Origin of the sequence: Chromohalobacter sp. 11-W, from assembly GCF_029889905.1 — a bacterium.
Lineage (GTDB): Bacteria > Pseudomonadota > Gammaproteobacteria > Pseudomonadales > Halomonadaceae > Chromohalobacter.
This window is the reverse complement of record NZ_JARANZ010000002.1, coordinates 112,321-466,534: the sequence shown is the minus strand read 5'-3', so window position 1 is coordinate 466,534 and position 354,214 is coordinate 112,321. Positions and strand designations below refer to the sequence as shown.

Sequence of the window (354,214 nt, the reverse complement as noted above, 5' to 3'; positions counted from 1 at the left end):
GGAGATGCAGTCAAGCGTGTAGGTGAACGGGGCGCTGACACGCTCCTCGCCCACCAGGCGATGCGGCAGCAGCGACGCCCCGGCAATGTCCAACGTCAGCAGCCGCTGCGACGGCGACAGGTCGATATCGAAGGTGTCCAGTAAACTGTCCAGCGTTGTTAAATCTGCCATGACTTTACCTCGTTGGCTCTTTCACTAGATGCGGCATCGACTCAGCGCAGGTCATATGCGAACTCGCCTTGGTCATTAAGGCTGACGGTCAGCTTCTCTATCGCCTCGCCAGTGGCCATGCGGTCTAGCACCTGGGCGGCGATAGTGGGCATCAGGCTGCCAGCGAGGATGTTGTCGATATTGCGCGCGCCGCTATCACTGTCGGTGCAGCGTTCGGCGACGGCATCGATGATCGCTGGGTCGTACTCGAAGTCGGCGCGGTGGTTGTACTCGAAGCGATTTTTGATCCGGTCGAGCTTGAGCCGAACGATGTTGTTCAGAATCTCTTTTTGTACCGGGTAGTAGGGAATGATGTTCAGACGCCCCAGGAAGGCGGGCTTGAATACCGCGTTGAGTCGATCGCGCAGGCTATCGACTATGGTTTCGGGGGCGGGGAGCGTGTCCGTGCCCAGGCATTGCTGCATGATGTCATCGGTGCCGACGTTGGACGTGAGCAGGATCACGGTATTGCGAAAGTTGATCTCGCGGCCTTCGCCGTCGTCCAGCACGCCCTTGTCGAACACCTGGAAGAACAGCTCCAGTACGTCCGGATGCGCTTTCTCGACCTCATCCAGCAGCACCACGCTGTAGGGCTTGCGTCGCACGGCCTCGGTCAGCACACCGCCTTCGCCATAGCCGACATAGCCGGGAGGTGAACCCTTGAGACTGGAGACGGTGTGCGCTTCCTGATATTCGGACATATTGATGGTGATGACGTTGCGCTCGCCGCCGTAGAGCGTGTCGGCCAGCGACAGCGCGGTCTCGGTCTTGCCGACGCCGCTGGGGCCAAGCAATAGGAATACGCCGATCGGCTTATTGGGGTCTTCCATCCGCGCACGCGAGATGGTGATGCGCTTGCCGATTTCGGCGAGTGCATGGTCCTGCCCCAGTACGCGCTCGCCAAGCAGTGCGGGCAACTGCTGCACGGTGGCGATCTCGTCGCGCATCATCTTGCCCAGCGGAATGCCGGTCCAGTTGGAGATTACCTCGGCGATCACGTTGCCGTCGACATGGCCGTGCACCAGCGAGTGCTCGCCCTGTACCTCGGCGAGTTCGCGGCGGATGTCGCCGATTTGACGGCTCAGCGCATCGGCGTTTCCCTCCTGCTTGCCGGCCTCGATGGTTTCTCGTTCTGTTTCCAGTTCTTTGAGACGCGTCACGATCTCCTGCTCACGCTCCCAGCGCGCGCTCAGGTCATCGATCTCGCTCTGGGTCGCGGAAAGCTGTTCGTCGAGCGCGGCGAGCGTTTCGGTGTGGTCGGTGCCTTCACGCTGTTCGCGTTTGAGAACGGCGATCTCGCTTTCGAGATTGTCGACGCGGTGATGTGCGTCCTCGAGTGCCGCCGGCTGCGAGGACTGCGCCAGGGCGACACGCGCGCAGGCGGTGTCGAGCACGCTGACCGCCTTGTCCGGCAACTGGCGGCCGGTGATGTAGCGATGCGATAGACGTACGGCCTGAACGATGGCGTCATCGAGAATGGTGACCTTGTGGTGATCCTGCATGCGCTCGTTCAAGCCACGCAGCATATTGATGGCCACCGGTTCGGCCGGTTCTTCGACCTTGACCACTTGGAAGCGGCGGGCCAGCGCCGCGTCCTTTTCGAAGTACTTCTTGTACTCGGCCCAGGTGGTGGCGGCGATGGTGCGTAGTTCGCCGCGTGCCAGCGCTGGCTTGAGCAGGTTGGCGGCATCGCCTTGGCCGGCTTGAGCGCCGCTGCCGATCAGCGTGTGGGCTTCGTCGATGAACAAGATGATTGGATGCAGACTGCGCTTGGTTTCCTCGATCACGTTCTTGAGACGGCTCTCGAACTCGCCCTTGACGCCAGCCCCGGCCTGGAGAAGGCCGAGATCGAGCGTGCGCAGTTCGACGTTCTTGAGCGGTGGCGGCACATCGCCGTCGATGATGCGCAGCGCCAGCCCCTCGACGACGGCTGTTTTCCCGACGCCGGCTTCACCGGTGAGAATCGGGTTGTTCTGGCGTCGGCGGGTGAGGATATCCACCATCTGGCGGACTTCCTCCTCGCGGCCGAGCACTGGGTCGATGCGACCGGCGCGGGCGTTGCCAGTCAGGTCGAGGGTGTACTGATCCAGGGCCGGCGTCTTGCTCTTGCCGTTACGTCCACCGCTACGTTCGGCATCCGTTGACGGGCCATTGGCTTGATCGCCAGCGTTCGCGTCTTCGCCGAGCGGACGCACGTGCTGATCTTCGCTACTGCCGCTGATCAGGTCATTGAGATGTGCCTGGAGATCGTCGACGTTGATGCGTTCGAGTTCACGGGCGCCATCGAGCAGCACGCGACGCAGTTCGTCGTCCTTTAGCAGGGCCAGCAGCAGGTGGCCGCTGCGCACCTGAGCCTCGCCCTGGTCGATCGAGGCGATCACCCAGGCACGCTCGATCAACCGGGTAATGCGTGGTGACAGCGCAGGCGTGCGGGTATTGCCGGTCTTGAAGGTCGACACCGTTTCTTCGAGTTGCGTCGCGAGACGCTCGAGCGACACGTCGTAATGACGCGTTACGCGCAGGAAATCGTTATCGTCGCTGTCCAGAAGCTTGAGAAGCAGGTGTTCGATGTCGACATCGTACTGGCGCTCGGCCAGGCAGAGAGCCGCCGCGCCTTCGGTGGCCTCGCGGCTAGGATCGTTGAGTTTGTCGAAGAGGGATTTGAGACTCACGCCGTGGCTCCATCAAAGGGAATGTCGAAGAGTGCATGGCCGTGGGAGTCGGCCGGTCGGTCGCTTGGGTTGAGCCAACCCAGGCGTCCTAGAACGGGATTGCCACCCGCCCCCAGCTGGGGAGCAGGGATGCAGTCCTTGTCGAGGATGAGTTCGATCTCGAAGTCGAGCTCGATGCCCGCATAGAAGCGCACCAGTTTCAGCAATTTCTGGTGGTCTTCGGTCTCTGGCAGCAACGAGCGGTAGGCGTCCAGGTCGAGTGGGCCAAAGGAAATCCGGAATGCCGATTGGTAGTCGCGCACCCGCGTTCCTGCGATGGCACTTTCGCCGAGCTTGGCATTGGCCTGACCGAGTCGGGTGTACTGTTCCGGGGCCAAGTTTATCCAGCGACCGGTGAAGGGCTTTACGCGGCAGGGAAACTGGAAAGTGTATTCCAGAATCGCCTCGAGATTGCCGGCATTGCGAGGGCGTTGGCTCCAGAGCCCGGAAAACCAACTGAAAAGGTTACGCCGCAGCGACGTCGCGTCGTCATCGCGGTCGAGCGCTTTTTCCATGGTCGTGGGCGTGAAGCCCACCAGGTGCAGTAGCCAGTCTTCGAAGTCGGCGCTGCCCTTGCGCTCGTATTCGATATGGAAGCGATACTTCTGCCACGCCTCGTAGAACAGGGCCGTCATGCGGTGCGAGAAAACGTCCATGAACGCGTGGGCGGCGTCATCACGCTTTTCCATGTGCCGGTTGATCAGCAACTCAGTATAGGGGCGCGGCAGTACGCCGGACGGACCGACCAGGCCCATGAACGTGACCTGAATCTCGCTCAATGGTTCGCCGTTGGCGGCGCGAGTCTTGTCGCTCTCGAATGTCAGATCGCTGATCTCGCTGGGCGGGAAATTCAGCGACAGCAGCGAACGAAAGCGCAGTGGATCCTGGTGTGGCCGGTTCTCCGGATCGATGCGTCCGTTGCGGCTATAGTGCAAACGCAGCAGGCGCACGAGCTGAAAGAACCCGAATCGCCAGGGCTCGGCGCGCGCTTGGTCGATCAGACCAGGGGCTGAGTACCGGTTCTCGGTTGCCATTGGGCGACTCGCTGTTCGCGCTGACGAGAGCGCAGGGTAAGTTGAGTGAAACTGTTGAGGCTGCAGTACTGACCGAAGAAGTGATCCAGCACCATACCGAACAGGTAAATACCGCTGCCAGTGAACTGGCTCTCGTCGAGTTCCAGGGTAATGCCGGTGCCTCGTACGAAAGCGGGGCGCGGGTGACCGATGCGGGTCATCACCGGTTCACTGGAAATCGAGACGATGCCGTTGATCTGTTTGCGGATCGCTGAGGCCTGACGGTAGTTATAAAGCGAGAGCAGTTCCATCAGTGCTTCACGGCCATTCGATACCAGCGACATATGATTGAGAGAAAGGTGCGAGATCAGCCGCCAGATCACGCCCTTGCCCATGGGCGGACGAGCCGGTGGCGTCGGTTTGCGCAGACAGCGGATCTGCTGCACGACCTGCTCGCGCTCAAGGGTGAAATCTCCCTGGGGATGACCGAAGGTCATCAGTTGAGGGAGGTCGCGATTGCTGCAGGTCAGTTTGAGGCTCAGGGTATCGCTGCTGGCATTCAGCATTTCGAGCTCGCGGTCGACCACGCGCAGGCGTAGCTCCGTGCCTGGATCGCGAGCGTTCTCCGAGGCTACTCGGCGTGCGATCCAATAGCTCTGACGGGTTTGCTTTTCGCTATTACGTGGCTCGAAGAATGGCAGGCACGGGGCGACTTCATCCTGCGTCGCGGTGCGCACGACACGAGTGACCTCGTCGATCGACACGATTTCGGTGGAGCGTGCATGGCGGACGTCCGGGACGACCGGATACTCGTGACGCGTGTGGCTGAGCTTGATCGGCTCGGCCTGTTGCGGGAACAGGTTGACCACAGGCGTGCAGCCTAGCCGGAAATTATGGCGCCCCACGGTCTGTGCCAGCCGAGCAAGGCGCTCGTGCTGGTCATAGTCCCCGAACAGGAAGTGAACCTGGACCTGCGTTACCGGCTTGCCGGCAAGGGGGCGCGCCAAGCCGTTCAGGTCGAAGAACAGGAATTTCTCGGGAAAGGTGAAATATTCATGGAGCAGCCGGTACCCGAGAAACGAGCGTTCCGAATAATCGATCAACCCCTCGTCGTGGCTGAAGCCGACCGGTGTGATGGCATCCGGCGCCAGCCCAATCTCACGCCTTTGACCGTTATCGACGAAGCTCACCGAGACCCGCGTCACGTTGTTGAACAGCAGTTCGTAGAGCGGGTGCATCAGGCTGCCTTCACCGTCGAGAAAGATGCGCAGCCGGTCCATGTCCAGTTTGCCGAAATCGGTATTGCCGAGGCTTTCCAGTGACAATGTCAGCTTGGCGACGTTGTCATTGCCGTGCGGATTGAACGACGAGCGCTCGAGGCGAGTCATCTCGGCACCGCTGAGTACCACCGGCCAGACATCCACCGGATAGCAGGTGCGGAAACGGCAGAAAGTGTCCTCCACTGGTCTGGAATGCAGCGCAGTGTGTCGAGGCAAGTGGTAGACACCGGTCAAGGACGTCTGGGCACCGGGGTCGAACTCGACGATCGACAGCGACGGCGTTGGACGTAGGTAATGTGGATAGAGTACATCGAGGAAGGATTCGACGATCTCAGGGAAGTCGTCGTCGAGTTTCTTGTGCACACGAGCACTGAGAAACGCGAACGACTCGATCATGCGCTCGGCATGCGGATCTTCGCAGTCATCTCCCTCGAGCAGAAGGCGCGAGGCGATCTTGGGATACCGTTGAGCGAACTCCTGGCCTAGAAAGCGCAGGTGCGAGAGTTCCTTCTCATAGTAGGGGAGCAGGTCGTCGAGCATCAGATCAGGTTCTGCACCTTGTATTGACGGGTGTTGACTTGCAGTACGGCATCGAAGGCGACGCGCTGGCTCGCCTCGCTCAGAGAGAGCACCGCTTCGATACGAAACTGCAGGATACGATCGTGACTGTCCTGATTGAGCAACTGGACGTGCACGCTATTGAAGCGTTTATCACCTTGCTCGATGGTGCGCTCCAACTGACGTTGGATCAGCCGACGGTCCTCGGTACTGCGAACGCCGCGGCTGATGAAGTCCGGTAGTCCGTAGTCGAGTAGTGTGCCCTGCAGCGTTGGCCATCCATCCAGTTCCTCAGCTACCAGTTCACGTCTCGTGTTGACCAGCAGTTCTAGATCGCGCACCACCGATTGCTTGTAATCCCCCAAGGAACAGCGATGGCCGGGCTGCACTTCGCTCGAGTGCTGTGGCTCATCATCGAGCAGGCGGTCGAGCAGGGTGGGTATCATCTGCAACGGTTCGCTCATGACCACTCCTTGGCATATCGGCGGCGTCATTGACGTCTAGCGGGCTGGCAAGCAGGCACCGGGAGAGTCGGACCCTGGTGCCTGCGATGCTGACGCGAGCTTCAGGAGCCGCGAGTCGACTGCGGCAATTCGGACACCAAGCGCAGTGACGCGGTCAGCTCGTCTAGCTGATAGTGCGGACGCAGGAAGGTGACCGCCTTGTATGAACCAGGCTTGCCGGGCACCTCGGCGACTTCCACACGGGCTTCGCGCAACGGGTATTGGGCCTTGGCTTCCTGGCCGGCGTTGTCGTCCAACAGTACGTATTGCGACAGCCATTCGTTGAGGTAGTCCTCGACGTTCTGGCGAGAGGCGAAACTGCCGACCTTGTCGCGCATGATGGCCTTCATGAAGTGAGCGATGCGCGAGGTGGCGAAGATGTACTGCAACTGCGAGGAAAGGCGCGCATTGGCATTGGCCACATCGGTGTTGTACTGCTTCGGCAACTGGGCCGACTGGGTGCCGAAGAAAGCGGCGTAGTCGGTACCCTTGCAGTGCACCAGTGGAATGAAGCCCAGGTCGGACAGCTCTTTCTCGCGACGGTCTGTGATCGAGATCTCGGTGGGGCACTTGAGGGCCACTTCGCCGTCGTCGGTCTGGAAGGTATGGGTCGGCAGGTCCTCGACCAGGCCGCCGCCTTCGACACCGCGAATCGCGACGCACCAGCCGTATTTGGAAAACGCATCGGTAACGCGGGCGCCCATGGTGTAGGCGGCGTTCATCCATAGGTATTTGTGGTGATCGCGTCCGTCGACGTTCTCGGTGAAGTTGAATTCTTCTACCGGGGTGGTGTCCTCACCATAGGGCAGGCGACCCAGAACGTGCGGTAGTGTCAAACCGACGTAGCGGGCATCCTCGGAATTGCGGAAGGACTTCCACTTGGCATATTCGACCGTATCGAAGATTTTGGCCAGATCCCGCGGGCCGGTCATGTCGGTGAACGAGTCCCAGCCGAACAGTTCCGGCGAAGCCGAGGAGATGAACGGCGCGTGCGCGGCGGCCGCGACATGGGAAACCTGTTCCAGAAGATACATGTCCTGCGGGTGGCGGCCGAATTCGTAGTCGCCGATCATCATGCCGTAGGGTGCGCCACCGAAGGTGCCGTACTCTTCTTCGTAGACCTTCTTGAATAACGCGCTCTGGTCGAACTCGGACGCTGACTTGAGGTCCTTGACCAGGTCTTTCTTGGACGCATTCAACATGTGGATTTTCATGTTGGTGCTGGTCTCGGACTGATCGGTCAGATACTTGAGGCCGCGCCAGGACGATTCGAGCTGCTGGAATTCGCTGGCATGCATCACTTCATTGAGCTGGTCCGACAGCAGTGAATCGATTTCGGCGATACGCGAGTCGAGGACGGCGATCAGGTCCTTGCTCGGGGTGACTTCTCCCTCCAGCACTTGATTGACCAGTTCGTCGATCAGGTCACGAGTGCGAGTGCGCTCGGTTTCCGAACGTGCTACGCGGCTTTCCGAAATGATGCTGTCCAGCAATGACGTCTCCGGCGCGAAGACTTCCTGGGTATCGGTCTGCGATGTCTTGTCGGTTTGATTGTCGGCCATGAGAACCCCCGTTATTCCTTTTCGTTCTGCGGCTTCGCAGCAGCTTCTCGACCCAGCTCTTCGCCCAGGGTCTGGAGCTTGTCCGTGTTCTGAAGAACGTCCATCAACAGTTCTTCGAGCTTGTCGTTGCCGCCCATCTTGTTGCGCAGGTCTGCCAGCTTGTTGCGAACCTCGAGCAGCTTGCGCAACGGCTCGACCTGGCGCACGACCTCCTGGGGCTCGAAATCTTCCATGCGTTTGAAGTTGAGCTCCACCGGAAGCTGCGAGCCGTCGTTGGCCAATGTGTTGTCGACGCGGTAGCTCAGCCGCGGCTTGATGCCTTTCATGACGCTATCGAAGTTGTCACGGTCGATGTTGACGAACTTGCGGTCCTTCAGGCGTGGCAAGGGCTCGAGCGGGTTGCCTGAATAGTCGCCCATGACGCCGACCACGAACGGCAGTTCCTTTTTCTCGATGCTGTCGCCGATTTCAACGTCATAGGTGAGGTGCACGCGAGGTGCCCTTACGCGGGAGAGCTTGTGCTGAGTGCTTTCGTTCTTGGCCATGCAAAGATCCTCTTTCGATATGGCGATAGCGTTGTGGTGGTTGGGTGCCTGTCACCCGGCTAGCGAGACGATGCTTCGCTGAGTACCCGAATCAATTGTTCACGAAGGTCATCTTGCATCGCGTCGATGGCGTCCTCGGCGATAAGCTCTTCAAAGCTGTCGTTGCCGGCGATTTCGGTGCTGTGCCGAATGATCTCGTCCGCCGGGAGGGCAGAGGTGACCGGTGAGCCGATAACGCAAAACGGCAGGTTGCCGAAATCGTCTAGTTGCTGGAAACCCACAGGAAAACGTAACCCCTTGAATAGGCGGCCTAACCCAGGGGCACGGCTGAAACAGTGGAAAAGCATCAAGTAGTGCACCACGAAGCGATGCAGCTCCGAGCCGCTGCGATTGGGGTCGTGTATCACCTGGCGAAATCGAGTGAGGTCGAAAGAGGCATATCCCACCACCCAGCGAACTGGGCTGGTGACGCGTACTTTGCTGCCATCAGGCAGGGCGTGATCGTATTCCAGGGGGAACAGCTCGGGCGTCGAGTTGATGATGTTGAGCGGTACCTCGAGCTCGTTGATCAAATTGAAAGGGCGCTGTGCCGCATGTTCATCGAATAGCGTGCGGAATTCCTTGAAATGGTGCTGAGTTTCTCGGCCACTCCCCTTTGGTGCACCTTGCAGATATTCGCCAAACAGCGGTTGCGGCCGCACGAGTGACGCCAGTGTGGTCAGGTAGTCGGCCGCCTGTGCCTTGAGCAAGTCGGATACGGCCCGGGTCTGCTTACGGGAGCGTATGAAGCTATCTATATCGAAAGACTGCGTCATGATCGATTCCTGAGGCGAGCGCGTTAGCTAGAGCCCTATCCGATAAAAACGTTGACGGCACATTTTCGGTTGCCGCTTTGAAGCTTGGTGCCATGCTGTACACATCCGCATGCCGTTAAACGGTGACCTGGTTCGCAACTGCATTGGATGTGTTGCAGGCGTTTCAGTGATGCACTATTAGCGATGTAGGTTATCTCTTACAAATAAGCCAGAATCGGTTTGTGCGTTACTCTAGCATAAGTTGTTGCTTATCCGTTACCGTCTTCAAAACACAGTTATTCTGTGGTACTTGCTGACAGCGTCAGATTCGGTGTCATGCGTTGAAGCATGATGTCTTGATCGTTGTCGTCGGTAAGTGGCGCGCCTCGTGCGCCCAATGGCTGTAAATCACCGTTTTTCTGGGGAACGTAGACATGGGCTGTGCCGACTTCCGGGTGCAATACGTAGATTTTGCGTTCGAAATCACTAACATCCCGACTTTTCGCCCATTTCCCCCAGCTCGTATCGACACGTTCGCCGCCAGGTGCATCGATCCGAGTTTCGTGCAAGTAGAAGCTGCGGGGTTCTCCGGTGATGGCGTTACGCTTTAACACGAGTGTCGTGTCAATACCACTACAATCATCGCAGGGCAAGGTCCCTTCGAACTTCTCGGTAGAGGGTACATAGTCTACCTGTGTTTGAGGAGTGCCAGCGCACGCGGCAAGCGTAAGAGAAATGAGTATTGGCAGGTGCCAGCGCATGGATGTTGTCATCGTGTATCTCATTGTGTAAATAAATGTTACAACATAAGTAAATGTTAAATTTGGTACTTATTATAACGTCTAAACCTGTTAAGGTGTCGCCCGATTGGGGTTGGCTTGAATATTTTTCTTGTAATGGCTCGTGCCATCAGCCGCTACAGCCCTTCCATTGGCTAAGCAAAAGAGTGAATGAGACGGCAATGACAGCGTCCATACGCAACTGGGGAATGCTACTACTAATGATCTCGATCGCAGGGTGTGGCGTGGCTGATCGGGTTGGTAATCGCTTCGCGGGTACCTGGGCAGGCGACCTGTTCGGCAATGAGGAGCGGGTGCGCGTCACCGTCGATGCCGACGAGATGGTGAATCCGGACGTAGATCACGATCCGCTTTCCGTGGTAGTTCGAATTTATCAACTGTCCGAGCAGGGAGCCTTCGCTATGGCCTCGCCGCGTGCGCTATGGAGTGATGGCAAGAGTGTGCTCGGCAGCAGCCTGGTGTCTCAACGTGAGATCACACTCATGCCGAACCAGAAGAAAGTCGATACCTCGGTGCTGGATCCCAAAGCTCAGTTCGTCGGTGTGGCGGCGTTTTATCGCAATACCGTTGATGGAAGATGGAATGTCGTTTTTGACGCCGACGAGCTCCGCAGCGATGGCTTGCTGAGCGCTTCCGAGGGTATTCGTCTTCACTTGGTCGACAGCCGTATCGAGATCGAAAGAGGCCAGAACCTGCTTGATGAGTAGCGTGTTGGGTATTGAGAGCTAGTGAGCCGCGTGTCGTCGGCTCTTGCAGGATTACCATCGAAAGATTCGGGGCAGGGACGTGAGCAAATACAATCGCATTATGTGGTCGGAGGGAATGTTCCTCCTTCCGCAGCATTTTCAGTACCAAGATGAGTTTCACCAGCGGCAGTTGACCGAGTTGCGCCATGCCCAGCATCCCTTTCAGTGGGGGGTGCAGGAGCTTGCCATCGACGATGGTGCGCTTGATCGAGGTACGCTGCGCCTGACACGTCTCAAACTGGTGTTTCCCGATGGTTCCATGATCGATGCGCCACAGCACGACCCCTTACCGCCGGGGCGCAGTCTGGACGATCTGGCACGCAATGGTGAGGTCAAGATTTATGCGGCATTGCGCGCTTTAGAGCCTCAGTCACCAAGCTATCTCTATAATGATGCGCCTCGCCATGGGGGGCGCCGCTTCGTGCAGCGCTTCGAAACGCGCCCCGATCTCAATGAAGGAGCGGTCGAAAACGAGCTGGGAACACTGGAGCTCAACGTGACCCTGCTCATGGAGGGGGATAGCCTGGATGGCTTCACTCACTGTCCGATAGCATTGCTCAAGCGCAATGCCGCAGGTGGATTTAGTCTCGACGGTGACGAGTTCATGCCCCCCGCGCTGCATATCGATGCGGTTTCACTGCCATTTGACATCGCCAATCGGTTGATTGGGATGCTCCAGGCGCGTAGTGAGGCGCTTTCGGGACGTCGCAGGGAACGTGCGGATCAGGTGGCGGAATTCGGCTCCAGCGATGTCACACTTTTCTGGCTGCTGCAGACCATTAATCGCGCGTATCCACAACTGGCCCATCTGTTGTCACACCCTAGGTTCCACCCCGAGATGCTCTATCGTTTCTTGGCGGAGCTGGCTGCCAGTTTGATGACATTCTCGATGTCTCACCGGCTGGCGGACATTCCGGAATATGACCATCGTGATCCGGCCCCGGCGTTACGCGGACTGGAAAGCATCTTGCGCGAGTTACTCGAGGTCGTGGTACCCAATCAATATATCCCGATCCCGCTTGAGCAGACGCGTTCTTCCTACTATATCGGGCGGCTCAACGATGAGCGTCTCAAGGACGCCGACTTCTATATCAGCGTGCATGCCGACATGCCCGGGGCGAGGATTCTCGAGTTGGTACCCAGGGCATTCAAGGTAGGTTCACCCGAAGATATCGAGGTGGTGGTCAATACCGCCATGCCGGGTGGCACGTTGACCCATGCCTCGCGCCTGCCCAGCGCGATCCCGGTACGATTGGACAACCACTATTTCGCGCTCGAGCCCCACGGCGCCGTCTATGAACGAATGATGGAGGCGCAGGCGATTGCCTTTTACGTGCCCAGTGGGTTCAAGAATCTCAGCATTGAATTGATGGCGGTGATGAAATGACCGAGGCCTTTGCTCACTCTTCCGATATTGCCGAGTCCCGCACCCTCAAGACGCTGTCGCGCGATTTCATCTCCATGGTGTTGATGGTGCGTCGGGGGCAGCAGGCCGATAGCGTTGAGCGCTTTCTCGAGCGTGTGGACCAGTGGTTGCGCGAGTTCGAGGAGAAGGCACGGGCCGAGAACTATAGCGCTGATGCGGTTCAGGATGCCCAGTATGCGCTGTGCGCCTTCCTCGATGAGAGTGTGCTCAAGGGCGGCGCGGGTAATATTCGCGAACATGTCGAGCTGCATCCGTTCCAGTACCGCTATTTTGGGATGCACCTCGCGGGGGAAGGGTTCTTCGACCGCCTGGAAAGTCTGCGTGGTGATGTACGTGCCAATCTGGATGTGCTCGAGGTTTATCACCTCTGTCTGGCACTGGGTTTCGAAGGGAAGTACAGCCTGGAGAATCGTGACCAGTTGAAGTACCTGGCCAGCACGCTGGGCCGAGACATCGCACGCTACCGCAAGAGCGCGGCCGACAGCCGCGAGAGCTGGAAATTGCCGGATCAGGTCGGTCAGTTGCTGCGTTATGAAATTCCACTCTGGGTATACCTGCTAGGCATCGCCATGGCCTGCCTGATCGTCTATGGCAGCTTGAGCTGGTGGCTCGGCAGCGAGACCGATGCGTTGATCGCGCAAATCCAGCAGCTTTTCAACACTCACCACTAAGAAGCGAGCGACGAGATGCGTTTTCTACGATTTTTGCGCTCGCTCAAGGGCTTCTGGCCGCTCTCCATCGTTCTCTGGTTGGCTGGGCTGGCACTCTGCGTATTGCTATTACCGCTGCTGACGAGCGAGCGCGAGCTGATCTTCATTGCCATGTCGCTGGTGACGGCAGCATGGCTGTTGGTGGTCGTGCTGCGCCAATACCATCGTATTCGCGCCGAGCGCAACATCGAAAACTTGGTAGAACTCGAGGTGCATCGTGAAGCCGCCGAGAACGAACCCGGCGATTATCAGGTGCTCAGTGAGCGGCTCAAGCATGCCATGGCGATGCAGCGTGCAGCGCGCTCGGTCGATGGCGGCAAGGCTTCTCTCTACGAGCTACCGTGGTATTTGGTCGTGGGCATGTCGGCCTCGGGCAAGACCTCGTTGCTGACCCGCTCGTCGCTTTCGGCGACCATGGCCGGTGGCGGTAACCTGTCGGCCGTCAGTGGCACCCAGCACTGTGACTGGTACTTCAGCCGTGAAGCCGTGATGATCGACACGGCCGGTCGCTATCTGGTCGAGGATCGCCCCGCGAGCGAGTTTGCCGACTTCCTCAAGACCCTGCGCAAGCAGCGGCGCAAGCCCGCGATCAACGGGTTGGTGCTGGTGGTCAGCTTGCCGGAGTTGCTCGAACAGTCGCGCCAGGCAGCGCACGCCCTGGCTGAGCAGCTGGTGACGAGGGTGACGGAGTATCGCAGCTGTCTGGGCATCAATCCGCCGGTCTATCTTTTCTTCAGCAAGGCCGACCTGTTGCCCGGCTTCACGCGCACCTTCGAGGCGCTGGATGCCGCCGAGCGCCAGGCGCCTTGGGGACTGACGTTCTCGCTCGATGAAGTGCGTCGCCAGGGAGTGACAAGTGCATTCCAGCAGCGCTTCCCGGGGCTGGTCAGTACGCTGCGTGCGCGGGTCGACGCGCGCATGGTGGAAGAGGGAGCCGATGCCGACAGCGAACTGCTGCGCTTTCCCGATTACTTTGCCGAGCTATTCGGGGTACTCAGCGATTTCCTCGAGCAGTTCGATATCCAGAGCAACACTGATCAGGCGCCGGTGCTGCGCGGTCTCTATTTCACCAGCGCCTTGCAGAGCGGTCCGGCACTGCCGGCGCTGCTCGACGAGCAGACTCGTGATACCTTCGCGCTGGCGCCGAGTGCTGAGCCTGACAATACGGCGCATCGCGGAGAGCGCAGCTACTTCATTACCGACACGTTCCGGAACGTCATCTTTCCAGACCGCAACCTGAGCCTTTACTACTCCCGGGACGGTGACCGGCGCTCGCTGCCGACCTTTATGATCGGTACCGTCGGCGCTCTGGGAGTGGCGGCCATCGCCGCTCAGGGCTGGTCGGCCTACAACAATAAGCAGTGGCTCGATCATCTCCAGAATGAGGTGTCGGCGCTCACCGCCGGTAACAGCACCGGATACCTGGCACCGCAGGAACGACTTGAACTGCTCGACGATCTCGAGCGGCAATTGGCGGCGATCGAACGGCATCGCGAGACCGGCGTGCCGTTGCGACTCGATCTGGGGCTCTATCAGGGCGATGCGTTGCGTGCGCCACTCAAGCAGGCATGGTCCGCACTGTTCGAACGCGATGTGCTGGAGCCGCTCTCCATGCGGCTTGCAAGCCAGCTCCGTTCTCTTCGAGCGTTCGGCAACGGCGACGACGAGCTCGGCACACGCGGGGAAACGGATGAGGCTGCATCCGCATCGCCGACCGAACCGTCGGCGACGAGCACTGCTTCCGCTGCCGTCGGCGAGGGGGGCCGCCAGATTGGTGCCGATGCCATGGATCGCATGCAGGAGCGTTCCACATCGCGCCCGACGCTTGGCAGTGTGCCGACCAGCGCCTCCGAACTCGGCAGCCGTACGCGCAGCGAGTTGCGCTCGCGCACGACCGACAGTGCCCGGGATGCCTGGTATTCCGCGCGCAGCAGTGCAGAGACTTCGCTCGAGGAGGGGTTGCGCGACCGCACCAGTGCATTGGGAACGACGGTCGGAAACGCCGAAGGTGAGGAAGCGTCTCTGACTCTCTCTGGCGAGCAGGGGCCGTCGCTCTCCGAGGAGATGTTGACCAAGCTTACACAGCGGGGCATCGAGCAGCTGATCGAGAGCTACTCGTCGCTGAAGCTTTATCTGATTCTCACCGACCCCACGTCTCACCGCGACCAGGGCGATTTCGTTGCCTCGGCGCTGCCTCGGCTGTGGGCCGATTACGTCGACCGCCGTGACCTGGCGACCTCTCGCGATAGCATCATGGACAACGCCGCGCTCTACGTGCACTACCTGCAGCAGGGCACGGCACCCGCTTTGGCGCGTGACGAGGCGCTGGTCGCCGATAGCCGTGATCGGCTCAACGCCTTCCTTATCGACAGCAGCCTCGTTGACCGGGCGTACCTGCGCTACCAGCTCGAAGTCGAGAAACGCTTTGATCCTCTGACTCTGTCGCGCATGGCGCCGGACATGGAGGGGCGTCTGTTCTACACCAGTCGCGCAGTGCCGGCGTTCTACACCCAGCGGGTCTGGCACGAGTATCTACGGCCGGCGATCATCGAAACCGTGTCCGGCGATCTGCGGCGCGAATCGGACTGGGTGCTCGACGACGAGAATGTGGATGATGCGGTGCAATCGAAGGCACGTTTCGTCAGCCAACTGATGACGCGCTACAAGCGTGACTACGCCATCGCCTGGGAACGCTTCCTCGATGACACTCATGTCGCCGACTTCGACACCCTGGACCAGGCCAGTGTCCGCCTGGCGCAGCTCAGCGATCTGCAGGGCTCGCCCCTTCGTCAGGTACTGGAGGCGGTCAAGGCCAATACGGGCTGGGATGACCCCAAGGCGTCCGCAGAAGAGGGAGATGCCGGCGGCAAGGCGCAGGATCAAAGCTTCTGGGGACGCGTGATGAGCGTCTTCGACGGCAGCGATGGCAATGGGCCGGCGGTGGACCCGACAACGTTGCCGCGTATCAACGATGGCGCGCTGGCGCGTCACTTTCGTCCGGTGACGCGCATGTTATCCGTGGACGAGGCAACGGGAAGCGACAACTCCGTCCTCAATCAATATCTGCTGGACCTGCGACAGCTCAAGGCACGCGTGGATAACGTGCGCAGTGCCCAGAACGTGGGGCGCAGCAGCAAGTCACTGATCATGGCGACGCTCGGCGGCCAGCCAACCGAGATCAACGGCCTGCGCAACTTCGTGGCGTCGCGCGTGGACACCTCGCGGGCTCCCTTGGTGCAGGCGATGGAGCCACTTTTCAGCGAGCCGGTGGAAGATACCTGGAAAGCGCTGAACGAACCGGCTCGCGATCAACTCAACGCCGCCTGGGACGACAAGATCGTCACGCCCTGGGACCAGATGATTGCCGGGCGCTACCCGGTCAGCGATTCGATCAACGAAGCATCCGTGCGCGACATGGAATACTTCATCGATCCCGACGAGGGCGTGATGGCGCGGTTTCGACAGGATGAGATCGGCGATCTCGCGGGTTCCGGAAGCGGTCAGCGCTCATCGATGGTGGATCCGCGCATGCTTTCGAGCATCGACGATGCCACGGCGCTGGGACGGGTCATCGACAGCCTCTCGGACTTGCAGAACGGCTTCGAATTGCAGATGAACCCCACCGCCGGGCTGACCGACATCATTCTGACCATCGATGGACAGCGTCTGCACTATCGCAATAACACCCAGTCCTGGGAGCGGCTGATCTGGCCTGGCAACGGCGAGTCCTTCGGGGCTCGCATGGATATCGTCAGTCGCGATGGACAGCGTCATACCGTCTTCGACTATCCCAACCGCTGGGGCTTTCTGCGCATGATCGAAAGCGCTCATGTCACATCCATCGACAACGCGCGCCAGCGTTTCAGTTGGCGTACCTACATGGGCACTGTCAGCTTCGGCGTGCGCAACTTTGGCGGTGTGAAGATCTCCGACCTGAAGCGGATAAAAACGCTGCGGATACCGCAGGTGAGCGGTCAATGAAGGGCATGACCAGGTAATGAGAAGGAAGTCGGCATGATCGGCTGCTTTGGCAAGATCCCCGCGAAGGCCGATTTCGTGGGGGTGAACGCCGCCGGCGTTGTTATTCAGGAGCTCGATCAATGGTTGCAGAATGCGCTACTGCAGTTTCTCGACCACGACGACTGGAAGCGTCGCTTCGATGCCTTGCCAGTCTGCTTCTTCAATTATCACGCGCGCAACGGCAGCGACGTAAGCGGGGCGATGATCAGCTCGTCGGATGCCTCGGGACGGCGCTATCCGTTCTTCATCTTTCAAATGTTGAAGGCGGAAGGGCGACCCGGAGTACTGCCGTACATCCATACCCTGGGCGAGATCTTTTCTGGGCAGGCCCGCGACATCCTGACCGACTCGGTTCACGGCCAGTCACCGATCGACCCAGTCGAGGCCATTCAGGAATTGCGGGTTCTCAACGACCAGGACTTGGTGCTCTATCAACGTATTCATCAGCGCTTTCTGCACGACTACAGCTTCGAGGATGTCGCCAAGGCGCTGGAGTGGGGGTGGCCCGAGTTCGTCAGCGGCGCCTGCCTGCACCGGCTGCACTACGCCTTGACCCGCTGGCAAGCGGGCAGCACGCAGGCGGTGATGCTGCCGCTGCCAGCGGAGCGAGGGCTCAAGCGCCCGGTCGCCGATCTCTGGCAACAGTGGCTGGGTGCCGCCTGTCCCAGCGGCACGCCCGTGATGAGCCTGCTGGTGGACGACTTCATGCGGCCGCGACTGCTTCTGATGCCGGTATGGCAGAGCGCCGAGCAATTCTTCGAAGTGCTGTCGAATCCGGAGGACAGACGTCTGTGTATCGACGTGCTGTCGCCCTTCGCGGAAGACGAGCCGCACCCCGGTACCTTGCCGCTCCCGGACACCCGGTTGAGTCTGGCCGATTTCATGGACCGTTTCCCGTGCGACGCACGATAGACGGCCGAGCTTGAGCAGATCGTATTGATGAAAATTTTCAAATTCGCTTATATAAAGTACGCGTTCTTCAAGTATCAGCCATATATTCTGGGGCTGCTCTTCTTCGCGACCATCTTCGTGGTGTGGTGGCTGGGAGTGGTGCTGGGCTTTTCGTCGCTGGCCAGCCTGCTATGCGGAATCGTGCTCTTTCTGTTGGCCTCGGCGTTCTATGTGTTGCTGCTCTACCGTGGCGTGGGGCAGAAGCGCAATCTCGAGCATTTGCTCCGGGAGGATGCTGACGCGGCGGTACTCGATGCCAGCCCGCAGGATCGAGAAGAGATCAGCCTGCTGCGCGAACGCCTGCTGAAGACCATCGAGCGTCTCAAGAAGAGCGGCAAGAGCAAGGGCAAGCGGGGTAACGACGCGCTTTACGCGCTGCCCTGGTACATGATCGTGGGGCAGCCCGCGGCCGGCAAGAGCACCATGGTCTACGAGTCGGGGCTCAACTTTCCCTTCGCCGAGCGCGAGAACGCCCGCGTTGCCGGTATGGGCGGGACGCGTCACTGCGACTGGTTCTTCAGCTCCGATGCCATTCTGCTGGATACCGCCGGGCGTTACATGAACAGCGAAGAGGAGGCCGGTAAATGGAAGGGGTTCCTGTCGCTGCTCAAAGAACATCGTCGCCACTGTCCGCTCAATGGCCTGATCGTCGCGGTCAATATCAGCGATGTGGTGCAGGCCAGTGACACCCAGCGCAACAATCTCGCCCGGCGTCTGCGTGAAAGGATTCAGGAAGCGCGAGACCATCTGGAAGCGCGGTTGCCGATCTATCTGGTGTTTACCAAATGCGACCTGATCGAGGGCTTCACTACCTTTTTCGAGCATCTCGACCCACAGCGGCAGAGCGACGTGCTCGGTCATACCTTTGCGCATCAGCAGCCCAGTGATGTCAACTGGGGCGTTCAGTTCGATGCCGCACTAAATAATCTGTGTCGCCACTGGTTGCAGGTCGGTGACGACGAGATCGTGCAGCGCGATGTCGTCGAGACCCGGCGCGATGTCGCCGCATTCCGGTTTCCACTCGAACTCGCCGCGCTGCGCGATCCTCTGACGCGTTTCGTCGATGCGCTGACCAATGCCAACCCTTACCAGAGTGCGCCGCTGCTGCGTGGTTTCTATTTCGTCAGCGCACTGCAGGAAGGCGATGCCATCGAGGGAGAGCACGCCAGTCGCGTCGGTCGTCACTTCGCGCTGGCGAAGCCTGAAGGGCTGTCGGGCGAGCGCGTCAACCATGCTTTTTTCATCTCCAACCTGTTCCGTCAGGTCATCATCGCCGATCAGCACCTGGCCGGGCTCTACTCCAGCGACGTGCGGGGGCGGCGACGCAAGTTGCGCTGGACGTTGGCTGCCGCTGCGCTGGGGGCCATCGTCTGCACGTTCTGGGTCACGTCCGCCGTGCGCAATCATGGCGAGATCGAGGCGATGTCGCACACCTTCGCCGAGGCCGTGGCCGAGGATGATGAGCGGGAGGCTCACTATGCGCGCTGGCATAGCCTCGATGCGCTGCGCGACTGGGGCAGCCACTACTATCAGCGGCACCATGATGGGGGCGTGCCCTGGTCGATGGGCTGGGGGCTGTATCAGGGCGACGAGATCGAGCCGGCGATCCGCAAGACGTATTTCGACCGTCTACAATCCGTGATGCTCGAACCGGTCGAGCAGAACCTGACCCGCTCGCTGTTCACGCTGACTACCATCGGCGTCTACCGGCGTACCGCCGATGAGTTGCATGCGGTGGACGGGCCGGACACCGTGGCACCCTATGCCCGCCCGCGCGACAACAGCGCGGAGTCCCTGGCCAAGTTCGGGCGCAATACGCTCGATACCTACCTGATGCTGTCGGACATGGATCGTGCCGACATCGACAGTGACGTGTTGCGCAACCGCCTGCCGGCCTTCTGGTACCCGGCGATCCAGCGCCAGACCGGGGCCGAGATAGATGAGGGGCGGGCCGACTATCGCTACGCCGGTCGTCAGGTCGATTTCTACAGCCAACAGATTCACGCCTCTGACGTGCCACGCATCACCTCCAATGCGTTCCTTATCTCGAGCAGTCGCAACTACATCGACAGCCTGCTGGAGCAAACGTTGACCAGTACGGAGACCATCGTACTCGAGTCCGACACCTTGTTTGCCTTCGGCCGTGGCGACTACGCCGGCTTGCAGCAGGCGGGCCAGCAGGAGCTGGACAAGTTGGCCGAACGTCTACTCAACACCCAGGACCTGGGGCAGATCCTGATCACCGGTCATGCCGATCCCATCGGTAACGAGGCTACCAATCAGCAGCTTTCTCTGCAGCGCGCGATGACGGTTCGTCAGTACCTGATCGGGAAGGGCGTGCCGGCCGGCCTCATCGAAGCCAAGGGGGCGGGGAGTGAACGGCCGCTGGTCACCTGTGACAACGATCAGCCACGGGCGCAGTTGATCGAATGTCTGGCTCCGAATCGTCGTGTGGAGATCGAGGTGCGAAAGCAGCAGTGATCAGAGTGCTTGAATTTTTAATGAAGACTTTAAAAATTAACATGCCATAATATAATTTATGTTAGGTAGAAATGAGAAACATAAACAGGAAGCGCCACGTGAAGTGAGGGTGTCCACTCAATAAGCGTTTTGCGTCTTCTGAAAGTGGTACTGAAACGCTTTTTATCGAGAAATGCGGCGTTGAGCGTCATGTATTCAGGTCGTCTCTTTGAGCGCAAAAGCGGCTTGAGTAGGGGATGGTTGCCTTGGTCGGCAACTGAAAATGGGCCACGGGTCACGTTCGCTGGAACGGGATCTTTTCGAACGTGATGGTGGCCTGACGTGTGTGAGTGAAAAGGAGCAATGAGAAAATGGCTTTTGATGCGTACTTGAAAATCGATGGTATTCCCGGCGAGAGCCTGGATGACAAGCATCCGGACTGGATCGAGCTGAAGAGCTTTGATTTCGGGGCCAGCCAGGCAACGTCCGCTACCGCCAGTTCGTCCGGTGGCGCCTCCGCAGAGCGTGTGAATCTTAGCGAGTTTCGCGTCCAGAAATTCGTTGACAAGGCTTCTGCCAAGCTTTTCGAATCCTGCTGTAAAGGTCAGCACATCAAGGAAGTCGTGCTGCATGTCAACCGTGCTGGTGGCGATAAAATTCGCTACATGGAGATTAAGCTGGAAGAGGTGATCGTGTCCTCCACTGAGATGGAAGGAACTTCCACTTCCACCAGCTTTGAGCAGAGCGAAAACGAAGATCGCCATGATCTGCCCTTCGAGACAGTCAAGTTCAACTACGCGCGGATCAAGATCACTTACACCCAGCAGAAACGTTCCGATGGCCAGGGCGGCGGTAATGTTGCCGGTGGCTGGGATCGTACCCGCAACAAAGTATATTCCTAAGTTGCGGCGCCCACGCCCTGTGGGTAGTTGAGTGACATACCCACCTCCGGTGCCGGGGGTGGGTCTGTCTTTTTTGAATTCGGTGGTCTTCATGCAAGCGAAGCGTCACGGGGATGTTGCGTTGAGTGACCCAGTTGGACGAAGCATGGGGCTTTGTCCCACTGCGTGAGTCATCGCTAAACGCACCCGTTGGCTCGAGAATGTTGAAGTCCCTAACGGTACATAAAGAGGGCGAGAAACGTCATGGAGCAACTCGGTGAACTCTCTGTCGACGCATTGCTTAAGCCTATTGATGGCAGTAGTCATGCTGGAGGCGAGGACCTATCTTTCTCGCTCCTCTTCGATGAAATTAAAGAGGCACGTCGCGCCGACCCGACTTACTTACCCCAGGGGGAGTGGCAGGCCGAGCTGAAGCAATCCGATTGGGGCCAGGTCGTCAACCTGGCCAGTGACGCATTGGTGACGCAGAGCAAGGATCTGCAACTGGTGGGGTGGCTATGTGAAGGGCTGGCTCACCGTGAAGGATTCAAGGGGATCGACTTCGGTCTGACACTGGCAGCGCGTTTGCTCGATGAATTCTGGGAAACGCTCTACCCCGAGCTTGATGAAGATGATCTCGATGAGCGCACGGCGCGCTTGAGTTGGCTAGGCGATACTTTGATCGGTGTGGTTAGGACACTGCCATTGATGGCAGAAGAAGGATACGGGCTGGCCGATTATGATGAATCGCGTCAGGTCGAAAATCAGGCTCGCAACGATCCTGAAGCGATGGAAAACGCACTGAGCGATGGCAAGATCAATGACGAAATCTTTCAGCGCTCAGTAGTGTTGACCGGTACTGAGTTCTTTCAAAGTCGCCATGCGGATATAGTGGCTACGCTGACGGCGTTGGGGCAATTGGAGAGTATCGGCGAGCAGCGCTTCGGGCGTGATGCACCAAATTTTTCCGGGCTCGAGAAAGTGCTTGTTCAGTGTCGCGATCTCACTGAAAGGCTACTTCGCGAGCGTGGGGTCAGCGTTTCCTCGAAAGACGAAGCAATTGCCACGGAGGTGGAGGATACGACATCGGAACGGGTAGAACCCAGTGTCGCACTGCCGGCTCAGGTATCCGGTACGTTGCGGACTGTTCCAAATAGCCGTGAAGAAGCCTTCGAGATGCTTAACGGGGTTGCCCGCTACTTCAAGGATCGCGAGCCCCACAGCCCCGTCCCGTATCTGATCGAACGCGCCGTGAAGTGGGGACGCATGCCACTGGAAGAATGGCTTAAGGACGTGATCAAGGATCACGGAGTGATCGACAATATCCGCGATACCTTGGGTACTCAGTCTAGGGACGATGACTATTGACCATGAAACGTTCTTCGATCTTCGATCGTCTTCATCAGCGCGCACAGCCTTGCGAGTCGGCCGTCGAAACGACGTTGAGGCGCACTGACTATGATCCGGATTGTCTTCGACTGATCGATGGCGTGGCGCTGACAGCGGCTGGGCTCATCTGTGCTGGGAGTATTCCCGACGAGCACACGCCTGAACTTTCTTCATCGCTTTGTGGCCCTGATGGTTTCCAGCTTCTGGTGCACCAGGTGGCCGATGTCGCGCCTTTGCATGCACCTCGGTTGCAGAGGTGCGAATACAAGGCCTTGCGAGTTCACGAGTTGATACAGACGCTTTTGACCGAGGCGTTGGTGATGCTGGAGGCGCTTCCCGAAGATGCTTTCTTCGATGTCATCGTAACATCACCGCTTAAGTCTCCAGAGGCTATCGATATCGTTCTTGCATCTCTTCGTGGCGCCATCGACGAGACACGATATGCCTCGGTATTGGGCGCGCTTCGGCATGAAGGGGGAGGAGACCCGCATGCCAGTCTGACCGTCGGAAACGACGGGGGCATGCCCTATGTACTGTGGATCAGTGCTGACTCACTGCTCAATGCTGAAGACGCGACCTCGTTGCAACATCACCGCGCTTCGGGACGTACTGCGAAAGGTGCTGGCCTTTGTCCTGGAGAGGCAGTTGCGTCGCTGCTGATCCAGCGATGCCTACCGGAAGTGCAGGACGCTATGGCGGGCTGGTGTGTTGAGAAAGGTCTCACCACCGAACATCAGGCACGATCGAGCCGGCGAGATCATGCCAAACGCCAGACGCTGCTGGAACATTTGTCTCAGGCGTGGCCATTGCCGGCTGAGTCACCACCAACACTCGAGAGTGGCGCGCCCTCGCATGTGGTCATCGATGCCATGGGGCTGCCCGGCAGGGCGGTAGAAGTGGGCAGTGCGGTGATAGAGCGCTGGCCGGAAATCGACATGATCGAAGACGGGGTGGGTATCGACCAACTTTGTGGCTGGCCTGGTGAGGCATTGTCGGCGCTGAGTTGGGTGCTGGCGCTGGCACCGCTATCGCCTTCGGATAGCGCCTTGATTATTGGGGTAGCGCCAGAAACCGTTTCACGAACATGGATATTACGATCCTGCGCGGCCGAGCACGAGCAGGTGGCCCATCATTCGTGACCGCTGTCGGCATTATGCGAAGAGATCAAGGTGGCGCCACAGGCAGTCTTGTGACCGTGTAGGGCGACCGGTTTGCCATTGACCTTCATGGTCGGGTGGCCTTCCACGATGGCGTTAGTGCCGCCATGTCCATCTTTTGGGCAGGTGACTTTGTCGCCCACGCAGGCAACAGGTGTGCCGTCGATCAAGTAGTTGCTTTGTGCGGTGATGACTTTGCCACCGTGGCTGGTAGCGTCACCGAGTACAACGATGCCTTTCATCGATTGGGGCTTCCTGACAAAGGGAAAAGTAAGCCAGACAGTATGGCCTTATTAACGAGCGTTAATTTAGCCATTGTTCAGGGTTCGTTACAAGTGCCGCGACGACCCCGAGGCCCGCCAGCCATGGCAGCAACCGGCCACGCTATGGAAAGTCGTAGCCGGTGTGCTGCTGTTACTTTTGTTGCTCTCGTGGTGGCTGGGGTAACACCTTCGGGTATGTCGGGGCGTCGTCAGGCGTCATCCAGCTTCTGCTTGAGCAGGCTATTGACCTGCTGCGGATTGGCGGTGCCGCGAGAAGCCTTCATGACTTGTCCCACGAAGTAGCCGATCATCTTTCCGCGTTTGGCTTCATCGGCTTCACGGTACTGGGCGACCTGAACCGGACTGTCGGCGATGACCTGATCGATCATGCCCTCGATGGCGCCCGTGTCGGTGACCTGCTTGAGGCCGCGTGCGTCGATGATGGCATCAGCGCTGTCGGCCTCGCCGTCCCAAAGCGCCTGGAAGACTTGCTTGGCGGCTTTGCCGCTAATGGTGTCGTCCATCACGCGTTGGATGAGGCCGCCGAGCTGTTCGGCCGTGACCGGGCTATCGCCAATCTCCAGGCTTTCGCGATTGAGATTGGCCGAGAGCTCGCCTTGTACCCAGTTGGCGGCTTGCTTGGCATCGCCACAGGTTTCTTTGACGGCTTCGAAGTACTCGGCCATGGCGCGGCTTGAAGCCAGCACGCCGGCATCGTAGGCGGAAAGGCCCAACTGGTTTTCGAAGCGGTGACGCTTTTCACTGGGCAGCTCGGGCATGAGTGCGCGCTGATGATCGACATAGGCGCTGTCGAGGGTGACCGGCAGCAGATCGGGGCAGGGGAAGTAACGGTAATCGTTGGCTTCCTCTTTGGTACGCATGCCGCGTGTCTCGTCGCGTTCGGGGTCGAACAGGCGGGTTTCCTGAATGACCTCGCCGCCATCCTCGATGAGTTCGATCTGACGCTCGACCTCGAAGGCAATGGCCTTTTCGACGAAGCGGAACGAGTTGACGTTCTTGATCTCCGCGCGGGTGCCGAATGCCGCCTGGCCCTTGGGGCGTACCGAAACGTTGACGTCACAGCGCATCGATCCCTCCGCCATGTTGCCGTCGGAGATGCCGAGATAGGTAACGATGGCGTGAATCGCACGAATATAGGCGACCGCTTCCTTGGCCGAACGCATATCGGGCTCGGAAACGATCTCCAGAAGCGGCGTGCCGGCGCGATTGAGATCGATGCCGGTCATGCCGTGATAGTCCTCGTGGAGCGACTTTCCGGCATCTTCTTCGAGATGGGCGTGATGAATACGGATCGTGCGCGCTGATCCGTCGTCGAGTGTGATTTCGACATTACCGGGGCCGACGATAGGTTGCGCCATCTGGCTTGTCTGATACCCCTTGGGTAGGTCGGGGTAGAAGTAGTTCTTGCGCTCGAACAACGAGGTCTCGGGGATCTCGGCATCAATGGCGAGGCCGAACTTCACCGCCATGGCGACGGCGTTTTCATTGAGTACCGGCAGCACGCCGGGCATGCCGAGGTCCACGGCGCAGGCCTGGGTATTGGGCTCGGCGCCGAAGGCGGTGGACGCGCCGGAGAAGATCTTGGACTGGGTGGCGAGCTGAACGTGGACCTCGAGCCCGATCACGGTTTCCCACTGCATCATGCCATCTCCTTGCCGAATGCCGGACGCTTGAGGTGCCAGTCGGTGGCCTGCTGGAATTGATGCGCCACGCCGAGCAGCTGGGCCTCGGCGAAGTGCGGAGCCAGCACCTGGAGGCCTACGGGGCGGTTACCGGCAAAGCCGGCCGGAACGCTGATGCCCGGAATACCGGCCAGGTTGACGGCGATGGTGTAGATATCCTGCAGGTACATCGAGACCGGGTCTTTCTGCGCGCCGAGGTCGAAGGCCGGCGTGGGGGCGGTCGGCCCCATGAGCACGTCGACTTCGTCGAAGGCGTCGAGAAAGTCCTGGCGGATCAGGCGGCGCACTTGCTGTGCCTTGAGGTAGTAAGCGTCGAAGAACCCTTCAGAAAGCGTGTGCGTGCCGATCAGGATGCGCCGCTTGACCTCTTCGCCGAAGCCTTCGGCCCGCGTGCGCTTGTAGAGGTCCTCGAGGTCGGTCGGATCCTCGCAGCGGTGGCCGAAGCGCACGCCGTCATAACGCGACAGGTTGGACGATGCCTCCGCCGGTGCGATGACGTAGTAGGCGGGAATCGCCAGGTGCGTGTGCGGCAGGCTGACTTCGCAGACCTTGGCGCCGAGCGACTCGTAGACCTTGATCGCTTCACGCACGGCGGTTTCGACCTCGGGATCGAGCCCGTCACCGAAATATTCTTTGGGTAGCCCGATCTTGAGGCCGGCCAGCGAGGTGTCGAGCTCGGCGGAGTAGTCGGGCACCACGCGTGCCACGCTGGTGGAATCGCGAACGTCGTGGCCGGCGATGGTTTCGAGCAGCAGGGCACAGTCGGCGGCGGTGCGTGCCATGGGACCGCCCTGATCGAGGCTCGACGCGTAGGCCACCATGCCATAGCGCGACACGCGTCCGTAGGTGGGCTTCAGGCCGGTAATGCCGCAAAAGGCGGCCGGTTGCCGAATCGAGCCGCCGGTATCGGTGCCGAGCGCTGCCGGTACCAGGCCCGCGGCGACGGCCGCGGCGCTACCGCCTGAGGAACCGCCGGGCACGGCGCTCAAGTCCCAGGGGTTCTTGACCGGGCCGTAGAAGCTGTTCTCATTGGACGAGCCCATGGCGAACTCGTCCATGTTGGTCTTTCCAAGGTTGATCGTGCCGGCCTGACGTAGTTTTTCGACCACCGTGGCATCGTAGGGAGAGACGAAGTCGTCGAGCATCTTCGAGCCGCAGCTGGTACGCACGCCCTGGGTGCAGAAGATGTCCTTGAGGGCGAGCGGCAAACCTGCGAGAGGGCCGGCGTCGCCGGCTTCGCGTGCACGGTCGGCGGCATCGGCGTTGGCCAGTGCCTGCTCGGCGGTCACGGTAATGAAGCTGTTGAGCTCGCCATCGAGGTGCTCGATGCGTTCGAGTGCCGTCTGGCACAGCTCACGGCTGGAGAACTCGCCTGCTTGAAGACCGGCGGCAAGCTCCGTGAGGGTCTTGTCATGCATGGAAGAATATGACTCCTGATTCGAATCCTGACGAGGATGCTTCACTCGACGACGCGCGGGACGAGGTAAAGACCGTCGGTGACGGCGGGTGCACAAGCCTGGAAGCGTTCTCGCTGACTATGCTCGGTCACCTCGTCGGGACGTAGGCGCTGGGTGGCATCCAGCGGATGCGCCAATGGGGTGATGTCTTGAGTGTCGACGGCCTGAAGTTGGTCGACCATCTTCAGGATGCGGCTCAAGTCGTCGACATAGCCGGTTGCTTCGTCCTCACTCAAGCCGACGCGGGCCAAGTGAGCGGCACGGAGAACGTCTGCATGTTCGATCGCCATATCGTTTGCCTTTTATGGATACTGCGCGGCGCATGTCATCGCCGCGCCAATGAAGGTCTGACGCCGGGGATAACCCCAGAATTTACCATATCTGGCGAGCGCTGACAGGCCTTTGCTTGCCGCGCCATCCCCGCGATGGTACCGTTTGCGTCCGCACAGGGTTCCGGTCTGGACTAGGTGAAAGACTTCCATGTTTAAACGTTTACGGGGGCTTTTCTCGAGCGATCTGTCGATCGACTTGGGAACCGCCAACACACTGATTTACGTGCGCGGTCGCGGTATCGTGCTCGACGAGCCGTCGGTCGTGGCTATCCGCCAGTCTGGCAATATGCGCACCGTCGCGTCCGTGGGGATCGATGCTAAGCGCATGCTAGGTCGTACCCCTGGCAACATTACCGCGATCCGTCCCATGAAGGACGGTGTCATCGCTGATTTTACCGTCACTGAGCAGATGCTCCAGCACTTCATTCGTAAGGTGCATCAAAGTACATTCTTGACGCCGAGCCCGCGTGTCTTGGTCTGTGTGCCGTGCATGTCGACCCAGGTCGAGCGGCGCGCCATCAAGGAATCGGCGGAAGGTGCCGGCGCGCGTGAGGTTTTCCTCATCGAAGAGCCCATGGCCGCGGCCATCGGTGCCGGCCTGCCGGTCGAGGAGGCGACGGGGTCAATGGTCGTCGATATCGGTGGCGGGACCTCCGAGATCGCGATCATCTCGCTCAACGGCGTGGTGTATTCCGAATCGATTCGCGTCGGGGGCGATCGCTTCGATGAGGCGATTACGGCGTATGTGCGCCGTCATTACGGTAGCCTGATCGGCGAGGCGACCGCCGAGCGTATCAAGGAAGAAATCGGGTGTGCCTATCCCGGCGGCGAGCTGCGTGAAATCGATGTGCGCGGTCGCAATCTGGCGGAAGGCATTCCGCGTAGCTTTACGCTCAATTCGCACGAGATTCTCGACGCCTTGCAGGACCCACTCTCGTCCATCGTCGCGGCGGTCAAGAGCGCCTTGGAGCAATCGCCTCCCGAACTGGCGTCGGACATCGCCGAACGTGGCGTGGTGTTGACCGGCGGTGGTGCGTTGCTGCGTGACATCGACAAGCTGATCGCCGAAGAGACGGGCTTGCCGGTGATCGTTGCCGAGGACTCGTTGACATGTGTGGCCCGTGGCGGCGGCAAGGCGCTGGAAATGATCGACCAGCGGACCTTCGAGTTGCTGTCCAGCGATTGACGCACGCGGGCGCTTGCCATGTTAGCGCCGATACGCTTGCCTGGAAGCCACACGCATCGCGAGTGGCTTCAGGCGTGTGTCCGGTCGTTATGAGTCTTGCGCCCTGTCTGCGGAGGAAGGCTTATTAAACCTCTGTTTTCGCATGGCCCGGTGCCTAGCTATCGTATGTTGCTATGTGCGGTGGCTGCTTTTTCGTTGATGTTCGCGGAGCATCGCCTGCCTTTCATGGACGATGTGCGCTCGCAACTGACCACGGTGGTGGCGCCCGTGCAATGGGCGGTGAGTTGGCCCAGTGAAGGGTTGTCCTGGGCGGCACTGGTCTTTTCGGATCAGCGTGCTCTGGTGGATGAAAACCAGCGTTTGCGCCAGCAGTTGCTGACGCTATCGCATCGTGTGCAGCGCATGGCGAACTTGACGGCGGAAAACGTGCGTCTGCGAGAGTTACTGCATGCCGCGCCGCGTGATGAGGCGCCATATATCACGGCTGAGTTATTGTCGCTGGATTCCGACCCTTTCACCCAGCAGATGGTGATCGGGCGAGGGCGACGTGATGGTGTCTATGTAGGCCAACCGGTAATGGATGCCTCCGGCCTGATCGGGCAGGTCATCGCCGTATCCGCCTATACGAGCCGTGTATTGATGGTGAGTGACGCCAACAATGCAGTGCCGATTCAGATCAATCGCAGCGGGCAGCGTTTCATCGTCCAGGGCTCCGGCAATCTCGATACTCTGAATGTTCTCAATGTGCCGGCGACCGCTGATATCAAGGAAGGTGACTTGCTCACGACGTCGGGCTTGGGCGGGCGTTTTCCTGAGGGCTACCCTGTCGCGGAGATCACGCAGGTCGATAGGGATGGCCAGCATTCTTTCGCGAATGTCGAGGCACGACCGCTTGCGCAACCCGAACGCTCTCGGCATTTCTTGCTGCTTTTTCCCTCACCTGCAGCGGCGGCCGTTACCAGCGATGTCAATATCGAGGCCGCCTTGCACTTGATGGATGGTGGGACGGGAAAAATGCCCAGCGAGCTTGAGGAGGCGCGCTAATGATGCGCTTGCCAGGACTTCTCATGATCTGGTTCACCCTGCTGGTGAGCTTGTGCTTGCAGGTCATGCCGCTGCCCGATGCATGGTTGATGTGGCGTCCCAATTGGCTTGGTCTGGCATTGGCTTATTGGTGCATTGCTGCCCCCCAGCGCGTCGGCGTCCTCCATGGTTTCGTGCTCGGCTTGCTGCTGGATCTGATCGAGGGCACGCCCTTGGGCCAGAACGCCTTGACGTTGTCGATGCTTACCTATTTGTGTCTCTTGCTCTATCAACGCCTGCGTGCCTATTCCATTTGGCAACAGGCCGTTCTGCTGTTTGTGTTGCTGGGCTTGATTCAATTGGTCGAGCAATGGCTGCGCACGATCTTCGGCCCCGTCTCTATCCATCTGGCATTCTTGCTGCCCGCGCTCGTAGGCGCTGCCTTGTGGCCGTGGTTGTTCACCATGATGCAAGTACTGCGTCGCCGCTTGAAAATCGTCTGACTCTGCTACCTCGATGCGCGTGGCCTCTGCCACCCAAACCGTGAGGAAAAGCGCATGTCCACACACCAGGGGGCGTCGTTGCGCCTGGCGTCGGCTTCGCCGCGTCGCCGTGAGTTATTGGCGTCGATCGGCGTCAAGCTCGAAATAGTACCGACCGATATCGATGAGACACCGCAGTCAGGGGAATTGCCTGCCGCTTATGTGGAGCGCCTGGCACGAGACAAGGCGCAGGCCGGTGCGGTGGGCACGTCGTTACCCACACTGGGGTCCGACACAGCCGTGGTGTTGGGGCAGCGTATCCTGGGCAAACCGCGTGATCGCGAAGATGCAGTCGCCATGCTCACAGCGTTGTCGGGCACCACACATGAGGTGATGACGGGCGTCGCGGTGACGGGGCCGTGCGGCATGTTGTCGACCTGCGTGACGACTCGAGTGACACTGCGCCTGCTCGAAACGCACGAGATCGAGGCCTACTGGCGTAGTGGTGAGCCCGTCGACAAGGCCGGCGCCTATGCCATTCAAGGCTTGGCGGCGATCTTCGTTGAGCGCATTGAAGGCAGTCACTCCGCAGTGGTCGGGTTACCCCTTTTCGAGACTGCCAAGTTATTGACGCGCCAAGGTGTCTCGCTGTGGGGCCAGCGCTTGGCTGTGCCATAATGCCGACAGATTATCTGGTTAGGGGCAACGCATGAGCGGCGAGGTACTGATCAATTTGACGCCCATGGAGACACGCGTCGCCGTGGTCGAGAACGGTGTCTTGCAAGAAGCCTTCATCGAACGCAGCCGTCGGCGTGGCATCGTGGGCAATATCTATAAGGGCAAGGTGGTGCGTGTATTGCCTGGCATGCAGGCCGCCTTCGTTGATATTGGGCTCGAGCGAGCGGCCTTCATTCATGTCAACGAAGTCGTTGCACCCAATGCGAGCATCGATGAGCACACCACGATCTCGCACTTGCTCCAGGAAGGTCAGTCGTTAGTCGTGCAGGTCACCAAGGATCCCATCGCATCGAAAGGGGCGCGTTTGACCACGCACCTGTCGGTGCCGTCGCGCTATCTGGTCTACATGCCCGACTCGCCGCATACGGGTGTCTCCCAGCGTATCGAGGATGAGAGCGAACGCGAGCGGCTCAAGACGTTGATCGAAGCCTCCCAGGCGGCAATGCAAGATGAAGCGCCGGGGGGCGTGATCATCCGCACGGCGGCCGAGGGAGTGGGGCAGGAAGAGCTGGCGACCGACATGCATTTCTTGTTGCGGCTCTGGCGCAAGGTCGATGAACGTCGCCACAGCGCCACGCCACCGGCCCTTCTTTACGATGATCTGCCGTTATTCATCCGCACGTTGCGCGACGTGTTGCGCGCCGATATCGAGCGCGTACGCATCGACTCGCGCGAAAACTACGCCAAGCTCAAGGAGTTCGCCAAGGAATTCATGCCCGATGTCGAGTCGAGCATCGAGTACTATCCCGGTGAGCGCCCGCTGTTCGATCTTTACAGCGTCGAGGACGAGATCCAGAAAGCCCTGGGCCGTAAGGTGCAGCTCAAGTCGGGCGGGTATCTGGTGATCGACCAGACCGAGGCGATGACCACCATCGACGTCAATACCGGTGGTTACGTGGGGCATCGCAATCTTGAGGAAACCATCTTCAAGACCAACCTCGAGGCGGCCACGGCGATTGCGCGTCAACTTCGGCTACGCAATCTGGGTGGCATTATCATCATCGATTTCATCGACATGGAAGAGCTCGAGCACCAGCGTCAAGTCCTGCGTGTTCTCGAGAAGGCGCTGGAACGCGACCACGCCAAGAACAAGCTGACCGGCGTGACCGAGCTCGGCTTGGTGCAGGTGACGCGCAAGCGTACCCGCGAAAGCCTCGAGCAGACCCTGTGCGAGCCTTGCTTGACGTGCCAGGGACGCGGAACGCTCAAGACACCGGAGACCGTGTGCTACGAGATATTTCGGGAAATCCTGCGCGAGGAGCGTGCCTACAGCCCGGAAACCTACATGGTCTTGGCTTCTCAGGGCGTGGTCGATCGCCTGCTCGACGAGGAATCGACGGCGGTGGCGGACCTGGAAGCCTTTATCGGCAAGACGATCCGCTTCCAGGTCGAAGCCCACTATTCCCAGGAGCAGTACGACATCGTGCTGATGTGAGCCCATGAATGCGTTGCGAGGAGGGTGGCGCTGGGCGCTCACGGTCGTGGCAGTAGTACTGAGCATCATTGTGCTGGTGCTGCTGGCGTTGCGCGGCTTGGCAACACAGGCCGATGCGTTTCGCGACGATATCGAAGCCCAGCTTTCCGAACGTTTCAGCGCCGATGCCGAGCTCGAGCATATCGGCGCCGCTTGGCATGGTTGGGACCCGTCGGCGACGCTTTCGGGAATGACCTTGCGTGCTAAAGCACCCCAGGCGCCGCCTTTGCTCAGCCTCGAGAGCGCGCATGCGCGTCTCGATACTCTGGCGTCGCTGCGCGCGGGGTACCCCGTTTTCGAAAGGGCCGAGGTCGAACAAGCGACGCTGCATCTCTATCAGCGTGCCGAAGGGGGATGGGGCTGGCCTTCGGCGGAAGTGCCTGATGAGGTTCAGGCACCGGGCCGCTTCCGCCTCGCCGATATCGACCGTTGGGTCGGCGCTCTTCTGCGTCAGCGTGTCGCCATTCATGACGTGCGCGTGGTCCTGCATGGGCGACAGAATGATGTCACGCTCGTGGCACCGCGCGTGCTGATGGCGGGCGGCGATTCACAGGCCCACCTCGAAGGCCAGATGCATGTCGACGGCCAGCCGGAGGCGGCCTTGAGTGCGGTGCTCGAGGTGCTGCCCGGGCGTCATGGGCTGGGTGCCTTCAATGCCGCCTTGCAAGTTGACGTCAATGCCCAAGGGTTGCGTGCCTTGGGACAGGTGTTGACCGCTCAGCAACGCTACACTCTGAAAACAGTAGAAGGCGACGCCCGGCTATGGGCCCGTTGGCATGATGCCCGTCTCGAGGATGCTCGCCTGCGCTTGTCGCTACCCAGGCTGAATATCACGCGGCGTGATGGCCCGCCGCTGGCGTTCGAGGATATCGGCGTGCGTGCCCAGGCGTTGCGGGATGATGATGGCGGCTGGGATATCTGGGCCAATGGGTTAGGCGCCAAGCGCGACGGCGACGGCCACGAAGGCTCCCCTTTGCCCGAGCGATTACAGGCGCGCGTTGAAGGCGCCGACTGGTGGCTGCGCAGCAGTGGTTTTTCCCTGGATGCGTTGGCCGCCTGGGGCGGCATGCTGCCATTATCCGATGAGCACGCACGAATGCTCGAGCAGATGGCCCCAAAGGGGCAAGTCGCCGGCCTCGAAGTCGGGCGTCATGACGGCCGCTGGTTTTCACGCACGGCATTGACGGGGGCACGCGTGTCGGCTTGGGATGGCATTCCCGGTGGCGGACCATTCAGCGCCTGGGTGACCACCGAAAACGCTTCGGGAAGCGTACAATTTCGTGATGAGTCGAGCATGGCGCTCGCGTTCCCCGACGTCTATGCCCAACCGATCGAGGTGGATGCCGCGAGCGGGCGTATTGACTGGCAGCGTGACGGTAACGCCTTCGACATCGAGAGCAAGGCGTTGCAAGCCAACTGGCGTGGGGCCGAGGTGAATGGCACCTTTGCGGTCCACCTGCCACTGGCTGAGGACGTACCCGGGCATCTCGATCTTGACTTGGCGTTTTCCGATGCCGATGCGATCGATACACCGCTGCTCGACTGGCTCCCCACCCAAGCCATGGACGAAGAATTGCTCGATTGGCTGTCGCAGGTCAGTGGGCGCGTTGCTCAGGGCAGTCTGTCCTTGTCGCAGACGCTGACCGAACGCGAGGCGCCCGAGGGAGAGTTATTCGTCAATCCCGACGATCGCCTGCAGCTACAGTTGGATGTCGAGCAGGGCCGTCTGCCTTATGATCCCGAATGGCCAGCGCTGGAAAACGTTGCCGGCCATTTGGATATCGACAACCAGACCCTGGTTGCGCAGGTGGATCACGCTTCCAGCATGGGTCTGGAAACGCGTGACGCCCGCGTCTTGATGGTCGGCAATACGTTGGGTGTGCGCGGGCCGGTCACAGGGTCCAGCCAGGCCTTGCTGGATTATCTCGCCGAAGCGCCGCTGGAAGGGCTCAGCGAAACCTTCGCCGATTGGCAGAGTGAAGGCCACGTCGAGGCCGATCTCGACATGACGATTCCACTGGCAATTCCTGAAGCGATGAAGGCCGATATCCAGGGGCGCGTCGAGGCCTCGCAACTGTATCTCGGCATGTTGCGCCTTCCGCTCCAGAATGTTGAGGGGGATATGCGTTATCGACACCTCAAGGATCAGGACCTGCTGACCGGTGACGTGAGTGCACGGGCGTTGGGAGGCAACATGAAGGGCACGCTGGATATGGGCGGTGATGGCTTCACCTTCACGGGCCGTGCCAGCGCCGAGGGGCTGTTGAGCTGGGCGCGCCTAGCGCCGCAGCCCGCGCTTGCCGAGGGCACGCTACCGTATCGCGCACGGGTTACCTTCGATGACGAGGACAACGCGAGCGTGCGCGTCACCAGCGATCTCAAGGGTCTGGCCCTGCGCCTGCCGGCCCCCTTTGGCAAGACCGTCGACGACACAACGCCGCTGGAAGTCAGCGCGGATGTGGCCTCGGGTAGCGGCCGAGTTCGAGTGTCGGACTGGGGGCGCTTACGCTGGCGTACGCAAGGCGAACGCTTACAAGGCCAGGCATGGTTGGAAAATTGGCCGGAAGCGCCTCAGTGGCCACAGCAGGATGGTTGGACCGTGAACTGGCAGCCGCCTCGCTTGGATCCCCAACAATGGATCTCGCTGCTGCGCGAACGCGATCTCAATCGGCAAGTCACTGCGCAACCCAAGGGCGTGCCGGACGACACATCGAGTGGCACCGGCGAAGACGTCTCGAGCGGTCTGCGGCGTATCGCCGTCTCGACGCCATGTGTCGTTCTCGATGAACAATGTCGGGGAGCGTTACAAGCCGATGCCACCCCGCTCGAGGAAGGATGGCAACTGACACTGGCGGGCCCGGTGGCGGCGGGAGAAGCGCAGTGGCGGCCAGAGACGCCGCGTCCGTTGGATATTAACCTCGCGCGACTCGATCTCGATACCTTGTGGCCTGCCGAGAGTGCCACCCAAGGCGACGGCCAGGTGAGGCTCATCGATGAAATCGCCACACCGCCGGACCCCGTCGCGCTTCCGGATGGCGTGGAAGGCTGGCCCGATGGGCGCTTGCATGTCGGCGAGCTGCGCCATGACGGACAAACCTTCGGTCCGCTCGATGCCGATTGGCAGACTTCTTCACAGCGTTTGGATATCAAGCCGTTGTCGCTGGTGGTCAACGGCGTGACGGCGAGCGGCGAGCTGGCTTGGGAAACCGCGGGGCAAGCAGGTAGCCTGACGCGCGCGCGGTTGGCCCTGAAGGGCAGCAATCTCGGCGACGCCCTGGTTCGCCTGGGACAGCCCGAAGTGGTCAATAGCGAAAGCGTTGACCTGAATGCGCGCTTGGCATGGCCTGGCGCGCCATGGCAATTTGCAGTGGAACGCTCGCAGGGTAGCGTGTCGCTGGCATTGACCAATGGCCGTTTCCGGCAGGTCGACTCGGGCCCTGCCAAACTGGTGGGGCTGCTCAACCTAGATAATATCTTCCGTCGGCTGACGTTGGATTTCTCCGATATTACCCAGGAAGGGACGGCTTTCAATAGCGTGAATGGCGAGGCGACGCTGTTCGACGGCAAGCTCGTGACTCGAGGCCCGGTTGAAATCGACGGTTCGGCTACCCATTTTACCTTGCAAGGCGAAGTCGATCTCGTGCAGCGTACACTGAATCAGCGACTGGGTATCACCGTGCCGGTGAGCCAGAATTTGCCGCTCGCGGCCGTGCTCGTTGGCGCACCGCAAGTAGGCGTGGGATTGTACCTTGCCCACAAGCTTTTCGGCGGCTGGCTCGATAAGGCAACGCAGATACATTACCGCGTGCACGGCCCATGGTCGTCGCCGCAACTGACACTGGAAAGCGCCCGATGAACGCACTCAACGATAGCGCCTTGAATCAGGCGACCTCATTGCTCCTCGCGCCGGGCGGTCTCGACCTGGCGGCGCTAGATACCGGCCTGAGTCATGCCATGGGGCCGGGCATCGACTATGCCGATTTATATTTTCAACGTACCTGGCAAGAAAGCTGGATCCTCGAGGATGGCGACGTCAAGGAGGCCGGCTACAGCATCGATGGTGGCGTCGGCGTACGCACCCTGACCGGGGAAAAGACCGGCTTCGCCTACTCCAATCAGATCAGCGCCGATGCGCTGGCCGATACCGGACGTATCGCAGCAGGCATTGCGCGAAGCGGCCAACGCTTGCCACCTCAGGCGGTTCAGGCCGCCATGCCCACGCGCCGCTATGCCGATGTCGATCCTCTGGCGGGGCTATCCGCTGAGGATAAAATCGCCATGCTCAAGACGGCGGATCGCGTGGCCCGCGCCGCCGACCCATGCATTACGCAGGTCAGTGCCTCGCTGTCGGGCGTCTATGAAGTGGTAATGGTGCGCGCCAGCGATGGCACGCTAGCAGCCGATATTCGCCCCTTGGTGCGGTTCAACGTCAGCGTCATCGCTGTGCGTGACGGGCGTCGTGAGCGCGGTAGTGCCGGCGGTGGCGGTCGTTACTCGATGGCGCGCTTGCGCGACGAGAATGTGGCGGAACGCTTCGCCAAGGAAGCGGTGCGTCAGGCAAAGGTCAATCTGGAGGCGGTCGATGCGCCGGCCGGCCAGATGCCGGTGGTGTTGGGCAACGGCTGGCCCGGTATTCTGCTTCACGAGGCGGTGGGGCACGGTCTCGAAGGGGACTTTAACCGCAAAGGCAGCTCGGCTTTCGCGGGGCGTATCGGCGAGCGTGTGGCCGCGCCGGGTGTTACGGTCGTCGACGACGGGACGCTATCCGACCGGCGCGGATCGCTGAGCGTGGATGACGAGGGTACGCCGAGCCAGCGCAACACGCTTATCGAGGACGGTATCCTCAAGGGTTACATGCAGGACAAGCTCAACGCACGCCTGATGGGCATGGCGCCCACCGGCAATGCGCGTCGCGAGTCCTATGCACACGTCACCATGCCGCGCATGACCAATACCTGCATGCTGGCTGGCCAGGATGATCCCGAGGATATCGTCAAGAGCGTCAAGCGGGGCATCTATGCGGTGAGCTTTGGTGGTGGCCAGGTCGATATCACGTCGGGACGTTTCGTGTTCTCTGCCTCCGAGGCTTATTTGATCGAGGACGGCAAGATCACCGCACCGGTCAAGGGCGCGACCTTGATCGGCAACGGGCCGGAGGTGATGCAACAGGTATCGATGATCGGTCACGATCTCGAGCTGGATACCGGTATTGGTGTCTGCGGCAAGGAAGGTCAGGGGGTGCCGGTCGGCGTGGGCCAGCCGACACTCAAGATCGATGAACTCACCGTGGGCGGAACGCAGTCATAAAGCTCGAAGCGGAAAGAGCGCCGCTACGCGGCCGGAAGCTTGAAGAAAATTCCTGGCTTCGAGCGGCGAAGCTGGGGCTTCTAGCTTAGAGGCCGGCGGTTTCGCGGATCAGTTTGAACAGTTTGCGAGCATTCGTCGGCGGTTTCTCGCGCTGGCGTTCGCTTTTGGCGTTGCGGGTGAGTTGCCGCAGCGTCTGGCGGTCGACCTCGGGGTATTCGGCGATGAAGGCCTCCAGCGCGTCTGCGCTGTCGTCCTCGATGAGCCGGTCGCGCCAGTGCTCGAGACGATGAAAGGCGTTATCGCGGTGTAAGCTTTCCTGCTCGATGGCGTCGAACGTGGCCTGGATGGCCGTAAGGTCTTCGCGGCGCATGACCTTGCCCACGTATTGCATGTGGCGACGCCGGCCTTCGTGGGAGCGGATACGCGAGGTTTCCTCGACCGCGAAGCGCATGTCGTCGGAAAGCGGTAGGCGTGCGCGTTCGGCATCGCTCATGGCGATGATGCGCTCACCCAGCGCTTGCAGGGCTTTCATCTCGTTCTTGCGCTGGGTCTTGCTGGGGCGTCCCGCCTCTTCATCGTGCGGGTCGGGGAGGTCGATCGACATTGCATTACCATCATGCTTCGGGGATGACCGTGCAGTATATCAGGCTTCCTCGACAATCCTACCGAGCCCTTGAGCAATGTCTCGGGCCTTATGAGTACAGGAGTAGACCATGAGCCAGGCCTTCGATGCCGTAGAGCAGCAAGCACGCTTGGAGGCACGCGTCGCGCAGGCCTTGGAATTGGCCAAGCGATTGGGCGCCGATGCGTGCGAAGTGGGCGCCAGCGTGGACCAGGGGATCGAGGTCGGTGTACGCCTGGGCGACGTGGAAAACGTCGAACTATCCCGCGATCAGGGTATCGCGGTGACCGTGTATGTGGGGCAGCGCAAGGGCAGCGTATCGACATCCGACGCGAGCGATGAATCCTTGCGTGCGGCGGTCGAGAAAGCGTTGGATATCGCGCGCTATACGGCGGAAGACCCGGCCTCGGGCTTGGCCGAGGCGGCGCTGATGGCGACGGAATTGCCGGATCTCGGTGTTCATTACCCTTGGCCGTTGAGCACCGACGATGCCATCGAACTGGCGCTTGCTTGCGAGTCCGCCGGTCGCGGGGTCGAGGGTATCGCCAATTCCGAGGGGGCGAGCCTTTCCAGTGGTGAAGGCGTGCGCGTTTACGGCAATAGCCATGGGTTTCTGGGTAGCCAGCGCGGAAGCCGCCACTCGCTGTCGTGCATGTTGATCGCCGGTCAGGGGTCGGACATGCAACGCGATTACGACTATACCTCGGTACGCAATCCGGCGGACTTGGAGTCGCCCGAGGTGGTGGGGCGGCGTGCCGCCGAGAAGACGTTGGCCCGGTTGGGGGCGACCTCACCAGCGACGGGACGGATGCCGGTGCTCTTTGCACCCGAGCTTGCCAGCGGGTTGGTGGGCAGTTTCATGGGCGCCATCGCCGGGGGCGCCTTGTACCGCGAGGCATCCTTCCTGTGCGGTCAGTTGGGTGAGATGATCTTCCCCGAGTGGTTCACTCTGCGCGAACGGCCTCGCGAATATGGCGCCATGGCGAGCACGGCCTTCGATAACGATGGCGTTGCCACGCGCGATAACGTATTCCTCGACCAGGGGCGCTTGGCGAGTTACATGCTCTCGACGTATAGCGCGCGGCGCCTGGGAATGACCACGACCGGCAATGCCGGCGGTGCACGCAACCTGCGTATCGACGCGCCTCTCGTCTCGCGGGATGAATTGCTCGCGCAGATGGGGCGTGGCGTACTCGTTACCGAGTTGATGGGACAGGGTGTCAATGGCGTGACCGGTGATTATTCACGCGGTGCGTCGGGTTTCTGGGTCGAGGATGGCAAGATTCAGCATCCCGTGGAGGAGTTCACCATTGCCGGCAACTTGCGCGATATGTTCGCCAATCTTCAAGGCGTGGGCAGCGATACCGATACGCGGGGCAGCGTGCATACCGGCAGTTGGTTGATCGGTGACATGACGGTAGCGGGCGAGTAAAACGCTCGGCGACGCGGTGCCTCGGCACCGCGTCTCAGTAGAGCGCCGCGGCCAGTCCCAGAAACGCGACGAAGCCGACCACATCGGTGATCGTCGTCAAGAGCACGCCTCCCGAGAGCGCTGGATCGATCTTCAGGCGCTTGAGTAGTACGGGAATAACGGTGCCGGCCAGCGCGGCGACGGTCAGGTTGATGACCATCGCCAAGGCGATGATGCCGCCGAGCTTGTAGTCGTCGAAGCGCACGATGGCGACCAGGGCTACGATCACGGCCCATAGCACTCCGTTCATCATCCCCGAAAGCATTTCGCGGACCAGCAGCCACTGCACGTTGGCGCCGCCGACGTGTCCCAGAGCAATCCCACGAATCAGCACCGTCAGCGTCTGCGACCCGGCGATACCCCCCATGCTGGAGACGATGGGCATCAAGACGGCCAGCGCGGTGATTTGCTGAATGGTCGATTCGAAGATGCCGATAGCGAACGATACGATGGTCGCCGCGATCAGGTTGATGCCCAGCCACACGGCGCGTCGACGCCCGGTGCGCCACGCCGGCGCGAAGGTGTCCTCGTCCTCGTCGAGGCCGGCCATGCTCATGACCTGGTGCTCGGCATCCTCACGAATGACGTCGACCACGTCGTCGATGGTGATACGGCCCAGCAGGGCGCCGTCGGTGCTCACCACCGGCGCCGAAATCAGATCGAATTTCTCGAACAGGCTGGCGACTTCGGTGTCCGCGGCCGTGGCCTGCACCGAGGCAAAGTCGGTGTTCATGACCTCGCGGACCAAGATCGAAGGATCGGACACCAACAGCAAATTGAGCGGTAGCGTGCCGATCAGTTCGTCGCGGCGGGTGACGACGAGCAGCGTATCGGTGGAGTCGGGCAGTTTCTCGTGTCGGCGTAGATAACGCAGCACCACGTCCAGGGTGATATCCGGGCGAATGGTGATGGTATCGGTGTTCATCAAGCCGCCAGCGGTGTCCTCGGGATAGGACAGCACGGTCTCGATTCGCTGGCGTTCCTGCGCCTCCATGGCTTGCAGGACTTCGTGAATGACCGTGTTGGGCAAGCGTTGCAGCAAGTCGGCGAGGTCGTCGACATCGAGCCCTTCGGTCGCCGAGACGAGCTGTTCGGCATCCATGCGGCTCAAGAACTCGCTCTGGATATCGTCGCCCAGGTATTGCAGTACATCGCCTTGCAAGTCGGGTTCGACTAGCTCCCAAAGCACATTGCGCTCACGCGGCGGCGTCGACTCGAGCAGATGCGCGACGTCGACCGGTGCCAAGCCACGATTGAGCATGCGGCGCGCCTGGTCCAACGCACCGCTTTCCAAGGCCTCGCTGAGGCGGTCCAGCCGGGGCTGTAATTGCTTGTGATTGGGGCTCATGGGGAATCGGCATCCTTTGTCGATTCTAGGGCGAGGCACTATTCTAACATTGCTTTGGTAAGGCGCGAACACTGTTCGCTAATCAAACATCTTCCTCGAAGCGTGCCTCGAACAAGGCAGTGAGGGCCTTGAGTACCTCGTCGGCATCTTCGCCCTCGGCTTGAATGTCGAGTTCGGTTCCGCAGGGGGCTGCCAGCATGAGCAGTGACATGATATTGGTGGCATCCGCCTCACGCTGGCCATGGAAGACGCAGACGCGCGCCGCGTAGGGTTGGCAGCATTGCACGAGCTTGGTCGCGGCGCGCGCGTGGAGGCCGCGCTTGTTGATGAGTTGCAGCCTACGACGCGGCATCGCTGTTCTCCGGTAACGCTGCTTGCACGCCCAGTTCGCGATGGCGTAGACGGACGCCACTCATTTGCGTCGCAAAATACCGAGCCAGCCCTTCGATCAGGTATACCGAGCGGTGCTGGCCACCGGTGCAGCCGATCGCGACGGTCAAATAACTGCGATTGCTGGCAACATAGGCGGGCAGCCAGCGCTCCAGCCACTGACGTATATCGTCGGCCATGGCGTGCACGTCGGGGTAAGCTTCGAGAAACGTGACGATCTGTGAGTCGCGACCGTCGAAACCGCGCAGTTGGGGGTCCCAGTAAGGGTTGGGCAGGCAGCGAGCATCGAACACCATGTCGGCATCCAGCGGGACGCCGCGTTTGTAACCGAACGACTCGAACGTCAAGGTTAGATGTCGACCGCTATGACGGGCTACCTGCTCGGCGATGCGTCCACGCAGCTCATGTACCGATAAGTTGGAGGTATCGATGACCAAATCGGCGATATCGCGGATCGACGACAGATAGGTCTGCTCCTGTTCGATGGCCTCGGCGAGCGTCATTTCACTGGTTCGCGTCAACGGATGACGACGGCGCGTCGCCGAGTAGCGTTCCAGTAGTATGCGCGAGTCAGCGGTCAAATAAACGACCTGACACTGAATGCCTCGGGCGCGGATCTCTTCGAGCAGCACCGGAAAGCGCCGCAGGGCTTCGGGAAGATTGCGCGCGTCGATACTAACCGCGATATGCGTGCGTGACGGCGGACCTTCACGCAGCTCATCGATCAGGGGCGCCATGAGGCTGGCCGGCAGGTTGTCGATCGCGTAGTAGCCGAGATCCTCGAGTGCTTGCAAGGCAATCGATTTGCCGGAGCCGGAACGGCCGCTGATGATCACGAGCTGCATGGGCGCCCCTTGTGTTGCGCGAATATCAGTTTACGCGGATGTCAGTTTGCGCTGTTATCGTGCTGGCGGATCGCCTCGATCAGAGTATCGTAGAGCTGCCGCTGGGTCTGTGCCTGGCGCAGCTTGGTCCGGATGGCGCTATCGTTCATGATGGCGGCAACCTGAGCCAGCAACGATAGATGGGCATCGTCGGCTTCTTCTGGTACCAGCAGGACGAAGATCAGATCGACGGGGTCGCCATCGGTGGCATCGAAGTCGATGGGCTCCTGCAGGCGTAGAAAGCCGGCAATCGGCTCCTTGCAATGTGGATTGCGCGCATGCGGAATAGCGACACCATTGCCGATACCGGTGCTGCCCAATCGTTCACGGCCGATGAGGCGTCCGAAGACTTCCTGGCTATCGAGGCTGGGTGTGTTCTGGGCGATGAAGGTGCTGAAAAATTCCAGCACGCGCTTCTTACTCCCCCCGGCCACGCCGAAGAGTGCGCGCTCGGGGGGTAGGATGCTTTCCAATATCATGGCGAATTAACGGGCACCGGCGCCCTGAGCGCGTGCCTGCACCTTTTCCTTGTGTTTGACGAGCTGACGGTCGAGCTTGTCGGTTAGGGCGTCGATAGCGGCGTACATGTCGTCGCTTTGTGTATCGGCGTGCAGGTCCGCGCCTGCGGCATGAAGCGTGCATGCAGCCAGGTGACGTTCCTTTTCGATGGATAACGTGACCTGGACGGTGGTGATGTTGTCATAGTGACGTTCCAGACGCGCGAGCTTTTCATTGACGTAGTCGCGTAGAGCATCGGTCAATTCGATGTGATGACCGGTGATATTGGCTTGCATGGCACGCTCCTATTCCATCGGTTGGCACTTCGATTGTAACCCTTTTTAGAGCGCTGCATAGCCCTAGAAAGCGCTGGATAACGATGGCCGCGGCGAGTCTACGCAGCGTGGCCGATACGTGCAATCCGCCCGCGTTCAGGCGAGTCGCTTACGCTCGCTGGAAGAGGGGATGCCCATGGCTTCGCGGTACTTGGCGACAGTGCGTCGTGCGACCGGAATGCCGTCCTGAGCTAGCAGGTCGACGAGCTTGCTGTCGGATAGAGGCTTGCGTGGTGGCTCGTCACCAATCAATTTCTTCAAGCGTGCACGAATCGCCGTGCTGGAATGGGCGTCGGTTTCGCCTTGCCCGCCAACGTGGCTGGAAAAGAAATACTTGAGCTCAAAGACGCCGCGTGGGGTATGGATGAATTTCTGCGTGGTCACGCGGGAGATGGTCGACTCGTGCATGTCCACTGCATCGGCTATATCCGCCAGAATCAACGGCTTCATGGCTTCCTCGCCGCGCTCCAGGAAATCTAGCTGGCGCGCCATGATCTCCTGGCCCACTCGCAGCAAGGTGTCGTTACGGCTCGAAAGGCTCTTGAGCAGCCATTTGGCTTCTTGCAGGTGTTGCTTGAGGAAGGTGTTGTCGTCGCTCTTGTCCGCGCGCTTGATGAGGGCGGCATAATCCGGCTGGATGCGGACGCGGGGCAAAGCCTCGGGATTGAGCTCGATGCGCCAATCTTGCCGGATGCGTCGTGCGACGAGGTCGGGGATGACGTAATCGTTGCTGCTGTCCTCGAAGGCAAGGCCAGGGCGCGGGTCGAGTGACCGAATGAGGGCGATGATGTGATCGAGTTCTGCCTCGTCGAGGCGCAACCGTCGCTTGAGCAACTTGCGATCGTTGCTGGCGAGCGCTTCCAGGAACTGGCGTACCAGACGCTTGGCCTGAGTTAGTAGTGGCATGTCTTCGGGCAGGGCGCCGAGTTGCAGCAACAGGCACTCGCGCAGGTCGCGGGCGCCGACGCCGGTGGGATCGAACTGCTGTACACGCATCATGACGTGTTCGACATCGCCCACCTTGAGCCCCGAAAGGCCTTGGCCGCGCAAGCCATCGACCAGTCCCTCGAGGGGCAGGGTGAGATAGCCGTCGGGCCCCACAGCGTCGATCAGGCTTTCGGCAATAGCCTGTTCGCGCGGTGTCATATCGGCCATGGCGAGTTGCCAGGCCAGATGGTCGTGAAGGCTGGTATGCGCGGTGTTGCGCTCTATATCGGGACCTTCCTCGCTGCCGCCGCCGCCCGATAGTGAGGGACCTGAATCCTGGTAAGTGTCACTCCATTCGCTATCCAGCGGCAGGTTCTCAGGGATGTCGTTCGTCCAGTCATCCTCTTGCTGCGTCTCGCTGACCTCGCGCTCTTCGAAGTCCTCTTCGAGCTCCAGCATGGGGTTGGAGTCCAGCGCTTGCTGGATCTCCTGTCGCAAATCCAGCGTTGAAAGCTGCAAGAGCTGAATGGCTTGCTGTAACTGGGGCGTCATCGTCAGCTGTGTGCCGACGCGAAGCTGCAAGGTAGGTTTCATGGACATGGAAAATCGATCGTCGCTTCCTGAAACGGTGCCCGTAAGTTATCTCGCGACGACGCCACTTGCAAGAATATAAGCAACAATCATGCCATTTATATAAGCGTGCGGCGGTTCCAGTGGCTTGCGTTTACAGTCGGAACTCATGGCCGAGGTAGACATCACGTACTTTTTGATTGGCGAGTATGGCGTCGGCATGACCTTCGGCAATGATCTGTCCGTTTCCGACGATGTAGGCGTTGTCACAAATATCGAGGGTTTCGCGGACGTTGTGGTCGGTGATCAAGACGCCGATATCACGGTCGCGCAATTGGCGGATGATGCTCTTTATCTCGCCAACGGAGATCGGGTCGACCCCGGCGAAGGGCTCGTCGAGAAGAATGAAGGCGGGCTCGGTGGCCAGGGCGCGGGCGATTTCAACGCGACGACGCTCGCCCCCGGACAGGCTCATGCCGGGGTTGTCCCGTATGTGAGTGACGTGAAACTCTTCTAGGAGGCGTTCGAGTTGCGCCTTGCGTGCGGCCTTGTCGAGATCGCGGCGCGTCTCGAGAATCGCCATGATGTTATCGGCGACCGAGAGCTTGCGAAAGATCGATGCTTCCTGGGGAAGATAGCCGATACCGGCGCGGGCGCGCTCGTGCATGGCCGCATGCGACAGGTTGCGTTCGTCGATGTGTACGCTACCGGCATCGGCGCCTACCAGCCCGACAATCATGTAGAACGAGGTAGTCTTGCCGGCGCCATTAGGGCCTAGCAAGCCGACGATGCTGCCCTGACGTATGGTCAGGCTGATGTCATGCACCACGCGGCGGCCCTTGTAGCTCTTGGCGAGGTTGGCGGCACTCAGGGTCTTCATGGGCGTCGGGTCCTACCTAATGGGGGGAGTGAATCACGAAACACGCCACTACTCGCTGTCGCGGGGCGTCAGCGTCATGCGAACGCGCTGCTTGCCATCGCCGTCATCGTCGGAGCGTGCCTGTACCTGGCGACGATCGAGAAAGTATTCGACATAGGCGCCATTGAAGGTATCTCGGGCCTTGTGAAGCTCGGCGTTGTCGATGAGTTCCACGCGACGCTCGGCGGCATGATAGATCACCGTATCGCCCCAGCCCTTGGCCACCGGCTCGTCCGGCGCGGGCTTTTGTTCGAGATAAGCGCGTTCGCCACCGCCGCCATGAGCGGTGACCGTGGAGACTTCACCCTGCGCGTTGCGTTCGATTTCCACGCGCGCGGCCGTCAGTTGCATGCTGCCTTGTTGCATATCGACGTCGCCGGTGTAGACCGCGGTGCCGGCGTTATCGTCGAGATCGAGCTGATCGGCGGCGATCTCGATAGGCTGGCTGGCATCGCTTTCCAGTGCTAGCGCCGTGTGACTGGCGAGCCCTAGCGCGGCGCATGCCAGCGCCGTCGTCAATGGTCGTGTCCTCATGATTCGTCCTCGGCAAGCTGTGGGTGGTGGCCTCGCACATCACCGCTCAGACGCGCTTGATCGGTGTCGATCCAGGCATCGAAGCGATTGCCGCGCACGCGCTGCTCATGCTGCCGCAACACGGCCTCGGTGTCACTCCAGGCGTGGCCTTCGCTGGATTGGTAGTACAGCACGTCGGTGTCGAGGCGCCAGCCCTGCTCGGGTTGTACGAGCTGGGCGTTTCCGGTCAGGGTGAGTAAATCGCGTTGCGGCCCCAGGCTTCCCTTGTCACCGGCGATGTCCCACTTGCGTCCCGCCTCGTCACGGATCTTGGCCTTAGGTGAGTCGGCGCGAATGATGTCGTCGACAGGGGTATGCACGAGGCGCGGCGATTTAAGCGTTTGATGGGGAATGCCTTGCGCGTTGAAGCGCGTCATGGTGACGCCTTCGAGGTAGTAATCGGGCTCGCCCGCGTCATCGCTAGGGACGGGGCCCGGGGAAGAAGAGTCGCGTTGCTCGACGATGGCTAGGCCGATACCCAGGACTATCAGTACTAGCAATAGTCCCAGTCGTGCCCATTTGCGAGAAGACAGAAAAGTCGGCATGACGCGATTCATCCTTGGCCATCGAGATAGGGCGCGAGACAAGCATCCCACCGTCCCTGGCAGCTCAGCAAGGCGTCGCAGATTTCGCGCACCGCGCCTTGGCCGCCCGAGCGCGAGGGGACCCAGTCGGCGTGTGCACGGACGTAATCCGGGGCGTTGTTCACACTCAGGCCGAGCCCGGCGGCGCGAATCGCGGCCAGGTCAGGCAAGTCGTCGCCACAGTAGGCGACGGCGTTCAGCGGTAGGCCGAGCTGTGCGCACAAGGCGGTCAGCGCCACTAGTTTGTCCTCGCGACCTTGTGCGACGTGGGCGATGCCAAGCGCCTCGGCGCGCCGGCTAACCATGGGCGACTCACGCCCGGTGATCAATGCCACGGCGACGCCATTTTGTTGCAGCAGTTTGATGCCGAGGCCGTCGAGGATGTTGAAGCTCTTGGTTTCCTGGCCATCGCTTTGAAAGTGCAGCGTGCCGTCAGTGAGTACGCCGTCCACGTCCAAGGCCAAGAGCCGGACGTGACGTGCCTTGTCGCGCCAATCGTTGGAATATGTCATGGGGCTCCTCAAATGACGCCGCTGACCAATAGGTCGTGCATGTGCAGCGCGCCGACCGGTCGTCCGTCGTCGTCGACCACGGCGAGTGCCGTGATGCGGTTGTCTTCCATGATCTTGACGGCCTCGGCGGCGAGTAGTTCCGGTCGGATCGTCTTGCCACCGTGGGTCATGACGTCATCGACGCGCAGACGGCGCAGGTCGTCGTGGTGGTCGAGAGTGCGCCGCAGGTCGCCATCCGTATAAATGCCGGCTAGATGCCCGGCTTCATCAACTACGCAGGTAAAGCCTAGGCCCTGACGGGTGATTTCCAGCAGGGCGTCGCGTAGCGGGCTGCCCAGCGTGACACAGGGCAGGCGCTCGCCATGATGCATGAGGTCTTCGACCCTGAGCAGGAGGCGTCGGCCTAGACTGCCGCCGGGGTGTGACAGGGCGAAGTCCTCGGCGGTGAATCCGCGCGCCTCCAGTAGGGCTACCGCCAGGGCATCGCCCATGGCCAGCGCGGCGGTTGTCGAGGTGGTTGGCGCGAGGTCGAGGGGGCAGGCCTCGCGGGCCACGGCGGTATCCAAATGTGCTTCGGCGTGACGCGATAGGGTCGAACCGGCGCGCCCGGTCATGCTGACCAGAGGGGCGCCCATGCGTTTGAGTAGCGGTAGTAGCGCCGTGACTTCAGCCGTCTCCCCCGAATTGGAAAGGGCAAGGACGACGTCACGCGGCGTGATCATGCCCATGTCGCCGTGGCTGGCCTCGCCAGGGTGGACGAAGAAAGCTGGCGTGCCGGTGCTGGCCAGCGTCGCCGCGATCTTGCGAGCGACATGCCCGGATTTGCCCATGCCGGTGACGACGACGCGCCCTTCGCAGGCTAGCAGCAGTCGACAGGCGTGGTCGAAGGCTTCGTCGAGGCGTTCGATCAAAGCGGCGATGGCTTGAGATTCGAGTGTCAGCGTGCGTCGCGCGCTGGCTCGATAATCGTAATTGGTAACAGTGTTCATGATGGTGATTGTTGCCCTTCGCGGCCTTGGGCTCAAGCATCGCTGACTCCCGGGGGAGTGGCGAGCGAATTGGGGCGCTCATTAAACGCACTCGCCGAGAGTGTTGCAAGGTGAGGCTGGCGGTGATCGCTCGAGTTAGGATACGATGTTCGATAATTATCGAGACGTGGATGAGCCTTACGTGACTGACACGACCCTGGTCGACGTCGAGGGTTTGCATTTCTCGCGGGGCGAGAATGACATCTTTCGAGGCGTCGATCTGCGTATTCCTAAAGGCAAGATTACCGCGGTCATGGGCCCTAGCGGCACGGGCAAGACGACGCTGCTCAAGTTGATCGGCGGTCAGCTAGTGCCGGATGCGGGACGTGTGTGTATCGACGGAGAGGATGTGCATGGTTTGTCTCGCCGCGCGTTGTTTCGGATGCGGCGGCGCATGGGCATGTTGTTCCAGAGTGGCGCGCTGTTTTCGGATCTGAGCGTTTTCGAGAACGTTGCCTTTCCTTTGCGTGTGCATACCGACCTGCCGGAAGCCATGGTGCGCGATATCGTGCTGATGAAGCTGCAGTCGGTAGGCCTGCGTGGTGCGCGCAACTTGTCGCCGGCGGAGTTGTCCGGTGGTATGGCCAGGCGCGTGGCGCTAGCGCGTGCGGTGGCGCTCGACCCTGAATTGGTGCTCTATGACGAGCCTTTCGTCGGCCAAGACCCGATCTCAATGGGCGTGCTAGTGCAACTGATCAAGACGGTCAATCAAGCCCTGGGGCTGACTGCGGTCATTGTCTCGCACGATATCAAGGAGACGCTTTCTATCGCCGATTACGTGTATATCATCGCCGACGGCCAGGTCATGGCCCATGGCACCCCGCAAACGCTGGATGTCAATCGCGACGCGCGCGTCAAGCAATTCGTGCATGGCGAGCCCGATGGTCCGGTGCCGTTTCATTACCCGGCACCCGATTTTTATCGCGATATCCTGGCCACCAAGGGAGAGCGTTCATGATGCGTCCTATCGCGTCGCTTGGACGAAGTACGCTCGATGCACTGAGCGCCTTGGGTCGGGCGGCGATGTTCCTGGCTCAGTCGGCGGTGGGCATTCCTTCTCGCGAAGGGTGGCATCTGTGGCTGCGTCAGATGCATTTCATTGGTGTCATGTCGTTGGCGATCGTGCTGGTGTCGGGACTATTCATCGGTATGGTGCTGGGCCTGCAGGGCTACACCATACTGGTCGGTTTCGGCGCGGAGGATGCGCTGGGGCAGATGGTGGCGCTGTCGCTGTTGCGTGAACTTGCGCCGGTGGTGGCGGCCTTGCTGTTCGCGGGGCGCGCCGGTTCGGCGCTGACGGCCGAGATCGGGCTTATGAAAGCGACCGAACAGTTGACCAGTATGGAAATGATCGGGGTCGATCCGCTGCGGCGCATCGTGGCACCACGTCTCTGGGCGGGGTTTATCTCGATGCCGTTGCTGACAGTGGGCTTCAGCGTGGTCGGCATCTGGGGTGGCTACCTGGTCGGCGTGCAGTGGCTGGGTGTGTTCGATGGCTCCTATTGGAGCAATATGCAAAGCAGTGTCGCGTTCGTCGACGATATTCTCAACGGCATGCTCAAGAGCGTGGTGTTCGGTCTCGTCGTTACATGGATTGCGGTGTTTCAGGGATATGACCTGATCCCGACGTCGGAAGGCATCTCGCGGGCGACGACCCGCACGGTGGTCTATTCGTCCCTGGCGGTGCTCGGATTGGATTTCGTGCTGACCGCGCTGATGTTTGGAGAACTTGGATGAAGCGCAGCAAGATGATGGAGTTCGGCGTGGGGTTGTTCGTCCTGGCCGGAATTCTGGGCATGGTGTTTCTTGGCTTGCGCGTCAGTGGCATCAGCCTTGGCGTACCGCAAGATACTTTCACGCTGCAGGCGAATTTCGCCAACATCGGCGGGCTCAAGTCGGGCTCCAGGGTTGCCATGGCAGGCGTGACCATCGGGCGCGTCAGTGATGTCGCGCTAGACACCGAATGGCTCGATGCCCGGGTGACGATGGAGCTCGACGAGGATCTGGAGGGCAAGATCTCGCGGGACAGTACGGCGTCGATTCTCACCTCGGGGTTATTGGGTGAGCAATATGTCGGCCTGAGCGTGGGGGGCGACCCCGAGATGCTCGAAGAAGGCGACACCATCCGCGATACACAGCAAGCGCTGGTGCTGGAGCAATTGATTCAGCAGTTCGTGTCGAACATGACAAACGATTGAGCCAAGGAGGTTCCCATGACATCAAGGCAATTCACTCCCCGGCGCTTCAGTCTTTGCGCACTACTGCTCTCGGTCCTATGGTGCGTGGCATTGACAGCGCAGGCCCAGCAAGCGCCCCAGCAACTGATCGAAGACAACGTGGCCGCGTTGATGCAAAAGCTGGATGGACGCAAGGATTATTACGCCGAGCATGAAGGAGAGCTTGAGTCGTTGGTCGACGATAGCCTCGACGACGTGGCCGATTTTCGCTATATCGGCGCCAGCGTCATGGGTCGGTATTTCAGTAATGCCTCGCCGGAGCAGCGCTCACGTTTCGTCGAGACGTTTCGTAAGACGCTGATCGAGACGTATGCCAAGGGGTTGGTGACGTTCGATTATCGCGACATCCGGGTGCTCGATAATGATAGCAAGCGTCGTTATGAGGATCAGGCCAGCGTCGATATGGAAGTGGTCTCCACCAATGGCGATGTCTATCCCGTGGTGTACACGTTGCATAAGCGCGACGGCGAGTGGCGGGTGATCAATGTCATCGTCAATGGCATCAATCTGGGGCTGACGTTCCGCAATCAGTTCGATCAGGCCATGCGCGACAATAATCGCGATATCGATGCGGTCATCGATGGCTGGGCGCCTGACGTCGCCACCGATGAGCTCGAAAAAGGCGGCGACGACGACCAATGAATGTCCTGCTCGAGCGTGACGATGCCCGGCTTGAGGTACGTGACGAGCGTATTCTGAAAGTCGACGGCGAGGCGGATTTCGACACTGCCGCCTCGTTGGCAGCCAAGGGGCGGGAATGGCTGCAAAGCTTACCGCGCGATGTCGATGTCGAGTTCGACCTGACCGGCGTGAGCTGTGCCAGCAGTGCCGTGCTCAGCGTCCTGCTCGAATGGCTGCGTTGCGCGCAGTCGCACGGCGTGCATATCGTCCATGTGGCCTTGTCGCACCCTTTGGCGCGGTTGACGGCCATGGCGGGATTGGATCCCTTGCTTCCCATTGATGAGTCACGGGTGGCTTCGGCAACGTCATGACAACGCGGAGCGTCGCCTCCCGGGTTCTGCGTGCAAGCGGGCGTCGCCAACGGCGCCCGTTTTCTTTATCATGCCTGTTTGAAATCCCGACTCAATTACCGCACTCGTGCGTGTCACGCGCGCCGTGCCGTAGCACAGGAGCCATCGCCTTATGCAACCCAGCGACGTCAAGGCCCTACTCGAATCGCGTATCGACGACTGCCAGTTTCATATTCAAGGTGAAGGCTGCAATTTCCAGGTGGTCGCCGTCGGTGACGTTTTCGAGGGGTTATCGCCGGTCAAGCGCCAGCAGCTGATTTATTCGGCGTTGTCAGATGAAATCGCCAGTGGCGCTCTACATGCCATCAGTATCAAGACCTACACCCCGTCTCAGTGGGAGCAAGCCCCTGAAAACGCGGGCGTCTAAGCACGGAATTTCATGGACAAATTGATCATTACCGGTAATGGGCCGCTCGACGGGGAAGTGTGGGCGAGTGGCGCCAAGAACTCCGCCTTGCCGATTCTGGCGGCGACCCTGTTGGCCGATGAGCCGGTGACTATCGGCAACCTGCCACATTTGCAGGATATCACCACCACGCTGGAGCTATTGGGGCGCATGGGCGTCGAGCCGGTGATGGGCGACAAGATGAGCATTCAGCTTGATGGCTCTCAGGTAACGCATTGCCATGCGCCCTATGAACTGGTCAAGAAGATGCGCGCTTCGATTCTCGTGCTCGGCCCCTTGCTGGCTCACTTCGGTACGGCCGATGTGTCCTTGCCGGGCGGCTGCGCGATCGGGTCTCGCCCCGTCGACTTGCATCTGCGCGGTCTCGAAGCGATGGGCGCCGAGATCCATGTCGATGGTGGTTACGTGCAGGCGCGTTGTGCCGGCCGCCTCAAGGGCGCCACGATCTTCTTCGACACCGTGACCGTAACCGGCACCGAAAACCTGCTGATGGCTGCTACCTTGGCCGAGGGGACGACGGTACTCGAGAATGCCGCGCGTGAGCCGGAAGTGGTGGATCTCGCCGAGTGCCTGATCGCCATGGGCGCTCGGATTCGTGGCCACGGCACGGATACGATCGTGATCGAGGGCGTGCCGCGCCTACATGGGTGTCATTACGATGTCATGCCGGATCGCATCGAAACGGGCACCTTCTTGGTGGCGGCCGCAGCGACCAGTGGTCGCGTCCGGGTACGTAACACCCGTGCCGATACGCTGGAGGCCGTGCTTGCCAAGCTCGATGAAGCCGGAGCCCGCGTTGAGGTGGGCGATGGCTGGCTGGAGCTCGATATGCGTGGACGGCGTCCACGGGCGGTCAATGTGCGCACTGCGCCTTACCCCGCGTTTCCCACCGACATGCAGGCCCAATTCGTTGCGCTCAACTGTGTCGCCGAAGGCTCGGGCACCGTCGTCGAGACGATCTTCGAAAACCGCTTCATGCATGTGCAGGAACTCAATCGCATGGGGGCGCGGATCGCGCTGGAAGGTAACGCCGCGGTGATCACGGGCGTCGAACATCTCTCCGGTGCGCCGGTGATGGCCACTGACTTGCGGGCGTCGGCGAGCCTGGTCATTGCGGCCATGATGGCGGAAGGCGAAACGCAGGTGGATCGCATTTATCATATCGATCGCGGCTACGAATGCATCGAGGAGAAGCTGCAATTGCTCGGTGCCAAGATTCGCCGCGTACCCGGTTGATCGTCGGTTTCATTCTCCCGTTCCGTCATGGTGGCGGAACGCCAAGTTCAATAGACGTGCCAACATCATGTCAAAGCAACTGATTCTGGCCCTATCCAAAGGGCGCATACTGGAAGAAACGCTCCCGCTGTTGGCTGACGCGGGCGTAGAGCCGGCGGAAGACTTCGGCAAGAGCCGCAAGTTGCTGTTCGATACCAATCTTCCCGATGTCAAATTGGTCGTGATTCGTGCCGTCGATGTGCCGACGTACGTGCAGCTCGGTGCCGCCGATGTCGGTGTGGCGGGCAAGGACACCTTGCTCGAGCATGGGGCCGAAGGGCTGTATGAGCCTCTGGATCTGGAAATATCGCGCTGCAAGTTGATGACGGCCGGTGTGGTCGGGGCGCAGCCAACCCATGCGCGGCGGCGGGTGGCCACCAAGTTCGTCAATGTGGCGCGTCGTTACTATGCCCGACAGGGGATTCAGGCCGAGGTAATCAAGCTCTACGGGGCCATGGAGTTGGCGCCTTTGATGAATCTGGCCGATGAGATCGTCGATATCGTCGATACCGGTAACACCTTGCGCGCCAATGGCATGGAGCCGCGCGAATTGATCGACGAGGTTAGTTCGCGGCTGGTGGTCAACAAGGCCTCGATGACCATGAAGCATGATCGGCTCAAGCCGCTGATCGAGCGCCTGGGGCGCGCGGTCGAGTCGCGGCGCGGTGAGACGCAGGCGTAAGAACACGAGAGGGCGAGATGACTGACAATGCCATGAATGTGGCGCGTCTGAGCACCACACAAGACGATTTCGATACACGTCTGACAGCGTTGCTGGAGTGGGAAGGTGTCTCCGACAAGCAGGTGGTCGAACGCGTCGAGGAGATCATCGATGCTGTGCGCTCGCGAGGCGATGCCGCAGTGATCGAATACACCAATCGCCTGGATCGCATGCAGGCGCGTGACATGAGTGAGTTGACGCTGGATGCGGCACGGTTGCGCGAGGCCTATGAGGGCCTGCCGGATGCACAGCGTGAGGCACTGGCACACGCTGCCGAGCGCATTCGCCTCTATCATCAACGTCAGAAGCCTGAGTCCTGGCAGTACACCGAGGCCGATGGCAGTGTGCTGGGCCAGAAGGTCACGCCGCTGGACCGTGCGGGCATCTATGTGCCGGGTGGTAAGGCCGCGTACCCGTCCTCGGTACTGATGAATGCCATTCCCGCGCATGTTGCCGGGGTGCGCGAAATCGTCATGGTGGTGCCGACGCCTGACGGGGTGCTCAATGACCTCGTGCTGGCGGCCGCGCATCTGGCGGGTGTCGATCATGTCTTTACCGTGGGAGGCGCCCAGGCCGTGGCGGCTCTAGCATATGGTACTCAGAGCATTCCCCGCGTGGATAAGGTCGTCGGGCCGGGCAATATCTACGTGGCCACGGCCAAGCGCGCGGTGTTCGGTCAGGTAGGGATCGACATGATCGCGGGGCCTTCCGAGATTCTGGTCGTGACCGATGGTGAGACCGACCCCGAATGGCTGGCCATGGACCTGTTCTCACAGGCCGAGCACGACGAGGATGCTCAGGCGATTCTCGTGGGCTGGGACGTAGCCCATCTCGATGCGGTGCACGCCGCCATCGAACGTTTGCTGCCTACCATGGAGCGCGAGGCGATCATCCGCGAGTCGCTGGCGTCACGCGGTGCCTTGATCCAGTGCCGTGATCGCGATGAGGCGCTGACGATCATCAACCGCATTGCGCCGGAGCACCTTGAGCTATCGGTTGACGACCCTGAAGCGATGGCGGAAGGCGTACGTCACGCCGGCGCCATCTTCATGGGGCGTTACACGGCGGAAGCGCTGGGCGATTACTGCGCCGGTCCCAACCACGTGTTGCCGACCTCAGGCACTGCGCGTTTCTCCTCGCCCTTGGGCGTTTACGATTTCCAGAAACGTTCGTCGCTGATTCATTGCTCGCCGGAAGGCGCGGCCACTCTGGGGCGTACTGCCTCGGTGCTGGCGCGAGGAGAGTCGCTGACGGCGCATGCGCGTTCGGCGGAGAATCGTCTCCCGGAGAATCGTCTCCCGGAGAATCGTCTCGGCGACACCTGACGACGATTGGCATCCTAAGGGCAGTTATCGCATGCCCCCACCGGTGCGCCGGTGGGGGCATGCTGCGTTAGGATTATTGCGCCTCTGACTCCGACGCTACGGGGCGTTCGCCAGCCGTCAGTGTGATCTCGCGTTTCTCTCCATCACGCACGATGGTAATGGGGAGCTTTGTGCCGGGAGATATCTCGGCGATATCGGCCATGGCCTCGCGGGCATCGATGATGGGCTCGCCGTCGATGGACATGAGCACGTCACCCGGTTGCAGGTCAGCCTTGTCACCTGGGCCGTCGGGTACGACGCTGGCGATGACCACGCCGGTCAACGTCTTGAGGCCGAATGACGACGCTAGATCGGGCGTCATCGCCTGAACATCGATGCCCAGCCAGCCACGGATGACACGGCCATGGGCGACGATCTGGTCGAGTACTTGGTGCGCCAGGTTGGCGGGAATGGCGAAGCCGATGCCTTGTGACCCTCCTGAGCGTGAAAAGATCGCGGTATTGATCCCCACGAGTGCCCCCTCCGCATTGACCAGTGCTCCGCCGGAGTTACCAGGATTGATGGCGGCATCGGTCTGGATGAAGTCTTCGTAAGCGTTCAAACCGAGATGGTTACGGCCTGTGGCACTGATGATGCCCATGGTGACGGTTTGGCCGACGCCAAAGGGGTTGCCGATGGCGAGGCCGACATCGCCGATGGCGACTTGCTCGGAGTCACTGAGCTGGATGACGGGGAGATTTTCGCTGGGAATCTTGAGCACTGCCAAGTCGCTCTCGGGGTCGGTGCCCACGACCTTGGCAAGTGTCTCGCGGCCGTCGCGCAGGGCGACCTGAATCTCATCGGCATCGCGTATGACATGATTGTTAGTCAGTACGTACCCTTCGGCGCTGACGATGACGCCCGAGCCCAGGCTAGAGAGCATGCGCTGACGTTGCGGCATGTCCTTGCCGAAGAATTGCTGGAAAAAAGGGTCGGACATCAGCGGGTGCTCGCTACGCTCGACCATGCGCGACGAATAAATATTGACGACGGCGGGGGCCGCCTTGTTCACAGCACTGGCATAGCTCGCGGGGCCTTGAGACCTGTTCAGGGGTGCGGCCTCGACGACCTCCGGCGCGCGCTCGGCGGTATCGGTGCGTTCTGCGATGGCGCGCACGGCGCTGGTATCGGGCACTGGCGTGGCGGCATCGTCGGCGCTGCGCTCGCCCATTAGCTGGGGGAAAGCGTTGAGTAGCACGATGGCGAGCAGGATGCCACTGATGATGGGCCAGACGAGCGACATCAGTGAGCGACGCATGTAAGGTTCCTTGTCGGCGAGCGGGCAGTCGCTGCCCCGTGGGGCAGCCGTTACAATGGCGCCGAGTGTAACATTGCATCCCTAAGCTGTCTGGAGCCGCCCATGAGTGCTCGACAAGAATTGATCGCCGCGATTGAGTCCGAATTGCAGTGCGGCGACTTCAAGGACTACACCCTCAATGGCCTGCAAGTGGAAGGGCGTGACACGGTGACGCGCGTGATGAGCGGTGTCACCGCCAACCAAGCGTTGCTCGATGAAGCCGTGGCCTGGAAGGCGGATGTGGTGCTCGTCCATCATGGTTATTTTTGGAAGAACGAACCGGTAGCGGTCACGGGGATGAAGCGCCGCCGTCTGGCCACGTTGATGACACATGATATCAATCTGTTGGCGTATCACCTGCCGTTGGATGCGCATGCGACGTTGGGTAATAACGTGCAGCTTGCCAAGCGTCTCGACCTCACGCCGTCAGGCTGTCTCGACGGTGCGCTCGGGCAGGGTCTCCTGTGGTACGGAAATACGTCGTCGTCGATGGATCATGCCGCGTTCGCGGCGCATCTCGAGCGACAATTGGGGCGTGAGCCCTTGGTCATAGCGGGACACGCTCGGTCGATCGAGCGTGTCGCGTGGTGTACGGGCGGCGCACAGGATATGCTGCCGCTGGCGGCCGAGGCGGGTGTCGATGCCTTCATTTCGGGAGAAATTTCCGAGCGCACCACGCATATGGCACGTGAAATGGGGGTGACCTATGTGGCGGCCGGCCATCACGCCACTGAGCGTGATGGCGTCAGGGCGCTGGGGGATTGGCTGGCGTCACGTTTCGATATCACGCATCGTTTCGTGGATATCGACAACCCTGCCTGAGTGGTTCCGAAACAAGAAGGCGCCGAGCGTTTGAAACGGTCGGCGCCTAAGCGTTGTAGCAAGCCTGAGTGGTGTCCAACAAGGATGCCTGAGCGTCTAATCTCAGTAGCGCGGCGGCGTCTCTTCTTCGGTGGCGCGCTGCCTGCGCGGCTCAAGGCCATAGTTTTCCGAGAGCGTGCCCTGGGCGCCCTCAGCGTAGTCGCGTGGCATCTGGGGTGGATCGGCATCTTCTTCTTGCGTCTCACCCTCTTGGCGCGGATGCAGGCGGCGCTTGAGCTGCAAATCGTCGACGAGGCGGTCGGCACCTTGAGATAGTTGCTGCTCAAGCTCATGGCTTTGACGCTGAATGCTGTTGACCAGCTCAGAAGCCTTGGCGAAATGGTCGTTCAGTGAATCCTTGACTTGACTGAGTTCCAGCTCCGCCTCTGCCAGTCGTTGGCGAACCTTCTGATTGCGGGCCACGTTGGCGTTCAGCAGATGGTAGCCGAGGGCACCGATGCCAATGCCTGCCAGAAAGCACGCGATGGCCAGGATCCAGTCGATGTTGCTCTCGTTCACAATGCTCTCCTTGATCGTCACGGGGCATGCGGTTGCGATGCGTTGGCATACCAGGCATGGCTATTATATCGGTGTCTTGGCGCGGCGGGTCAAACCCGAAAGTGCGGCACCATGCCGCGTGTGTCCATGCAAGTATCGTGATGACGCGTATAATGACAGCTTTCATCATTCAGTCGAGGTGTGTTTCGCCCCCATGAGTGCCACCATGCCCCCGTCCGCGGAAGCACGTACGCCCCTGGAAAAATATCGCCAGGACTTGCAGCGCGACGATTTCGAGTACGATCCCGATCAGGAAGAGGCCGTTAAACACTTGCAGCGGCTCTATGACGAGTTGGTAAATGCGCCACGCCAATCGTCGAGCGCACCATCGGCAAGTGACGATGGCCTCAAGTCCAAGGTCGCCAAGCTCTTCGGCAAGAAGTCCGCGCCTTCTCCCTTCGAGGCACCGCCGGCGGTTTTGGGGCTGTATTTCTGGGGAGGCGTGGGACGAGGCAAGACGTATTTGGTGGATACGTTCTACGAGACCTTGCCGTTCGCCGACAAGATGCGTACGCATTTTCACCGCTTCATGCAGCGTGTGCATAATGAATTGACGCATTACAAGGGGGAGAGAAATCCGCTGACGCTGATTGCGGGCAAGTTTGCCTCTGAGGCCAGGGTGATCTGTCTCGATGAATTCTTCGTCAAAGACATTACCGATGCGATGATTCTCGCCAATCTGCTTGAGGCGTTGTTCGCACAGGGTGTGGTGTTGGTGACGACTTCCAATATCGTGCCCGACGACCTCTACAAGAATGGTCTGCAGCGTGCGCGTTTCATTCCTGCTATCGACTTGCTCAAGCGTCACTGCGAAGTGGTCAATGTCGACTCGGGGGTCGATTACCGCTTGCGGGCGTTGGAACAAGTGAAGATCTTCTATCACCCGTGGGGTGAGGCCGCTGACCGTGCGCTGGGCGAAAGCTTCCATGCCATTGCGGGTGCCGAAGGCGAGAGGGATGCTGAGATCGACGTTAACCATCGTGTTCTGCAGCCTCGTCGTCTGCATGAAGATGTCGTATGGTTCGAGTTCGAGACGCTATGCGATGGTCCGCGGAGCCAGAACGACTACATCGAGTTGTCCCGCGAGTTTCATACGGTCCTCGTCTCCAATGTGCCCCAGATGAGCGGGGCCACGGAAGACCTGGCGCGGCGATTCATCAATCTGGTCGACGAGTTCTATGATCGCGGGGTCAAGCTGCTGATTTCCGCCGAGGTTGCCATTGAGTCGCTCTACACTCATGGCCAGTTGGAGTTCGAGTTCGAGCGGACCCTGTCTCGCCTGCAGGAAATGCAGTCCAAGGAATATCTGGCATTGCCTCACAAGCCGTGAGGGTTGCCGTGAAGCGCGAAATCGTGCTTTATGGCCGGAGCGGCGTCGTGTACAATGCGCGCTCGCTCTAACGTTGTCCGTCTTTCGGGACGCGGCAACCAAGAAAAATAGGGATTGGCTGCTCACGCCCTTTACACGCGTGACGTCCACACAAGCAATTGGTGATTCACCCATGAAGACGTTCAGTGCTAAGCCACAGTCCGTCACACGCGACTGGTATGTCGTCGATGCGACTGACAAGACGCTCGGCCGCCTGGCCACCGAAATCGCTCGCCGCTTGCGCGGCAAGCACAAGCCGGAATACACGCCGCACGTCGACACTGGCGATTACATCGTCGTCGTCAATGCCGAGAAGGTGCGCGTGACTGGCAACAAGGCGCAAGCCAAGAATTACTACCGTCATACCGGGTATCCGGGCGGTCTGCGCTCCATGTCCTTCGAGAAATTGATCGATCACGCGCCTGAGCGCGTTATCGAAAGTGCGGTCAAGGGCATGCTGCCGAAGGGGCCATTGGGCCGCGCCATGTACTCCAAGCTCAAGGTGTATGCTGGTGCCGAGCATCCGCACGCCGCGCAGCAGCCGCTTGAACTGAACCTCTAAGGGATTCTTCGCCATGACACAGCAGTATTACGGTACCGGGCGCCGCAAGACTTCCACGGCTCGGGTGTTTCTGAAGCCGGGCACCGGCAAAATCGCCGTCAACAACCGTGACTTGCACGACTATTTCGGTCGTGTCACCGGTGAGATGGTCGTCCGTCAGCCGTTCGAGTTGACTGAAACCACTGGCCAGTTCGACGTCTATGTCACCGTGAGCGGTGGCGGCGGCTCTGCGCAGGCGGGTGCGATTCGTCACGGCATTACGCGTGCCTTGCTCGCCTACAACGAGGACTTCCGTCGTCCGCTGCGTGATGCAGGCTACGTGACGCGTGATGCCCGCCAGGTCGAGCGTAAGAAGATCGGTCTGCGCAAGGCGCGTCGTCGTCCGCAGTTCTCCAAGCGTTAAGACGCAGCGCTTCGCACCCATCGGTGCGCGCTACGCAAAGGCCCGGACCTGTCGTCCGGGCCTTTTTGTGTGACGCACTCGATAGGGGCGCTTGTATGGGTGCATGACCTTATCTACCCTCCCGGCATGCTCAATGAGTGGCGGCGGGTGGCATTCGTGCCCCCTATTAACGTGTTATCATCTGGGTTCGAACTGAAGCGAGGAATGTTTCATGGGTGTAGTGGCCAAGCGGTCGTCGATGACCTTTTATTCTGGTAGCGATGATCATTATAGCCATCGCGTGCGTATCGTGTTGGCGGAAAAGGGGGTGGCCGTCGATGTCATCGAGGTCAACGATGACAATAGCCCTGAAGAGCTTGCCGATCTCAACCCGTACAACAGCGTGCCTACCCTGTTGGATCGTGATCTGGTGCTTTACGAGTCCAAGGTCATGATGGAATACCTGGACGAGCGTTTTCCCCATCCGCCGCTGTTGCCGGTCTATCCCGTGGCGCGTGCGCAGAGCCGTTTGTGGATGCATCGCATCGAACGCGAGTGGTGCCCGCTGGTCGAAACGATCCAGCAGGGCAGCAAGAAAGATGCCGAGAAGGCGCGCAAGGAGTTGCGCGAAAGCATCACGGGTATTTCACCGATCTTCGAAGACATGCCGTTTTTCATGAGCGACGAGTTTTCGTTGGCAGATTGCTGCATCGCACCGATTCTCTGGCGGCTGCCGTCGCTGGGCGTCGAGCTGCCGGAAAAGCAAGTCCAGCCGCTGGTGAGCTACATGGAGCGCCTCTTCAGTCGTGATGCCTTCAAGGCTTCCCTGCTGGAGGCAGAGAAGGAAATGCGCACTTAGCGTTGCCATGCATGAGTGTGCAGCGCTGATGAACCGTCGCCGCGAACCGAAAGAGGAAGTTGTCTATGCTTTCCAGTCGCCCTTACTTGGCCCGCGCACTCTATGAGTGGTTGCTGGACAACGGACATACACCGTATATCGTTGTCGATGCCGAGCGTGAAGGTGTAAACGTACCCCGTCAGTCTGTGCAAAACGGGCAGATCGTCCTCAATATTGCGCCTTCCGCGGTACGTGATTTGTATATCGAGAATGCCGCCGTGACCTTCGGCGCGCGCTTTGCAGGCCAGCCGATGGATGTCATCGTGCCCATGGAAGCATTGATCGCGCTTTACGCGCGTGAGAATGGGGTCGGCATGGTCTTCGGCCACGAGCCGGTCATGCCGGAAGCCGAAGCGAGCGAGGGTGGCGACACTCCGCCCGAAGACGATGGCGACCGTCCTGCGCTGGAAAGCGTCGAGGCGCGTGACGATGAAGAAGCCAGTGAAACCGAGAGCGAAAGTGACGACGCCCCGCGTAGCAAGGGGCGCCCGTCACTGCGTGTCGTGAAGTAAAAGCAGGGTCTTCGACCCTGCTCGGTGCTCAATCGAGATATTCGAAGACTTTGACGATCCTCTGAATGCCACCCACTTGTGAAGCGATGTTGGTCACGATGTCTGCTTCTCGGTGGGTCACCATACCCATCAGATAGACCGTGCTGTTTTCGGTGATTACCCGAATTCGGCTGCCGTCGATGCGCTCGTCGGTCGCGAGGTTTGCCTTGATCCTTCCGGTGATCCAGGTATCCGTCATACGCTGGCCGATGGGGGAGTTGGCGGCGACTTCCAGTTCGTTGTGAACGCGGCGCACCTGCCGGGCTTGTTCGGCTACGTTACCGGCTTTTTGCTTGAGTTCGTCGCTCGCCACCTGGCCGGTGAGAAGCACCATGCCGTTGTAGCTGTCGATATTGAGATGCGCGTCGCGAAAGCGCGCGTCGGTGCTGACAAGATTGTCGGAAATCTTGTCCTGGATGCTTTCGTCTTCCACCTTCATGCCGGGGGTGCGCTTGCCGTAGTTTTCACCGCCCTGGCTGTCGGTGGAAGGCGAGGCACAGCCGGCCAGCGCTAGCGTGATGCCAAGGAGGAGCGGGAGAATAACCTGTCGTGTCATGACGAATTCCTTAGTCGGTGCTGCCAAACAGTTGTTGATCGATGAGATCGCAGAGGCAATGTATCGCGAGTAAATGCACTTCCTGAATGCGCGCCGTAGAGGTCGAGGGGACGCGGATTTCGCAGTCGTCCTGACCAAGCAGTGATGCCATGTCGCCGCCATCACGCCCCGTCAATGCCACGATATGCATGTCGCGATCATGTGCGGCCTGAATGGCTTGTACTACGTTGGCTGAGTTACCGCTTGTAGAGATTGCCAGCAATACGTCGCCGGGCTGACCCAGGGCGCGTATCTGTTTGGAGAAAATCTCGTTATAGCTGTAATCATTGGCGATCGAGGTGAGTGTCGAGGTGTCGGTGGTCAGAGCCAGTGCCGGCAGGCTGGGACGCTCGCGCTCGAAGCGGTTGAGAAGCTCGGAAGAGAAGTGCTGACTGTCGCCGGCACTACCGCCATTGCCACAGGCGAGAATCTTGCCTTCGTTGACGAGGCATTGAACCATCATCTGGCTGGCAACTTCGATGAAGGCCGGCAGGACCTCGCTGGCATAGGTCTTGGCATCGATGCTGGCGTTGAAGTGGCCGAGTATACGTGATTGGAAATCCATGGATAGAGGCCTTGCTTGGGTCAAAAGGCGTCGAATGCCGAACGAATCCACTCGAACGACACGTTGGGTGGCGTGCCGGTGACGCCTACGACGTCGAAACGACACATACATGATAGCCCGTTGCGATGGAGATAAAAACGTGCCGCGCTGACCAGGCGACGCTGCTTGGCGGCGGTCACGGTCTCGAGGGGATGGCCATGGCTGGTGTGGGTGCGGTGCCTCACTTCGATGAATACCAGAGTCTCGCCGTCGCGCATGACGAGATCGATCTCGCCGCGTCTGGCGTGTTGGTTGGTATCCACCAACTGCAAGCCATGGGTGGTCAGCCAGTCGGCGGTGCGGCGCTCCATGTCGAGGCCGCGCCGCCGAGGGTCATGGGTCGAGCGTGACATTGCCGATATCCAGGTCGGACCCGCCGGTCAGTAGCGGCGCGGGCACGCCGGACTGGAACTGGGCCCAGGGCAGTGTGCGCTGGATCCGTCCGTCATCGCGTGCCTGAAGCGTTCCGGTTGCACCGAAGACTTCCAGTGAGTGCAGTGCCTGCATCAGTGGTAGACGCCGTGCTAGTTCGTAGGCGTCGACGCCCATAGCATTGAGCTTGAGCAAGCTAGGGTCGTCCTGCGCGTTGAGTTCGCGATAGGTGGAGTAAAACGGCAACGCTTCTTCGCCGCCGGTCGCAGCATCCGGTATCAGCCAGGGGATGTCCATGAACATCACGTCGTTGAGGTCATGGTCGGCACGCGGTTGGGGTTGGCCGCCATAGACTTGAGACGTCGCGTACACAGGGAGGTCGCTTGCGTAGTAATAGTCCAGCGTGGGCGGCACTTGGCGCGCATAGCTAGGCAGCGCCACGAGGAAGAGCATGTCGATATCCTCGTTTCCACTGCGCTTGCCATCGGCATTCAGCAAGCGTTTGGTCGCCTCGCTGACGGAGCCCTTGGGATCATAGTGCACGACGGCATCGAGCTCGCCTTCGCGGTCTTCCCAGTTCGTGCGGAAGGCCTTGAATACGCGTTCGCCCCATGCGTTGTCGGGGATCAGCGCGGCTGCCCCGTGATGACCATCCATGCGTGCGCGCTTAGCGACCTGGCGCGCCTCGTCCTCGGCCGATAGTCCGTATTGGAAAAGCTCGTCCGCTTGATTGCGGTCGTGTTCGCCGTAGTTGAGGGCCAGCGTCGGCAGGGCGACGTTGTCGCGCAGCTCGAGTTGCGATACCAAGTCCTTGTCGAGCGGTCCGAGCACGACCTGTGCGCCGTCCATGGTGGCTTGTGCGTAAAGGGCCTCGAGATTTCCTGCGCTACTGTCGTAGTACGTCAGTTGTGGTGTCTGTTCGCCCTGGTTAAGGGCGTCCATGTGGCGTGCCTCGATGCCTTTCTTGATCGCTTGGGCCACGTTGGTCAGCGGGCCGGACTCGGGGAGGAAGATGGCAATGTGCTTGACGTCGTTGCCGCGCAGATCTTTCAGTGCGGAGAGGTCACTAGGCAAGCGGCGGGCGGCGGGATGGTTGGAGTAATTCGAGCGCCAATCGGCCAGTGCATCGGTGAGGCGGGACATGTCACCGCCACTTTGGCGATATAGCCGTGCGAGCTCGACCCAGCCTTGGGTGAGGGTGTCGTCTCGCGCCTCCATGCGGTCGAGTGCGGTCTCGCTCAGCCGCGACAGTGGCGTCCAGATGTCGTCGTTGAGTTCGAAAGGTGCTCCGTCGCGTTGCAACTCGATCAGGGACTCCGCTGCCGCGCGCGACTCGCCCACTAGGGTCAGGGCCAGGCCGCGACGATGGCGTAATGTCTGCTGTGCATCGCGTGGCATGTCGTCGATGTCGCCGAGTATCTGAGTGGCCGCCAGCGCGCCTCGGCCATCTTCCTTGCGCAGGCTGAGATCGGAGATCAGAAGGGCGCGATCGATGCGATCCTCGCGCGTTAGTCGAGATACATCGAGGTCTCGGGCAATGTCCAGCGCCTGCTCGTCATTGCCTTGCCGTGATAGGATGTGGGCCGCTTGAAGCCTGCTCTGTGCTGCCTGCGTGGCGGGTTGGCCTTGGGCCTTGTCGAGCAGTTCGCTAGCGCTGAGGCCTTGCGTGGCGGGGCGTGTATCGCTGGGCCCCGGGCCGCTGGCGCACCCCGCGAGTAGTAGGGCGATCAAGGCGAGCCCGAACAGGCTGCGCAACGATTTGGGCATGGTGTCATTCCTTTATGGCGGTGTGACTCGGACGGTTCCCTGTTCCGGATTATGTCTGACGCATCTAAGCCTGGCGCCGACCGCATGCTCCACTGGCGCGTGGCGCTCTGGCGACATGACACGACGCAAGTTATCCAATAGAGCGTCGCAACCGGGATATTAACGAATGAGCGAAGGATGTGAAGGGTCATTGTACGTGGTCGCCACGCCGATTGGGAATCTCGAGGATCTGAGCCCGCGCGCGGCCCGTCTGCTCGGTGAGGTGTCCTGGGTGGCTGCAGAGGATACGCGGCACAGCGCACGCTTGTTGCGTCATCTGGGAATCGACAAACCATTGGTTTCGTTGCATGAGCACAATGAAGCATCGCGGGTGACGGCGCTGCGCGATGCGCTGTCCTCCGGACAGGATGTGGCATTGATCAGCGATGCAGGGACGCCGCTGATATCCGATCCTGGCTTCGTGGTGGTGCGGGAACTGCGTGCTAGCGGCCATCGGGTCATCCCGGTGCCCGGTGCCTGTGCACTGATCGCGGCGTTGTCGGCGGCCGGTTTGGCGACGGATCGCTTTCTATTCGAGGGGTTTCTGCCCGCCAAGGGCGGTGCGCGACGTCAGCGTCTGACGGCAGCGCTGGAGCGCGAAGAAACCCTGGTCTATTACGAATCGCCGCATCGCATTCAGGCGACGCTTCAGGACATCGCGGTGCTATTCGGCTCACGGCGCGTGGTCTTGGCGCGTGAGTTGACCAAGACGTTCGAAACCTTTCTCGACGCCGATGCCGAGACATTGCTGGCGCACATGCGTGAAGACCCCAACCAAGCGCGCGGTGAATTCGTGATTATGGTGGCGGGCGCCGAGCCTCGTGACGATGAGACACAAGCCTTGGTCGAAGGCGAAGCATGGCTTGCAGCGATGCTCGCCGAAGGCGTCGGCGTCAAGGCGGCGGCGACGGTCGTGGCCAGCCGTCTGGGGGGGCGCAAGAAATATTGGTACCAATGTGCACAGGCCCTCAAGGACAGCGATGCATAACAATGTGCCCTTGCGGGGTTTAGGCGCTTGAGGGGCCTGCGAGGGGCTGTTATTCTTGCGCGCTTGGGAGCCGGCCGGACAGTCGCCGCCGCGTATTGCGCGGGGGAGGAAAGTCCGGGCTCCATAGGGCAGGGTGCCAGGTAACCCCTGGGCGGCGTGAGTCGACGGAAAGTGCAGCAGAGAGTAGACCGCCTAAGCGGGCTTTGGCCCGCCGGTAAGGGTGAAAGGGTGCGGTAAGAGCGCACCGCGCGCCTGGTAACAGTGCGTGGCAAGGTAAACCCCACCCGGAGCAAGACCAAATAGGAACCCAAAGGCGTGGCCCGCGCTGGGTTCGGGTAGGTTGCTTGAGGGTCGTGGTGACGCGGCCCCTAGAGGAATGGCTGTCCTCGACAGAACCCGGCTTATAGGCTGGCTCCCATTCGAATTTCAGATCTCCGGGTCTGTGCGCGTCATGCCGCGACGTCTGCCTTCGGGCGGCCCGATACAGCGGCGGCAGGCCCCAACGCCCGAGTGATTCATGCAGCATCGTGACAATCCCGAGAAGGACCCGCTTTCCGATACGCCGAGTGCTGTCGATGGTCGGGCGGCTGATTACCGACACGCGAGTGTGCTGCTCGACGGTGCGGTAGAGGCACTGATCACCGACCCCGACGGCTGCTATCTGGATGGTACCTTCGGTCGCGGTGGGCACTCCCGCGCGATCCTCGAGCGTCTATCTCCCCAAGGACGCCTGCTGGCCATCGATCGCGACCCGGCGGCGCTTGCCGAAGGCGCCACGCTAGATGACCCGCGTTTTTCTCTTCAATACGGCCGCTTCGCCGAGCTGGACACCATCGCCCACGACCACGCGTTGCACGGTCGTTTAGGGGGCGTGTTGTTGGATGTCGGCGTTTCATCGCCACAGCTTGACGATCCTTCGCGTGGCTTCAGTTTCTTGCGCGATGGCCCGCTCGACATGCGTATGGACCCCACTCAGGGAGAAAGTGCCGCCGATTGGCTGGCCCGCGTCCCCGAGCGCGAAATGAGCGATGTCTTCAAACGTTATGGCGAGGAGCGCTTCGCGCGCCGCATTGCCAAAGCGATCATCGCGCGCCGTGCCGAGCGACCCATCACGCATACCGAAGACCTGGCGGAACTCGTCAAGGCCGCGCATCCGGCCTGGGAAAAAGGCAAACATCCTGCGACGCGGGTGTTTCAGGCGATTCGCATTCATATCAATGGCGAGCTCGAGCAGCTCGAGGCCGCGCTCGCCGCGGCACTCGAGGCACTGGCGCCGGGTGGGCGTTTAGTGGTGATCAGTTTTCATTCCCTGGAGGATCGGCTGGTCAAACGCTTCATTCGCGACCAGGCACGTGGCGATACGCATCTGCCACGCGACTTCCCGATTCGCGATACCCAACTGAATCGACGCCTGGCCATGGTCGGCAAGGCGAGTCGTCCCGGGGAGTGCGAGGTGGCCCTCAATCCTCGTGCGCGTAGTGCCGTGATGCGCGTGGCCCGGAAACTCGACTGAGGTTCGTGATGGCGGCTCAAGGACGAAACACCGCGCTCAAGATAGGCTGGCCTTTCGCCAGTCGCTTGCGTTGGCGCCATATCATCTTGCTGGTGCTGATTGGCGTGATGCTGATCAGCTCGTTGGCGTCCATCGCCAGTACCCATATGACGCGTGTGCAGTATGCGCGTTTTCAAGAGCTTGAAAGCGAGCGTGATAGCTTGCAGACCGTCTGGGGGCGGCTGCTTCTCGAGGAGAGTACCTGGTCGGCGCCGGCGCGGATCGAGGACATGGCCGTTAAGCGCCTGGATATGCGCGTGCCTGACGTCGATGATGTCGAGGTGATTCGTCCATGAGTCGCGAGCGTCGATCCACCACGGGGCGTCGTTCGCCGAATAACGGCCCCATGGGCCGTGGGCGCTACCTTTTTTTGCTGGGCATCGTCATCATCGGTCTGGGCGCCTTGGTCAGCCGCATTGCCTATCTCAACGTCATCGATCGAGACTTTCTGCAGAATCAGGGCGATGCACGCACGCTGCGTGTCGAGCCCATCAATGCGCACCGAGGGATGATCTCCGATCGTAATGGCGATCCGCTGGCGATCTCTACGCCGGTGGTCACGCTATGGGCCAACCCCCAAGAGCTACCTTCCGACCCGATCCAACTGGCGACGCTCGCGCGCGCCTTGAAGATGGATCCCGATACGCTCGAGGCGCGTGTCGAGCGTTATTCCGAGCATGAGTTCATGTATCTGCGGCGGCGCTTGACACCGGAAGCGGCAAAGCCTGCCCGAAATCTCGATATACCGGGCGTTTATGCCAAGGATGAGTACAAGCGTTATTACCCCTCCGGCGATGTCGCCGCGCAACTCGTGGGTGTCACCAATGTCGACGACCATGGTCAGGAAGGCTTGGAACTGGCCTACGACGACTATCTCAGTGGCCAGCCTGGCAAGCGTCGTGTGCTCAAGGATCGCAAGGGTCGTCTGGTGCGCGATTTACACTTGCTCAAGGATGCCAAGCCGGGGGGCGATCTGACGCTATCGATCGACCTGCGCTTGCAGTACATGGCGTACCGTGAATTGCAGAAATCCGTCGACGAGCATGATGCCGACGGTGGCTCCTTGGTAATGATGGATGCGCGCAGCGGCGAAGTCCTGGCGATGGCCAATCTCCCGTCCTATAACCCCAATAATCGCACTTCGATCGACATCAATGGTTTGCGCAACCAAGCGGTGACCGACGCTATCGAACCAGGGTCGGTCATGAAGCCGTTGGCGATGTCGGCGGCGCTGGCGACGGACAAGATCGATCCCGATACGGTCATCGACACCTCGCCCGGATGGATGGTCATTGATGGGTATACGATCAGCGACTTTCGCAATTACGGCAAGCTTACTCCCGGGGGGATTCTGCTGCATTCGTCCAATATCGGTATGTCCCATATCGCCTTGCAGCTGGACAAGGGCACTATCTGGAAGCAATACCAGAGGCTGGGGCTAGGTCAGCCCCCGGGGACCGGTTTTCCGGGCGAAGGTGGCGGCAGTCTACCGTCCTTAACCGGCCTGTCGCGCAGTGCCCAGGCCACCATGGCCTATGGCTATGGTCTCTCGCTGACGCCACTGCAGCTTGCCAGTGCGTACACGGCGATCGCCAATGACGGTCGACGCCTGCATCCCTCGTTGCTGAAGCGCACATCGGCGCCTATCGGAGATCAGGTCATGTCGCCGAAGATTGCGCATGAGTTACTGGGCATGATGGAGAAGATCGTGCAGCCCGATGCCGGTGGCTCGCGTGCGATGGTGGAAGGGTACCGCATCGCGGGCAAGACGGGTACGGTTCGCAAGGTGACTGCGGGGGGCTATCAGCAAAAAGCCTACCGCGGCCTATTTGCGGGTATTGCGCCGGTTTCCGATCCGCGCATCGTGACGGTGGTGATGATCGACAATCCCAAGGGAGACGAGTATTACGGTGGTCTGGTGGCGGCACCGGTCTTTGGCCGTGTGGTGGGCAAGGCGCTGCGTCTTCTCGATGTGCCCCCCGATAAACAGGAGACTTCCGAGTGATGGAAATCGATACGCAACGTTTGGCGGATGCCCTGGCGTTGCTCTGGCCATCGCATGCCACGCCCGCGCTGCTCGATGAGTGGTGTCCTGCGTTATCCACTTGCGGGGTGACGCTCGACAGTCGCGAAGCGGGCTCCGGCGTGCTGTTCGTGGCCGTGGCGGGGGCGCATGCCGATGGGCGTGCTTTTATCGGTCAGGCGCTGGCGTCCGGCGCGGACGCGGTGCTCTGCGATGCGGACACGATGCCGGAAGATATCCCCGCACAGGATGCGCGCGTACTTGGCGTGCCAGGCTTGCGCGGGCGCCTCGGTGAGCTCGGGCGTTATCTGTTCGGTGTCCCCAAAACACTGGAACTGATTGGCGTGACCGGCACTAATGGCAAGAGTTCGGTCACCCATTATATGGCCGCGCTGTCGGAATCGCTGGGTACGAAGACGGCGGTGATCGGCACCTTGGGCATTGGACGTCCGGGACAACTCGAGCCCGCCGCGTTGACGACGCCGGGGCCGCTGGCACTTCAAGCATCATTGGGGAATCTGAGTGCGCAGGGTATCGAGCGCGTCGCCATGGAGGTCTCGTCGCATGCGCTGGAGCAAGGGCGCGTGGTCGGGTGCCGATTCCATGCCGCAGTGTTCACCAATATCAGCCGTGATCATCTCGATTATCACGGCAGCATGGCCGCCTACGCAGCGGCCAAGGCACGCCTATTCAAGCATCGTGAGTTGTCGCTGGCGGTGGTCAACGGCGATGATCGCTTGGCGCCATTGATGCTGGCCGGTCTTCCAAAGGGCGTGCGCGTGCTCGCCACGGGGAGCGATGAAGCCACTACTTTACGTGTCATCGACTGGTTTCCGCATGCGCTCGGGCAGCGTGCCTTGATCGCAACGCCTGAGGGTGAGCGTGAATTGGAGCTGTCGCTGCTGGGGCGTTTCAATCTCGACAACGTGCTCTTGGCGATGACGACACTCTACGGTCTGGGAAGCGACTTGGCGGTGTTGTTCGATGCCGCCGCTCAGCTTGCGCCGGTACCGGGGCGCATGCAGCGCCTGGTCGCGGATGATGCGCCCACTGTGGTGGTCGACTACGCGCATACGCCGGAGGCGCTTCATAACGCACTCGATGCGTTACGCGCGCATGTGCCCGCCCAAGAAGGGGCCAAGCTATGGTGCGTTTTTGGGTGCGGCGGTGATCGCGATCGCGGTAAGCGCCCGCTGATGGCGCAAGCCGCTGAGGCGCTGGCCGACCGCCTGGTGGTCACCGACGACAACCCGCGTGGCGAGCCGGCGGCGTCGATTCGTGACGAGGTCGTGGCGGGGCTCTCGAGTACGGGCCAGGCTCGCACGCAATGCGTCGCGGGACGTGGCGAGGCGATCGAGCGTACCTTGCAGGAGGCCGGCGCGGACGACATCGTGCTGATCGCTGGCAAAGGCCACGAAACCTATCAAGATATCGACGGGCGACGTTATCCGTTCAGCGATGTCGAGGTGGTGCAGGCCGCACTCGAGCGACGTCGGGAGCATGAGGCATGAGCGCGACGACGCTATGCGATATCGCCGGCTGGCTGAGAGTGTCTCCTCCCGTGGTAGACGCCGAGGCGGTGCGGGTGGTGAGCGATACGCGTCGAATCGCACCGGGCGATGTCTTCTTGGCCTTGGTCGGCGAGCGCTTCGATGGCCATGATTTTTTGGAAGAGGCGCGCGCCAAGGGCGCAACGGGGGCGATCGTATCGCGGCCCGTGGCGACCTCCTTGCCCCAGATCGAAGTCGCCGACACGCGCTTGGCGCTGGGTATGCTGGGGCGCGTTCGGCGGCGCGCTTGGTCGGGTGAACTGGTGGCGGTCACCGGTAACAGCGGTAAGACCACGGTCAAGGAAATGCTCGCGGCGATTCTGTCCCGTTCGCAGCCCACCCTCGCCACGCAGGGCAACCTCAACAATGATATCGGCGTGCCACAGACATTACTGGCGTTATCGCCAACGTATCGCCGCGCGGTCATTGAGGTGGGGGCCAATCACTTGGGGGAAATCGCCTGGACGACGGCGTTGGCGCGTCCCGATGTAGCGGTGATCACCAATGTTACGGGCGCGCACATCGGTGAGTTCGGTGGTCTCGGCCAGATCGCCCAGGCCAAGGCGGAAATTCTCCAGGGGTTGCCGGCTTCGGGTGCAGCCGTGCTCAATCGCGACGACCGGTTTTATCCACTGTGGCGGGAACTGGCTGGCGAAGCCGATGTGCTCGATTTCGGACTCGATGCCACGGCACGAGTGCGTGCCCAGGCTCTGGCCTGTGACGACGCCGGGCGTTATGCTTTCACGCTATCCGTGGATGGCGAGCCCTTGGGCCGGATCCAGTTGGCTTTATTGGGGCGCCACAATGTGCTCAACGCGCTGGCCAGTGCGGCGGCGGCGTGGGCACTTGGCGTCTCACGCGAGGATATCGTCGCCGGGCTCGAAGCCTGCGAGGCAATGTCGGGCCGCATGGCGTGTGTGCCGGGGCTGCGTGGCGCGCATCTACTGGATGATACCTACAATGCCAACCCCGGTGCGGTTCACGCCGCCCTGGCGGTATTGGCCGATATGCCCGCGCCCCGCTGGTGCTTCCTGGGCGCCATGGGGGAGCTGGGCCGCGATAGCGAGCGCTTGCATGCCGACTTGGGCCGTGCCGCGCGGGAACTGAAGATCGACTTTCTCGGCACGTTCGGTGCCGATGCTCGCCCTGCGGTGGCGGCATTCGGCGATTCGGCGTGTCATTTCGATGATTGGGCGACGCTTGTGCGTTATGCCCACGACCATCTTCCCTCTGGGGCCAGTGTGCTGGTCAAGGGGTCGCGCAGTGCCGGCATGGAGCGCTTGATTGCCGAACTGCGTACGGATGCACCAAGGTGAACGCGACTCATGCTGCTTTTCCTGGCTGACTTATTGGCGAATTTTCAAAGCGCCTTCAACGTTTTCAACTACCTGACCCTGCGCGTGATCCTGGGAACGCTGACCGCTCTCATGCTCTGCCTATGGTTGGGGCCTCAGGTCATCAAGCGTCTGGTCGAGCGTCAGATCGGCCAAGCGGTGCGCGACGATGGACCGCAGTCGCATCTTTCCAAGGCCGGCACGCCGACCATGGGTGGCGCGATGATCCTCATTGCCATCGCTATCAGCACCCTGCTCTGGGGAGATCTGACCAACCACTACGTTTGGCTGGTGCTAGCCGTGACGCTGGGTTTTGGCGCCATTGGCTGGGTCGACGATTACCGCAAGGTCGTGGAGAAGAACCCGCGCGGCTTGCCGGCACGCTGGAAATACTTCTGGCAGTCGGCCATCGGGCTCGGGGCGGCGGTGGTGTTGTATCTGACGGCTGCCAGCCCCGTCGAGGTCAGTCTGATCGTCCCGTTGTTCAAGGACATCGTGGTGCCGCTGGGGCTGTTCTACATCGTCTTGACCTATTTGGTCATCGTCGGCAGCTCCAATGCGGTCAATCTCACCGATGGTCTCGATGGTCTGGCGATCATGCCCACGGTGCTCGTTGCCATGGGGTTGGCGATCTTCGCCTATGCGAGCGGTAATACCGTCTTCGCGCAATATCTGCATATTCCCCTGGTGCCGGGTGCCGGCGAGTTGGCCGTGTTCTGCGGCACCATCGCGGGGGCAGGGCTGGGCTTCTTGTGGTTCAACACCTATCCCGCTCAAGTGTTCATGGGCGATGTCGGGGCATTGGCCCTGGGGGCGGCGTTGGGCGTGGTCGCAGTCATCGTGCGTCAGGAAATCGTGCTGTTCATCATGGGCGGCGTTTTCGTGATGGAAACGGTCTCGGTCATGCTGCAGGTAGGGTCCTACAAGCTCACGGGGCGACGTATCTTTCGCATGGCCCCGTTGCATCACCATTTCGAGCTCAAGGGCTGGCCTGAACCGCGCGTGATCGTGCGTTTCTGGATTATCACGGTCGTGCTGGTCTTGCTGGGACTGGCCACGTTGAAGATTCGCTGACATGGCCAAGGTGCCCCCTGGATATACGCTAATCATCGGGCTGGGTGTCTCCGGCCAAGCGATCGCGCGGCATCTGGCCCGTCAGGGAGTGCCGTTCATGGTCGCCGATACGCGCGAGATGCCCACGGGCCTGGAGACTTTTCGTGCAGCCTATCCAGACGTGGACGTGGTGTGTGGTCCGCTACAAGCGCTGGATATGCGCGAGGCACGTGAAATCGTGGTCAGTCCGGGGGTCGATTTGCGCACACCGGGGCTCGCCGAGTACGCGAATGCCGAAGATGAAGGCCCGCACGTGGTCGGCGAGATTGCGCTTTTCGTGCGTGCGTGTCGTGCGCCGATAGCCGCGATCACCGGCTCCAATGCCAAGTCGACGGTGACCACACTGCTCGGTGAGATGGCACGGGAAGCAGGCCATCGCGTCGCGGTCGGGGGAAATCTCGGCACCCCGGCGCTCGACTTGCTTGCCGAAGCGCCGGACGCCGAACTGTTCGTGCTCGAACTCTCAAGCTTTCAGCTGGAAACCACGGCATGGCTGAGCGCCGAAACGGCGGCATTTCTCAATCTTTGCGAGGATCACCTGGACCGCCACGGCGACATGCATGGCTACCGGGCGGCGAAGCAGCGTGTCTTTCGCGGCGCGCGGCATGCCGTCGTCAATGCTGACGATGCCACCACATGGCCTGACACTGATGTGCGCAAAGTAGCACGATTCACCACTCAAGTTCCTTCTGGCGGCGATTGGGGCATCGCCGAGCATGCTGGGGAATCTTGGCTCGTGCATGGCGACACGCCTCTGATGTCGACGCGTCGTGTGCGCATGCCCGGGCGGCACAATCATGCCAATGCCCTGGCGGCTCTGGCGATGGGGACACAATTGGGGCTGTCGCTGACGGCCATGCGTGGTGTGCTCGAGCGTTTCCCTGGCTTGCCGCACCGAGGCGAGCTGGTTGTCGAGCGCGATGGCGTGCGCTGGATCAATGACTCCAAGGGCACCAACGTGGGCGCGACATTGGCGGCGATTGATGGGGTCGGGCCGGTGCTCGAGGGCCGCCTGATTCTACTGGCGGGTGGCGACGGCAAGGGCGCGGATTTCACGCCACTGGTGGAGCCGCTGATGCGCTATGCGCGCGAGGTAGTGGTGTTTGGGCGCGATGCTCCGCGCCTCGAGCATGTCATGTCCGGGCGCGTTCCGGTTACCCGTGTCGCCGACCTCGACGCGGCCATGCGGCGGGCGCAGACCATTGCATGCGCCGGTGATGCCATCATGCTGTCGCCCGCGTGCGCAAGTCTCGACCAATTTTCCGATTACACGGCGCGTGGTGACGCCTTCCGACAGTGGCTGACGCAGGGCGGAGCGACGATATGTTAGCGCGTTGGGAAAAACGACTTTCCACCCGGGGACAAGTCACCGACGGGTGGTTGCTGCTGGCGACATTCTCGTTGTTGGTGGTGGGCTGGATAATGGTGACTTCGGCGTCGTCTGAGATCGCGACGAGCCTTACCGGCAACCCTTATTATTTCAGTATTCGCCATGGCGTTTTCGTGCTTTGCTCGATTTTTTTCGGGCTCGTGGCGCTGTGCATACCGCTCGAGCGTTGGCGTTCCTGGGGACCGGGTCTGCTGTTGTTGGGTACCGTGCTTCTTATCGCGGTTCTTCTCATCGGGCACGAAGTCAATGGCAGCAAACGTTGGATTCCCTTGGGCATTGCCAACATTCAAGCCTCTGAAGTCGCCAAGTTGTGCCTGATCGTTTACTTCGCCGATTACTTGCAACGTTACTTACCCGAAGTGCGTCGTTACTGGGGAGCCTTCTTGCGCCCGTTCGTGGTGCTCGGGGTGTACGTGGCGCTGTTGATATTCGAGCCGGATTACGGGGCCGTCGTGGTGATCGGCAGTTGCATGATGGGCATGCTGCTGATGTCGGGAGCCCCATTGGGCCGTTTTGGGCTCGTCATGATCGTGGTCGTGGTTGCCGGTGGCTTGCTGGCCGTGGCCGAGCCCTATCGCCTGGAGCGCATTACCAGCTTCGCCAACCCCTGGGCCGATCAGTACTCCAGTGGCTATCAATTGACGCAAGCATTGATCGCTTTCGGGCGTGGACACTGGCTGGGGCTAGGGCTGGGAAACAGTGTCCAGAAGTTGTTTTATCTACCCGAGGCGCATACCGATTTCGTGTTTGCGGTGTTGGCCGAGGAGTTGGGGCTGATCGGGGCCGTGGGCGTCGTCTGCCTTTTCGCGCTGCTTGTCTTCCGCGGGCTTCGCATCGGACGCAAGGCCGAATTGCGAGGCTGGGCTTTTTCCGCTTACCTGTGCTACGGCATCTCGCTGGTGTTCGGGGCGCAGGCATTCATCAATATCGCCGTCAGCACCGGCATGTTGCCCACCAAAGGGCTGACTTTACCGCTATTGAGCTATGGGGGCTCTAGCTTGGCAGTTAGCTGTGTCATGGTCGCCTTGTTACTGCGCGTCGATGCCGAAATACGAGCCAAGACGCGCGCCACTCAAGCGGCACGCCAAGCGAAGAAGCAAGAACGAGGAGAGCGCTAGTGCCTCATCAGCAAGTGTCCCGTGTTCTGATCATGGCCGGTGGGACCGGTGGTCATGTGGTACCCGCGCTATCGCTGGCCAAGGCGCTGCGCGCGCGCGGTGTCGCGGTGGAATGGTTGGGCAGCCCTCGGGGAATCGAAAACCAATTGGTGCCAGCGGCGGATATTACCTTGCACCGCGTGCAAGTGTCCGGCCTGCGTGGCAATGGGATCGCCGGGTGGCTATTGGCCCCATGGCGTCTGGCCAAAGCCATCTGGCAGGCACGTCAGGTGATTGCCATATTCGACCCGCAACTGGTCGTCGGGCTGGGCGGCTTCGCCAGCGGCCCCGGCGGGCTGGCCGCCTGGTTGATGCGGCGACGCTTGATCATTCATGAACAAAACGCCTTGGCTGGGATGACCAATCGCTATCTAGCGCGTCTGGCGGATCGCGTCTATGCCGCATTTCCCGGCGCGTTCGGCGAACGCCAGGCGGAAGTGGTGGGAAATCCCGTGCGCGATGACATCGCCACGCTGGGCGAGACACCGCGCGATGTCGAGACGCTTCGCGCGCGCCCCTTGCGATTGCTGGTCTTGGGCGGCTCGTTGGGCGCACAGGCACTGAATGCCAATGTGCCCCGGGCCGTGGCGGAATTGCCGGCGGCTCGTCGTCCCGAGGTGCGACATCAAGCGGGGCGCGACAAGGAAGCCACGACGCAAGCGGAATACGCCGCGGTAGACGTCAGCGCCGAGGTCAGTGCCTTCATCGACGATATGGCAGCGGCCTATGAGTGGGCGGATCTGATTGTCTGCCGTGCCGGAGCCTCGACGATCGCCGAGCTTGCCGCGGCGGCCAAGCCCTCGGTGTTGGTACCGTTTCCGCATGCCGTCGATGATCACCAGACACTCAATGCGCGGCAGTTGGTCGATGCCGGCGCCGCGCGTTTGATGCCGCAGGAACAACTATCGGCGGCGAGTCTCGCCGAGACGTTGGCGGCACTTCTCGAACCTGAGACCTTGGCCACCATGGCGATCGCGGCACGCTCCGAGGCGCGCTTGGAAGCGGTCGAGCGCCTGGTGGCAGGGTGCATGGAGGCAAATATTGACAGCGCATAACGTTTCCGGCCCAACCCGCCCGAACCGCACCGGATTGGGCATGCGCCGCATTCATAATATCCATTTCGTGGGTATCGGCGGTGCCGGCATGTGCGGCATCGCAGAAGTGCTGGCCAATCAGGGCTATACGGTCAGCGGCAGCGACCTGCGTGAGTCACCGGTCACGCGGCATCTTCGCGACTGCGGCATTCGCGTGTGCATCGGGCACGTCGATGAGCACGCCCAGGGAGCCGATGTCCTGGTCGTCTCCACGGCCGTCGACACCGAGAATCCGGAAATTCGCTGGGCGCGCGAGCATCGCATCCCCGTCGTCCGGCGTGCGGAAATGCTTGCTGAATTGATGCGTTTTCGTCATGGCATCGCCGTGGCGGGTACGCATGGCAAGACCACCACGACCAGCCTGACCTCGACGTTGCTCGGCGAGGGTGGGCTCGACCCGACCTTCGTGATTGGCGGCAAGCTGACCAGTGCCGGTGCCAACGCGCGTCTGGGCGAGGGCGATTATCTGGTGGCCGAGGCCGACGAGTCGGATGCCTCGTTCCTGCACTTGCAGCCGATGGTCTCGATCGTCACCAATATCGATGCCGACCATATGGCGACCTACGGAGGCGACTTCACGCGGCTCAAGGATACCTTCCTGGAATTCTTGCATAACCTGCCTTTCTACGGGCTGGCGGTGCTGTGCCTCGACGATGACAACGTGCGTGGCTTGATCCCGCGTCTCCAGCGTCAGTTCGTCACCTACGGTTTCGCCGAGGATGCCGATTACCGGTTGTGTGACTTCGTCCAGCGCGGTGGCGTGGTGCATTTTACCGCCGAGCGCCCGCCTGGCATGGCGCCGCTCGAGATTCAGTTGGGCATGCCGGGGCGCCATAATGCCCTCAATGCGCTAGCGGCGATTGCCGTGGCCAGTGACGCGGGGGTCGACGATGCGGCTATTCAGCGCGGTCTGGCACACTTTGCCGGTGTGGGGCGGCGTTTCCAGGTGCATGGGCAGTTCCCGGCACCGGCTGCCGAAGGCGAGGTCATGTTGGTCGACGATTACGGCCATCATCCGCGTGAGGTTGAAATGGTCATCGACGCGGTGCGTGCGGGCTGGCCCGAGCGTCGCCTGGTCATGCTGTACCAGCCGCATCGCTATTCGCGTACGCGAGATCTATACGAGGATTTCGTGCGTGTGCTCTCGGGCGTGGATACGCTGTTGCTGCTGGATGTCTACAGCGCTGGAGAAGCCTCCATTCCGGGAGCGGAGGGCCGCACATTGGCCGGGTCGATTCGTCAACGTGGCCAGGTCGATCCATTGTTCGTCGAAAGCAAGCAGGAACTGCCTGCGCTCTTGTCACGCGTGCTGCGCCCCGACGATATCCTGATCACCCAGGGCGCTGGTGATATCGGTGGGATTTCGTTGCGTCTAGCCGGTTGTCGGTTACATCTGGATGGGATGGAATTATGAATGACAGCGTGACGAACGAGGGTGCGAAGCGTCTACATCCGGGGCGCATCGTCGTGGTATACGGTGGCCGCTCTGCCGAACGTGAAGTGTCGCTGCTCAGTGGCCGCGCGATCCTGACATCGCTCAAGCGTAGCGGTGTCGACGCCCGTGGGTTCGATTTCGCCGGTGGTGGGTTGAGTGGGTTGGAAGCACTTGCGCCGGAATGTGTCTTCATCGCCATGCATGGCCGGGACGGTGAGGATGGCTCTTTGCAGGGTGCCCTGGAGTTGCTGGATATCCCCTATACGGGCAGCGGTGTACTGGCCTCTGCGCTGGGGATGGACAAGGAACGCACCAAACAGTTCTGGCGTGCCCATGGCCTGCCCACGCCGGAAAGCGTCATGCTGGAGGACATGGTCGATTGGGACGCGGTCATCGAGACCCTCGGGTTGCCTTTGATCGTAAAACCGGTGCATGAAGGCTCGACCATCGGGATCAGCATCGTCGATACACGGGAAGCGTTGATCGCGGCGCATGCCGAGGCGGCACGCTTCGATCATGCCATCATGGCCGAGCGTTTTGTGCAGGGCGAGGAATATACCGTGTCGCTACTTGGCGACGAGGTATTGCCGGCGATTCGCGTCGAGGTGCCTAGTGGCTTTTACGATTACGAGGCCAAGTATCATTCCGACACCACGCGTTATCTATTGCCGTGCGGTCTCGAGGCCGACGATGAACGAGCGCTGGGCGAGCTGTGCCGCCGCGCGTTCGAGGTGATCGGCGGCAGCGGCTGGGGACGTGTCGATGTCATGCGCGACGCGCAGGGACGCTTTTGGCTACTCGAGGTCAACACGGTGCCGGGCATGACCGATCATAGTCTGGTGCCGCAAGCGGCAGCGCATGCCGGCCTCGACTTCGATGCGCTGGTGTTGCGGATTCTCGACACCACGACCGACGAGTGACGCGGTAATGAAGGAGGCCGGTTTGCGCGGTGCCTTGTTAGGCTTGATCTTGTTGGCCGTTTTGCTCGGTGCGGGCGGGCGTACGTTGTGGCTCTGGCTCGACCGGCCCATCGAGCGGGTCTCCATCGGCGGTGATCTGCATTACGTCTCGGCGACCTACTTGCAGCGCAATCTCGCGCCCTTGGTCAGCGGTGAAACCTGGCTATCCATCGATCTCGACCAAGTGCGTGACAAGGCTCGCAATATCGCCTGGCTGTCGGAGGTTAAAGTCTCGCGCGAATGGCCGAATGCCTTACGCTTCGAGCTTTTCGAACAAGCACCGGTCGCACACTGGAACGATGACAAGCTGCTCAATACGCATGGCGAGCCTTTTTCACCGGGGCCGGTCGATGACTTTGATAAACCTTTGCCCGATCTAGCGGGCCCCGAGGGCACTGGGCCTGAAGTATTGGCGTACCTTGACTCGTTGCTACGCCGTCTGGAGACCTTGGACTTGCTTGTGACGCAATTACGATTGGAAGATCGTGGTGCTTGGCGTTTTCAGGTGAATGACAGTGTATGGGTTATCCTGGGACGTACCGATCTCGAATCTCGCCTGGCGCGTTTTACTGCGGCTTGGCAACGGCAGTTGGGAACGCAGGCGTCGCAAATTCGCTACATCGATTTACGCTATCCCAATGGTGTTTCCGTCGCTTGGCATGGACAGACAGAAATAGATGCGACAGAGTAACGGCGCAGTTGCCTTTTTCGGCGCCAGGCCACGAAATCCGGGCGGTGGGGGTTTCCCTTTTCGAAAAAATCACCGTATTCTGAGGCCGGTTTCATTTGTTGGGTGGTGATGTAAAGTCACATGTTACTATAATTGGCCCAGCGCGTTTTTATAGATCGATAAATTTCAAACCCAGTGCAGTTCGAGGAGTGACCCCGACCTATGGCAGGACAATCCAATGCTTCCAACATGGTGGTCGGGCTGGATATCGGAACGTCCAAGGTAGTGGCTATCGTCGGCCAGCCTTCCGATGATGGAAGCATCGAGATCGCAGGTATCGGCTCGCACCCCTCGCGCGGTATGAAAAAAGGGGTCGTCATCAATATCGAGTCGACCGTGCAGTCGATTCAGCGTGCCGTCGAGGAAGCTGAGTTGATGGCGGGTTGCGATATTCACTCGGTGTATGTTGGCGTGGCGGGTAGTCATATCAGCTCGATGAATTCCGACGGCGTCGTGGCCATCAAAGAGCGGGAAGTAACACCCTCGGATATCGATCGTGTCATCGACTCGGCTCGCGCACGTGCTATTTCTGAAGGACAGCGTATTCTTCATGTGTTGCCGCAAGAATTCGCCATCGACAATCAGGAAGGCATCCGTGAGCCGATGGGGATGTCCGGTGTACGTCTCGAGGCACGGGTTCACCTGGTCACGGCGGCATTGAATGCCGTTCAGAACATCGAAAAATGCGTGCGTCGCTGCGGCCTGGAAGTCGATGACATCATTCTGGAGCAGTTGGCCTCCAGTTATGCGGTATTGACGGAGGACGAGCGCGAGTTGGGCGTGTGCATGGTGGATATTGGCGGCGGTACCACTGATATCGCCGTGTTTACCGAGGGGGCCATACGTCATACGGCGGTGATTCCCATCGCGGGTGACCAGGTCACCAATGACATCGCTATGGCATTGCGCACGCCGACGCAGTACGCGGAAGACATCAAGGTCAAATACGCTTGCGCGCTAACCCAGCTCGCGAGTAGCGACGAAATGATCAAGGTTCCCAGCGTGGGAGACAGACCGGCGCGCGATCTTTCTCGCCAGGCGTTGGCCGAAGTAGTCGAACCTCGCTATGAAGAATTGTTTACATTGGTACGCGAAGAATTGCGGCGTAGCGGCTACGAAGATCTCGTGGCGGCCGGAGTGGTTCTAACCGGCGGTACGTCGCGCATGGAGGGTGTCGTCGAGCTAGCCGAAGAAATCTTTCACATGCCCGTGCGCATTGCTTATCCCCAAAACGTTCGCGGCCTCGCCGATGTCGTTCGTAACCCGATTTATTCGACGGGAGTGGGTTTGCTACTCTACGGTATGAATGATGCCAAACGTAATGCCGTCGTGTCGGCTCAGCCCCGTAGAGAAGAGGCTCATACCCGACGTGGACAAAGGCAAGAACGCTCGGGGTTGGAAAGGATCAAAGGTTGGTTCAAAGGAAATTTCTGAGAGGGCCGCACAAGTAGCGGCCACAGGAGACGGGGCTTATGTTCGAACTGGTAGATAACGCACCTTCTAGCAGCGCGGTTATCAAGGTGATTGGCGTCGGTGGTGGCGGTGGCAATGCCGTCAACCACATGGTCGAAAGCAACATCGAAGGCGTTGAGTTCATCTGTGCCAATACCGACGCTCAGGCGCTCAAGCGCGTCGCTGCCAAGACCGTTCTTCAGCTCGGCAGCGAAATCACCAAGGGGCTAGGGGCTGGAGCCAGTCCCGAGGTTGGTCGTCAAGCGGCAACGGAAGACCGTGAACGGATCGCCGAGCTGCTGCAAGGCGCCGACATGGTGTTCATCACGGCCGGCATGGGCGGTGGTACCGGGACCGGCGGCGCGCCTATCGTGGCACAGGTCGCCAAGGAACTGGGTATCCTGACCGTGGCGGTGGTGACGCGCCCGTTCCCCTTCGAGGGGCCCAAGCGCATGCGGGCTGCCGAAGAGGGCATGGAGGCGCTGTCCGAGTATGTCGACTCGCTGATTACCATTCCCAATGAGAAGCTGCTCGCAGTGCTTGGCAAGAACGCCAGCCTGCTGTCGGCATTCAGTGCCGCCAACGACGTACTGTTGGGCGCGGTCCAGGGGATTGCCGAGCTGATTACCAGTCCTGGCATCATCAACGTCGACTTTGCCGACGTGCGCACCGTGATGTCCGAGATGGGTATGGCAATGATGGGGACTGGCGCGGCCACTGGCGAGAATCGTGCGCGTGAAGCCGCCGAAAAGGCCATCCGCAGCCCCTTGCTGGAAGACATCGACCTGCATGGCGCGCGCGGCATCTTGGTCAACATCACGGCGGGCCCGGACCTTTCCATCGGTGAGTTCAACGATGTCGGGGCTACCGTGCAGGAGTTCGCTTCTCAGGACGCGACGATCGTGGTGGGGACTTCCATCGATATGGAGTTGTCCGACGAGTTGCGCGTCACCGTGGTGGCAGCGGGCCTAGAAGGCCTCAAGGAAAAGGCGACAGTCGCTACACCGCAGCGTGAGACAGTTGCGGCGGCACGCAGTGCCGAATCGCCCGATTATCGCAAGCTGCAGCAGCCAACGGTCATGCGTCAGCAGGCTGCGAAGGAGCAGGATGAGTCGGCTAAGTCCCGGCAGGAGTCGCGCCGTAAGTCGCAAGAGCTCGACGACTACCTGGATATCCCGGCGTTCTTGCGCCGTCAGGCCGATTGATCGGACGACATGCTGGGCGCATAGGCGTGGCCAGGCGACATTTTTTTGTTGAAACGTTTGTTCGGTGTTATAGTGAACAGCGTTTCATAACGATTTCCAAGCTTGGCTTACGCCCATGATTAGACAACGTACATTAAAGAATACCATCCGTGCCACTGGTGTGGGTTTGCACTCAGGTGAAAAGGTTTACCTGACGCTGCGCCCCGCGCCGGTCAATACTGGCGTCGTCTTCGTACGTACCGATCTCGATCCAGTGGTGCAGATCGCCGCCAACGCCGAATACGTGACCGACACGACGCTTTGTACCGCGCTTTCGCGTGACGGCGTCAAGGTGGCGACGGTAGAGCACCTGATGTCGGCATTTGCCGGCTTGGGGATCGACAATGTCTTCGTCGAGCTCAGTGCCCCGGAAGTGCCCATCATGGATGGTAGCGCTGGGCCGTTCGTCTTCTTGATTCAGTCCGCGGGCATCGCTGAACAAGGGGCGGCCAAGAAGTTCATCCGCATCAAGCGTGAGATCGTGGTTGAAGAGGACGATAAAGAAGCGCGCTTCTTACCGCATAACGGTTTTAAAGTCGCGTTCGCCATCGACTTCGACCATCCGGTTTTTGCGCACCAGAAACAGACGGCGAGCGTCGACTTCTCGACGACTTCGTTCGTGAAGGAAGTTTCCCGCGCACGTACTTTCGGGTTCATGCGTGATCTAGAGTTCCTGCGCGCCCAGAATCTGGCGCTCGGCGGAAGTCTGGATAATGCCATCGTTGTCGATGATTACCGTATCGTGAACGAAGGTGGTTTGCGCTACGAAGATGAGTTCGTCAAGCACAAGGTGCTCGACGCCATTGGCGATTTGTATCAGTTGGGGCATAGCCTCATCGGTGAATTTCGTGGCGTCAAATCCGGCCATGGCTTGAATAACAAGCTATGTCGCGCCTTGATGGCCCAGCAGGATGCCTGGGAAATCGTGACCTTTGAAGACGAGACGCAAGCAGCGCCTATCTCGTACGCGGCGCCAGCATTGGCTTGATAGCCGCACCGCTTGTAAGGCTAAGCGTAAGACCAAGCTTTTATTGACGCCGACCGGTAGGTCGGCGTTTTTTATGGGGCGTGACGCGGACGCGACTTTTTAAGCGTCGTCCGGGGCATGAGACGCCAGGCGCGTCAGCGCTTTTTTTAGCTTGGGGTCCGCGGTGTCGTCTGCGCATGCCTTGAGGTGATGCGCGGCTTCGGTTGAAAGTGCGCGTGCCTGAAAAGCGGGCGCCTTGAGAGGGTGTACAGGGCGGACCTTGAAGTTGAGCGCGAGTACGGCTTCGAATTCGGGGAGTTGACGCAGCAGTGTGAGGAGGCGTTGGCGCTCGTAGCGTAGCCACGTCAGCCATACGGCGCCATCGGTAATGAGCGTCAGAGCGCCTTCCCGATAGCCACCGACATAGACATGCTCGGCGATTTCGGCGGGAAGCCCGGCACGCAGGTGCTGTTGGGCCCGCTGCAGCAGCTTCGCCATACGTACCACCGATCCCAATTCGCCGGATCCGTCGATGAGATGGTGGATGGACTGGGCTCGGAAACGCTTAGCCTTTATACTCATGGGCTTGCCCGCGCGAAGGAAAGCAGAATGTCTGCGCAATCTACCATGAGCCGGAGCTCGTCGATAGCATGACCAGCGCTACGCACCATAGCTCAACGTCGCCGCGTCGCGTTCGCACGCGCCATCGTGCGCAATGGTGGCTTGCCGGTCTGTTGGTCGGGTGCCTGTTACCGGCAGGGTTGATGCACCCCGACGCGCTACGTATCGCCGAGCGGTTGACGCAGATCTGTCTGATGGCGCCGGAAGCCATTCGTGCCCAATCGCGTCGTGTGGAGCGACGCAAGCGCTTGTTGGGCACTAGACGACGTCGCCCACCGTCTCCTCGCCTGTGGCGCTTGCCGCAGCGTTTCTATCATGTGTTGAGCGTGGGATTGGATGTCCTCTCGCGCCGAGGTCCACCACACAGTGTCTTATTCCGAGATATCGGGCGATTAATCGCCTGATATTGATGCTGGCGCCGCGTCGATGCGGTGGCCGATATGACGTTTTAGGCACTTTTGAATTTCAGGATCTCACATGCTCAATACTATCGTTCGTAAGCTGGTTGGCTCGAAGAACGAGCGCGAAGTCAAGCGCATGCGCAAGGCCTCCGAGGCCATCAACGTGTTGGAACCCACGTTCGAGTCTCTCGAGGATGCCGCGCTGACGGCAAAGACCAGCGAATTCCGCACGCGCCTGGAGTCAGGCGAATCCATCGACAAGATACTTCCCGAAGCTTTCGCCGTCGTGCGCGAGGCGAGTAAGCGCGTAATGGGAATGCGTCACTTCGATGTGCAGATGGTCGGCGGGATGACGCTTCACGAAGGGCGCATCGCCGAGATGAAAACCGGCGAGGGCAAGACCCTGGTCGGTACTCTGTCGGTCTATCTCAATGCGTTGCCGGGCAAGGGCGTGCACGTGGTGACGGTCAACGATTATCTGGCCAGCCGCGATGCCGAGTGGATGCGTCCTCTCTATGAGTTTCTCGATCTCAGCGTAGGCACGATCTACTCCGGCCAGGCCTCACCCCAGAAGCGTGAAGCCTACGCCTGCGATATCACGTACGGAACCAACAACGAATTTGGGTTCGACTATCTGCGTGACAATATGGCGTTTTCGCTGGATGACAAGGTCCAGCGTGCGCTGCACTACGCGATCATCGATGAAGTCGACTCGATTCTCATCGACGAGGCGCGCACGCCGCTGATCATTTCCGGCCCGGTCGAAGAAAACGTCGAGCTCTACCGGCGTATCAACCAGCTTTCCTTGGGGCTTGAGGAGTGCAGCGACGAAGAGGACCCGACCAGCGGGGACTTCATCCTCGATGAGAAACAAAAGCAGGTGGAGCTTACGGAAACCGGTCACCAGAAGCTGGAAGGGATACTGAGAGAGACGGAGCTTCTGGGTGCGGACGACTCGTTGTACTCGGCCCAGAATCTGGGACTTCTACAGCATGTGCATTCGGCGTTGCGTGCGCGTCATCTCTATCATCGCGACGTCGATTATATCGTCAACAACGATGAAGTGGTCATCGTCGATGAGCACACCGGGCGCAGCATGCCGGGTCGCCGCTGGTCCGAGGGTCTGCACCAAGCGGTCGAGGCCAAGGAAGGCGTGACAATTCAGAAAGAGAGTCAAACACTGGCCTCGACGACCTTCCAGAATTACTTCCGTCTGTATGACAAGCTGTCGGGGATGACGGGGACCGCCGATACCGAGGCGTTCGAGTTCCGTCAGATTTATGGGCTGGATGTCATGGTGATTCCCACCAACCGCCCATTGGTGCGTGTGGACCACAACGATTTGGTCTACATGAGCGGTGAAGAGAAATTCGAAGCCATCATCGATGACGTCAAGACGCAACGCGAAGCGGGGCGTCCCATCTTGGTGGGCACGGCGTCGATCGAAACCTCGGAATATCTCGCCCAACTGATGCAGAAGTATCAGATACCGCACAATGTGCTTAACGCCAAGCAACACCAGAGTGAAGCGGAAATCATCGCCCAGGCGGGGCAGCCCGGTGCCGTGACCATCGCCACCAATATGGCTGGGCGTGGTACCGACATCGTGCTGGGCGGCAACTGGGAAGCCGAAGCGGCGGCTCTCGATAATCCTTCCGACGAGCAGGTCGCAGCCCTCAAGGCCGCATGGCAGGAACGCCACGATGCTGTGCTGGCTGCGGGCGGTCTCCATGTGATTGGTTCTGAGCGCCACGAATCGCGCCGCATCGACAATCAGCTGCGCGGGCGCTCCGGTCGTCAGGGCGATCCAGGGTCGACACGCTTCTTCCTCTCATTGGAAGACAACCTCATGCGGTTGTTCGGCTCCGATCGCGTGCAGCGGTTGATGGGTGCCCTGGGACTGGAGCGTGGCGAGGCGATCGAACACAAGATGGTGTCCAACGCCGTCGAGCGTGCCCAGAAAAAGGTCGAGGGCCGCAACTTCGATATCCGCAAGCAGCTGCTGGAATACGACGACGTTTCCAACGACCAGCGCCGTGTTGTCTATCAGCAGCGCAATGAAGTGCTTGTCACCGATGATCTCTCGTCCAATATCGCCGAGATTCGTGAGCAAGTATTGTCCGAGGCCATTACCAGTTATGTGCCGGCGCAGAGCCTGCCCGAACAGTGGGATCTTGCCGGGTTGCAGGACTATCTCAAGCAGGAGTTCAACCTCGACGTGCCCTTGGTGCAATGGGCAGAAGAGGATCAACACTTCCATGAAGACCTGCTGCGTGAACGTCTGCATGACCAGCACCGCGGTCTCTTTGCCAGCAAGGCCGAGGCAGTCGGACCGGAGCTGATGCGCCGCTTCGAAAAGCAGGTCATGTTGCAAGTGCTCGATACGCGCTGGAAGGAACACCTGCAACACATGGATCATCTGCGCCGCGGGATCCATCTGCGTGGTTATGCACAGAAGAATCCCAAGCAGGAATACAAGCGTGAAGCCTTTGAGCTCTTCCAGACGCTGCTGGCCAACATCAAGCACGATGTCATTCGCATCCTGAGTCATGTGCAAGTGCGGCGTCAGGAAGAGGTCGATGAGCTGGAGCGTGAGCGGCGTGCCACGCTGGAGCGCGAACGTGCGGTCAGCCAGCCAGTGCATGAAGACGCCGTGGCCTCGGCTGAGGCGGTAGCCGCCGAAGGCGAGGAGCGTACTGGCGACGAGGAGGACGCACAGCCGGTACGCCGTGAAGGCCCTAAGGTGGGCCGTAACGACCCGTGTCCTTGCGGTTCCGGCAAGAAATACAAGCATTGCCATGGCAAGTTGAACTGAGTTCAAGGCAAACGTGGCGTGAGGAGAGACGACATGGCGGTGGGGGAAGCGAGTTTTCCGGCGATGCCGGCCATCGAAGGCATTCGCCTGGGCACGGCGATGGCAGGCATCAAGGCAGCGGGGCGCCGTGACCTGGTAGTGATCGAGTTGCCCGAGGCAACGACTCTAGCGGCGGCGTTTACGCGCAACGCTTTTTGCGCGGCGCCGGTGCATGTGGCGCGACGCCATCTCGAGACGGAAAAGCCGCGTTATCTGCTGATCAATACCGGTAACGCCAATGCCGGTACGGGTGAGCAGGGCATGCACGATGCTGAGAAGAGTTGCCAGGCGCTGGGCGAGCTGGCGGGTGTCGCCGCGCAGTCCGTCTTGCCGTTTTCGACCGGTGTGATCGGCGAGCCGCTGCCCGTAAAGCGGCTATGCGATGCGTTGCCGGAGGCGCTTGCCGCGTTGTCGGCGGATAGCTGGCAGACGGCGGCCGAAGGCATTCTGACGACGGATACGCGAGCCAAAGGGGCCACCGCGTGTCTCGAGATCGATGGCCAGCCGGTAACAATCAATGGCATCGCCAAGGGCTCGGGCATGATCAAGCCCGATATGGCCACGATGCTGAGCTTCGTCTTCACCGATGCCGCCATCGACGACGCGCGCCTGCAAGTATTGCTGCGGCGGGCCGTCGATGATTCCTTCAACTGCATCACTGTGGATTCGGATACCTCGACCAACGATGCCTGTACATTGGCTGCCACCGGACGCGGTGCTCGCATCGATACTGATGAGCACGAGTCGCGCTTTGCTGCGGCGTTGACCGAGGTACTGGTAGAATTGGCGCAGGCCATCATCCGTGATGCCGAAGGTGCGACCAAGTTCGTTACCCTTGAGGTCGAAGGGGCAGCGGATCGGCAGGAAGCGTTGGACGTTGCCTTTACCGTGGCGCATTCGCCGTTGGTGAAAACGGCGCTTTATGCCAGTGACGCCAATTGGGGACGCATTTTGGCGGCGGTCGGGCGTGCTCCGGTACCCGATCTGGATGTGTCGCGTATCGCTATCGACCTCGGTGAGGTGGCGCTCGTCGAGCGAGGCGGTCGCGCGGCTTCGTATACCGAGGAGGCGGGAAGCGCGGTCATGGCCGAGTCCGAGATTACGATTCGTATCCATCTTGGACGCGGAGATACCGCGGCGACGGTCTGGACGTCGGACTTGTCACACGATTATGTCTCCATCAATGCCGACTACCGTAGTTGAGTGCGAGTCGTAAAACGGCTAGCCGAGTGCGGATGGCAGCAGCGATAAGCGGGCCGTCTTCGGTCCGCGGATCATGAACAGTCAGTCAAGGTGAAATGACCAACATGGTGAAGAGAAGGGTACACGTAGCGGCGGCTGCCATCATTCGCGAGGATGGTCATGTGCTGCTGGCACGCCGTCCCTCGATCGTCGATCAGGGTGGGCTATGGGAATTCCCCGGGGGCAAGCTGGCACCCTACGAAACCGGTTTCGAAGCGCTCAGGCGTGAGCTTCGTGAAGAGCTAGGCATTGAGATCCTGCGCGCTCAACCACTCATTCGCGTTCACCATGAATATGCCGACAAACGCATTTTGCTCGATGTCTGGCAGGTACATGAGTTCGAGGGCGAGCCCTTTGGGCGCGAGGGCCAGGCGGTGCGCTGGGTACCACAGAACGAGCTGCACAATTACCCGTTCCCGGAAGCCAACCACCCGATCTTGCGCGCGGTGTGCCTGCCGCACGAGTACTTGATCAGTGACGAAGAAGCCGATGACACGGTATTTCTCGACAAGCTCGAGCGCGCCTTGCGTGATGAAGACGTGCGCCTGGTGCAACTGCGGGCCAAAACGTTGGATGATAGCGCGTACCTAAAGCGTGCCGAGCAAGCGCTGGCGCTCTGCCGGCGTTACGAGGCGCGCTTGATTCTCAACGGCGATCCAGCACTGCTCGACGATATCGATGCCGATGGCATCCATCTTCCCAGTCGTGCCTTGATGGCACTCAAGCATCGCCCCATTGCCCATGACAAGTGGCTAGGGGCGTCGACCCACGATCCTCGCCAACTCGAGCAGGCCGCCGAGATTGGCTGCGATTTCGTGACCTTTTCGCCGCTGCGCGTGACGCCGAGCCATCCCGATACCGCGCCGGTCGGCTGGCATGACTTCCAGCAGCTAGTGGAAACCGCAGGCATGCCGGTCTATGCGCTAGGGGGAGTCACGCGAGACGATATCGACCAGGCGCGTGCAGTGGGCGCGCAGGGGATTGCGACGATTCGCGATCTCTGGAAATAGCACTCTCGTCGCGACAGCGCGGTATCGCATACCAACGGCTCGCCATTTTGGCGGGCCGTTGGCGTTTACGTCTTATTGGCGTGGTTCGCCGCGCTCCAGATCGTCGATCAAGCGGTCGAGATCGGTTTCGTCCATGGCGGGCTCGCCCGCGATACGGTGGGATTCATCGGCCCAGGCGCCAAGGTCGAGTAAGCGGCAGCGCTTCGTGCAGAAGGGGCGATACGGGTTGTCGGTTGTCCAGGCGACCTTGGTGCGACACTGCGGACAGGCGACTTCAAGGGGGCGGTCTTGGGATGTCTCCGTCATGCTAAAGCGAGTACTCCTGATGGGTGCCATCGAATAGTTGCCGGTAACGCGCGTCGAGCTTGGCGACCTGCGCTTTCAGCGCCGTCATGTCACCATTATTCTCGATCACGTCGTCGGCAAGCGCCAACCGCTCTTGGCGGGGCATCTGTGCCGCGAGGATAGCATGCGCCTGGGTTTCGCTCACTTCATCGCGTGCTTGGGTGCGCGCGACCTGAAGCGTTTCGGGAACATCGACGACCAGGCGGCGGTCGACCAGCGAGACTTGATCCGTCTCGAACAGCAGCGGCGACACGAGCAGCCCATAGGGGGCGGCGCCCTGGCGTATCGCCTCGAGACGCTCGCATAATCGCTGACGGATGCGTGGATGTGTGACGCTTTCCAGCCACTGGCGCTCGCCATCATCGGCGAAGACGATGTCGCGCAAGGCGCGGCGCTGCAATTCGCCGTGTGCGTCGAGCAGCGAGTTTCCGTAACGTGCCACGATTGCGTCCAGCGCGGGTTCACCGGGCGCGACGATATCGCGTGCCACGAGGTCGGCATCGACCCAGGGAATCCCCAATTCGGCGAACATGGCGGCGGCGGTGGACTTGCCCGATGCGATGCCACCGGTCACGCCGATGATAGGGGCGACGGATGTCATGACAAATTCCTCATAAGCCGGTCCAGGCGCGTAGTGGTGCACCGAAGAGTACCGCGATCCATCCGGCGAGTGCGAGAAAGGGACCAAAGGGTAGTGGCATGCCGCGCAAACGCGGCAGCGAGAGCTGCAACAATATCCCGATGATCGCCCCCAACCCGGCGGAGAGCATCAGTAGCATCGGCAGCATCGTCCAGCCGAGCCAAGCGCCCAGCGCCGCTAACAGCTTGAAGTCACCATAGCCCATTCCTTCCTTCTTGGTCAGCCACTTGAAGAGCCAGTAGAAGCTCCATAACAGCACATAGCCGGCCATTGCGCCGACGACGGCATTCTCGAGCATATAGGGCTGAAAGAAGAGCTGATAAAGCAGGCCGGCCCAGAGCAATGGCAGCGTGATGATATCGGGGAGCAACTGGGTGCGCAGATCGATGACCGCCAGCACCAGCAACGCCAGGCATAGTCCGCTCCAGGCCAGCGCCGCCCAGGTGGCGCCATGCACGATGATGACGCTCGCCATCAACAGACCCGCCATCAGTTCGATCAGCGGATACTGCACGCTGATGCGCGTCTGGCAGTGCGCGCAGCGACCACGGCGCTTGAGCCAACCAACGAGGGGCAGGTTGTCGTGCCAGGCGATTGTCTGGCGGCAGCTCGGACATTGCGAGCGTGGCGTGCACAGGTTGTAGCGCGCGACCTCTTCCTCGGGAAGCGCCAGCGCATCGCGTGCTTCTTGGCGCCATTGCTGCATCAGCATCACCGGCAAACGTACGATGACGACATTGAGAAAACTGCCCAGCAAGGTACCGAGGACGAACGCCATTGCGGCCAGCCACGGTAAAGGGATATCGGCGAGCAACGTGCCACTCCTGAAACGAACGCGCCCGGCGAAATGCCGGGGCGGATAAATTGGGAAACGCGGTAGCGTCCTAGATTGCCGAACCCATCTCGAAGATCGGTAGATACATCGACACCACGAGACCGCCGACCAGAACGCCCAACACCACGATGATGAAGGGTTCGAGCAACGATGTCAGGGCGTCGACCTTGGTGTCGACGTCTTCCTCGTAGAAGTCCGCCACCTTGTTGAGCATCGCGTCCAACGCGCCGGACTCTTCGCCGACCCCGATCATCTGCACGGCCAAGTTGGGAAAGCGCCCGGTGGCGCGCATGGCGAAGTTGAGTTGCTGGCCACTGGCGACGTGTTCACGCACCTCGTTGATGGCGCGCTGGTAGAGGCGGTTGCCAGTCGAGCCGGCCGCAGTATGCAGTGATTCTACCAAGGGCACCCCGGCGCTGAAGGTCGTCGCCAGAGTTCGCGAAAAACGCGCCACCGACGACTTGTCGAGGATATCGCCGATGACCGGCAGGCGCAGCATCAGCCCATCAATGCGATAGGCGAAGCGCGGGGAACGCCGTATGCCGAGACGTATCAGCAAGCCGGCAGCGATGAAGGCGCCAAGCAAGTGCGGCCAATAGGCCTGGACCCATTCCGAGAGATGGATGGTCAATTGCGTGAAGGCAGGCAGGTCGGCGCCGAAGCCGCGAAACAAGCTCTCGAATTGTGGCACGACCTTGATCAGCAGCAGGGCGGTCACCCCCATGCCTACGAGCACGACGGCGGCAGGATAATAAAGCGCCTTGCGCACGCGGGACCGCAGCGAGTCGATCTTCTCCTTGTAGCTGGCGACACGCTCCAGCATGCGATCCAGCGAGCCGGATTGCTCGCCGGCTTCGACCATGTTGACGAACATGCGATCGAAATGTTGCGGATGCTGCGAGAGCGCTTCGGAAAAGCTGGCGCCGGCCGAGACCTCATTCATCAGTGTCTCGATGAGGTGATGCATGGCGGGGCGTTTAAGGCTCTCCGATACTACGCTGAACGCCTGCAGCAAGGGAATGCCGGCACGGATCATGGTCGCCATCTGGCGCGCGAACAGGGTGATGTCCTGCGGGCGAATGCGACCCAGCCCGAAAGGGCTGCGCACGCGCTGAATCCGTTTGACGAGGATGTTCTGACGCCCGAGTTCCTGGCGCACGCCCATTTCATCCGCGGCGACCAGTTCACCTTGAATGGTTTCACCGCGGGAGTTCTTGCCCTTCCACCGCCAGCGGTGCAGGACGACGCGCCGAGGCGCCTTGCTGCGTGTCGCTACCGCCATGTCGTTGCCCTCATGTCACTTGACCGGATCGCTCATTCCAGCACCACGCGATTGATTTCCTCGAGGCTGGTAATCCCCGCGAGTACTTTGCTCAGACCGCTGCGCCGCAGATCGGGATGGCCTTCTTGACGGGCCAGTTCGCCGAGTTCCAATGAATTGCCGTCGGCCATGATCAGTTTGCTCATGGCCTCGCTGACGGGGAGTACTTCATAGAGACCGACGCGCCCTTTGTAGCCGTGGGTGCATTGCGTACAGCCCGTGGCGCGATAGCAGGTCGCGGTCTCGATTTCTTGTGTCGTGAAGCCTGCGTCGAGGAAGAGTTCCCGAGGCAGCTCGACGGATGTCTTGCAATGAGGACACAACTGACGCACCAAGCGCTGGGCGACGATCAAGGTCACCGAGCTTGCAATGTTGTAGGCCGCCACGCCCATGTTGCGCAGTCGCGTCAGGGTTTCCGCCGCCGAGTTGGTGTGCAGCGTCGACAGCACCAAGTGGCCGGTCTGCGCGGCCTTGACGGAGATCTCTGCGGTTTCCAGGTCGCGGACCTCGCCGACCATCACGACATCGGGGTCCTGGCGCAGGAAAGCGCGCAGTGCGCTGGCGAAATCCAGCCCGATCTTGGGCAGCACATTGACCTGGTTGATGCCGTCCAGCTTGAGCTCTACGGGGTCCTCGGCGGTGGCGATGTTGCGCGCGTCGGTATTGAGGATGTTGAGCCCGGTATACAGGGTCACGGTCTTGCCGCTGCCGGTAGGGCCGGTGGCGAGTATCATCCCCTGCGGCTGGGCGAGCGCGTGTTCGAACAGCGCCTTTTGCGATTCACTGAAGCCCAGCGCATCGATGCCCAGGCGCGTAGCGCCAGCATCCAGCAAGCGCAGCACGATTTTCTCGCCGTGTACCGTGGGTAGCGTGCTGACGCGAAAGTCGATGGTGCGCGAGGCCGAGACACGCAGCTTGATGGCGCCATCCTGCGGCAAACGCCGCTCGGAGATATCCAGACGCGACATGACCTTGAGGCGTGCCGAAAGGCGGGCGCGCAGATTGAACGGCGGCCGCGCGACCTCGACCAGGATGCCATCGATGCGAAAGCGGATGCGGAAGGCTGACTCATACGGCTCGAAGTGGATATCCGAAGCACCTCGCCGCGCGGCATCAAGCATCATCTTGTGCACAAAGCGGACCACTGGGGCATCGTCGTCATCGGTGTCGAGCCCTTCGTTGAGAGGCTCGACGTCGTCGAGATCGAGTGTCTCGAGCGCCTCGCTGGCATCGTCGAGGGCTTCGAGCATGCCGTGCGTCTCGCGCTGGACGAGATAACGCTCGATGGCCGGCTGCAACTGATCGGTAGCTACCAGCACGCCCTCGGCGGTGAGTCCGGTGGTGAACTGCAGTTCATCGAGTTTTGCCAGCGTCGAGGGGTAGGGGATCGCGACACTGATATGACGCTCGCCACGCGCTAGCGGCAGTACGCCGAGGCGGCGGATCAGTGTGTCGGACAGCCCCTCGCCGATGGGCAGGCGCTCGGTACTGATGGCTTCCAGGTCGACGAACGGCAGGCCATATTCCCATGCGGCACTCTGGGTGGCCTCTCGTGCGGAAACCCAGCGCTGCTCGATGACGTATTCGAGCACCGACTGATGCGTATCGTGCACGGCCTCCATGGCATGCCGCGCCTTGGATTCCTCGATCAGGCCTTCCGTGACCAAGCGTGCGGCGAGCCCTTTCAAAAGCGACGAGCCGGGGGCGGCAGGAGACGACGATGAAGACGAATGCATAAGCGTTTCGACACCAAAAGGAGTGACCAGGTGGGGCGGCCGATACCCCGTGACTTCTCGCATCCTACCCCATGCATGACCGTCATGGTGACCCTTGGCATGAGATATCTCGTCAATTAGCGTGTTTGTATATGATCGGCTGATGTTAGGTAAACTTTAACCTCGATCATCTTGCCAGCATGAGAAGTGTAATTTAACGTAACATGCTAGATGGCTGTCTCGCAGAGAGCCGGCAGGGCGTCAACGTCTCGCTGGCGCGCCCGCAACGCGCTATCATCCGCCCGCGTCGGGCTCGCCACACAGGCGAATAACAGGGCATTCAACGGGATCACAGGAGAATTCAATGGAACGACAACAACGCGGTTTCACGCTGATCGAACTAATGATCGTCGTCGCGATCATCGGCATCCTCGCCGCCATCGCCATACCGCAGTACCAGAACTACGTCGCACGCTCGCAATTCGCCGAAGCGCATTCACTGCTGGGCGGCGCCAAGATTTCCATTCAGGAGCGTGTCGATCAAGGAAAGGCCTATGGGGGGGATGCGCCTGCTCTTGGTATTCGTACCGATGGTGAATATGGTGAAATTACCGATCCGACGTGGACTGGTACTGGTGCCGCTAGCGCGACGTACACGTTTGGTGAAGGGGATACTTCGGCTAACTCAAACCTTGAAGACCAAACTGTCACTTATACGTATGCCGAAGATGAAGGTGACGATATGCGCTCATGGAGCTGCACGACAACCGTTCCTGAGGAATATGTATCTAATTGTACATACGAAGCTGCTCCTACAGGCGGGTAAAACACGCTGTAAGTAAGCATTCGAGATGAAAAAGGCCGGCATTCGCCGGCCTTTTTAGTATCTCGATTTCGGATTGTCTCTGAGGCCCTTCGTTCTTTTTCCTTCTCTCTTATCTCTTAAACCTTCCAACTTCCCGCTTCAGTACAACGCCTTCCCTTCGTCGACGACTTCCTTTAGCACTTCCAGAAACAGCCGGTCGGCTTCCGAGTGCTCGTTGGGGTCTTCGGGAATATGCACGCTGGTATTGTCCGAGATTTCGTTGGCGATGGTGGCCCACATCTGCCGGTTATCGCCGTCGTCGGTGTAATGGGCGCGGGCGATGGTGAGCGATTGCTCGAGAATCGCCGGATCTTGCAGCAGTTTCTTGATGAATTCACGCAGCTCGTTGATGATTCGAACTTTCTGCATTTCGGACGCGGAACTCATGGGCTCTCTCCATGTGGCCATGTGGCCGGGTGGCTCATGCGGGATCGCGTGCCGTGCGTTCACGGCGTCGCGCATCGACTCGCAGGACGATGTCGCGGACGATAGCATATCGTCGCGGTGGACGGCAGTAGGCCGCCGTGGCGAATGGGCGGTCGCAAGGTGCGCGAGTAGAGAAACGCCCGCGCACCCTTTATAGTAGCGCCCGATTATAATGACGCGCCGTTTATCGTGCCTGGGTGAATCATGGGACGTCGCGACGCGGAGGCCGAGGAGGAAGGCAGGTGGCGGTGATACACCCACGCATCAAGCGCAGCCTGGTGGTGTCCGCGCCGGTAGTCAGGATTCTGGCGGTATTGCTTTGCGTGCTGGCGATCTTGATGATCGTCCCCCTCGGCGTGCTGACCCTGGAGGGTGACCCCGACCGCATTGCGTTCGCGCTGTCGATCGCCATCGTCGCGGGTGCCGCCTGCCTCATGTGGTTCGCCACGCACGGCATCGAGATCCTGCTGCGCCCGCGCCAGATGTTCATCCTTACTACCTTGAGCTGGGTGCTGGTGAGTGCCGGGGCGAGCCTGCCGTTGATTTTGGGGGCGCCGCAGTTGTCCTTCGCCGATGCCGTCTTCGAGTCGGTCTCGGCGATCACTACCACCGGATCGACGGTGCTGGTGGGCATCGACGGTCTCTCCGATGGCCTTAAATTGTGGCGCGGCTTGATGCAGTGGTTGGGCGGCATCGGCATCATCGTCATGGCGATCGCTATCCTGCCGTTTCTCAAGGTGGGTGGCATGCGCTTGTTCCAAACCGAGTCGTCGGACTGGTCCGACAAGGTGCTGCCACGCGCCGGCGGTATCGCCAAGGCGAGTGGCGCGATCTACTTGGGCGGGACCTTGCTGGCAATGCTGACGTACTACCTGGCGGGCATGACGCCGTTGGATGCCGTCGTGCATGCCATGAGTTCCATGGCTACTGGGGGGTTTGCCAACTCGGATGCCTCCTTCGGGATCTATCATGATCGTCCGCTGATTCTGTGGCTGGCCTCCTTCTTCATGCTGTGCGGCGCGCTGCCATTCGTGCTGTTTATTCGCGCGCTGCGCGATACGCCGCATGTTCTGTGGCGGGACCAGCAGGTGCGGGGGTTAATGGGGCTGTTAGCGGTGGTGATCCTGGGGTTGACCGTGTATCGCGTCGCCGGGGGTGTGCCGTTCTTCGAGGCGCTGACGCAAGTCGCCTTCAATGTCATTTCGGTGGTCACCACCACCGGCTATGCCTCCGACGACTATACTCAGTGGGGGCCGCTGGTCGTCGCTGCGTTCTTTTATCTGACCTTCGTCGGTGGCTGTAGCGGGTCCACGAGTGGCGGCATGAAAATATTCCGCTTTCAGATCGGTGCCATCATGCTGTTCACCCAATTGCGCCATCTCGTGCATGCCCAGGGGGTCTTCGCGCAACGCTATAATGGCAACCCACTGAGCGACGAGGTCGTGCGCGGGGTCATCGCTTTTTCCTTCTTCTTCTTCCTGACGATTGCAGGTCTGGCGCTGGGGCTAGCGCTGCTGGGGTTGGATCTGGTGACCGCACTATCAGGGGCGGCCACCGCCGTCTCCAACGTCGGCCCCGGCCTGGGACCGGTCATCGGACCGGCGGGGAACTTCTCGTCGCTGCCCGACGCCGCCAAGTGGCTTCTGAGCCTGGGCATGTTGATGGGGCGCCTGGAAATCCTCACCGTGCTGGTACTGTTGACGCCCACGTTCTGGCGGAAGTGACGCGTCAGGCGTCTTCCTCGACATATCCGGCGCGGTTGAGAATGGGATTGGCGTATTGACGCAGCCACCAATGACGGAGGTGGTCGGGCACGGTGGCCAGGCGTGCTTCGAAGCGTGAACGGTCGGCATCGGTAACCTCGCTCAGATCGACCAGATCCGGCGCCAGCCCCGTGGCCTCGAGCGCGAGTTGATGGCTGGGGAACATATGGTAGTGAGCCAGTACCTGGCGATCGATTTCCTCGGTGACGGCTTCCGGGGTCGCGAACTCGCTCCCCAGAGGTGTGCCGAAAGTCAGGCGGATGCGGCCCTTGTGACCTGTAATGCCGGCGACGATGGACTGAATATCCTCGAATTCGACCTTGTCGTAACGGCCTTCCGTATGACGGGCGTACAGCTCGCGTGCCTTCTGGAGATCGCAGGGATCGTATTCGTAGCTGATGGATACCGGCACGAGGCGCAGCTCGGATACCGCGGCACCGATATCGGCCTCGCCGCCGTCCATGCGCTGGGCCATGCCCAGCATCTTGACGATGGCAGTATCGGCGCGGTCGATGCCGTCCTTGGCGCGTCCTTCGCGCTCGGCGATCCAGATCGAATGGTTATCGGCGGTGATCGAATGACGGATATAGCGCGATAACGTCTGATACGCCTGCAGCATCGCCCGCTTGCCCTTGGCCGAGCGCGGCACGATGAAACTCTTGTTGAGACGCATCAGGTCATTGACGAATGGCTTCTGCAGTAGATTGTCGCCAATCGCGATGCGCACGGTATTGCGACCTTTCTGGTAGAGCGCGTAATTGACGAACGCCGGGTCCATGGCGATATCGCGATGATTGCCGATGAACAGATAGGCCTTGTCGGCGTCGAGGTGCTCGAGCCCTTCGATCTCGAAGGCATCCGTGGTAGTGGCGATCATTCGCGCCATGTAGCGGGCGATGCGTTGCTGAAAGGCGGCGACGCTCTCGATGTTGCGCATTTCGTGTTGTAGTCCCAGGCGCGCGATGAAACGCGCCACGGGCGGCGCGTAACGCGCCAGCCGGGGGAGGCGAAAGTGCGTGATCGCGTCGAGCAGCTCGTCGCAGTGAGCCAGGCGGTCGAGTACCGCCGCCACCTCGTCGTCATGATAGGGACGAATGGCGTCGAAATCTTGGGGAGCGGACTGGGGAGTCGATGCGTGCGTCATGATGTGGGCGCTGTCGGGTCGGCTTCGCCGCCCAGCCAGTCGATGAGTTGTTCGATGAATCCAGAGAGCACTTGGGCCATGAGAGCGAAGTCCGTTTCCAGGCGTAGCGTGGGGTCGTCATCGTCTTCTTGTTGAGCGGCTTCGTCGAGCAAGGCGTCGGCGAAGCGCAGCGATTTGAGCGTCAGGTCATCGTGCAGGACCAGCGATAGCTGATCCTCGACATCCAGTGCCAAGCGGCTAGCCTGACGCCCACTGGCGAGCACACTTTGCACTTCTTCGCCGTCGAGGTCGATGCCTCGGGCACGCCACACGCCATCGTCGCCATTGGCGTCCTTGAGTTCGACCTGATCGCCTAGCTGCAGCCCTTCGGGGCGCGAGGCGATATCCTCGAGCCAGGCGGTCATGCTGCGCGAGGGCAGTTGGCGCACGGCCAGCGGCGTGACTTTCAACGAGCCCAACGACTGACGCAGCAGATCGAGAGCATCCTCGGCGCGGGCGCGGCTGGCGCAATTGACGGCGATGAGGCCGCGACGAGTATCCCACCATATATCAATGCGTTGGCTACGCGTGAAGGCACGTGGCAGAAATTCTTCCACGACCTGTTCCTTGAGTGCCTGGCGCTCGCGGCGTGGCAATGGACCGCCTTCGGCGGCCTCGCGCTCGGCGGCGCGTTCTTCTACTTCTTCGCGTACCACCGAGGCCGGTAGCAGGCGCTCCTGGCGCAGCAATGACAGCAGGCGATGCCCCTGGATCTCATGGACGAGCTGTTGGCCGTTTCGTCCCGCGGGGCGTTGCCAGCCGAGGCGCTTGCCTTCACTAGGCGACACCGGACGAAAGGCGAAGGCCTCCAGGGCCGATTCGAGTGCCTCGAGCGCGATGGGCGTCGTGTCGTGCAGGCGATAGAGATGCAAGTGCTTGAACCACATGAGCCTATTCCGTCACAAAGGGGCTCATTATGGCGAAACGCCAAGGCGGGTGCCACTCCCCCAATCGGATGCGCTTGTCAGCGGCATATAAGGAGGCGTGTTTTTCGTGCGCTCGTGCGGAGAGCGCGATTGCATTGACCAAGCCTGCCGCATCGCCATGTGAAATGGTATGATGGCGTGATTCGGGCCCCCTTGAGGTTGGGCCCGCCATCGAAGCTCAATGATTGCTGTGACGGCCATTGGCGTCGAGCGCTGAAGAGTGGCCTGCGGGGCTTCGTGCTCCGTGAGGCCGCTGTTCGTTTCATTCAGTGCCATGACCGATGGTATGGCGCGGTGCAAAGGATTGAACGACCCATGGGTGAGATCGCCAGAGAAATTCTGCCAGTCAATATCGAGGACGAGCTTAAACAGTCGTATCTCGATTACGCCATGAGCGTGATCATCGGCCGTGCGTTGCCGGATGTACGGGATGGCCTCAAGCCCGTGCACCGGCGCGTATTGTTCGCCATGCATGAACTCAGTAATGACTGGAACAAAGCCTACAAGAAATCGGCCCGTGTCGTGGGTGACGTGATCGGTAAATATCACCCGCACGGGGATAGCGCGGTCTACGACACCATCGTGCGTATGGCGCAGACATTCTCGATGCGCTATGTGCTGGTCGATGGCCAGGGTAACTTCGGTTCCATCGACGGCGACAGCGCGGCGGCCATGCGTTACACCGAGGTGCGCATGGCACGCCTCGCCCATGAGCTCCTCGCTGACCTGGAAAAAGATACCGTCGACTGGGTCGACAACTACGATGGCACCGAACGCATTCCCGAGGTGCTGCCGACCAAGGTTCCTAATCTGCTGGTCAACGGGGCCTCGGGCATTGCTGTGGGCATGGCGACCAATATCCCGCCGCATAACATGCGCGAGGTGATCGATGGCTGCCTGGCGCTGATCGACGATTATACGCTCAGCATCGACGATCTCATGGCGTATATTCCGGCTCCCGATTTCCCCACCGGCGGGATCATCAACGGGCGCGCGGGGATTCTCGATGCCTACCGCACCGGGCGTGGGCGTATCTATGTGCGGGCTTGTCATACTATCGAGCACAACGATAAGACCGGGCGCGATCACATCATCGTCACCGAACTGCCGTATCAGGTGAACAAGGCGCGCTTGATCGAGAAGATCGCCGAGCTGGTCAAGGACAAGCGTATCGACGGCATCGCCGAGTTGCGCGACGAGTCCGACAAGGAAGGCCTGCGCGTGGTGATCGAGGTCAAACGCGGCGAGTCCGGCGAAGTAGTCGTCAATAACCTGTTCGCGCATACCCAGTTGCAGACCGTCTTCGGCATCAACATGGTGGCGCTGGATAACGGTCAGCCGAAGATCCTCAATCTCAAGGAGATTCTCGAGGCATTCATTCGTCACCGTCGCGAGGTGGTGACGCGGCGCACGCTGTTCGAGCTCAAGAAGGCACGCGACCGTGGCCATATTCTCGAAGGTCTGGCCGTGGCGATTTCCAACATCGACGATGTGATCGAGCTCATCAAGGCGTCGCCCTCGGCCACTGAAGCCAAGGAAAAGCTGGTCGCACGGGCCTGGCAACCGGGGCAGGTAACCGGCATGCTCGAGCGCGCCGGGGCGACGTCCTGCAAGCCGGAAGATCTCGACGAAGGTTACGGGCTCGCCGACAACGAGCGTGAATATCGACTGTCGCCGGCCCAGGCGCAGGCCATTCTTGAATTGCGCCTGCATCGCCTGACCGGGCTCGAAACCGAGAAGCTTCTCGACGAGTATCTGTCGATCCTCAAGCGTATTGCCGAGCTCAACGAGATTCTCGCCTCGCCGGAGCGCCTGCTGGAGGTCATTCGCGAGGAGCTTGGCGCGATTCGCGATCAGTACGGCGACGACCGCAAGACCGAGATCCAGGCCAGTCATCTGGACCTGACCATCGAGGATCTGATCAACGAAGAAGACATGGTGGTCACCATCTCGCGCAGCGGCTATGCCAAGACGCAGCCGCTTTCCGACTACCAGGCCCAGCGGCGTGGCGGACGCGGCAAGTCGGCGACCACCATGAAAGACGAGGACATCATCGAGCACCTGTTGGTGGCCTCGACGCATGACACCATGCTGCTGTTCTCCAACCGCGGTAAGGTCTACTGGCTCAAAGTTTACGAGATGCCTAATGCCAGCCGTGGTTCGCGCGGCAAGCCGCTGGTCAACATGCTGCCATTGGATGATGGTGAGTCGATCAACGCCATCCTGCCGGTACGCGAATATCGCGATGACTGCTACATCTTCTTCGCTACTGCCAAGGGGACTGTCAAGCGGACCTCGCTGGAGCAATTCTCGCGGCCGCGCAGCGTGGGTTTGATCGCCATCGACCTCGAAGAGGACGACCGCTTGGTCGGCGCCGCGATCACCTCCGGCAACGACCACGCCATGCTGTTCTCGTCCAACGGCAAGGCCATTCGCTTCGAGGAAGGCAAAGCACGCGCCATGGGACGCACCGCCCGCGGTGTACGTGGTATGCGTCTGCAAGGCGACGCCGAGGTGATCAGCTTGATCATTCCGCAGTCGTTGACCATCGATGCCGAAGCCGACGACACCGATGTCGTGGCCGAGGAAGCCCCGGTCCAGAGCGTCAGTGAAGATCAGGTCTATATCCTGACCGCCTCCGAGAATGGCTATGGCAAACGCACGCGTCTCGATGAGTTCCCGTTGCGTGGGCGCGGCGGCCAAGGGGTGATCGCCATGCAGACCTCGCGGCGCAACGGCGCCTTGGTGGCGGCGATTCAGGTCCGCGACAGCGATGAAATGATGCTGATTACCGACAAGGGCACGTTGGTGCGCACGCGGGTCGAGGAAATTTCGGTCAGCTCGCGCAATACGCAAGGGGTTACTCTGATTCGCACCGGTGAAGGCGAGCATCTTGTCGCCACGGTGCGGGTCGATGAGCCGGCCGAAGAGCCAGCGCCCGATGAAGAAGAAGGGGCGGTGGTCGACGAGGTGACGCCCACACCGGATGACGACGAGGCGCCACAAGGCGATTGAGTCTCAATGCGGCCGCTCCTTCGGAGTGGTCGCTTTACGTTTGGAATCACGCTGATGACACGCAAGTTCAACTTCTGTGCCGGTCCAGCGGCACTTCCCGATCCCGTGCTCGAGCGCGCCCGTGACGAATTGCTCGACTATCAGGGCCATGGCTTGTCGGTCATGGAAATGAGCCACCGCAGCGATGCCTTCGCGGAGATCGCGGCGCGTGCCGAGCGCGACCTGCGCGCGCTGCTGGCCGTGCCCGACAATTATCGCATCCTGTTCATGCAGGGCGGCGCCTCGAGCCAGTTCGCGATGGTGCCCTATAACCTGTTGGGCACGGGCGGGACGCCGAACTATCTGTACACTGGTATCTGGGGCAAGAAGGCGATTGCCGAGGCGCGTCATCTTGCGGGCGCGCATGTGGCGGCCTCCAGCGAGGCCAATGGGTTGACGGCGGTGCCGCGCCCCGAGGACATCGTGTTGTCGCCGGATGCCGCCTATCTGCATTACACGGCCAATGAAACCATCGGTGGCCTGGCATTCGACTACATTCCCGAGGTCGGCGACGTGCCGCTGGTATGCGATATGTCCTCGTCGATTCTTTCAGGGCCGCTGGATGTGTCCCGCTTCGGCGTCATCTATGCCGGGGCGCAGAAGAATATCGGCCCGGCGGGGCTGACCTTGGTCATCGTGCGTGACGACCTGCTCGAGCGCGCCTTGCCGAACACACCGACCATGTTCAACTATCGGGTCATGGCCGAGAACGGCTCGATGTTCAATACGCCACCGACCTATGCCTGGTATCTGGCGGGGCTGGTCTTCGACTGGTTACGCCACGACATGGGTGGGCTCGAGGCGATGGACCGACTCAGCGCGCGTAAGTCCGAAAAACTGTATGCAGCCATCGATGCCAGCGACTTCTATTCCAGCCCCATCGCCATGCCTAATCGTTCGCGCATGAACGTGCCGTTCGTGCTGGCCGATGAGTCGCTCAACGGTGCGTTCTTGAATGATGCCGAGGCGGCGGGGCTTTTGAATCTCAAGGGCCACCGCAGTGTAGGCGGCATGCGAGCCAGCCTCTACAACGCGGTGCCGGAAGCGGCAGTGGACGCGCTGGTCGATTTCATGCAGGAGTTCGAACGACGCCATGGCTGATCACGACATGTTCGATAACAATACCCCTATCACGCCGGCCGATCTGCCGGCACTGCGCGAGCGAATCGATACGCTGGATAGCGAGATTCTCAAGCTGATCAGCGAGCGCGCGCATTGCGCACAGCAAGTAGCGCAGGTGAAAACCGACAGTGATCCGCAGGCGACGTTTTACCGTCCCGAGCGCGAGGCCCAGGTACTGCGTCGTATCATGGCGCTCAACAAGGGCCCCCTCGACGACGAGGAAATGGCACGCTTGTTCCGCGAGATCATGTCGGCGTGCCTGGCGCTGGAGCGGCCGGTCAAGGTGGCCTACCTCGGTCCCGAGGGCACGTTCACTCAGCAGGCGGCGCTCAAGCATTTCGGCGACAGCGCGGTGAGCCTGCCGATGGCTGCCATCGATGAGGTCTTTCGCGAGGTCGAAGCGGGGGCTGCGCATTTTGGCGTGGTGCCGGTGGAAAACTCCACCGAGGGAATCGTCAATAGCACCTTGGATACCTTCATGGATGCCAGCCTGCGCATCTGTGGCGAGGTAGTGCTGCGCATTCACCATCATCTACTGGTGTCCAGCAATACGCGCCGTGACAAGGTTTCGCGCATTTATTCGCATCCCCAGTCCCTGGCGCAGTGCCGCAAGTGGCTGGACGCGCATTATCCCAATGCCGAGCGGGTGCCGGTATCGTCCAATGCCGAGGCGGCGCGCCTGATCAAGAGTGAATGGCACAGCGCTGCGATTGCCGGCGACATGGCCGCCAAGCGTTACGAGCTCGAGAAGGTCGCCGAGAAGATCGAGGACCGTCCCGATAACTCGACGCGCTTTTTGATCATCGGGCACCAGGACACGCCGATCTCCGAGGATGACAAAACCTCCATCGTCGTGGCCATGCGCAACCAGCCCGGGGCGCTGCACGATCTGCTCGAGCCGTTTCACCGCCACAAGATCGATCTGACACGCGTCGAGACACGGCCGTCACGCACCGGGGTCTGGAATTACGTGTTCTTCATCGACTTCAAGGGCCATCGCGACGATCCGCAGGTCGCGGCGGTGCTGGAAGAGATTACGTTGCGTGCTGCCGAGCTCAAGGTGTTGGGGTCCTATCCCGTGGGTGTGTTGTAAATGTCGGAGCGGTCCTGTGCGCCGACCGAGCGCGCTATTCTCATCATTGGCTTGGGCCTGATCGGCGGTTCGCTGGCGGCGGCCTTGAAGGAAGCGGGTTTTGCGGGGCGTATTCTGGCCTGTGATCGTGACGCCGACGAAGTAGCGCGCGGTATCGATATGGGGCTGATCGATGCCGGCAGCACCGAGCTGGCGCCTTTGATAGCCGAAAGCAGCTTGATCGTGCTGGCGGTACCGGTATTGGCGATGGAGGCTGTGCTACGCGAATTGGCGCCGCATCTAGGCGAACAGGTGATTACCGATGTCGGCAGTACCAAAGGTGCCATCGAGGCGGCGGTCGAGCGGGTCTTTGGTGACATGCCGTCGCGCTTCGTGCCGGGGCATCCGATCGCGGGATCCGAAAAAAGCGGCGTGGCAGCGTCCGATCCCGCGCTTTATCGCCGCCACAAGGTGATACTGACGCCGCGCGCCGATACCGATCCCGACGCCTTGGCCCGGGTGCGAGTGCTATGGGCGGCTTGTGGGGCGGAGCTTTTGGAAATGGACGTGGCGCGCCACGACCAGGTCTTGGCGCGCACTAGCCACCTCCCGCATTTGTTGGCGTTTTCGTTGGTCGACACCCTGGCGCGTCAGGACGAGCGCCTGGAAATCTTTCGCTATGCGGCGGGGGGATTTCGTGACTTTACGCGCATCGCCGGTAGCGATCCGGTCATGTGGCGCGATATCTTCAGTGCCAACCGCGAGGCGGTGCTTGGCGCACTGGATGAGTTCGAAGCGGGCGTCGCCCGTTTGCGCCGTGCCGTGACCGATAATGATGGCGATGCCATGCTGGCGGTATTCGATCGTGCCAGCCATGCGCGGCAGTATTTCGATACGCTTTTGAACCAGACGAGTTATCAAGCGATGGAACAACGCAATATCCGTTACCGCGTGACTCCCGGTGGCAATGTGCGCGGTCGGATCCGCGTGCCGGGGGACAAATCGATCTCGCACCGCTCGATCATGCTCGGTGCGCTTGCCGAGGGCGTGACCGAAGTGCATGGTTTCCTCGAAGGCGAGGACAGCCTGGCGACGCTGCAGGCGTTTCGTGAAATGGGCGTGGCCATCGAAGGTCCACACCAGGGGCGTGTGACCATCCATGGCGTCGGCCTGCATGGCCTGAAGGCGCCTGCCGGCCCTCTTTATGTGGGCAATTCGGGCACTGCCATGCGCCTGTTCGCGGGCTTGCTGGCCGGGCAGGCCTTCGATACCGAGTTGACCGGCGATGTGTCCCTCAACAAGCGGCCGATGGGCCGGGTGGCCGATCCGCTGCGCGAGATGGGCGCGGTGATCGAAACCGCTGACGGTGGTCGACCGCCGCTGACGATTCGCGGTGGCCAAGCGCTTCGCGGCATCCGCTATGACATGCCGATGGCCAGCGCCCAGGTGAAATCCTGTCTCTTGTTGGCGGGACTCTATGCCGAGGGTGAAACACGGGTGCGCGAGCCGGCACCGACTCGCGATCATACCGAGCGTATGCTCAACGGCTTCGGTTACGCGGTGCAGCGCGACGCTGACGAAGCCTGGCTACAGGGCGGGGGGCGCTTAACGGCGTCGCCTATCGACGTGCCGTCGGATATCTCGTCGGCGGCGTTCTATCTGGTGGCGGCGGCCATCACGCCGGGCTCGGATCTGCTCCTGGAGCATGTGGGAACCAATCCGACCCGTATCGGCGTCATCAATATCCTCAAGGCCATGGGCGCCGATCTGGAATTGCTCAATCCTCGGGAAGTCGGTGGTGAGCCGGTCGCCGATATTCGCGTTCGTCATGCGCCGCTCAAGGGCATCGATATCCCTGTGGATCAGGTGCCGTTGGCCATCGACGAGTTTCCCGTGCTGTTCATCGCTGCGGCCAATGCCGAAGGCGTGACACGCCTGCGTGGCGCGGAAGAGTTACGCGTCAAGGAGTCCGATCGCATCCAGGCAATGGCCGATGGTTTGGCGATCCTAGGCGTTGAGAATACCGTCCATTCCGATGGCATCGACATCGTCGGTCGCGCCGACGCCAGCGATACGCCTGTCGCGCATTATCGCGGCGGGCATGTCGATAGCCTGGGCGATCATCGCATCGCCATGGCCTTCGCCATTGCCGCCCTGCGTGCCGAGGGCGAGATCGTGATCGATGACTGCGCCAATGTGGCCACATCGTTCCCGGGGTTCGTTGACCTGGCGCGTCGCGTGGGGCTGTCGCTCGAAGAGCAGGAGGCGTCATGAGCTTGTCGCATAGCGAAGTGCCCGTACTGACCGTCGACGGGCCGGGCGGCGCAGGCAAGGGGACGGTCAGTCGCTTGATCGCCGAGCGTCTGGGCTGGCACTTGTTGGACTCCGGCGCGCTGTATCGCCTCACCGCGCTGGCAGCCCTCAAGCATGGCTTGGCGCTGGACGATGAAGCTGCGTTGGCGGCTTGTGCCGAAACCTTGGATGTCCGCTTCGTGGCGTGCGATGGCGAAACGCGTATCGAGTTGGAAGGCCGTGACGTGAGTGGCGATATTCGCACCGAAAAGGTCGGCGACGTTGCCTCGCAAGTGGCGTCGTTGCCCCGGGTGCGTGATGCGCTTTTGACACGCCAGCGCGACTTTCGCGACATGCCAGGGCTAGTGGCGGATGGACGGGATATGGGCACGGTGGTATTCCCCCAGGCGCCCCTGAAAGTCTACCTGACGGCCTCGGCGGAAGAGCGGGCGCGAAGACGCCATGAACAGTTGCTGAATGCCGGTCGGGATGCTAATCTAACGAGTCTTCTAGAGGAAATTAAGGCTCGTGACGCGCGCGACATGCAGCGTGCGGTGGCGCCACTCAAGCCGGCAGACGATGCCGTTTTGTTGGATAGCACGAGCCTTGCGATACCGGACGTGGTGGAGTGTATCGAAAGGCTGCTCAGTGCACGTGGGCTCGGCCTCCCGAACTGAGTAGCTGGGGTGAAACGGGCACCCATCCGGAGACCCTGGTCAGACGTCATGACGTGCGCGGGCGATAACCGAGAGCCTTCGCAGGTCGAACCAGCGCCAACGTTCCCAGGGATATGTAGGAAAGGCCCGCGCTTGCTGGTGGTGCGGAGAATGAGCGGCCTGGCCGCTATTAACGTTGATCACGTAGGAACAACATGAGCGAAAGCTTTGCTGAACTGTTCGAACAGTCTCTCCAGGACATCAATATGGAACCCGGTGCCATCGTCATGGCAACCGTGGTCGACATCGAGGGTGACTGGATTACCGTCAACGCGGGTCTGAAGTCCGAGGGGCAAATCCCCGTGGCACAGTTCCGTGATGACAACGGCGAATTGACCATCTCCGTGGGCGATGAAGTCAAGGTTGCCCTGGAAGCCGTCGAAGACGGTTTCGGCGAGACGCGTCTGTCTCGCGAAAAGGCCAAGCGTGCCGAGGCCTGGAAAGAGCTGGAAGCGGCCTTCGAGAAGGACGAAATCGTCAAGGGCGTGATCAACGGCAAGGTCAAGGGCGGCTTTACGGTCGATGTCTCTTCCATCCGCGCTTTCCTGCCCGGTTCTCTCGTCGACGTCCGTCCGGTACGCGATACTGCTCACCTCGAGCACAAAGAGTTGGACTTCAAGGTCATCAAGCTCGATCCCAAGCGTAATAACGTCGTGGTCTCGCGCCGTGCCGTTCTCGAAGCCGAGAACAGCGCCGAGCGTGAAGCGCTTCTGTCGACGCTTCAGGAAGGTCAGCAGATCGACGGTATCGTCAAGAACCTCACCGACTACGGTGCGTTCGTCGATCTGGGTGGCGTCGATGGCCTGCTGCACATCACCGATATGGCGTGGAAGCGCATCAAGCATCCCAGCGAGATCGTTGCCGTTGGTGATGAGGTCAACGTCAAGGTGCTCAAGTTCGATCGCGAGCGCAACCGTGTGTCTCTCGGCTTGAAGCAGCTGGGCGAAGATCCGTGGGTCAACATCAAGGATCGTTATCCGGAAAACACCCGCGTCAATGCCCGCGTCACCAATCTGACCGATTACGGCTGCTTTGCCGAGCTCGAGGAAGGTGTCGAAGGCTTGGTTCACGTCTCGGAAATGGACTGGACCAACAAGAACATCCATCCCTCGAAAGTCGTCCAGGTCGGCGATGACGTGGAAGTCATGGTGCTGGATATCGACGAAGAACGTCGTCGTATCTCCTTGGGTATCAAGCAGTGCACCACCAATCCGTGGGAAGACTTCAGCGCGCGCTATAACAAGGGCGATCGCGTCTCCGGCACCATCAAGTCGATCACCGATTTCGGTATCTTCATCGGCTTGGAAGGTGGCATCGACGGTCTGGTCCACTTGTCCGATATTTCTTGGAGCGAAACCGGCGAAGAAGCCGTGCGCAAGTTCAAGAAGGGCGACGAAGCCGAAGCGGTCATTCTCTCGATCGATCCGGAACGTGAGCGTATCTCGCTCGGCATCAAGCAGCTCGAAACCGATCCGGTCTCCGAGTACTTGGCCGTCAACGACAAGGGTGCCATCGTCACCGGTCGCGTTGTCGAAGTCGATGCGAAGGAAGCGCACGTCGAGTTGGCCACTGATGTCGTGGCGGTACTCAAGGCCTCCGAGATCAGCCCCGATCGCGTCGAAGATGCACGCAACGTGCTCAACGAAGGCGATAGCGTCGAAGCCAAGATCGTCGGTGTCGATCGCAAGAACCGCGCGATCAACCTGTCTGTCAAAGCGAAGGATCAGGTCGATACACGCCGTGCGATGGGCAAACTGCGGGATCAGGAAGCTGAGCCGGAGTCATCAGGCCCGACTACTATCGGTGATTTGATCAAGCAGCAGATGGGCGGCGAATAAACCGCGTTGCCGCCGCGTCTTCGGCGCGGCGGCAAGTGCTTTATTGAGCCGTACGAAAAACCGCGCCTTAAGAGGCGCGGTTTTTTTGTGTCCGCCAGACGGTCATTCCCGGGGTTGGCTGGCTTTTGCCTCAGTCATCGCGTTTGGTGCCGGCTTTTTCCAATGTCGTCAAGACACCGCGCAGGATGGAGAGCTCCTTGCTCGTGGGTTGAGCACGGGAGAACAGTGCGCGTAGATGATCCTCAGTGCGCGCATGAGGCTGAGTCAGGAACCCCGAGGACGACAGGGCTTGGTGCAGGTGAGCTTCGAAGTGAGCCATCTGCTCGCGCGTCGGCAAGGTGGGCTGCTTGGACTTGGGCTGAGCGGCGCTGGGTGTTTGGTGGCGCCAAGCACGGCGTACTTCGTAGGCGAGTATCTGCACGGCTTGTGCCAGATTGAGGACACCGTAATCGGGGTTGGCGGGGATGCTGACCTGATGCGTGCAATGCCGAATTTCATCGTTGGTCAGGCCGAAGCGCTCGCGCCCGAATACCAGGGCCACCGGGGCTTCATGCGCATACTCGACCATGTGCGCGGCCATGGGCTCGGGATCGTCGAAATGGGGTAGAGGGAGGCTGCGCAGACGGGCGCTGGCGCCGACGACCTGGACGCAATCGCCGACGGCTTGTGAAATGTGCCCGACGACGCGTGCGTTGTCGAGAACATCGGTTGCCCCAGCGGCTAGCCGAGTGGCCTCTTCGTCGGGAAAGCAGCGGGGATTGACCAACACCAGGTCGCTCAGGCCCATGGTTTTCATGGCGCGTGCGGCCTGGCCAATGTTGCCGGGGTGGAAGGTCTGAACGAGTACGATACGAATATTGGAGAGCATAAAACATCGCGATACAGTCGAAGGCAGGGCGATAGTGTACTTGGGCTACGGGCTACGGGCTACGGGCTACGGGCTACGGGCTACGGGCTACGGGCTACGGGCTACGACTGAGCTATGCCCTGACCTGACATGAAAAACCCCCACCGGTTGCCCGGCAGGGGTTCGAGTCACGGGACAGCGCCCGGGAGTCAGTAGGCAGCGATTACATCATGCCGCCCATGCCTCCCATGCCTCCCATGTCCGGTGCGCCACCGCCGGCTTCCTTCTCGTCCGGGTCGTCGGCGATCATGGCTTCGGTGGTGATCATCAAGCCAGCCACGGAGCCTGCGGATTGCATCGCGCTACGCGTGACCTTGGCAGGATCGAGAACGCCCATTTCGAACAGGTCGCCATACTCACCGGTCTGTGCGTTGTAACCGTAGTTACCTTCACCGGCCTTGACCTGATTGACGATGATGGACGCTTCCTGGCCTGCGTTAGTCACGATCTGACGCAGCGGCGACTCCATGGCACGCAAGGCAATGGCAATGCCGTGGGTCTGGTCTTCGTTCTCACCCTTGAGGTTGGCGAGGTTGCCAAGAATGCGTACCAGTGCGGTACCGCCGCCAGGCACGACGCCTTCTTCGACGGCGGCACGTGTGGAGTGCAGCGCATCTTCGACGCGGGCCTTCTTCTCCTTCATCTCGAACTCGGTCGCGGCACCCACACGGATGACGGCGACACCACCAGCCAACTTGGCGACTCGCTCCTGGAGCTTCTCGCGGTCGTAGTCGGAGCTGGTGTCTTCGATCTGAGCACGGATCTGGCCGACGCGTGCTTCGATGTCGGACTCGACACCGGAACCATCGATGATGGTGGTGTTTTCCTTGGACATGGTGACGCGCTTGGCGCTACCCAGGTGATCCAGGTTGGCTTGCTCGAGCGTCAGGCCGACTTCCTCGGAAATCACGGTGCCACCGGTAAGGATGGCGATGTCCTGCAGCATGGCCTTGCGACGGTCGCCGAAGCCGGGTGCCTTCGTCGCTGCGACCTTGACGATGCCGCGCATGGTGTTGACCACCAGTGTCGCCAGCGCTTCGCCTTCGATGTCCTCGGCGATGATGCCCAACGGCTTGCCGGACTTGGCAACCGCTTCCAGCACCGGCAGCAATTCGCGGATGTTGGAGATCTTCTTGTCGACCATCAGCAGGTACGGATCTTCCAGTTCCACCATCATGGTGTCCTGGTTGGTCACGAAGTAGGGCGACAGGTAACCACGATCGAACTGCATGCCTTCGACGACTTCCAGCTCATCTTCGAAGCCACGGCCTTCGTCGACGGTGATGACGCCTTCCTTGCCGACTTTCTGCATGGCGTCGGCGATGATCTCGCCGATACGCTTGTCGCCATTCGCGGAAATGGTACCCACCTGGGCGATGGCCTTGGCATCGGTGCATGGCACGGAAAGCGACTGGATTTCCTTGACGGCAGCATCGACGGCCTGGTCGATACCACGCTTGAGATCCATCGGGTTCATGCCCGCTGTCACGCCTTTCATGCCTTCAGTGACGATAGACTGGGCGAGAACGGTTGCGGTAGTGGTGCCATCACCGGCCACATCAGAGGTCTTGGAAGCAACTTCCTTGACCATCTGTGCACCCATGTTCTCGAACTTGTCCTTGAGCTCGATTTCCTTGGCGACGGAAACCCCGTCCTTGGTCACGGTCGGTGAACCGAAGGATTTTTCCAGAACGACGTTACGTCCTTTGGGTCCGAGGGTGACCTTGACGGCGTCGGCCAGGATATTAACACCGCGCGCCATGCGCTTGCGGGCATCATCGGAGAATTTGATCTGTTTAGCTGCCATTTCTAGCTCTTCCCATTAATGGCGCGATCAAGTCGCGCAAACGTGAAACGAAAATATGACTGGTGAGCGTTGTGAATTACTCGGCAACGGCCAGAATATCGCTTTCGCTCATGATCAGGACTTCTTCGCCGTCGATTTTCTCTTTCTCGACGCCAAAACCATCCTTGAAAATCACCGTGTCACCCACCTTGACGTCCAGCGGGCGCACTTCGCCATTCTCGAGAATACGACCGTTGCCGACAGCAAGGATTTCACCGCGGGTCGGTTTCTCCTGAGCGTTACCCGGAAGCACGATGCCGCCAGCGGTCTTTTGCTCTTCTTCCATGCGACGGACGACGACGCGATCGTGCAAAGGACGGATTTTCATTGCTCACGTTCTCCTGATGGTTCTATGGATCATAGGATAATCCCGTTGAGCCAAGCTCAAGGGTGAAGGCAGTGCCTTCTGTTTATAAGGCCGACGCATCAAGGCGTTACGGCCGAATCATCTGTTAGGGGCTTGATTGGGTCGACGTATCCACTTTCAAGGGCCCTTCATGAATTTTTTCAATGCCGGGAATCATCCTTCCCTATGTAGTCACCCTCAATCGGCTGCTCGTCATTCGCCTGGCTGTTTTGCGAGGCCTTGTTGTGTGAAGTCTTGTCCGTGCGCCGTGTGTGTTCGTGCCAATCACTATCCGCATTTTTTTCCTGCGTCGCGCCACCGGAGCCCATGGTAAAAATTCGGCCGCGCCATCCACCGCGCTGCAGTCCTCGGCCTAGCAAGCGGCGGCTACTCGGGATGAGACAAAGTAGCCCCAAGCCGTCCGACAGGAAGCCGGGGGCGACCAGCAAGGCCCCGCCGAAAATCAAGGCGGCCCCAGTAATCAACTCGTCTGAGGGGATTTCTCCCTGAGCGAACCGGGCCTGGGCGCGTTGTAGCGTCTGCACCCCTTCGCGGCGAATCAGATGGAGGCCCAGGGCCCCGGACAGCAGGACCAATGCCAGCGTCGGAAGCAGACCGATCTGCCCCCCGATCGCGAACAGCACTACGAAATCGAGTAGCCCGAAAAGCGTAATGAAAAGTAACAGTGGCATGGCGGCTCCGTGTGATCTCGACTTTCCAGTAGATGGTGGCATGAGTGTGAATTGCAAGGGAAACGGCGCGGTGATGCAAGCGCGCTGTGATTGCTTCGTGGAGACGCCATGCATCGCATGCTAAGCTCTTCATGTTGCGGTGCACAAAAAGAGCCGCGAGGTTCTGGCTCATAACTTGAACGCGGGAGGTATCGCCATGCAACTGGATGGGGCAGTAGTAGGTATAACGGGAGGCGCCCGAGGTCTGGGGCTGGCGATGGCGGCTGAACTCGGAGCGCGGGGCGCGCGTATTGCATTGTTCGACCAGCAAGAAGAGGTTTTGAGCGCTGCGGTTACTTCATTGGCGGAGCGTCACATCTCCGCGTATGCCTTCCTGGTCGACGTGACCGATGAAGACGCCGTGACCCGCGCATTCGCGCAACAACGTGAATCGCTGGGTCCGCTTGCTGTGTTGGTCAATAATGCGGGCGTCACCCACGATGGGCTGCTGGTGAAAGGCAGCGAGGGGCATATCGAGAAACGCATGACGTTAGATCAGTGGCGACAGGTCATCGACGTCAACCTGACGGGCGTCTTCCTATGCGGGCGTGAAGGTGCGACGCAGATGGTGGAGGCAGGCCAGGGCGGAGTCATCATCAATGTCTCGAGTATCTCGCGATCTGGCAACATGGGGCAGGGCAATTACAGTGCCTCCAAGGCGGGAGTGGCGGCGCTGACGGTTACCTGGGCGAAGGAACTGGCACGCCAAGGGATCCGAGTGGCGGCGGTGGCACCCGGGTTCATCGAAACCGAGATGACGGCGTCCATGCGCGCCGAAGTACTCGAGAAAATCAGCAAGGGCATTCCCTTGGGACATCTGGGGCAGCCGGATGATATCGCCTCGAGCGTGCGTTATATCGTGGAAAACGACTATTTCACGGGGCGGGTGCTGGAATGCGATGGTGGTCTGAGGATCTAATGGCTCGTCAACGTTTCAGACGGCACTTGATGCCGGCTGCAAAGACGCTCGCCGGGTGCCTCCCGTGCGAGCGTCGATAGGGTGGTTCAGAACGTGACACGGTCGTTCAGGTCTTCCACCGTTCCTTCGCCGATGCCCTTGACGCGGGTCAGGGCGTCGAGCGAGGCGAAAGGTCCATTCGCGTTGCGATCCTCGATGATCGCCTGTGCCTTGACGTCGCCGATGCCTGGCAGTTGGGTCAATGTTTCGGCAGAGGCTTGATTGATGTCGATAGGCGCCGAGGCGTCTTCCTGGGCGACCGCGAGGGTGGTGACGCTCAACGCCAGCGTCAGTAGGGCACAGCTCAGCAGCTTCTTCATACAACCGCTCCTTTAGTCATGTCTTATTGAGTGACTTCACCATACCCAGATTTTCATGGTTGAAATGTCATCTTTTAATGACGTTATTTGTAAGCTAATGGCTACAAAATTAGTTCACCCTTATTAATAAGCGGCCGGGCGGGATGCTCACCAGGCGCTAGGTGGCGAAGTGGGGACGGCGGTATAATGTTGCCGTTGCCGCTACCCTATTATTTGCAGGAGACATCATGCCGCGCCCCGACACGCCTTTGATCATCGCTCTCGACTACCCTGATCTTGACCAGGCGCTTGTCATGGCCGACCGGTTGGACCCCGCGCGCTGCCGGGTCAAGGTCGGCAAGGAGCTATTCACGCGCAGTGGCCCGCAGATACTCGAGGCACTGCATGCTCGTGGCTTCGAGGTATTTCTGGATCTCAAGTTTCACGATATTCCCAATACGGTGGCGGGCGCCGTCGAGGCGGCGGCGGATCATGGCGTGTGGATGGTCAACGTCCACGCGGGTGGCGGGCGTCGCATGATGGAAGCGGCCAGAGAACGGCTCGAGAAGCGCCAGCTCACCACGCATCTGATAGCGGTGACGGTGCTCACCAGTATGACGCGTGAGGATCTCGCCGAGATTGGCATCGATGACGATCCATTGTCTCAGGTCGAGCGTTTGGCGGCACTCTCGCAACGCAGCGGGATGGATGGAGTGGTGTGTTCAGCGCAGGAAGCGACGGCGTTGCGCGCACTATGTGGCGATACTTTCTTGAAGGTCACGCCGGGTATACGCCCCAGCGCTTCGAATGGCGACGATCAACGTCGTACGTTGACGCCGGCACGGGCGTTGGCGGCGGGGAGCACGCATCTGGTGATCGGCCGGCCGGTGACGCAAGCCTTGGATCCGATGGCGGCATTGGCCGATATCGAGCACGAGATCGGCCGCTAGCGGCTATTCGCCTTCAAGTCCAGTGATTGGCTTGGTGGTCCCCCAGCTTTGGCAGCGCGGGCATTGCCAATGCAATTGGGCGCTGCCGAAACCGCAGCGATGGCAGCGGTGGCGGGGGCGTGCCGCGAGTAGTTTCTGGGTGTGCTGTTTGAGCAGCAGCAGGCGCTCGCGGTCGCCATGGTCCTCGCCGATTAGGTAGAGGTCCATGAGATAATCGACGCCACGCAAGCTTGGGTGCGCTTGCAGCTGCTCACTGATGAGTTCGATGGCCGCTTCCTGGCTATCCGTGCGCAGGCGGGACGCCGCTAGCATGATCACCACGCTGGTGTAGTGCGTCTCTTGCAGTTTCGCTTCCAGGAAGGCACACCAGCCCGCTTCGTCCTGAAGACGTCGATACGCCTCGTGCAAGGGGTCGAGTATGACGGGAAGGAATCCGGGGTCCTGCTCGGGGATACGGGTGAGATGACGAATGACCGCCTTGTAATGTCCTGTGTCTCGTTCGAGTTCGGCGAGTAGCCATGTGGCTCGGACACAGCGTTCATCGATCGATAGGGCTTGGCGCAGACGCTTGCGAGCCACGCTGGGGCTTGCATTGTGCCGATCTCGCTGGGCGAGCTCGCAAAGCCAGTGAGCGGCGGCGCGTTTGATATCGGCATCTTGGCGGATGAGCTGCGGCGTGGCGACATCCAGCGCTTGCTGCCACTCTTTCTCACGTTGGAGCAGATCGACCAGCAAGCGTTTGGCAGCGTCGCGCAGTCCCTCGTCGGGGGTGTCCTTCACCAGTGTTTGCAGCAGGCGTTCGGCGCGATCGAGCAATCCCAGGTTCAGGAAATCCCGCGACAATTCCAGTTGCACGAGCCCGCCTTGATAAGGGGTCAGCGTCGGGCGCGCTAATAGGTTTTGATGGATCTTGACGGCGCGGTCGGCTTCGCCGCGCGAACGGAACAGGTTGCCTAGCGCAATGTGCGTTTCGATGGTGTCGCTGTTGACCTCGAGCGCTTGCACAAACGTCTCGATGGCCTGATCCGGCTGCTCGTTGAGCAGATGGTTGAGGCCAATGAAGTAGTCTCTGGGCAACGACACTTCGGGGGATAGGCGTTCGCGAGCGCGCCGGCGCTCGCGACGTCCGAGCCACCAGCCGATGGCAATCGCCGCGACCAATAGGCCAAGCAGCAGCGGATCAAGCATTCAGGGCGCTTCCTTGAACTCCTGGGTGCGTAGCCGATCCAGTTCCTTGCGCTGCTGTTGATTGTGGCGTTGGGCACGCGTCAGGAGCGTGCGCAGCCGCAGATAGATACCGGTCATGGCCAGCATGCCGAGAATCACGCCACAGGCCAGCGATATCAGCAACCAAAGAGACAGCGAGGCGGGTGGCAGTTCGACCCATATCAAGTCGAGCGGCATCGCTTGTTGGTTATTGACGGCAAACAGGATGCCGAGCAACAGGACGACCAGCAAGATGAGGGCCAGCACGACACCTTTAAACCAACGCATGGGCAGGTTCCTTTTGCATGGAGGTATGGCGCCCTGGGGCTTCAGTAGCCGAGTGCACGGCTAGCGTTGACCTGTTCGCGCAATTCCTTGCCAGGCTTGAAATGCGGCACGAACTTGCCCTGCAGGTCGACGGGGTCGCCGGTTTTGGGGTTGCGTCCGGTCCGGGGCTCCCGAAAGTGTAGGGAGAAGCTACCGAACCCGCGAATTTCGACACGCCCACCGCTGGAAAGCGAGTGGGTAATGTCTTCGAGGATGATCTTGACCGCTGCCTCGACCTCTTTGGCCGACAGCTCGGGCTGCCGAATGGCAATCTGTTCAATCAACTCGGACTTGGTCATCGAATGTCTCCAAGCGACTTTGCCGCTTCGCTGCACATGGCAATAAAGCGACCACGGTATTGTTGTGAATTCAGCATACTGCTCAAACCTTGATAAAACAACGCACTAGCACATTGCAAGTCAATATTAGCCGGTTTTGAGCCAGGAGTGGAAACGATGTGTCTCGCCAAGACCTCGGGTATACTCGTCGTCTATTCATGTCATGACATCGCTTGGGAGTCTCCATGCAGGACGATGTAACCATCAAACGGCTTTACTGGCACTCGCGGCGTGGCATGTGGGAGCTGGATCTACTGCTGATCCCGTTTCTCGAACATTGCTACCCTCAGCTCGATGAGGCCGACAAGGCCCTTTATCAGGCGCTGATCGATCAGGAAGACCAGGATCTCTTCATCTGGCTGATGCGCCGAGAGTGGCCCGCCGACGCCGAGTTGCGGCGCATCGTCCAAATGATCGTCGATTATGCCGAAACCACTTCCAACAATCAGTATCGTACCCTCTAGGCTCGACTTGGCACTTCATGCCCTCGTCTGGGGGGTAGTGAATGGCTTGGCGCTCATGCTGGGCCCCTGGTGGCTGACCTCGGCGGTATCGCTTAGCGGTGCGGCACTGTTGGGCTACTGGTGGCGTGGCCAGCGGCGCTGGGAATTGCGGGAGCGTCTCGATGGGGAACACGCCATGTGGCAATGGCGTGAGGCCTCAGGGCAGTGGCAGAACGCTGCGCCGAGACCACTGCGTATCGGCGCGTGGCTGATCGGGTTGCGTATCGGACGCCGCGTGATTTGGCTGTGGCCGGATAGCGCGGCGCCCATCTCGCGTCGCCTGTTGCGTATACGGCTGTTGGAGGCGATGCCGGCGGGACGGCACTGACGCACACCGGGGCTGACGTCAGCGTGCGTCATCCTCGGTGCGTTCCGGGTCGCTCCGCGGGGTATCCAGTGGCATCGCCAGGCGATCGCGAATCAGGGTGTGACGCGAAGCGCGGCGACGCAAACGGGCGCTGGGCAGTCGGTCGAGTGTCTGCAAGGTGTCGATGAGTGCCTGCGTGAGGCGTGCCAGCTCACGGTTGAGCCACAGGTAACCGCTCGGGCTGAACAAGGCGCGGTCGTTTTCGCCGCGTGCCTCCAGGGCGGCTTGTGCGTGGCGTTGCAAGTCGAAGGCAACCACTGTGATGTCGATGGCTTGCCCCGTGCGCACCTGAAACGCCAAGCTGCCGAGCGCACGCGCCAGTCGGTGCTGTTCGTCACGCAACCCATCGAGTTCGGCGATGATGTCGTGACCGGCCCGCGTGGCCCAGTGAGTTTCCAGGAGCAGCTCGATCGTCGACAGCATGCGTCGTTCCAGCGACAGAATGCGTTCCAGGTCGTCGCGATGCAGGCGGCGCTCGCTGTGGATGGCATCCACCAGGCCGCGTTGCTTGACCAGTTGATCCGTCGTGCTCTTCAGCAACTGGCGCGTATCGACATCGTCATGCTGCGTCGCATTGGTATGCGCATGATACAGGCGTGCCAGCTTGTCGAGGTTGTCGGCGAGCAGGAAGCGCAAGAGGTCGGTGGCTTTCTGGGGCAGAATGAACAAGGTCGCGAGGATGCCGATGCTCGTCCCGATCAGCACGTCGAAGGCGCGCCACAGGGCGATCCCCAAATCCTGGTGGCCGTCACCCACCACCATCAGCAAGGTCACGCCGAACATCAGCGCGCTATAGCCATAGCGCGTGGCGAACGTGGTGTGTGTGGCGACCGCGATGCCAATCAAGGTCCAGGCCGGCACCACCCATGGTGCCGGTGCGGGAATCAGCACCAGCAGGATGCCCCAGATCGCTCCCAGCACTGTGCCCAGAAGGCGTTGTCCGCCTTTGTCGATAACGCCGCCGATATGCGGCAGATTGCCCATCACCATCATCGTGCTGACCAGCGCCCAACTGCCATGCGGGATCTGCAGGGTCAGGATGACGGCGAAGGTGATCGCCAACGCGAGCGAGGTACGCAGGACGTGCAGTCGATGGCGGTAGCGGTAGATGAAGTACGGATCGCGCAGACGAGTGGGCGACATCACTGTCATGACGCTCCGTGTTGGTGCCCGGTGGATGCTTTAGCTTTAGCGCGCGCCAATGTGGCCGCATGCACCATGCTGGCCGCCCACAGCACGAGTAGCAGCAGCAACCAGATGAAGCCTAGCCAGCGAATGGGGATCATCATCAGCGCCATCAGAGCGATGAATCCGCCCAACCATAGCGCGGCCCAGCCCCAGCGACGCAGGAACACGTGGCCGAGCCCGGGGAGCAAGAAAGCCAATAAGAGCGTGATGAAGAGGCGGTGGCGCATGGAATCTCCGTTCGTCGTGGTCCGGGCCTTCATGATGGCGTGTCATGATACAACGCCTCGAGTGTCGGCGCGGTGCGTCGTTGGCGCTTGGCGGCGACCAGCAGCGGCCCCAGTATGGCCTCGCGCTCGGTCGGTCGGCCGGCGAGGACATCTTGCAGCATCGAGGCACGGTTATTGGCCGTGGCCGCGATGACCTCCCAGATGAGCGTATGCCAGCCCGCTAGTGGCGGGGTGATGCTTTCACCTTCGAGCAAGGGGCCGATCTCGTCGATGATGGTGTCGACCATGCGGCGAAAAGGCTGATCGCGCAACTGGCCGTTACGAATCCGGTAGCGGGCTACGAGTGGGTTGATCGCGGCATTGATGGCGAGCTTGTGCCACAGGCGCTGGACGATCGCAGCATCGTGATGGGCGCTGAACCCTGCCTGGTTGAGCCAATATACGCTGTCACGCGCCAGGGTAGGCCAAGCGTTGTGGATATCGCCGACCCAGGTGGTCCCCGTTCCGGCATGCACGACACCGGCGTCGCCCTCGACATAGGCGCCTTCGGTGGTGCTCGCGCAGAGCACCGGGCCGGCCCAGGTCTCCGTTAACCGAGGCTGTATGCTGAAGCCATTCTGTAGCGACAGCAGAGGTGTTTGGGGAGCGACATGGGCTGCGAGTTCTTCGACGGCCGACAGGGTGGCATGGCTTTTGGTGGCGAGCACGACGAGTGCAGGGCGAGCGTGGGTGTGCAATGCCTGGGTGGCGAGCGTGGTGCGTGCCACATCCACTTCATGAGTCGCGTCGGAAGGGGCGTGATAGCGGAGTGGGCTGTCAGCGGCACGGCGGCCGATCAAGTGTAGCGACAGCGTGGTCGTCAAGCGGGCGGCGAAGAGTCGCCCCAGCGCGCCGGCGCCGAGAATCCACCATGTGGGCGATGAGTCCATCAAGTCTCGCCCTTTTTCGTGGTGGATTTGCGTGACGAAGTGCGCTTCTTGGTACGCCGTCGCGCGGTGTTTGACTTGCCGCGTGCCGGCCGTGAGGGCTCGGCGCCGCCCGGCGTGGCCAGCGCCTGGCGCATGCGCTCGGCGTCCGCCTGACTCAGCAGTTGGTGAACATCGCCCACCAGCGTGTCGAGGAACGCAGTGGCGTCGGCGTTGCCTTCGGCGATTTCGGCTAGGCGCTGCTCCCAGAGGGCCGTGCGCTCGGGGCGCGTGGCGGTGTCCGGTAAGGCCTGAATCAACGCGCGCCCGGTCCGTGTGGCACGCAGTGCGCCTTGTTGGCGAATCACGTAGCCGCGCGTGATGAGTGTCTCCAGAATGCCGGCGCGTGTCGCCTCGGTCCCCAGACCGTCGGTGTCGCGCAGGGTACGACGCACCGTGTCATCGTCGACGTAGCGGGCGATGTTCATCATCGCCTTGATCAGGCTGGCGTCGGAGAACGGCTCCGGCGGGCGCGTCTGACGATCCTCCACGGCGCACGCCTGGACCCGAGCGGTTTCGCCTTCGCGCAACCCGGGCAACGCCGGTGCTTCATCACGCGTCGTGAATAGCGGTTTCCACCCGCGTACGAGTATCTCTTGGCCCTGGGCGCGAAAGCACTCCCCGAGGATCGAGAACTCGGCTTTGACGTCGCGCGTTTCCAGCGGTGGGTAGAATTGCGCCAGGACATTGCGGGCGATCAGCCGGAAGACGTTGGCCTCATCATTGGATAAGCGGGCCGCGTCGAAAGGGCGCCCGGTGGGCGCTAGCGCATGGTGGGCGCCGACCTGCTTGTCGTTCCAGGCGCGTGAGCGGCGGCTGAAATCCGCGCCCCGCAGCCAACCGGCGAGGGTGTCGTCGTTGGCACAGGCGGTAGAGAGTGTCTGCTTGGCCGCGGTGAAATGGCCTTCGGGCAGGTAGCGACAATCCGAGCGTGGGTAGGTGATGAGCTGATGACGCTCGTAGAGCGCCTGGCAGATATCCAGCACCCGTTTGGCCGGAAGTTTGTAACGGCGCGCAGCATCGACCTGTAACGCCGACAGCGAATATGGCAATGGGGCCGTCTGGGACTTCTTCTTGCTTTGCAGGGTGCTTAGATGCCCCTCGGCGTTGGGTAGGCGCGCCGCCAACGCCTCGGCCGGCTCGCGCGCCAACAGTCGCCCCTGGTCGTCGAGCGAATGCGGCGGCTGGGGCTGCCACCAGGCACGTAGCGTACCGTGCTCGACGCACAGATCCGCCCACAGCGTATAAAACGGGCGCGAGACGAAACGCTCGATCTCCAGGTCACGGCGCACGATGAGTCCTAATACGGGCGTCTGCACACGTCCCACCGAGAGTACGCCCGAGTAACCGGCTTGGCGGCCGGTCAAGGTCCAGGCGCGTGACAGGTTGATGCCATACAGCCAATCGGCGCGTGAGCGTGCCTCGGCAGCCTCGAAGAGCGATTGATAGCGCGCGTTGTCCTCGAGGCGTTGCAGTGCCTGCTGCACGGCGGGGCGGTTGAGGTCGCTGATCAACAGTCGCGCCATCGGGCCGCGCCAGCCGAGGCGTTCGATGACCTGTTGCACCAGCAATTGCCCCTCGCGGTCCGGATCGCCGGCATGCACCACGCTATCGGCACGCTTGAGGAGTTTGTGAATCACGGCCAACTGCGCCCGGGCTTTGGCGCGCGGTATGAGTTGCCATTGCTTTGGCACAATGGGCAAATCGTCGAGGCGCCACTGCTGATAGCGTGCGTCGTAGGCGTCGGGGGGTGCCTGTTCGAGGAGATGCCCAACGCACCAACTGATACAGGTCTCCCCGCATTCGAGATACCCGTCCTGGCGTTGCGCCTTGGCGGGCAAGGCCTCGGCGATGGCGCGTGCCAGACTGGGTTTTTCGGCGACGATCAGGCGCATGATATTGGGCGATCCAGCATGAACATGGCGTTTATTCTGCCACGTTCGACCCGGTGCGTGGGCCGAATTGGCGCGGTACGTAGCCAGTTTTCGGAGATAGAACTAGCGGCGTCCGAAGAGGCGCCGCGCACGCACCAGGGCGCGATACCAGTCACGATGTGGCGTTCCCACGGCGGGCGGGCGATGACTGAGAAAACTGACGTTGCGGGCGTCGCCGCGCCCCGTCAGGTTGATGTTGGAGAGCATCTGCAACGTGCTGTCACGTGCGCCATATTGGCGTTTGAGAAACTCGATGGCCGCGGGGTCGAGTTCCACGCGATAGTGACGCACCAAGGCCAACGCCAGCGATTCCGCCGCGCGTGATAACTCGGTATCCACTTCACGGACCATTGAGGCACCCAGCGCGGCTTTGGCGGCCGCCGACAAGTTGGGCTCGATCTGGCCGAAATCGGCGGCGTTGGAGTTGTTGATGGCACGCTGCGTGGCGGGTTGCGACAGCCCCACGTGAGGTTCGAGGGCGAGGAAAATCTCGATGGCCAGGCGCTTGGCGGCATCCACGCCGACGCTGAGCTGGGTCTCACGGTGCGCACCGCGCCACGCTTCGTGATGGCGTGGCGTGATGCCCGTCTGATTCAAGTAGCGGGCGAGATGCTTGCAGACCCGCGCCTTGGCTTCGTCATCCAGCGCGATGGTGCTTTCGCGGATGCGCAGCCCCCTTCGCCCCGGCCCCAGGCGCAGACGTGTCGTGTCGTCGGACAAGCTGGCGGTGATGCGTTCCCAGCGGTCCACCGACTTGATCAACTGCGCGTGACTGCGCCCCACCTGTTCGTAGGCGCTGGAGACGCTCTTGTAGAGCTGGATGGCATTGGCGAGGATATCCGACTTGGTGCGTAACGCGCGCTTGCGCTCTTCCTGGCCGACTTCCACTGCCTGGGCGAGGTGCACGATCTGCTCGGCCAGCGCGTCCATTGCCTTGACCGAGCGCTCAAGAAGCAATTCGGCGCGCAGCCCCGAGGCACTGTCCTCGACCAGGGTGCCGGATTGTTCGGCGAGATAGACGTTGAGTGCCTTGAGACGCGAGAGGCCGGTCGCTTGCGCGATGCGCTGGCGTGCACGTGCCTCTTCCAGGTTGTCGAACGCCTGGGCGAGGCGCCAGCGCCCGCGATACTCGAACGAGAGCACCGGAATCTTGCGCCCGCTGATCAACTCGAAAGCCAGGATCAACATTTCCTCGACGTCCTGGAGCGTCATAAGCAGGTCGTTGTCCTGCTCAATGGCCGCCATGACGCGCTCGATGAAGTTCTCGTCGCGCGGTACGCCCTGATGAAGATCAGGGGCACGGCCTTCGAAGCGCTCACGCAGCAGGTGTGTGGCGATAGGTGCGGTGTCGTAGAGGGCGTTGAGCTGAGGTTCCAGTGTGTCGCGGTATTGGGTGACGAGATCTCGGATGCGGGCGTGCAAGCCGACCCGGCGGTAGACGTCGATCTGGCCGATGAGGCGTGCGCTTTCGCGATCGTCGAGGAGTTCGATGGCCGCCAACTCGACGCCCTCCGGCGAGAGATCATGCTTGCGCAGCAACATGGCGGCGGCTTCGCGTCGCCGGGCATCGCCCTCGAGGCTTTCGACGATCAAATCGCGCGTGACCAGTAGTAGTTCGGGCAAGGTCTTGATGACCTGCTCGATCTGTCCAGATGTCTTCTCGGCCTTGCGTCCCTGAGTGAGATGGTAGCCAAGGTTGGCCAGAATCCCCGCAGCGCCGGTGATTACCGTGTAGGAAATGAAGAAGACGTAGTTTTCCGTGGTCGGTGCCTTGCCGTATCCCAGCAGGTAGCCGCCCCAGGCGCCGAGCAACGTCACCGGACCGGCCGTCCATAGGATCTGCATCAGACTGACGGACCAGGGCACCTTCTCGACGGCTGCGGTGATACGCCGGATTTCGTTGCGTCCTTCGCGTTCGAGGCGGACCTGGGAGGTTTCTTGAGCGGGCGATGCTTTACGCTGAAACGGCAACGGCAGGAGCACGATGACATCCCTTACATGGCAGGGTTCGGACAAGCGGCGACAATACCCGAAAAGCGGCTTTGGTGCACCAAGCGGCAGACGGATGAGGCTCGCTCGTCGGACATGCTAGAATAAGGCGATTTTTTCTGGAGGGTCGCGATGCTGGCCGCATGGGTGGAACAATTGCTGGGATACGCCAGCGGCGCGTTGAAGGCGATACGCGACAACGAGCATTATCCGGCGCTGATGACTTGGGCGCGCGACGAGGGAGTGGTGCGTGTCGGCGGTGACCTGAGCATGGCGCAGGCCTTGGCGCCCTTGTTGTGGAACGAGACGCCGCTGGTGCGACTAGGTTTCGATCCCGAACCCTTGGCGTGGCCGGGGCGTAACGAGCCCTGCTGGTGCGATTCAGGGCGCAAGACCAAGCAATGCTGCGGTGCGGTGACACTGCCGGGTGCGGTCCCTCCGCACCTGATGTGGATGCTATCGCTCAAGGAATGGACGGGCGAGACACTCAAGGCGGCCTTGGGGAGTGGCAAGGCGCCGGATCAGGCACTGCTGGAGGCCGGTTTGATTGCCGCCGAAAGCGGTCAGCGCGGTCGTGCCCAGCAGGTCCTCGAAAGTCTCTTCTCCAGCGAGCGTGACTGGTCGCGCTTGCCCGAGCAGGCCGAGCCGGCGTTTGAGATTCTCGTCGATCTCTATCAGTCGCGCGGTTTTCATCGCAAGCGGGCGGCGTTACTCGACGAGGTCCTGGAGCGTGGTCCGACTTTCCTGCGCGGTGTAGCGCTCGAGCGCCTATGCTTGATGCATCTCGACAGCGACGATTTGGCCAGTGCCCGGGAAGCCTTCGTGCGGGCCCAGCAAACGCTGCCCGATTCGCCAACGCTGGCCTATATCGAGTCCATGCTGTTGCTGCACGAAGGCCATCCCGAAGAAGCCCGAGCTCGGGCACATTTCTGGTGGCGTCGACTCTCCAAGCGTTCCGACCTCGAATCCGACCAGTTACAGTTTCTGGCCGATTTGGCCGCCAATCCCGAGGCGACCCTGGCCGAACAGATGATCAACTCCGAGGAAGACCTGGCCGAGCCGTTGGCGGCGCTTGCCGCCTTGCTCGACACCTTGGAGGCGCCGCCTCGGCTGCAATTGTCGCGTACGCCAGAGGGCCACGTGGAATATCATGCCACGGCCCGTGAGGATACCGCCTTCGCGTCATGGTTCGAGTATTTCAAGGTGACCATCGACGAAGAGGCCGCGCTGAGTTTCGAGTCTGATCCCTGGGAAAATGCCGGCGAGTGGCTGCCTGCCTTGTGTGCTCATCCCGAATGGCTGGGCTCGCCAGCGGTGATGCAGTCGCTGAGCCTGGCGTTGACCAGTCGTTTCGGAAGCCTGCCGTGGATGGCGGCGAGCTTCTTTGAGCCGCTAGCGGCGCGGTTCGAGGCGTGGCTGTCACAACTCGAGACGCAGCAAGGCCCCTTCGCCTGGGATGACGCCGACAATGCCACCTTGCTGCGCTGCGCCTTGGCGCTGATCGTGGGGATGGAGCGCGGTGCGCGGACGCGTTCGCGGCATCTCGCCGAGCGGGTGCTCAAGCTCGATGAAGAAGACGACCTGGGATTGCGCGAGCTGGTGCTCGATCAGTTGCTACGCGAAGGGCGTGACGACGAGGCCGCCGAACTCAGTGGCATGCACGATGAGGAAGAGATGATCGGCGTGACCATGGCGCGTGTGCTCGCCTTGTACCGTCTGTCACGCCGTGACGAGGCTGACGAGGTACTAACCGTCGCCCAGCGGGCCAATCCCTACTTGGTGCCGATGTTGTGCGACGAGAAGCCGAAGCCGGTGGCGTTGGCCGTCGATGCGCCGGCGCCGGGGACGCGCGCCGAAGCGTGGCAGTATCGCCAGTTGATGCGCGATCAGTGGATGGCGACACCGGGCGCCATGGCGTGGTTGGACACTCATCGTTGAGAGGACATGCGAAAGCGTGCCAGTTTCGGGGCATGTTCAGCGCTGAGTGCGAGCGAGCCAGAGCGCGAGTAGCACGGCGGGTACGCCCAGGGCTGCGCTGACGGTAAAGAAGCCCGTATAGCCGAAGCCATCCACTACCAGCCCCGAGAAGCCGCCGAGAAACTTGCCGGGTAGCGTCATCAGCGATGAGAACAAGGCATATTGCGTTGCTGTGTAGGCACGTGACGTCAGACTCGAGAGAAAGGCGATGAAGACCGTACTCGCCAGGCCATTGGCGAGGTTGTCGCCCATGATGGTCATAACCAGCATGGGAAAGCTGTGCCCCGCGTTGGCCAAGGCCACGAACATAAGATTGGTAAGGGCGGTTGCCAGGGCGCCCACTACCAGCATGCGTCCCAATCCAAACCGCACTACCAAAAGCCCGCCGGCCACGCCGCCGAGAATGCTCATGGCGATGCCGAACACCTTGGTCACATTGGCAATCTCGGAGAGGCTGAATCCCAAGTCGATGTAAAGCGGGTTGGCCATCGCGGCCATCGCCAGGTCGCTGATGCGGTAGAGGCCGATGAACAGCAAGAACCATAAAGCCGTGCGTCCGTGACGGGCGAAGAAATCGGTGAAGGGGCAGACGATAGCGCCGATGACCCAGGCGCCAAAGCGTCGCCGGCGCCGAGGCGCGTGTCGATGCTGGTACAGGAATGTGCGCACGCGTGGTTCGCTGGCGAGTTGGATGCCAAGCGTCGAGCGCTGGGGTTCCGGTCTCACCAGGGTGGTGATCACGCCCACCCCGACGAGTGCAGCCATGCATGCGTAGGCGGCATGCCAAGAGACCGCGTCGGCGATGTAAAGCGCCCCTGCGCCAGCGGCGAGCAGCCCGCCGCGATAGCCGATGATATAGGTCGAGGCCATGGCCGCCTGCACGCTTTCCTCGGCGGACTCGATGCGATAAGCATCGATGACGATATCCTGCGTCGCCGCGCCGAACGCGACCAGCAGGGCCAGGCCGGCGATGGGGATGAGATGCGCGGGCGGCGAAAGGGTAGCCAAGCCCAGCAGTCCCGCGCCGATCGTCAACTGGGCGCAGAGCATCCAACTGCGGCGTTGACCGAACCAGCGGCCCACGCCGGGCAGGGCGACACGGTCGACGACCGGTGCCCAGGCGATCTTGATCGAATAAAGAATGCCGATCCAGGAGAAGAACCCGATGGCAGCGACATCCACTCTGGCGTCACGTAGCCACGCCGTGAGCGTCGAGAACACCAGCAGGAACGGTAGGCCGGCGGCGAAACCGAGAAACAGCATGGTGATGACCGGTGCCTGCAGATAAACCGCCAAGGCGTCGCGCCAGCGGCGGTGTGCGACATCTTGAGTCATCGGTTCCTCCCGTGAGCGAGCCGCCCGATGCGGCTCGGACATGAATCCGGCACAATGCTAGAATGCCGTGTTTGCACGGCAACGGCCCGCGCCAGGGCGCGTGTCGAAAACGCAGGTTGCGTACCGTGGCATACCCCGACGATGAAGGCCAGAGGACATGACCGATCAGCTCGATCCAAGCACGCTCGACGACGCGGCCGCCTGCCCGCGCTGGTATGTGGTGCAGTGCAAGGGCGGTGAATCCTTCCGTGCCAGCGAACATCTGACCAATCAAGGCTATCGTGTCTTCCATCCGCTGCTCGAGGTACAGAAGAAGCGCCGCAACAAGCTGGTCTGGATAGCCGAGCCTTTGTTCCCCCACTATTTGTTCATTCGTCTCGATCGGGTGGCCAGCAATTGGCGTCCCATACGTTCCACGCGGGGCGTGTTGAGGCTGGTTGCGTTCGGCGACGAGCCGTTGCCCGTGCCGGATGCGCTGGTCGAGATGCTGATCGCTCGTTCCCAGCGCGATGAGACGGAGCGTGAGGCGGGCAATGTCTACTTTCGTCCCGGTGAGATCGTCGAGATCACCGAAGGCCCCTTTCAGGCGCTCAAGGCCGTGTTCGAGACTCAGAAGGGCGAAGAGCGCGCCATCGTCCTGCTCAATATGCTGCATCATCAGCAGCGCCTCGAGTTACCGGTAGGCGATCTACGCCGCACGACATGACACGCCGCTCAATGCTGTAAAGACCAGGAGTTTTGATGACCATCTCGCCGCAACATGTCGTTCGCCTGCATTATGCGTTGTGCGACTCGGCAGGACACGTGCTCGACGACTCGCGTCGACGCGAGGCGCCGCTCGAATACCTGCATGGCCACGCCAATATCCTGCCAGGTCTGGAGACGGCGCTGGAGGGGCTTTTTAGCGGCGATACCCGCGAGATCAAGCTGACGCCCGAGCAAGCCTATGGGGCGCATGAGCCCGATCTCGTGCAGACGGTGGCGCGCACGGCCTTTCCCGGCGTCGAAGAGTTATCACCGGGCATGCGTTTTCAGGCGCAGGGCCCCGATGGGCCGCGTACGGTGACCTTGATCGAGGCGGATGACACGCAGGTGACGGTGGATGCCAATCATCCGCTGGCGGGGCAGACCCTCGTGTTTCGTGTCGAAATTCTCGACGTCCGTCCGGCGAGACGCGCCGAACTTGCCAAGGGTCATCCATTGGCGGCAGACGTGGCGGCCTCTGAGGTCGAGGACCGCAAGCAATAGCTGCTGCTCCTTGGGGGCATCTATCCTGGCGGCGTCTTTTCCATGCGGCGCAAGAATGTATCCACCGGCTCGGGGTGTGCCAGATAGTAGCCTTGCAGAAAGTCGATGCCACGTGCGCTTAGATAGTCTTGCTGTGCCGCGTTTTCCACGCCTTCAGCGACCACGCGAAGCTCCAGTGCCTTACCCAGTGCGATGATCGAGCGCACTAACGGTGCATCGCGGTGCGGTGCGATGGCATCGACGAAAACCTTGTCGATCTTGATCTCGTCGACGCGAAAATCTTGTAGATAGCGCAGCGACGAATAGCCTGTTCCGAAATCGTCGAGGGCGAGACGCACGCCGAGTTCACGCAGCGCATTGAGCCTGGCGGCGATACCCGGTGTGACGAGGAGCGATTCGACGACTTCCAGGATCAGCCGCCGAGGCGCGAAGGCATGGCGCTCGAGCAGTTGCGCCAGATGCGTCATGAAGGCGTCATCATGAAGCTGCTGTACTGAGACGTTGACCGATAGCGACAGCTCACTGCCATGTAGCGCGCCGCCGAGCAAGGCGCAGGCCTGGTCAAGCACCCACTGCCCCATGGGACGGATCAAGCCGCTGTACTCGGCTTCGGCAATGAAGCTGCCTGGTGCCAGTAGCCCTTCGCGTGGATGTTGCCAGCGCAAAAGCACTTCGGCGCCTGCCAGACGTCCCGCGGGATCGAACTGGCCTTGTAGATATAGACGAAACTGGTGTTCGTCGAGCGCCGTGCGTAGTTCGCGTTCCAGGCGATTGAGGCGCTGTTCCCAATCGCTTAGTTGGCTGGTGTAGAACGCCAAGTGGGGCGGTGGTGTCTCGCGTGCGTGCTGCACCGCGAGTTCGGCGCGTTGTAGCAGCGATTCGATATCCTGGGCGTCGAGCGGATAGCGTGCCACACCGGCATTGAAACGCAGCTGGCTGGGCGTGCCGAAGATACGCCAGCTGTTCTCGCTGAGTGAAAGAAGCCGCTCCAGGCAGTAACGGCGCAGTGACTCATCCGTTTGCCTGGGAATCGCGATCAACAGGCGATTGGCCGGGAGCCGGCCGACGTGAATGCTGCCTTGCAACTCGGTCAGGCGTTCCTTGAGCTTCTCGGCTACCTGGCGAATCGCTTCATCACCGGCCTGCTGGCCGAGTGTCTCGTTGATATGGCCGAGACCGCCCAGCCGCAGCACCAGTAGGTGAAATGTCTCGTCGCGTTGTGTCAACGCTTGCAGGCGCTCGAGGAGTCCTCTCAGTGTTGCCAGTCCCGAGACTTCGTCGTGGTGGAGCTGGCGATACAGGTCATGCTCTACCTCGCGACGGCGCAAGGATTCCGAAAACTGGGAGAGCAGTCCCGCGAATCCCGTCAGGCTAGTGATTTCATCGCCATGCCATTCGCGCGAGTAGGTCGACTCGCAACAGATTGCCCCGCGCAGCTCACCGCCGACGAAGATCCCTACGTCCAGCATGGAGTGAATGCTATGGGCACGCAGATAGTTGCCCAGGCCACTCAAGCGATCATCGTGCTGTGCATCGTGCGTGACCAGGCAAGGGTTTTGTACCAGCGAGGCAAGATAGTTATCCAGCCCCAGGGGCGAGAGTGTGAGGCCATTGAGCGCAGGGTCGAGAGCCATGCGACAGGTCAAGGTGCGATCTTCACTGTCAAGGAACCAGAGGCTGATGCGCGCCGACCCCAGTACTTCGGCCGTGGTGTCGAGCAAGGCGCGCAGGAAGGCGTCCTCGTCGAGATCGCACTGTAGAAGCTCACGCATGCGCCGCCAAGCTTCCTGTTGAGCCGCCTGGCGCTGTTGTGCCTGCATCAGCGCTTCCCATTGCGCAATGTTGTGGCGTGTTTGCTGGGCCATGCGATGTCGCAGCAGCGCGCCCATCAGCATCACCATGATGGTGATCGCCATTAACCAGGATAGATGTTGTTCGAATAGCAGAGACGCCACGATAGCGATCCCGCTGCCTACCGCAAACACGCGGAAAAGTACGCTGTTACGACGTTGTTCTTGACGCAAGCGGTGTAATTGGCCGGCGGTATCGGGCGTCATGCGGGGCACCGCCGGTGGTTGTCGAAGCAAAGATGAGTCGTCATGCGACATCCTATGCCATGTCCAAAGACCCTTGGCGCCTCGGTGTTCAGCTGCCGTATGGGCTCGGGCGAATTGTTGTTATGTGACGCGCAAGGCGTATGCATGGCCAAGAACGCGCGGACTGCGAACTGCGTTGAGAATGGTTTCTGACCAATATCTTGGCAGTGAACCAAGGTGGGGGAAAGGGAGTCCGGGGCATGCCGCGCAGGGCAGGCCCCGGTGTCGATCAGGATGTCAGGCGTTGACGCAGGAAATCGAGCATCGTATCGACGGGGACCATGGTGACTTCACTATCGCGGCGTCCTTTGTACTCCAGCTCGCCGTTATCCAGTCCGCGTTCGCCGATCACGACACGGTGCGGAATCCCGGTGAGTTCCTGATCGGCGAATTTGACACCCGGGCGCAGGTCGCGATCATCGATGAGTACGTCGACGCCGGCGTCGCTGAGTTGCTGATAAAGGGTTTCGGCATACTCGCGAACGCGCTCGGATTTATGCGCGTTCATGGGTACGAGCGTGACTTCGAACGGCGCGATGGCATTCGGCCAGATGATGCCCCCGGCATCGTGGCTCTGCTCGATGGCGGCGGCGACGACCCGAGTGACGCCAATGCCATAGCAACCCATCAGCAGTGGAACTGCCTGGCCATTAGCATCGAGCACGGTGGCATTCATCGCCGTGGAATACTTCGTGCCTAGCTGGAAGACGTGACCGACCTCGATGCCGCGTGCGATGGCTAGTGTGCCTTTACCGTCCGGCGAGGGATCCCCCTCGACCACGTTGCGCAGGTCGGCCACCTTGGGCAGGGCGACGTCGCGTTCCCAGTTGATGCCGAAATAGTGCTGGCCATCGATGTTGGCGCCGGCACCGAAGTCGCTCATCAGCGCCACGCTGCGATCGATGATCAACGGCATGTCCAGATTGACTGGTCCCAGCGAGCCGGGGCCGGCGCCCACCGCCTGACGAATTTCCGCTTCATTGGCCATGGTCAGAGGCGCGGCAACCTCGGGTAGGTTCTCGGCCTTGACCTCGTTGAGTTCGTGATCGCCACGCACCAGCAAGGCGACCAGACCGCCTTCTGCGGCATGCACCATCAATGTCTTGATGGTTTTCTCGATGGCCAGGCCATGTTGCTCCACCAAGGTGGCGATAGTGCGCGCATTAGGCGTATCGACCAGACGCAGTTCTTCCTGGGGCGCGGCGCGTTCGGGAGTCTCCCCCAGCGGGGCGGGGAGCGCCTCGGCTTTCTCCATGTTGGCCGCGTAGTCTGACGACGTGGAAAAGACCACCGCGTCCTCGCCGGAATCGGCCAGCACCTGAAACTCGTGGGAGCCGGTGCCGCCGATGTCGCCGTTGTCGGCTTCCACGGCGCGGAAATCCAACCCCAGGCGCGTGAAGATGCGCATGTAGGCGTCGTACATCACGTCGTAGGAGCGCTGGAGACCGGCCTGGTCGATATCGAACGAGTAGGCATCCTTCATGATGAACTCGCGGGCACGCATCACGCCGAAGCGCGGTCGCGTTTCGTCACGGAACTTGGTCTGGATCTGGTAGAAGTTGGAGGGCACCTGCTTGTAGGAGCGTATTTCGTTGCGCACCAGGTCGGTGATCACTTCCTCGTGCGTCGGGCCGTAGCAGAAATCACGATCATGGCGGTCACGAATGCGCAGTAGCAGGTTGCCGTATTGGTCCCAGCGTCCAGATTCCTGCCACAACTCCGCCGGTTGGATCGCTGGCATCAGGACTTCCTGAGCGCCAGCGCGGTTCATTTCCTCGCGCACGATGTTCTCGACCTTGCGAAGCGTGCGCAGCCCCAAGGGTAGCCAGGTATAGAGCCCCGAGCTCAGGCGGCGAATCATGCCCGCACGCAGCATCAACTGATGGCTGACGATGTCGGCATCGGCGGGAGTTTCCTTGAGGGTGGAGATCAATAATTGACTGGCGCGCATGGACAAGCGGTTCCTTGGATTCGGGGCCTAAACATCGCGTCGCCCTGAAGCGGCGCGGCAAATGGGGATATTGTACGGTCAAGGCGTAAACGCGGCAAAAGCGATGCGCATTGGGGCGCCGGAGCGGACGTCGAGCCCGGTGAGGGCGGGCTCACGTTGCTGCGAAGTTTGCGATATCCTTACGCGTGTAATACCCGGCTTATGGATGCCCTAGTCTTGATCTTGAATAATGTATGTGAACAGGGTAAGAGGATAAAGTGATGAGTGCCATACACGATCGGAAAGTCTCCCAGGCTCGCCGCTGGATAGCGGCACTGACCATCGTGGCTACCACCACGACGCTGGCAGGGTGCGGGACAGTGTTCTATCCCGAGCGCAAAGGGCAGCCCAGTGGGCGTATCGACCCTGCAGTGGCGGTAGCCGATGGCGTGGGCCTGTTGTTTTATATCATCCCCGGGGTCATCGCCTACGCCATCGACTTTTCCAATGGCACGATCTACTTGCCGAGTCGCGATACTGCGCAGGTGGATACGTTGCATTTCGAGGACGAATTGGATACGCAAACGCTCGAGTCGGTGTTGGCCGAACGCACGGGCGGAGCAGTGCGTCTAAGCGATGAACTCGTACGCGTCGAACGGGTCTCCTCTCGAGACGAGGCGCTGGCACTGGTGCGCATGTCAGGCACTTACGATAAAGAGCGCCTTGCCTCGATGTAAGGGCTTTGTTGGCGGATGAAACAGTCTAGTGCGAGTTGCCTCACATGACTTTGATGAGTGTCATGATACGAGGCAATTCGTGATCGGCATGAGAAAAACCAGACATGTAAACGCGAATATCAAACTGTGATCAAAAAGACTCTCCCGCATACTGAAAACTCGATTCAGACGCAGGGAGTCTACGATGACATCACAATATAAAGCATCTCGATTTGCGGCACCGTCCGAGCACCCGAGGCAAACTTATCGTTTGAGCAACATGTGCTTGCCAGCACCCTTGTCGGTGGGCGAGCTGGAAACGTTCAGTACGATCAGTCGTCAGGTGTCGCCTTTGAGAAAGCGCCAAACGCTATTCGCACAAGGCGAAGAGTTCAAGAGCCTGTATATCGTTCGCTGCGGAAGCTTGAAGCAAGTCTATCGTGATATCACCAATGAAGAACACATTACCCAGTTTTATTTGCCGGGCGAAGTGGTGGGGCTAGATGCCATCAGTAGTGGTTTTCATCCAGGGGTGACGCAGGCATTGGAGACGACATCCGTCTGCGAAATATTGCCTGAAGCACTCGAAGAGCTTGCCCAAAAAAGACCGAGTGAGCTGGGCATGAACGGTTGTTTTCTAAGGGTGATGAGTCGCGCCCTGCATCAGGAGCGCATGATGGTACGTCTATTTCTGAATAGAACGTCCGATGTTCGCTTAGCCAGCTTTCTGCTTGCCTTGTCGACGCGCTTTCGGCAACAAGGTTACTCGCCGTTTAGCTTCCGTCTGTCCATGTCGCGTAGTGATATCGGCAATTATCTGGGGCTGGCGGTCGAGACGGTGAGCCGTCTATTAGGACGTTTCCAAGACTTGGAATTGCTCACTGCAAAGGGGCGAGAAATCCGGATCGACGACCTGGAAGGCCTAATGGCATTGGCGGATGGGCGTGGGCGTCAGTCCATCTGGCACGCCACGGTCTCATCGCCGAGTCATCACGCCAGCATGCCGGCGCACTGAGCCCGAGAGTGTGGTGAACACGTCATCGATACTTTAGAGGCTGTCGGAAAAAAGAGGCTGTCGGAAAAAATGCTGGCAGGAGAGGGCGCCAAGCGCTTGATACTACTGGTGCCCGGAGCCGGACTTGAACCGGCACGGTGTTACCACCGAGAGATTTTAAGTCTCTTGCGTCTACCAATTTCGCCATCCGGGCTAACGGATACGTAAGGGGAACACCGCAGAAGAAATGGAGGCTGGAGTCGGAATCGAACCGGCGTACACGGAGTTGCAGTCCGCTGCATCACCACTCTGCCATCCAGCCTTGTTGCAATCGTTTAACAACGAATCAACGTTCGAGTTTGGAGCGGGAAACGAGATTCGACCGGGCTGGCGTTCCAGCTTGCGACCCTCATTGACCATTCCAATACTCTTAAGTTCTGGAGCGGGAAACGAGATTCGAACTCGCGACCCTCGCCTTGGCAAGGCGATGCTCTACCACTGAGCTATTCCCGCCGAACTCGAGGACGTATTATAGAGATAAGCCTGTGAATGTCAAACGTTTATGTGCTTCTCCAAAGTAAAAATGGTGCTCACATGGAGCGCGTCAATTCCGGCCACGCTGCGCGCAGGTACTGGAACATCGACCACAGCGTCAACGCGGCGGCGACGTAAAGAAGCACGACGCCCAGGCTGGCTATCATCGAACCAGGCGTGAAGCCGAGTAACAGCAACAGTGAAACCATCTGTAGGGTGGTTTTTAGTTTTCCTACCCACGAAACAGAGACACTACCCCGCTTGCCGATTTCCGCCATCCATTCGCGCAACGCCGAGATGACGATTTCCCGACCGATGATGACCAGGCCCGGTAGTGTCAGCCACACGGCGTCGAAGCGTTCGATCAGCAGGGCTAGGGCGACGGCGACCATGAGCTTGTCCGCTACGGGGTCGAGAAAGGCGCCGAAGGGGGTGCTCTGATTCCAGCGACGAGCCAGGTAACCGTCGAGCCAGTCGGTCACAGCCGCAAGCCCGAACAATCCCGCGCACAGGAGCATGCTCCAGGAATAAGGGAGGTAGAAGGCGATCACCAGCAAGGGAATGAACACGATTCGAGCAAGCGTCAATAAGTTGGGGATGTTCATCGAGCGATGTAAGTCCTGACTGGTGAATGAGATCGTCGTGCCATTGTATCTTTCCGCTCATGGCTCATCCATGCAAGGCCTGATGAATGGTCGTGGCCATTTGGGCGCTGATGCCGGGCACTCGGGCTAGTTCATCGCGGCTGGCCTGGCGGACGCCCTGGAGTCCGCCGAAGAAGCGCAGCAACTCCCGGCGGCGTTTGGGACCGACACCGGGAATGTCTTGCAGGGTCGAGGTGCGGCGCTGCTTGTCGCGTTGCTGGCGATGCCCGGTAATTGCAAAGCGGTGCGCCTCATCGCGGATATGCTGGATCAGGTGCAACCCGGGAGAGGCGCTATCGAGCGATAAGGCGTTGTCGACGGTTTCCAGGAACAACGTCTCGAGGCCGGGTTTGCGTGTCGTACCCTTGGCGACGCCGAGCAGGTGCGTGTTCATGATGCCGACATCTTCTAGCACCTCGCGCGCCATGTTGAGCTGCCCCTTGCCGCCATCGACGATAAGTACGTCGGGCAGCTTGCTTTCGTCCTGCATCAGGCGCTTGTAGCGGCGTGTCAGCGCTTGGCGCATGGCCGCGTAATCGTCGCCCGCCGCGACGCCTTCGATGTTGAACCGCCGATAATCGGATTTGACCGGCCCGTCCTGATCGAAAACCACACATGAGGCGACCGTCGCTTCGCCGTGGCTATGGCTGATATCGAAACACTCCAGACGTGTCGGGGTCTCCTGCATATCGAGCGCCTCGCGCAAGGCATCGAAGCGTTTGGCCAACTGCGAGCGATTGGCCAACTGGCTGGTGAGGTGCTGTTCGGCGTTGGTGCTGGCCAGGCGGAGCCATTGGGCACGATGACCGCGTACCTGATGCGCCACACGGATGCGTTTGCCGGCGCGTTCGGAGAGTGCGGACTGGATGACATCGGCATCCACGAGCGGTAGGGCCGTGATAACCTCGCTGGGGATGTCGCGATCATGGCCTAGGTAATAATGGCTGATGAACGCGCCGAGTAGTTCTTCCGCCGTCAGGTCCAGGCCGTTTTGCGGCATGTGGTGGCGTGCCCCGAGCATGCGTCCGCCACGTACGCTCAGCGCGCTGATGCATACGCCGCCCGGGCGCTCGGCGAGGGCAAAGATATCGGCATCGCCGTCGCCAGTGTCGACGATCTGACGCTCCTGCAAGCGGCGCAGCTGCTGAATCTGGTCGCGCAGGCGCGCGGCTTCCTCGAAGTCCAGTGCCTGACTGGCGGCTTCCATGTCCTGAGTGAGTTGCGCGGTCACCTGCTCGCTGCGCCCATCCAGGGCCATGATGGCGTGGTCGATGTCGCGCTGGTATTCCTCGCGGCCGATATAGTCGACACAGGGCGCGCTGCAGCGTTGTATCTGATATTGAAGACAAGGTCTTGTGCGATGGGCGAAGACGCTGTCTTCACAATTGCGGATACGAAATATCTTCTGCACCAACGCTAGACTCTCGCGGACGGCAGTCGTACTGGGGAAGGGGCCTAGGTAGCGACCGTCGCCGCGTTTTCCTCGCGCACGTTTGAACTCGAGTGCGGGATAAGGGTGGCGATCCGAGACGAAGATGAACGGATAGGATTTATCGTCGCGCAGGAGAATATTGTACGGCGGCCGCTGCTCCTTGATGAGCGTCTGCTCGAGCAATAGCGCCTCGGTTTCGGTGCGCGTGATGGTGACCTGGATATCCGCGATACGGCCGACCAGGGCTTGCGTCTTGGTGTTGAGCGCACCGCGAAAATAGCTGGCGAGACGTGCCTTGAGCCGCTTGGCTTTGCCTACATACAAGATTTCGCCGTCGGTATCCAGCATGCGGTACACGCCGGGCGACTCGGAAACCGTCTTGAGGAAATGCTTGGCGTCGAAGCTCATGGGCGCGGGACATTCGTTGAGTCGGACATGCCCGCTAGTATATCAAAGGGACAGGGACGCCGGAGACCCGAGTCGAGGCGCCGGCGACACCCGATCTCAAGAGGCTTCGTAGCCGTCTATCAAACCGTAACGCAGCCCCAGGTGGGTAAGCTCGACATCCGATTGCACATTGAGCTTTTCGAAAATGCGGTAACGATATGTGTTGACGGTCTTGGGGCTCAGGAAAAGTCGGTCGGAGATATCGCTGACCTTTTGGCAGTTGACGATCATCATCGCCACCTGCAGCTCGCGATGCGAGAGCTGGTCGAAGGGGTTGTCCTGCGAACCTATCTTGGACAGCACGACCTTCTGGGCAATATCCGGGCTGATGTAGCGCTGTCCCCCGAAGATGGCGCGGATCGCGCGGACCATTTCGTCGAGCTCAGTGCCCTTGCTGATGAACCCGGCGGCGCCTGCGTCCATGAGGCGCTGGGCAAACGCTTCTTCGAGAAATGCCGTCACGATCACGACCTTGATATCCGACATGCCACGCATGATTTTGCGCGTGGCTTCGAGCCCGCCGATACCGGGCATGCGTATATCCATCAATACGATATCGGGACGCATTTCACGCGCCATGTTGACGGCTTCTTCGCCATCGACGGCTTCGGCAACAACGTGCAAACCGTCTTCGGAATCCAGCATTCGGGCAATGCTGGTACGAACTAGATGGTGATCATCAGCGACAAGAACCTTGATCAAGGGAACTCCTGCAATCAATCGCCGGTTAACGAAATAATAGTGGGCATGGCGACCTTGTGTTGCGGCCATTATGTAACGCTTTAGCTTAATGCGCTATGCAACATTCTCAATCAACCTAACAGTAATGTTGGCTTTATGCTGCTGTGGATTTTGCACTTTCGCGCGCTGTGTGGCGCCAGCGCTGAACGGTCTTGGCGCATGGCGCTTACGCATTGACATGGATGGATGGCAGTCGTAGTATACGCAGCGTTCCAAGGGCACTGTTGCGGTTATACACCCTTGTTATGAAGATAAGCGCATCGCCTAATGCGTTATCGATATGGGGCCTTAGCTCAGTTGGGAGAGCGCAACACTGGCAGTGTTGAGGTCAGCGGTTCGAACCCGCTAGGCTCCACCAGATTCGTTTGATATCAAGCCGCCGACGCATTGCGTCGGCGGCTTTTTTCGTATCGTGGCCAATGTTAAACGGCCGCCGACAATGTTTTTCTCAGGGGCTGGCGGGGCCGCTGGCGCCGCATTCCAGACATCGGTAATGCATGCCACTTTCGGCATGGCGCTCTTCGAAGGCTTGTAGGCGCTCGTCGTCATTGATCGTCTCGCTGACGCTGCATGCCGGGCATTCGATGGTACGTTCGTTGTCGCGTTGTTCGATGAGAAACATGCTGTTCTCCTGCCGTAGTCTCGACTCGATGGAAGGCATATCTGCCGTGCGGTGACGGCAAGGCACGAAGCCTGTGAGCACGGGGCTCGTAAGGAGAAAAGTCGGCGTTTGGCGGGGTGGCGTCAACGTAGACATTGGCGACGCCCGGGTAGTAAAAAATCAACGTTCGCGGCGTGTTGTAAGCGTTCCAGCGTGTGACTTCGTCGTAAAGCGGGGTGTCGGGTAGGGTGATGCCGTGGTAGTGAAGTTACACGAGGGGCAATTTAACGGTCGTGGCGCGTTAGGCAAGACAGGATGTCGCGGAAATAAAGGAGACGATGCCGCCCAGGCGGCATCGTCTCTTGCGATGGATGTGGCATGTCGAAGGGTTATTCGTCGACCTTGCCGAGCAGAAGAAATTCGATCAAGGCCTTCTGGGCGTGCAGGCGATTGCCGGCTTCCTGCCATACCACGGCACGCGGGTCGTCGAGCAAAGTCGTGCTGATTTCCTCGCCGCGATGCGCGGGTAGGCAATGGAGAAATAGCGCGCTATCGGCGGCGCGATCGAGCAATGCCTCGGTGACCTGAAAGCCGGTGAAATCTCGCTCGCGCTTGGCCTGCTCTTCTTCCTGGCCCATCGAGGCCCAGACATCCGTGGTAATCAGCTCCGCGCCTTGTACTGCCTGCTGCGGGTCGTGCAGTACCTCCACGCGATCGCCAGCGGCCGTCACCAGGTCGGCATCCGGCTCGTAGCCTGGCGGGCAGCAGACGCGCAGTTGGAAATCGAACTGCCGTGCGGCATTGATCCAGGAATGACACATGTTATTGCCGTCACCGATCCAGACCGCAGTCTTGCCTTTCACCGACCCGCGACATTCAGTCCAGGTCATGATATCGGCCAGCAACTGGCAAGGGTGATAATCGTCGGTCAGCGCATTGATGACCGGCACCTGGCTGGCGGCGGCATATTCTTTGAGCCCGGCGTGCGAGAAGGTGCGGATCATGACGATGTCCACCATCTCGGCGAGTACGCGGGCGGTATCGCCGATCGGCTCGCCGCGCCCGAGTTGCGTATCGCGCGGCGAGAGAAAGAGCGCATGCCCGCCGAAATGCGCCATGGCGGTCTCGAAGGAAACCCGCGTGCGCGTCGAAGACTTCTCGAAGAACATCGCCAGGGTACGATTGGTGAAGGGCGTATAGATTGGCCCTTGCGCTTTGAGGCGGTTCTTGATCGTGATCGCACGCTGAATGAGGTGGCTAAGTTCCTCGGGTGACAGGTCGAGCAAGGTCAAGAAGTGGCGTGTGGCCATGGCGACGCTCCTTTCATATGTGATCCACGTTCGTATGTGATCCACGGCATATCAGGGCGACGACGCCCACCAACAAAAGCGCGTGAGCGTAACAGCCAAGAGGCGCCCTGAGGCCCGATTTGCTGCGACGCTCGGCCTTACAAGGGCGACATGCGGGCCGTGCGGAAAGTCGACCATCCTAGCCAGGCTACCGAGAAGGCGCAATGTCGGTGTTAAGAGGGCTGTTTTCGGCGCTCGCCATCAGTAGAATGGAAGTACATTCACCCGACGTATTGCGGCGGTGCCGGCCAATGGCAAGCCGCCCCGCGTGAGGAAACTGAGATGAGCACGACTCTCGAGAACATCCAGCAGCAAATCGGCGAAAATACGATTCTGCTCTACATGAAAGGCACGCCCCAACTGCCGCAGTGCGGTTTCTCCGCCCAGGCGGTACAGGCAGTCATGGCGTGCGGTGAGCGCTTCGCCTTCGTCAACATTCTCGACAATCCGGACATCCGTACCGAATTGCCCAAATACGCCAACTGGCCGACCTTTCCGCAGTTGTGGGTCAACGGCGAACTGGTCGGCGGCTGCGACATCATCGTGGAAATGTACGAAAGCGGTGAGTTGGAGAAGCTGATCAAGGAAGCCGTAGCCAACGCCGAAACCGAACAGGAGTGAGGCGTTGAGCCGAGCGTCCTTCTGAGGGAAGGCGTCGGCGCATTGAAAAGCCCTGCCGATGAACATCGGCAGGGCTTTCGTATGGGCGGCCAGCGAGTAATGACGTGCCGCGTCAGTCTTCGTCCATGCTTTGTTCCTTCTGGGCCAGTTCCCAGCCGCCGAGATCCTTATAGCGGTTGACCATGGCACAGAACAGTTCTGCGGTGCGTTCGGTGTCGTAACGAGCGGAGTGTGCCGAGTCGTTATCGAATTGTATGCCCGCCGCGCGGCAGGCGCGTGCCAGTACGGTCTGGCCGTAGACCAAGCCACCGAGGGTGGCGGTATCGAAACACGAAAACGGATGAAAAGGGTTGCGCTTGATGCCGTTGCGCTCGATGGCGGCATTCAAGAAGCCCTGATCGAAAGCGGCGTTATGGCCGACCAGAATGGCGCGAGTGCATTGGTTGGCCTTGATCGCCTTGCGCACCGGCTTGAAGATTTCGCCCAACGCGTCGTGCTCGTTCAATGCCACTTGCTGGCGCAGTGGGCTATCCAGGTCGATGCCGGTGAAGTCCAGTGCGGCCTGCTCGATATTGGCCCCGTCGAAGGGTTTGACGTGGAAGGCGTGCGTGGTATCAGGCATCAAGTTGCCTTGCTCGTCCATGGTCAGGGTCACGGCGGCGATCTCGAGCAGGGCGTCACTCTGGGCGTTGAAACCACCGGTTTCCAGATCGACGACGACAGGGAGAAAGCCTCGAAAACGTTGAGCCATCAAATCGCGTGCCTGGCCGTCGCTCATGCTTTTGCTCCCATCCCAATACGGTCTCGATAGCGTCGCCACACCCGGGGCGGGGCGACAAAGTGGCAGCGAGTGTAGCATTTTCGCCCCTCGACGTCCCGCCGCTCGGTGTTCGTCAGCCTCGCTCGGCGCTATAATCGGGTGACGTTTTCTCGCTGTGTTCGCGCAGCCGAACCATTCGATCAATATCCATCTTTTCAGGAGTCCCGCATGTCCGATGTGAACAAGGTCGTCCTCGCCTATTCCGGCGGCCTGGATACGTCCGTCATCGTCAAGTGGTTGCAGGAAACCTACGATTGCGAGGTGGTGACTTTCACCGCCGACATCGGTCAGGGCGAAGAGGTCGAGCCGGCGCGCACCAAGGCACAGGCCCTGGGCGTCAAGGAAATCTACATCGAGGATCTGCGCGAAGAGTTCGTGCGCGACTATGTCTATCCGATGTTCCGTGCCAACACGATCTACGAAGGCGAATATCTGCTGGGAACCTCCATCGCACGGCCGTTGATCGCCAAGCGCCTGATCGAGATCGCCAACGAGACCGGCGCCGATGCCATTTCCCACGGTGCCACCGGCAAGGGCAACGATCAGGTACGCTTCGAACTTGGCGCCTACGCATTGAAGCCCGGTGTTCAGGTGATTGCCCCGTGGCGTGAGTGGGATCTCAACTCCCGCGAGAAGTTGATGGATTATTGCGAGAAGCACGACATTCCGGTCGACTTCTCCAAGAGCAAGAAGAAATCGCCGTACTCCATGGACGCCAACCTGCTGCATATTTCTTACGAGGGCGGCATTCTCGAGGATCCCTGGGCGGAAGCCGAAGAGGAAATGTGGCGCTGGAGCGTGTCGCCGGAGGCCGCGCCGGAGACACCGACGTATATCGAGTTGACCTTCGAGAAAGGCGATATCGTCGCTATCGACGGCGAGCCACTCAAGCCCCACGAAGTGCTTTCCAAGCTCAACCAGCTCGGCGGCGACAACGGCATCGGGCGTCTGGATATCGTCGAAAACCGCTATGTGGGCATGAAGTCGCGTGGCTGCTACGAAACCCCGGGTGGCACCATCATGCTGCGCGCCCATCGCGCCATCGAGTCACTGACGCTCGATCGCGAAGCCGCGCACCTCAAGGACGAGATGATGCCCAAGTACGCCGAGGTCATCTACAACGGCTACTGGTGGAGCCCGGAGCGCAAGATGCTGCAGGCGGCCATCGACGAGACTCAGGGCAACGTCAACGGCGTGGTACGCATGAAGCTTTACAAAGGCAGTGCCACCGTGGTCGGGCGCAAGTCCGATGAGTCGCTGTTCGATGCGTCCATCGCGACCTTCGAGGACGATGCAGGCGCCTACGATCAGAAAGACGCCGAAGGCTTCATCAAGCTCAATGCCTTGCGTTTGCGCATCGCGGCGGCAAAAGGCCGCAATGCGAATTGATCCGCATTCACCCGCGTCGAACGTCTCCCGGGTGGGCGGCGTTCAACGCATAGCCAGCGCGCAGGAGGCTTTATGCTGAAACGACTCATCGAGGGCTTGTTTCGCAGCGGCGATGTCAATGACGAGGAAATACCCGCGACAGACTACGAAGGCTACCTGATCACGCCGGATCCGCAGGATGCCGGCGGTCAGTACCGAGTCAGCGGTTGGATTCGCAAGCCCGTCGAAGGCGGTGAGACGCGTGAGCATCGTTTCGAGCGTTCGGATATTGTCTCCAGCCGCGAAGACTGTATCGAGTTGACGCTGCGCAAGGCCCAGCGCTATATCGACGATATCGGCGACGAGATGTTCGAGGATCGCTGAGCGTTTCTCGCTAACGCGCACACGAATACCAACGCCACTATCTTTGGAGCTATGGTCTCTGGAGTAGTGGCGTTTTTTTATTGCCACGACGCCTAGGCAACGCGAACCGGGAACTCTTACCGCTGAAAGCGGGCCCAACCTTTTATAATTCCGATGGAGCCGCTCATGATTACCGTGCATCACCTCGACAACTCCCGCTCGCTACGCATCGTCTGGCTGCTTGAAGCTTTGCAGCAAGCTTATGAGCTCGTGACTCACCACCGCGATCCGCAGACATTGCTGGCGCCGGAGAGCCTCAAGCGTCTTCATCCGCTCGGCAAGGCGCCGCTGATCGTCGACGAGGGGCTGACCGTGGCCGAGTCTGGGGCGATCATCGATTACCTGATCGAGCGTTACGACGATGGCCGCTTGGCGCCGCCGGTGGGAACGCCCGAGCATCGCGACTATCGTTATTGGCTGCATTACGCCGAAGGCTCCGCAATGCCGCCGTTGGTGATGCATCTCGTCTTTTCGCGTTTGGGCAAGCCGCCGGTGCCGGCGCTGTTGCGCCCCGTGGCGGGCAAATTGGGACAGGGTGTACAAGCCAAGTTTCTGGACCCTGAGATCGAGCGGCATCTGGCGTTCTGGGAGTCCACGCTCGCCGAGCATGCATGGTTTGCCGGCTCAGACTTCACGGCGGCAGATATTCAGATGAGCTTCCCCGTGCTGGCGGTCGAATCGCGGCGTGGCATCAAGGACTTCCCCGCCATTGTCGATTGGTTGGCGCGGGTACGTGAGCGGCCGGACTATCAGCGTGCTGTGGCGCAGACCGGCGAATTGAACCTGAGTGCGTCACGCTAGAAGGAGCGGTCATGATGAATCATTGGTGGGGAAGAGGGCTGGTACTAGGAATGATGGCGTTGCCGATCATCGCTAGTGCCCAAGCCCAAGAAAAGACGCACAATGGCGGAGACGACGAGGTCTCCGGCGTGATGGCCTGCGATGCTCTGCAGGATGAGATCGAAGCCAAGATTCGTGCCAATGGCGTCGAGGACTTCCAGCTCGATATTATTGCCAGCGAACGCGTCGACGAGGACGGGGTCCGCGAGGGCGATGCTCTCGCCGGAGGCGAAGTCGTGGGCAGTTGCGATGGCGGTACGCGCAAGGTGATCTACCGTCGCGGCGCCCAGGGAAGCGGAGCCATGTCGTCCTCGGATGCCTCGCTGCCACCGTCTGATGAGCGTGCTGAGCCAGGCAGCGACACGACCGATGAGGCGCTGGGTGCAGACGCCGAAAACGAGGAGGGCGGTTACTAGGCGGATGCTGCTCCCGCCTTTTGGCGGTCCGCTTCCGTCGGCTGCCGGGCTTGGTTAACATGGCGCCTTTTTCTCAGGAGGCGCGCGTGAAGGCTTTATTGCTTTCCGCCTACGCGGCCGTGAGTCATCGGCACTGGGCGGATGGGCTGCAGCAGCAGTTTCCCGAGATCGACTGGCGGCGGTTGGAACTGCCTCCGCGGCATTTTCCCTGGCGGATTCGCGGCAACCCCCTGACTTGGCTGGGTCAGGAGAGTGATTGTCTGCATGACGACTATGACCTGGTCGTCGCTACCTCTATGGTCGATCTGGCGACCTTGGTGGGTCTTTGCCCCTCGCTGTCGCGCGCACGCAAGGTCGTGTATTTCCATGAAAACCAGTTTGCCTATCCGCTTCCCAAGGGCCAACGCATTCGCGCCGAGCCGCTAATGGTCAATCTCTATACGGCCCTGGCAGCCGATGTCGTGGTCTTCAACAGTGCCTACAACCGCGACAGCCTATTGCGCGGCGCGCGCGACTTCCTCAAGCGCATGCCTGAGCGCCTGCCGCTCGGCACGTTGCTGTCACGCGTAGCCGATAAGGCCGTCGTGCTCCCCGTGCCCTTGTCCGAGGAGACGCCAAAGCCGGCGCGCTCGGGGCGGAGAGTTCTGTGGAATCATCGTTGGGAATATGACAAAAATCCCGAGGCGTTCTTCACTGCACTGGAAACGTTGGTCACGCGCGGCATCGATTTCGAGGTGGCGGTATTAGGCCAGCAGTTCCGCGATCAGCCGCCGGTCTTCGAGGCGTCGCGTGCGTGGCTGGGCCAGCGTGTCGTGTGCTGGGGTGAGCAGCCCGGCGATGTCTACCGAGATATGCTTGATAGCGCCGATATCGTGGTGTCGACGACCGACCATGAATTTCAGGGATTGGCGGTCATGGAGGCGGTGACGCAGGGATGTGTGCCGTTGGTGCCGGATCGCCTGTGCTTTCCCGAATATTACGCGTCGGCGTATCGCTACGCAGGCGATCAGACGACGCTCGAGGCCACGCTGGCGCAATGGCTGACCGACCCTACATCGCGACCAGGGCTGCCCGACGCGCGAGCCTGGCAGTGGCCTGCGTGGCGCGATGCCTATCGCGAGGTGCTCATGGGGGCATAAGCGCCGCGATAGGCGCGATGCGTCAGCCGATCTCGGTCTTTTCCTTATATTCGCAGAGATCCTCGATCACGCAGCTTCCGCAGCGCGGCTTGCGCGCCACGCAGGTGTAGCGCCCGTGCAGTATCAGCCAATGATGCGCGTCGTGTAGAAAGTCCTTGGGCACGTGGCGCATCAGCTTTTGTTCTACTTCGAGAACGTTCTTGCCTGGCGCGATTCGCGTGCGATTGGCGACGCGGAAGATATGCGTATCCACCGCCATGGTCGGCTGGCCGAACGCAGTATTGAGAATCACGTTGGCGGTCTTGCGCCCGACACCGGGCAGCGCTTCCAGTGCCTCGCGGGTGTCCGGCACCTCGCCGCCGTGCCGTTCGAGCAACAGGTGACAGGTTTTCATCAGGTTGTCGGCCTTGCTGTTGTACAGGCCGATGGTCTTGATCTTGTCCTTGAGCCCGTCGATGCCCAGGTCGAGGATACCTTGTGGGGTATTGGCGATGGGAAACAAGCGCGCCGTGGCCTTGTTGACGCCGACATCCGTCGCCTGGGCCGAGAGCAACACCGCCGTCAGCAGCTCGAAGGGCGTCTGCCAGTCCAGCTCGGTGGTCGGCGTGGGGTTGTTATCGCGCAGGCGCGAAAAGATCTCGTAGCGTTTTTGAGCATTCATGGGCGAATCAAGTCGATGAGGGAGAATCGAACGCGGCGCGTGCGGCGTCGAGCATGCGCTGGGCTTCGTCGACTTGGCCATGCGCGGCCTCGAGGCTGGTGGCATTGCCATGGCGCTGGGCATGCGTGACTTGCTGGCGCGCCTTGCGCAATGACTGCTCGGCGGCCTTGATCGCCATGCGCCGATGGTGCGTGGTAGAGGTGTCGGTGCGCGGTGCCTGCGCGTTGCCGAGTTGCCGGTCGATATCCGCCAGGCGCGAGGTCAGCGTCTCGGCGCGCTCATCGAGCGCTCGGCGTGCCTCGGCGTCTAGATCGTCACGCTGACGTTGACGTTCCACACGCTTGAGTCCGGCAACCAACGTGGCACGCGTCGCCTTGAGTGACGTGGTATCTACGCCGGCGGTGTCGCTGTGTTGTAGCGGCTGAGCGGGGGCCGTCTCGCGTTTGGCTTTTGCCGCTGTGGCCGCCTGACGACGTTCGCGTTTGCGGCGTTTTTCCTCGGCCTGGCGGGCGAGACGCTGTTGACGTGCCTCGTAGCGTTGTCGTCCCAGTTCGGCACGCTTGACCAGGTAGGCGTCTTGCTGAGCCTGGGTGCGTGCCGCGACCCATTCGGGATGCGGCAGGATATCGATGCAGTCGACCGGGCAAGGCGCGACACACAGCTCGCAGCCGGTACATTCGGATTCGATCACCGTATGCATCTGTTTGGCGGCACCAAGTATGGCGTCTACCGGGCACGCCTGGATGCACTTGGTGCAGCCGATGCACTCTGCCTCGCGAATGTACGCCACTTTTGGAGACTGCGCCGGTTCCGCGAGGGGCTGGCGCGCTTGGCCTGTCAACTCGGCCAGCCGCGCCATAGTCGCTTCGCCACCGGGCGGGCATTTATTGATCGCCTCGCCGGCGGCCATGCCTTCGGCATAGGGGCGACAGCCGGGATGCCCGCACTTGCCGCATTGCGTCTGCGGCAGTTCGGCGTCGAGGGTCTCGATGAGTGCAGGATTAGCGGACACCTTGCCTCCTCAGGTCACGCGCTGGCCGGGTTCCGCGCCGCTGTCCGGCGACAGCAGATAGATACCGCCTTCCTTGTCGCCGGCGGCCAGCACCATGCCTTCCGAGATGCCGAAACGCATCTTGCGCGGCGCCAGGTTGGCGACCATCACGGTCAGACGCCCCTCCAGTGCTTCGGGCGCGTAGACGGCACGGATGCCCGAGAAAACGGTGCGCGTCTCGCCGCCCAGGTCGAGCGTCAACTTGAGCAGTTTCTTGGCGCCCTCGACGTACTCGGCCTTGGCAATACGCACGATGCGCATATCGAGCTTGGCGAAATCGTCGAAGCCGATTTCATCGGCGATTGGATCGTCGGCCAGCGGTCCTGTGGCGCGTTCCTTGAGCTTTTGCTCCTCGGCGAGAACTTCCTTGGAGGCCTCGGTCATCTGCGCGATTCTGTCGCTGTCGACACGCGTCATTAGCGGCTTGAACTTGGCGATGGCGTGGTCTTCGAGCACGTGGTGGCGGCTTTCCCAGTCGAGGGAGTCGACCTTCAGGAAGACGCGAGCCTGTTCAGCCATGGTCGGTACCACGGGTTGCAGGTAGACCATCAGCACGTGGAAAAGGTTGATCCCCACCGAGCAGATATCGAGTACTTCCTGCTCGCGACCTTCTTCCTTGGCCAGTACCCAGGGCGCCTTGTCGGCGATATAGGCATTGGCCTCGTCGGCGAGCTCCATGATCTTGCGCATGGCGCGGCCGAATTCACGCGACTCGTAATCGGCGGCGATCGCCTCGCCGGCCTCGACGAAGCGTGCCACCAGTGCGGGCTCGGCACAGCGCGCGGCGAGTTGGTTGCCATTGAGCTTCTTCACGAAGCCTGCGCAGCGGCTGGCGATGTTGACCACCTTGCCGACCAGGTCCGAGTTCACGCGCGAGGCGAAGTCCTCGAGATTGAGATCAAGATCGTCGACGCCGGCGGTGAGCTTGGCGGCAAAGTAATAGCGCAGATATTCCGGGTTGAGATACTCGGCGTAGGTCTGCGCCTTGATGAAGGTGCCGCGCGACTTGGACATCTTGGCGCCGTTGACGGTGACGAAGCCGTGGCAATTGACACCGGTCGGCGTGCGCAGCCCTGCACCTTCCAGCATCGCCGGCCAGAACAGGGCGTGGAAGTAGACGATGTCCTTGCCGATGAAATGATAGACCTCGGCCTCGGAGTCCTTCTTCCAGTAGCTGTCGAAGTCGATGCCTTCGCGCTCGCAGAGGTTCTGGAAGCTGGCCAGGTAACCGATCGGCGCATCCAGCCACACATAGAAGTATTTGCCTGGCGCATCCGGAATCTCGAAGCCGAAATAAGGTGCGTCGCGAGAGATATCCCACTCGTTGAAGCCTGACTCGAACCATTCCAGCAGCTTGTTGCGGATCTGCGGTTGCACATGACCGCCATCGATCCAGCCCTGCATGAAGTTGGCGAAGTCGGGCAGCTTGAAGAAATAGTGAGTGGACGTGCGAACTTCCGGCGTGGCGCCGCTGATCGCCGAGACTGGATCGATCAACTCTGCCGGCGTGTAGGTCGCGCCGCACGCTTCGCAGTTGTCGCCGTATTGATCATCGCTATGACACTTGGGGCAGGTGCCCTTGATGAAGCGGTCGGCGAGGAACAACCCCTTGACCGGATCAAACATCTGCTCGATGTCGCGCGTGGAGATATGCCCCGCATCGCGCAGCGCTTTATAGATACGCTCGCTGTGCTGGCGGTTCTCTTCCGAATGCGTCGAATGGTAGTTGTCGAACGCCACCCCGAAGCGGGCGAAATCGGCCTGGTGCTCGGCGCTGACGTTGCTGATCAACTGCTCCGAGGTAATGCCTTCCTGTTCCGCGCGCAGCATGATGGCGGTGCCATGGGCGTCATCGGCACATACATAATGGCACTCGTGGCCGCGACTCTTCTGGAAGCGCACCCAGATATCGGTCTGGATGTACTCGAGCAAATGGCCCAGATGAATCGAGCCGTTGGCATAGGGCAGGGCACTGGTAACCAGGATCTTGCGCTTGGCGTTGGCGGTAGTCGGCATGGTGGCTCTAATGACGAAAGTCGGAAACGAAAGAAGGCGTCGCGAATGACATCGACGAAAAGGCGATTGTAGCCCGCTTGGCGCTTGGCTGCATCCGTGATGCGGCAGACGTGCTGATGATGCATCGGTAAGAGTAATGCTCAGGGCGTACCTGACCAGCCGCCGGCGCGAATGGCCGGACACCCCGTGATGTCGAGATTGTAGAGATAAAGCCATGCGGGACCGAAGGCGGTGCGATGAATGATGCGGTCGTAGGTGCCGCTGCGCGGTGCGCGCACGCGATAATCCTCGAGCCGGTCGAGATCGCGTAGGCCTCGCGCATCGACCCGGTAGAGCTCGACGTCGATGCCGTGGGAGGGTTCCGCCTTGGCGCCGGGGCAATGCCCCAGGTCGTAGAGGGTGACATCACTGAGCGTATCCGCGCCGATGAATTCGGCGCCGGCGAGCCAATGGTGATTGCGCAGGCCCCGCTTGAGCGTGCCGTACACGGCGACCAGCGGCGTTCGACGAATGGCGAGAACGGGTGAGTGCATGGCAACCCTGTGGTGACGACGAATGTCTGCGTTTACGACGAATGACGGTTCAGCGCTCGGTGTTGCGGTTGCCGCGATAGACGACGAAGTTCTTGAGTCCCTGGTCGGCGAGCCGAAGCGCCTGCATCTTGCTCATGATGCCCTGATCGCAATAGAGCGCGTAGCGCCGGTGCGATGGCAGGTGCGCGGCGCGTTCGCCGAGCTCGAAGAACGGAATCGTCAGCGGCTCGCCCTGTGGCAGACTCAACGGCGCTGCATCGCGCTCATCGGGGTGGCGAATATCGATGACCGTGACGTCATCGGCCTCGCGCAGCGCTGCGGCGCTCTCGATGACGGGGACATCGAGTGGGCGTGGCGCGGGCGTGTCGAGCAGGCGGTCCACCCGCGTTTGACGGGTGGCTTCGAGTGCTGCCTCGAGCACGTCCATGTCGAAGTCGGCCTCGGCGGCGTCGATCTGGTCGGGCCTGGGGCGTGTATTGGGGCGTTGCGAAATCGTACCGCAGTACTCCGGCAAACGCTCGGCATGGCCGGCGGTGCCGATGCGGCGCGCATCCTCGATGATGGTTTGCTTATCGTCGGCGATGAGCGGACGTAAGACGGGCCGCTCACTGACCGTGTCGATCAGCCCCAGGTTGACCAAGCTCTGACTGGAGACCTGCGCCAAGGCATCGCCGGTGACGAGTGCTGAAATGCGCGCGCGTGCCGCGACGCGATTGGCGGCTCGCAGCATCATGCGCTTGAGCACGACGCCTGCCAGGCCGGCGGGCACACGGCGCTGGATTTCATCGAGCACACCGTCGAAGGGCACACTGATGAAGTGGGCATGGTGCGATGCGCTGTAGCCTTGCCACACCCGATGCACGACCTCGCGTACGGACTGCTCGTGTTCCGGTCCGCCGAGATTGAAGAACAGGTAATGCGTCTTGAGCCCGCGCCGAATCAAGCGCCAGGCCGCCACCGGCGAATCGTAGCCGCCCGAGATGAGTGCCAGTGCTTGGCCCTGAGTGCCCAACGGATAACCGCCCAAGCCGGGCAAACGGCGAGTCACCAGGCGCAGATGCTGATCCTGCAACTCGAGCGTGACATTCACCTCGGGGTGGGAGAGATCCACTTTGGCGTCCGGGCTGGCGTCGAGCAGCGCGCCGCCCAGGTAACGCTCGAGGTCCGCCGAAGTGAAGTCGTGCTGTCCGCGGCGTTTGACGCTGACGCGAAACCGGCGGCCGGCCAGCGGCGCTCGCCATAGCGCTACCAGGCGCTCGGCGGTATCGGCGAAGGAGACGAAGGTATGCACGTCGATCACCAGCACCTCGTGGATGCCGGGCACGCGCGATAGCGTTGCTTCCAGGCGCTCGCGGGTAGCGTCGTCGATGGCGTGGCGTACCCGCACCTCCAGTGCATCCCAGCAGTCGGCGATCCGCACATCCGGGACCAGCGGCGTCAGGATGTTGCGCAGGTTGGTGCGCAGACAACGAACCATCTGCTTGCGCACGGGGCGGGACTTGATGGTGATCTCGGGGAAAAGCTTGACGCGATACCGCATATGTCTCGTGTCGAGTGCTAGGCCTCGTCTGAAAAGTCGACGAGCGATGATCAGACAAGGCAGAAATTGGCGAAAAAACGGAGTTTACAGGTCGTAAATGAGTACTTTGAGCCTATTTTTAACGCCGTATGATCGAGCGCAGGCACTTTTCAGGCAGTGCCTAGTGAAGGCGTGCATGGTAGCAATCCGGCCCCTCCCTCGCCAGTCACCCCGCCGAGGCTGCTACGCTGAATCGATATATCTCGCGGAGACTTCTCATGCAATACGAGCTGTATTATTGGCCGGGCATTCCCGGGCGCGGTGAATATGTGCGCTTGGCGCTCGAGGCGGCGGGGGCCGACTACGTCGATGTGGCGCGTGAACGCCAGGATGGCGTGAGCGCAATCGGCGATCTGCTCGAAGGCGAGGTCGCACCGTTCGAGGCATATCCGCCTTTCGCGCCGCCGATTCTCAAAGCCCAGGAGCGGCTCGTGTCACACGTCGCCAATATCCTGCGTTTCCTGGGGCCGCGGCTCGACCTGGTGCCGGACGACGAGGCCAGCCGCGATTGGGTGCATGGCTTGCAACTGACGATGACCGACTTCATCGCCGAGATTCATGATGTACATCATCCCATCGGCAGTTCGCTGTATTACGAAGAACAGCAAGACGAGGCGCGCCGGCGTGCCCATGTATTCCGGCAGGAGCGACTGGGCAAGTTCCTCGGCTACTTCGAGGAAGTTCTGGCGCGCAATCTGGCTGGCAAGGCGTATCTCGTCGGCGATGCCTTGAGTTATGTCGATCTCTCGCTTTTTCAAACCGTTAGTGGCCTGCGCTACGCCATGCCCCGTGCGATGGCGGCACAGGCGCCATCGATTCCCGGCGTTATGGCCTTGAGCGAGCGTGTGGCGGCATTGCCACGTATCGCCACCTATCTGGGGTCCGCTCGACGCCAAGCGTTTAACGAAGACGGCATTTTTCGCCATTATCTTGAGCTGGATGCCGATTGAGCGCTCGATGTTATCGTCTGGTGGCGCTATGTTGAGAAATGTGTGCAGGGGCCGCGCCCGAGCGCCAATGAATTTGATACCATCTTGGCGTTCGTGATCCGCGCCGTGGTGGGCGCTTCTTGATGGGCAGGGATAAGCGCATGTTTCTCGACGACTTTCACACCGTGACCGATGATCGGCTATGTATTACGGCCGAGCAGGCAAGCCGTTTCGCCAAGTGTATCGCTGGCGATTACAATCCCATTCACGATGCGGATGCACGGCGCTTCTGTGTGCCGGGCGATCTGCTGTTCGCCTTGGTGATGGCACGTTTTGGCCTGGCGCAACGCATGACCTTTCACTTCAAGGGCATGGTCGGTGATAGCGTACCGCTGTGCTTCGCTCAGCACGGCGATACCGTCCAAGTGACCGACGCCAATGGCAAGGTGTATCTCGAGGTCGAGCGCGGCGGGGATATTACCCACGATGCCGGCGTCATCGAGGCCTTCACGCGCCGTTACGTGGCCTTTTCGGGGCGCAATTTCCCGCATTACCTCAAACCGCTGATGGAAGAGCAGGGTGTCATGTTCAATCCTCAGCGACCATTGGTGATCTACGACAGCATGGGCTTTTCGTTGTCGCGGCTGGATGTCGCCGAGGCCGGCGTGGCCTTTGCCGGCGCGACGCTGGATGTCAGCGGCAAGCGGGGCGACGCCTTGCTGCAATTCAAGATGACCGACGGCGAAACGGCCATTGGCCATGGCTCCAAGAAGTTGGTGGTCAGCGGGCTGCGTGAGTACGATCCGCCGGTGATGGACGCCTTTGTCGAGAAGTTCATGAACCTCAAGGCGCATTACGCCACGGCCGAGTGAGTCGCCAGATGCAACCCTTGCACGCAGAAGGTGTCACAGGCCATGTCATCTTTTGTTATAGGAGCATCCCTTGAGTATCGAAGGCATTCAGCAATTCTTTCAACGCATGTTGGAGTCCCCGCAATCGGAGCGTCGGCAGGTGACGCTGGAATTGGCGGTGGCAGCCTTATTGTGCGAGATCATGCGTGCCGATTACGAACATCACCCACGCGAAAGGGCCATGCTGCGAGAGCTATTGACCACGCGCCTTACGATTGTCCCGGAAGACGTCGATGAACTGATGTCGTTGGCCGAAACCGAAGTCGAGCAGGCCGTCGACCACTACGAATTCGTCAGACTGATTCGTGAGCAGTACGGCTACGAAGACCGCGTGGCGCTGGTGGCTCAGATGTGGCAACTGGCCTTTGCCGACGGCGAACTCGATGCCTTGGAAGAGCATCGCGTTCGGCGTCTCGCCGATCTCCTTTATGTCAGTCACAGCGATTTCATTCGTACCAAGCTCGAGGTCATGCCTGAGAATTGAGTCGACACGGCCAGCCTGCGTGTGTCGAGTCCCTGAAAGCGTCTGGCGAAAAGTTGACTGAAACGCTTGGGTAAGTGCCATCGCGGGACGTTATACTGGGTGTATCGAGCTGTCAGCTTGGCTGGCGCACCGCAGATGAGCATATCGTGGAAAGGAGAGTTGCTGTGATCGAAGGCGTGAAGCATATCGTCGCCGTGGCGTCGGGCAAGGGGGGCGTTGGCAAGTCCACCGTGACCGTCAATCTGGCCCTGGCGATGGCCGCCGAGGGGTATCGAGTGGGACTGCTCGATGCCGATATCTACGGTCCCAGTCAGGCGCAGATGCTGGGTATCGCCCCGGGTGTGCGGCCGCAGCCGGCGGGTGAAAATGCCTTCAAGCCGCTGGAGGCTCATGGTCTGCAAGCGATGTCCATGGCGTTCATGGTGGATGTCGATGAACCCATGGTCTGGCGCGGGCCGATGGTGGCGGGGGCTTTCCAGCAGTTGCTCAACCAGACCGCCTGGCAGGATCTCGATTATCTTTTCGTCGATATGCCTCCGGGCACCGGCGATGTGCAGCTGACTCTGGCGCAGAAAGTGCCGGTAAGCGGCGCGGTGATCGTGACTACGCCTCAGGACATCGCGCTGCTCGATGCCAAGAAGGGCATCGAGATGTTCCGCAAGGTCAACGTGCCGGTGCTGGGCGTCGTCGAAAACATGAGCCAGCATGTCTGCTCGCAGTGTGGCCACCAGGAGCCGATCTTCGGTAGCGGTGGTGGTGAGCGCATTGCGGAGCAGTACCAGACTCGGCTATTGGGTCAATTGCCCCTCGACGGCACGATTCGCGAGCAGGTCGACGGTGGCAAGCCCAGCGTGATCGCTGACCCTGAAGGAAACGTCGCGCAGACGTTCCGCCAGGTGGCGCGTTCCGTGGCCGAGGGGATCGAAGCGCAGTCCGACGAGTCGCCGACCATCAGCTTTGGTGAGTGACGTTCGTCACCTAACGTTTGCGTGACGCGATGGGGCCGTTATCATAACGGCCCCCTTTGTTTTCAAGTACCGAGTTTTCAAGTACCGAGTTTTCACGGGCCGAGTTTTTACGGACTGAGTGTTCGCGGAGACGACCCGATTTCATCGCGATAGCGCACGGAGCAGGAAACTTCAATGAGCATCAAATCCGACAAATGGATTCGGCGCATGGCCGAGGGCCAGGGCATGATCGAGCCGTTCGAGGCGGACCAGGTTCGTTACGTGAACGAGCAGCGGGTGATTTCGTATGGAACCTCCAGCTACGGTTATGACGTGCGCTGCGCCGATGAATTCAAGGTGTTCACCAACATTCATTCGGCCGTGGTCGATCCCAAGGGGTTCGATGAGAAGAGCTTCGTCGACGTCAAAGGCGATGTCTGCGTGATACCGCCCAACTCTTTTGCCTTGGCGCGCACCGTGGAATATTTTCGGATTCCACGCAGCGTGTTGACCATCTGCCTGGGCAAGTCGACTTACGCGCGTTGCGGCATCATCGTCAATGTCACGCCACTGGAACCCGAGTGGGAAGGTCACGTCACGCTCGAGTTTTCCAATACCACCAACCTGCCCGCGCGAATCTATGCCAATGAAGGCGTGGCGCAGATGCTGTTCCTGGAGTCCGACGAGGTCTGTGACGTCTCCTATAAGGACCGTGGCGGCAAGTACATGGGGCAGCGTGGCGTGACGCTACCGAGGACCTGAGAAAGCGTCGATTTGTTGCTGCGCTTGCCATCCTGGGCGCCGGCGGTGCTCGGAATCCTCATGTAGCAGGCTACACTCCGGTTCCTGTGCTCCGGCGGCGCCCAGCCTGCCATCGCTCGCTGCGCAAATCGCCGGCTTTCTTGTGTTTGAGATAGTACCTCGAAAACAAGAAGACCCCGAAGGCCGAAACCTTCGGGGTCTTCTTTTGCTGCGTGTGATTTCACGCTGTTAACTTCCAACTTACTCGTCGATATCTTCGTCCAGCTCTTCCGCGGCGTCTTCATGCGACATCCGCAGTCCGGTGGGCGGCAGCGGCATGCCGTCGAACTGAGCGCCGTTTGCCCCCAGGCTCAAGCGGCCTTCGAGAAACCAGCGCACGGCGATGGGATAGATCAGATGCTCGCGGGCATGGACTTTCTCGATCATCTGCTCGGCGGTGGAATCGGGGTCGATCCTGAGCGCGGCCTGCAAGGCGACCGGCCCGCCATCGAGTTCCTCGGTGACGAAGTGCACGCTGGCGCCATGCTCCGACACGCCATCGGCCAGGGCGCGCGTATGCGTGTCCAGCCCAGGGTAATCCGGCAACAGCGAAGGGTGGATATTGAGCATGCGGCCGGCATAGCGATGCACGAACGTCGGGGTAAGAATGCGCATGAACCCCGCCAGCACGATCAAATCCGGAGTGTGGCGGTCGATGACCTTGATCAGTGCACGGTCGTAAGCTTCACGATCGTCGTACTCGCGATGCGGTAGCACGACGGAGTCGACACCGGCTTCCTTGGCGCGGATCAGGCCGTAGGCATCGCCTTGATTGGAGATCACGGCAACGATCTCGCCACCTAGCTCGTCGTGTTGTTGTGCGTCGAGTAGCGCCTGCAGGTTGCTGCCATTACCGGAGATCAACACCACGACACGACGTTTCTCGGCCGGTTCCGCTTCGAAGTCGTTACCGTCGGGGGTGTCGGCTTGAGTCGTAGCATTCATGAGCGGACGTTCTCCAGACGAACTTGTTCTTCCTCACCTTGGCGCGCGACGATGTCGCCGAGACGATGCACCGTCTCGCCGGCGGCCTCGAGCGTGGCCTGAGCGTGTTCGGCCTGCTCGGCAGGCACGACCACGACCATGCCAATGCCGCAATTGAGCACGCGATGCATCTCGTGCTCGTCGACGTTGCCTTCACGTTGCAGCCAGTCGAAGACCGCGGGACGCGTCCAGCTTGCGGCGTCGATGCGCGCGGTGAGCGTATCGGGCAGCACGCGAGGTACGTTCTCGAGCAGACCGCCGCCGGTGATATGCGAAAGAGCGTGTACGGCCACGTCGCTGTCCTTGATCAATGACAGCAGCGGTTTGACGTAAATGCGTGTCGGCGCCAGCAAGGCATCACGCAAGGCCACACCGTCGACCTCGGTGTCGAGATTGGCCTGGCTCACGTCAAGGATCTTGCGGATCAGCGAGTAGCCATTGGAGTGCGGACCGGAGGCGGCGAGCCCGAGCAGCACATCCCCCTCGGCGACGCGGCTGCCATCGAGGATTTCGGATTTCTCGACGACACCGACGCAGAAGCCGGCCAGGTCGTAGTCGCCTCCCGTGTACATGCCGGGCATCTCGGCGGTCTCGCCGCCGATCAGTGAGCAGCCCGCCTGGGCGCAACCTTCGCCGATACCGGTGACGACGTCGGCGGCAATCTCGACATCCAGCTTGCCAGTGGCATAGTAGTCGAGGAAGAACAACGGCTCGGCGCCGGCGACGACCAGGTCGTTGACGCACATGGCGACCAGGTCGATGCCGATGGTGTCATGCCGGCCTAGATCCATGGCCAGGCGTAGCTTGGTGCCCACCCCGTCGGTGCCGGACACGAGTACCGGCTCGCGGTAGCCGCTGGGCAATTGGCACAACGCGCCGAAGCCGCCCAGGCCGCCCATTACTTCGGGTCGGGAAGTGCGTTTGGCGACTCCCTTGATACGTTCGACGAGCGCGTTGCCGGCGTCGATGTCCACGCCGGCATCCTTGTAGCTGAGAGGTGCGCGGGAAGAGGTGGGCGTGTCCGAACTGCGAGTCATGGGCATTCCTGTCAACAGTGTGCCGATCGCGGGGCGATCGAGCGAAGCCGATGGCGCCGCCTGGCGCCCGAGGCCAGGGCGGTATAAGGGAAGCCCACATTGTAGCATTGCCCTACGGGAGGCGCATCGCCCGCGCAGGCGTGTAGAATCGAAACCAAAAGGGTTGGGAGATACGTATCGCAATGACACGCATACAAGTGTGGGGCCTTCTGGGCGCGGCGGGATTGGTCTGGTTGCTCGTCTTGCTGGAGCCCATCTTGATGCCGTTTTTCGTCGGCATGATATTGGCTTACCTAGGTGACCCGGTGACCGACTGGCTGGAGGCGCGTGGTTTGTCGCGCCGGCTCTCGGTGAGTGTGGTATTCCTCGTGCTAGCGTTGTCCATGGTCCTGGCGTGCCTGATTCTGATCCCCTTGCTGGGGCGCCAACTGGCGCAGTTGGTCGAATCTTTCCCGGCCATCTTCAACTGGGTACAGTCGGTGGTGCTACCGGAGGTCCAGGCGGTGACGGGCGTGGATCTTAGCGCTGACTTCGATCAACTGCGCGGCACCCTGATGGAAAACTGGCGCGAAACCGGCACGGTGGCGGCGGCGGTGCTGGCCCAGGCATCCAAGTCAGGCATGGCGTTCGCCGTGTGGATGGGCAATCTAGCGCTGATTCCCGTGACGACTTTTTACTTCCTGCTCGACTGGGATCGGCTCAAGGCACGCCTGCGCGATTTGCTGCCGCGTCACGTCGAGCCAACGATCACGCGCCTGAGCCATGAATGCGACGAGGTGTTGTCGGCCTTCCTGCGCGGGCAGTTGCTGGTGATGCTCAGCCTGGCGGTGATCTATGCGACGGGACTGAGTCTGCTGGGCCTGCGGTTTGGCCTTTTGATCGGCTTGGTGGCGGGGCTGGCCAGTATCGTGCCCTACTTAGGCGTGATCGTTGGCATTAGCGTGGCGGCGTTGGTGGCATTCTTCCAGTTCGGTGAATGGCTGCCGCTGCTCGGCGTGGCCGTGGTCTTCGGCATCGGTCAACTCGTCGAAAGCACCGTGCTGCAACCGGTATTGCTCGGCGACAAGATCGGCTTGCATCCCATCGCAGTTATCTTTGCCGTGCTCTCGGGTGGGCAACTGTTCGGTTTCACCGGCATTCTGTTGGCGTTGCCGGTCGCTGCTATCGTCATGGTAGTATTGCGTTACCTTCATGAGCGCTATAAAAACAGTCGCTTATACGATACATCCCGCCACGCTGGCGCCTCGCACGAAGGCGATGAGGAAAGGTCATGACCGGGTCCGCGCAGTTGCCACTGGGAGTGGGGCTGAGTGACGATGCAACGTTCGCCAACTTTCATGCGTCGAGCAATGCGCCATTGCTCGAACGCTTGCGCGGTCAGCTCGACACGGACGGTGAGCCGTTTCTGTTTCTGTGGGGCGCCCCGGGCAGCGGGCGCAGCCACCTGCTGCAAGCCGCCTGTCACGAAGCCGGCGACCGGGGAGGACGTGCCTTGTATCTCCCTTTGCGCGACCTAGGCCACTTTCCGCCGCATATGCTCGAGGATCTCGAACGCCTGGACCTGGTGGCGATCGACGATCTCTCTGCGGTACTCGGGCGCAAGCGCTGGGAAGAGGGGCTGTTTCATTTCTTCAATCGCATGCGCGATGCCAACAAGCGTCTAGTAATCGCCGCCGAGGCCGCGCCGCGCCAGTTGCCGACCGTTCTACCCGATCTCGCCTCGCGCTTGAGCTGGGGCGTGACCTTCCATGTTCAATCGCTGGATGACAGCGGACGCTTCGAGGCCTTGCAGTTGCGCGCACGGGTGCGCGGCATGCAGCTCCCCGATGAAGTGGCGCGCTACATTCTGCATCGCGGCCCGAGACAGCTTGCCGCACTATTCGATGCCCTCGCTCGCCTCGATCACGCCTCGCTTTCCGCTCAGCGCAAGCTGACCATTCCTTTCGTCAAGCAGGCACTGGGCTGGTAGGTTCTATACGAAAACTGCCTGCGCTCGCCCATACGGCGTTAAAAATCGGCTCGTGCGCGAGTCCGATCAAAATACTCATTTACAACACGTAAACTGGTGCGCCAGCCCGGTCCGTTTTCGCCGAATTTTGCCTTGTCTGTCCATCGCTCGTCGACTTTTCATACAGAACCTCACGCGACGGCTCATGCGTCGTCGCCGTTGAGGGTGGCGAGAATGCGGCGTGGCCCACCGTGCTGACGATGCTCGCCTAGCCATATGCCTTGCCAGGTGCCGGTGGCGAGTCGCCCCGACTCGACGGCCAGCGTTAGCTGCGTACCGAAGAGGCTGGCCAATACGTGCGCCGGCATGTCGTCGGGCCCTTCCAGCGTGTGGTGCATGCCGTCGATGCCTTGAGGGGCGAGTCGTTCGGCATAAAGCGCCATGTCGTGGCGCACGTCAGGGTCGGCGTTTTCATTGAGAGTGAGCGACGCGGACGTATGCAGTAATTGTAGATGCAAGAGACCGAGACGTACGCAAGCGAGCGCCGGAAGCTGGTCGGTGATGTCGTCGGTGATGAGATGAAAGCCCTGACGGCGTGGACTCAGGGTGAGCGTGGAGCGATGCCACATGATGGATTCTCCCGAGAGATAATGACGATGCCTTGAAAGGCACCATCGGCAGCACAATTTTACATTGATAGTCGCCGGGCTCGTGTGCGCCGGATGGGCGACCGTCATGATCGTCGATAGCGACGGATATCGCCATGATGGGGCGCGTGCACGGTGGTCTCAACCGATCAGGAGGGTGTGATGAGCGAGACACGCATTGAACGCGACAGCATGGGGGAGCTCGAAGTCCCCGCCGATGCCCTGTATGGCGCCCAGACCCAGCGTGCCATCAACAATTTTCCCATCAGTGGGCAGCCCATGCCCGCTGCGTTCATCCAGGCCGTGGCACGTGTCAAGCTGGCGGCGGCGAACGTCAATCGTGACCTTGGCCTGCTCGACGTCCAGCGCGCGGAGGCGATCATCAATGCGGCCCAGCGTCTCGTCGATGGTGAGCATGGCGATCAGTTTCCGATCGATGTCTTCCAGACAGGGTCGGGCACATCGACCAATATGAACGTCAACGAGGTGATCGCGCATCTCGCCGGCGAGAGCGGCACCGAGGTCGGCCCCAATGACCATGTCAACATGGGGCAGTCGAGCAATGACGTCATCCCCACCGCGTTGCATCTGTCGGCGGCGCTGGAGGTCGAGAAAGCGCTGCTTCCCGCCTTGCGTCATCTGCAGTCGGCCATCGATGCCAAGGCGCACGAGGTGGACGATGTCGTCAAGACCGGGCGTACCCACCTGATGGATGCCATGCCGGTGCGCATGAGTCAGGAACTGGGCGGCTGGTCCAGCCAGGTCGCTCAGGCCATCGAACGCTTGGAAGGCACCCAGCAGCGGCTGACACGCCTAGCGCTCGGCGGCACGGCGGTGGGCACGGGTATCAACGCCCACCCCGAGTTCGCCGAGCGAGTCGCCAAGACGCTGGGTGAGCAGACGGGGCTCAGCCTGCGTCCCAATGATAGCTTCTTCGCCAGCCTTGGTTCGCAGGATGCCGCCGTCGAGCTGTCCGGTCAGCTACGTACCTATGCCTGCGCGGTGATGAAGATCAGCAATGATCTGCGCTGGATGAACTCAGGCCCCTTGGCAGGGCTGGGCGAGATCGAACTCGAGGCCTTGCAACCAGGCAGCTCGATCATGCCGGGCAAGGTCAATCCGGTGATTCCCGAGGCAGCGGCGCAGACCGCGGCACAGGTGATCGGGCTGGATAGTGCGATCACGGTGGCGGGGCAGAGCGGCAATTTCCAGCTCAATGTCATGTTGCCGTTGATTGCCTCGAACCTGCTGACGTCGCTGCGCTTGATGTCTCGCGCCAGCACCTTATTGGCGGATCGCGCCATCGCTACCTTCAACGTGCGGCGCGACAATATCGAGGCGCCGCTGTCGCGCAATCCCATTCTGGTGACTGCGCTCAACTCGGTCATCGGTTATAACGCGGCGGCGCAGGTCGCCAAGAAGGCCTATCAGGCCGGGCGGCCGATCATCGATGTGGCCGAGGAAGAAACCGAGTTGTCTCGTGAGGAACTCGAACGCCTGCTCGATCCCACGCAGCTGACACAAGGCGGCATTCCCGAGTGACGTGAAAGGTGGGTAGGCATGGCTTGTTTTGGGCGCCCTCACGGGCGCCCAATTTATTTAACCCACTGCACTTTGCCATCTCGGTGGGTGACATAGACAGGCTCAATCGTCGTTCTTGACGGGCTCCTCGCCACGCCGTTCATGGGCTTCCTCGATAGTTTCCTCGGCGTCCTGTCGTTCTTCGCGATCCGCGTCCGGGCTGTCGTTTTCATCGGCACGCGCCGGCCGATAACGAAAGGTCGCGAGAATGGGGAAGTGGTCGGAACCGAACGCCGAGAGGCGGCGTAGTGCGACCAAGGTGAAGTGCTCGCTGACGAAGACGTGATCCAGCGGCCAGCGTAGCCAACGATGTTCGGCGTGGAAGGTGCTGTACAACCCGCGTCCGCGGCGAGGATCCAGCATGCCGCTGATGCGACAGAACAGGCGTGTCGTCTTCGACCATGCCACGTCGTTGAGATCGCCGGCGACCAGCGTGGGTTGATCCGAGTCTCGGACCGTCTGGCCGACTAGCAGCAGCTCGGCATCGCGCCATAGCGATTCATCGCTTTCGCCGGGCGCGGGAGGGCGTGGATGTACGGCATGGAAGCGCACACGCTCGCCACCTGGCAGCTCGAACCAGCCGTGTATCGATGGGATGTCGTCCTGGATCAACCACTCGACATGCGGTTCATGCAGCGAGAGACGCGAATACAAATGCATGCCGTAGAGGTTGTCGAGGGGAATCTTGACGGTATGCGGGTGGCTCTCGGTCAGCGCTTCGTCGAGGCGCTCTCCCCACCAGGCGTCCGACTCCAGGGTCAGTACGATGTCGGGGTCGACCTCGTGGATCTGGCGCATCAGCGATGCAGACTGGCGGTTGGGCGTGAGAACGTTGGCGACCAGCAACGAAAATTGACGTGAGGCGTCTTCGCCTTCTGCATTCACCACCTGGCGTTTTGCCAGCCATGTCCAGGGAAAAATGCGCGTGCCTTGCACGCCGAGCACGATCAAACTCGCGATGGCACCAACCCAGCCCAGTGGAGACCAGGGCAGCACGCAGAGTAAAGCGAAGAAAATCACGGCGGCGAGCGCCGCCAGTTGCAGACGTGGAAAGTCGAAACCGCGCACCCACCAGTAGCGTAAATTGAGCCATGGAATGGCAGTGGCAATAAACGCGATGAGCGCGAGCAGGGCAAGCACTATCTCGACGACATATTCAATCATCATGGCCTCGTTCCGGCGGCGCCGACCCCTGGCTCCATGCCGGGGCGTTACCGTCCATGGTCAGCGTGGAGATCGAGCGTAGCACCCTAACTGGTGGTGATGCCAAGCTAAAACATGTCAGTCAATCGCCTCGTCAGGCCGCATGCCCTTGGCAATGACGATTGAGATAGGCGGTCAGGCGCTGATGCTGTTCGGGCGTGAAACGCAGGCCCAGCTTGGTCCGTCGCCACAGGATATCGTCCGGTGAACGCGCCCATTCCTCATGCACCAAGTAGTCGACTTCGGCTTGAGTGAGGCCGGCGCCGAACGCCTCGCCAAGCTGATTTTCGCGGCTGACGCCGTGCAGGAAGCGCAGGCATAGCGCGCCATAGCTCGAGGCCAAACGCCGTGCCCGAGCCTCTCCCAAAAACGGATAATCGCGGACGAGTTGCATGGCAAATGCCTCGCGCGAGTCGATATCTCCACCGGGGAGCGATGCCTCGGCGGTCCAGGGCGCTCCTATCTCGGTGAAGTAGGGCTTCAGTTGCTCGAGGGCGGCTTCGGCCAGCTTGCGGTACGTGGTGATCTTGCCCCCGAAGACTGACAGCAGCGGTGCACCGCGGGCGTCGAGATCGAGCGTATAGTCGCGGGTCATCGCAGAGGGGTCGGCGGATTCGTCATCGCACAACGGCCGCACACCAGAGAAGGTGGTGACGATGTCCTCGTGAGAGAGCGTCTGGGTGAAATGCTGATTGACGACGTCGAGCAGATAGTCGATTTCCTGACGGCTTGCATTGACCTGGGCGGGATCGCCTTGGTAGCGCACATCGGTCGTGCCGATCAGGCTATAGTCCTGCTGATAGGGCAGCACGAAGACGATGCGGCGATCCTGATTCTGCAGGATATAAGCGCGCTCGTCGGTATTGAGACGCGGCACGACGATATGGCTGCCTTGGATCATGCGAACGCCGTAGCGCGAATCGCGCTGGGCGTTTTCGCGCACCACCTGCTCTACCCAAGGCCCGGCTGCGTTGACCAAGGCGCGCGCGTATCGTATATGGCGCTTGCCCGTGGTGACATCTTCCAGTGTGATGTGCCAGAGGCCATCTTCTTCCTGCGCCCCGACGCAGCGACTTCCCACCTGGATATCGGCGCCGTGTTCGCGCGCTTGCATGGCGTTGAGCACGACGAGCCGGGCATCATCTACCCAGCAGTCGGAATATTCAAAACCGCGCTTGATATCTGGTTTGAGGGGGCTTTGGGCGTCAAATCGCAACCCTTTTGAAGCGGGAAGGCTGGCACGCTGGCTGAGGTGGTCGTAGAGAAACAGGCCCGTGCGGATCATCCAGGCCGGACGTAAATGCGGCTGGTGCGGAAGAATGAAGCGTAACGGCCAGACGATATGCGGTGCCTTGCGTAACAACACTTCACGCTCGTGCAGCGCTTCGCGCACCAGGCGAAACTCTCGATGCTCAAGATAGCGCAGGCCGCCATGAATCAATTTGCTGCTCGCCGAGGAGGTTGCGCTGGCGAGATCACGTTGCTCGCTCAGGGCGACGCGCAAGCCGCGGCCTGCCGCATCATTGGCGATACCGGTGCCATTGATGCCACCGCCGATGACGAAAAGATCGAGTATGTCCTGTCGGGGGGAGGCGTTCATGGCAAGCTCCGCAAGGTTGGTTCGCAAGTCGATTGTTCGAATATGAAAGTAGCGTACTCGAAAACGAACATCAAGTCGACGAAACGAACACGGCGCCACTGAGTGACGCCGTTAGCGGGGCAAGTCGATCAGGCGTCGGCGATATGCAGTGTTACATCGTATTCGCGTAGTAGGCGCAGGATGCCGTCGGGTGGCTGGCGGTCCGTGAACAACGCGTCGATCTGCGAGATGTTGCCCTGGCGCACCACGGCATTGCGGTGGAACTTGGAGTGATCGGCGGTCAGGAAGACCTGGCGCGAGTTACGGATGATGGCCTGGGCGACACGGACTTCCTGATAGTCGAATTCGAGCAACGAGCCGTCATCGTCGATGCCACTGATGCCGATGATGCCGTAGTCGACCTTGAACTGATTGATGAAGTCGATCGTGGCTTCGCCGATAATGCCGCCGTCGCGCGAGCGCACTTGACCGCCAGCGATGATGACGTTGAAGTCCTCCTTGTGCTGAAGGATCGCCGCCACGTTGAGGTTGTTGGTAATGACCTCTAGGCCCTGGTGGTCGCGTAGTGCCTCGGCGACCATTTCATTGCTGGTGCCAATGTTGATGAACAAGGAGGCGGAGTCGGGAATCTGCGCGGCGACGCATTCAGCGATATGCTGCTTGGCATCGGCATTGAGTGTCTTGCGCGTATGGTAGGCGGTGTTGACGGTGCTCGATTCGAGACCGGCTCCACCGTGCACGCGCTTGATCGCGCCTTCGTCGGCCAATTGGTTGAGGTCGCGGCGAATCGTTTGTGGCGTGACGGAAAAATGCTGTGTGAGCTGCTCGATAGAGGCGTAGCCCTGATGCTTAACCAGGGTGACGATGGCGTCGTGGCGATCTTGTTGTGTCATTGGAGGTTCCGTTACCTGGCGAGTAAAACGGCCGATGAATGAGCCATGTCGTGTGGATAGACGCGAACGTTGCACAGGCGGTGCAGTGCAGGCTGGAAGGCTATGTTAAACCATGCACTAGTGCGGAAAAAGACATTATAATTGTTGTAAAACGAAAGTAGACATAAGTTTTATCCGCTAAAACGAACTTTTATACGCAGCCATGGAAATGTGCCGGGACTCGCGTCAAGCGTTTGAACCTTGGCGAATTTTTGGGTCGGGGCTTGCAATTTTCTACGGTCTGCGTAAAATGCGCATCCGTTGCCAAGGCCAGAGTTGGCAACGGCAGTAATGGCAGTGCCAAAGCTAGTGCAAAATAGGACCGTAGCTCAGTTGGTTAGAGCGCCACGTTGACATCGTGGAGGTCAGCGGTTCAAATCCGCTCGGTCCTACCAAGCGCTTAATGCCAGCAGTACTTCATATCAGTACCGCTTGACATAATCAGTGCTTGAGATGCTAAGTATCTAGCGTCTAATGCTGCCAACAATCGATTTTGCAGATCCCGATTTGCAGGACCGTAGCTCAGTTGGTTAGAGCGCCACGTTGACATCGTGGAGGTCAGCGGTTCAAATCCGCTCGGTCCTACCAGAATATTGAACGCCCCCGCTGCAAAACAGCGGGGGCGTTTTCGTTCGCGCCTCGTGCCGTCGAGCTTATCCAGTCACACTGGGTGTGGAGAGGTCGCTGGCGGCGATGAAGATGTCAACCAAGCGCTCGATTCCGCGTTGGTCGTCTTCGCTGAAGCGCTCGGGGCGCGGACTATCGAGATCCAGCACACCCCAGAGTTCGCCGTCGTGCACGATGGGTACCACCAGCTCCGAGCGTGATGCGGCATCGCAAGCGATGTGACCGGGAAAGGCATGGACATCCGCGATACGTTGCGTGCGCCGTGTCGTGGCGGCGGCACCGCACACGCCTTTTTCGAAAGGAATGGGGTTGCAGGCCGGCAAGCCCTGGAAAGGCCCGAGGATGAGCGTGCCGGGTTGGCGTTGAAGATAGAAGCCGGCCCAGTTCAGGTCGCTGACCTCGTGTTTCAGAAAGGCGCAGGTCTGTGCCGCGTTGGTCAGCCAGTCGCGGGTGTCCAGCAGGGTTTCTAACTGACGGGCGAGCAGGGCGTAGTCACTCATGATGTCTCCGGGTGAATGAGGATGATAACGAAACAGGCCGGCCCCGTGGGGCCGGCCTGTCGAATGAAACAGCGGAGGGCGGTTACTTCCAGCCGGGGACTGCGGCGCCCTTGAACAGTTCGTTGGCCTTGTCGATGACGGCCTGCGACTGATACGCCTTGACCAGATTCTGGATCGCTTCGTCGTCCTGCATGTCTTTGCGCGTCACGATCAAGTTGACGTAGGGCGACTCCGGCCCTTCCTTGATCAAGGCGTCGTCCAGACTGAGGCCTGCCGGCTGGGCAAAGGTGTTGTTGATGAAGGCCAAGTCCACATCGGGCAACACGCGCGGCAGTTGGGCGGCTTCGATTTCACGGAACTCGTAGTCATGCGGGTTTTCGCTGATATCCACCGGTGTCGCTTCGAGATTTTCCGGATCGTCGAGTTCTAGCAGTCCTTCGTTGTGCATCAGAATAAGCGAGCGCCCTTCGTTGGAAGGGTCGTTGGGCAGTGCGATGGTGGCCCCGTCGGGTACACTGGAAATGTCGTCGTAGCGTTCGGAGTATGCGCCGATCGGGTAGACGAAAGTCTTGCCGGCGATGGCGAAATCGTAACCGCGATCCTCGACCATACTATTCAGGTACGGCTCATGCTGGAAAGCATTGGCATCCAGGCTGCCATCGGCGAGGGCCGCATTGGGGGAAACGTAATCGGTGAATTCAACGATCTCTACATTGAGATCGTATTCTTTCTTGGCGATTTCCTTGGCGACTTTCATGACGTCCGTTTCCGGTCCTGCCACGGTGCCGACCTTGATCGATTGTGTCTCGGCGTCATCGCTTCCGCAGCCGGCGAGCAAGCCGGCACCGAGTAGTGCGGCGGCGCCGAGGAGGCGAACAGGGTGTAGGGCCTGGGCCAGAGTGTCTTTCATGGTGCGAGCTCCTTGAATGAGGCGTTGTTGCCTGATGTGCGATGGTTCCCGAAAAGCATTTATGCTTTTTTGAGTATAAAAGTGTTGCCTACTATAGCTTTACGTTTATCCCCTGGCCACGCGCTCATTTGTGGTCGGCCTTACGTACTAAGCGGTCTCCAAGGCTTTGAAAGCCCTGCACCATGACCACCAGTATCGCTACCGTGATGAGCATGATCAGCGGTTCGAAACGGTTGTAGCCGTAACGGATGCCCAGGTCACCCAGGCCGCCACCGCCGACGGCACCGGCCATGGCCGAGTAGCTGACCAGCGTGACCACAGTGATGGTCAGGCCGTTGATGATGCCGCCCTTGGCTTCTGGCAGGAGCACCTTGGTGATGATCTGCAGTGGGGTGGCGCCCATCGCTTGAGCGGCTTCGATCAGGCCCGGGGGGATTTCGTTGAGCGCTCCTTCTACCAGGCGCGCGACGAAGGGGATCGCGGCGATAATGAGCGGCACGATGGCGGCGTTGGTGCCGATGGAGCTGCCGACGACGAGGCGCGTGAAGGGGATGATCGCCACCATGAGAATGATGAAGGGAATCGAGCGGCCGATATTGGTGACGATTCCCAGTACGCGTTGGGCGACTGGCTGTGCGAGGATCTGCCCCGGCCGCGTGACATAAAGCAGAACCCCGAGGGGGATGCCGATCACGGCCGAGACCGCGCCTGACAGGGCGACCATATAGAGGGTATCGAAAGTGGCCTCGAGAATCAGTTCAAGCATTGCGCTGGACATGGCCGAGTACCTCTACATTGATATCGTGGGATTCGAGTTGCGAGAGCGCTTGTGACGTCGTCTCGGGCGTGCCGATGAGCTCGGCGATCATCAGGCCTAGCGTGCGCCCCTGGATCGACTCCACCTTGGCTTGCAGGATGCTGACATCGACGCCGCTATCGCGTGCCAGGCGCGAAATGAGCGGCGTGGCGACATTGGCGCCAGAAAACGCCAGGCGTACCACGGGATGCGTATGTTCGCCGGGTGCTTCCTCGAGGCGCTCGACCAGCGCCTGCGGTGGTTCGAGTTCGAGAAAAGCGTTGAGAAAATCGCGTCCCAGTCGTGTGGCCGGTGCGGTGAAGAAATCGCCGACGTCGGCTTCTTCCACCAGCTCGCCATCCGAGATCAGGCCGACACGGTGGCAGATGCTCTTGACCACTTCCATCTCATGGGTAATGAGTAGAATGGTCAGCCCCAGCTTACGGTTGATGTCCTGCAGTAGCTCGAGGATCGAGGCCGTCGTCTGTGGGTCGAGGGCGGACGTCGCCTCGTCGCAGAGCAGCACCTTGGGGCGGCTGGCGAGGGCGCGCGCGATGGCGACACGCTGTTTCTGCCCTCCCGAGAGTTGCGCCGGGTATTGCGTGGCTTTGTCGGTTAGGCCGGTAAGATCGAGCAGCGGTCCGACGCGCTCGCGAATCTCGCCTTTCGATACGCCCATCAGCTCCAGCGGTAGCGCCACATTGTCGAAAACCGTGCGCGAGGCGAGCAGATTGAAATGCTGGAAAATCATGCCGAGCTGATGGCGCGACTGCCGCAGGGCTTCGCTGTCCTGCTGGGTCAAGTCCTGGCCGTCGACGATAACATGGCCCTCGGTCGGGCGTTCGAGGAGGTTGACGCAGCGAATCAGCGTCGACTTACCGGCCCCGGAGAGGCCGATCACGCCATGGATGGCGCCCTTCGGGACTTCCAGGTCGATATTTTTGAGGGCATGGACCGCCGTGGGGCCAGCCCCATAGGTTTTGGAGACACCTTCGAGTTTGATCATCGTCTTCGTTTGGGTCGATGCGTTGGGACGTCATGGCCAGTGGCACGCCGGCGACCGTTGGGGATCGAAGCTTGTATGCCTGGAGTGGCGTCGCATGTGGCAAAACCCAGCATTATAACGAGACTGGACTGCCTATGTGGCGGGATTTGTAGGCTGTGGCCATAAAAAAAGGCCACCCAGGCGGGTGGCCATCAACGCTGGACACACCCTTTTAGCGGTATTTCCCGGGACATGCCCAGGCGCGCCCGCAATCTGGGTACAAATCGGCGCTCAAGAAGTCGCGAATTCTAGTGAGCGCTTCGTTACCTGTCAATGTCTCTAGGCCAAGTGTCGGCGATCCAGGGATTGATTCAGAAAGATCGCCTGTTTTTAGGGCTTTGAAAGGTATAGGCGCCTGACGATGGGCGTCGATGGGTCATGGTAGAATGATGCCTGTCGAGCGTGACAGCATTGGTCAAGGAGTCGAGATGTTTACCGGTATCGTGCAAGGCGTGGGGACGGTGGTAGCCGTGGAAGAGGAAACGCAGTTCCGGCGCCATGTCGTGACGTTTCCCGAGGGCATGGCGGATGGGCTCGAAACCGGTGCCTCGGTGTCGCACAACGGGTGCTGCCTGTCGGTGACTCGCATCGAGGGAGATCGAGTGTCCTTCGACCTGATGCGTGAAACATTGCGCCTCACCAACCTGGGTGTGCTGAGCGTTGGCGATCACGTCAATCTCGAGCGTGCCGCACGCATCGGTGACGAAATTGGCGGCCATGCGATGTCCGGCCACGTCATCTGTCAAGCGGCCCTGACAGAACTCGAGGAGGCACCGAACAATCGTCGCCTATGGTTTGCGTTGCCCGACGAGCATGCGCGGTTCTTGTTCGAAAAAGGCTATATTGGCGTCGATGGCATCAGTTTGACGATCGGCGCGCTCGAAGGTGGGCGTTTTTGTGTCGACCTGATACCCGAGACATTGATGCGCACGACGTTGGGTGAGCGCATGCTGGGTGACCGAGTCAATATCGAGATCGACCCGCAGACCCAGGCCATCGTCGAGACGGTCGAGCGGGTCATGGCGGCGCGAGGCACGGTATAAAATTGCACAGAGATCGAGGTTCTGACGCGTACCCTCGATTCCTGGCGTTGCATTGGGTACCATTTGCGGCTTTGTCCGCTGCCCGTCGCGGCTAAACCGCGTGCATTGCTGATGGAGCCTCAGATGAGCATTTATGGCGATTATATAAAGTCGGTCATTCGCACCGTCCCCGATTGGCCCCAGCCGGGCGTCAATTTCCGTGATATTACGCCGGTGCTGCAAAACAGTGCCGCTTTCCGCAAGCTCATCGATAGCTTCGTGCACCGTTATCAAGAGCTCAACCTGGATGCCATTGCCGCTATCGATGCGCGCGGTTTCATCATCGGGGCGCCGGTCGCCTATGAGCTCGGCTGCAGTTTCGTGCCGGTGCGCAAGAAAGGGAAGTTGCCGTTCAAGACCATCAGCGAAACCTATACGTTGGAGTACGGTGAGTCGACCGTCGAGCTGCATTCCGATGCTTTTCGCGAAGGCGACCGTATCCTGGTGATGGATGACCTGATCGCCACTGGTGGCACCATGCTGGCGGCGGCCTCGCTGATCCAGCGCAGCGGCGGACACGTGGTCGAGACCGCTGCGATCATCGACCTTCCCGAACTCGGCGGCGCGCAGAAGATTCGTGATGCCGGCCATGGCGTGTTCGCCGTTTGCACTTTTACCGAACACGAATGACGAGCGTGGGCGCGTGGCCTTTACGTGCCCTGTAGCCCCTTATATTCCCCCGTGTGGTCTTCCCATGAGTACCGATCGCTATCACCAGCAGTTCACCGTTTCCTGGGACCAGTTGCATCGCGATGTGCGTGTCCTGTGTCACCAACTCGTCGAGCGAGACTTTAAAGGCATCGTCGCGATTACCCGCGGCGGCTTGATTCCCGCTGCATTGATTGCACGTGAACTCAACGTGCGTCTGATCGATACCGTGTGCATCAAGAGTTACGAGCACAAGGAGCAGGGCGGCCTGAACGTCATGAAGGGCGTCGATCATGATGGCGATGGCTGGCTGTTGGTCGACGACCTGGTCGATACTGGCAAGACGGCGCGGGCGGTGCGCGAGATGCTGCCCAAGGCGCATTTCGTGACCATCTATGCCAAGCCCGAAGGGCGTCCGCTGGTCGATCAATGCTTGACCGAGGTCGCGCAGGATTGCTGGATTCAGTTTCCCTGGGACATGGGTATTGCCTATGTCGAGCCGCTGGTCGACCAGGTGCGTTCGCGCGATTCATGAGCCCTGTCGCCAAACGCAAGCGTAAGGAAGGTACGTGATGTCTCAAGTCTTGCCGGATAGCTGGCAGCATCATTTGGGCGCGGAATTCGAGGCGCCCTACATGCAGGCGCTGCGTGCGTTTCTGGCGCGCGAAAAAGCCGCGCGCAAGGTGATCTATCCGCATTCGGATCATTGGTTTCGTGCCTTCGAGCTGACGCCGTTGGATCAGGTCCGCGTCGTGGTTTTGGGGCAGGACCCGTACCACGGACCACACCAGGCGCATGGCTTGTGCTTCTCGGTGCGCCCCGGCATCCCGGCGCCGCCTTCGTTGCAGAACATTTACAAGGAACTGGCGCAGGATGTAGGCACGACCCCGGTCTCGCATGGTTTCCTCGAGTCCTGGGCGCGTCAGGGTGTTTTGCTGCTCAATAGTGTGTTGACCGTCGAGCAGGGCAACGCCGGCGCGCATCGGGGGCAGGGCTGGGAGGCCTTCACCGACCGTGCCATTCAGGTGGTCAACGAGCAATGCGATGGGGTGGTTTTCTTGCTGTGGGGCAGCTATGCCCAGAAGAAGGCATCGTTCGTCGACCGTCAGAAACACCTGGTATTGCATGCCCCGCATCCCTCGCCTTTGTCGGCGCATCGCGGCTTCTTCGGCCAGCGTCACTTCTCTCAAGCCAATGCCTTTCTGGCCGCACGGGGCCGAGAAGGCATCGACTGGCAATTGCCGGCACAGCCTGAGTTCATCGAGTCCCCTTAACCCGCGCCCCCTGGCACGCTAGAATACGTGCAAATCCGAACCGCTTTCCGGCCGCATCCGTGACGTACCCGCATGGCCGGTGTGGAGTGCGGTTCGGCTCGTCATCGCCGAAAGGATATCCCCCGACATGAGCGTTCATGCCATCCAACATCCCCTGGTCAAGCATAAGCTGGGCCTGATGCGCGAAGCCGGTATCAGCACCAAGAGCTTCCGTGAGCTGGCCAGCGAAGTCGCCAAGTTATTGACCTATGAAGCGACGCAGGATCTCGAAACTCAGAAGACCGAGATTCCGGGATGGAGCGGTGGCTTGCTCGAGGTCGAACTGCTCAAAGGCAAGAAGGTCACCGTGGTGCCCATTCTGCGCGCCGGTCTGGGCATGCTCGATGGTGTTACCGATCTCATCCCTAGCGCGCGTGTCAGTGTGGTGGGACTTTACCGCAACGAAGAAACACTGGAGCCGGTGCCGTATTTCGAGAAGTTCGTCGGCGATCTCGATGAGCGTCTGGCGATCGTCATCGATCCCATGTTGGCCACGGGGGGCTCCATGGTGGCGACGCTGGATATGCTCAAGGCGCGTGGCTGCCCGCTTGTGAAAGTCATCGTCCTGGTCGCGGCGCCGGAAGGTATCGCCCGGGTGCAGGAAGCTTATCCGGAGGTGGAGATCTATACCGCTTCCGTCGATGAGCGCCTCGACGAGAATGGCTACATCGTCCCTGGGCTTGGCGATGCTGGCGATAAAATATTCGGCACGCGCTGACACTCTTCAGCAAGCCCGCATCGGATTTTTTGATGTGGGCTCAGACTCTCCTCATCCTTGGATTTCATTGCCAAGAACTCGGGTCGCTTTATGCGACCTTTTTTATGTTCGAAATCGAAGAGTCCGACCGTCTTCTTTTGGAAAGCGTCGAGTACTGTTTTTTTTGTGCAGAGTAGACAAAAGTTCTATAAGGTGTTTTTTATTCTTATAAACAATAGTTTACGGTTCCTTTGTGGCCATATTGTGCGGCATGAGCATCGTTTTCGATAAATAACATTTGTGTCTGAAATCGAATCTCGACTAACGTGATTTTACACGCTTACTCAGCGTGATCTCATAACGAATAACAGCCGAGATCCGTATGTCATTGAACCTAGAAAACATCGATCGGGTGGTCGGCGGCGAGACGCATATCGCTGATATGAACCTGACCCTCGAACCCGGATCGTTCAATGTCCTGTTGGGCCGGACGCTCTCTGGCAAGACCACTCTGATGCGACTGATGGCGGGACTCGACACGCCGACCCGAGGGCGAGTCTTAATGGATGGTCAGGATGTGACCGGGCGTTCAGTAAGGCATCGCAATGTATCGATGGTCTATCAGCAGTTCATCAATTACCCCAGCCTTACCGTCTACGATAATATTGCGTCGCCGCTGAAGCTGGCGAAGGTAGGGCGCGCCGAGATTGATCGTCGGGTTCGGAGCATCGCCGAGATGCTGCATATCGAGCACCTGCTAGATCGTCAGCCACTGGAGCTGTCCGGTGGCCAACAGCAGCGTACCGCCATGGGGCGTGCCTTGGTGAAGGATGCCGATGTGGTGTTGTTCGATGAGCCACTGGTCAATCTGGACTACAAGCTTCGCGAGGAATTTCGCGAAGAGCTGCGGGCGGTCTTCAGCGAACGTAACTGCATTGCTGTCTATGCGACCACCGAGCCTGCTGAAGCACTGGCACTGGGAGGCAATACAGCGGTATTACATCAAGGGCGCTTACTCCAATATGGCCCCACTGCCGATGTTTACCACCGTCCGAGCGATATCAGGGCGGCTGAGATGTTCTCGGAGCCACCCATCAATATCGTCAAAGGGACCCTCTCCGGCTCTGAAATCAGCTTCGATAATACGTTGCACTTTCCTGTTGGCAACGATCTTAGCGCGTTAGAACCGGGTGAATATCGGTTTGGCATTCGTGCCTCGCATATCTCGTTGACCCCGCGAGCCAAGAGCGATATCGAGATTCATATGGTCGTTGACTTGGCCGAGATCAGTGGCTCTGAAACCTTCCTGCATGTGCACAACGAACACTTCTACATGACGGTACATCTTGAGGGAGTGCACGAATTTCGCGTTGACTCGCCGGTCAAGCTCTACTTTCCGGCGCATAAGGTTTATGCCTTCGATCACGAAGGTGCGGTCGTTCATATACCGACTCACCTGAGAGGTATTTGAGATGGCCGAGATCACCCTGAAATCCTTGGCGCATACTTATTTGGCCAATCCCCAGTCACCTCAAGACTACGCCATCCGTGAGATGAATCATGTCTGGCAGCAGGGCGGTGCGTATGCCTTGTTGGGGCCTTCGGGCTGTGGCAAATCGACATTGCTCAATATCATTTCCGGTTTGCTAGAGCCATCGAGTGGCGAAGTGCTTTTTGATGGTGAAGTGGTTAATGAGTTGCCACCCGAAGCGCGCAATATAGCCCAGGTTTTTCAGTTTCCTGTCATCTACGACACGATGACGGTTTACGACAACCTGGCCTTTCCGCTGCGCAACGTAAAGACTCCTGAGGCGAGGGTCCATGAGCGTGTCATGGAAGTGGCTGATGTTCTGGAACTGACTTCCCAGCTAAAGCGCAGAGCCAAGAACTTGACGGCGGATGAGAAGCAGAAGGTGTCCATGGGCCGCGGTTTGGTACGTGATGACGTCTCGGCCATTCTGTTTGACGAGCCGTTGACGGTTATTGATCCGCAGCTTAAGTGGACATTGCGACGTAAGCTCAAGGAGATTCATCAACGTTTCCAGATCACCATGGTCTACGTGACCCATGACCAACTCGAAGCCTCCACCTTCGCTGACAAGATTGCCGTGATGTACGAGGGCCAGGTGGTGCAGTTCGGCACTCCTAGAGAGCTTTTCGAGACACCGAATCACACCTTCGTCGGCTACTTTATCGGCAGCCCGGGCATGAATTTTCTGGACGTCTTCGCTCGCGATGGCGTGGTCTGGGCAGGCGATACCGCGCTCACGGTGGGGCAAGGGGTTCGAGATGCCATCGAGAAAGCGACGTCTTCCAACATCAAGCTGGGAATCCGGCCTGAATTCATCGAGGTGCATACCGATCCGGTGGAAGGCGGGATGTCGGCTCAAGTGGATCACGCTCAGGATCTAGGAACCTACTCGATTGTTTATTTGACCCTTGGTGGCCTCTCGCTCAAGGCGCGTATCGAAGAAGACCAGATGACCCCGACCGGTAAGGCTTGGCTGCGCTTCCCCGATGAGCGTCTCGGGCTTTACGTCGATGAATACCGCGTGGAGATCGACCATGAATAAAGTCTACAACAACCGCGCATGGTGGCTGATCCTGCCCATGCTGCTGTTGGTGGCCTTTTCGGCCGTCATACCGCTGATGACGGTGGTGAACTACTCGGTCCAAGACGTCTTCGATGCCAATACACGGTTCTTTACGGGCACCGAATGGTTCAAGGAGATGCTCAACGACCCGGCTTTGCAGGCGGCTGTGCTGCGCCAGTTTGCCTTCTCGTTGACGATCCTGGCCATCGAGGTGCCGTTGGGGATCGGCATTGCGCTGATCATGCCCAAGAAGGGCTGGCAGGCATCGGCTGCGCTGATTCTGGTGACCATGCCCTTACTGATTCCTTGGAACGTAGTGGGCAGTATCTGGCAGATATTTACGCGCGGCGACATCGGCCTGATGGGCTGGAGCCTGCGCGAGCTTGGCTATGGTTACAACATCACCTCGAACCCGGTGGATGCCTGGGCGACCATCATCCTGATGGACGTCTGGCACTGGACGTCGCTCATCGCCTTGCTCTGCTATAGCGGCCTGCGTTCGATCCCGGATGCGTATTACCAGGCAGCGCGTATCGACCGCGCCTCGAAATGGGCTGTGTTCCGTTATATCCAACTGCCTAAGCTCACCAACGTACTGGTGATTGGGGTGCTGCTGCGCTTCATGCACTCGTTCATGATTTATGCCGAACCTTTCGTGCTGACCGGCGGTGGTCCGGGGAGCTCGACGACCTTTCTCAGTCAGTCGCTGACTACCATGGCCATTGGGCAGCAGGATCTAGGGCCATCGGCGGCGTTTTCGCTTATCTATTTTCTGATCATTCTACTGGTCACCTGGGTGTTCTACACCGCGATCATGAATATGCAGAAAGACAACAACAAGGGAGCATGAGATGAGTGCTTCGTCATCGCCGAAAACACCCGAAGAAGTGCGTCAGCGCGCGGCAGTTGCCGATAACCGACGTCGACGCAAGGCCCGCTCGGCGCCCCGTCAATGGCGGCGTCGGGGGCTGATGGCCGCCTACATCGTGTTCGTGCTACTACCGGTCTATTGGCTACTCAATATGTCCTTTCAGTCCAACAACGAGATCCTCGGCGGACTGACTCTATGGCCGGAGAACTTTACCGTTGAGCACTACGCCAAGATATTGACCAACTCCAGCTGGTACATGGGCTACATCAATTCGATCACCTACGTATTGATGAACATGTTGATCAGTATCGTCGTTGCTTTGCCGGCAGCCTATGCCTTCAGCCGTTATCAGTTCATCGGCGACAAGCATCTTTTCTTCTGGTTGTTGACCAATTTGATGGCGCCACCAGCAGTTTTTTTGCTGCCGTATTTCCAGTTGTATTACACCGTAGGGCTTTTCGACACCCATGTGGCGGTCGCTCTAGCGCATTGCCTGTTCAATATCCCGCTGGCCGTGTGGATTCTGGAAGGCTTCATGAGCGGTGTTCCTAAGGAAATCGATGAGACCGCCTTTATTGATGGCTATAGCTTTCCGCGCTTCTTCGTGAAGATATTCATTCCGATGATCAGCTCGGGCATCGGCGTGACCCTGTTCTTTCTGTTCATGTTCTCCTGGGTGGAGCTGCTACTGGCCAGCACTCTCACCTCTACGGGTGCCCAGCCCATCGCCTCGGTGATGACCCAGACCAAGGGCGCCTCGGGCATCGACTGGGGGACACTGGCCGCTGCCGGCACCCTAACCATTCTGCCGGGGATCGTGGTGGTCTATTTCGTTCGCAATCATATCGCCAAGGGCTTTGCCCTGGGCCGTACCTGAGGAGGTCGCGACATGGCATGGATGGTCTGGACGACACCCACGATGGTCTTCTTCGTGGTCATCGCTGCCATGCTGGCGGCGATGACCACCTGGGAGATCATCTCACCGACGGTCGAGCGTAAGGGCTTCTTGCCGATCTCGACCACCCGCGGCGATCGGTTCTTCATAGGACTGCTCAGCGCGGCCTATATCCATCTGGTGGTAGTGGGCTTCACCCCATTGAGTATCTGGCTGGCCTTGGGGGGATCGGTGCTCTGGCTACTGGTACTGATGCGCTGGGGCTGACAGAAAGGGATGGAGTTAAACGTCCAGGAACGGATGACAACAACCAAAGAGGTCAATATGAAAACGACAACAATGCGGCTCTCTCTACTCGCGGCAGGTGTCATGCTGGCATGTGGTAGCGTGCACGCCGATGAGAAAGATACCCGAGCTATCGCCGAGCGATTGGTGGATGAACACTTCCAAGAATCGACACTGACGCGTGAGCAACAGATTGAAGAACTGATGTGGTTTGCCAAGGCGGCCAAGCCCTTTCAGGGAATGGAGATCAACACCGTCGCCGAAGGTTTGACCACGCATGTTTATGAGCGTGACGTGCTGGCCGACGCATTCAGCGAGCTGACCGGCATCGAAGTGACGCATAACATCATCGGCGAGGGCGATGTCGTCAATAATATGCAGACCCAGATGCAGTCGGGTCGCAATATCTACGATGGCTACGTTAATGACACCGATTCCATCGGGACGCATATCCGCTACGGTACGACCGTCAATATTTCCGAGGCCATGAAGAACGAGTGGGCGGACTACACCTTGCCGACCCTGGACCTCGACGATTTCATGGGCTTGCAGTATGGCACTGGCCCGGATGGTAGTGTTTACCAGTTACCTACCCAGCAGTTCGCCAACCTCTACTGGTTCCGCTATGACTGGTTCCAGCGCGAGGATCTGCAGAAACAGTTCCGCGAACTCTATGGCTATGACCTGGGCGTGCCGACCAACTGGACCGCCTACGAGGACATCGCCGAGTTCTTCACTGAGCATGTCGGTGAGATCGATGGCACCAAGGTCTATGGCCACATGGATTACGGTCGTCGTGATCCCTCGCTAGGATGGCGGTTCCACGATTCATGGCTCTCCATGGCGGGGATGGGGAGCCCCGGCGTGCCGTTTGGGAACCCGGTGGACGACTGGGGTATTCGCGTCAATGAGCAGAGCCAGCCGGTTGGGGCCAGCGTCTCCCGGGGTGGGGCCACCAATTCGCCGGCATCGGTCTTCGCTGTGACCAAGATGGTCGATTGGCTCGACAAGTATGCCCCCCCTGAAGCTAGCGGCATGACGTTCGGTGAGGCCGGCCCGGTGCCGGCACAGGGACATGTCGCTCAGCAGATATTCTGGTATACCACCTTCACGGCCGATATGACGGCGCCTGATCTGCCGGTCACCGATGATGAAGGCAACCCGAAGTGGCGTATGGCCCCGTCACCGACAGGCCCTTATTGGGAAGAGGGTATGAAAGTCGGTTATCAGGATGTGGGGGGTTGGACTTTCTTCGACTCGACGCCCGAAGATCGGCGCACGGCGGCCTGGCTTTTTGCTCAGTTCACCGTTTCCAAAACCGTCTCGCTCGAGAAGTTGTTGGCGGGTCTGACGCCGATTCGTGAGTCTGATGTCTTCTCCGATAAAATGACCGAAATGGCGCCCAAGTTGGGTGGTTTGGTGGAGTTTTACCGCAGCCCCAAGGCTGCCAATTGGACACCATCGAGCACCAACGTACCGGACTATCCGCGAATGACGCCCTTGTGGTGGGAGAATTTGTCACAAGCAGTAAGCGGGGACATTGCTCCTAAGGAGGCACTCGATAACTTGGCTGGGGATCTCGACAGCATCATGAGTCGCCTGGCTCGGGCGAAGGTCTTCGAGACGTATTCCCCCAACCTCAACGAGGAACGTGACCCCCAGTACTGGCTCGACCAGCCGGGTTCGCCCAAGGCGAAGCTGGATGATGAGATGCCGCAGGGGACCACCGTTCCCTACGATGAAATGATGGAGGCGTGGATGGCCGCCGATTCCCAAGAATGATCGGCGATCGGGCCATCTGACTCGCCTGCCATTGCCCCGGGTGCGCTCGGGACAATTCAAAATCGCGTAACCGGTTGCCTGAACGGAACCTGAGGCCCCGCTCGATATGCATCGAGCGGGGCCTTTCGCTTCGCAAACAAGGACCAGACATGCAGTTCAGAAAAAGAACCCGCTCGATAGGCGTCCTATCAGAGCTTTGAGGCCGTGGCGGCTGCGATTTAACGCTCGGGATTGCTAGAATACCGCGCGTTTTCTTTCTTCCCTCCGCCAATGCTAGGAGTAGCTTTTCATGACCGACGATACGGTGGCTTCAGGCACGCCGGCCGATACCCCGGTGCGCACCTTGCTAGTCGGCGCACAGATGCTGTTCGTGGCGTTCGGAGCCCTGGTGCTGGTGCCGCTGTTGACGGGGCTGGACCCAAGTGTGGCGTTGTTCACGGCGGGCATTGGCACCTTGATGTTCCAGTTCGTCACGCAACGCAGCATCCCGGTGTTCCTGGCATCCTCGTTTGCCTTCATCGCGCCCATTCAAGGCTCGGTAGCCAGCTATGGCATTCCTGCCACGCTGGGCGGATTGTTCGTTGCGGGGCTCGTCTATGTGGTGATCTCGCAGATCGTGCGCTTGAAAGGCACTGCCTGGTTGCATCGCTTGCTGCCGTCTGTGGTGGTGGGACCGGTGATCATGGTCATCGGCCTGGCATTGGCCCCCGTCGCGGTAGACATGGCGACGGGCGAGAACAGCGACATGGGGTACGCTCAGGCCATCACGCTGTCGATGGTGAGTCTGCTGGTGACACTGATATTGGCGGTCTTCGGACGTGGTTTGATTCGCCTGATCCCGATCATGGGCGGGGTCGTCGTGGGCTATGCGCTAGGGCTAGCGATGGGCGTGGTCGACCTGACACCGGTACATGCTGCCGCTTGGCTGGCGTGGCCCGATTTCGTGGCGCCGACGTTCAGCATGGCGGCGATTCTGTTCATGATCCCGGTGGCCATAGCGCCGGTGATCGAACATATCGGCGACATGGTGGCGATCGGCTCGGTGACGGGGCACAACTATCTTGAAAAACCGGGGTTGAAACGCACCTTGCTGGGAGACGGCTTGGCGACCTCCGTGGCAGCGCTTTTCGGTGGGCCACCCAATACGACGTATTCGGAGGTCACCGGGGCGGTGACGCTGACCCGCAATTTCAATCCGGCGATCATGATCGTCGCGGCCTGTACCGCCATCCTGCTGGCGTTCGTCTCCAAGCTCGGTATGTTACTGCAGAGCATTCCCACGCCGGTGATGGGCGGCATCATGACACTGCTGTTCGGTTCTATCGCAGTGGTCGGGATGAACTCTCTGGTGCGTGGTGGTCAGTCCTTGACGGCGCCGCGCAATCTCGTGGTGGTATCGTTGATCCTGGTCTTCGGGATCGGCGGCATGCAGCTTGGTAGTGGCGAATACGCCTTGCAGGGCGTGAGCCTGGCTGCTTTGGTTGGCATCGTCCTCAACTGGATCTTGCCGCCGGCCGCCGAGCATGAATGACGCCTAACGGCGATGATGTGTGCTCGCACCGCCCTCTGAGAAACCTGGCGGGGTGTTGGCGCTGACGATGACGCAGTCCGCGTCGCCAGTGTTGCGAAAGCGGTGCGGCAGGCGCGAATCGAAATAGTAGGCGTCGCCTGCATGAAGGCATTGCGTGTCGCCGTTGACGGTAAGCTCGATCATGCCGGTAATGACGACACCGCCTTCCTCGCCCTCGTGTTCGAGCATGTCTTCGCCGGTATCGGCGCCTGATGGGTAATGCTCGTGGATGATCGACATATCGCGGCTGGGGTGGCGAGCGGCGACCAGGCGCCAAGAGAGGTTGCCGTCGCCGATTTCTGTCAATTCCTCGGCCCGGTAGAAGACCTTTTCCTGGGGACTGGTTTCCTCGCCAGCGAAAAACTCGCTGATCGAGACCGGCATGGCGTCGAGGATCTTCTTCAGCGAGCTTACCGAAGGGCTCACGCTATTTTGCTCGATGAGTGAAATCGTGCTGTTGGTCACGCCGGCACGTTTTGCCAGCTCGCGTTGCGATAAGTCGCGCAACGTGCGCAATTGCTTGAGACGTGCGCCGACGTCGAATCCGCTCATGGATGATCCTTTGTGATGAGACGTTATCGGGTCATGATAGCGCCTCGGCGCGGCGATCTTAACCGCCGCGTGAGGAAGGTGAGCTCATGTCGCTGAGCGATGCGATCAGTTTGCGTGTGGTGGCTTCCTCGGCGCCGCTGGGGAGCGCCCGGCAGGGGAGCCAGACATGGAAGATAGTGCCGCGACCACGCGCTGAAACGACCCACATCTCGCCGCCGCTGCGCCTCACGATGCCTGCGCTGATCGCTAGCCCGAGCCCGGATCCTGCTTCGCGCGTAGTGAAGAACGGATCGAAAATTCGGCCGCGTAGCTCGGCAGGGATGCCTGGCCCTCGGTCGGCGACGCGAATTTCCACACCGTCGAGGCATCCGTACCCGGCGACCTCGCGCACGGTGTCGCGTGTCGCTAGATGAATGCTCATCGGCGAGGTACTGGCTTGGGTGGCGTTGAGCAGCACGTTGATCAGCACCTGTTGCAATTGACCGCGATGGCACTCGGCGCGCCGGGTGGCGTGCAGCGAACTGATCAGGCGATGGCCGTGTTTGTCGAGAGCGTGGCGGATCAAGAGCTCGGTGCCGGCGGCAATGGCGTTGATGTCTTCGGGGACGAAAGCGGGCTCATGGCCACCGGCACGCGAATATTGCAGCAGGTTGTCGATCAGCGCACGAATACGCTCGACCTGGGCGATGATGGTGTCGACTTCGTCGCGCACGGGGGCTACATCGGCGCCAAGGCTATCGGCCAGTAACTCCACGTGGCCAAGGATCACGGCGGCGGGATTGTTGATTTCATGCGCGATACCGGCGGTCATCTCGCCCAGGGCGGCAAGCTTTTCCTGAGTCATCAGACTGGCACGAGCCTGCTTGAGCAAGGCGACGTGCTCCTCGAGTGCACGTGTTTTCTCGGTCAGTGACTGGGTGCGTGTTTCGACGCGTCGCTCGAGGGTTTGAGCAGCACGTTGCAAGGCGGTCTGATGGGCGTCCAAACGGTCGAGCATGGCATCGAATTCATGCGCCAGTTCGGCCAATTCGTCCTGGCTATCCAGGTGGCCGATACGTAGGTGCCGGCCCTCGCGGATGCCGTGTATCACGTGGTGCATTCGGCGCACCGGACTGGCGAGGGCGTCGACGCCGCGAATGACCATCAAGCCCGAGATCAGGATGATGACGAGTAAAACGGCGCCGATCTGCAGCAGTGTGTCCCGGTAGAGGGCTTCATATGGCGCCAGAGGGAAACCGGCATAGATCATGCCGATACGTTGGCCGGTCAGTGACGCGAGTGGGGCATAGGCGGCGACGTACCAACCACTGACCACGAAGGCGTTATCGATGAAGCGTTCACCGCGTCCCAGGACCTGGCGGCTGACGGGCTCGGAGACGCGCGTGCCGAGGGCGCGCTCGCCATTGGTCAGGCGCACATTGGTGGCGATGCGCACGTCATCGAGAAACAAGGTAACGCTGCCGGTGCTGCCTTCGGGAAGCGTGCCCGGCCCGTAGACCAGATCACGAATCTCATCCACGGGTTCGGCATCGCCGTTGAGCAAGCGACCACCATCGAGGAGAAGACGCAGGTTTCCTTGGTCGTCATGGATGGGATACAGCGTGCGCAAGACCATGCCGCGCGTCTCGCGGCGGCGCTCGCTGGGGGCTGCTTGCGGTGTGTCGCGTAGCGCAAGGCGTGCTCGTCGTGCAAGCCCAGAGGCCAGTTTTTCAAGACGCGGTGCTGTGAGAACGTCCAGTCCTGACATGCCTTGCGCATTGTCTGATGTTTGCAAGCGGCGTTGCAGTTCGGGGCTATCCTCCAGTGCTGAGAGCGGCACTACGCGCAACCAGTCCAGTTGCATCGCGTTTTGCGTTTCGTCGAGCAGTGCCTCGAGTGACTGAGATCCTTCGCCTTGCAGTGCCGAGGCGAGCGCGTGGCTGCGCGCCAATTCCTCGAGGCGCGCTTGCTGTTGCTGGCCCACGCCGTCCAGCACGCGAGAGGCAACGGCCAGGTCTGCGCGCACTTTCATGTACAGTTGGCGGTCGTTGTACGTCGAGGTCCAATACGCAGTGAGTCCCGCCAAGGCGAGTACTAGCAAGGCCAGTGGAGCGAAGGCGAGCCACAACAGTCGGCGTCGAATCGAGGCGCGCAACCAGCGGCGTAGACCTTTCATAGGTCCAGGTCTTGCCAGGCATTGAGCTTGCGGTCGAGGGTCTTGCGCGATACGCCCAGCGCGCGCGCGGCACTGGATTTATTATGACCGTGGGCTTCTAGCACACCCAATATATGCGCACGCTCGACAGCTTCCAGAGACCAGTCGCTGGGGTAGCCATTCGCGGCAATGGCGCTGGGGGCGGTAGTCGCCTCGTCGAGCATGTCGCTCGGGAGTTGGCCGAGCAGTATACAACGCTCGATGAAATTCTTGAGTTCGCGGATGTTGCCGGGCCAAGGGTAATGCGTCAGACGCTCCAAGTCGGCATGCTGCCATGGCAGGGCGGCAAGCCCCAGGTCGCGAGACAGCTGTCGAGAAAAATGGTGGGCCAGGGCAGGGATGTCTTCAGGGTGTTCGCGCAATGCGGGGAGCGTCAAGGTAAGAACGTTGAGGCGAAAATAGAGATCCTCGCGGAAACGTCCCTCACTGACTTCGTGCTGCAGGTTGCGGTGAGTGGCGGCGAGGATGCGCACGTCCACGGGCTGCTCTTGCTCGCTGCCCACCGGGCGAATGCGCTTGCTTTCGAGCACGCGCAGCAGTTTGGCCTGCATTGCCAACGGCATCTCGGCGATTTCATCGAGGAACAACGTGCCGCCATCGGCATAGGTGAACAGCCCTTCGCGGGTCTTGACCGCGCCGGTGAAGGCGCCCTTTACGTGGCCGAAGAGCTCCGATTCCAGCAGGTCACCGGCGATGGCGCCACAGTTGAGGGGCACGAAAGCACCGAATCGCCCCGAGAGGCGGTGCAGGTCGCGGGCCACGAGCTCCTTGCCGGTACCCGATTCGCCATGGATCAAGACGGCCGAGGGTGTCGGTGCGACGCGCTCGGTGATCGCTCTGACCTGAACCATGGCATGGCTATCCCCGATCATGCTCTCATCGGGGCGGTGCAGGCGCTGGGTCTCGCGCTTGAGCACGAAATTCTCGCGCGCCAGGCGACGCTGGGCTAGGCAGCGGTCGACGGCGCTTTGCAACTGCTCGAGGCGAAACGGCTTGATGATGAAGTCGCTGGCCCCGGCGCGTAGTGCCTGGACCGCCATATCGAGATCAGCGTAGGCAGTCATGAAGATGATATCGCTGCGCCGTTCGGGGCCGAGCGCCTCGTGCCATTCGATGCCCGAACGGTCAGGGAGACGGATGTCGACCAACAGCAGATCGAAGTGCAGCCGCTGACGCAAGGCTTCCGCGGCGCTGAGCGAGTCGGCGACCTCGACCAGCGCGAAGCGTGATGCCAAGGCCTTGGCAAGATAGCTGCGCATGCCGGGCTCGTCATCGACGATCAACACGGAGGCGGTCGGCAGTTCGGTGGATGCGGTCATGAGCGACGTTCCCTGCGCGGCGGGACATAGTGTCCCGTCATTGGGTCAATTTGTTACATTCGTTGCGCACCTGGATTATTTTCATGGTAAAAGGCGCGATGCAATCCGGCAATTGTCACCGTTTTTGGCAGCGTGGTCACGTCAGGCATACCAATTGCAAGGAGAGTTGGGCACGTTCATGACTCGACAATAATGAGGGGTTCCCATGATGACACGCCGTCTCTCGCTGTTCGCCACCCTGGCGCTATCGTTGTTGCTGGTATCCGGAGTCCAGGCGGCCGATACCGTTCGTTTGGCGACCACTACCAGCACCTACAATTCTGGGTTGCTCGATTACCTGTTGCCCAAGTTCGAAGAAGATCATCCCTACCAGATCCAGGTCATCCCCGTGGGCACCGGCAAGGCGCTGCGCCTGGGGCGTGACGGCGATGTCGACCTGGTGTTGACACATGCGCCCGCTGCGGAGAAGGCCTTCGTCGATGCCGGTTACGGCGTCGAACCGCATGGCGTGATGTACAACGATTTCGTGATCGTAGGGCCGTCCGACGACCCTGCCGGGATCGATGGCGGCGATGATGCCACTAGCGCGTTTGCCGCTCTGGCCGGTCAAGGCGCGACCTTCATTTCACGCGGCGATGACTCCGGCACCGACAAGAAAGAAAAGCATCTCTGGGATGAGGCGGGTGTGACGCCTGATTTCGAGGGCTTTCGTGCTGCGGGTCAAGGCATGGGGGAAGTGCTGAATATGGCCAGCGAACTACAAGGCTATACGCTGACGGATCGCGGTACATGGTTGGCAATGAAGGATAAGCTCGATCTTGAGATCATGGTCGAAGGCGATGCTGCGTTGTTCAATCCGTACCAGGTCATCCTGGTCAACCCCGAGCGTTATGACGGCCTCAATACCCAAGGTGCACGGGCCTTGGCCGAGTGGCTGATTTCCGATGAAGGGCAAGACCTGATCGACGCTTTCCGACTCAATGACAAGGTCTTGTTCCATGCCAGCGCCGGTGAGAACGTCGATCCCACTAGCGCCGTCCATGAAAGTGACTGACGCTCGGAGGCGTCGATGCACGAGCTCATGAACACGTCGAGGGAGGCGCTACACTTGCTGGTCTCCCTCGACCCAGCCTTGTGGGAAATCATCGGCGTTTCGTTTCGTGTCTCGCTGACGGCGATACTCGTGGCCTTGCCGCCTTCGTTGTTGATTGCCTTGCTGCTGGCGCGCGTTGCCTTTCCGGGGCGCTGGTTCGCGATATCGCTGGTCAATACGTTCATGGCCGTGCCCACCGTGGTGGTGGGGTTAGTGCTGTTCATGCTGCTGTCGCGCAGTGGCCCGCTGGGGGAGTTGCGTTTGCTGTTCACTCAGCGCGCCATGATCCTCGGCCAGATTCTGCTGGCGATGCCGGTGTTGACCGCGATGTTGCACAGCACGCTGCAAAGCATCGATCAGCGTGCCTGGGAGACGGCACGGCAATTAGGCGCCGGCTGGTGGCAATCTCTGTGGGTGTTGATCCGCGAAGCGCGCTTCGGGGTCATTGCCGCCGTGTTGGCCGCGTTCGGGCGCATCATTGCCGAGGTCGGCAGCGCGGTGATGATCGGGGGCAATATCGAGCATTTCACGCGCACTATCACCACGGCGATCGCCCTGGAAACGCTCAAGGGTGAATTCGCTCAGGGCCTGGCCCTGGGGCTCGTTCTGTTGCTGCTGGCGCTGGTGCTCAATGTATTACTGGGCGTCATGCGCGGACGCGGTCATCAAACCGTGAGCGTCTGAACGCGTATCGTCCATCGAGAGGGATGCACATGCTCGAGGTGAGCCAGCTTGCCCATGGCTTCGACCGCCAGCCTGCGCTATGGGAGATATCTCACTTGCAATGGCAGGGCCGCTCGTTGGTGCACTTGCGCGGTGATAATGGCAGCGGCAAGACGACATTACTGCGTCTGCTGGCGGGATTGGAGGCGCCCCGTCAAGGCAGCATACGCTGGACCTTGACGGGAGCGATGCCTGCCGCCTCGCCGCCTTGCCCAGGGCGCGTACTCTATCTGCATCAACAGCCCTATCTCTTCGATACCAGTGTCGCCGGCAATCTGCGCTATGTCGCTCGCTGGCATGGCTGGCGTGGAAACATGGCGCGTGACCGCGTGGCGGCGATGCTGGAACGCTGCGGCCTTGCAGCACATGCGACGCAGCGGGCCCGGTCGCTGTCCGGCGGTGAGCGCATGCGCCTGGCGTTGGCGCGTGCCTGGTTATTGTCGCCACGCGTGTTGCTGCTCGACGAGCCCACCGCCAGCCTCGATCGTCAGGCGATTGCCGATGTCAGTACATTGATTTCGTCGCTGCATGAGACGGGCTGTGCCATCGTGCTCAGTGCCCATCAACCTAGCGTGTTGACCGAGCGCTGCGACGAGTACTGGTGTCTCGAACAACGCTGCCTAAAGGTAAGTGCCTTCAAGCAGGCGGTGGCGGTGTGACGCGGTCATTGCCGTACACACTCGGCAGGTGACTCGGCGTGTACATAGAAGCCGAGTATGATGGTGGAAGTGATAGCCAGTGCGGGGGCGATAGGCATGCACGAAGATGAAGTGACCGCCGTGATTTTGGCGGGTGGAGAAGGGCGTCGCATGGGCGGCCGCGATAAAGGTTGGGAGTCGTTTGCGGGTGAGCCCTTGATCACGCACGTGGTGAATCGTTTGGCGCCTCAGGTTGGGCGTATCGTGATCAATGCCAATCGCAGCCACGAGCGTTATCGTGAGCTGGGATATCCGCTCATCAGCGACCGCGAGACAGGCTATCATGGGCCGCTCATGGGCATGTGGAGCGCGTTATGTGCCGTGGAGACGCCCTGGGCACTATTCGTGCCTTGCGATTCACCAGCGCTGCCAGCTGACCTGGTGACGCGTCTTCAGAATGGGCTCGGCGAGCAGCGTATCGCGGTTGCCCACGATGGTCAGCGGGCGCACCCGGTAGTGGCTTTGGTCGATACCGCGTTGCGCGATGATCTCGGCACGGCCCTGCGCGATGGCGAGCGCAAGATAGATCGTTGGTATGCGCGACACCCTTGGTGTCATGTCGATTTTTCCGATCAGCCCGAGGCATTCGCCAACCTCAACTCCCCCGATGATCGTGACGTTATGGAGCGGCGCTGGCGCTCTGATGGATCGTTTTGACCCGGTGGCTGCCTTCTCATGCGAGTTTCGGAGAGCCAAAGCGACTCGCTATCGCGTCAATGGCAGTCGCTCGGCATGCTTGTTGCCTCCTGTTACCCATTGAAGCTTCTCCCACAACGACATGGCATGAGGACGATGAAACGCGATGACGTTATCGCTTGACGCGCTAGACACGCCACTGCTGGGTATCGCCGCCTGGAGCGGGACCGGCAAGACGACGCTGCTCGAGGCACTTTTGCCCAGGCTAGCCGATGCGGGAATGCAAGTGGCCGTGATCAAGCATGCCCACCATGCCTTCGATATCGACCGCCCCGGCAAGGATAGCTACCGTCTGCGCCAGGCAGGCGCGACGCCGATGCTGGTGGCGTCGGGCAAGCGTTTTGCCTTGATGATGGAAACGCCCGAACGCGAAGAAGCCGATCTCGCGGCATTGATTCCCCATGTCTTGCCCTTGGCGCCGGATTTGATCCTGGTCGAAGGCTTCAAAGCCTGGCCCCTGCCCAAGCTGGAGTTGCATCGCCAGGCCTTGGAAAAGCCGCTGATGGCGGCCGATGACCCCTGGGTGCGAGCCGTGGCGACGCCCGACGATATCGCGCTGCCGGCCGGCGTCGAACGTTTGTCGATGGACGCTCATGACACCTTGATCGACTGGCTACAGGCCTGGCCGCAACGTTGGCCCGAGATGCGCCGTGGCCCCCGGGAGACGTCATGACTTTATCTTGTTTTGACTTGGGCGAGCGCATGCTCAGTGTCGACGAGACGCTCGAGGCCCTGGCGGCGATGACGCCGCCGCCGGTCGCCACGCATCGGGTCAGCCTGGCGGCGGCCGGCAATCGGATATTGGCGGTGGATGCGGTATCGCCGGTCAACGTGCCGCAGAATACCAATGCCGCGATGGATGGCATCGCGCTTGCGTGGCCCGACGATGCGCCGGCAGGCGACATGCTCGTGGATCTGGTCGGTGATGTCCTGGCGGGTACACGGTTGACGACATCGTTGGCGCTAGGCGAGGCGGTGAGAATCACCACTGGAGCGCCGCTGCCGGCCGGTGCGGATACCGTCGTCATGAGCGAGCAGCTCGCCGACATTGGCATCCCCAATCGCATACGTGTCGAACAACCCGAGCGGGTGCGGCGTGGGCAGAACGTACGCCAGGCCGGCGAAGACATTGCGTGCGGCCAGCGTGCGCTGGGTGCAGGGACGCGGTTGCGGCCGCAGCACTTGGGGTTGCTGGCCTCGCTGGGGCATGCGGAGATCGAGGTGTTTCGCCCGCTACGCGTGGCCGTGTTTTCCACCGGCGATGAAGTCACGGCGCCGGGCGAGTCGCTGCCGCCCGCCGGCATCTACGATACCAACCGCTTTTCGTTGCAGGGCCTGCTGAGCCGTTTAGGTTGCGAAGTCATCGATCTGGGCATCCTGCATGACGATCTGGACAGCATGCGGGTGTCCCTTGCGGCGGCGGCCCGCGAGGCGGATATGGTGGTGACCAGCGGGGGCGTGTCGGTCGGCCAGGCCGATTGGGTCAAGCCCGCGCTTACTGCTATCGGTGAGCTGGGGTTATGGCGGATCGCCATGCGTCCCGGAAGACCCTTGGCGTTCGGGCGTATCCATCAAGCGGAGGGCGTGACGGTGCCTTTCTTTGGACTGCCCGGCAATCCCGTGGCGGTCATGGTGACGTTCTTGCAGTTCGTTCAACCCATGTTACGGCGTATGCAGGGAGAGCACGACTGGCAACCGCTACGCCTCACAGCGCTGGCCGCCGAGCCATTGAAAAGCCGCGAAGGGCGTGTCGATTTCCATCGCGGCATCTATACCGGGGATGATGCTGGCCAGTTATGGGTGCGTACCACGGGCCGCCAGGGCTCGGGCATTCTTAGCTCGATGGTGGCGGCCAATTGCCTTATCGAAATCGGTGACGGACGTGCCGCCGTCGAGGCGGGTACGCCGGTGACGATACAACCGTTCGGTGACCTGACATGAGTTTGACCCATCTCAATGCGCGTGGCGAAGCCCACATGGTGGATGTCGGCAATAAAGAAGAAACGCAGCGTGAGGCCGTGGCCAGCGGACGCATTGTCATGCGCCCGGAAACGTTGGCATTGCTGGCCGAGGGCGGCCTGCCCAAGGGCGATGTATTGGCCACGGCGCGCCTCGCCGGCATTCAGGCCGCCAAGCGCACGCATGAATTGATTCCCTTGTGTCATGCGTTGTTGCTGTCCAAGGTGAGTGTCGATTTTCGTCTCGACGAAGCGGCTTCCTGCGTGCACGTGGAGTCACGCTGCCGTCTGGCGGGCCGCACCGGTGTGGAAATGGAGGCGCTGACCGCGGTCTCGGTTGCGTGCCTGACCCTTTACGATATGTGCAAGGCGGTCGACAAGGACATGACGGTCGAAGGCGTGCGTCTGGAACACAAGACGGGCGGCAAGTCTGGTGATTGGCATCGCGACTCAGAGGACGTAGCCGCGACGCGTGAAGTGGCCGAACCCCCCTCCCTCGATAGCGCCGCCATACGCGTCAAGTTTCTCGCCGAATTGCGCGAGCGGCTGGATGTTGAAGAGGTGGAAGTGCCGCTCGCATCGCTGAAAAGCCACGATGTCGCGAGTCTCAAGGCCGCGCTTGAGGCACAGGACCCTCGCTTCGCGGCCTTGTCCGCCGCGCGCATTCTATGTGCCGTCAACCATGCCATGGCGCATGAAGAAACGCCGCTCTCCGCTGGGGATGAAGTGGCGTTTTTTCCGCCGGTCACCGGTGGGTGAGGAGGCAATCATGATCGATGTACGTGTGCAGTCTCCGGTCTTCGATGTGGGCGAGGAGCAACGTCAATTGCTGGCGGGGCGCCACGATATCGGTGCCGTGGTGACCTTCACTGGCCTGGTGCGCGATTTCAATGAGCGCCCGGACGTGCAGGCCCTGTCGCTGGAGCATTATCCCGGCATGACCGAAGCGGCGCTGCGAGACATTGCCGAGCAAGCGACGAAGCGCTGGCCGCTCGATGGGATACGCATCGTGCATCGTGTCGGCCGCTTGTCGCCAAGTGACCCCATCGTCATGGTCATGGTCGCGAGTGCCCATCGCCGCGCGGCATTCGATGCGTGCGATTTTCTTATGGACTACCTCAAGACACGTGCGCCATTCTGGAAGAAAGAACACACTGCAAGCGGGACGTATTGGGTCTCGGCGCGTGAAAGTGATGCGCGAGACGCGGACCGTTGGGAGGAAGCATGACCGAGCTGATCGACAACTTTCAGCGCCAGATTCGCTATGTGCGTATCTCGGTGACGGATCGCTGTGACTTTCGCTGCGTCTACTGCATGAGCGAGGACATGACGTTTCTGCCGCGTGCACAGATATTGACGCTCGAGGAGATAGAGCAGGTGGCGCGTGCGTTCGTCGAACTGGGCGTGGAAAAGATTCGCTTGACCGGCGGTGAGCCACTGGTGCGACGTGGCATCGACGATCTGGTGTCGCGTGTCGGCGCGCTGCCGGGCCTCAAGGACTTCGCCATGACCACCAATGGTGCGGGGTTGGTCAAGCATGCCAAGGCACTGCGGGAAGGCGGTATGCAGCGTCTCAATATCAGCATTGATTCACTCGACCCCGAGCGCTTCCGCAGCTTGACGCGCACCGGCAATCTCGAGCATGTCATTGCCGGTATTCGTGCCGCGCGGGATGCCGGGTTCGAGCGTATCAAGCTCAATGCCGTCGTGCTTAAAGGGCGTAACGACGATGAAGTTCTCGATTTGGTCGACTTCGCGCGCCGAGAAGGCGTGGATATCAGCTTCATCGAGGAAATGCCGCTGGGTGACGTATCCGATCATTCGCGTGAAGAAACCTTTTATTCCAGCGATGACGTTCACGCGGCCATCGCATCGCGTTATGCGCTGTTGCCGACTACCGAGAATACCTTGGGGCCATCGCGTTATTTCCGGATGCCGGATAGCGATTCACGCATCGGTTTTATTTCGCCGCACAGCCATAATTTCTGCGATACCTGCAACCGGGTGAGGGTTACGGTCGAAGGGCGCTTGTTACTGTGTCTCGGCAACGAGCATTCGGTCGATCTGCGCGAGGTTTTACGACGTTATCCAGGTGATATGGAGCGTCTCAAGCAGCGCATCATCGAGGCCATGCCACTGAAACCCGAGCGCCATCATTTCCGCACGGATGGTGATGTGGATATCGTGCGCTTCATGAATATGACGGGCGGATAATGTTTTGTGTGTGCTCTTTATTCACGGTAGCGTGATGCGTCTCCTGACCATAAAGATATAAGGTTCGGCTTGGGTTGAGGACATTATTTTCTTGCTAAACCAAGTTCGAGTCATATACTTTTCAGAAACGCCAAGGCGTTATGCTGCAGGTTGGTTATTTTAAATGGAGGAGGCGAATGTCCACTGATACTCTGGAGCGCATTGCGCGAAATAAAAACGTGGCTCGCGCTGCCGCGCGACAGCTCAGCATGGAGCAGCTCCACAAGCTGTCGGAAGTCATCGGTGAAGTGATCGAACAGAAGCAGCAGGAAGATCATAAGCGCCAAGCTGAAGAAGCCGATAAAGAACGTAAGTTGGCGGAAATTCGTGAAGCGATGAGCGATGCCGGCCTTTCTCTGGACGACTTGATGTCCGAACAGCCGCGCAAGCGTCGGGGGCGTCCGCCGAAGAAAGATAAGCAACGCAAGCAGTAAGCGACATGCTTAAACGATCAAAACGGACCTTCGGGTCCGTTTTTTCATATGGGGTCAAAAGTCGATCGGCGAGGTCTCTTCTGCAGCCATGATATGCAGATGGACGTCGGGAAGATGTCGAAGGTGCTGATTGAGCCAATGCATCAAGGGAGCGTGTAGTTGTTGGCGTAATGTGGCGATGGTGTCCGCCTCGTGGATGGTTAATTGATCGTCGAGCCAATCGGCGAGAGCGGTATCGTCCAATGCCAGGTCGTGGCTCGTATCCCACAATAAGCGCCCCACGCGTGCCCATCCTGACGCCTGTCGAACGACCGGAAGCGTCAAGCTCAAGATGCCGCTACGGCGATGCATGCTCGACATGGCGGGCGCGCGCAGCCCTTCTAGAGGATGAATGCGATTCTGGGTGACGATATGCGGCGTCAGCGAGTGGCGTGCTATGCAGTTCAGGCCCTCGTTATCGAAGCGCAGCATATCGCCGTTTCGTGGAATCCAGGGCACCTCGATACCCAGCGATTCCGCCAGAGTGCGATGCGCTTGTTGGTGCTGGAATTCGCCATGCACGGGCAGCAAGCGCCGGGGAGCGAGCCAGCCATAAAAGCGCTGCAATTCGTCCTGTGCGGGATGCCCCGAGGCATGCAGCTCGGGATGATTGCGTTCATCGTAAAGGGTGACGTGGGCGCGCTTGAGTCCGGCCTGTAACCGCTCGATTAGCAATTCGTTACCCGGGATCGCCTTGGCCGAGAAAATGACGCTGTCGCCAGGCTGGAGTTCGAAATCGGCGTGCTGTCCCTGGGCCAGGCGAGACAGTGCGGAGCGTGGTTCTCCCTGGCTGCCGGTGGCAATGACCAGCACCTCTTCGGGCGGCAAATAGCCAAGGTCGCGAACGGGCACCAGGGAGGGGAAGTCCTCGAGATAGCCAAGGCCTCGGGCGACATTCACCATGCGCTCCATCGAACGTCCCATGAGGCTGACGCGTCGTCCGCATGCCTTGGCGGCACGGCCCAGTGCCAGGATGCGCGCCAGGTTGCTGGCAAAGCAGCTGACGATCACGCGGCCGGGGCAAGCGCCGATCGTTGTTTCAAGCGCGCGCGCGACGTCGCCTTCGCTGCGTGAGTGTCCGGAGACGGGGGCATTGGTGGAATCGCCGACGACGAGATCGATAGGTGCCAGTGCCTGGAATCGCTGCGGGCATACGGGATCACCGATCAAGGGCTCAGGATCGAGCTTCCAGTCGCCGGTGTGCAGGATGCGGTGATCGGGTGTCGCCAATAGCAGGGCACAGCTTTCGGGAATCGAGTGCGGCAGCGGCAAAAAGCGTACATCGAAAGGGCCGCTTTGCATGGCTTCATCGGGCGTGATGACGTGAATCGCCTCGGTGGGTAGTTGCTGCTCGGCGAAGCGCAGGCGCAGCAAGCCGGCGGCCAGTGGTGTCGCATGGATGGGACATTGCCAACGTGGCCACAGCCAGGCAATCGCGCCGATGTGATCTTCATGCCCATGCGTGACGAAGATTGCCTGAGGCACGATACCCTGAGAAGGCAAGAGATCGACATTGGGGACTTGCAAGGGCGCCTGTGGGAGGTCCTGGCGAATCATCATGCCGCAGTCGACCACGATCCAGTGATCAAGGTGCCCGTAAAGGGTGAAATTCATGCCGATTTCACCGCAGCCGCCGAGGGGCAGTATCTGAAGAGGAGGTTTGCGGCGGGCGCGTATCTGGATGCGTGGTTGGGACATCGTTATCCCTTAACGTGAAGATGCCCATTACTATACGGGATGCCCCGGCGCGGCCACAATCGAGGCTTCTCGTCATGATCGAATTCGCTACAATAGCCGCCCTTTGGTGAGAGGCGCTTCTTTCATAGAGCGCGCCGATCACCGCCTCATTTCAGGATTGATGGTAGCGCGCATGTCCCATTCGTATCGTCTTATCGTCTCGTGCCCCGATCGCGTGGGCATCGTTTCTCGCGTATCCAGTTACATCGCTGGCCACGGCGGCTGGATCACCGAGGCCAATCAGCACTCGGACTTGGCCACCGGACGCTTTTTCATGCGCTACGAAATCAAGGCTGAGTCGTTGCCGCTGAGTATCGATGCGATGCGCGACGACTTTACCGCCATTGCCAGTGAGTTCTCGATGGATTGGGCGCTGAGCGATACCGCAAAACCCAAGCGCGTTGTCCTGATGGCTTCGCGTGCGTCGCATTGCTTGGTCGATCTGCTGTACCGCTGGACTGCGGGTGAGCTCGATTGCGAGATCCCCTGCGTGATCTCCAATCATGAATCGTTGCGTGCGCTGGTCGAATGGCATGGCATTCCTTTTCACCATGTGCCGGTCGATGCGGACGACAAGGCGGCGGCATTCGCTCGGGTCGAGGCGCTGGTCGAAGAGGCCCGGGCGGACACGGTGGTGCTGGCGCGCTATATGCAGATTCTGCCGCCTAACCTGTGCCAGCGATATGCCGGACGGATCATCAATATCCACCACAGTTTTCTGCCCTCCTTCGCGGGCGCCAAGCCTTATCACCAGGCCTACGCGCGGGGCGTCAAGCTGATCGGCGCGACGTGTCACTATGTCACCGAAGAGCTCGACGCGGGGCCCATCATCGAGCAGGACATACAGCGCGTGACGCACTGCCATACCGCCGAGGACCTGGTGCGTCTGGGGCGTGACGTCGAAAAAGCCGTGCTGGCGCGGGGATTACGTTGGCATTTGCAGGACCGGGTCTTGATCCATGGCAACAAGACGGTCGTCTTTGCCTGAAGGGAATCAGTCGAAGAGTGTCATCTGCCGTTGTTGCGCTTCGGGCGTCAGTCGCACGCCAACCCCCAGCAGGCGCACGGGGCGCTCACCGCGGGCCCAGGCACCGTCCAGCAAGGCCTGAAAGCGTGCCGCGAGCGCCTCGCGGCCCGTGGTTTCAAGGGTCGTGCTGCTGAAATCATTGAAGCGAACCTTGACGAACAGCTTTTGAATGGCCGGCGTGCCGTGCCGTGTCAGACGCGCCATCAAGCGCTCAATGAGCGGCGTGAGTGCGTCATGGCAGCTGGCCAAGTCGGGCAGGTCGCGGTGATAAGTCGTCTCCACGCTGACGGATTTGCGTTCACGCTCGATCTGGACCGGGCGTTCGTCGATGCCACGCGCCAGCTCGAATAGCCGACGTCCGAACTTGCCGAAGCGCTCGACCAGAGATTCGAGTGGCCATTCGCGGAGGTCGCGGCAGGTAACGATCTGCAATGCCTCGAGCTTGGCCGCCGTCGCTGGGCCGACGCCGTGCAACTGCTTGACGGGTAAGGCGAGGAGAAAAGACTCGACTTCATCCGGCGCGATCACGCATAGCCCATCCGGCTTATCCCAGTCGCTTGCCAGCTTGGCGAGAAACTTGCTGGGTGCCGCGCCCACCGAGATGATGATCCCCGTGCGTGCCAGCGCCTCCTGTTTGAGCCATTTGGCCATCCAGGTCGCGCTCCCCTGAAAGCGTGTGACCTCGCTGACATCCAGATACGCCTCGTCGAGGGACAGTGGCTCCACCAGTGACGTCAGCTCATGGAACAGTGCCTGGATGCGAGCCGAGACGGCACGGTATTTTTCGAAGTCCGGGGAGAGTCGCGTTAGATGCGGGCACAGGCGCATGGCACGCGCCATGGGCATCGCTGAATGGATGCCGAAGGCGCGCGCGGGATAATTGCAGGTGGCGACAACGCCGCGCGTCTCAGGGCTACCGCCGATCGCCAGGGGGATGTCGCGTAACGCTGGATCGTCGCGCATTTCCACGGCGGCATAAAAGCAGTCGCAATCGGCGTGAAGGATCTTGCGCATGATGAACGGCGTGTCGGCTTAGTGCAGGCCGTTACCGCCACCGCCACGAATCACGCCGACGCCGAGGCCTTCGATCTCGAGATCCTGGTGGCGTAGGTCGACCTCGATGGGTGAAAAATCCTCGTTTTCGGCGAGCAGCCAGACATGATGGCCTTGACGCTTGAAGCGCTTGACGGTGACATCGTCTTCCAGGCGGGCGACGACGATCTGGCCGTCGCGAATCTGCTGGGTGCGATGTACGGCGAGCAGGTCGCCATCGAGAATGCCGGCATTCTTCATCGAGAGCCCGCGGACACGCAGCAGGTAGTCGGCGCGGGGTGTGAAGTAGTCCGGTGCGAGAGGGCAGTGCCGGTCAATGTGCGCTGCGGCAAGAATTGGGCTGCCGGCGGCGACCTCACCGACGACCGGTAAGCCATCGCCGTTGGCCAAGGCGGTGTCGTCTTCTCCAGTGAGGCGGATGCCGCGCGAAGTGCCGGGGATCATGCGAATGACCCCCTTGCGGTCGAGCGCGCGAAGATGCTCCTCGGCGGCGTTTGGCGAGCGAAAGCCCAAGGCCCGGGCAATTTCTGCGCGCGTCGGCGGGTAGCCAAGCTCATTCATGGTCTTGACGATAAAATCGAAGACATGTTGCTGGCGCGAAGTTAACGAGCGGGACATGGGGCCTCCGGCAGGCGCTGACGTGTTCAAGCATACAGTATGTGATTGTATCCAGTCTTTGGCGCGGTGCAACCATTCGCGCAGTCATTCGCCCAGGGGCATGGTGTTTCAAACGTGGGAATTTGTCGTTATCGACGTCAAGGCTTAGAATCGAATTGTTTTAAACATTCGTTTATTCCACGCGGGGCGCCCCCATGGCTCAGACAGATACAGTGACGCGCATTCTCGATACCGCCGAGGTCCTGTTTGCCGAGCGGGGGTTCGCCGAGACCTCGCTACGTACCATCACCAGCAAAGCCAAGGTCAATCTGGCGGCGGTCAATTATCATTTCGGATCCAAGAAGGCGCTCATTCAGGCGGTCTTCGCGCGCTATCTCGATCCCTTCTCCGAGCGTTTTCACCAGGCTCTGGATGAACTCGAGGTGCAATATCGGGGCGAAGCCATTCCCCTCGAGGTGCTGTTGGAGACGCTGGCGCGTACGGTGTTGGAAGTCCCCGCCGAGCGCAATAGCCTCAAGGTGTTCATGCGTTTGCTGGGGCTGGCCTATACCCAAGCCCAGGGCCACTTGCGCCGTTACATTCAGGAGCACTATGGCAATGTGTTCTCACGCTTCAGCGATCTGGTGCGTCGTGCCACGCCGGAACTGCCCGAGGCGGAGCGCTTCTGGCGGTTACACTTCATGCTGGGCACAGTGATCTTCACGTTGTCGGGTCTCGATGCCTTGCGCGATATCGCCGACAAGGATTATCACGAGCATGTCAGCGTGCGCGACTTGATTCGGCGTCTGCGCCCGGTGGTCGTGGCCGGCATGCAGGCGCCATTACCCGATGATGCGCTCAAGGTGGCGGGATGATGCGAACGCCGCAACTCGCCGATCTGCCTCCCGAACACGGTGTCTGGCTGGAAATCGATCTTGGCGCGCAATCGCTGACGATCCGCGAAGGCGATGTGTGCCGCGAGACGTTCTCGATTTCCTCGGGGGAGAACGGTATCGGACAGCACGAGGGTAGCGGGCAGACGCCTGTAGGATGGCATTATGTGCGCGCGGCCATCGGCAATGGGTTGCCGGCCGGTAGCGTCTTTCGCGGGCGGCGCCCCTCCGGCGAGGTGTTTTCGCCCGAACTGGCACGTGTCCATCCCGAGCGGGATTGGATATTGACGCGTATCCTGTGGTTGTGTGGTCTGGAACGAGGTGTCAACCGCGGTGGCGATGTGGATAGTCAGCGCCGCTATATATACCTGCATGGCACACCCGCCGACCAGCCGATGGGAACGCCGGCCTCGCATGGCTGTATTCGGCTACGCGACGAGACGTTGCTGGCCGTGTTCGAGGCCGCGCCGGCCGGCACCCCGGTTTGGCTGCACGACTGAGAGGCTTGTTTACACAGGGGCTGCGCTCGACGTAGTGCGGCTCACCGCCTAGAATCCTTCCTCCATTTGCCAGGAGCGCGACGATGACCCAACCTCTCGGCCCGGTCATGCTGGACATCGAAGGTACTCAACTCAGCGACGACGAACGTCATCTTCTGGCTCGCTCCGAGATCGGTGGGGTGATCCTGTTCAAGCGCAATACGCAGGATGCCGAGCAAGTGCGCGCCTTGACCCGCGCGATTCGCGACGTGCGCCCTGACGTGCTGCTGGCGATCGACCAGGAAGGCGGGCGTGTCCAACGCCTGCAGGACGGCGTGACGCGGCTGCCGTCCATGGCGACGCTGGCTGCCGGGTATGCCGAGACCCCCGACGCGACTCGCACCTTGGTTCACGAAGCCGGCTGGCTGTTGGGCATGGAAATGGCGGCCTGCGGTTTCGATATTACCTTTGCCCCGGTGCTCGACGTCGATGACCAGCGCTCGCCGGCCATCGGCGATCGCAGCTTTTCCGCCGATCCCGAGGTCGTCACGGTGCTTGGTGAGGCTTTTATCGATGGGTTGCATGAGGCCGGCATGATCGCGGTGGGCAAGCACTTCCCAGGGCATGGCGGTGTCAGCCTCGACTCGCATCACGCATTGCCTGAGGACACGCGCTCATTATCGGCGTTGCGCGAGCATGATCTGGTGCCTTTCAAGACGCTCTCCGGCAAGTTGGATGCCGTGATGCCGGCGCATGTGGTGTATACCGCGTTCGACTCGCGCCCGGCGGGGTTTTCCCCTTCCTGGCTTGGCATGTTGCGCGAGGAACTGGCGTTCAAGGGCGTGGTGTTTTCCGATGACCTAAGCATGGCCGGCGCGCACGTGGCCGGGTCCCCCTCGGCGCGTGCCGAGGCCGCCTGGGCAGCGGGATGTGACATGGTACTGGTGTGTAACGATCGCCCGGCGGCGCTCGAGATCATCGACGCGGCGGCGGGGCATTCTTCCAAGCGTCTGGGCAAGTTGCGTTACGGTCGGGCCCGCCCTGAGCTTGAAACGCTGCCCGCGCTGGCGCGTTGGCGTCGAGCGCATGCGCGTCTCGAGGCACTCTCGGAAACGCCCACGCACTGACCCCGCCATTGGGTATCGGTGTAGTTACCTGTACTAGAAGGAAGGAACCTCGTGTTCGACTTTTTCTCTCCCGTGATGGATTGGATTCAAACCACCCTGGGCATGCCGCTGTGGGTGGCGGCGATTGGTTTGGTCATCGCCCTCACGCTGATCGTCGATTTGCTGAGCTGGGTCGTCTTCTGGCGTCTTGGACCGTTATTGGAGAAAACCAACAACCGCTGGGACGATATCCTGATTCAGGCGCTGCGGCGGCCGCTTCGCATCTGGCTCTGGGTGATGGGGGCATTGCTTTGCCTGACCGTCATTCGTTATCACTGGGAAATCGATTGGGTGGCGGGGCACCTGTCCCAGGCGCGTGCCGTCATTTCGCTGTGCTTGCTGGCCTGGGCAGGCCTCAGGGCCGTGAAACTGCTCGAAAAACGCCTGGTGTTTCCGCCAGGCGGGCATCGTGCCAAGCCCATGGACGCCGATACGGCATCGGCCGTGGCCAAGATATTGGGCGCGGTCGTCGTGGTTGTCATCGGCTTGCTGATTCTTTCAAGTTTGGGTGTCTCACCCTCGGGGGTGGCCGCCTTCGGTGGCGCTGGCGGTCTGATGATCGGCTTCGCTGCGCGGGACATGCTGGCCAATTTCTTCGGTGGGCTGGTGATTCATCTGGACAAGCCGTTTCGTGTCGGCGACTGGGTTAAATCCCCCGAGCGCGAGATAGAAGGGGTCGTGGAAGATATCGGCTGGCGTCTGACGCGCATCCGCACTTTCGACTCGCGTCCGCTCTACATTCCTAATTCCGCCTTCAGCAGCTTGGTGCTCGAGAATCCCTCGCGGATGTTCAATCGCCGTTTGTACGAGACCATCCGACTACGTTATACCGATATCGAGCGCGTCACGGGGGTCGTCAAGGCGATTCGCTCGATGCTCGATGCGCATGATGACGTGGATACCAATGAGCAAATCCTGGTGTACTTTCAGAGCTATGGCGAACATGCGCTAGAGTTGATCGTATACGCGTTTGCCAAGACCACTGACTGGGCCGAATTTCAGACGATGAAGCAGGACATTTTGCTGCGTGTCTACGATATCGTGCGCGAGCATGACGCGCGCCTGGCGTTACCGGCTTCCGAATTGCATATTGCCGGTCCGGTAGCGATCACCGACGAGATGAGCGGCGATAACGCGCAGGACGCCGCCGAGAACGTCGAGAACGTCGAAAACAACGAAAACGCCGACAACGATCAGAACGCGACATCCGGCGCTACCCATTCGCGGGCGGCGCCCGACCGCGAGGCCCCCTATACGTCGTCTCGCCAGCGTTCGCGCAATGCCGGACGAGGCGAAGTGAATGACGCTTCCCAGGATCACGATCAGGAATCCGATGCCTAACCAACCTACTTCCGTGTGCCAGGAATCACTGGCGACCATGCGCGATGTCATGGCGCATGCCGATTGCCTCATTTCGCAGCAGGAAGTCGAGCGCGCGCTCGACCGTATGGCCGACGAGATCACTCACGATCTGGGCGACACATTGCCGGTTTTTTACTGCGTGATGAACGGCGGGCTGATCACCACGGGGCATCTGCTGACGCGGCTCGGCTTCCCGCTGGAAGTGGATTATCTACATGCGACACGCTATCGCGGCGGTATGCGCGGAGGCGAGCTGTTCTGGCGCGTCTCGCCCGAGATTCCCATGGCCGGTCGCCATGTGGTGATCGTCGACGACATTCTCGACGAAGGCACGACGCTGGCGGCGATTCTGGATTATTGTCGTCAGGCGGGCGCGGCGAGTATTTCGACAGCGGTACTGGTCGACAAGCGTCACGACCGCAAGGCAGTGCCGGGTCTCCAGGCGGATTATTGCAGCCTTGAGGTCGTCGACCGCTATGTATTCGGCTTCGGTATGGACTACAAGGGCTACTGGCGCAATGCGCCGGGAATCTTCGCGCCGCGCGGTATGTGAGCGTGCGTTCTGCCACAATGAAGCCGTACGCATGAACAGCTAGCTTGCAGCGTCTTTTCGCAGCAGAAGGTGAGGGGTGGTGATGACGGAATCCGAGGTGATCTTCGAGGAACGGCCGACGCGTGATGGTGGGTATATCGGCGTCGTCACGCTGAATGCGCCCGGCAGTCTCAACGCCTTGTCACTGACGATGATCACCTCGCTGCATGCCAAGCTCGACGCCTGGGCGGATGACATATCGGTGCATGCGGTATGGCTGCAAGGCGCGGGCGACAAGGCCTTTTGTGCGGGCGGCGATGTGGTCGCCTTGTATCGCGCCATGACGAAGTCGCCCGGAGACGAGGGAGAGGCCGCTCAGGCTTATTTCGGGGCCGAGTATCGTCTCGATCATTTCCTGCATCACTATCCCAAGCCTCTTGTCGTCTGGGGCGATGGCGTCGCCATGGGGGGCGGTCTGGGGCTATTGGTTGCCGCCGATCATCGTATCGTGACCGATACCAGCCGCCTAGCAATGCCGGAAATCAGCATCGGCCTATACCCCGATGTTGGGGCCAGTTGGTTTTTCCAGCGTATGCCTCGCGGCGTGGGGCTTTATTTGGGCGTGACCGGCGCCCAGCTCAATGCGCGCGATGCTCTTGAGCTGGGACTGGCGGATCGCGTCATCGCCAGTGAGGCGCGTCAAGACGTGCTGAAGGCCCTGGAAAATGCCGATTATCGCCATCCCCAGCAGGCGGTCAGAGAGGTCTTGCGTGGTTTCGAGAACCGCACGCTGGCACCGGAGGCCGAGGTCATGCCGCGTCTGGATCATTTGCAGACCTTGAGCGATGGGGCGGATATCACGCAGGTCGTACGTCGTATCCTCGATGACCCTCGTGAGGACGCTTGGCTAGCCGCCAATCGTGCGCGTCTGGCGGCGGGTTGCCCCGCCACGGTGCACTTGGTGTGGCGCATGCTGTGTCGGCACCGGCATGGTAGCTTGGCGGAGACGTTTCGCGATGAGTTGATGCTGTCGGTGCAATGTTGTCGGCATACGGAGCTCGCCGAGGGCATCCGTGCGCTGTTGATCGACAAGGACCGGGCGCCGCAATGGGCGTATACGGAGGTCGCCAACGTGCCAGCGAACTACATCGATGGCTTTTTCATGCCGCTTTGGGATGCCGAGACGCATCCACTTGCCGATCTATGAGCCCGTTCAACGCGGGCTGAAACGCCGTGTCAGGCTGGTCTCGGCGATCATGCGTGTGGAAATTTCCTCGATGGAAAAGCGTGTGGTGTCGATATAGGGGATATGGTAGCGACGAAATAGTGCCTCGGCTTGCTGCAGTTCCTGCATGCATTGATCCATCGAGCAATACCGACTGTTGGGGCGACGTTCGCTGCGAATCGCCGCGAGTCGGCGAGGGTCGATGGTCAAGGCGAATAGTTTGTGACGATAAGGCGCCAACGCCTTGGGCATGCTCAGCGTACCGTCTTCATCCAAATCATCCTCGGTCAGGGGATAGTTGGCGGCTTGAATGCCGAATTGCAGGGCCAGATAGAGCGAGGTCGGCGTCTTGCCGCAACGTGAGACGCCGACCAGGATGACATCGGCCTGGTCGTATTGATGCGTGCGTGCGCCATCGTCGTTGTCGAGCGCGAAGTGCACGGCATCGATGCGATGCATGTAAATGTCATCGCGGCCAATAGCGTGGGTGCGTCCCACCGTATACGTGGAATGGGTCGCCAGCTCTTCTTCGAGCGGGGCCAGGAACGTCGAAAAGATATCTACCTTGAAGCCTGGTGCGGCGGCGATGATGTCGCGGATCGCCTGATCGACGATGGTATCGATCACGATGGGGCGGGCGCCGTCACGGTCGGCGGTCTGGGCGATGATGGCCGCCAGGGTGTGGGCTTTTTCCAGCGTATCGATATAGGGCTTGACCACCAGATTGAGCTCGACGCCCTCGAATTGGGCGAGCAGGCTGCGACCCAGCGTTTCTGCGGTGATGCCGGTACCATCGGAGATGAAGTAAGCGGTGCGGGGCATGGCGATGTCCGAACGTGGCGAAAATGTCGTGCCTATTCTCTGGTTCCTTTCTGACAAGCGCAAATAGGCGTTCGTCGCGCTCGGCAAGGCGACTACAAGAATCCTCGAAAATGCCACGTTGTTGTAAAAATACTCCAACCCCTTCGCTATTAGACCAATGGCGAATAGCAAGCCCCCTTGATAGGGTACGAGCATCCGCCGCGCCCCGCGCGGTACTGGCTGTGACGACGTCGTCATCGCGACCGTCCTGACTCGAGGGGGTTCTCTTGGAAGAGTATATCGTTTGGTTCGATCAGCTTGGCATGAATGATGTTGAGCGGGTGGGCGGTAAAAACGCGTCACTCGGGGAAATGATCTCCAACCTGGCGGGTGCCGGTGTCACTGTGCCCGGCGGATTTGCTACCACCGCCGTCGCTTATCGCGAATTCCTCGCGCACGAGGGACTCAACGAACGTATCAACGAAGCGTTGGCGCGTCTGGATGTCGACGATGTCACGGCCCTGGCGGATACAGGGGCGCAGATCCGTCAGTGGGTCATCGATACGCCATTGCCACCGGCTTTCGAGCGGGTCTTGGCCGAGGCGTATGGCCAGCTTCAGGACAAGCATCCGCATCTCAAGGCGGCGGTACGCTCCTCCGCGACGGCTGAGGATCTACCCGATGCGTCGTTTGCGGGGCAGCAGGAAACCTTCCTCAATATCGAGGGCTTCGACAACGTCAAACGTGCCGTTCACGAAGTCTTCGCGTCACTGTTCAACGACCGTGCCATTGCCTACCGCGTGCATCGAGGTTATCCGCACGAGAACGTGGCGCTTTCCGCCGGTGTGCAGAAGATGGTCCGTTCCGAAACGGCAGCCAGCGGCGTGATGTTCACGCTCGATACCGAATCCGGTTATCGCGATGCCGTTTTCGTGACGGGCTCCTGGGGACTGGGCGAGACGGTCGTTCAGGGCGCAGTCAACCCGGATGAGTTCTATGTCCACAAGCCGACGCTAGCGGCAGGGCGTCCGGCGGTGCTGCGGCGGACACTGGGCTCCAAGCTGATCAAGATGGTCTACGGGGAAGAAAGCGCCGCTGGCCGTTCGGTGAAGACCGTCGATGTACCGCACGCCGACCGTCAGCGTTTTTGTCTCGGCGATGATGAGGTCATGGCGTTGGCCCGGCAAGCGGTGACCATCGAGGAGCACTATGGACGCCCGATGGATATCGAATGGGCGCGCGATGGCGACGATGGCAAGCTGTACATCGTGCAGGCACGTCCTGAAACCGTGGTGTCCAACGTGGAAGGCGGCAAGCTCGAGCGTTTTCAGCTCAAGGAAAAAAGCCGCGTACTGGTGGATGGCCGCGCCATCGGCCAGCGCATCGGCCAGGGCGCGGTCAAGATCGTGGCCAGTCCCGAACAGATGGACAAGGTACACGATGGCGATGTGCTGGTGACCGACATGACCGACCCCGACTGGGAGCCGATCATGAAGCGCGCCTCCGCGATCGTCACCAACCGGGGCGGGCGTACGTGCCATGCGGCCATTATCGCGCGCGAATTGGGCATTCCCGCCGTGGTGGGTTGTGGCGACGCGACCCAGGCGCTTGCCGATGGCCGTGAAGTGACCGTGTCCTGCGCCGAGGGTGACACCGGCCATGTCTACGATGGCTTGCTCGATTACGACTGTCAGACGACGACGGTCGATAATATGCCGGAGCTGCCTTTCCATATCATGATGAACGTCGGCAATCCCGACCGGGCTTTTGGCTTTTCTAGCTTGCCCAATGCGGGGGTCGGGTTGGCACGCCTGGAGTTCATCATCAACCGCATGATCGGCGTGCATCCCAAGGCATTGATCGATTACGCCACGCTGCCCGCCGACCTGCAGCAGACCATCGACCTGCGGACCGCGGGATACGACGACCCGGTCAGCTTTTACGTCGACCGCTTGGTGGAGGGTATTTCCACGCTGGCAGCGGCGTTCTATCCCAAGCGCGTCATCGTGCGACTCTCCGATTTCAAGTCCAACGAATACGAGAACCTCATCGGTGGCAAGCTCTACGAGCCCGGTGAAGAGAACCCGATGCTCGGGTTCCGTGGCGCTTCGCGCTACATCTCCGAAACATTCCGGCCGTGCTTCGAGCTGGAGTGCCGCGCTCTGAAGCGGGTTCGCGATGTCATGGGCCTCGATAACGTCGAGATCATGGTGCCTTTCGTGAGAACGCCGGACGAAGGGCGTGAAGTCGTCTCCCTGATGGAAGCCAATGGGCTCAAGCGGGGCGCCTCTTCATCTCCTCAGGGCCAGGGCCTCAAGGTCATCATGATGTGCGAGCTGCCGGCCAATGCGCTCTTGGCTGATGAGTTCCTGGAGCATTTCGATGGTTTCTCCATCGGCTCCAATGACCTGACTCAGTTGACGCTGGGGCTGGATCGCGATTCAGGCATCGTGGCGCACCTCTTCGACGAGCGTAATCCGGCGGTCAAGAAACTGTTGTCCATGGCCATCCAGGCGTGCCGGGCACAGGGCAAGTATGTCGGTATCTGCGGTCAGGGACCGTCGGATCACCCCGAGCTTGCTAAATGGCTGATGGAGCAGGGCATCGATTCCGTGTCATTGAACCCCGACGCGGTACTCGAAACTTGGTTCATGCTGGCGGGTGAAAAGGTCGGCGGCTGAAACGGTCCATACGGAAGCAGGAAAGGGCGCGCCGACTGTGGCGCGCCCTTTTTCGTGGAGCGGTGTATATGTCGCGAGTAGTTCTATTCATTATTAGTTCTATTCGCTATTCGCTATTCGCTCTATTCACTGATGTAACCAATTGCGCAGTTTGAGCAGCAGCAACTCGCCATCGCTGAGGGTGGCGCGTTCGATGAGCAAGTCGATCAGCGTCGCGGGACGGTCGGTGATGATATTGTCGACGCCCATATCGATGTAACGCGACATGTCACGGGCGCTGTTGACGGTCCAGACATGCAATTCGCGGCCGCTGTCATGCACCATGCTGACGGTGCCGGCATCGGCGCGGGTGTGACGCAGGCCGATGATGTCGGCCGGGGTCGAGGTCAGAGCGCCGGGCAACAGGAATTGAACGAACAGCGTGGTATCGATATCGGGGGCATAGTCTTCGACGTCGCGAATCACCGTCGGCGATAATGACGCGATTACCGCGCTGTCGGCGATACCGTAACGCCGCAAACGTTCGACGACCGCCTCGATGAGCGCCTGCTCGTTGCCGGGGATGGGCTTGAGCTCGACGTACAGGCGCGACTTGCCATGCGCGAGGCCAATCACCTGATCGAGCGTTGCCAAGCGTTCATCGGAAAATTCATCCCCGAACCAGCTACCGATATCGATATCGCGTGTTTCCTCCAGCGTCAGGTCGTTGATGTTCAATGCCTGGCCGGTGAGGCGTTCCAGCGTCCGGTCGTGAGAGAGGACGACATTGCCGTCGCGCAATAGCCTGACGTCCAGCTCCAGGTAGTCGGCGCCTTCCTGAATGGCTTGGCGCATCGCCGCCAGGGTGTTTTCCGGTGCCGCCATCGAACTGCCGCGATGGGCGGTGACGGTGACATCGTCGCGCAGTTGGAAGTCGCTCAGCACCCATCCCGCTTGGAGCAACGCGAAGGCCAGCAAGACGGCCTCGGCGGCCCAGGCCCACCATCCCGACTGCTGGGGGGCCGGTGAGTCCGCGACACCGAGCATGCCGCCGCCCAAGCGTCGATAGAGATTGGCCACCAGCAGGCTATTGGCCGCGACCCCCAGAAACGTCACGGCGATGATCGAAAGCGTATAGGCCGCCACGTAGACCAGCATGACGGGAATGAGTAGCGAGATGCGATCCGGTAGGTGGCTGATCAGCGGCGATGCCAGGCTATTGAATAGGATGCTGAACAGGACCGGCAGCGCCGCGACACCCAAGGCGAATGTCAGCGCCAGAGCCGTGATGCGCGCGTGTCGCCCCCTGGTTAGCGCACGGCTGCGTGTCAGCGCCTGGAGTGGGGAAAGCCGGTCGAGTACCAGAGCGGGTAGTGCCAGGAACCAGCGCGCATAAAGCAGTGCTTGAAGCCAGAGTGCGATGAGTGCCAGGCCGCCGCCGAGCATGGCGAAATACCATAAGGCGGGGGGCTTCATGCGCATCACGACGTAGAGCTCGGCATCGCCGAGCAGGGCGTCATAACAATAGGCGGTCAGCAGCGCAAACGGGACGACGAGTAGCAAGTGGGCGCCGACCTGCAGGAATGTGAGCCCGGCGATATCCGGAAAGCGGCGACCGATTTGCCACAGTGTATTCATCGTTGCCCGGTAGCGCCCCGGCCTGGGCGCGGCGACCAACCGCATCATGCCGCTTTGCTGCAGGAAGATCAGCAGGAAACTCAGGCCCAGTGCCACGAGACCCCAGGCAAGGCCCAAAGGAGACAGCGCCATGTCGGCGATCTGGGCATTACTGAGTGCCTGACGATGGAAGGCATGCAGCAGACTGGTCAGGGTCCAGGTCGTCAACGGCACCAATACGGCCGTGGCGAGGACGGTGAAGAATAGATGAAAAACCAGTAACGCTCGTCCCTGAGCGCGCAATTGGGTCGCAATGTCACCCAGCAACGTGCGGGTGGCGAGCATGACAACTCCTTCGTTTCCTCTCAGGATCTTGCTAGGCTCGCATCGTCGCTCGCTGCTGGCAAATAGCAGTGCTATCAGTCGTCTAGCGTTAACGGCTCATGGGCAATCACGATTCCGTTGTTGTCGGCGTAAAGCCACTGCCCCGGGGCGATCGTCACGCCGCCGAAAGTGACGGGAATATCGCGCTGGCCCTCGCCACGTTTCTCGCTCTTGCGAGGGTGCGTGCCAAGCGCCTGGATGCCGATTGGAGTCTCGTTGAGAATGTCGACATCGCGTACGCAACCATGGACGATGATGCCGGCCCAGCCATTGTCGACGGCTTTGGCGGCCAGCATGTCGCCCAGCAGAGCGCAACGCCAGGAGCCGCCGCCATCAACGACCAGGACGGCACCATCGCCGGGTTCGTTGACGGCTTCCTTGACGCGCGAGTTATCCTCGAAGCACTTGACCGTGCGTACTGGCCCGTAGAAGGCGTCGTGTCCGCCGACATTGGCCAACGATGGCTCGATCACCTTGACGTCGGGATAGGCGTCACAGATATCGGGAGTGATGATAGTGGGCATGCTGTCTCCTCGCCTGTGCGGCGTTCGCTGAAACAGGTGTCATCATGCCATGCTCTGAGCATCGCGCCATTGCGGCCTTGGGGGGAGAAGAACTAGCAAAATGACAGGAAGACGCCGGGCGCGGCCCGGCGTCTTGTACAGCGATGCCCGCAGAGGCGTTCTTTAGAACTGCCAGCCCACGGATGCGGAGAAGGAATCCACCTGGTAGTCGCTATCGAAGTCGTAGCGCTCGTATTCAGCGCGCACCAGGAAGGGCGTGAAGTTGAATTGCGCGCCGGCACCGTAGACCGGGTCCACGCCATCGTTGTCCTTCAGATCGGTACTGGCGCCGCCGAGATTGCCGTCGACGTCGGTTTCCCACTTCGCCATGCCCGCCTTGGCGAAAAGTTCGAACCAATTCGTGATGGGCAGCTTGCCGACGAGGCTGACGCCGTAGGCTTCTGACTCGAGGTCGGTATTGGCTGTGTCGTTGCCCTTGAGCTCGACACGTCCGAGATCCGCATAGAACGCCTCAGTGGCGAAGTAGCGGTTGAAGTTGTAGCCGACGAAGCCCTTGAAGCTGTTGTCGTCATCGTCGACATCGAAGTCCTCGCTGCCCGACTCGATAAAATCGTCAACGTCGCCGTCATCGTTTTCCAGCGAGCTGAAGCCGGTCCCGACGCCGAAGTACAAGCCTTCGGGGCTGGGAGCGGCCATGGCATTAGGTGCGAAGACGAGAAGACTCGACGTGGCCACGGAAGCGGTGATCAAAGTCTTGAGTGTCATGGGGTTCTCCTTGATTTTCTCATCACGACGTACCTTTTGTGTGCCGGCCTTGAGGCGCGGCATCGGATGGTCGGAATGTCATGGCATCCTGCCGTCTCATCCCATACCCGTATGGAATGGGGCGCGAACGAGCGTTTCATATCTAAGCGTCTGTCCGGCCCACTGACAAGGCGAACAGTGTTAAAAAACGTATTCGGGCGTTGGTATATGGAGACACCATAAAAAAACACCCCGCATTGGCGGGGCGTTTCGGTGACCTGCACTCTTTCTCAATAGGCGAGCATTGGAGACGAGTGGTCAGGCTTCCTCGGCGACCGGAATCACGTTCGCGGCCGCGTTCTGGAACTCTTCGATTTCATGAAAGTTCATGTAGCGGTAGATTTCACTCGCCATGGCATTGAACTCACTCATGTAACCTTTGTATTCCTCGACGCTCGGCAAGCGTCCCTCGACGGCCGCGATGGCGGCCAGCTCGGCGGAGGCAAGATAGACATTTGCACCATCGCCCAGACGGTTGGGGAAGTTGCGCGTGGAGGTCGAGACCACTGTGGACTTGGGCGCTACGCGTGCCTGATTGCCCATGCACAGCGAGCAGCCCGGCATTTCCATGCGTGCGCCAGCGCGCCCGTAAATGCCGTAATAGCCCTCTTCCGTCAACTGATGTTGGTCCATCTTGGTGGGCGGCGCAAGCCATAGCCGGGTCTTCAGACTGCCGGGAGGCTGTTTCTCGAGCAGTTTACCGGCGGCGCGGAAGTGGCCGATGTTGGTCATGCACGAGCCGATGAAGACTTCGTCGATCTGCTCGCCGGCGACCTCGGAGAGCAGTCGCGCGTCATCGGGGTCGTTGGGTGCGCACAGCACGGGTTGGTCGAGTTCGCTCATGTCGATCTCTATCACCGCGGCATACTCGGCGTCGCCATCGGCACGCATCAGGCTGGGATCGGCCAGCCATTCCTGCATGGCTTGAATACGACGCTCCAGCGTGCGGGCATCGCCGTAGCCATTACTGATCATCCACTTGAGCAGAGTGACGTTGGAGTTCAGATACTCGGCGACCCGCTCCTCGCCCAGAGTGATCGTGCAGCCAGCGGCGCTGCGTTCGGCGGAAGCGTCGGAGAGCTCGAACGCCTGTTCGGCGGTGAGGTCCTCGAGGCCTTCGATTTCCAGAATGCGGCCTGAGAAGAAGTTCTGCTTGTTCGACTTCTCGACGGTCAAGAGGCCGTCTTTGATAGCGTAATAGGGAATCGCATGCACCAGGTCGCGCAGTGTGATACCGGGCTGGCGTTCGCCCTTGAAGCGCACCAGCACGGATTCCGGCATATCCAGCGGCATGACGCCGGTGGCGGCGGCGAAGGCGACCAATCCCGAGCCCGCCGGGAAGGAGATGCCCATCGGGAAGCGGGTGTGGGAGTCGCCGCCGGTACCGACGGTGTCTGGCAACAGCATGCGGTTGAGCCACGAGTGGATAATGCCGTCACCCGGGCGCAGCGAAACGCCGCCACGGTTCATGATGAAGTCGGGCAGGGTGTGGTGAGTCTCGACATCGACCGGCTTCGGGTAAGCCGCCGTGTGACAGAAGGACTGCATCACCAAGTCGGCCTGGAAGCCGAGGCACGCCAGGTCCTTGAGCTCGTCGCGGGTCATCGGGCCGGTGGTGTCCTGCGAGCCGACGGTCGTCATCTTGGGTTCGCAGTACATGCCCGGGCGTACGCCGCCCATGCCACAGGCCTTGCCGACCATCTTCTGCGCCAAGGTGAAGCCCTTGCCGGTGTCGATCGGCTGTTCGGGCTTGCGGAAGACATCGGAGCCAGGGAGGCCGAGTTCGTTACGCGCTTTCTCGGTCAGGCCACGGCCCACGATCAACGGAATGCGGCCGCCAGCACGCACCTCATCGAGGATGACCTGAGTCTTGAGTTCGAAGGTGGAGACGACCTCGTCGCTGCCGTGGCGCGTCACCTTGCCTTCATAAGGATAGACATCGATGACATCGCCCATCTCGAGCTTGGAGACATCCATTTCGATGGGCAGGGCGCCAGCATCTTCCATGGTGTTGAAGAAGATCGGTGCGATCTTGCCGCCGAACACGAACCCGCCGGCGCGCTTGTTAGGCACGTTGGGAATGTCGTCGCCGAAGAACCAAAGCACGGAGTTGGTGGCTGACTTGCGCGACGATCCGGTGCCCACGACGTCGCCGACATAGGCGACCGGGAAGCCTTTCGCCTTGACCTCGTCGATCTGTGCGATGGGGCCCTTGCTGCCTGGTGCTTCCGGCGTAATACCCTCGCGCGGATTCTTGAGCATGGCATTGGCATGCAGCGGGATATCGGGGCGCGACCAGGCGTCCGGCGCGGGGGAAAGGTCATCGGTGTTGGTTTCGCCCGGCACCTTGAACACGCTCAGCGTGACTTTTTCCGCAGGGGCCGGCTTGGCCAGGAACCATTCGGCCGCGGCCCAGGATTCGAGCACGGCTTGCGCGATGGCATTGCCGTTCTTGGCACGTTCGGCGACATCGTGGAAGGCATCGAACATCAACAGGGTGTGCTTGAGCTGTTCGCCGGCTTCCTGGGCGAGGGCGTCATCGTCGAGGAGTTCGACCAGGGTGGCGATGTTGTAGCCGCCTTGCATGGTGCCCAACAGCTTGACCGCGTGCGTCTTGTCGATCAGCGGCGACGTCGCCTCACCTTTGGCGATGGCGGTCAGAAAGCCGGCCTTGACGTAAGCGGCTTCGTCCACGCCGGGCGGGACGCGGTTGGTGAGCAGCTTGAGAAGCGTTTCTTCCTCGCCGGCGGGCGGCGCCTTGAGCAACTCGACCAGTTCGGCGGTTTGCTCGGCGTTGAGCGGCTGGGACGGCACGCCTTCGCGCGCGCGCTCCTCGGCATGTTGGCGGTAGGCTTCAAGCACGTTGGGACCCTCGTCAGTCATCGAAACCAGGGCGGGGGCGATGCGCGTGGCGATTCCTCGCACGCGCACGGCAGACACGACCTGGGGCAGGTTGTCACCGGTCTAAATAGGCAGCGAGATTCTACTCGAAACTGTCGACAATGTTAAGAAGGCCTTCTGTGCCGGGCGTTGAGAGGAAGGTCAAAGGCATGCCATGCGCGGCGGTCGCTGTAGCGGCGCGCTCGCGATATCATGAGTGCTCGGGCAAAAGGGAGGTGAGATGGCCGCCAACGAGAGCAAGGCAAAGCGTATCCAGTCGCCATGCGTGGGATTGTGCTCGACGACCGTCGGTGATCGCGTATGCCGTGGTTGCCAACGTACAGAGGACGAAATTCGCGACTGGTTCACGCTCGACGCTGAGGCCCGAGCAGCGCGAATCCAGGCATTGGATGCGCTGCGTGTGCGGGTCGCCTCACGCTTCCTGCACGTCGACGATCCGGCATGCCTGGAGGCGCAATTGATACGTCACCAAATTCGCTTTCGCAGCGACCAGCCATCGTTGTCACGCGCCGTAGAACTGCTGCGTGTGGGGCGTACGCGCATGCAGGATTTGAGTCGCTATGGACTACGACGTCATGCAAGCGTCGCGCGACTCGCGCCCGATGCCTTGTACGCGGCGCTGCAGGAAGCGTTGATGCAGGAGGCGCTCCACCGTCTGACGACAGCGCCGACCGAGCCTTCCGTTTAACTTTCATGACCGCTCAGAGGGTGTTTACAAAATAGGCGAGCGACGTCCTTTTGTAAGCATCCTCTCACCTGATAGAAGAAAGCCATGTCCACTGACGCAAACGCCTTGCTACCCCAGGAACTGTTGAACTTCTTGCCGTGCGTGACTCCGGATGCCTGGATTCAGGCAGCGCTGGCGCATCCGTCGCTATTGCTCATCGATCACGCTCAATGCGAAAAAAAGGCGGCATCCACGGCGATGAATCTGATGTATCGCTATGTCGAGCATACTGAGTTGCTGACCAAGATGTCGCAGCTAGCTCGCGAGGAGCTCTTGCATTTCGAGCAGGTGGTCACCTTGATGCGCGCGCGTGGCGTGCGTTATCGCCAACTCAGCGCCTCGCGCTATGCAGCGGGGTTGCGGCAGCATGTCGGCAAGGACGATCCGCAACGGTTGGTCGATACCCTGATCGTCGGCGCCTTCATCGAGGCACGCTCCTGTGAACGTTTCGCGTCTCTGATCCCTTTTCTGGATGATGAGCTTGCCAAGTTCTATCGCGCTCTGGTTAAGTCGGAAGGACGCCATTACGAAGATTACCTGGCGCTGGCGCAGCAGTACGCCACGCAGGATATCGCGCCACGTATCGCGTTTTTCGCCGAGCGTGAGCGCGAACTGATCGAATCACCGGATACCTGCTTTCGTTTCCACAGCGGTGTGCCGTCGGTAGCGTGATCGCGCTCGCCGACGGCACCGGCCCAATCAGGGTATGACGACGATGACTCAGGACACCCCGGTACCGCCTCGATTGACGCTTTTCGGGCATTTTTCGATGACGTTGGGGGGTGCCACGCTCACCCAATTCAGCTATGACAAGGTCAAGGCGTTGTTGGTCTACCTGTTGCTCAACGAGCAAGCGGCCAATCGCGCCGGGCTGGCGGAAATGCTGTGGCCCGATCAAGGCCTGTCGTCGGGACGCACCAATTTGCGTCATGCGCTGCATTGCCTGCGGCAACGTCTCGGCGATGAAGCCGAGTCGGCCTTGACGGTCTCGCGTCAAAGCATCGAGTTGCGCCTGGAGTCGCATTGGGTGATGGATGTGCGTCGCCTCGAGACGCTGCTGCAAGCGCCGCCCGAGATCGGGGCCATCGATGAGTTGCTCACCTTGTATCGCGGCGACCTGGTCGAAGAGCTGCACTTGCCGCAGTGCAGTGAGTTCCAGCGCTGGCTGGTCAAGGTGCGCGGCGAATGGCGCCAACGCATGATCGCCTATATCGAGCATGCGTTGGGTGAGGTCGATGATGTCTCCGAGGAGATATTGCGTCAGTTGGTGAGCCGTTTCTCGGGGTATGGCCCCTTTCATGAGCGTCTGGTGCGCCAGCTAGCCGAGAAAGGGCAGATTGCCGCCGCGCATGAGCAGTTCAATGCTTATCTGGAACTGCTGGCGCTGTCCGGCCAGCAGCCCGAAGCTGAGTTTTTACAGCTGGCGCGCTACTGGTCGGGTGGCGCGCAACCGACGGTGCCCACCTCGCCCCAGGGCGCTTTTTCGCGGACCGTGGCGCTGGACAGTGCCCCCGTGCGCGAAGACGAGATCGACTATCGCCAGCTATCGGTGATGGCGATTCGCCTGCACTTGCAGGGCGATTGGCAGGAGCGTGCTCAGGGGCACGCCTGTCTGCTCCTGCAGGTGGAGTTGATGCGTTGGTTGGAGCGCCAATGCCATCTATTGGGTGGGTTCTGGCTGCCTGGCGCCACCGGCGGACTAGGGCTAGCCTGCTTCGGCACCCACGGGCCGACACACCAACTGGCCGAGCTGGTGGCATTGTACGAACATTGCCGCCGCCAGTTGCCCGAAGAGGTCCAGCGTCACTGGTCGGGTGGCGATCCGGCGCCGCGTTTTGAACTGGCCGCGGGACTCAACAGTGGGCGTGGCTTGTATCTGCCCGAACGCCGCTTGGCCGATCCCCTGGGGCAGGTGACGCAACCGGCGCTCGAGCTCATGAGCGCCGCCCAGGGCAGCGAACTGGTGATTTCGCAAGAGGCGAGCCAGCACATGCCCCCCGCGCTGGATCTGCAGCCGCGCCTGACAACGCGCTTGCTGGCCGCCGATGGACGCGTGCGCCTGCGTGCGTTGGTACTGGGGGTCGACGAAGGCGGACGCGATGCCACGCCGCCGAGCTTGATCGGACGCGAAGCGGCACTGCGACAGTTGCGTGATGCGCTGGCCCGAGTGGTCATCGGGTTGCGCCAGAGCGTGCTGGTGCAAGGTGCGCTGGGCATGGGCAAGTCGGCGTTGCTGGTAAGCTTCCGGCAACTGGAGCAAAGCCAGGAGATCGCCTTGTGCTGGCAGCCGACGACCCGATTGTCGACCCAGACGCCTTACGGGGTGGTGCGCTCGCTATTGCGCTGGTATCTCGACCGAGATGTCGATGGCTCAACGCTGGCCGCCTGGTTGGCCAATGAGCCGGCGCTGGACGAGTCGCGGCGCGAGGTGCTCAACCATGCGCTGAGCGATGGCGGTGACGGCGACATCGGTGAGAGTCTCGAGCCGGTCACGCAACTCTTCCATTCGCTGATAGAACGTATCACCGCGAGCCGCCCACTGGCCTTGGTCATCGACGACCTGCAATGGCTGGATGAGCTCTCGCTCAAGGTATTGCTGGCATTGCAGGCACGCCTGCCGATCAATGTCCCCTTCATGCTGATTGCCAGCCACCATGGGCGCGAGGCGCTGCCGGTGCGACTCAATTGGGACCAGCACATCGTGTTGGGACGCCTGGACAGCACACAGTCGTCACGCTTGCTGGTACAACTGGCCAAGCATTATCGGCTGCACATCAGTCCGCGTCTGCGTGAGCAGCTCATCGAGCGTTGCGACGGCGTGCCGCTTTACTTGCAGGAAATTTGCCGGCGTCTCGACATGGATCGCCGCGAGGGGCGGCGTGTCCAGGTGGATGAGTTGCCACGCGGGTTGCTGGGGCTTCTTTCCAGCCGCATCGAGCAGCTCGATGCCGACCGCGATGTGGCCCATGTCGCGGCAGTGCTCGGGCGCCAATTCCGGGTCACCTTCTTGCGCGAATGCACTGGGCTCGGCGAGACACGCCTCAAGCAGGTGCTCGATCACATGCAGCGCCTGGAGATCATCGAGCCTTGTCATGGCGATAGCCCGTTCGACTACCAGTTCGTTCATCAACTGTTGCAGGAAGCCGCGTATCTTTCCTGTCCTCGCGATGTCAGGGAGCGGCTACATCACCAGGTCGTCACGCTCATCGAGGAGCGCTTTCCGGCCTTGATTGGCCAGCATCCGGGGTATTTTGCGTCTCACTTGCGTCGTAGCGGCGACCATGCGCGGGCGGCGCGCTACTTCGAGCTTGCCGCGCGGGCCGCTCTCAAACTCAGTGCCAACCGCACGGCGCTTCAGATGGCCGACTCTGGCCTGGAGTGCCTGCAAGATCTCGCCTCGCAGGAAGAGCGCCATATCAGCCTGTTGACGGTGCGCGGCCAGGCTGCCTTTGCACTCGAAGGGCACGGTTCACCCACGGCGCATGAGAGCTTCGTGCGCGCCAAGGATATGCTGGCAACGCTGGAAACGCGGCGCGTCGAAGACGACGAACCGGATGACGAGCAACCGTTCCTGGTGACTTGGGGACTATGGGTCGGCTGCAGTCAGCGCCATGCACATGCCGATGCGTTTGCACTGGCGGCGCGCTTGTCGACATTCGCCGAGGGCCTCGTCGATCCGCGCTACCAGCGCCTGGCGGATTACGCGCGTGCGCATTGCGAATATTGGGCGGGACGCGTGCGCCATGCTTTCGAGCATCTCGAGGAAATCGATCCGTTGCATCAGCCGATGGTGCTCGATTGGCTGCCATTTTCCGATCATCCGCAGATCGCCGCGGCTTGCTATCATGCCTGGGCCTTGTGCCTGCGCGGCGATTATTTGCGTGCCGAGCAACAGATCGAGGCGGCAATACGCCTGGCCGAGTCGATCAAGCATCCTGGCTCGTTGGCACTGTCGTTGATTTTCGCCGCGGCGTTGTATCGCCAGTTAGGCCATGTGCACATGGCGGCGACACGCGCCGAACGCGCGTACGAAGTGACGTCGACGCCGGATCTGCATCTCTGGCATTACGCGGCGCAAGGCATTCTCGGTTGGTACAAGGCGATGAGCGGCGACCCCCAGGGCCTGGAGTTGCTCGAAGAAAGCATGGAGCGGGTGACCGAGGCCACGGGGCAGGATCGTTATCAGCGCCCTTTGCTGTGGTACGGCGATGCATGCTTGGCGCTGGGAGAATATGCCCGGGCCGAGGACTATCTGGACCAGTGCTTGATGGTCGCGCGTGAACGCGATTCGTTGTATTTGCCGGAGCTGACCCTGCAAATGGTGCGTGTTCGCCATGCGCAGGGGCATGCACCTCAGGACGTGCGTCGTTTGGCCGAACAGGCCTATCGCGTGGCGAGCGAACAGGAAAATCGGCATCACCAGATCAATGCCTGCGAAGTCTGGCTCACGCTAGTCGATCCCGATGATGACGAGATGCGGCAACGCTTCCGCCAATTGCTGGGCCAGGTCTCGTTGACCGACGCCCCGATGCTGGTGCGCTGGCAACTGGATCGTGCCTTCGAGCCGCAGCACGAGCGGACATGATTGCAAGCTCAGCGTCGTCAGATCGCGAATTCGCGTAGCTGGGGCGCGGCATCGTCCTCGACACGCACTTCCCAGCCACTGCCGGGCCGCCAGTCGCCGAGTACGATGCGTTGGGCAGGCTGACCGTCGAGATCGAAGTCGTGTACCGCCGGGCGGTGCGTATGGCCATGGAGCAGCGTGGTGACGTCATGCGTGCGCATGGCTGCTTCGACTTCCGCCGGCGTCACGTCCATGATCGCATCGGCTTTTTGCGTGTTGGCGTCCGCGGATTGCAGGCGCAGGCTCTTGGCGAGTTCCAGGCGTTGCTCGACGGGCAGGGCGAGAATCTGGGCTTGCCATTCGGGATCGCGCGACATGGCACGAAACTTCATGTACTCCTCATCGCCGGTGCACAGGCTATCGCCGTGCATCAGCAGTACGCGCTGGTTGCCCAGGGTTACTAGGCTGGGGTCATCGAGCAAGGTGGCACCGGCGGCATCGGCGAAAGCGTTACCGACTAGGAAGTCTCGATTGCCGTGCATGAAATAAATCTGGGTGCCGGCGTCGCTGAGACGCTTTAGCGCATCAATGACGTGACGCTCCAAGTCGCCGAGGTAGTCGTCGCCGATCCAGGCTTCGAAGATATCGCCGAGCAGATAGAGCGTGTCGGCGTGGCGTGCCTCGGTCTCCAGATAATTCAGAAAGCCGTGAACGATGTCCGGCTGGCCTGCGTGGAGGTGTAAATCGGAAATCAGCAGGGTGGTCATCGTGCTGGCGTCCTCATGGGCGTGCTTGTGGCTGGAGTCAGGCGTCAGGTGCTTCAGCGTCGCGCCGAATAACGGCGCGACGCTGTGCATCGTCAATCCTCGACGTAGGCGCGCTCGAGGATGACGTCTTCGGCGGGCACATCGGCGTGCATGCCGCGGCGCGTGGTGCGGATGTTCTTGATCTTCTCGACGACATCCATGCCCTCGGCGACCTCGGCGAAGACGCAGTAGCCCCAGCCTTGCATGGACTTGTCGCGATGGTTGAGAAAGTCGTTGTCGGCGACGTTGACGAAGAATTGTGCGCTGGCGGAGTGCGGGTCTTGGGTGCGCGCCATGGCCACGCTGCCCTTGACGTTCTTCAGGCCGTTGTCGGCCTCGTTTTCGATCGGCGCGCGCGTGGGCTTTTGTTCGAACTGGGTGTCGAAGCCGCCACCCTGGACCATGAAGCCATCGATGACGCGATGGAACAGGGTGTCGTCGTAATGGCCGTCGCGCACGTATTGCTCGAAGTTGGCCGCGGTCTTGGGCGCGTTTTCATGGTCGAGGCGCAGACGAATGCTGCCGTAATTGGTTTGCAGAACGATCATGGGCGTATCCTGGCGAAGAGAACTGAGCGCGACTTGGCGTCGCGCGCTGGCGTCGCGCTATAATAGCGGCTTTGCACCCGCGGGCGAAACCGTGTCGAGGCGCCAGCCAGTGCTTTGACGTGCCCTCCGGTCACTTCGCGAACGAACAGAGGTTCTTTAGACAGCCCATGAGCGTAGATAGCCACTCCGCCCCGAATTTCATCCGCAATCAGGTTCGCGAGGAAATCGAGGCCGGTCGCCAGGATACCATCGTCACTCGGTTTCCGCCGGAACCCAACGGTTTCCTGCACATCGGCCACGCCAAGTCGATCTGTCTGAATTTCGGGCTTGCCGAGCAGTTTGGCGGTCAATGCCATCTGCGTTTTGACGACACCAATCCCGCCAAGGAAGAGCAGGCCTATATCGACGCCATCAAGGCCGATATCACTTGGTTGGGATTCGAATGGGACGGGGCGGTGCGCTATGCCTCGGATTACTTCGATCAGTTGTATGCCTGGGCACAGTACTTGGTGCGCGAAGGCAAGGCGTACGTCGATGACCTGTCTCCCGACGAGATTCGTGAATATCGCGGTACCTTGACCGAGTCCGGCAAGCCGAGCCCGTATCGCGATCGTACGCCCGAGGAAAACCTCGATCTGCTAGAGCGCATGCGCAAGGGCGAGTTCGCCGAGGGCGAGAAGGTGTTGCGTGCCAAGATCGATATGTCGGCGTCCAACATCAACCTGCGTGACCCGATCCTTTATCGTGTTCGACATGCCCATCATCATCAGACGGGTGACAAGTGGAAGATCTACCCGTCCTATGATTTCACGCATGGCCAGTCGGACGCGCTCGAGGGCGTCACGCACTCCATCTGCACGCTGGAGTTCGAGGATCATCGTCCGCTTTACGAGTGGTTTCTCGAGAACCTCCCGGTGCCGGTCAAGCCGCGTCAGATCGAATTCGCACGTCTCAATCTCGCGCACACGGTGACCTCCAAGCGTAAGCTCAAGCTGTTGGTCGATCAGGGCATCGTGGATGGCTGGGACGACCCGCGCATGCCGACGATCTCGGGTATGCGTCGACGCGGTTATACACCAGGCTCGGTGCGTAAATTCTGCGAGATGATCGGCGTGACGCGGGCCGACGGCGGCATGGTCGACATCGCCATGTTGTACCATGCGATTCGCTCCGATCTGGAAGACAACGCGCCGCGCGCGATGTGCGTGCTCAAGCCGCTCAAGGTGGTGTTGACCAATCTTCCAGAGGATCATCAGGAAACCTTCGAGGTGGCTGGCCATCCGGCGCGCGATGACATGGGCGTGCGTCACTTGCCGTTGACGCGCGAGGTGTGGATCGACCGTGACGATTTCATGGAAGAACCACCCAAGAAGTTCTTCCGCTTGGCGCCGGGCAAGGAAGTACGTCTGCGCAATGCCTATGTGATTCGTTGCGACGAGGTCATCAAGGACGCCGACGGCGAGATCCAGGAGCTACGCTGCAGTGTCGATCTCGACACGCTGGGCAAGAACCCCGAAGGTCGAAAGGTGAAGGGCGTCATCCATTGGGTGAGTGCCGCGCACGCCGTGCCGGTTGAGGTGCGTCTGTACGATAACCTGTTCCAGGTCGAGGCGCCGGATCGCGACCGCGATGGCGATTTTCTCGAGCATTTGAATCCTGAGTCACTGCGTGTCGTCGAAGGCTATGCCGAGCCGAGCCTGGCCGATGCCGAGCCCGAAAGCCGCTATCAGTTCGAGCGCGTGGGCTATTTTTGCGCCGACCGTCATGAATGTCGCGATGGCAAGCGGGTTTTCAACCGTACGGTGGGGCTCAAGGATGGTTGGGCCAAGGCACAGAAGAAAGGCTGAGGGGATTGCCGTGCAGATTTACAACACGCTGACGCGACGCAAGGAAACGTTCACGCCGCTCGATGCGGGACGGGTGCGCATGTACGTCTGCGGGATTACCGTCTACGACTACTGCCACATCGGGCATGCCCGCGTCATGGTGGCGTTCGACATGATCACGCGCTATCTGCGCTGGCGCGGGTTCGAGGTCGATTATGTTCGCAACATTACCGATATCGACGACAAGATCCTCAAGCGGGCCGAGGAGAATGGCGAGCCGATTGCGGCGCTGACCGAGCGCATGATCGATGCCATGCACGAAGACGAAGGGCGACTTGGCGTATTGCGTCCGGATCGCGAGCCACGTGCCACGGCACATGTCGATGATATCGTCGCTATGGTCCAGCGCTTGATCGACAAGGGTTATGCGTATCCGGCCGCCAACGGTGACGTCTATTATCGCGTGCGGCGTTTCGAGGGTTACGGCAAGCTCAGCAATCGCGATCTCGATGACATGCGCTCGGGCGCACGTATCGAAGTCGAGGTCGCCAAGGAAGACCCGCTGGACTTCGTGCTGTGGAAGGCTGCGAAGCCGGGCGAGGAGAGTTGGCCGTCGCCGTGGGGTGAAGGGCGTCCCGGTTGGCATATCGAATGCTCAGCGATGTCGACGTGCTGCCTGGGCGATACCTTCGATATTCATGGTGGTGGCCCGGATCTTGTCTTTCCGCACCATGAAAACGAGATCGCGCAAAGCGAGGCGGCGACTGGGCAGGCCTACGTCAACACCTGGATGCATGCCGGGGCGGTGCGTGTCGATCACGAGAAGATGTCCAAGTCCCTGGGCAACTTCTTCACGATTCGCGAGGTGTTGCAGGCGCATGCCCCTGAAGTCGTGCGCTATCTACTGCTGGCCAGTCACTACCGCAGCCCCATCAATTATGCCCCCGACGCGCTGGGCGAGGCGCGTCGTTCGCTGGAGCGCTTTTATAATGCGTTGCAGGGCGTAACGCCGGTCGAGGGAGATGTGGACGCGCATTATCGCGAACGTTTCGTGGCCGCAATGGATGATGATTTCAATACCGCTGAGGCGTTGGCGGTGTTGTTCGACCTCGCGCGCGAGTTGAACCGCGCCAAGCAGGAGGCCCCGGAGCGTGCGCCAGCGTTGGCTTATGAGCTCATCTCGCTGGGCGGTGTGCTAGGGCTCTTCGGGCAAGCTCCGGCCGATTTCCTGCAGGCGGGTGCGGGGCAGCTGTCGATGACCGAGGAGGAAATCGAGGCGCGTATCGAGGCGAGGGCGCAGGCCAAGAAGGCTAAGGACTTCGCCGCCGCCGATGGCATACGCGATGAATTGGCGGCGCAGGGGATTGTGCTGAAGGATAGCCGCGAAGGCACGACTTGGGTGGTCGAAGGCGGCTGAGCTGCGTCCAACGGATACCCGATGCACAAAGCCCACGACGTTAGTCGTGGGCTTTGTTATTTCTTGCCGGCCAGTGCCGTTATCAGCTCAAGATGCCGTGCCTAAGCGCTTGACCATGGCTTCGACCATTAGCGCCGAATGCGTGGCGGCTTTATCGATAAAGGCTTTGAAGGAAAGGTTGGACTCCTTGCCGGCAATATCGGAAAGCGCACGAATGACGACGAAGGGGCAGTCGTAGAGGTGGCACGTCTGGGCGATGGCCGCCGCTTCCATCTCGGCGGCCAGCATGCTCGGAAAGCGTTCGCGCGCCTGTGTCACCATGGCCTCATCGGCCATGAAAACATCGCCCGTGCAAATGAGGCCTTCCGTGACACGCAGTTCGCCGAGCCCCTCGATGCATTCCCGGGCAACTTCGACCAGGCGAGGGTCGGGAAGATAGGCGGCTGGCATCTGCGGCACCTGGCCATACTCGTAGCCGAAGACCACGGCATCGACGTCGTGGTGACGTACCTCGCTGGAGATGACCACGTTCCCGACCTCGAGGTCGGCCCCGAAGCCGCCCGCCGAGCCAGTGTTAATGACCACGTCGGGTTTATAAAGCTCAAGCACCTGGGTAGTGCCCACGGCGGCATTTACCTTGCCGATACCCGATTGCAGGATAACGACATCGACACCGTGCAAGTGGCCGGTGTGAAAGGTTGAGCCGGCGTGTTGACGGGTTTGGCCGTTTTCCAGGTGCGAGGCGAGGAGTTCGACCTCCTCGGCCATGGCACCGATGATGGCAATCTTACGCATGTGGGGCGTGGTCCCTCTCTCGATCAGGCGAAAACCTGGTTCCATTCGTTGCGTTTGGCCAGCAGGTCGCGGGCCAAGGCTTGGGCACCCTCCAGGCTGTGGCTGGCGGCCCAGCCGCACTGCATCTCGTTGCAGGCCGGTACGTCCTCGGCGACGAGGACATCGTTGAGGGTCTTGTCGATCAGATCGAGCACATCGTCGTAGTCATCATGATTGATCAGCGAAATATAAAAGCCGGTTTGGCAACCCATGGGGCTGATGTCGAGAATCTTGTCGGTATGGTTGCGCGACAGTTCGGCCATCAGGTGTTCCAGGGAGTGCAGCGCAGGCATCTCCATGTGTGCCTTGTTGGGTTGGCAGATGCGCAGATCATACTTATGAATTGCGTCGCCTTGTTCGCCAGCTTTGATGCCGGCCAGACGCACATAAGGCGCCTTGACCTTGGTGTGGTCGAGGTTAAAGCTTTCGACATTCATTTCTTTATCGCTCATCTATCCACTCCTTTTCTCGAGCTCGGTATCGCCGTTCATTGTAACGCCTGTATGTCAGGCATGCATGCCGTCGTGGAGTTCGGCGGCGAGCAGGGTGTTCTCCAGCAGCGAAGCGACCGTCATGGGGCCGACGCCGCCCGGTACGGGGGTGATGAAACTGGCACGCTCGGCGGCGGGCGCGAACTCGACATCGCCCGCGAGCTTGCCATCGGCTTGGCGATTGATCCCCACGTCGATGACGACGGCACCTTCTTTGACCCATTCGCCCTTGACGAGCCCGGGCTTGCCGACGGCGACGATGAGCAAGTCGGCACGGCGAACGTGCGCTTCGAGATCTCGGGTGAAGCGATGGCAGACCGTGGTCGTACTGCCCGCCAGCATCAGTTCCATGGCCATGGGGCGACCCACGATATTGGAGGCACCGACGATGACGGCGTCAAGGCCGCGTGCCTGAAGGCCGCTTTCTTGTAAAAGCGTCATGATGCCTTTGGGGGTGCAAGGCCGCAGCACGGGGAGTCGTTGGGCGAGGCGGCCGAGGTTGTAAGGATGAAAACCATCGACATCTTTATCGGGCCGGATACGCTCGAGAATCGGGCGTTCGTCGAGATGCTCGGGTAGGGGAAGTTGTACCAGTATACCGTCGATGTCGGTGTCGGCATTCAGCGAGTCGATCAATGCTTCGAGCTCTGCCTGTGTGGTCGTGGCAGAGAGGTGGTGCTGTACCGAATGCAGGCCGGCCTGGTCGCAGGCGCGATGCTTGTTGCGAACGTAGACTTCGGAGGCGGGGTCTTCACCAACGAGGACGACCGCGAGCCCTGGAGCGCGCTTGCCTTCATGGCGGCGTGCCTGGACCTGACGAGATACCTGTTCGCGGACATTGGCGGCAATCGCTTTGCCGTCGATCAACTGAGCGGTCATCGACTCGTTCCTTTGGCGTGCGTGGCCCGGTGAGGGGCGGCGTTTTGAAAGAAGCGCAATTTTCGCACGCTGGGAGGCGCAGTCAATGTATCCTGCGCTGGGGTGGGGCGGAAGATGAAACGTAAGGGCTTGACCTGGCAAGGAAGATGCGTAGAATACGCTGCGCATCGACGGGCTCGATTGGCCACGCCCAAGCGGTCTCGGGGCAACGGGGTATAGCGCAGTCTGGTAGCGCGCCTGCTTTGGGAGCAGGATGTCGGGGGTTCAAATCCCTCTACCCCGACCAGCATCCGAATCCTCTCGAGGGTCGGTTCCTGGTTGGGTCTGTGCCAGCGTTATCAAGCGCTCATAGCTCAACCGGATAGAGCAACGGCCTTCTAAGCCGTAGGTTGCAGGTTCAAGTCCTGCTGGGCGCACCAAGCTAAAAGCCAAAAAGCGTCGATGTCGGGATTATTCCCGTGTATTTCAAGTTATGGTGGATGTAGCTCAGTGGTAGAGCCCCGGATTGTGGCTCCGGTGGTCGTGGGTTCGATCCCCATCATCCACCCCATGCTTGAATATGCCGCAACAAATCGTCGTGGTGGATGTAGCTCAGTGGTAGAGCCCCGGATTGTGGCTCCGGTGGTCGTGGGTTCGATCCCCATCATCCACCCCAGCGACGACCTTCTCCTTACTTGCCCTCTCTGTTTGTTTCTCTTGGCGTAACCGCATTTTTCGTGAGTTGCACTCCGCACGTCTGTATCGATATGCCTCGTTCGGCTTTCTTGCGTCGTCACGATGGCCATTCGCTCTTTTTTCGCGCCTTTTCCCTTGTAAGATGAGGCATACAGCCCCATAAACTTCGCAGTACGCTTGCCAGCGTGAATGGGGATTCATAGAATCCTCGTCTTATACTTATTTTCAGAACGCCCCCAGTCGGTAGAGGATCATTCATGCAAGTTTCCGTTGAGTCGACTTCCCAGATCGAACGTCGTGTCACCGTCCAAGTGCCGGCTGCCGAAGTCGATCAAGCCGTGGCTACCCGTCTCCAGGAAACCGCCAAGAACGTGCGGCTGAACGGCTTTCGGCGTGGCAAGATTCCGCAGGCGGTTGTGCGTCAGCGTTTCGGCCAAGAAGTCCGCAACGAGGTGGTGGGCGAAATGATGCGCCAGCACTATGTGCAGGCGATCACTCAGGAAAGCCTCAATCCGGCAGGTTCTCCGCAGGTCGAGCCGACCGTCGACGAAGACGGTAAGGACCTGGAGTTCGTCGCTCTCCTTGAGGTATATCCCGAGTTCGAGCTCAACACGATCGAAAACACTGAAATCGAGCGCCCCCAGGCGGACGTGACCGAGGCCGACGTCGATCAGATGATCGATACGCTACGTTCACAGAACGCCGAGTGGGAAACGGTCGAGCGTGCCGCAGCCGATGGCGATCAGGTGACCGTCGATTTCCAAGGGTTCCTGGGTGATGAGCCGTTCGAAGGCGGCGCCGCCGAAGGTCATGAGTTGGAGCTGGGGTCCAATAGCTTCATCCCCGGTTTCGAAGAGCAACTCGTGGGTGCCCAGGCCGGCGACGATCTCGAGATCAAGGTGACCTTCCCCGAAGATTATCAGGCAGAGCACCTGGCGGGGCAGGAAGCCACCTTCAAGGTGAAAGTCCACAAGGTGGCCGGTAAGCAGTTGCCCGAAGTCGACGATGAGTTCATCAAGCGCTTCGGTATCGAAGAGGGCGGCGTCGCTGCCTTCCGCGCCGACGTGCAGAAGAACATGGAGCACGAGCTATCTCAGGCCGTGACCAATCGCGTCAAGCAGCAAGCGCTCGAAGCGTTGCAGCAGGCCAATGATATTCCGGTCCCGCAGTCATTGATTCAGCAGGAGACCGAGGGGCTCAAGCGCCAGGCTGCACAGCAGTTCGGTCTGGGGGAAGACTTCGATGTTTCCCAACTGCCTGACGAGCTGTTCGCCGACCAAGCTAAGAAGCGCGTTCAGGTCGGCCTGCTGCTGGCCGAAGTCGTCAAGGTCAATGAACTCGACGCTAGCGACGACGAAATCAAGGCGCGCGTCGAAGAGTTGGCACAGCAGTATCAACAGCCTGAGCAAGTGGTTGAGCATTATCTCAAAAACGAGGACATGAAAAACCAGGTCAAGTCCTCGGTTCTTGAAGACAAGGCGGTTGACAAGCTGCTGGAGCAAGCTCAGGTTAAGGACGTCGAGATGTCCTACGAGCAGGCATTGCAAGCGGCACAACAGCAGCAAGAAGCAGATGATGAGGACGAGGCGCAGGAAGAGACCAACGCATAAGCGTTTTCCAGCGTGTCGTCGCAAGTGCCTGGACCCGGCTACGGCCGGGTCTCTAGTCACTGGAGCAATCAGTCACCGAATTAAGGAAGCCACGCAATGGGCAATGAGTTCGATATCAGCAACGCCGGCGGTTTGGTCCCCATGGTGGTGGAGCAGAGCGCGCGTGGCGAGCGGTCCTACGACATATACTCTCGCCTGCTCAAAGAGCGCGTTATCTTTCTGATTGGCCCGGTCGAGGACTACATGGCCAATCTGGTGGTGGCTCAGTTGTTGTTTCTCGAATCCGAGAACCCCGACAAGGACATCCACCTTTACATCAATTCGCCGGGCGGCTCTGTGACCTCGGGAATGTCTATCTATGACACCATGCAGTTCATCAAGCCTGACGTCTCCACCGTGTGCGTCGGTCAGGCCGCGAGCATGGGAGCGTTGCTGCTTGCCGGCGGCGCCGAGGGCAAGCGCTATTGCCTGCCGCACTCACGGATGATGATTCATCAGCCGTTGGGCGGCTATCAAGGGCAGGCCGCCGATATCGAGATCCACACCAAGGAAATTCTCAACATCCGTCAGCAGCTCAACGAGATTCTGGCCAGGCATACCGGACAGGATGTGGAAACGGTGGCACGAGATACGGATCGCGATAATTTCATGAACGGCGCCCAGGCGGCCGAGTACGGCCTCATCGATGCCATGCTGGATAAGCGCCCTGTATCCTGATAGCGTTTAACCAAACATGGTAGCGATTAGCGAGACATGCATTTATTACCGGCGGTTCGTCAGGGCCGCCGCTATCACGAGGTACACGAATGGCTGACGGCAAAGGCAAAGACGAGAGCGGCAAATTGCTGTACTGCTCGTTCTGCGGCAAGAACCAGAACGAAGTGCGCAAGCTGATCGCGGGTCCTTCCGTCTACATCTGTGACGAATGTGTCGATCTATGCAACGACATCATTCGCGAAGAAGTGCTGGAGGCCGATGCCGAGGGCGATGAAGAGCGCCTGCCGGCACCGCGTGAGATCCGTTATACATTGGATGATTATGTCATCGGGCAGGACCGTGCCAAGCGGGTGCTGTCGGTGGCGGTCTACAACCACTACAAGCGTCTTCGTGCCGATGTGAAGACCGACGATGTCGAACTCGGCAAGTCGAATATTCTGCTGATCGGTCCGACCGGTAGTGGTAAGACCTTGCTGGCCGAAACCATGGCCCGTCTGCTCAACGTTCCGTTCACGATCGCTGATGCGACGACCCTGACCGAGGCCGGTTATGTGGGCGAGGACGTCGAGAACATCATCCAGAAGCTGCTGCAGAAGTGCGAGTACGATGTCGACAAGGCGCAGCGCGGGATCGTCTACATCGACGAGATCGACAAGATTTCGCGTAAGTCGGACAACCCCTCGATTACGCGCGATGTCTCCGGTGAAGGCGTCCAGCAGGCGCTGCTCAAGCTGATCGAAGGTACGACAGCGTCGATACCGCCACAAGGCGGTCGCAAGCATCCCCAGCAGGAATTCCTTCAGGTCGATACCAGCAACATGCTGTTCATCGTCGGCGGGGCGTTCGCAGGGCTGGAGAAAGTGATCCGTGACCGTATCGAGAAAGGTGGCATCGGCTTTAATGCGGAGGTGAAGAGCAAGGACTCCGAAAAATCGATGGGAGATGTCCTCGCTGGTGTCGAGCCTGAGGACCTGGTCAAGTTCGGTTTGATTCCGGAGTTCGTAGGCCGTGTTCCGGTCATTGCGACGCTGACCGAGCTCAGCGAAGAGGCTTTGATCCAGATTCTCACCGAGCCCAAGAACTCGCTGATCAAGCAGTATACGCACCTGTTTTACATGGAGGGTGTCGAGCTGGAGTTTCGCGAGGATGCCTTGCGTGCCGTGGCTCACAAGGCCATGGAACGCAATACGGGCGCACGTGGTTTGCGTTCGATCCTCGAGTCCGTGCTGCTCGATACCATGTACGAGGTGCCATCGCTGGAGGATGTCACCAAGGTGGTCATCGACGCCTCGGTCATTACCGGTGACAGCGAGCCGCTACTGATTTATTCCCAACAGGAAGAAAGCAAGGTGGCTGGCAAGGACGGTTGAGCTCTAGCCTGAGTCACCGTGGGGGCCTAAGGGCCCCCTTTTCGTATGCGTCCCTGTTTTGAGCCATGAAACCGAAGGGCTGCACGGTTGCATCATGCTGGATGCGCCCCCATTTCTCTGGCATTAGTGCCGTCTCGCGGCCCATCCACTGAATTTGTTGAGGAACGTCTGCGATGGAGCAGAACGCTGAACAGACCTTGAGTCTTCCCCTTTTGCCGCTGCGGGACGTGGTTGTCTATCCGCAGATGGTGATTCCGCTGTTCGTGGGGCGCGAGAAGTCGATTCGCGCGCTCGAGACGGCCATGGAAAACGACAAGCGGATATTACTCGTTGCCCAGCGCGAGGCCGGTCAGGACGATCCGGAATTCGGCGATCTCTTCGATGTCGGCACGGTGGCCGAAATCATGCAGCTGCTGAAGCTGCCTGATGGCACCGTCAAAGTATTGATTGAAGGCGATTACCGTGCCGATGTCCGCGATATCCATGAGGACGACGCGGGTTACGTCTCGGCCGAAGCCGTTCGCCGCGAAAGCGAGACGTTGACCGAACGCGAGCAAGAATCGCTGGTGCGCGTGCTGCTCAATCAGTTCGAGCAGTACGTCAAGCTGTCCAAGAAGGTGCCCAACGAAGTACTCAATTCGTTGTCCGGCATCGAGGATCCCAGCCGCTTGGTGGATACCATCTGTGCCCACTTGTCGCTCAAGATCGGCGACAAGCAGGAATTGCTCGAGATGGATCGTGTGCGTGATCGCATCGAACACCTGATGGCGCTGATCGAATCCGAGATCGATTTGCTGCAGGTGGAAAAGCGCATCCGCTCGCGCGTCAAGGACCAGATGGAGAAGTCGCAGCGCGAGTACTATCTCAATGAGCAAATGAAAGCCATCCAGAAGGAAATGGGTGAGCTCGAGAATGCGCCCAACGAGGCCGACAAGTACGAGCAACTGATCGAATCCACGGGCATGCCCAAAGAAGCGGCCGAGAAAGCGCGTCAGGAGCTAGGCAAGCTCAAGATGATGGCGCCGACCTCGGCCGAGGCGACGGTGGTGCGCTCGTACCTCGATTGGTTGGTGGCGGTGCCCTGGAAGAAGCGCTCGCGCGTCAAGCACGACTTGGCGAATGCTCAGAAGGTGCTCGATGAAGACCACTATGGCCTGGAAGAGGTCAAGGAACGCATCCTTGAGTATCTTGCCGTCCAGAAGCGCGTCAAGAAGCTCAAGGGGCCAGTACTCTGCCTAGTGGGCCCACCGGGGGTTGGTAAGACCTCGTTGGGGCAATCGATTGCGCGGGCTACCAATCGACGCTATGTACGCCTGGCATTGGGCGGGATTCGCGATGAGTCGGAGATTCGTGGCCACCGGCGTACCTACATCGGCTCCCTGCCGGGCAAGATGATTCAGCGCATGAGCAAGGCTGAAGTGCGCAATCCGCTCTTCCTGCTCGACGAGGTCGACAAGATCGGCATGGATCATCGTGGCGACCCGTCATCGGCACTCCTCGAAGTGCTCGACCCCGAGCAGAACAATAGCTTCAGCGATCATTATCTGGAGCTGGACTACGACCTGTCCGATGTCATGTTCATCTGTACCGCGAACTCGATGAACATTCCTGAGCCGCTACTCGACCGCATGGAAATCATCCGCCTGCCCGGTTACACCGAGGACGAGAAGCTGGCGATCGCCAAGCGGTATCTGGTGCCCAAGCAGCTCAAGGCCAATGGCCTCAAGGAAGAAGAGCTCAGCTTCTCCGACGAGTCGCTACTCGAGCTTGTACGTTATTACACGCGTGAAGCGGGCGTACGCGAACTGGAGCGCCAAATCGCCAAGGTTAGCCGTAAGGTATTGCGCGAGCGTGTCGAGGCCGAAAAGCAACAAGGCGCGCAAGGCCCTCAGTTGCTTGCTGCATCGGATATCGAGGCCTACGCCGGCGTACGTCGCTTTAGCTATGGCCTGGCCGATCAGCAGGATCAGGTGGGGCGTGTCACTGGGCTTGCCTGGACGTCGGTGGGCGGTGAGTTGCTCAATATCGAATCGGTGGTATCGCCGGGCAAAGGACGTCTCAACAAGACGGGCTCGCTTGGCGATGTCATGAAGGAGTCCGTGGATGCCGCGCATACCGTGGTGCGGGCTCGTGCCAAAGCGCTGGACATCGATCCTGACCGTTTCGAGAAGGAAGATCTGCACATCCACGTGCCGGAAGGGGCAACGCCCAAGGACGGACCCAGCGCCGGCGTCGCTATGGTCACCGCGATGGTGTCGGCGTATACCGCGCGTCCGGTCCGCTGTGACGTGGCGATGACCGGTGAGGTCAACCTGCGTGGGGAAGTGATGCCGATCGGCGGTCTCAAGGAGAAATTGCTGGCAGCGCGGCGCGGTGGTATAAAGACGGTGCTAATACCGGAGGAAAACCGCCGGGATCTCAAGGAAGTGCCGGACAATATCAAGGATGCGTTGGATATCCGGCCCGTTAAATGGATTGATGAAGTTCTCGACGCGGCGCTGGTCGGAAAGGCAGAGGTTGAAACCGGTGATTCCCTAGCGGAAACTAGTCAACCTTCGCGTTCCAATATCAGCACGCATTGACAGAATTTAGCGGCCATGTCGTGGTATGAATCCTCGCATGGCGCGGCTCGGCGCGAAGCTTTCTTGACAAGAGTTTCGTGGCATTGCTATAAATTCCAGCCTTTGTTGTGACGCTTCAGGAAGTGGAAGTTTCGCGCCGATTTCCAGTCATTACCGAAACAGTCAAGGGGTGAAGTGTGAACAAGTCCGAGCTGATCGAAGCCATTGCTGCATCTGCCGACATTCCCAAGGCGGCTGCAGGCCGTGCGCTCGACGCGATGGTCGAGACCGTCTCCGATAGTCTGAAAAAGGGCGATTCCGTCGCACTGGTTGGCTTCGGCACATTCTCCGTCAAGGAGCGTGCCGCGCGTACCGGTCGTAACCCTCAGACCGGTCAGACGATCGAAATCAGCGCCGCCAAGGTGCCGACGTTCAAGGCAGGCAAGGCGCTCAAGGATTCGGTCAACTAAGACCGGTCGAGCGGGACCGAGGTGGTCGTCATGAGCGCGACGCATGACAAAAGCCGTGTCTGAAGCGAGATGTCGTGTCGGTTCGGTCCAGCCAAAGAGGCGTATCGCGTAAGCGGTGCGCCTTTTTCATGCCAGTGGCTGTGCTGGAAGTGTGAGCCCATTTTGACCGGGGCACACTCGATGCCGGTATAATCCCTTTTGGTTTCAAGAATCTCCATCACGTCGAGGCAAGCATGCTGCAACGAATTCGAGAGGGTTCCCAAGGGTGGGCCGCCAAAATGATCGTCGGCGCGATCATCGTGACGTTCGCACTCTTCGGGGCCGAGTCCCTGGTCGGGGTCTTTACCTCCGGCAGTAATGACGCCGCGACTGTGAACGGCGAACCGATCGGCAAGCGAGCGGTCGAGATTCAGGTGCAGCGCGCTATTCGTTCTGGGCAAGTGCCGCCGGATCAAGAACGCGAGCTGCGTAAACAGGTCACCGACCAACTGATCTCTACTGAATTGCTGGATCAATACGCCGAGGAAGGGGGCATGCATCTCTCCGATGCTCAGATCGATCGGCTCATCGTGAGCCGTCCTGAGTTTCAGGATTCAGAGGGAAACTTTTCCCAGGACGTCTTCTCCAGCCGTCTTTCTCAAGCGGGCTACACACCGTTGTCGTTTCGTAGGGAACTGCGCAGTGACATGAAGCGCCAGCAGCTTCAGCAGGGTATCGGACTGTCGACCTTGGTGTTGCCGGGGGAAGCCAAACGCTTGCAGGCCTTGGAGAATCAGACGCGTGACTTCCGCTATGCCGAGCTGACGGCAAGCGATCTCGATACCCCGGTCGAGGTGAGCCAAGACGACATGCAGGGCTATTACGACGCGCATCAAGCTCAGTATCAGCGTCCTGAGCAGGTCAAGATCGCGTACGTCGTGCTGGATCAGCAAGAGGTAGCCCAGGATGTCGACGTCGATGAGCAGCAACTGCGAGATGCTTACGCAGAAGAGCGCCAGGACGCTCCTCGCGAAGTTGCACACATCATGGTCGATTATGGCGACGAGCGTTCTCGCGATGAGGCCATGACAAGGATCGAAGAAGCTCAGGACAAGCTCGACGACGGTGAGGACTTTGCAGCGGTGGCGGCCGAATACTCCGACGATACGGCATCCGCCGACCAGGGCGGTGATCTCGGCGTGATCAATCGCGGCTTCTTGGGCGAAGCGTTCGATGACGCCGCTTTCTCGCTGGGCGAGGGCGACGTGTCGTCGGTCGTCGATGGTGGCGATGGCTTGCATCTAATCAAGGTCACCGACATCGATTTCCCCAGTTTCGACGAAAAGCGCGACCAGCTCGCCGAGAAAGTGCGTCTCGACAACTCAAGTGATGCGTTTAACGAGCAGGTCCAGGCGCTGGAAGATCAAAGCTATGCGGCAGAGGACTTACAGAGCGTTGCCGACGAGCTCGGCCTTGAGATGCAGACGAGCGACTGGGTCTCCAGGGGCAGTGTCGATGGCGTGCTCGCTGAGCCGGGTGTGATGGATGCTGCCTTCAGCGAGGATGTGCTGGAAAATGGCTATAACAGCGATGTGTTGGAACTCGACGATCAACGCCGTGCCGTGGTGCGTGTCACCGATCATCGTGATGCCACGACCTTGCCGCTCGATGATGTGAAGGACCAGGTGCGTGAAGCGACCCAGGCCGTCAAGACACGTAAAGCGCTGGAAGCCCGCGCCCAAGAATCGGTCGAGGCACTCAAGAAGGGAGAGTCGGTGTCACTCGACTGGCAGAGCATCGAGAATGCCACACGCGATGGTGACAAAGCCCCCGACGGCGTGTTGCGTCAGGCTTTCCGCCTGCCGCATCCCGATCAGGGAAGCAGCTTCGGGCAAGCTCCTGCCGATGAGGGGGTCGCCGTCATCGAATTGACCGACGTACGCGACGGCGATACCGGTAACGCCGGTGATAGTACGCAAATGATGACCCAGAGGTTGCGTGCGCAGGCCGCCATTCAAGGCTTGACCGAGACACTACGCGAAGAGGCCGATATCGAGCGTCATTGATCGATACCCTCGGGTAAAGGTAAAAAGCGCGGCTCCTGGAGTCGCGCTTTTTTAGTTTGTGCAGGAGATCGCTCATGGCTTGGCGGCCAAGGCAAGCGGCTCAGGAAGACGTTTCGGTATGCCGCTCCAGATCCTCGAGGATGGTCAGTGCTTCTTCGCGACTGTCGCCGCAAACCGCGTGGTCGTAATCGAAGGCATGACAAACGGCAGGCCGCCGGGAATCGCCGAACAGGCGGCAGCGATTGTCTTCATCGAGTTGAGCGCAGCGCACGCCCGCCGGCTTGCCATCGGGCATGCCGGGAATGGGGGAGCTGATGGTCGGCGCGATGCAACACGCGCCACAACCGACGCGGCAAGACATGAAGATGTTCCGTATAGCGAATAATGGGTGATGCGTTCGACGTTTCGGTCACGCCGATTCGGCGATGGCGCCCTTGTCGATTCCCTCGAAAGCCTGCACGCGAATCCGGCTGTGCGTCTCTTGGGCGATCTTTTCCGCCAGCCAGGCGGCGATATGCTCGATGGTCGTGGGCGTGGAAAGTAGATGGCAGCGCTCGCGGGGAAGCGTCAGATGAAACCGTCCCTGATCGGCGCGATAGGCAACACTCAACGTGTCTAGAGACTCATCGGCTTGCGGCGCGAGGTCTTCGTCGTGGATCAAGTAGCAGGCATCCAGTGCCTGTGCCCATTGGCTTTCCAGCTCAGGGTCGCGTCGACCATTCCGCCAGATATGCAGGCGCGAGCGATGGCCATGAGCGATACGCTGGCAATTGCCCGAATGGTGCTTGAGTCCATGGCTGTAAGTATAGGCGGCCGTCTCGATATCCTCATCGCGCAAACGCAGGCGAATCGTCTCCACCTTGGCGGGCGGTCGACGGCTGAGTTCGGTGGAGAGGTGCGTGGCCACTTGCTCTGTGGTGATCTCTGGCCAGGGCAGCAGGGTGAAACTTTGACGCGGGCCCCGGAGCTCCATGGGATAGGGAAATTGCGTGCGCAGGCAGAGCCCCTCGGCGCAATCGAACACCTGGATTCCTGGTGCCTGGGTTGGTACCAGCAAGGTGTGGTCGAGGCCCTCGTCGAGCCGCGATTTGATCCAGGGTTTGACCTCTCCGAAGTCGAACAGCATGCCGTCGGGACCGAGTTCGCCCTCGAGTTCGGCATCGACATGCCAGCTAACACCGGTCAAGCCATGTTCGGGCGACCACAGCGAGGCGTCGATATGGGTGAGGTGGTTGACGAAAAGCGTCATCAGTCGATTCCCGCGATCTTGTGAGTTTGCAGCGACAGTCGCCATTGTGGTTGAGCGAGACAGTAGGCCACGGTGTCTTGCATGGTCGTGCCTTGTCCGCCGCGCGGCGCGAGATCCATTGGCTGCAGGTAGAAATGCTTGAAGGCGAGATGCGTGAAGTGCTCAGGCATGGCATCGGACTGCGGAAACACCAGTTTCAGCTCATCGCCTTGTGTGATGCGCAACGTCGCATCGCCCTTGGGGCTGACGCATAGCCAATCGATACCGTCGGGTGACGGGAGCGTGCCGTTGGTCTCGACGGCGATTTCGAAACCCTGAGCATGCACGGCCTCGATCAGCGGTGTGTCGAGCTGCAGCAACGGCTCGCCGCCGGTGAATACCACGTAGGGCACGGCGGCCTCCTGTGTGTGAGGCCAGAGGCTCATGAGATGAGCCGCCAAGGTTTGGGCATCCTCGAAGCGACCGCCGTGCTGACCGTCGGTACCGATGAAGTCGGTATCGCAAAAGCGGCAGTGGCTGGTGGCGCGGTCGCGTTCACGCCCCGACCAGAGATTGCAGCCCGTGAAGCGGCAGAACACGCTGGCACGCCCGGCGCGGGCGCCTTCGCCCTGGAGCGTATAGAAAGCTTCCTTGACGCTGTACATTACGACATCTTCTCCGGCGCGGCATAGGTCAGGGGGTCATCGACCCCCTGCGCGGCGAAGGCCGCCAGACGTTCCCGGCAGCTACCGCATTGTCCGCAGGCGTGCTCGCCTCCCAGGTAGCAGGTCCAGGTCTGGGCGTAATCGAGCCCCATCGCCAGGCCATCGGCCAGGATGGCGTGCTTGCTGACATACAAATAGGGCGCGGCGACACGCACGGGATTGAAATCAGCGATGGCGGCGACGGCGTTGACGCCATCGACGAATTCGGGACGACAGTCGGGATACAGCACGTGGTCGCCGCCGTGGGCGCCATAAAAGCAGACATTGGCACCGATATTGATGGCGTGACCGATGGCTAGCGAGAGCAGGATCATGTTGCGATTGGGCACTACCGTGGCGGCCATGTTGTCGGCATCGTAGTCGCCCCCAGGCATGTCGCGATCGGCATCGGTCAGGGCGGAGTTGCCGATCAGGCCGTGGATGGCGCGAATGTCGACCACTTGATGGGCGACGCCCAATTGTTGGCAGACCTGGCTTGCAGTCTCGAGCTCACGCGAGTGGCGCTGGCCGTAGTGAAACGACAAAGCGTGCACGTCGAAGCCGGCGCGCAAGGCACGATGCAGGACGGTATAGGAATCCATCCCGCCGGAGTATATGACCACCGCCTTGGCGGTATCGTCGGGTGTGGTGAGCGCGGTAATAGCGTTTGACTCAGCGTCGGAGGGCTGAGGCGCATGGCGCGGTATATCGGTCATGAGAGTTGTCCTGAGCGGAGAATTTGTAGCCTCCCGCAAGTATCACGACACTTGCGGGAAACACGCCCGGGATCCGGTCCGGACGAAGCGCGCACAGTGTACCCGGCGAACCATTTGCCGGCTAGCGTGGCGTCAAGTCAGCGCGCTGCGCTCGCCGCATAGCGAGGATAGAAACTGGCGCCGGCGCTGGGCCTCGGGCAGTGGCTGTGAGAGTAGATGGACGAGCTTGGTAAACGTCGCTTCTGGCGTCATGTCGTCGCCGGCGAGCGCGCCGATCTCCTTGAGTACATTGCCGCTGGCATAGGTGCCTAGCGTCACGGGGCCGTGTGGACACTGGCTAATGACGGCGAGCAACGTGCCACGGCTACTGGCGGCGGCCAGCTCGCCTGCCAGGGCAGGGTCTTCAGGGATATTGCCACTGCCCCAGCTTTCGAGAACGGCGCCGTGTACCGTGTCGTCGTCGAGCAGTCGCGCGATCTGGCGTGCTTGAATACCGGGCCACAGTGGCAGGCGTATGACCGCCGAGGTGGGCATCAAGTCGGGTAGCTCGAAGCGTGGCGCGCCGCTAGGCGATAGACATCGCGCGGCATAGAGGACCGGCTCGTCATCGATGATCTCGCCCAGTAATGGCCAGTTGGGGGCGTAAAAGGCATCGAACGCTTGCGTATCCCATTTGCGGGTGCGGCAGCCGCGCATGAGTTTGCCGCCGAAGGCGATGGCGACTTCGTTGAGATCCGTCCGAGTGGCGAAGCGTAGCGCCGTTTCGACGTTGTCGAGTGCATCGCTTTGAGGGGCTTCCAGTGGTTTCTGAGCCCCCGTGACAACGACGGGCTTGCCCAGGCCCTGCAATTGAAAAGCTAGGCTCGAGGCGGACCACGCCAAGGTATCGGTGCCATGCAGGACCACGAAGCCGGCATAGTCCGCATAGCGTTCGGCGATGTCACGCGCCAGGCGTTGCCAGTCGGCGGGCGTGGCGCTGCTCGAGTCGATGGGCGTCGTGTATTCGAGCATTTCGAAAGGTGGTATGGCATCGCGCCGGTGTGCTGCGAGGTGCGTAAAAGCTTGGCGCAGACGCGTCTCGAAGTCGCTGCCGGGGCGAAGTCCTCGAGGCCCGTCGAGCATGCCCAGAGTGCCGCCAGCATAAAGAACGAGAACGGTGTTGGAAGTCATGGTGTCACGAATGTCCGGGAAGGTATCGGGATGGCGCGATGATGGCTAGTCGTCGTCTCGTGCAGCCAGCGACCACCCATCGGAAGTGCGCGGTGGCATTGCCTGCGCGTTGGGGGCGGCGGTCTTTTCACGTATCGCGGCGACGTCTTCGTGGCTGACGAAGCGCAATTTGCCGTCGTTGCGCTGGGGTTGAGAAATCAGAGGGCCTTGGAAGCGCCAGCAACGCTCGGGAACCCAGGAGACGTGATAACGTCGTCCGGCGTATTCGGCTTCACGCTCATCGATCAGGCGTAATTCGTCGCGTAGCGGTAGCCGTGCGAAGAGATCGGAGTGCAAGACTTCATGGTGCTCGCCAATTCGCACCGGTCCCACGAACGTGCCGCGGGCCAATGCGCGTCGGCGACGCGACATTCGCTCCGTACCCTCTGCCATCCCCTTGCCGCAAAGATGCAAGGTCGTGTCGTCGAATTGTTTGATGACCCAGATAGCAATACCGTGTTGGCGGAATAGGCGATCTTGCAACCACTCGAGCATGCAAAACTCCTTCGGCCGTCGATAAGCGCCACCGGGTTCGGGAGTGGTCCCGAACCCGGTGGGGTGTGTATTACAAATCGTGTCCGAGGATGACCTGGCAGATGGCGGCGAAGCTGCGCGCTTCCGGCGGATGATCGAGGTCGATCCCCAACGACCGGCTGATATCGGAGGCCGAAACCAAGCCGCGAATGATCGGGGCCTGTTCCCCAGGTGCAGTAATCAGCAAGTGTTGGTCGCCGGATGCCTTGAGCGTTTCCACGAGATCGCCGACGCGTGCGGCTTCCAGCTGTGCTAGCGACAGTGAGTGCAACTGCGCACGCGGCGTCTGGATCATGTCCACGGTGACTTCTTCGCGCGGCACATCATGTTTCTGCATGGCGATGGTGATCTTACGGCCTCCGACCAGCTCGCGAGCGTTGATGACACCGGTGAATCGCCCGTCCGGCCCCATGACCATGAGCAAGCGCACGCCTGCCTGTTTCATGGTGTTGAGGGCCTGCGAGATGGTGTTGGAGGTGAGGATGGTCTGGGCGCGCTGCGTGCTGAAATCGGTCAAGAGTCGCGCCGCCGGACTATCCAGCGTCAGCTTATGATGAGTGGCGCGTGGTTGAGCGATGCCGGTGACGCCGTCCAGCTCCGAGAGGGTCAGCGTGGAATAGAGGCTCGGTGAAGGAGATGTCGTCATGATGGATTTGCCCCATTAGCTGAGCCGCTAAGCCGCGTCGTAAACCGTTGGACGAGGCTTGGCGGGCAGGATTTACATGTGCTGGCGAAGATCGCCACGCACACTGTCGAGAAAAGTAATGAAATGGATGTCGCGATCGTCATCCTGACGGTCGATGCGGCATCCCATCTTCATGGTGCGTTTGACGAGAATTTCGTCGTAAATATCCAGTGTGACCTTGAGCGCTGGCTTGTCGCCTGGTGTGAGGCTGCCATCTTCGAGTGTGAAGCTTTCAAGCAGCGTTCCGCGTACACGCGTAATACCGCCTTCAGAAAGAACGCGGCGTACGAAGAGCCAGCCTTCGCATGCCAGCGCGGTTTCATGGGGGCGCTGGCGCAGAAATAGAGTGCGGTAACAAGCGCTCTCGGCGGCACCTTTTTCCGCCATGCTGCGGTAGCCTTCGGCGACACGCGACGCCATGGCGCCTGACTCGGCCAGTTTGCGCACGGCAGCGTTATGCTCGCGATGAAGCTGATCTTGACGTTGAAAGCGTTGCCAGCGTGCGTAGTCGGCGAAAAGCGATGTCGAGTCCATCGTGGCTGTGGCTCCTGGGGTCGATTCGAGTTGCCTATCATCGCTCATCGAGGCGTGATATTGCCAGCGTCGACGCTCGGGGCGGGACGCGCCGCCCTGTCTCGAGCCGTGAGAAACGATCACGCGCAAGGGCTAAAGTTTATGCACCTGGGGCCGATGTATGAATAAAGCTCGTAAAGTTAGTCTTTTCGGCGCTAGCGTCGGCGGGCCTCATGGTAAAAAGATCAACCTATTCGCTGAGGGCATGTCATGCCAACGATTACTTCCCTGGGTGTTGGATCGGGGCTGGATTTGAGTGGCTTGCTGGACGAACTGGAAGAGGCCGAAAGCGCGAAGCTAGAGCCGATTACCGAACAGAAGAAAAGCTACGAAGCCAAGCTGTCAGCCTTCGGGCGCCTGGAAAGCGCGCTGGACTCGCTGCGTGAGTCGGCAACTGCGCTCAGTGATCCTGAGACCTTCCAGGCGCTGAGCAGCAACATGCAGGGCGATGCCGTCAGTGTATCGACTGACAACACGGCCGTTCCGGGGCGTTATCAGGTTGAAGTTAGCGCCTTGGCTCGGTCGCAGACGCTTGCTTCCGAGGGGTTCGAAGCAGAGGCCGAACTCGATACTGGCGAGCTTTCTTTCAGTGTTGGTGACGAGGCGTTTTCCATTACCCTCGACGATAGCAACAACACCTTGGAAGGCTTACGGGACGCTATCAACTCGGAAGGTGCCGGGATCAGCGCCTCGATCATCAACGATGGCAGCGATACGCCCCAACGTCTGGTGCTGACTGCCTCCGAGACGGGCGAAGCGAATCAAATCGCGATCTCCTCCGCAGAGGCAGGGTTGCAGGCGGCTTTCGGTTTTGATGCCGCTTCTCCCGAGGCCAGCGATATGCGTCAAACAGTGGCCGCGCAGGATGCACAGTTGAGCGTGAACGGTATCGATATCACCAGTGCGTCGAATCATGTCGAGGGGGCACTGCAAGGGGTGACTCTCGACCTGCAGGCGACCAACGAAGGTGAGCCGGATGCGCTGACGCTCAGCCGCGACGACGGCGCGATCAAGGATTCTCTCAATGATTTCGTCAAGGCCTACAATTCGCTGCAAGAGCGCATGTCGAGCTTGACGTCGTTCGACGCCGAGTCCGGAGCAGCAGGGGAGTTGCTTGGCAACTCCACGCTACGAGGCGTGGAATCGCAACTGCGCAATGCCATGGGGCATGTTGGGGACGGTGATTTTGCGTTGTTGTCCAATATGGGGATTTCCTTGGCGCTCGATGGGACGCTTGAGGTTGACGACGAGGCATTGGACGAAGCGATCGAAGGCAATCTCGACAGCGTCAGTTCGTTTTTCGTCGGCGATGTCGACGCTGAAGAAGATGATGGGTTCGCCGCCAGTCTGGACACGGTCTTGGGCAACCTGCTGGATGAGGGGGGAGCGCTGGATACTGCTACTAGTGGTATCGATACCTCCATCGAGCGTCTCGGCGAGCGTTATACCAGTATGCAAGCCTCCATCGATGCGACGGTGGATCGCTACCGCACACAATTCGCCGATTTGGACTCACTGGTGTCGCAAATGAACTCGACGAGTTCTTACCTGACCCAGCAATTCGACAGCTTGAACGCACAAATGAACCAGTAGGGGAACTATCATGAATATGATGCGAGGCGCCCAGGCCTATGCCCGTGTCGGCGTCGAATCCGGGGTAATGTCGGCCAGTCCCCATCAGTTGATCGTGATGCTTTTCGACGGCGCGCAAGCCTCCATTCGGGCCGCCAAAATGCACATGGAGGATGGCAATATCTCCGCCAAGGGGCAGGCAATTTCCAAGGCCTTGAATATTGTCAACAACGGATTGGCTGCGGCGCTGGATCATGAGCGCGGCGGTGAACTCTCGGAGCGCTTGGGCAGTCTGTATGACTATATCGCGCGGTTGTTGCTGAGGGCCAACTTGCTCAACGATCAAGCCGCGCTCGACGAGGCTGCGCATCTGTTGGAAGATATCGGGTCGGCTTGGCGCGAAATCGCCCCGCAAGTGGATGGATCATGACATGAGCAATGCGTCGGAGCGTCTGGACATCTATGAGAATATGCTCGAGCGTTCTCGGGCAATGCTCGAAAGCGCACGTCACCAGGAGTGGGATGCGCTGATCCAGCAGCGTGCTCGCTATGTGGCCGATGTCGAGACATTGCGGCGCGCACCTCAAGGTGAACAGCTCAATGAGCAAGATCGCCAGTATTGCGCACGCATGATCGAGGAAATTCTCGAGCATGATCGCGTCATTCGAGAACAGCTCGATGCCCGCTGCGAGGAGCTTACGCAATTGATAGGCAATTCTCGGCGCCAGCAAGCGTTGGTGCGTGCCTATAATCAGGGGCAGGGCACGCTATCGCAACGCACACGCCCCTCTCGGGGCACTGAAGGGCGCACGTGAGTGGCATCACGCCCATTATCGACACGTTGCTCCATCAGGTGCTGGGGCAACGTATCGATGCGCCTCGAACGACTGACCTGCCTGCGCCGGTCAAGCCGGTGCTCTCTGGGAATGCCATCGAATCATTGACCCGTGAAGGCGGCGGGCTTCAGCAGCGCGGCTCCTCACAGGCTGAATTTACCGCGGCACGTGCCTCGGCGCTTCTCGAGTCGGGCATGGCTTCAGGCAAGTCGGGAGAGCACTCGACGGCCACGCCCAGCTCATCCACCACCCATTTTAGTACCGCCGCACGCACCATTGCCGATGTGCTGGCGCGTTTCCCTGCGCCGCCTTCGTCGATCACCTCTCCGCAGCCATTGCTCCAAGAGGGAGATGCGTCGCCGAGGCTTCTAGCATCTCAATTGCAGCAAAATATTCAACACAGTGGCGTGTTCTACGAATCGCATCTGGCGCGTTGGCTGAAGGGCGAATGGTCGACGGCCGCGTTGGCGCGCGAACCGCAGATGGCATTGGCACCGCGCATGGTGGCAACCGGACTTGCTGCGGCCGAAACGCCTCATGCGGCGCGTATGGCAGACACGGGGCCGCCCACTTCACGCGCGGCCATGGCCGAGATGGCATCACCGGCCACGTTAACTTCCTTAAGCCCCGCGACCACGGCCAATCGTTTCGCTGAGGCGCCCTGGCTCGCGCAGCAAGGCGCTTCTCCGGAGTTGCTGGCGGCACGGGGGGATATGTCAACGAGCGGACAGCGCCAGACACTGGCGAGTTCAGCCTTGCAGCAAATCGGCACGGATCAAAACGATACCTTGCAGTCTGTCGTCCGCCACCAATTAGAGATGTTGGTGACGCCGTCGTTACGGTGGGAAGGCATGCTGTGGCCGGGCGTCATGCTGGCCATGACACTGCAGCAATGGTCGGGGGGCGATAGCCAGGATGCTGATGGTCAGGCGCAATCGCAGGGGCATGACAAATCACCCTGGCATAGTGAGATGAATATTTCCTTGCCGCATCTTGGTGACGTGCATGTCGCCATGACACTACGTGCCGAGCGGGCCTCGCTGTCGATCTCGGCGCCTGAAGGGGCGGCCTTGGAGCGCCTTTCGGAACAGGCGTCGGCACTGCATGAGCGCCTTGATGCCCTAGGCGTTCAGGCTGTGATCGACGTGCACCGCATGCCTGACAACGACGCAAGCGAGGAACGCCATGAATGACACGCCCGACGAAAGGCGCCGCGCCGTTGCGTTGGCTTACCAAGATCCCTCGGCGGCGCCTGTGGTGGTCGCCAAGGGGTACGGTGACCTGGCTGAACGCATCGTCTCGACGGCCCAGAACGAGGGTATTTTCGTGCATGATGCCCCCGAGCTGGTGGCGCTTTTGATGCAGGTCGATCTGGATGCTCAAATTCCTCCCACCCTGTATCAAGTCATTGCCGAGCTACTTGCCTGGGTCTATGACCTGGAGCGTGAAGAGGCGACCTCGAATATTGCGTCAGAAACGTCCGCGCGTCGCTGAATTGCGACGAAAGGGTGCGGTTTATTGACGCACCCAGCTCATGTAGCTTGCTAATAATTAATCTGCTGTGGCAGGCCCTCGATCCCTCGGCAACGCTTGCCGTTAGCGTGTTATCGCCCCATACAGCATGGGGGATATCGAGTTTACGGATGAGAAGCCTCATCCTTTTTTTGTAAGGAATTGTTGGTTTCCATGTAGGAGATGTTGAATCTTTTCATAAAAACGTCTCAAAATGATGCGTCAATAAGAATCGAGTCAGCCGAAAAAGCAAAAAAACTGGCTCATCGGAGAGAGGCCGTAGAAGCCTCCTTCACCAAAATAACGTCGTACGCAGGGATTTATATGGAAACCGATAGCCTTCTGGATGATATCCAAGATATCAACCTGTCCTACCTGCTGCTTACGCAGCGCATGATCAGCGAAGATCGTACCACCGCGCTCTTTCGTCTCAAGATGGACGACGAAATGGCGGATCTCATCGCTTCCTTGTCGATCAAGCAACTGACACAACTCGCGCGAACGAATCAACTGCTCTGCCGACTCTGCTATGACGAGCCGGAGCAACTGCGAAAGCTGACCCACAATCAGCGAGAGCAGGGGTTGGGGCAGACGCATGCTGCCCTGTTGATGGCGAGCGCACGTAATGAGTGCTCGTCCGTCTCTTCGAACTGAGGAGTATCGTCGTGAGCGAGAAAAGTCTAGTGGGCGAAATGCTGCAGGTGCAGCTCGCCATCGAATTGATCGATCTGGGGGCGCGCCTGCAGGTACTCGAGACCGAGACGGATTTGAGTCGTGGGCGCTTGATCAAGCTTTACAAGGAAGTGCGCGGGATGTCGCCCCCCAAGGGCATGCTGCCGTTTTCGACCGACTGGTTCATTACCTGGATGCCTAACATCCATTCCTCGTTGTTTTACAACATTTACTCGAGTCTGCTCGAAGATTGCGGTTGCGAGCGAATGTCGGCTTTCGTCAAAGCCTTCAGGCTTTATCTAGAGCAAGTCAGCCTCGAAGCAGGGGAGCCGGTGCTGGGATTGACGCGCGCTTGGACGCTCATTCGCTTCTTCGAAAGCGGCATGATGCAACTCTCGCCGTGCACCAGTTGCGGTGGTCGGTTCGTCGCCCACGCATACAGTCCCGATCACGACTTCGTGTGCGGTATTTGTCAGCCGCCTTCGCGTGCCGGCAAAACACGCAAGAAGCGTCAGGCCGAAGAACGGGTAGCAACGCCGCGTCGTCAGTCTGTGGCGGCTTCTGAGTCGGATGGGATGACGGCGCGACGCCTCGTCGCAAGATAGGCGTTCGCGCGTATCTAGTGTCGTCGCGACATTAGGGGGTAACGACCGGTACAAGGAAGCGACACGACGCATTTCTGCGTTTTTTCATTCAAGGCGTGTCGCTTCCTGCCGATAGAGATATCAACGGGCCAGTCATGCATGCCGCTAGGAGCGTTCTGCTGTGTTGATTCTAATCGGCTATTTGGTTGTTATCGCATCGATCGGGGGCGGTTATACCCTCGTCGGAGGCCACTTCGGTGCGCTATTCCAGCCATCCGAAATTCTCATGATCGTCGGTGCTGCCGTGGGTGCCTTCATCGCTGCCAACAATGGCAAGGCGATCAAGGCCACTCTGCGTGCGTTTTCGAGGCTCAAGCGTACCAATAAGTACAACAAGGCGATGTACATGGAATTGATGGCCTTGCAGTACCGTCTGCTGACCAAAGCACGGCGGGACGGCATGCTGGCCATCGAGCGTGATATCGACTCTCCCGAAGATAGTGCGATCTTCTCCGACTATCCCAAGATCTCTAGTGATCCAGTGATCATGGCGTTCATCACCGACTACTTGCGCTTGATGGTCAGTGGCAACATGGACCCGTTCGAGATCGATACGCTCATGGAGCACGAGATCGATACCTTCCAGCACGAGGCGGAAATCCCCTCCCATTCTCTACACAGTGTCGGCGATGGCCTGCCTGCGTTCGGCATCGTGGCGGCCGTCATGGGCGTCGTTCATGCCTTGGGGGCCGCCGATCAGGGCGCGGCGGCCATGGGACAGATGATCGCTCAAGCGCTGGTGGGAACTTTCCTGGGGATTCTGCTCGCCTACGGGTTCGTGCTACCCGTCGCCCAGCGACTTCAACTCCAGATCACCGAGGCCATCAAGATGCTGCAGTGCATTCGCGTGACACTGATGGCGAGCCTGAACGGACTGGCGCCTCAATTGGCCGTGGAGTTTGGGCGTAAGGCCTTGTTCACCGCCGAGCGGCCCTCGTTCACTGAACTCGAAGAACATGTTCGGGCCGAGGGAAGCGGCACACGTGGCACTGGGACGGGCTAAGCATGAGTAGCGAACGCCGCCCAATCATCGTCAAGCGCAAGAAGGTCGTCAGCAAAGGGCATCACGGGGGCAATTGGAAGATTGCCTATGCCGATTTCATGACTGCGTTGATGGCGCTCTTTCTGGTGCTTTGGATTCTGTCGATGGTGCCTGAAAACGAGCTGGATAATATCGCTGAGTATTTCCGTACGCCCTTGGCGGTGGCGATGACCGGTGGCGACAAGTCGACGGCAAGTACCAGCGCGATCCCCGGCGGCGGGGCGGACCCCACCTTTTCCGAAGGCGAAGAGCGGCGCCTGGACATTCGCCAACAATCGCGTCCCAGTGACGAGATGCGACGCTTGAGGGTGCTTCGCGACCGTCTGGAACGCCAGGTTCGCGAAGATCCCAACCTGCGTCAGATGAGTTCGCAACTGCGTACCGATTTCATACCCGAGGGTCTACGCATTCAACTCGTCGATACCGACAAGCGACCCATGTTCGAGTTGGGCAGTGCCCGGCTCGCACCGTATATGCGCGATCTCTTGCAAGCCCTGGCGCCGGAACTCAACACGGTGCCCAATGCGATTAGCCTCACCGGGCATACGGATGATCTGCGTTACGCCGGAGGGGAAGCCGGATATAGCAATTGGGAGCTTTCCGCCGATCGTGCCAACGCGTCGCGTCGCACCCTGGTCGCGGCTGGGCTCGATGCCGGCAAGCTACTGCGCGTCGCGGGGATGGGGTCACGCGTCAATCTGGAAGGCACAAAGCCCAGTGATGCCATCAATCGTCGTATAAGCATCGTCGTGTTGTCGGAGCACGCCGCCGAACAAATGCGCGATCAGGGTGAAGCCGGCGCGGCATCCCCCGAGACGATACTTGAGCGTACGGATGACACACAGCGAGAAGGGTTGTCGCCGACGCAGGGCGCTGACTCATTAATGCGTAACGCACTCCCGCAAGTGTATGAACGCACCACTGGTGGCGGTGAAGGGCAAGATCAGCCATCGCCCTAACGATCACGATCACGTGGAACGAGCATGGATATAACAGAATTCTACGAGACCTTTTTCGAAGAGGCCGAAGAGCTACTGGGCGACATGGAGCGCCACCTGCTCGAGCTGGATCTCGACGAGCCGGATCCGGAGCAACTCAACGCCATTTTTCGTGCCGCGCACTCGATCAAGGGTGGCGCGGGCACCTTCGGATTCAGCGTGCTGCAAGAAACCACGCACATGCTCGAAAACCTGCTGGATTACGCCAGGCAGGGCGAGCTCATCTTGCGCACGGATATCGTCGACCTCTTTCTGGAAACCAAGGATATGCTTCACGACCAACTTGATGCCTACCGCAATGGCGCCGAACCGGATCCGGAAGCCTATGCCCGCATTTGCCAGACGCTGAAACAGCTAGCGCTGGATGAGCTTGGGCATGGCGTGGGCAGCGAGCCCGAGGCCGATATCGCGCCCCCCGAGCGGGCGGCGGATGAAACCGAAGGCCTGACTGCCGGGAATACGGTTGGTGAGGGCGCGTCGGAGGATCAAGCGCATGAAGCTCAGGCCGCCGAGACCGATACTGGCTGGCTCCGCGTTGTGCTCTTGAACGTTTCCGACAAGGACCGTGAACTTCTCGTCGAGGAACTCGGCAATCTGGGCGCTGTGAAAGAGCAGCACGGTGATGCCGCACGTTATGAGGTGGTGCTGGAAAGTGCCTCCAGCCGCGACGATATCGAAGCCGTGATGTGCTTCATCGTCGAGCCTGAGCAACTAGATATCGCTGCGATCGCCGCACCGACCGAGACGACGCAGGCCGAGGCTGCCTCGGTGCCTGCCGTGTCGCAGGGCGATGCACCGGCATCCGAGGCGCCTCCTGCCGAGCAGGCGAAGGCTCCCGCAGAAAAAGCACCAGCCCAGGCAGCGGCCGATGATAAACCCGCGAATGCGGCGCCAGGAAACAAGGGCGGCGGTGCCAAGAAAAAGGCGGGCGGGGAATCGGCGACGATTCGCGTGCCGGTGGAAAAGGTCGATCAGATCATCAACCTCGTCGGTGAGCTGATCATTACCCAGTCCATGCTCGATCAAACCGCCAGCGAACTCGACGTGGCCTCGCATGGGCCGTTGGTCAACGGCATGAACCTGCTACAGCGCAACGCGCGTGACTTGCAGGAGTCGGTGATGTCGATCCGCATGGTGCCGATGGACTACGTGTTCAGCCGCTTTCCTCGCTTGGTGCGCGATCTTACCGGCAAGCTAGGCAAGGACATCGAGCTGGTCACGGAGGGCAAGTCCACCGAGCTCGACAAGAGCCTGACCGAGCGCATCATCGATCCTTTGACGCACCTCGTGCGCAATAGCCTCGACCATGGCATCGAGATGCCTGATGCGCGCGAGGACGCCGGAAAACCGCGCACCGGCACACTGACGCTGTCCGCCCAACACCAGGGTGGCAACATCCTCATCGAAGTGAAGGACGATGGGGGCGGTCTCAACCGCGACAAGATCCTCGCCAAGGCGGCTCATAACGGACTGGCCGTTTCCGATAGCATGAGCGACGACGAGGTTTGGCAGCTTATCTTCGCGGCGGGATTTTCGACCGCCGATCAGGTCAGCGACGTCTCCGGACGCGGCGTGGGCATGGACGTTGTCAAGCGCAACATTCAGGCCATGGGCGGCCACGTCGAGATTCAGTCTTGGCCTGGGAAAGGCACCACGACCCGCGTGGTATTGCCGCTGACCCTGGCCATTCTCGATGGCATGTCGATCAAGAGCGGATCGGAGATCTTCATCTTGCCGCTTTCTGCAGTGCTCGAGTCACTACAGCCCAGCAACGATGATATCTACTCGATGGCGGGCAACGACAAGTTGCTCAAGGTACGCGACGAGTACCTACCGCTGATCGCCTTGCACGACATCCTGAACATAGACGGCTCCGAGCAGGATCCGACCCAATCCATTGCGGTCATCCTGCAGGCCGAGGGGCGGCGCTATGCCTTGTTGGTCGACGATCTCGTCGGTCAGCAACAAGTGGTGGTCAAGAACCTCGAAACCAACTATCGCAAGGTGCCGGCCATTTCCGCCGCGACGATTCTGGGGGATGGCAGCGTGGCGCTGATCCTCGACGTCGCCGATGTCAACCGCTTGCACCGTCAGCGTGCCAACGCTCCCAGGCACGCTGAACTAACCGCATCACGCCAGGAGGACGTAGTTCATGAGTGATATGACCCAAGCCGCCGAAGCGGCTATCGATACGCAAAGTCAGGAATACCTGGTGTTCTCGCTGGGTAGCGAGGAATACGCCGTCGATATCCTGAAAGTTCAGGAAATCCGTGGCTATGAAAACGTAACGCGTATCGCCAATGCCCCCGACTTCATCAAGGGCGTAACCAATCTGCGCGGCGTGATCGTGCCGATCGTCGACCTGCGCATCAAGTTTCATCTCGACAAGATCGAATACGAAGGACAGACCGTGGTGATCGTGGTCAACGTCGCCGACCGGATCGTGGGCATCGTGGTTGATGGGGTATCCGATGTCATGACGCTTACCTCCGACCAGATCAAGCCAGCGCCCGAATTTGGTGAAACGTTATCCGCCGATTATCTAAGCGGCCTGGGAAGTCTTGAGGATCGCATGCTGGTCATCGTCGATATCGAGAAACTGCTGACCAGCGAGGAAATGGCTTTGGTCGAGCAACAAGCACAATAACGCTGTCGCGAGGCGTCATCAGAGCGCGCCGACACAAAGCAATAAAAACGAACACCAGGGAACCGTATCATGCGCAATAACCAGCCCGTTACTCAGCGTGAGCATGAGCTCTCGGATGAAGATTACCTGTTGTCCCGCACCAATTTGAAAGGGGTCGTCACCTACGCGAATCCGGCTTTCGTCGAGATCAGCGGCTTTAGCTATGAAGAGCTCGTGGGGGCGCCACACAATCTCGTACGTCATCCGGACATGCCGCCGCCGGCGTTCGAAAACCTTTGGGTCACTCTGAAGAAGGGAGAGATCTGGAGCGGGGTGATTAAGAACCGTTGCAAGAATGGTGACTTCTACTGGGTGCATGCCACCGTGACGCCGATTTTCGAAGGCGGCGAGATCGTTGGCTATACCTCGGTGCGCGTCAAACCCACTGCCAAGGCCCGTGCCGATGCGGAGCGCGCCTATGCGGCCATGTCAGCGGGCAAACGTCGTGGGGTCAAGCTCGACCATGGCCAGATTCAGCATACCGGTGTCTTGGCGCGTCTCAAGGGTCTCAAGTTCAATACCTTCAAGGGCCGGCTGGTGACCATGATCGTCGCGGCGGTGCTGATGCTAGCGGTCAGCAGTGTCCTGTCCATGGTCAGCTTGCAGCGCGCCGGTGACAAGTTGCAGGCACTCTCAGAGCAAGGCCTGGAAGACGTTGCCCGCTTGCAGAAAATCGATCAGCTGATGTCCAGCGGTCGAAACCTGGTCGATAAGCCCGTGAGCAACCCGATGTCGGGTGACATGGAAGCGGTAACGGCCGAGGCCGAAGCACTGATGACCCGGCTTTCCGAAACCTGGAGCGCGTATTACGACGGCCGTCCCGCCAATCACAGTGATGCCGCAGAAAGCTTCGATGCTTCCGTCCAGCGTTATCTGGACGATGGGCTGCGGGTAGTGTTGGATACTCTGAATGCCGGCGACTTCTATGAAGCCTATGTGGCTTACAACGATGTGTTGGAAGGCGAACGCGATCAGGTTAGCGAGCAGCTCAATAGCCTGGTCGACGAAAAGCGCAACGATGCCATGAGCATGGCCAAAGAAGCGGCCGAGACACAGCACGATATGCTGCTGTGGCAGGCGGGTGTCTTCATCTTCGGGCTGCTCATGCTGGTGGTGCTAGGGATCATCACGGTGCGCTCGACGCTGCGCCCGGTGCGCGAGGCCCTGGATTTCTCACTACAGATCGCAGCCGGTAACCTCGGCGCCAGTCTCAAAGGCGGCAAGCAAGATGAAATCGGTCGCCTCACCCGTGCGCTGGATACCATGCGTCGCAGCCTTGGCAATATCGTCAAGGAAGTCAACGAAAACGTGGGCGTGGTGACACCGGCGACCCGCAACATTGCCGAAGGCAACGAAGACCTGTCCTCGCGGACCGAGCAGCAAGCCGCATCGCTTGCCCAGACGGCCTCAAGCATGGAAGAAATGACCGCCACCGTGAAGCAGAATGCCGACAACGCGCGTCAGGCTAGCCAGCTCTCGAGCACGGCGAGCGAGACGGTGCGGCAGAGCGGCGAGGTCATGGGGCAGGTGGTCAGTACCATGGGGCGTATCCGCGACAGCTCTCATCAGGTAGCCGATATCGTCGGGATGATCGACTCGATTGCCTTTCAGACCAATATCCTAGCCTTGAACGCTTCAGTCGAAGCAGCCCGTGCGGGTGAGCAGGGGCGTGGCTTCGCCGTCGTCGCTGGCGAGGTCCGTAACCTGGCGAGCCGTAGCGCCCAAGCATCGAAGGAAATTCGCGAGCTGATCGACAACTCCACGAAGGAAGTCGAAGGCGGTACCGATCTGGTACGCAAGGCCGAGGGCAGCATCGAGGAGGTGGTCAACTCTGTCACGCGTGTCAACGACATCATGAACGAGATCACTGCGGCGTCCGACGAGCAGAGCAGCGGTATCGAACAGATCAATCAGGCCATCACGCAGATGGACGATGTCACCCAGCAGAACGCTCATCGCGTACAGCAAACGGCCTCGGTGGCTGCCGATCTCGAGTCAAGCGTCAACGAGCTGTCGCGCTCCGTGGCTGTCTTCCGCCTCGCCGGCAGTGGTGTTGAAACGGTGCGTCGCAACAAGAATTCGGCGAGTCTCGCCAAGCCGCAGGCCTCCGCAAGTACCAGTGGCGACAAGCAGGCGACGTCACATTCAGCGCAGCGTCAAGAGACTTCACTGGTGTCTCGGCGTCAGGAATCACAGGAGGCGGGCGCTCACCAGGCATCACATGAAGAAGAGTGGGAGTCCTTTTGAGCGAATTTCGTCAGTCCCCTGCGCCGCAGGAAGAGCATCCTAGCTTGTTCGGAGCCGCCGACCGGGATCTTGAATTCACGGAGGCGGATTTCGACAAGATACGCACGCTCATTTATCAGCGCGCCGGCCTCGTGCTGGCGTCGCACAAGCGTGAAATGGCCTACAGCCGCTTGGCAAAGCGGCTGCGGCTGCATGGTATGCGCCGCTTCAGTGATTACCTGGCGCGTCTGGACCAACATCCTGAGTCGCCAGAGTGGGAGGCGTTTACCAACGCACTGACGACGAATTTGACGTCTTTTTTCCGCGAGGCACATCACTTCTCGTTGCTCGCGGAGCACGTCAAGCAAGCGACCTCTCCCGTACGGATCTGGTGTGCTGCGGCGTCGACGGGAGAAGAACCCTACTCGTTGGCGATTACCCTGAGTGAGGCGCTGGGTAGCCGGGCCTCACAGGCGCAGATTCTGGCCACCGACATTGATACCGACGCGCTAGCCAAGGCGCGCAAGGGGATCTATGCGCTGGACCAGCTTGAGAAGGTTTCCGAAGCGTGCCGTCGGCAGTTTTTCCTGCGGGGCAGTGGTGCACGCGCCGGGATGGCGAAGATTCGTCCCGAACTGGCCTCGATGATCGACTTTCAATCACTCAACCTGACCTCGGGTAGTTGGGCGGCGAAGGGGCCATTCGATGCCATCTTTTGTCGTAACGTGATGATTTATTTTGATAAAGAAACACAGGCACGCATTTTGGAGCGTTTCGCTCCGCTGTTGAAATCCAATGGTCTGCTATTTACCGGCCACTCGGAAAATTTCTCCTACCTGACGCAGCGCTTCAAGCTGCGGGGGCAGACCGTGTACGAATTGTCGCGCTGACCCTTCAGTGTTCATGCGACCGGCCGATAGACCATGCATATTGGTTCGCCGTGCCCGGCAGTGCGTCGGCGGTTTTCATGCGTAAGGAGTGGTGGCGTTGTCCTCGAACAAGATCAAGGTGCTATGTGTCGATGATTCGGCGCTGATTCGCGACCTGATGAGCAAGATCATCGACAGTCAGCCGGATATGGAGGTCGTTGCTACGGCACCTGACCCCTTGGTGGCCAGGGATCTGATCAAGCGCACCAACCCCGATGTATTGACACTGGATGTGGAAATGCCGCGCATGGACGGTCTCGATTTTCTCGAGCGTTTGATGCGTTTGCGCCCCATGCCGGTGCTGATGGTGTCTTCACTGACCCAGAAGGGCTCTGAAATAACCCTGCGCGCATTGGAACTGGGCGCGGTCGATTTCGTCGCCAAGCCCGAAATGGGCATCCGTGAAGGCATGCTCGAGTATACGCAGATGATTGCCGACATGATTCGCGCAGCGGCACGTTCGCGTCCGAAAGCCGTGGCCAAGCAGGCCCCGGCGAAGGATAAAGAACCGCTCAAGGCGCCTATTCTGTCGAGCGAAAAAGTCATCATCATCGGCGCCTCGACAGGCGGTACCGAAGCCATCCGACATGTGCTGGAGCCTCTGCCAGCCAATAGCCCGGCGATTCTTATAACCCAGCACATGCCGGGTGGGTTCACGAAATCCTTCGCCGAACGTCTCGACAAGTTATGTCGTATCTCGGTCAAAGAGGCAGTGGACGGTGAGCGTGTGCTACCCGGCCACGTCTATATCGCGCCGGGGGACTGGCACATGAAGCTGGCGCGCTCGGGCGCCAACTACGTCATTCGCTTGGACGATGCGCCGCCGGTCAACCGTCACCGTCCGTCGGTGGATGTGTTGTTTCATTCCGCCGCGCAAAGCGCGGGCCGCAATGCCATTGGTGTGATTCTCACTGGCATGGGCAAGGACGGTGCGGCGGGTCTGCTCGAAATGCATCAGGCAGGCGCCTATACGATTGCCCAGGATGAAGCGAGTTGCGTGGTCTTTGGCATGCCGCGCGAAGCGGTCATCCTCGGTGGCGCCGCCGATACCATTGCACTTTCCGATATCCCCGCTGCCTTGATGAGACGTGCCGAAGCCTCGGGTCGCGCACAGCGGGTATAGCCCTATCGGGCGAATTCGAAGAACAAAAACGACTCATCATCTCAATCTATGCCAGGGAACTCATCAGGAGACGACATGGGGAAAATACTTAACGACCTTTCGGTCAGGGCTAGTCTGACAATTGCGCTGACGATCATGGTCGTGATGATTGCGATCATCAGCGCATTGGGCTTCTATTCCAACCAAAAAAGCGCCGAGGCGATGGATACCATCGGCACCATCGGTTTCGAGCAGACGAATACCGTTAACCGGGCCACCTTGAACCTGGTGCGTGCGCGCAGCCTGCTGGCTAGCTATCGCAACGCCGTGGAAGACGGCGATAGCGATCGGGCGGCAAGTTTACAGGGACGAGTCGAGGATGCCCTGGATAGCGCCCAAACCCGTTTCACCGAGTTTTCACAAGTTTCCAAGACCGATACCGGGGAGCAATATGCCGCACGTATTGGCGAGGCCTATGCGGCATTCCGCGATGAAGTCGACCGTCAGATGAACGAAGGTGAGGACGCTGTGCGTGCCGAGGACGATCAGCGCATCAACCCGCTGATGGACGACCTCGACAATAGCGTGCGCGATTTCATCCAATACGCCGAAACACGTGTCGACGACGCCATCGTGGCTGATGCCGATAACAGCCAGCTGATGGAAATTTTGTCCATCGTACTGCTGGTGCTTGCCGTGATCGTGGCCGTGCTGGTTCGCATGGTGCTGGTCAAGTCCGTGGTCAAGCCACTGGATGAAGCGGTCGAACATTGCGAACACATTGCCAAGGGCGACCTCTCGCACCATATCGCCGAGCGCGGCAAGAACGAGATCGGGCGCCTGTTCGCCGCCATGCGCGACATGCAAAACGGTCTGGTTGGGACCGTCACGTCCGTGCGTGACGCCAGCGGGTCGATTCATGGCGGAGCTCGCGAGATCGCCTCCGGTAATGCCGACCTGTCGTCGCGCACCGAACAGCAAGCTGCCTCACTCGAAGAAACGGCTTCCAGCATGGAAGAGCTGACTTCTACCGTACGTCAGAACGCCGACAATGCGCGTCAGGCGAGTTCCCTGGCCAGCGATGCCTCGACCACGGCCGGACGCGGCGGCGATGTCATGCAGGAGGTCTCCACGACCATGCAAGGCATCACCGAAAGCTCCAAGCAGATCTCCGACATCATCGGCATGATCGATTCGATTGCCTTCCAGACCAACATCCTCGCACTGAACGCCTCGGTCGAGGCGGCGCGTGCCGGTGAACAGGGTCGTGGTTTCGCGGTGGTCGCCAGTGAAGTACGTAACTTGGCCAGCCGCAGTGCCGAGGCCGCCAAGGAAATCAAAGGCTTGATTCATACATCGACCACTCAGATCGAGCAGGGCTCCGAGCTGGTGGGCAACGCCGAAACCACCATGCGCGATGTCGTCCAGGCGGTGAAGCGCGTCAGCGATATCATGGATGAGATCTCCGCAGCCTCGCAGGAACAGAGCGATGGCATCGAGCAGGTCAGCCAGGCCGTGACGCAGATGGATCAGGTGACACAGCAGAACGCCTCTCTCGTCCAAGAAGCCTCGAGTGCTTCCGCATCGCTGGAAGAGCAGGCGCAGCGCTTGGAAGACGTCGTCACCACCTTCCGTTTGCCGGGCGGTGCATCGCACCAAGCGTTGCCGGGGGCACGTGCGACGGCGACCAGAGCGTCGGTATCCGCACCAAGATCGACATCAGGTGCCTCGACTCAGGCGTCGACGCGTCAAGTACCGTCGCAGCAAGCCTCGACGAGGCAGGAAGAAGACGAGTGGGAAGAATTCTAGGCCCTTTCTGAAAAGCGCCTAAGCCATGTCGCCGGGGGCGTGCCGGATGCGCCCCGTCAAGCACCAGCTCGCGCAGCGAATGATTAGCCAGATTGAATGAATCGGAGGATGTATGGCAGACAAGAATATGAGCATTCTGGTCGTGGATGATTTCCCGACCATGCGGCGCATCGTGCGTAGTTTGCTCAAGGAACTGGGCTTCAATAATGTCGATGAAGCGGAAGATGGGCAGGAAGCGCTCAATAAGCTGCGTGCCGGTGGCTTCGAGTTCGTGGTCTCTGACTGGAACATGCCCAATCTCGATGGCCTCGCGATGCTCAAGGAGATCCGCCAGGATGATGCTCTGTCGGAACTGCCGGTGTTGATGGTGACGGCGGAAGCCAAGAAGGAAAATATCATCGCCGCCGCACAGGCCGGGGCGAATGGATATGTCGTGAAGCCGTTCACCGCTGCGACGCTGGAAGAGAAGCTGGACAAGATTTTCGAGAAACTGGGCAAGTAAGTTCGCACGAGGAGGGCAGGCCATGAGCGGTGAAACGCAGCCGGAGAACAGTGCGGATGGCACCCCCGCTGACGATCTGATCCACAAGATCGGCAAGATGACACGCATGCTCCACGAGAGTATGCGTGAGCTGGGGCTGGACAAGGAGATCGAAAAGGCAGCTGAAGCGATTCCCGATGCACGGGATCGTCTCAGTTACGTCGCGGCCATGACTGAGCAAGCGGCGGAACGGTCACTGAACGCCATCGATCAGGCACAGCCGTTGCAGGAGCGTATGGAGTCGGGGGCCGAAAAACTCGATCAACGCTGGGAAGAATGGTTCGCCGCGCCTGTCGAACTGGACGACGCCAAGGAGTTGGTGAAGGATACGCGTGACTTCCTGCGTGATGTGCCGACTCAGACCAAGGCAACCAATGCGCAGTTGCTTGAAATCATGATGGCTCAGGATTTTCAGGATTTGACCGGTCAGGTCATCAAGAAAATGATGGATGTCATTCGTGAGATCGAGCAGCAATTGGTGCAGGTGCTGATCGATACCGCTCCTGAGAGCCATAACAAGGAAGAGCTGCAGCAACTTGCCGACGAGCGTTCGCGTAAACCTCAGAAGCGCGATGAGGAGCTGCTCAACGGGCCGCAGGTCAAGCCCGAAGGCACCGATGTCGTCAATAACCAAGATCAGGTTGACGACCTCCTCGATAGCCTAGGTTTCTGATCCCTCCCTGCGCTGCCGGCGCCCGCCGGCAGCGTTTCAGTCTAGCGTCCCCTGAATAGCATGGCTAAGTAGTCGCTATTCCAGTGATCGGCTGTCTCACGTTCCCGAGAAAATAGCCCGCATTCGATGAATGCGGTTGTTCGACGCTTGGGTCTTTGCCTAGGCGAAGGGCTTCTAGCGCCACGACGTCAGAGGGCCCATGGCCGAGGGTAGCGACAGCGACGAGGAAAAAACCGAAGACCCGACACCTCGACGACTCGACAAGGCGAAGGAAGACGGTGAGGTTGCGCGTTCGCGCGAGTTGACCACCTTCATGCTATTGGCGGCAGGCGTGATGTCGCTATGGTCGCTGGGAGGCCACCTCTACGAGAGCCTAGGCGGGGTCATGGAGCAGTCGTTCATATTTTCGCGCGCTGAAGCTTTCGACACCGCTGTGCTGATGTCGCATGTCTGGGCGTTGGGCAAAAACACGCTGATGTCCTTGTTACCGTTGTTCCTTATCGTGTCGGTCGTCGCGCTGGCAGCACCGGTAATGCTGGGTGGCTGGCTAATGACGGCAAAGTCGCTGCAGCCCCAAGTGTCCAAGCTCAATCCCCTGAAAGGATTGAAGCGTATGTTTTCGTCGCAAGCGGTAGCGGAATTGGGCAAGGCCATCGCTAAGTCGACGCTGGTGGGCGGTGTCGCCGTGATCTTTCTGTGGTGGCACCGTGGTGACCTTCTAGGCTTGATGAGCCTGCCGTTGAGCGAAGCGCTGGCGCGAGGCATGAATCTCGCCGCTCTGTGTCTGGCCTTCTGCGTAGCGACACTCATCGTCGTGGTGTTGATCGATGTGCCTTTCCAGCTGTGGAGCTTTACCAAGAAGCTGCGCATGACCAAGGACGAGATCAAGAAAGAGCACAAGGAAACCGAGGGTGATCCCCAGGTGAAGGCCCGCATGCGCGCCCAGCAGCAGTCCATGGCACGGCGGCGGATGATGGCCAAGGTGCCGGATGCAGATGTCATCGTCACCAACCCCACGCATTATGCCGTGGCGCTGATGTACGAGGGGAGTCAAATGGAGGCGCCGCGCGTCGTTGCCAAGGGCTCGGACATGGTCGCCACGCGCATTCGCGAGCTGGGCGAAGCGCATGGTGTGCCCTTGCTGGAAGCGCCGCCGTTGGCGCGTGCCCTGCATCAGCATGTGGACATCGATCACGAAGTCCCCGCGAATCTATATACCGCCGTGGCGGAGGTGCTGGCTTGGGCCTACCGCTTGAAACGTGTGCGCGAGGAAGGGGGTGACTGGCCGCAAACGCCATATGACCTGCCCGTGCCCGACGAGTTAGACCCGTCTCGGCAAAACGTTGCCGACGCCAAGGACACACCATGAATGCGTTGAGTCAGTTATGGGGCCGTCGTGAGTGGCTGAACGACACCCGCTTGAAGGTGCTGGCCGGCCCCGTGCTGATCATCATGATCCTGAGCATGATGATCCTGCCGTTGCCGGCGTTTGTGCTGGACCTGCTGTTTACCTTCAATATCACCCTGGCCGTCATGGTGCTGCTGGTGAGCATGTTCACGCAGAAGCCGCTCGATTTCGCGGCCTTCCCGGCGGTCTTGTTGTTTTCGACCCTACTGCGGTTGTCGTTGAACGTCGCTTCCACGCGCGTGGTCTTGATGGAGGGCCATGAAGGCGGCGATGCGGCTGGCAAAGTGATCGAGGCCTTCGGTGCCTTCTTGATCGGGGGTAACTTCGCCGTCGGTTTGGTCGTGTTCATGATCCTGGTGGTGATCAACTTCATGGTCATCACTAAAGGGGCGGGGCGTATCGCCGAGGTAGGCGCGCGCTTTACGTTGGATGCCATGCCCGGCAAGCAAATGGCGATCGACGCCGACCTCAATGCCGGCTTGATCGGTGAGGACGAAGCGCGGGCGCGGCGTCAGGAAACCTCTCAGGAAGCCGATTTCTACGGTTCCATGGACGGGGCCAGCAAGTTCGTGCGCGGCGATGCCATCGCCGGCATCATCATCATGATGATCAATTTGATCGGTGGTCTGGCGATTGGCATGGCGCAACATAGCCTGAGCTTTTCCGAAGCTGCCCATACCTATACCTTGCTGACCATCGGCGACGGGCTGGTGGCACAGATTCCGGCGCTGGTGATCTCGACTGCGGCGGGTGTCACCGTCTCGCGCGTCAACACCGATCAGGATGTCGGTCAGCAACTGATCAGCCAGCTCTTCAACAACCCGCAGGTCCTGATGCTGGCCGCAGGCGTCATGGGGCTGCTGGGTCTCGTGCCGGGGATGCCCAACCTGGTCTTCTTGCTGTTTACCGCGTTGCTCGGAGGGTTGGCGTGGTGGATGTGGCGTCGCAACCAGCAACAAGTCACCGAAGAGGCCTCTCCCCAGACACCGCCTCCTCAGCCCGAAGTGCCGGAGGCGAGCTGGGACGATGTGCAGCTCGTCGATACCTTGGGCCTCGAGGTCGGCCACCGTCTGATACCACTCGTCGACCATCGCCAGAAGGGTGAGTTGCTGGGGCGTATCAAGAGCGTTCGCAAGAAATTCGCCCAGGATGTCGGCTTTTTGCCACCGGTGGTGCACATCCGCGACAATCTCGAATTGGGGCCTTCGACCTATATCATTACACTCAAGGGCGTCGAAGTGGGCCGCGCCGATGCGCATCCGGGACAATGGCTGGCCATCGACCCGGGGCAGGTATCGGGCAAGGTAGAAGGTACGCCGACCCAGGATCCCGCCTTCGGTCTGCCCGCCGTATGGATCGACGCCGCGCAGCGGGAACGCGCCCAGGTCTACGGCTATACCGTAGTCGACGCGAGTACGGTGGTGGCTACGCATCTCAACCACCTGTTGCATCGCCACGCCAATGACATGCTGGGGCGCCAGGAAGTACAGCAATTGCTCGACAAGATCGCCGCCGAGAACAAGTCGCTGGTCGAAGACGTGGTGCCCAAGCTGCTGACCCTGACCGCGATGCAGCGCATTCTACAGAACCTGCTCGCTGAGGAAGTCTCGATTCGCGATATGCGTACCATCCTCGATACGCTGGCCGAGCATGCGCCACAGCAAGCCGATCCCCATGAGTTGACCGCCATGGTGCGTGTGGCGCTGGGACGCTCGATTACCCAGCAGTGGTTCCCAGGGGACCAGGAGATGCATGTCATCGGCTTGGAAGCCAATCTCGAACAAGTTCTCACTCAGGCGCTGAGCAATGGCGGTGGCCTGGAGCCTGGACTGGCCGACACCCTCATGGAGCAGTCGATGGCCGCCGTGGAGCGTCAGGAAGCGCGTGGCGAGCCGACGGTGCTGGTCGTCCAGCACGGTCTGCGTGCGTTGCTGGCCCGCTTCCTACGCCGCCGCATTACCCATCTAGTGGTGATGTCCAATGCCGAAATCCCCGATGACCGCACCTTGCGTGTCACCGCTACCGTCGGAGCACGTTCATGAGCGTGATGCGGTTTCTCGGTGCCAATAGTCGCGAGGCGATGCGACAGGTACGAGACGCGTTGGGGGATGACGCCCTGATCCTCTCCAACCGGCGCGTGGATGACGGTGTCGAGGTCGTGGCCGTGGCCGAAGAGGCCCAGTCGTCACTGGTTGAGCAGGCAGAGGACGTCGCCGCGCCCGCGCAGGCTAGTGCTCCTTCAGTCGAGACCTCGCCCGCGCCGGGGCAAGATCGCCTGTATGCTGAAATGCAGGCCATGCGCGAATTGTTGATGTCGCATATCGCCGAGACACCACGCCCGCGCAGTGCAAGTCCCGGCGTGCGCGGCGTCTTGCGCCAGCGCTTGATTACTGCCGGCTTCAGCGCCCGTCTGGTGCGCGAAATGCTCGAGACGTTGCCCGACGAACTCGCCGATGTCGATGCCGATGACCCGCGTTTACTGGCCTGGAGCCGACGTCAACTCGAGACCCGGCTCGCGGTGCTCGATGACGAGGCGACGATGCTCGAGGAGGGCGGTGTGTTCGCCCTGGTGGGGCCGACCGGTGTAGGCAAGACCACGACCACCGCCAAGTTTGCGGCACGTTACGTGATGCGCTTCGGCGGAGACGATGTCGCCCTGGTGACTACCGACGATTATCGTATCGGTGCGCATGAACAGTTGCGTATCTATGCCCGCTTGCTGGGTGTCGATGTGCATGCCGTGCACCATGAAGATGATCTCGAAGACTTGCTATCGCGCCTTGAAGGCAAGCGCATGGTGATCGTCGACACCGTGGGCATGAGTCAGCGCGATCAGCGGGTGACGGGGCAGATCGCGCGCCTCGGCGGTGCGGGGCGTCCGGTACGCCGTCTCTTGCTGCTGAACGCGGCCAGCCACGGCGATACGCTCGAAGAGGTTGTCGAGACCTATCAGCGAGCCTCGCAGGACGCCGGTGCGCCGCTTTACGGTTGCCTGTTGACCAAGGTCGACGAAGCGCCGCGTCTAGGGTCCGCGCTGGATGTCGTGATGCGCCATCGGCTACGCCTTTATTACGTCTTACATGGCCAGCGCGTGCCCGAAGACATTCGCCTGGCCGAAGCGCCAGCGTTATTGGATGAAGCGCTGGCCGTGGGGCAGGGCTCTCCGTTCACCTTCGATGAAGGCGTACTCACCGAGATGTTGCGGCCCACTGCCTCCGGGCAGGGCCTGCAAGCGCTATCGCGAGATCTCTTGGCACAGCGCGATCAATTGACGCGGGTGATGGAAACGTTGCAACGCGGCGTACCCGGCGTGGCGTGGCTTGATGCCGCGTGGCACCGTCGTGAGTCGCCACGTGCCATACAGCAAGCCTGGCTCGAAGAGCACCTGGCACCGCCGTCGATGATCAAGGCGTGGCATGACGCCGAGGCAACTGGCCTGTTCTGGCCGGGTGGGAAGCCGCGAGGAATGGATTGGGCGGCGCCGATGCTCCCACTGGACGCCAATGGCGATGTCTTGCCGCTGGCCTGGCCTCTCCATCGTTGGCCGCCGTCCGACACGCAGCGCCTGACCCTGGCGCGGCGCCATCTGGGCAGTCATTGGCATGTGTTCGCGCGGGTACCCGATGCCGACGTCAGGAAACAGTTGCGCGAGACGGATAGCCCCTGGCTAGCACGCACACGAGTGCAGCAGCGCGTCTGGCATGCCGGGGAACGTCTGGCGATCGGCGAGCTGGTCGATCTCGCCGAGCCCTGTGGCCAGCATACCTGTCGCCTGCGTGGCCGCGCACGACGCGTGACGCTGTCGCGCTTGCCCGTGGCCTTGGCCGAGACCGACGCGGACACCCTGCAACTGTGGATTGCGATGAGTCACGACCCCGAGAGCGGGCGTCGGCGGGGCGTCTATCACTGGTTGGGGCATGGGGGCGACGCGCTGGATATCGACATGCGCGCCTTCGTTTATCGCCAGCTCGAACAGGATGATCTATCGCGTTTGATGCGCACGGCGTGGCAACAGTTGGGCGCATCGGCACCTCTGGATTGCGAACTGCGCGTCTATCTTGCAGCGCAATTGGCGGCCTTGGCGCTACGGATGGACTTGAGCGAGGACGGCTGGGCGGTGGATGCGCGCCCGGTGGTGAGGCGTCTTGCCGGTGAGCGCAAGCGACGCAGTCCCGATACCCTGCTGCATGGGTTGTTGCACTTGCTGACGGCGCATGCGGCGCTGTCACAGGCCGCGTGAGGTGACGATGAACGATCAAGCGGCAGGATTGCGCGCCTATGCGAGCCAGCGACGCGACAAAGCGGCGCTGGTGACGATCGGCCATCCGTCGCCTCAGGCGGTGACGGCGATCTGCGAACGCCTTGCGTCACTCAGCGGTCTTGCCTGGGAGACCTTGCCGCTGGCCGTCGGTGATGTGACCGCCACCCAGCGTTCTTCGCCGCATTGGGGCATCTGGGTTGCCTCCGGTGCGGAAGGCTTACAGCGCGCCTATCGCGAACTCAAACAATGGTCGCAGCGCGAACGTCTGCCACGTTTACTGGTGATACGCGATCCGGCCAGCGCGGGCGATATGCCGCTTGGCAACTTGGTGGACACGGCGCGCCGCTTCCTGGCGGTCGAGCTTGTCGCCGACCCCGCCGAGTGGCTGGCGCAGACGCTACCGTCAAGCGAGCGTCGGTCGTGAAGTCCCTTGGCTGCGTCCTGGCTTTGTGGGCGGCGTTAGGCGCCACGCTGAGCATGGCGCCATTCGCGAAAGCCGTCGAGGCCGGCAGTTGGGCGGTGACGTTGCCGCGTGGGCCGCTACTGACGACGCCGGGGCGTGACGAGCGAACGGCGCCCCTGCGTCCGCCTGAGGCTCACACGGTCGGCGATGGCCATATCACGCGGGTGTCCTGGCGTTACGTCACGAAGAGACCGAGCGATGTGCGGGCGTGGCTGTGTCATCCGCGTCGTTGTGTCGAAATGGCGACGCGTCGCGGGGGCACGCGGGCTTTGCAAGGCCTTTCCGCGCAAGGGCCTTTTGTCCTGCGCTTTCGGCGTGCCGCCTCGCGGAACGCCCCGCGCGCGGGTGTACGCATCGAAGACTTGCAACTGATCGTGAATTACCGCTGAGAGAAGGCGGTATAGACGAATTCGGGAAAAGGCCTATCAAGCGGGGGTTATTCCGGCCTTGGGTATCGGGTCGGAAGCTCGATAATGTCAGCGGGCGTCGCGTCGAGCGTCGACCCGAACATCCGAGGCGATAGAGATGTATACGGCACAGGGCAAAATCGACCAACGCGCACTGCTGGAACAATACATGCCGCTCGTACGGCGTCATGCGCTGGCATTGCAAGTACGCTTACCGGCCAGTGTCGAACTCGATGATTTGATTCAAGCTGGCATGGTGGGATTACTCGACGCGCTGGAACGCTTCGATACCGCCCAAGGGGCGAGTTTTTCCACTTTCGCCAATCAGCGCGTGCGCGGCGCGATGATCGATGAACTGCGCAGTCGCGACTGGATGCCGCGCAGCGTGCGGCGCAGCGTACGGGCGTTGGATCAGGCGGTGCACAGGCTCGAGCAGTCGTTAGGGCGTGCCCCGGACGAGCGCGAAATCGCCAGCTCCCTGGATATGAGCGTCGACGAATATCATCAGCTGCTGCTGGATGCCAATAATGGTTATCTGCTGGGCTTCGACGAGGTCGTGTCCGAACTCGGCGAACCCCCGGCGGGGGAGACCGCACCGGCGACCCCGCACGACGCCTTGTTGAAAGGCGATGCGCGGGCGCATCTGGTCGAAGCCATCGAGCAATTGCCCGAACGTGAAAAGCTGCTACTAGGGCTGTATTACCAGGAAGAACTCAACCTCAAGGAAATCGGCGCCGTGCTCGGGGTCAGCGAATCGCGGGTATGCCAATTGCATAGCCAGGCCGTGGCACGTCTCAGAGGGCGGCTCGCAGCCTGAGGTTCATCCTTCCTCGTCCACGCTAGTCATGGGTAACGGCCGTAGCATGACCGTCCGTCCGGTTGCGACCATGTGACCTGGCTTCATAAAGCGCCGTGTCAGTTCGTCTCCGCCGCGTCGGCCACCTCCACCAAGGCATCGACCAAACGATCGCCAAGGGTATCCCAAGCCGAGCCCAGCGCCCTTACCAGCGCAGGATAGCCATCGTCCTCCAGCGGGCGCTCGATCTCAAAGGATTCGCGCGACAATGTGCGGTCGTTGTCGTCACGGATACGCCACTGGCCGTCGACCACGGCCATGCCGTCGTCGCGACCCTGGAAACGGTCGACGTCGAGCTGGACATGCAGCGCCGGTGTAGATGCCTCGGAGGATTGACCGCTACGTAGCACGTCGGCGTTGGGCAAGGCCTGGCTGAGATGCTGGCGCATGCGTTCCTGCAGTTGACGATCAAGTGGTTCGGCCCATAGATGGTGGCGTGCCTGATGGATACGAATGTCATCGAGTTGCATGACGATGCTATCATCCTTCAGGTAGCTCGCCATGCGTGGCGGCGCGAGCGAGACACTGCCCTTGAAGTCGCTGGCGACGTCGACGTTTTGCGTTTCACTGGGGAGCGTATAGCGCGACTCGTCGATGCTTTGTCCGGCACAGCCGACCAGCATCGACATGCACAGTCCCAGCCCGGCGGCGGCGAGAAACCGCACCGGGCATGTCGGGCGTCGAGTATGAGTGAAGGTCATCTCGGTCATTGGCGTGGGGCCCTCGGTTGCGGGTCTGGGGCGTCTTCGCTGTCGAAGATCAGTGCGTTGGGCTTCTCGCTAAGCGTGCGCGCCACGGGTTGCAGGTCGCGCATCAGTGACTCGAGACGCGAGAGCGTATCGTTGAGTTCACGGTAACCCTGTGAGTCGGGAGAGAAGCCCTCCAGCGTGTCGCGGGTCTGGCGCAGCGTCTTGTTGAGATTGCCGGGCAGCTCGCGCGTGGCTGGATCGTCGAGCAGTGCATCCACCGAATCGGCGATCTCGTTGACTTGCCGCATCGTGTTCTGCGTGGTCGCCAGCGTCTCATTCAGTGAGTCGAGGACGGGCTCAATCTGCACGTCGTTGAGTTTATCCAGCAGGTTCGAGACCTTATCCTCGATCTGCGCCAGGCTACCGGTGGTCGTCGGGAAGACCTTCTTGCCCTCGAAGGTGAGCGGCTCGTATGGCTCGGGATCGTCATGGAAGTTCAAGTCCACGAACAGTGCTCCGGTCAGCAGGTTGCCGCGTTTGAGCGTTGCCCGTAGGCCGTGCTCGAACATGCCCTGGAGGCGCGCGCGCCATTCATCGGCATCGAAATCTTGCAGGGCGTTGTCGAAGCGCTGCGGCTCGATGCGAATCAGTACGGGAATCGCAAAGCGATCCAGGGCGTTGGGCTGCGGGGCCGCGAAACGCCACGGCACGGTTTCCACGGTACCGACGCGCACGCCGCGATATTCCACCGGGTCGCCGTGGCTAAGCCCACGCACGGTGTCGTCGACCAGTAGCACATAGTCGAGATGACGATCGAAGGTCCCTTCACGGGCGCTTTCTTCGTCGCTAAACAACTGATAGGTCGCCTCCGATTCGGCGGGCTGACCCATCTCCACGTCCTCGGGGACCCCGAAGGTCACGCCGCCGCCGATTAGAGATTCCATCGACTCGATATTGACGCGAAAGCCCTGCGAGTTCAGACGCAGGTCGACTCCCGACGAGACCCAGAAGCGTGTGGTGTCGGTGACCAGCACATCATAAGGCGACTGAATGTAAAGACGGTGGCGCATTTCCTTCTTGTCGGGATCGAACTCGGTGTTTTCCACGCGCCCCACCGTGAAGCCTTGATAGGTGATCGGGTCGCCGGCGCTCAACGAGCTGCCTACCTGGCTGACCAGGTTGATGCGGATTCCCGGGGCGTCGGGAGGCGCGACCGGGGGCTGTTCGAGCACATCGAAGTCGCGTTGGGGCTCCCCGCCGTGACCGGGCAGCAATTGAATGTAAGCCCCTGATAGGACGGTCCCCAGGCCGCTGATGCCTTCGCGATCGATGCGTGGCTTGACCACCCAGAAACGCGCATCGTCATTGAGCATGCGTTCGGTGTCGGGTTGCATGCGCGCGGTGATGACGGTGTGTGACATGTCATCGGAGAGCGTCACATCCTCGACCCGGCCGACCTCGACATTGCGTGTCTTGATCAACGTCTTGCCGGCTTCGATGCCTTCGGCGTTTTCCATCTGCAGCGTGATCGTGGGGCCAAGGCCGGAAAGATTGTCGTAAAGCATCCATAAGCCGATGAGGACCGCCACCAACGGTACGATCCAGATCGGCGATAGGCGGCGGCGATATTGGCGTGTCGCACGCTGTGGAGCTTCAGGCATCGTCGGATTCCTTGCGTGATGAAACGGTAGCGATACGTCGCGGCAGACGATCCCGCCATGCGCGTCGAGGGCGCTGGGGGAGGTCGTCCCAGATCATGCGCGGGTCGAAACTGTGGGCCGCCAACATGGTGATGATCACAACGCTGGCGAAGGAGAGCGCGGCAGGTCCGGGTTCGACCGAGATCAACTCGCCCGCACGGATTAGTGCAACCAGGATGGCGACCACGAACACATCGACCATCGACCAGCGACCGATGAACTCGGTGATGCGATAGAGACGCACACGGGTGACATTACTGAACGGCTCGCCGCGATGACGTACTGCGTAGCACAACCAGCCGAGCGCGAGAATCTTGCCGATGGGCACCACCACACTGGCGGTAAAGATGATCACTGCGATGGGAATGTCACCGTGCTGTAGAAACAGCATGACCCCGCCGATGATGGTCGAGGGCGAGGTGTTACCCAACGACGTCGTGCTCATGATCGGGTAAAGGTTCGCCGGGATGTACATCACCACCGCAGCGAGCAGCAAGGCCAGCGTGCGCTGGCGACTGCCGGGTGTTCGCGCGTGCAGCGTTTCCCCGCAGCGTCGACAACGCCCACGGCCCTGCGCATCGAGACGATTGACCAGCCCACAGGTCGCGCATCCGCTCAAGCCTTGCGGTGTCGCGGGCTCACCCGAGCGGGCGCCTTCCGGGGCCAAGGGCTCGCTGGCTAGCGCGAACCACATCCAGTCGGTGTCGATGGACTGGGTGGTGAGTAGCAATAACACGGCGTAGGCGCAAAACGTCCAGAATGAGAGCCCCAGGCTGACATCGGCCATTCCTGCGACCTTGATGAGACTGACCAGCGCGGCGATGACGAAGACATCGGCCATCATCCACGGCGTCAAGTGCTTCAGGGCGCGGGCGATGCCACGTGAATAGGGCAGAATGCGGTGCCCGAGAAGCCCCAATGAGAGCCAGATGACGCTACATAGATAGACCGTGGGTAGGATGATCACTGTCAGCAGCACGCAAATCGCCACCAGTGGTTCGTGGAAGCCGACCAGTGTCGAGGCGGTCTCGGTCAGCTCGATGCGATTAGTGACACCACGGGCCTCGAAACTGATGAAGGGAAAAGCCACCGAGAGCGTTAGCATGATCAAGGCGGCCACGGCCAGCGCGATGCTACGCTCGGCAGGCTTGTCGTGACGCGTGGCCAGCGTATGTTCGCAACGCGGGCAGTCGGCCTTTTCTCTCGGCCGCAACGGCGGCAGCGCGACTAGCAAATCGCATTCGTGACAGGCGCGCAGACGTCGCCGTGAGTGGCGCGTCGTCGCCATCGACGTTGCCGCGTCGCATGGCGAGTGATGAGGCGCTTGTGACGAAACGTTATCTGCCAAACTCAGTCTCGCTCATGGGTTTATGGTGCCGAATGATGCATGCACTATAGCAATTCGGCGCGGGGATATTCCGACAGACTTTTGCCTGAGAAAATCAGAAGCGCGAACAGCGTACATTCACGTGCGTATGTTTGTCAGTAGCATGAGCGTTCGATTGCGCTAGAATAGCGGGGCAACGCGATAGCATGCATGACACGACAACGTTCAGGGAAACGACATTCAAGGACAATGATATTCAAGGAGACGTACCGTGCTGATGGCCATCATTGCCGTAGCGTTGGGGTTGGCGGTCCTGGTATGGAGCGCCGACCGATTTGTCGATGGCGCAGCGGCGACCTCGCGCCACCTGGGGCTACCGCCGCTGCTGATCGGCATGGTGATTATTGGCTTCGGCACCTCGGCACCGGAACTGATGGTCTCCGGACTTTCCGCCTGGCAAGGCAATCCCGGCCTCGCGCTCGGTAATGCCTATGGCTCCAACATTGCCAATATCGGCCTGATCGTGGGCCTTGTGGCATTGTTCAGCCCATTGACCATGCACTCTCAAGTGTTGCGCCAAGAGCTCCCACTGTTGGTAATGGTGACCCTGGCCTCGTTGTGGTGCCTGCAAGATGGCAGCGTCTCGCGCTGGGATGCCGTGTTACTGCTCGCGATGTTGGTGGCGTTTCTGACCTATAGCGTCATGCGGGGGCGTCAGAAGGGCAGCGACACGTTGGCCGACAATACCACCGCCAACCTCGATACGCAGTCGATGTCGCTAAAGCGGGCGATTACCTGGACCCTGGTGGGCTTGGTTCTGCTGATCGTCAGCTCGCGTTTACTCGTGTGGGGCGCGGTGGATATTGCCTCGGCGTTTGGGGTCAGCGATCTGGTCATCGGCTTGACGGTGGTTGCCATCGGGACCTCGTTGCCGGAGCTTGCCTCCTCGATCAGCGCGGTGCGCAAGAACGAGCATGATCTTGTCATAGGGAATGTGGTGGGTTCCAACCTCTTCAACACTCTCGCCGTGGTTGGGCTGGCGGGTATCATCGATCCGATCGACGTCGATAGTGCGGTACTCGTACGGGACTGGCCGGTCATGGCGGGCTTGACCCTGGCGTTGACCGTTTTCGGCATCGGCTGGAAGGGCCAAGGGCGCATCAACCGCTTGGAGGCGGCGTTGCTGTTGGCGACGTTTATCGCCTATACGACATGGTTGGTAGTGTCCGTCATCGGTGGACATTGACGGGAGAGCGGTTCAGGCATGCGTATGCCAGGGTGAGAGCTCGCCAAGAGCATCGTAGAGCGGGCGTAGATCTTCGATGGAGGCGGGTGCGTGGGGCTGATGTTCGATGCGTATGCATAGGCGGTCCGCGAAGGATGTCTCGAGCTGCTCGATCCAGGGGCGTTGTTCCTCGCGCCAATTGGCGAGCCACTGGCTATCGACCGTAGTGGGCAAGCATTTGTTGATGACGACGGCGCTGACATGCAGGCCGTTGGCTTCCAGCAGGTCACGGGTGCGCGCGGTTTCCAGCGCCGGTAGGCGTTCCGGGTTGGCGACCAAAATCATCGCCGAGTGCGCAGGGCACGTCAGGTGCTCGCGAGCGGCGGCGAGGCGTCCGCGTCGACGCATCAGCGCTTCCTGAATGGGGTCATCGACCACTTCGCCGTCTCCCAGCCAGGCCTTGTAGTCGCTGCGCACCTTGTGGCGACGTTGCATCAAGCCGTCTACCCAGGCGCCCATGATTTCCGGCAGCGCGAGCAAACGCACGGTATGGCCACCCGGCGCGGTATCGAAGATCAAGCGGTCGTAGTGCTGTCCGGTATCGAGCAAAAGGCCGACCAGCGCATCGAACAAGGCGGCTTCCTCGGTGCCTGGGGCATGGCGAGCCAAGTCGAGCTGACGAAATACCGCCGCACTGCGTTCGCCGCTCACCATGGGCTTGATGTTGGCCTTGACCTGGTCCAGATAGCGTTTCGTCTCATGGTCGGGGTCGAGTTCGACGACATCCAGGCCAGGGCGAATGCGCGTCGGCGTCGGGCCGGGTTGGCGACCGAATAGGTCGGCTAGATTGTGGGCGGGATCGGTGGACACCAGGAGGGTGTTCCATCCGGCATCCGCGCAGCTCAGCGCGTAAGCGGTCGCACAGCTAGTCTTGCCGACGCCGCCCTTGCCGCCGAAAAACAGGCTTTTGGCCATATCGGCTGTCTCTCCTCGGTTGTGCTACGTCGTCGGATTCGTTCAGCAGCAGCGAAAACCATCCAGGGGCGAGCGCGGCATACCCTGACGCTTATGCCACTCATGAAAGCGGTCCAGCATGTAGGGGTAAAGTTCCAGGGTCATGTCGCCGACGGGGTTGGGGATACCCATCATGTCGCAGAAGCACAGCAGCATGAAAAGATCTTCTTCATCCTGCAGTTCGCGGACGATCTCACGGCGGTGCTGAAGGCTTAATACCGCGTCGTAGCCCTCGATGAGTCGTTTGATCCGCGTCCGCCAGTTGGCGGACGCGGCACGTTCATCATCAGCGCGTGTCATCGGAACTCAACGACTCTTGGACGGCTGTCGGGTCCTGGCGGAAGCTACGCGAGGCTTCGAGCAGGATCCACAGCGTGAACACCATGATCAAGCTGCCGAAGGTGAACAGCAGCAGGTTACGGTCGGCATCGCCGAAGCCCGACCACGTGAAGATCACCTGCTGTGCCATAGCCCACAATGTCATTACCAACAGGAACAGCATCGGTACCAGCGTGAACACCACCGGGCGGCCCTGACGCTTGAGCCACACCGAGACCAGCATCAGGGTGATACCGGCCAGCAACTGGTTGCTGGTGCCGAACAATGGCCACAGTAGATAACCGCCCGAGCCGAAGCCATTGGGGCCTTCCGGCAGAATCACCAGCGCGGCGCTGGTAATGACGGCAATGCTGGTCGCGACATGCTTGCGCGCGATCACTGGCATGCCGTACTCGTTGCCCAGCTCGGCGATGATGTAGCGCATCAGGCGTACGGCGGTATCCAGTGTGGTGGCGGCGAAGCTGACCACGATCACCGCGACCAGGGTCGAGCCCATGTGCTCGGGAATGCCGAGGTTGCCCGCGAGCTGTCCGGCGCCTTTCACGAAGGAACCGAGTCCGCTGGAACCGGCCGCCGAGAAGCTTGAATAGGTGGCGGTGAAATCCGCGCTGGACGCGAACAACGTGCCCACGGCGATGATCGCGATCATCGCCAGCATACCTTCACCCAGAGCGCCACCGTAACCGATGAAGCGAGCGTCGGTTTCCTTGTCGAGTTGCTTGGAGGTGGTGCCCGAGGCGACCAAACCATGGAAACCGGAAATGGCACCGCAGGCGATGGTGATGAACAGCAGCGGGTACCAGCTGACATCGGTTTCGCCGTTGACGCTGGGCGCGGTCATCTCCGGCGCCCCGACGAGCAGCCCCAGATACAGCAGGGCGAGCCCCACCACTAGCTGATGCGAGTTGATATAGTCGCGCGGCTGCAGCAGCTTCCAGACGGGTAGCGTGGAAGCGATATAGACATAGGCCATCAACACCACGATCCACACCAAGAAGGCCATCGAGGTGGCATCGAAGCCGCCTGCCACCGCAGTGTCACCGCCACCGAACCAGCTGACCAGATCGATTTGCAGGAAGGGGACTTCGCTCGCCAAAAGCGCTGCGCCATACATGACGGCGAGGGCGATGACCGAGGGCAGAAGCATCGACCCCGAGTGACGATAGACGCGATAGCCGATCCACACCGCCAGAGGAATCTGGATGAATACCGAGAGCACGCTGGCAGGGAAGGTGATGAACAGCTTGGCGATGACCCAAGCGAAGACCGCGTTGATCATCAACACCAGAATCAGAATGATGAACAAGAACAGCAGCTTGGCACGCTGTCCGATCAGTTTGTTGGCCAGCGTTCCGATGGAATGGCCCTTGTGGCGGTTGGACAGCACCACGGCGCCGAAGTCATGCACGCCGGCTGCGAACACAGTGCCCAGCACGACCCATAAGATGGCGGGTAGCCAACCCCAGTAGATGGCGATGGCCGGCCCGACAATGGGAGCCGCGCCTGCCACCGAAGTGAAGTGGTGTCCCCACAGGATCCACTTGTTGGTGGGGACATAGTCGACGCCGTCTTGATAGGCGTGAGCGGGCGTTTGGAAATCGGGGTCCAGACGGTAAATGCGTTCGGCGATGAACTTCGAATAGAAGCGATAGCCCATCACGAAACACACGGCGCCGAAGATGGCGATCCAGATAGCGTTCATGAGTGATCCTTGTCGAGAGCGGTCGCGCCGGGCGCCGACCATGCTTTTATGGAGACTGCTATCCTACCAAAGAGGGATGGCGTTCTCCGTTAGACGAACGACGCAAAACGAAATCGCTGCGACATCGGCGCGCATGCGGCAATTTGCCTTGCGGCAACGCGACACATACCAAACCCAGTCATAGCGCTTTTTAATGTTATATAAACCCTCTACGATGTAGGGGTATTGGAAACGAAACAATAAGATCCAGGCGGCGGGCCTTTTTCGGCTATGACCACCTCTTTCCGATGACATTTCGACTAAGTGGGCTTCAAGGAGTCAGCCATGGCGCTAGATCCGATCCTCCTGTCGCGATTGCAGTTCGCATTCGTGGTTTCCTTTCATGCCATCTTCCCGGTCTTCACGATCGGGCTTGCCTCCTATATCGCCGTGCTCCAGGGCCTTTACGTATCCACGGGCAACCGCGTCTGGGATCGTCTCGGCCTGTTCTGGACCAAGGTTTTCGCCGTGGTCTTCGGCATGGGGGTGGTGTCCGGCATCGTGATGGCGTTCCAGTTCGGAACCAATTGGAGCAACTTCTCGCAGATGGCGGCGAACTTCATTGGTCCAATGCTCAGTTACGAGGTAGTCACGGCATTCTTCCTCGAAGCTGGCTTCCTGGGCGTGTTGCTGTTCGGTCGGCATCGTGTCTCGCCGGCGGTGCACTTCTTTGCCGCGCTGATGGTCGCCGTGGGGACTTTCATCTCGGCGTTCTGGATTCTTGCCACCAACAGTTGGATGCAGACGCCCGATGGCTATGAGATCCGCGAGGGTGTGATCCATGTGACCTCTTGGTTCGATGCGATCTTCAACGCGTCCTTCCCGTATCGCTTCACGCACATGGCCCTGGCGGCGTTCTTGACCGGTGGCTTCGTGGTGACTGGGGTCAGTGCCTGGTTCTTGCTCCGCGGTCGTGAGGTCGATGCTCATAAACGCGCGCTGTCGATGACACTATGGCTGCTGCTATTTCTGGCGCCGCTACAAGCCTTCGTCGGTGACGAGCACGGTCTCAATACGCTGGAACACCAGCCGATGAAAATCGCTGCCATGGAGGGTAACTGGGAAACCGAGTCGAACGTGCCGTTGTTGCTCTTCGCGTTGCCGGATCGCGATCTGCAGGCTAACCGCTTCGAGATCGGCATTCCCAATGGCGCCAGTCTCATCCTGCGTCACGATCCAGACGGGGTGGTACCGGGGCTCGATCAAATCGACCGCGCGCAACAGCCGCCGGTGTGGATCACCTTCTATAGCTTCCGCGTGATGGTGGCATTAGGGCTCTTGATGATCGCCTTCGCCGTTGCCGGGCTGGTGCTGCGCAAGGGTGGGCGTGTCTACCGCAGTCGCTGGTTCTTGCGTGGGTTGCAGGGCATGAGCCTAGCGCCGTTCGTGGCGGTGGTCGCGGGCTGGTTCGTGACCGAAACCGGGCGTTCGCCGTGGCTGATCTACGGTGTGCTCGACTATGCCGATGCCATTACCCCTTCGCTGAGTGGTGGAATGGTGCTATTCACGCTGCTGGGGTATATCGCCGTCTACGCCGTGATCTTCATCGCCGGTGTCTATTACCTGTGCAAGGTGATCGACCAGGGCCTCGATGAGCACGACGACACGGAGGATCTGGATAGCCACGACCGTCCGGCGCGGCCCATGTCCGCCGCCCACGTGCCCTTCGATGATGCGCGCGACGACCGCGCCCCGAACAGGAGCTAAGCCATGGAAATGTTCGATCTCTCGTTGATCTGGGCCGTCATCATCGCCTTCGGCGTGATCATGTACGTGCTCATGGATGGTTTCGACCTGGGGCTGGGTATCCTGTTTCCCTTCGCTCCGGACGAAGACGCGCGTGATGTCATGATGAATTCCGTCGCCCCGGTGTGGGACGGTAACGAGACGTGGCTGGTGCTGGGGGGAGCCGGATTGATCGGGGCCTTCCCGCTGGTCTATTCGATCCTGCTGCCGGCGATGTACATCGGGGTCTTCCTGATGCTGGCGGGCTTGATCTTTCGTGGCGTGGCCTTCGAGTTCCGCTTCAAGTCGCGGCGCACGCGCAACTGGTGGAACGCCGCCTTTGCCGGTGGCTCCTTCGTGGCGGCCTTCGCCCAAGGCGCCGTGGTAGGCGCCTACATCGAAGGTTTCGAGACTGCCGATCGCGTATTCACCGGCGGAGCGCTCGACTGGCTGACGCCGTTTTCGGTGATCACCGGCTTGGGGCTGGTGGCCGGCTATGCGCTGCTGGGATCGACCTGGCTGGTGCTCAAGTCGGAAGGGCATGTGCGTGAATGGGCGCGTGGCCTGGTGCCCAAGCTTCTCGTCGGCGTGGTGGCGGTGTTCGCCGTCGTTAGCCTTTGGACGCCATGGATCGACCCGGGCGTCTGGGAGCGCTGGTTCGACCACATGCAGATAATCTGGCTGCTGCCCGCACTGGCCTTGGCCTGCGTGATCGGTGTCTACACTGCCAATCGCAAGGGGCGCGAGTTGATGGCATTCCTGCTCACCTTGGGCATGTTCGTCTTCACCTACCTGGGCTTGCTGGTGAGTCGCTGGCCGTATGTCATCCCGCCCGACTACACGCTGTGGGACGCCGCATCGGCACCGGAGTCACAGTTCTTCCTGCTGATCGGTGTGCTGTTCGTGGTACCCATCATTCTGACCTACACCGCCTGGTCGTACTGGGTGTTCCGCGGCAAGGTGCGTGTCGGCGACGGGTACCACTGAGCCGTGTCTCGATCTCAAGCCCAAACCTCGGCGCGCGCGTCGCGCCAATGGCTGGCCGCGCAATCCCGTGAGGTGCGCGGCTGGTTGAGCCTGGCCATCGCCGCTGGTGTCATCGGTGGGCTCGCGACACTCGCGCAACTCGGCCTGATGGCATGGTTGATCAGCGCTGTCGTGATCCACGACACGCCCTTGGTGACGCTATGGCCCTATGCGGCGGCGTTGGCGGGCGCGGTGATCGTGCGCGGGCTCGCGCAGTGGCTGCAGGAAACCAGCGGTCTGGAAGCCGGGCTGCGCGTCAAGGCACGCGTGCGCGCCCAAGTGCTCGATCAACTCGCGGCGCTGGGGCCGGTGCATCTCGCCGAGCGGCATAGCGCCGGGAGTACCGCACAACTGGTCGATCAGGTCGAGGCGCTGGAAGGCTATATCGCGCGTTACGTGCCCCAGGCCACGCTGGCGGTGGTGCTGCCGCTGATCTTTCTCGGCGTGGCGTTTTCGCTGGACTGGTTGGCAGCGTCGTTCTTCTTGATCGCGGCGCCGTTGATTCCGCTTTTCATGGCGTTGATCGGCATGGGCGCCCAGCGCTTGAACGAGCAGCAGTTCCAGGCCATGACGCGTCTCGCCGGGCATTTTCTCGACCGTGTGCGCGGGTTGACCACCTTGCAGCTATTCGGGCGCACCCGTCAGGCCACCGAAGAGGTCACCGCGGTGGCCGACGACTACCGGCGGCGCAACATGAAAACGCTGCGCGTGGCGTTTCTCTCCTCGGCAGTGCTGGAGTTCTTCGCCTCGGTGTCGATTGCGGTGATCGCGATCTACATCGGCTTCGGCTTGCTGGGCTACATCCAGTTCGGTCCCGCCGATCAACTGACGCTGTTCAGCGGTTTGTTCCTGTTGTTCATGGCGCCGGACTTCTTCCAGCCGCTGCGCTTGCTGGCCCAACATTATCACGACCGCGCCAGTGCCCTGGGCGCTGCCGAGGGCTTACGCACCCTGCTGGCGCAGACGCCACCGCAGGGCCCGCGAATGGAGTCTCTAGGCAGTGAGCACGACGCCACGCTGCCACTGCGGGCGCGCCTGACCGATGTCAGTGTGGCGCATGCCGGACGCGGCCGGGTGCTGGGGCCGCTCGATCTCGATATCGACGATGGCGAGGTGGTGGCGCTGGTCGGTCCCTCGGGCACCGGCAAGTCGACATTGCTACAGGTGCTCGCCGGTTTCGTCGATGCCGAGGCGGGCGAGGTCGTGCTGCGTTTGAAGACACACGTGGCTTGGCTCGATCAACGTCCGTTCTTGATGCAGGGCACGCTGGCCGAGAATCTGCGCCTGGTCGCCCCCGATGCCAGTGACGACCGATTGCGCGAGGCGCTGACTGCGGCACAGCTCGGTGACTTGCTGAGCGCTTTGCCCGAAGGGCTCGACACGTCTCTCGGGGAGCGCGGCCTGGGGCTTTCCGGCGGGCAGGCCAGCCGCCTGGCGCTGGCGCGGGTGTTTCTCAGCGATGCACCCTTGGTGCTGCTCGACGAACCCACGGCCAGCCTCGACCCTGACAGCGAGCAACGCGTGATCGAGGGGCTGACGCAACTGGCCGCACAAGGCCGCACCCTGGTCATCGCCACGCACCATCCGGCCGTCATGGGCATGGCCGACCGCGTGTTGCGTCTCGAGGCGGGGCAGCTGCATTCACAGGATGTACCGGCATCGTCGGAGGTCTTGTCATGAAGGAGTCCATCATCATGAAAGGGGCTACGGTAAAGGCGCTGGGCCCATGGTTGCGTCTGATGGGCGAGCGGCGTACACGCTTGCTGATCGGGGCGTTGCTGATGCTGGCGACGCTGCTGTTCGCCATCGGGTTGCTGACGCTGTCGGGGTGGTTCATCACCGCGACCGCGCTGACCGGGATGACGCTCGCGGCGGGCGGCGCGGCGACGATCAATGTCTTCACGCCGGGTAGCGGCATTCGTTTCTTCGCCGTGGGGCGCACCGCCGCTCGTTACGCCGAGCGACTTTATAACCACGACACCGTGCTGCGCCTGCTGGCGGATATTCGCGGGCGCACCTTTGCCGGCTTGTCACGGCTCTCGGGCCGTGAATTGGCGCGTTACCGCGCCGGCGAATGGCTCAACCGGCTGACCGCCGATATCGACGCGCTCGACAATCTCTATCTGCGCTTGCTGGCGCCGCCGTTGGTGGGACTGCTCGCAGTTCTCGTGGTCAGCGGTATCCTGGCGCTGGCGATGCCCGCGCTCGGCGGCGTGCTGCTGGCGATCATGCTGCCGTTATGGGGGATCGTCACGCTGGGCATGGCGGTGGCGGGAAGCGGTCCTAGCGCACGGCGCGTCGAGACCTTGGAACGCCTGCGCGTTCGTGCCCTGGAGCATCTTCAGGGTCTTGCCGAGCTGCGCACCTTTGGCGTACTCGGCGCCCACCGAGCGAGGGTGGAACGCGAGCAGCGGACGTTGCTCGACGATCAGCGGCGCCTGGGACGACGCGCCGCGCTGGGTAATGCGCTAGTCACCGTGACCGTGCAAGGCGCTGCCGTGGCGATTCTATGTTTGGCGCTGCTCGCGTTCGCCGCGGGCAAGCTCTCGGCGCCCGTGGCCAGCATGTTGCCATTGGCGGTGCTGGCGCTGAATGAAGGACTCGCCATGCTGCCGGGCGCCTTCGTGCAATTGGGGGCTACGCGTACGGCTGCCGCGCGGCTCAATGCCGAGGCGGCGCCTGCGAGTGATGAAGGCGAGGGTTCTCTAGCTGACGAAGCTGAGGGCTCCCTGGCGAGCGCCGAGTCGCCTTCGATCACCTTCGAGGCGGTGACGCTACGTTATCCGGGTATGGGTACCACGCCTGCGCTGGAAGACGTCAACCTGCACGTGGCTGCCGGCGAACGTGTCGCTGTGCTGGGCCCCTCGGGTAGTGGCAAGTCGAGCCTTGCCCAACTCGTCGTCCGGGCCTTCGATCCCGATGCGGGCAGCGTGCAACTGGCGGGGCAGGATCTACGCAGCCTGGCGCCGCAGGCATTGCGTTCGCGGCTCGCCTACCTGACCCAGCACACCGAGCTTTTTCATGCCTCGCTGGCTGACAACCTGCGCCTGGGGTTGCCGGTTGAGCACGACCTGGATGAAGCGGCCGTCGAACGTGCCCTGTGGCAGGCGCTATGGATCGTCGATCTGGAGGGTTGGGCACGCGAACTGCCGCACGGACTCGACACCTGGGTCGGCGAAGCCGGGCGCCAGCTTTCCGGTGGGCAAGCGCGCCGCGTGGCGCTGGCCCGAGTCATTCTGCGCGATGCGCCACTGGTGTTGCTCGACGAACCGCTGGCGGGGCTGGACGCCACTACGGCGACGACGGTCGCCGAGCGGCTCGACACCTGGCTCGATGGGCGTACCGCGCTGATGTTCGCCCATCGCCGCGACGCCCTACCGCATTGCGATAGGGCGTTAGTGCTTTGACTATGACACGTTCAGCTATAGCGATAAGCGCGGCACCGGCGTTTTATGAGGCGACATGAAAGCCCATGGTCGCTTGGACGGCACGCTTCCAACCCTCATAGAGCTCGTCGCGCTTTTCCACGCTCATCTTGGGCGTGAAGCGGCGATCTATGGCCCATTGCTTGGAAATTTGTTCGCGCGACTCCCAGAATCCCAGCGCGAGGCCGGCCAGGTAGGCGGCGCCCAGTGCGGTGGTTTCATTGACCGCGCAACGCAGCACATCCACACCCAAAATGTCGGCCTGAAACTGGGCGAGAAAATCGTTAGCGATGGCGCCACCGTCGGTCCGCAGTTCGGTAAGCTCGAGATCGGCATCGGCCTGCATGGCGTGGAGGACGTCTGCGCTCTGGTAGGCCATGGATTCCACCGCCGCACGGATGAAATGCTCCTTGCTCGTGCCGCGCGACAGGCCGAACATCGCGCCGCGGACGTTGGAGTCCCAGTAGGGGGCGCCCAGCCCGGTGAACGCCGGTACGAGGTAGACGCCGTCATTGTCGCCGGCGCGCTCGGCATAGGCTTCTGAATCGGACGACTTGCCCAGCATGCGCAAGCCGTCGCGCAGCCACTGGATCACTGAACCGGCCACGAACACGCTGCCCTCCAGGGCGTATTCGAGCTGCCCGTCTATCTCCCAGGCCACGGTCGTGAGCAGCCCGTTTTCAGAGGCCGTGGCTTCCGGGCCGGTATTCATCAGCGTGAAGCAGCCCGTGCCATAGGTGTTCTTGGCCATGCCGGGTTTGAAGCAGGCCTGGCCGAACAGGGCGGCTTGCTGGTCACCGGCCATGCCGGCGATCGGCAGTTCATTGCCGAAGAAATATTTCGGCAGCACCTTGCCATAGACTTCACTGCTGGATTTGACCTCGGGCAGCATCGATTCGGGTACGCCGAACAGCTCGAGGAGTTCCGGGTCCCATTGGCGAGTGCGGATGTTGAACATCATGGTGCGCGACGCATTGGTCACGTCGGTGACATGCACCTTGCCGCCGGTCAGGTTCCATACAAGCCAGGAATCGATTGTGCCAAACAGCAGGTCGCCGTTGTCGGCTTTTTGCTTGACGCCTTCGACATTATCGAAGATCCACTTGAGTTTGGTGCCCGAGAAATACGCATCGATGACCAGCCCGGTCTTGTCGCGGACCATCTCCGCATGCCCGGCTTCACGCAACTCATCACAGATCTCGGCCGAATGACGTGATTGCCAGACGATGGCGTTATAGACCGGCTGGCCGGTGTGCTTGTCCCAGACGACGGTGGTTTCACGCTGGTTGGTGATGCCGATCCCAGCAATTTCCGAGACATCGACCTGCGTGTTATTGATCACCTCGGTCAGCGTCGTCAGCACGCTGGTCATGATGTCGCGTGGGTTGTGCTCCACCCAGCCCGGTTGCGGGAAGATCTGCTCGAACTCGCGTTGGGCGATGCCGGCGATCTGGCCGTCGTGGTCGAACAGCATGGCGCGGGAGCTGGTCGTGCCTTGGTCGATCGCGAGTATGTATTTCTTTTCATTGCTCATGGAAGGTCACTCCTCGTGTTCGTTACAAAAAACCGATCAATCTGGACGATTAGTAGGCGTAAGCCACAAGCGCCGCCAAAGTGCTGCCGATGACAGGGCCAACCACTGGCACCCAGGCATAGCGCCAGTCGTTAGAGCCCTTGTTCTGGATGGGCAGTATGGCGTGGGCAATGCGCGGGCCGAGATCGCGCGCCGGATTGATGGCATACCCCGTCGTCCCGCCCAACGAAGCGCCGATCGAGACCACCAATAGTGCGACCGCCAAAGGCCCGAGGCCGGACGGTGTGTGACCGAACATGATGATGACGAAGATCAGCACGAAGGTGCCGATGATCTCGCTGAGCAGATTCCAACCATAGGAACGGATGGTCGGTGCCGTGGAGAAAGTGGCGAGTTTGAGCGCGCTATCTTCCGTGTCATCGTACTGTTTTTTGTAGGCCAGATAGCAAATGACGGCCCCTAGAAAACCACCGATGAACTCGGCCACTAAATAGGTGACGGTCGTGACGAGATTGATCGGAATGCCCTCGGCATACTCTTTGGCCGGGCCAATGAGCAAACCGAGTGTCACGGCTGGATTGAGATGCGCACCGGTATCGTAGGCGACATACACACCGCAGAACACGGCAAGCCCCCAACCGAAGAAGATCACGATGCCATCGCTGCCGTTACCGTTCGTCTTGTTCAATAGGACATTGGCCACTACGCCGCAACCCAGTAGTGTCAGGAACGCTGTGCCAGCGATCTCGTGGACCAGTATCGTTTCTACGATTCCCATGAATATGCCTTGCGGTAGTGAGTGTCACGGTCGAATAAGGCGGGATACGCATGTCCTGCAATATCGATGGGAATATGAGCAATGGGTTGGCGAGTCATGGTTTTCCTCCTCTTCGTTGCGCCATCCGCATCGATGGCAGTTGGGGTTGTGTCGTTATTCACGACGGCTGGTTTCGTTTCTAGGCATTGTCCGAAAACTGCCTGCGCTCGGTCATACTGCGTTAAAAATCAACTCAAAATGCTCATTTACACCCCGTAAACTCCGCTTTTTCGCTGATTTTTGCCTTGTCTGATCTTCGCTCGTCGACTTTTCAGACAGTGCCTAAGTTTCCGGATCGGCGTTAGTCGGCTCAGCGAAGGAACGGTCGAGATAATCGGCGAGTCGGCGTTGTTCGCTGTCATTGAGACGCAGCCCCAGCTTGGATCGCCGCCAGAGGATGTCCTCGGCCGTGCGCGCCCATTCGTGATCGCGCAGATAATCGACCTCGGCGGCATACAGGTCGGCACCAAAATGCTCACCCAGATCGCTCAGACTTTTTGCATTGCCGACGATGTTCGTGACCCGTGTGCCGTAGTTGAAGACCATGCGATTGGCCATGCCCAGGGGAATGAAGGGATGACTGGTCTGTAGCGACTCGAACAGGTGCTGTGGTTTGGCTTCTTCGCCGCCGGGCAGCGGATGACCTTTACCGGTCCAGGCTTTTTCTTGGTTGCCGAGCTCGGGTGCCAATTGATCGACGGCATCCTCAGCCAGCCGCCGATAGGTCGTCAGCTTGCCGCCGAAGACGTTGAGCAGCACAGCACCGCCGGCGGTATCGAGTTGGATGCGGTAATCGCGGGTGATCTCGCTGGCGTTGTCCTCACGGTCATCGAGAAGGGGGCGCACACCGGAGTAGTTCCAGACGATATCGTCGGGCCCGATAGGCTGTTCGAAATAGCGATTGGCCGACTCGCAGAGATAGCCGATCTCGTCTTCCTCGATGGCGATATCGCCGGGAGCGCCCTCATGCTCGATATCGGTCGTCCCGATGAGCGTGAAATCGCGCTCGTAGGGAATGGCGAACACGATGCGGCCATCGGGCTGCTGGAAGATATAGGAGTAGTCGTGGTCGAACAGCTTGTTGACGACGATATGGCTGCCCTTGATCAGGCGCAGCGAATACTGGTGATCCAGTGACGCGGCCTCGTCTAGAAAACGCACGGCCCAGGGCCCGGCCGCATTGACCAGTCCGCGAGCGGCGACCTGGAAAGTATCGCCTGCGGCGGACCGCAGGGTGACGGTCCAGCCGTCGCTGCCGCGTACCGCCGCCTCGGCACGCGTGCGCGTCATGATGCAGGCGCCACGGCTGGCCGCATCCATGCAGTTGAGCACTACCAGCCGGGCATCCTGAACCCAGGCGTCCGAGTAGACGAAGCCCTTGGTGAACTCGGGTTTCAGTGGTGCCCCGGCCGGATGATCGGCGAACTTGACGCCGTGCGAGCCCGCTAGCGTCTGTCGTCCACCTAGGTGGTCGTACATGAAGAGCCCGGTGCGGATCATCCAAGCCGGTCGCAGGTGCTTCTGGTGAGGCAGGATGAAACGCATCGGCCAGATGATGTGCGGCGCCGCCTTGAGGAGTATTTCGCGTTCGGAGAGGGCTTTGGCCACGAGCTTGAATTCGTACTGCTCGAGATAACGCAAGCCACCGTGGATCAGCTTGGTCGACGCCGATGACGTGTGGCTGGCGAGATCATCCGCCTCGACGACGAGCACCGAAAGTCCACGGCCTGCAGCATCACGCGCGATGCCTGCACCGTTAATGCCGCCGCCGATGACAATCAGATCGTAGGTTTCGTTGCGCATGTTCGGATCCGCTCACCAGTGTTCGAGTTAGATCATTGTGGCGCGGATTCGAACATTTTTAATTAGGCAAAAAGTAGTAGACGCTATTTCGAGCGATGGCTGAAGTCGGCCACATGGACCGCAATTTCGATCTGATAGAGCTAAAACCGGCTCGTGGATAGGGTTCGTCAGTGAAAAAGCGAGTCGATGTGAAAATTCGAAATTCGGATCAGAACATTGCGGCCAGGCTCGAAGCACCATACGTGCGGCCAGACTCGAGGCCCTACCGCGCGGTGACCGGTCATGGTCGACTCAAGGGTTTATACGAGCCCCTGTTCACGTAATACCTCCTTGATAATCGGTACCGGCGTCATTAGATGCTCGCGCATCATCGTGCAGGCTGTCGCCGCGTCGCGAGCGAGGATGGCGTCGGTCAGCGCCGCATGCTCGCGGCGCTTGGCGTCAAGCGCCTCCGCCGAGAACACGGTTTGGCACAGCCATAGATGGCGGTAGCGTTCGGCTTGATCGAACAGCCAGGCCCGCGTCTGCAGCAAGTGTGGCGAGTCGCAGCCTGCCGCGATGGCGCCATGAAAGGCTTGGTGGCGGGCATCCCAGATATCCAGCATGTCGTCGGCACTGTGTACTTCCAAGACCTTGCTCAAGGCATGCGCCTTGGCCAGGATCTGTGCTTCCCAGTCGTCGCCACCCCGGGCGATGGCCAGCTCCAGTACCAAGCCTTCCAGTTGTGCGCGTGCGTCGTAGAGATCCTCGAGCTCCTTGATCGACATTTCGGCGACGCGATAGCCGCGTTGGCTCACGGCCGTCACCAGGCGCTCGCTTACCAATTGCGACAGGGCCTCGCGCATGGGCCCCACGCCCAGATCGTAACGTGTCTTTAGATCGCTCATGCGCAACTTTTCGCCCGGCGTGTAGGCGCCGCGAATGATGTCGCGTTTGAGGTGTCGATACGCGCCGATGGCGAGGTTAGGGCGCGGCGAGGCACGGGTCATGGGACGATTCCACTAGATATGTGAACGCCATGATACCGGACGCCACCGCAGGCGGGGAACGTTCTGGCGTCGGTGTTCAGGTATAATTTTGACGTTTTATAAAAATGTAGATATTTTTAAGCCGTCATCTAGAACACCATGGAGACCCCTCATGACGGCCCTCAATACGCTCGCCGATCGCGCTCCTCAGGGATTCAGCGCCGCGCCTTCCGCCCAATCGCCACGCTTGTTGCAGCTAACCCTGGACGGCGCGACCGTGCGTGCCTTCCTCGACGCTACCGCCGAATGGCCGATTCAGGCGCTGGAGTACAAATCGATGCTGCGTTTTCGCGTCGCTCGAATTCTCGATGACCTATGCGCCAATACGCTCAAGCCGTGGTTGGCGAATACGCTGGTGGATCGTGCCACCGGTGGGCTGCTGGTAACCCCGGAAGGGCTCGATGAAGTGGCGCAGGCCGACGATATGGTGAAGGTGGCCACGGCGGTGGCGCATTGCATCGGCCGCTCCAACTTCGATGCCATGAGCGGGCAGTACTATGCGCGCTTCGTGGTCAAGAACGTCGACGAATCCGACAGCTATCTGCGTCAGCCGCATCGCGTGATGGAACTGCATAACGACGGCACCTTCGTCGAGCAGGACACCGACTACGTGTTGATGATGAAAATCGACGAGCAGCACATGCAGGGCGGCAATTCTCTGTTGTTGCATCTCGACGATTGGGCGGATCTCGAGCGTTTTCACGCACATCCCATGGCGCGACGCCAAATGCGCTGGGCGGCGCCGCCGAGCAAGAACGTCGGCAAGGACGTCTATCATGCCGTGTTCGACGTGGATGCCGAGGGGTGTCCGGTGATGTCCTACATCGACCAGTTCGTGCAGCCGCGCGATTTCGAGGAGGGCAACTGGCTGTGCGATCTTTCCGAGTCGCTGGAAAGTAGCGCGGCGCGCCTGTCCGTGCCGGTGCCCATCGGCAGCTTCCTGCTGCTCAACAATCACTTCTGGCTGCATGGGCGCGATCGCTTCACGCCGCATCCCGACCTCCGCCGCGAGTTGATGCGCCAGCGCGGCTACTTCACGCACAAACAGACGCTTGCCAACCCCAAGCACGCTTGAGTGGGTAGTCAATGCGCGATGTGTGAGGGATGTCTTGAACGCCGACCGGGCGTTGCGCAGGCTGTAACGATTCAATTCTGACAAGCGAGAACGCGGTGTACGATTTCATCATCATCGGCGGCGGTATCCTGGGGATGTCCACCGCCATGCAGCTGATCGATACCTATCCCGACAAGCGTATATTGCTCGTCGAGAAGGAAAGCGGCCCGGCGCATCACCAGACTGGCCACAACAGCGGCGTGATCCACGCCGGGGTCTACTACACGCCGGGAAGTCTCAAGGCGCGCTTCTGTCTGGAAGGCAATCGTGCCACCAAGGCGTTTTGTGACACTCACGACATCGCCTACGAGAGTTGCGGCAAGCTGCTCGTCGCCACCAATGGGGTGGAAATGCAGCGCATGCAGGCGTTGTGGGAACGCACCGCCGCCAATGGCCTGGAGCGCGAATGGCTCGATGCCGATCAGCTGCGCGAGCGTGAGCCGAACATTACCGGGGTGGGCGGTATCTTCGTGCCTGCCAGTGGCATCGTCGATTATCGTCAGGTCGCCGCGAAGATGGCCGAGGTCTTTCAGAATGCCGGTGGGGAAGTGCGTTACGCGGCGCCAGTCACGGCCCTCGAAGAGCGCAGCGAAGAAGTCGTGGTGACCACCGGCCAGGGCACGTTCACAACACGGCATCTGGTCTCATGCTCGGGGCTGATGGCGGACCGCGTAGTGCGCATGCTGGGCGTCACGCCCGAGTTCACGATTTGCCCGTTCCGGGGCGAATACTATCAATTGCCGCCCGAGCATAATCGCATCGTCAATCATCTGATCTACCCGATTCCCGATCCGTCGATGCCGTTTCTCGGCGTGCACCTGACGCGCATGATCGACGGCAGTGTGACCGTGGGGCCGAATGCCGTGCTGGCGTTCAAGCGCGAAGGCTATCGCAAGCGCGACGTGTCGCTCGGTGATCTAGCGGCCATGGCCGGCGATCCCGGCATTCGCAAGGTGCTACGCGCCAACCTCAAGCCGGGGCTTCACGAAATGAAGAACTCGCTTTTCAAGGGCGGCTATCTGGAAGAAGTGCGCAGGTACTGTCCGCGCCTGACCCGCGACGACCTGCGCCCTTATCCGGCGGGGGTGCGCGCGCAAGCCGTGGCCAAGGACGGCAAGATGATCGACGACTTCCTGTTCGTCAACACGCGCCGCAGTGTCAACGTCTGCAACGCGCCATCGCCAGCAGCCACCTCGGCAATCCCCATCGGCGCACATATCGTCGACCAGGTGAAAGCGCTGGTCGACGGCTAAGTGCCTCCCTTGAGGAGAGATATTCAACCGGCAACACGGCGCGTGGGGCTGGGCTCCTTGAAGGTATCAGTCGCGATGCCAAAGCGCTCCGATAGCCCGCAGACTTGGCGCCAGTTGAGCTTACGACGCCCAGCGAGAATGGCGGATACCACCGATTGAGCGCCTATTTCAGGTAATTCGCTTTGTGAAATCTGATGCTCCTGCATCAAGTAACGCAGTACGTCGACACCCGAAACGTCGGGCAGGGGCCGGCGTTCTTCATCGTAGGCTTCGATGACATCCCCCAAGCGACTCGCCAAGCTGGCGAGGTGGTGGGACTCATCGTCGCCAATCAGGTCGAGAAGTTCATCCAAGGCCTCGACGCGCGCGTCGTAGTCGGTATCGTCGGTGGGCATGGTGAGCAGCGGTGCCAGATAGCTCCAATGCTGAGTGGCTTGTTCGACGAGCGTGTGCATAGTCACTCCTGTTTCCACTTGCCCTGATCGTATTCCGCATGCGTTAGAATATGACGGATGTACACTTTCTTGGCTTGGTAATGAACGATCGCAATCAATCGTAGCTTGTTGCCGCCTATGTCAAACACATGGAGCTTCCCCACTTTGTCGGTAGCGGGAAACAAGCGTTTCATGGCGTCGAAATTCTTGGGATCGTTCGACTTGATCAGCCGATACCATGCATCCAGCGCGTTAGCAGTATTGGGATTGGCCTTTTTGGCGTCCCATATGCGCTTTTGTGTAATCACATGCACTGGATGATGTCTCCTCGTGTTCGGATAAGCGTATAGCAATTTGTGATAAATAGCAATATGCTATATAGGTCTTTCCAATTCTCATATTGTTTGGTCATCGACTCCCGCTTTGAGACACAACCTAACGATGGGCGTTGTTAGGCTACGGTTTCACGGCGGTTTTCTCGTCGTGTAGCGCTTCCCAGGCGTGATAAGTGCTCAGGAAGACCTCGCCGGTGAGCTGGTCGAGGAAGTCGCTTTGCTTGAGCTGGTCCATCACTGGGCCTTTTACCTCGGCGAGGTGCAGTTTGACCTGTGAATCGTCGAGGCGAGCATTGATAGCTTCCAGGCTTTCCAGCGCCGAGGCGTCGATCAAGTTGACGGCCGAGCTGATCAACACGACATGCTTCAGCGCCGGGCGTTCGGCAACCATGGCGTAAACGGTATCTTCCAAGTAGCGCGCGTTGGCGAAGTATAGGCTCTCATCGACGCGCAGCAGTGCCACGTTGGGATCGTGCTCGGTGGTGTGGCGCTCGACGTTACGGAAATGTTCGGTGCCGGGGACGCGGCCTACCAAGGCGCTATGTGGGCGGCTGGTGCGATACAGGAACAATGCCAGTGACAGCCCCACGCCGGCCATCACGCCGACTTCGACGCCGCTGACGAAGGTCAGCACGATGGTCGCCAGCATGGCGGCGAAATCGCGCTTCGAATAACGCCAGGTACGCTTGAGACCGCGCGCATCGAGCAGCGTGAAGGTCGAGACGATGATGCTGGCGGCGAGCGTGGCGATAGGCAGAAAGTGAATCAGCGGCGTGAGATAGAGCGTCACCAGTGCCACGCCCAGCGCGGCGAAGCTGCCTGCGGCCGGTGTACGCGCGCCGGCATCGAAGTTGATCACCGTGCGTGACAGGCTGCCCGTCACCGGCATGCTACTGCTCAAGGCGGCGGCGAGGTTGCTGCCGCCTAGCGCGAAAAGCTCCTGGTCGGGCGAGATGCGCTGGCGACGCTTGGCGGCCAGCATCTGCGCCAGCGATACCGACTCGATAAAGCCCACCAAGCTGATCAGAAACGCCGGCATGAGCAGCGTGCCGATCAGGCTCGGGTCGAGCGAAGGCAGCGCGAGCGGCGGTAGATGGCGCGGAATCTCGCCGACCACGGCGACGCCGTGCGCCTCCAGGTCGAATGCCCATACCAGCAGGGTCGAGATCATCACCGCAATGATCGGCCCCGCCTTGGTGATGAAGCCACTCAACGTCGCGGTCATACCCAGGCGGCGCAGCGTGGGGCCGGCGCGGCGCATCCCCATCAAAAACGCCAGCGAGCCGAGACCGATCAACGCCGTCAGACCGTTGAAATCCTGCCAATGCGTGGCCAGCCCGGCGAGCTGCTCAATCAGCGTGAACCCGGACATCGTGATGCCCAATAAGTTGCCCAATTGGCTGGTAGCGATCAGCACGCCCGAGGCGCTGAGCAGGCCGGAAACGACCGGATGGCTCAGGAAGTTAGCGAAGAAGCCCAGCCGGAAGACACCCATCAGCATCAGCATGACGCCGGACAAGAACGCCAGTGTGGCGGCGGCTTCGCTGTAGGCGACGGTCCCCGTGGCGACGATGTTTGATAACGCTGCGGCCGTCATCAAGGCGACGATCGCCATCGGCCCCACCGCCAGCGTACGGCTGGTGCCAAAGACCGTATAGGCCACCAACGGCAGCATGCTGGCGTAAAGGCCCGTCACCGCCGGCAGCCCGGCGAGCAGCGCATAGGCCAGCGCTTGCGGAATGACCATCAAGGTGACGATGACGGCGGCGAAGAGATCCTGGGATAGCGTGTGGCGGTCATAACTTGGTAGCCACTCGACGATGGGAAAGTAACGCTTGAGCATCCGGGTCTCGTTGATGTGCAAGGAAGTCAGGTTTCTGAGCGAAAAGATATAACGCTAGAAGTGTTTCTAATAATCACTAATGGTGCGGCGTGAGGGCCGTGTGTGCAAGTGCGCGGGGGCTGGCTCGAGGCTTTGTTTGTCGGCGGGGCAGGGGAAAGATACTACTTATGGCGTTTTGCAAGCGCGACACCGGCGAAGCCATGCATGCCTCTCGGTGCCGGCCTTGTGAATCACACTTCCCAATCGACTAGCCGGCCCTGGCGTTGCTCCAGGGTTTCGGCGATGCGCAGTACTTCCTCGCTGGGGATTTGACGAATCAGTTCCTGGCTGTCGCGGTCGACGATGCGGGTCACGATCCGGCCCTCGTATTCCGATAGCTCGAACTGGACGTTGTAGGCGCGCATCACGTCGTTGACGCGCTCGATGGGCTTGGCGAGTTCGCTCATGGTCAAGGACGATGACTCAGAGGTTGCCAGGGCGTCATTGCCGGGCTGGATGTGGGCCAGGGCCATGTCCAGTCGTTGGCGACCGCTCAGCGGGTTGGGGGTGATATTGGCGGTGGCGGGACCGCTGTTGACGGGAAATTCAGGAATGTTCGACGACATAGGCGTCCCTCTGCGTTGTTATCGCTTTTTGTTGTCGAGTGCAGACTTCTTTGAAGAGACAGGCTTTTTAGAGGCAGGTTCTTCCAAGAGAATCTAAGCGCACTCGGTGGCAACCGGATCACGTCATCATGTCGATGTGCGTGCGCCCGGCATCGTCGCCGACACCGATGTCGACGAAGAAGGCATGCCGAAAGCTGCTATCGCGCTTGTAAGCCTGAATCTTTTTGATGTCCTGATGCTTACCGAAGCTATTGGTGCTTTTTTGCACCTCGATGGCAGCGAGATTCTCGTGGGTTCCGCGGTGATGAATGATGATGTCGGGGTAGGCGGTACGCGCATCGGTATCGGCGGTATTGGTTACGCTCGTCATATGGCGAGTGCGCTTGCAGGGGCCCGTCCAGCGATTGTATTCACAATCGATATCCCAATCGGGAAACGCCTGTTGCAGGTACATGGCCAAGCGGAAGGAGAGCGAACGCTCCGTCGCCGATGCCTTTAGCAAAGGGGCGTCGCGCTCGAGAAGCGTTTCGAGGGCATGCGTCAGTTTTTCATGGATGCTGGTGTCGGATTCCGTAATGAATGTTCCGATATGAGTCATCGGGTGCCTCGCGCTTTTTCTTTTTAATAACGGGGTGGCGTCTTTACAGGGAATCTATCGGCCATGTCAGGCCGAACTTTAATGATGGATTCATACGGGGCGAAACTCGGCATGCAGCTTGCCATCGTGCACCATCACATAGGCCATGTTGCGCTTACCGGCGTCGTCTAGCCAATCGAGTTCATTGACTCCCGGTTTGAGAACGGATTCCGCCGCTGCGAGCGATGTCGCCGGCGTACCGTTGACCGACTCGACCACGGCGCCGATGGGCAAACGACTCTGCAGCGGGCTCTCCGCTTCGATCTCGACTAATTGCAGACCGGTTGCGGTAGCGGCCTCGGCGCGGGCGTCGGTCCTTGGACGCGGCGAGCGTGAAGAGCGCGACTTGGGTTTGGGGGTAGGCGGCGTTGAGGGTGGTGCTTCAGGTCGGCCTCGCGAACGGCCCTGGCGCAACTGCAAATGAGCAGAGGTGACGAGTAGCAATAGGCCGACCAGGAGCACGATCATGGCAATATTGGCAACGAGCAATGCAGGAAAATGGGCGCTGAGTAGTGACGGCGCCTGGCGCTGGAAGAGCAGTATCTTGTACGTCGTGTAAGGCAGGGTCGCCATGGCCACTCCCCATAGCACGATGAGAAATACTTGACTGCGCAATAATGTCCGCATGGTGTGCTAGCCACTTTCAGAGAAGTTCAGCAGGTTTAACGCATCACAAGAAAAAATCAAGTATCCCCCGCCTAAAGTACGAACGTCCATTGCGCTTTGATCCCACCAATAATCCGCGCTGTGACGTGATTAGGCTATGCGCGAAAAGTCGGCGAGCGATGGCCAGACAAGGCAAAAATCAGCGAAAAGGCGGAGTTTACGGGGTGTAAATGAGTACTTTGAGCTGATTTTTAACGCCGTATGGCCGAGCGCAGGCAGTTTTCGTACAAAGCCTAGCGTGCATGCGCCTTAACCTGATCGTACAACGACCGTGCGTTATCCAAGGCAATCGCCTCGTTTTCATCCAACTGCAAGAGAGAACCGCCAGTGCGGTCGCCGTTCTGAGCGGCGCGGATCACCGTCGCATGGCGGCGCGATACACTGGCGACATTCATCCGAATGGACAGCAGCATCAGCTCGAAACGGCGTTTTTGATCCTCGCGCCGTTCGCGTTCCTCGACGGATTCGGTGGTTTCGATGAGCGACGCCAGGGTCGTATTGATCAACTTCTCGACCAGATCGAGGCGCGGCACGATCTCGTCATTCAGCTCATTAACGGTGATTTGGGTACGGGGAGAAGACATGGTATCGCCTATACAAGAAAACGCGCGCAAACAATAAGGAGCAACAACAGGGTTGCTCATGGTCTTTCGAATATCGGCCTCGTGCCGGCTAACTTGAGCGTTCTTGGATGGATATGTGGCGACTGGTGGCGCTTCTGGTCTAGAAGCGTTGCCTGACGCCCACTCAGAGCGTACCGGTGCTACTGCGTCATCGGCCGGCGCGGTTCGTGGTCTTGAGCGTTATGGAGTGTCGTTACCTAGGAGGGTGAAATTTCAAGAATGCATTTTTTTATTAGTATTTAGCAATTATAGATTTTGTAAAGATTCCCTATGGCATGCCGATATGGCTATTAACTACATAAAGATAACGTGTCTTATATTAGGGGAGTTATTATGTTGGATAAGCTCAATAAAATTAACGTTAAGTATGCAGCCGCATTCATTGCGGTGGCGTTTTCGCTGTTGGCGATCGTGGCAGTGGATGAACGTTTGGTAAATGCTGTCAAAGAGCGAATGACCGCCTTCAGCGGTGAATTCAACGTGGCAATCTCCGACGTGCTGAATGCGGACCGGGATCTTTACCAAGGGCAAATGGCGTTACTGGAGCTGCTTGGTGAGGCGCCAGACAGTGACTCCAGTCAGAATTTCCTCGCGGATTACGAGGAAAATGCCGGGCAGGCCTATGACCGCATGAATACATTTAAAGGCCATATGTCGAATTATCCGGATGTCGTAGGGAAACTCGAGGAGTTCGAAACCCGTTTCGATGAGTGGAAAACCGTGTCCGATGAAATCGTCGAGTTACATCAGAATGGTGAGGTCGAGAAGGCTCAGTCACTCTTCGATGAAAAAAGCATGCCGCGCTTCAATGAGTTGCGTGAAATTTACGACCTGGCGGGACAGGCCGTCGATGCGAAAGTCACTGAACTAGAAGCATCGATGCTCGACCGGATCAATATCCAGCAGACGTGGGTTATCGCTATCTCGGCGATCATCTTCCTGGCCGCCACCGCACTGGCCTTGATCGGCCCGAGAAGGATGTCGAAGGCGATCCGCGACGTCAGTGAGCGAATTCGCGAGATTGCCGAGGAAGATGGTGACCTGACCCAACGCATCGATTCACGTCGCAGTGACGAAATCGGCGAACTGAGCGAACGCTTCAATGGTTTCATCGATCGAATCGACAGGACGCTGCAAGCCGTTAGATCCAGCACTCAAAGCGTCAACTCGGCCTCGGATGAAATCGCCAAGAGTAGCCAGGACTTGGCATCGCGTACCGAGCAGACGGCGTCCAATCTGCAAGAAACCTCGTCATCGATGGAAGAGATTACCTCCACGGTTCGCCATACGGCCGAAACCGCAACCCAGGCCGATGAACTGTCACGCCGTAGCGTTGAGGTCACGCGTGACGGCCAGACAGCGATGCAGGATGTCGAAACGACCATGAGTGATATCAGCGAGTCGGCAGCACGCATCAACGAGATCATTGGCATGATCGATTCGATTGCGTTTCAGACCAATATCCTGGCGCTTAACGCTTCCGTCGAGGCGGCGCGAGCCGGTGAGCATGGCAAAGGCTTCGCCGTCGTCGCCGAAGAAGTCCGCACGCTGGCCGGGCGCTCGAGCGAGGCCTCACGCGAGATCCGTGGGTTGGTGGCAACCTCTGTTGCCAACGCCGAGTCAGGTTCGGAAAAAGTGCGTAAAGCCGGTCAGACGATGGAAGACATTGCCGGTAGCATCGAGCGGGTCACGCAAATGATCGGCGAGATCAGCACCGGCTCCCAGGAGCAGAGCAGTGGCATCAGCCAAGTCAACATCGCCGTGACGGAGCTGGACACCATGACACAGCAGAATGCGGCGATGGTCGAACAGAGTAGCGCCGCCGCTGATGAAATGAGCCATCAGGCGGAACGCCTCATGGCCCTGATCGGTTCCTTCAAGCTGAGTAATACCGAGGAGGATGACTCACGCATGAACCAAGTCCTCACGCATCAACAGAGTGAGGCGTCACAATCTATTGAGGAACAGAAGTGGCTAGCGGGCGTTTAGCCTTGAGGAAAAAGGGCCAGCAACCAAGCTGGCCCAAGGCTTGCTGACGGCAAGCGTCATACACAGCGAGTGTCGGTATTCACGGTACGTGAAGCGGTCGCAATACCTACGATAATCCTATCGGCCCGTTCGTATTGAACTTTAACCCACGTCGTTTCGCTGACTCAGTGCTTATGGTCGACACGGTGGTCGTTCGGGTTGACGATTCCCACGAGTCGGCCAATTTGCATGAAATCGGTCGAGGTCAAAACGGTATCGATATGCGCATCGATAAAGGCAAGGTTCTTGACGACATGCACCTGGGTCGGGGCCCCTTTGTTATCGATATCCATGATCCAGGCGAGGAAGCCTCTCGAAAACTTGGCCAAACTGCCAATGGGGTATAAGCCGTATTGCTGGATGTAGTCGGTAAGAATCATGTGATCATAGAGTTCATCATGTTCGTGCACCCAGCGATAGGCATCCAGTGGCGTGCGTGGCGTAACACCATTACGTGCATGGGTGTATTTATTGACCGCCTTGATGACGGAGATGTGCTTGACGAACTCCGAGAGCTCATTCCCCGTCTTGCCCGCAGGATAACCGCTACCATCGAGCAGCTCGTTGGCGTTTTGGATGACATCCAAGCACCCTTCGCTAGGGCGCCAGCCCAGTTCCGACATCTTCTCGAGCAGCTTATCGACATGACCAAGGAGTATCTCCTTTTGTTGCGGCGTCATGTTGGTCTTCAGCGAGGGCAGCTTTTCGCTCATTAGAAGCGGTTTGCCCATCGTATGCATCAGAGTGCCTGCCAGGGCCTCGCGCAAGTGGGGTGAATGAGGATCACGCGACGTGACCATGTCTGCCAGGAGGCCGGCGACCTGGATGGCATGTCGTACCCACTCCGGCTGATCGCGCAGGAAGGAAAGCGCGTACAAAAACTCCTTGCGGTTCTGCCTGACGAGATAAAGCAACGAATCGGTGCAGTCGTAAAGCGTTTCTTCAGGAAAGGCATTCCAGTTCTTGATGAAGATCAGAACGGCCTGAAGTTGACGCGCGATGGTACGCACGCCCTTGACCATCGGCGGCGTGTTGGGCGACTCGTTCGACTTCTGGCTGGCATGTTTCAGAATGCTATCTTCCTTTTTCCGGGGGATGTAAACGGCTGACTGGCTGACACTGCGGCCATCGACGCCGGCCCGGTAAGCGGCTTCACGTTCAGACTCGGAAACGACATGGAATAGCGCATTCTCCATGTCGCGTTCCACCTCGACGAATTGAATGCCCAAGGCCGCATGCCCCTCGCTACCGAAAGGGCGCATGTGGCGTATGCACCCTCGGGCGTAGAAATACTCACCATTGGGAAATTCCAGCGTGACGCTGGGCAGCACTTGGTTCACGTAAAGTGGCAGACTGTCTTCTATGTCGATATCGAGCATGCAGCCGCCGGTCGAGATATTGCGTAGTCGCCCCTTGATGGTCAACTCATTGGGAAATACCTCGAGCGTGGCACGCGCAGACATGCCGAGAATCAGCGGGATGCGTACCGCCCCGCGCGTTTCCTCCGTGAACAATGCATCTGCCAGTTGGCACTTGATCTCGTAGGCACCGGTCTCTTTCTTGAGCGGCTGGGCCTTGATTTTTTCGAAATTGTAGATCTCCGTGACCTCCTCGTCGGATGGCGCGGGGATCTCGATATCGAAGGATAAATACCCTTGGTAGATATACGACTCTATGTCGGCCTTGTCATAGGTGACGCTAAGCTCAAAAGCCCCGGTGTCCATATCCAGGTTGAGGATCTCGCCTTGAAGCGGATTGGTCGTCTTCTTGGAAAACACCGTGATGGTGTGCTCTTTGGCGATCAGAGCGCGCAGCACGCCCGCCAGGTGATTGCCTGAGTATTGGTGTGACAGCATACGCGTACCTATGAGTCCAGTGCTGGGGCGATATACGGGATGTATTCGTTTTTGTTGTAATAGTATTTTTTGATTTTAATCGTTGTTATAAATGGTGCTTGTGCTGCCAGGCCGTATAGATAGGTGCGCCGAAAGCACCACAGATAACGACCATGGTTCCCTTATATCATAGATAGGCAGGATAGGGAGTGGGGCGGATTGCGCATGTTCAGTGAGTGTCTAAAAACCGGCTCGGGGCACGACAGGGACGATGAGACGAGCCACGCGTAAAGTTTGCTAAAAGGCGATCCATTGATCACCAGAGGGCTCATGCGGCAGCGTCGTCTTCAGCTAGTGCCTCATCGAGGTCTACTAGCCGCGTTCATGATGGGGCTCCGCTCGATGGCAATGCAGTGCTTGGTGGCGCGCGTTCGGCAAGCGATTGCGCCGTGCGTGCTGATAAGTTATATTTTAGTATAATTTGAGCGTATTGCTATGAGCAGGAGGCCTGTATGAGTACTACCAATCTTCGTCGTGTCGGCGGTTCTGTCATGATGTCAGTGCCGCGTACGCTTCTCGATCAATTGAACCTTCACGTGGGCTCTCAAGTCGAGATCGAAGTCGACCACGGACGCTTGATCGTGGAACCGGCCAAGCCGCAGTACTCCCTTGAGGAACTGCTGGCCCAGTGCGATACCACGGCTGATATGTCTGCTGGCGAACGCGAGTGGCTGGAGGCCGCCCCCGTCGGTCGTGAACTGCTGTAATGCGGCGCGGTGACATCTATCTCGTTTCGCTCAACCCCACTCGGCGTCATGAACAGCAAGGTATGCGTCCGGTGCTGATCGTGTCGCCGGACGCGTTCAATATCGCCATGGGCACGCCTTTGGTCGCGCCGATCACTAACGGTGGTGGCTTCGCCCGCTCCCGAGGCTTCACGGTGTCGCTGGCTGATGCGGGGACTACCACCACCGGCGTTGTCTTGTGCAGCCAGGTGCGTACCTTGGACATTGAGGCCCGTCAGGGACGGCGGCTGGAGAGCATTCCGCAGGAGGTTATGGATGACGTGCTGGCAAAGCTAGCGACTCTGGTTAGCTAAACCACATCGTCATGCTTCAAGATGAAGATACCGTTGCGTATTTTAAGAAGCTTGCCGAGGAAAAAGATCTCCCATGTCAGAGTCTCATTCATCGAGAAATGCTAGCCGAGTACGGCTTTTGTGGGAGGGAACTTGTTCCCGACGGGCTTGGGCAGGAGGTAAATTGCTGGCATTCGTAATGCGCGGCTATGGATCACCAAGGCGATGGAAGGGCGCAACGACAACTTGGTATGCGTCGCCGTGGTACTTGAAGACCGACTGGTCGTCAAAACCGTCATGCATCATTTTCAGTGGGAGGAATGACTATGCGCACTACGTACGATGAAGCTGACGATATCCTGGTTGTGCATCTTTCTGATAAGGCCATTGCTAAGGAAATCTCGCAGAATTGGAATACCCATGTCAGTTATGCGGAAGACGGCTCTATCGTGGAAATTGTTTTTGGACGCATCCAAGCAGGGCGCATGGCCTTTGTTGCGTAGCCATGCGGCCTGAGGTGATGGGATTATTCTATGAATCCAGGGTGGGAGAGAGCTTGTTCCCGATGGTTTTAGCCACCCTTTATCGTGACGCGTTCGAGCCCAACAGCGTTTGGATGCGTTCGCCATCACCGCTGGCTGCTTGCTACAAGTCATCCCAGCTATCCGGTGGGTTACCGTTCTCGAGCATCTTGCTGAAGACAGCATAAGCGTCGTACTGGCTGTCATAGGTGCGTTTGGTGGAATGCCGCTTATTATGCTGTAGTTTATCCCCACCCTTGAGCGCTGGAGGGTCACCGAAGCATATCTTGTACCTTTTCTGAATTGGCTTTTTGCCGATCAGTGTAAACTGATTTCATTTTATGATATTGGGTTTCGAGCTTGTTAACTTTTTTTTCGAGTGCTTTTGTTTTTTCCTGAAGGTCTTCTATTTTTTTGCCGTAGTCACATCCTGTCAATACGAGCATTGAAAAGATGGCTACTATGAGTTTTGGTAGTAGAAAATATTTTTTAGTATTCATGTTTTTCTCCCTGCCCTCTTTTCTTGTTAAGGTGTTTTGCCTTTCTAATAAAATTGCCAGTTTTATTAGGTGGTATTTTGGAAAACTTTTGACGAAGTGGTTGTGTTTTTCGCCATGCTGCTAAAATAATAGGTACGATATGTTCTTCAAAGGTTTTTTGTATGAATATTAAAGTGAGTGAGAAGCCGAATAATTTTACCATGTTCATGACAAGCGTGGAGAGATAAAAAATATAGAAGTATTGAGCTTTTTCTTGGTAGCTTATATCGAGCGCGGTCATGATCTCATTGGCCATGGCAATCTTGAAAGCGTTGATGATGACGTAAAGGTTGACGAAGAATCTTGACGCCTCGTTATCGATAGTCTTGTCGATAGAACGAGTCTCGGCATAATTTATGAAAGATGAGAAATCGATGCTGCTGCTGAGAAATGTAAATAGATCATGAGCACTTAGAATCATGGAGAGGAGTAAGTTAAGCCAAAATGCTGTCATGACGGTGGAAATAATCGATATGGCATGGCGTGAGACGGTGCCCGTGGTGTTTTCACCAACGGTTTCCTTGATAGTGCTGAAGTTGATAGCTCGAATGAAAAGGCTTGCAATGCCAACTATGATTAGCATTGACAAAAATCCATGCGACAGAGACATACCTTTTAATACCACCATGAATGCTAGTGATAGAAACGCAGCAATAATTATAGAAAAAATTAACTGACTCCATGCCTTATCTTGCGAAAGATATGATGTGAAAAAAGAATCTTTTTTGAAGTACACACTCATTGCTTTTCGACTACCCATACGCAATTCGAGTACCGAGCGGAATATCAAATAGACTGTAACGATAAAAAGGAACAGAGCTATCATATCGCTGATACCAAAGAAAAGCATGTGACATGCAGTCAAAACTCCCATGGATGCCGCGATAAAAAGCAGGTGTGTGGCGTTTCGTAGTGTAGCGGACAACGGAGCATCGTTTTTTGGAGAGCTATCATTCATAAGCATCACATCATGGGTTCATGAGATATTAGGCTGCTGCCTTATACCCCTAATCGGCAGGGGGCCTGAAAACTTGAATTCAGGAGATGGAAGAATAGGTTTGAATGTACTTCCTGAGCTTGTCGGGCTCGTCTCATGACAAGTCTGAACGTTTTACTGACCGAGGTAGCCATTGGCTTGCAAGTGGCGGATGACCTGTGCTGCTGCCTCTTCCGGTGCGATGCCATCATTCACGATATGCAGCTCGGGCGCCTCGGGTGGCTCATAGGGGGAGTCGATCCCCGTAAAGTCCTTGATTTCTCCTTCACGTGCGCGCCGATACAGGCCTTTGGGATCACGCTGCTCACAGGTGGCAAGCGGGGTATCGATGAATACTTCGACGAAGTCGCCTGCCTCCATTCGCTCCCGCACGGCATCGCGGTCGACACGAAAGGGGGAGATGAAGGCCGCCAGCGTGATCATGCCCGCATCGACGAACAGCCATGACATTTCACCGATGCGGCGAATGTTCTCGACTCTGTCCTGGTCGGAAAAACCGAGGTCCTGGTTCAAACCATGGCGCACGTTGTCGCCATCAAGCAGATACGTGCGCTTACCCATGGTATGCAGTTTTTCTTCCACCAGGCCGGCGATGGTGGATTTTCCCGAACCGCTTAGCCCCGTGAACCAAAGCAGACACGCTCTGTGACCGTTGAGTCGCTCACGGTGGGCGCGGTGGGTTTTGTGTGTGTGCCAAACTGGCATGTTTGTCATGCCGGAATACCTGTTTTATTGGTTATTTTAAATTGGCAATCTCTGATGTTATTTCGCTGGAAATAAAGCTAGAAGACAAGACTTCATCTATGAAAGGAGGGTTGAAAAAAGCCACTCTGTCGATCACCTCAAGTTCCTCCTTCAGAAGGCTGGTTTGGTGAATTTTTCTCTCCTGAGGGTTTGGGTTATGATGTTTGGAAGCTATTTCAGAGTGCGCGGCTCTGGCGGAGTCCTGGTTTTCAACCTGCAAGCCAAAATGACTGCCAATCGATATTGTAAAATCAAAGTCATGAAAGTCGTCTGCTGTGGCCCAGTGGTATCTTTTGCCCTCTTGGTCGTATATTTTTTTTGCTTCAATCTGTCTAAAATAGGAATCTAGTACTCCCCAGTAGCAGAGTTGGTAGTCCGTAAGAGTGTCGGGTGAAAAAATAGGCAGGCTACCAGGCACCCTCGGATCGGCTGAAAAGTGAGCGCCGCGCTTGGTGCGCATGGGAGTGCTACCTCGCTTGTAGAGGCTCTTTGCTGTCTCCCTGAAGTCGCGATTAAGGAATATGAGGTTAGGAAATATTCCCTGTCTCAATAGCGGGAGGAGGAATCCCTTCCCAAAAACATTGCTTGTCTCAACATAATTTGAAGAAGTTGTATGTTCAATTTCTTTGAGTTTTTTGTCCAGGAAATATAGCGCATACCTAGGATTTTCTTTTACTCTAGGAAGTGCCGTCGCATAGTTAGGCTCCGGTTCGTGAACTGAGCATGTGTCTGCGAAGATGCTGAAAGCTTCAGTTAGCATGGTAGTGCCTGTTCTACCATGTGTGACAGTGAAGATGAGGTTTTTCGTTGGTTTATTCATAAGGCGTGCCGTCAATATTCTTCACGGGGTGAGCAGGACGTCCGGCAACAATAGTATTTGGTGGTACATCGCTTGTAACCAAACTTCCGGCAGCTACAACAGCGTTTTCACCAATGATTGCTGGTCCCAAGACAGTAACACCAGAGCCGAGCCAAGCCCCTCTTTTTATAACTATATCTCGGCCACTATCGGGGACTGCCGTTAGACGTTCATGACCGGTTTTTGAATAGTCGTGAGTACCGGTAAGCAGCATGCAGCGATGACCAAAAAAGCATTCTTCCTCAATCGTTATATGTCCAGAGCGGGTGTTGGCAAGCAGGTCATTGACAGAGATCGTGGCGCGGTCTAAGTGAAGTTTGCTTTTGTCTCCCCAAATGCGTAATTGGCGCATTTCAGCCTCTGCTAAGTAGGGCATCAAAATTTTTGCTAAAGCTGCGAGCTCTTTCTTCTTTACGGTCTTTAAAAGCGATAGAAACTGACTTTCAGTTTCTTCCTTGCTATGACTCGTAGCCGAGTTGGGTGTTGGGGTTTCGCTTTCTGGCTGATCATTAATAGGCGGTAGCATAATGTCTCAATGGCTCTACAGGTTGTTCATGATTTCGTCGATTTGGCTAGCAATTGTATCGTCGGGAGATGCCAGGCTGTGATCTGGGATATGTTCTCCCGTAAAATGACTTTTTTTCGCTAGACCTTCTTCTTCTATGTAGTTTCTTGCTTTTGTGCTGTTGTTTTTTAACAAGCTTGAATAAGCCACATCTTTAACTCCATAAACCGTATGCAGCAGAAAAGCGAGTCGAGTCCGTTGATTATCAGAAAGCGCTTCCATTCGGGCGTGACTGGGCAGCAGCAGTGCATCCGCGCTTGTCAGTTCGGTGGCTTGGCGCTGCGTTTCCGGCACATCCTCTGGGAGGTGACTGCGGTGCTGAGGCTCGTGTAGTCGGTAGAAGCGGAAGCCGTTACGGCTGGCCCAGTGCTGAAGCTCCGCTAGGCTGGGTTGGCGTTCGTGCGTGGGCTGAAAGGCGACCTTCACCTGGAGCAGCAGGGTGTCTTTCAGCGCTTGGGTACTGTTGTTGAGAATCGTGGTAGCGTCGTTCAGGTCGTCCAGTACCAGCCAGTCGATGGCGGGCAGGCCTTGGATACTATCCAGCGCAACGGTATTGAGAGGTAGTTGGGTAAGTACCTGGCTGCCTTTGCGAATGGCTTCCGGCTGGTACTCATCCCCCAGAGGCGCCAGAGTGGCGCTTAGCTTGGGGTCGAGGCAGGCATGCAGTTGCCCCGGCTGGCCGTCGCCGAGTGTGGCGCTGGGATAGTAGTGCACCCCCTTGTGTTGCTTGAGCGAGGTATCCGGCGCTTGGCTGCTGGGATCGAAGGCGATGAGTTCGAGCGCGTCACGCTGAAGCAGTTGGCGTATGACTTCGCTTTCGAGCAGTTGCCCGCCGTTGTCCACGGCGATGAGTTTACCTTCGAATTGCCATTGAAACTCGGCATCTTCTTCTGGCGCTTCCGCGTAGTGGATTTCCACTGGCGCGTATTCATCCTCAAACCGGGCCTCGCCCTCCTTGTTGAAGGTGAGGGCGGTGGGGGGCTTATCGTCACAGTAACGCTGCCAGATGGCGCGCATGGCATCGGTGAAATGTTTGGCGAATCTTGGGCCGTCACACACGGGGGATTGCAACAGCACGTCGCGTAGGTGCTGGCGGATGGTGCCGAGGCTATCAAGGTCGCTGGCAAGCTCGATCACGCGGGCGCGGTATTCTTCCCAGCTATTGACCACTAGCTCCGGCATGCCGGCATGAACGAGGTGAGTGGCGCTATGCCGGCCGGCAAAGGTCGGGCCGGGGAGCGTCACCACGGGTACGCCCATGATGAACGATTCACACGTCGTCAGCCCGCCGGAGTAAGGCCAGGGGTCAAGTGAGATATCCGCGCGGTTATAGGCTTCCAGCATCTCATAATTGTTACCGGGGCCTTCGAGGATCAACCGCTCGCGAGCGATGCCCTCAGCTTCAAGTGTGGCATACAGGCGCTCGCAGAAGCTTTCGCTGGTATAAGGACGCCCCTTGAGCAACAACCGAGCATTGGGCAGCTCATGCATGATGCTCGCCCAGTGCTTGAGCGTGACATCATTGAGCTTGGTGGGGTTGTTGAAGCACGCCAGGGTAATATAGCCGTTTTGCTTGGCCGGCAGTTCGCTTAATTCAGGCAGTTTTTCGGGCGGGTCGAAGACGATGTAATCATCCGGTAGGCGAATGAGCTTCTCGGTGTAGTATCCATCTTCGCCTTCTGGCGTCTCGACATGATCGCTGATCAGGTAGTCAATAGCTTGCACACCTGTCGTATTGATCAGCCCGCCAACCCATTTGACGAGCAATGGTGCCGGCTGCATGGCAATCGCTCGCATTCTCGACCCCGTGTTATGGCCCGAGAGGTCGATAAGAATGTCGATTTCGTCGTCGCGAACCTGCTGAGCAAATTCCTCGTCGCCAAGGTGGCGAATGGGCTGCCAATGCTGCGCACAGTGCTGAATACGCTTAGTGGTGCCATCGACTGCATCGCTTGTGGTATAGCAATAAAGCTCGAATTGCCCCTGCGAAAGGTACTCCAAGCAGCGGGTAATCATCTTGCCTACGGGGTGCTTGCGAAAGCCGTCTGATAGCAGGCCAAGACGTAATTTTTGGGCAGTAGCTGCATTGGGGCGTTCTGGTCGTAATGGTACAAGGTGGCTAGCTGGCGTGAAGCGTGCTTCCCAGGATTTGGCAAATGCCATGAGCTCTTCCCGAGTTACGTTGGGATCATAGTGCAAAGCCGTTAGGTGGTTGGAGTAGGGAGTAGGGTGGTGGCTTACCTTGTACGCCTGCTCATAATAGGTGTAAGACTCATTGAGACGCCTCAGGTCTCTCAGCATGTTGCCGGCATTGTTCCAAGACGAGAAATCTTGCGGTACCAGCTTCGTTAGGTGACAGTAAAGGTCAAACGCTTCTTCGTAGCGGTAGAGATTACTAAGGGCACTCGCCAGCGTGTCTATCGTGGGAATGTCTTGGGGGGATATCTCATAGGCCTGTTGTGCATATTCCAGGCCTTTCTGAAACTCGCCGCGATCAATATGAAGCTTGGCTAACGTCACAAGCCCGATCACTAACTGCGGGCGTTGCGATAATGCGTCATGTAAATAATCAAGTACGTCTTGTGTGCGGTTTTGTTTATATGCGACATGCCCAAGCCATGCTTTTTGCTCGGCGTTGTCTGGTCGCAAGCTTTGTGCCTGTTCAAGTGCCTCTCTGGCGTTCTGCCAGTCTTTCTGCCCGACCAATAGCTGCCCCAGTGTTAGCCAGGCACCAGGGTCCGAGGGAGCACGCTGGGTTTGCTTGCGAGCCTGCGCCAGGGTGGGCGTGTCATTCGTGCTTGCGTGACGGCGATTGCGTTTTTTGGACATAGGGATCGCATGATGAGGTGGTTAATGCAATCACTATAAAGTGCTGTGGCGATCTCAAAGGTGAGAAAAGCTCGCTGGGGAGTGGACTTTTATGGCTTTTGTGGTGGGTAGGTTGAAAAACTGAAAAAGCGGGCCCGAGTGGGCCCGCTTCGTTGTTGCTGCGCAAGCTGTCGCTAGGGACTGGTGGTTAGCCCAGCAGTGACAGGGCGTTCTGCGGCAACTGGTTGGCCTGAGACAGAACGGAAGTGCCGGCCTGCTGCAGGATCTGGTTACGCGTCATGTTGGAGACTTCATCTGCGTAGTCGGCATCTTCGATGCGCGAGCGAGCGGAGGTGAGGTTAGTCTCGGTGGTGCTCAGGTTGGTGATGGCGGAGTCAAAGCGGTTCTGCAAGGCACCCAATTCGGAGCGCTGGCTATCGACTTTGCCAATGGCAGAGTCGAGTGAAGCAAGCGGCGAGTCGTCGATAGTGGAGGCATCTTCTGTGACGTAGTTAGCGGGTTCGGCATCGTCCGCTACGGTATAGCTAACTGTGGCTGCGTTAGAGCCGTCACCTTCCGTCGCCGTTAGCTCAGCCGCGTAGTAATTGGTTTCGCCGCCATTCTCGTTTTTGATGTAGGCATTGCCATCTGCATCGCTGACGATTGAGTTAGTTCCATTCTCAACTGGTGTACCAGTAACGTCCGCAGCAATACCAATGGCGCCGGTACCAACTTCCGTAGCGCCAGATGCAGTGGATGGCGAAGCACTAGCGGTGAATTCAGTACCATCAACGGTAATGGTGTCGCCCGCCGCGAGGGTTTGTCCACCGGCAGTTGCAGCAACAGCATTGACGTTGAAGTCACCCAGCCCCAGCGTCTCGGAGCTGATTTCTTGCAGGTTCATGCTGATGGTCTGGCCATCTTCAGAACCCACCTGAATGGACAGTTCCTGATCGCTGGCGAGGACGTCGACGCCATTGAAGCTGGTCTCCTCGGAGATGCGATCGATTTCGCTCAGGCGCTGATTGATTTCGTCCTGAATGGAGTTCAAATCTTCCTGGCTGTTGGTGCCGTTTTCGGCTTGAACGGTCAGTTCACGCACGCGCTGAAGGTTGTCGTTGACCTGGTTCAGGGCGCCTTCGGTGGTCTGGGCGACGGAGATACCGTCGTTGGCGTTGCTCTGTGCCTGGCTGAGGCCGTTGATCTGGCTGCTCATGCGGTTGGCGATGGCCTGACCGGCAGCATCGTCGGCGGCGCTGTTGATGCGCAGGCCTGAAGACAGACGCTCCATGGAGGTGGACAGCGCGTTCTGTGACTGGCTCAGGTTCTGCTGGCCGATCATGGCCGTGATGTTCGTATTGATCACTGACATGTGATGTTCCTTCCTCTCTGTTTGGGCTCCATTGGCCTGCCGTCGGTAATTCCGGGGCGTGCCACAACGGCGCCGTTGGCCGTTACCTCATTTATCGGCGCAGGGGAGATTTGCTTTAGGGGTGAATTGCAAATTTTTTCAGGCGCCGTGGCTGGGTATACTTGGCGCCTCTTCATTCACCCGGAGCTTGCGCTCGCCATGCCGTCGCTGGATATCATGCTCGACCTTTCCCTTGAGACGTGTCGCTACCATTACGAAGGCGCCATGCAAACCGTGATCGCTACCAGCGTGGATGGGCGCCGGGTGAGCTTTCCCGCCACGGCACTGTGCCGCATCGTTACGCCGGATGGCGCACACGGCGTGTTTAGGTTGACGTTCAGTGAGGAGGGCAAGTTCATGTCGATGGTGGCGGTAAGACGTTGGGAGGCGAGTGATACATAAGCAAAATTATGGATATGATAGTATCCATAAAGGCGCTATTTGTGCCACTATGGATACTATTGGGTCTTTTATGGGGTAGCTTATGCGATTGTCGCTGAGCACGGCGGCGGACGTGCAAGAAGAGCTGGCACAGGCTGTGCGCGCCCGCCGCCGGGCACTTAAATGGTCTCGCCAGCGTCTGGCGGAAAAAAGCGGCGTGCCGGCCCCCACGATCAAGAAATTCGAAACCACCGGGCAGATTTCACTGCGTCAATTCTTGTTGCTTTGGCAGTGTGTGGATCGCTTGGAGCGTGTCTCTACACTAGCTGAGGCGCCGTCACAAACGCCTCGCAGCATCGAAGAGGTGCTTTCCGATGAGTGAGCTTCAGCCCGTACGGCAACTGGAGGTCGTTCGCCGCTTGCAACGGGGCGGTGAATGTCGAGTCGGCATGCTGGCCCAGAACAGCAAGGGCGTGTTCTTTCAGTACGATGCTGCGTACATCGAGCACTACCACAGTCTGTCGCCTTTTCAATTGCCTTTCGATACGCAGCTGCATCCGGCGCCAGCGTCTCCCCATCATGGCATTCACGGTCTTTTCGCGGATTCCCTGCCTGATGGGTGGGGGTTGATGCTCATGGATCGCGTTTTCCGTCAACATTGCATAGCTCCAAGGCAAGTGACGGCGATGGATCGCCTGGCCTGCTGAACTGCCAATTCATGGCAACCTCACCGAACCAAGTCTGGTTGGTGGATAATACCGCGATCTGGACGTTGTAAGGCTGACTCTATCGGGCAGCGGTTCTGGATATCCACGACCGCCAACTCGTGGGCTGGGCCATCGCTGTCTCAAGCTCTACATCGTGCGCGAACTCTACCCACTGATCATCAAGGATTTACAGGCTACCGATGTTGCGCCTTGACATAGGAGCGTCAACGCCGTCATGGAGCGCTTCTTCGGCTTACTGAAGGGCGAGTGGCTGGCAGATCAGCGATACTGGACGCGCGAGTCGGCACGGCGACAGGTAGAGCCGGCCACCTTCGCCCAGCTAACTATCTTAAAATTCCTGGGCGATGTAGCCGAGTTGCTTCATTACCTCGGTGTCGCGCGCCAGCGCATGAGCATCGGGTTGGAGTAGCGCCACGATCAAAAATCGGTGCTCGTAAAACTCGTGGCGAACATACACCAAAAACACGTCGTTCTCAGGGTCGCCTAGTGGGTTTTTTCGGTCTTGTTGGCACCGGTTGACATCGAACGTGCTCGGCGGCAGGCAGATGTGCAGATGCCTCAGTTTTGCCCGTTGTGCCAGGTATGGTTCGTTGAAGATCGAGTCACGACCGAACGTTTCTGGCAAGTAGGCGGTTTCAGACGAAACGTAAGTGTAGAAGCTATTCAGAATATCCTGCTGAAGGGAAGGATACCTTTCCGACAAGTCACTCAATGCCCGATCAAAGAGGGGGTGCGTGTCGATCTGAGCGGACTTGTGCATGCCGGATTCTATCCGCACTTTTCTCGGAGAAGCCGGGTGTTGACGCGTGCAAGCTCTCGCAGCCCTTCCGGATCTGTCGTGGAAGGCACGCTGGACTGTGCCCCTGGCGTCTTTTGCCGAATCAGGTTTACTACGAGGCTGGCATTGGAGCGAGCTTTTGCTGTCGCGCGGCGCAATGGCATCATAATGTCGCGAATAATTTGGTGCTCAGCCATGCCCCTGTCCATCTCGGCCTCGCTTTCGCGCATTTCGTCGAGCATTCTTTGAAAGGGCGCTGAACTTGGGGGGATACCGGAGACCTCGGTTTCTAGAATCCGGTAGGTGGCCCACAGCAATTCAGCCAGCTCGAGAGAGTCTTTGCGTGTTTCCTCGCATACAGCGCGTAACTTGGCGACTGCCGATTGAGTATCGGCAGTCGCCGGTTGGTGAGAAAGCGCATCGGTTGCACGCAGAGCGTTGCCCAACCCCATCGCTGTGGCGTAAGCCGATGCCATCACCTCGAAATCGGGCTGCTTGGGCGGTGTGTGTTGCTGAAAATCCATCATCATGTGTGGATCCTCCGGGAGGAAGCCTCATTCTATGTGGTGCCATTCATTCTGACACCGAGTCGCTATTCTAGTTCTGTCATGACACAACGTCTATGGGGCACAGGTCTCTCGGATGCTGAGGGATTCGGGTTAAGCGGTAGAACGCCTTGTGTCTTCGGTGTGCGTCGTGATGCGCAGCCCCGGAAAAAAGGCGATGATGCCTGATACTAACGGCTGTAACTGAACATGAGGTTTATGCCATGTCGATGAAGAACCCTCCGCATCCGGGTAGGATGCTGCGGCGTCGTATCGTTCCGGCCCTGAATATGAGTGTGACCGAGTTAGCGGAAAAGTTAGGCATGTCTCGCAACTCGGTGTCTCGAGTATTGAACGAGCACGCTGCCATTTCTCCAGATTTCGCCGTTCGCCTTGAGTCTGGCGGGATCGGTGAGGCGGCGCATTGGCTGCGGATGCAGGCTGCTCACGATCTTGCCGAGGCGAAAGCGAAAGAAAAAAACCACATAGAAAGATTCGCTCAGACCGCGTAAGTCGCGGGATAGGCGTGAAGCTAGACATTTAAGCGGTCTTGCCAACGCCTAGGCGAGTGTCGTCTGTCGGCTTTTAGCAGAGCGTCGTTTCCAGATGATGAGGTGCCGTTAGCCATGAATGGTGTCATTGGCATCCGACTAGCCCTTGATGCATCCTTGACCGAACGGACAGCATAAGGTGAGAGACGCGATGACGACGAGCGAGACGGCGATGACGACGTGGCTACGAGCGCTTCCCAAGGCGGAACTGCATCTGCATATCGAGGGGACGCTGGAGCCGGAGCTGATGTTCGCCCTGGCGGCGCGTAATGGTGTGACGCTGCCGTACGACTCGGTGGAGGCGGTGCGCGCGGCGTACGATTTCGAGGACCTGCCGTCGTTCCTCGGTTTGTATTACCAGGGCATGGGCGTGTTGCATACGCAGGACGATTTCTATGATCTGGCGATGGCGTATTTCGCCCGTGCCCGGGAAGATGGCGTGGTGCATGTCGAGCTGTCGTTCGATCCGCAGGCGCATTTGGTGCGTGGCGTGCCGCTCGAGGCGCCGTTCGAGGGGCTGCTGGCCGCATGTCGTGAGGCGCGTTCGCGCTACGATATTTCCTCGGCGCTGATCATGAGCTTTCTGCGAGATCGTGACCCCGCCGAAGCGCTGGAGGTGTTCGAGCAGGCGACCCCTTGGCACGCGATGATCGACGCGGTGGGCCTGGATAGTGCCGAGCGTGATCATCCGCCGGGGCGTTTCGCTGAAGTGTTCGCACGAGCGCGTGCGACCGGCATTCCCGGCGTAGCGCATGCCGGAGAAGAAGGGCCTGCCGCTTATATCCGCGAAGCCTGGGAAGCGCTCGAGGTATGCCGGATCGATCACGGCGTGCGTTGCTTGGAAGATCCCGAACTGGTCGCGCGGTTGTGCGAGGCCCGCATACCGCTGACGGTGTGCCCGCTGTCCAACGTCAAGCTCAAGGTAACCGACACGCTAGCCGAACATCCGCTGCCCGCTCTGCGCGAGGCGGGGCTCAACGTGACCCTCAACTCGGACGACCCTGCCTATTTCGGCGGCGGCATGCTGGATAATTACGTCGCCTGTCACGAGGCCTTTGACTGGACGCGAGACGACTTCATCGATATGACGCGCAACGCTTTGCAAGCTGCTTTCATGGCTGAAGAAAGGCGCGAGGCACTGCTGGCAATGTTGCAAAAGATGTAGCGGCAGGGATGCGCTTAAGGTAGTTAAGGTAGAGGGCACTCCCGAAGTGCCTCAAGCCCCCAGCTATGGGGCAGCCGGCGCCAATGAACGATCAACTTGCGCTTGTGTCCGGGGTGCATCGGTGCGTCTTGAAGAAGCTCGGGCCATGTTTCCCGAACACGTTGTAGCGTGTCGTCGAGCGCGATGCGGATGCCGTGCCAGGGAACGCCGATATGTTGGCTCCAGGCGCGGAAATCATCCCAGTCGAGGCGGTACCAGTTTTTCTGGCCATTGAGGTTGAGCGCGATTTCTTGCTCGTTGTCGATATACGCCTGTGTGAAAACGATATCGTAGGCAGGCGCTAGCACCGGCAAGTCGTCATCCGGGTATAGAAAGCTCCAGTTCTTGAGATGCGCATCGCCGTTGGCAAGCAGCAGGTTGATGAGCAGGCGGCGGGCGAGTTCCTGGGCGCTGCGCAAACCATCCTGAGTGAAGCGCGTGAATAGCTTGCCAAGTGTTTCGTAATTCGCGCCGGTGTATTTTTCGTGCGGATATTGCGCCAGCACCTGGGCCATGTCCTCAGCATGTATCCGATGTGCCGACTGCCGGTCGTAACGTCGAATCGCGTAGGCCCACTGTTCATTGGGAAGAGGCAGGTCGGGCAGCGCCTTGAGGGCCGAGAGGGGCACCAGCCGTATTTCGGGTACTTCGACGCCTGCGGCTTCGGCCAGGCGCATCGCGGTATATTCATTGGCGGGGACGCTGCGATGGCGCGTGGAGGGTGTCTTGATAATCCAGTCGCCTAGCGTGTCGTGTCGGCCGAGTTGAAATGCTCCCTCGCGTTCGTACATCGAAAACTTCATCTGCACGCCTGCCAGCGAAAACCCTTGCCCGTGGGGAACTGAACGAGGGATAGGGGTGACGCTGGTGCGATATTCGAGCACGTGGGCGGGGACTTCGTTGGCGGGCAGAGGTGTGGCTATGATGGCCCCCGGCAAGTCATGGCCGAGCTGGGCGATAAGGGGAAACTCGTTGTCGGTATGAATCTTCAAGGAACGTGCAAGCCAGTCGCGTAACGTCCCTTCGGGCAGCATGTTGGAAAAGAAGGGATGCAACCGTTGGCGCCGTATCCATGGGGATATCATGAGACGGTCGGCATGGGGGAAGTCGGGATGCGTTGTCAGTGTCAGGGTGGGGCGCTGGGGATCCTCGCGAAATGCTGTATCGAAGATCATGACGTTACGCCCCCCTTGATAGCCGACTAGGTGGCCGACGCGCGTACCATGCAAGCTGATTTCAAGCACTGAGACAGATTCGGTCTTCATGAGTCGTGCCCGTGTGACGAGGTGTCGTGATCGTCAAGCAGGCCTTGCCAGGGGTCGGCATCGAGAGGGGGCTCGGCAACACCGCGCTGGCCTTCAAGCACGGCTTTGACGGCGTAGAGTTTATCCTGAGGAATGAGCATCAGCTCGGCATTGAGGCCGGCGGCGACGAGGCTGAGGGAATCCAAGCGTGGATTGCCGCCGGCTTCTAGCCGTTGATATTGCTGGCGAGGCATACCGATGCGTGACCGCATGTCGGCCTGCGTGAGTCCTAGCGCTTGGCGCCGATGCTTGATTTGGTCGTGTAATGACATGATCGCTTGGCAACTCATGAGTTTCTTTAAAGGCAATATAGAAACATATTTGTTGCTATGCAAGCCAAAAAGCAACATAAACGTTGCATTTAATTTCTAATGACAAGCGCTTTTAATGAAAAAAGCCCCATCCAGACGGATGGGGCGAAGCTTTGTACGCAGAGACTCAACTGGGGATGCAGCGTAGTCTCGAGGCGTATTCTATCCTGCTGGCCCGGTGGCCTTAGCGATGAATTGGTGCCATTAACCTACGTTAATCTTTGTGCTTGTGCAGGCTGTACCGATGCAGACAGCGCGTCGGCGGCTTGGGCGGGCGTCGTTGGCAATGAACGAGGCGCTCGGGGCCGTAATGATAATGCCGGGGTCTGCGCGCTTGGGTCTGTGGCGGTGCGTCGTCATGCAGAGCAAGGCGGATCAATAGCAGGCTGAGAGCAACGGCGATAAGGTCCATGGCATGAATTCCCCTAGGGCGTCGAGCATGCCATCAGTATGGTTCATTTCGGTAGGTTTCTCATGCCTGTACGCAAGGCGAGGGGAGAGGCTGTAAGGGGAGAAGGTGTAATAGTGCTTGGTGAAAACGGTGCTTGGCAAAAGCAGAGCCTGCAAGGGGCTAAGTCGGTGCGCTTACTATACTCGCGAGCTGATGCGATTGAGCCCTTTGTGCCGTGAGCGTCCGTCGGCTTCGTACATCGTGCTGCCGGCGGCTTCCTTCAGGAAGTTGAGCATGCGCTGGTTCTGTTCCATACGGTTCATGGCCAGCAGACCGTTGATGCGGTTGAGCTGACGCGCCTCTTCACCGGAACTGCGCAGCTGTTGCCAACTATCTTGTCGCTCTGCCTCGGTAGCGGCGCGCTCGGCACTTTGGCGGCTTTCGCCGTGGCCTTGTTCATGCAGAAGGCGGCGGCGTTCGGTGTCGAGCGTTTCCAGTTCGGTGGCGACCTGGGACTTCGCCTCGGCGAGGCGTTCCAGCTCGGGGCCATCGACCTCGCCCTGGGACAAGGATTGCCGCTCCTCGCGCAGCAAGGTGACGAAGCGCTGCATGGCGTCGAGTTGGCGATCCAAGGTTTCGGCGAGCGACATAATGGCGTTCCATCCATCCTTTGTTGATAGGCCGGGTAACAGGCCGGCGGTGGCATATTGGTGCCGAGTTTAGCGTGCCGAGGCGTCGCCGAGCAGGTCGCGGACGCTGTCGATCAAGCCATCGGCGATCTTGCCGGTATCAAGCTCCAGTTGGCCGTCGCTGATGGCCTGGCGGATCTCGTCGACACGCGCAGTGTCGATGTCCTGGCTGGTGTCGGTTTCATTGCCCTGACTCAGCGTGGTGATACTTGCCGGCGAATCGGTTTGTGCGGTGTCACCGCCACGCGGTGTACGCTGGGCGGCGTCACTCTTCTCACTCTGTGAGGCCTGAGTCGGCGGATGTAAATTGGAAATTTTCACAATTGAGCTCTCTTGCAGCGCGGGCTTGTACCCTTTATCGGCCACGTTGATAAAAACTGTAGGGCATTGACCGCATCATTTTTGAATGAGGCGATTCACTGCCACGCTGCTGGCATTGTAGCGTCTGTTGACGTGTCTATCAGTAACTGACTGCAAGCCTTCCTCGTGAATCCACCTGGCCTCGAAGCACTTTCCCATCCGGCATGCGGGCCCGGACCGAGTCACCCTTGCCGCCGTTGTTCAATGCTTCGCCTTCGCGCGTCACCGAAAAGCCCTCGCCGCCTGCGATGAGCGTCACGGATTCGCCGCGATGGACGAGATAAGGCTGGCGAAGCCTATCGCCGCGCAATGCCATGCCCTCGACGAGCCGCTGGGTGACGACTTTGCCGATGGCCTGGTTCGGGTCATCAAGGGCATTGCGCGGGCGGCGTGAGACATCGGCGCGTTCCCAGTCGAGCATATCGGCGCTAAGGCGCTCACCGCGTTTGATGGCCGTGGACGCCACCAGAAAACGCACGCTGGCCGAGACGCGTGCCTGCACATAGCGCACCCGTTCATCGTTGCTGCAGTGCACGCCCACCATGACACGGCCTTGCGGCACGCCATCGCGCGGCAGGAACGGCTGCGGCGAGCGACATTCGGGAAGTCGCGCGGTGTCGCTTGTCAGCTCGACGCCGACATCGTCTCCCAGGGACGCGGCCTGACTCATCAGGAAGTGCTGGGTGGCCTGAGCGATGGCGTCGTCCGGCGTGGCTAGCGCTGTGGGCGTTGCCGCTATCGCAAGCAGGCCCAGCACGAGCGCGATTGGGCGCACGAGGCTAAGTACCTGAATTGCGTTGAGGATGCGCTGCATTGCGGGAGCCCTTGGGTGATTGCCGGAGCCCTGGAGTGAGCCTGAATGAGTGTCGAGACCGGAACCCGATGACCTGATTCTAGTGGGACGCCACATCAAGCAAAGGTGGAAATGGCGCTCAAATATCGGCTTGTTTAGTCGTTTGCAGTGACGGCGGCGCGGCTATTCTGCATCGTGCAAATTTCCCCATGTCTAGCGAAGGGGAACGAACCGCGGAACAAACGCGATGACAGGGACACAGGGCATGATCGACAAGCTTTCAGGCTACCTGGATCACCACCAGGAGGCGCTTAGCCTTCGCCACGAGCGCCAGAAGGTATTGGCCAACAATATCGCCAATGCCGATACGCCGAACTACAAGGCGCGTGATTTCGACTTCTCGGCGGAACTGGATCGCGCCATGCAATCCGGCGGGCGCGGCCAAGAGGGCGGTTTGTCGCTCACCACGACCTCCGCGCGTCATATCCCGGCACAGGCGCCGGGCGGCGGCGGTGTCCAGGATCTGCTGTACCGCGTTCCCGAGCAGCCGAGCCTAGATGGCAATACCGTTGATATGGATCGCGAGCGTGCTGCGTTCGCCGACAACGCGCTGCGCTATCAGGCCAATACGACGATTTTGACTAGCAAAATCCAGGGCATCAAAGGTGCCATGCAGCCTGAAAGGTAAATAATCGCTATGTCCATGTTCAGCATTTTCGATATTTCCTCCTCGGCGATGAGTGCGCAGTCACAGCGCATGAATGCCACCGCCAGCAACATGGCTAACGCCGATAGTGTGGCCGGCCCCGATGGCGAGCCCTATCGCGCCAAGCACGTCATGTTTCAGGCGCAGTCTCAAGGCGGCAGCGAGTTGGGTGGCGTGCGCGCGACCGAGGTGGTCGAAGACGATTCACCACCGCGTATGGAGTACCGCCCCGAGCACCCCTTGGCGAATGAAGAGGGCTACGTGGCCATGCCGAACGTCAATCCGGTCGATGAAATGGTCGACATGATCGCGGCGTCGCGTTCCTACCAGGCCAACGTCGAGGTCATGAACACCAGTAAGTCGCTGATGAGTCAGACGCTTACCATCGGACAAGGTTAACGGAGAGAGAAATGGCTAGTTCGGTTATCGGCAGCAATACGCTTGCCTCGATCAACGGTACGCCCAATGCCAACGCCGCGAATGAAACGCGTACTACCGGTACGGAGTCTTCGGGAGATCTCAACGAACGCTTCATGACGTTGTTGATCACCCAGCTGCAGAACCAAGATCCGACGAAGCCGATGGACAATTCGGACATGACGGCGCAGTTGGCACAGATCAACACCGTCAGCGGCATTCAGGAGCTCAACGACTCGCTGGGTGAGATCAACAATCAGATCGATGCCGGCAAAACGCTGCAGGCTTCGTCGCTGATCGGCCAAGGCGTGATGGTGCCGGGCAGCACCGTGCGCGTGGGTGAAGGCGAAGATGGTAGCGTCGTGGCCACCCCGCTGGGGGCCGAGCTGGCCACGGGCGCCGATGAGCTCGAGATTACTATCACCAATGGCTCTGGCCAGGTGGTTCATAAGAGTGTCGAGGAAAACGTGCCGGCGGGCGTGCAGGCCTTCGATTGGCCGGGCACGGGCCTGGATGGCAATGCCGTGGCCGAGGGCGCCTATAACGTCGAGATGACGGCCAAGGTCGGCGGCGAAGAGGTTCCCGTCACACCGCTCAATTATGCCTTGGTACAAGGCGTGACCTCGGGTGAGAACGGTCCGACCCTCGATTTGGGCACCTCCGATAGTGTCGCCTTAGAAGACATACGTCAGATTCTTTGATCACGATTTGAATCCAAATTAACGCGGGGAAGGGAAAATGGGCTTTTCACAATCATTGAGCGGGGTCAACGCGGCCTCGTCGCAGTTGGACACCATCGGCAATAATATCGCCAACTCGCAGACCGTCGGCTTCAAGAGTTCCTCGACACAGTTCGCGGATATCTACGCCAACAGCCAAGGGTTGGGGACGCGCGTCGCGGACACGGTGCAGAACTTCGGTACCGGCAGCCTCGAAACCACCGGGCGTGGCCTCGACCTAGCCATCGCTGGTGACGGTTTCTTCCAGTTTTCGCAGAATGAGCAAATGGCTTATTCGCGGAACGGCCAGTTGACCATGAGCGCCGACGGCTACTTCGAGAATGCCCAGGGCGCGCGCCTGACGAACCAGCAAGGCGAGCCGCTTCAGGTAACGGAGTTTAGTCAGGGGGCTCAAGAGACAGTTGGAGTCGACACGCAATTTAACTTGAATGCCGAAGCAGATGAAATTGACCGTGCTACGGTCCCCTTTTCTCAAGATGATAGCGACTCTTACTCTTACGTTACCAATGCTGGCACCGTGTACGACTCATTAGGTGTCGCGCACGACATGAGCCTTTACTACTCCAAGACGGGTGCTAATACATGGAACGTGCGAGCTGCGCTCGATGGCGAGATGGCTGCTGGCACGGGGGAAACTATTAGCTTTAATACCAATGGGCAGATCCCAGACGGTGACCAGACAGCTTTCAACTTCGACTTTGGTGATTTAGGGAATGGATCAGCCAATCCCTTTGATTTCGAGGTTGATTTGGCGGGTACTACCCAGTACGGCGCTGAGTTTGAGCTGAGAACTTTTGCTCAGGACGGTAATGCTTCCGGCACCTTCGTGGGCGTGGATATCACCGAGAACGGTGAAATCATGGCCAACTACTCCAATGGTAACAGTGGCGAAGTCGGCACTATCGGCATGGCCAACTTCCGCAATCCCGAAGGACTGACGCCGGAGGGTGACAACCTGTGGACGGCGACCCAGGAGTCCGGCGCGGCATTGCTGGGTCAGGCCGGTACCGGCCAGATCGGAAGCCTGGAGTCGGGCACGGTGGAAGCCTCCAACGTGGACCTGACGCAGGAGCTGGTGGATATGATCATCGCCCAGCGCAACTTCCAGGCCAACAACAACGCCATCCAGACCCAGTCCGATATTCTGGAAACGGTCACTAACTTGCGTTAACGCCTAAGCCGGCCGGCCGTTTCGGCCGGCTTCATTCGTTGTGAGTCGAGCAGGACGATCAGCATGGATCGGATTATCTATACCGCCGGTAGCGGCGCCAGCCAATCGATGAATCAGCAGGCGGTGGTCAGTCACAATCTTTCCAACGTCTCGACACCGGGGTTTCGCGCTGAGCTCGATGCGATGCGCGCGGTGCCGGTGGAAGGCGACGGCCGTCTGGCGACACGTTCCACGGTGGCGGCGACCACGCCGGGCACGGACTTCTCGCCGGGTTACATGAACGCGACGGGGCGGCGCCTGGATGTCGCCATGCAGGACGATGCCTTCCTTGCCATTCAGGATCCGCAAGGCGGCGAGGCCTATACGAAGCGTGGCGATCTGCAGGTCAATGCGGATGGCATGTTGACCGTCAAGGGCGAGCCCGTCATGGGCGACAACAATGCCCCGGTCGTGGTGCCGCCGGATGCGGATTTCTCGATTGGCTCGGATGGTTCGATCAGTGTCATCGAGGCCGGCGCCAATCCCGATGAAATGGCCCCGGTAGGCCGCTTGAAGCTGGTCACGCCGGACCAGCAGGCATTGACGCGCGGAGACGATGGTTGGTTTCGCCTGCCGCCGGGTGAGGGTGCCGAGATAGCAGCACCGCAACCCCAGAACGAGGATGCGCGTCTGCAATCCGGCGTACTGGAAGGCAGTAACGTCAGCGCTACGGATGCCATGGTGGCCATGATCGACGGCGCGCGTCGCTACGACATGCAGATGAAGGTGATCGAGAGCGCCGACCAGAACGCGCAACGCGCCAATAGCTTGTTGTCGATTCAAGCCTAATCGCGCCAACGAATTTCCGGCATCGCCCCGCGGTGCCCTCTAACAGGTAAGAGTCATGATTAGATCGCTGTGGACGGCCAAGACGGGGCTTGAATCCCAACAGGTCAAACTCGATGTCATTTCCAACAACCTCTCCAACGTGTCGACCAATGGCTTCAAGCGCTCGCGGCCGGTGTTCGAGGACTTGCTCTACCAGAACGTGCGCCAGCCCGGTGCGCAGGCCTCGGCGGTAGATACGCTGCCGTCCGGCTTGCAGGTGGGCACCGGGGTACGCCCGGTCGCCACCGAGCGTTTGCATACCCAGGGCGGCTTGCAGAACACCGATAACTCCAAGGATCTGGCCATCAATGGCGATGGCTTCTTTGCGGTGCAGATGCCCGACGGCACCTCGTCGTATACCCGCGATGGCAGCTTCCAGATCGACGAAAACGGCCAGATGGTCACCGCGGGGGGCTATCCGCTGGATCCACCCATCGTGATCCCGGAAAACGCGCTGTCGGTGTCGGTCTCCCAGGATGGTGTGGTGTCCGTGAAGCAACCCGGCGACACCGCGTCGCAGGAAGTCGGTCAGCTCATGATCTCCAAGTTCATCAACCCCGCTGGCTTGCAGAGCATGGGTGAGAACCTCTATCAGGAAACCGATGCCTCCGGTCCGCGCAATGATTTGATCCCGGGCATGGAAGGTGCTGGACGGCTTTATCAGGGCTACGTCGAAACCTCCAACGTCAACGTGGTGGAGGAGATGGTCAGCATGATCGAGACCCAGCGTGCCTATGAAATCAATAGCAAGGCGGTGGAAACGTCCGATCAGATGCTGTCGCGCCTGACGCAGCTGTGAGGAGTCGCGTCGTGAAGGGGATGGACGTGGGAAGAGGGACGAGCGTGAGCGCATCCAATGGCGACAAGCCGCGCTCGGCGATGAGCGGCCTTATGGCTGGACGCGACGGGGTTGGCATTTTGGCACGCGTGCTATGTCTGCTCGTGCTGTTGATCATGAGCGGCTGCGCGCAGTTGCCGCATGAGTCGGTGGTGCCCGATGCTGGCCCGGTGACCTATCCCGAGTCGCCAATGTCACAGCCCAATGGGGCGATCTATCAGGCGCGCTACGGATATCAGCCGCTCTTTCAGGATCGGCGTCCGCGTCAGATCGGCGACATCATCACGATCACGATCAACGAAGATGTCAGCGCCAGCAAGGATTCCTCGGCCAATGCCAACCGCGAAGGCAGCATGGGGCTGGACCTGGAAACGATCCCCGACCTGATGAGCTTCCTCGAGGACAACGGCCTGGATGTCTCAGGCGAAAACGACTTCGAGGGCAGCGGTGGCGCGAGCGCCAGCAATACGTTCACCGGCACCCTGACGGCGACGGTGGTGGATATTCTTCCCAACGGCAATCTCAGCATTCGTGGGGAAAAGCGTATCGCCATCAATCAAGGCACCGAGTACATCCGCTTCTCGGGGGTCGTCGATCCACGCTCGGTGACGACGCAGAACACCGTCCCGTCGGGGCAAGTGGCCGACGCACGCATCGAATACGTGGGTGATGGCTACATCAACGAGGCGCAGCACATGGGTTGGCTCCAGCGTCTCTGGCTGAATATTGCGCCTTTCTGATGAGTGCGCCTTTCTGATGAGGATGAGATACGCCATGAGAAGTTTGCTGCGTTGGATGGGCGTGCTGTTGTTGTGTGGTGTCTGCGCCGCTCCCGCACAGGCCGAGCGCATTCGTGACCTGGCGAGTTTCGCCGGGGTCCGCGAGAACCAGTTGGTGGGCTATGGCCTGGTCGTGGGGTTGGACGGCACGGGTGACCAGACGACGCAGACGCCATTCACGGGCCAGACGTTGATCAATATGCTCTCGCAGTTGGGCGTGAGCATTCCTGAAGGCACCAACATGCAGCTGCGCAACGTAGCCGCGGTCATGGTGACGGCGCAGTTGCCTCCCTTCGCGCGTCAGGGGCAGGAAATGGATATCACCGTTTCCTCGATGGGTAACGCCGACAGCTTGCGTGGCGGCACGTTGCTGATGACGCCGCTGCGCGGGGTGGATGGAAATGTCTACGCGATGGCACAGGGCAACTTGCTGGTCGGTGGCGTGGGCGCCCAGCAGGCCGGCAACAGTGTTCAGGTCAACCACACGGCGGCCGGGCGGATTCCTGGTGGTGCCACGGTCGAGCAGGAAGTGGCCCTGCGCTTGGGGCGCGGTGACGGTACGCTGGATCTTTACCTCAATGAGTCTGACTTCACCACGGCGCAGCGCGTCGTCGAGGCCATCAACCAGGACTTCGGTACGCCCGTGGCCGCGGCGATGGACGGTCGTCTGATCCGTTTGAAATCGCCCAGCGACAGCAACTCGCGAGTCAACTTCATGGCGCGTATCCAGAACCTGGACGTTACGCCCAATGCAGGCCCGGCCAAGGTCATCGTCAATTCACGTACTGGCTCGGTGGTCCTCAATCGTGAGGTAACACTGGACCGCGCGGCGGTGGCGCACGGCAATCTCTCGGTGACCATCGATTCCACGCCTCAGGTCAGTCAGCCCAATCCCCTGAGCGGCGGCGATACGGTGGTGGTGCCCGATGCGGACATTTCCATCCAGCAGGAAGGCGGGGCGCTGCAAATGGTCAATACCAGCGCCGAACTCATGGATGTCGTCAATGCCCTCAATGCGCTGGGTGCTTCACCCCAGGATCTGATGTCGATTCTGCAGGCGCTCAAGTCCGCGGGCGCGCTTAATGCGGAACTGGAGATCATTTGATGAGTGTCGATGGACTCAGCAATCAGTTCGCCCTCGATGTGCAGTCGTTGTCACGGCTCAAGCACACGGCGAGTCATTCGCCCGAGAAGGGGCTTTCGCAGGCGGCGGATCAGTTCGAGGCCGTGTTTCTGCAAATGATGCTCAAGAGCATGCGCGACGCGATTCCGCAGTCCGATCTGCTCAGCAGCAATGAGACCGATACCTATACCTCGATGCTAGACAAGCAATGGGCACAAAAACTCTCGGGGAACATTGGGCTCTCGGACATGCTGGTCGAACAATTGCAGGGCAGAGGCATTGTCGGCCGCGATGACGATGTGACGCGCAGCGATCTGATTGCCGGTATCCCACGTGGCACACCGCGCGTATTGAGCGATCCGGTCGTCCCCAAAGATGATGTGGTTGCCAAGGGGGACGCTGCGACGCAGGCCTCCGACGCTTCGTCTGCACGCGCGACGATGCCGGAAGTGGCGGAAAATCGTGAGACACGGCCATCGGTGGCGGAAGCCGCTACCGGTGAGACGCGTGCGGCGCCGCATGTCGAAGGATTCCTGTCGCGCTTGCGTGAGCCTGCTGAGGCGGCCGCCCAGGATAGCGGCGTGCCGGCGTCCTTGATCCTGGCGCAAGCGGCACTGGAAACCGGCTGGGGCGAGCGTGAGATCCCCACTCGCGATGGCGGCAATAGCCATAATCTCTTTGGTATCAAGGCCAGTGACGGCTGGGACGGGGATGCCACGAGCATCATGACCACGGAGTATGTCGACGGGCGTGCTCGCCAGCAAAGCGATGACTTCCGCGTCTACGACTCCTTTGAGGCGGCCTTCAAGGACTACGCCCAGTTGATCGGTAACAACCCGCGTTACGCCGGCGTGGTCACCGCCTCGACACCGGAGAACGCGGCGCGCGCATTGCAGTCCGGCGGCTATGCCACCGACCCGAACTACGCCGATAAGGTGATCGATGTGATGGCGCAGATCGATGAAGGCCTCGCGAGCGGCCCGGCGTTGGCCAGTGCCGCCGAGCGCTCTGGCACGGGCTCAGAAGCTGACAGTGTCGACCCCTATGGTGTGTCGCGCATGCCCACGGGCATTTTCTGAGCGTCCGCATGGATTTTTCCTCAAGTCGTGCGCGGTCTTGCCGATACAACAAGTAATCACTATTCGTCGTGCCGGCCATCCTCGATAGGGCCCGGTACCCCTAGCCAGGAAAACGTGTCATGAGCATTTTCTCGATTGGCCTGAGTGGCCTAAGTGCGGCCCAGACAGCGTTGTCGACGACCAGCAACAACCTGAGCAACGTCTATACCGAGGGCTACAATCGCCAGTTGCCGATCCTCGGGGAAAGTTATAGCAATGGCTCGACAGGCACCGGGGTTTCGGTCGACGAAGTGCAGCGCCAGTTCAACAGCTACGTCACCGAGCAGTACAACGACGCCAACAGTCAGACAAGTGCCCTTAAAAGCTACCAGAGCCAGGTTTCGCAGATCGACAACCTGCTGGCCGATAGCGATGCGGGGCTAGCGCCCCTGATGCAGGATTTCTTCTCCAGCCTGGACGATCTCTCCGGCGCGGCATCTGATCCCGCGGCCCGCGAAGGGGTGCTGGGCTCGGCATCGTCCATGGCGGCGCAGTTTCGTTCGTTCGACTCTTACCTGGGCGATATGCGCAGCAGCCTCAATGGTCAGCTCGAAGGGACAGTGACGGACATCAACAACACCGCCACGCAAATCGCCTCGCTCAATGACCAGATCACCCAGGCACGCGCCAAGTCCGGTGAAGAGCCCAACACGCTGCTCGACAAGCGCGACAAGCTGGTTTCGGATCTCAATGAATTGGTGGGCGCGGACCTGAACGTCCAGGATGGCGATACCTACAACATCAACCTGGAAAATGGCCAGCCGCTGGTGTCAGGCACGCGGAGCTATGACCTCGAAGCGGTGTCTTCCAGCGAAGACCCATCGCGCACGGTGATCGGTTATCGCGACGCGGCAGGCAACGTCAATCAGATCGATGATAGCGCCTTCGAGAACGGCGAGCTGGGCGGCTTGCTGTCGTTTCGTAGCGAAACGCTGGACAGCGTGCAGAACCAACTGGGCCGCATGACAGCGGTGCTGGGTTCGGAATTCAATGCCGTGCATGAGCAGGGCGTCGATCTTAACGGTGACGATGGCGAAGCCTTCTTCAATGTTGGCTCGCCGCGTGTGATGAGCAATAGCGAGAATGACGGTAATGGATCGATCACCGCCGAATACGGTGACGTTACGAAGCTGACCTCGAGCGATTATCGTATTACCTATGAGGGTGGGGAGTACCAAGCCGAGAAATTATCGGATGGTAAGACCACTACCTTGACCCCGAATGGTGCCGGTGACGTTGAGTTCGAGGGCATGACCTTGAATATCTCCGGTACCGCCCAAGAAGGCGATAGCTTTATGCTGCAGCCGACGCGCACCGCCGCGCAGGACTTCGAGGTGGCGATCAGCGAGGGCGCAGAAATTGCAGCGGCAAGTGATGCAGGTGGCAGTGGCAACAACGAAAACGCGCTGGCGCTGCTCGACTTGCAGAGCGAGAAGATCGTCGGCGGAACATCGTCTGTCAGCGGTGCCTATGCCTCCCTGGTGAATGACGTGGGCAATACCACCAACATCACGCAGGTCAATCTGGACGCGCAATCGGGGCTTACCGAGCAACTGCGCGAGTATCAGCAGTCCGAGTCCGGTGTGAACCTGGATGAAGAGTACGCCAACCTGGTCCGTTATCAGCAGTATTACCAGGCCAATGCACGGGTCATCGACGTGGGGTCCCAGGTCCTCGATTCGGTTCTGCAATTGCGTTGATGTTGTTGGACGAGCACCGCCGTAACGCCATGATGCTGGCGAAGGCAAGGTGCTCGAAGACAAGATTCCTGAAGACAATACGACGCTGGGTGAGCACAGCGTGCGTGACGAGGTAAGCAAAAATGCGTATCAGCACCGTGACGATGTACGAGCAAGGCGTTTCGGCGATGAACCGCCAGCAAGCCGATTTCGCGGATGTCGGTCAACAGATCGCTTCCGGCAAGCGCGTGGTGAATCCTTCCGATGACCCGCGTGCCGCCTCGCGTGCGGTGGGGGTATCGCAGTCGCTGGCCGTCAATGCGCAACAAGAAAGTAGCCGAGTGACCGCGCGTAACTCTCTTAGCCAAGAGGAAAGCGTCCTTAATAGCGTCAGCGATGCTATCGGTTCGGCTAAATCACTGGTCGTACAAGCCGGTAACGGTACCTTGAGCGACGCCGACCGCGAGTCGCTGGCCTCCGATCTCGAGGGTGCCTATGAAACGTTGATCGGGCTTGGCAACACCACCGATGGTAATGGCACCTACTTGTTCAGCGGTTATCAGGATAATGCCAAGGCCTTCTCGCGCACCGATGCCGGCGACAATGTCGATACCATCGGTTATGAAGGCGATCAGGGCGTCAAGAAACAGAAGATCGATGCCGAGCGCTCGATGAACACCAGCGATACGGGTTCCGACGTGTTCATGAAATTCTCGTCGGGTAGCGAATATATCGCCGAAGCCGGTGAAGGCAATACGGGGAGCATGACCTTCACGGGGCCGGATGTTCGTGATGCCGCCGCCGCGGGCTATGGTGATGCGTACGAAATCTCGTTTGCTGACAATGGCGCTGGTGATCTTGAATATACTGCGACCAATACCAACACCGGTGACACGGTAACGGCTGAGTACACCGATGGCGAGACCATCGAATTCGGTGGTCTGGCGCTGACGATGGAAGGCGAGCCGGCAGACGGTGATTCGTTGAACGTTACGCCGGGTGGCGATATGGATGAGCAGCAGGCCAGCCTGTTCAAGACCATCGGCGATACCATCAATGCTCTGCGTCAGCCCGTCGAGACCGATGCCGACCAGGCGGCATTGGACAACACCTTGTCTACCGCGAGCCGCAAGTTGGATGCCTCGCTGGATAATGTGCTGACCACGCGAGCCTCGGTCGGCGCACGCATGAACGAGTTGAACGCCTTGGACGACGTCGGCGGCAACCGCGAGATTGCCTACGAGCAGACGCGCTCCGATCTGGTAGATCTGGATTACAACTCGGCGATTTCCGATTATATGCTCAGCCAGGTAGGGCTGCAGGCATCACAGAAGTCGTTCGCCGATATTCAACAGATGTCCCTGTTCCAGTATTTGAACTAGGCATCACTGAGTGCAGCGCCGCGTTTTACCCACGTCAATCGTGCCCGCAAGCAAAACGCCACGTCCGCAAGGACGTGGCGTTTTACGTTCCGTCGGATAGGCAAAACCTAGGCACTGTCTGAAAAGTCGACGAGCGAAGGTCAGGCAAGGCAAAAATCAGCGAAAAAGCGGAGTTTACGGGGTGTAAATGAGCATTTTGAGCTGATTTTTAACGCAGTATGGCCGAGCGCAGGCAGTTTTCAGACAATGCCTAGCCACCTGCCAGGCGCTGGACCACCTCCTGCATGGCATTCAGGCTGTCGCTGAAGACAATCTCCAGAAAGCGCAGCAGGTCCGGCATCAGCGTCATTAGCAGCACGAGGCCGGTGGTCAGGGTCATGGGGAAGCCTATCGAGAAGATCGACAACTGCGGCGAGGCGCGGTTAAGCACTCCCAGCGTCAGGTTGATGATCAGCAGCGAGACGATCAAGGGCAATGCCATCAGTACGCCGGATGTGAAAATTTCACCCCCCCAGTAGGCGATGAGCTCGCCGGCGCTGGCATCCACCCTGGGGCCGCCGATCGGTAGGGTCTGGAAGGAATTGGCGAGTATCTCCAGCGTCATTAAATGCCCGTTGAGCGCCAGGAACATGAGCAGAGTGATCATCTGAAAGATGCGCGACAGTACCATGCTGTTGCCCACGCCCGGCGTGAAGAAGGTGGCAAACGCCAGCCCCATTTGCAGACCGATGAATTCGCCGGCGGCCTGTACCACCGCGATGGTCACGCGCAGGACCATTCCCATGGCGATCCCGATCAGCATTTCCTGGATCAGAATGCCGAGCGCCGCCACTGAGAAGATCGGCGTGTCGGGCATGGGGGGCAGCGTCGGAGCGATGACCACCGCTAGCAGCGCCCCTAGTATGATCGACACTTGGCGCGGTACGCCATGCTGGTTCCATATCGGCGTCGCTGCGAGGAAGGCGAGGATGCGCACGAACGGCCAAAAGAATAGCGTCAGCCACTCATGCAATTGGTCGAACGTTACCTGAACCATGGGTGTCTAGCTGACCATCGTGGGTAGGTTCTGAAATAGCTCGCGGGTAAAGTCGACGATCGTTTGGATCAGCCACGGGCCTGCCACGACCAAGGCGCCGAAAACGCCCAGTATCTTGGGTATGAAGGTCAACGTCATCTCGTTGATCTGCGTGGCCGCTTGAAACAAGCTGACCAGCAGGCCGATCAACAGGGCCGTCATCAGTAGGGGGCCGGCGAGCATCAGCGTGACTTTCATGCCCTGATACGCCAGCCCCATGACCATTTCGGGTGTCATGGCTGCGTCTCCTTAATATCGTTGGCAGGGGCGTCTTGAGGTGCGCTCATGCCGTGTCTACCCCTACCTACATATAGAAGCTTTCGGCCAGCGAGCCGATGAGCAAATTCCAGCCGTCGACGAGTACGAAGAGCATGAGCTTGAAGGGCAGAGAAATCGTCGCCGGTGGCACCATCATCATCCCCAGTGCCATCAACACACTGGCGACCACCAGGTCGATGATCAGAAATGGAATGAAGATACTGAAACCGATCTGGAACGCGGTCTTCAGTTCGCTGGTCATGAAGGCGGGCACCAGCAGGCGCATCGGGACATCTTCGGGGCCCTGCATTTCATCGGCGTCGGCCATGCGCGCGAAGAGCGCCAGATCGGTTTCGCGTGTCTGGGCGAACATGAATTCGCGAAAAGGCTGACTGCCTTGCTTCATGGCTTGCTCGAGGCTGATCTGGTCCTCGGAGAAGGGCACCCACGCTTGTTCATGCACGCGGTCGATGACCGGCGACATGATGAAAAACGTCATGAACAACGCCAGCCCCAGCAATACCTGATTGGGCGGCGTCGACTGGGTGCCGATGGCCGTGCGCAGCAAGCTCAACACGATGATGATGCGGGTAAAGCAGGTCATGCCCAGGAGCAGCGCGGGCAAGAAGGCCAGCGAGCTGAGCAGGAGCAACGTCTGCAGGCTCAACGACCATCGTTGACCGCCGTCACCCGTGGGTTCGGTGACAATGCCCGGAATTTCCTGCCCCCAGCCCAGCGCGGGCCAGACTAGCAACAGCAATGCCAGACCACGACGCAGCATGACGGCGACGTCTATCCGGTTGAGGATGGCTGCGACGTTCATCGGTCGGATTCCTTGTCCGCATTAGCACCGTCCTGAGACCGCGAGGAAGATGAATCCGGCGATTTGCGTCCCATATTCTGCGCCAGCGCCTGGCGAAAGCGTTGGGCGAAGCTGCCGCTCAGCGGGGCCGGGGACTCCGGTGTCGGTGCGTCGCTCGCCTCGGCGGCGGGCATATCCTTGAGCAGGGTGACCTGGTTGCCGCCGACGCCGAGTACCAGCCAGCGCCCGTCGATCTCGACGACGGTGACGCGCTCGCGTTGGCCGATGGCGGTGTTGGACACTACCTTGACGTGTTGGGACGCGCGCAGGCGTCCCGGTGTCAGTCGGCGCAGCAGCCAGGCACACAGCAATATAATGGCGACGATCAACGCCAGAGAGAGGGTGGTCTTGCCTACCCAGGCCATCCCCATTGCGGCGTCACCGCCACCGTCGAGCGAGACGGCCGCCTCGCGTGCGCTGTCGGCGACACTCATTTGTTCAGCTTTTTGACGCGTTCCGAGGGAGTGATGATCTCGGTGATGCGGATGCCGTATTTGTCATCCACGACCACGACTTCCCCCTGCGCGATCAGGTAACCGTTGATGAGAATGTCCATGGGCTCGCCGGCCAGGCCATCCAGTTCGATCACCGAGCCTTGGGCGAGCTCGAGCAACTGCTTGATGGTGATGCGCGTACGCCCCAGCTCGACGCTGAGTTTGACCGGGATATCCATGATCAGCTCGAGGTCGCGCGGCGTGGTGCCGGCGGCTCCTTCGTCGAGCTGCTTGAACACTTCATGCTCGGCGTTTTGAGCCCGTGACGCGTTTTCGTCCGACGTGATGTCGGCGCTTTCTTCTTCGGTCGTCTGTTGCTCGGCCATTGCCGCCGCCCACAGATCTTCTTCCGCGTCGGCAGCGCTTTCATCCGTGCTCTTGGATGGATTGGTATCTTTGGACGCATCCTGCTCTGCCATGGCGTCGGCCCACTCGTCCTCGGTGCCTTTCTGATCGGGGTTCTTGGAATCAGTCATCTTTCGGATCCTTCGCTGCAACTTGGCTCGAGCCGTGTTCGATAAGGTGCCGAACGCGCAATGCGCGTTGGGATTTTTGGCTGCCGTAATCGCACGTCATCACGGGAATACCGTCGACGCTGACATTCACCGCCTCGGGTAATTCGATGGGGATGATGTCGCCCACCGACAGCTGGGTGACATCCCGCAGGCGCAAGGGAATGTCGACGAAATCGGCTGTCAACTCCACGTCCGAGTGGCGGATCTCATGAGCCATGCGCGCCTCCCACTGCTGCTCCTCGTCGGGATGCGTGTCGTGCAGGGGGCTGGCAAGCGTGTCGCGGATCGGCTCGATCATCGAGTAGGGAATGCAGATGTTGAACTCGCTGGAGAGATTGCCGACCTCAACGTGGAAGGTACTGTTGACGACGATTTCGTTGGGCGAGTTGGTGATGTTGGCGAACTTCACCTGCAATTCCGAGCGTGTGTATTCGATATCCAGGGGATAGACCGATTTCCACGATTCGCTATAGCCATCCAGCGCCAGCTTGAGCATTCGATGGATGATGCGCTGTTCGGTGCGCGTGAACTCACGCCCCTCGGATTTGGTGAGGAAGCGTCCGTCCCCGCCGAACAAGTTGTCGACCACCATGAAGACCAGGCTGGGCGGAAATACCACCAGTGCCGAGCCACGCAACGGTTTCATGGTGATCAGATTGAGGTTGGTAGGCACCGGTAGGTTGCGCGAGAACTCGCTATAGCTTTGATAGCGAACGCTTTCGACCGTGATGTCGGCGCTACGCCGCATCAGGTTGAAAAGCGCCACGCGGAACTGGCGGGCGAAGCGTTCGTTGATGATGTCCAGCGCATGCAGCCGCTCGCGTATAATGCGATGCTGCTTGGCGGGATCGAACGGACGCACCTTCCCCTGGCGCGAAGTATCGTCTTCCTTCGCGCTATCATCGTCACCGCTCACGCCCTTTAGGAGCGCGTCGATCTCATCCTGCGAGAGTAGATCGTCTTGGGACATGTCGTCTTATTGCACAATGAATTCGGAAAATAGCACGCCGGTGACGTCCAGAGGCGGCTGCGGCTCGGCTAACGGTTCGTCGAACAGCGTCAGAATCTGATTGGCAAGGCGTTGCTTGCCCTCGGGCTTGACGAGAGCTCCGGCTTCTTGGCTGGAAAGCAGCATCAGCAAGCGGCTGCGAACCTCCGGCATGTATTGCTCGAGAACCTCTTTCGTCTTGTCGTCACCCACCTTCAAGGAGAGTCCTACATAGAGTAGGCGGTCACTGTATTCATCGTCCTGCAAGTTGACCGTGAACGGTTCGATCGTGACGAAAATCGGCGCCGGCGCCTCCTTGGGCTCGATCGGCTCTTCGTTGGCCGATGCTTCCTGGCGCGAGTCCATGAGCATGTAGACGCCAATGGAGCTGCCGACCGAGAACAGGACAATCAGGAGTCCTATTAGCCATAGAGACTTGCCGCGCTTGTTGGTTTTGGCCATCGTTTATGTCATTCACTTCGGCGTAGATGAGTGGACCGAGTATGGCGATAGGAAGCGCTATCCGATTGCTCGAATAGAAAGCTTCACGCACGCCACTTCGGGCTTTGTCGAACGTCTACCGTGGACGTCTCTCACGTGTTATCGGCAGCTAGGCTCAGGCATAAAGGCTAATTCCCGAAGACGCGATATATTGCAATGGCGTCTCGTTTAGGCTCGGCATGTCAGCGTTCGCGTCACCGGCGGCGAACAATCCACCTTGGGCATCACCTCGGGAGCCGGGCTCTCCCTGTTGCTCACCGGATTGCTGCTGGAACTGGTCCTGCTCACCGACGGAGGTTTCGCCCAAGGCGATGCCGCTATCGGCGAGGGCTTCGCGCAATTGCGGGATCGCTGCTTCCAGGGCATGACGCACGGCACCGTGAGCGGAGAAGAACTGCAGGTTGGCCTGCTGCTGATCGCCCATCTTGAGCGAGACGCTCAATGGGCCTAGTTCGGCGGGATGCAGCCGCAATTCGACCTGTTGGTCACCGCGCTGTGCCATGCGCACGACCTGCTGACCGAGCGACTGCCCCCATTCGGCCATACCGACCTGGGGGGTAAGTGTTGCGGTGGCGGAGGCACCGGCGGCGCTGGCTGCAGCACTGGCATTGGTGGCGGCACCAGTGGTGGCATTACCCGCGGCGGCGTTGTGGCCCAGATTGGTGAACAGTGACGAGTCACTGCCCTGACGCTCCAGGCCCTGCTGGCCGGTCAGCGTGTCGCCACGTTGTGCATCGGCGACGGCCTGCGCCTGTTGAACCAGGGTGGCACTGAAGGCCGCCGTCGGGGAGATCTGGCCATTGCCTTGTGACGAGGCCTGGCCCGATGCGCTCTGTGCATTCTGCATCAGTTGGGCGAGGGACTGGGTGTCTTGGCCTGTGCCTGTATTCGTGGCGGCGTTGGTCAGCCGCGCCATGAGGTCTTGGCGTGAGAGGGCATCGCCCGCACCGTCCCGCATGCCGCTGGAGGACTGCTGAATGAGCATCATGCGTTGCTGGATATCGTTGAGCGAAAGATCGCCACTTTGGCTGGCCAGCATGCCGGCACTGCCCTGAGCTTGGCCGGTGCCAGTCGTCATAGCATTTGTCGGCAGCTGCGCGGCGAGTAGTGCCGCCATAGCGTCATCGGTGAGTTTCGAATCATCGCCGCCCAACGCTTGCTGTATTTCTCCCAGGCGTTGAGTGAGAGCCTCTAGCTGGCTGGCATCACCGCTTTCGAGCCAGTCGCTGAGCAACTTGGCGTCGTCGCTGTCTTGCATCATCTCGTTGAGCGCCGCGACGAGACCGCTATCATCTTGGCTCGCGGTGTCCTTTGACAGCAATTCGGTGCCGGCATCGCTCTTGGCATCCGAGCCGCCACGGGCCTTGCCGAGGAGGCTGGCGAACGGAGAGGCGCTGTTGTCGGCATTCTTGCCGCCACGCGTCTCGCTCGCATTGCCAAGGTTGGTCGCGGAGGCTTGACTACCGCCTTGAAGGTTGTTGAGCAGGGCAATATCCATGAGCATGCCTCGTCAAAAGCGGTTATTGGAATGCGTGGTGTCCGTCGACGTAACGTCGAGGCCACGATCGTTTTTCTGTCGACGCGACATGCGCGCCGACATCTCGTCGAAGAGCTGCTGCTCACGCCGTGTGGCGCGTTTCTGCTCGACCTGTTCGCGGCGTGACACCAGCGTATCGTAAGTGTTGAGCTTGCGCCGCTCGCCTTGCCACGCTTCTTGCTGACGATCGAGCTGGCGTTGCTGGTCGTTGAGCACTTTGCGTTGGCTGGCAATGGCCTGATCGAGTGAGGCCAGAAACTGTTGGTAATTGTGCCAGTTGGCGGGCTCGATGCCCTTTTCCATGCTCTTGTCGAGGCGCTGACGGTACTCATGCCGATAGTTCAAGAGCTGGTCCAGGCGCTGCTGCGTTTCCTGCAGACTGCGGCGGGAGTGTCCCACCGACTGTGCTGCCTGATCGCAGGTTTCCTGCGCCAGTTCCTTGAGCGTGGAGAGCGGTGAGCGTGCGTTCATGAGAGCTCCTTACCGCGATGCAGAGTGAATGTCATCAGCGCGTCTCCGGAAATAGCGATGCCAGGGCGTCTAGCGTCGCAGTGACATCGGCTTGTTCGTAGATTCCCTGCTGGAGGAAACCCTCGAGACGCGGATAAAGGGCGACGGCGCGGTCGAGCTGCGGGTCGTGCCCGGCGGCGTAAGCGCCGACGCTGATCAGGTCGCGATTGCGTTGATAACGCGAGAAAAGCTGCTTGAAGCGTTTCGCCCGACGCTGGTGAACGCCTTCGGTGATCTCGGTCATCGCGCGGCTGATCGAGGCTTCGATATCGATGGCGGGGTAGTGCCCGCTTTCCGCCAGGTCCCGCGAGAGCACGACGTGGCCATCGAGAATGGCGCGTGCGGCATCGGCGATGGGATCCTGTTGGTCGTCGCCTTCGGTCAGCACGGTATAGAAGGCAGTGATCGACCCGCCGCCGGGTTTGCCGTTGCCGGCACGTTCGACGAGCCCTGGTAAGCGCGCGAAGACGGATGGCGGATAGCCTTTGGTAGCGGGCGGTTCGCCCACGGCGAGGGCGATCTCGCGCATGGCCATGGCGTAGCGTGTCAGTGAGTCCATGATCAACAGGACGTTACGTCCTTCGTCACGGAACCCTTCGGCGATGCGCGTGGCGTAGGCGGCGCCTTGCAAGCGCTGCAGCGGTGAGACGTCGGCAGGTGCGGCGACGACCACGGCGCGCTCGCGTCCCTCGGTGCCCAAGATGTTTTCGATGAAATCCTTGACCTCGCGGCCACGCTCGCCGATCAGGCCGACGACGATGACATCGGCCTGGGTGTAGCGCGACATCATGCCGAGCAACACACTCTTGCCGACCCCAGAGCCGGCGAAAAGCCCCATGCGCTGCCCACGACCGACGCTCAACAGGCCGTTGATGGCGCGAATGCCGACATCGATGACGGACTCGATCGGCGCGCGGTCGAGCGGATTGATGGGCCGCGTATTCAAGGGGGCATGCGGGGCGTTTTCCAGTGAGCCCTTGCCGTCGAGCGCGCGACCATTGCCGTCCAGCACGCGTCCGAGGAGCGCGTCGCCAAGGGGAAAACGGCGTGCGCTGGCGGCATCGCGCTGGTTGCTGCCCAGTGTCAGCACACGCGCTCCCGGTACCAAGCCCTGGGTATCGCCGAGCGGCATGAGGAACAGCCGGTCGCCGGCAAAGCCGACCACTTCGGCTTCGGCATATTCGGTATGCCCATGTTGGGCGAGTTCCACCAGGCACGCACTGCCCAAGGGCAGGCGCAGGCCGGTCGCTTCGAGTACCAAGCCGGTGGCACGCACGATCTTGCCGTGGGGGCGACGTGAATCCAGCCCCTCGATACGCTGCGCGACCTTACCCAGGGCGCGCTGCCAATGGGCGCCATGAGAGGTCTCGTTATGCGTGTCGGCAAGGTGCGTCTCAGTCATCACCGGCCTCCGATCCCGTTGCCGGGGAAGGTGCGACGTGGCGCTGGCGACGCTGATTCAGCGCCGTTTGCCAACGCGTCTCGAGCGTGGCATCGAGACCGCCGGTGGCGCTTTCGGCACGGCAGCCACCGCGTTGCAGCGAGGCGTCTTCATGCAGCGTCCAGTGCGCCGCTTCGAGCTCGTTGCCGACATGCTCGTGGACCAGCGCCAGATCGTCGGGATGTAGCCACAACTGAGTGGGACCGTTTAGCACGGGCTCCTCGTGGAGGAGCTGGCGAACGATGGTCACGACATGCTCGGGGGTGGCGACCAATGCTTCGTCGGCTAGATGCTTACCGGTGAGCATGGCCAACTCGACGAGTTGGTCGGCAAGCTGGGTGTCCATTGTATCCAGCGCGGTGCGGAACTCGTCGGCCAGTTGGCCGAGTGGGGCGAGGGCGTCGTCGAGCTGGCGCTTGGCTTCTTGATCGCCTGCCTCACGCCCCTCTTGGAGGCCCTTTTCGTAACCGGCCTGGCGACCCTCTTCGAAACCGGCGTCGTAGCCTTCGCGATAGGCGCTCTCGCGGGTCTTGTGGTGCAGTGCCTCGCGTTCTTCGATGAGACGCTGACGTTGCTCGCGCCGGCGTTGCTCGAAGCGTCGTGCACGGTCGAGCTGATCGCTGCCATCGCCACCGTCATGCGGCAGCTCATCCATACGCCAGGGACGCCAGCGCTGGTCGTCCGGCGTATGAATGACGTCGTCGGATAGCGGCTTGTCAGACATAACTGTCGTCACCTCCGCTGAGTACGATTTCGCCGTTGTCGGCCAGGCGACGCACCACCTGCAGGATCGCTTTCTGCTCGGTCTCGACCTGGGATACGCGTACCGGGCCGCGTGCTTCGAGGTCTTCGCGCATCAGCGTGGCCGCGCGTTGCGACATGTTTTGCGTGATCTTGTCGATCAGGGCTTCCTGGGCACCCTTGAGGGCCACGACCAGCGAGTTGGTATCGACTTCCTTGAGGATGAGCTGAATGCCACGGTTGTCGATATCCAGCAGATTCTCGAACAGGAACATCTCGTCGATGATGCGCTGCGCGAGGTCGTCGTTGTGCGCCCGCACGGCGTCGATGACCAGCTCTTCCTGAGACGAGTTCATCAGGTTGAGGATCTCGGCGGCGGTTCTTACGCCACCCATCTTGCTGCGCTTGACGTTCTGGCCATCGAGCATGCTGCCGAGTACTTCGGTGAGTTCCTGCAATGCCGCTGGCTGCACGCCGCTGAAAGTGGCGATACGTAGCACGACGTCGTTGCGCAGCTTCTCGTCGAGCTGCTCGAGCACATCCGCGGCCAAGTTGCGATCCAGGTGGATGACGATGGTGGCGATGATCTGCGGATGTTCGTCACGGATCAGCTCCGCGACGGTAGTGCTTTCCATCAGGTTCAGCGCGTCGATGCCCGAGGCGGAGCCGGTCGTTTCGAGAATGTCCTCGATCAGGCTGTTGGCCCGCTCGCTGCCCAGTGCCTTGGTGAGCACGGTGCGTATGTGCTCGCTGCTGTGCAGGTTGACGGCGGAGAACTGCTCCACTTCATCGTGGAACTCGCTCAGAGCCTCCTCCATGTCCTCGTGCGAGATTTGGCTCAAGGAGGCCATCTCCAGGCTGATTTCCTGGACCTCCTTGTTGCTGAGGTACTTGAAGACCTCGGCGGCGCTGTCCTCGTCCAACGAGAGCAGCAGAATTGCGCTTCGGCGAGCGCCACTCATCTTACTCATGGGAACCCATCCACCCTCTGACGATCATGGCGACGAGACGCGGGTCTTCCTGAGCGATCTCACGTACGTCACGGAGGTTTTGCTCGTAGCTGGCCGAGCGCCGCTCACGCCGCTTCTGTGGCGGTGCCGGTGGTTCTTCCTCGGCGCCAGCTGTCTCGGATTGAGCCGTCGCGTAGGCGTCGGCACCACCGCCCGCACCGGCCCCTGCGGCTGCACCGGCAGGGCCCGACATGGCCGGTGAGAAGGCTGGGCGCTCGGTCTGGCGTTGAACCAGCGGACGCAGCACCTTGAACCACAGGAATAGGGCGACGAGACCGATCAGCAGGTATTTGCCCAGCGTGGCGGCCAGCGACCACAGCAAGGGAGATTCCCACCACGGTGATGTGGGGCGCTGCTCGTCAGTGTCTTCGAAGGGCGAGTTGACGACCTCGAGCTGGTCGCCACGTGCTGCCGAGAAGCCCATAGCCTGCTGTATGAGGCTGCGGATGTTGGCGATCTCGTCGTCACTCAGGGGGACACGCGCCGGATTGCCATCCTCGTCGACGCCGTCGCGGTAGTTGACCACGATGGCGGCATTGAGGCGTTCGATGGTACCGGTCTGGTGCTGAACGTGTTCGACCTGGTGATCGACCTCGTAGTTGATGGTGTTGTCGCGGCTGGTACGCCCCACAGTGGCGTTTTCCTGGGTCGCGGCGTCTTCGCCATCCTGGGCTTGAGCGTTATCGTCTTGTGCGTTGTCGCCCTGTGCGTTGTCGTCCGCTCCATCATTGTTTTCCTGCGGCGCATTGATGGGGGACGCTGCGGTACCCGGCGGTTGATTGCTCAGCGCGCCGGGAATCCCCATGGCCAGATCGGCATCGCCGCTGTAGGTAATGCTCGATTGCTCGCTACGCACGGCGGCTTCATTGGGCGGCTGATTGGGGGAGTAAGTCTCGCTGGTGCCCTCGCGCTTGGAGAAGTCGAGCTGGGCGGAGACTTCGGCCTTGACGTTACGCGCGCCGAGGATGGGCGCCAGAATCGATTCGATGCGCTCGGCATAGTTGCGCTCGACGCGGGATACGTAGTCCAGCTGCGTGCCGCTGAGCGCGTCGTTGCCATCGCTGGCAGGAGAGAGCAGGCGGCCGGTTTGATCGATTACAGCGACGTCGCCGGTGGCCAGCTCGGAAACGCTACTCGATACCAGGTGCATGATCGCCTGCACCTGGCCTTCGCCGAGAACGCGCCCGCGTTGCAGGTCGAGCATGACGGAGGCGCTGGCGGGCTCACTCTCACGCACGAAGACTGAAGGCTTGGCCATGGCGAGGTGAACGCGGGCTTTGGCCACCGGGCCGAGATCCTCGATGGTGCGCGACAGTTCGCCTTCGAGGGCGCGCTGGTAATTGACATGCTCGGTGAACTGGCTAATGCCGAACGACTGCTCGTCCATTAGTTCATAGCCCACGCCGGAGGCTTCCGGCAGGCCTTGTTCGGCGAGCTGCATGCGTAGTTTGTTGACCCGTTCGGCAGGCACCAGCAGTGCCTGGCCGTTCTCGCTGAACTCGTAGGGCACGCCCATGGTGTCGAGCTCGGCGACGATCTTCCCGCCATCTTCCTGCGTGAGTGTCGAATAAAGCACGCGATAATCGGGGGAGCTTGCCCACATCAAAAGCGCGGCGATGACCGCGACACACGCGGCGGCGGCGATAATCAGCGGTACGCGCGGGTTACTGCGCAGTCGGTCGACAAACGATGGGGCGTTGCCCGTGGCGGCGCTGCCTTGACGTTGTCCTGACGTACCTTGGTTGGCCTCGGTCGAGGAGGATGCTGCTGTGCTCATGTCATCCTCCGGCAACGCCGGGGTAGGCACTGAAAAGGTCCAGCGGCAAGCATGGGGGTGTCCAACTCCAAAATTCTGCGCATCGTTTGACGCCTCGTGACGGTGCGATCGATACCGTCACGAGGCGTATGTGTGATGACCGCCATTATGTGTAGCTAAGAAAACCCTAAAGGGTGGAAAAGCCGATGTTTTAGGTCCCAATTGCAGATATGACGCTGGCCTGGTTGCTGATAGGGTTCAGCAACGTATTCCAGAGCTGTTCGATCGGCGGAGAAAATTCATGAGTGCACCTGCCATTTCACAGGCGCTTCAGCAAATGCAGTCCATGGCCAATCAGGCGAGCCAGACGCCCGGGAGCCAGGTCAATACGTCGGTCGGCGGCGGTGGCTTTACCGGCGAATTGCATAGCGCGATTTCACGTATCAATAGTTTGAAGCAGACTGCCAATGCGCAGGCCGAAGCCTTTGAGGCGGGTGCGCCGGGTGTGGAGCTCAACGACGTAATGGTCGATATGCAAAAGGGCAGCATCGCCTTCGAGATGGGCAAGCAGGTACGCGATCGCTTTGTGACGGCCTATAAAGATGTCATGAATATGCAGGTGTGATGCGCGAGCGCTGCCCGGGCACCGTCATCTCCGGCGGTGCGACGCGTCGCTTTCCGCGTGTCGCCGCCTACCTATCGATAACGCTACACCCTAACTACCGATAACGCCGCAGGAAGCGCGCATCGATATAGCGCTTGAGCCGCAAGGCCAGGCGACTGCCTCGCCAGTGTTCCCCGTAAAGTGCCAATCCCTTGTCGTGCATGTCCACGATGGCCAGTGCCGTTGCCGGTGGGTGGTAGTCACTCAGTGGCGTGCCATTCTGCAGGGCAATCAGATTCTGCAGTAGCACGGGGCCTTGACGGACGCCTTCGATGCCGCGCTTGGGAAGACTGTAATCGATCAGCGAGGCGCAGTCACCGACGGCGAAGATCGTCGCGTGTTCCTCACTTTGTAATGTTGCCTTGATGCGTATGCCGTTGTCGTCGAGAGCCAGTGGCAAATCGGCAACGCAGTACGCAGGCCGCAATCCCGTGGCGAGGATGATGTCGTCGGGTGAGAAATCGAGGGTGTCGAGCCACCCGGCACCGCCGTCGAGCGCTACGTCGGGATGCCAGTCGACGCCCAGTCGCGAGAGTTGACGGCTGGCCCATCGGGATGCGGTGGGCGGTGCGGCGGGCAAGAGGCGTGCGTGGCGTGTAACGAGGCGAATAGCGTTGTTGGCCTCTAGGCGCTGGCTCAACCCCGCCAGATTGGCGGCCATTTCCACGCCGGAAGGTCCGCCGCCGACCACGACCATATGCAAGGCCCGGCGCTGCTGAGCGGCATCGAGTACATGCTGGCGCAGTGCGTCGAGGCGCTCGATGGGTTTGACGTGCCAGTAACGTGCGTCTCCCCAAGCCGGTACGGTGGCGCCGGTCGGGGTCGGCGGGACGACGTCGCTGCCCACATTGAGTGAGAGTACGTCGAAGGCGATGTGGTGACCGTCGGCCAGGAAGACATGCTTGGTGTGCACGTCGAGTGCCACGAAAGGCGCTGTGACATGCTCGATGCCATGGCGTGCGGAGAGGGCGGCGATATCGAGGCTGCAGGCATCACGCGGCGCGCCGCCAAGCAGACGTGCGGCCATCCCCGAATACCAGAATCGCGTGGGCGCCACGAGCGTGATGCGATAGCCGGCGCGACGTAATGCGGTAGCGTGTTTCAGCAGGTGGAGGTGCGCGTGACCGGCGCCCACCAGCACTAGGTGCGTCGTCATGAAGGCGTGTTTCCTCGGGCCAGTCGGCCGCCGCGCGACACGTCGTGGCGGTCATGCACTCACTCTAGACGATGTCGGTGCCGTGACGCTTGTCTTACTTGGCGCCAGCATACCTGCCTTGCCAAGCGGAAAGCGAATACAGTGCCAGCCCGAGCCAGATGAGCACGAAGGTGATGAGTTGCAGGGTGCCTAATGGCTCGCGAAAGATCAGCAGTGCGATCAAGAATTGCAGAGTGGGGTTGATGTACATCAAGAATCCCACTGTCGACAGACGCAGTCGGCGTGCGGCCCCGGCGAAGGCCAGCAATGGCAGAGCCGTCAGCGCGCCACTCGCGATCAGTAGCGTGGTGTTGTGTGCGGTGCCACCAAAATGGGATAGACCGGCAATTTCGAACCAGGCCACGGCAAGTAAGCCAAGAGGCAGCAGTATCAGTGTCTCGACGAACAGCCCCGAAAGGCCATCCAGGCTGACCTGCTTGCGCAACAGACCATAAGTGCCGAAGCTGAGAGCAAGACAAATGCTGATCCACGGCAGACCGCCGAGCCCCACCAGTTGAACGCCGATGGCGACGATGGCGATGGCCACTGCGGCGCCCTGGAGGCGTGACATGCGCTCGCGCAGTACCAGCATGCCCAGCGCCACGTTGACCAGTGGCGTCATGAAATAACCGAGGCTGGCCTGGAGGACATGGTGGGTTTCCACCGCGTAGATATAGAGCCCCCAGTTGAAACCGATGAGCAAGGCGCACCCGAGTACCCGCACTAGCAGGCGCGGCGCGCGCAAGGCAGTCTTGACTGGTTGCCAGCGCCCCAAGAGGGTGACCACGAGGGCCAGAAACAGACACGCCCAGAGGATGCGGTGAGTCAGGATCTCCCAGGCGGGTACGCCCTCGAAAAGCGAGAAAAAAATCGGAAAGCATCCCCATAGCGTATAGGCGATCAAGCCGAACGTTACGCCCTTGGCGGCGTCTTTATCGGCGGCGGCCGTCGATGTGGAAGACGTGTCTTGCGGGGCACTTTGTTTAGTACTCTCTTTAGCGCTCTCTTGGGCACTCTCTCGAGCCATGGGGACCTCAGCATGGGGCGACAAAACCGAATAGGCGAGCGCTAATCTAACATGGACGAAAGAGGCTTGCCGCTGCCCTGAGCTGGCCTTCAGACTGAATCATCAATCCGGGAGGTGTGTGATGAGCGAATTACGTACGACCCTGGTGCAGGCCGACCTGCGCTGGGAAGACCCCCAAGCCAATTGCCGCTTGCTCGAGGAACGCCTGGGGACGCTCTCGGCGGACGATACGGACTTGATCGTACTGCCGGAAATGTTCGCCACGGGGTTCACCATGAATTCCCGCGAAATGGCCGAGCCCATGGCGCAAAGTGCCACCGTTGCCTGGATGGTCGAGCAAGCCCGCCAGCGTGGCTGCGTGGTGACTGGCAGCGTGGCCGTTGTCGAAGACGGCGAGTACTTCAACCGTCTTGTCTGGGCGCGTCCGGATGGCGATATCACGCATTACGACAAGCGCCACCTATTTCGCATGGCTGGCGAGCACGAGCGCTATGGCATGGGCAGCGAGCGCGTCATTGTCGAGCTCAAGGGATTTCGAATCCTGTTGAGTGTCTGCTATGACTTGCGATTTCCCGTATGGCTGCGTCAGCAGCCCGCATCGGGCGAGCATTTCGAGTATGATGCGCTGCTGTGCGTTGCCAACTGGCCCGCGCCTCGTCGTCAGCCTTGGCGGACCCTGCTACAGGCACGTGCCGTCGAAAACCTCTGCTATGTAATCGGCGTCAACCGTGTGGGGGAAGACGCCAAGGGGCTGGCGTTCGCGGGCGACTCGATGCTTGTCGACTTCAAGGGCGAGCCCTTGATCGACGGGCCGCGCGACGTGCCCTTCATGCGTACCGGCCACCTGGATCGTCAGGCGCTGAGTGCGTTCCGTGACAAATTTCCGGCCTGGATGGATGCCGATCGCTTCCAGGTCGAGGAGTGAATTTCCTGCATGCGTCTCGACCGTTTTTTAAGTGAAAGTACCGAGCTGACGCGCTCGCTAGCCAAGAAAGCCCTGCACCGCGGCGAGGTCGAGGTGGATGGTGACGTGATCAAAAATGCCGCCTTCAAACTCGGTGAAGAACAGGACGTACGCTGGATGGGGGCGCCCTTGGCCCTGGTCGGCGTGCGATACCTGATGCTCAACAAGCCCTCGGGCTATGAGTGCACGACCCGGCCGGGGCGCTACCCCTCGGTGGTCGAACTGCTGGATGTCACCAAGCGCGAGCGCCTTCACATCGCAGGGCGCCTGGATGTAGACACCACTGGGCTCGTGCTGATCACCGAGGACGGCCAATGGTCGCATCGACTGACATCCCCCAAGCGGCGCTGCGACAAGCATTATCTCGTGACGCTGGCTCAGCCGCTGATGGAAGGGGCGGAAGATCGCCTGGCGGCAGGGCTAATGCTGGAAAAGGAAGACAAGCCGACATTGCCCGCGCGCCTCGAACGTCTGCCGGCGTCGGACGAAGACGATGTAATTCAGGCGCGTCTGATCATCCAGGAAGGCCGCTACCATCAGATCAAGCGCATGTTCGCGGCGCTGGATAACGAGGTCGTCGCACTGCACCGCGAACGGATCGGCGATATCGTTCTCGACTCAGCACTAGCGCCGGGCGAGTGGCGTGAGCTTAGCGAGGCGCAAATCGCATCCATCTAGTTTATACCGTTATCTTCCTGCATGCTTATCGCTCCTTAACCTGGCGACGCCGTCATGAGTCTCCAAAAAGTTCGTCAGGTGCTGAAATGCAGCCCAGAGGCCTCGAGAAGGCGCTTGGTATACGCTTCTCGAGGTTGATTGAGCAGCGTTTCGCAGTCGCCTTGCTCAACGATCTCGCCGTCTTTAAGCACCACGATGCGGGCTTGCGACATCTCGCTTGCCGAATCTGACAAGCTCACTTGTCAACGTCAGCGAAAGTTGTCCTGGGATCAGCCTACTCCTCAGCTTGGTGCTGAATGGAAGCAGGTGTGGTGCTGCGCTTACCCGACTGGATCAGAACCACGCCCCCTAGGATCAGGGCCAGCGAGAGTATAACGGTACCGGTGATTTGCTCACCGACCGCAGCGCCAATGAACACGGCTACTACCGGGGCGATGTAGGTTGCACCGGATGCCTGCACGGATCCGAGTTTTTCGATGATGAAGTAGTAGCTGAAGAAGGCCCCGCCGGTGCCTAGCATGCCCAGGCCGACGATGGCTCCCAACAATGCTCGCGAGTCCGTCGTTATGGCAGCCATGCCGTCGAAGTCGGTCAGTATCAGCAAGGTCAGAAGCGCGAGTCCCGTCTGCCAGGTCGCCAATGCCAGCGGGGGTAGTTTCAGCGGCGACAGGAACCGTTGGGCATAGACGAACGACACCCCGAGGCTCAGCGTCCCGGCCAGCATCCAGAAGACCCCGGTCAACGCCACACCATCGGTGCCCTCCCAGGGGCGGGCGCTCAGTGCGATACCGATGAAGCCCAGGGCAACGCCAGCCGCCATCTGGCCGGTCGGGCGATCCTGGCGTAGGAACAGGAAGGCGCAGATGAACGTGAAGATAGGGATCGAGCCGCTCAGGAGCCCGGCGATGCTCGATGGCAGCCGGGCGGTGCCAGCCACAAACCCGTAATAGTAGAAGGTCGTCGCAAGCACCGACATGACCGCGAAGTGCGGTAGATGGCGCAACTGATCACGCGTCAGTACCTTGGCTCGCCATGCCACCAAGGCCAGGGGAAGGAAACCGAACAGCACTCGCAGGAATACCGTCTGCGTGGGCGAGATCAGGTCGGTGGCCCACTTCATGAAGATGAAGTTCGAGCCCCAGATGATGCCGAGCGCGGCGAGCGCAGCATAGGCACATAACATGGCGTTCTCCTTGAGGAAAAGCGCAACGAGCGCCTTCCCCCGGGGAAAGGCGGCTCGTTGACGCGGTAGGGCAGGGGCAATCAGATGGAGCGGGTCACGCCGCCATCGACGCGGATATTCTGTCCGGTGACGTAGCCTGCGCCGTCCGATAGCAAAAAGGCCACGGTGCCTGCGATTTCCTCGACCGTCCCATAGCGACCCATCGGCACACTGTCGCGGCGCTCATCGACTTCGGGAAGGCTGTCGATCCAGCCGGGCAGCACATTGTTCATGCGAACATTCTTCGCCGCATAGGCATCCGCGAAGAGCTTGGTGAAGCTGGCAAGGCCCGCCCGGAATACCACCGAGGTCGGGAATACGCTGGACGGCTCGAAAGCCCAGGTGGTCGAAATATTGACGATGGCGCCACCACCCTGAGCCTCCATGATTGGTGCGACCAGACGGGTCGGACGCACGGCGCTCAGGAAATAGACATCCATGCCTTGGTGCCAGTCCTCGTCAGGGATGTCGAGGACTGGTGCGCGCGGACCATGACCTGCGGAATTGACCAGCGCATCGATCCGCCCCCATGTCGCCATCGTCAGATCCACGACCTGCTTCACGTCGTCGAGTGATTGGTTCGAGCCGGTGACACCGACACCGCCCAATTCCTTGGCCAGAGCCTCGCCCTTGCCCGACGAGGAGAGGATGGCGATACGATAGCCATCCTGGGCCAGTCTGCGTGCGGCAGCGGCTCCCATACCGGATCCACCGCCCATGATGAGTGCAACTTTTTCTTCAGCCATGACAGCCTCCTTGGGTTAGGTTCTGGAGGCATTGTGTCAAGTGACAGCCGACGTTTCGCGTGATAAATAAACGTGTAAGACTGTAGAAAAACTATAGGCTATCGCCATGACGCCATCCCGCCGCAAACTTCCCCCTCTCAATGCCCTGCGTGCCTTCGAAGTCTCAGGCCGCCGACTGAGTTTCCGGGCTGCCGCCGAGGAGTTGAGCGTCACCCAAGGCGCTGTCGCGCAGCAGGTGCGCGCGCTGGAACAACATCTGGGCCAGGCTCTGTTCCAGCGCTTGCCGCGCGGCCTCGTCCTGACGCCACAGGGCGCAGTCTATCTGACGGACGTGACCCGCGCCTTCGATACGCTCGGAGAGGCCACCGGACGACTCCTGGAGCGACCGGATACTGTCACGATCAGTGTTACGCCGACCTTCGCCGCGAAGCTGCTGATCCCTCGTCTAGCCGAGCTGAACGCTGCGCTACCCGGCGTGGAATTGCGCACGGTCGCAACCGAGGCGCTCTCCGATTTTGAGCGCGACCAGGTGGACATCGCAGTGCGGCTAACCCGCCCCCCGTTTCCATCCGGGGTCGAGGCTAAGCTGCTGTTCCACCAGGAGCTGGTTGCGGTCGCCAGCCCCCATCTGGTCAAAGATTTACCGCTCCCCCTCTCTACCGAACGGCTTAGGGAGCTTCCGCTCTTGCATGACGCGCACGGTCATTGGCCGATGTTTCTACGTGCCGACAGCAAGCTGCCCGGCGCGGTATTCAACCAGACGACACTGGCGCTGGATGCAGCCATGGCTGGCCAGGGCATCGCCTTGGCATGCCGAGCGTTTGTGGCGGGGGATCTCGAGGCTGGGCGTCTAGTGCAGGTCACGGATGAGGCCATTATCAAAGAGCCCAGCTATTTCCTCGTCCGCAAGCGGTCATCCTTACCTCATGCCCCGCGAGATGCGGTATGGGACTGGTGCGTGGCTCGGCTCTCGCTTAGTGTCGATTAGCGGGGCTGCACCGCCTTCTGGTGACTACTCTGTTAACAGATGGGGCAATCTTCTAACCATCTACCAACCAGCGAGTCCGTTGAGTAGGCGTGGTGTGACCTCAACGTGGTATCAACTAATCAACCACCTCATCTGGATACCCAGAAAAGTTCGTCAGGTGCCGAAGTGCAGTCCAGAGGCCTCGAGAAGGCGTTTGGTATACGCCTCTCGAGGTTGATTGAGCAGCGTGTCGCAGTCGCCTTGCTCGACGATCTCGCCGTCTTTAAGCACCACGATGCGGTGCGCCATGGCGCGTACGACGGCGAGATCATGGCTGATGAATAGGTAGCTCAGCCCGCGTCTCGCTTGAAGGCCGCGCAGCAAAGCGATGAGCTGCTTCTGCACGCTGCGGTCGAGCGCGGAGGTCGGCTCGTCGAGCACGAGTAGATCGGGCTCGAGAATGATGGCGCGTGCCACGGCGATACGCTGACGCTGGCCTCCCGAGAATTCATGTGGGTAGCGCGCTGCGCAATTCGCTGGCAGACCGACTTCCTCGAGGGTGGTGGCGACCCGCTGCTCGATTTCCTCATCGTTGAGTGAAGGATGATGGAAACGCAGCCCTTCGCTGACGATATCCATGACCGGCATGCGTGGCGAGAGCGAGCCGTAAGGATCCTGGAAGACGACCTGAAAGCGTCGCCGACGGCGGCGTAGTGCATTGCCGCGTAATGTATCCAAGCGCTCACCATCGAAGAGGACTTCGCCGTCGGCGGCGGTCAGGCGTAGAAGCGCCAACGCCAGGGTGGTCTTGCCGGAGCCGGATTCCCCGACCAGGCCTAGGGTTTCGCCGCGCGCCAGGGTGATATTCAGCGGCTGGACGGCCACGAACGGGGCGGGACGGCGCCCGAACCAGGATTTGCTCCGCGCGAAAGAGACGCCGAGGCGACGTGCCTCGAGCAGCATCGTGCGGGTCGCCGGCAGCGGCGCGGCGTGGCCTTCCGGGTTGGCGGCGAGCAGGTGTTGGGTATAAGCCGCGCGCGGGGCATCGAAGACGCGTGTGACGCTGCCGCTTTCGACGAGTCGTCCATGCTGAATGACATGCACGCTGTCGGCATGTCGGCGCACCAGGTTGAGATCGTGGGTGATGAACAGCATGGCCATGCCATTGGCGTCGCGTAGCCGCGCCAGCAAGGCCAGGATTTCCTGCTGCACGGTGACATCGAGTGCCGTGGTCGGTTCGTCGGCGATGAGAAGTCGTGGCGCGTTGGCGATGGCCATGGCGATCACCACGCGCTGGCGTTGACCGCCCGAAAGCTGATGGGGATGCGCCTCGAGCATTTCATCGGGGCGCGGCAACTGTACTTCCACCAGCAATTCCCGAGCGCGCTGGCGGGCGGCACGGCCACGCAACCCTTGATGAAGACGCAGCGTTTCACCGAGCTGCTTGCCGACCGTGTGCAAGGGGTTGAGCGAGGTCGTGGGCTCCTGGAACACGAAACCGACTTGACCGCCGCGTAGCGTATTCCAGCGTCGCGGTGATAGCCCTTCGAGAGACTCTCCGCAGAGCCGACGTCCACCCTCGACGCGCGCGCTAGGCGGCAGCAGGTCGAGGGCGCCCAGGGCAGAGACCGACTTGCCGGAGCCCGACTCACCGACCAGGGCGGCGGTTTCACCACGGCGTATGGTGAGCGACAGGTCCTCGACGACGCGCATGTCGCCGAAGGCGATGCGCAAGGCATCGAGCTCGAATACGACGTCGTCAGTGGCCATGCGCGGTTCTCCCGGGTAGATCGTCGGTATCGGCGGAGGTCGGTGTGAGGGGGCTGGGCGCGTGGCGCGGGTCGAAGGCGTCACGTAGTCCTTCGCCGATGAAGACCAATAGCGAAAGCATGATCCCGAGGCTCAGGAAGGCCGTGATGCCAAGCCAGGGCGCCTGCAGGTTGTTCTTGCCCTGGGCGACGAGTTCGCCCAGCGAGGGCGAGCCTGGCGGAAGACCGAAGCCCAGGAAATCCAGCGCGGTGAGGGTGGTGATCGCGCCGGTGAACAGAAACGGGATGAAGGTCAGGGTGGCGACCATGGCGTTGGGCAGCACATGGCGCCACATGATCAGGCGTGATGGCAGTCCCATGGCGCGTGCCGCGCGCACGTACTCGAGATTGCGCGCACGCAGGAATTCGGCGCGCACGATGTCGACCAGGCCCAGCCATGAAAACAACAGCATGATGCCCAGCAGCCACCACAGGTTGGGCTGCACCAGGCTGGCGAGGATGATCAGCAGGAACAGCACCGGCATGCCCGACCAAATCTCGATGATGCGCTGGCCGATCAAATCGACCTTGCCACCGAAATAGCCTTGTATGCCGCCGAACAGGACCCCCAATGCCATGGAGCCCAGCGTCAGTACCACGGCGAAGACCACCGACAAACGAAAGCCGTAAATCACGCGGGCGAAGACGTCGCGGCCGTGGTCATCGGTTCCTAGCCAGTGGCGTGCCGAGGGCGGTGAGGGTGCGGGTCCCGACAGCTCGCGATCCAGCGTGTCGTAGGAGAAGGGCACGGCCGGCCATAGCATCCAGCCCTGCGCGGCAATATTTTCCCGCACGGCGGGGTCGCGATAGTCGGCCGTAGTGGGGAGAAAGCCGCCGAACTCGGTCTCGGGATAATCGAATACCACCGGGGCGTACCACTGGCCCTGGTAGTGCATGACGATGGGTTTGTCGTTGGCGATCAACTCGGCGCCCAGGCTGACGATCAACAGCAGGGCGAAGGCCCACAGCGACCACCAGGCGCGCCGATTGCCGCGGAAGATCTGCCAGCGGCGACGGGCGATGGGAGACGGGCGTGCGCGCATGCGAAGTGTCATTATGCCTCCCGCGTCGCAAAGTCGATGCGAGGGTCGACCCACACATAAGTGAGATCCGAGATCAGCTTGAGCACCAATCCGATCAAGGTGTAGAGATACAGGGTGCCGAAAATGACCGGGTAATCGCGCTGCATGACGGCCTCGAAGCCGAGCAGTCCGAGGCCGTCGAGCGAGAAGATTACCTCGATCAGCAGCGACCCGGTGAAGAAGATGCCCACCAGCGCCGAAGGCAGGCCCGCGATGATGATCAGCATGGCATTGCGGAACACGTGTCCGTAGAGCACGCGACCCTCGCTAGCGCCCTTGGCACGCGCAGTGAGCACGTATTGTTTGTGGATTTCGTCGAGGAAGCTGTTCTTGGTCAGCATGGTGAGCGTGGCGAAACTGCCGATGGCCGAGGCCAGTACGGGCAGCGCGATGTGCCAGAAATAATCCTGGATCTTGCCCCACCAGGACAGATCGCCGAAGTCGGGTGAGGTCAGTCCGCGTAGCGGGAACCAGTCCAGGTAGCTGCCGCCGGCGAACACCACGATCAGGAAGATGGCGAACAAGAACCCCGGTACGGCATACCCCACGATGATCAGCCCCGAGGTCCAGACATCGAAGCGCGAGCCGTGACGCAAGGCCTTGCGTATGCCGAGCGGTATCGAGATCGAGTACACCAGCAGCGTCGTCCAGAGTCCTAGCGAGATCGAGACCGGCAGGCGTTCGACGATCAGGTCGATCACCGGCCGCCCGCGAAAGAAGCTATCGCCGAGATCGAAGGTGGCGTAATCGGCCAGCATGCCGAAGAATCGTTCTACGGGGGGCTTATCGAAGCCGAACTGCTTCTCTAGTACCGCTTCGAGACGTGGGTCGATGCCGCGCGCATTGCGGGTGTCACCGCTGGAGGTCTCGCCGCCGCTTTCCAGGCGCGTACTGGCGTTGCTGTCCATGCCCTCGAAGCGGGCCAGCATCTGGTCGATAGGACCGCCCGGTGCCACCTGCACGATAATGAAGTTGAGCAGCAAGATGCCCAACAGGGTAGGGATCATCAGTAACAGGCGGCGTAGGATGTAATTAGCCACGATGCTGTCCTTAGCGTTCGCCGCGTTGACGTTGTTCTATCCGGGACGCGCGCTGTGGATCGACCCACCAGCTCGATAGATCGAAGGTGTATTCGGGGAATGGCTGGGGATAGCCGAACTTGTCCCATAGTGCCACGCGGGTGCCATCGAGATGCCACTGGGGAATGACGTAGAAGCCCCAGCGCAGTACCCGGTCGAGCGCGCGCGCGGCGGTGTCCAGTGCCTGCCGGCTGTCGGCACGGATTAGGCGATCGACCAGGCCGTCGATGGCGGGATTCTGCAAGCCGATCAAGTTGCGACTGCGCGGCGCGTCGGCATAGTCGCTGGTCCAGAATTCGCGCTGTTCGTTACCTGGATTGGCGGACTGCGGGAAACTGCCGAGGATCAAGTCGAAATCGAAGTTGCGCTGGCGCGTCAGGAACTGATTGACGTCGACGACGCGCAGGCTGGCTTCGATGCCGAGGCGCTCGAGGTTTTGAATCAGCGGCAGGGTGACGCGTTCGAACTGAGTATCGTAGAGCAGGAATTCGAGACGCAGCGGTTGCTGGGTCTCGTCGTTGACCAGGGTGCCGTCATGGACCTCATAGCCAGCCTCGCGCAGCAGGCCCAGCGCTTTTTTCAGGCGTGCTCGCAACCCCTCGGGCCGGGATGCGGGCAAGGGCGTGTCGAAAACATCCTGCGGCAGGCGATCGCGATAAGGCGCGAGTAACGCGCGTTCGGCGTCGCTGGGCAGGCCGCTGGCTTCCATCTCGGAGCTCTCGAAGTAGCTATCGGTTTCCTCGTAAGCGCCGTAGAAGAGATGCGTATTGAGCCAGTCGAAGTCGGTCGCCAGGGTCAACGCTTCGCGAACGCGACGGTCCTGGAATTTCTCGCGGCGCAGATTCATGACGAAGGCTTGCATCCCGGCGGGCTGTGCGTCGGGGACGACCATGCGCTTGATGAAGCCTTCCTGACGAGCGGGGGTATCGTACGCGGTGGCCCAGTTCTTGGCGCTACTTTCGCGACGCAGATCGAGATTGCCGGCCTTGAAGGCCTCCAGCGCCACGGTCTGATCCCGGTAGTAGTCGTAGACCAGGCGGTCGATATTGTGCCGCCCACGGTTGATGGGCAGGTCGCGCCCCCAGTAATCCTCGGCACGACGATAGACGATGCGGCGCCCCGGCGAGAGGCTCTCAACCGCATAGGGGCCAGACCCCAGCGGCTTGTCCAGCGTCGGTGTGGCGAAGTCGCGTGAGGCCCAATAGTGTTTGGGCAGCACCGGAAGCTGGCCGAGGATCAGTGGCAACTCGCGCGAGTTGTTGTCGCTGAATTCGAAGCGCACGGTGTCGTCATCCAGCGCTTCGATCTTGTCGACATCGGCGTAGTAGGCGCGATAGAAGGGCTGCCCCTCGTCGCGCAGCAGGCGAAAGCTGAACACGACGTCTTCGGCCGTCACGGGATGGCCGTCGTGGAAACGTGCTTCCGGGCGTAGATCGATTTCCATCCAGTGGCGATCAGGGTCGAGGCGGATGCCGCCTGCCAGTAACCCATACATGGTGAAGGGCTCGTCGGCGCTGGCTTCCATCAAGGTGTCGTAGACGTGATTCAGGCCGTCGGCCGGGTTGCCCTGAATGATGAAGGGGTTGGTCGAATCGAAGCTGCCCTGTGCGGCACGCCGCATTTCGCCGCCCTTGGGCGCATCCGGATTAGTGTAGGGCAGGTGCGAGAAGTCATCGGGCAGCGCGGGGGCATCGTAGAGAGAAATTCCCGCGACGGTTGGCACGTCTGCGGCCGGCACGGCCAGCGCTGCGAGGCTGATCGCCCATAGGCAAGACCCCAACAGCAAGGTGAGAACGAACGAGGGCATCAACCGATTCCTTGAAGCAAGATGCGCAAGGGCCGGTGAAGCACCGGCCCGCTCGCTAGCCTACCCCAGTGATGCCGCGCTGAGTAGAGGTATCGCTCAATGCGGTCAGCGAGAGGCCTGGCGCAAGGTCAGACGTTGCCCAGGTTGCAGATAATCGCTTTTATCGAGCTGGTTCCAGCGTGCCAGATCGCCGACGCTGACGTCATGGCGCGCTGCGATACGCGACAAGCTGTCACCCGGCTTGACCCTGACTTCGCGCGTGGTGTCGTGACTGGCCAAGCTGGGGGAGCGGCCGATTGAAGGGACCACCAGCGACTGCCCGATGCGCAATGTATCGCCGCTGAGCGCGTTCTGTTGGCGTAGCACGCTGAGGGGAATGTCATGACGCGCGGCGATGCCGGAAAGGGTATCGCCGCGTTTGACGACGTAATGCGCCTTGGCCTGACGTTTCTCGGCCGGCAGCGTGTCGAGCTTGGCAAGAAAGCGTTTGCGGCTGTCGGCGGGAATCACCAGCTTGGCGTTTTGACTGGGGCGTGTCGCCTCGCGGCGAAAGGCCGGGTTGAGTTCGCGCAGTCGCGATTCGCTAACCCCGGCGAGCTGCGCGGCATCGGTCAGCGCGAGTTGGCCTTTGGTTTTTACTTGGACAATGGCAGGACTATCGGGAATATCGGGCAGGGTGACCGAATAGCGTTGCGGGTCGGACACAACTGCGGCCAACGCCAGCAGCTTTGGCACATAGTCCATGGTTTGATTGGGCAGCGAGAGGTGCCAGTAATCGATGGGCTTGCCTTGGGCGGCGGCCCGCTCACGCGCGCGGTTGACCGTACCCGCACCAGCATTGTAAGCCGCCAGGGCGAGCTCTAGATTACCCTCATACCATTGGTCGGCGAGTGTCTGCAGATAGTCGAGAGCGGCGGCTGTCGAGGCGACGACATCGCGGCGGCCGTCATACCACCATGTATCGGTCAGGCCCATGGCCTCGCCAGTGCCCGGCATGAACTGCCATAGTCCTGAGGCGCCGCCGGGATGGGCGGCTGTGGGGTCGTAAGCGCTTTCGATGAACGGCAGCAGTGCCAGCTCGGTGGGCATGTCGCGCGCTTCGAGCTGACGGGTGACCCAACGTAGCCAAGGACGCGCATTCTGGGCCACGGCCGAGACATATTCGGGATGCGCGGAAAAGTAGTCGAGCCACTCTTTGACGCGCGGATTCTCGATGTCGTGAGGCAATCCGAAGCCGCTTTTAAGGCGCGTCCAGGCATCGGCTTGCGCGGCGCTTTGAAGCTCCAACGCTTGCCAGAAGGTACCGTGGTGCGCCGATGCAGCCGTGTCGCCGCCGGTCGGTGAGTCGCTGGCCGCTAGTGCGGGTAGCGACAAGGTGATCAGAAAAAGACCTCCCGCCAAGCCCCGAGCTTGGCGGCGGATCGATCGAACGTGCATGGGAAGCGAACCTCTCGAGGGCTATGACGTCAGCTGGGCATGATGTTGCTAGAAACGGTCTTTCCATTCGCGCAACGTGGCGAAGGCGCTGCTGGCGTCGTCGGCATTGCCTTGTTCGGCCACCGCGCTGAGCAGGCCGGGTTGGTCGATGCGCAAGAAGGGGTTGATCTGGCGCTCGGAGCCGATGTTGGTGGGCAGCGTGGGGCGTTCCAGCCGACGTGCTTTTTCGCACTCCTCGAGGTAGGCGTCCCGCGTGGGGTTGTCGGGCTCGGCAGCCTGAGAAAAGCGCAGATTGGCCAGCGTATATTCGTGGCCCGCGAAGACCATGGTGTCGTCGGGCAATGCCGCGAGGCGCTCGAGTGAGCGCTGCATTTGCGCGGGCGAGCCTTCGAACAAGCGCCCGCAACCGGCCGAGAACATTACATCGCCGCAAAACAGCAGCCCCGGCGTTCCGGGGGCATAGAACGCGATATGGTCGAGCGTGTGGCCGGGGACTGCGAAGACTTCGAAGCGCCGACCCTGAACACGGCATTCGTCGTCATCGCCCACGACTTCTTCAACGGCGGGGATGGCCGAGTTGTCGGGGCCGATCACGCGCGGTCCGTAGCGCTTGACTAGCGTTTCGATACCGCCCGTGTGGTCGTGATGATGGTGGGTGACCAAGATCGCTACCAGGTTCAGGTTTTCACGCTCCAGGTACTCGATGACGGGTTGCGCATCGCCGGGATCGACGATCGCGACCTTATCGCTGGCATCCTGACGGAGCAGCCAGATATAGTTGTCCTGGAACGCGGGAATTGGAATCACGGTCAACATAATACGCTAGACCTCGGCAAACGTCGGAAACACGCCTGTCGTCATGCCATGCACGATGGCGGACGGCAGCGTAAAATGCGACAACCTTGGGGGGAATGGGCCGTCGTGTCAAATTCACATATGACGATGACGTTGGCGCAGGCCGTCCGCGAGGGGCGCCGCTTCTGGGGCTCCGAGGAGGGCGTTGCGTTATGGCAGGCACAGCGTGCGTGTCTGGGGCCACTCTGCGAGTCGCGCTTCGGAGCTCACAGCCTGCAACTTGGTATGGCTTCGCGGCTGACCGACATGTGCCCCATTCGCCATGCGATGAGTTGGGCGCCGACGCGCGCCTTGGCTCAGGACGATGCTTCCTTGGTATGCGATCCCAGCGCCTTGCCGCTTCCCGATGAAAGCCTTGACCTTGTACTGGTGCATCATCTGTTGGAGGTGATGCCCAACGCGCATCATCTGGTGCGTGAAGCGGCACGGGTCACGCGCGATGATGGCTTGCTGGTCATGATGGGCTGGAATCCCTTCGGCGCCGATGCCCTGGGACATTTGTCCCCTGCCAGTCGGCGTCGTTGGCCCTGCAAGGGGCGTTGGCGGCGCAGCGGCCGGTTGCGGGAGTGGCTGGCGTTTGTCGATTTCGAGATCGACCGCGTAGACTACTGCGGCTTTCGCCTGCCTGGCGGGCATATTCATAACTTGGGACTCGAAACGCTGGGGCGCCGCTATAACCTTCCCTTTGGGGGGTGTTATTTGATCGTGGCTCGGCGTAAGCAGGTCCCTGTACAGCCGGTGCGCACCTTGCTGCGCCGCGATTCGATGGCGGGCAACTGGCTCGGCCCCGCCGCGCTTCATCGCGATCATGGCGGGCGCTCGGGCCGCGCCACGCACGCCCACGACGATAGGATGGCCGAGGTTGACTGATACTCCCACCGTGGGCGATATGCCCCACGTGACCATTTATACCGACGGCGCCTGTCGCGGTAACCCCGGGCCCGGTGGTTGGGGCGCGGTGCTGCGTTACGGTCAGCATGAGAAAACCCTTAATGGCGGCGAGGACGAGACCACCAACAATCGCATGGAACTGACGGCTGCGATTCAGGCGCTGCGAATCTTGACGCGTCCCTGCGAAGTAGCGCTATGGACCGATTCCGAATACCTGCGAAAAGGCATTACCCAGTGGGTCCATGGCTGGATCAAGCGTGGCTGGAAGACCGCCGCCAAGAAGCCGGTCAAAAACGCCGAGCTGTGGCGTGAACTACTCGAGGAAGCCCAGCGCCATCGCATCGAATGGCACTGGGTAAAAGGACACAGCGGCCACGAAGGTAACGAACTGGCCGATACGCTCGCCAACGCTGCTACCGACGATATCCAGGCGGCTCAGCGGCGAGCCATGGCAGGAGAAGAGTAAGCAATGCGTCAGATCGTACTGGACACCGAAACGACCGGCATCGATCCCAAGGAAGGGCATCGTCTGATCGAGATTGGTGCGGTGGAGGTGGTCAATCGCCGGCTGACCGGCAACAACTTCCATCAATACATCAATCCCGAACGCGATATCGATCCCGAGGCCGTGGAAATACACGGTATCACCAATGAACGCGTTGCCGACGAACCCGTGTTCGCAGATGTTGCCGATGCCTTCTGGGAGTACATTCGCGGCGGCGAGTTGGTGATTCACAACGCGG

Annotated in this window: 337 protein-coding genes, 10 tRNA genes and 1 other RNA gene (1 of these 348 cut by a window edge); 189 read left to right on the top strand and 159 right to left on the bottom strand. The window is 60.2% G+C overall.

Features of this window, described 5'->3' with window-relative positions; all coding sequences use genetic code 11:
* Positions 1-212: 212 nt before the first annotated feature.
* From tssH to OP494_RS04975, 8 genes are all read right to left on the bottom strand, one after another.
* Entirely contained in the window at positions 213-2,882 is a 2,670-nt protein-coding gene (tssH, locus tag OP494_RS05010; protein ID WP_280539603.1) for a type VI secretion system ATPase TssH, read from the bottom strand.
* Positions 2,879-3,955 carry a type VI secretion system baseplate subunit TssG gene (gene tssG / locus OP494_RS05005; protein ID WP_280539602.1) on the bottom strand — a complete coding sequence of 359 codons (1,077 nt, stop codon included), beginning with the start codon at positions 3,953-3,955 and terminating at the stop codon, positions 2,879-2,881. Before tssG ends, tssH begins: the two co-directional genes overlap by 4 nt.
* Positions 3,919-5,754, bottom strand: coding sequence for a type VI secretion system baseplate subunit TssF (tssF, locus tag OP494_RS05000; protein WP_280539601.1), 1,836 nt, complete (start codon positions 5,752-5,754; stop codon positions 3,919-3,921). Before tssF ends, tssG begins: the two co-directional genes overlap by 37 nt.
* On the bottom strand, positions 5,754-6,236 hold the full coding sequence (tssE, locus tag OP494_RS04995) for a type VI secretion system baseplate subunit TssE (protein WP_280539600.1): 483 nt from the start codon (positions 6,234-6,236) through the stop codon (positions 5,754-5,756). The genes tssF and tssE overlap by 1 nt, the downstream gene beginning before the upstream one ends.
* 101 nt (positions 6,237-6,337) lie before the next feature.
* The gene (gene tssC / locus OP494_RS04990; protein ID WP_280539599.1) at positions 6,338-7,837 is read right to left on the bottom strand and encodes a type VI secretion system contractile sheath large subunit; all 1,500 of its coding nucleotides are present in this window, start codon (positions 7,835-7,837) and stop codon (positions 6,338-6,340) included.
* 11 nt (positions 7,838-7,848) lie between these two features.
* Positions 7,849-8,382, bottom strand: coding sequence for a type VI secretion system contractile sheath small subunit (tssB, locus tag OP494_RS04985; protein ID WP_280539598.1), 534 nt, complete (start codon positions 8,380-8,382; stop codon positions 7,849-7,851).
* Between the two features lie 59 nt (positions 8,383-8,441).
* Entirely contained in the window at positions 8,442-9,197 is a 756-nt protein-coding gene (locus OP494_RS04980; protein ID WP_280539597.1) for a hypothetical protein, read from the bottom strand.
* 275 nt (positions 9,198-9,472) lie between these two features.
* A complete protein-coding gene (locus OP494_RS04975; protein ID WP_280539596.1) occupies positions 9,473-9,949 on the bottom strand; it encodes a copper resistance protein NlpE N-terminal domain-containing protein in 477 nt (158 codons plus the stop codon).
* Positions 9,950-10,137: 188 nt separating this feature from the next.
* Between OP494_RS04975 and tssJ the strand changes: the two genes are divergently transcribed.
* From tssJ to OP494_RS04930, 9 genes are all read left to right on the top strand, one after another.
* A complete protein-coding gene (gene tssJ / locus OP494_RS04970) occupies positions 10,138-10,683 on the top strand; it encodes a type VI secretion system lipoprotein TssJ (protein WP_280539594.1) in 546 nt (181 codons plus the stop codon).
* Positions 10,684-10,783: 100 nt separating this feature from the next.
* Complete coding sequence (gene tssK / locus OP494_RS04965) at positions 10,784-12,109, top strand: type VI secretion system baseplate subunit TssK (RefSeq protein ID WP_280539622.1); 1,326 nt, start codon at positions 10,784-10,786, stop codon at positions 12,107-12,109.
* The gene (gene icmH / locus OP494_RS04960) at positions 12,106-12,819 is read left to right on the top strand and encodes a type IVB secretion system protein IcmH/DotU (RefSeq protein WP_280539593.1); all 714 of its coding nucleotides are present in this window, start codon (positions 12,106-12,108) and stop codon (positions 12,817-12,819) included. Before tssK ends, icmH begins: the two co-directional genes overlap by 4 nt.
* Before the next feature lie 15 nt (positions 12,820-12,834).
* Complete coding sequence (locus OP494_RS04955) at positions 12,835-16,839, top strand: type VI secretion protein IcmF/TssM N-terminal domain-containing protein (RefSeq protein ID WP_280539592.1); 4,005 nt, start codon at positions 12,835-12,837, stop codon at positions 16,837-16,839.
* A gap of 33 nt (positions 16,840-16,872) precedes the next feature.
* Positions 16,873-17,790, top strand: a complete 918-nt coding sequence (tagF, locus tag OP494_RS04950) for a type VI secretion system-associated protein TagF (protein ID WP_280539591.1) — start codon at positions 16,873-16,875, stop codon at positions 17,788-17,790.
* A 27-nt stretch (positions 17,791-17,817) separates the two neighbouring features.
* Positions 17,818-20,310 (top strand): type VI secretion system membrane subunit TssM, encoded by a 2,493-nt coding sequence (gene tssM / locus OP494_RS04945; RefSeq protein ID WP_280539590.1) that lies wholly within the window; start codon positions 17,818-17,820, stop codon positions 20,308-20,310.
* Positions 20,311-20,660: 350 nt separating this feature from the next.
* Positions 20,661-21,191: a type VI secretion system tube protein Hcp gene (locus tag OP494_RS04940; protein ID WP_280539589.1), complete on the top strand. Its 531-nt coding sequence runs from the start codon at positions 20,661-20,663 to the stop codon at positions 21,189-21,191.
* A gap of 243 nt (positions 21,192-21,434) precedes the next feature.
* A complete protein-coding gene (gene tssA / locus OP494_RS04935; protein ID WP_280539588.1) occupies positions 21,435-22,538 on the top strand; it encodes a type VI secretion system protein TssA in 1,104 nt (367 codons plus the stop codon).
* A 2-nt stretch (positions 22,539-22,540) separates the two neighbouring features.
* Positions 22,541-23,698, top strand: a complete 1,158-nt coding sequence (locus tag OP494_RS04930; RefSeq protein WP_280539587.1) for a hypothetical protein — start codon at positions 22,541-22,543, stop codon at positions 23,696-23,698.
* Here the strand turns inward: OP494_RS04930 and OP494_RS04925 are convergent.
* The 4 genes from OP494_RS04925 to gatC all read right to left on the bottom strand — a co-directional run bounded on the left by OP494_RS04925 (position 23,689) and on the right by gatC (position 27,429).
* On the bottom strand, positions 23,689-23,958 hold the full coding sequence (locus tag OP494_RS04925; RefSeq protein ID WP_280539585.1) for a PAAR domain-containing protein: 270 nt from the start codon (positions 23,956-23,958) through the stop codon (positions 23,689-23,691). The genes OP494_RS04930 and OP494_RS04925 overlap by 10 nt on opposite strands.
* Before the next feature lie 230 nt (positions 23,959-24,188).
* Positions 24,189-25,640 carry an Asp-tRNA(Asn)/Glu-tRNA(Gln) amidotransferase subunit GatB gene (gene gatB, locus OP494_RS04920; RefSeq protein WP_280539621.1) on the bottom strand — a complete coding sequence of 484 codons (1,452 nt, stop codon included), beginning with the start codon at positions 25,638-25,640 and terminating at the stop codon, positions 24,189-24,191.
* On the bottom strand, positions 25,640-27,100 hold the full coding sequence (gene gatA / locus OP494_RS04915; protein WP_280539584.1) for an Asp-tRNA(Asn)/Glu-tRNA(Gln) amidotransferase subunit GatA: 1,461 nt from the start codon (positions 27,098-27,100) through the stop codon (positions 25,640-25,642). The genes gatB and gatA overlap by 1 nt, the downstream gene beginning before the upstream one ends.
* A gap of 41 nt (positions 27,101-27,141) precedes the next feature.
* A complete protein-coding gene (gatC, locus tag OP494_RS04910) occupies positions 27,142-27,429 on the bottom strand; it encodes an Asp-tRNA(Asn)/Glu-tRNA(Gln) amidotransferase subunit GatC (RefSeq protein WP_040241878.1) in 288 nt (95 codons plus the stop codon).
* Positions 27,430-27,619: 190 nt separating this feature from the next.
* Here gatC and OP494_RS04905 point away from each other — a divergent pair, with 190 nt between their 5' ends.
* The 7 genes from OP494_RS04905 to tldD all read left to right on the top strand — a co-directional run bounded on the left by OP494_RS04905 (position 27,620) and on the right by tldD (position 37,681).
* Complete coding sequence (locus OP494_RS04905; protein WP_040241875.1) at positions 27,620-28,657, top strand: rod shape-determining protein; 1,038 nt, start codon at positions 27,620-27,622, stop codon at positions 28,655-28,657.
* A gap of 123 nt (positions 28,658-28,780) precedes the next feature.
* Complete coding sequence (mreC, locus tag OP494_RS04900; RefSeq protein WP_280539620.1) at positions 28,781-29,701, top strand: rod shape-determining protein MreC; 921 nt, start codon at positions 28,781-28,783, stop codon at positions 29,699-29,701.
* Complete coding sequence (mreD, locus tag OP494_RS04895) at positions 29,701-30,183, top strand: rod shape-determining protein MreD (protein WP_280539583.1); 483 nt, start codon at positions 29,701-29,703, stop codon at positions 30,181-30,183. Before mreC ends, mreD begins: the two co-directional genes overlap by 1 nt.
* A 54-nt stretch (positions 30,184-30,237) precedes the next feature.
* Positions 30,238-30,840, top strand: coding sequence for a Maf family protein (locus OP494_RS04890; protein WP_280539582.1), 603 nt, complete (start codon positions 30,238-30,240; stop codon positions 30,838-30,840).
* Between the two features lie 31 nt (positions 30,841-30,871).
* Positions 30,872-32,335 carry a ribonuclease G gene (rng, locus tag OP494_RS04885; protein WP_280539581.1) on the top strand — a complete coding sequence of 488 codons (1,464 nt, stop codon included), beginning with the start codon at positions 30,872-30,874 and terminating at the stop codon, positions 32,333-32,335.
* Positions 32,336-32,339: 4 nt separating this feature from the next.
* Entirely contained in the window at positions 32,340-36,230 is a 3,891-nt protein-coding gene (locus tag OP494_RS04880; protein ID WP_280539580.1) for an AsmA-like C-terminal region-containing protein, read from the top strand.
* Positions 36,227-37,681 (top strand): metalloprotease TldD, encoded by a 1,455-nt coding sequence (tldD, locus tag OP494_RS04875; RefSeq protein WP_280539579.1) that lies wholly within the window; start codon positions 36,227-36,229, stop codon positions 37,679-37,681. Before OP494_RS04880 ends, tldD begins: the two co-directional genes overlap by 4 nt.
* Before the next feature lie 85 nt (positions 37,682-37,766).
* Here tldD and yjgA read toward each other — a convergent pair whose 3' ends face one another.
* Entirely contained in the window at positions 37,767-38,285 is a 519-nt protein-coding gene (yjgA, locus tag OP494_RS04870) for a ribosome biogenesis factor YjgA (protein ID WP_280539578.1), read from the bottom strand.
* 109 nt (positions 38,286-38,394) lie between these two features.
* Here yjgA and pmbA point away from each other — a divergent pair, with 109 nt between their 5' ends.
* A complete protein-coding gene (gene pmbA, locus OP494_RS04865) occupies positions 38,395-39,735 on the top strand; it encodes a metalloprotease PmbA (protein WP_280539577.1) in 1,341 nt (446 codons plus the stop codon).
* 34 nt (positions 39,736-39,769) lie between these two features.
* Here pmbA and mgtE read toward each other — a convergent pair whose 3' ends face one another.
* The 11 genes from mgtE to OP494_RS04810 all read right to left on the bottom strand — a co-directional run bounded on the left by mgtE (position 39,770) and on the right by OP494_RS04810 (position 48,303).
* Entirely contained in the window at positions 39,770-41,122 is a 1,353-nt protein-coding gene (mgtE, locus tag OP494_RS04860) for a magnesium transporter (protein WP_280539575.1), read from the bottom strand.
* A gap of 82 nt (positions 41,123-41,204) precedes the next feature.
* A complete protein-coding gene (locus OP494_RS04855; protein WP_280539573.1) occupies positions 41,205-41,474 on the bottom strand; it encodes an HPr family phosphocarrier protein in 270 nt (89 codons plus the stop codon).
* Positions 41,461-42,357, bottom strand: a complete 897-nt coding sequence (gene rapZ / locus OP494_RS04850) for an RNase adapter RapZ (RefSeq protein ID WP_178997126.1) — start codon at positions 42,355-42,357, stop codon at positions 41,461-41,463. Before rapZ ends, OP494_RS04855 begins: the two co-directional genes overlap by 14 nt.
* A 41-nt stretch (positions 42,358-42,398) precedes the next feature.
* Positions 42,399-42,875: a PTS IIA-like nitrogen regulatory protein PtsN gene (gene ptsN / locus OP494_RS04845; RefSeq protein WP_040241845.1), complete on the bottom strand. Its 477-nt coding sequence runs from the start codon at positions 42,873-42,875 to the stop codon at positions 42,399-42,401.
* A 6-nt stretch (positions 42,876-42,881) separates the two neighbouring features.
* A complete protein-coding gene (gene raiA, locus OP494_RS04840) occupies positions 42,882-43,190 on the bottom strand; it encodes a ribosome-associated translation inhibitor RaiA (RefSeq protein WP_040241842.1) in 309 nt (102 codons plus the stop codon).
* 135 nt (positions 43,191-43,325) lie between these two features.
* On the bottom strand, positions 43,326-44,756 hold the full coding sequence (locus OP494_RS04835; protein WP_280539571.1) for an RNA polymerase factor sigma-54: 1,431 nt from the start codon (positions 44,754-44,756) through the stop codon (positions 43,326-43,328).
* A gap of 124 nt (positions 44,757-44,880) precedes the next feature.
* A complete protein-coding gene (gene lptB, locus OP494_RS04830) occupies positions 44,881-45,606 on the bottom strand; it encodes an LPS export ABC transporter ATP-binding protein (RefSeq protein ID WP_133696888.1) in 726 nt (241 codons plus the stop codon).
* A gap of 48 nt (positions 45,607-45,654) precedes the next feature.
* On the bottom strand, positions 45,655-46,179 hold the full coding sequence (gene lptA, locus OP494_RS04825) for a lipopolysaccharide transport periplasmic protein LptA (protein ID WP_247621192.1): 525 nt from the start codon (positions 46,177-46,179) through the stop codon (positions 45,655-45,657).
* Positions 46,176-46,763, bottom strand: coding sequence for an LPS export ABC transporter periplasmic protein LptC (gene lptC, locus OP494_RS04820; protein ID WP_040241834.1), 588 nt, complete (start codon positions 46,761-46,763; stop codon positions 46,176-46,178). Before lptC ends, lptA begins: the two co-directional genes overlap by 4 nt.
* Positions 46,764-46,771: 8 nt before the next feature.
* On the bottom strand, positions 46,772-47,314 hold the full coding sequence (locus OP494_RS04815) for an HAD hydrolase family protein (protein WP_247621193.1): 543 nt from the start codon (positions 47,312-47,314) through the stop codon (positions 46,772-46,774).
* Positions 47,315-47,322: 8 nt separating this feature from the next.
* Entirely contained in the window at positions 47,323-48,303 is a 981-nt protein-coding gene (locus OP494_RS04810; RefSeq protein ID WP_280539569.1) for a KpsF/GutQ family sugar-phosphate isomerase, read from the bottom strand.
* 181 nt (positions 48,304-48,484) lie between these two features.
* Here OP494_RS04810 and OP494_RS04805 point away from each other — a divergent pair, with 181 nt between their 5' ends.
* The 9 genes from OP494_RS04805 (at position 48,485) to hisD (ending at position 55,337) form a co-directional block, all read left to right on the top strand.
* Positions 48,485-49,300, top strand: coding sequence for an ATP-binding cassette domain-containing protein (locus OP494_RS04805; RefSeq protein ID WP_280539568.1), 816 nt, complete (start codon positions 48,485-48,487; stop codon positions 49,298-49,300).
* Positions 49,297-50,079, top strand: coding sequence for a lipid asymmetry maintenance ABC transporter permease subunit MlaE (gene mlaE / locus OP494_RS04800; RefSeq protein ID WP_178997140.1), 783 nt, complete (start codon positions 49,297-49,299; stop codon positions 50,077-50,079). The genes OP494_RS04805 and mlaE overlap by 4 nt, the downstream gene beginning before the upstream one ends.
* On the top strand, positions 50,076-50,540 hold the full coding sequence (gene mlaD / locus OP494_RS04795) for an outer membrane lipid asymmetry maintenance protein MlaD (protein ID WP_280539566.1): 465 nt from the start codon (positions 50,076-50,078) through the stop codon (positions 50,538-50,540). The genes mlaE and mlaD overlap by 4 nt, the downstream gene beginning before the upstream one ends.
* Before the next feature lie 15 nt (positions 50,541-50,555).
* Positions 50,556-51,221, top strand: a complete 666-nt coding sequence (locus OP494_RS04790; RefSeq protein WP_280539565.1) for an ABC transporter substrate-binding protein — start codon at positions 50,556-50,558, stop codon at positions 51,219-51,221.
* On the top strand, positions 51,218-51,571 hold the full coding sequence (locus tag OP494_RS04785) for an STAS domain-containing protein (RefSeq protein ID WP_280539564.1): 354 nt from the start codon (positions 51,218-51,220) through the stop codon (positions 51,569-51,571). The genes OP494_RS04790 and OP494_RS04785 overlap by 4 nt, the downstream gene beginning before the upstream one ends.
* A gap of 151 nt (positions 51,572-51,722) precedes the next feature.
* Complete coding sequence (locus OP494_RS04780; protein WP_178997147.1) at positions 51,723-51,977, top strand: BolA family protein; 255 nt, start codon at positions 51,723-51,725, stop codon at positions 51,975-51,977.
* 12 nt (positions 51,978-51,989) lie between these two features.
* On the top strand, positions 51,990-53,252 hold the full coding sequence (gene murA / locus OP494_RS04775; RefSeq protein WP_280539563.1) for a UDP-N-acetylglucosamine 1-carboxyvinyltransferase: 1,263 nt from the start codon (positions 51,990-51,992) through the stop codon (positions 53,250-53,252).
* Positions 53,253-53,319: 67 nt separating this feature from the next.
* Complete coding sequence (hisG, locus tag OP494_RS04770; RefSeq protein ID WP_040241815.1) at positions 53,320-53,973, top strand: ATP phosphoribosyltransferase; 654 nt, start codon at positions 53,320-53,322, stop codon at positions 53,971-53,973.
* A 17-nt stretch (positions 53,974-53,990) separates the two neighbouring features.
* Positions 53,991-55,337: a histidinol dehydrogenase gene (hisD, locus tag OP494_RS04765; protein WP_280539562.1), complete on the top strand. Its 1,347-nt coding sequence runs from the start codon at positions 53,991-53,993 to the stop codon at positions 55,335-55,337.
* Positions 55,338-55,410: 73 nt separating this feature from the next.
* Here hisD and OP494_RS04760 read toward each other — a convergent pair whose 3' ends face one another.
* Complete coding sequence (locus OP494_RS04760) at positions 55,411-56,634, bottom strand: Do family serine endopeptidase (RefSeq protein WP_280539561.1); 1,224 nt, start codon at positions 56,632-56,634, stop codon at positions 55,411-55,413.
* Between the two features lie 102 nt (positions 56,635-56,736).
* On the opposite strand from OP494_RS04760, the gene OP494_RS04755 reads away from it, so the two are divergent.
* A complete protein-coding gene (locus OP494_RS04755; RefSeq protein WP_280539560.1) occupies positions 56,737-57,495 on the top strand; it encodes a Nif3-like dinuclear metal center hexameric protein in 759 nt (252 codons plus the stop codon).
* Between the two features lie 102 nt (positions 57,496-57,597).
* Here the strand turns inward: OP494_RS04755 and OP494_RS04750 are convergent, their stop codons facing one another.
* A complete protein-coding gene (locus OP494_RS04750; protein WP_280539559.1) occupies positions 57,598-58,053 on the bottom strand; it encodes a DUF1043 family protein in 456 nt (151 codons plus the stop codon).
* 193 nt (positions 58,054-58,246) lie between these two features.
* Between OP494_RS04750 and zapE the strand changes: the two genes are divergently transcribed.
* The 5 genes from zapE (at position 58,247) to OP494_RS04725 (ending at position 61,815) form a co-directional block, all read left to right on the top strand.
* Entirely contained in the window at positions 58,247-59,422 is a 1,176-nt protein-coding gene (zapE, locus tag OP494_RS04745) for a cell division protein ZapE (RefSeq protein WP_280539558.1), read from the top strand.
* 172 nt (positions 59,423-59,594) lie between these two features.
* Positions 59,595-60,023, top strand: coding sequence for a 50S ribosomal protein L13 (rplM, locus tag OP494_RS04740; RefSeq protein WP_011507504.1), 429 nt, complete (start codon positions 59,595-59,597; stop codon positions 60,021-60,023).
* A 13-nt stretch (positions 60,024-60,036) separates the two neighbouring features.
* The gene (rpsI, locus tag OP494_RS04735; protein ID WP_040241799.1) at positions 60,037-60,426 is read left to right on the top strand and encodes a 30S ribosomal protein S9; all 390 of its coding nucleotides are present in this window, start codon (positions 60,037-60,039) and stop codon (positions 60,424-60,426) included.
* Between the two features lie 211 nt (positions 60,427-60,637).
* A complete protein-coding gene (gene sspA / locus OP494_RS04730; protein ID WP_280539557.1) occupies positions 60,638-61,264 on the top strand; it encodes a stringent starvation protein SspA in 627 nt (208 codons plus the stop codon).
* A gap of 65 nt (positions 61,265-61,329) precedes the next feature.
* Positions 61,330-61,815 carry a ClpXP protease specificity-enhancing factor gene (locus OP494_RS04725; protein WP_280539556.1) on the top strand — a complete coding sequence of 162 codons (486 nt, stop codon included), beginning with the start codon at positions 61,330-61,332 and terminating at the stop codon, positions 61,813-61,815.
* Positions 61,816-61,843: 28 nt separating this feature from the next.
* Here the strand turns inward: OP494_RS04725 and OP494_RS04720 are convergent, their stop codons facing one another.
* Genes OP494_RS04720 through OP494_RS04705 form a run of 4 tightly spaced genes read right to left on the bottom strand, consistent with a single transcriptional unit; the run spans position 61,844 to position 65,192 of the window.
* Entirely contained in the window at positions 61,844-62,410 is a 567-nt protein-coding gene (locus OP494_RS04720) for a BON domain-containing protein (protein ID WP_280539555.1), read from the bottom strand.
* Positions 62,411-62,420: 10 nt separating this feature from the next.
* The gene (locus tag OP494_RS04715; RefSeq protein WP_280539554.1) at positions 62,421-63,014 is read right to left on the bottom strand and encodes a phosphoheptose isomerase; all 594 of its coding nucleotides are present in this window, start codon (positions 63,012-63,014) and stop codon (positions 62,421-62,423) included.
* A gap of 20 nt (positions 63,015-63,034) precedes the next feature.
* Positions 63,035-63,406: a YraN family protein gene (locus tag OP494_RS04710; protein WP_280539553.1), complete on the bottom strand. Its 372-nt coding sequence runs from the start codon at positions 63,404-63,406 to the stop codon at positions 63,035-63,037.
* The gene (locus tag OP494_RS04705) at positions 63,387-65,192 is read right to left on the bottom strand and encodes a penicillin-binding protein activator (protein ID WP_280539552.1); all 1,806 of its coding nucleotides are present in this window, start codon (positions 65,190-65,192) and stop codon (positions 63,387-63,389) included. The genes OP494_RS04710 and OP494_RS04705 overlap by 20 nt, the downstream gene beginning before the upstream one ends.
* A 166-nt stretch (positions 65,193-65,358) precedes the next feature.
* Here OP494_RS04705 and rsmI point away from each other — a divergent pair, with 166 nt between their 5' ends.
* The 17 genes from rsmI (at position 65,359) to lpxC (ending at position 84,240) form a co-directional block, all read left to right on the top strand.
* Positions 65,359-66,219: a 16S rRNA (cytidine(1402)-2'-O)-methyltransferase gene (gene rsmI / locus OP494_RS04700; protein WP_280539551.1), complete on the top strand. Its 861-nt coding sequence runs from the start codon at positions 65,359-65,361 to the stop codon at positions 66,217-66,219.
* Positions 66,220-66,285: 66 nt separating this feature from the next.
* Positions 66,286-66,639: RNase P RNA component class A (rnpB, locus tag OP494_RS04695), an RNA gene on the top strand.
* Between the two features lie 97 nt (positions 66,640-66,736).
* Complete coding sequence (gene rsmH, locus OP494_RS04690; protein WP_280539549.1) at positions 66,737-67,732, top strand: 16S rRNA (cytosine(1402)-N(4))-methyltransferase RsmH; 996 nt, start codon at positions 66,737-66,739, stop codon at positions 67,730-67,732.
* 8 nt (positions 67,733-67,740) lie between these two features.
* Complete coding sequence (gene ftsL / locus OP494_RS04685; protein ID WP_280539548.1) at positions 67,741-68,067, top strand: cell division protein FtsL; 327 nt, start codon at positions 67,741-67,743, stop codon at positions 68,065-68,067.
* Positions 68,064-69,776, top strand: a complete 1,713-nt coding sequence (locus tag OP494_RS04680) for a penicillin-binding protein 2 (RefSeq protein ID WP_280539547.1) — start codon at positions 68,064-68,066, stop codon at positions 69,774-69,776. Before ftsL ends, OP494_RS04680 begins: the two co-directional genes overlap by 4 nt.
* Positions 69,776-71,305, top strand: a complete 1,530-nt coding sequence (locus tag OP494_RS04675; protein WP_280539545.1) for a UDP-N-acetylmuramoyl-L-alanyl-D-glutamate--2,6-diaminopimelate ligase — start codon at positions 69,776-69,778, stop codon at positions 71,303-71,305. The genes OP494_RS04680 and OP494_RS04675 overlap by 1 nt, the downstream gene beginning before the upstream one ends.
* Positions 71,302-72,660, top strand: coding sequence for a UDP-N-acetylmuramoyl-tripeptide--D-alanyl-D-alanine ligase (gene murF / locus OP494_RS04670; protein WP_280539544.1), 1,359 nt, complete (start codon positions 71,302-71,304; stop codon positions 72,658-72,660). Before OP494_RS04675 ends, murF begins: the two co-directional genes overlap by 4 nt.
* Positions 72,661-72,669: 9 nt before the next feature.
* Positions 72,670-73,752, top strand: coding sequence for a phospho-N-acetylmuramoyl-pentapeptide-transferase (gene mraY, locus OP494_RS04665; protein ID WP_040241771.1), 1,083 nt, complete (start codon positions 72,670-72,672; stop codon positions 73,750-73,752).
* Position 73,753: 1 nt separating this feature from the next.
* Positions 73,754-75,121, top strand: coding sequence for a UDP-N-acetylmuramoyl-L-alanine--D-glutamate ligase (murD, locus tag OP494_RS04660; protein WP_280539542.1), 1,368 nt, complete (start codon positions 73,754-73,756; stop codon positions 75,119-75,121).
* The gene (gene ftsW / locus OP494_RS04655) at positions 75,115-76,299 is read left to right on the top strand and encodes a putative lipid II flippase FtsW (protein WP_280539541.1); all 1,185 of its coding nucleotides are present in this window, start codon (positions 75,115-75,117) and stop codon (positions 76,297-76,299) included. The genes murD and ftsW overlap by 7 nt, the downstream gene beginning before the upstream one ends.
* Positions 76,299-77,393 (top strand): undecaprenyldiphospho-muramoylpentapeptide beta-N-acetylglucosaminyltransferase, encoded by a 1,095-nt coding sequence (murG, locus tag OP494_RS04650; protein WP_280539540.1) that lies wholly within the window; start codon positions 76,299-76,301, stop codon positions 77,391-77,393. The genes ftsW and murG overlap by 1 nt, the downstream gene beginning before the upstream one ends.
* A 40-nt stretch (positions 77,394-77,433) precedes the next feature.
* A complete protein-coding gene (gene murC, locus OP494_RS04645; protein ID WP_280539539.1) occupies positions 77,434-78,846 on the top strand; it encodes a UDP-N-acetylmuramate--L-alanine ligase in 1,413 nt (470 codons plus the stop codon).
* Positions 78,843-79,787 carry a D-alanine--D-alanine ligase gene (locus OP494_RS04640; protein WP_280539537.1) on the top strand — a complete coding sequence of 315 codons (945 nt, stop codon included), beginning with the start codon at positions 78,843-78,845 and terminating at the stop codon, positions 79,785-79,787. Before murC ends, OP494_RS04640 begins: the two co-directional genes overlap by 4 nt.
* Positions 79,788-79,794: 7 nt before the next feature.
* The gene (locus OP494_RS04635) at positions 79,795-80,517 is read left to right on the top strand and encodes a cell division protein FtsQ/DivIB (RefSeq protein ID WP_280539536.1); all 723 of its coding nucleotides are present in this window, start codon (positions 79,795-79,797) and stop codon (positions 80,515-80,517) included.
* 201 nt (positions 80,518-80,718) lie between these two features.
* Positions 80,719-81,990: a cell division protein FtsA gene (ftsA, locus tag OP494_RS04630; RefSeq protein ID WP_040241758.1), complete on the top strand. Its 1,272-nt coding sequence runs from the start codon at positions 80,719-80,721 to the stop codon at positions 81,988-81,990.
* 38 nt (positions 81,991-82,028) lie between these two features.
* A complete protein-coding gene (gene ftsZ / locus OP494_RS04625) occupies positions 82,029-83,213 on the top strand; it encodes a cell division protein FtsZ (RefSeq protein WP_178997189.1) in 1,185 nt (394 codons plus the stop codon).
* Positions 83,214-83,328: 115 nt separating this feature from the next.
* Positions 83,329-84,240 (top strand): UDP-3-O-acyl-N-acetylglucosamine deacetylase, encoded by a 912-nt coding sequence (gene lpxC, locus OP494_RS04620; protein WP_246922909.1) that lies wholly within the window; start codon positions 83,329-83,331, stop codon positions 84,238-84,240.
* A 99-nt stretch (positions 84,241-84,339) separates the two neighbouring features.
* Here lpxC and OP494_RS04615 read toward each other — a convergent pair whose 3' ends face one another.
* Positions 84,340-84,801, bottom strand: a complete 462-nt coding sequence (locus OP494_RS04615; protein ID WP_280539533.1) for a DciA family protein — start codon at positions 84,799-84,801, stop codon at positions 84,340-84,342.
* Positions 84,802-84,869: 68 nt separating this feature from the next.
* Here OP494_RS04615 and OP494_RS04610 point away from each other — a divergent pair, with 68 nt between their 5' ends.
* The 4 genes from OP494_RS04610 to OP494_RS04595 all read left to right on the top strand — a co-directional run bounded on the left by OP494_RS04610 (position 84,870) and on the right by OP494_RS04595 (position 90,347).
* Positions 84,870-85,244: a hypothetical protein gene (locus OP494_RS04610; RefSeq protein ID WP_280539532.1), complete on the top strand. Its 375-nt coding sequence runs from the start codon at positions 84,870-84,872 to the stop codon at positions 85,242-85,244.
* Between the two features lie 73 nt (positions 85,245-85,317).
* Positions 85,318-88,056 carry a preprotein translocase subunit SecA gene (gene secA, locus OP494_RS04605; RefSeq protein ID WP_280539530.1) on the top strand — a complete coding sequence of 913 codons (2,739 nt, stop codon included), beginning with the start codon at positions 85,318-85,320 and terminating at the stop codon, positions 88,054-88,056.
* Positions 88,057-88,089: 33 nt separating this feature from the next.
* Positions 88,090-89,298: a bifunctional glutamate N-acetyltransferase/amino-acid acetyltransferase ArgJ gene (gene argJ / locus OP494_RS04600; RefSeq protein ID WP_280539529.1), complete on the top strand. Its 1,209-nt coding sequence runs from the start codon at positions 88,090-88,092 to the stop codon at positions 89,296-89,298.
* Positions 89,299-89,402: 104 nt separating this feature from the next.
* On the top strand, positions 89,403-90,347 hold the full coding sequence (locus OP494_RS04595) for a Nudix family hydrolase (RefSeq protein WP_280539528.1): 945 nt from the start codon (positions 89,403-89,405) through the stop codon (positions 90,345-90,347).
* Positions 90,348-90,419: 72 nt separating this feature from the next.
* On the opposite strand, the gene yacG is transcribed toward OP494_RS04595, so the two are convergent.
* From yacG to pilB, 5 genes are all read right to left on the bottom strand, one after another.
* Positions 90,420-90,653 carry a DNA gyrase inhibitor YacG gene (yacG, locus tag OP494_RS04590; RefSeq protein WP_280539527.1) on the bottom strand — a complete coding sequence of 78 codons (234 nt, stop codon included), beginning with the start codon at positions 90,651-90,653 and terminating at the stop codon, positions 90,420-90,422.
* Between the two features lies 1 nt (position 90,654).
* Entirely contained in the window at positions 90,655-91,293 is a 639-nt protein-coding gene (coaE, locus tag OP494_RS04585) for a dephospho-CoA kinase (protein WP_280539526.1), read from the bottom strand.
* A gap of 10 nt (positions 91,294-91,303) precedes the next feature.
* Positions 91,304-92,110, bottom strand: coding sequence for an A24 family peptidase (locus OP494_RS04580; RefSeq protein ID WP_280539619.1), 807 nt, complete (start codon positions 92,108-92,110; stop codon positions 91,304-91,306).
* Between the two features lie 106 nt (positions 92,111-92,216).
* Complete coding sequence (locus tag OP494_RS04575) at positions 92,217-93,449, bottom strand: type II secretion system F family protein (RefSeq protein WP_280539525.1); 1,233 nt, start codon at positions 93,447-93,449, stop codon at positions 92,217-92,219.
* A 32-nt stretch (positions 93,450-93,481) separates the two neighbouring features.
* Positions 93,482-95,224 (bottom strand): type IV-A pilus assembly ATPase PilB, encoded by a 1,743-nt coding sequence (gene pilB / locus OP494_RS04570; RefSeq protein ID WP_280539524.1) that lies wholly within the window; start codon positions 95,222-95,224, stop codon positions 93,482-93,484.
* A gap of 343 nt (positions 95,225-95,567) precedes the next feature.
* On the opposite strand from pilB, the gene OP494_RS04560 reads away from it, so the two are divergent.
* On the top strand, positions 95,568-96,029 hold the full coding sequence (locus OP494_RS04560) for a pilin (protein ID WP_348521693.1): 462 nt from the start codon (positions 95,568-95,570) through the stop codon (positions 96,027-96,029).
* A 138-nt stretch (positions 96,030-96,167) separates the two neighbouring features.
* On the opposite strand, the gene OP494_RS04555 is transcribed toward OP494_RS04560, so the two are convergent.
* Positions 96,168-96,455, bottom strand: a complete 288-nt coding sequence (locus OP494_RS04555) for a hypothetical protein (protein WP_097022954.1) — start codon at positions 96,453-96,455, stop codon at positions 96,168-96,170.
* A gap of 287 nt (positions 96,456-96,742) precedes the next feature.
* On the opposite strand from OP494_RS04555, the gene OP494_RS04550 reads away from it, so the two are divergent.
* Positions 96,743-98,218: a TrkH family potassium uptake protein gene (locus OP494_RS04550; protein ID WP_280539618.1), complete on the top strand. Its 1,476-nt coding sequence runs from the start codon at positions 96,743-96,745 to the stop codon at positions 98,216-98,218.
* 4 nt (positions 98,219-98,222) lie between these two features.
* Here OP494_RS04550 and OP494_RS04545 read toward each other — a convergent pair whose 3' ends face one another.
* Both OP494_RS04545 and OP494_RS04540 read right to left on the bottom strand, forming a co-directional pair.
* Positions 98,223-99,401: a 1-acyl-sn-glycerol-3-phosphate acyltransferase gene (locus tag OP494_RS04545; protein WP_280539522.1), complete on the bottom strand. Its 1,179-nt coding sequence runs from the start codon at positions 99,399-99,401 to the stop codon at positions 98,223-98,225.
* Positions 99,398-100,327 (bottom strand): recombination-associated protein RdgC, encoded by a 930-nt coding sequence (locus OP494_RS04540; RefSeq protein WP_280539521.1) that lies wholly within the window; start codon positions 100,325-100,327, stop codon positions 99,398-99,400. Before OP494_RS04540 ends, OP494_RS04545 begins: the two co-directional genes overlap by 4 nt.
* Positions 100,328-100,681: 354 nt before the next feature.
* Here OP494_RS04540 and gyrA point away from each other — a divergent pair, with 354 nt between their 5' ends.
* The 6 genes from gyrA (at position 100,682) to rpsA (ending at position 110,460) form a co-directional block, all read left to right on the top strand.
* Positions 100,682-103,381, top strand: a complete 2,700-nt coding sequence (gene gyrA, locus OP494_RS04535) for a DNA gyrase subunit A (protein ID WP_280539520.1) — start codon at positions 100,682-100,684, stop codon at positions 103,379-103,381.
* 54 nt (positions 103,382-103,435) lie between these two features.
* Positions 103,436-104,521, top strand: coding sequence for a 3-phosphoserine/phosphohydroxythreonine transaminase (serC, locus tag OP494_RS04530; protein WP_280539519.1), 1,086 nt, complete (start codon positions 103,436-103,438; stop codon positions 104,519-104,521).
* Entirely contained in the window at positions 104,514-105,635 is a 1,122-nt protein-coding gene (gene pheA, locus OP494_RS04525; protein WP_280539518.1) for a prephenate dehydratase, read from the top strand. Before serC ends, pheA begins: the two co-directional genes overlap by 8 nt.
* Positions 105,636-107,888: a bifunctional prephenate dehydrogenase/3-phosphoshikimate 1-carboxyvinyltransferase gene (locus tag OP494_RS04520; protein ID WP_280539517.1), complete on the top strand. Its 2,253-nt coding sequence runs from the start codon at positions 105,636-105,638 to the stop codon at positions 107,886-107,888.
* Positions 107,885-108,583, top strand: coding sequence for a (d)CMP kinase (cmk, locus tag OP494_RS04515; protein WP_280539516.1), 699 nt, complete (start codon positions 107,885-107,887; stop codon positions 108,581-108,583). Before OP494_RS04520 ends, cmk begins: the two co-directional genes overlap by 4 nt.
* A 194-nt stretch (positions 108,584-108,777) precedes the next feature.
* Positions 108,778-110,460 carry a 30S ribosomal protein S1 gene (gene rpsA / locus OP494_RS04510; protein ID WP_040241722.1) on the top strand — a complete coding sequence of 561 codons (1,683 nt, stop codon included), beginning with the start codon at positions 108,778-108,780 and terminating at the stop codon, positions 110,458-110,460.
* Between the two features lie 130 nt (positions 110,461-110,590).
* Here rpsA and OP494_RS04505 read toward each other — a convergent pair whose 3' ends face one another.
* The 4 genes from OP494_RS04505 to OP494_RS04490 all read right to left on the bottom strand — a co-directional run bounded on the left by OP494_RS04505 (position 110,591) and on the right by OP494_RS04490 (position 114,251).
* Positions 110,591-111,328, bottom strand: coding sequence for an RNA methyltransferase (locus OP494_RS04505; protein WP_280539515.1), 738 nt, complete (start codon positions 111,326-111,328; stop codon positions 110,591-110,593).
* Positions 111,329-111,530: 202 nt separating this feature from the next.
* The gene (groL, locus tag OP494_RS04500) at positions 111,531-113,174 is read right to left on the bottom strand and encodes a chaperonin GroEL (RefSeq protein WP_280539514.1); all 1,644 of its coding nucleotides are present in this window, start codon (positions 113,172-113,174) and stop codon (positions 111,531-111,533) included.
* Positions 113,175-113,250: 76 nt separating this feature from the next.
* Positions 113,251-113,541, bottom strand: coding sequence for a co-chaperone GroES (locus OP494_RS04495; protein ID WP_277811242.1), 291 nt, complete (start codon positions 113,539-113,541; stop codon positions 113,251-113,253).
* 179 nt (positions 113,542-113,720) lie between these two features.
* Entirely contained in the window at positions 113,721-114,251 is a 531-nt protein-coding gene (locus tag OP494_RS04490) for an FxsA family protein (RefSeq protein WP_280539512.1), read from the bottom strand.
* 196 nt (positions 114,252-114,447) lie between these two features.
* Between OP494_RS04490 and OP494_RS04485 the strand changes: the two genes are divergently transcribed.
* Positions 114,448-115,209: an SDR family oxidoreductase gene (locus tag OP494_RS04485; RefSeq protein ID WP_280539511.1), complete on the top strand. Its 762-nt coding sequence runs from the start codon at positions 114,448-114,450 to the stop codon at positions 115,207-115,209.
* Positions 115,210-115,295: 86 nt separating this feature from the next.
* Here the strand turns inward: OP494_RS04485 and OP494_RS04480 are convergent, their stop codons facing one another.
* Positions 115,296-115,568 carry a ComEA family DNA-binding protein gene (locus tag OP494_RS04480; RefSeq protein ID WP_280539510.1) on the bottom strand — a complete coding sequence of 91 codons (273 nt, stop codon included), beginning with the start codon at positions 115,566-115,568 and terminating at the stop codon, positions 115,296-115,298.
* A gap of 227 nt (positions 115,569-115,795) precedes the next feature.
* Between OP494_RS04480 and pyrF the strand changes: the two genes are divergently transcribed.
* Positions 115,796-116,497, top strand: a complete 702-nt coding sequence (gene pyrF / locus OP494_RS04475) for an orotidine-5'-phosphate decarboxylase (RefSeq protein WP_280539509.1) — start codon at positions 115,796-115,798, stop codon at positions 116,495-116,497.
* 3 nt (positions 116,498-116,500) lie between these two features.
* Here pyrF and lapB read toward each other — a convergent pair whose 3' ends face one another.
* The 3 genes from lapB to OP494_RS04460 are packed head-to-tail and all read right to left on the bottom strand — an operon-like array spanning position 116,501 to position 118,329.
* A complete protein-coding gene (gene lapB / locus OP494_RS04470) occupies positions 116,501-117,685 on the bottom strand; it encodes a lipopolysaccharide assembly protein LapB (protein ID WP_247621230.1) in 1,185 nt (394 codons plus the stop codon).
* Positions 117,686-117,991, bottom strand: a complete 306-nt coding sequence (locus OP494_RS04465) for a lipopolysaccharide assembly protein LapA domain-containing protein (RefSeq protein ID WP_280539508.1) — start codon at positions 117,989-117,991, stop codon at positions 117,686-117,688.
* Positions 117,992-118,032: 41 nt separating this feature from the next.
* Positions 118,033-118,329, bottom strand: coding sequence for an integration host factor subunit beta (locus tag OP494_RS04460; protein ID WP_040241697.1), 297 nt, complete (start codon positions 118,327-118,329; stop codon positions 118,033-118,035).
* Positions 118,330-118,553: 224 nt separating this feature from the next.
* On the opposite strand from OP494_RS04460, the gene OP494_RS04455 reads away from it, so the two are divergent.
* Positions 118,554-118,832, top strand: coding sequence for a succinate dehydrogenase assembly factor 2 (locus tag OP494_RS04455; protein WP_040241695.1), 279 nt, complete (start codon positions 118,554-118,556; stop codon positions 118,830-118,832).
* Positions 118,833-118,839: 7 nt separating this feature from the next.
* Entirely contained in the window at positions 118,840-119,199 is a 360-nt protein-coding gene (locus OP494_RS04450; protein ID WP_280539507.1) for a hypothetical protein, read from the top strand.
* Positions 119,200-119,217: 18 nt separating this feature from the next.
* Here the strand turns inward: OP494_RS04450 and OP494_RS04445 are convergent, their stop codons facing one another.
* The 5 genes from OP494_RS04445 to OP494_RS04425 all read right to left on the bottom strand — a co-directional run bounded on the left by OP494_RS04445 (position 119,218) and on the right by OP494_RS04425 (position 125,535).
* The gene (locus OP494_RS04445) at positions 119,218-120,390 is read right to left on the bottom strand and encodes an FUSC family protein (protein WP_280539506.1); all 1,173 of its coding nucleotides are present in this window, start codon (positions 120,388-120,390) and stop codon (positions 119,218-119,220) included.
* A complete protein-coding gene (locus OP494_RS04440) occupies positions 120,387-120,653 on the bottom strand; it encodes a hypothetical protein (protein WP_280539505.1) in 267 nt (88 codons plus the stop codon). Before OP494_RS04440 ends, OP494_RS04445 begins: the two co-directional genes overlap by 4 nt.
* A 29-nt stretch (positions 120,654-120,682) precedes the next feature.
* Positions 120,683-121,582 (bottom strand): 2-dehydropantoate 2-reductase, encoded by a 900-nt coding sequence (locus OP494_RS04435; protein WP_280539503.1) that lies wholly within the window; start codon positions 121,580-121,582, stop codon positions 120,683-120,685.
* Positions 121,582-123,513 (bottom strand): DNA topoisomerase III, encoded by a 1,932-nt coding sequence (locus OP494_RS04430; protein ID WP_280539502.1) that lies wholly within the window; start codon positions 123,511-123,513, stop codon positions 121,582-121,584. The genes OP494_RS04435 and OP494_RS04430 overlap by 1 nt, the downstream gene beginning before the upstream one ends.
* A 102-nt stretch (positions 123,514-123,615) precedes the next feature.
* Positions 123,616-125,535: a hypothetical protein gene (locus tag OP494_RS04425; RefSeq protein WP_280539501.1), complete on the bottom strand. Its 1,920-nt coding sequence runs from the start codon at positions 125,533-125,535 to the stop codon at positions 123,616-123,618.
* Positions 125,536-125,673: 138 nt separating this feature from the next.
* On the opposite strand from OP494_RS04425, the gene OP494_RS04420 reads away from it, so the two are divergent.
* A complete protein-coding gene (locus OP494_RS04420; protein ID WP_280539500.1) occupies positions 125,674-127,479 on the top strand; it encodes an SEC-C domain-containing protein in 1,806 nt (601 codons plus the stop codon).
* 36 nt (positions 127,480-127,515) lie between these two features.
* Here OP494_RS04420 and OP494_RS04415 read toward each other — a convergent pair whose 3' ends face one another.
* Positions 127,516-128,853 carry an AmpG family muropeptide MFS transporter gene (locus OP494_RS04415; RefSeq protein WP_280539499.1) on the bottom strand — a complete coding sequence of 446 codons (1,338 nt, stop codon included), beginning with the start codon at positions 128,851-128,853 and terminating at the stop codon, positions 127,516-127,518.
* Between the two features lie 157 nt (positions 128,854-129,010).
* On the opposite strand from OP494_RS04415, the gene rfaH reads away from it, so the two are divergent.
* Both rfaH and OP494_RS04405 read left to right on the top strand, forming a co-directional pair.
* Complete coding sequence (gene rfaH, locus OP494_RS04410) at positions 129,011-129,559, top strand: transcription/translation regulatory transformer protein RfaH (RefSeq protein WP_280539498.1); 549 nt, start codon at positions 129,011-129,013, stop codon at positions 129,557-129,559.
* 35 nt (positions 129,560-129,594) lie between these two features.
* Positions 129,595-130,101: a peptidylprolyl isomerase gene (locus tag OP494_RS04405; protein ID WP_280539497.1), complete on the top strand. Its 507-nt coding sequence runs from the start codon at positions 129,595-129,597 to the stop codon at positions 130,099-130,101.
* Positions 130,102-130,121: 20 nt separating this feature from the next.
* Here OP494_RS04405 and OP494_RS04400 read toward each other — a convergent pair whose 3' ends face one another.
* On the bottom strand, positions 130,122-132,158 hold the full coding sequence (locus OP494_RS04400) for a sensor domain-containing phosphodiesterase (protein WP_280539496.1): 2,037 nt from the start codon (positions 132,156-132,158) through the stop codon (positions 130,122-130,124).
* 268 nt (positions 132,159-132,426) lie between these two features.
* Entirely contained in the window at positions 132,427-134,148 is a 1,722-nt protein-coding gene (locus OP494_RS04395) for a proline--tRNA ligase (RefSeq protein WP_280539495.1), read from the bottom strand.
* A 260-nt stretch (positions 134,149-134,408) separates the two neighbouring features.
* On the opposite strand from OP494_RS04395, the gene OP494_RS04390 reads away from it, so the two are divergent.
* Both OP494_RS04390 and OP494_RS04385 read left to right on the top strand, forming a co-directional pair.
* A complete protein-coding gene (locus OP494_RS04390; protein WP_280539494.1) occupies positions 134,409-134,864 on the top strand; it encodes a hypothetical protein in 456 nt (151 codons plus the stop codon).
* A gap of 259 nt (positions 134,865-135,123) precedes the next feature.
* Complete coding sequence (locus tag OP494_RS04385; RefSeq protein WP_280539617.1) at positions 135,124-135,858, top strand: helix-turn-helix domain-containing protein; 735 nt, start codon at positions 135,124-135,126, stop codon at positions 135,856-135,858.
* Positions 135,859-135,964: 106 nt separating this feature from the next.
* On the opposite strand, the gene OP494_RS04380 is transcribed toward OP494_RS04385, so the two are convergent.
* From OP494_RS04380 to uvrY, 6 genes are all read right to left on the bottom strand, one after another.
* Positions 135,965-136,051, bottom strand: a tRNA-Leu gene (locus tag OP494_RS04380).
* Positions 136,052-136,085: 34 nt separating this feature from the next.
* A tRNA-Cys gene (locus OP494_RS04375) sits at positions 136,086-136,159 on the bottom strand.
* A 116-nt stretch (positions 136,160-136,275) separates the two neighbouring features.
* A tRNA-Gly gene (locus tag OP494_RS04370) sits at positions 136,276-136,350 on the bottom strand.
* A gap of 77 nt (positions 136,351-136,427) precedes the next feature.
* Complete coding sequence (gene pgsA / locus OP494_RS04365) at positions 136,428-136,976, bottom strand: CDP-diacylglycerol--glycerol-3-phosphate 3-phosphatidyltransferase (protein ID WP_280539493.1); 549 nt, start codon at positions 136,974-136,976, stop codon at positions 136,428-136,430.
* 64 nt (positions 136,977-137,040) lie between these two features.
* Positions 137,041-138,855 carry an excinuclease ABC subunit UvrC gene (uvrC, locus tag OP494_RS04360; RefSeq protein ID WP_280539492.1) on the bottom strand — a complete coding sequence of 605 codons (1,815 nt, stop codon included), beginning with the start codon at positions 138,853-138,855 and terminating at the stop codon, positions 137,041-137,043.
* Positions 138,856-138,951: 96 nt separating this feature from the next.
* On the bottom strand, positions 138,952-139,596 hold the full coding sequence (gene uvrY, locus OP494_RS04355; RefSeq protein ID WP_247621241.1) for a UvrY/SirA/GacA family response regulator transcription factor: 645 nt from the start codon (positions 139,594-139,596) through the stop codon (positions 138,952-138,954).
* A gap of 321 nt (positions 139,597-139,917) precedes the next feature.
* Between uvrY and OP494_RS04350 the strand changes: the two genes are divergently transcribed.
* Positions 139,918-139,993, top strand: a tRNA-Ala gene (locus OP494_RS04350).
* Between the two features lie 90 nt (positions 139,994-140,083).
* Here the strand turns inward: OP494_RS04350 and OP494_RS04345 are convergent.
* Both OP494_RS04345 and argF read right to left on the bottom strand, forming a co-directional pair.
* Positions 140,084-140,257 (bottom strand): hypothetical protein, encoded by a 174-nt coding sequence (locus OP494_RS04345; RefSeq protein WP_247621242.1) that lies wholly within the window; start codon positions 140,255-140,257, stop codon positions 140,084-140,086.
* 368 nt (positions 140,258-140,625) lie between these two features.
* On the bottom strand, positions 140,626-141,546 hold the full coding sequence (gene argF / locus OP494_RS04340) for an ornithine carbamoyltransferase (protein ID WP_280539491.1): 921 nt from the start codon (positions 141,544-141,546) through the stop codon (positions 140,626-140,628).
* 321 nt (positions 141,547-141,867) lie between these two features.
* Here argF and grxD point away from each other — a divergent pair, with 321 nt between their 5' ends.
* Entirely contained in the window at positions 141,868-142,206 is a 339-nt protein-coding gene (grxD, locus tag OP494_RS04335; protein ID WP_280539490.1) for a Grx4 family monothiol glutaredoxin, read from the top strand.
* Positions 142,207-142,318: 112 nt separating this feature from the next.
* Here grxD and rnt read toward each other — a convergent pair whose 3' ends face one another.
* Positions 142,319-142,984: a ribonuclease T gene (rnt, locus tag OP494_RS04330; protein ID WP_280539489.1), complete on the bottom strand. Its 666-nt coding sequence runs from the start codon at positions 142,982-142,984 to the stop codon at positions 142,319-142,321.
* A gap of 210 nt (positions 142,985-143,194) precedes the next feature.
* Here rnt and OP494_RS04325 point away from each other — a divergent pair, with 210 nt between their 5' ends.
* The 5 genes from OP494_RS04325 (at position 143,195) to OP494_RS04305 (ending at position 147,212) form a co-directional block, all read left to right on the top strand.
* The gene (locus OP494_RS04325; RefSeq protein ID WP_280539488.1) at positions 143,195-144,415 is read left to right on the top strand and encodes an argininosuccinate synthase; all 1,221 of its coding nucleotides are present in this window, start codon (positions 143,195-143,197) and stop codon (positions 144,413-144,415) included.
* Positions 144,416-144,487: 72 nt separating this feature from the next.
* Positions 144,488-144,778 (top strand): HlyU family transcriptional regulator, encoded by a 291-nt coding sequence (locus tag OP494_RS04320; RefSeq protein WP_178997285.1) that lies wholly within the window; start codon positions 144,488-144,490, stop codon positions 144,776-144,778.
* Between the two features lie 165 nt (positions 144,779-144,943).
* On the top strand, positions 144,944-145,618 hold the full coding sequence (locus tag OP494_RS04315; RefSeq protein WP_280539487.1) for a glutathione S-transferase: 675 nt from the start codon (positions 144,944-144,946) through the stop codon (positions 145,616-145,618).
* A gap of 11 nt (positions 145,619-145,629) precedes the next feature.
* Positions 145,630-146,073, top strand: coding sequence for a DUF1161 domain-containing protein (locus tag OP494_RS04310; RefSeq protein ID WP_280539486.1), 444 nt, complete (start codon positions 145,630-145,632; stop codon positions 146,071-146,073).
* Between the two features lie 86 nt (positions 146,074-146,159).
* A complete protein-coding gene (locus OP494_RS04305; RefSeq protein WP_280539485.1) occupies positions 146,160-147,212 on the top strand; it encodes a DUF3524 domain-containing protein in 1,053 nt (350 codons plus the stop codon).
* Positions 147,213-147,234: 22 nt separating this feature from the next.
* Here the strand turns inward: OP494_RS04305 and nth are convergent, their stop codons facing one another.
* The 5 genes from nth to thiI all read right to left on the bottom strand — a co-directional run bounded on the left by nth (position 147,235) and on the right by thiI (position 153,013).
* Positions 147,235-147,873 (bottom strand): endonuclease III, encoded by a 639-nt coding sequence (nth, locus tag OP494_RS04300; RefSeq protein ID WP_280539484.1) that lies wholly within the window; start codon positions 147,871-147,873, stop codon positions 147,235-147,237.
* Positions 147,874-147,880: 7 nt separating this feature from the next.
* The gene (gene rsxB, locus OP494_RS04295; protein WP_280539483.1) at positions 147,881-148,885 is read right to left on the bottom strand and encodes an electron transport complex subunit RsxB; all 1,005 of its coding nucleotides are present in this window, start codon (positions 148,883-148,885) and stop codon (positions 147,881-147,883) included.
* 9 nt (positions 148,886-148,894) lie between these two features.
* The gene (metG, locus tag OP494_RS04290) at positions 148,895-150,940 is read right to left on the bottom strand and encodes a methionine--tRNA ligase (protein ID WP_280539482.1); all 2,046 of its coding nucleotides are present in this window, start codon (positions 150,938-150,940) and stop codon (positions 148,895-148,897) included.
* 140 nt (positions 150,941-151,080) lie between these two features.
* Positions 151,081-151,473 (bottom strand): gamma-glutamylcyclotransferase, encoded by a 393-nt coding sequence (locus OP494_RS04285; RefSeq protein WP_280539481.1) that lies wholly within the window; start codon positions 151,471-151,473, stop codon positions 151,081-151,083.
* A gap of 49 nt (positions 151,474-151,522) precedes the next feature.
* A complete protein-coding gene (thiI, locus tag OP494_RS04280; RefSeq protein ID WP_280539480.1) occupies positions 151,523-153,013 on the bottom strand; it encodes a tRNA uracil 4-sulfurtransferase ThiI in 1,491 nt (496 codons plus the stop codon).
* Positions 153,014-153,270: 257 nt separating this feature from the next.
* On the opposite strand from thiI, the gene OP494_RS04275 reads away from it, so the two are divergent.
* The 5 genes from OP494_RS04275 (at position 153,271) to dcd (ending at position 157,085) form a co-directional block, all read left to right on the top strand.
* Complete coding sequence (locus OP494_RS04275; protein WP_280539479.1) at positions 153,271-154,002, top strand: glutathione S-transferase; 732 nt, start codon at positions 153,271-153,273, stop codon at positions 154,000-154,002.
* Between the two features lie 140 nt (positions 154,003-154,142).
* Positions 154,143-154,853: a DUF3581 family protein gene (locus OP494_RS04270; protein WP_280539478.1), complete on the top strand. Its 711-nt coding sequence runs from the start codon at positions 154,143-154,145 to the stop codon at positions 154,851-154,853.
* A 106-nt stretch (positions 154,854-154,959) separates the two neighbouring features.
* The gene (locus OP494_RS04265) at positions 154,960-155,376 is read left to right on the top strand and encodes a TerB family tellurite resistance protein (RefSeq protein WP_280539616.1); all 417 of its coding nucleotides are present in this window, start codon (positions 154,960-154,962) and stop codon (positions 155,374-155,376) included.
* A gap of 167 nt (positions 155,377-155,543) precedes the next feature.
* A complete protein-coding gene (gene apbC / locus OP494_RS04260) occupies positions 155,544-156,344 on the top strand; it encodes an iron-sulfur cluster carrier protein ApbC (protein ID WP_280539614.1) in 801 nt (266 codons plus the stop codon).
* A gap of 174 nt (positions 156,345-156,518) precedes the next feature.
* Complete coding sequence (gene dcd / locus OP494_RS04255) at positions 156,519-157,085, top strand: dCTP deaminase (protein WP_040241625.1); 567 nt, start codon at positions 156,519-156,521, stop codon at positions 157,083-157,085.
* A 240-nt stretch (positions 157,086-157,325) separates the two neighbouring features.
* Here dcd and purN read toward each other — a convergent pair whose 3' ends face one another.
* A complete protein-coding gene (gene purN / locus OP494_RS04250) occupies positions 157,326-158,069 on the bottom strand; it encodes a phosphoribosylglycinamide formyltransferase (protein ID WP_280539477.1) in 744 nt (247 codons plus the stop codon).
* On the bottom strand, positions 158,066-159,145 hold the full coding sequence (gene purM / locus OP494_RS04245; protein WP_280539476.1) for a phosphoribosylformylglycinamidine cyclo-ligase: 1,080 nt from the start codon (positions 159,143-159,145) through the stop codon (positions 158,066-158,068). The genes purN and purM overlap by 4 nt, the downstream gene beginning before the upstream one ends.
* A gap of 182 nt (positions 159,146-159,327) precedes the next feature.
* Here purM and OP494_RS04240 point away from each other — a divergent pair, with 182 nt between their 5' ends.
* The gene (locus tag OP494_RS04240; protein ID WP_280539475.1) at positions 159,328-160,419 is read left to right on the top strand and encodes an AI-2E family transporter; all 1,092 of its coding nucleotides are present in this window, start codon (positions 159,328-159,330) and stop codon (positions 160,417-160,419) included.
* Positions 160,416-161,114 carry a DnaA regulatory inactivator Hda gene (gene hda / locus OP494_RS04235; protein WP_280539474.1) on the top strand — a complete coding sequence of 233 codons (699 nt, stop codon included), beginning with the start codon at positions 160,416-160,418 and terminating at the stop codon, positions 161,112-161,114. The genes OP494_RS04240 and hda overlap by 4 nt, the downstream gene beginning before the upstream one ends.
* Positions 161,115-161,296: 182 nt before the next feature.
* Here the strand turns inward: hda and OP494_RS04230 are convergent, their stop codons facing one another.
* Positions 161,297-161,722 carry a secondary thiamine-phosphate synthase enzyme YjbQ gene (locus OP494_RS04230; RefSeq protein WP_280539473.1) on the bottom strand — a complete coding sequence of 142 codons (426 nt, stop codon included), beginning with the start codon at positions 161,720-161,722 and terminating at the stop codon, positions 161,297-161,299.
* 180 nt (positions 161,723-161,902) lie between these two features.
* On the opposite strand from OP494_RS04230, the gene OP494_RS04225 reads away from it, so the two are divergent.
* The gene (locus OP494_RS04225) at positions 161,903-163,282 is read left to right on the top strand and encodes a class II fumarate hydratase (RefSeq protein ID WP_280539472.1); all 1,380 of its coding nucleotides are present in this window, start codon (positions 161,903-161,905) and stop codon (positions 163,280-163,282) included.
* Between the two features lie 102 nt (positions 163,283-163,384).
* Here the strand turns inward: OP494_RS04225 and OP494_RS04220 are convergent, their stop codons facing one another.
* The 3 genes from OP494_RS04220 to OP494_RS04210 form a co-directional block, all read right to left on the bottom strand.
* Positions 163,385-164,488: an endonuclease/exonuclease/phosphatase family protein gene (locus tag OP494_RS04220; RefSeq protein ID WP_280539471.1), complete on the bottom strand. Its 1,104-nt coding sequence runs from the start codon at positions 164,486-164,488 to the stop codon at positions 163,385-163,387.
* A gap of 130 nt (positions 164,489-164,618) precedes the next feature.
* The gene (glpD, locus tag OP494_RS04215) at positions 164,619-166,124 is read right to left on the bottom strand and encodes a glycerol-3-phosphate dehydrogenase (RefSeq protein ID WP_280539470.1); all 1,506 of its coding nucleotides are present in this window, start codon (positions 166,122-166,124) and stop codon (positions 164,619-164,621) included.
* 128 nt (positions 166,125-166,252) lie between these two features.
* On the bottom strand, positions 166,253-167,017 hold the full coding sequence (locus tag OP494_RS04210) for a DeoR/GlpR family transcriptional regulator (protein WP_246940653.1): 765 nt from the start codon (positions 167,015-167,017) through the stop codon (positions 166,253-166,255).
* Between the two features lie 357 nt (positions 167,018-167,374).
* Here OP494_RS04210 and OP494_RS04205 point away from each other — a divergent pair.
* Positions 167,375-167,451: transfer RNA gene (locus OP494_RS04205), tRNA-Val, on the top strand.
* A gap of 116 nt (positions 167,452-167,567) precedes the next feature.
* Positions 167,568-167,644: transfer RNA gene (locus OP494_RS04200), tRNA-Val, on the top strand.
* A gap of 65 nt (positions 167,645-167,709) precedes the next feature.
* Here OP494_RS04200 and OP494_RS04195 read toward each other — a convergent pair.
* The 4 genes from OP494_RS04195 to OP494_RS04180 all read right to left on the bottom strand — a co-directional run bounded on the left by OP494_RS04195 (position 167,710) and on the right by OP494_RS04180 (position 170,895).
* Positions 167,710-168,183 carry a GAF domain-containing protein gene (locus OP494_RS04195; protein ID WP_280539469.1) on the bottom strand — a complete coding sequence of 158 codons (474 nt, stop codon included), beginning with the start codon at positions 168,181-168,183 and terminating at the stop codon, positions 167,710-167,712.
* A gap of 82 nt (positions 168,184-168,265) precedes the next feature.
* Entirely contained in the window at positions 168,266-169,093 is an 828-nt protein-coding gene (locus tag OP494_RS04190) for a MetQ/NlpA family ABC transporter substrate-binding protein (protein ID WP_280539468.1), read from the bottom strand.
* Positions 169,094-169,217: 124 nt separating this feature from the next.
* Positions 169,218-169,871, bottom strand: a complete 654-nt coding sequence (locus tag OP494_RS04185) for a methionine ABC transporter permease (RefSeq protein ID WP_280539467.1) — start codon at positions 169,869-169,871, stop codon at positions 169,218-169,220.
* The gene (locus OP494_RS04180) at positions 169,852-170,895 is read right to left on the bottom strand and encodes a methionine ABC transporter ATP-binding protein (RefSeq protein WP_280539466.1); all 1,044 of its coding nucleotides are present in this window, start codon (positions 170,893-170,895) and stop codon (positions 169,852-169,854) included. The genes OP494_RS04185 and OP494_RS04180 overlap by 20 nt, the downstream gene beginning before the upstream one ends.
* Positions 170,896-171,362: 467 nt before the next feature.
* Between OP494_RS04180 and OP494_RS04175 the strand changes: the two genes are divergently transcribed.
* The 12 genes from OP494_RS04175 (at position 171,363) to OP494_RS04120 (ending at position 182,632) form a co-directional block, all read left to right on the top strand.
* Positions 171,363-171,977 (top strand): riboflavin synthase subunit alpha, encoded by a 615-nt coding sequence (locus tag OP494_RS04175; RefSeq protein WP_280539465.1) that lies wholly within the window; start codon positions 171,363-171,365, stop codon positions 171,975-171,977.
* Between the two features lie 123 nt (positions 171,978-172,100).
* Entirely contained in the window at positions 172,101-172,646 is a 546-nt protein-coding gene (locus OP494_RS04170) for an adenine phosphoribosyltransferase (RefSeq protein WP_040241597.1), read from the top strand.
* A 64-nt stretch (positions 172,647-172,710) separates the two neighbouring features.
* Positions 172,711-173,199, top strand: a complete 489-nt coding sequence (gene gpt / locus OP494_RS04165; protein WP_280539464.1) for a xanthine phosphoribosyltransferase — start codon at positions 172,711-172,713, stop codon at positions 173,197-173,199.
* A 37-nt stretch (positions 173,200-173,236) separates the two neighbouring features.
* Positions 173,237-173,938 carry a uracil-DNA glycosylase gene (gene ung / locus OP494_RS04160; RefSeq protein ID WP_178997333.1) on the top strand — a complete coding sequence of 234 codons (702 nt, stop codon included), beginning with the start codon at positions 173,237-173,239 and terminating at the stop codon, positions 173,936-173,938.
* Between the two features lie 127 nt (positions 173,939-174,065).
* A complete protein-coding gene (gene upp, locus OP494_RS04155; RefSeq protein WP_040241590.1) occupies positions 174,066-174,695 on the top strand; it encodes a uracil phosphoribosyltransferase in 630 nt (209 codons plus the stop codon).
* 361 nt (positions 174,696-175,056) lie between these two features.
* Positions 175,057-176,145 (top strand): ABC transporter ATP-binding protein, encoded by a 1,089-nt coding sequence (locus OP494_RS04150; RefSeq protein ID WP_280539463.1) that lies wholly within the window; start codon positions 175,057-175,059, stop codon positions 176,143-176,145.
* 1 nt (position 176,146) lies between these two features.
* On the top strand, positions 176,147-177,247 hold the full coding sequence (locus OP494_RS04145; protein ID WP_280539461.1) for an ABC transporter ATP-binding protein: 1,101 nt from the start codon (positions 176,147-176,149) through the stop codon (positions 177,245-177,247).
* Positions 177,240-178,118 (top strand): sugar ABC transporter permease, encoded by an 879-nt coding sequence (locus tag OP494_RS04140; RefSeq protein WP_280539460.1) that lies wholly within the window; start codon positions 177,240-177,242, stop codon positions 178,116-178,118. The genes OP494_RS04145 and OP494_RS04140 overlap by 8 nt, the downstream gene beginning before the upstream one ends.
* Before the next feature lies 1 nt (position 178,119).
* On the top strand, positions 178,120-179,016 hold the full coding sequence (locus OP494_RS04135) for a carbohydrate ABC transporter permease (RefSeq protein WP_280539459.1): 897 nt from the start codon (positions 178,120-178,122) through the stop codon (positions 179,014-179,016).
* A gap of 12 nt (positions 179,017-179,028) precedes the next feature.
* On the top strand, positions 179,029-179,301 hold the full coding sequence (locus OP494_RS04130) for a DUF2160 domain-containing protein (protein ID WP_280539458.1): 273 nt from the start codon (positions 179,029-179,031) through the stop codon (positions 179,299-179,301).
* Between the two features lie 57 nt (positions 179,302-179,358).
* The gene (locus OP494_RS04125) at positions 179,359-181,101 is read left to right on the top strand and encodes an ABC transporter substrate-binding protein (protein ID WP_280539457.1); all 1,743 of its coding nucleotides are present in this window, start codon (positions 179,359-179,361) and stop codon (positions 181,099-181,101) included.
* Positions 181,102-181,390: 289 nt separating this feature from the next.
* Positions 181,391-182,632: a uracil-xanthine permease family protein gene (locus OP494_RS04120; protein WP_280539456.1), complete on the top strand. Its 1,242-nt coding sequence runs from the start codon at positions 181,391-181,393 to the stop codon at positions 182,630-182,632.
* A gap of 3 nt (positions 182,633-182,635) precedes the next feature.
* On the opposite strand, the gene OP494_RS04115 is transcribed toward OP494_RS04120, so the two are convergent.
* From OP494_RS04115 to OP494_RS04105, 3 genes are read right to left on the bottom strand one after another with little or no spacing between them, the layout of a single operon-like run.
* Positions 182,636-183,223, bottom strand: a complete 588-nt coding sequence (locus OP494_RS04115; protein ID WP_280539455.1) for a cupin domain-containing protein — start codon at positions 183,221-183,223, stop codon at positions 182,636-182,638.
* A 58-nt stretch (positions 183,224-183,281) separates the two neighbouring features.
* A complete protein-coding gene (locus tag OP494_RS04110; RefSeq protein WP_280539454.1) occupies positions 183,282-185,378 on the bottom strand; it encodes a cache domain-containing protein in 2,097 nt (698 codons plus the stop codon).
* Complete coding sequence (locus tag OP494_RS04105; protein ID WP_280539453.1) at positions 185,375-186,736, bottom strand: sigma-54 dependent transcriptional regulator; 1,362 nt, start codon at positions 186,734-186,736, stop codon at positions 185,375-185,377. Before OP494_RS04105 ends, OP494_RS04110 begins: the two co-directional genes overlap by 4 nt.
* Positions 186,737-186,941: 205 nt before the next feature.
* Between OP494_RS04105 and OP494_RS04100 the strand changes: the two genes are divergently transcribed.
* The 10 genes from OP494_RS04100 (at position 186,942) to OP494_RS04055 (ending at position 194,591) form a co-directional block, all read left to right on the top strand.
* Positions 186,942-187,790, top strand: a complete 849-nt coding sequence (locus tag OP494_RS04100) for a substrate-binding domain-containing protein (protein ID WP_280539452.1) — start codon at positions 186,942-186,944, stop codon at positions 187,788-187,790.
* A gap of 15 nt (positions 187,791-187,805) precedes the next feature.
* Positions 187,806-188,513, top strand: a complete 708-nt coding sequence (locus OP494_RS04095) for an ABC transporter permease (protein WP_280539451.1) — start codon at positions 187,806-187,808, stop codon at positions 188,511-188,513.
* Positions 188,514-188,542: 29 nt separating this feature from the next.
* Positions 188,543-189,211 (top strand): ATP-binding cassette domain-containing protein, encoded by a 669-nt coding sequence (locus tag OP494_RS04090; RefSeq protein WP_280539450.1) that lies wholly within the window; start codon positions 188,543-188,545, stop codon positions 189,209-189,211.
* Between the two features lie 96 nt (positions 189,212-189,307).
* Positions 189,308-189,907 (top strand): molybdenum cofactor guanylyltransferase MobA, encoded by a 600-nt coding sequence (gene mobA / locus OP494_RS04085; protein WP_280539449.1) that lies wholly within the window; start codon positions 189,308-189,310, stop codon positions 189,905-189,907.
* A gap of 145 nt (positions 189,908-190,052) precedes the next feature.
* Positions 190,053-190,619 carry a molybdopterin-guanine dinucleotide biosynthesis protein B gene (gene mobB / locus OP494_RS04080; protein WP_280539447.1) on the top strand — a complete coding sequence of 189 codons (567 nt, stop codon included), beginning with the start codon at positions 190,053-190,055 and terminating at the stop codon, positions 190,617-190,619.
* Positions 190,616-191,887, top strand: a complete 1,272-nt coding sequence (gene glp / locus OP494_RS04075; protein ID WP_280539446.1) for a gephyrin-like molybdotransferase Glp — start codon at positions 190,616-190,618, stop codon at positions 191,885-191,887. Before mobB ends, glp begins: the two co-directional genes overlap by 4 nt.
* Positions 191,884-192,663, top strand: coding sequence for a cyclic pyranopterin monophosphate synthase MoaC (moaC, locus tag OP494_RS04070; RefSeq protein WP_280539445.1), 780 nt, complete (start codon positions 191,884-191,886; stop codon positions 192,661-192,663). The genes glp and moaC overlap by 4 nt, the downstream gene beginning before the upstream one ends.
* A 10-nt stretch (positions 192,664-192,673) precedes the next feature.
* Positions 192,674-193,132: a molybdopterin synthase catalytic subunit MoaE gene (gene moaE, locus OP494_RS04065; protein WP_280539444.1), complete on the top strand. Its 459-nt coding sequence runs from the start codon at positions 192,674-192,676 to the stop codon at positions 193,130-193,132.
* Positions 193,129-194,118 (top strand): GTP 3',8-cyclase MoaA, encoded by a 990-nt coding sequence (gene moaA / locus OP494_RS04060; RefSeq protein WP_247621271.1) that lies wholly within the window; start codon positions 193,129-193,131, stop codon positions 194,116-194,118. The genes moaE and moaA overlap by 4 nt, the downstream gene beginning before the upstream one ends.
* Positions 194,119-194,294: 176 nt before the next feature.
* Positions 194,295-194,591, top strand: a complete 297-nt coding sequence (locus OP494_RS04055; protein WP_280539442.1) for a hypothetical protein — start codon at positions 194,295-194,297, stop codon at positions 194,589-194,591.
* A gap of 54 nt (positions 194,592-194,645) precedes the next feature.
* Here OP494_RS04055 and OP494_RS04050 read toward each other — a convergent pair whose 3' ends face one another.
* Positions 194,646-196,328: a ribonuclease J gene (locus OP494_RS04050; RefSeq protein WP_280539441.1), complete on the bottom strand. Its 1,683-nt coding sequence runs from the start codon at positions 196,326-196,328 to the stop codon at positions 194,646-194,648.
* A gap of 172 nt (positions 196,329-196,500) precedes the next feature.
* Here OP494_RS04050 and purU point away from each other — a divergent pair, with 172 nt between their 5' ends.
* Entirely contained in the window at positions 196,501-197,355 is an 855-nt protein-coding gene (gene purU, locus OP494_RS04045; RefSeq protein WP_280539440.1) for a formyltetrahydrofolate deformylase, read from the top strand.
* Between the two features lie 6 nt (positions 197,356-197,361).
* On the opposite strand, the gene dinB is transcribed toward purU, so the two are convergent.
* Entirely contained in the window at positions 197,362-198,408 is a 1,047-nt protein-coding gene (gene dinB / locus OP494_RS04040; RefSeq protein ID WP_280539439.1) for a DNA polymerase IV, read from the bottom strand.
* Positions 198,409-198,426: 18 nt separating this feature from the next.
* Positions 198,427-199,065 carry a transcriptional repressor LexA gene (lexA, locus tag OP494_RS04035; protein ID WP_280539436.1) on the bottom strand — a complete coding sequence of 213 codons (639 nt, stop codon included), beginning with the start codon at positions 199,063-199,065 and terminating at the stop codon, positions 198,427-198,429.
* Positions 199,066-199,259: 194 nt separating this feature from the next.
* Between lexA and OP494_RS04030 the strand changes: the two genes are divergently transcribed.
* The 6 genes from OP494_RS04030 (at position 199,260) to OP494_RS04005 (ending at position 204,683) form a co-directional block, all read left to right on the top strand.
* On the top strand, positions 199,260-199,919 hold the full coding sequence (locus OP494_RS04030; protein ID WP_178997371.1) for a TetR/AcrR family transcriptional regulator: 660 nt from the start codon (positions 199,260-199,262) through the stop codon (positions 199,917-199,919).
* Positions 199,919-200,437 (top strand): L,D-transpeptidase, encoded by a 519-nt coding sequence (locus OP494_RS04025; RefSeq protein WP_280539613.1) that lies wholly within the window; start codon positions 199,919-199,921, stop codon positions 200,435-200,437. Before OP494_RS04030 ends, OP494_RS04025 begins: the two co-directional genes overlap by 1 nt.
* Positions 200,438-200,520: 83 nt before the next feature.
* Positions 200,521-201,543: a beta-N-acetylhexosaminidase gene (gene nagZ, locus OP494_RS04020; protein ID WP_280539435.1), complete on the top strand. Its 1,023-nt coding sequence runs from the start codon at positions 200,521-200,523 to the stop codon at positions 201,541-201,543.
* Between the two features lie 51 nt (positions 201,544-201,594).
* On the top strand, positions 201,595-202,923 hold the full coding sequence (locus OP494_RS04015; RefSeq protein ID WP_280539434.1) for a mechanosensitive ion channel family protein: 1,329 nt from the start codon (positions 201,595-201,597) through the stop codon (positions 202,921-202,923).
* Positions 202,916-203,497, top strand: a complete 582-nt coding sequence (locus tag OP494_RS04010; RefSeq protein WP_280539432.1) for a hypoxanthine-guanine phosphoribosyltransferase — start codon at positions 202,916-202,918, stop codon at positions 203,495-203,497. Before OP494_RS04015 ends, OP494_RS04010 begins: the two co-directional genes overlap by 8 nt.
* 82 nt (positions 203,498-203,579) lie before the next feature.
* Complete coding sequence (locus tag OP494_RS04005) at positions 203,580-204,683, top strand: enoyl-CoA hydratase/isomerase family protein (protein WP_280539431.1); 1,104 nt, start codon at positions 203,580-203,582, stop codon at positions 204,681-204,683.
* A 6-nt stretch (positions 204,684-204,689) separates the two neighbouring features.
* On the opposite strand, the gene OP494_RS04000 is transcribed toward OP494_RS04005, so the two are convergent.
* Positions 204,690-205,523, bottom strand: coding sequence for a pyruvate, water dikinase regulatory protein (locus tag OP494_RS04000; protein ID WP_280539429.1), 834 nt, complete (start codon positions 205,521-205,523; stop codon positions 204,690-204,692).
* A 266-nt stretch (positions 205,524-205,789) separates the two neighbouring features.
* Between OP494_RS04000 and ppsA the strand changes: the two genes are divergently transcribed.
* Entirely contained in the window at positions 205,790-208,183 is a 2,394-nt protein-coding gene (ppsA, locus tag OP494_RS03995; protein ID WP_280539428.1) for a phosphoenolpyruvate synthase, read from the top strand.
* A 126-nt stretch (positions 208,184-208,309) separates the two neighbouring features.
* On the opposite strand, the gene OP494_RS03990 is transcribed toward ppsA, so the two are convergent.
* The 4 genes from OP494_RS03990 to acnB form a co-directional block, all read right to left on the bottom strand.
* Positions 208,310-210,124, bottom strand: a complete 1,815-nt coding sequence (locus OP494_RS03990) for a glycerophosphodiester phosphodiesterase (protein ID WP_280539427.1) — start codon at positions 210,122-210,124, stop codon at positions 208,310-208,312.
* A 74-nt stretch (positions 210,125-210,198) separates the two neighbouring features.
* On the bottom strand, positions 210,199-210,687 hold the full coding sequence (gene rraA / locus OP494_RS03985) for a ribonuclease E activity regulator RraA (protein ID WP_280539426.1): 489 nt from the start codon (positions 210,685-210,687) through the stop codon (positions 210,199-210,201).
* Positions 210,688-210,849: 162 nt separating this feature from the next.
* A complete protein-coding gene (locus OP494_RS03980) occupies positions 210,850-211,452 on the bottom strand; it encodes a porin family protein (RefSeq protein ID WP_280539425.1) in 603 nt (200 codons plus the stop codon).
* Positions 211,453-211,749: 297 nt separating this feature from the next.
* Positions 211,750-214,353 (bottom strand): bifunctional aconitate hydratase 2/2-methylisocitrate dehydratase, encoded by a 2,604-nt coding sequence (acnB, locus tag OP494_RS03975; RefSeq protein ID WP_280539612.1) that lies wholly within the window; start codon positions 214,351-214,353, stop codon positions 211,750-211,752.
* 259 nt (positions 214,354-214,612) lie between these two features.
* Here acnB and OP494_RS03970 point away from each other — a divergent pair, with 259 nt between their 5' ends.
* From OP494_RS03970 to OP494_RS03960, 3 genes are all read left to right on the top strand, one after another.
* Positions 214,613-215,080, top strand: coding sequence for a DUF1289 domain-containing protein (locus OP494_RS03970; protein ID WP_280539423.1), 468 nt, complete (start codon positions 214,613-214,615; stop codon positions 215,078-215,080).
* A gap of 84 nt (positions 215,081-215,164) precedes the next feature.
* Positions 215,165-215,791, top strand: a complete 627-nt coding sequence (locus OP494_RS03965) for a tRNA-(ms[2]io[6]A)-hydroxylase (RefSeq protein ID WP_280539422.1) — start codon at positions 215,165-215,167, stop codon at positions 215,789-215,791.
* Between the two features lie 43 nt (positions 215,792-215,834).
* Positions 215,835-219,704: an AAA family ATPase gene (locus OP494_RS03960; RefSeq protein ID WP_280539421.1), complete on the top strand. Its 3,870-nt coding sequence runs from the start codon at positions 215,835-215,837 to the stop codon at positions 219,702-219,704.
* A gap of 17 nt (positions 219,705-219,721) precedes the next feature.
* Here OP494_RS03960 and OP494_RS03955 read toward each other — a convergent pair whose 3' ends face one another.
* On the bottom strand, positions 219,722-220,450 hold the full coding sequence (locus OP494_RS03955; protein WP_280539611.1) for a UDP-2,3-diacylglucosamine diphosphatase: 729 nt from the start codon (positions 220,448-220,450) through the stop codon (positions 219,722-219,724).
* Between the two features lie 92 nt (positions 220,451-220,542).
* Entirely contained in the window at positions 220,543-221,037 is a 495-nt protein-coding gene (locus OP494_RS03950; RefSeq protein WP_280539419.1) for a peptidylprolyl isomerase, read from the bottom strand.
* A 167-nt stretch (positions 221,038-221,204) separates the two neighbouring features.
* Here OP494_RS03950 and OP494_RS03945 point away from each other — a divergent pair, with 167 nt between their 5' ends.
* Together OP494_RS03945 and cysS are read left to right on the top strand one after the other, a co-directional pair.
* A complete protein-coding gene (locus tag OP494_RS03945) occupies positions 221,205-222,884 on the top strand; it encodes a glutamine--tRNA ligase/YqeY domain fusion protein (protein WP_280539418.1) in 1,680 nt (559 codons plus the stop codon).
* A 10-nt stretch (positions 222,885-222,894) separates the two neighbouring features.
* On the top strand, positions 222,895-224,280 hold the full coding sequence (gene cysS / locus OP494_RS03940; RefSeq protein ID WP_280539417.1) for a cysteine--tRNA ligase: 1,386 nt from the start codon (positions 222,895-222,897) through the stop codon (positions 224,278-224,280).
* A gap of 87 nt (positions 224,281-224,367) precedes the next feature.
* On the opposite strand, the gene mtnN is transcribed toward cysS, so the two are convergent.
* From mtnN to folD, 3 genes are read right to left on the bottom strand one after another with little or no spacing between them, the layout of a single operon-like run.
* Positions 224,368-225,075: a 5'-methylthioadenosine/S-adenosylhomocysteine nucleosidase gene (gene mtnN / locus OP494_RS03935; protein ID WP_280539415.1), complete on the bottom strand. Its 708-nt coding sequence runs from the start codon at positions 225,073-225,075 to the stop codon at positions 224,368-224,370.
* A 23-nt stretch (positions 225,076-225,098) separates the two neighbouring features.
* Positions 225,099-225,566, bottom strand: a complete 468-nt coding sequence (locus tag OP494_RS03930) for an S-ribosylhomocysteine lyase (protein ID WP_280539413.1) — start codon at positions 225,564-225,566, stop codon at positions 225,099-225,101.
* A gap of 54 nt (positions 225,567-225,620) precedes the next feature.
* Positions 225,621-226,484 carry a bifunctional methylenetetrahydrofolate dehydrogenase/methenyltetrahydrofolate cyclohydrolase FolD gene (gene folD, locus OP494_RS03925; protein WP_280539412.1) on the bottom strand — a complete coding sequence of 288 codons (864 nt, stop codon included), beginning with the start codon at positions 226,482-226,484 and terminating at the stop codon, positions 225,621-225,623.
* Positions 226,485-226,693: 209 nt separating this feature from the next.
* Between folD and OP494_RS03920 the strand changes: the two genes are divergently transcribed.
* From OP494_RS03920 to OP494_RS03875, 10 genes are all read left to right on the top strand, one after another.
* Positions 226,694-226,770, top strand: a tRNA-Pro gene (locus tag OP494_RS03920).
* Positions 226,771-226,826: 56 nt separating this feature from the next.
* A tRNA-Arg gene (locus OP494_RS03915) sits at positions 226,827-226,903 on the top strand.
* Between the two features lie 56 nt (positions 226,904-226,959).
* Positions 226,960-227,034: transfer RNA gene (locus OP494_RS03910), tRNA-His, on the top strand.
* 30 nt (positions 227,035-227,064) lie between these two features.
* A tRNA-His gene (locus tag OP494_RS03905) sits at positions 227,065-227,139 on the top strand.
* 277 nt (positions 227,140-227,416) lie between these two features.
* Complete coding sequence (gene tig / locus OP494_RS03900) at positions 227,417-228,769, top strand: trigger factor (protein WP_280539410.1); 1,353 nt, start codon at positions 227,417-227,419, stop codon at positions 228,767-228,769.
* A gap of 96 nt (positions 228,770-228,865) precedes the next feature.
* On the top strand, positions 228,866-229,486 hold the full coding sequence (clpP, locus tag OP494_RS03895; protein ID WP_280539408.1) for an ATP-dependent Clp endopeptidase proteolytic subunit ClpP: 621 nt from the start codon (positions 228,866-228,868) through the stop codon (positions 229,484-229,486).
* A gap of 89 nt (positions 229,487-229,575) precedes the next feature.
* Positions 229,576-230,856 carry an ATP-dependent Clp protease ATP-binding subunit ClpX gene (gene clpX / locus OP494_RS03890; protein WP_280539407.1) on the top strand — a complete coding sequence of 427 codons (1,281 nt, stop codon included), beginning with the start codon at positions 229,576-229,578 and terminating at the stop codon, positions 230,854-230,856.
* A 173-nt stretch (positions 230,857-231,029) separates the two neighbouring features.
* Entirely contained in the window at positions 231,030-233,438 is a 2,409-nt protein-coding gene (lon, locus tag OP494_RS03885; RefSeq protein ID WP_246894491.1) for an endopeptidase La, read from the top strand.
* A 176-nt stretch (positions 233,439-233,614) separates the two neighbouring features.
* The gene (locus tag OP494_RS03880) at positions 233,615-233,887 is read left to right on the top strand and encodes an HU family DNA-binding protein (protein WP_040241491.1); all 273 of its coding nucleotides are present in this window, start codon (positions 233,615-233,617) and stop codon (positions 233,885-233,887) included.
* Positions 233,888-234,120: 233 nt separating this feature from the next.
* A complete protein-coding gene (locus OP494_RS03875) occupies positions 234,121-235,932 on the top strand; it encodes a SurA N-terminal domain-containing protein (RefSeq protein ID WP_280539404.1) in 1,812 nt (603 codons plus the stop codon).
* 100 nt (positions 235,933-236,032) lie between these two features.
* On the opposite strand, the gene OP494_RS03870 is transcribed toward OP494_RS03875, so the two are convergent.
* From OP494_RS03870 to OP494_RS03835, 8 genes are all read right to left on the bottom strand, one after another.
* On the bottom strand, positions 236,033-236,293 hold the full coding sequence (locus OP494_RS03870; protein WP_280539403.1) for a YkgJ family cysteine cluster protein: 261 nt from the start codon (positions 236,291-236,293) through the stop codon (positions 236,033-236,035).
* Positions 236,294-236,341: 48 nt separating this feature from the next.
* Positions 236,342-237,181 carry a 6-carboxytetrahydropterin synthase gene (locus OP494_RS03865; RefSeq protein ID WP_247621291.1) on the bottom strand — a complete coding sequence of 280 codons (840 nt, stop codon included), beginning with the start codon at positions 237,179-237,181 and terminating at the stop codon, positions 236,342-236,344.
* Positions 237,181-237,825 carry a 7-carboxy-7-deazaguanine synthase gene (gene queE / locus OP494_RS03860; RefSeq protein ID WP_280539401.1) on the bottom strand — a complete coding sequence of 215 codons (645 nt, stop codon included), beginning with the start codon at positions 237,823-237,825 and terminating at the stop codon, positions 237,181-237,183. The genes OP494_RS03865 and queE overlap by 1 nt, the downstream gene beginning before the upstream one ends.
* Positions 237,825-238,580 carry a 7-cyano-7-deazaguanine synthase QueC gene (gene queC, locus OP494_RS03855; protein ID WP_280539400.1) on the bottom strand — a complete coding sequence of 252 codons (756 nt, stop codon included), beginning with the start codon at positions 238,578-238,580 and terminating at the stop codon, positions 237,825-237,827. The genes queE and queC overlap by 1 nt, the downstream gene beginning before the upstream one ends.
* A 132-nt stretch (positions 238,581-238,712) precedes the next feature.
* A complete protein-coding gene (locus OP494_RS03850) occupies positions 238,713-239,750 on the bottom strand; it encodes an asparaginase (protein WP_280539398.1) in 1,038 nt (345 codons plus the stop codon).
* A gap of 45 nt (positions 239,751-239,795) precedes the next feature.
* On the bottom strand, positions 239,796-240,284 hold the full coding sequence (locus OP494_RS03845; protein WP_280539397.1) for a hypothetical protein: 489 nt from the start codon (positions 240,282-240,284) through the stop codon (positions 239,796-239,798).
* A 70-nt stretch (positions 240,285-240,354) separates the two neighbouring features.
* Positions 240,355-240,969 (bottom strand): CBS domain-containing protein, encoded by a 615-nt coding sequence (locus tag OP494_RS03840; RefSeq protein WP_280539396.1) that lies wholly within the window; start codon positions 240,967-240,969, stop codon positions 240,355-240,357.
* Between the two features lie 72 nt (positions 240,970-241,041).
* Positions 241,042-241,542, bottom strand: a complete 501-nt coding sequence (locus OP494_RS03835) for a hypothetical protein (protein ID WP_280539395.1) — start codon at positions 241,540-241,542, stop codon at positions 241,042-241,044.
* A gap of 249 nt (positions 241,543-241,791) precedes the next feature.
* Between OP494_RS03835 and fliD the strand changes: the two genes are divergently transcribed.
* From fliD to OP494_RS03720, 23 genes are all read left to right on the top strand, one after another.
* Positions 241,792-243,174 carry a flagellar filament capping protein FliD gene (fliD, locus tag OP494_RS03830; protein ID WP_280539393.1) on the top strand — a complete coding sequence of 461 codons (1,383 nt, stop codon included), beginning with the start codon at positions 241,792-241,794 and terminating at the stop codon, positions 243,172-243,174.
* 10 nt (positions 243,175-243,184) lie between these two features.
* On the top strand, positions 243,185-243,583 hold the full coding sequence (gene fliS, locus OP494_RS03825) for a flagellar export chaperone FliS (protein WP_280539391.1): 399 nt from the start codon (positions 243,185-243,187) through the stop codon (positions 243,581-243,583).
* Position 243,584: 1 nt separating this feature from the next.
* Positions 243,585-243,968, top strand: a complete 384-nt coding sequence (gene fliT, locus OP494_RS03820; RefSeq protein ID WP_178997432.1) for a flagellar protein FliT — start codon at positions 243,585-243,587, stop codon at positions 243,966-243,968.
* On the top strand, positions 243,965-245,182 hold the full coding sequence (locus OP494_RS03815; protein WP_280539388.1) for a flagellar hook-length control protein FliK: 1,218 nt from the start codon (positions 243,965-243,967) through the stop codon (positions 245,180-245,182). Before fliT ends, OP494_RS03815 begins: the two co-directional genes overlap by 4 nt.
* Positions 245,175-245,483: an EscU/YscU/HrcU family type III secretion system export apparatus switch protein gene (locus tag OP494_RS03810; protein WP_280539386.1), complete on the top strand. Its 309-nt coding sequence runs from the start codon at positions 245,175-245,177 to the stop codon at positions 245,481-245,483. Before OP494_RS03815 ends, OP494_RS03810 begins: the two co-directional genes overlap by 8 nt.
* A 342-nt stretch (positions 245,484-245,825) precedes the next feature.
* Positions 245,826-246,155 carry a flagellar transcriptional regulator FlhD gene (flhD, locus tag OP494_RS03805; RefSeq protein WP_040241465.1) on the top strand — a complete coding sequence of 110 codons (330 nt, stop codon included), beginning with the start codon at positions 245,826-245,828 and terminating at the stop codon, positions 246,153-246,155.
* 11 nt (positions 246,156-246,166) lie between these two features.
* Complete coding sequence (gene flhC / locus OP494_RS03800; protein WP_280539383.1) at positions 246,167-246,778, top strand: flagellar transcriptional regulator FlhC; 612 nt, start codon at positions 246,167-246,169, stop codon at positions 246,776-246,778.
* 160 nt (positions 246,779-246,938) lie between these two features.
* On the top strand, positions 246,939-247,820 hold the full coding sequence (gene motA / locus OP494_RS03795; RefSeq protein WP_280539381.1) for a flagellar motor stator protein MotA: 882 nt from the start codon (positions 246,939-246,941) through the stop codon (positions 247,818-247,820).
* A 2-nt stretch (positions 247,821-247,822) separates the two neighbouring features.
* Positions 247,823-248,818, top strand: coding sequence for a flagellar motor protein MotB (gene motB, locus OP494_RS03790; RefSeq protein WP_280539379.1), 996 nt, complete (start codon positions 247,823-247,825; stop codon positions 248,816-248,818).
* 24 nt (positions 248,819-248,842) lie between these two features.
* Positions 248,843-251,017, top strand: a complete 2,175-nt coding sequence (gene cheA / locus OP494_RS03785) for a chemotaxis protein CheA (protein ID WP_280539377.1) — start codon at positions 248,843-248,845, stop codon at positions 251,015-251,017.
* The gene (locus OP494_RS03780; protein ID WP_040241454.1) at positions 251,010-251,504 is read left to right on the top strand and encodes a chemotaxis protein CheW; all 495 of its coding nucleotides are present in this window, start codon (positions 251,010-251,012) and stop codon (positions 251,502-251,504) included. The genes cheA and OP494_RS03780 overlap by 8 nt, the downstream gene beginning before the upstream one ends.
* Before the next feature lie 69 nt (positions 251,505-251,573).
* Positions 251,574-253,790 (top strand): PAS domain-containing methyl-accepting chemotaxis protein, encoded by a 2,217-nt coding sequence (locus OP494_RS03775; protein ID WP_247621297.1) that lies wholly within the window; start codon positions 251,574-251,576, stop codon positions 253,788-253,790.
* A 44-nt stretch (positions 253,791-253,834) separates the two neighbouring features.
* The gene (locus tag OP494_RS03770; protein ID WP_280539610.1) at positions 253,835-254,659 is read left to right on the top strand and encodes a CheR family methyltransferase; all 825 of its coding nucleotides are present in this window, start codon (positions 253,835-253,837) and stop codon (positions 254,657-254,659) included.
* 97 nt (positions 254,660-254,756) lie between these two features.
* On the top strand, positions 254,757-255,821 hold the full coding sequence (locus OP494_RS03765) for a chemotaxis response regulator protein-glutamate methylesterase (RefSeq protein ID WP_261535988.1): 1,065 nt from the start codon (positions 254,757-254,759) through the stop codon (positions 255,819-255,821).
* Between the two features lie 75 nt (positions 255,822-255,896).
* Entirely contained in the window at positions 255,897-257,609 is a 1,713-nt protein-coding gene (locus OP494_RS03760) for a methyl-accepting chemotaxis protein (protein ID WP_280539376.1), read from the top strand.
* Positions 257,610-257,721: 112 nt separating this feature from the next.
* The gene (cheY, locus tag OP494_RS03755; RefSeq protein ID WP_040241446.1) at positions 257,722-258,111 is read left to right on the top strand and encodes a chemotaxis response regulator CheY; all 390 of its coding nucleotides are present in this window, start codon (positions 257,722-257,724) and stop codon (positions 258,109-258,111) included.
* 22 nt (positions 258,112-258,133) lie between these two features.
* Positions 258,134-258,823: a protein phosphatase CheZ gene (cheZ, locus tag OP494_RS03750; RefSeq protein ID WP_246894504.1), complete on the top strand. Its 690-nt coding sequence runs from the start codon at positions 258,134-258,136 to the stop codon at positions 258,821-258,823.
* A gap of 199 nt (positions 258,824-259,022) precedes the next feature.
* On the top strand, positions 259,023-260,192 hold the full coding sequence (gene flhB / locus OP494_RS03745) for a flagellar biosynthesis protein FlhB (RefSeq protein ID WP_280539375.1): 1,170 nt from the start codon (positions 259,023-259,025) through the stop codon (positions 260,190-260,192).
* On the top strand, positions 260,189-262,273 hold the full coding sequence (flhA, locus tag OP494_RS03740; RefSeq protein ID WP_280539374.1) for a flagellar biosynthesis protein FlhA: 2,085 nt from the start codon (positions 260,189-260,191) through the stop codon (positions 262,271-262,273). Before flhB ends, flhA begins: the two co-directional genes overlap by 4 nt.
* Positions 262,270-264,471, top strand: coding sequence for a flagellar biosynthesis protein FlhF (gene flhF / locus OP494_RS03735; protein ID WP_280539373.1), 2,202 nt, complete (start codon positions 262,270-262,272; stop codon positions 264,469-264,471). Before flhA ends, flhF begins: the two co-directional genes overlap by 4 nt.
* Before the next feature lie 7 nt (positions 264,472-264,478).
* The gene (locus tag OP494_RS03730) at positions 264,479-264,916 is read left to right on the top strand and encodes a hypothetical protein (RefSeq protein ID WP_178997465.1); all 438 of its coding nucleotides are present in this window, start codon (positions 264,479-264,481) and stop codon (positions 264,914-264,916) included.
* A gap of 53 nt (positions 264,917-264,969) precedes the next feature.
* Positions 264,970-265,344: a flagellar protein FlhE gene (locus OP494_RS03725; protein WP_280539372.1), complete on the top strand. Its 375-nt coding sequence runs from the start codon at positions 264,970-264,972 to the stop codon at positions 265,342-265,344.
* A gap of 136 nt (positions 265,345-265,480) precedes the next feature.
* Entirely contained in the window at positions 265,481-266,179 is a 699-nt protein-coding gene (locus OP494_RS03720; protein ID WP_280539371.1) for an RNA polymerase sigma factor FliA, read from the top strand.
* A 98-nt stretch (positions 266,180-266,277) separates the two neighbouring features.
* On the opposite strand, the gene OP494_RS03715 is transcribed toward OP494_RS03720, so the two are convergent.
* The 3 genes from OP494_RS03715 to OP494_RS03705 are packed head-to-tail and all read right to left on the bottom strand — an operon-like array spanning position 266,278 to position 269,895.
* Entirely contained in the window at positions 266,278-266,928 is a 651-nt protein-coding gene (locus OP494_RS03715) for an ABC-type transport auxiliary lipoprotein family protein (RefSeq protein ID WP_280539370.1), read from the bottom strand.
* Entirely contained in the window at positions 266,925-268,568 is a 1,644-nt protein-coding gene (gene pqiB, locus OP494_RS03710; RefSeq protein ID WP_246922163.1) for an intermembrane transport protein PqiB, read from the bottom strand. Before pqiB ends, OP494_RS03715 begins: the two co-directional genes overlap by 4 nt.
* Positions 268,561-269,895, bottom strand: coding sequence for a paraquat-inducible protein A (locus tag OP494_RS03705; RefSeq protein WP_280539369.1), 1,335 nt, complete (start codon positions 269,893-269,895; stop codon positions 268,561-268,563). Before OP494_RS03705 ends, pqiB begins: the two co-directional genes overlap by 8 nt.
* Before the next feature lie 310 nt (positions 269,896-270,205).
* Between OP494_RS03705 and OP494_RS03700 the strand changes: the two genes are divergently transcribed.
* The gene (locus OP494_RS03700; protein ID WP_247621305.1) at positions 270,206-271,180 is read left to right on the top strand and encodes a calcium/sodium antiporter; all 975 of its coding nucleotides are present in this window, start codon (positions 270,206-270,208) and stop codon (positions 271,178-271,180) included.
* 12 nt (positions 271,181-271,192) lie between these two features.
* Here OP494_RS03700 and OP494_RS03695 read toward each other — a convergent pair whose 3' ends face one another.
* The 3 genes from OP494_RS03695 to OP494_RS03685 are packed head-to-tail and all read right to left on the bottom strand — an operon-like array spanning position 271,193 to position 274,214.
* Complete coding sequence (locus tag OP494_RS03695) at positions 271,193-272,134, bottom strand: ArsA family ATPase (protein ID WP_247640280.1); 942 nt, start codon at positions 272,132-272,134, stop codon at positions 271,193-271,195.
* A 42-nt stretch (positions 272,135-272,176) separates the two neighbouring features.
* Positions 272,177-272,473 (bottom strand): cory-CC-star protein, encoded by a 297-nt coding sequence (locus OP494_RS03690; RefSeq protein ID WP_178997480.1) that lies wholly within the window; start codon positions 272,471-272,473, stop codon positions 272,177-272,179.
* Positions 272,460-274,214 (bottom strand): carbon starvation protein A, encoded by a 1,755-nt coding sequence (locus tag OP494_RS03685; RefSeq protein WP_247621307.1) that lies wholly within the window; start codon positions 274,212-274,214, stop codon positions 272,460-272,462. Before OP494_RS03685 ends, OP494_RS03690 begins: the two co-directional genes overlap by 14 nt.
* 324 nt (positions 274,215-274,538) lie before the next feature.
* Here OP494_RS03685 and OP494_RS03680 point away from each other — a divergent pair, with 324 nt between their 5' ends.
* The 4 genes from OP494_RS03680 to cydC are packed head-to-tail and all read left to right on the top strand — an operon-like array spanning position 274,539 to position 280,411.
* Positions 274,539-275,960 (top strand): cytochrome ubiquinol oxidase subunit I, encoded by a 1,422-nt coding sequence (locus OP494_RS03680; RefSeq protein ID WP_247621308.1) that lies wholly within the window; start codon positions 274,539-274,541, stop codon positions 275,958-275,960.
* A gap of 3 nt (positions 275,961-275,963) precedes the next feature.
* Positions 275,964-276,965: a cytochrome d ubiquinol oxidase subunit II gene (gene cydB / locus OP494_RS03675; protein WP_247621309.1), complete on the top strand. Its 1,002-nt coding sequence runs from the start codon at positions 275,964-275,966 to the stop codon at positions 276,963-276,965.
* Between the two features lie 3 nt (positions 276,966-276,968).
* Entirely contained in the window at positions 276,969-278,684 is a 1,716-nt protein-coding gene (gene cydD, locus OP494_RS03670; RefSeq protein WP_280539367.1) for a thiol reductant ABC exporter subunit CydD, read from the top strand.
* Positions 278,681-280,411, top strand: a complete 1,731-nt coding sequence (cydC, locus tag OP494_RS03665) for a thiol reductant ABC exporter subunit CydC (RefSeq protein WP_280539366.1) — start codon at positions 278,681-278,683, stop codon at positions 280,409-280,411. Before cydD ends, cydC begins: the two co-directional genes overlap by 4 nt.
* A gap of 43 nt (positions 280,412-280,454) precedes the next feature.
* Here cydC and glpK read toward each other — a convergent pair whose 3' ends face one another.
* The 4 genes from glpK to csiR form a co-directional block, all read right to left on the bottom strand.
* Entirely contained in the window at positions 280,455-281,963 is a 1,509-nt protein-coding gene (gene glpK, locus OP494_RS03660; protein WP_247640277.1) for a glycerol kinase GlpK, read from the bottom strand.
* 49 nt (positions 281,964-282,012) lie between these two features.
* Entirely contained in the window at positions 282,013-282,741 is a 729-nt protein-coding gene (locus OP494_RS03655; protein ID WP_247640276.1) for an MIP/aquaporin family protein, read from the bottom strand.
* A 321-nt stretch (positions 282,742-283,062) separates the two neighbouring features.
* Positions 283,063-284,583 (bottom strand): glycerol-3-phosphate dehydrogenase, encoded by a 1,521-nt coding sequence (gene glpD, locus OP494_RS03650; RefSeq protein WP_280539365.1) that lies wholly within the window; start codon positions 284,581-284,583, stop codon positions 283,063-283,065.
* A gap of 299 nt (positions 284,584-284,882) precedes the next feature.
* Positions 284,883-285,572 carry a DNA-binding transcriptional regulator CsiR gene (csiR, locus tag OP494_RS03645; RefSeq protein ID WP_280539364.1) on the bottom strand — a complete coding sequence of 230 codons (690 nt, stop codon included), beginning with the start codon at positions 285,570-285,572 and terminating at the stop codon, positions 284,883-284,885.
* Positions 285,573-285,723: 151 nt separating this feature from the next.
* Here csiR and glaH point away from each other — a divergent pair, with 151 nt between their 5' ends.
* Together glaH and lhgO are read left to right on the top strand one after the other, a co-directional pair.
* Complete coding sequence (glaH, locus tag OP494_RS03640) at positions 285,724-286,686, top strand: glutarate dioxygenase GlaH (RefSeq protein ID WP_280539363.1); 963 nt, start codon at positions 285,724-285,726, stop codon at positions 286,684-286,686.
* Positions 286,687-286,781: 95 nt separating this feature from the next.
* Positions 286,782-287,978: an L-2-hydroxyglutarate oxidase gene (lhgO, locus tag OP494_RS03635; protein WP_280539362.1), complete on the top strand. Its 1,197-nt coding sequence runs from the start codon at positions 286,782-286,784 to the stop codon at positions 287,976-287,978.
* Between the two features lie 23 nt (positions 287,979-288,001).
* On the opposite strand, the gene OP494_RS03630 is transcribed toward lhgO, so the two are convergent.
* From OP494_RS03630 to OP494_RS03600, 7 genes are all read right to left on the bottom strand, one after another.
* Positions 288,002-288,433, bottom strand: a complete 432-nt coding sequence (locus tag OP494_RS03630) for a transcriptional regulator (RefSeq protein ID WP_280539361.1) — start codon at positions 288,431-288,433, stop codon at positions 288,002-288,004.
* A 2-nt stretch (positions 288,434-288,435) separates the two neighbouring features.
* Positions 288,436-288,726, bottom strand: coding sequence for a type II toxin-antitoxin system HigB family toxin (locus OP494_RS03625; RefSeq protein WP_280539360.1), 291 nt, complete (start codon positions 288,724-288,726; stop codon positions 288,436-288,438).
* A gap of 142 nt (positions 288,727-288,868) precedes the next feature.
* Positions 288,869-290,590, bottom strand: a complete 1,722-nt coding sequence (gene sulP / locus OP494_RS03620) for a sulfate permease (protein ID WP_280539359.1) — start codon at positions 290,588-290,590, stop codon at positions 288,869-288,871.
* A 230-nt stretch (positions 290,591-290,820) separates the two neighbouring features.
* Entirely contained in the window at positions 290,821-291,195 is a 375-nt protein-coding gene (locus OP494_RS03615) for a flagellar protein FlaG (RefSeq protein ID WP_280539357.1), read from the bottom strand.
* A gap of 118 nt (positions 291,196-291,313) precedes the next feature.
* Entirely contained in the window at positions 291,314-291,793 is a 480-nt protein-coding gene (locus tag OP494_RS03610) for a hypothetical protein (RefSeq protein ID WP_052444947.1), read from the bottom strand.
* Between the two features lie 90 nt (positions 291,794-291,883).
* On the bottom strand, positions 291,884-292,405 hold the full coding sequence (locus OP494_RS03605) for a hypothetical protein (RefSeq protein WP_040241390.1): 522 nt from the start codon (positions 292,403-292,405) through the stop codon (positions 291,884-291,886).
* 326 nt (positions 292,406-292,731) lie between these two features.
* Positions 292,732-293,082, bottom strand: a complete 351-nt coding sequence (locus tag OP494_RS03600) for a hypothetical protein (RefSeq protein WP_075368649.1) — start codon at positions 293,080-293,082, stop codon at positions 292,732-292,734.
* Positions 293,083-293,454: 372 nt separating this feature from the next.
* Between OP494_RS03600 and OP494_RS03595 the strand changes: the two genes are divergently transcribed.
* Entirely contained in the window at positions 293,455-295,110 is a 1,656-nt protein-coding gene (locus tag OP494_RS03595) for a methyl-accepting chemotaxis protein (protein WP_280539356.1), read from the top strand.
* A gap of 164 nt (positions 295,111-295,274) precedes the next feature.
* Here the strand turns inward: OP494_RS03595 and OP494_RS03590 are convergent, their stop codons facing one another.
* The gene (locus tag OP494_RS03590; RefSeq protein ID WP_280539354.1) at positions 295,275-297,005 is read right to left on the bottom strand and encodes a PilZ domain-containing protein; all 1,731 of its coding nucleotides are present in this window, start codon (positions 297,003-297,005) and stop codon (positions 295,275-295,277) included.
* Positions 297,006-297,496: 491 nt separating this feature from the next.
* On the opposite strand from OP494_RS03590, the gene OP494_RS03585 reads away from it, so the two are divergent.
* The 3 genes from OP494_RS03585 (at position 297,497) to OP494_RS03575 (ending at position 298,565) form a co-directional block, all read left to right on the top strand.
* Positions 297,497-297,751 (top strand): AbrB/MazE/SpoVT family DNA-binding domain-containing protein, encoded by a 255-nt coding sequence (locus OP494_RS03585; protein ID WP_280539353.1) that lies wholly within the window; start codon positions 297,497-297,499, stop codon positions 297,749-297,751.
* Complete coding sequence (locus OP494_RS03580; protein WP_280539352.1) at positions 297,751-298,083, top strand: type II toxin-antitoxin system PemK/MazF family toxin; 333 nt, start codon at positions 297,751-297,753, stop codon at positions 298,081-298,083. Before OP494_RS03585 ends, OP494_RS03580 begins: the two co-directional genes overlap by 1 nt.
* A gap of 305 nt (positions 298,084-298,388) precedes the next feature.
* Positions 298,389-298,565 carry a DUF2283 domain-containing protein gene (locus OP494_RS03575; RefSeq protein ID WP_280539351.1) on the top strand — a complete coding sequence of 59 codons (177 nt, stop codon included), beginning with the start codon at positions 298,389-298,391 and terminating at the stop codon, positions 298,563-298,565.
* Between the two features lie 290 nt (positions 298,566-298,855).
* Here the strand turns inward: OP494_RS03575 and OP494_RS03570 are convergent, their stop codons facing one another.
* The 7 genes from OP494_RS03570 to OP494_RS03540 all read right to left on the bottom strand — a co-directional run bounded on the left by OP494_RS03570 (position 298,856) and on the right by OP494_RS03540 (position 306,467).
* A complete protein-coding gene (locus tag OP494_RS03570; protein WP_280539350.1) occupies positions 298,856-299,083 on the bottom strand; it encodes a hypothetical protein in 228 nt (75 codons plus the stop codon).
* Positions 299,073-300,080 carry a hypothetical protein gene (locus OP494_RS03565; RefSeq protein WP_280539349.1) on the bottom strand — a complete coding sequence of 336 codons (1,008 nt, stop codon included), beginning with the start codon at positions 300,078-300,080 and terminating at the stop codon, positions 299,073-299,075. Before OP494_RS03565 ends, OP494_RS03570 begins: the two co-directional genes overlap by 11 nt.
* Before the next feature lie 153 nt (positions 300,081-300,233).
* A complete protein-coding gene (gene cysC, locus OP494_RS03560; RefSeq protein ID WP_348521692.1) occupies positions 300,234-300,833 on the bottom strand; it encodes an adenylyl-sulfate kinase in 600 nt (199 codons plus the stop codon).
* A gap of 22 nt (positions 300,834-300,855) precedes the next feature.
* Positions 300,856-301,683 carry a hypothetical protein gene (locus OP494_RS03555; RefSeq protein WP_280539346.1) on the bottom strand — a complete coding sequence of 276 codons (828 nt, stop codon included), beginning with the start codon at positions 301,681-301,683 and terminating at the stop codon, positions 300,856-300,858.
* The gene (locus tag OP494_RS03550; protein WP_280539345.1) at positions 301,676-302,248 is read right to left on the bottom strand and encodes an acyltransferase; all 573 of its coding nucleotides are present in this window, start codon (positions 302,246-302,248) and stop codon (positions 301,676-301,678) included. Before OP494_RS03550 ends, OP494_RS03555 begins: the two co-directional genes overlap by 8 nt.
* A gap of 15 nt (positions 302,249-302,263) precedes the next feature.
* Entirely contained in the window at positions 302,264-305,116 is a 2,853-nt protein-coding gene (locus tag OP494_RS03545; RefSeq protein ID WP_280539343.1) for a tetratricopeptide repeat protein, read from the bottom strand.
* 187 nt (positions 305,117-305,303) lie between these two features.
* Positions 305,304-306,467: a FliC/FljB family flagellin gene (locus OP494_RS03540; protein WP_280539342.1), complete on the bottom strand. Its 1,164-nt coding sequence runs from the start codon at positions 306,465-306,467 to the stop codon at positions 305,304-305,306.
* Positions 306,468-306,665: 198 nt separating this feature from the next.
* Here OP494_RS03540 and OP494_RS03535 point away from each other — a divergent pair, with 198 nt between their 5' ends.
* The 3 genes from OP494_RS03535 to OP494_RS03525 all read left to right on the top strand — a co-directional run bounded on the left by OP494_RS03535 (position 306,666) and on the right by OP494_RS03525 (position 307,594).
* Complete coding sequence (locus OP494_RS03535) at positions 306,666-306,908, top strand: DUF2835 family protein (RefSeq protein ID WP_280539340.1); 243 nt, start codon at positions 306,666-306,668, stop codon at positions 306,906-306,908.
* Positions 306,909-306,990: 82 nt separating this feature from the next.
* Positions 306,991-307,269: a helix-turn-helix domain-containing protein gene (locus OP494_RS03530; protein WP_280539339.1), complete on the top strand. Its 279-nt coding sequence runs from the start codon at positions 306,991-306,993 to the stop codon at positions 307,267-307,269.
* Positions 307,262-307,594 carry a HipA N-terminal domain-containing protein gene (locus OP494_RS03525; protein WP_280539338.1) on the top strand — a complete coding sequence of 111 codons (333 nt, stop codon included), beginning with the start codon at positions 307,262-307,264 and terminating at the stop codon, positions 307,592-307,594. The genes OP494_RS03530 and OP494_RS03525 overlap by 8 nt, the downstream gene beginning before the upstream one ends.
* A 349-nt stretch (positions 307,595-307,943) precedes the next feature.
* Here OP494_RS03525 and OP494_RS03520 read toward each other — a convergent pair whose 3' ends face one another.
* Together OP494_RS03520 and OP494_RS03515 are read right to left on the bottom strand one after the other, a co-directional pair.
* Positions 307,944-308,375 carry a type II toxin-antitoxin system YafO family toxin gene (locus tag OP494_RS03520; RefSeq protein ID WP_280539337.1) on the bottom strand — a complete coding sequence of 144 codons (432 nt, stop codon included), beginning with the start codon at positions 308,373-308,375 and terminating at the stop codon, positions 307,944-307,946.
* An 8-nt stretch (positions 308,376-308,383) separates the two neighbouring features.
* A complete protein-coding gene (locus tag OP494_RS03515) occupies positions 308,384-308,923 on the bottom strand; it encodes a hypothetical protein (RefSeq protein WP_280539336.1) in 540 nt (179 codons plus the stop codon).
* 239 nt (positions 308,924-309,162) lie between these two features.
* Between OP494_RS03515 and OP494_RS03510 the strand changes: the two genes are divergently transcribed.
* Together OP494_RS03510 and OP494_RS03505 are read left to right on the top strand one after the other, a co-directional pair.
* Positions 309,163-309,450 carry a HigA family addiction module antitoxin gene (locus tag OP494_RS03510; protein WP_217693993.1) on the top strand — a complete coding sequence of 96 codons (288 nt, stop codon included), beginning with the start codon at positions 309,163-309,165 and terminating at the stop codon, positions 309,448-309,450.
* Positions 309,451-309,661: 211 nt separating this feature from the next.
* Positions 309,662-310,654, top strand: a complete 993-nt coding sequence (locus OP494_RS03505) for an adenosine deaminase (RefSeq protein ID WP_280539609.1) — start codon at positions 309,662-309,664, stop codon at positions 310,652-310,654.
* 23 nt (positions 310,655-310,677) lie between these two features.
* Here the strand turns inward: OP494_RS03505 and OP494_RS03500 are convergent, their stop codons facing one another.
* The 5 genes from OP494_RS03500 to flgA all read right to left on the bottom strand — a co-directional run bounded on the left by OP494_RS03500 (position 310,678) and on the right by flgA (position 314,562).
* Positions 310,678-311,958 (bottom strand): type II toxin-antitoxin system HipA family toxin, encoded by a 1,281-nt coding sequence (locus OP494_RS03500; RefSeq protein ID WP_280539335.1) that lies wholly within the window; start codon positions 311,956-311,958, stop codon positions 310,678-310,680.
* Entirely contained in the window at positions 311,955-312,269 is a 315-nt protein-coding gene (locus tag OP494_RS03495) for a helix-turn-helix transcriptional regulator (RefSeq protein WP_280539334.1), read from the bottom strand. Before OP494_RS03495 ends, OP494_RS03500 begins: the two co-directional genes overlap by 4 nt.
* A gap of 627 nt (positions 312,270-312,896) precedes the next feature.
* On the bottom strand, positions 312,897-313,349 hold the full coding sequence (gene flgN / locus OP494_RS03490; protein WP_280539332.1) for a flagellar export chaperone FlgN: 453 nt from the start codon (positions 313,347-313,349) through the stop codon (positions 312,897-312,899).
* Between the two features lie 69 nt (positions 313,350-313,418).
* Entirely contained in the window at positions 313,419-313,709 is a 291-nt protein-coding gene (flgM, locus tag OP494_RS03485) for a flagellar biosynthesis anti-sigma factor FlgM (protein WP_280539331.1), read from the bottom strand.
* A 139-nt stretch (positions 313,710-313,848) separates the two neighbouring features.
* Positions 313,849-314,562, bottom strand: coding sequence for a flagellar basal body P-ring formation chaperone FlgA (gene flgA, locus OP494_RS03480; RefSeq protein ID WP_280539330.1), 714 nt, complete (start codon positions 314,560-314,562; stop codon positions 313,849-313,851).
* 244 nt (positions 314,563-314,806) lie between these two features.
* On the opposite strand from flgA, the gene flgB reads away from it, so the two are divergent.
* From flgB to flgL, 11 genes are all read left to right on the top strand, one after another.
* The gene (flgB, locus tag OP494_RS03475) at positions 314,807-315,229 is read left to right on the top strand and encodes a flagellar basal body rod protein FlgB (protein ID WP_280539608.1); all 423 of its coding nucleotides are present in this window, start codon (positions 314,807-314,809) and stop codon (positions 315,227-315,229) included.
* A gap of 9 nt (positions 315,230-315,238) precedes the next feature.
* A complete protein-coding gene (gene flgC / locus OP494_RS03470) occupies positions 315,239-315,646 on the top strand; it encodes a flagellar basal body rod protein FlgC (protein WP_280539329.1) in 408 nt (135 codons plus the stop codon).
* An 11-nt stretch (positions 315,647-315,657) separates the two neighbouring features.
* Positions 315,658-316,365: a flagellar hook assembly protein FlgD gene (locus OP494_RS03465; RefSeq protein ID WP_246895667.1), complete on the top strand. Its 708-nt coding sequence runs from the start codon at positions 315,658-315,660 to the stop codon at positions 316,363-316,365.
* A 37-nt stretch (positions 316,366-316,402) separates the two neighbouring features.
* Positions 316,403-317,575: a flagellar hook protein FlgE gene (locus OP494_RS03460; RefSeq protein ID WP_280539328.1), complete on the top strand. Its 1,173-nt coding sequence runs from the start codon at positions 316,403-316,405 to the stop codon at positions 317,573-317,575.
* A gap of 63 nt (positions 317,576-317,638) precedes the next feature.
* Positions 317,639-318,403, top strand: a complete 765-nt coding sequence (locus OP494_RS03455; protein WP_280539326.1) for a flagellar basal body rod protein FlgF — start codon at positions 317,639-317,641, stop codon at positions 318,401-318,403.
* Between the two features lie 55 nt (positions 318,404-318,458).
* Positions 318,459-319,241: a flagellar basal-body rod protein FlgG gene (gene flgG, locus OP494_RS03450; RefSeq protein ID WP_280539324.1), complete on the top strand. Its 783-nt coding sequence runs from the start codon at positions 318,459-318,461 to the stop codon at positions 319,239-319,241.
* A 92-nt stretch (positions 319,242-319,333) separates the two neighbouring features.
* Positions 319,334-320,020 carry a flagellar basal body L-ring protein FlgH gene (locus OP494_RS03445; RefSeq protein ID WP_280539607.1) on the top strand — a complete coding sequence of 229 codons (687 nt, stop codon included), beginning with the start codon at positions 319,334-319,336 and terminating at the stop codon, positions 320,018-320,020.
* Positions 320,021-320,054: 34 nt separating this feature from the next.
* Positions 320,055-321,164, top strand: coding sequence for a flagellar basal body P-ring protein FlgI (locus tag OP494_RS03440; protein ID WP_139312373.1), 1,110 nt, complete (start codon positions 320,055-320,057; stop codon positions 321,162-321,164).
* Positions 321,164-322,261, top strand: a complete 1,098-nt coding sequence (gene flgJ / locus OP494_RS03435; RefSeq protein WP_280539323.1) for a flagellar assembly peptidoglycan hydrolase FlgJ — start codon at positions 321,164-321,166, stop codon at positions 322,259-322,261. Before OP494_RS03440 ends, flgJ begins: the two co-directional genes overlap by 1 nt.
* Before the next feature lie 119 nt (positions 322,262-322,380).
* Positions 322,381-324,000: a flagellar hook-associated protein FlgK gene (gene flgK, locus OP494_RS03430; protein WP_280539322.1), complete on the top strand. Its 1,620-nt coding sequence runs from the start codon at positions 322,381-322,383 to the stop codon at positions 323,998-324,000.
* A 122-nt stretch (positions 324,001-324,122) separates the two neighbouring features.
* Positions 324,123-325,361, top strand: coding sequence for a flagellar hook-associated protein FlgL (gene flgL / locus OP494_RS03425; protein ID WP_280539321.1), 1,239 nt, complete (start codon positions 324,123-324,125; stop codon positions 325,359-325,361).
* Between the two features lie 250 nt (positions 325,362-325,611).
* Here the strand turns inward: flgL and fliR are convergent, their stop codons facing one another.
* From fliR to fliF, 13 genes are all read right to left on the bottom strand, one after another.
* Positions 325,612-326,397 carry a flagellar biosynthetic protein FliR gene (fliR, locus tag OP494_RS03420; protein ID WP_280539320.1) on the bottom strand — a complete coding sequence of 262 codons (786 nt, stop codon included), beginning with the start codon at positions 326,395-326,397 and terminating at the stop codon, positions 325,612-325,614.
* Between the two features lie 6 nt (positions 326,398-326,403).
* Positions 326,404-326,673 (bottom strand): flagellar biosynthesis protein FliQ, encoded by a 270-nt coding sequence (gene fliQ, locus OP494_RS03415; RefSeq protein ID WP_040241314.1) that lies wholly within the window; start codon positions 326,671-326,673, stop codon positions 326,404-326,406.
* Between the two features lie 67 nt (positions 326,674-326,740).
* Complete coding sequence (gene fliP / locus OP494_RS03410) at positions 326,741-327,475, bottom strand: flagellar type III secretion system pore protein FliP (protein ID WP_280539606.1); 735 nt, start codon at positions 327,473-327,475, stop codon at positions 326,741-326,743.
* Positions 327,476-327,513: 38 nt separating this feature from the next.
* Complete coding sequence (gene fliO / locus OP494_RS03405; RefSeq protein WP_280539319.1) at positions 327,514-327,990, bottom strand: flagellar biosynthetic protein FliO; 477 nt, start codon at positions 327,988-327,990, stop codon at positions 327,514-327,516.
* Entirely contained in the window at positions 327,987-328,526 is a 540-nt protein-coding gene (gene fliN / locus OP494_RS03400; RefSeq protein ID WP_280539318.1) for a flagellar motor switch protein FliN, read from the bottom strand. The genes fliO and fliN overlap by 4 nt, the downstream gene beginning before the upstream one ends.
* A complete protein-coding gene (gene fliM, locus OP494_RS03395; RefSeq protein ID WP_280539317.1) occupies positions 328,519-329,535 on the bottom strand; it encodes a flagellar motor switch protein FliM in 1,017 nt (338 codons plus the stop codon). Before fliM ends, fliN begins: the two co-directional genes overlap by 8 nt.
* A 6-nt stretch (positions 329,536-329,541) precedes the next feature.
* Positions 329,542-330,015 carry a flagellar basal body-associated protein FliL gene (fliL, locus tag OP494_RS03390; RefSeq protein WP_280539316.1) on the bottom strand — a complete coding sequence of 158 codons (474 nt, stop codon included), beginning with the start codon at positions 330,013-330,015 and terminating at the stop codon, positions 329,542-329,544.
* Positions 330,016-330,169: 154 nt separating this feature from the next.
* Positions 330,170-331,552 carry a flagellar hook-length control protein FliK gene (locus tag OP494_RS03385; RefSeq protein WP_280539314.1) on the bottom strand — a complete coding sequence of 461 codons (1,383 nt, stop codon included), beginning with the start codon at positions 331,550-331,552 and terminating at the stop codon, positions 330,170-330,172.
* A 12-nt stretch (positions 331,553-331,564) separates the two neighbouring features.
* A complete protein-coding gene (gene fliJ, locus OP494_RS03380) occupies positions 331,565-332,062 on the bottom strand; it encodes a flagellar export protein FliJ (protein ID WP_075369216.1) in 498 nt (165 codons plus the stop codon).
* A gap of 34 nt (positions 332,063-332,096) precedes the next feature.
* Positions 332,097-333,503, bottom strand: a complete 1,407-nt coding sequence (gene fliI, locus OP494_RS03375) for a flagellar protein export ATPase FliI (protein WP_280539313.1) — start codon at positions 333,501-333,503, stop codon at positions 332,097-332,099.
* On the bottom strand, positions 333,496-334,266 hold the full coding sequence (locus OP494_RS03370) for a flagellar assembly protein FliH (protein ID WP_280539312.1): 771 nt from the start codon (positions 334,264-334,266) through the stop codon (positions 333,496-333,498). Before OP494_RS03370 ends, fliI begins: the two co-directional genes overlap by 8 nt.
* Positions 334,259-335,254 carry a flagellar motor switch protein FliG gene (gene fliG / locus OP494_RS03365; protein ID WP_075369219.1) on the bottom strand — a complete coding sequence of 332 codons (996 nt, stop codon included), beginning with the start codon at positions 335,252-335,254 and terminating at the stop codon, positions 334,259-334,261. The genes OP494_RS03370 and fliG overlap by 8 nt, the downstream gene beginning before the upstream one ends.
* Positions 335,247-337,070 carry a flagellar basal-body MS-ring/collar protein FliF gene (gene fliF, locus OP494_RS03360; RefSeq protein ID WP_280539310.1) on the bottom strand — a complete coding sequence of 608 codons (1,824 nt, stop codon included), beginning with the start codon at positions 337,068-337,070 and terminating at the stop codon, positions 335,247-335,249. The genes fliG and fliF overlap by 8 nt, the downstream gene beginning before the upstream one ends.
* 280 nt (positions 337,071-337,350) lie before the next feature.
* Here fliF and fliE point away from each other — a divergent pair, with 280 nt between their 5' ends.
* A complete protein-coding gene (gene fliE, locus OP494_RS03355) occupies positions 337,351-337,674 on the top strand; it encodes a flagellar hook-basal body complex protein FliE (RefSeq protein ID WP_075369221.1) in 324 nt (107 codons plus the stop codon).
* 94 nt (positions 337,675-337,768) lie between these two features.
* Here the strand turns inward: fliE and OP494_RS03350 are convergent, their stop codons facing one another.
* Positions 337,769-338,869, bottom strand: coding sequence for an FAD-dependent oxidoreductase (locus OP494_RS03350; protein WP_280539309.1), 1,101 nt, complete (start codon positions 338,867-338,869; stop codon positions 337,769-337,771).
* A 94-nt stretch (positions 338,870-338,963) separates the two neighbouring features.
* Positions 338,964-339,935 (bottom strand): EamA family transporter RarD, encoded by a 972-nt coding sequence (gene rarD, locus OP494_RS03345; protein WP_280539308.1) that lies wholly within the window; start codon positions 339,933-339,935, stop codon positions 338,964-338,966.
* Between the two features lie 121 nt (positions 339,936-340,056).
* Between rarD and OP494_RS03340 the strand changes: the two genes are divergently transcribed.
* On the top strand, positions 340,057-340,860 hold the full coding sequence (locus tag OP494_RS03340; protein WP_280539307.1) for an amidohydrolase: 804 nt from the start codon (positions 340,057-340,059) through the stop codon (positions 340,858-340,860).
* 9 nt (positions 340,861-340,869) lie between these two features.
* Positions 340,870-341,577: a 16S rRNA pseudouridine(516) synthase RsuA gene (rsuA, locus tag OP494_RS03335; RefSeq protein WP_280539305.1), complete on the top strand. Its 708-nt coding sequence runs from the start codon at positions 340,870-340,872 to the stop codon at positions 341,575-341,577.
* A 74-nt stretch (positions 341,578-341,651) separates the two neighbouring features.
* On the opposite strand, the gene OP494_RS03330 is transcribed toward rsuA, so the two are convergent.
* From OP494_RS03330 to OP494_RS03320, 3 genes are all read right to left on the bottom strand, one after another.
* A complete protein-coding gene (locus OP494_RS03330; protein WP_280539303.1) occupies positions 341,652-341,789 on the bottom strand; it encodes a hypothetical protein in 138 nt (45 codons plus the stop codon).
* 62 nt (positions 341,790-341,851) lie between these two features.
* On the bottom strand, positions 341,852-342,760 hold the full coding sequence (locus OP494_RS03325; RefSeq protein ID WP_280539302.1) for a DMT family transporter: 909 nt from the start codon (positions 342,758-342,760) through the stop codon (positions 341,852-341,854).
* A gap of 80 nt (positions 342,761-342,840) precedes the next feature.
* Entirely contained in the window at positions 342,841-343,545 is a 705-nt protein-coding gene (locus OP494_RS03320) for an SDR family oxidoreductase (RefSeq protein ID WP_280539301.1), read from the bottom strand.
* Between the two features lie 106 nt (positions 343,546-343,651).
* On the opposite strand from OP494_RS03320, the gene OP494_RS03315 reads away from it, so the two are divergent.
* Positions 343,652-344,533, top strand: coding sequence for a LysR substrate-binding domain-containing protein (locus tag OP494_RS03315; RefSeq protein WP_280539300.1), 882 nt, complete (start codon positions 343,652-343,654; stop codon positions 344,531-344,533).
* Between the two features lie 153 nt (positions 344,534-344,686).
* Here OP494_RS03315 and OP494_RS03310 read toward each other — a convergent pair whose 3' ends face one another.
* The 6 genes from OP494_RS03310 to gloB form a co-directional block, all read right to left on the bottom strand.
* Positions 344,687-346,282, bottom strand: coding sequence for a dipeptide ABC transporter ATP-binding protein (locus tag OP494_RS03310; protein WP_280539298.1), 1,596 nt, complete (start codon positions 346,280-346,282; stop codon positions 344,687-344,689).
* Positions 346,272-347,375 (bottom strand): ABC transporter permease, encoded by a 1,104-nt coding sequence (locus tag OP494_RS03305; protein ID WP_280539296.1) that lies wholly within the window; start codon positions 347,373-347,375, stop codon positions 346,272-346,274. Before OP494_RS03305 ends, OP494_RS03310 begins: the two co-directional genes overlap by 11 nt.
* A complete protein-coding gene (locus OP494_RS03300; RefSeq protein ID WP_280539295.1) occupies positions 347,375-348,442 on the bottom strand; it encodes a microcin C ABC transporter permease YejB in 1,068 nt (355 codons plus the stop codon). The genes OP494_RS03305 and OP494_RS03300 overlap by 1 nt, the downstream gene beginning before the upstream one ends.
* Before the next feature lie 10 nt (positions 348,443-348,452).
* Positions 348,453-350,288: an extracellular solute-binding protein gene (locus tag OP494_RS03295; RefSeq protein ID WP_280539294.1), complete on the bottom strand. Its 1,836-nt coding sequence runs from the start codon at positions 350,286-350,288 to the stop codon at positions 348,453-348,455.
* Between the two features lie 105 nt (positions 350,289-350,393).
* The gene (locus OP494_RS03290; RefSeq protein WP_280539293.1) at positions 350,394-351,725 is read right to left on the bottom strand and encodes a LysM peptidoglycan-binding domain-containing protein; all 1,332 of its coding nucleotides are present in this window, start codon (positions 351,723-351,725) and stop codon (positions 350,394-350,396) included.
* Between the two features lie 48 nt (positions 351,726-351,773).
* Complete coding sequence (gene gloB / locus OP494_RS03285) at positions 351,774-352,541, bottom strand: hydroxyacylglutathione hydrolase (protein ID WP_280539291.1); 768 nt, start codon at positions 352,539-352,541, stop codon at positions 351,774-351,776.
* 105 nt (positions 352,542-352,646) lie between these two features.
* On the opposite strand from gloB, the gene OP494_RS03280 reads away from it, so the two are divergent.
* The 3 genes in view from OP494_RS03280 to dnaQ are tightly spaced (at most 19 nt apart) and all read left to right on the top strand, a layout consistent with a single transcriptional unit that may run on beyond the window.
* Positions 352,647-353,450: a methyltransferase domain-containing protein gene (locus OP494_RS03280; protein ID WP_280539290.1), complete on the top strand. Its 804-nt coding sequence runs from the start codon at positions 352,647-352,649 to the stop codon at positions 353,448-353,450.
* A gap of 19 nt (positions 353,451-353,469) precedes the next feature.
* Entirely contained in the window at positions 353,470-353,937 is a 468-nt protein-coding gene (gene rnhA / locus OP494_RS03275; RefSeq protein ID WP_280539604.1) for a ribonuclease HI, read from the top strand.
* A 3-nt stretch (positions 353,938-353,940) separates the two neighbouring features.
* On the top strand, positions 353,941-354,214 hold the 5' portion of the coding sequence (gene dnaQ, locus OP494_RS03270; RefSeq protein ID WP_280539289.1) for a DNA polymerase III subunit epsilon. It continues 488 nt past the right edge of the window; the window shows 274 of its 762 coding nt (coding positions 1-274); its start codon is at positions 353,941-353,943; the stop codon falls past the right edge of the window.

Coding starts and splice junctions, on each gene's coding strand:
- OP494_RS04125 (WP_280539457.1), top strand. CDS start 179,359: ATGAAAACGACAACAATGCGGCTCTCTCTACTCGCGGCAGGTGTCATG.
- OP494_RS04430 (WP_280539502.1), bottom strand. CDS start 123,513: ATGCGCCTGATCGTCGCCGAAAAACCCAGTCTGGCACGCGCCATCGCC.
- OP494_RS04930 (WP_280539587.1), top strand. CDS start 22,541: ATGAAACGTTCTTCGATCTTCGATCGTCTTCATCAGCGCGCACAGCCT.
- flgA (WP_280539330.1), bottom strand. CDS start 314,562: ATGCAGCGCATCCTCAACGCAATTCAGGTACTTAGCCTCGTGCGCCCA.
- fliT (WP_178997432.1), top strand. CDS start 243,585: ATGAGCAATGCGTCGGAGCGTCTGGACATCTATGAGAATATGCTCGAG.
- OP494_RS04270 (WP_280539478.1), top strand. CDS start 154,143: ATGTTTCTCGACGACTTTCACACCGTGACCGATGATCGGCTATGTATT.
- yjgA (WP_280539578.1), bottom strand. CDS start 38,285: ATGTCGATCGACCTCCCCGACCCGCACGATGAAGAGGCGGGACGCCCC.
- OP494_RS03945 (WP_280539418.1), top strand. CDS start 221,205: ATGAGCGTAGATAGCCACTCCGCCCCGAATTTCATCCGCAATCAGGTT.
- fliP (WP_280539606.1), bottom strand. CDS start 327,475: ATGCTGCGTCGTGGTCTGGCATTGCTGTTGCTAGTCTGGCCCGCGCTG.
- OP494_RS03340 (WP_280539307.1), top strand. CDS start 340,057: ATGAGCGAATTACGTACGACCCTGGTGCAGGCCGACCTGCGCTGGGAA.
- OP494_RS03580 (WP_280539352.1), top strand. CDS start 297,751: ATGCGGCGCGGTGACATCTATCTCGTTTCGCTCAACCCCACTCGGCGT.
- OP494_RS03540 (WP_280539342.1), bottom strand. CDS start 306,467: ATGTCAGTGATCAATACGAACATCACGGCCATGATCGGCCAGCAGAAC.
- OP494_RS03875 (WP_280539404.1), top strand. CDS start 234,121: ATGCTGCAACGAATTCGAGAGGGTTCCCAAGGGTGGGCCGCCAAAATG.
- rplM (WP_011507504.1), top strand. CDS start 59,595: ATGAAGACGTTCAGTGCTAAGCCACAGTCCGTCACACGCGACTGGTAT.
- fliO (WP_280539319.1), bottom strand. CDS start 327,990: ATGAGTGTCGCCGACAGCGCACGCGAGGCGGCCGTCTCGCTCGACGGT.
- OP494_RS04285 (WP_280539481.1), bottom strand. CDS start 151,473: ATGCACTCACCCGTTCTCGCCATTCGTCGAACGCCGCTGGTCGCCGTG.
- pyrF (WP_280539509.1), top strand. CDS start 115,796: ATGCCGCGCCCCGACACGCCTTTGATCATCGCTCTCGACTACCCTGAT.
- OP494_RS04180 (WP_280539466.1), bottom strand. CDS start 170,895: ATGATCAAACTCGAAGGTGTCTCCAAAACCTATGGGGCTGGCCCCACG.
- moaE (WP_280539444.1), top strand. CDS start 192,674: ATGATCGATGTACGTGTGCAGTCTCCGGTCTTCGATGTGGGCGAGGAG.
- nth (WP_280539484.1), bottom strand. CDS start 147,873: ATGAATGCTCAAAAACGCTACGAGATCTTTTCGCGCCTGCGCGATAAC.
- OP494_RS04440 (WP_280539505.1), bottom strand. CDS start 120,653: ATGCGCCACCGCCTCTTCATCACGCTCTTATTGGCTTTCTTGCTCCCC.
- OP494_RS04460 (WP_040241697.1), bottom strand. CDS start 118,329: ATGACCAAGTCCGAGTTGATTGAACAGATTGCCATTCGGCAGCCCGAG.
- fliR (WP_280539320.1), bottom strand. CDS start 326,397: ATGGTTCAGGTAACGTTCGACCAATTGCATGAGTGGCTGACGCTATTC.
- gatB (WP_280539621.1), bottom strand. CDS start 25,640: ATGCAGTGGGAAACCGTGATCGGGCTCGAGGTCCACGTTCAGCTCGCC.
- rnt (WP_280539489.1), bottom strand. CDS start 142,984: ATGAGCGACGGCCAGGCACGCGATTTGATGGCTCAACGTTTTCGAGGC.
- OP494_RS03845 (WP_280539397.1), bottom strand. CDS start 240,284: ATGCTCGAGTGGTTGCAAGATCGCCTATTCCGCCAACACGGTATTGCT.
- OP494_RS04230 (WP_280539473.1), bottom strand. CDS start 161,722: ATGTGGCATCGCTCCACGCTCACCCTGAGTCCACGCCGTCAGGGCTTT.
- OP494_RS03760 (WP_280539376.1), top strand. CDS start 255,897: ATGGGGAAAATACTTAACGACCTTTCGGTCAGGGCTAGTCTGACAATT.
- OP494_RS04925 (WP_280539585.1), bottom strand. CDS start 23,958: ATGAAAGGCATCGTTGTACTCGGTGACGCTACCAGCCACGGTGGCAAA.
- OP494_RS03385 (WP_280539314.1), bottom strand. CDS start 331,552: ATGGATATTGCCCTGCTCAACAACCTTCAAGGCGGTAGTCAAGCCTCC.
- tssB (WP_280539598.1), bottom strand. CDS start 8,382: ATGGCCAAGAACGAAAGCACTCAGCACAAGCTCTCCCGCGTAAGGGCA.
- flgK (WP_280539322.1), top strand. CDS start 322,381: ATGAGCATTTTCTCGATTGGCCTGAGTGGCCTAAGTGCGGCCCAGACA.
- OP494_RS04575 (WP_280539525.1), bottom strand. CDS start 93,449: ATGGCGGTAGCGACACGCAGCAAGGCGCCTCGGCGCGTCGTCCTGCAC.
- OP494_RS03495 (WP_280539334.1), bottom strand. CDS start 312,269: ATGTCATTACACGACCAAATCAAGCATCGGCGCCAAGCGCTAGGACTC.
- OP494_RS04615 (WP_280539533.1), bottom strand. CDS start 84,801: ATGAGTATAAAGGCTAAGCGTTTCCGAGCCCAGTCCATCCACCATCTC.
- OP494_RS04115 (WP_280539455.1), bottom strand. CDS start 183,223: ATGAGCGGATTCGACGTCGGCGCACGTCTCAAGCAATTGCGCACGTTG.
- OP494_RS03850 (WP_280539398.1), bottom strand. CDS start 239,750: ATGACTTCCAACACCGTTCTCGTTCTTTATGCTGGCGGCACTCTGGGC.
- OP494_RS04050 (WP_280539441.1), bottom strand. CDS start 196,328: ATGTCCCAACCACGCATCCAGATACGCGCCCGCCGCAAACCTCCTCTT.
- rng (WP_280539581.1), top strand. CDS start 30,872: ATGAGCGGCGAGGTACTGATCAATTTGACGCCCATGGAGACACGCGTC.
- rsmI (WP_280539551.1), top strand. CDS start 65,359: ATGAGCGAAGGATGTGAAGGGTCATTGTACGTGGTCGCCACGCCGATT.
- OP494_RS04310 (WP_280539486.1), top strand. CDS start 145,630: ATGATGAATCATTGGTGGGGAAGAGGGCTGGTACTAGGAATGATGGCG.
- mtnN (WP_280539415.1), bottom strand. CDS start 225,075: ATGCGTAAGATTGCCATCATCGGTGCCATGGCCGAGGAGGTCGAACTC.
- fliI (WP_280539313.1), bottom strand. CDS start 333,503: ATGACTGAGACGCACCTTGCCGACACGCATAACGAGACCTCTCATGGC.
- OP494_RS04030 (WP_178997371.1), top strand. CDS start 199,260: ATGGCTCAGACAGATACAGTGACGCGCATTCTCGATACCGCCGAGGTC.
- argJ (WP_280539529.1), top strand. CDS start 88,090: ATGGCGGTGGGGGAAGCGAGTTTTCCGGCGATGCCGGCCATCGAAGGC.
- OP494_RS03605 (WP_040241390.1), bottom strand. CDS start 292,405: ATGGCGACCCTGCCTTACACGACGTACAAGATACTGCTCTTCCAGCGC.
- OP494_RS03970 (WP_280539423.1), top strand. CDS start 214,613: ATGGCCGCCAACGAGAGCAAGGCAAAGCGTATCCAGTCGCCATGCGTG.
- OP494_RS03950 (WP_280539419.1), bottom strand. CDS start 221,037: ATGATCGTTCTGCAAACCAATTACGGCAGCATTCGTCTGCGCCTCGAC.
- OP494_RS03510 (WP_217693993.1), top strand. CDS start 309,163: ATGTCGATGAAGAACCCTCCGCATCCGGGTAGGATGCTGCGGCGTCGT.
- OP494_RS03720 (WP_280539371.1), top strand. CDS start 265,481: ATGTATACGGCACAGGGCAAAATCGACCAACGCGCACTGCTGGAACAA.
- argF (WP_280539491.1), bottom strand. CDS start 141,546: ATGGCCACACGCCACTTCTTGACCTTGCTCGACCTGTCACCCGAGGAA.
- OP494_RS04195 (WP_280539469.1), bottom strand. CDS start 168,183: ATGAGTGACTACGCCCTGCTCGCCCGTCAGTTAGAAACCCTGCTGGAC.
- OP494_RS04760 (WP_280539561.1), bottom strand. CDS start 56,634: ATGCGTCGCTCACTGATGTCGCTCGTCTGGCCCATCATCAGTGGCATC.
- lptB (WP_133696888.1), bottom strand. CDS start 45,606: ATGAAGACCCTGAGTGCCGCCAACCTCGCCAAGAGCTACAAGGGCCGC.
- OP494_RS03780 (WP_040241454.1), top strand. CDS start 251,010: ATGAGTGATATGACCCAAGCCGCCGAAGCGGCTATCGATACGCAAAGT.
- mobA (WP_280539449.1), top strand. CDS start 189,308: ATGCACGAAGATGAAGTGACCGCCGTGATTTTGGCGGGTGGAGAAGGG.
- hisD (WP_280539562.1), top strand. CDS start 53,991: ATGACTGACAATGCCATGAATGTGGCGCGTCTGAGCACCACACAAGAC.
- OP494_RS03575 (WP_280539351.1), top strand. CDS start 298,389: ATGCGCACTACGTACGATGAAGCTGACGATATCCTGGTTGTGCATCTT.
- OP494_RS03305 (WP_280539296.1), bottom strand. CDS start 347,375: ATGACACTTCGCATGCGCGCACGCCCGTCTCCCATCGCCCGTCGCCGC.
- zapE (WP_280539558.1), top strand. CDS start 58,247: ATGAGTGCCACCATGCCCCCGTCCGCGGAAGCACGTACGCCCCTGGAA.
- flgJ (WP_280539323.1), top strand. CDS start 321,164: ATGAGTGTCGATGGACTCAGCAATCAGTTCGCCCTCGATGTGCAGTCG.
- groL (WP_280539514.1), bottom strand. CDS start 113,174: ATGGCAGCTAAACAGATCAAATTCTCCGATGATGCCCGCAAGCGCATG.
- fliJ (WP_075369216.1), bottom strand. CDS start 332,062: ATGAACGCACGCTCACCGCTCTCCACGCTCAAGGAACTGGCGCAGGAA.
- OP494_RS03810 (WP_280539386.1), top strand. CDS start 245,175: ATGAATGACACGCCCGACGAAAGGCGCCGCGCCGTTGCGTTGGCTTAC.
- mgtE (WP_280539575.1), bottom strand. CDS start 41,122: ATGAGCCCCAATCACAAGCAATTACAGCCCCGGCTGGACCGCCTCAGC.
- flhA (WP_280539374.1), top strand. CDS start 260,189: ATGAATGCGTTGAGTCAGTTATGGGGCCGTCGTGAGTGGCTGAACGAC.
- OP494_RS04790 (WP_280539565.1), top strand. CDS start 50,556: ATGACATCAAGGCAATTCACTCCCCGGCGCTTCAGTCTTTGCGCACTA.
- glp (WP_280539446.1), top strand. CDS start 190,616: ATGACTTTATCTTGTTTTGACTTGGGCGAGCGCATGCTCAGTGTCGAC.
- gloB (WP_280539291.1), bottom strand. CDS start 352,541: ATGTTGACCGTGATTCCAATTCCCGCGTTCCAGGACAACTATATCTGG.
- cmk (WP_280539516.1), top strand. CDS start 107,885: ATGAGCTTGTCGCATAGCGAAGTGCCCGTACTGACCGTCGACGGGCCG.
- gatA (WP_280539584.1), bottom strand. CDS start 27,100: ATGCATGACAAGACCCTCACGGAGCTTGCCGCCGGTCTTCAAGCAGGC.
- fliL (WP_280539316.1), bottom strand. CDS start 330,015: ATGGCCAAAACCAACAAGCGCGGCAAGTCTCTATGGCTAATAGGACTC.
- OP494_RS04715 (WP_280539554.1), bottom strand. CDS start 63,014: ATGGATTTCCAATCACGTATACTCGGCCACTTCAACGCCAGCATCGAT.
- tssJ (WP_280539594.1), top strand. CDS start 10,138: ATGACAGCGTCCATACGCAACTGGGGAATGCTACTACTAATGATCTCG.
- OP494_RS03685 (WP_247621307.1), bottom strand. CDS start 274,214: ATGAACGCTATCTGGATCGCCATCTTCGGCGCCGTGTGTTTCGTGATG.
- OP494_RS03865 (WP_247621291.1), bottom strand. CDS start 237,181: ATGACGCTTTTCGTCAACCACCTCACCCATATCGACGCCTCGCTGTGG.
- ftsW (WP_280539541.1), top strand. CDS start 75,115: ATGTTAGCGCGTTGGGAAAAACGACTTTCCACCCGGGGACAAGTCACC.
- OP494_RS04170 (WP_040241597.1), top strand. CDS start 172,101: ATGAGCATTTATGGCGATTATATAAAGTCGGTCATTCGCACCGTCCCC.
- mraY (WP_040241771.1), top strand. CDS start 72,670: ATGCTGCTTTTCCTGGCTGACTTATTGGCGAATTTTCAAAGCGCCTTC.
- OP494_RS04120 (WP_280539456.1), top strand. CDS start 181,391: ATGACCGACGATACGGTGGCTTCAGGCACGCCGGCCGATACCCCGGTG.
- queC (WP_280539400.1), bottom strand. CDS start 238,580: ATGACCGATATACCGCGCCATGCGCCTCAGCCCTCCGACGCTGAGTCA.
- OP494_RS04210 (WP_246940653.1), bottom strand. CDS start 167,017: ATGACACAACAAGATCGCCACGACGCCATCGTCACCCTGGTTAAGCAT.
- fliD (WP_280539393.1), top strand. CDS start 241,792: ATGCCAACGATTACTTCCCTGGGTGTTGGATCGGGGCTGGATTTGAGT.
- purU (WP_280539440.1), top strand. CDS start 196,501: ATGTCCCATTCGTATCGTCTTATCGTCTCGTGCCCCGATCGCGTGGGC.
- fliE (WP_075369221.1), top strand. CDS start 337,351: ATGAGTGCACCTGCCATTTCACAGGCGCTTCAGCAAATGCAGTCCATG.
- flhB (WP_280539375.1), top strand. CDS start 259,023: ATGGCCGAGGGTAGCGACAGCGACGAGGAAAAAACCGAAGACCCGACA.
- fliQ (WP_040241314.1), bottom strand. CDS start 326,673: ATGACACCCGAAATGGTCATGGGGCTGGCGTATCAGGGCATGAAAGTC.
- OP494_RS04105 (WP_280539453.1), bottom strand. CDS start 186,736: ATGACCGCATCCACCGAACTGCCGACCGCCTCCGTGTTGATCGTCGAT.
- serC (WP_280539519.1), top strand. CDS start 103,436: ATGACACGCAAGTTCAACTTCTGTGCCGGTCCAGCGGCACTTCCCGAT.
- OP494_RS04145 (WP_280539461.1), top strand. CDS start 176,147: ATGGCCGAGATCACCCTGAAATCCTTGGCGCATACTTATTTGGCCAAT.
- nagZ (WP_280539435.1), top strand. CDS start 200,521: ATGACCCAACCTCTCGGCCCGGTCATGCTGGACATCGAAGGTACTCAA.
- OP494_RS03680 (WP_247621308.1), top strand. CDS start 274,539: ATGGCGCTAGATCCGATCCTCCTGTCGCGATTGCAGTTCGCATTCGTG.
- OP494_RS04390 (WP_280539494.1), top strand. CDS start 134,409: ATGAGTGCCATACACGATCGGAAAGTCTCCCAGGCTCGCCGCTGGATA.
- fliG (WP_075369219.1), bottom strand. CDS start 335,254: ATGAGTAAGATGAGTGGCGCTCGCCGAAGCGCAATTCTGCTGCTCTCG.
- yacG (WP_280539527.1), bottom strand. CDS start 90,653: ATGACGGAGACATCCCAAGACCGCCCCCTTGAAGTCGCCTGTCCGCAG.
- OP494_RS04345 (WP_247621242.1), bottom strand. CDS start 140,257: ATGTTTCTCATCGAACAACGCGACAACGAACGTACCATCGAATGCCCG.
- OP494_RS04555 (WP_097022954.1), bottom strand. CDS start 96,455: ATGAGTTCCGCGTCCGAAATGCAGAAAGTTCGAATCATCAACGAGCTG.
- clpP (WP_280539408.1), top strand. CDS start 228,866: ATGGGCAATGAGTTCGATATCAGCAACGCCGGCGGTTTGGTCCCCATG.
- OP494_RS03500 (WP_280539335.1), bottom strand. CDS start 311,958: ATGAAGACCGAATCTGTCTCAGTGCTTGAAATCAGCTTGCATGGTACG.
- OP494_RS04810 (WP_280539569.1), bottom strand. CDS start 48,303: ATGAACACTGTTACCAATTACGATTATCGAGCCAGCGCGCGACGCACG.
- OP494_RS03550 (WP_280539345.1), bottom strand. CDS start 302,248: ATGCTACCGCCTATTAATGATCAGCCAGAAAGCGAAACCCCAACACCC.
- sspA (WP_280539557.1), top strand. CDS start 60,638: ATGGGTGTAGTGGCCAAGCGGTCGTCGATGACCTTTTATTCTGGTAGC.
- OP494_RS04150 (WP_280539463.1), top strand. CDS start 175,057: ATGTCATTGAACCTAGAAAACATCGATCGGGTGGTCGGCGGCGAGACG.
- OP494_RS04415 (WP_280539499.1), bottom strand. CDS start 128,853: ATGACTCAAGATGTCGCACACCGCCGCTGGCGCGACGCCTTGGCGGTT.
- secA (WP_280539530.1), top strand. CDS start 85,318: ATGCTCAATACTATCGTTCGTAAGCTGGTTGGCTCGAAGAACGAGCGC.
- OP494_RS03725 (WP_280539372.1), top strand. CDS start 264,970: ATGGCGCCATTCGCGAAAGCCGTCGAGGCCGGCAGTTGGGCGGTGACG.
- OP494_RS04610 (WP_280539532.1), top strand. CDS start 84,870: ATGACCAGCGCTACGCACCATAGCTCAACGTCGCCGCGTCGCGTTCGC.
- ftsL (WP_280539548.1), top strand. CDS start 67,741: ATGGCGGCTCAAGGACGAAACACCGCGCTCAAGATAGGCTGGCCTTTC.
- OP494_RS04090 (WP_280539450.1), top strand. CDS start 188,543: ATGCTCGAGGTGAGCCAGCTTGCCCATGGCTTCGACCGCCAGCCTGCG.
- OP494_RS04240 (WP_280539475.1), top strand. CDS start 159,328: ATGACACGCATACAAGTGTGGGGCCTTCTGGGCGCGGCGGGATTGGTC.
- OP494_RS04855 (WP_280539573.1), bottom strand. CDS start 41,474: ATGCCGCGTCGTAGGCTGCAACTCATCAACAAGCGCGGCCTCCACGCG.
- fliF (WP_280539310.1), bottom strand. CDS start 337,070: ATGAGCACAGCAGCATCCTCCTCGACCGAGGCCAACCAAGGTACGTCA.
- cydC (WP_280539366.1), top strand. CDS start 278,681: ATGAAGGAGTCCATCATCATGAAAGGGGCTACGGTAAAGGCGCTGGGC.
- OP494_RS04905 (WP_040241875.1), top strand. CDS start 27,620: ATGTTTAAACGTTTACGGGGGCTTTTCTCGAGCGATCTGTCGATCGAC.
- grxD (WP_280539490.1), top strand. CDS start 141,868: ATGAGCACGACTCTCGAGAACATCCAGCAGCAAATCGGCGAAAATACG.
- OP494_RS03440 (WP_139312373.1), top strand. CDS start 320,055: ATGAGAAGTTTGCTGCGTTGGATGGGCGTGCTGTTGTTGTGTGGTGTC.
- OP494_RS04580 (WP_280539619.1), bottom strand. CDS start 92,110: ATGGCGTTCGTCCTCGGTACCTTGCTGGGCAGTTTTCTCAATGTCGTC.
- hda (WP_280539474.1), top strand. CDS start 160,416: ATGACCGGGTCCGCGCAGTTGCCACTGGGAGTGGGGCTGAGTGACGAT.
- tssC (WP_280539599.1), bottom strand. CDS start 7,837: ATGGCCGACAATCAAACCGACAAGACATCGCAGACCGATACCCAGGAA.
- gatC (WP_040241878.1), bottom strand. CDS start 27,429: ATGGCGATCGAACATGCAGACGTTCTCCGTGCCGCTCACTTGGCCCGC.
- OP494_RS04485 (WP_280539511.1), top strand. CDS start 114,448: ATGCAACTGGATGGGGCAGTAGTAGGTATAACGGGAGGCGCCCGAGGT.
- OP494_RS04545 (WP_280539522.1), bottom strand. CDS start 99,401: ATGACGCACGCATCGACTCCCCAGTCCGCTCCCCAAGATTTCGACGCC.
- gpt (WP_280539464.1), top strand. CDS start 172,711: ATGAGTACCGATCGCTATCACCAGCAGTTCACCGTTTCCTGGGACCAG.
- OP494_RS04940 (WP_280539589.1), top strand. CDS start 20,661: ATGGCTTTTGATGCGTACTTGAAAATCGATGGTATTCCCGGCGAGAGC.
- murD (WP_280539542.1), top strand. CDS start 73,754: ATGGCCAAGGTGCCCCCTGGATATACGCTAATCATCGGGCTGGGTGTC.
- OP494_RS04595 (WP_280539528.1), top strand. CDS start 89,403: ATGGTGAAGAGAAGGGTACACGTAGCGGCGGCTGCCATCATTCGCGAG.
- pmbA (WP_280539577.1), top strand. CDS start 38,395: ATGAGCCAGGCCTTCGATGCCGTAGAGCAGCAAGCACGCTTGGAGGCA.
- OP494_RS03835 (WP_280539395.1), bottom strand. CDS start 241,542: ATGGACTCGACATCGCTTTTCGCCGACTACGCACGCTGGCAACGCTTT.
- OP494_RS03600 (WP_075368649.1), bottom strand. CDS start 293,082: ATGTCTTCTCCCCGTACCCAAATCACCGTTAATGAGCTGAATGACGAG.
- OP494_RS04835 (WP_280539571.1), bottom strand. CDS start 44,756: ATGTCCATGAAACCTACCTTGCAGCTTCGCGTCGGCACACAGCTGACG.
- OP494_RS04890 (WP_280539582.1), top strand. CDS start 30,238: ATGTCCACACACCAGGGGGCGTCGTTGCGCCTGGCGTCGGCTTCGCCG.
- OP494_RS04680 (WP_280539547.1), top strand. CDS start 68,064: ATGAGTCGCGAGCGTCGATCCACCACGGGGCGTCGTTCGCCGAATAAC.
- mobB (WP_280539447.1), top strand. CDS start 190,053: ATGACGTTATCGCTTGACGCGCTAGACACGCCACTGCTGGGTATCGCC.
- lexA (WP_280539436.1), bottom strand. CDS start 199,065: ATGTCCCGCTCGTTAACTTCGCGCCAGCAACATGTCTTCGATTTTATC.
- OP494_RS03555 (WP_280539346.1), bottom strand. CDS start 301,683: ATGAATAAACCAACGAAAAACCTCATCTTCACTGTCACACATGGTAGA.
- pqiB (WP_246922163.1), bottom strand. CDS start 268,568: ATGCCTGAAGCTCCACAGCGTGCGACACGCCAATATCGCCGCCGCCTA.
- tssE (WP_280539600.1), bottom strand. CDS start 6,236: ATGAGCGAACCGTTGCAGATGATACCCACCCTGCTCGACCGCCTGCTC.
- OP494_RS03530 (WP_280539339.1), top strand. CDS start 306,991: ATGCGATTGTCGCTGAGCACGGCGGCGGACGTGCAAGAAGAGCTGGCA.
- fliN (WP_280539318.1), bottom strand. CDS start 328,526: ATGACTGATTCCAAGAACCCCGATCAGAAAGGCACCGAGGACGAGTGG.
- OP494_RS04785 (WP_280539564.1), top strand. CDS start 51,218: ATGAATGTCCTGCTCGAGCGTGACGATGCCCGGCTTGAGGTACGTGAC.
- tldD (WP_280539579.1), top strand. CDS start 36,227: ATGAACGCACTCAACGATAGCGCCTTGAATCAGGCGACCTCATTGCTC.
- OP494_RS04000 (WP_280539429.1), bottom strand. CDS start 205,523: ATGCCCCGCACCGCTTACTTCATCTCCGATGGTACCGGCATCACCGCA.
- upp (WP_040241590.1), top strand. CDS start 174,066: ATGAGCGTTCATGCCATCCAACATCCCCTGGTCAAGCATAAGCTGGGC.
- rnhA (WP_280539604.1), top strand. CDS start 353,470: ATGCCCCACGTGACCATTTATACCGACGGCGCCTGTCGCGGTAACCCC.
- OP494_RS04720 (WP_280539555.1), bottom strand. CDS start 62,410: ATGACACGACAGGTTATTCTCCCGCTCCTCCTTGGCATCACGCTAGCG.
- OP494_RS04420 (WP_280539500.1), top strand. CDS start 125,674: ATGCTGGCCGCATGGGTGGAACAATTGCTGGGATACGCCAGCGGCGCG.
- OP494_RS03595 (WP_280539356.1), top strand. CDS start 293,455: ATGTTGGATAAGCTCAATAAAATTAACGTTAAGTATGCAGCCGCATTC.
- folD (WP_280539412.1), bottom strand. CDS start 226,484: ATGACCGCTCAGTTGATCGACGGCAAAGCGATTGCCGCCAATGTCCGC.
- OP494_RS03585 (WP_280539353.1), top strand. CDS start 297,497: ATGAGTACTACCAATCTTCGTCGTGTCGGCGGTTCTGTCATGATGTCA.
- moaA (WP_247621271.1), top strand. CDS start 193,129: ATGACCGAGCTGATCGACAACTTTCAGCGCCAGATTCGCTATGTGCGT.
- rarD (WP_280539308.1), bottom strand. CDS start 339,935: ATGGCTCGAGAGAGTGCCCAAGAGAGCGCTAAAGAGAGTACTAAACAA.
- clpX (WP_280539407.1), top strand. CDS start 229,576: ATGGCTGACGGCAAAGGCAAAGACGAGAGCGGCAAATTGCTGTACTGC.
- OP494_RS03590 (WP_280539354.1), bottom strand. CDS start 297,005: ATGCTGTCACACCAATACTCAGGCAATCACCTGGCGGGCGTGCTGCGC.
- OP494_RS03350 (WP_280539309.1), bottom strand. CDS start 338,869: ATGACGACGCACCTAGTGCTGGTGGGCGCCGGTCACGCGCACCTCCAC.
- OP494_RS03445 (WP_280539607.1), top strand. CDS start 319,334: ATGGCTGGACGCGACGGGGTTGGCATTTTGGCACGCGTGCTATGTCTG.
- moaC (WP_280539445.1), top strand. CDS start 191,884: ATGAGTTTGACCCATCTCAATGCGCGTGGCGAAGCCCACATGGTGGAT.
- OP494_RS03930 (WP_280539413.1), bottom strand. CDS start 225,566: ATGAGCGATAAAGAAATGAATGTCGAAAGCTTTAACCTCGACCACACC.
- rsmH (WP_280539549.1), top strand. CDS start 66,737: ATGCAGCATCGTGACAATCCCGAGAAGGACCCGCTTTCCGATACGCCG.
- OP494_RS04980 (WP_280539597.1), bottom strand. CDS start 9,197: ATGACGCAGTCTTTCGATATAGATAGCTTCATACGCTCCCGTAAGCAG.
- OP494_RS04815 (WP_247621193.1), bottom strand. CDS start 47,314: ATGACATATTCCAACGATTGGCGCGACAAGGCACGTCACGTCCGGCTC.
- tssF (WP_280539601.1), bottom strand. CDS start 5,754: ATGCTCGACGACCTGCTCCCCTACTATGAGAAGGAACTCTCGCACCTG.
- murF (WP_280539544.1), top strand. CDS start 71,302: ATGAGCGCGACGACGCTATGCGATATCGCCGGCTGGCTGAGAGTGTCT.
- flhF (WP_280539373.1), top strand. CDS start 262,270: ATGAGCGTGATGCGGTTTCTCGGTGCCAATAGTCGCGAGGCGATGCGA.
- flgC (WP_280539329.1), top strand. CDS start 315,239: ATGTCCATGTTCAGCATTTTCGATATTTCCTCCTCGGCGATGAGTGCG.
- tssA (WP_280539588.1), top strand. CDS start 21,435: ATGGAGCAACTCGGTGAACTCTCTGTCGACGCATTGCTTAAGCCTATT.
- OP494_RS04140 (WP_280539460.1), top strand. CDS start 177,240: ATGAATAAAGTCTACAACAACCGCGCATGGTGGCTGATCCTGCCCATG.
- lptC (WP_040241834.1), bottom strand. CDS start 46,763: ATGCCGACTTTTCTGTCTTCTCGCAAATGGGCACGACTGGGACTATTG.
- OP494_RS03955 (WP_280539611.1), bottom strand. CDS start 220,450: ATGACCACCCTGCTGATTTCCGATTTACACCTCCACGCAGGCCAGCCG.
- OP494_RS04445 (WP_280539506.1), bottom strand. CDS start 120,390: ATGACAGTGATGTCGCCCACTCGTCTGCGCGATCCGTACTTCATCTAC.
- gyrA (WP_280539520.1), top strand. CDS start 100,682: ATGGGTGAGATCGCCAGAGAAATTCTGCCAGTCAATATCGAGGACGAG.
- OP494_RS04110 (WP_280539454.1), bottom strand. CDS start 185,378: ATGAAAGGTCTACGCCGCTGGTTGCGCGCCTCGATTCGACGCCGACTG.
- OP494_RS03630 (WP_280539361.1), bottom strand. CDS start 288,433: ATGCACACGCTCGTCGAACAAGCCACTCAGCATTGGAGCTATCTGGCA.
- hisG (WP_040241815.1), top strand. CDS start 53,320: ATGTCAAAGCAACTGATTCTGGCCCTATCCAAAGGGCGCATACTGGAA.
- OP494_RS04135 (WP_280539459.1), top strand. CDS start 178,120: ATGAGTGCTTCGTCATCGCCGAAAACACCCGAAGAAGTGCGTCAGCGC.
- OP494_RS04225 (WP_280539472.1), top strand. CDS start 161,903: ATGAGCGAGACACGCATTGAACGCGACAGCATGGGGGAGCTCGAAGTC.
- glpK (WP_247640277.1), bottom strand. CDS start 281,963: ATGAGCAATGAAAAGAAATACATACTCGCGATCGACCAAGGCACGACC.
- OP494_RS04005 (WP_280539431.1), top strand. CDS start 203,580: ATGACGGAATCCGAGGTGATCTTCGAGGAACGGCCGACGCGTGATGGT.
- OP494_RS03990 (WP_280539427.1), bottom strand. CDS start 210,124: ATGCTCGCCACCCGCACGTTGCTGGGTGACATTGCGACCCAATTGCGC.
- OP494_RS03330 (WP_280539303.1), bottom strand. CDS start 341,789: ATGTCGCAAGCCCGCATCGTGGTGCTTAAAGACGGCGAGATCGTTGAG.
- ung (WP_178997333.1), top strand. CDS start 173,237: ATGTCTCAAGTCTTGCCGGATAGCTGGCAGCATCATTTGGGCGCGGAA.
- OP494_RS04010 (WP_280539432.1), top strand. CDS start 202,916: ATGCCTAACCAACCTACTTCCGTGTGCCAGGAATCACTGGCGACCATG.
- OP494_RS04490 (WP_280539512.1), bottom strand. CDS start 114,251: ATGCCACTGTTACTTTTCATTACGCTTTTCGGGCTACTCGATTTCGTA.
- rfaH (WP_280539498.1), top strand. CDS start 129,011: ATGACCGATCAGCTCGATCCAAGCACGCTCGACGACGCGGCCGCCTGC.
- pilB (WP_280539524.1), bottom strand. CDS start 95,224: ATGCATTCGTCTTCATCGTCGTCTCCTGCCGCCCCCGGCTCGTCGCTT.
- ftsZ (WP_178997189.1), top strand. CDS start 82,029: ATGTTCGAACTGGTAGATAACGCACCTTCTAGCAGCGCGGTTATCAAG.
- fliS (WP_280539391.1), top strand. CDS start 243,185: ATGAATATGATGCGAGGCGCCCAGGCCTATGCCCGTGTCGGCGTCGAA.
- OP494_RS03565 (WP_280539349.1), bottom strand. CDS start 300,080: ATGAATGATAGCTCTCCAAAAAACGATGCTCCGTTGTCCGCTACACTA.
- tssG (WP_280539602.1), bottom strand. CDS start 3,955: ATGGCAACCGAGAACCGGTACTCAGCCCCTGGTCTGATCGACCAAGCG.
- flgG (WP_280539324.1), top strand. CDS start 318,459: ATGATTAGATCGCTGTGGACGGCCAAGACGGGGCTTGAATCCCAACAG.
- OP494_RS03840 (WP_280539396.1), bottom strand. CDS start 240,969: ATGACGACATCTCCTTCACCGAGCCTCTATTCCACGCTGACCCTCTCG.
- OP494_RS03570 (WP_280539350.1), bottom strand. CDS start 299,083: ATGAATACTAAAAAATATTTTCTACTACCAAAACTCATAGTAGCCATC.
- flgB (WP_280539608.1), top strand. CDS start 314,807: ATGATCGACAAGCTTTCAGGCTACCTGGATCACCACCAGGAGGCGCTT.
- OP494_RS03290 (WP_280539293.1), bottom strand. CDS start 351,725: ATGCACGTTCGATCGATCCGCCGCCAAGCTCGGGGCTTGGCGGGAGGT.
- cheY (WP_040241446.1), top strand. CDS start 257,722: ATGGCAGACAAGAATATGAGCATTCTGGTCGTGGATGATTTCCCGACC.
- OP494_RS03515 (WP_280539336.1), bottom strand. CDS start 308,923: ATGATGATGGATTTTCAGCAACACACACCGCCCAAGCAGCCCGATTTC.
- tssM (WP_280539590.1), top strand. CDS start 17,818: ATGAAAATTTTCAAATTCGCTTATATAAAGTACGCGTTCTTCAAGTAT.
- glpD (WP_280539470.1), bottom strand. CDS start 166,124: ATGAACGCCTCCCCCCGACAGGACATACTCGATCTTTTCGTCATCGGC.
- OP494_RS04520 (WP_280539517.1), top strand. CDS start 105,636: ATGTCGGAGCGGTCCTGTGCGCCGACCGAGCGCGCTATTCTCATCATT.
- OP494_RS04185 (WP_280539467.1), bottom strand. CDS start 169,871: ATGTCCAGCGCAATGCTTGAACTGATTCTCGAGGCCACTTTCGATACC.
- OP494_RS03520 (WP_280539337.1), bottom strand. CDS start 308,375: ATGCACAAGTCCGCTCAGATCGACACGCACCCCCTCTTTGATCGGGCA.
- OP494_RS04480 (WP_280539510.1), bottom strand. CDS start 115,568: ATGAAGAAGCTGCTGAGCTGTGCCCTACTGACGCTGGCGTTGAGCGTC.
- tig (WP_280539410.1), top strand. CDS start 227,417: ATGCAAGTTTCCGTTGAGTCGACTTCCCAGATCGAACGTCGTGTCACC.
- glpD (WP_280539365.1), bottom strand. CDS start 284,583: ATGCGCAACGAAACCTACGATCTGATTGTCATCGGCGGCGGCATTAAC.
- OP494_RS03325 (WP_280539302.1), bottom strand. CDS start 342,760: ATGTTATGTGCCTATGCTGCGCTCGCCGCGCTCGGCATCATCTGGGGC.
- raiA (WP_040241842.1), bottom strand. CDS start 43,190: ATGCAAGCCAATATCACCGGTCATCACATCGAATTGACCGATGCTCTA.
- OP494_RS04560 (WP_348521693.1), top strand. CDS start 95,568: ATGGAACGACAACAACGCGGTTTCACGCTGATCGAACTAATGATCGTC.
- OP494_RS03960 (WP_280539421.1), top strand. CDS start 215,835: ATGACTCAGGACACCCCGGTACCGCCTCGATTGACGCTTTTCGGGCAT.
- tssK (WP_280539622.1), top strand. CDS start 10,784: ATGTGGTCGGAGGGAATGTTCCTCCTTCCGCAGCATTTTCAGTACCAA.
- flgN (WP_280539332.1), bottom strand. CDS start 313,349: ATGTCGCTCGCCGAAACCTTGGATCGCCAACTCGACGCCATGCAGCGC.
- mlaE (WP_178997140.1), top strand. CDS start 49,297: ATGATGCGTCCTATCGCGTCGCTTGGACGAAGTACGCTCGATGCACTG.
- OP494_RS03655 (WP_247640276.1), bottom strand. CDS start 282,741: ATGGGAATCGTAGAAACGATACTGGTCCACGAGATCGCTGGCACAGCG.
- OP494_RS04675 (WP_280539545.1), top strand. CDS start 69,776: ATGGAAATCGATACGCAACGTTTGGCGGATGCCCTGGCGTTGCTCTGG.
- mlaD (WP_280539566.1), top strand. CDS start 50,076: ATGAAGCGCAGCAAGATGATGGAGTTCGGCGTGGGGTTGTTCGTCCTG.
- OP494_RS03730 (WP_178997465.1), top strand. CDS start 264,479: ATGAACGATCAAGCGGCAGGATTGCGCGCCTATGCGAGCCAGCGACGC.
- OP494_RS03610 (WP_052444947.1), bottom strand. CDS start 291,793: ATGACTCATATCGGAACATTCATTACGGAATCCGACACCAGCATCCAT.
- rpsA (WP_040241722.1), top strand. CDS start 108,778: ATGAGCGAAAGCTTTGCTGAACTGTTCGAACAGTCTCTCCAGGACATC.
- OP494_RS03525 (WP_280539338.1), top strand. CDS start 307,262: ATGAGTGAGCTTCAGCCCGTACGGCAACTGGAGGTCGTTCGCCGCTTG.
- OP494_RS04100 (WP_280539452.1), top strand. CDS start 186,942: ATGATGACACGCCGTCTCTCGCTGTTCGCCACCCTGGCGCTATCGTTG.
- OP494_RS03545 (WP_280539343.1), bottom strand. CDS start 305,116: ATGTCCAAAAAACGCAATCGCCGTCACGCAAGCACGAATGACACGCCC.
- cheZ (WP_246894504.1), top strand. CDS start 258,134: ATGAGCGGTGAAACGCAGCCGGAGAACAGTGCGGATGGCACCCCCGCT.
- OP494_RS03615 (WP_280539357.1), bottom strand. CDS start 291,195: ATGTCGTCGAACATTCCTGAATTTCCCGTCAACAGCGGTCCCGCCACC.
- purM (WP_280539476.1), bottom strand. CDS start 159,145: ATGACTCGCAGTTCGGACACGCCCACCTCTTCCCGCGCACCTCTCAGC.
- OP494_RS03705 (WP_280539369.1), bottom strand. CDS start 269,895: ATGGCGACGACGCGCCACTCACGGCGACGTCTGCGCGCCTGTCACGAA.
- queE (WP_280539401.1), bottom strand. CDS start 237,825: ATGTACAGCGTCAAGGAAGCTTTCTATACGCTCCAGGGCGAAGGCGCC.
- flhD (WP_040241465.1), top strand. CDS start 245,826: ATGGAAACCGATAGCCTTCTGGATGATATCCAAGATATCAACCTGTCC.
- sulP (WP_280539359.1), bottom strand. CDS start 290,590: ATGCTCAAGCGTTACTTTCCCATCGTCGAGTGGCTACCAAGTTATGAC.
- OP494_RS03505 (WP_280539609.1), top strand. CDS start 309,662: ATGACGACGTGGCTACGAGCGCTTCCCAAGGCGGAACTGCATCTGCAT.
- OP494_RS04755 (WP_280539560.1), top strand. CDS start 56,737: ATGAGTGCTCGACAAGAATTGATCGCCGCGATTGAGTCCGAATTGCAG.
- murA (WP_280539563.1), top strand. CDS start 51,990: ATGGACAAATTGATCATTACCGGTAATGGGCCGCTCGACGGGGAAGTG.
- OP494_RS04395 (WP_280539495.1), bottom strand. CDS start 134,148: ATGCGCGCCAGTCAATTATTGATCTCCACCCTCAAGGAAACTCCCGCC.
- dinB (WP_280539439.1), bottom strand. CDS start 198,408: ATGCGCAAGATCCTTCACGCCGATTGCGACTGCTTTTATGCCGCCGTG.
- fliM (WP_280539317.1), bottom strand. CDS start 329,535: ATGTCCCAAGACGATCTACTCTCGCAGGATGAGATCGACGCGCTCCTA.
- purN (WP_280539477.1), bottom strand. CDS start 158,069: ATGAATGCTACGACTCAAGCCGACACCCCCGACGGTAACGACTTCGAA.
- coaE (WP_280539526.1), bottom strand. CDS start 91,293: ATGACATCCGTCGCCCCTATCATCGGCGTGACCGGTGGCATCGCATCG.
- motB (WP_280539379.1), top strand. CDS start 247,823: ATGAGTAGCGAACGCCGCCCAATCATCGTCAAGCGCAAGAAGGTCGTC.
- OP494_RS04955 (WP_280539592.1), top strand. CDS start 12,835: ATGCGTTTTCTACGATTTTTGCGCTCGCTCAAGGGCTTCTGGCCGCTC.
- OP494_RS04265 (WP_280539616.1), top strand. CDS start 154,960: ATGTTGGAGTCCCCGCAATCGGAGCGTCGGCAGGTGACGCTGGAATTG.
- OP494_RS03465 (WP_246895667.1), top strand. CDS start 315,658: ATGGCTAGTTCGGTTATCGGCAGCAATACGCTTGCCTCGATCAACGGT.
- lptA (WP_247621192.1), bottom strand. CDS start 46,179: ATGAGGACACGACCATTGACGACGGCGCTGGCATGCGCCGCGCTAGGG.
- OP494_RS04710 (WP_280539553.1), bottom strand. CDS start 63,406: ATGTCACGCTCGACCCATGACCCTCGGCGGCGCGGCCTCGACATGGAG.
- uvrC (WP_280539492.1), bottom strand. CDS start 138,855: ATGAGCTTCGACGCCAAGCATTTCCTCAAGACGGTTTCCGAGTCGCCC.
- lon (WP_246894491.1), top strand. CDS start 231,030: ATGGAGCAGAACGCTGAACAGACCTTGAGTCTTCCCCTTTTGCCGCTG.
- OP494_RS03695 (WP_247640280.1), bottom strand. CDS start 272,134: ATGGCCAAAAGCCTGTTTTTCGGCGGCAAGGGCGGCGTCGGCAAGACT.
- OP494_RS04315 (WP_280539487.1), top strand. CDS start 144,944: ATGATTACCGTGCATCACCTCGACAACTCCCGCTCGCTACGCATCGTC.
- metG (WP_280539482.1), bottom strand. CDS start 150,940: ATGCCGACTACCGCCAACGCCAAGCGCAAGATCCTGGTTACCAGTGCC.
- thiI (WP_280539480.1), bottom strand. CDS start 153,013: ATGCGGTATCGCGTCAAGCTTTTCCCCGAGATCACCATCAAGTCCCGC.
- pgsA (WP_280539493.1), bottom strand. CDS start 136,976: ATGAACATCCCCAACTTATTGACGCTTGCTCGAATCGTGTTCATTCCC.
- OP494_RS03460 (WP_280539328.1), top strand. CDS start 316,403: ATGGGCTTTTCACAATCATTGAGCGGGGTCAACGCGGCCTCGTCGCAG.
- OP494_RS04505 (WP_280539515.1), bottom strand. CDS start 111,328: ATGCTCTCCAATATTCGTATCGTACTCGTTCAGACCTTCCACCCCGGC.
- OP494_RS04705 (WP_280539552.1), bottom strand. CDS start 65,192: ATGCCCAAATCGTTGCGCAGCCTGTTCGGGCTCGCCTTGATCGCCCTA.
- lapB (WP_247621230.1), bottom strand. CDS start 117,685: ATGCTTGATCCGCTGCTGCTTGGCCTATTGGTCGCGGCGATTGCCATC.
- OP494_RS04385 (WP_280539617.1), top strand. CDS start 135,124: ATGTGCTTGCCAGCACCCTTGTCGGTGGGCGAGCTGGAAACGTTCAGT.
- OP494_RS04540 (WP_280539521.1), bottom strand. CDS start 100,327: ATGTGGTTCAAGCACTTGCATCTCTATCGCCTGCACGACACGACGCCC.
- OP494_RS04190 (WP_280539468.1), bottom strand. CDS start 169,093: ATGAAAGACACTCTGGCCCAGGCCCTACACCCTGTTCGCCTCCTCGGC.
- OP494_RS03310 (WP_280539298.1), bottom strand. CDS start 346,282: ATGGCCACTGACGACGTCGTATTCGAGCTCGATGCCTTGCGCATCGCC.
- cydB (WP_247621309.1), top strand. CDS start 275,964: ATGGAAATGTTCGATCTCTCGTTGATCTGGGCCGTCATCATCGCCTTC.
- rapZ (WP_178997126.1), bottom strand. CDS start 42,357: ATGCAGCTCGTGATCATCAGCGGCCGTTCCGGCTCCGGCAAATCGATT.
- OP494_RS03295 (WP_280539294.1), bottom strand. CDS start 350,288: ATGCCCTCGTTCGTTCTCACCTTGCTGTTGGGGTCTTGCCTATGGGCG.
- OP494_RS03980 (WP_280539425.1), bottom strand. CDS start 211,452: ATGACACTCAAGACTTTGATCACCGCTTCCGTGGCCACGTCGAGTCTT.
- rsuA (WP_280539305.1), top strand. CDS start 340,870: ATGCGTCTCGACCGTTTTTTAAGTGAAAGTACCGAGCTGACGCGCTCG.
- cheA (WP_280539377.1), top strand. CDS start 248,843: ATGGATATAACAGAATTCTACGAGACCTTTTTCGAAGAGGCCGAAGAG.
- ftsA (WP_040241758.1), top strand. CDS start 80,719: ATGGCAGGACAATCCAATGCTTCCAACATGGTGGTCGGGCTGGATATC.
- OP494_RS04025 (WP_280539613.1), top strand. CDS start 199,919: ATGCGAACGCCGCAACTCGCCGATCTGCCTCCCGAACACGGTGTCTGG.
- rraA (WP_280539426.1), bottom strand. CDS start 210,687: ATGCCCACTATCATCACTCCCGATATCTGTGACGCCTATCCCGACGTC.
- ptsN (WP_040241845.1), bottom strand. CDS start 42,875: ATGATATTGGAAAGCATCCTACCCCCCGAGCGCGCACTCTTCGGCGTG.
- OP494_RS03320 (WP_280539301.1), bottom strand. CDS start 343,545: ATGGCTGAAGAAAAAGTTGCACTCATCATGGGCGGTGGATCCGGTATG.
- glaH (WP_280539363.1), top strand. CDS start 285,724: ATGACGGCCCTCAATACGCTCGCCGATCGCGCTCCTCAGGGATTCAGC.
- OP494_RS04465 (WP_280539508.1), bottom strand. CDS start 117,991: ATGCGTTGGTTTAAAGGTGTCGTGCTGGCCCTCATCTTGCTGGTCGTC.
- OP494_RS04880 (WP_280539580.1), top strand. CDS start 32,340: ATGAATGCGTTGCGAGGAGGGTGGCGCTGGGCGCTCACGGTCGTGGCA.
- mreD (WP_280539583.1), top strand. CDS start 29,701: ATGATGCGCTTGCCAGGACTTCTCATGATCTGGTTCACCCTGCTGGTG.
- OP494_RS04325 (WP_280539488.1), top strand. CDS start 143,195: ATGTCCGATGTGAACAAGGTCGTCCTCGCCTATTCCGGCGGCCTGGAT.
- murC (WP_280539539.1), top strand. CDS start 77,434: ATGCGCCGCATTCATAATATCCATTTCGTGGGTATCGGCGGTGCCGGC.
- OP494_RS04435 (WP_280539503.1), bottom strand. CDS start 121,582: ATGGACTCATCGCCCACATGGTGGATTCTCGGCGCCGGCGCGCTGGGG.
- OP494_RS04320 (WP_178997285.1), top strand. CDS start 144,488: ATGCTGAAACGACTCATCGAGGGCTTGTTTCGCAGCGGCGATGTCAAT.
- OP494_RS03315 (WP_280539300.1), top strand. CDS start 343,652: ATGACGCCATCCCGCCGCAAACTTCCCCCTCTCAATGCCCTGCGTGCC.
- flgL (WP_280539321.1), top strand. CDS start 324,123: ATGCGTATCAGCACCGTGACGATGTACGAGCAAGGCGTTTCGGCGATG.
- tagF (WP_280539591.1), top strand. CDS start 16,873: ATGATCGGCTGCTTTGGCAAGATCCCCGCGAAGGCCGATTTCGTGGGG.
- OP494_RS04175 (WP_280539465.1), top strand. CDS start 171,363: ATGTTTACCGGTATCGTGCAAGGCGTGGGGACGGTGGTAGCCGTGGAA.
- OP494_RS04400 (WP_280539496.1), bottom strand. CDS start 132,158: ATGACGCCCGATACCGCCGGCCAATTACACCGCTTGCGTCAAGAACAA.
- OP494_RS04055 (WP_280539442.1), top strand. CDS start 194,295: ATGTCCACTGATACTCTGGAGCGCATTGCGCGAAATAAAAACGTGGCT.
- OP494_RS03690 (WP_178997480.1), bottom strand. CDS start 272,473: ATGACACGCGCTGATGATGAACGTGCCGCGTCCGCCAACTGGCGGACG.
- OP494_RS04635 (WP_280539536.1), top strand. CDS start 79,795: ATGAAGGAGGCCGGTTTGCGCGGTGCCTTGTTAGGCTTGATCTTGTTG.
- OP494_RS03715 (WP_280539370.1), bottom strand. CDS start 266,928: ATGACCGAGATGACCTTCACTCATACTCGACGCCCGACATGCCCGGTG.
- dcd (WP_040241625.1), top strand. CDS start 156,519: ATGAGCATCAAATCCGACAAATGGATTCGGCGCATGGCCGAGGGCCAG.
- OP494_RS03965 (WP_280539422.1), top strand. CDS start 215,165: ATGTCCACTGACGCAAACGCCTTGCTACCCCAGGAACTGTTGAACTTC.
- OP494_RS04725 (WP_280539556.1), top strand. CDS start 61,330: ATGCTTTCCAGTCGCCCTTACTTGGCCCGCGCACTCTATGAGTGGTTG.
- OP494_RS04975 (WP_280539596.1), bottom strand. CDS start 9,949: ATGACAACATCCATGCGCTGGCACCTGCCAATACTCATTTCTCTTACG.
- OP494_RS03370 (WP_280539312.1), bottom strand. CDS start 334,266: ATGTCTGACAAGCCGCTATCCGACGACGTCATTCATACGCCGGACGAC.
- lpxC (WP_246922909.1), top strand. CDS start 83,329: ATGATTAGACAACGTACATTAAAGAATACCATCCGTGCCACTGGTGTG.
- cysC (WP_348521692.1), bottom strand. CDS start 300,833: ATGACAAACATGCCAGTTTGGCACACACACAAAACCCACCGCGCCCAC.
- OP494_RS04130 (WP_280539458.1), top strand. CDS start 179,029: ATGGCATGGATGGTCTGGACGACACCCACGATGGTCTTCTTCGTGGTC.
- csiR (WP_280539364.1), bottom strand. CDS start 285,572: ATGACCCGTGCCTCGCCGCGCCCTAACCTCGCCATCGGCGCGTATCGA.
- OP494_RS04275 (WP_280539479.1), top strand. CDS start 153,271: ATGCAATACGAGCTGTATTATTGGCCGGGCATTCCCGGGCGCGGTGAA.
- pheA (WP_280539518.1), top strand. CDS start 104,514: ATGGCTGATCACGACATGTTCGATAACAATACCCCTATCACGCCGGCC.
- OP494_RS03775 (WP_247621297.1), top strand. CDS start 251,574: ATGCGCAATAACCAGCCCGTTACTCAGCGTGAGCATGAGCTCTCGGAT.
- OP494_RS03535 (WP_280539340.1), top strand. CDS start 306,666: ATGCCGTCGCTGGATATCATGCTCGACCTTTCCCTTGAGACGTGTCGC.
- OP494_RS04095 (WP_280539451.1), top strand. CDS start 187,806: ATGCACGAGCTCATGAACACGTCGAGGGAGGCGCTACACTTGCTGGTC.
- rpsI (WP_040241799.1), top strand. CDS start 60,037: ATGACACAGCAGTATTACGGTACCGGGCGCCGCAAGACTTCCACGGCT.
- OP494_RS04405 (WP_280539497.1), top strand. CDS start 129,595: ATGACCATCTCGCCGCAACATGTCGTTCGCCTGCATTATGCGTTGTGC.
- OP494_RS04780 (WP_178997147.1), top strand. CDS start 51,723: ATGCAACCCAGCGACGTCAAGGCCCTACTCGAATCGCGTATCGACGAC.
- OP494_RS04640 (WP_280539537.1), top strand. CDS start 78,843: ATGAATGACAGCGTGACGAACGAGGGTGCGAAGCGTCTACATCCGGGG.
- OP494_RS04495 (WP_277811242.1), bottom strand. CDS start 113,541: ATGAAAATCCGTCCTTTGCACGATCGCGTCGTCGTCCGTCGCATGGAA.
- OP494_RS03455 (WP_280539326.1), top strand. CDS start 317,639: ATGGATCGGATTATCTATACCGCCGGTAGCGGCGCCAGCCAATCGATG.
- OP494_RS03870 (WP_280539403.1), bottom strand. CDS start 236,293: ATGTCTTGCCGCGTCGGTTGTGGCGCGTGTTGCATCGCGCCGACCATC.
- icmH (WP_280539593.1), top strand. CDS start 12,106: ATGACCGAGGCCTTTGCTCACTCTTCCGATATTGCCGAGTCCCGCACC.
- OP494_RS04220 (WP_280539471.1), bottom strand. CDS start 164,488: ATGATGATTGAATATGTCGTCGAGATAGTGCTTGCCCTGCTCGCGCTC.
- OP494_RS04455 (WP_040241695.1), top strand. CDS start 118,554: ATGCAGGACGATGTAACCATCAAACGGCTTTACTGGCACTCGCGGCGT.